The organism is Halorhabdus sp. SVX81 (assembly GCF_029207715.1).
Taxonomy (GTDB): domain Archaea; phylum Halobacteriota; class Halobacteria; order Halobacteriales; family Haloarculaceae; genus Halorhabdus.
Map to the genome: position 1 here is coordinate 114,318 of NZ_CP104322.1, position 453,284 is coordinate 567,601.

The 453,284-nt window shown below is 63.2% G+C and carries 436 protein-coding genes, 5 tRNA genes, 9 pseudogenes and 1 CRISPR repeat array (2 of these 451 cut by a window edge); of the genes and pseudogenes, 223 read left to right on the plus strand and 227 right to left on the minus strand.

Annotated elements, in window-relative coordinates:
- Window positions 1–118, minus strand: the 5' portion of a protein-coding gene (locus SVXhr_RS00500) for a hypothetical protein (RefSeq protein ID WP_275738491.1). The gene continues 248 nt to the left of window position 1, outside the view; only the first 118 of its 366 coding nucleotides appear in the window; its start codon is at window positions 116–118; its stop codon lies off the left edge, out of view.
- A gap of 174 nt (window positions 119–292) precedes the next feature.
- Window positions 293–1,954: a hypothetical protein gene (locus tag SVXhr_RS00505; RefSeq protein ID WP_275738493.1), complete on the minus strand. Its 1,662-nt coding sequence runs from the start codon at window positions 1,952–1,954 to the stop codon at window positions 293–295.
- Window positions 1,955–2,318: 364 nt separating this feature from the next.
- Between SVXhr_RS00505 and SVXhr_RS00510 the strand changes: the two genes are divergently transcribed.
- A complete protein-coding gene (locus SVXhr_RS00510; protein ID WP_275738495.1) occupies window positions 2,319–2,666 on the plus strand; it encodes a hypothetical protein in 348 nt (115 codons plus the stop codon).
- 94 nt (window positions 2,667–2,760) lie between these two features.
- On the plus strand, window positions 2,761–3,411 hold the full coding sequence (locus SVXhr_RS00515; RefSeq protein ID WP_275738497.1) for a hypothetical protein: 651 nt from the start codon (window positions 2,761–2,763) through the stop codon (window positions 3,409–3,411).
- A 28-nt stretch (window positions 3,412–3,439) separates the two neighbouring features.
- Here SVXhr_RS00515 and ilvA read toward each other — a convergent pair whose 3' ends face one another.
- Window positions 3,440–4,651 (minus strand): threonine ammonia-lyase, encoded by a 1,212-nt coding sequence (gene ilvA, locus SVXhr_RS00520; RefSeq protein WP_275738499.1) that lies wholly within the window; start codon window positions 4,649–4,651, stop codon window positions 3,440–3,442.
- 575 nt (window positions 4,652–5,226) lie between these two features.
- Between ilvA and SVXhr_RS00525 the strand changes: the two genes are divergently transcribed.
- Window positions 5,227–6,084, plus strand: coding sequence for an aldo/keto reductase (locus tag SVXhr_RS00525; RefSeq protein ID WP_275738501.1), 858 nt, complete (start codon window positions 5,227–5,229; stop codon window positions 6,082–6,084).
- A 9-nt stretch (window positions 6,085–6,093) separates the two neighbouring features.
- On the opposite strand, the pseudogene SVXhr_RS00530 reads toward SVXhr_RS00525, so the two are convergent.
- Both SVXhr_RS00530 and citZ read right to left on the minus strand, forming a co-directional pair.
- Window positions 6,094–6,249: pseudogene (locus tag SVXhr_RS00530) on the minus strand (citrate/2-methylcitrate synthase); the annotation flags it as partial.
- A 203-nt stretch (window positions 6,250–6,452) separates the two neighbouring features.
- Window positions 6,453–7,598: a citrate synthase gene (gene citZ / locus SVXhr_RS00535; protein WP_275738503.1), complete on the minus strand. Its 1,146-nt coding sequence runs from the start codon at window positions 7,596–7,598 to the stop codon at window positions 6,453–6,455.
- Between the two features lie 243 nt (window positions 7,599–7,841).
- Between citZ and SVXhr_RS00540 the strand changes: the two genes are divergently transcribed.
- Entirely contained in the window at window positions 7,842–8,330 is a 489-nt protein-coding gene (locus tag SVXhr_RS00540) for a hypothetical protein (RefSeq protein ID WP_275738505.1), read from the plus strand.
- A gap of 117 nt (window positions 8,331–8,447) precedes the next feature.
- Window positions 8,448–9,665 (plus strand): potassium channel family protein, encoded by a 1,218-nt coding sequence (locus SVXhr_RS00545; protein ID WP_275738506.1) that lies wholly within the window; start codon window positions 8,448–8,450, stop codon window positions 9,663–9,665.
- A gap of 2 nt (window positions 9,666–9,667) precedes the next feature.
- Here the strand turns inward: SVXhr_RS00545 and SVXhr_RS00550 are convergent, their stop codons facing one another.
- Window positions 9,668–9,949, minus strand: coding sequence for a hypothetical protein (locus SVXhr_RS00550; protein WP_275738509.1), 282 nt, complete (start codon window positions 9,947–9,949; stop codon window positions 9,668–9,670).
- A 201-nt stretch (window positions 9,950–10,150) separates the two neighbouring features.
- On the opposite strand from SVXhr_RS00550, the gene SVXhr_RS00555 reads away from it, so the two are divergent.
- A complete protein-coding gene (locus SVXhr_RS00555; RefSeq protein ID WP_275738510.1) occupies window positions 10,151–10,519 on the plus strand; it encodes a hypothetical protein in 369 nt (122 codons plus the stop codon).
- A 26-nt stretch (window positions 10,520–10,545) separates the two neighbouring features.
- Here the strand turns inward: SVXhr_RS00555 and hisG are convergent, their stop codons facing one another.
- On the minus strand, window positions 10,546–11,394 hold the full coding sequence (gene hisG / locus SVXhr_RS00560) for an ATP phosphoribosyltransferase (RefSeq protein ID WP_275738512.1): 849 nt from the start codon (window positions 11,392–11,394) through the stop codon (window positions 10,546–10,548).
- Between the two features lie 133 nt (window positions 11,395–11,527).
- On the opposite strand from hisG, the gene SVXhr_RS00565 reads away from it, so the two are divergent.
- From SVXhr_RS00565 to SVXhr_RS00590, 6 genes are all read left to right on the plus strand, one after another.
- A complete protein-coding gene (locus SVXhr_RS00565) occupies window positions 11,528–13,153 on the plus strand; it encodes an ATP-binding protein (RefSeq protein WP_275738514.1) in 1,626 nt (541 codons plus the stop codon).
- 84 nt (window positions 13,154–13,237) lie between these two features.
- Window positions 13,238–13,396 carry a ribbon-helix-helix protein, CopG family gene (locus tag SVXhr_RS00570; RefSeq protein ID WP_275738515.1) on the plus strand — a complete coding sequence of 53 codons (159 nt, stop codon included), beginning with the start codon at window positions 13,238–13,240 and terminating at the stop codon, window positions 13,394–13,396.
- A 69-nt stretch (window positions 13,397–13,465) separates the two neighbouring features.
- Window positions 13,466–14,755 (plus strand): amidohydrolase, encoded by a 1,290-nt coding sequence (locus SVXhr_RS00575; RefSeq protein WP_275738517.1) that lies wholly within the window; start codon window positions 13,466–13,468, stop codon window positions 14,753–14,755.
- Window positions 14,756–14,939: 184 nt separating this feature from the next.
- Window positions 14,940–15,914 carry a surface glycoprotein gene (locus SVXhr_RS00580; protein ID WP_275738520.1) on the plus strand — a complete coding sequence of 325 codons (975 nt, stop codon included), beginning with the start codon at window positions 14,940–14,942 and terminating at the stop codon, window positions 15,912–15,914.
- Window positions 15,915–16,071: 157 nt separating this feature from the next.
- Entirely contained in the window at window positions 16,072–17,349 is a 1,278-nt protein-coding gene (locus tag SVXhr_RS00585) for an adenosylhomocysteinase (RefSeq protein WP_275738522.1), read from the plus strand.
- Window positions 17,350–17,536: 187 nt separating this feature from the next.
- On the plus strand, window positions 17,537–17,944 hold the full coding sequence (locus SVXhr_RS00590; RefSeq protein WP_275738524.1) for a hypothetical protein: 408 nt from the start codon (window positions 17,537–17,539) through the stop codon (window positions 17,942–17,944).
- Window positions 17,945–17,965: 21 nt separating this feature from the next.
- On the opposite strand, the gene rdgB is transcribed toward SVXhr_RS00590, so the two are convergent.
- Both rdgB and SVXhr_RS00600 read right to left on the minus strand, forming a co-directional pair.
- Complete coding sequence (rdgB, locus tag SVXhr_RS00595) at window positions 17,966–18,535, minus strand: RdgB/HAM1 family non-canonical purine NTP pyrophosphatase (protein WP_275738526.1); 570 nt, start codon at window positions 18,533–18,535, stop codon at window positions 17,966–17,968.
- A gap of 78 nt (window positions 18,536–18,613) precedes the next feature.
- Entirely contained in the window at window positions 18,614–18,898 is a 285-nt protein-coding gene (locus SVXhr_RS00600) for a DUF5808 domain-containing protein (protein ID WP_275738528.1), read from the minus strand.
- Between the two features lie 103 nt (window positions 18,899–19,001).
- On the opposite strand from SVXhr_RS00600, the gene SVXhr_RS00605 reads away from it, so the two are divergent.
- On the plus strand, window positions 19,002–20,240 hold the full coding sequence (locus tag SVXhr_RS00605; protein ID WP_275738530.1) for a CBS domain-containing protein: 1,239 nt from the start codon (window positions 19,002–19,004) through the stop codon (window positions 20,238–20,240).
- 28 nt (window positions 20,241–20,268) lie between these two features.
- Here the strand turns inward: SVXhr_RS00605 and SVXhr_RS00610 are convergent, their stop codons facing one another.
- Both SVXhr_RS00610 and SVXhr_RS00615 read right to left on the minus strand, forming a co-directional pair.
- Window positions 20,269–20,772 (minus strand): 2'-5' RNA ligase family protein, encoded by a 504-nt coding sequence (locus SVXhr_RS00610; RefSeq protein ID WP_275738532.1) that lies wholly within the window; start codon window positions 20,770–20,772, stop codon window positions 20,269–20,271.
- A gap of 42 nt (window positions 20,773–20,814) precedes the next feature.
- Window positions 20,815–20,994, minus strand: coding sequence for a hypothetical protein (locus SVXhr_RS00615; RefSeq protein ID WP_015789255.1), 180 nt, complete (start codon window positions 20,992–20,994; stop codon window positions 20,815–20,817).
- 335 nt (window positions 20,995–21,329) lie between these two features.
- Between SVXhr_RS00615 and SVXhr_RS00620 the strand changes: the two genes are divergently transcribed.
- The 8 genes from SVXhr_RS00620 to argF all read left to right on the plus strand — a co-directional run bounded on the left by SVXhr_RS00620 (window position 21,330) and on the right by argF (window position 30,048).
- Complete coding sequence (locus SVXhr_RS00620) at window positions 21,330–22,544, plus strand: argininosuccinate synthase (protein WP_275738533.1); 1,215 nt, start codon at window positions 21,330–21,332, stop codon at window positions 22,542–22,544.
- A gap of 3 nt (window positions 22,545–22,547) precedes the next feature.
- On the plus strand, window positions 22,548–24,044 hold the full coding sequence (argH, locus tag SVXhr_RS00625) for an argininosuccinate lyase (RefSeq protein ID WP_275738535.1): 1,497 nt from the start codon (window positions 22,548–22,550) through the stop codon (window positions 24,042–24,044).
- 147 nt (window positions 24,045–24,191) lie between these two features.
- Window positions 24,192–25,067 carry a lysine biosynthesis protein LysX gene (lysX, locus tag SVXhr_RS00630; protein ID WP_275738538.1) on the plus strand — a complete coding sequence of 292 codons (876 nt, stop codon included), beginning with the start codon at window positions 24,192–24,194 and terminating at the stop codon, window positions 25,065–25,067.
- Window positions 25,067–26,119, plus strand: coding sequence for an N-acetyl-gamma-glutamyl-phosphate reductase (argC, locus tag SVXhr_RS00635; protein ID WP_275738540.1), 1,053 nt, complete (start codon window positions 25,067–25,069; stop codon window positions 26,117–26,119). Before lysX ends, argC begins: the two co-directional genes overlap by 1 nt.
- The gene (locus tag SVXhr_RS00640) at window positions 26,116–26,958 is read left to right on the plus strand and encodes an acetylglutamate/acetylaminoadipate kinase (RefSeq protein ID WP_275738543.1); all 843 of its coding nucleotides are present in this window, start codon (window positions 26,116–26,118) and stop codon (window positions 26,956–26,958) included. Before argC ends, SVXhr_RS00640 begins: the two co-directional genes overlap by 4 nt.
- Entirely contained in the window at window positions 26,955–28,082 is a 1,128-nt protein-coding gene (locus tag SVXhr_RS00645; RefSeq protein ID WP_275738545.1) for an aspartate aminotransferase family protein, read from the plus strand. Before SVXhr_RS00640 ends, SVXhr_RS00645 begins: the two co-directional genes overlap by 4 nt.
- Entirely contained in the window at window positions 28,082–29,161 is a 1,080-nt protein-coding gene (locus SVXhr_RS00650; protein ID WP_275738546.1) for a [LysW]-lysine hydrolase, read from the plus strand. The genes SVXhr_RS00645 and SVXhr_RS00650 overlap by 1 nt, the downstream gene beginning before the upstream one ends.
- The gene (gene argF / locus SVXhr_RS00655) at window positions 29,158–30,048 is read left to right on the plus strand and encodes an ornithine carbamoyltransferase (protein ID WP_275738548.1); all 891 of its coding nucleotides are present in this window, start codon (window positions 29,158–29,160) and stop codon (window positions 30,046–30,048) included. The genes SVXhr_RS00650 and argF overlap by 4 nt, the downstream gene beginning before the upstream one ends.
- Window positions 30,049–30,515: 467 nt before the next feature.
- Here the strand turns inward: argF and SVXhr_RS00660 are convergent, their stop codons facing one another.
- Both SVXhr_RS00660 and SVXhr_RS00665 read right to left on the minus strand, forming a co-directional pair.
- A complete protein-coding gene (locus SVXhr_RS00660) occupies window positions 30,516–30,956 on the minus strand; it encodes a PIN domain-containing protein (RefSeq protein WP_275738550.1) in 441 nt (146 codons plus the stop codon).
- On the minus strand, window positions 30,956–31,198 hold the full coding sequence (locus tag SVXhr_RS00665) for an AbrB/MazE/SpoVT family DNA-binding domain-containing protein (protein ID WP_275738552.1): 243 nt from the start codon (window positions 31,196–31,198) through the stop codon (window positions 30,956–30,958). Before SVXhr_RS00665 ends, SVXhr_RS00660 begins: the two co-directional genes overlap by 1 nt.
- A 61-nt stretch (window positions 31,199–31,259) precedes the next feature.
- Here SVXhr_RS00665 and SVXhr_RS00670 point away from each other — a divergent pair.
- Window positions 31,260–31,388 (plus strand): annotated as a pseudogene (locus SVXhr_RS00670) (ornithine carbamoyltransferase); the annotation flags it as partial.
- Window positions 31,389–31,550: 162 nt separating this feature from the next.
- Complete coding sequence (gene thrC / locus SVXhr_RS00675) at window positions 31,551–32,822, plus strand: threonine synthase (RefSeq protein ID WP_275738554.1); 1,272 nt, start codon at window positions 31,551–31,553, stop codon at window positions 32,820–32,822.
- A gap of 435 nt (window positions 32,823–33,257) precedes the next feature.
- Here the strand turns inward: thrC and SVXhr_RS00680 are convergent, their stop codons facing one another.
- Together SVXhr_RS00680 and SVXhr_RS00685 are read right to left on the minus strand one after the other, a co-directional pair.
- Window positions 33,258–34,844, minus strand: coding sequence for an NAD(P)-dependent oxidoreductase (locus SVXhr_RS00680; protein ID WP_275738556.1), 1,587 nt, complete (start codon window positions 34,842–34,844; stop codon window positions 33,258–33,260).
- A gap of 162 nt (window positions 34,845–35,006) precedes the next feature.
- Window positions 35,007–35,177 (minus strand): hypothetical protein, encoded by a 171-nt coding sequence (locus SVXhr_RS00685; protein ID WP_275738558.1) that lies wholly within the window; start codon window positions 35,175–35,177, stop codon window positions 35,007–35,009.
- Between the two features lie 162 nt (window positions 35,178–35,339).
- Between SVXhr_RS00685 and SVXhr_RS00690 the strand changes: the two genes are divergently transcribed.
- From SVXhr_RS00690 to SVXhr_RS00705, 4 genes are all read left to right on the plus strand, one after another.
- Window positions 35,340–36,191 (plus strand): CBS domain-containing protein, encoded by an 852-nt coding sequence (locus tag SVXhr_RS00690; protein WP_275738560.1) that lies wholly within the window; start codon window positions 35,340–35,342, stop codon window positions 36,189–36,191.
- A complete protein-coding gene (gene glyS / locus SVXhr_RS00695) occupies window positions 36,188–37,948 on the plus strand; it encodes a glycine--tRNA ligase (protein ID WP_275738561.1) in 1,761 nt (586 codons plus the stop codon). The genes SVXhr_RS00690 and glyS overlap by 4 nt, the downstream gene beginning before the upstream one ends.
- Window positions 37,949–37,952: 4 nt before the next feature.
- Window positions 37,953–38,600: a dolichol kinase gene (locus SVXhr_RS00700; protein WP_275738563.1), complete on the plus strand. Its 648-nt coding sequence runs from the start codon at window positions 37,953–37,955 to the stop codon at window positions 38,598–38,600.
- Between the two features lie 87 nt (window positions 38,601–38,687).
- Entirely contained in the window at window positions 38,688–41,192 is a 2,505-nt protein-coding gene (locus SVXhr_RS00705; protein WP_275738565.1) for a DEAD/DEAH box helicase, read from the plus strand.
- A 711-nt stretch (window positions 41,193–41,903) separates the two neighbouring features.
- Here SVXhr_RS00705 and SVXhr_RS00710 read toward each other — a convergent pair.
- Window positions 41,904–42,896, minus strand: a complete 993-nt coding sequence (locus tag SVXhr_RS00710) for a hypothetical protein (RefSeq protein WP_275738566.1) — start codon at window positions 42,894–42,896, stop codon at window positions 41,904–41,906.
- Between the two features lie 306 nt (window positions 42,897–43,202).
- Between SVXhr_RS00710 and SVXhr_RS00715 the strand changes: the two are divergent.
- Window positions 43,203–43,382: pseudogene (locus SVXhr_RS00715) on the plus strand (helix-hairpin-helix domain-containing protein); the annotation flags it as partial.
- A gap of 18 nt (window positions 43,383–43,400) precedes the next feature.
- Here the strand turns inward: SVXhr_RS00715 and SVXhr_RS00720 are convergent.
- Window positions 43,401–43,598 carry a DUF5800 family protein gene (locus SVXhr_RS00720; RefSeq protein WP_275738570.1) on the minus strand — a complete coding sequence of 66 codons (198 nt, stop codon included), beginning with the start codon at window positions 43,596–43,598 and terminating at the stop codon, window positions 43,401–43,403.
- Window positions 43,599–43,795: 197 nt separating this feature from the next.
- Between SVXhr_RS00720 and SVXhr_RS00725 the strand changes: the two genes are divergently transcribed.
- The 3 genes from SVXhr_RS00725 (at window position 43,796) to SVXhr_RS00735 (ending at window position 45,781) form a co-directional block, all read left to right on the plus strand.
- On the plus strand, window positions 43,796–44,143 hold the full coding sequence (locus SVXhr_RS00725) for an HTH domain-containing protein (protein ID WP_275738572.1): 348 nt from the start codon (window positions 43,796–43,798) through the stop codon (window positions 44,141–44,143).
- Window positions 44,140–44,604 carry a PIN domain-containing protein gene (locus SVXhr_RS00730; protein WP_275738574.1) on the plus strand — a complete coding sequence of 155 codons (465 nt, stop codon included), beginning with the start codon at window positions 44,140–44,142 and terminating at the stop codon, window positions 44,602–44,604. The genes SVXhr_RS00725 and SVXhr_RS00730 overlap by 4 nt, the downstream gene beginning before the upstream one ends.
- Before the next feature lie 151 nt (window positions 44,605–44,755).
- A complete protein-coding gene (locus tag SVXhr_RS00735; RefSeq protein ID WP_275738576.1) occupies window positions 44,756–45,781 on the plus strand; it encodes a polymer-forming cytoskeletal protein in 1,026 nt (341 codons plus the stop codon).
- A gap of 99 nt (window positions 45,782–45,880) precedes the next feature.
- Here the strand turns inward: SVXhr_RS00735 and SVXhr_RS00740 are convergent, their stop codons facing one another.
- The 8 genes and pseudogenes from SVXhr_RS00740 to SVXhr_RS00775 all read right to left on the minus strand — a co-directional run.
- Window positions 45,881–47,365 carry a methyl-accepting chemotaxis protein gene (locus SVXhr_RS00740; RefSeq protein ID WP_275738578.1) on the minus strand — a complete coding sequence of 495 codons (1,485 nt, stop codon included), beginning with the start codon at window positions 47,363–47,365 and terminating at the stop codon, window positions 45,881–45,883.
- 146 nt (window positions 47,366–47,511) lie between these two features.
- Window positions 47,512–48,468, minus strand: a complete 957-nt coding sequence (locus SVXhr_RS00745; protein WP_275738580.1) for a thiamine pyrophosphate-dependent enzyme — start codon at window positions 48,466–48,468, stop codon at window positions 47,512–47,514.
- Complete coding sequence (locus SVXhr_RS00750; RefSeq protein ID WP_275738582.1) at window positions 48,468–49,697, minus strand: pyruvate ferredoxin oxidoreductase; 1,230 nt, start codon at window positions 49,695–49,697, stop codon at window positions 48,468–48,470. The genes SVXhr_RS00745 and SVXhr_RS00750 overlap by 1 nt, the downstream gene beginning before the upstream one ends.
- Before the next feature lie 2 nt (window positions 49,698–49,699).
- On the minus strand, window positions 49,700–49,993 hold the full coding sequence (locus SVXhr_RS00755; protein WP_275738584.1) for a 4Fe-4S binding protein: 294 nt from the start codon (window positions 49,991–49,993) through the stop codon (window positions 49,700–49,702).
- Entirely contained in the window at window positions 49,990–50,529 is a 540-nt protein-coding gene (locus SVXhr_RS00760) for a pyruvate ferredoxin oxidoreductase subunit gamma (RefSeq protein ID WP_275738585.1), read from the minus strand. The genes SVXhr_RS00755 and SVXhr_RS00760 overlap by 4 nt, the downstream gene beginning before the upstream one ends.
- Before the next feature lie 286 nt (window positions 50,530–50,815).
- Window positions 50,816–51,490: an HAD family hydrolase gene (locus SVXhr_RS00765; RefSeq protein WP_275738587.1), complete on the minus strand. Its 675-nt coding sequence runs from the start codon at window positions 51,488–51,490 to the stop codon at window positions 50,816–50,818.
- Window positions 51,491–52,143: 653 nt separating this feature from the next.
- Entirely contained in the window at window positions 52,144–53,097 is a 954-nt protein-coding gene (locus SVXhr_RS00770; RefSeq protein WP_275738589.1) for an endo-1,4-beta-xylanase, read from the minus strand.
- Between the two features lie 97 nt (window positions 53,098–53,194).
- Window positions 53,195–53,341: pseudogene (locus tag SVXhr_RS00775) on the minus strand (YbhB/YbcL family Raf kinase inhibitor-like protein); the annotation flags it as partial.
- 453 nt (window positions 53,342–53,794) lie between these two features.
- Here SVXhr_RS00775 and pyk point away from each other — a divergent pair.
- Together pyk and SVXhr_RS00785 are read left to right on the plus strand one after the other, a co-directional pair.
- Window positions 53,795–55,543 carry a pyruvate kinase gene (pyk, locus tag SVXhr_RS00780; RefSeq protein WP_275738592.1) on the plus strand — a complete coding sequence of 583 codons (1,749 nt, stop codon included), beginning with the start codon at window positions 53,795–53,797 and terminating at the stop codon, window positions 55,541–55,543.
- A 181-nt stretch (window positions 55,544–55,724) separates the two neighbouring features.
- Window positions 55,725–56,699: an ROK family protein gene (locus SVXhr_RS00785; protein ID WP_275738594.1), complete on the plus strand. Its 975-nt coding sequence runs from the start codon at window positions 55,725–55,727 to the stop codon at window positions 56,697–56,699.
- A gap of 16 nt (window positions 56,700–56,715) precedes the next feature.
- Here SVXhr_RS00785 and SVXhr_RS00790 read toward each other — a convergent pair whose 3' ends face one another.
- Window positions 56,716–57,780, minus strand: coding sequence for a hypothetical protein (locus SVXhr_RS00790; protein ID WP_275738596.1), 1,065 nt, complete (start codon window positions 57,778–57,780; stop codon window positions 56,716–56,718).
- 3 nt (window positions 57,781–57,783) lie between these two features.
- On the minus strand, window positions 57,784–59,316 hold the full coding sequence (gene glpK / locus SVXhr_RS00795; RefSeq protein ID WP_275738598.1) for a glycerol kinase GlpK: 1,533 nt from the start codon (window positions 59,314–59,316) through the stop codon (window positions 57,784–57,786).
- Window positions 59,317–59,522: 206 nt separating this feature from the next.
- Between glpK and glpA the strand changes: the two genes are divergently transcribed.
- From glpA to SVXhr_RS00810, 3 genes are read left to right on the plus strand one after another with little or no spacing between them, the layout of a single operon-like run.
- On the plus strand, window positions 59,523–61,280 hold the full coding sequence (glpA, locus tag SVXhr_RS00800) for an anaerobic glycerol-3-phosphate dehydrogenase subunit GlpA (protein ID WP_275738600.1): 1,758 nt from the start codon (window positions 59,523–59,525) through the stop codon (window positions 61,278–61,280).
- Entirely contained in the window at window positions 61,270–62,556 is a 1,287-nt protein-coding gene (glpB, locus tag SVXhr_RS00805) for a glycerol-3-phosphate dehydrogenase subunit GlpB (protein ID WP_275738602.1), read from the plus strand. Before glpA ends, glpB begins: the two co-directional genes overlap by 11 nt.
- A 4-nt stretch (window positions 62,557–62,560) precedes the next feature.
- Window positions 62,561–63,940: an anaerobic glycerol-3-phosphate dehydrogenase subunit C gene (locus tag SVXhr_RS00810; protein ID WP_275738604.1), complete on the plus strand. Its 1,380-nt coding sequence runs from the start codon at window positions 62,561–62,563 to the stop codon at window positions 63,938–63,940.
- Window positions 63,941–64,025: 85 nt separating this feature from the next.
- Here the strand turns inward: SVXhr_RS00810 and ppc are convergent, their stop codons facing one another.
- Window positions 64,026–66,722 (minus strand): phosphoenolpyruvate carboxylase, encoded by a 2,697-nt coding sequence (ppc, locus tag SVXhr_RS00815; protein WP_275738606.1) that lies wholly within the window; start codon window positions 66,720–66,722, stop codon window positions 64,026–64,028.
- Window positions 66,723–67,008: 286 nt separating this feature from the next.
- Here ppc and SVXhr_RS00820 point away from each other — a divergent pair, with 286 nt between their 5' ends.
- From SVXhr_RS00820 to SVXhr_RS00830, 3 genes are all read left to right on the plus strand, one after another.
- Window positions 67,009–67,755, plus strand: coding sequence for a helix-turn-helix domain-containing protein (locus tag SVXhr_RS00820; protein ID WP_275738608.1), 747 nt, complete (start codon window positions 67,009–67,011; stop codon window positions 67,753–67,755).
- Window positions 67,756–68,055: 300 nt separating this feature from the next.
- Window positions 68,056–68,724 carry a hypothetical protein gene (locus SVXhr_RS00825; protein ID WP_275738610.1) on the plus strand — a complete coding sequence of 223 codons (669 nt, stop codon included), beginning with the start codon at window positions 68,056–68,058 and terminating at the stop codon, window positions 68,722–68,724.
- 159 nt (window positions 68,725–68,883) lie between these two features.
- Entirely contained in the window at window positions 68,884–71,367 is a 2,484-nt protein-coding gene (locus SVXhr_RS00830) for a cation-translocating P-type ATPase (RefSeq protein ID WP_275738611.1), read from the plus strand.
- On the opposite strand, the gene SVXhr_RS00835 is transcribed toward SVXhr_RS00830, so the two are convergent.
- The 3 genes from SVXhr_RS00835 to SVXhr_RS00845 all read right to left on the minus strand — a co-directional run bounded on the left by SVXhr_RS00835 (window position 71,327) and on the right by SVXhr_RS00845 (window position 74,552).
- Window positions 71,327–73,318 carry a PAS domain S-box protein gene (locus tag SVXhr_RS00835; RefSeq protein WP_275738613.1) on the minus strand — a complete coding sequence of 664 codons (1,992 nt, stop codon included), beginning with the start codon at window positions 73,316–73,318 and terminating at the stop codon, window positions 71,327–71,329. The genes SVXhr_RS00830 and SVXhr_RS00835 overlap by 41 nt on opposite strands.
- Window positions 73,319–73,448: 130 nt before the next feature.
- Window positions 73,449–74,087, minus strand: a complete 639-nt coding sequence (gene thiE, locus SVXhr_RS00840) for a thiamine phosphate synthase (RefSeq protein WP_275738615.1) — start codon at window positions 74,085–74,087, stop codon at window positions 73,449–73,451.
- A 39-nt stretch (window positions 74,088–74,126) separates the two neighbouring features.
- On the minus strand, window positions 74,127–74,552 hold the full coding sequence (locus SVXhr_RS00845) for a GIY-YIG nuclease family protein (RefSeq protein WP_275738617.1): 426 nt from the start codon (window positions 74,550–74,552) through the stop codon (window positions 74,127–74,129).
- Window positions 74,553–74,721: 169 nt separating this feature from the next.
- Here SVXhr_RS00845 and SVXhr_RS00850 point away from each other — a divergent pair, with 169 nt between their 5' ends.
- From SVXhr_RS00850 to SVXhr_RS00865, 4 genes are all read left to right on the plus strand, one after another.
- Complete coding sequence (locus SVXhr_RS00850) at window positions 74,722–74,961, plus strand: FeoA family protein (protein WP_275738619.1); 240 nt, start codon at window positions 74,722–74,724, stop codon at window positions 74,959–74,961.
- Between the two features lie 2 nt (window positions 74,962–74,963).
- Window positions 74,964–76,868 (plus strand): ferrous iron transport protein B, encoded by a 1,905-nt coding sequence (gene feoB / locus SVXhr_RS00855; protein ID WP_275738621.1) that lies wholly within the window; start codon window positions 74,964–74,966, stop codon window positions 76,866–76,868.
- Entirely contained in the window at window positions 76,865–77,047 is a 183-nt protein-coding gene (locus tag SVXhr_RS00860; RefSeq protein WP_015789209.1) for a hypothetical protein, read from the plus strand. The genes feoB and SVXhr_RS00860 overlap by 4 nt, the downstream gene beginning before the upstream one ends.
- Before the next feature lie 68 nt (window positions 77,048–77,115).
- Complete coding sequence (locus SVXhr_RS00865; protein ID WP_275738625.1) at window positions 77,116–77,748, plus strand: rhomboid family intramembrane serine protease; 633 nt, start codon at window positions 77,116–77,118, stop codon at window positions 77,746–77,748.
- Window positions 77,749–77,784: 36 nt separating this feature from the next.
- On the opposite strand, the gene SVXhr_RS00870 is transcribed toward SVXhr_RS00865, so the two are convergent.
- The 3 genes from SVXhr_RS00870 to SVXhr_RS00880 form a co-directional block, all read right to left on the minus strand.
- Window positions 77,785–78,540, minus strand: coding sequence for a ribonuclease H-like domain-containing protein (locus SVXhr_RS00870; RefSeq protein ID WP_275738628.1), 756 nt, complete (start codon window positions 78,538–78,540; stop codon window positions 77,785–77,787).
- 64 nt (window positions 78,541–78,604) lie between these two features.
- Entirely contained in the window at window positions 78,605–79,150 is a 546-nt protein-coding gene (locus SVXhr_RS00875; protein WP_275738630.1) for a hypothetical protein, read from the minus strand.
- A 6-nt stretch (window positions 79,151–79,156) separates the two neighbouring features.
- Entirely contained in the window at window positions 79,157–79,516 is a 360-nt protein-coding gene (locus SVXhr_RS00880) for a hypothetical protein (protein ID WP_275738632.1), read from the minus strand.
- A 200-nt stretch (window positions 79,517–79,716) separates the two neighbouring features.
- Between SVXhr_RS00880 and cas6 the strand changes: the two genes are divergently transcribed.
- The 8 genes and pseudogenes from cas6 to cas2 all read left to right on the plus strand — a co-directional run bounded on the left by cas6 (window position 79,717) and on the right by cas2 (window position 89,001).
- Window positions 79,717–80,529 (plus strand): CRISPR-associated endoribonuclease Cas6, encoded by an 813-nt coding sequence (gene cas6, locus SVXhr_RS00885; protein ID WP_275738634.1) that lies wholly within the window; start codon window positions 79,717–79,719, stop codon window positions 80,527–80,529.
- Window positions 80,516–82,686, plus strand: a pseudogene (cas8b, locus tag SVXhr_RS00890) (type I-B CRISPR-associated protein Cas8b/Csh1). The gene cas6 and the pseudogene cas8b overlap by 14 nt, the downstream one beginning before the upstream one ends.
- 1 nt (window position 82,687) lies before the next feature.
- On the plus strand, window positions 82,688–83,767 hold the full coding sequence (cas7b, locus tag SVXhr_RS00895; protein ID WP_275738636.1) for a type I-B CRISPR-associated protein Cas7/Csh2: 1,080 nt from the start codon (window positions 82,688–82,690) through the stop codon (window positions 83,765–83,767).
- A gap of 2 nt (window positions 83,768–83,769) precedes the next feature.
- Window positions 83,770–84,570: a type I-B CRISPR-associated protein Cas5b gene (gene cas5b / locus SVXhr_RS00900; protein ID WP_275738638.1), complete on the plus strand. Its 801-nt coding sequence runs from the start codon at window positions 83,770–83,772 to the stop codon at window positions 84,568–84,570.
- Window positions 84,571–87,165 carry a CRISPR-associated endonuclease Cas3'' gene (locus SVXhr_RS00905; RefSeq protein ID WP_275738640.1) on the plus strand — a complete coding sequence of 865 codons (2,595 nt, stop codon included), beginning with the start codon at window positions 84,571–84,573 and terminating at the stop codon, window positions 87,163–87,165.
- Window positions 87,162–87,740 carry a CRISPR-associated protein Cas4 gene (gene cas4 / locus SVXhr_RS00910; protein WP_275738642.1) on the plus strand — a complete coding sequence of 193 codons (579 nt, stop codon included), beginning with the start codon at window positions 87,162–87,164 and terminating at the stop codon, window positions 87,738–87,740. Before SVXhr_RS00905 ends, cas4 begins: the two co-directional genes overlap by 4 nt.
- A gap of 3 nt (window positions 87,741–87,743) precedes the next feature.
- Complete coding sequence (cas1b, locus tag SVXhr_RS00915; protein ID WP_275738644.1) at window positions 87,744–88,736, plus strand: type I-B CRISPR-associated endonuclease Cas1b; 993 nt, start codon at window positions 87,744–87,746, stop codon at window positions 88,734–88,736.
- Window position 88,737: 1 nt separating this feature from the next.
- The gene (gene cas2 / locus SVXhr_RS00920) at window positions 88,738–89,001 is read left to right on the plus strand and encodes a CRISPR-associated endonuclease Cas2 (RefSeq protein WP_015789198.1); all 264 of its coding nucleotides are present in this window, start codon (window positions 88,738–88,740) and stop codon (window positions 88,999–89,001) included.
- A 102-nt stretch (window positions 89,002–89,103) separates the two neighbouring features.
- A CRISPR array of direct repeats spans window positions 89,104–91,637; the repeat unit is 30 nt; unit sequence GTTTCAGACGGACCCTCGTGGGGTTGAAGC.
- A 125-nt stretch (window positions 91,638–91,762) separates the two neighbouring features.
- Here the strand turns inward: cas2 and SVXhr_RS00925 are convergent.
- Both SVXhr_RS00925 and SVXhr_RS00930 read right to left on the minus strand, forming a co-directional pair.
- Entirely contained in the window at window positions 91,763–92,419 is a 657-nt protein-coding gene (locus SVXhr_RS00925) for a zinc ribbon domain-containing protein (protein WP_275738646.1), read from the minus strand.
- A 405-nt stretch (window positions 92,420–92,824) separates the two neighbouring features.
- Window positions 92,825–93,172, minus strand: a complete 348-nt coding sequence (locus SVXhr_RS00930) for a hypothetical protein (protein ID WP_275738649.1) — start codon at window positions 93,170–93,172, stop codon at window positions 92,825–92,827.
- 117 nt (window positions 93,173–93,289) lie between these two features.
- Here SVXhr_RS00930 and SVXhr_RS00935 point away from each other — a divergent pair, with 117 nt between their 5' ends.
- From SVXhr_RS00935 to SVXhr_RS00950, 4 genes are all read left to right on the plus strand, one after another.
- Complete coding sequence (locus SVXhr_RS00935) at window positions 93,290–93,475, plus strand: HVO_0416 family zinc finger protein (RefSeq protein ID WP_275738651.1); 186 nt, start codon at window positions 93,290–93,292, stop codon at window positions 93,473–93,475.
- Window positions 93,476–93,559: 84 nt separating this feature from the next.
- Complete coding sequence (locus SVXhr_RS00940; protein WP_275738653.1) at window positions 93,560–93,910, plus strand: helix-turn-helix domain-containing protein; 351 nt, start codon at window positions 93,560–93,562, stop codon at window positions 93,908–93,910.
- A gap of 72 nt (window positions 93,911–93,982) precedes the next feature.
- The gene (locus SVXhr_RS00945) at window positions 93,983–94,285 is read left to right on the plus strand and encodes a hypothetical protein (protein ID WP_275738655.1); all 303 of its coding nucleotides are present in this window, start codon (window positions 93,983–93,985) and stop codon (window positions 94,283–94,285) included.
- A gap of 71 nt (window positions 94,286–94,356) precedes the next feature.
- On the plus strand, window positions 94,357–96,198 hold the full coding sequence (locus SVXhr_RS00950; protein WP_275738657.1) for an ATP-dependent helicase: 1,842 nt from the start codon (window positions 94,357–94,359) through the stop codon (window positions 96,196–96,198).
- A gap of 26 nt (window positions 96,199–96,224) precedes the next feature.
- On the opposite strand, the gene SVXhr_RS00955 is transcribed toward SVXhr_RS00950, so the two are convergent.
- The 12 genes from SVXhr_RS00955 to ahaH form a co-directional block, all read right to left on the minus strand.
- Window positions 96,225–97,346, minus strand: a complete 1,122-nt coding sequence (locus SVXhr_RS00955) for an RNA ligase (protein ID WP_275738659.1) — start codon at window positions 97,344–97,346, stop codon at window positions 96,225–96,227.
- An 88-nt stretch (window positions 97,347–97,434) separates the two neighbouring features.
- A complete protein-coding gene (locus tag SVXhr_RS00960) occupies window positions 97,435–98,112 on the minus strand; it encodes a V-type ATP synthase subunit D (RefSeq protein ID WP_275738660.1) in 678 nt (225 codons plus the stop codon).
- 402 nt (window positions 98,113–98,514) lie between these two features.
- A complete protein-coding gene (locus SVXhr_RS00965; RefSeq protein ID WP_275740843.1) occupies window positions 98,515–99,558 on the minus strand; it encodes a Brp/Blh family beta-carotene 15,15'-dioxygenase in 1,044 nt (347 codons plus the stop codon).
- Between the two features lie 60 nt (window positions 99,559–99,618).
- Window positions 99,619–99,816 (minus strand): hypothetical protein, encoded by a 198-nt coding sequence (locus SVXhr_RS00970; RefSeq protein WP_275738662.1) that lies wholly within the window; start codon window positions 99,814–99,816, stop codon window positions 99,619–99,621.
- A 27-nt stretch (window positions 99,817–99,843) separates the two neighbouring features.
- Window positions 99,844–101,259: a V-type ATP synthase subunit B gene (locus tag SVXhr_RS00975; RefSeq protein WP_275738664.1), complete on the minus strand. Its 1,416-nt coding sequence runs from the start codon at window positions 101,257–101,259 to the stop codon at window positions 99,844–99,846.
- Complete coding sequence (locus SVXhr_RS00980) at window positions 101,256–103,019, minus strand: ATP synthase subunit A (protein WP_275738666.1); 1,764 nt, start codon at window positions 103,017–103,019, stop codon at window positions 101,256–101,258. The genes SVXhr_RS00975 and SVXhr_RS00980 overlap by 4 nt, the downstream gene beginning before the upstream one ends.
- Before the next feature lie 3 nt (window positions 103,020–103,022).
- A complete protein-coding gene (locus SVXhr_RS00985) occupies window positions 103,023–103,346 on the minus strand; it encodes a V-type ATP synthase subunit F (RefSeq protein WP_275738668.1) in 324 nt (107 codons plus the stop codon).
- Window positions 103,343–104,416: a V-type ATP synthase subunit C gene (locus SVXhr_RS00990; RefSeq protein ID WP_275738670.1), complete on the minus strand. Its 1,074-nt coding sequence runs from the start codon at window positions 104,414–104,416 to the stop codon at window positions 103,343–103,345. The genes SVXhr_RS00985 and SVXhr_RS00990 overlap by 4 nt, the downstream gene beginning before the upstream one ends.
- The gene (locus tag SVXhr_RS00995) at window positions 104,413–105,036 is read right to left on the minus strand and encodes a V-type ATP synthase subunit E (RefSeq protein WP_275738672.1); all 624 of its coding nucleotides are present in this window, start codon (window positions 105,034–105,036) and stop codon (window positions 104,413–104,415) included. The genes SVXhr_RS00990 and SVXhr_RS00995 overlap by 4 nt, the downstream gene beginning before the upstream one ends.
- Before the next feature lie 21 nt (window positions 105,037–105,057).
- Window positions 105,058–105,267 carry a hypothetical protein gene (locus tag SVXhr_RS01000; protein ID WP_275738674.1) on the minus strand — a complete coding sequence of 70 codons (210 nt, stop codon included), beginning with the start codon at window positions 105,265–105,267 and terminating at the stop codon, window positions 105,058–105,060.
- A 275-nt stretch (window positions 105,268–105,542) separates the two neighbouring features.
- A complete protein-coding gene (locus tag SVXhr_RS01005; RefSeq protein WP_275738676.1) occupies window positions 105,543–107,723 on the minus strand; it encodes a V-type ATP synthase subunit I in 2,181 nt (726 codons plus the stop codon).
- Window positions 107,710–108,042, minus strand: a complete 333-nt coding sequence (gene ahaH / locus SVXhr_RS01010) for an ATP synthase archaeal subunit H (protein ID WP_275738678.1) — start codon at window positions 108,040–108,042, stop codon at window positions 107,710–107,712. The genes SVXhr_RS01005 and ahaH overlap by 14 nt, the downstream gene beginning before the upstream one ends.
- Before the next feature lie 115 nt (window positions 108,043–108,157).
- Between ahaH and SVXhr_RS01015 the strand changes: the two genes are divergently transcribed.
- Window positions 108,158–108,775, plus strand: coding sequence for a methyltransferase domain-containing protein (locus tag SVXhr_RS01015; protein WP_275738680.1), 618 nt, complete (start codon window positions 108,158–108,160; stop codon window positions 108,773–108,775).
- A 54-nt stretch (window positions 108,776–108,829) separates the two neighbouring features.
- Here the strand turns inward: SVXhr_RS01015 and SVXhr_RS01020 are convergent, their stop codons facing one another.
- Window positions 108,830–109,294, minus strand: coding sequence for a type IV pilin (locus SVXhr_RS01020; protein ID WP_275738682.1), 465 nt, complete (start codon window positions 109,292–109,294; stop codon window positions 108,830–108,832).
- 63 nt (window positions 109,295–109,357) lie between these two features.
- Window positions 109,358–110,587: a hypothetical protein gene (locus SVXhr_RS01025; protein ID WP_275738684.1), complete on the minus strand. Its 1,230-nt coding sequence runs from the start codon at window positions 110,585–110,587 to the stop codon at window positions 109,358–109,360.
- A gap of 156 nt (window positions 110,588–110,743) precedes the next feature.
- Between SVXhr_RS01025 and SVXhr_RS01030 the strand changes: the two genes are divergently transcribed.
- Both SVXhr_RS01030 and SVXhr_RS01035 read left to right on the plus strand, forming a co-directional pair.
- Complete coding sequence (locus tag SVXhr_RS01030) at window positions 110,744–111,916, plus strand: hypothetical protein (RefSeq protein WP_275738686.1); 1,173 nt, start codon at window positions 110,744–110,746, stop codon at window positions 111,914–111,916.
- A 107-nt stretch (window positions 111,917–112,023) separates the two neighbouring features.
- Window positions 112,024–112,866: a polyprenyl synthetase family protein gene (locus SVXhr_RS01035; protein ID WP_275738688.1), complete on the plus strand. Its 843-nt coding sequence runs from the start codon at window positions 112,024–112,026 to the stop codon at window positions 112,864–112,866.
- 24 nt (window positions 112,867–112,890) lie between these two features.
- Here SVXhr_RS01035 and SVXhr_RS01040 read toward each other — a convergent pair whose 3' ends face one another.
- The 7 genes from SVXhr_RS01040 to SVXhr_RS01070 all read right to left on the minus strand — a co-directional run bounded on the left by SVXhr_RS01040 (window position 112,891) and on the right by SVXhr_RS01070 (window position 118,923).
- Complete coding sequence (locus SVXhr_RS01040) at window positions 112,891–114,243, minus strand: FAD-dependent oxidoreductase (RefSeq protein WP_275738690.1); 1,353 nt, start codon at window positions 114,241–114,243, stop codon at window positions 112,891–112,893.
- A 250-nt stretch (window positions 114,244–114,493) separates the two neighbouring features.
- On the minus strand, window positions 114,494–114,793 hold the full coding sequence (locus tag SVXhr_RS01045) for a hypothetical protein (protein WP_275738692.1): 300 nt from the start codon (window positions 114,791–114,793) through the stop codon (window positions 114,494–114,496).
- A gap of 82 nt (window positions 114,794–114,875) precedes the next feature.
- Window positions 114,876–115,442 carry a DUF1684 domain-containing protein gene (locus tag SVXhr_RS01050; protein WP_275738694.1) on the minus strand — a complete coding sequence of 189 codons (567 nt, stop codon included), beginning with the start codon at window positions 115,440–115,442 and terminating at the stop codon, window positions 114,876–114,878.
- 106 nt (window positions 115,443–115,548) lie between these two features.
- Window positions 115,549–116,796, minus strand: a complete 1,248-nt coding sequence (locus SVXhr_RS01055; protein WP_275738696.1) for an ABC transporter permease — start codon at window positions 116,794–116,796, stop codon at window positions 115,549–115,551.
- Window positions 116,793–117,509 carry an ABC transporter ATP-binding protein gene (locus tag SVXhr_RS01060; protein ID WP_275738698.1) on the minus strand — a complete coding sequence of 239 codons (717 nt, stop codon included), beginning with the start codon at window positions 117,507–117,509 and terminating at the stop codon, window positions 116,793–116,795. Before SVXhr_RS01060 ends, SVXhr_RS01055 begins: the two co-directional genes overlap by 4 nt.
- A 79-nt stretch (window positions 117,510–117,588) precedes the next feature.
- Window positions 117,589–117,864, minus strand: coding sequence for a hypothetical protein (locus tag SVXhr_RS01065; protein WP_275738700.1), 276 nt, complete (start codon window positions 117,862–117,864; stop codon window positions 117,589–117,591).
- Window positions 117,865–117,948: 84 nt separating this feature from the next.
- Window positions 117,949–118,923 carry an aldo/keto reductase gene (locus SVXhr_RS01070; protein ID WP_275738702.1) on the minus strand — a complete coding sequence of 325 codons (975 nt, stop codon included), beginning with the start codon at window positions 118,921–118,923 and terminating at the stop codon, window positions 117,949–117,951.
- 158 nt (window positions 118,924–119,081) lie between these two features.
- Between SVXhr_RS01070 and SVXhr_RS01075 the strand changes: the two genes are divergently transcribed.
- Entirely contained in the window at window positions 119,082–119,540 is a 459-nt protein-coding gene (locus tag SVXhr_RS01075; RefSeq protein WP_275738704.1) for an Hsp20/alpha crystallin family protein, read from the plus strand.
- A gap of 40 nt (window positions 119,541–119,580) precedes the next feature.
- Here SVXhr_RS01075 and SVXhr_RS01080 read toward each other — a convergent pair whose 3' ends face one another.
- Entirely contained in the window at window positions 119,581–121,749 is a 2,169-nt protein-coding gene (locus SVXhr_RS01080; RefSeq protein WP_275738706.1) for an ATP-dependent DNA helicase, read from the minus strand.
- Between the two features lie 133 nt (window positions 121,750–121,882).
- On the opposite strand from SVXhr_RS01080, the gene SVXhr_RS01085 reads away from it, so the two are divergent.
- Together SVXhr_RS01085 and SVXhr_RS01090 are read left to right on the plus strand one after the other, a co-directional pair.
- The gene (locus SVXhr_RS01085; protein ID WP_275738708.1) at window positions 121,883–122,284 is read left to right on the plus strand and encodes a hypothetical protein; all 402 of its coding nucleotides are present in this window, start codon (window positions 121,883–121,885) and stop codon (window positions 122,282–122,284) included.
- Window positions 122,285–122,505: 221 nt separating this feature from the next.
- Window positions 122,506–122,907 (plus strand): hypothetical protein, encoded by a 402-nt coding sequence (locus SVXhr_RS01090; protein ID WP_015789164.1) that lies wholly within the window; start codon window positions 122,506–122,508, stop codon window positions 122,905–122,907.
- A gap of 225 nt (window positions 122,908–123,132) precedes the next feature.
- Here SVXhr_RS01090 and hisE read toward each other — a convergent pair whose 3' ends face one another.
- The 5 genes from hisE to pdxT all read right to left on the minus strand — a co-directional run bounded on the left by hisE (window position 123,133) and on the right by pdxT (window position 128,319).
- Window positions 123,133–123,429: a phosphoribosyl-ATP diphosphatase gene (gene hisE / locus SVXhr_RS01095; protein WP_275738712.1), complete on the minus strand. Its 297-nt coding sequence runs from the start codon at window positions 123,427–123,429 to the stop codon at window positions 123,133–123,135.
- 73 nt (window positions 123,430–123,502) lie between these two features.
- Window positions 123,503–125,053 carry a TrkH family potassium uptake protein gene (locus SVXhr_RS01100; protein ID WP_275738714.1) on the minus strand — a complete coding sequence of 517 codons (1,551 nt, stop codon included), beginning with the start codon at window positions 125,051–125,053 and terminating at the stop codon, window positions 123,503–123,505.
- Between the two features lie 76 nt (window positions 125,054–125,129).
- A complete protein-coding gene (locus SVXhr_RS01105; protein WP_275738716.1) occupies window positions 125,130–126,146 on the minus strand; it encodes a cytochrome d ubiquinol oxidase subunit II in 1,017 nt (338 codons plus the stop codon).
- Entirely contained in the window at window positions 126,139–127,608 is a 1,470-nt protein-coding gene (locus tag SVXhr_RS01110; RefSeq protein WP_275738718.1) for a cytochrome ubiquinol oxidase subunit I, read from the minus strand. The genes SVXhr_RS01105 and SVXhr_RS01110 overlap by 8 nt, the downstream gene beginning before the upstream one ends.
- Window positions 127,609–127,734: 126 nt before the next feature.
- The gene (gene pdxT / locus SVXhr_RS01115; protein WP_275738720.1) at window positions 127,735–128,319 is read right to left on the minus strand and encodes a pyridoxal 5'-phosphate synthase glutaminase subunit PdxT; all 585 of its coding nucleotides are present in this window, start codon (window positions 128,317–128,319) and stop codon (window positions 127,735–127,737) included.
- Between the two features lie 115 nt (window positions 128,320–128,434).
- Here pdxT and SVXhr_RS01120 point away from each other — a divergent pair, with 115 nt between their 5' ends.
- The 8 genes from SVXhr_RS01120 (at window position 128,435) to SVXhr_RS01155 (ending at window position 133,080) form a co-directional block, all read left to right on the plus strand.
- A complete protein-coding gene (locus SVXhr_RS01120) occupies window positions 128,435–129,448 on the plus strand; it encodes a PrsW family intramembrane metalloprotease (protein ID WP_275738722.1) in 1,014 nt (337 codons plus the stop codon).
- A gap of 71 nt (window positions 129,449–129,519) precedes the next feature.
- The gene (locus SVXhr_RS01125; RefSeq protein WP_275738724.1) at window positions 129,520–129,765 is read left to right on the plus strand and encodes a hypothetical protein; all 246 of its coding nucleotides are present in this window, start codon (window positions 129,520–129,522) and stop codon (window positions 129,763–129,765) included.
- Window positions 129,766–129,961: 196 nt separating this feature from the next.
- Entirely contained in the window at window positions 129,962–130,474 is a 513-nt protein-coding gene (gene rimI / locus SVXhr_RS01130; RefSeq protein WP_275738726.1) for a ribosomal protein S18-alanine N-acetyltransferase, read from the plus strand.
- Between the two features lie 74 nt (window positions 130,475–130,548).
- On the plus strand, window positions 130,549–131,127 hold the full coding sequence (locus SVXhr_RS01135) for a DUF5810 domain-containing protein (RefSeq protein ID WP_275738728.1): 579 nt from the start codon (window positions 130,549–130,551) through the stop codon (window positions 131,125–131,127).
- Window positions 131,128–131,151: 24 nt separating this feature from the next.
- On the plus strand, window positions 131,152–131,622 hold the full coding sequence (locus SVXhr_RS01140; protein ID WP_275738729.1) for a DUF5809 family protein: 471 nt from the start codon (window positions 131,152–131,154) through the stop codon (window positions 131,620–131,622).
- Window positions 131,623–132,015, plus strand: a complete 393-nt coding sequence (locus SVXhr_RS01145) for a hypothetical protein (RefSeq protein WP_275738731.1) — start codon at window positions 131,623–131,625, stop codon at window positions 132,013–132,015. It begins immediately after the preceding gene.
- Window positions 132,016–132,098: 83 nt separating this feature from the next.
- On the plus strand, window positions 132,099–132,644 hold the full coding sequence (locus SVXhr_RS01150) for an NUDIX hydrolase (RefSeq protein ID WP_275738733.1): 546 nt from the start codon (window positions 132,099–132,101) through the stop codon (window positions 132,642–132,644).
- Window positions 132,645–132,756: 112 nt separating this feature from the next.
- The gene (locus tag SVXhr_RS01155; protein ID WP_275738735.1) at window positions 132,757–133,080 is read left to right on the plus strand and encodes a rhodanese-like domain-containing protein; all 324 of its coding nucleotides are present in this window, start codon (window positions 132,757–132,759) and stop codon (window positions 133,078–133,080) included.
- A gap of 32 nt (window positions 133,081–133,112) precedes the next feature.
- Here SVXhr_RS01155 and SVXhr_RS01160 read toward each other — a convergent pair whose 3' ends face one another.
- Window positions 133,113–134,639, minus strand: coding sequence for a glycoside hydrolase family 43 protein (locus SVXhr_RS01160; protein ID WP_275738737.1), 1,527 nt, complete (start codon window positions 134,637–134,639; stop codon window positions 133,113–133,115).
- 332 nt (window positions 134,640–134,971) lie between these two features.
- On the opposite strand from SVXhr_RS01160, the gene SVXhr_RS01165 reads away from it, so the two are divergent.
- Both SVXhr_RS01165 and SVXhr_RS01170 read left to right on the plus strand, forming a co-directional pair.
- Complete coding sequence (locus SVXhr_RS01165; protein ID WP_275738739.1) at window positions 134,972–135,523, plus strand: hypothetical protein; 552 nt, start codon at window positions 134,972–134,974, stop codon at window positions 135,521–135,523.
- A gap of 6 nt (window positions 135,524–135,529) precedes the next feature.
- Window positions 135,530–136,018 (plus strand): hypothetical protein, encoded by a 489-nt coding sequence (locus SVXhr_RS01170; protein ID WP_275738741.1) that lies wholly within the window; start codon window positions 135,530–135,532, stop codon window positions 136,016–136,018.
- 39 nt (window positions 136,019–136,057) lie between these two features.
- Here SVXhr_RS01170 and SVXhr_RS01175 read toward each other — a convergent pair whose 3' ends face one another.
- On the minus strand, window positions 136,058–137,302 hold the full coding sequence (locus SVXhr_RS01175) for an NUDIX domain-containing protein (RefSeq protein WP_275738743.1): 1,245 nt from the start codon (window positions 137,300–137,302) through the stop codon (window positions 136,058–136,060).
- An 84-nt stretch (window positions 137,303–137,386) separates the two neighbouring features.
- Here SVXhr_RS01175 and SVXhr_RS01180 point away from each other — a divergent pair, with 84 nt between their 5' ends.
- From SVXhr_RS01180 to SVXhr_RS01190, 3 genes are all read left to right on the plus strand, one after another.
- Window positions 137,387–137,887, plus strand: coding sequence for a metallophosphoesterase family protein (locus SVXhr_RS01180; protein ID WP_015789147.1), 501 nt, complete (start codon window positions 137,387–137,389; stop codon window positions 137,885–137,887).
- Window positions 137,888–138,457: 570 nt separating this feature from the next.
- Entirely contained in the window at window positions 138,458–139,213 is a 756-nt protein-coding gene (locus SVXhr_RS01185; RefSeq protein WP_275738746.1) for a coenzyme F420-0:L-glutamate ligase, read from the plus strand.
- Between the two features lie 71 nt (window positions 139,214–139,284).
- Window positions 139,285–140,265: a 5,10-methylenetetrahydromethanopterin reductase gene (locus SVXhr_RS01190; RefSeq protein WP_275738748.1), complete on the plus strand. Its 981-nt coding sequence runs from the start codon at window positions 139,285–139,287 to the stop codon at window positions 140,263–140,265.
- 25 nt (window positions 140,266–140,290) lie between these two features.
- On the opposite strand, the gene SVXhr_RS01195 is transcribed toward SVXhr_RS01190, so the two are convergent.
- The gene (locus SVXhr_RS01195; protein WP_275738751.1) at window positions 140,291–140,494 is read right to left on the minus strand and encodes a hypothetical protein; all 204 of its coding nucleotides are present in this window, start codon (window positions 140,492–140,494) and stop codon (window positions 140,291–140,293) included.
- 127 nt (window positions 140,495–140,621) lie between these two features.
- Here SVXhr_RS01195 and SVXhr_RS01200 point away from each other — a divergent pair, with 127 nt between their 5' ends.
- From SVXhr_RS01200 to SVXhr_RS01210, 3 genes are all read left to right on the plus strand, one after another.
- On the plus strand, window positions 140,622–140,843 hold the full coding sequence (locus SVXhr_RS01200; RefSeq protein WP_275738753.1) for a hypothetical protein: 222 nt from the start codon (window positions 140,622–140,624) through the stop codon (window positions 140,841–140,843).
- Between the two features lie 69 nt (window positions 140,844–140,912).
- On the plus strand, window positions 140,913–141,101 hold the full coding sequence (locus SVXhr_RS01205; RefSeq protein WP_275738755.1) for a hypothetical protein: 189 nt from the start codon (window positions 140,913–140,915) through the stop codon (window positions 141,099–141,101).
- Window positions 141,102–141,180: 79 nt separating this feature from the next.
- Complete coding sequence (locus SVXhr_RS01210) at window positions 141,181–141,489, plus strand: hypothetical protein (protein ID WP_275738756.1); 309 nt, start codon at window positions 141,181–141,183, stop codon at window positions 141,487–141,489.
- Between the two features lie 78 nt (window positions 141,490–141,567).
- Here the strand turns inward: SVXhr_RS01210 and SVXhr_RS01215 are convergent, their stop codons facing one another.
- Window positions 141,568–142,443 carry an NAD(+)/NADH kinase gene (locus tag SVXhr_RS01215; RefSeq protein WP_275738758.1) on the minus strand — a complete coding sequence of 292 codons (876 nt, stop codon included), beginning with the start codon at window positions 142,441–142,443 and terminating at the stop codon, window positions 141,568–141,570.
- A 120-nt stretch (window positions 142,444–142,563) separates the two neighbouring features.
- On the opposite strand from SVXhr_RS01215, the gene SVXhr_RS01220 reads away from it, so the two are divergent.
- Complete coding sequence (locus tag SVXhr_RS01220) at window positions 142,564–143,676, plus strand: KaiC domain-containing protein (RefSeq protein WP_275738760.1); 1,113 nt, start codon at window positions 142,564–142,566, stop codon at window positions 143,674–143,676.
- Between the two features lie 20 nt (window positions 143,677–143,696).
- Here SVXhr_RS01220 and SVXhr_RS01225 read toward each other — a convergent pair whose 3' ends face one another.
- The 4 genes from SVXhr_RS01225 to SVXhr_RS01240 all read right to left on the minus strand — a co-directional run bounded on the left by SVXhr_RS01225 (window position 143,697) and on the right by SVXhr_RS01240 (window position 151,306).
- Entirely contained in the window at window positions 143,697–144,125 is a 429-nt protein-coding gene (locus tag SVXhr_RS01225; protein ID WP_275738762.1) for a universal stress protein, read from the minus strand.
- 112 nt (window positions 144,126–144,237) lie between these two features.
- Window positions 144,238–145,575, minus strand: coding sequence for an FG-GAP repeat protein (locus SVXhr_RS01230; RefSeq protein ID WP_275738764.1), 1,338 nt, complete (start codon window positions 145,573–145,575; stop codon window positions 144,238–144,240).
- 2 nt (window positions 145,576–145,577) lie between these two features.
- Window positions 145,578–149,345 carry a VWA domain-containing protein gene (locus SVXhr_RS01235; protein ID WP_275738766.1) on the minus strand — a complete coding sequence of 1,256 codons (3,768 nt, stop codon included), beginning with the start codon at window positions 149,343–149,345 and terminating at the stop codon, window positions 145,578–145,580.
- A 146-nt stretch (window positions 149,346–149,491) separates the two neighbouring features.
- Window positions 149,492–151,306, minus strand: coding sequence for an ATP-binding protein (locus SVXhr_RS01240; RefSeq protein ID WP_275738768.1), 1,815 nt, complete (start codon window positions 151,304–151,306; stop codon window positions 149,492–149,494).
- Window positions 151,307–151,413: 107 nt separating this feature from the next.
- Between SVXhr_RS01240 and SVXhr_RS01245 the strand changes: the two genes are divergently transcribed.
- From SVXhr_RS01245 to SVXhr_RS01260, 4 genes are all read left to right on the plus strand, one after another.
- A complete protein-coding gene (locus tag SVXhr_RS01245; protein WP_275738770.1) occupies window positions 151,414–153,156 on the plus strand; it encodes an MBL fold metallo-hydrolase in 1,743 nt (580 codons plus the stop codon).
- Window positions 153,157–153,269: 113 nt separating this feature from the next.
- Entirely contained in the window at window positions 153,270–154,073 is an 804-nt protein-coding gene (locus tag SVXhr_RS01250; protein ID WP_275738772.1) for an endonuclease/exonuclease/phosphatase family protein, read from the plus strand.
- Between the two features lie 148 nt (window positions 154,074–154,221).
- Window positions 154,222–154,350: a hypothetical protein gene (locus tag SVXhr_RS01255; protein ID WP_275738774.1), complete on the plus strand. Its 129-nt coding sequence runs from the start codon at window positions 154,222–154,224 to the stop codon at window positions 154,348–154,350.
- A 112-nt stretch (window positions 154,351–154,462) separates the two neighbouring features.
- Window positions 154,463–154,804: a hypothetical protein gene (locus SVXhr_RS01260; protein ID WP_275738776.1), complete on the plus strand. Its 342-nt coding sequence runs from the start codon at window positions 154,463–154,465 to the stop codon at window positions 154,802–154,804.
- A gap of 15 nt (window positions 154,805–154,819) precedes the next feature.
- Here SVXhr_RS01260 and SVXhr_RS01265 read toward each other — a convergent pair whose 3' ends face one another.
- Entirely contained in the window at window positions 154,820–156,775 is a 1,956-nt protein-coding gene (locus SVXhr_RS01265; RefSeq protein WP_275738778.1) for an ABC transporter ATP-binding protein, read from the minus strand.
- Between the two features lie 127 nt (window positions 156,776–156,902).
- Here SVXhr_RS01265 and SVXhr_RS01270 point away from each other — a divergent pair, with 127 nt between their 5' ends.
- Complete coding sequence (locus tag SVXhr_RS01270; RefSeq protein WP_275738780.1) at window positions 156,903–157,673, plus strand: pyrroline-5-carboxylate reductase dimerization domain-containing protein; 771 nt, start codon at window positions 156,903–156,905, stop codon at window positions 157,671–157,673.
- A gap of 119 nt (window positions 157,674–157,792) precedes the next feature.
- Entirely contained in the window at window positions 157,793–158,461 is a 669-nt protein-coding gene (locus SVXhr_RS01275) for a hypothetical protein (protein WP_275738782.1), read from the plus strand.
- Between the two features lie 7 nt (window positions 158,462–158,468).
- Here SVXhr_RS01275 and SVXhr_RS01280 read toward each other — a convergent pair whose 3' ends face one another.
- Entirely contained in the window at window positions 158,469–158,744 is a 276-nt protein-coding gene (locus SVXhr_RS01280) for a hypothetical protein (protein WP_275738783.1), read from the minus strand.
- Between the two features lie 270 nt (window positions 158,745–159,014).
- On the opposite strand from SVXhr_RS01280, the gene proB reads away from it, so the two are divergent.
- The 3 genes from proB (at window position 159,015) to SVXhr_RS01295 (ending at window position 161,877) form a co-directional block, all read left to right on the plus strand.
- Window positions 159,015–159,848, plus strand: a complete 834-nt coding sequence (gene proB / locus SVXhr_RS01285) for a glutamate 5-kinase (RefSeq protein ID WP_275738784.1) — start codon at window positions 159,015–159,017, stop codon at window positions 159,846–159,848.
- Entirely contained in the window at window positions 159,841–161,166 is a 1,326-nt protein-coding gene (locus SVXhr_RS01290; RefSeq protein WP_275738786.1) for a glutamate-5-semialdehyde dehydrogenase, read from the plus strand. The genes proB and SVXhr_RS01290 overlap by 8 nt, the downstream gene beginning before the upstream one ends.
- 255 nt (window positions 161,167–161,421) lie before the next feature.
- Window positions 161,422–161,877, plus strand: coding sequence for a hypothetical protein (locus tag SVXhr_RS01295; RefSeq protein ID WP_275738788.1), 456 nt, complete (start codon window positions 161,422–161,424; stop codon window positions 161,875–161,877).
- A gap of 154 nt (window positions 161,878–162,031) precedes the next feature.
- Here SVXhr_RS01295 and SVXhr_RS01300 read toward each other — a convergent pair whose 3' ends face one another.
- A complete protein-coding gene (locus SVXhr_RS01300; RefSeq protein WP_275738790.1) occupies window positions 162,032–164,263 on the minus strand; it encodes a glycoside hydrolase family 3 N-terminal domain-containing protein in 2,232 nt (743 codons plus the stop codon).
- A gap of 184 nt (window positions 164,264–164,447) precedes the next feature.
- On the opposite strand from SVXhr_RS01300, the gene SVXhr_RS01305 reads away from it, so the two are divergent.
- Entirely contained in the window at window positions 164,448–165,170 is a 723-nt protein-coding gene (locus SVXhr_RS01305) for a hypothetical protein (protein WP_345799505.1), read from the plus strand.
- A 21-nt stretch (window positions 165,171–165,191) separates the two neighbouring features.
- Here the strand turns inward: SVXhr_RS01305 and SVXhr_RS01310 are convergent, their stop codons facing one another.
- The 4 genes from SVXhr_RS01310 to SVXhr_RS01325 all read right to left on the minus strand — a co-directional run bounded on the left by SVXhr_RS01310 (window position 165,192) and on the right by SVXhr_RS01325 (window position 170,897).
- Window positions 165,192–165,416 (minus strand): hypothetical protein, encoded by a 225-nt coding sequence (locus SVXhr_RS01310; protein ID WP_275738794.1) that lies wholly within the window; start codon window positions 165,414–165,416, stop codon window positions 165,192–165,194.
- Window positions 165,394–165,987, minus strand: a complete 594-nt coding sequence (locus tag SVXhr_RS01315) for a hypothetical protein (protein WP_275738796.1) — start codon at window positions 165,985–165,987, stop codon at window positions 165,394–165,396. The genes SVXhr_RS01310 and SVXhr_RS01315 overlap by 23 nt, the downstream gene beginning before the upstream one ends.
- Before the next feature lie 40 nt (window positions 165,988–166,027).
- The gene (locus SVXhr_RS01320; RefSeq protein ID WP_275738798.1) at window positions 166,028–168,385 is read right to left on the minus strand and encodes a glycosyl transferase family 36; all 2,358 of its coding nucleotides are present in this window, start codon (window positions 168,383–168,385) and stop codon (window positions 166,028–166,030) included.
- A gap of 64 nt (window positions 168,386–168,449) precedes the next feature.
- On the minus strand, window positions 168,450–170,897 hold the full coding sequence (locus SVXhr_RS01325) for a glycosyl hydrolase family 65 protein (protein WP_275738800.1): 2,448 nt from the start codon (window positions 170,895–170,897) through the stop codon (window positions 168,450–168,452).
- 112 nt (window positions 170,898–171,009) lie between these two features.
- Here SVXhr_RS01325 and hemB point away from each other — a divergent pair, with 112 nt between their 5' ends.
- The 10 genes from hemB to SVXhr_RS01375 all read left to right on the plus strand — a co-directional run bounded on the left by hemB (window position 171,010) and on the right by SVXhr_RS01375 (window position 179,596).
- Window positions 171,010–171,990, plus strand: a complete 981-nt coding sequence (hemB, locus tag SVXhr_RS01330) for a porphobilinogen synthase (protein ID WP_275738802.1) — start codon at window positions 171,010–171,012, stop codon at window positions 171,988–171,990.
- Between the two features lie 59 nt (window positions 171,991–172,049).
- Window positions 172,050–172,415, plus strand: a complete 366-nt coding sequence (locus tag SVXhr_RS01335; RefSeq protein ID WP_275738804.1) for a P-II family nitrogen regulator — start codon at window positions 172,050–172,052, stop codon at window positions 172,413–172,415.
- A 906-nt stretch (window positions 172,416–173,321) separates the two neighbouring features.
- Window positions 173,322–174,737, plus strand: a complete 1,416-nt coding sequence (locus tag SVXhr_RS01340; protein WP_275738806.1) for an ammonium transporter — start codon at window positions 173,322–173,324, stop codon at window positions 174,735–174,737.
- On the plus strand, window positions 174,734–175,099 hold the full coding sequence (locus SVXhr_RS01345) for a P-II family nitrogen regulator (RefSeq protein ID WP_275738809.1): 366 nt from the start codon (window positions 174,734–174,736) through the stop codon (window positions 175,097–175,099). The genes SVXhr_RS01340 and SVXhr_RS01345 overlap by 4 nt, the downstream gene beginning before the upstream one ends.
- 16 nt (window positions 175,100–175,115) lie before the next feature.
- Window positions 175,116–175,574 (plus strand): Lrp/AsnC family transcriptional regulator, encoded by a 459-nt coding sequence (locus SVXhr_RS01350; protein WP_275738811.1) that lies wholly within the window; start codon window positions 175,116–175,118, stop codon window positions 175,572–175,574.
- 310 nt (window positions 175,575–175,884) lie between these two features.
- A complete protein-coding gene (locus SVXhr_RS01355; RefSeq protein WP_345799498.1) occupies window positions 175,885–177,225 on the plus strand; it encodes an ammonium transporter in 1,341 nt (446 codons plus the stop codon).
- An 82-nt stretch (window positions 177,226–177,307) separates the two neighbouring features.
- A complete protein-coding gene (locus tag SVXhr_RS01360; protein ID WP_275740847.1) occupies window positions 177,308–177,634 on the plus strand; it encodes a P-II family nitrogen regulator in 327 nt (108 codons plus the stop codon).
- Window positions 177,635–177,652: 18 nt separating this feature from the next.
- Window positions 177,653–178,111 carry an Lrp/AsnC family transcriptional regulator gene (locus SVXhr_RS01365; protein WP_275738813.1) on the plus strand — a complete coding sequence of 153 codons (459 nt, stop codon included), beginning with the start codon at window positions 177,653–177,655 and terminating at the stop codon, window positions 178,109–178,111.
- A 133-nt stretch (window positions 178,112–178,244) separates the two neighbouring features.
- Complete coding sequence (locus tag SVXhr_RS01370; RefSeq protein WP_275738815.1) at window positions 178,245–178,838, plus strand: LemA family protein; 594 nt, start codon at window positions 178,245–178,247, stop codon at window positions 178,836–178,838.
- Window positions 178,835–179,596, plus strand: a complete 762-nt coding sequence (locus tag SVXhr_RS01375; protein WP_275738817.1) for a hypothetical protein — start codon at window positions 178,835–178,837, stop codon at window positions 179,594–179,596. The genes SVXhr_RS01370 and SVXhr_RS01375 overlap by 4 nt, the downstream gene beginning before the upstream one ends.
- A gap of 16 nt (window positions 179,597–179,612) precedes the next feature.
- Here SVXhr_RS01375 and SVXhr_RS01380 read toward each other — a convergent pair whose 3' ends face one another.
- The 5 genes from SVXhr_RS01380 to SVXhr_RS01400 form a co-directional block, all read right to left on the minus strand.
- A complete protein-coding gene (locus tag SVXhr_RS01380; RefSeq protein WP_275738819.1) occupies window positions 179,613–180,518 on the minus strand; it encodes a hypothetical protein in 906 nt (301 codons plus the stop codon).
- 72 nt (window positions 180,519–180,590) lie between these two features.
- On the minus strand, window positions 180,591–181,232 hold the full coding sequence (locus SVXhr_RS01385; RefSeq protein WP_275738821.1) for a cyclase family protein: 642 nt from the start codon (window positions 181,230–181,232) through the stop codon (window positions 180,591–180,593).
- 247 nt (window positions 181,233–181,479) lie between these two features.
- Window positions 181,480–181,551 (minus strand) — tRNA-Thr (locus tag SVXhr_RS01390).
- Window positions 181,552–181,596: 45 nt separating this feature from the next.
- A complete protein-coding gene (locus SVXhr_RS01395; protein WP_275738824.1) occupies window positions 181,597–182,286 on the minus strand; it encodes a hypothetical protein in 690 nt (229 codons plus the stop codon).
- 102 nt (window positions 182,287–182,388) lie between these two features.
- Window positions 182,389–183,216, minus strand: a complete 828-nt coding sequence (locus SVXhr_RS01400) for an NAD+ synthase (protein ID WP_275738826.1) — start codon at window positions 183,214–183,216, stop codon at window positions 182,389–182,391.
- Window positions 183,217–183,494: 278 nt separating this feature from the next.
- Here SVXhr_RS01400 and SVXhr_RS01405 point away from each other — a divergent pair.
- Window positions 183,495–183,565: transfer RNA gene (locus tag SVXhr_RS01405), tRNA-Gly, on the plus strand.
- Between the two features lie 362 nt (window positions 183,566–183,927).
- Here SVXhr_RS01405 and SVXhr_RS01410 read toward each other — a convergent pair.
- Complete coding sequence (locus tag SVXhr_RS01410) at window positions 183,928–184,458, minus strand: DnaJ domain-containing protein (RefSeq protein ID WP_275738828.1); 531 nt, start codon at window positions 184,456–184,458, stop codon at window positions 183,928–183,930.
- Window positions 184,459–184,606: 148 nt separating this feature from the next.
- Between SVXhr_RS01410 and SVXhr_RS01415 the strand changes: the two genes are divergently transcribed.
- Window positions 184,607–185,872 (plus strand): M48 family metallopeptidase, encoded by a 1,266-nt coding sequence (locus tag SVXhr_RS01415; RefSeq protein ID WP_275738830.1) that lies wholly within the window; start codon window positions 184,607–184,609, stop codon window positions 185,870–185,872.
- Here the strand turns inward: SVXhr_RS01415 and serA are convergent.
- Window positions 185,869–187,431 carry a phosphoglycerate dehydrogenase gene (gene serA, locus SVXhr_RS01420; protein WP_275738832.1) on the minus strand — a complete coding sequence of 521 codons (1,563 nt, stop codon included), beginning with the start codon at window positions 187,429–187,431 and terminating at the stop codon, window positions 185,869–185,871. The genes SVXhr_RS01415 and serA overlap by 4 nt on opposite strands.
- A gap of 119 nt (window positions 187,432–187,550) precedes the next feature.
- Between serA and SVXhr_RS01425 the strand changes: the two genes are divergently transcribed.
- Both SVXhr_RS01425 and SVXhr_RS01430 read left to right on the plus strand, forming a co-directional pair.
- Entirely contained in the window at window positions 187,551–188,450 is a 900-nt protein-coding gene (locus tag SVXhr_RS01425) for a hypothetical protein (RefSeq protein WP_275738834.1), read from the plus strand.
- Window positions 188,451–188,778: 328 nt separating this feature from the next.
- Entirely contained in the window at window positions 188,779–189,900 is a 1,122-nt protein-coding gene (locus SVXhr_RS01430; RefSeq protein ID WP_275738836.1) for a TrmB family transcriptional regulator, read from the plus strand.
- A gap of 9 nt (window positions 189,901–189,909) precedes the next feature.
- Here SVXhr_RS01430 and SVXhr_RS01435 read toward each other — a convergent pair whose 3' ends face one another.
- Window positions 189,910–191,067: an MFS transporter gene (locus tag SVXhr_RS01435; RefSeq protein WP_275738837.1), complete on the minus strand. Its 1,158-nt coding sequence runs from the start codon at window positions 191,065–191,067 to the stop codon at window positions 189,910–189,912.
- 203 nt (window positions 191,068–191,270) lie between these two features.
- Between SVXhr_RS01435 and SVXhr_RS01440 the strand changes: the two genes are divergently transcribed.
- Window positions 191,271–192,086, plus strand: a complete 816-nt coding sequence (locus SVXhr_RS01440) for an inositol monophosphatase (protein ID WP_275738839.1) — start codon at window positions 191,271–191,273, stop codon at window positions 192,084–192,086.
- A 59-nt stretch (window positions 192,087–192,145) separates the two neighbouring features.
- Here the strand turns inward: SVXhr_RS01440 and SVXhr_RS01445 are convergent, their stop codons facing one another.
- From SVXhr_RS01445 to SVXhr_RS01455, 3 genes are all read right to left on the minus strand, one after another.
- Window positions 192,146–192,535 carry a type II toxin-antitoxin system VapC family toxin gene (locus SVXhr_RS01445; RefSeq protein ID WP_275738841.1) on the minus strand — a complete coding sequence of 130 codons (390 nt, stop codon included), beginning with the start codon at window positions 192,533–192,535 and terminating at the stop codon, window positions 192,146–192,148.
- Between the two features lies 1 nt (window position 192,536).
- Window positions 192,537–192,773: an antitoxin VapB family protein gene (locus SVXhr_RS01450; RefSeq protein ID WP_275738843.1), complete on the minus strand. Its 237-nt coding sequence runs from the start codon at window positions 192,771–192,773 to the stop codon at window positions 192,537–192,539.
- A 71-nt stretch (window positions 192,774–192,844) separates the two neighbouring features.
- Window positions 192,845–193,501 carry a helix-turn-helix domain-containing protein gene (locus SVXhr_RS01455; RefSeq protein ID WP_275740849.1) on the minus strand — a complete coding sequence of 219 codons (657 nt, stop codon included), beginning with the start codon at window positions 193,499–193,501 and terminating at the stop codon, window positions 192,845–192,847.
- 139 nt (window positions 193,502–193,640) lie between these two features.
- On the opposite strand from SVXhr_RS01455, the gene SVXhr_RS01460 reads away from it, so the two are divergent.
- Window positions 193,641–194,054: an SRPBCC family protein gene (locus tag SVXhr_RS01460; protein WP_275738845.1), complete on the plus strand. Its 414-nt coding sequence runs from the start codon at window positions 193,641–193,643 to the stop codon at window positions 194,052–194,054.
- Window positions 194,055–194,065: 11 nt separating this feature from the next.
- Here the strand turns inward: SVXhr_RS01460 and SVXhr_RS01465 are convergent, their stop codons facing one another.
- The 4 genes from SVXhr_RS01465 to SVXhr_RS01480 form a co-directional block, all read right to left on the minus strand.
- Window positions 194,066–194,782 (minus strand): class I SAM-dependent methyltransferase, encoded by a 717-nt coding sequence (locus tag SVXhr_RS01465; RefSeq protein WP_275738847.1) that lies wholly within the window; start codon window positions 194,780–194,782, stop codon window positions 194,066–194,068.
- Between the two features lies 1 nt (window position 194,783).
- Window positions 194,784–195,668 (minus strand): aldo/keto reductase, encoded by an 885-nt coding sequence (locus SVXhr_RS01470; protein WP_275738849.1) that lies wholly within the window; start codon window positions 195,666–195,668, stop codon window positions 194,784–194,786.
- Between the two features lie 50 nt (window positions 195,669–195,718).
- A complete protein-coding gene (locus SVXhr_RS01475) occupies window positions 195,719–196,387 on the minus strand; it encodes a twin-arginine translocation signal domain-containing protein (protein WP_275738851.1) in 669 nt (222 codons plus the stop codon).
- 123 nt (window positions 196,388–196,510) lie between these two features.
- Window positions 196,511–197,017, minus strand: a complete 507-nt coding sequence (locus SVXhr_RS01480; protein ID WP_015789082.1) for a hypothetical protein — start codon at window positions 197,015–197,017, stop codon at window positions 196,511–196,513.
- A gap of 431 nt (window positions 197,018–197,448) precedes the next feature.
- On the opposite strand from SVXhr_RS01480, the gene eda reads away from it, so the two are divergent.
- From eda to SVXhr_RS01510, 6 genes are all read left to right on the plus strand, one after another.
- Entirely contained in the window at window positions 197,449–198,090 is a 642-nt protein-coding gene (eda, locus tag SVXhr_RS01485; protein WP_275738854.1) for a bifunctional 4-hydroxy-2-oxoglutarate aldolase/2-dehydro-3-deoxy-phosphogluconate aldolase, read from the plus strand.
- A 94-nt stretch (window positions 198,091–198,184) separates the two neighbouring features.
- A complete protein-coding gene (gene rpl18a / locus SVXhr_RS01490; protein WP_008525576.1) occupies window positions 198,185–198,358 on the plus strand; it encodes a 50S ribosomal protein L18Ae in 174 nt (57 codons plus the stop codon).
- Complete coding sequence (pfdA, locus tag SVXhr_RS01495; RefSeq protein WP_275738860.1) at window positions 198,355–198,825, plus strand: prefoldin subunit alpha; 471 nt, start codon at window positions 198,355–198,357, stop codon at window positions 198,823–198,825. Before rpl18a ends, pfdA begins: the two co-directional genes overlap by 4 nt.
- Before the next feature lie 3 nt (window positions 198,826–198,828).
- Window positions 198,829–200,019 carry a signal recognition particle-docking protein FtsY gene (ftsY, locus tag SVXhr_RS01500; protein WP_275738862.1) on the plus strand — a complete coding sequence of 397 codons (1,191 nt, stop codon included), beginning with the start codon at window positions 198,829–198,831 and terminating at the stop codon, window positions 200,017–200,019.
- A 131-nt stretch (window positions 200,020–200,150) separates the two neighbouring features.
- Window positions 200,151–201,974 (plus strand): ferredoxin--nitrite reductase, encoded by a 1,824-nt coding sequence (locus tag SVXhr_RS01505; protein WP_275738864.1) that lies wholly within the window; start codon window positions 200,151–200,153, stop codon window positions 201,972–201,974.
- Entirely contained in the window at window positions 201,967–203,445 is a 1,479-nt protein-coding gene (locus SVXhr_RS01510) for a Coenzyme F420 hydrogenase/dehydrogenase, beta subunit C-terminal domain (protein WP_275738866.1), read from the plus strand. The genes SVXhr_RS01505 and SVXhr_RS01510 overlap by 8 nt, the downstream gene beginning before the upstream one ends.
- Window positions 203,446–203,478: 33 nt before the next feature.
- Here the strand turns inward: SVXhr_RS01510 and SVXhr_RS01515 are convergent, their stop codons facing one another.
- On the minus strand, window positions 203,479–203,871 hold the full coding sequence (locus SVXhr_RS01515) for a type II toxin-antitoxin system VapC family toxin (protein ID WP_275738868.1): 393 nt from the start codon (window positions 203,869–203,871) through the stop codon (window positions 203,479–203,481).
- Entirely contained in the window at window positions 203,868–204,107 is a 240-nt protein-coding gene (locus SVXhr_RS01520; protein ID WP_275738870.1) for an antitoxin VapB family protein, read from the minus strand. The genes SVXhr_RS01515 and SVXhr_RS01520 overlap by 4 nt, the downstream gene beginning before the upstream one ends.
- 116 nt (window positions 204,108–204,223) lie before the next feature.
- Here SVXhr_RS01520 and SVXhr_RS01525 point away from each other — a divergent pair, with 116 nt between their 5' ends.
- A complete protein-coding gene (locus SVXhr_RS01525; protein WP_275738872.1) occupies window positions 204,224–204,643 on the plus strand; it encodes a hypothetical protein in 420 nt (139 codons plus the stop codon).
- Here SVXhr_RS01525 and SVXhr_RS01530 read toward each other — a convergent pair whose 3' ends face one another.
- Together SVXhr_RS01530 and SVXhr_RS01535 are read right to left on the minus strand one after the other, a co-directional pair.
- On the minus strand, window positions 204,644–204,982 hold the full coding sequence (locus SVXhr_RS01530) for a nuclear transport factor 2 family protein (RefSeq protein WP_275738874.1): 339 nt from the start codon (window positions 204,980–204,982) through the stop codon (window positions 204,644–204,646).
- Window positions 204,983–205,065: 83 nt separating this feature from the next.
- Window positions 205,066–206,523, minus strand: a complete 1,458-nt coding sequence (locus SVXhr_RS01535; RefSeq protein ID WP_275738876.1) for a redoxin domain-containing protein — start codon at window positions 206,521–206,523, stop codon at window positions 205,066–205,068.
- A gap of 127 nt (window positions 206,524–206,650) precedes the next feature.
- Here SVXhr_RS01535 and SVXhr_RS01540 point away from each other — a divergent pair, with 127 nt between their 5' ends.
- A complete protein-coding gene (locus SVXhr_RS01540; RefSeq protein WP_275738878.1) occupies window positions 206,651–207,151 on the plus strand; it encodes a DUF367 family protein in 501 nt (166 codons plus the stop codon).
- A 19-nt stretch (window positions 207,152–207,170) separates the two neighbouring features.
- On the opposite strand, the gene SVXhr_RS01545 is transcribed toward SVXhr_RS01540, so the two are convergent.
- Complete coding sequence (locus SVXhr_RS01545) at window positions 207,171–208,214, minus strand: hypothetical protein (protein ID WP_275738880.1); 1,044 nt, start codon at window positions 208,212–208,214, stop codon at window positions 207,171–207,173.
- A 95-nt stretch (window positions 208,215–208,309) separates the two neighbouring features.
- Here SVXhr_RS01545 and SVXhr_RS01550 point away from each other — a divergent pair, with 95 nt between their 5' ends.
- The 8 genes from SVXhr_RS01550 (at window position 208,310) to SVXhr_RS01585 (ending at window position 215,583) form a co-directional block, all read left to right on the plus strand.
- The gene (locus tag SVXhr_RS01550) at window positions 208,310–208,459 is read left to right on the plus strand and encodes a 50S ribosomal protein L40e (protein ID WP_275738883.1); all 150 of its coding nucleotides are present in this window, start codon (window positions 208,310–208,312) and stop codon (window positions 208,457–208,459) included.
- A 116-nt stretch (window positions 208,460–208,575) separates the two neighbouring features.
- On the plus strand, window positions 208,576–209,484 hold the full coding sequence (locus tag SVXhr_RS01555) for an MBL fold metallo-hydrolase (protein WP_275738885.1): 909 nt from the start codon (window positions 208,576–208,578) through the stop codon (window positions 209,482–209,484).
- A 105-nt stretch (window positions 209,485–209,589) separates the two neighbouring features.
- Window positions 209,590–211,506, plus strand: coding sequence for an NAD-binding protein (locus SVXhr_RS01560; RefSeq protein WP_275740851.1), 1,917 nt, complete (start codon window positions 209,590–209,592; stop codon window positions 211,504–211,506).
- A 44-nt stretch (window positions 211,507–211,550) separates the two neighbouring features.
- Window positions 211,551–212,582: a sodium:calcium antiporter gene (locus SVXhr_RS01565; RefSeq protein WP_275738887.1), complete on the plus strand. Its 1,032-nt coding sequence runs from the start codon at window positions 211,551–211,553 to the stop codon at window positions 212,580–212,582.
- 500 nt (window positions 212,583–213,082) lie between these two features.
- Complete coding sequence (locus tag SVXhr_RS01570) at window positions 213,083–213,622, plus strand: TasA family protein (protein ID WP_275738889.1); 540 nt, start codon at window positions 213,083–213,085, stop codon at window positions 213,620–213,622.
- Between the two features lie 59 nt (window positions 213,623–213,681).
- Entirely contained in the window at window positions 213,682–214,224 is a 543-nt protein-coding gene (locus SVXhr_RS01575) for a signal peptidase I (RefSeq protein ID WP_275738891.1), read from the plus strand.
- Window positions 214,221–215,141: a hypothetical protein gene (locus SVXhr_RS01580; protein WP_275738893.1), complete on the plus strand. Its 921-nt coding sequence runs from the start codon at window positions 214,221–214,223 to the stop codon at window positions 215,139–215,141. Before SVXhr_RS01575 ends, SVXhr_RS01580 begins: the two co-directional genes overlap by 4 nt.
- A 76-nt stretch (window positions 215,142–215,217) precedes the next feature.
- Complete coding sequence (locus SVXhr_RS01585; RefSeq protein WP_275738895.1) at window positions 215,218–215,583, plus strand: hypothetical protein; 366 nt, start codon at window positions 215,218–215,220, stop codon at window positions 215,581–215,583.
- Between the two features lie 24 nt (window positions 215,584–215,607).
- Here the strand turns inward: SVXhr_RS01585 and SVXhr_RS01590 are convergent, their stop codons facing one another.
- Complete coding sequence (locus tag SVXhr_RS01590) at window positions 215,608–217,194, minus strand: MATE family efflux transporter (protein ID WP_275738897.1); 1,587 nt, start codon at window positions 217,192–217,194, stop codon at window positions 215,608–215,610.
- A 134-nt stretch (window positions 217,195–217,328) separates the two neighbouring features.
- Between SVXhr_RS01590 and cofH the strand changes: the two genes are divergently transcribed.
- The gene (gene cofH, locus SVXhr_RS01595; RefSeq protein ID WP_275738899.1) at window positions 217,329–218,684 is read left to right on the plus strand and encodes a 7,8-didemethyl-8-hydroxy-5-deazariboflavin synthase subunit CofH; all 1,356 of its coding nucleotides are present in this window, start codon (window positions 217,329–217,331) and stop codon (window positions 218,682–218,684) included.
- A 41-nt stretch (window positions 218,685–218,725) separates the two neighbouring features.
- Here cofH and SVXhr_RS01600 read toward each other — a convergent pair whose 3' ends face one another.
- The 4 genes from SVXhr_RS01600 to SVXhr_RS01615 form a co-directional block, all read right to left on the minus strand.
- Window positions 218,726–219,151 (minus strand): hypothetical protein, encoded by a 426-nt coding sequence (locus SVXhr_RS01600; protein ID WP_275738901.1) that lies wholly within the window; start codon window positions 219,149–219,151, stop codon window positions 218,726–218,728.
- Between the two features lie 228 nt (window positions 219,152–219,379).
- Window positions 219,380–221,431, minus strand: coding sequence for an ABC transporter substrate-binding protein (locus SVXhr_RS01605; protein ID WP_275738903.1), 2,052 nt, complete (start codon window positions 221,429–221,431; stop codon window positions 219,380–219,382).
- A gap of 77 nt (window positions 221,432–221,508) precedes the next feature.
- Window positions 221,509–222,579, minus strand: coding sequence for a 7,8-didemethyl-8-hydroxy-5-deazariboflavin synthase subunit CofG (gene cofG, locus SVXhr_RS01610; RefSeq protein ID WP_275738905.1), 1,071 nt, complete (start codon window positions 222,577–222,579; stop codon window positions 221,509–221,511).
- Window positions 222,580–222,669: 90 nt separating this feature from the next.
- On the minus strand, window positions 222,670–223,302 hold the full coding sequence (locus SVXhr_RS01615; RefSeq protein ID WP_275738907.1) for a hypothetical protein: 633 nt from the start codon (window positions 223,300–223,302) through the stop codon (window positions 222,670–222,672).
- A 223-nt stretch (window positions 223,303–223,525) separates the two neighbouring features.
- On the opposite strand from SVXhr_RS01615, the gene SVXhr_RS01620 reads away from it, so the two are divergent.
- Window positions 223,526–223,699 (plus strand): hypothetical protein, encoded by a 174-nt coding sequence (locus SVXhr_RS01620; RefSeq protein WP_275738909.1) that lies wholly within the window; start codon window positions 223,526–223,528, stop codon window positions 223,697–223,699.
- Between the two features lie 29 nt (window positions 223,700–223,728).
- Here the strand turns inward: SVXhr_RS01620 and cofC are convergent, their stop codons facing one another.
- The 4 genes from cofC to SVXhr_RS01640 form a co-directional block, all read right to left on the minus strand.
- Complete coding sequence (gene cofC, locus SVXhr_RS01625; RefSeq protein WP_275738912.1) at window positions 223,729–224,337, minus strand: 2-phospho-L-lactate guanylyltransferase; 609 nt, start codon at window positions 224,335–224,337, stop codon at window positions 223,729–223,731.
- Window positions 224,338–225,114 carry a hypothetical protein gene (locus tag SVXhr_RS01630; RefSeq protein ID WP_275738914.1) on the minus strand — a complete coding sequence of 259 codons (777 nt, stop codon included), beginning with the start codon at window positions 225,112–225,114 and terminating at the stop codon, window positions 224,338–224,340.
- Complete coding sequence (locus SVXhr_RS01635; RefSeq protein ID WP_275738916.1) at window positions 225,092–226,270, minus strand: tubulin/FtsZ family protein; 1,179 nt, start codon at window positions 226,268–226,270, stop codon at window positions 225,092–225,094. The genes SVXhr_RS01630 and SVXhr_RS01635 overlap by 23 nt, the downstream gene beginning before the upstream one ends.
- A gap of 113 nt (window positions 226,271–226,383) precedes the next feature.
- Entirely contained in the window at window positions 226,384–227,259 is an 876-nt protein-coding gene (locus SVXhr_RS01640) for a complex I NDUFA9 subunit family protein (RefSeq protein WP_275738918.1), read from the minus strand.
- A 164-nt stretch (window positions 227,260–227,423) separates the two neighbouring features.
- Here SVXhr_RS01640 and tmk point away from each other — a divergent pair, with 164 nt between their 5' ends.
- Window positions 227,424–228,029, plus strand: a complete 606-nt coding sequence (gene tmk / locus SVXhr_RS01645) for a dTMP kinase (protein WP_275738920.1) — start codon at window positions 227,424–227,426, stop codon at window positions 228,027–228,029.
- Between the two features lie 50 nt (window positions 228,030–228,079).
- Here tmk and SVXhr_RS01650 read toward each other — a convergent pair whose 3' ends face one another.
- The 4 genes from SVXhr_RS01650 to SVXhr_RS01665 all read right to left on the minus strand — a co-directional run bounded on the left by SVXhr_RS01650 (window position 228,080) and on the right by SVXhr_RS01665 (window position 230,574).
- A complete protein-coding gene (locus SVXhr_RS01650; protein ID WP_275738922.1) occupies window positions 228,080–228,304 on the minus strand; it encodes a hypothetical protein in 225 nt (74 codons plus the stop codon).
- Between the two features lie 211 nt (window positions 228,305–228,515).
- A complete protein-coding gene (locus SVXhr_RS01655; protein WP_275738924.1) occupies window positions 228,516–228,653 on the minus strand; it encodes a hypothetical protein in 138 nt (45 codons plus the stop codon).
- 220 nt (window positions 228,654–228,873) lie between these two features.
- Complete coding sequence (locus SVXhr_RS01660) at window positions 228,874–229,506, minus strand: hypothetical protein (protein WP_275738926.1); 633 nt, start codon at window positions 229,504–229,506, stop codon at window positions 228,874–228,876.
- A 108-nt stretch (window positions 229,507–229,614) separates the two neighbouring features.
- The gene (locus SVXhr_RS01665; RefSeq protein ID WP_275738927.1) at window positions 229,615–230,574 is read right to left on the minus strand and encodes a DMT family transporter; all 960 of its coding nucleotides are present in this window, start codon (window positions 230,572–230,574) and stop codon (window positions 229,615–229,617) included.
- A gap of 167 nt (window positions 230,575–230,741) precedes the next feature.
- Between SVXhr_RS01665 and SVXhr_RS01670 the strand changes: the two genes are divergently transcribed.
- Entirely contained in the window at window positions 230,742–231,227 is a 486-nt protein-coding gene (locus tag SVXhr_RS01670) for an Lrp/AsnC family transcriptional regulator (RefSeq protein ID WP_275738929.1), read from the plus strand.
- Between the two features lie 575 nt (window positions 231,228–231,802).
- On the opposite strand, the gene SVXhr_RS01675 is transcribed toward SVXhr_RS01670, so the two are convergent.
- Window positions 231,803–231,938 (minus strand) — tRNA-Met (locus tag SVXhr_RS01675).
- Between the two features lie 153 nt (window positions 231,939–232,091).
- Here SVXhr_RS01675 and SVXhr_RS01680 point away from each other — a divergent pair.
- Window positions 232,092–233,237, plus strand: coding sequence for a hypothetical protein (locus SVXhr_RS01680; RefSeq protein WP_275738931.1), 1,146 nt, complete (start codon window positions 232,092–232,094; stop codon window positions 233,235–233,237).
- Window positions 233,238–233,252: 15 nt separating this feature from the next.
- Here SVXhr_RS01680 and SVXhr_RS01685 read toward each other — a convergent pair whose 3' ends face one another.
- Window positions 233,253–233,618, minus strand: coding sequence for a DUF5830 family protein (locus SVXhr_RS01685; protein ID WP_275738933.1), 366 nt, complete (start codon window positions 233,616–233,618; stop codon window positions 233,253–233,255).
- 435 nt (window positions 233,619–234,053) lie between these two features.
- Between SVXhr_RS01685 and SVXhr_RS01690 the strand changes: the two genes are divergently transcribed.
- A complete protein-coding gene (locus SVXhr_RS01690; protein ID WP_275738935.1) occupies window positions 234,054–234,734 on the plus strand; it encodes a VTT domain-containing protein in 681 nt (226 codons plus the stop codon).
- Between the two features lie 32 nt (window positions 234,735–234,766).
- Here SVXhr_RS01690 and SVXhr_RS14620 read toward each other — a convergent pair whose 3' ends face one another.
- From SVXhr_RS14620 to SVXhr_RS01710, 5 genes are all read right to left on the minus strand, one after another.
- Entirely contained in the window at window positions 234,767–234,886 is a 120-nt protein-coding gene (locus tag SVXhr_RS14620) for an HVO_2523 family zinc finger protein (protein WP_015789041.1), read from the minus strand.
- A gap of 94 nt (window positions 234,887–234,980) precedes the next feature.
- Complete coding sequence (locus SVXhr_RS01695) at window positions 234,981–238,100, minus strand: adenosylcobalamin-dependent ribonucleoside-diphosphate reductase (protein ID WP_275738937.1); 3,120 nt, start codon at window positions 238,098–238,100, stop codon at window positions 234,981–234,983.
- A 403-nt stretch (window positions 238,101–238,503) separates the two neighbouring features.
- Entirely contained in the window at window positions 238,504–239,058 is a 555-nt protein-coding gene (locus tag SVXhr_RS01700) for a C25 family cysteine peptidase (RefSeq protein ID WP_275738939.1), read from the minus strand.
- Window positions 239,045–242,641, minus strand: coding sequence for a hypothetical protein (locus SVXhr_RS01705; protein ID WP_275738941.1), 3,597 nt, complete (start codon window positions 242,639–242,641; stop codon window positions 239,045–239,047). The genes SVXhr_RS01700 and SVXhr_RS01705 overlap by 14 nt, the downstream gene beginning before the upstream one ends.
- A gap of 136 nt (window positions 242,642–242,777) precedes the next feature.
- Window positions 242,778–243,947: a hypothetical protein gene (locus SVXhr_RS01710; protein ID WP_275738942.1), complete on the minus strand. Its 1,170-nt coding sequence runs from the start codon at window positions 243,945–243,947 to the stop codon at window positions 242,778–242,780.
- A 551-nt stretch (window positions 243,948–244,498) separates the two neighbouring features.
- Here SVXhr_RS01710 and SVXhr_RS01715 point away from each other — a divergent pair.
- Window positions 244,499–245,866, plus strand: coding sequence for a S8 family serine peptidase (locus tag SVXhr_RS01715; protein WP_275738943.1), 1,368 nt, complete (start codon window positions 244,499–244,501; stop codon window positions 245,864–245,866).
- A gap of 3 nt (window positions 245,867–245,869) precedes the next feature.
- On the opposite strand, the gene trpG is transcribed toward SVXhr_RS01715, so the two are convergent.
- The 4 genes from trpG to trpD are packed head-to-tail and all read right to left on the minus strand — an operon-like array spanning window position 245,870 to window position 249,814.
- Window positions 245,870–246,535, minus strand: a complete 666-nt coding sequence (gene trpG / locus SVXhr_RS01720) for an anthranilate synthase component II (RefSeq protein ID WP_275738944.1) — start codon at window positions 246,533–246,535, stop codon at window positions 245,870–245,872.
- Window positions 246,532–248,172 (minus strand): anthranilate synthase component I, encoded by a 1,641-nt coding sequence (gene trpE / locus SVXhr_RS01725; protein WP_275738945.1) that lies wholly within the window; start codon window positions 248,170–248,172, stop codon window positions 246,532–246,534. Before trpE ends, trpG begins: the two co-directional genes overlap by 4 nt.
- Entirely contained in the window at window positions 248,169–248,807 is a 639-nt protein-coding gene (locus SVXhr_RS01730; RefSeq protein WP_275738946.1) for a phosphoribosylanthranilate isomerase, read from the minus strand. The genes trpE and SVXhr_RS01730 overlap by 4 nt, the downstream gene beginning before the upstream one ends.
- On the minus strand, window positions 248,804–249,814 hold the full coding sequence (trpD, locus tag SVXhr_RS01735; protein WP_275738947.1) for an anthranilate phosphoribosyltransferase: 1,011 nt from the start codon (window positions 249,812–249,814) through the stop codon (window positions 248,804–248,806). Before trpD ends, SVXhr_RS01730 begins: the two co-directional genes overlap by 4 nt.
- A 128-nt stretch (window positions 249,815–249,942) precedes the next feature.
- On the opposite strand from trpD, the gene SVXhr_RS01740 reads away from it, so the two are divergent.
- Window positions 249,943–250,027 (plus strand) — tRNA-Leu (locus tag SVXhr_RS01740).
- A gap of 293 nt (window positions 250,028–250,320) precedes the next feature.
- On the opposite strand, the gene SVXhr_RS01745 is transcribed toward SVXhr_RS01740, so the two are convergent.
- Window positions 250,321–251,211, minus strand: a complete 891-nt coding sequence (locus tag SVXhr_RS01745) for a hypothetical protein (protein ID WP_275738948.1) — start codon at window positions 251,209–251,211, stop codon at window positions 250,321–250,323.
- 134 nt (window positions 251,212–251,345) lie between these two features.
- Between SVXhr_RS01745 and SVXhr_RS01750 the strand changes: the two genes are divergently transcribed.
- The gene (locus tag SVXhr_RS01750) at window positions 251,346–251,861 is read left to right on the plus strand and encodes a DUF5813 family protein (RefSeq protein ID WP_275738949.1); all 516 of its coding nucleotides are present in this window, start codon (window positions 251,346–251,348) and stop codon (window positions 251,859–251,861) included.
- A gap of 38 nt (window positions 251,862–251,899) precedes the next feature.
- Here SVXhr_RS01750 and SVXhr_RS01755 read toward each other — a convergent pair whose 3' ends face one another.
- Window positions 251,900–252,130 (minus strand): Lrp/AsnC ligand binding domain-containing protein, encoded by a 231-nt coding sequence (locus SVXhr_RS01755; RefSeq protein ID WP_275738950.1) that lies wholly within the window; start codon window positions 252,128–252,130, stop codon window positions 251,900–251,902.
- A 1-nt stretch (window position 252,131) separates the two neighbouring features.
- Entirely contained in the window at window positions 252,132–252,818 is a 687-nt protein-coding gene (locus tag SVXhr_RS01760; protein WP_275738951.1) for a TrkA family potassium uptake protein, read from the minus strand.
- Between the two features lie 118 nt (window positions 252,819–252,936).
- Between SVXhr_RS01760 and SVXhr_RS01765 the strand changes: the two genes are divergently transcribed.
- The 6 genes from SVXhr_RS01765 to thsA all read left to right on the plus strand — a co-directional run bounded on the left by SVXhr_RS01765 (window position 252,937) and on the right by thsA (window position 258,518).
- Window positions 252,937–253,167: an Lrp/AsnC ligand binding domain-containing protein gene (locus tag SVXhr_RS01765; protein WP_275738952.1), complete on the plus strand. Its 231-nt coding sequence runs from the start codon at window positions 252,937–252,939 to the stop codon at window positions 253,165–253,167.
- A gap of 184 nt (window positions 253,168–253,351) precedes the next feature.
- On the plus strand, window positions 253,352–253,678 hold the full coding sequence (locus SVXhr_RS01770; protein ID WP_275738953.1) for a hypothetical protein: 327 nt from the start codon (window positions 253,352–253,354) through the stop codon (window positions 253,676–253,678).
- Window positions 253,679–253,820: 142 nt separating this feature from the next.
- Window positions 253,821–254,867, plus strand: a complete 1,047-nt coding sequence (gene radA, locus SVXhr_RS01775) for a DNA repair and recombination protein RadA (RefSeq protein WP_275738954.1) — start codon at window positions 253,821–253,823, stop codon at window positions 254,865–254,867.
- A gap of 81 nt (window positions 254,868–254,948) precedes the next feature.
- A complete protein-coding gene (locus SVXhr_RS01780) occupies window positions 254,949–255,497 on the plus strand; it encodes a KH domain-containing protein (RefSeq protein ID WP_275738955.1) in 549 nt (182 codons plus the stop codon).
- 159 nt (window positions 255,498–255,656) lie between these two features.
- Entirely contained in the window at window positions 255,657–256,715 is a 1,059-nt protein-coding gene (locus SVXhr_RS01785; RefSeq protein WP_275738956.1) for an ATP-binding protein, read from the plus strand.
- Window positions 256,716–256,841: 126 nt separating this feature from the next.
- Complete coding sequence (gene thsA, locus SVXhr_RS01790; protein ID WP_275738957.1) at window positions 256,842–258,518, plus strand: thermosome subunit alpha; 1,677 nt, start codon at window positions 256,842–256,844, stop codon at window positions 258,516–258,518.
- Between the two features lie 381 nt (window positions 258,519–258,899).
- On the opposite strand, the gene SVXhr_RS01795 is transcribed toward thsA, so the two are convergent.
- Window positions 258,900–259,214 (minus strand): hypothetical protein, encoded by a 315-nt coding sequence (locus tag SVXhr_RS01795; RefSeq protein ID WP_275738958.1) that lies wholly within the window; start codon window positions 259,212–259,214, stop codon window positions 258,900–258,902.
- Window positions 259,215–259,481: 267 nt separating this feature from the next.
- Between SVXhr_RS01795 and SVXhr_RS01800 the strand changes: the two genes are divergently transcribed.
- Together SVXhr_RS01800 and SVXhr_RS01805 are read left to right on the plus strand one after the other, a co-directional pair.
- Window positions 259,482–259,760: a ribbon-helix-helix domain-containing protein gene (locus SVXhr_RS01800; protein WP_015789017.1), complete on the plus strand. Its 279-nt coding sequence runs from the start codon at window positions 259,482–259,484 to the stop codon at window positions 259,758–259,760.
- Complete coding sequence (locus SVXhr_RS01805; RefSeq protein ID WP_275738959.1) at window positions 259,753–260,034, plus strand: type II toxin-antitoxin system RelE/ParE family toxin; 282 nt, start codon at window positions 259,753–259,755, stop codon at window positions 260,032–260,034. The genes SVXhr_RS01800 and SVXhr_RS01805 overlap by 8 nt, the downstream gene beginning before the upstream one ends.
- Before the next feature lie 57 nt (window positions 260,035–260,091).
- On the opposite strand, the gene SVXhr_RS01810 is transcribed toward SVXhr_RS01805, so the two are convergent.
- A complete protein-coding gene (locus SVXhr_RS01810; RefSeq protein WP_275738960.1) occupies window positions 260,092–261,546 on the minus strand; it encodes a protein kinase in 1,455 nt (484 codons plus the stop codon).
- Window positions 261,547–261,661: 115 nt separating this feature from the next.
- Between SVXhr_RS01810 and pheA the strand changes: the two genes are divergently transcribed.
- On the plus strand, window positions 261,662–262,468 hold the full coding sequence (gene pheA, locus SVXhr_RS01815) for a prephenate dehydratase (protein ID WP_275738961.1): 807 nt from the start codon (window positions 261,662–261,664) through the stop codon (window positions 262,466–262,468).
- A gap of 34 nt (window positions 262,469–262,502) precedes the next feature.
- Here pheA and SVXhr_RS01820 read toward each other — a convergent pair whose 3' ends face one another.
- The 3 genes and pseudogenes from SVXhr_RS01820 to SVXhr_RS01830 form a co-directional block, all read right to left on the minus strand.
- Window positions 262,503–262,682, minus strand: coding sequence for a hypothetical protein (locus SVXhr_RS01820; RefSeq protein ID WP_275738962.1), 180 nt, complete (start codon window positions 262,680–262,682; stop codon window positions 262,503–262,505).
- A 30-nt stretch (window positions 262,683–262,712) separates the two neighbouring features.
- A complete protein-coding gene (locus tag SVXhr_RS01825) occupies window positions 262,713–264,647 on the minus strand; it encodes an ABC transporter ATP-binding protein (protein ID WP_275738963.1) in 1,935 nt (644 codons plus the stop codon).
- 162 nt (window positions 264,648–264,809) lie between these two features.
- Window positions 264,810–264,986 (minus strand): annotated as a pseudogene (locus SVXhr_RS01830) (signal recognition particle protein Srp19); the annotation flags it as partial.
- 1,055 nt (window positions 264,987–266,041) lie between these two features.
- Here SVXhr_RS01830 and SVXhr_RS01835 point away from each other — a divergent pair.
- Window positions 266,042–266,362: a hypothetical protein gene (locus tag SVXhr_RS01835; RefSeq protein ID WP_275738964.1), complete on the plus strand. Its 321-nt coding sequence runs from the start codon at window positions 266,042–266,044 to the stop codon at window positions 266,360–266,362.
- A gap of 31 nt (window positions 266,363–266,393) precedes the next feature.
- On the opposite strand, the pseudogene SVXhr_RS01840 reads toward SVXhr_RS01835, so the two are convergent.
- Window positions 266,394–266,612, minus strand: a pseudogene (locus SVXhr_RS01840) (hypothetical protein); the annotation flags it as partial.
- Between the two features lie 94 nt (window positions 266,613–266,706).
- On the opposite strand from SVXhr_RS01840, the gene SVXhr_RS01845 reads away from it, so the two are divergent.
- The gene (locus SVXhr_RS01845) at window positions 266,707–267,021 is read left to right on the plus strand and encodes a hypothetical protein (RefSeq protein ID WP_275738965.1); all 315 of its coding nucleotides are present in this window, start codon (window positions 266,707–266,709) and stop codon (window positions 267,019–267,021) included.
- A gap of 76 nt (window positions 267,022–267,097) precedes the next feature.
- On the opposite strand, the gene SVXhr_RS01850 is transcribed toward SVXhr_RS01845, so the two are convergent.
- The 11 genes from SVXhr_RS01850 to SVXhr_RS01900 all read right to left on the minus strand — a co-directional run bounded on the left by SVXhr_RS01850 (window position 267,098) and on the right by SVXhr_RS01900 (window position 277,230).
- Window positions 267,098–268,507, minus strand: coding sequence for a signal recognition particle protein Srp54 (locus tag SVXhr_RS01850; RefSeq protein WP_275738966.1), 1,410 nt, complete (start codon window positions 268,505–268,507; stop codon window positions 267,098–267,100).
- Window positions 268,508–268,594: 87 nt separating this feature from the next.
- A complete protein-coding gene (locus tag SVXhr_RS01855; RefSeq protein WP_275738967.1) occupies window positions 268,595–269,656 on the minus strand; it encodes a threonine synthase in 1,062 nt (353 codons plus the stop codon).
- Between the two features lie 93 nt (window positions 269,657–269,749).
- Complete coding sequence (locus tag SVXhr_RS01860) at window positions 269,750–270,850, minus strand: DoxX family protein (protein WP_275738968.1); 1,101 nt, start codon at window positions 270,848–270,850, stop codon at window positions 269,750–269,752.
- A gap of 103 nt (window positions 270,851–270,953) precedes the next feature.
- Window positions 270,954–271,535 (minus strand): hypothetical protein, encoded by a 582-nt coding sequence (locus SVXhr_RS01865; RefSeq protein ID WP_275738969.1) that lies wholly within the window; start codon window positions 271,533–271,535, stop codon window positions 270,954–270,956.
- 47 nt (window positions 271,536–271,582) lie between these two features.
- A complete protein-coding gene (locus tag SVXhr_RS01870; protein WP_015789006.1) occupies window positions 271,583–271,888 on the minus strand; it encodes a putative quinol monooxygenase in 306 nt (101 codons plus the stop codon).
- A 102-nt stretch (window positions 271,889–271,990) separates the two neighbouring features.
- The gene (locus tag SVXhr_RS01875) at window positions 271,991–273,493 is read right to left on the minus strand and encodes a PQQ-binding-like beta-propeller repeat protein (protein ID WP_275738970.1); all 1,503 of its coding nucleotides are present in this window, start codon (window positions 273,491–273,493) and stop codon (window positions 271,991–271,993) included.
- 83 nt (window positions 273,494–273,576) lie between these two features.
- Window positions 273,577–274,533: a succinylglutamate desuccinylase/aspartoacylase family protein gene (locus tag SVXhr_RS01880; RefSeq protein ID WP_275738971.1), complete on the minus strand. Its 957-nt coding sequence runs from the start codon at window positions 274,531–274,533 to the stop codon at window positions 273,577–273,579.
- A gap of 99 nt (window positions 274,534–274,632) precedes the next feature.
- Window positions 274,633–274,764: a hypothetical protein gene (locus SVXhr_RS01885; RefSeq protein ID WP_275738972.1), complete on the minus strand. Its 132-nt coding sequence runs from the start codon at window positions 274,762–274,764 to the stop codon at window positions 274,633–274,635.
- Window positions 274,765–275,105: 341 nt separating this feature from the next.
- Window positions 275,106–276,017: an FAD-dependent oxidoreductase gene (locus SVXhr_RS01890; RefSeq protein ID WP_275738973.1), complete on the minus strand. Its 912-nt coding sequence runs from the start codon at window positions 276,015–276,017 to the stop codon at window positions 275,106–275,108.
- Window positions 276,018–276,182: 165 nt separating this feature from the next.
- Window positions 276,183–276,635 (minus strand): hypothetical protein, encoded by a 453-nt coding sequence (locus SVXhr_RS01895; RefSeq protein ID WP_275738974.1) that lies wholly within the window; start codon window positions 276,633–276,635, stop codon window positions 276,183–276,185.
- Window positions 276,636–276,669: 34 nt separating this feature from the next.
- A complete protein-coding gene (locus SVXhr_RS01900; RefSeq protein ID WP_015789000.1) occupies window positions 276,670–277,230 on the minus strand; it encodes a TATA-box-binding protein in 561 nt (186 codons plus the stop codon).
- Between the two features lie 214 nt (window positions 277,231–277,444).
- Here SVXhr_RS01900 and SVXhr_RS01905 point away from each other — a divergent pair, with 214 nt between their 5' ends.
- Window positions 277,445–278,476: a methyltransferase domain-containing protein gene (locus SVXhr_RS01905; protein ID WP_275740853.1), complete on the plus strand. Its 1,032-nt coding sequence runs from the start codon at window positions 277,445–277,447 to the stop codon at window positions 278,474–278,476.
- Between the two features lie 48 nt (window positions 278,477–278,524).
- On the opposite strand, the gene SVXhr_RS01910 is transcribed toward SVXhr_RS01905, so the two are convergent.
- Entirely contained in the window at window positions 278,525–280,216 is a 1,692-nt protein-coding gene (locus SVXhr_RS01910; RefSeq protein ID WP_275738975.1) for a VWA domain-containing protein, read from the minus strand.
- 141 nt (window positions 280,217–280,357) lie between these two features.
- A complete protein-coding gene (locus tag SVXhr_RS01915; protein ID WP_275738976.1) occupies window positions 280,358–280,513 on the minus strand; it encodes a rubrerythrin-like domain-containing protein in 156 nt (51 codons plus the stop codon).
- A gap of 223 nt (window positions 280,514–280,736) precedes the next feature.
- Between SVXhr_RS01915 and SVXhr_RS01920 the strand changes: the two genes are divergently transcribed.
- A complete protein-coding gene (locus SVXhr_RS01920) occupies window positions 280,737–281,777 on the plus strand; it encodes a radical SAM protein (RefSeq protein ID WP_275738977.1) in 1,041 nt (346 codons plus the stop codon).
- 253 nt (window positions 281,778–282,030) lie between these two features.
- Here SVXhr_RS01920 and SVXhr_RS01925 read toward each other — a convergent pair whose 3' ends face one another.
- Window positions 282,031–282,822, minus strand: coding sequence for a phosphatase PAP2 family protein (locus tag SVXhr_RS01925; protein ID WP_275738978.1), 792 nt, complete (start codon window positions 282,820–282,822; stop codon window positions 282,031–282,033).
- Entirely contained in the window at window positions 282,819–284,594 is a 1,776-nt protein-coding gene (locus SVXhr_RS01930) for an ABC transporter substrate-binding protein (RefSeq protein ID WP_275738979.1), read from the minus strand. Before SVXhr_RS01930 ends, SVXhr_RS01925 begins: the two co-directional genes overlap by 4 nt.
- A 257-nt stretch (window positions 284,595–284,851) precedes the next feature.
- On the opposite strand from SVXhr_RS01930, the gene SVXhr_RS01935 reads away from it, so the two are divergent.
- Window positions 284,852–286,030 carry an aspartate kinase gene (locus SVXhr_RS01935; RefSeq protein ID WP_275738980.1) on the plus strand — a complete coding sequence of 393 codons (1,179 nt, stop codon included), beginning with the start codon at window positions 284,852–284,854 and terminating at the stop codon, window positions 286,028–286,030.
- Between the two features lie 22 nt (window positions 286,031–286,052).
- Here the strand turns inward: SVXhr_RS01935 and SVXhr_RS01940 are convergent, their stop codons facing one another.
- The gene (locus SVXhr_RS01940; RefSeq protein ID WP_275738981.1) at window positions 286,053–286,601 is read right to left on the minus strand and encodes an NUDIX hydrolase; all 549 of its coding nucleotides are present in this window, start codon (window positions 286,599–286,601) and stop codon (window positions 286,053–286,055) included.
- Between the two features lie 441 nt (window positions 286,602–287,042).
- Between SVXhr_RS01940 and SVXhr_RS01945 the strand changes: the two genes are divergently transcribed.
- From SVXhr_RS01945 to SVXhr_RS01955, 3 genes are all read left to right on the plus strand, one after another.
- Window positions 287,043–287,570, plus strand: coding sequence for a DoxX family protein (locus SVXhr_RS01945; RefSeq protein WP_275738982.1), 528 nt, complete (start codon window positions 287,043–287,045; stop codon window positions 287,568–287,570).
- Between the two features lie 14 nt (window positions 287,571–287,584).
- Complete coding sequence (locus tag SVXhr_RS01950) at window positions 287,585–287,872, plus strand: hypothetical protein (RefSeq protein WP_275738983.1); 288 nt, start codon at window positions 287,585–287,587, stop codon at window positions 287,870–287,872.
- Window positions 287,873–287,953: 81 nt separating this feature from the next.
- Window positions 287,954–289,198 (plus strand): cysteine desulfurase, encoded by a 1,245-nt coding sequence (locus tag SVXhr_RS01955; protein ID WP_275738984.1) that lies wholly within the window; start codon window positions 287,954–287,956, stop codon window positions 289,196–289,198.
- Between the two features lie 176 nt (window positions 289,199–289,374).
- Here SVXhr_RS01955 and SVXhr_RS01960 read toward each other — a convergent pair whose 3' ends face one another.
- Window positions 289,375–290,649, minus strand: coding sequence for a hypothetical protein (locus SVXhr_RS01960; RefSeq protein WP_275738985.1), 1,275 nt, complete (start codon window positions 290,647–290,649; stop codon window positions 289,375–289,377).
- A gap of 161 nt (window positions 290,650–290,810) precedes the next feature.
- Here SVXhr_RS01960 and sufU point away from each other — a divergent pair, with 161 nt between their 5' ends.
- The gene (gene sufU / locus SVXhr_RS01965; protein WP_275738986.1) at window positions 290,811–291,251 is read left to right on the plus strand and encodes a Fe-S cluster assembly sulfur transfer protein SufU; all 441 of its coding nucleotides are present in this window, start codon (window positions 290,811–290,813) and stop codon (window positions 291,249–291,251) included.
- Between the two features lie 44 nt (window positions 291,252–291,295).
- On the opposite strand, the gene SVXhr_RS01970 is transcribed toward sufU, so the two are convergent.
- The 4 genes from SVXhr_RS01970 to SVXhr_RS01985 all read right to left on the minus strand — a co-directional run bounded on the left by SVXhr_RS01970 (window position 291,296) and on the right by SVXhr_RS01985 (window position 294,847).
- Window positions 291,296–291,658, minus strand: a complete 363-nt coding sequence (locus SVXhr_RS01970) for a hypothetical protein (RefSeq protein ID WP_275738987.1) — start codon at window positions 291,656–291,658, stop codon at window positions 291,296–291,298.
- Between the two features lie 181 nt (window positions 291,659–291,839).
- Window positions 291,840–292,268 (minus strand): DUF86 domain-containing protein, encoded by a 429-nt coding sequence (locus tag SVXhr_RS01975; protein WP_275738988.1) that lies wholly within the window; start codon window positions 292,266–292,268, stop codon window positions 291,840–291,842.
- Entirely contained in the window at window positions 292,261–292,692 is a 432-nt protein-coding gene (locus SVXhr_RS01980; protein ID WP_275738989.1) for a nucleotidyltransferase domain-containing protein, read from the minus strand. Before SVXhr_RS01980 ends, SVXhr_RS01975 begins: the two co-directional genes overlap by 8 nt.
- 70 nt (window positions 292,693–292,762) lie before the next feature.
- Window positions 292,763–294,847, minus strand: a complete 2,085-nt coding sequence (locus tag SVXhr_RS01985) for a heme-binding protein (RefSeq protein ID WP_275738990.1) — start codon at window positions 294,845–294,847, stop codon at window positions 292,763–292,765.
- A 140-nt stretch (window positions 294,848–294,987) separates the two neighbouring features.
- On the opposite strand from SVXhr_RS01985, the gene SVXhr_RS01990 reads away from it, so the two are divergent.
- Together SVXhr_RS01990 and SVXhr_RS01995 are read left to right on the plus strand one after the other, a co-directional pair.
- Window positions 294,988–295,341, plus strand: coding sequence for a winged helix-turn-helix domain-containing protein (locus tag SVXhr_RS01990; protein ID WP_275738991.1), 354 nt, complete (start codon window positions 294,988–294,990; stop codon window positions 295,339–295,341).
- Complete coding sequence (locus SVXhr_RS01995; RefSeq protein WP_275738992.1) at window positions 295,338–295,649, plus strand: hypothetical protein; 312 nt, start codon at window positions 295,338–295,340, stop codon at window positions 295,647–295,649. The genes SVXhr_RS01990 and SVXhr_RS01995 overlap by 4 nt, the downstream gene beginning before the upstream one ends.
- Before the next feature lie 197 nt (window positions 295,650–295,846).
- Here SVXhr_RS01995 and SVXhr_RS02000 read toward each other — a convergent pair whose 3' ends face one another.
- From SVXhr_RS02000 to SVXhr_RS02040, 9 genes are all read right to left on the minus strand, one after another.
- The gene (locus SVXhr_RS02000) at window positions 295,847–296,812 is read right to left on the minus strand and encodes a transcription initiation factor IIB (RefSeq protein WP_008528372.1); all 966 of its coding nucleotides are present in this window, start codon (window positions 296,810–296,812) and stop codon (window positions 295,847–295,849) included.
- A gap of 205 nt (window positions 296,813–297,017) precedes the next feature.
- Window positions 297,018–297,242 (minus strand): hypothetical protein, encoded by a 225-nt coding sequence (locus SVXhr_RS02005; RefSeq protein WP_275738993.1) that lies wholly within the window; start codon window positions 297,240–297,242, stop codon window positions 297,018–297,020.
- Window positions 297,239–298,780 carry a TrkH family potassium uptake protein gene (locus SVXhr_RS02010; protein WP_275738994.1) on the minus strand — a complete coding sequence of 514 codons (1,542 nt, stop codon included), beginning with the start codon at window positions 298,778–298,780 and terminating at the stop codon, window positions 297,239–297,241. The genes SVXhr_RS02005 and SVXhr_RS02010 overlap by 4 nt, the downstream gene beginning before the upstream one ends.
- Before the next feature lie 115 nt (window positions 298,781–298,895).
- Complete coding sequence (locus tag SVXhr_RS02015; protein WP_275738995.1) at window positions 298,896–299,585, minus strand: TrkA family potassium uptake protein; 690 nt, start codon at window positions 299,583–299,585, stop codon at window positions 298,896–298,898.
- Window positions 299,586–299,590: 5 nt separating this feature from the next.
- Window positions 299,591–301,969, minus strand: coding sequence for an amino acid permease (locus tag SVXhr_RS02020; protein WP_275738996.1), 2,379 nt, complete (start codon window positions 301,967–301,969; stop codon window positions 299,591–299,593).
- A gap of 45 nt (window positions 301,970–302,014) precedes the next feature.
- A complete protein-coding gene (locus SVXhr_RS02025; RefSeq protein WP_015788965.1) occupies window positions 302,015–302,437 on the minus strand; it encodes a universal stress protein in 423 nt (140 codons plus the stop codon).
- Between the two features lie 183 nt (window positions 302,438–302,620).
- Window positions 302,621–303,307, minus strand: a complete 687-nt coding sequence (locus SVXhr_RS02030) for a TrkA family potassium uptake protein (protein ID WP_275738997.1) — start codon at window positions 303,305–303,307, stop codon at window positions 302,621–302,623.
- Between the two features lie 68 nt (window positions 303,308–303,375).
- A complete protein-coding gene (locus SVXhr_RS02035) occupies window positions 303,376–303,819 on the minus strand; it encodes a universal stress protein (protein ID WP_275738998.1) in 444 nt (147 codons plus the stop codon).
- Between the two features lies 1 nt (window position 303,820).
- Window positions 303,821–304,318 (minus strand): hypothetical protein, encoded by a 498-nt coding sequence (locus SVXhr_RS02040; RefSeq protein ID WP_275738999.1) that lies wholly within the window; start codon window positions 304,316–304,318, stop codon window positions 303,821–303,823.
- 210 nt (window positions 304,319–304,528) lie between these two features.
- Here SVXhr_RS02040 and SVXhr_RS02045 point away from each other — a divergent pair, with 210 nt between their 5' ends.
- From SVXhr_RS02045 to SVXhr_RS02065, 5 genes are all read left to right on the plus strand, one after another.
- Entirely contained in the window at window positions 304,529–305,272 is a 744-nt protein-coding gene (locus SVXhr_RS02045; protein WP_049941215.1) for an Lrp/AsnC family transcriptional regulator, read from the plus strand.
- Between the two features lie 191 nt (window positions 305,273–305,463).
- Complete coding sequence (gene trkA / locus SVXhr_RS02050; RefSeq protein ID WP_275739000.1) at window positions 305,464–306,810, plus strand: Trk system potassium transporter TrkA; 1,347 nt, start codon at window positions 305,464–305,466, stop codon at window positions 306,808–306,810.
- On the plus strand, window positions 306,807–308,345 hold the full coding sequence (locus SVXhr_RS02055) for a TrkH family potassium uptake protein (RefSeq protein ID WP_275739001.1): 1,539 nt from the start codon (window positions 306,807–306,809) through the stop codon (window positions 308,343–308,345). Before trkA ends, SVXhr_RS02055 begins: the two co-directional genes overlap by 4 nt.
- A gap of 101 nt (window positions 308,346–308,446) precedes the next feature.
- Window positions 308,447–309,043 carry a ribonuclease HI gene (gene rnhA, locus SVXhr_RS02060; protein ID WP_275739002.1) on the plus strand — a complete coding sequence of 199 codons (597 nt, stop codon included), beginning with the start codon at window positions 308,447–308,449 and terminating at the stop codon, window positions 309,041–309,043.
- The gene (locus SVXhr_RS02065; RefSeq protein WP_275739003.1) at window positions 309,036–309,647 is read left to right on the plus strand and encodes a rnhA operon protein; all 612 of its coding nucleotides are present in this window, start codon (window positions 309,036–309,038) and stop codon (window positions 309,645–309,647) included. Before rnhA ends, SVXhr_RS02065 begins: the two co-directional genes overlap by 8 nt.
- Before the next feature lie 50 nt (window positions 309,648–309,697).
- On the opposite strand, the gene SVXhr_RS02070 is transcribed toward SVXhr_RS02065, so the two are convergent.
- A complete protein-coding gene (locus tag SVXhr_RS02070) occupies window positions 309,698–310,057 on the minus strand; it encodes a helix-turn-helix transcriptional regulator (RefSeq protein WP_275739004.1) in 360 nt (119 codons plus the stop codon).
- A 282-nt stretch (window positions 310,058–310,339) separates the two neighbouring features.
- Here SVXhr_RS02070 and SVXhr_RS02075 point away from each other — a divergent pair, with 282 nt between their 5' ends.
- The 3 genes from SVXhr_RS02075 (at window position 310,340) to SVXhr_RS02085 (ending at window position 313,223) form a co-directional block, all read left to right on the plus strand.
- Window positions 310,340–310,876, plus strand: a complete 537-nt coding sequence (locus SVXhr_RS02075) for an inorganic diphosphatase (protein WP_275739005.1) — start codon at window positions 310,340–310,342, stop codon at window positions 310,874–310,876.
- 307 nt (window positions 310,877–311,183) lie between these two features.
- Window positions 311,184–312,527: an alkaline phosphatase family protein gene (locus tag SVXhr_RS02080; RefSeq protein WP_275739006.1), complete on the plus strand. Its 1,344-nt coding sequence runs from the start codon at window positions 311,184–311,186 to the stop codon at window positions 312,525–312,527.
- Window positions 312,528–312,575: 48 nt separating this feature from the next.
- The gene (locus SVXhr_RS02085) at window positions 312,576–313,223 is read left to right on the plus strand and encodes a hypothetical protein (protein ID WP_275739007.1); all 648 of its coding nucleotides are present in this window, start codon (window positions 312,576–312,578) and stop codon (window positions 313,221–313,223) included.
- 18 nt (window positions 313,224–313,241) lie between these two features.
- On the opposite strand, the gene SVXhr_RS02090 is transcribed toward SVXhr_RS02085, so the two are convergent.
- The gene (locus tag SVXhr_RS02090; RefSeq protein WP_275739008.1) at window positions 313,242–314,321 is read right to left on the minus strand and encodes a tubulin/FtsZ family protein; all 1,080 of its coding nucleotides are present in this window, start codon (window positions 314,319–314,321) and stop codon (window positions 313,242–313,244) included.
- A 126-nt stretch (window positions 314,322–314,447) separates the two neighbouring features.
- Here SVXhr_RS02090 and SVXhr_RS02095 point away from each other — a divergent pair, with 126 nt between their 5' ends.
- The 3 genes from SVXhr_RS02095 (at window position 314,448) to SVXhr_RS02105 (ending at window position 317,130) form a co-directional block, all read left to right on the plus strand.
- On the plus strand, window positions 314,448–314,870 hold the full coding sequence (locus tag SVXhr_RS02095; protein ID WP_275739009.1) for a DUF5791 family protein: 423 nt from the start codon (window positions 314,448–314,450) through the stop codon (window positions 314,868–314,870).
- Window positions 314,867–315,766, plus strand: a complete 900-nt coding sequence (locus tag SVXhr_RS02100; RefSeq protein ID WP_275739010.1) for an SDR family oxidoreductase — start codon at window positions 314,867–314,869, stop codon at window positions 315,764–315,766. The genes SVXhr_RS02095 and SVXhr_RS02100 overlap by 4 nt, the downstream gene beginning before the upstream one ends.
- Window positions 315,767–315,942: 176 nt before the next feature.
- Window positions 315,943–317,130 carry a bifunctional oligoribonuclease/PAP phosphatase NrnA gene (locus tag SVXhr_RS02105; protein WP_275739011.1) on the plus strand — a complete coding sequence of 396 codons (1,188 nt, stop codon included), beginning with the start codon at window positions 315,943–315,945 and terminating at the stop codon, window positions 317,128–317,130.
- A gap of 63 nt (window positions 317,131–317,193) precedes the next feature.
- On the opposite strand, the gene SVXhr_RS02110 is transcribed toward SVXhr_RS02105, so the two are convergent.
- A complete protein-coding gene (locus SVXhr_RS02110) occupies window positions 317,194–317,364 on the minus strand; it encodes an HVO_0758 family zinc finger protein (protein WP_275739012.1) in 171 nt (56 codons plus the stop codon).
- A 118-nt stretch (window positions 317,365–317,482) separates the two neighbouring features.
- On the opposite strand from SVXhr_RS02110, the gene SVXhr_RS02115 reads away from it, so the two are divergent.
- The 3 genes from SVXhr_RS02115 (at window position 317,483) to SVXhr_RS02125 (ending at window position 319,756) form a co-directional block, all read left to right on the plus strand.
- Window positions 317,483–318,580, plus strand: a complete 1,098-nt coding sequence (locus SVXhr_RS02115; protein ID WP_275739013.1) for a glycosyl transferase family 2 — start codon at window positions 317,483–317,485, stop codon at window positions 318,578–318,580.
- A 67-nt stretch (window positions 318,581–318,647) separates the two neighbouring features.
- The gene (locus SVXhr_RS02120; RefSeq protein ID WP_275739014.1) at window positions 318,648–319,124 is read left to right on the plus strand and encodes a hypothetical protein; all 477 of its coding nucleotides are present in this window, start codon (window positions 318,648–318,650) and stop codon (window positions 319,122–319,124) included.
- 41 nt (window positions 319,125–319,165) lie between these two features.
- On the plus strand, window positions 319,166–319,756 hold the full coding sequence (locus SVXhr_RS02125) for a CoA pyrophosphatase (protein WP_275739015.1): 591 nt from the start codon (window positions 319,166–319,168) through the stop codon (window positions 319,754–319,756).
- 42 nt (window positions 319,757–319,798) lie between these two features.
- On the opposite strand, the gene SVXhr_RS02130 is transcribed toward SVXhr_RS02125, so the two are convergent.
- Together SVXhr_RS02130 and SVXhr_RS02135 are read right to left on the minus strand one after the other, a co-directional pair.
- A complete protein-coding gene (locus SVXhr_RS02130; protein WP_275739016.1) occupies window positions 319,799–320,242 on the minus strand; it encodes an Hsp20 family protein in 444 nt (147 codons plus the stop codon).
- A gap of 132 nt (window positions 320,243–320,374) precedes the next feature.
- Window positions 320,375–320,860: a hypothetical protein gene (locus tag SVXhr_RS02135; RefSeq protein ID WP_275739017.1), complete on the minus strand. Its 486-nt coding sequence runs from the start codon at window positions 320,858–320,860 to the stop codon at window positions 320,375–320,377.
- 183 nt (window positions 320,861–321,043) lie between these two features.
- Here SVXhr_RS02135 and SVXhr_RS02140 point away from each other — a divergent pair, with 183 nt between their 5' ends.
- Entirely contained in the window at window positions 321,044–322,759 is a 1,716-nt protein-coding gene (locus tag SVXhr_RS02140; protein ID WP_275739018.1) for a radical SAM protein, read from the plus strand.
- 5 nt (window positions 322,760–322,764) lie between these two features.
- Here the strand turns inward: SVXhr_RS02140 and SVXhr_RS02145 are convergent, their stop codons facing one another.
- Window positions 322,765–323,967 carry an MFS transporter gene (locus SVXhr_RS02145; RefSeq protein WP_275739019.1) on the minus strand — a complete coding sequence of 401 codons (1,203 nt, stop codon included), beginning with the start codon at window positions 323,965–323,967 and terminating at the stop codon, window positions 322,765–322,767.
- A 195-nt stretch (window positions 323,968–324,162) separates the two neighbouring features.
- Between SVXhr_RS02145 and SVXhr_RS02150 the strand changes: the two genes are divergently transcribed.
- The 4 genes from SVXhr_RS02150 (at window position 324,163) to SVXhr_RS02165 (ending at window position 329,412) form a co-directional block, all read left to right on the plus strand.
- Window positions 324,163–325,986, plus strand: coding sequence for a flippase-like domain-containing protein (locus SVXhr_RS02150; protein ID WP_275739020.1), 1,824 nt, complete (start codon window positions 324,163–324,165; stop codon window positions 325,984–325,986).
- A 313-nt stretch (window positions 325,987–326,299) separates the two neighbouring features.
- On the plus strand, window positions 326,300–327,271 hold the full coding sequence (locus SVXhr_RS02155; protein WP_275739021.1) for a transcription initiation factor IIB: 972 nt from the start codon (window positions 326,300–326,302) through the stop codon (window positions 327,269–327,271).
- Between the two features lie 111 nt (window positions 327,272–327,382).
- Window positions 327,383–328,276, plus strand: a complete 894-nt coding sequence (locus SVXhr_RS02160) for a methyl-accepting chemotaxis protein (protein ID WP_275739022.1) — start codon at window positions 327,383–327,385, stop codon at window positions 328,274–328,276.
- A 101-nt stretch (window positions 328,277–328,377) separates the two neighbouring features.
- Window positions 328,378–329,412 (plus strand): site-specific DNA-methyltransferase, encoded by a 1,035-nt coding sequence (locus tag SVXhr_RS02165; RefSeq protein ID WP_275739023.1) that lies wholly within the window; start codon window positions 328,378–328,380, stop codon window positions 329,410–329,412.
- A 21-nt stretch (window positions 329,413–329,433) separates the two neighbouring features.
- On the opposite strand, the gene SVXhr_RS02170 is transcribed toward SVXhr_RS02165, so the two are convergent.
- Together SVXhr_RS02170 and SVXhr_RS02175 are read right to left on the minus strand one after the other, a co-directional pair.
- Window positions 329,434–329,772 (minus strand): hypothetical protein, encoded by a 339-nt coding sequence (locus tag SVXhr_RS02170; RefSeq protein WP_275739024.1) that lies wholly within the window; start codon window positions 329,770–329,772, stop codon window positions 329,434–329,436.
- A 7-nt stretch (window positions 329,773–329,779) separates the two neighbouring features.
- The gene (locus tag SVXhr_RS02175) at window positions 329,780–330,133 is read right to left on the minus strand and encodes a helix-turn-helix domain-containing protein (RefSeq protein ID WP_275739025.1); all 354 of its coding nucleotides are present in this window, start codon (window positions 330,131–330,133) and stop codon (window positions 329,780–329,782) included.
- A gap of 177 nt (window positions 330,134–330,310) precedes the next feature.
- Here SVXhr_RS02175 and SVXhr_RS02180 point away from each other — a divergent pair, with 177 nt between their 5' ends.
- Window positions 330,311–330,985 (plus strand): type I 3-dehydroquinate dehydratase, encoded by a 675-nt coding sequence (locus SVXhr_RS02180; RefSeq protein ID WP_275739026.1) that lies wholly within the window; start codon window positions 330,311–330,313, stop codon window positions 330,983–330,985.
- Window positions 330,986–331,040: 55 nt separating this feature from the next.
- Window positions 331,041–331,505, plus strand: coding sequence for a zinc ribbon domain-containing protein (locus SVXhr_RS02185; RefSeq protein ID WP_275739027.1), 465 nt, complete (start codon window positions 331,041–331,043; stop codon window positions 331,503–331,505).
- A gap of 47 nt (window positions 331,506–331,552) precedes the next feature.
- On the opposite strand, the gene SVXhr_RS02190 is transcribed toward SVXhr_RS02185, so the two are convergent.
- Both SVXhr_RS02190 and SVXhr_RS02195 read right to left on the minus strand, forming a co-directional pair.
- The gene (locus SVXhr_RS02190) at window positions 331,553–332,716 is read right to left on the minus strand and encodes a 3-dehydroquinate synthase II (RefSeq protein WP_275739028.1); all 1,164 of its coding nucleotides are present in this window, start codon (window positions 332,714–332,716) and stop codon (window positions 331,553–331,555) included.
- 99 nt (window positions 332,717–332,815) lie between these two features.
- On the minus strand, window positions 332,816–333,610 hold the full coding sequence (locus SVXhr_RS02195; protein ID WP_275739029.1) for a 2-amino-3,7-dideoxy-D-threo-hept-6-ulosonate synthase: 795 nt from the start codon (window positions 333,608–333,610) through the stop codon (window positions 332,816–332,818).
- Window positions 333,611–333,731: 121 nt separating this feature from the next.
- Here SVXhr_RS02195 and SVXhr_RS02200 point away from each other — a divergent pair, with 121 nt between their 5' ends.
- The 6 genes from SVXhr_RS02200 to SVXhr_RS02225 all read left to right on the plus strand — a co-directional run bounded on the left by SVXhr_RS02200 (window position 333,732) and on the right by SVXhr_RS02225 (window position 338,805).
- Complete coding sequence (locus SVXhr_RS02200; protein ID WP_275739030.1) at window positions 333,732–334,493, plus strand: hypothetical protein; 762 nt, start codon at window positions 333,732–333,734, stop codon at window positions 334,491–334,493.
- A gap of 93 nt (window positions 334,494–334,586) precedes the next feature.
- Window positions 334,587–335,570 (plus strand): MoxR family ATPase, encoded by a 984-nt coding sequence (locus tag SVXhr_RS02205; RefSeq protein WP_275739031.1) that lies wholly within the window; start codon window positions 334,587–334,589, stop codon window positions 335,568–335,570.
- Between the two features lie 22 nt (window positions 335,571–335,592).
- On the plus strand, window positions 335,593–336,282 hold the full coding sequence (locus SVXhr_RS02210) for a DUF4129 domain-containing protein (protein ID WP_275739032.1): 690 nt from the start codon (window positions 335,593–335,595) through the stop codon (window positions 336,280–336,282).
- Window positions 336,279–336,809: a hypothetical protein gene (locus SVXhr_RS02215; protein ID WP_275739033.1), complete on the plus strand. Its 531-nt coding sequence runs from the start codon at window positions 336,279–336,281 to the stop codon at window positions 336,807–336,809. Before SVXhr_RS02210 ends, SVXhr_RS02215 begins: the two co-directional genes overlap by 4 nt.
- Window positions 336,806–338,221 (plus strand): DUF58 domain-containing protein, encoded by a 1,416-nt coding sequence (locus SVXhr_RS02220; RefSeq protein WP_275739034.1) that lies wholly within the window; start codon window positions 336,806–336,808, stop codon window positions 338,219–338,221. Before SVXhr_RS02215 ends, SVXhr_RS02220 begins: the two co-directional genes overlap by 4 nt.
- On the plus strand, window positions 338,218–338,805 hold the full coding sequence (locus tag SVXhr_RS02225) for a hypothetical protein (protein WP_275739035.1): 588 nt from the start codon (window positions 338,218–338,220) through the stop codon (window positions 338,803–338,805). The genes SVXhr_RS02220 and SVXhr_RS02225 overlap by 4 nt, the downstream gene beginning before the upstream one ends.
- Here the strand turns inward: SVXhr_RS02225 and trpA are convergent, their stop codons facing one another.
- The 5 genes from trpA to SVXhr_RS02250 form a co-directional block, all read right to left on the minus strand.
- Window positions 338,806–339,645 carry a tryptophan synthase subunit alpha gene (gene trpA / locus SVXhr_RS02230; RefSeq protein WP_275739036.1) on the minus strand — a complete coding sequence of 280 codons (840 nt, stop codon included), beginning with the start codon at window positions 339,643–339,645 and terminating at the stop codon, window positions 338,806–338,808. It lies immediately after the preceding gene.
- Complete coding sequence (gene trpB / locus SVXhr_RS02235) at window positions 339,642–340,892, minus strand: tryptophan synthase subunit beta (RefSeq protein ID WP_275739037.1); 1,251 nt, start codon at window positions 340,890–340,892, stop codon at window positions 339,642–339,644. The genes trpA and trpB overlap by 4 nt, the downstream gene beginning before the upstream one ends.
- 15 nt (window positions 340,893–340,907) lie before the next feature.
- Window positions 340,908–341,699: an indole-3-glycerol phosphate synthase gene (trpC, locus tag SVXhr_RS02240; RefSeq protein ID WP_275739038.1), complete on the minus strand. Its 792-nt coding sequence runs from the start codon at window positions 341,697–341,699 to the stop codon at window positions 340,908–340,910.
- A 93-nt stretch (window positions 341,700–341,792) separates the two neighbouring features.
- Complete coding sequence (locus SVXhr_RS02245; RefSeq protein ID WP_275739039.1) at window positions 341,793–342,041, minus strand: ribbon-helix-helix domain-containing protein; 249 nt, start codon at window positions 342,039–342,041, stop codon at window positions 341,793–341,795.
- 31 nt (window positions 342,042–342,072) lie between these two features.
- Window positions 342,073–344,388: a glycoside hydrolase family 3 N-terminal domain-containing protein gene (locus SVXhr_RS02250; RefSeq protein ID WP_275739040.1), complete on the minus strand. Its 2,316-nt coding sequence runs from the start codon at window positions 344,386–344,388 to the stop codon at window positions 342,073–342,075.
- 137 nt (window positions 344,389–344,525) lie between these two features.
- Between SVXhr_RS02250 and SVXhr_RS02255 the strand changes: the two genes are divergently transcribed.
- The 3 genes from SVXhr_RS02255 to SVXhr_RS02265 all read left to right on the plus strand — a co-directional run bounded on the left by SVXhr_RS02255 (window position 344,526) and on the right by SVXhr_RS02265 (window position 347,810).
- Complete coding sequence (locus SVXhr_RS02255) at window positions 344,526–344,672, plus strand: hypothetical protein (protein ID WP_275739041.1); 147 nt, start codon at window positions 344,526–344,528, stop codon at window positions 344,670–344,672.
- Between the two features lie 43 nt (window positions 344,673–344,715).
- Window positions 344,716–346,506: an oligoendopeptidase F gene (pepF, locus tag SVXhr_RS02260; RefSeq protein ID WP_275739043.1), complete on the plus strand. Its 1,791-nt coding sequence runs from the start codon at window positions 344,716–344,718 to the stop codon at window positions 346,504–346,506.
- Window positions 346,507–346,586: 80 nt separating this feature from the next.
- On the plus strand, window positions 346,587–347,810 hold the full coding sequence (locus SVXhr_RS02265; protein ID WP_275739045.1) for a proteasome-activating nucleotidase: 1,224 nt from the start codon (window positions 346,587–346,589) through the stop codon (window positions 347,808–347,810).
- Between the two features lie 87 nt (window positions 347,811–347,897).
- On the opposite strand, the gene SVXhr_RS02270 is transcribed toward SVXhr_RS02265, so the two are convergent.
- Window positions 347,898–348,299 (minus strand): hypothetical protein, encoded by a 402-nt coding sequence (locus tag SVXhr_RS02270; protein WP_275739047.1) that lies wholly within the window; start codon window positions 348,297–348,299, stop codon window positions 347,898–347,900.
- Between the two features lie 192 nt (window positions 348,300–348,491).
- Between SVXhr_RS02270 and SVXhr_RS02275 the strand changes: the two genes are divergently transcribed.
- Window positions 348,492–349,460, plus strand: a complete 969-nt coding sequence (locus tag SVXhr_RS02275) for a GTPase (RefSeq protein ID WP_275739049.1) — start codon at window positions 348,492–348,494, stop codon at window positions 349,458–349,460.
- A gap of 31 nt (window positions 349,461–349,491) precedes the next feature.
- On the opposite strand, the gene SVXhr_RS02280 is transcribed toward SVXhr_RS02275, so the two are convergent.
- Window positions 349,492–350,235, minus strand: a complete 744-nt coding sequence (locus SVXhr_RS02280) for an SIMPL domain-containing protein (protein WP_275739051.1) — start codon at window positions 350,233–350,235, stop codon at window positions 349,492–349,494.
- 86 nt (window positions 350,236–350,321) lie between these two features.
- The gene (locus SVXhr_RS02285; RefSeq protein ID WP_275739053.1) at window positions 350,322–351,611 is read right to left on the minus strand and encodes a TIGR00341 family protein; all 1,290 of its coding nucleotides are present in this window, start codon (window positions 351,609–351,611) and stop codon (window positions 350,322–350,324) included.
- A 110-nt stretch (window positions 351,612–351,721) separates the two neighbouring features.
- On the opposite strand from SVXhr_RS02285, the gene SVXhr_RS02290 reads away from it, so the two are divergent.
- The 3 genes from SVXhr_RS02290 to SVXhr_RS02300 all read left to right on the plus strand — a co-directional run bounded on the left by SVXhr_RS02290 (window position 351,722) and on the right by SVXhr_RS02300 (window position 355,220).
- Window positions 351,722–352,417 (plus strand): phosphoglycolate phosphatase, encoded by a 696-nt coding sequence (locus SVXhr_RS02290; RefSeq protein WP_275739055.1) that lies wholly within the window; start codon window positions 351,722–351,724, stop codon window positions 352,415–352,417.
- 111 nt (window positions 352,418–352,528) lie between these two features.
- On the plus strand, window positions 352,529–354,166 hold the full coding sequence (locus SVXhr_RS02295) for a GTP-binding protein (RefSeq protein WP_275739057.1): 1,638 nt from the start codon (window positions 352,529–352,531) through the stop codon (window positions 354,164–354,166).
- A gap of 178 nt (window positions 354,167–354,344) precedes the next feature.
- Window positions 354,345–355,220 (plus strand): site-specific DNA-methyltransferase, encoded by an 876-nt coding sequence (locus SVXhr_RS02300; protein WP_275739059.1) that lies wholly within the window; start codon window positions 354,345–354,347, stop codon window positions 355,218–355,220.
- Window positions 355,221–355,224: 4 nt separating this feature from the next.
- On the opposite strand, the gene SVXhr_RS02305 is transcribed toward SVXhr_RS02300, so the two are convergent.
- The gene (locus SVXhr_RS02305; RefSeq protein WP_275739061.1) at window positions 355,225–355,989 is read right to left on the minus strand and encodes a PaeR7I family type II restriction endonuclease; all 765 of its coding nucleotides are present in this window, start codon (window positions 355,987–355,989) and stop codon (window positions 355,225–355,227) included.
- Between the two features lie 73 nt (window positions 355,990–356,062).
- Complete coding sequence (gene araA / locus SVXhr_RS02310) at window positions 356,063–357,550, minus strand: L-arabinose isomerase (protein ID WP_275739064.1); 1,488 nt, start codon at window positions 357,548–357,550, stop codon at window positions 356,063–356,065.
- A 138-nt stretch (window positions 357,551–357,688) separates the two neighbouring features.
- Here araA and SVXhr_RS02315 point away from each other — a divergent pair, with 138 nt between their 5' ends.
- The 4 genes from SVXhr_RS02315 (at window position 357,689) to SVXhr_RS02330 (ending at window position 365,527) form a co-directional block, all read left to right on the plus strand.
- Window positions 357,689–359,413, plus strand: a complete 1,725-nt coding sequence (locus SVXhr_RS02315; protein WP_275739067.1) for a glycoside hydrolase family 97 protein — start codon at window positions 357,689–357,691, stop codon at window positions 359,411–359,413.
- Window positions 359,414–359,525: 112 nt separating this feature from the next.
- On the plus strand, window positions 359,526–361,037 hold the full coding sequence (locus tag SVXhr_RS02320) for an alpha-L-arabinofuranosidase C-terminal domain-containing protein (RefSeq protein WP_275739069.1): 1,512 nt from the start codon (window positions 359,526–359,528) through the stop codon (window positions 361,035–361,037).
- 131 nt (window positions 361,038–361,168) lie between these two features.
- Window positions 361,169–363,403 carry an endo-1,4-beta-xylanase gene (locus SVXhr_RS02325; RefSeq protein WP_275739071.1) on the plus strand — a complete coding sequence of 745 codons (2,235 nt, stop codon included), beginning with the start codon at window positions 361,169–361,171 and terminating at the stop codon, window positions 363,401–363,403.
- Window positions 363,404–363,493: 90 nt separating this feature from the next.
- Window positions 363,494–365,527: a beta-L-arabinofuranosidase domain-containing protein gene (locus tag SVXhr_RS02330; RefSeq protein WP_275739072.1), complete on the plus strand. Its 2,034-nt coding sequence runs from the start codon at window positions 363,494–363,496 to the stop codon at window positions 365,525–365,527.
- A gap of 813 nt (window positions 365,528–366,340) precedes the next feature.
- Here the strand turns inward: SVXhr_RS02330 and SVXhr_RS02335 are convergent.
- Together SVXhr_RS02335 and SVXhr_RS02340 are read right to left on the minus strand one after the other, a co-directional pair.
- On the minus strand, window positions 366,341–367,879 hold the full coding sequence (locus SVXhr_RS02335) for an FGGY-family carbohydrate kinase (protein WP_275739073.1): 1,539 nt from the start codon (window positions 367,877–367,879) through the stop codon (window positions 366,341–366,343).
- 5 nt (window positions 367,880–367,884) lie between these two features.
- Window positions 367,885–368,532, minus strand: a complete 648-nt coding sequence (locus SVXhr_RS02340; RefSeq protein WP_275739074.1) for a class II aldolase/adducin family protein — start codon at window positions 368,530–368,532, stop codon at window positions 367,885–367,887.
- Between the two features lie 123 nt (window positions 368,533–368,655).
- Here SVXhr_RS02340 and SVXhr_RS02345 point away from each other — a divergent pair, with 123 nt between their 5' ends.
- Entirely contained in the window at window positions 368,656–368,889 is a 234-nt protein-coding gene (locus SVXhr_RS02345) for a hypothetical protein (protein WP_015788899.1), read from the plus strand.
- Between the two features lie 27 nt (window positions 368,890–368,916).
- Here the strand turns inward: SVXhr_RS02345 and SVXhr_RS02350 are convergent, their stop codons facing one another.
- The 7 genes and pseudogenes from SVXhr_RS02350 to aglM form a co-directional block, all read right to left on the minus strand.
- The gene (locus tag SVXhr_RS02350) at window positions 368,917–369,588 is read right to left on the minus strand and encodes an HAD family hydrolase (RefSeq protein WP_275739075.1); all 672 of its coding nucleotides are present in this window, start codon (window positions 369,586–369,588) and stop codon (window positions 368,917–368,919) included.
- A gap of 215 nt (window positions 369,589–369,803) precedes the next feature.
- Window positions 369,804–370,558 (minus strand): annotated as a pseudogene (locus SVXhr_RS02355) (methyltransferase domain-containing protein).
- Between the two features lies 1 nt (window position 370,559).
- Window positions 370,560–371,492 carry a methenyltetrahydromethanopterin cyclohydrolase gene (gene mch, locus SVXhr_RS02360; protein ID WP_275739076.1) on the minus strand — a complete coding sequence of 311 codons (933 nt, stop codon included), beginning with the start codon at window positions 371,490–371,492 and terminating at the stop codon, window positions 370,560–370,562.
- Window positions 371,493–371,578: 86 nt separating this feature from the next.
- On the minus strand, window positions 371,579–371,896 hold the full coding sequence (locus tag SVXhr_RS02365; RefSeq protein ID WP_275739077.1) for a thiamine-binding protein: 318 nt from the start codon (window positions 371,894–371,896) through the stop codon (window positions 371,579–371,581).
- 69 nt (window positions 371,897–371,965) lie between these two features.
- Window positions 371,966–372,328 (minus strand): DUF5615 family PIN-like protein, encoded by a 363-nt coding sequence (locus SVXhr_RS02370; RefSeq protein ID WP_008527195.1) that lies wholly within the window; start codon window positions 372,326–372,328, stop codon window positions 371,966–371,968.
- On the minus strand, window positions 372,325–372,603 hold the full coding sequence (locus SVXhr_RS02375) for a DUF433 domain-containing protein (RefSeq protein WP_275739078.1): 279 nt from the start codon (window positions 372,601–372,603) through the stop codon (window positions 372,325–372,327). Before SVXhr_RS02375 ends, SVXhr_RS02370 begins: the two co-directional genes overlap by 4 nt.
- A 101-nt stretch (window positions 372,604–372,704) precedes the next feature.
- On the minus strand, window positions 372,705–374,003 hold the full coding sequence (gene aglM, locus SVXhr_RS02380) for a UDP-glucose 6-dehydrogenase AglM (RefSeq protein WP_275739079.1): 1,299 nt from the start codon (window positions 374,001–374,003) through the stop codon (window positions 372,705–372,707).
- A 415-nt stretch (window positions 374,004–374,418) separates the two neighbouring features.
- Here aglM and aglF point away from each other — a divergent pair, with 415 nt between their 5' ends.
- The 5 genes from aglF to SVXhr_RS02405 all read left to right on the plus strand — a co-directional run bounded on the left by aglF (window position 374,419) and on the right by SVXhr_RS02405 (window position 379,116).
- Window positions 374,419–375,165: a UTP--glucose-1-phosphate uridylyltransferase AglF gene (gene aglF, locus SVXhr_RS02385; RefSeq protein WP_275739080.1), complete on the plus strand. Its 747-nt coding sequence runs from the start codon at window positions 374,419–374,421 to the stop codon at window positions 375,163–375,165.
- Window positions 375,166–375,230: 65 nt separating this feature from the next.
- On the plus strand, window positions 375,231–376,220 hold the full coding sequence (locus tag SVXhr_RS02390; protein ID WP_275739081.1) for an NAD-dependent epimerase/dehydratase family protein: 990 nt from the start codon (window positions 375,231–375,233) through the stop codon (window positions 376,218–376,220).
- A 197-nt stretch (window positions 376,221–376,417) separates the two neighbouring features.
- Window positions 376,418–378,082 carry a hydroxylamine reductase gene (gene hcp / locus SVXhr_RS02395; protein WP_275739082.1) on the plus strand — a complete coding sequence of 555 codons (1,665 nt, stop codon included), beginning with the start codon at window positions 376,418–376,420 and terminating at the stop codon, window positions 378,080–378,082.
- An 84-nt stretch (window positions 378,083–378,166) separates the two neighbouring features.
- Window positions 378,167–378,685: an ArsR family transcriptional regulator gene (locus tag SVXhr_RS02400; RefSeq protein ID WP_275739083.1), complete on the plus strand. Its 519-nt coding sequence runs from the start codon at window positions 378,167–378,169 to the stop codon at window positions 378,683–378,685.
- An 80-nt stretch (window positions 378,686–378,765) separates the two neighbouring features.
- Window positions 378,766–379,116, plus strand: a complete 351-nt coding sequence (locus tag SVXhr_RS02405; RefSeq protein WP_275739084.1) for a hypothetical protein — start codon at window positions 378,766–378,768, stop codon at window positions 379,114–379,116.
- A 49-nt stretch (window positions 379,117–379,165) separates the two neighbouring features.
- On the opposite strand, the gene SVXhr_RS02410 is transcribed toward SVXhr_RS02405, so the two are convergent.
- The 5 genes from SVXhr_RS02410 to SVXhr_RS02430 form a co-directional block, all read right to left on the minus strand.
- Window positions 379,166–379,603 carry an SHOCT domain-containing protein gene (locus SVXhr_RS02410; RefSeq protein WP_275739085.1) on the minus strand — a complete coding sequence of 146 codons (438 nt, stop codon included), beginning with the start codon at window positions 379,601–379,603 and terminating at the stop codon, window positions 379,166–379,168.
- Complete coding sequence (locus SVXhr_RS02415; protein ID WP_275739086.1) at window positions 379,597–379,953, minus strand: hypothetical protein; 357 nt, start codon at window positions 379,951–379,953, stop codon at window positions 379,597–379,599. Before SVXhr_RS02415 ends, SVXhr_RS02410 begins: the two co-directional genes overlap by 7 nt.
- A gap of 160 nt (window positions 379,954–380,113) precedes the next feature.
- Complete coding sequence (locus SVXhr_RS02420; protein ID WP_275739087.1) at window positions 380,114–380,845, minus strand: MarR family transcriptional regulator; 732 nt, start codon at window positions 380,843–380,845, stop codon at window positions 380,114–380,116.
- Window positions 380,846–380,950: 105 nt separating this feature from the next.
- Window positions 380,951–381,538: a hypothetical protein gene (locus SVXhr_RS02425; protein WP_275739088.1), complete on the minus strand. Its 588-nt coding sequence runs from the start codon at window positions 381,536–381,538 to the stop codon at window positions 380,951–380,953.
- A 54-nt stretch (window positions 381,539–381,592) separates the two neighbouring features.
- On the minus strand, window positions 381,593–382,195 hold the full coding sequence (locus SVXhr_RS02430) for a GNAT family N-acetyltransferase (RefSeq protein WP_275739089.1): 603 nt from the start codon (window positions 382,193–382,195) through the stop codon (window positions 381,593–381,595).
- A gap of 207 nt (window positions 382,196–382,402) precedes the next feature.
- Here SVXhr_RS02430 and SVXhr_RS02435 point away from each other — a divergent pair, with 207 nt between their 5' ends.
- From SVXhr_RS02435 to SVXhr_RS02465, 7 genes are all read left to right on the plus strand, one after another.
- Window positions 382,403–384,193, plus strand: coding sequence for an ABC transporter ATP-binding protein (locus tag SVXhr_RS02435; protein ID WP_275739091.1), 1,791 nt, complete (start codon window positions 382,403–382,405; stop codon window positions 384,191–384,193).
- A gap of 99 nt (window positions 384,194–384,292) precedes the next feature.
- Window positions 384,293–385,354, plus strand: a complete 1,062-nt coding sequence (locus SVXhr_RS02440; protein ID WP_275739093.1) for a GDP-mannose 4,6-dehydratase — start codon at window positions 384,293–384,295, stop codon at window positions 385,352–385,354.
- Window positions 385,351–386,301 carry a GDP-L-fucose synthase gene (locus SVXhr_RS02445; protein WP_275739095.1) on the plus strand — a complete coding sequence of 317 codons (951 nt, stop codon included), beginning with the start codon at window positions 385,351–385,353 and terminating at the stop codon, window positions 386,299–386,301. Before SVXhr_RS02440 ends, SVXhr_RS02445 begins: the two co-directional genes overlap by 4 nt.
- A 201-nt stretch (window positions 386,302–386,502) precedes the next feature.
- Complete coding sequence (locus tag SVXhr_RS02450; protein WP_275739097.1) at window positions 386,503–388,188, plus strand: hypothetical protein; 1,686 nt, start codon at window positions 386,503–386,505, stop codon at window positions 388,186–388,188.
- A 252-nt stretch (window positions 388,189–388,440) separates the two neighbouring features.
- Window positions 388,441–389,226, plus strand: a complete 786-nt coding sequence (locus SVXhr_RS02455; RefSeq protein WP_275739099.1) for an FkbM family methyltransferase — start codon at window positions 388,441–388,443, stop codon at window positions 389,224–389,226.
- 237 nt (window positions 389,227–389,463) lie between these two features.
- Entirely contained in the window at window positions 389,464–390,684 is a 1,221-nt protein-coding gene (locus SVXhr_RS02460) for a sulfatase-like hydrolase/transferase (RefSeq protein ID WP_275739101.1), read from the plus strand.
- 454 nt (window positions 390,685–391,138) lie between these two features.
- A complete protein-coding gene (locus SVXhr_RS02465) occupies window positions 391,139–392,656 on the plus strand; it encodes a hypothetical protein (RefSeq protein WP_275739103.1) in 1,518 nt (505 codons plus the stop codon).
- Window position 392,657: 1 nt separating this feature from the next.
- Here the strand turns inward: SVXhr_RS02465 and SVXhr_RS02470 are convergent, their stop codons facing one another.
- The 7 genes from SVXhr_RS02470 to SVXhr_RS02500 all read right to left on the minus strand — a co-directional run bounded on the left by SVXhr_RS02470 (window position 392,658) and on the right by SVXhr_RS02500 (window position 401,725).
- A complete protein-coding gene (locus tag SVXhr_RS02470) occupies window positions 392,658–393,362 on the minus strand; it encodes an amino acid racemase (protein ID WP_275739105.1) in 705 nt (234 codons plus the stop codon).
- Window positions 393,356–394,324: a cysteine synthase family protein gene (locus tag SVXhr_RS02475; protein WP_275739107.1), complete on the minus strand. Its 969-nt coding sequence runs from the start codon at window positions 394,322–394,324 to the stop codon at window positions 393,356–393,358. The genes SVXhr_RS02470 and SVXhr_RS02475 overlap by 7 nt, the downstream gene beginning before the upstream one ends.
- Before the next feature lie 118 nt (window positions 394,325–394,442).
- Entirely contained in the window at window positions 394,443–395,417 is a 975-nt protein-coding gene (locus tag SVXhr_RS02480; RefSeq protein ID WP_275739109.1) for a glycosyltransferase family 2 protein, read from the minus strand.
- Window positions 395,414–396,184 (minus strand): methyltransferase, encoded by a 771-nt coding sequence (locus SVXhr_RS02485; protein WP_275739112.1) that lies wholly within the window; start codon window positions 396,182–396,184, stop codon window positions 395,414–395,416. Before SVXhr_RS02485 ends, SVXhr_RS02480 begins: the two co-directional genes overlap by 4 nt.
- The gene (locus SVXhr_RS02490; protein ID WP_275739114.1) at window positions 396,184–397,119 is read right to left on the minus strand and encodes a glycosyltransferase family 2 protein; all 936 of its coding nucleotides are present in this window, start codon (window positions 397,117–397,119) and stop codon (window positions 396,184–396,186) included. Before SVXhr_RS02490 ends, SVXhr_RS02485 begins: the two co-directional genes overlap by 1 nt.
- Window positions 397,120–397,518: 399 nt before the next feature.
- On the minus strand, window positions 397,519–399,378 hold the full coding sequence (locus SVXhr_RS02495) for a methyltransferase domain-containing protein (protein ID WP_275739116.1): 1,860 nt from the start codon (window positions 399,376–399,378) through the stop codon (window positions 397,519–397,521).
- Between the two features lie 1,204 nt (window positions 399,379–400,582).
- Window positions 400,583–401,725: a glycosyltransferase family 4 protein gene (locus SVXhr_RS02500; RefSeq protein ID WP_275739118.1), complete on the minus strand. Its 1,143-nt coding sequence runs from the start codon at window positions 401,723–401,725 to the stop codon at window positions 400,583–400,585.
- Window positions 401,726–401,876: 151 nt separating this feature from the next.
- Here SVXhr_RS02500 and SVXhr_RS02505 point away from each other — a divergent pair, with 151 nt between their 5' ends.
- The 3 genes from SVXhr_RS02505 (at window position 401,877) to SVXhr_RS02515 (ending at window position 404,796) form a co-directional block, all read left to right on the plus strand.
- A complete protein-coding gene (locus SVXhr_RS02505) occupies window positions 401,877–402,719 on the plus strand; it encodes a glycosyltransferase (protein WP_275739120.1) in 843 nt (280 codons plus the stop codon).
- 53 nt (window positions 402,720–402,772) lie between these two features.
- Window positions 402,773–403,579 carry a glycosyltransferase family 2 protein gene (locus tag SVXhr_RS02510; RefSeq protein ID WP_275739122.1) on the plus strand — a complete coding sequence of 269 codons (807 nt, stop codon included), beginning with the start codon at window positions 402,773–402,775 and terminating at the stop codon, window positions 403,577–403,579.
- A 131-nt stretch (window positions 403,580–403,710) separates the two neighbouring features.
- Window positions 403,711–404,796 carry an O-antigen ligase family protein gene (locus tag SVXhr_RS02515; RefSeq protein ID WP_275740855.1) on the plus strand — a complete coding sequence of 362 codons (1,086 nt, stop codon included), beginning with the start codon at window positions 403,711–403,713 and terminating at the stop codon, window positions 404,794–404,796.
- Between the two features lie 353 nt (window positions 404,797–405,149).
- On the opposite strand, the gene SVXhr_RS02520 is transcribed toward SVXhr_RS02515, so the two are convergent.
- From SVXhr_RS02520 to SVXhr_RS02540, 4 genes and pseudogenes are all read right to left on the minus strand, one after another.
- Window positions 405,150–407,567, minus strand: a complete 2,418-nt coding sequence (locus tag SVXhr_RS02520) for an STT3 domain-containing protein (protein WP_275739124.1) — start codon at window positions 407,565–407,567, stop codon at window positions 405,150–405,152.
- A 53-nt stretch (window positions 407,568–407,620) separates the two neighbouring features.
- Window positions 407,621–407,938, minus strand: a pseudogene (locus tag SVXhr_RS14625) (DUF234 domain-containing protein); the annotation flags it as partial.
- A gap of 514 nt (window positions 407,939–408,452) precedes the next feature.
- Entirely contained in the window at window positions 408,453–408,878 is a 426-nt protein-coding gene (locus SVXhr_RS02535; protein WP_275739128.1) for a hypothetical protein, read from the minus strand.
- Window positions 408,871–409,437: a hypothetical protein gene (locus tag SVXhr_RS02540; protein WP_275739130.1), complete on the minus strand. Its 567-nt coding sequence runs from the start codon at window positions 409,435–409,437 to the stop codon at window positions 408,871–408,873. The genes SVXhr_RS02535 and SVXhr_RS02540 overlap by 8 nt, the downstream gene beginning before the upstream one ends.
- Window positions 409,438–409,610: 173 nt before the next feature.
- On the opposite strand from SVXhr_RS02540, the gene SVXhr_RS02545 reads away from it, so the two are divergent.
- The 6 genes from SVXhr_RS02545 (at window position 409,611) to SVXhr_RS02570 (ending at window position 414,598) form a co-directional block, all read left to right on the plus strand.
- A complete protein-coding gene (locus SVXhr_RS02545) occupies window positions 409,611–410,789 on the plus strand; it encodes an NAD-dependent epimerase/dehydratase family protein (protein ID WP_275739132.1) in 1,179 nt (392 codons plus the stop codon).
- A 9-nt stretch (window positions 410,790–410,798) separates the two neighbouring features.
- Window positions 410,799–411,746: an NAD(P)-dependent oxidoreductase gene (locus tag SVXhr_RS02550; protein WP_275739134.1), complete on the plus strand. Its 948-nt coding sequence runs from the start codon at window positions 410,799–410,801 to the stop codon at window positions 411,744–411,746.
- A complete protein-coding gene (locus SVXhr_RS02555; RefSeq protein ID WP_275739136.1) occupies window positions 411,743–412,741 on the plus strand; it encodes an NAD(P)-dependent oxidoreductase in 999 nt (332 codons plus the stop codon). Before SVXhr_RS02550 ends, SVXhr_RS02555 begins: the two co-directional genes overlap by 4 nt.
- Before the next feature lie 68 nt (window positions 412,742–412,809).
- Window positions 412,810–413,796 (plus strand): endo-1,4-beta-xylanase, encoded by a 987-nt coding sequence (locus SVXhr_RS02560; RefSeq protein ID WP_275739138.1) that lies wholly within the window; start codon window positions 412,810–412,812, stop codon window positions 413,794–413,796.
- Between the two features lie 140 nt (window positions 413,797–413,936).
- The gene (locus SVXhr_RS02565; protein ID WP_275739140.1) at window positions 413,937–414,185 is read left to right on the plus strand and encodes an antitoxin VapB family protein; all 249 of its coding nucleotides are present in this window, start codon (window positions 413,937–413,939) and stop codon (window positions 414,183–414,185) included.
- Complete coding sequence (locus tag SVXhr_RS02570) at window positions 414,182–414,598, plus strand: PIN domain-containing protein (protein WP_275739142.1); 417 nt, start codon at window positions 414,182–414,184, stop codon at window positions 414,596–414,598. Before SVXhr_RS02565 ends, SVXhr_RS02570 begins: the two co-directional genes overlap by 4 nt.
- A 266-nt stretch (window positions 414,599–414,864) precedes the next feature.
- Here SVXhr_RS02570 and SVXhr_RS02575 read toward each other — a convergent pair.
- Window positions 414,865–414,937 (minus strand) — tRNA-Pro (locus tag SVXhr_RS02575).
- A gap of 121 nt (window positions 414,938–415,058) precedes the next feature.
- Here SVXhr_RS02575 and SVXhr_RS02580 point away from each other — a divergent pair.
- The gene (locus SVXhr_RS02580) at window positions 415,059–415,346 is read left to right on the plus strand and encodes an amphi-Trp domain-containing protein (protein ID WP_015788863.1); all 288 of its coding nucleotides are present in this window, start codon (window positions 415,059–415,061) and stop codon (window positions 415,344–415,346) included.
- 27 nt (window positions 415,347–415,373) lie between these two features.
- Here SVXhr_RS02580 and trmY read toward each other — a convergent pair whose 3' ends face one another.
- The gene (trmY, locus tag SVXhr_RS02585) at window positions 415,374–415,970 is read right to left on the minus strand and encodes a tRNA (pseudouridine(54)-N(1))-methyltransferase TrmY (RefSeq protein ID WP_275739144.1); all 597 of its coding nucleotides are present in this window, start codon (window positions 415,968–415,970) and stop codon (window positions 415,374–415,376) included.
- 122 nt (window positions 415,971–416,092) lie between these two features.
- Between trmY and SVXhr_RS02590 the strand changes: the two genes are divergently transcribed.
- Together SVXhr_RS02590 and SVXhr_RS02595 are read left to right on the plus strand one after the other, a co-directional pair.
- On the plus strand, window positions 416,093–416,575 hold the full coding sequence (locus tag SVXhr_RS02590) for a hypothetical protein (RefSeq protein WP_275739146.1): 483 nt from the start codon (window positions 416,093–416,095) through the stop codon (window positions 416,573–416,575).
- Window positions 416,568–417,062, plus strand: coding sequence for a hypothetical protein (locus SVXhr_RS02595; RefSeq protein ID WP_275739148.1), 495 nt, complete (start codon window positions 416,568–416,570; stop codon window positions 417,060–417,062). Before SVXhr_RS02590 ends, SVXhr_RS02595 begins: the two co-directional genes overlap by 8 nt.
- A 99-nt stretch (window positions 417,063–417,161) precedes the next feature.
- Here SVXhr_RS02595 and SVXhr_RS02600 read toward each other — a convergent pair whose 3' ends face one another.
- From SVXhr_RS02600 to SVXhr_RS02635, 8 genes are all read right to left on the minus strand, one after another.
- On the minus strand, window positions 417,162–417,290 hold the full coding sequence (locus SVXhr_RS02600) for a hypothetical protein (RefSeq protein WP_275739150.1): 129 nt from the start codon (window positions 417,288–417,290) through the stop codon (window positions 417,162–417,164).
- 146 nt (window positions 417,291–417,436) lie between these two features.
- Window positions 417,437–418,054, minus strand: a complete 618-nt coding sequence (engB, locus tag SVXhr_RS02605) for a GTP-binding protein EngB (RefSeq protein WP_275739152.1) — start codon at window positions 418,052–418,054, stop codon at window positions 417,437–417,439.
- Between the two features lie 141 nt (window positions 418,055–418,195).
- Window positions 418,196–419,254 carry an ABC transporter permease gene (locus SVXhr_RS02610; protein WP_275739154.1) on the minus strand — a complete coding sequence of 353 codons (1,059 nt, stop codon included), beginning with the start codon at window positions 419,252–419,254 and terminating at the stop codon, window positions 418,196–418,198.
- Window positions 419,251–420,060 carry an ATP-binding cassette domain-containing protein gene (locus SVXhr_RS02615; RefSeq protein ID WP_275739156.1) on the minus strand — a complete coding sequence of 270 codons (810 nt, stop codon included), beginning with the start codon at window positions 420,058–420,060 and terminating at the stop codon, window positions 419,251–419,253. Before SVXhr_RS02615 ends, SVXhr_RS02610 begins: the two co-directional genes overlap by 4 nt.
- 31 nt (window positions 420,061–420,091) lie before the next feature.
- Window positions 420,092–421,255, minus strand: a complete 1,164-nt coding sequence (locus tag SVXhr_RS02620; RefSeq protein WP_275739158.1) for a substrate-binding domain-containing protein — start codon at window positions 421,253–421,255, stop codon at window positions 420,092–420,094.
- A 259-nt stretch (window positions 421,256–421,514) separates the two neighbouring features.
- The gene (locus tag SVXhr_RS02625) at window positions 421,515–422,177 is read right to left on the minus strand and encodes an Sjogren's syndrome/scleroderma autoantigen 1 family protein (protein WP_275739160.1); all 663 of its coding nucleotides are present in this window, start codon (window positions 422,175–422,177) and stop codon (window positions 421,515–421,517) included.
- Window positions 422,178–422,251: 74 nt separating this feature from the next.
- Entirely contained in the window at window positions 422,252–423,556 is a 1,305-nt protein-coding gene (locus tag SVXhr_RS02630) for a polysaccharide deacetylase family protein (protein ID WP_275739162.1), read from the minus strand.
- An 86-nt stretch (window positions 423,557–423,642) separates the two neighbouring features.
- Window positions 423,643–424,899, minus strand: a complete 1,257-nt coding sequence (locus SVXhr_RS02635) for a polysaccharide deacetylase family protein (protein WP_275739164.1) — start codon at window positions 424,897–424,899, stop codon at window positions 423,643–423,645.
- 236 nt (window positions 424,900–425,135) lie between these two features.
- Here SVXhr_RS02635 and SVXhr_RS02640 point away from each other — a divergent pair, with 236 nt between their 5' ends.
- Complete coding sequence (locus SVXhr_RS02640; RefSeq protein ID WP_275739167.1) at window positions 425,136–426,731, plus strand: solute carrier family 23 protein; 1,596 nt, start codon at window positions 425,136–425,138, stop codon at window positions 426,729–426,731.
- A gap of 18 nt (window positions 426,732–426,749) precedes the next feature.
- Here the strand turns inward: SVXhr_RS02640 and SVXhr_RS02645 are convergent, their stop codons facing one another.
- The 4 genes from SVXhr_RS02645 to SVXhr_RS02660 form a co-directional block, all read right to left on the minus strand.
- Complete coding sequence (locus tag SVXhr_RS02645; RefSeq protein WP_275739169.1) at window positions 426,750–428,129, minus strand: sugar porter family MFS transporter; 1,380 nt, start codon at window positions 428,127–428,129, stop codon at window positions 426,750–426,752.
- Window positions 428,130–428,359: 230 nt separating this feature from the next.
- Complete coding sequence (locus SVXhr_RS02650; RefSeq protein ID WP_275739171.1) at window positions 428,360–429,952, minus strand: DUF5305 family protein; 1,593 nt, start codon at window positions 429,950–429,952, stop codon at window positions 428,360–428,362.
- A 53-nt stretch (window positions 429,953–430,005) separates the two neighbouring features.
- On the minus strand, window positions 430,006–431,148 hold the full coding sequence (locus SVXhr_RS02655; protein WP_275739173.1) for a signal peptidase I: 1,143 nt from the start codon (window positions 431,146–431,148) through the stop codon (window positions 430,006–430,008).
- A gap of 232 nt (window positions 431,149–431,380) precedes the next feature.
- Complete coding sequence (locus SVXhr_RS02660) at window positions 431,381–431,716, minus strand: hypothetical protein (protein ID WP_275739177.1); 336 nt, start codon at window positions 431,714–431,716, stop codon at window positions 431,381–431,383.
- A 310-nt stretch (window positions 431,717–432,026) separates the two neighbouring features.
- Between SVXhr_RS02660 and SVXhr_RS02665 the strand changes: the two genes are divergently transcribed.
- From SVXhr_RS02665 to SVXhr_RS02675, 3 genes are read left to right on the plus strand one after another with little or no spacing between them, the layout of a single operon-like run.
- Complete coding sequence (locus tag SVXhr_RS02665) at window positions 432,027–432,716, plus strand: ABC transporter ATP-binding protein (RefSeq protein ID WP_275739178.1); 690 nt, start codon at window positions 432,027–432,029, stop codon at window positions 432,714–432,716.
- Entirely contained in the window at window positions 432,716–435,667 is a 2,952-nt protein-coding gene (locus SVXhr_RS02670) for an FtsX-like permease family protein (RefSeq protein ID WP_275739180.1), read from the plus strand. The genes SVXhr_RS02665 and SVXhr_RS02670 overlap by 1 nt, the downstream gene beginning before the upstream one ends.
- Entirely contained in the window at window positions 435,664–437,388 is a 1,725-nt protein-coding gene (locus SVXhr_RS02675; RefSeq protein ID WP_275739182.1) for a hypothetical protein, read from the plus strand. The genes SVXhr_RS02670 and SVXhr_RS02675 overlap by 4 nt, the downstream gene beginning before the upstream one ends.
- On the opposite strand, the gene SVXhr_RS02680 is transcribed toward SVXhr_RS02675, so the two are convergent.
- Window positions 437,389–438,396, minus strand: a complete 1,008-nt coding sequence (locus SVXhr_RS02680; protein WP_275739183.1) for a MoxR family ATPase — start codon at window positions 438,394–438,396, stop codon at window positions 437,389–437,391.
- A 171-nt stretch (window positions 438,397–438,567) separates the two neighbouring features.
- Between SVXhr_RS02680 and SVXhr_RS02685 the strand changes: the two genes are divergently transcribed.
- Window positions 438,568–440,664 carry a hypothetical protein gene (locus SVXhr_RS02685; RefSeq protein WP_275739185.1) on the plus strand — a complete coding sequence of 699 codons (2,097 nt, stop codon included), beginning with the start codon at window positions 438,568–438,570 and terminating at the stop codon, window positions 440,662–440,664.
- Window positions 440,665–440,679: 15 nt separating this feature from the next.
- Here the strand turns inward: SVXhr_RS02685 and SVXhr_RS02690 are convergent, their stop codons facing one another.
- Window positions 440,680–441,792 carry a DUF4350 domain-containing protein gene (locus tag SVXhr_RS02690; protein WP_275739187.1) on the minus strand — a complete coding sequence of 371 codons (1,113 nt, stop codon included), beginning with the start codon at window positions 441,790–441,792 and terminating at the stop codon, window positions 440,680–440,682.
- Window positions 441,789–442,067, minus strand: a complete 279-nt coding sequence (locus SVXhr_RS02695; protein ID WP_275739189.1) for a hypothetical protein — start codon at window positions 442,065–442,067, stop codon at window positions 441,789–441,791. Before SVXhr_RS02695 ends, SVXhr_RS02690 begins: the two co-directional genes overlap by 4 nt.
- A 104-nt stretch (window positions 442,068–442,171) precedes the next feature.
- Here SVXhr_RS02695 and SVXhr_RS02700 point away from each other — a divergent pair, with 104 nt between their 5' ends.
- The gene (locus SVXhr_RS02700) at window positions 442,172–442,729 is read left to right on the plus strand and encodes a metal-dependent hydrolase (protein ID WP_275739191.1); all 558 of its coding nucleotides are present in this window, start codon (window positions 442,172–442,174) and stop codon (window positions 442,727–442,729) included.
- On the opposite strand, the gene SVXhr_RS02705 is transcribed toward SVXhr_RS02700, so the two are convergent.
- The 3 genes from SVXhr_RS02705 to SVXhr_RS02715 are packed head-to-tail and all read right to left on the minus strand — an operon-like array spanning window position 442,726 to window position 445,506.
- Window positions 442,726–443,604 carry a hypothetical protein gene (locus SVXhr_RS02705; protein ID WP_275739193.1) on the minus strand — a complete coding sequence of 293 codons (879 nt, stop codon included), beginning with the start codon at window positions 443,602–443,604 and terminating at the stop codon, window positions 442,726–442,728. The genes SVXhr_RS02700 and SVXhr_RS02705 overlap by 4 nt on opposite strands.
- Entirely contained in the window at window positions 443,601–444,083 is a 483-nt protein-coding gene (locus SVXhr_RS02710; RefSeq protein WP_275739195.1) for a hypothetical protein, read from the minus strand. The genes SVXhr_RS02705 and SVXhr_RS02710 overlap by 4 nt, the downstream gene beginning before the upstream one ends.
- Window positions 444,073–445,506: a DUF58 domain-containing protein gene (locus SVXhr_RS02715; protein WP_275739197.1), complete on the minus strand. Its 1,434-nt coding sequence runs from the start codon at window positions 445,504–445,506 to the stop codon at window positions 444,073–444,075. Before SVXhr_RS02715 ends, SVXhr_RS02710 begins: the two co-directional genes overlap by 11 nt.
- A 75-nt stretch (window positions 445,507–445,581) precedes the next feature.
- Between SVXhr_RS02715 and SVXhr_RS02720 the strand changes: the two genes are divergently transcribed.
- The 4 genes from SVXhr_RS02720 (at window position 445,582) to SVXhr_RS02735 (ending at window position 450,364) form a co-directional block, all read left to right on the plus strand.
- The gene (locus tag SVXhr_RS02720) at window positions 445,582–446,556 is read left to right on the plus strand and encodes a glycosyltransferase (protein ID WP_275739199.1); all 975 of its coding nucleotides are present in this window, start codon (window positions 445,582–445,584) and stop codon (window positions 446,554–446,556) included.
- 345 nt (window positions 446,557–446,901) lie between these two features.
- The gene (locus tag SVXhr_RS02725) at window positions 446,902–447,723 is read left to right on the plus strand and encodes a hypothetical protein (RefSeq protein ID WP_275739201.1); all 822 of its coding nucleotides are present in this window, start codon (window positions 446,902–446,904) and stop codon (window positions 447,721–447,723) included.
- Window positions 447,720–449,129, plus strand: a complete 1,410-nt coding sequence (locus tag SVXhr_RS02730) for a flippase (RefSeq protein WP_275739203.1) — start codon at window positions 447,720–447,722, stop codon at window positions 449,127–449,129. Before SVXhr_RS02725 ends, SVXhr_RS02730 begins: the two co-directional genes overlap by 4 nt.
- Before the next feature lie 287 nt (window positions 449,130–449,416).
- Window positions 449,417–450,364 carry a hypothetical protein gene (locus SVXhr_RS02735; RefSeq protein WP_275739205.1) on the plus strand — a complete coding sequence of 316 codons (948 nt, stop codon included), beginning with the start codon at window positions 449,417–449,419 and terminating at the stop codon, window positions 450,362–450,364.
- Between the two features lie 48 nt (window positions 450,365–450,412).
- Here SVXhr_RS02735 and SVXhr_RS02740 read toward each other — a convergent pair whose 3' ends face one another.
- Window positions 450,413–451,960, minus strand: coding sequence for a hypothetical protein (locus tag SVXhr_RS02740; RefSeq protein ID WP_275739207.1), 1,548 nt, complete (start codon window positions 451,958–451,960; stop codon window positions 450,413–450,415).
- Window positions 451,961–452,167: 207 nt separating this feature from the next.
- Between SVXhr_RS02740 and SVXhr_RS02745 the strand changes: the two genes are divergently transcribed.
- A protein-coding gene (locus SVXhr_RS02745; protein ID WP_275739209.1) for a glycosyltransferase family 4 protein crosses the window boundary here: on the plus strand, window positions 452,168–453,284 show its 5' portion. 59 nt of this gene lie beyond the right edge of the window; the window shows 1,117 of its 1,176 coding nt (coding positions 1–1,117); its start codon is at window positions 452,168–452,170; the stop codon falls past the right edge of the window.

Below are 453,284 nucleotides of genomic sequence, written 5' to 3' on the forward strand. Positions count from 1 at the left end.
CGAGCGCCACGGCCATGCCGAGGAAGAGCTGATGGGAAAACAACACTGAATGCAGGAGCATAGCGATACCGAGCAGGACGAACCCTGCGACAACGTGGACACGTTTCACGGAGAGCATGCAACTGATTTTCTCCACGATATACAAATAATATGTGTTCTCAATCTGGAGAGACTGAACAACGCAACTGCAGTACGAACACCGAACACTTGCTGAACTCCTTCTCTATATTCAGCACGGTGTTTGTATCAGATGTTGAATATTTCAAAAGAGACGAAAATACACAACGGCCGATCAGTACCGGAGATAATCCAGCAGGTAAAGCGCCTGCATTCTCGGCCGCGGGTGCCCGAGCGGTCCCGGAACGCCGGCCGGTCGATCGACGGTGGCCGTTTCGTAGTCAGTATACGTGTTGGTTTCTCGATAGTGGGTCCGGGAAACGATGACGTTCGTTTGGTTGCCTTCTGAGGCTCCCGAATCGAGCGACCGATCGTGTGTCCGAGTGGCTCTGGTGCTGTTGTGCCGGTAGGCAACCCTTTGGAGGCGACCAGTTGCCGTATCGAAGACAACGCGGACGCTCGCATCGTGAACGACGACACTCTCGTGGAGTGATCCGTTCGATCGCAATGCCTCGACCGCTCGCATGCCATCCTGGCCCACGAACCCACGGTCGGCATTCTGAAACGGACCGTCTTCGCCCAGATAACAATCCCGGGCCAGTCTCGGATCCTCGATACCGAGGACGAGAGAACTCTCGTTACGAGAAAGAACGGACAGGTTCTGGCGTTCCTCGACCGGTTGCTCCAAGACGAGCGGGAGTTCCGTTCCGTTGTATGGATTCGGCTTCCAGGTGTCCTCGATGCTCCCGTTCCAACTCGCAGCGTGTCCCCAGAGTTCCCCGAAATGCTCACGGCTGGGTGGTGGTGACGGCTCGTAAATTGGGCCCGAGGATCGGTCCGGATGCTTGGATGTGTACCTCCCAACGTCTGTCCAGTACCATCCTCTGGCCCTGTATCTATCCGGCCAGTTGCTCTCTGTATACTCCGCGTATTCCCGTCGTTGCTGTTCGGCGATAGAGACTCCAAGCGCGCTCGCACTCTCGTTCGATCGATCGAGAACTGTCGATCCGTTTAACGGTTGGAGTCGGCTCACTGTCTCGGTGTGTATCCGCTGTCGCCACTCGTAACTCGTCCATTCGAGGTTCGTGCTGGCGATCGATAGCAGTTCGTCCGTCTCGGAAACCCCCTCGATCGACTGCGTCACGTCCGGCGTCGGATGCACGTCAGTGACTCGAACGACCGCTCCGGCCCCGCTTACGACGAGCACCAGCAGGGCGACGACGACCACCCGTCGACCCGTCACCACTTGAGCGAAGCGGCCGGTCGGTTCCCCCTCGGCTTGCAGTGCTGGTTCGGCCACCGCCGTATGAAACCGCCGCGTCGCGTCAACTCGAAGCGTCTGAGCGACGGCCCCCAGACTGACCGCCAGAACCGCGAAGACGACTGTGCCCGGTTGGCCGAGTGCTGACAGCGTGGGTTGCCCGGCAGGCAGCACCGAGACGGCACCACCCCAGACCGCGATCGGGAGGAGTGCCACGACCGTCGCGAGCAACAACCACTGTCTCGCCCAGTGGCGGATGGTTGCCCGTGGTCGGCGTCGAAACACTCGCATCGACGCCGATAGCGCCCCGATCGGTCCTCGGTCAGAATATATCGACAGCGATGGTGCGGCCTGCAGCGGCGCGCTGGCGACGACCAGCGAAAGGAGCGCGACGCCACCGATCTGCTGGAGGAACTCCGCTGTAATCGGTGGTTGACTCACCGGCCCGCTCGCGTACGTCATCCAGCGGACGAGTGCGTGTCCCGTTCCGACAGTCCCGCCCAGGGTGACGACCAGCCCAATCGCGATGGCGATCGTGGCGAGGGTAGCCAGTCCCGCAGTGAGGTATGATCTCACCAACTCCTGTCCACGCCACAGACGCCAGTCACCCGCAGGACCCTTTCTTTTCCTCTGATCTCGAGAGACACTCACTGCGATGTAATCCGTCAGCGGCAGCAGGATCATCCCGATTCCACTGATAATGTACAATAGAACGACATCACTGGTGAGAACGACCGACAGCATCAGCGTCGCAAGAACCACACCGGTCGGAAGGCCGGCGACGAGTTCCCGGGTGGACACTTCGGCAGCCGACGCATTGGTTTGGCCGTCCTTGGTCATCGATAGTGTGTGCCAACTGGAAACGGGTATGTCATAAATTCATGCCCGATGAGCTATCGCACCGAACCTGTTTTGCCTCACCGCGTCCAATCCCTGCCCCGTGACGGCAGTCGACGAGTGGCGAGCCGCGCTGAGTGAGGCGGGAGAGCTCTCGCCCGACATCGTCGACCGCATCACCACCGTCCACGGTTCCCGTGGCGTTCGCGCCATCGAGGCCGTCGCCGAGGATCGCGTCAAGGAGTACGAGGACTTCACGGTGGTGGTCGGCCACAGCGACGAGTACGTCATCGAGGGTGAGGCCTGTACCTGCGAGGACGCCTCGTACAACCTCGATCCCGACGATCCAACTGCCCTGTGCTGGCACGTCCTCGCCGTCCTGATCGCCCGCGAGATCGACGCGGTCGACCACCACGACATGTTTTACAGCGAAGTCCGGGATTTCCTGTGATCGCCGGTCCGGGACGCGGTCCGGATCGTTGGTCGATCAAATCCGCCTTTGACGCTCGGGAAGACACTTTTCCGTCGAATTCGTTATGTCTGACATGGATCGACGCACGTTCCTCGCCACGAGTGGATCGCTCGCGACACTGGCTGTTGGGGGCTGTCTCGACGGCGATGAGACTGATGACGGATCGCCGACTGACCCGGGCACTGGATCCCCGACGGATACACCGACGGAATCGCCAACGGACTCACCGACTGACACCCCCCAAACCCTGCAAAACGCCAGCTTCGAGTCGGAGCTTGCGGGCTGGACGGTCGGGAAAGACCTGCCGGAGGACCCGAACAACGTCGGGGAGCCAGTCGACTCGGACGTCCGCACGACGACGGAGGTGGCGGCCGACGGCGAACGGGCCCTCGCCATCGAGATCGACGGCAGTGCCGACGACGGGACGGTCTGGGTTCAACAGGAAGTCGACCTCTCGGCCGTCGAGACCCTCTCGGTCGCCGGCTACAGCGATCAGGAGTCGTTCAACGAGATTCTCCAGGTCGCCACCTATGCGGGGCCGATCCCCGAAGACGGACTCGGCGAGGCGGACTTTGACCGGTCCAACCAGCTGGCCGATCACGAGGGCTGGAAGACCTACGAGTATCCCGTCGAGCACGACGGCGAGGGATTGATCGCGGTCGGCCTCAATATCGTCTGGGAGACGACGGCTGTCGGGGTCCTCGACGACGTCCGCCTCGAGTGATTCGGGCACGTCGCGGTGGTCGCCACGATCAGACGAGCACCTCGACCTCGTAGCCACTGTCTTCGAGCGCATCGAGCAACGATTCGACGTGGTCGGGCCCCCGGGTCTCGATATCCAGGTCCACGACGGTGTCGTCCATCGCGATGTCCCGCGAGGCGCGATCGTGCTCGATTGCGTAGATATTACCCCGTTGTTGAGAGATCACCTCGACGAGTTCCTCCAGCGCCCCGGGGCGATCTTCCAGGACGGTCCTGATCCGGAGATACCGGCCGGTCTCGATCAGCCCGCGCATGATGACGGTCGTCAGGACGTTGAGGTCGATGTTCCCGCCGCTGAGTACCGGGACGATCGTCTCGTCCTCGCCGTATTCGAAGGCCCCTTCGAGCAACGCAGCGACCGGCACCGCGCCGCCCCCCTCGACGAGTGTCTTGGTCCGCTCGAGCAGCGTCGTCACCGCGACGGCGATCGCCGAATCCGGAACGGTGACAACCTCGTCGACCCGCTCGCGAATGACCTCGAACGGTAACTCGCCGACCTTCCGCGTGGCGATGCCGTCGGCGATCGTCTCGACGCCATCGCGCTCGACGATCTCGCCCGCTTGGAGTGATTGGGGCAGGCTCGCCGCGCCCTCGGCCTGGACGCCGATCACGCGGACGTCGTCGTTCCAGCCTTTCAGTGCCGTGGCGACGCCGGCGACGAGACCACCGCCACCGACCGCGACGACGACCGTGTCCACGTCCGGACAGTCTGCGGCGATCTCCAGGCCGAGGGTGCCCTGGCCGGCCATCACCATCTCGTCGTCGAAGGCAGGGACGTAGGTCCGTCCCTCCGCCTCGGCGATCTCGTGGGCGCGTTCGGCCGCCGCGTCGTAGTCTCTCCCGTGGAGGACGACGCGACCGCCGTAGCTCCGGGTGGCCTTCACCTTCGCGACGGGCGCGCGTTCGGGCATGACGATCGTCGAATCGACGCCCATCCGGGTTGCGGCGAGTGCGACACCCTGGGCGTGGTTGCCCGCACTCGCCGCGACGACGCCGGCGGCCTGCTGTTCGTCGGTGAGCGTCGCGATCCGGTTGGTCGCGCCACGGATCTTGAACGACCCCGTCCGCTGGACGGTCTCGTACTTGAGGTGGATGTCCACGCCGGTCATCGCCGAGAGGGAGTACGACCGCTCCAGGGGCGTGTGCCTGGCCGTCTCGGCGACCCGATCGCGAGCGGCCAGGACGTCCTCGCGCGTGAGCATGGCGGGCACTTCCGGCCGGATGGTGGTAACTTTGGGGATGGCGCTCCGGTGGACGGCGGTGCTTAGTGTAGCAGGAATCGCTTGCAACAGCCAGAAAGCCCCGAGTGGCTCCGGTCGAGGGTAGCGAGGGACCGTAGTGAAACAGAGAACGATTGAATTGAATTGGGAAATTGAAAGCCCCGGCTGGCTCCAGTCGAGGGGCTCGCTGCGGTCCTCACTCACTCCGTTCGTTGCGGTCCTTGTGTCGCCCGTCTTCCCGGAGCCAGCCGCCCCTTTCAGTCCCGCCCATACCGGCTGACCAACCGGCTTCGGGTGGGACTGAAAGGGGCGAGGCGTGCGCGGCGGCGCAACCGCCGCGACCATTCGAGGCCGGCTCGCCGGCCTCGCGCTCGGCGACGGCGCGCACGGGCAAGCACTACAGCGAGGGAGCTCGCGACCGAGCGAAGCGCGCAGCCGGCGCACCGAGCCGACCGCCTCGGGGCTTTCTGGCTGTTGCAAGCGATCCCGGTTACACAAAACACCACTCGGCGGCCGGCGATCACCCTTTTGGGCGTGGCGCTCCACGTACGGGTGTGATGACTGACGAACTCCAAAACGAGAGCGACACGTTCGATATCGGCGACGAGACAGTCCATCGACTCGGGTTCGGCGCGATGCGACTCACCGGCGAGGACATCATCGGTTCGCCCGAGGACGAGGAGACGGCGAAGGACGTGATCCGCCGTGCAATCGATCTCGGCGTCGACTTCATCGACACCGCCGATTCGTACGGCCCGGGCGTCAGCGAGCGCCTGCTCGGCGAGGCCCTGACCGCCGAGGACGATGTCGTCGTGGCCTCGAAGGCCGGCCTGCTCCGGCATCGCGACGGCGAGTGGACGCCCCACGGCGACCCGGAGTACCTCCACAACCAGGTGCTTGCGAGTCTCGATCGGCTGCGAACCGATCAGATCGATCTCTATCAGTTCCACCGTCCGGACCCCGACGGCGACTTCGAGGCATCGGTCCGGGCCTTCGCCGAGATGAAAGATGCCGGCCAGATCGAAAATGTCGGCCTCTCGAACGTCTCCGTTGAGCAACTCGAAACGGCGATGGACATCGTCGACATCGCGACGGTGCAGAACCGCTACAACGTCGGTAACCGCGAAGACGAGGCCGTCCTCGAGGCGTGTGAATCCTACGACGTCGGCTTCATCCCCTGGGGGCCGATGTACACGGTCGACGACGAGGGGGTCGCCGAGGTACTCGACGAGGTCGGAGCGCGACACGACGCGACGCGGCGACAGATCGCGCTGGCGTGGTTGCTCGATCATTCGGACGTGATGCTGCCGATTCCCGGGACCTCGAGTGTCGAGCACCTCGAAGCGAACGTCGCCGCGACCCACATCGACCTGACCGACGAGGACCGGGCCGCCCTGGACGGGATCGATCCGTAATAAGCGATCTTACCGCTGGTCGATCCGAACGAACTCCCGATCTTCCGGACCGACGTAGCGGGCTCGCGGGCGGATGAGGCGGTTCTCTTCCTGGTACTCCAGCACGTGTGCGACCCACCCGCCGACGCGACTCATCGCGAAGATTGGCGTATAGAGGTCGATCGGGCATGCGAACAACATAGATCTCCGCCAATCGGGCCCCGGAAGGCAATACAACTCGAAAAGAACTACTCGTCAAGTTCGTCGAAGATCGCTCGGTCCTCGTCGATGATACGCCGGACCCGATCACGGAGGGTCTCCGACTCGTCGTCCGGAGATTCTTTCGGGCACATGACTTGTCTTCCGGATTCTCGGATTGATCGTTCCCGCTATCCTTCACGCTGCTCGATCCGAACGAACTCCCTGTCGTCGGGGCCGACGTAGCGTGCCCGCGGCCGAATCAGGCGGTTGTCGTCCTGGTATTCCAGCACGTGGGCGACCCACCCGCCGACGCGGGACATCGCGAAGATGGGCGTATAGAGGTCGATCGGGATGCCCATCTGGTAGTACATCGACGCCGAGTAGAAATCGACGTTGGGCGCGATGCCCGTCTCCTTGGCCATGAACTCCTCGATTGCGCGGGAGTACGAATACCACTTGAACTCGTCGGCGGCCTTGCCCAGGGCCTTGGACTTCGCGCCGAGGATCTTCGCCCGGGGGTCCTTGACGTCGTAGACGCGGTGGCCGAACCCGGGGATGCGCTCGCCGTTCTCGATCGCCTCCCGGGCCCACTCGACGGCCGTGAGGTCGTGCTCGTCGATCTCCAGCAGCGTCCGCATCACGTTCTGGTTTGCGCCGCCGTGGAGATCCCCCTTCAGCGCGCCGATCGCGCTGGTGACCGAACTGTGCAGATCCGACAGCGTCGAGGCCGTCACCATCGCGGCGAACGTCGAGGCGTTGATGCCGTGGTCGGCGTGGACGACGAGTGCCATGTCGAAAACATCCGCGAGGGTGTCCTCGGGTTCCTCGCCGTTGAGCATGTACAGGAAGTTCGCGGCGTGGCTCAGGTCCGTCCGCGGTTCGATCGGTTCATCGCCGTCCCGGATTCGTTTGTAGGCGGCGACGATCGTCGGCATCTTCGCGGTGATCCGCCGCCCCTTCCGCTGTGCGATCTCGCTATCTCCGGCCTCGCCCGTCGAATCGTCCGGATCGTAGGCCGACAGCATCGAGACGGCCGTCCGGAGGGCGGCCATCGGGTCCTCTTCCGCGGCGGCGAGTTCACGGACCGTCGAGAGCACTTCGTCGCGGACGGCACGCTCCTCGGCCATCTGCGCTTCGAAGGGTGCCAGCTCGGCCTCGGTCGGGAGGTGGCCCTCCCAGAGCAGGTAGAGTACCTCTTCGAAGGAGGTGTTCCGCGCGAGGTCCTCGATCGCGTACCCCCGGTAGACGAGTCGGCCCGCCGACCCGTCGATGTCGCTCAGCGACGATTCGGCGACCAGCACTCCCTCCAGTCCCTTTCTGAGCTCATCTGCCATATCATACACTGCCCACCTTCAAGGAAAAGCATTACCGTTTTCAGGTTACGTTTTCCCGTACCTTCCGGACTGACACGAGCGCCGTCGATATGTTTGGATTTCGCGGTGGCTTTTCGACGATTGCTCAGATTTGGCGGCCGACTGGCTGCTCGGAGCAGGATTGGCTCGCCGGGTAGCAGATATTCCTTCCGTTATGACATATCGAATATCATTTAACCTTCGGCGTCAATACAGGCCTATTCCATGGAGGAATCACCGCTCTCACGGCGGCAGTGTCTCGCTGCTCTCGGTGCCGGCGGGGTATCGCTTCTTGGGTGGTTTGTATTTTCCGGAGATTCATCATCGACTAAAGGGGCGCCTAGCCTTCGGTCGGTCTGGTTCAATAACGAGGATCGGGAACCGCATCAGGTTGGTGTCATGGTGCGGGTGGGTGACGAAATCATCCACTGGCAGACCCATACCATCAAAGATACGGCAACGACGTCAATTCCGAACCCACACGTCGGGACGCCGGAACCGTTCGCGGTCGGTGTCCGTCTCGAAAACGGCGCGACAGACTGGGTAGACAGCAGCGATGTGGAATGGGTCGCCGTGGACGGGGTTACTCCTGACCACGAGTGCATCCAGGTCTTCGCCCGAATCAGTCGGGATGGCGAAGACATCGAATTGGTACGAATGGAAGAACCCCCTGAGCGGTGCTTCGATCGAACGGACGAGGACACCGACGGATAACGTCCAACCGAGTACACAAACTCGATTTACGGAGGGACTCACTGCCGGTCTTCCACAGTCATCGTTGCGGTCCCCGGGCGGCAATACTTTTGGCCTGCGGTGTCGAACCGACAACACATGGCATCGGGTGAGGACGTCACGTACGAACCGGTCAGCGTCAAGGACGTGCTGGCCGAGATGAAAGACACCGCCGAGTTGCTGATCGACCTCTCCTATTCGGCGGTGTTGCTCGGCAGCGACGAGATCGCCGAGGAGGTCCTCGCTCTCGAGGAACGCATGGACGTCCTCCACCTCCGGGCACGGATGAGCCTCCTCATGGCGGCCCGCAACCCCGAGGACGCCGAGGCGCTGGCCCCGGTGCTGGGTGTCGTCGGAGCGGCGGAGAAGATCAGCGACGCGGCGGGCGACATCGCGAAGGTCGTCCTGGAAGATATCGGCCTGCCGGCGGCGATGCGGGCGACCCTCCCCGAGGCCGTCGAGACGCTGGTTCGAGCCACGGTGGGTGCCGACTCGACGTACGCCGACCGGACGCTCGGCGGTCTCAACCTCGAGACTGCGACGGGCGTGCGGATCATCGCGATCCGGCGCGAAGGCGAGTGGCTGCTCAACCCGACCGCCGAGACGACGCTCCGGTCGGGTGACGTGCTTCTGGCAAGGGGGCCCGAGGAGGGCATCGCCGAAGTCTACGCGGCGACGACCGGCGAGGCCTACGAGCCCCCCGCGCCGCCCGAGAACGACATCGAGGATCTGGAGCGGGCGGTCGACTCGATCGTGCTGATGAAGAACATGAGCGAACTCGCCGTCGACCTGGCCTACGGCGCGGTGCTGTTCGACAGCGAGGCCGTCGCCGAGGAGGTCCTCGAACTCGAGGCCGAGGTCGACGCCCTCCAGTCCCGTTTCGAGGCCTGGACGCTCCAGGCTGCCGGCCGGGTCGACGATCCGATCGCCCTCCGCGGGCTGGTCCACCTCGCGCGCTCGACGGAGGTCATCTCCGACGCCGCCCTCGAGATCAGCGAAGGCGTGCTCAGGGGCCTCGGCACCCATCCCGTCGTCGAGGCGGCCATCGAGGCGAGCGACGAGGTGATCGTCCGGGAGACCGTCGCCGCCGGGAGCGACCTCGACGGCGCGACGCTGGGTGATCTGGAGGTCAAGACCCGGACGGGGATGCGCGTGATCGCCGTCCGCCGGCCGGCGACCCATCCGACCGGCAAGCACTCCACGGACTGGGAACTCTCGCCGGGACCGGCAACGACGATCGAAGCCGGCGACGTGCTGATCGCCAAGGGAACACGGAGCGGCGCGGAGCGGTTGGGCGAACTGGCTGGCGGCGAGTGAGGCTACTGTTCTGTCTCGCCCGGGGCCGGGTTATCGCTCTCGCGGGCAAGTCTGTAGGCTTCGATGCCGACCAGAACCGTCGTCACGACGGCCCCGGTCGTGAGCGCGAGCACGGCCAGCAGTGAGAGGTACAGCACCTGCCCGAGCGCCGATGCGCGACCGAAGACGAACACGGCGTAGGCGGCGATGGCGAAGACAACGCCCGTCGCTATCCCGCGTTTTGCGTGCGTACGGACGCGAAGAACCGCCACGAGGCGTGCTTTCCCGTTCGATGCGTCTGACACGGCCGTCGGTAGTCGGCCCGGGGCCAAAGACTTCGGGTTTCCGGCGGCGTTCGATCCGGCCCCGAATCCCCTCCGGTCGGCTTGGACTGACCCCGGTATGGAACAGATCGTGGACGTTCGGACGCAACTCGATTCCGCAGAAGACATGTCTGCATTTCATCCACTTTTATCTATGGCTGGGTTCCATGTGCGGACGATACAATGCCCGCATACCGATATCGGATCGACGACTGGCAATTCTTTGGGCTCTATCTCGGACTCATCGCTGTGACCGCTGGCGTTGCATACGTCGTTCTCGGCGCGGTCGATCGATCGGTGATGGCGCTGCCGCCCGCTTCCCTCGTGCTGGGAGTGGCGACTGGTGGTGCGCTCTTGGGGATGGCGTACGTCGAGACACTCGAAAACTGGTACGAGCCGTACGGGGTCGGTGTGATGGTCTTTCTGGCGTTGGGGCTCGTCTGGCTTACGTCCCGGGCGTTCTTCGTCGGGTTTGCGATCGGTCAGGTCGTCGGACTGGTCGTCACGCTCATGATCGGTGAAGTGTCGAGGGCTGTTCGATCGTCCCGCTAAATTAATCTCCGGTCGCCCCGGAGCACTCACTCCACAAGGCGTTCGATTTCGGTCACGAGGACGTCGCTCGCGCCGATCTCCTTCAATCGATTGATGGTCTCGAAGACCTCGCGTTCGTCGACGACGGCGTGGACGGCGACGTCCTCCGTCCCGGCGATGTCCATCACTGTCGGCCCGCCCATCCCGGGCAGGACGTCCTTGACCTCCTCCAGTTCGGACTCGGGGGCGTTCATCATGAGGTAGCGTTTGTCCTCGGCCGACAGCACCGAGGACAGCGCCATCTCGATCTGCTGGACCTTCGGATCGTCGGCGACGTCCTCGCGGGCGAACAGCCGAACCGAACTCTGGAGGACATCGTCGATGACTGCGAGGCGGTTCATTCGCAGGGTGGTGCCCGTCGAGGTGATGTCGACGATACCGTCGGCGATGTCGACGTGGGGCGTGAGTTCGGTCGCCCCGGAAACCTCCGTAATCTCGGCGTCGATGCCCGCCTCGGCCAGGTAGTTCCGGGTCACGTTCGGGAACTCCGTGGCGATGGTGCCGCCCTCGAGGTCGGTGGGTTCGTCGATGTCGCCGTCTTCGGGCGCGGCGAGGACGAGTTTGCACTGGCCATAGTCCAGATCGAGCAGGTCGACGAGGTTCTCGCGGTCGGCCTCCTGGGCCTGGTCGTAGCCGGTGATGCCGAGGTCGGCCGCGCCGTCGGAGACGTATTCGGGGATGTCCGCGGCGCGTGCGTACAGCACGGTCACGTCCTCGTCGACCGTCCGGGCGTAGAGCTGTCGGTCCGCGCCGTCGACGAGGTGGAGCCCGGCGCGTTCGAGCAGTTCGACGCTCGGGTCGTGGAGCCGGCCCTTGTTAGGCAAGGCAATGCGCATACTGGACGTGAGGGCGAGGGGCGCAACTGTCTTTCGGCACGGACCGTCGGCGGCACCTCCCGCCGGAAGATACATTCATTACGTTGGATGTGGACTATTTTCCCATGCGCAAGACAGGTGAGCCGGGCCACCGATGATTGACGGGCTGTCGATCGGCGGCCGGTTCTGGTATCTGGCTGTCTTTGGCCTCTCGGGCGTCGCGACGTTCGTCAGCGCCGTTCGGGTCAACCGGATCGCCGAGGGCGACACCCGGCGTGGGCTGGTTGCGCTCCTGCTCACCAGCGGCGGCTGGGCGCTCGCCCACGTCGCATACCTGGCGACAGCCGACCAGCAACTGGGCGTGTTTCTCTACCAGATCGGACTCGTCGTCGGGTTGAGCACGATCGGCGGGTGGCTGTACTTCTGTTCGGCCTATACCGGTCGATCGCTCCACCGTGATCCGCGGATCAGGTGGACGGCAGTCGTGGCCTTCCTCGCTATCGTCGCCGTGAAACTCACGAACAACCTTCACGGGCTGTACTTTTCGAGCGAGGTCGTTTCGACCCCGTTCCCCCACGTTGCAATCACGAGTACCACCCTCCACTGGACGGTCATGGCCGGCAGTTACGCGTTGGCGACGGTCGGGTATTTCATGCTCTACGAGCGATTCCGCCACGTCAGCCACGATTCACGCCCGCTGTTGCTCTTGCTCGGCCTGACGGCCCTGCCGGTCGGCTTTGACGTCCTGGGCATGCTTGTCCCCGGGCTGATGGAGATCACCTACGAACCGGTCGGCGTCGCGGCCTTCGCGGTCGGGCTTTCGTTCGTCTACTTCGAGCGCTTCCGGACGATCCGGTTAGCCGGGGACCGCGACAACCCGGTGATCGTCCTCGATGATGACGATCGGATTCAGGACTACAACCGTGCGGCGACGCGACTCGTTCCGGCGCTCGACGACCGCTCGGTCATCGGCGAACCCTTCGCCGACATCGCCCCGGAGTGTGCGGAGAAAATCGCGACGGATGACCCGCTCGTCACGGTCTACCGGGACGGCGAGACACGGTACTACCGCGTGACCGAACAGCAGTTCTCGGCCTCCCAGTCCTCGCTGGGGCGCGCACTCGTATTCACTGACGAGACTCACCGCGAGCGCTACCGCAACGAACTCGAACGCCAGAACGACCGCCTGGATTCCTTCGCCAGCATGCTCTCTCATGACCTCCGCAACCCGCTGAACGTCGCCCAAGGTCGCCTCGAACTCGCCCGCGACCAACACGATAGCGAGCACCTCGAAGCGGCCGCGGGAGCCTTAGACCGCATCGAGGGCCTCATCGAGGACGTCCTCCAGCTTGCCCGCCAGGGCCAGCCGATCGAGGAAGCCGACCGCGTCACCCTCAGCGCGATCGCCCGGGACGCCTGGGGAATGGTCGAGACGGCCGAGGCGAAGCTGGTCGTCGAGACTGATCGCGACATCGAGGCTGATCCGGATCGTCTCCAGCGACTCTTCGAGAACCTCTTTCGGAATGCCGTGGAGCACGGCGGCGAGAGCGTGACCGTCACGGTCGGTCCGCTCGACGACGGCGACGGCTTCTTCGTGGCTGATGACGGGGCCGGCATCCCAGCCGAGAAACGCGAGCAGGTCTTCGAGTCGGGGTACAGTACCGCCGAAGACGGTACCGGGTTCGGGCTCGCGATCGTCGAGCAGATCGTCGCGGCTCACGAATGGGGGGTCGAACTGGCCGACGTCGAAGACGGGACGCGCTTCGAGATCCGGACGTGACCGGACGGGTTTCGCGACCACCTGCCGGGCGTCGGACGGGTGGCTGACGAACCTATTAGTCGGTGCCGTCCCCCGGTTCGCACAATGAACGACATCCTTTCGGATCTGGAAGAAGTCACCGTCGAGTTCGACGAGGAGATCATCGACGCACTGGACGAGAAGGCCTTCCAGGATCACCGGGACAACCGTGAGGCCGCGATTCGAGAACTCCTGGATCAGTGGTTGAAAGAGCGCGAGGAGTGAACCGGCCGTTCCATTCGGCTGCAACCGGAACCCGCCAGGATCTTAGGACTCGCCCGAGAACATCGCGCCATGAGCGAACTTCTCGTCACGGGCGGGCAGGTCCTCCGTCCCGACATGACGGTCGAACGCGCGGACGTGCTGGTCGATCAGGACGCGGGCACCATTGAGGCCGTCGGCGACCTCGGCAGTGGCGACGACGAACTCGATGCCGAAGGCGGGCTCGTCATTCCCGGACTGGTCAACGCCCACACTCACGTCGCGATGACCCTGCTGCGGGGCTTGGCCGACGACAAGCCGCTGGATGCCTGGCTTCGGGAGGACATCTGGCCGGTCGAAGCAGCGCTACGGGCCGAGGATGTCCGTGCCGGGACGGAACTCGGGCTGGTCGAGATGATCAAATCCGGGACGACGACCTTCGCGGACATGTACTTCTTCATGCCGGAGGTCGTCGGTGCTGTCGAGGCGGCCGGGCTGGGGGCCGTCCTCGGCTACGGGTCGATCACCGTCGGCAACGACGACGCCGACGCCCGACAGGAGATGGCGGACGGGCTTGCCTTCGCCCGCGAGTACGACGGCGCGGCCGACGGCCGCATTCGGACGGCGTTCATGCCCCATTCGCTGACGACAGTCGGCGAGGAGTACTATCGGGAGTTCGTCCCGCAGGCACGCGATGCCGAACTGCCGATCCACCTCCACGCCAACGAGACGGACGACGAAGTCGAACCGATCCTCGACAAACATGGCGAGCGCCCCCTCGTATACGCCGACGATCTCGGCTTGCTGGCCCCCGAAGATTTCCTGGCCCACGGGGTGCATCTCGATGAACGCGAAATCGAACTGCTGGCCGAGCGTGGGACCGGCGTCGTCCACTGTCCGGCCTCGAACATGAAACTCGCCAGTGGGATGGCCCCCGTCCAGGACATGCTTGAGGCGGACGTTACCGTCGGCCTCGGGACCGACGGCGCGGCCTCGAACAACGATCTGGACATGTTCGACGAGATGCGCGACGCGGCGATGCTCGGCAAACTCGCCGCGAGCGATGCGAGTGCCGTCGACGCACAATCCGTGGTTCGGATGGCGACGACGCACGGCGCGGAACTGCTCGGGTTCGATTCCGGACGCATCGAACCCGGCGCGAACGCCGATCTCGCGGTCCTCGACCTCGAAGCCCCGCACCTCACGCCGGCTCACGACCTCGTTTCACACCTGGCCTACGCCGCGCGTGGCTCGGACGTTCGCCACACGGTTGCCGACGGCCAGGTCCTCATGCGTGACCGAGAGGTAACCGTTTTCGACGAGGAGCGAGTCCGCACCGTGGCGGCCGATCGCGCCGAGGCGCTGATCGACCGTGCGACCTGATCGTCGTCGCCCGGGTGACCACTCCATCATTGAATACTCGGAAGGCGAGCAAGAATAGAACGCTGTAAAACTATTTTAAACAGTATAAACGATTCAGAGGCCGCTATTTCGATCGGCAAACACTCCCGAACGGAGTGAACGGCTCTCGGGGTATATCTTCCCGAAGCCCGGAGTATCGAGTGTAATGAATCAGAAGCTAATCGCCGTCGCCCTGGCCGCGCTCATGGTCGTCTCGGTGGCTGCTCCCGCGGTGGCTGCCGATGGCGGCCTCGCGGTCTCGGCGACACAGGCCGGTAACGACGCGGACGTGACTATCTCGGTGACTGACAACGGGACAGCCGTTCCGAACGCGACCGTGGACGTGACCGTCGCCGCGGACGATGACGCCGACGACGATCTGAACGAGACGGCGAAAGCTGAGGACGAGGAGACGGAGGACGAGGAAATGGAGGAAGAGGAGACGGAGGACGAGGAGACTGAGGAAGAGGAGACGGAGGAAGAGGAGACGGAGGAAGAGGAGACTGAGGAGGAAGAGACTGAGGAAGAAGAGGACCAAGCGGACGGCACGTACGCGGGCAGTGGGACGTACACGACTGACGCAAACGGTACCGTGGTTCTCGCGGCCCCCGAAACGTCGGTGACTGTCGAGGTTACCGCGACAGTCGAGAACCGGACCGCGACGACGACCGCCGCACTCGAACCGGCAGACGCCGAGGATGGGGACGCCTTCGGCCTCCAAGTGAGTGCGTTCGTCCAGGAGATGCTCGCTGACGGCGGCGCTGGCCCCGGCTTCGGGCAGGCCGTTGCCGACTTCGTGACGGAGAACAACCCCGGTAACGACAACCGCCCCGACCACGCCGGGCCGCCCGGCGACGCTGGACCACCCGCTGACGCCGGTCCTGGAATGAGCGACGACGGCAACGAGACCGAGGACGACCGACGGGGTCCGCCCGAACACGCCGGTCCGGACGGCAACCAGACTGACGACCGCGGCCCGTCCCAGGCTGGCGATCAGGTCCAGGATCGTGACGCGACCGACGCAGACGACAGCGACGCTGCGGAAGAACGCCAAACAGAGGCAGCCGGCGAAGACGCTGATGCGGACGGCGATAACGGGGACCGTCGCGGCCCGCCCGCCCACGCCGGCCCCGGACGATAACGCCACCTGAAACCGAACCCGCGTCGCTGGCTCGTGGGACGTTGATTCCGTTCCTTTTGATTTCGATCGAACGTGTAACCCCCGGTCTTTGACTTGCGGGGGCGCGTTCGGTCGATGCTTCGGTAGCGTTTTCCCGCCGTGCGCCGATAGCTCGACCATGAGTCAACCGATCAGCGAGCGGGTCGACGATCCCGCCGCAATGGAGGAGTCGGGTCGCCGGAAGATCGACTGGGCACGCGAGCACATGCCGATCATGGCCGCGCTGCGCGAGGAGTTCGAGGCCGAGCAACCGCTTGCGGGCGAGACGATCGGGATGGCAATGCACGTCGAAGCCACGACGGCCGTCCTGACGGAAGCGCTGGCCGCCGGCGGGGCCGAGGTCGCCATCACCGGCTGCAATCCCCTCTCGACGCACGACGACGTAAGCGTCGCTCTGGACGCCCACGACGCGATCACCTCCTACGCCGAGCGCGGCGTCGAGGACGAGGCCTACTACGGCGCGATCGACGCCGTCCTCTCCCACGAGCCGACGATCACGATCGACGACGGCGCGGACCTCGTCTTTCGCGTCCACGAGGAGTATCCCGAACTCATCGACTCGATCGTCGGCGGCTGTGAGGAGACGACAACCGGCGTCCACCGCCTGCGGTCGATGGACGACGACGACGCCCTGGAGTACCCGATGTTCGCCGTCAACGACACCCCGATGAAGCGGCTGTTCGACAACGTCCACGGGACGGGCGAGGCCAGCCTGGTTTCGATCGAACTCACGACCAACCTCTCGATCGCGGGCAAGACGGTCGTCGTCGGCGGGTTCGGCCAGTGTGGTAAGGGCGTCGCGATGAAGGCCCGCGGGATGAACGCCGACGTCGTCGTCACCGAGGTCGAACCCCGGGCGGCGCTGGAAGCCCACATGGAAGGATTTCGCGTCATGCCGATGGTCGAGGCCGCGAGCGAGGGCGACCTGTTCGTGACGACGACGGGCAACCGCGACGTGATCACGCGCGAGGACTTCGAGGAGATGAAAGACGGGGCAGTGCTGGCCAACGCCGGGCACTTCGACGTCGAGATCGACCTGGAGACCCTCGAAGACATGGCCGAAGAAGTCTTCGAGGCAAGAGACGGCGTCCGGGCGTACGAGCTTTCGGATGGTCGCCAGGTGAACGTCCTCGCCGAGGGACGGCTCGTCAACCTCGCCTCGCCGGTCGCGGAGGGTCACCCCGTCGAGGTCATGGACCAGAGCTTCGCGATCCAGGCCGTTTCGGCCCGCGAGATGGTCGAGAACGGCGAGGAGTACGGGGCCGGCGTCCACAACGTCCCCGACGAACTTGACAAGGAAGTCGCCGAGATCAAACTCGACGCCGAGGGCGTCGAGATCGACGAACTGACGCCCGAACAGCGCGAGTACATGGACTCCTGGCAACACGGGACGTGAGTGGACAGGTGTGTCGCCTGTACTGAGACGGTTTGACGGCCTCGTTTTCTGCTCCAAGTGCGGCGATGGCGTTCCGGTACGGTCGTCCACAGCGTCGTGAGCGCTTCCCGGGACTGTTCGCCAATATGACTCTCTCATGTCGGTTCTCGCCTCGCCTTTATATACTGGAACGGGCCCAGCCGAAGGCATGTCACGAAGGGCAGATGTTGCGGAGGGAACAGGGCAGAAACGATCGGGCAGACTCACGTTCGTCAGCGCCGTCACCGGATTCTACGCGATCCTGGCGTTGTTGAGTGGACTGGCAGTGATCACGCTCAACGACTTCGCCGGTGACTTCCTCCCGCCGGGGCTCGGCGGTATTATGGTCGTGCTCGCACTCGTCGCGGTTCTCTTTGGGGTCCTTTTTGTGGCTGTCGCCTACGGCGTGTGGCACGGCACAAGTTGGGGCCGTAGCTTAGGGTTTGCTGTGCACGTCCCGCCGGTAGTCGGATCGGTCCCGCTCCTCGTTGGCGGTCTTCTTTGGGTGGTGCCGTCTCTCGTCCTGTCGGGGTCGGCGCTGTACTTTCTCTACGACGAGCGCGCTGCGTTTCAGTGACCGGGCCGGCAGCGAACGCCGCTATCGCGTTTCGCCCCAGTCTGCGAACGCTTCGAGTGCGCGCCCCCGGTGGGAGTACGCGTTCTTCTCGTCGGGCTCCATTTCGGCGAACGTCCGGCCGTCGTACTCGAAGATCGGGTCGTAGCCGAACCCGCCCTCGCCCCGCGGGGCGACGATCGTCCCCTCGACGCGCCCCTCGAAGATCGCGACGGGTGGATCGCCGTCCCGGACGGTCGGCGCAGTTTCGAGGGCTGATCCGTCACAGTAGGCGATCAGCGACCGGAACGCGGCGGCGTGGTCCTCTTCGGGTTCGGTGAGGTGCCAGACGCGGTCGATCCCGAGCGTGTCCTCGACGTACGCGGAGTAGGGGCCGGGAAAGCCATCGAGTGCGTCGACGAACAGCCCCGAGTCCTCGACCATGACGGGCTCGCCGACTTCCTGGTAGGCTTCCCGTGCCCCGTGAGCGGCGATCGTCCCGAGGTCGTGGCTCTGGATTTCGGTGTAGTCATAGGAAAACTGGGTCACGTCGGCCGAAAGGGCCGCCCGAGCCTCCCGAACTTTCCCGTCGTTACCGGTCACGAACCGGAGCATAGCCGGGGTGACGCGTCCCGTTCAAAAAGGGTCGTCGGTCCTCCGGTGGCTCGGGCCGTCACGAATGTCGTCGGGACCTCACTCCACCATGACTTCGACCGGTTCGCTGTCCTCGTCCTCGCCGTCCGCGTCTGCGCTGCTCTCCTCGCCGGACTGTTGTTGGTACAGCAGCAGGCCGGCGATGCCCAGGACGACCCACGATCGCCAGTTCGCGAGGTTGAGCGTGTACCCGATCCCGAACGGTTTCTTCGTCAGCATACCCTCACCGGGTTGCCAGTACGACGAGAGGAGTCGCTTCATGCTCGGCCGCTCGAAGTTGTACGGGATGCCGAAGATCTCGCCCGTCTGTGGCTTCTCGGACATATATCTCCGTACGACTGGACCCGTTAAGACGTTTGTCCTGGCTCGTCGCGTAGAACGGCGGCTCGGCAGGGTTCTTAAGTCAGTGGGACAACAACCCGCATCTATGCGACGATTCCGGATCGGTAGTGCGTTCGGCATTCCGATACAGCTGGACCTCACCTTCCTACTGGTCCTTCCACTTTTCGCCTGGCTCATCGGTGCCCAGGTCGGCCAGTCGGCCGAACTCATGAACGACGTCTGGGGGGCGGGCATCGACGGCGCGGCGCTTTCTACCGGGCAGCTTCCCTGGATACTCGGCGTCACAGCGGCGCTCGGGCTGTTCGCCGGCGTCGTCCTCCACGAACTCGGCCATTCGGTGGTGGCGATGCGGTATGGCTTTCCGATCTCCTCGATCACCCTCTGGCTGTTCGGCGGGATCGCCCAACTCGAGGAGATGCCCGAAGACTGGAAACCGGAGCTGTTCATCGCGATCGCCGGGCCGGCCGTCAGCGTCGCGCTGGCGGGACTCTCCTACGCGGGATTTCTGCTCGTCCCGACAGGTGATGCCGTCGGCGTTGCGTCCGTGAAGTTCCTGCTCGGGTACCTCGCGTTGATGAACCTCGCGCTGGCGATCTTCAACATGCTCCCGGGGTTCCCGATGGATGGCGGTCGGGTCCTCCGGGCACTGTTGGCCCGCAACCGCCCCTTCGCGCAGGCGACCCAGATCGCCGCCGAGGTCGGGAAACTGTTCGCGCTCCTGCTCGGCCTGTTCGGCCTGTTCGGTGGCGGCGGGCTGTTCCTGGTCGCGATCGCCTTTTTCATCTACATCGGCGCGTCCAGCGAGGCCCAGATGACGACCATGAAGGCCGCCTTCGAGGGCGTGACCGTCCGGGACGTGATGACGCCGGCCGATCGCGTCCAGACAGTCGACCCCGAGCTATCCGTCGCGGAGTTGATGGAGCTGATGTTCCGGGAACGCCACACCGGCTTCCCTGTCGTCGATGACACCCGGATCATCGGGCTGGTCACGCTGGAGGATGCTCGCGCGGTCCGGGAAGTCGAACGCGAGGCGTTCCGGACTGAGGAAGTGATGACGACGGATCTACAGACGATCCACCCCGATGAGAACGCAATGACGGCCATGACCCGGATGCAGGAGCACAACATCGGCCGGCTGATCGTCATGGAGGACGACGAGTTCGTCGGGTTGCTGACTCGATCCGATCTGATGACGGCGCTTTCGATCATCAAAGAGAGCGGGCGCGACACCGCACCGAGCGGGCGGGCGCTCAACGGTGGCGTCCCGACGACAATGTCGCATGACGAACAGGCGGGTCAGGACGACCGCCGTTTCGAGGACTGAGGCGGCGTAAGCCCGGACCTGAGCTGGCTCACACGGGGAGTGAGATGCTACTGGCCGGCTCACCGCGTCGCGCATCGCGAACGGTAAGTCGCGTCACCGTCCAGGTGATCGGGTCGATCGACCGCTCGACGAGCCGGGTGATCCGCTCGTCATCGCCACCCCGGGCGATCGTCACGTGTGGGCTGTATTCGTCACCTTCCAGCCCCTCGACCGGCGAGAACAGGTCGACGAGTCGCTCGTGCAGCCGGCGGAGTTCGGCGCTTTCGACAGTCAGGTAAATAACGGGTGCGGGCCCGTTCGTCGGGTCGGCGAAGTAATCGATCCCGGTCACCTGTGCTTCGAAAGGGGGCTGGCCGGTCAGATATTCGCGAACCTGGGCCTGGATGCGCGGGACCGACCGGTCCTGCCCGAGTCGCTTCAAAACCAGCGTGTGCTCGCCGCGTGTTCGCTCCTGGGCCCGTGGCACCTCGTGGGCCAACTCACTCGCCAGCCGCGCGACCGACGAGGGGACCGGGACGTTCAGGCTGTACACGTCTCTACTGCAGGTTCGATGGGAAATAAGCGACTCGATCGATCAGATCCGGTCGAGCAACCACAGCACGATCAGGACGACGATAATCAGCCCCAGCAGCGGTCGGAACGGGCCGAGGAGCCATGCGATCCCATCGATGACCATTCCGACGATTTCGAGGACGATCAGGACGACTACCAGCAGGAGGACGATCTTCAGCAGGTCTTCGACATCGAGGCTCATGTCGATCACTTCACAGGCGAGCCAAATAGGCGTTGTGGCGGATCGCCGGATTGACGGACAGCGTCCCGGTGAATGCCCTCGTCAGCCACTCACATGCCGGCCTCAACCCGGAAGATATTAGTAGCGCTTGCCGGATATTCCGGGGTACATGACGCCGATCCGCCGCTCCGACGCGCGCTCGTCCCGGACCGGCGGGTCCGTCTCCCTTCTCCGACGCCGACGACCGGGCCGTTAGGCCCGAATACATTCACTCCCAGACCGGTTTCGCATCGTTTTATCGCCGCCCACCGTCGGGTTCCGGGGCGGTTATCTCTCACCCGACAGTCACCACACCCATGACACAACAGGACGGAAACGGCACGGTCGCGCTCGCCTTCTCCGGCGGGCTCGACACCACAGTCTGCGTACCGCTGCTCAAGGAAGAATACGGCTATGACGACGTCATCGGCGTCACGGTCGACGTGGGCCAGCCCGACTACGAGTTCGACGAGGCCGAGGAGACGGCCGAGGCCCTCGGACTGGACCACTACGTCGTCGACGCCCGCGAGGCGTTCGCCGACCTCTGCCTGCAGGCCGTCGAGGCCAACGCCGACTACCAGGGCTACCCGCTCGGGACCGCTCTCGCACGGCCGGTCATCGCCGAGGGGATCGCCGATGTCGCCAAAGAGCAAGGCTGTAGCGCCTTAGCTCACGGCTGTACCGGGAAGGGCAACGACCAGTTGCGCTTCGAGGCCGTCTGGCGTGACACCGACATGGACGTCATCGCGCCGATCCGCGAACTCGGCCTGACTCGGGAGTGGGAGAACGAGTACGCCGAGGAGAAGGGCCTGCCCGTCGAGGGCGGGGCCGGCGGTCGGTACTCCATCGACACGAACCTCTGGAGTCGCTCGATCGAGGGCTCGGAACTCGAAGACCCCGCGACAATTCCCGAGGACGACATCTACCTCTGGACCGAGAATCCCTCCGGCAAGGAGGCCGAACTCGTCGAGATCACCTTCGAGGACGGGACCGCTGTCGCTGTCGATGGCGAGGAACTCGGCTCGGTCGAACTCATCGAGGAACTCAACGAACGCGCCGGTGCCCACGGGATCGGCCGCACGGACATGATGGAAGACCGGATGCTCGGCCTGAAGGTCCGGGAGAACTACGAGCATCCCGCCGCGACGGTCCTGCTCACGGCCCACGAAGCCCTGGAAGGGCTCGTCCTCACCGCCGAGGAGCGCCAGTTCAAGACCACGATCGATCAGCGCTGGTCCGAGAAGGCCTACGAGGGACTGATCGACGCGCCGCTGATGAAGGACCTCGAAGGGTTCATCGACGAAACGCAGACCCGCGTCACCGGGACGGTGACCGTCAAACTCGAAGGTGGCCACACCAGAGCCGTCTCGCGGGAATCCGACTACGCCGTCTACAGCGAGTCGGCGGCCTCCTTCAACGAGGAGGACGTGACCGGCGGGATCACGCAGGACGACGCCACGGGCGTCGCAAAGTACCACGGGTTCCAGTCGCGCCTGGCCAAGCGCGTGACCGAATCGCTTGACGAGGAGTGAGCCATGAGCGAGGAACCCACGGCGAACGGCGACGAAGACGGCGGTGAGGACGGCAGCGAGGGCGTCGTCCGCCGGGACCGTTTCAGCGGCGGCCCCGCTCGGGGGTTCCTCTCGTCGCTTTCGGCCGACGAGCGCATCTTCGCCGCCGATCTCGCGGTCGATCGCGCCCACGTCGTGATGCTCGCCGAGCAGGGGATCGTCGAGGCCGATACCGCCGGCGAAATCCTGGCCGGCCTTGAGGAGATCGAGAATGCCGGCCACGACGCCTTGCCGGATGGCGAAGACGTCCACGAGGCCATCGAGACGGCCGTCATCAAGCGCGTCGGTCCCGACGGCGGTCGGATGCACACCGCCCGCTCGCGCAACGACGAGGTGGCGACGTGCATTCGCTATCGCCTCCGGGAGGACCTCCTGGCGGCCACCGAGGCGACCCTGGAGGCCCGCGGCGCGCTGATCGAGACTGCCGAGGCCGAGCGAGAGACGGTGATGCCGGGGTTCACCCACCTCCAGCCCGCCCAGCCGACGACCGTCGCCCACTGGGCGCTGTCCTACGAGCGCGCGCTGGCCCGCGAGACGGCCCGCCTGCTCGACGCATACGACCGGACGAATCAATCACCGCTCGGCGCGGCCGCATTCGCGGGCACGCCGTTCGACATCGATCGCGAGCGGACGGCCGACCTGCTGGGCTTCGAGGCCACGATGGACAACGCGATGGACGCCGTCTCCGCGCGGGATTTCCTCGTCGAATCGACGGCAGCGCTGGCGACGCTCGCCACCACGCTGTCGGGACTCGCGGAGGATGTCGTGATCTACGCGAAGTCGGGCTACGTCGAGGTGGACGACGCCTACGCCTCGACGTCCTCGATCATGCCCCAGAAGAAGAACCCCGACACGCTCGAACTCGTCCGCGCTCGCGCAGGCGATGCTTCGGCGGGCCTCAACGGCCTGCTGACGACGCTGAAAGGACTGCCACGGGCCTACAATCGCGACCTGCAGCGCGCCGGCGGCCACGCCTGGCGCGCGATCGACGGGGTCAGCGAGGCGACCGAGGTCGCCGCCGGCGCGGTCGCCACGGCAGAGTGGAACGACGACGCGCTGGCCGACGCAGCTGGCGAGGGCTTTTCGACGGCGACGGGCGTCGCCGACGCGCTGGCGATGGCCGGCGTCCCGTTCCGGACGGCCCACGAGGTCGTCGCGAGCGCGGCCGAAGCCGCCGGCGACGACGTGGACTTCGATGCGCTGGACGCCGCCGCGCGCGAGACGCTCGGTGAATCGCTGACAGCGTACGTTGACCGGGAGACGATCGAAGCCGCACTCGATCCCGTGGAGAGCGTCGCAAGCCGGGACTCAGCGGGGGGACCGGCACCGGGTTCGGTCGCGGAGGGGATCGCGAGCGCACGGGATGACCATACGGCCGACAGCGATACACTGGCCGAGCGCCGAACGGCGCTTTCCAACGCGGCCGAGAAGCTACAGGCGGAGGTGGAGACGTATGTCTGAGACGATTGCGACAGCGAATGGGATAACACGGAGCATACACGAGATGACCACGACACACTGCACTGAATCGCGCCACCTGCCCACTGTCGGCGGCGGGTTCCCAACAGCATCGAACGCGCTGGCCCCCGAATCAGGAGGTGTGGGCGCGTGAACGTCGGGATCCTCTACTCGCGCATCCGTCAGGACGAAAAACTCCTCCTCTCGGAGCTTCGCGAGCGCGACCACGAGGTGACGAAGATCGACGTGCGCAAGCAGCGCTTCGGCCTCGATTCACCGCCCGAGGCCTTCGAGGACGTCGACATCGTCCTCGATCGCTGTCTGGCGACCAGCCGGAGCCTCTACGCGACGGAGTTCTTAGACGCGTACGATATCCCGGTCGTCAACAGCCACGAGACGGCCGAGACCTGCGCCGACAAGGTGACCAACAGTCTCGCGCTGAAACAGGCCGGCGTCCCGACGCCGAAGACGGAGGTCGCGTTCACGAAGGACACCGCCCTGGAGATCATCGAGGACTTCGGCTACCCTTGTGTCCTCAAACCCGTCATCGGCTCCTGGGGTCGTCTGATGGCCAAGATCGACACGCGCGACGCCGCCGAGGCCATCCTCGAACACAAGGCCACGCTCGGCCACTACGAGCACAAGGTCTTCTACGTCCAGGAGTTCGTCGAGAAACCGGGGCGAGACATCCGTGTGCTGGCGACCGACGGCGAGCCGGTCGGGGCGATGGTTCGCTCGTCGGATCACTGGCTGACCAACGCCGCGAAAGGGGCCGAAACCGACGTCTTCGAACTCGACGACCGTGCCAAGGAGTTGGTTGCCGAGGCCAGCGAAGCCGTCGGCGGCGGCCTCCTCGGGATCGACTTGATGGAGACGGGAGAAGACGAGGATGGGAATCCGACGGGCTACACCGTCCACGAGGTCAACCACACCGTCGAGTTCAAGGCACTGAACGACGCCGTCGAGACGGATGTCCCCGGCCAGGTCATCGATTGGCTGGAGACGAAAGCGGAGGTGAGTGAGTGATGGCCACGAGTGACGGCGACCTGACCGCTTCCGTCGTCGGCGCGAGCGGGTTCACCGGCGGCGAGCTCCTGCGGTTGCTCGCCGGGCACCCCGACTTCGAGATCGCCCAGGCCACGAGTCGCTCGAAGGAAAACAAGACGATCGGCCACGTCCACCCAAACCTCCGCGAACTGGACCTCCGGTTCAGTTCGCCAGAGGACCTGGAGTCGGTGGATGTGCTGTTCGCGGCGACGCCCCACGGCGTCTCGATGGACCACATCGACGCGTTTCAGGACGCTGCCGACACGGTTGTCGACCTCTCGGCGGACTTCCGGCTGGATTCGGAAGCGCAGTACGACGAGTGGTACGACGGGCATTCGCGGCCGGAGCTACTGGCCGACGCCGAGTACGCGCTGCCGGAACTCAATCGGGAGAACCTGGCCGGCGCGGATCTGATCGCCTCCGGCGGCTGCAACGCCACGGCGACGATTCTGGGGCTGCTCCCGCTGTTCGAGAACGACGTGCTCACCGGCGACGAGCAGATCGTGGTCGACGTGAAAGTCGGCTCGTCGGAAGGTGGCGCGGGCGGCGGCGAAGCGTCGAGCCATCCCGAGCGCTCGGGCGTCGTCCGGCCGTACGCCCCGACGGGTCATCGCCACGAGGCCGAGATCGAGCAGTTCCTCGGCGTCGACGTCTCGTTTACCGTCCACGCCGTCGAGATGATCCGCGGCGCGAGCGCCACGATCCACGCCTTCCCCGAGGAACCGGTTTCGAAGGGCGACCTCTGGGGGGCCTATCGTGGGTCCTACGAGGACGAGCCGTTCGTCCGCATGGTCGCCGGCGGCGGTGGCGTCTATCGCTACCCCGAACCGAAGGCCGTCGCGGGCTCGAACTACGCCGAGGTCGGCTTCGAGTTGGACCCCGGAAACAAGCGCCTGGTCGTCTTCTCGGCCATCGACAACATGATGAAGGGCTCGGCCGGCCAGGCCGTCCACGCCGCCAACATCGCGCTCGGCTTAGAGGAGACGGCCGGGCTGGAGTTCGCGGGCATGCACCCGGTGGGATCGCCATGACGGTCGTCGTCAAGGTCGGCGGCGCTCGCGCGGTCGATCCCGAAGGGGCGCTGGCGGACGTGGCCCAGCTGGTTGCGGACGGCGAAAACGTCGTGGTCGTCCACGGCGGCTCGACGAAAGTGGACGACACGCTCGAACGCATGGGGATCGAACCGGAGTACGTCGAGACGCCATCGGGCGTCGTCGGGCGGTTCACCGACGAGGAAACCATGGAGGTCTTCGAGATGGCCTTCGGGCACCTCAACACGCAACTCGTCGCGGGCTTACAGAGCCAGGGCGTCGACGCCGTCGGACTCAGCGGCGTCGACGGGAAACTCCTCGCGGGACCCCGCAAGTCGGCGGTGCGCGTCATGGCGGACGGCAAACGCAAGATCAAGCGTGGCGACCACTCGGGCTCGATCAAGGAGGTCAACGACGAGCTGCTGTATACGTTGTTAGACGATGGATACACGCCGGTGGCCGGACCGCCGATGGCTGGAAAAGACGATGACGAGTGGCTCCCGGTCAACACCGACGCCGACCGCTCAGCAGCGGCGATCGCCGGAGCGCTCGACGCGACGCTCGTCCTGCTGACGGACGTTGCGGGTGTCTATGCGGATCCCGATGACCCGGAGACGCTGATCGAGACTGTGGAGACGGGCGATGACTGGAACGACCTGCAGGACGCTGCCGAGGGCTTCATGGAGCGCAAGATCATGGCCGCTGAGGAAGCACTTGCGGACGGTGCACCCGAAGTCGTCGTCGCCGATGCCAACGTCGACGAACCGATCAGTGGTGCCCTCGAAGGTAGTGGGACGCACGTCCACCAGACAGCGATAGAAACGGAGGAACACACATGAGCGGATTCGTATTTTCCGAAAAACCGATACAGATAGAGAACGGCGATGGCGCGGTTGTTTACGACGACGCGGGCAACGAGTATCTGGACATGGGCGCGAGTTACGCCTGTGTCCCGCTGGGGCACAGCCACGCGGCCGTCGATACGGCCGTCAAAGACCAGGTTGACGACCTGACATACGTCCAGGCGTCCTATCCGGTCGAGACGCGAACGAACCTCTATGATACACTCGCGGTCGCGGCCCCGGGCGATATCGACAACGTCTGGCTGTGTAACTCCGGGACGGAGGCCAACGAGGCGGCGCTGAAGTTCGCCCGGTCGGCGACGGGCGACTCGAAGATCGTCGCCACGATGCAGGGCTTTCACGGTCGGACGATGGGCGCGCTGGCGACCACCTGGAAGGACAAGTACAAGAAGCCCTACGAACCGCTGATCGGCGACGTGGAGTTCGTTCCCTACGACGACAGCGAGGCACTCGCCGAGGCCGTCGACGACGAGACGGCGGCGGTCATCATGGAGCCCATCCAGGGCGAAGGCGGCATTCATCCCGCGAGCGCCGAGTACCTCGAAGCCGCCCGCGAGATCACCGACGAGGCCGGCGCGGCGCTCATCTTCGACGAGGTCCAGACCGGCATGGGCCGGACGGGAACGCTGTGGGCTTGCGAGAAGGCCGGCGTGGTTCCGGACATGCTCACGACGGCGAAGGGCCTGGCCAACGGCTTCCCGATGGGCGCGACGCTCGTCAAGGACTGGATCGCCGAGGACTACGGCAGCCACGCCTCGACGTTCTCGGGCGGCCCGGTCGTTTCGGCTGCAGCCGAAGCGACAGTCTCGACGCTCGTCGACGAAGAGATTCCCCAGCACGCCGCCGACGTCGGTGAGTACCTTCGTGGGAAACTTGAGGACGAGTTGGGCGAGGCGGCTCGGGAAGTGCGTGGCGAGGGGTTGATGATCGGCGTCGAGATCAAGCGCGGGGCCAACCGGGTGCTCAAGGACCTCGCGTTGAACCACCAGGTGCTGGCGCTACCGGCCGGTCGGACCGTGGTGCGCCTGCTCCCGCCGTTAATCGTTGACGAGGCTCAGGCCGACGCGGTCGTCGACGCGCTCGCGGAGGCGATCGACTGATGAGCACCGCCACTGACGCGCCGACGGCCGACGTCTCGACCGAGGATGCCCGCGAGTTGCTGATCGACCTCGTCGAGATCCCCTCGGTCTCGGGCGATGTCGAGGACGCCGCCGCGGAGCTGGCGGCGTTCTTCGAATCTCACGACCGCGAGGTCTGGATCGACGACGTGGGCAACGTCCGTGCCCCCGCAGATGACGGTGTGCTCCTCACGTCCCACATCGATACCGTCCCGGGCGACATTCCGGTCCGCCTGGAGGAGAACGACGACGGCGAGGAAGTGCTGTGGGGTCGGGGGAGCGTCGACGCGAAGGGGTCGCTCGCGGCGATGGCGGCCGTGGCGGTTCGCACCGGCGCCAGCTTCGCCGGCGTCGTCGGTGAGGAGGTTGACTCGACCGGGGGTCGCTATCTGGTCGAGGATCGGGAGAGCGAGCCGGACGCGGTCATCAACGGCGAGCCGTCGGGCTGGGACGGGATCACGCTGGGGTATCGTGGCTTGCTCGGTGGCACTTACGTCGCTACGAGCGAATCCGGCCACTCCTCGCGGCCCGACAACAACGCCATCGAGGACGCCATCGACTGGTGGAACCGCGTCGAGGCGGAGTTCGCCAAGGACGACTGGCACCCGGTCTTCGAACGGGTGACCTGCAAGCCGGTCGACATCGACGGCGGGGTCAGTTCGGATGGGCTCTCGGTCGAGACGACAATGCGCGTCCAGCTTCGGGTGCCCCCGGAGTACACCACTGACGAGATCCGCGAGTTGGCCGACGGTCATCTCGACCGCGGGACCGTCAACTGGGACGACTGGGTCGAGCCGGTGATGACCAGTCCCCGGACAGGGGTCGCGCGCGCCTTTCGCGCGGCGATCCGCGAGGAGGGTGGCGATCCGCGCCTCCTGCGCAAGACCGGCACCGCGGACATGAACATCTACGCCGACGCCTGGGACGTCGAGATCGTCTCGTATGGTCCCGGCGACTCGGACCTCGATCACGCCCCGGACGAGCACCTCCCGCTGCCCGAATTCGACCGCTCGGTCGCGGTCCTGGACGACGTGACCACGAGACTTCTGGAGGAGCCATGACACGTAACGTACTCGACGTCGACGACCTGACGAGCGAGGAACTGACGACCGTCCTCGATCGCGCCGCCACCATCAAGGCCGGCGAGGAGGCGGGCAACCCCCTCGAAGACGAGACGCTGGCGATGATCTTCGAGAAGCCTTCGACCCGGACGCGGGTCTCCTTCGAGACCGGCATGACCCAGCTTGGCGGCCACGCCATCTTCCTCGGCCCGGACGACATCCACCTCGGGGACAGCGAGCCGGTCAAGGACACCGCGCGGGCGGTCTCGCGGTACGCCGACGCGATCATGGCGCGGCTGTTCGAACACGCTGACGCCGAGGAGCTGGCCGAGTACGCCACCGTGCCGGTGATCAACGGCCTGACCGACGATGCCCACCCCTGCCAGACGCTGGCGGACCTGCTGACGATCCGCGAGGCCTTCGGCGGGTTCGACGAGGTCAGGGTCGCCTGGGTCGGCGACGGCAACAACGTCGCCCAGTCGTTCGTCCTCGGCGCGGCGATGGTCGGCCTCGATCTGACCGTCGCCACTCCGGAGGGGTACGGCATCGACGACGAAGTCCTGGAGCGGGCAGCCGAACTCGGGACAGCACCCGAGACGACACACGACCCCGAAGCGGCCGTCGCGGACGCCGACGTCGTCTACACGGACGTCTTCGTCAGCATGGGCGAGGAGGACGAACGCGAGGAGAAACTCGCTGCCTTCGAGGGCTTTCAGGTCACGACCGAGTTGCTCGGCGATCGCACGTTGATGCACTGTCTGCCGGCCCACCGCGGCGAGGAGGTCACCGACGCGGTCATCGAGAGTGAGAACGCGATCGTGTGGGAGCAGGCGGAGAACCGATTGCACGCCCAGAACGGGTTGCTGGTGTGGTTGAGCGAGCGGTAGTAACGCGAGCGACCTATGGGAGCGAGCGTCTTTTTGGTCCAGATTTTTGGACGAGTGGTACCCGCAGCGAGCGAAGCGAGCGAGGACACCCGAGGAGAAAAAGGTGGTTGCCGGATCAGGCGGAGAACCGACTGCACGCACAGAACGGGTTGTTGGTGTGGCTGGCCGAGCGGTAGTACCGCGGGCGAAGCGAGACGCGACCGACGGGAGCGTCTCGGAACCGTGAGCGGTGTAACCGTGAACGGAGCGAGCGGCTTTTTTGGTCCAGCTTTTTCGAGAAGTGGGCGGCCGAGTGGGACGAGGCCGCCGAGCGCTCGAACGGCGACGCCGTGAGAGTGGTTCGCGAGCGAAGCGAGCGAGAACACCCGAGGAGAAAAAGGTGGCTGCCGGAGCAAGCCGAAAATCGGTTGCACGCCCAGAACGGGTTGTTGGTGTGGTTGAGCGAACGAGCCTAACGACCCGAGTGACTATTCGGTACCCGATTCGAACGGATTCACGGCAGTATCGAGTCGCGTCAGCTCCTCGACCGCGTCGAAATCGTCGTCGAAGGAATACAGGTATTCGCTTCCTTCGCGCTCGAGATACGCAACGATCGTCGCATCAACGAAGGAGAGTGCGTCGTACCGGCGGAACAGCGCCTGGGCAGCGTTGAAATCGGCTCTCGGAGCGTGGACGACCTCGAAGTGGCTCCCTTCGAGGAGGCGATCGAGCAGCGCGTTCGCGGCCTCGGGGCCGAGTTTCTCGCGCGTGAGGTTTAGCGTCTCCGGGAGGACGTAGTTCGAGACGACGGCCTCCGGGAGGTCGCCGTGGTCGATCCCGCGAACGATTTCCCGTGCGCGGTCGTGATAGCGGTCACGGGCGCTCGCAGCAGCGAACAGAACGTTCGTATCGAGGACGATGCGTGCCATCACTCGGCTCCGAACTCCGATTCGAGTGCCACAGCGTCGGTCTCGCCGGCGTCGACCGGCTCGAAATCGTCGAAGACACCCTCTCGCTGGTGGAGCACTTCGACGGAGAGATCCCCGTCGTCGACCGTCCACCGGAGCTTGTCCCCCGCCTCGATGTCGAGGCGTTGCCGGAGCGCCGCCGGGATGGTGACCATCCCGCGGTCGCTGACTTTGGTTTCTTCGGGCCCTGATTCGGTTGCCATACGTGAGTATACTGTCTCCTGTCCTATACATGTTTCTTCACATGTGGTCCGTCGACGGTCGGCCCATCGGGGCGAGGGGGTCACCGACGCGGCCATCGAGAGCGACAACGCTATCGTGTGGGAGCAAGCGAAGAACCGCCTGCATGCCCAGAAGAGGGGGCTGGTGTGGCTGGCCGATCGGTCGTCGTAAGCATACGCTGTCGAAGACAGCGTTTCGCTGCTGGCGAAGCCGAAGGCTGAGCCAGCAGGTGTTTTTGGCCCAGCTTTTTGCGAGGAGGGTTCGCGAGCGAACCCTCCGAAGTAAAAAGGTGGATCCGCGGCTTTTTTCTGGTGGCCCACGTCGGGTGACACAATGAGCTATCTAGAGATCACCCAGGAGGAGCCAGCCGAGGCGACCGACGGCGTCTGGCTGACCTGCATCGAGTGTGGCGAGCACTTCCCGCCCTTTGCGGGGATTCGCTACACGTGCGACGAGTGTGAGGGGCTGCTCGAGGTCCGGTACGCTGACCTGCCGACGTTCGCGGACTTCGGGGACGACGAGTCGGCGTTTCACGGCGGCGTCTGGCGCTACAGCGACGCACTTCCCTTCGACGAAGGGGTCTCCCTCCCGGAGGGCGACACGCCACTCCACAATGTCCCGCGACTCGAAGACGAGATCGGCGTCGAGCGCCTGCGGGTCAAACACGAGGGGATGAACCCGACGGGCAGCTTCAAGGACCGCGGGATGACCGTGGGCGTCCGGGTGGCCCAGGCGGTCGGCGTCGACCGGCTCGCGTGTGCGTCGACGGGCAACACTTCCGCGGCGCTGTCGGCCTACGGCTCACGGGCGGGCCTGGAAGTGCTCGTACTCTTGCCGGCGGGGAAGGTCGCCGCCGGGAAGATTGCCCAGGCGAGTCTCCATGGCGCGCGGATTCTGGAGGTCGACGGGAACTTCGATCGGTGTCTGGATATCGTCAAGGACCTGGCCGACCGCGGCGAGGCCTACCTGCTCAACTCGCTGAACCCCTTCCGGCTGGAGGGTCAGAAGACCATCGGCTTGGAGATCATGGAGCAGTTCATGGCCGAGGAGGGCGACTTCCCTGACCGGATCGTGCTGCCGGTCGGCAACGCCGGCAACACCGCCGCGCTGTACAAGGCCTTCCGGGAACTCGAAGCGACCGGGGCAATCGACGAGGACCAGATCCCGAAGATCACTGGTGTTCAGGCCGAGGGCTCAGCCCCGATGGTCGAGGCCATCGAGGAGGGCTGGGATCACATCGAGCGCTGGGACGACGTCGAGACGAAGGCGACGGCGATCCGGATCGGTAATCCGGTCAATGCACCCAAAGCGCTGCCGGGGGTCCGCGAGACCGGCGGGACGGCTGTCGCGGTCACCGACGCGGAGATCACCGACGCCCAGCGATCCCTCGCCGAGGAAGGCGTCGGCGTCGAACCCGCCTCCGCCGCTTCGATCGCGGGACTACGGAAACTCCGTGAGGAGGGCGTCGTCGACACTGACGAGCAGGTGGTCTGTCTGACGACCGGGCATCTCCTGAAGGATCCCGACGCGGCCGCCGAAGCCGGGACCGACCCCGAACCGGTCCCCGCCGACACCGACGACGTGCTCGATCATCTGCGGTCCTGAGTTGGGGGACGATTCCGCCGTCGATCGCGCGCACGTCATGCACGGAGCGGACGCGCGTCTGCCGGCGTTTTTTGACGGGTGACGTCCATTGTGTGTTGCTATGTCAGCTGATCACGATTCGTCGCCGACAGATTGCAATCAGCCGCAGTCGCCGGAACCACGTCTCGACGGGCAACTGCGGGTGGCGTGTGGGGTGAGTCGGGGAGACGGTGTACCCCAGCGCTCAGTTTCCGAAGCAGTCAGGATAGCGAGGACCGACCGCGGCGGGCCGCCGATCGAGGATCCATCCCCGGCCCACCGGGCTGTCGCCGCCAGAGATCGGCTCTGGGACTCTTACCGTGGTGAGGCCAAAGATGGGTGTTTCGTGTGGACGGCGCCAACCGGTGATCCGGAGTGTGGGAGGGACTGACGCCGGAGCAGTGGCCGTGAGAGTCCTTACTCGCGGGCGTTCTGTCCGTTGAGTTCGACGACGGTGGTCTCGAGGATGCGGTCGTCGTCGTTGAGCGCAGCCAGGACGTCCTCGCCCGGTTCGTCGTCGAGATTGTACACCGACAGCGCCTCGCCGCCGATGGCTTCCCGGGCGTTGAACATCCCGGCGATGTTGACGTCGTACTCGCCGAGCACGCTCCCGATGAACCCGATAACGCCCGGTTCGTCGGCGTTGCGGACGATCAGCATGTGCCCGTGCGGGATCGCTTCGACCCAGTAGCGGTCGATGCTGACGATACGGGGTTCGCCGTCGGCGAACTGCGTTCCTTCGACACTGAGTTCGTCCCCGCCACCGCTGACGGTGACGGTTACCAGGTTCTGGAAGTCGGACGCCTCCCGAATCGTCGAGACATCGACGTCGATGTCGTGCTCCGCAGCGACGTGCCGCGCGTTGACCTGGTTTGCGTCCCAGCCCAGCGGGTCGAAGACGCCGGTGAGTCCGGCGGCCGTGATCGGCTCGATCGTCTCGGTGACGATGTCGCCCGCGTACTCGATCGAGACGGCGTCGAGGTCGCCGTCGAACAACTGGATCGCGATCCGGGCGACTGTCTCCGTCAGGTCGGCGTAGGGCTTGACGACCGGGTAGGCGTCCGGTGGGATCGACGGCACGTTGACGGCGTTCGTGACCGGCTGCCCGTCGAACGCGGCGAGTACCTGGTTCACGACGCTCGTCGACGCCGAGTCACCGTTTGGTCCCGTGTGACGGGCGAGTTCGGGGGTGATGATGATGTCCTCGACGTCCCGAAGCGGGCTGTCCGCCGGCAGGGGGGCAACTGAGACGGCGTCGACGGCTGCTCCCTGGAGGGCACCGTCCCCGACGGCGTTCGCGAGTGCCGTCTCGTCGACGACATCGCCGTCCGTTCCGTTGACGAGGTAGCCATCGCCGAGCGTGTCGAGTTCGCTTTCGCCGAGCTGGAGTTGTGCACCCGCGGTGTGTATCGAGAGGAAATCCGCGCGGTCGAGACAGGCCTCCAGTTCGACGCGTTCCGCACCGATCTGTGCGGCCCGCTCACCGTCCCCATCGGGGGCGTAGACGACGACGTCGAGTCCGAGGTTGTCCAGCCGCTTGGCCACCTCCTGGCCGACGCTGTCGAAGCCGACGAGCCCGGCGGTCTTGCCGTCGAGTTCCGAGCCGATGATATCGCCTTTGGCCCACTCGCCGTCTTTCAATCGAACGTGGCCCTGGGGAATCCCCCGGGCGGTGGCGAACAGCAGTCCGATGATGTACTCGGCGACGGCCTGGACGTCGGTCTCCGGCCCGTTGGCGACGATCACGCCGTGCTCGGTCGCCGTGGTCACGTCGATCCCGTCGACGTCGATGCCGGTTCGCCCGACGATCTGTAAGTCCGTTGCCCGCTCGAACACTGTGGCGGGGACCGGCGTGTCCTCGTCGACGATCAACGCCGCCGCGCCCTCGGCAGCGGCAGCCAACTCCTCGGCTCCGTCGACCGCGACGGTCCGGATGTCGTGGCCTGCGTCGCGAAGTGCCGCCAGTCCCGCGTCCTCGACGGAACTCGTTGCTACGATCTCCATATTGGGGGTGACACCGCCGGTCGGCATAACGCTTGTTTTCTCTTGGTGAACCGGGAAGTCACCACACGAGCAACTGGCGGTCCGGATCGGCTGTGGTTCCGGTGACTCGACCGCTGCCCGGACCCATGGCTACGATATCTCCGAGAATCCTCCCAGTGAGCCCTACCGCCACGCGGACAGCGACGCGCTCTCCTCGAGTGTCATCGAGAGATACGCGTCGTCGCGACTGATGTCGGCGATGACGAAGACGGCCTGCTCGTCACCCTCGACGGCTGCCATGACTTCACCGTCCACTGCGACGTCTGCCGCGAGCGCGTCGGGCTCTTGCGACATACTATGTTAGTTGGTAACACCCATACATAAACGTGCCGAAAACCCACAGCGGATCGGGGGATTCGTCCGACGTGCGTCTGACGAGGCGACCGACAGCTCGACCGTCGCGGACAGTTCGGATGTGTAAGGACTTAGTAGGAGGGACGAAGAGTATTCTCCAGTATGAACGTCGCTGACGTCATGACGCCGCGAGCGGACGTCGTCACGGCCGAGTTGCCCGGCACCCGGGACGACGTCCTGGAGTACCTCCAGGAACGGCAGTTCTCGTCCGTTCCGGTGATCAAACGAACCGACGCGGGCGAGGAGTGTCGCGGGCTCGTCACGCGAGAGGCGCTTATCGAGCATCCTGACGAAGACCAACTTGCGATGCTCGTCGATGACGTTCCGACGACGGCCGCCGACACGGACCTGGCGAGCGTCGCGCGGACGATGGTCGAGACCGGCGAGCGCCGGATCCCGGTCGTTGACGGCCAACTCGAAGGCATCGTCACGATCACCGATATCGTTCGCGCGATCGCCGAGGGCGGCGTCGACGACGGCGATCAGCCGGTCGGCGACCTCGCCCGGCGGGACGTCAACTGCGTCTACGCCGGCGCGCCGCTCGGCGTCGCCGAGCGCGAACTCTCCCACGCCGATGTCCCCTACGGGGTCGTGCTCGACGACGACGCCGAGGTGGCCGGCATCCTGACCGAGGTCGACGTCATCGCGGTCGCCGAGGTCGTCGAGGGCGAGGCCGAGACCGGCGAGTCCATCGCCAACCAGGACGACGAGTGGATGTGGGAGGGGATCAAGGCTGTCGGGAACAGCTACATGCCGACCCGGAACGTCGAGTTCCCCGACGAGCCGGTCAGCGAGTACATGACGGCGGATCTGGTGACCGTTGGAAGCCGCCGGACCGCAAAGGAGGCGGCCCAGCTGTTGATCCGTCACGACATCGAGCAGATCCCGCTGGTATCGGGTGACGACCTCGCGGGCATCGTCCGCGACATCGACGTAATCAAGGCGCTACGATGAGCGGAGTCACGGCGGACAGCCTGGTAGAACTCGCAAAGCGCCGTGGCTTTTTCCTCCAGTCCGCGGGGGCCTACGGCGGCGTCTCCGGCTTCTACACCTTCGGCCCGCAGGGGGCCGCGATGAAGCGCAACGTCGAGGAGACCTGGCGCGAGCGCTTCGCCATCCGGGAGGGCCACATGGAGGTCGACGCCCCGACGGTCCTACCCGAGCCGGTTTTCGAGGCGTCGGGCCACCTCGATGGCTTCGATGACATGCTGGTCGAATGCCCCGAATGTGGGCAGTCCCACCGCGCCGACCACATCGTCGAGGACGACCCGGACACCGGCATCGAGGAGGCCGAATCGCTGGCCCCCGATCGTGTCGAGGAGGTCATCGCCGAGTACGAACTCGTCTGTCCGACCTGCGGGGCGGGTCTGGCTGGCCAGACAATCGAGCAGTTCAATCTCATGTTCGAGACGAATATCGGGCCGGGTAGCTCCTCGCCCGGGTATCTCCGGCCGGAAACCGCCCAGGGCATCTTCATCGAGTTCCCCCAACTCGCCGAGTACGCCCGCAACCAGCTTCCCTTCGGCGTGACCCAGATCGGCCGGGCCTACCGCAACGAGATCAGTCCCCGGAAGTCCCTGCTGCGGGTCCGGGAGTTCACCCAGGCCGAACTGGAGCTGTTCATCGATCCCGCGGCAGATGAGCCGGATCTCTCTGCGGTGGCCGACGTGACTGCGCGGTTCTACTCCGCCGAGGCCCAGGACGGGGACGGCGAACCCGTCGAGATGACGGTGGGCGAGGCGTTCGACGAGGGCGTCGTCGCCGACCCCTGGATCGCCTACTATCTGGGTGTGGCCGCCGAGTGGTATTCGGCCATCGGCGTCGACATGGACCGCTTTCGCTTCCGCCAGCATCGGCCGGGCGAGCTCGCTCACTATTCCGAGGACTGCTGGGACGCCGAAGGCGAAGTCAGCGATCCGGGCGCGGATCCCGACTGGATCGAACTCGGCGGGTTCGCCTATCGATCGGACTACGACCTCTCGAAACACGACACTCACTCCGAGGCGGACTTCACGGTCTTCAAGCAGTACGACGAGCCGGTGACCGTCGAGAAACCCACGGTCGATCCGGAGATGGGCTATCTCGGCCCCGAGTTCGGCGGGGCGGCGGGCGACGTTGCCGATGCGCTCGAAACACTCGCCGAGGACGATCCCGATGCCTTCGACGGCGAGGACGTTACGGTCACCGTCGACGGCGAGACGTACACCGTTCCGGTCGAGCAGACCGGCTTTGCGATCGAGGAACTCACCGAGTCGGGCGAGCACATCATGCCCCACGTCGTCGAGCCCTCGCTGGGGATCGACCGGGCGCTGTATACGGCACTGGATCATTCCTACCGCGAGGACGAGGTCGACGGCGAGGAGCGGACGTATCTCGAATTGCCGCCCGCGGTCGCCCCGACCACCGTCGGCGTCTTTCCGCTGATGGACAAGGATGGCCTCGGCGAGCGTGCCCGCGAGATCGCCGACGAGTTGCGGGCGGCCGGCCTGTCGGTGGCCTACGACGACTCGGGGGCCATCGGCCGTCGCTATCGCCGCCAGGACGAGGTCGGGACACCCTATTGCGTGACCGTCGACTACGACACGCTCGAAGACGCCAGTGTGACGATCCGTGATCGGGACAGCACCGAACAGACCCGCGTCGCCGCCGACGATCTCGCTTCGACTGTTGCGGGACTCGTCTCCGGGGACGCTTCCTTCCGGAACCTCTAAACCCGTGTTTCCGTCCGTTCTCGATCGCATCGACGACGAAGTAACGCGCCGACTTGTCCATGCGAGTACGAGCGTTGCCCCCCTGTCGTACGTCTTCATCGCGGAGATGACCTGGTGGCACGTCCAGGTGTTTCTATCGCTGGCGCTGGTCGGCGCGTTCGGCCTCGAAATCGTCCGGCTGTACGTCGGCCTGGAGTGGTGGATCTTCGACCGACTCACCCGTGAATACGAACAGGAGAACCTCGCGGCGTACTTCCTGGGCGGGGTCGGATTGACGCTGGTGGCGTTCTTGTTCCCACCGGCGGGGGCCGACCCGGTGATTGCCAGCCCGTTCGACCCATCGCCGGTGGCAGTCCCGGCGATGCTGATGTTGACGATCGGCGATCCCTTCAGCGGGTTGCTGGGTGCGGGCGAACTCCGGGCCGTCAAGCAGACGTGGGTTCTGCTCGCCACGTTCGGCCTCACGACGCTCATCGCGAGCGCGTTCGTTCCGCCTGTTGCGGCGATACTGGGCGGACTGGCGGCGACCGCAGCGGACGGAGCCAAGCCGGTGATCCGTGGGTACGTGGTCGACGACAACCTCACGATCGCGCCGTCGGCCGCCGTCGCGATGTTTCTCGCCATCGAGTACCTGCCGGCGCTGGGGCTGTGACCACCACTGCGGTGTCAGGGGGCGGCCGCTTTACTTTCACCGCGCTACGAGAACCCTTAACCGCGAACGACACGAATCAGCGGACAGATGGCGGCTACTGACGCGTCCGAGGAATCTATCGATCGCCCGCTCGTCGAGCCCGGCGTCTTGGAGAACCGGGGTTACCAGACCCAGCTGGCCGACGCTGCCGCGGCCGATCACACGCTGGTCTGTCTCCCGACCGGCCTCGGCAAGACCACCGTCAGCCTGCTGGTGACCGCCGAGCGACTCCACGCGGTCGGCGGGAAATCACTGCTTCTCGCGCCGACCAAACCGCTGGTCCAGCAACACGCCGATTTCTACCGCGAAGCCCTCACGATCGACGACGAGGAAATCGTCGTCTTCACGGGTGAAGTCCGGCCCGACGACCGCGCCGCGCTGTGGGACGACGCGACTGTCGTAATCGCCACCCCGCAGGTCGTCGAGAACGACCTCCTCGGTTCGCGGATCGATCTCTCGCCGGTGACCCACTGTACGTTCGACGAGTGTCACCGCGCGAGCGGGGAGTACCCCTACACCTACATCGCGGAACGCTACCACGAGGACAGCGACGACCCCCTTGTGACGGGAATGAGCGCCTCGCCCGGCGACGACGAGGAGGCGATCCTCGGGGTGTGTGACAACCTCGGCATCCGCGAGGTCGAGGTGATGACGAGCGAGGACGCCGACGTCGAGGCCTACACCCACAACACGAGCGTGAACTGGGAACGCGTCGAGTTGCCCGAGCCGGTCATCGAGATCCGCGACGCGCTCCAGGAAGTCATCCACGACCGGATGACCCAACTCAAGGAACTCGGCGTCACCTCCTCGACCCAGCCCGACGTCTCCGAGCGGGAGATCCGGAAGATCCAGGCCAAGCTCCGGGAACTGATGGACAACGACCAGTCGGAGGGCTACCAGGGGATGAGTCTGCTCGCCGAGGTCCGGAAACTCCGGACGGCCGTGACCTACGCCGAGACCCAGAGCGTCGAGAGCCTGCGCCGGTATCTCGAGCGCCTGCGCGAGGCCGCCCGCTCGTCGGGGGCCTCGAAGGCAGATCAACGGCTCGTCAGCGCGCCCAAAGTCCGGGAGGCCCGCCGAAAGGCCGAGGACTTCGAGGACCTCCATCCGAAGTTCCGCCGGACGCGGATGCAGATCGCCGAGACGCTGGGCATCCACGACGGCGAGCGCGTGATCGTCTTCACCGAGTCCCGGGACACCGCCGAGACGCTGACGGACTTCCTGGGTGAGCACTTCAGCGTCGAGAAGTTCGTCGGCCAGAGTGACACCGACGGCAGCGACGGCATGACCCAGACCGAACAGCAGGAGACCTTAGAAGCCTTCCGGGCCGGCGAGTTCGAGGTGCTGGTCTCGACGAGCGTCGCTGAAGAGGGCCTGGACGTCCCGGAAGTCGATCTGGTTCTTTTCTACGAACCCGTCCCGACAGCGATCCGGTCGATCCAGCGCAAGGGCCGGACTGGCCGCCAGACAGAGGGTGCGGTCGTGGTCCTGATCGCCGAGGACACCCGCGACGAGGCCTACTTCTGGAAGGCCCGTCAGGACGAGAAGCGCATGGAGGACGAACTCCGGACGCTGAAGGGCATGGCCGGCGACATCGAGAGCCACCTCCGCGAACAGATGGGACTGGACGGCTACGACGAGGCGTCCGCGGATTCGGATGACCCGGCCGCCGGGAGTAATGCGGTCGAGAATGACGCCGACAGCGACGGTACAACGGCTGTCGGCGGAGACGACGGTGACGACCAGCCGAACCAGGACACGGCAGACGACAGCGAGGACGACGGTCAGACCGGCCTGGACGCGTTCGCGGCGGGCGACGATGCCACCGAGTCAACGACGGAGCAAACCGACCCCGAACCGGACGAGGAGGGGACGGTCGCGACGGCCGGCGGCGAGGAGGCAGTCGAGATCGTCATCGACCAGCGGGAACTCGACAGTGCGATCGGCCGGGATCTGGCCCGCCGGGAGGGAATCGAAACCCGCTTAGAGACCCTCCAGGTCGGCGACTACGTCCTCTCGGATCGCGTGGTGGTCGAGCGCAAGACAGTCTCGGACTTCCTCGATACGCTGACCGGCGGCGACCGGTCGATGTTCGAGCAGGTCAAAGACGACGCCCGGTACTACGATCGGCCGGTGGTGATCCTCGAGGGCGAGGGGCTCTACGAGGAGCGCAACGTCCACCCCAACGCGATCCGGGGGGCGCTGGCGTCGCTGGCGGTCGACTTCGGCGCGAGCGTCCTCCGAACGCAGGACGAGGAAGGGACGGCGGAACTCCTTTCGACGATCGCGACCCGCGAACAGGAGACGGCCGACCGGGAGATCAGCGTTCACGGCGAGAAGCAATCGAAGACGCTGGCCGAACAACAGGAGTACGTCGTCGCCTCGATCGCCGACGTCGGGCCGGTGACCGCCCAGGCGTTGCTCGCGGAGTTCCGGACCGTCGAAGCGGTGATGACCGCAAACGAGGACGATCTGCTGGAAGTCGACGGCGTCGGCGAGGTCACCGCCGAGCGAATCCGCGAGGTCGTCGGCAGCGAATACGAGGCCGAGTGATGACGACGACCAGGGCAGTTCGGCCGGACGAACTCGACGCGTTGCGGGATCTCTACGGGATGCTCTTCGAGGAGTCCCAAGAGCAGACATCTGCGGTCGAGTTATCATCGGCGTGAACTCCGAGAAACCCCGCTATACCAACATGAGAATTCACAGTGGCAAATTTCAACGATTCCTGAACTGCTTCAGGACGTAATCAATGAAATATTGCTCATATCATAGGTTGGCCCACGGTGATGGTGAAACCACTACGAGAGACGATAGTCGATAAAGCAATCGCTTGTTTCAATATCCCAACGAATCGCTTGGCACCATCTCGTTCGATGCGAATAACTGCTTTCCCAACGTGGGATAACAGTATAATGCCTGAAAAGTTCGAACTGTGCAACGGGCTATCAGGACAGAACGATTGAGTGTGTTAGGGCGGGTATAATATACAGTATCCATATCCCACCCTCATGACATTGAGTCCGTTCCATTAATATGCTAGTAATTCTTATTGTAAAGTATGTCTTGGAACACGGCTAATTTAGATCAAATCCAAAATATTATTTTATTTATAATTTTGGCGTTGGGGATAGCTGCGTTATTTTTATTTCCAGGCCCAATTACTGGTATTATTGTAATCACTATCATTAGCAGTTTTGTTTTGATTACTCAGTTTCGAGAGATGATGGATTAATATATTAAAGATATATAATAATCGATATTCTATAGCGTTTTCTCAGCACCATCCGGAGATGGTGGGTTCTTTTCGGGATCCTCCCCCGAGCGATAAGAAGGAATATCTACTGTCCACTCCATGGATTCGTGGTTGTTCACCCATGGCTTTTCGTCATCTTGGTACGGAACTGGAGTTGCACCAGACTCTTCAATACTATCATAAATATCAATACTGGCACTTTCACCATGTTCAACCGGTACGTCAATAATCAAATTATGGGAGAATACGGAGATATTTTTGTCGTAGTTGAATATGAGAAAACTATCGGTTTCCTTCAGATGATACTTCCATTTATCTTCCTTTTGAATTTCTGTCTCCCCACTATCATCCATTGAATTAATCATTCCGCTAAGCCCGAATACTGCACTTGTTCCAGTTAATAAGGCCGCTGTCCCGACACCAAGCGTGGGGACACCAGCAGCCACACCTGTCGCAATTGATGCCCCGCCGAGCATAAGTGACTCATCAGAACCTGAAAGATCGGTTTCTGCTTGCTCTAGGTCCGATTTTTCCGTAGTCCACTCATCTTTTCTATCTGGGACCTCCTTTATGACATCTCTATCGACTTCGCCCTCTTGTTTTTCACCGGTTGCTACTCCAATCCGTGGATAATTTGTGGTGATGTCGCGCACGTCCAAATCATCACTTTCGATTTTCATCGTATGATCAGACTGCATTACCTTTACCGGCCCGATATTGTCATCAATATTTGACCAAGGGAGACCCTTTCTCGCTGCAATCCCAAATGAGAATAAATTGAATGAAAACATGTTATCGTGATCCCCTTCTCGGATTTCATTGAGTGTCAGGGTTCCCCTCAATAGTATAGCTCCTTCATGTTCCGTCCCGTCCGGTTCAGTTCTCATGGTATCTTTCCAATAGTGTTCTTCTGGCGAATACCAAATTGGATCAAAAGCCCGATCCATAAGGGAAATTTCGTCGTCCTCAGCAACGCTATCATGAGTATTTGATCCCTTCACGGACCCCAATGTGGTTCCCGATAACGTAGCTGCTGTAATTCCCGCACTAGCTGATTTTACGAATGTTCGCCTTGAAAATTCCTGAATCGCTTCGGATTGCGATCTGTGGTTGATTGAGTGCTACTCGATCCGTCGGCGGATTCTGGTTGATTGCCAACTATAGCTATAGGTATTATTGAAAACACATAAAACATTTCTTTTGAGAATACACTTATTATCTTCATTACTGTTTTATATATTTCGTAGTGTTTTCAAAGGATGTATTTGTGATCTACGCCCTATTTTCGGGCGATGAAAGATACAACGATGCTGAAATCAATCGCCGACGTGGGGCCGGTCATCACGCGGGCGCTACTCGAGCACTTCGGCAGCGTCGAGGCGGTGATGACCGCCGGCGAGGCGGATCTCCTCGACGTCGAGGGCGTCGGCGAGGTCACCGCCGAGCGGATTCGAGAAGTCGTCAGCAGTGAGTACGAGGCGACGTAGACGCTACGCTGGCGTCCGCTACGGGATGATCTCGGCGATGCGTTGTGGCTCACCCGATAGCGTCGGCTCGGGGTCGACCAGCTGGAGCACCTCGTGGTCGGTCACGTCGGGGTAGGATTTGCCGACCGCGTCCTCGATCATCTCCTTGTCGAGACGGAAGTCCGTCCCCTCGTAGACGACGTCGACGCCGGTTTCGTCGAAGGATAGGGCAGTCATACCCGGGAATTGCGCGCTGGCGGATATAAGTCTCTTGGAGGGCGGATCGAACGATGTACCTGAGTGGCGACGGAGCACGGATACCCGCCGCGCCGGCGGAGTATCTCGGGCGTTTCACACTGCCAGCGGTCGCCGATGGCGTTCACCTCGTGGCGTACACCACAAGATACATGGCGAGAGACGTCCAAGACAGTTGTATGTCACGAGAACGTGGGGACTCCGGACGGTACACCCGGACCGTCACGCTCGATGACGTCATCGGTGTCTTCGAAACTGTTGACGGTCCTGTCGTGACGTCCGGCGACGTGGCTGAGGCACTTGAGTGTTCCCGAGAGACGGCCCGTCGAAAACTCGGCTCGCTCAAAGAGCAAGGACGGATCGCCAGCCGAAAAACCGCGGGACGGGTCGTCTGGTGGCGTATCGATTCGCCTGAAGAAGGGGCCGAGATCGATGATGACGACCCGTTTTGGGAGCTCGAACCCGGCACGTCAGGGGAGCGTGACGTCTCCGAGAACGCAGACGAGATCCTATACGGTGGCGTATGAGTCAGGCGGGCGCGACGCCACTGTTCATCGACACCGGTGCGTTCTACGCACGGGCTGATGCAGACGACAGACATCACGAGACCGCGAAGCGAGTCTTCGACGCGATTCGGACGGGAGATCTCGCGTATCGACCGCTTTACACCACACAGGCCGTCCTCTCGGAGCTCGCGACGCTCTGTCTCTACAAGCTCGGACACGACGATGCCGTTCGAGCCCTCACGGCGGTCCGACGATCGGCGAGCTTCAACGTCCTGACTGTCAGTCGGTCAGCCTTCGAGGCAGCGGCTGGTCAGTTCGAAGACTACGACGATCAGGAGATCTCGTTCGTCGATCACACGACGGCGATGCTTGCGGAGGAACGGTCCGTCGATCACGTCTTCGCGTTCGACAGTGACTTTCGGACGCTTGGCTTTTCACTCGTCCCCGACGACGCCACGGTAGGTGAGGAGAAGTTTGGATAGGTTACGGACGGGTAGTGGTCGTGCCAACCCGCAGTTCGGTGGGCATGGACGAGGCAACGGTTGAAACCCCACCGGTGCTTCCTGCGACGCCGTCAGACGCCCGTCAGACGCGTGCTGGGGGTTTAAGACGGTAGATTCCACACGTACGAACGTGCTGCGATCGACGCCGCTCGAGGAGTTGGTGATCCCCGACGGGACGACCGTCGAGGAGCACGATCTGGTCACCGACGGCGACGTGATCGTCGGCGGCCAGAGTACGGTCGAGTTTGGCGTCCGGGGGAACAACGTCATCGCGGGCGAGCGGACGCGATTCGGCGGCCACATCGAGGCCGAGGGCGACTGCCGGCTCGACATGTGGTGTGACGTGAGCGAGGATGTCCTCGTCGGCGAGGACGCCTATCTCGGCGAGCGCGTCCACATCGGCGGGGAACTGAAAGTTGCGGGCGATCTCGACATCGGCGACGACGTCGACATCGACGACGGCTTCGAGGCCAACGGCTGGATCGTCATCCGGAACCCGATGCCGACGATCGTCTTTCTGTTTGTGTACCTCTCGCACCTGCTGCGGATCGGCGAGGAAGACGCTGCCGAGGACGTCCTGGCGGCCGCTCTGGACGCTGATCAGGATGCCCAACCGCTACTCGTCCCCCGCGGGACCCACGTCAGCGACGACGCCTGGCGGGTCTCCGCGCCGGGGCGAATCGGCGATGACTGTCGACTCCACGGGAACCTTCGGGCCGAGTCACTCACCGTCGGCCGGGACACGATCGTCTTCGGGTCACTCCGGGCGAAAGACGACCTCACGGTCGGCCGGGCGACCGAGATCAAGGGCGACGTGACCACGCGGGGAGGCACTGTCTCGATCGGCCCCGGCGTCCACGTCTGGGGCGATATCGCCGCCGAGAACGTCAAACTCCACGAGAACGCGACCGTCGAGGGAACGATCCGGGTCGCCGACGAGATGGAGATGCACACCGACAACGTCCTCGACGCCGCCGACGAGGCGGCCGAGGCGATGGCTGCGGTCGCTGCCGATCTCGACGAGACGGATTTCGTCGAGGACGGCGCTCCCGAACGGTCAGCTGACGACCCTGCCACAGATGACGCGGGAGCGACTTCGCCACCGGCGGACACGGATTCGGCGGCTGTCTCTCCCGAGTCACAGTCCGGCGAATAGCGGGCTGGCGGTGGCGTACTCAACGTTTGGCCCGTCGGTCTCGCTCCGTGGCACGTCCCACGAAAAGAACCGCCCCCTGGTCACCCCAGTCGCCCCGCTTTATTCCGTTTCGTACCGATCGAACAGGTTCGAGAGTTGCTTTGCGCGCATGCTGAGTGTCTTGGCGTTGACGTACATCTCGCCGAGTGCGAGGGTCTGCTCCTCGGCGACGGCGGCGACGCTTTCGGCCTCGTCCATGTTCTCGCGGCTGATCTCCGCAGCACTGTCAGCGATACTTGCGACCTCCTCGCTGGAGGCGGCCTGGTCGTCGGTCGCGTCGCTGATCTCTTTGATGCCGCTGGTCGTGTCCTGGACGTGATCCAGGACGGATTCTAAGGCTTCGAGTCCGTCGTCCATCGTCTCCTGGCCGTCGCTGACGGTTTCACGCATCGTCTCCATCTCCTCGACAGTCTGGGTCGTCTGCTCCTGGATGTCGGTGATCAGACTCTCGATCTCGCCGGTGGCGTCTTTGGTCTCCTCGGCGAGACTCTTGACCTCGTCGGCGACGACGGTAAAGCCGTTGTTGTTGCCGTTGCTCGCGTGGGCGGCCTCGATGGAGGCGTTCAGCGCGAGGATGTTGGTCTGCTCGGCGATGTCGTCGATGAGGTCGACGATCTGGCCGACTTCGTCCATCCGGCTGTCGAGGGTTTCGACGGTCTCGACGACGTGTTCGGTCTGGTCGTCGACCTCGTTCATGGCGTCGCTGACGTCGCGGGCAGCCTCGATCCCCTCGACTGTCCGGCGCTCGGTCCGGTCGGCCTTCTCGGCGACCTCGTCCGAGGAGGCGGCGACTTCCTCGATCGTCGCCGACATCTGGCCCATCTCCTCGGAGATCTGGGTCACCTGCTCGTGTTGCTCGTGGAAAGCGTCGGCGATGTCCTGGATGCTCTCGGCCATGTTCTCGCTGGCCTCGCGGACGGCTTCGGTTGCGGTCGAGACCTGTCCGCTCGACTCGGCGACGTCGTCGCTGAACTCGTCGGCCGCCCGGATCGTCCGTTCGAACGCGATCACCGTCTCGTTGAAGCGGTCTGCGAGTTCCAGGAGTGATTTGGACTCCGTATCGGCGGACAGCCGGACGGTCAGGTCGCCGTCACCGGCCGCCCCTGCTGTCTGTGCGTACTGGGTTACCGTGCTGTCGAACTCGCTGGCATCGTCGGCGATCCGCGTCCCGCCATCCGGTGTCAGCACTGTCCTGGACGGCGACAGCTGGTGATCGTTCCCGGCTCTGCGGGACTCGATCGTCTCGCGTGCGTCCGCGAGGTCCCGCTGGAGCGCCGACCGGTCGTCTTCCAGTGCCGACTGCGTAGCTTCCAGCTCCGCGATCCGATCTTCGAGGGCCGTCCGTGTCGCGTGAAGCGATTCCAGACGGTCCCGGATGGTGGTCATGGTGACTGCGAGCGTTGCAACCGCGAGAACGAAACCGCCACCTGCCAGGAACGGATACGCTGCCGGCGGTGCCACGAACGGCAACGCGGCCTGTATCACGGCATGTATCAGTTGGAATGCAAGAGCGGCGCGCGTCTCTCGCGTGAGGGGGCGTGCCATGACCTAACGTAGATAGATGATCCTTATATATCCTTCTACCACGCACGGATCAGTGTGGAAAACTGAGGGACGAAACGGGGAAAGCTGCAAACAACAGTGGATATGCTGCAGGAACTATCGGTGATCTATATCGTGGCGTGGGCGTCTCAGGCGTCGAGTCCGAGATCCTCGGCGCGGTCGTCGATCCACGCCTGGAGCTCCTCGATGGCCTCTTCGCCGTCCTCGTCGTCGAAGAGGTGCTTGAACCGCCCCTGAGTCTCGAGCCACTCGCGGACCGGCTTGCGGTCGCGGATCTTGTTCACGTCCGTGATCTCGCCGTCTTCCATCTCGAAGACCGGGAACAGTCCGGTCTCGACGGCGAGTTCGGCGAGTTCGACCGTCTTCGAGGATTCGTAACTCCAGCCGACCGGACACGGCGAGTAGACGTGCAGGAACTTCGGCCCGTCACGCGAGATCGCCTCCTCGACCTTCTGCTTGAAGTCCCGCGGGTTCGAGATCGAGGCCGTCGCGACGTAGCCGACGCCGTGGTCGGCCGCGATCGAGGCCATGTCCTTCTTGTTGGTGTCGTTGCCGATGCTGACGTCGCCGGCCGGCGACGTCGTCGTCGAGGCCCCGAGCGGGGTCTGACTCGAGCGCTGGACGCCCGTGTTCATGTACGCCTCGTTGTCGTACATGATGTAGGTCACGTCGTGACCGCGTTCCATCATGCCCGAGAGGGCGCGGATGCCGATGTCGGCGGTCGCGCCGTCGCCACCGACCGCGATGATGTTGAGGTCATCGGAGTCCTCGACGTCGAGGTGATCGGGGTCCCGGCGGTCGAAGGACTTGTAGGCGGCCTCGATACCCGAGGCGACGCTCGCTGCGTTCTCGAAGATGTTGTGGATGTAGCTGGTGCCCCAGGAACTCTCGGGGTAGGGCGTCGAGACGACCTCCATACAGCCAGTGGGCTGGCTGATGATGGTGTTCTCGCCGGCGGCCTCGGTGATGTACTTCATGGCCAGCGCGGGGCCACACCCGGCACACGCGCGGTGGCCGGGGTTCCAGAGTTCCTCGCCGTGTTCGACCTCGTCAGTGAAGTCCTGATCCTGTAAGTCTGAACTCATCAGTTGTCACCTCCGGTCTGGAGGAGTTCCTCACGCAGCTGTGGCCACGATTCCTGCTCGTCGAAGGTCATCGGATGGGAGGCCTCCATGGTCTCCTCGATCATCGCGCCGATCTCGGCGGCGGTGATGTCCCGGCCGGCCATCCCGATGACGAAGCTCTTGATCGGTGGCTGGTTCTCGGCGTGATACAGCGTGCCCTTGATCTCGCCGGCCAGCGCGGACTCGTAGCCGGGCGACATCTCCTTGGTCAGGACGCCGACGGCCTCGGCGTCGCCGAGCGCTTTCCGGATCTCTTCGGTCGGGAACGGCCGGTGGACGCGCGGACGGACGAGCCCGACGTCGACGCCTTGCTCGCGGTACTGATCGATGACGCCGCGGATCGTCCCGCACATCGACCCCAGGGCGACCAGACGGTAGTCGGCGTCGCCGTGGTAGGTGTCGATCATGCCGTTGTACTCGGTGTAGTCCCGGCCGAAGACCTCCTTGAACTCCTCGACAGTCTTCGCCCAGACGTCCTTGGACTCCATCATCGCGGCCTGGATCTCGTAGCGGGCCTCCGTCCAGTGTTCCGGTCGGGCGTAGGCACCCATCGTCTTCGGGTCCGAGGGGTCGAGTGTGAATTCCGGATCCCGCGGGGGGAGGAACTCGTTGACCTCCTCCTCGCTTGGGATGTCGGCGGGTTCCTGGACGTGGGTCAGAATAAAGCCGTCAAAGTTCGAAAGGACAGGGAGATTGACCTGTTCGGCGACACGGAAGCCCATCAGGACGTGGTCGATGGCTTCCTGGACGTCCTCGGCGTGGAACTGGAGCATGCCGCCGTCGCGCTCGGCGAAGGCGTCGGTGTGGTCGGCCCAGATCGAGAGGGGGGCCGACAACGACCGGTTGGCGACCGCCATCACGATCGGCAGGCGCATGCCAGCCGCCGTGAACAGCGGTTCGCTCATCAGCTTCAGGCCCTGACTCGACGTCGCGGAGAACGCACGAGCGCCGGCGGCCGACGCGCCGATACACGTCGAGGCGGCGTTGAACTCGCTGTCGACCTTGATGAACTCGCTGTCGAGTTCCCCGTCGGCGACGAGTTCCGAGAGCTTCTCGACGACGCCCGTCTGGGGCGTGATCGGGTACGCCGAGATGACGTCGGGGTCGGCCGCCATGACGCCCTTCGCCACGGCCGACGTCCCCTTCATTACCTGCTGTTCGTCCGAGGGGTTCAGTTCAGCTTTTGCCATTGTTATTTCTCCTCCCGAATCATTTCGATCGCGTCGGTCGGACAGACCTCGTCACAGATCCCACAGCCCTTGCAGTAGTCCAGATCAAACCCGTAGAGATCCTTTCCCTCGACCGGCTTGGCTGCCTGGTCGGGACAGTACGTATCACACTGTCCACAGGCGATACAGGCGTCGGGATCGACAACGGGCTTGAACTGCCGCCAGGATCCCGTCTTGTTCACGCGGGACGTGTTCGGTTCCACGACGGCACCGGTCGTAATCGTCAGGTCTTCGTATGGGTCTTCCGATTGGCTCATGCTGATACCTCCGAGAAGGCTTCGTTGGTCGCGGCGACGTTCTGCTCGCCGACCTCGCCGCCGAACTTGCGGGTGATGACGGCTTCCATGCTCTCCTGGTCCAGCAGGCCGGTCGCGCCGGCAAAGGCACCCAGGAGGGCCGTGTTCATGATCGGGCGACCGAGGTGCTGGAGGGCGATCTCGGTCGCGTCGACCGTGACGACCTCGGCATCGGTCTCGATATCGAGGTCTTCGGGGTCTGCGTCAGTGTTGACCAGCACGAGGCCATCCTCGTTGAGCCCGTCGGTGACGTCGACGTACTCGAGCAGGCTCGTGTCCTGGACGATGACGAAGTCGGGCTCGTCGACCTGGCTGCGATCCGTGATCTTTGCCTCGTCGAAGCGCGCGAACGCCTCGACGGGCGCGCCCCGTCGCTCGACGCCGAACGCCGGGAACGCCTGTGCCCAGGTCCCTTCTTCGTGTGCTGCCTGTGCCAATAACTGTGCCAGTGTAACCGAACCCTGGCCGCCACGACCGTGAATGCGTATTTCTTCCATTGTGATCACCGTGATAGAGTGACATCGAACGTGCGATGGTGGGCTCTTGGTTGACCCCCTACGCCGTGTCGTCGCACGTCGTCGGTCATCGGAGAGTCCACCTACTTCAACGTATGTAATACATTATAACTAAAGTATACCCCCAAAATTCGGGGTGTTTAAGGGCAGTACGTCCGGTTTTTCACGATTTACCCCGAACGTATGTAAGGTAACCGATCATTCTAAATTATCTTTTGTTATAGTTTGGCGACAGCTACAGGGCACAGCTACCGCTCCGCCCCGTCAGTCAGGACTCCTCGCCCGCAAGCGGTTTCAGGCCGTGGAGGGATTCGATAACCCGGGTTGGCTCCGCTTGACCGACCGGTCGATCGCCGTCCCGGACCAGCAGTGCCGAGTCAGTACCGGCCCGATGGGCCGTCTCGACGTCCGAGCGTCGATCGCCGACGAAGAGCGTATTGACCGGGTCCACGCCGAGGTCATCGAGGGTCTGCCCCAAGTAGTGGGGGTCTGGCTTCATTCGATCGTAGCCGGCCAGCGTGGGTGCCCGGCCGCGGACGGCCCCAAAGACATCCCCCCAGTCGAAGTAGTCACGGACGAACCGGACGGTGCCGTGGCGGTTGTTGCTCACGATCCCCAGCGTCGCCGCCTCGGCCAACTCCATGAGCACGTCGACGTCGTCGAACGGTTCGCGCTCGCCGGCCGTGATTCGCTCGTTTTCCAGAACTGTCGAGGCGTGTTCGCGATAGCCCCAGAAGGCGTCCGGAGCACAGTCGTGCCGGTCACAGAACCGCCGGACTTCGTCAGTATCGTCCAGGTTAACCAACTCCTCGGGGACCGCTTCAACGGTCACGTCGAAGTCAGCGAGCGTCTCCCGGGTCGCTTCTCGGTAGACGGCGGGGGCCGTGTGATAGCCCGTTAGCAGGACGCCGTCCAGGTCGAAGACGATGGCGTCGTAGGACACGGATATCGTTCCTTCGGGCAACTCGCAGGTAGATGTTGTGATTGGGGTTGTCTGGCTCGCGGTCACATCGGGTGTCCGGATAGGACGGGCCGGAATCGAAAACGGCTTAGTCCCCTCTCGTCGATGACTGGCCCTCCTGAGAGAGCAGCCAGATCCGTTCCCGTCGGCCACGAAGTCATCGTTGCTCCTACGCTACGAGCGTGGTCACCGGACAGTCATCGTCGGCCCCGTGGGACGCCGGCAAACATACAGTCCCCCGAACGGCCGGGCCGCTCCCCCAGGCTGGGGGGCACTGCGACGACCGGGAACGCCTCCCCCGAGACCCCCGGCGATTCGACACGGCGGGAACCAGGCGTGCGAACGATGCCCCGACGAATCTTCGCTGATGGCGACTCAGCCGCCTCGGTCAGTTCGACGACGGTCCGGACTCGTCATCGTCGAGCCCGAGCACCGATTTGACCGTGTCGATGATCCCCTCGTCGTCCGACATAGACATTCGTTACATATCTGCCACTGCTTACTTAATATTTTCCTCCAGGATGGATTTCCGATATGCTATTCGAGAAATACTGCGACGTGTCTCGGGGTGGACCGTACACCGTGGTCGTCTGACACTGGCCCGGGTCGTTGTTCGCCCAGCCGCGTTCCGCTGCTTACGACAGCAGGTCGACGACCGCGTCGTAGGCGGGTTTCCGGTCGTAGCTGTCGTCGAGCAGGAGGGGGTCCTCGGTCAGCGTGTCGTCGAAGTGGGGGATCCATGAGTGGTGGTCGGCGACGCCCCAGGCGACGATAGTGTCACAGCCCGCCTCGGTGGCTTTCTCGACGATCTCACGATAGTACTCGGCCTGGACCGTCAGGTGGTCCTCGGGCGGATCTTCGGCCGTGTAGGCGACATCCATCTCGGTGATCTCGACCTCCAGGCCGAGGTCTTTGAAGCGCTCGATGTTCTCGGCGACCGAGTCGGGATCGACGGGGTCGTGCAGCGCGTGCATCTGGAGGCCAACGCCGTCGATGGGGACGCCACGGTCGAGCATGCCCGAGACCAGCTCGTAGATCTCGTCGGACTTGTCGTTGATCCCGTCCGCGCCGTAGTCGTTGTAGAAGAGGTCAGCGTCGGGGGCGGACTGGTGGGCCCACTCGAAGGCCTTATCGAGGTACTCCTCGCCGAAGGCCCGCAGCCAGGGCGTCTCGCGCAACCCGCCGTCGTCGGCGACGGCCTCGTTGACGACGTCCCAGGTGTCGACGTCGCCGGCGTACCGCGCGGCGACCGTACGGACGTGGTCTTCGAGCAAGCGGCGGAGTTCCCGGTCGGTGTACTGGAAGGGGACCAGCCATTCGGGCAGCTGGTTGTGCCAGACCAACACGTGCCCGCGGAAGTACATGTCGTGTTCGCGGGCGAACTCGGCGATCAGGTCGCCGTCCGTGAAGTCGTACGTGTGCTCGTCGGGTCGCAGCGGCCCCATCTTCATGGCATTCTCGGCCGTGACGGCGTTGTACTCCCGCAACGCGTCCCGATACTGGAAGTCTCCCCGGATCGGGTCGGCTGCGGCCGCTGCCCCGATTTTGACATCGTTGTCGTCTGCCACGTCTCGCAGGGTCGGTGCCATATCCGAACTGTCGGCCGTTCGCAGTATAAATATGTGGATGTATTTCTTCCAATATGCCGGTTCGCGGACACGGGCTTGCGGGTCCGCTGACACGGTCCGGTGCGTCCGTTCCTTCGAGCGTTGCCTCGGCGAGGACGTGACCCTCGATGGCGGCTTCGAGGTCGTCCGTCGTCGCCCCTGGCCCCAGCGACAGCGTCGTGTCCAGCGCGTACGCGACAAATCGATACGCGTGCCGGCCGTCCGGCACGCCCGCGATCGAAAGCGGGAGTTGACGGTGGCTTCGGTGTCGTCACTCCCCCTCGGGATCGCCGTCCCCGAAGGCCGGGCTGGTGAGTGATGTTGCTGCCATCGTTGTTCTCACGGGTCGGCTTCCGGCCACGTTCGCTCGCACCGTTGTTTCCCCGTTACAAAAGTATCTGCCCGCTAAACATACACTACATAAATGTATATAAACTAACCTTATTCGTTGCTGTATCCATTTTCGAATTACTTCCCACGTGGGAACTATATATCTATGTTTTCTTATATTTTTGACCACGTACCCGCGGTGCGTAGTCACATACCACGCTTCTTTGTGGTAATTCTTGCCGTATCGGATCGCTCTGATAAGTTTCATATCCCTGGGGGACAGAGTCCTCTAGACATGGCGATCACCGCCACCCGACGGTGGCCGTCACCCCCGGAGGGACACTAACAAATGCGCAACGCCAAAATCGTCTGTACGCTCGGACCTGCATCGGAGACTAAAGAGGACATCAGGGATCTCGCCGAGGCCGGCATGTCGGTCGCCCGACTCAACGCCAGCCACGGTTCGCCGGAACACCGGCGCACGATGATCGACCGCATTCGCGAGGTCGACGCGGAGATGGACAAATCCCTCGCGGTCATGCACGACATCCCCGGCCCGGAAGTTCGGACTGCCCCGATCCGCGACCCGATCGAACTCGAGGGTGGGACCACGATCCGGTTTTATAAGGGAGATGACGCGACACCCGAAGAGGTCGGCCTCTCCGTGGACATTTCGGTCGTCGAACCGGGCGACAGTGTCCTGCTCGACGACGGCCGCATCGAGACGACGGTCGAAAAAGTCGAGGATGGCGATGTCTATGCCCATGTCGAGAACGGCGGCGAACTCGGCGCGCGCAAGGGCGTCAACGTTCCCGGCGTCGAACTCGGCCTCCCGTTCCCGACTGAACAGGACCGGACGGAACTCGAAGTCGCCGCCGAGAAGGAAGTCGACCTCGTGGCGGCGAGTTTCGTCCGTGACGGCGACGACGTCCGCAAGATCGGCGACTTCCTGGAGAACGAAGGGACCGAAGTGCCGGTCGTCTCGAAGGTCGAACGCAAGGGTGCCGTCGAGAATCTCGACAGTATCATCGAGGCGTCCTACGGCGTGATGGTCGCTCGTGGTGACCTCGGCGTCGAGTTACCCCTCGAAGAGGTGCCGCTGTATCAAAAACGGATCATCCGGCAGTGTAACGAGGCCGGCGTGCCCGTTATCACCGCCACGGAGATGCTCGACTCCATGGAGGAGTCCCGACGCCCGACCCGCGCGGAAGCCTCAGACGTGGCCAATGCCATCTTCGACGGGACCGACGCCGTCATGCTGTCTGGCGAGACGGCCATCGGCGAGCATCCGCCTCGCGTCGTCTCGACGATGGCCGACATCGTCAACGAGGTCGAACAAAGCGCGGAGTACGCCGAACTCCGCGACCAGCGGATTCCCCATTCCGATAAGACTCGGACCGATGCCCTCGCGCACGCGGCCCGAACGCTGGCGGACGATATCGACGCGACCGCGATCGTCGCCGCCAGCGAGTCGGGCTACACCGCCCTGCGGACGGCCAAGTTCCGCCCCGAGGTCCCGATCATCGCCTCGACCCCAAGCGAGCGGGTTCGCAGACAACTCGCGCTCGCGCGTGGCATCTTCCCGACGACGGCCCCCTTCACGACGGAGGGCGCCGACGCAATCGTCCAGAACGCCGTCCAGTCGGCGCTGAAGACCGGCATCGCCGAGAGCGGCGACACCGTCGTGGTCATCTCCGGCATGATGACCGAACTCGAGGGCACCAGTACCTCGAATATGCTCAAGGTTCACCTGGCGGCCGAGACCGTGGCAACTGGACAGTCCGTCGTCGACGGACTCGTCACGGGTCCGTTGGTGCGAACCGCCGACGGTGATCTCGAAGACGTCCCTGACGATGCGATCGTCGCCGTCCCCGAGGACTTCGACGACGAGTTCCTGGGCGATCCCGAAACGCTCGGCGGGATCATCGATGGCCACACGAACCGACGCGGGCACGCTGTCACCGTCGGTCGTCGCCTCGACATTCCCACGGCGAGTCACATGACGGTTCCCGACGACCTCGAAGACGGGGCGACCGTGACGCTCGACGCCGAGCGCGGCGTCCTGTATAAGGGCCAGCTCGGAACGCTCGACGACTGAGGACACGGCTTTCGGTTCCGTTGTTGCTTCGTCACTGTTTGGGTCCGAGATAGCTCGACTTGCGTTCGTCTTTTCACGCAGCCTTCGTGGCAGTGCCCACCCACTTTCAGTGGCAGCGAGGCGATACCATTCACATCGAAACGCGTGCAGTTAAGTGGACCAACGCCATTCCTGAACGTATATGGCCGCATACGCAGGTGTCGACCTCGGTGCGACGTACGTCCGTGCCGTCGTCGGTGACGAGACTGGCGAGGAGATCGGACGGGACAAAGGAGAGACGCCGCCTGGACCGACTGGCACCGCCGTAACTGAGGCAATCCTCGAGACGCTGCGTGCCGCGTGTGCGGACGCGGACGTCGACCCATCCGACCTCGAGGCCGTCGGGATCGGGTCGGTCGGGCCGCTGGACCTCGACGAGGGCGTCGTCGAGAACCCGGCGAACCTCCCGGATACGATCGAGACGATCCCCCTGGTGGGGCCGATCGAGAACCTCACCGGGGCGGACGAGGTGCATCTCCACAACGACGCCAACGCCGGGGTGATCGGTGAGCGGTTCTACAGCGACCAGAACCCCGACGACATGGTCTATCTCACTATCTCGACGGGGATCGGGGCCGGTGTCTGCGTCGACGGCCACGTTCTCAGCGGGTGGGACGGCAACGCCGGCGAGATCGGCCACATGACCCTCGATCCGGAGGGAACGATGACGTGTGGCTGTGGTCAGGAGGGTCACTGGGAAGCTTACGCCTCGGGGAACAACATTCCCCGGTACGCCCGGGAGTTCTACCAGGCCGGCGACTGGGAGACGGACATGCCCGTGATGGACGCTGATTTCGAGGCCCCGGACCTCTTTGAGTACGCCGGTGAGGACGCGTTTGCCGACGCAATTATCGAGCGCCTCGCGACGTTCAACGCGATGGGCGTCGCCAACATCGTCCAGGCCTACGCGCCGCTGGTGATCTACGTCGGCGGCGCAGTCGCCGAGAACAACCCCGAACTCGTCGTCGGGAAGATCCGCGAGCGCCTCCCTGACATGGTCTTTGGCAACATTCCGGACCTCGAGATCACGACGCTCGGCGACGACGTGGTGGTCAAGGGTGCACTCGCGAGCGCCCTCACCGGGGGCACCGGCGACCGCGAAAAGCTGCGCGAGTAATCGAACCTTCAGACGCTCAGAGGCCCAGATATCCGGCGTTCGGGAGCAGCCCCGCCAGATAGAGGATGCCGACGAGTGTCATCACGATCGCGATCGCCATCGCCGGCGGGTCGAGATGGGTTCCCGAGTGGGCGTAGAAGACCCGCTGGGTGACCTCGCCGAGCAGGGCAGCCAGGATGCCGAAGCCACCGGCCACGAGCAGCACCAGCGGTTCGCTGTCGACTGTCGCCATCGCGAGGATCGCTCCCACCGATCCGATGAGCGTGATGTGGTGGGTGACGGGGATCTTCTCGACGCCGAGGTTGAGAAAGAGCAGGCTCATCGCCGAGACGGCATAGCCCATGAACACGCTGCCCGTTTCGAGCCAGATGTACCCGCTCACGATCCCGGCGACGAGCCCGATCGCGGTGACACCGGCCCACTCGTACTGGTGGGGGAGCCAGGGCTCGGTTGCGGGGCGTGTGGGCTCGCCGGTCTCGGCCGGTCGCTCCTCGCCACGCTCGAACGGCGACATGTCGAGGACGTTCGCCCCCGCGACGCGGCCGACGATCGGGTAGTCGAATGCGATGCGGGCGATCACGGCCGTCGCCACGACCGACAGCGCGATGTTGTCCGTCGGGAGGCCGAGACCGTTGCCCACCTGTGTGATGACCATCCCCAAGGCCCCGAAGACTGCTCCCACGGCCAGGATATCGGGCTTCGTCCCGAACGCATAGAGGATGTTCTTCCCGGGATGATAGGCCCAATCGCCACTCGCCATCTCGGGGTGGTACCGCCCGGCGTAGGCCGTCGCGGCGACGCCGCCGGCGAAGGCGACGTGTGGGCCGGTCACCATGCCGAAGCCGATCGTCCCCGTCACGCCGGTCGCGATGTCGCCCTCGATTGCGGTGAGATCCCCCAGGTTCCCTTCGAGGATCGCCAGCCCCTCGCCGAGGAAGACGACGAAGCCGGTGAAGACGAACGCGGGCACGGCCCCGAGAGCCGCCCCGAAGGCACCGCCGGCCAGCGCCGCGATGAGCAACACGAGGAACGCCTCAACGCCGAGACCCACGACCGGCAGCGTCAGGACTGCCTCCACCACGATTTACTCCTCCTGGGCCCAGTCCTTCGCGCGGTCGACAGCGTCGTCCCACCGACTGTACATGCGGTCGGCGTCTTCCACCGGGATCTCCGGCGTGAACTCCCGGTCGACGCGCCAGTTCTCCCGGAGTTCGTCGAGGTCGGCCCAGTAGCCGACGGCGAGACCGGCCGCGTAGGCCGCCCCGAGGGCGGTCGTCTCGTCGACCACCGGCCGGACGATCTCCGTCCGGATGACGTCGGCCTGGAGTTGACAGAGGAAGTTGTTCTTGACGGCCCCGCCGTCGACCCGGAGTGCGGTCGTCTCGATCCCCGAGTCGGCCTCCATCGCCTCGGCGACGTCCCGCGTCTGGTAGGCGATGGCCTCCAGCGTGGCTCTGACAATGTGCTCTTTGCGAGTCCCGCGGGTCATCCCGACGATGGTCCCGCGGGCCCGGCCGTCCCAGTGGGGTGCCCCGAGGCCGGTGAAGGCCGGGACGAGATAGACGCCATCGGTCGAATCGACCGCACTGGCGAGGTCGGCGGTCTGGGCGGCGTTGTTGATGAGGTCGACGTCCTCGAGCCACTCGATGGCCGCGCCGGTCGCGAAGATCGACCCCTCGAGGGCGTACCGGACGGGCTCGCCCGACCGCTGGAAGGCGATCGTCGTCAGCAGGCCGTGGTCGGATTCAACGGCCTCGGTCCCCGTGTTCATCAGATAGAACGAGCCGGTACCGTAGGTGTTCTTGGCGTCACCTTCCTCGAAGCACGTCTGGCCGAACAGCGCCGCCTGCTGGTCGCCCAGTGCGCCGGCGACGGGGATCTCCGCGCCGAGGAACCCGTCGGGATCGGTGTGGCCGTAGAGAGCCTCGTCCGAGGAGGGACGCACTTCCGGCAGCATCGCCTCGGGGACCCCGAACTCGGCGAGGAGTTCCTCGTCCCACGCCATCTCGTGGACGTTGTACAGCATCGTCCGGGAGGCGTTGGTCACGTCCGTGATGTGATTGCCCGTGAGATTGTAGATCAGCCACGCGTCGATGGTGCCCATCAGCAGTTCGCCGTTTTCGGCACGGTCGCGGAGGTCCGCAGCCCGGTGACTCTGGAGTTTCAGTGGCTCGGCGTTGTCCAGAATCCATTCCGTCTTCGTCGCCGAGAAGTACGCGTCGGGTTCGAGACCGGTCTTTCCACGGATCCACTCGACCTTGTCTTCGTCCTGTAATTGCTCGACCCGGTCGGTCGTCCGGCGGTCCTGCCAGACCAGTGCGTTGTGGACGGGCTTGCCAGTGTCTGCATCCCAGACGAGCGTCGTCTCGCGCTGGTTGGTGATCCCAAGCGCCTCGAGTTGTTCAGCTTCGATTCCGGCGTCGGCCAGTCCCGCAGTGACGACCGCTTTCGTTGTCTCCCAGATCTCGAGCGGGTCGTGCTCGACCCATCCTGGCTCCGGATAGAACTGTTCGTGTTTCTCGTAGGCGTTGCCCGCGACCTGGCCGTCGCGGTCGAACACCATGAAGCGCGTGCCGGTCGTTCCCTGATCGATCGCGCCGACGTAGGTGTCTGTCATGCATTGGATTCCCGGTCGAGCACCCGTTGTGCTACCGGCTATTATATTGGTTATAAATAGTTATAAAATTTACCTAACCCGCTTTCTCTTCCTATATCGTCCGCTATCCGGGTTCAACCGCCGGATACCACGCAGCTGGTTCGGGATTCGATATGTCCGACAGAGCGAACAATAAAGTAGCCGTGGGCCGTGGACAACGATACCAAATGACAACTTCCCCATCGGTGCTCGTGATCGGCGGCGGCTCGACGGGGGTCGGGATCGCCCGGGACGCCGCGATGCGTGGGTTCGACGTGACCTTAGTCGAGAAGGGCAACCTTACCCACGGCACGACCGGCCGGATGCACGGGCTGCTCCACAGCGGCGGTCGCTACGCCGTCTCCGATCAGGCGAGCGCGCGTGAGTGCATCGACGAGAACATGATCCTCCGGGACATCGCCACCCACTGCGTCGAGGACACGGGCGGACTCTTCGTCAAGCGACCGGAGGACACCGAGGAGTACTACCAGGAAAAATTGGACGGGCTCAGGGAGTGTTCGATCCCCGCAACCGAACTCACCGCCGAAGAAGCACGCCGGAAAGAGCCGTTTCTCGCCCGGGACATCGACAAGGCGATCGAAGTGCCCGACGCGGCGATCGACCCCTTCCGGCTGTGCGTGGCCAACGCCATCAGTGCTGCAAACCACGGCGCTCGCATCGAGACGTTCTCGGCGGTGACCGACCTGCTGGTCGAGGACGGCGAGATCGTCGGCGCGGAGGTCACCCACGAGAGCGGCGAGGGCAACCGCGTCCATGGGGTCGAGGGGTCTGTCGAGGAGATCCGCGTCGACCATATCGTCAACGCCGCGGGGGCCTGGACCGGCCAGATTGCGGCGATGGCCGACATCGACGTCGAGGTACGTCCGTCGAAGGGGGTGATGACCATCATGAACGTCCGGCAGGTCGACACCGTGATCAACCGCTGCCAGCCAAAGGGCGACGCCGACATCGTCGTGCCCCACGAGACGACGGCGATCCTCGGGACGACCGACGAGGAGGTCGGCGACCCCGAGGACTACCCGGAGGAAGAGTGGGAAGTCGATCTCATGATCGAGGAACTGTCGAAACTCGTGCCGATCCTCGAAGACGCACGCACGATCCGGTCCTTTTGGGGTGTCCGTCCACTCTATGAACCACCCGACACCGGGACCGACGATCCGACGGATATCACGCGGGAGTTCTTCCTGCTCGATCACGACGAACGCGACGGCATCCCTGGCATGACGACCATCGTCGGCGGGAAGCTGACGACCTACCGACTCATGGCCGAGCAGCTCGTCGATCACCTCGCCGAGAAATTCGGGATGGAGACGACCTGCCGGACGGCCGAGGAACCGCTTCCCGGCAGTGAAGACGAAGGCGTCATCGACGATGCGATGGACGATTTCGGCCTGCGCTCGCCGATCGCCAAACGGAGCGCCGAGCGCCTGGGGTCACGAACGCAGGAGGTTCTCGACACCGACGAGCCGAACCCGGTCGTCTGTGGGTGTGAGGCCGTGACGCGTGCGGAAGTCAACGACGCCATCGAGCAGTCCGGCACTGACCTCAACGCCGTCCGGATCCGCACCCGGGCCGGGATGGGCAACTGCCAAGGTGGGTTCTGTAGCCATCGGCTGGCGAACGAACTCCACCCCGATTTCGACGAGGGGCGCGCACGGGCGGCGCTCGACGAACTGTACCAGGAGCGCTGGAAGGGCCAACGTCACGCGCTCTGGGGGAGACAGCTCTCCCAGGCGATGATCACCTACACGATGCACGCGCTGACGATGAACCGCGATCGCGACCCCGCCGGCGGCGGATCGCTTGACTTCGGCGCGTTCGATTCCGGGCCGTCGAACACTCCCGCGGCCGGCGACGGACAACCGGCGGACGGAACCGCAGACGTCGCCACCGACGGTGGCAGGGGGGATGGCCGTGGCGATTGACTCGGATGTCCTCGTGATCGGCGGCGGGATCGCCGGGCTCTCGGCGGCACTCTCGGCGGCGCGAGCGGGGGCCGACGTGCGACTCGTCAGCGAGGCCGAGACGACGCTGCATCACGCAAGCGGCCTGCTCGACGTCCTGGGCTACCCGCCGAACGCCGACGGTGACGGGCCGGTGGTCGACCCGTTCGACGCCATCGGGGATCTGCCCGACACCCACCCGTACGCGATCGTCGGCGCGGGAACGGTCCGGGATGGCCTGGCGATGATCGACGACGTGCTGGGGGAGACGTATCACGGCAGCCACACCGACGCGAACGCCCTCGTTCCGACCCACGGCGGGACGGTCAAGCCGACGGCGCGGTATCCAGCGAGCGTCGCGGCGGGCCTGGCGAGCGACGACCGCGACATCCTGCTCGTCGACTTCGAACGGCTCACCGGCTTCGACGCCGGCGTGGCTGCCGAACATCTCGACGCGGCGGGGATCCCCGCTGAGACGAGCGCCGCGACCGTCGAGTTCCCGATCGTCGTGCGCGACGACGCGAAGGTGACCCGGTACGCCCACCTGCTCGACGAGAACCCGACGGTCGACGGTGCTGGCAGCGATCGGCGCGTCCGGGCCGCCCTGGCCGACGCAGTCGAACCGTCCGTCGAGGACGCCGAACGGATCGGGTTCCCTGCGGTGTTGGGCGTCGACCACCCGGCGGAGATCCGGGACGAACTCGAAGGCCGTCTCGGTGCGGCGGTCTTCGAGATCCCGATGGGACCGCCCAGCATCCTCGGTGGTCGGCTCGAAGACCGGCTCTATGCCGCGCTCGATGATGCGGGCGGACAGATCGAGTCCGGCGGCGGGCCGATCGTGGGATTCGACGCCGAGGGCGGGATGATTTCGGCGGTATACATGGATCGATCGGGCAGTCAGATACCCTACGCGGCCGAGGAGTACGTCCTCGCGACGGGTGACGTCGCGGGCGGCGGGATCGACTCGGACCGTGAGGGCGTCGCCGAACCGATCTTCGGCTGTCACGTGCCTCACCCGGACGATCGCTACGAGTGGTTCGAGGGCGAGGCCTTCGGTGACCATGCCTTCGCAGAGTTCGGGGTCGTCGTCGACGATGCGCTCCGGCCGATGGATGAGGGAGGCACCCCGGAATTCGCGAACCTCCGGGCGGCGGGGGCCGTGATCGGCGGGTACGACTACCCGGCAGAGAAATCAGCGAGTGGCGTTTCCATCGCGACCGGCTACGCCGCCGGTCGGCGTGCGGCGAGGGAGGGCTAATCCAATGAGTGACACACAGAGCGGTGATACCACGACGGACCGTGCGGAGACAGACGCCGACGTCGAGAGCGACGAGGAGGGCTACGAACCACGCGACGTTTTCGACTCGACCACGGAGATGGATCTCCGGGCCGGGGCCGACAACTGCACGAAAGTCGGAACCTGCGACGCCGAGTGTCCCGTCGCCGAGGTCAACGACGACTTCCCCGGCCCGCAGTTCCAGGGCCCGGAACAGTGGCGACTCTCCCAGAAGGGCGAGGTCGAGATCGACGACTCGATCACCGAGTGCTCGAACTGCCTGCAGTGCGACAGTGGGTGTCCCTCCGGCGTCCCCTTCAGCGAGATGCACAACACGGCGCGGGCGAAGTACGTCTTGGAGGACCAGCCCCTCTCGATCAAGAAGATCCGCAACCGGATCCTCGCCAACTACCGGACGTCGGCCTGGCTGGCGTCGAAACTCCCGCGGACGGCGAACTTCTTCATGAACAACGGGGCGGTCCGGTGGCTCATGGAGAAGACGATGAAGATCCCCAGCGAACGCGAGTTCCCCGAGTTCGCCACGCAGACGTTTCGGGAATGGTGGGCAGAGCGAGGTGGCGAAGCCACCTCGAAAGAGCGAGCGCGGGAGGCGCGAGCAGAGCGTGGAGGTGCCCACGTGCAAAGCGACGAGAAGCGCATCGCGTACTTCCACGGCTGCTATTCGAACTACAACACGACCGAGGTCGCCAAGGCGATGGTCCGGGTCTACGAGTCGCTGGGATACGAGATCACCGTCCCGAAACAGAAGTGCTCGGGGACGCCGATGTTCGCCAACGGCCGCGTCGACGACGCCCGGCGACACGCCAGAGTCAACGTCGAGCACCTGGGCAACGCCATCGAGGATGGCTACGACGTGATCTGTACCTGCTCCTCCTGCTCGCTTGCGCTTCGCCAGGAGTACCCCGACCTCTTCGATCTGGAGGGCATCGACGAACTCGCCGCTCACACCTACGACGCCATGGAGTATCTCCGGATCCACGAGGATCTCGAATCCGAACTCGCGGGGGCCGAGGCCGAGGACTTCCCCGACGTCGCCTACCACGCGCCGTGTCACTCCCGGAATCAGGGCCTCGGGCGACAGGCCGTCGAACTGTTCGAAGACGTCGATGGCGTCACCGTGACCGACGTCGGCGACTCCTGTTCGGGGATTTCGGGCACCTACGGCTGGAAAGCAGAGAAGTACGAGACCTCGATGGAGATCGGCGAGGAGATGTTCGAGCACATGGCCGAGGCCGACGCCGAACACGGGATGACGGAGTGTCCCACCTGCTCGATGCAGATGGAACACGGGACGGGCTATGAGATCCACCACCCGATGCAGTTGCTCGATACGGTGTTGACCTGAGGGCCGAAGGCAAACAGCTGCCAGCACGGCAACGGACGACAGAGACAGTTGCGAAAACAGGCGTAGATTCAGCGGGTGAGGTCGGTTATCCGGTGTTCTTCATGCCGGCCGCGATGCCGTGAACCGTCAGCCGGAGCGCCCGGCGTTCGGTCTCGGTGAGGTGCGATTGAGCGAGCAACCGGATCTGGAGCAGGTTCAGCGGGTCGACGTAGGGGTTCCGGCGTTCGAGGTTGTCCTCCATCCACGACCGCTTGAGGAGGGTCTCCCGTCCGGAGATCTCCTGGATGAGTTCGACGGAGTTCTCGTACTCGCTCCGGATCCGGGGGAAGAACCGCTCGCGAAGCTCCTCGTCGGCCAGGTCGGCGTACTCGGTGGCGATCTCCATGTCCGATTTGGCCAGTGCCATCCCGGCGTGATCGAGGATCGTCCCGAAGTACGGCCACTCCTCGTACATCTCCTGGAGGGTCTCCATGTCGCCGCCGTCGTCGAGGTAGCCCTGGATCCCCGTGGCGACGGAGTACCAGCCGGGGATGATACACCGGGCCTGCGTCCAGGAGAACACCCACGGGATCGACCGGAGGTCTTCGAGACTCCGATCCTCCGTCCGGGAGGCCGGCCGCGAGCCCATGTTGAGGTTTTCGATGACCGTGATCGGCGTCGCCTGCTCGAAGTACTGGACGAACCCGTCAGTTTCCAGGAGGTCCCGATACTCCGTGCTGGCGTGGTCGGCCGCCGTCTGGAAGGCGTCGATCCACTCCTCGGGGATGTCCTCGACGGGGTTCTCCATGGCGTTGTACCGCGCCAGGACCTGGGCGTTGAGCATCTGCTCTAAGTTGCGCTCGGCGATGTCGGGGTTGCCGTACTTCTCGGCGATGGCCTCGCCCTGCTCGGTGAACTTGATCTGGCCGTTGACGGTCTGGTTTGGTAAGGCGAGCATCGCCTCGTGCATCGGCACGCCACCGCGGGAGATCGAGCCGCCGCGGCCGTGGAACAGCCGAAGCGTGACGTCGAAGTCGTCACAGATGTTGGCCATCCGCTTTTGATTGCGGTACAGCTCCCAGTTGGCGGCCAGATAGCCGTTCTCCTTCGAGGAGTCCGAGTACCCGAGCAGGATCTCCTGGGTGTTGTTGCGTGCTTCCAGGGCCTGGCTGTAGGCCTCGTTCTCGAAGAGGGTGCTCAACATCTCCCGGACACGCGTCAGCGCGTACTCGCTTTCGAACAGCGGGACGATGTCGAACCCGCAGTAGCCCGGCAGGTCGACGATGCCGGCCTGGTCCCCGAGGAACAGAACCTCCAGTGCGTGGGAGGACTCTTCAAACCAGCTGATCGCGTAGGTATCGATGGCATCGACGCCGTACTCGCGTTGCCAGTGGGCGGCCTCGGAGAACAGCGTCAACACCTTTTGGGAGTCCTCCGAGAGGTCGTCGGTCACGTCGATGTCGATGACCGGCTCGTCCTGGAGGATCGCCTCGGTCAGGAACTCGACGCGTTCGTCCTCGTCCATCGACTCGTAGTCGATGCCCTCACGATCGAGGGTCTCGATCAGCGCGTTGGTGTGTTTCTCGCGGTGGTCCCGCAGGTCGAGGTTCGCCAGCGAGAAGCCGAACGTCTCGACCTTGCGGATCAGCGGCTCGACGTGCGCCTCGACGATTTCGTCGGCGTCGTTCTCCCGGAGGCTCTCGGCGATGCTCTCGAGATCGGCAAGGAGCTCTCCGTCGTCGTCGTACGCGCCGGAGCGGACGTCATCGACCCGGAGCACGCTCTCGCGCATCAGTTTCAGCTTCTGGCGATAGGGTTCGTCCGGATAGCGGTCCACTATCTCGTCGGCGACGCCCGGGAGGTCTGCTTTGTGCGTTTCGAGGGTCTCCTCGAACGCCTCGCTCATCTCCAGATTGTCGATGTCCTGGCTCAACACACCGGAGAGGCTCTTGAGTTCGTCCCGATACAGATCGAGGACGACGCTGCGCTGGCGGTCCAGCGTTTCGTGCGTGACCTCGGGCGTGACGTACGGATTCCCGTCACGGTCGCTGCCCGCCCACGACCGGAACTCGTAGAGTTTCGGGACGTCGACTTCGCCGTCGTATGCCTCTTCGAGCGCGACCTCGAGTTCGTCGTAGACTTCGTCGATGACGTCGAAGAGACTGTTCTCGAGGTACCACTGGATGTTCAGCGTCTCGTCGGTCACGTCGGGCCGGCGATCGCGGACCTGCGGGGTCTGCCAGAGACTCGTCACTTCCGCCCGGAGTTCGCGTTTCTTCCGGCGGACCTCCCGGTCCGTGAGGCGGATCTGATCGAGGTCCTGGATGAGCTTCCCCACCGACCAGAGCTTGGCCTTGATCGTCTTGCGTCGCGCTTCGGTCGGGTGAGCCGTGAAGGTCGGCTCGATCATGACGTCCTCGAGGATCTCCTCGACGGTGTCCGGATCGACGTCCTCGGCAGCCAGCGTCTCGACGGCTTCCTCGACGGTGTCCGAGAGGTCCCCGCTTTGGACCCCTTCTCTGATCTCGCGGACACGCTCGCGCTCCTCGGCGAGGTTGATGAGTTCGAAATAGGTAGTAAAGGCCCGCGCGACGACGTCTTGCATCTCCGGGGAGAGCCGGTCGAGTTCGTCGTGGATCGGCTCACGGGACTCGCCGTCCCCGCGACGGTAGGCGATCGCGTTGTTCCGGATCCTCTCGACAGATTTGAACGCTTCTGTCGAGTCTTGTGCCTCGATGATCGACCCCAGCAGTTGCCCCAACTCACGGACATCCTGGTTGAGCTCTCTGCCGTGTAAAGTCATACCACCCAATGAACATTGGAAGGCTATAACACTAGCGGAATTGGAAGAATGTCATATCCGCAGTAGATAATCATTCAATAAGTCGCAGTCTTGGGATTTCGCCATGGAATTCGCCACGATCTATGAGTATAATATCACGGGCCGGACCATTCTTTCGGGGGGCAACCGGTTCCAACGGTCACCATGGCCCCCTCTCGAGACGGGATTCGAATCACATCGACCTGCAGAGGGGGGTCGGTGTCTCTCGGCGTCCGTGTTTATCCCTCGCGAGCGCGTATGGGTGGGCATGCGCGAGTTGGCTTTCGCCCTGGAGTACGACGCCGGGTGCAACCGGGTTGCGGATACGCTCGCCGAACATTCGGGGGCACGGATTCGGTCGCTGTCGCTGCACGCTACCGACGAGCGCCTCTGGCGGGTCGACCACGCGAGCGGTTCGCCCGACGCACTCGACGCGATCGAGGACGCGTTCCGCACCACTGACTACTACGCCGACTGTCTCGCGACAGACGACTGTGGCGCGACCCAGACGACGGACGTCCTCGATCGATCAGCCGAGACGCTCGTTCTCTATTCGTACTGGGAGCGGACGCCCGTCTGCGTTTCCGTGCCCCATCTCGCACTGGATCACCTCGGCGACGGCCTCTTGTTCGATACGCGCCACGAGGGCCGCCATTACACCTGGCGGATCATCCACTCGGGGACCGGCGACGTCGCGGCCTTTTTCGATGCACTCGAGACCGCCGTCGGTGACTGCGCCGAGATGGAGATGCTCCGGACGGGCGTGACGGCCGATCCCGGATCGGGTGAGGACGGCGAGGCGACGCTTCTCGCCCCTGAACAAGAGGCTGCTCTGCGGGCGGCCGTCGAGCACGGCTACTACGAGAATCCGCGAGACGTCGACGTCGCCGACCTCGCCGAGCACTTAGACGTGCCCCGGTCGACGCTGACCTATCGCTTGCGGCGTGCGGAGGAACACCTCGCCAAGCAGTACGTGGCGGGAGAGCCCCGTCCGGAAGCGCCGCCGACAGGGTGAGCACGTGTGGACTGTGCTTTCGTTTCCTACAGCGAGACGGTAGCAGTCAGTAACCCAGAAAATAGTTATGCCTGAAACGATGATTTGACACCAATGAGGTCAAGCGGCCCCACTCGTCGACAGGTACTCGCGGGAGCAGGTGCAGTCGGGGCTTCCGGGCTCGGTTTTCTGGGCTACTCGACTGACAACCCAGTACATCGGTCGTCGATCGACCGGACCGAAACACGGCAGGTATCGCACGATCCCGATGTGGGGGAGGTCTGGGTCGGGAATTTTCAGTTCGGGGAGCGGTCGCCGGAGATGGATCTCACACAACTCATCGGCGTGCAATACGGTGGGCGGGATTCCCACGACTACCGGTTCTTTGACGTCATCGGGGTCACGATCACACACGGCAACTCGGGTGCGGACAGGCCATCGTTCGACCGACACTGGCTGGATATCGGATCGCGCGAAACGCGTCTGTTAACGCCGGTCGATCCACTTGATTACGATTCGATTCAGGGGGGCGCTCTCGTCTCGCCGGCCGTTCTCACCGAGAACCTTCCGGTTGAACGTGGCCAGCTGGACGACCCCTCCGTGATCATGGATCTCATCACGAGCGGGACGTTCACCGGGACGACTGGCTTGAGAGGGAACGAACATGTGGAACGCGATCTCGAACTGATCGACGCCTTCTTGAACCACTATTCACCCGAGCGATCCGATCGATTGACACGGACTGGACTCCTCTATGCGCTCCATAAGGACCAAACGACCGACTACGACGGCCACCCAGATGCGGAGTCCGAAAGAGGCTATCTGTGGCATTGCGACAGTGTGGCTGCCCACGTCGTTCAGTATGAGGGGTTCTTCCTCGAACCGTCCAGCAGTACGTATCAATTCAACGTCTCCCAACGTATCCCACGGCCGAGTATTCTGGGGGACCCGACCGTCGAATCCACCCTCTCCATCGAGATTTCCCCATGATCACTCCCGTTTCACGCTGGCCCGGGCAATCGACGAGCGGGACGGCTCGCATCCGGACACACAGCTTTCCCCCTGTCCGTGTGTCTGTCCCCTGAACCACTGACGATCTTGGAATATTCCAACCAAGGCTTATCGAACTGTCGCCCGTAGCTCGAAGTAATGAGCGACGACGAGACGGCAGCGACTTCGAGCGATGGAACGCCGTCGACAGACGGCGAGACAGGCAAAGCGGTTACGGCCCGGCTCGCCGTCCCCGAGATGGATTGTCCGTCGTGTGCGAGCAAGGTCGACGGGAGCCTCGAACGCGTCGACGGGATCACCGAGGTGTCGCTGTCGCCCACCAAAGGAACCGCGACGGTGACGTTCGATCCCGAACGGACGAGCGAGGAGGGGGTGATCGCGGCCATCGAGGGCGCGGGCTACGAAGTTCTCGACGGCGGGAGCGGGGACGAGAGCGAGAGGGGCACCGACGGCCCCGACGTTGCCCCGCCGACGGAGATTTGGACGAGTCCGCGGGCGATCAAGACTTGGATCGGTGCAGCCTTCCTCGTGGCCGGCCTGGCCGTCGAGTTCCTCCTCACCGGTGGGAACGTCGAGGTGGCGACTGTCCTCGACTATCCCATTGCGGTCGCTGACGCCCTGTTCCTCGTCGCGATCGTCGTCAGCGGCGCGCCGGTCGTCCGGAGCGGAATCTACTCGGCACGCAACCGGAGCCTCGACATCGACCTGCTGATGGGCGTGGCCATCATCGCGGCGACGGGGATCGGCTACGTCGTCGAGGCCGCGACCCTGGCCGTCCTGTTTTCCATCGCCGAACTGCTGGAGGACTACGCGATGGACCGGGCGCGCGATTCCCTGCGGGAGTTGATGGAGCTGTCGCCCGACGAGGCAACAGTTCGGCGGGAGGCCGCAGCGACCGACGGGAGTGAGGCCTCCGAACGAGCGAGCGGTGAAACCGCGAGCAGAGATGGTGAGGAGGTGACCGTCCCCGCCGAGGATGTCGAGATCGGCGAGACCGTGCTCGTCCGGCCCGGGGAGAAGATCCCGCTGGACGGCGTTGTCATCGAGGGCGAGAGTGCGGTCGACGAGTCACCGATCACCGGCGAGAGCATGCCCGTCGAGAAGGGCGCTGGTGACGAGGTGTTCGCGGGTTCGATCACTGCCGAAGGATATCTGGAAGTCGAAGTCACCTCGACTTCGGGGGACTCGACGCTCGCACGCATCATCGAGATGGTCCAGAGCGCCGAGGAAAACCGCACCGAAAGCGAGCAGTTCGTCGACCGCTTCGCCGGCTACTACACGCCCGTGGTCGTCGTCCTGGCGATCCTGACCGCTGCTGTCCCACCGCTGTTGATCGCCGGGAGTGCGACGCTCGCGCTCGCAGGTTATGAACTCGTCCTGCCGGGTGGCTGGCGGCCCTGGTTCGTCCGCGGGCTGACGCTTTTGGTGATCGCCTGCCCCTGTGCGTTCGTCATCTCGACGCCGGTCTCGGTCGTCTCGGGGATCACCAGCGCCGCCAAGAACGGCGTCCTGATCAAGGGCGGCAACCATCTGGAGGCGATGGGCGACGTCGACGCCATCGCGCTTGACAAGACCGGCACGCTCACGAAGGGCGAACTCGCGGTGACGGACGTCGTTCCCGTGGGCGAGCGCGAGGAAGGCGACGTACTCCGGCGGGCGGCGGCCTTAGAGCGCCGGAGCGAACACCCGATCGCGGCCGCGATCCGCGAGCGTGCCGATCGCGCGGAGATCGACCCGCCCGACCCCGACGACTTCGAGAGCCTCACCGGCAAGGGCGTCCGGGCCGAGGTGGGGGGCGAGACAGCCTACGCCGGCACGCCGGCGCTGTTCGACGAGCTTGGACTCGATCTGGGGGCGCTGGGGTTCGAGACGGGCGGGGACGCCCGGACCGACGGCGGCAGTCTCGAGGGCCGGGCGGCGTCCGGAGAGACCGTCGCCGAGCGGATCGCCGCCCTCGAGCGCGAGGGCAAGACCATCGTGGTCGTCGGCACCGCGAGCGAGGTCTGGGGCGTCGTCGCGGTCGCCGACGAAGTCCGGCCGACGGCCAGGCGTGCGGTCGAGCGGCTTCACGACCTCGGCGTCGAGCACGTCGTCATGCTGACTGGCGACAACGAGGGCACCGCCCGGGCGATCGCTGCGGAAGCCGGCGTCGATGACTACCGTGCCGAACTGCTGCCCGAGGACAAGGTCAGCGCCGTCGAGACGTTACAGGCCGAGTACGGCGACGTGGCGATGGTCGGGGACGGCATCAACGACGCGCCCGCGCTGGCAACGGCCGACGTGGCTGTCGCGATGGGTGCCGCCGGAACCGACACGGCGCTGGAAACCGCCGATATCGCGCTTTTGGGTGACGATATCGGCAAGTTGCCCTATCTATACTCGCTGTCGAACCGGGCCAACGGCGTGATCAGACAGAACATCTGGGCCAGCCTCGGCGTGAAAGCCTTGCTCGCGGTCGGCGTCCCGATCGGCTACGTTACCGTCGCGGTCGCGGTCGTGGTCGGCGACATGGGCATGAGCCTCGGGGTCACGGGCAACGCGATGCGGCTGGCCCGGATCGAGCCCGATTCGGACGCAACTGTCACTCCGTCCGCTCGTCAGGGGTCGGCAGCCGAACGGTGACGACGCTGCCGCGGGGGTCGTTGGTGGCGAACGAAAGCTGACCGTCGGAATGCTGGACGATGAGGTGGACGAGCCACAACCCGATACCGCGCCCGTGAAACAGCGGCTCGATGTCCTGGGTACCGGTCAACACCTGGCGCTCCATCTCGGGGATCCCCGGCCCGTCATCGGCGACGTTGATTTCGACGATGCCATCGTCTGTCGCGACCGTGATCGTGATCGTCGGCGTGGATTGGTCCGAGTGAGTCACGGCGTTCTCGACGAGTTCTTCGATCGCCCGGTCGAGGTATTCTACCGTGAGAACGGGCTGTTCGGTCGGGAGATCGACCGTCAACTCGGCCGTCGGATACTGTTCGCGCAGGTCGGCGACCACGCTCTCGACGACCGCAACCGCATCGCGTTGGACCGTCGGGCGGGATTCGGCCAGGAAACTCGTGATCTCCCGTTCTTTCTCCACTGTGGCCCGGAGTTGCTCTCCCGTTCGGATGATCCGTTCCGCACTCTCTCGGGGGTCCGCCGTCGTCGCGTCGGCGATCGAATCGGCGTTGCCCAGGATGACGGTGAGCGCGTTGTTGAGATTGTGCCGCAGGACCCGGTCGATCGTCTGGATCTGGGTAATGCGTGCCCGCCGGTCGGAAACGTCCCTGATGAGCCCGATGAACCCGGTGATCTCGCCGTCCCGGTCCCGGAGATAGAAGACGTTCGTCTCGCCCGGGAACACCTGTCCGGACTGCTTCTCGTAGCGGACTGTCTGAACGAACGTTGGGTCCTCCAGGTGCTGGCTCAGGGATTCCCCCATCGCCTGAAATTCGTCGTCGCTCTCACAGATGGCAGCCGTCGGCTTTCCCTCGATCTCGTCTAAACTGTATCCGAACAGCTCTGTAAACGCCGGGTTGCAATCGACGATCCGTCGATCGGTGTCGGCGACCAGGATGGCGTCTCTGATGCTGTCGAACAGCGATTCGTAGCGTTCCCGTGCTCGCCGGAGATCCTCGACCATCTCCCGGTGATCTGTGACGTCCCGAAGCGACGCTCCCACCCCCTGGATCGCCCCGTCGGCGTCACGTAACGGCCAGTATCGGACGTCGAGCACGCGATCGTCTTCGCCAGCGTGTGTCCGCGTCATCTCGAACTGGACCTGTTCGCCCGCCAGTGCGTCCCCGAGGTGGGGTTCGACTGTCCTGAACTCCCTGTCGTCGAGTACACTATCGAGTGTCCGGCCGTGGACCATTTCCGCCTCGATACCGTGAAACGACCGATAAGCCTCGTTGGCGAACAGAAACCGCAACTCCGAATCGATGGCCGCAAGCTGGTCGCGCGAACTCTCGACGGCCTGTTTGTAGTGGGTGATCCGCCGCTCGCGCTCCTTGCGCTCGGAGATGTTTCGGGCGATCGCGACCCGGTATCGGCGACCGTCGATATCGACGTCCGATGCCGAAATCTCGACCGGGACCGTGGTTCCGTCGGCCCGGACATGGGCCGTCTCGTAGTACTCTAATTCCCTGCCCTCCGGTGAATCCAAAAATTCCTTGAACTCATTCGGGTCCGCGAACTCGGGGTTGATCTCGGCGACGGACATCCCGACGAGCGTCGAGCGATCGTACCCGAGGACGTTGCTTGCGGTCCGGTTTACGTCTTCGATCGTCCCCGTCGTCGGGTCCATCAGGAACACGCTGTCGGTCGCTTCGTCGACCAGCCGTCGAAACAGCGTCGTCTCGCGCTCGCGCTCGCGCATCTGGTCCGCCTGTCTCGCCGTGACGGCCCCGGCGGCCACGAAGACGACCATGATCACGATTCGGATGTACAGTTCGTGGGCCGGTATGTCTGTCAGGAGTAGCGCGACGAACGGCGTCCCCTCGTAGAAGAACATGGCGTCTAAAACCGCATCGAGAACCCAGACGGACATTCCGAGGGCCACAGCGACCGCCAGAATCCCCCTCGTGGTTCGCATGTGGTGTACTGACACTCGGCACGGACTTAACTCACCCGGCGAGGGCAACCTGTGACCGCGCCGTTCAGATAGTCATCTGCCTCCGATCGCTCCAGACGGTAGGTGGTTGGCTCACCGAAAGATCACGCTGCTATCGCTGTGCCTCAGTGACGACGGTTGCCAGCTCCCGGGTCGCGACTGCCGGCTCGTCCGCGTCCGTGATTTCGGTAATCACCGCAACGCCGTCCGCCCCGGCCTCGACTACCTCGCTTGCGTTCTCGGTGGTGACGCCCCCGATTCCCACGACCGGGATGTCGACGGCGTCGACGATATCCGCCAGACGGTCGGTGCCGATGGCGTACTCATCGTCATCGATGTCGTCCTTCGAGCCGGTGGCGTAGATCGCCCCGACGCCGAGGTAGTCCGCCCCGGCTGCTTCGGCCTCGCGGGCGTCGTCGACGAACGACACTGACCGCCCGATGATCGCGTCTTCGCCGAGCAAGTCACGAGCGACAGCCACGGGTAGATCCTCGTCGCCGAGGTGGACGCCGTCGGCATCGAGTGCGAGTGCGAGGTCGACCCGGTCGTTGACGATGAAGGTGACGCCCGCCTCCCGGGTGTGCTCCCGGATTAGCCGCCCGGTCTCGTAGCGCTCCCGCGCGCTGCGGTCCTTTTCACGCAGTTGCACCACGTCCACGCCGCCGTCGACCGCCGACGCGACGACTTCGGGGGTCGTTCGCTCGCCGGAGAGCGATTCCTGGGTGACCAGATAGACGTTCCAGTCGGGCATAGCCATGTCTGGGTCCGGCGTCGGTGAGTGCGTTGTGGTTCAGCGACCGACCGCCGCGTCGTGGGCTCCCTCGACCGTCCGCCGGAGTTCAGCGACATCGGGCGCGTACGCGAGATGCGTATTGCAATCACAGTCCGAAGCCCCGATCCCCGCAACCGGTTGGGCTTCGGCCGCGATCTCCCTGGCGACTGGACATTCGATGCCTTCGTCGACCGTCTTCACCACGTCCGTCAATTCCGTCCCGGGGTGCCCCAGCAGGTAATCGACGTGCCAGTGGCGAACGTCCCGCTCGCCCGCCGCGAGTTCGCGGTGGCGGTCGATCCGGCCGAACCCGCCCGTCCCGAAGGCGCTGCCGGTGTAGGCGTACCCGCCAGCCGCCAGCTCGCGCTCGCCCGCCGCGCCGAAGGTGATCGTCGCCGCTTGATCGAGGGTGACGAGGAGCGTATAGGTTCCCTGGGCTGTCATCGATCGCCCGTTCGTCAGTGGTTCCGAAAGGTCTACCGGAGTCAGCCGCTCGAACCATGTTCTTGGCCGCCCTAAATCATCACGTTTGTCCACATCTGTTTTCAACGGGTGGGAACACCCCTGTGCCCTTTTTGGTGAACCTAGCTAATCCGTAGTTAGGTGAGACTAAATGAGTGAGGTACTGGCCGACGTGGGTTCAGGGGAGTCCGTCCGGTTGACCGAGGTACCGGACGGGGACACGCGCGCACGGCTGTTACGGCTGGGATTTCTGGACGGGGCCGTCGAGTGTCGCCACCATATCCGGAAGGGGCCGGTGATCGTGCGGCGCAACGGAACGGATCTCGCACTCGGCTCGGACCTCGCTGGCGAGATCGAGATCGAACGGCCGACCACGGAGGCCAGTGATTGAGTATGGAGGGGTGTCACGACGCCGGGTGTGAGGCGAGCGAGATCGCCGCCGATTCCACCCTGGCGCTGGTTGGCTGTCCGAACGTCGGCAAAAGCGTTGTCTTCGGCGAACTCGCCGAGCAGTACGTCGACGTCTCGAACTATCCCGGCACCACCGTCGACACCACGCTCGCCGAGTTCGGCGACTACCAGCTGACGGACACGCCCGGCGTCTACGGCATCTCCGCGTTCAACGAGGAGGAGCGGGTCACCCGTGAGATCGTCCTCGAAGCCGACGCCGTGGTCAACGTCGTCGACGCGACCCACCTCGACCGGGATCTGTTCCTGACGCTGCAACTGCTCGATATGGGTATCCCGACCGTCGTCGCCCTCAATATGATGGACGAGGCCGAGGCCGGCGGGATCGATATCGACGTCGACGCGCTGGAGGATGCCCTGGGCGTCCCGGTCGTCCCGACCGTCGCCGTCGACGGCGAGGGGACCGACGACCTTCGCGAGCGGATCCCCGAGGCGACCGCGCCCGAAACGACCGCCGTCGAGGACTACTACGACGAACTCCCCGACGAACTTACGGCGACACGTGCCGAGAAGACGCTGCTTGTCGAGGGTGACGAGCCGCTGGCCCGCGAGGTCGACGTCGGCGGCGTGATGGCCGACGGCGGATCGGCCGCGCTGGTCGAACCCGGACTGCGCGAGGAGATCTACGGGGGGCGTCGCTCGCGCGTCCAGTCCATCGCCGACGAGGTCCAGACCGTCACCGAGGTCGAGGGCGGGATCAGGGAGTGGCTCTCGGACCTCATGATCCACCCCCTGACGGGCACGCCGATCGCGCTGGCGATGCTCGGACTCATCTTCTACCTCATCGGCGGGGTGGTCGCCCAGCGGATCGTCGGCATCACGGAGGGCGACATTTTCGCCCAGCACTACAACCCCGCCGTCGAGGCGTTCGTGAGTGACCTCCTACCAGAGGCGGCCTGGGTCGACCCGATCGAGTTCCTGCTGATCAACCCCGAACTCGGCCTGCTGACGATCACCGTCCAGTACGTCGTCGGCGTCCTGCTGCCGCTGGTGCTGGCCTTCTACCTCGCTATCGGGCTGCTGGAGGACTCGGGCATCCTGCCCCGGCTCGCGGTGTTGACCGATCGCGGTCTCAACCGGATCGGCCTCAACGGCCGGGCGGTCGTCCCGATGATCGTCGGCGTCGGCTGCGTGACGATGGCGGTCATCACCACCCGGATGGTCGGCTCGCGACGCGAACGGCTCATCTCGACCGCACTGCTCGGCCTGGCCGTGCCGTGTTCGGCCCAGATCGGCGTCATCATGGGGCTGCTCGCGGGACTCGGGCTGGTCTGGTGGTTCGGCTACCTCGGCGTCCTGCTGGCCGTGCTCGGCATCGCCGGACTCGTCCTCGACCGGACGCTGCCCGGGGAGGGCCAGGCGCTGGTGACGGAACTCCCGCGGTTGCGCGTCCCCCGGCCGGGCAACCTCCTCCGGAAGACCTACAACCGCACGAAGATGTTCCTGCGGGAGGCCGCGCCGCTGTTCGCCGCGACGGCCCTGGTCGTCTCCGCTCTGGACTACGTCGGCGGGCTGGACGCGATCATGGACGGCCTGCGCCCGCTGACCTCGCTGATCGGGATGCCCGCGGACTTCGGACAGATCCTCGTCCTGGGGCTGATCCGGCGTGACTTCGCCGCTGCCGGTATGACCGACATGGCGCTGAGTCACGCCCAGATCTTCGTCGGCCTGATCGTCATCACGCTGTTCGTCCCCTGCATCCTGACGATGACGATGATCCTCAAGGAGCGCGGCAAGAAGAGCGCGCTCCTGATGTGGCTCGGCTCGTGGGTCGCGGCCTTCACTGTCGGCGGGATCGCGGCCGCCACGCTGGGGGTGCTCGGGGTATGAACTGCCCGACCTGCGGCCTCGACTTCGAGCCGACCGAGGACCTGCAGTGCCCCCGCTGTGGCGCGTCGCTGTCCTGCTCGACGGTCACCTGTGGCGACTGTGACGCCTGTGAGGGCGTCTTCGAACAACTCCGCCGGACCGCCACCGATCGGCTGCGTGCCGACGGCGGCACGGAGTAGGCTCCCCGCTCACCGGCCACACCTCGCTCGACCGACCGTTTCTTTTCCCTGTGGCCCCACGTCGTGGTATGGACCGGGCCGGAAGTACGGTGCAGGCGAGCAGTCCAACCACGGTACTGATCGGCGTGCTGGTCGTCTTTTTCCTCCTGCAGCGGCTGCTTGAAGTGTTCGGCGGCGCACCCGGGACGTTCGCCCTCGCCTGGCCGCTCTCGGAGAACCCCTGGACGCTGGTGACGAGCGTGTTCGTCCACCGCCGGCTTCCACATCTTGTCCCCAACGCCCTCTTCCTGTTCGTGATCGGGATCATCCTCGAACGGCGGACGGACCCCTGGCGCTTTTATGCGTTTTTCGTCGTCGTCGGGATCATCGCCGGGGTGATGGAAGTGACGGTCGCCCAAGTGCTGGGCCAGCCGGTCGCCGTTCTCGGGGCCAGCGGCGCGGTTTTCGGCCTGCTCGGGTACATCCTGTCGGGTAATCCGATCACCGACGCCGTCGCCGATCGGCTCAGTGTCGATCCGCGGGTGGCGATCCTCGTCATGATCGGCGTCGCGCTCGCGATCACGTGGCTCACCAGGGGCCGTCAGGTCGCGCTGGTCGCCCATTTCACCGGACTCGTCCTCGGGCTGGTGGCCGGCCGAGCGCACGTGCTCCGGAGTAGTCGATCGCGTACGAGAACCAGTACGGAGCGGCGACGCTTCTGAGTAAACAGCCTCGGGCGCGGTGGCCCGAGGCTTCTATTAGAACTCGCAACCGTCGGGCACCGTTCGCTCGTGGAGACGCGTGACGACCCGGTCGGCGACGGTCTCCAGGTGATCGACGTCCTCGCGGTTGTAGGAGATCAGCGTCTCCAGGGCGTCGTCGTCGCCGCGCTCGGCCTCGTACCACAGCCGAACGGCGTCCTTTCCCGAGAGGTCCGGCCGGTCGCGTTCGATACCCACGTCTTTCTCGATCTGTTTGAGCCCGCCCGTCAGATCGAGTTGCCGGCAGGGATACATGAGATCGAGGTGCGGTCGGTCGAGGAGTCCGTCGAGGTCGAAGGAATGCTCGAGGAAGGGCACGTCGAAGCGTTTGCCGTTGAAGGAAACGAGCAGGTCGGCGTCGGCGAAGGTTTCCCGGAGTCGGTCCGCGGTGAGATCCCGATCGCGGACGAAGGTCTTCGTCTCGCCGCCCTGCCGGACGCTGACGGTCGTCACCGTGTCGTGGCGCTGATCCAGGCCGGTCGTCTCGATGTCGAAGAAGGCCGCTGAGTCCTGAAAAGACTCGTAGAGGCGCCACTGCGCGCCGCTGGGGAACTGTTGGCCGAAGTAATGGCTGTCACCGCGAGCCAACCGCTCGCGAGCGTCGTCGATGAACGCCTCGATGCGCTCGGCGGTGGTTGAGCCGACCGCGTCCGGCTCGAAGTCGTCCCAGTGGGTCATTCCCTGCCGCCACAGCTTGCGCTCGGTCTGCTCGCCGACGCCCCTGACCGGAATGAAACTCTGCTCGACGCGCACGATACGGCTAGTCCATCACGGATGGTCCTAAAGGTCGCGGTACCGATGGCATGCGCCATCGAACTCAAAGCGTCGCTTTGACAGTCTGGACGTACGCGTTCGAACCCCAGCTTCGGTGCGGGGCGATCGTCTCGATCAGTGTTCGGGCCTGGTCGGTCCGAAGGTGGCCGTTCCGTGCGTAATCTCGGAGCAATCTCGGAGTCGTGATGAGCGTTGCGTCCTCGAGCAACGCGTGCACTCGTGCCAGGCTCCGGAATTCGTCAGTTAACAACCCGTCCGCGTCGATCGCGTTCGCCAGGACGATCCCGGCAGTCTCGCCCTCGTCCAGCCCGTGATCGGGGAGGTTCTCCGGCGTCTCGGCCCGATCCAGTGGATCGACGCGCGTATAGTGGTCGCTCGCGGCCAGAACGTTCGTCGCTGCCGCAGCGTGGATGTCGTCGTACCCGGCCATCTCGTGGAGTTCGCGCTCGACCTGCAAGGGAACCAGCACCTCGGGTCCGGTGAGGAGATATTGGAGGGGGTCAGGGTCGACGGCTGTCTCGTAGTTCGCGTCGGCCTTCGGGATCGCGAGGCTGACTAGCGCGCAGGTGTCGGCGACGACGGTCTCCATCGGTGGCTACTCCGTCGGGTCGACTTCGGCCGTCTCGCCGTCGTAGATATCGACGCTTTCGTCGGGTTCGGGCACGTCGAGGGGGCCGGATTCGAGGTCGGCCTTGAGTAACTCGAACGTGCGGGCGCGTTCGGCCCCGACGAGTGCCTCGACGAGATCGTGGTCAATCCGACCGTCGTAGTAGGCCTCGGCGACGCGCTGCTGGAAGTCCTCGTTGTCGGTCCGCTCGTCGAGAAACTCCTGGAGTGCCTCGTTGATCACGTCGGTGCGGTCGGTGCCCATTATCTCCGCGAGCGCGTCCGCCCGCTCGACGAGATCCTCTGGCGAGAGGAAGTGGACGCGTTTGTGGTCCGAGTCTGCGGCCATGTGTGTCTGTTATGTGCTCTCTTCGATTAAAGTTGTGTATGATACACCCATCATAGAGGCCGCGACGTCGACCACTGGAATTGTATCACCATTCGTCTCAGTTTCACTTTCACTGTGGTCTGAGAACTTTTTTGACCTTACCCTATGATTTCAATGGCGGAATGTTGACAACTAAACGACGAGAGGTGAGGTGACGCTGGATGCGTGTACTCGCCCGGTTGCGGGCACGAGCCGACGCGGCATACGACAACGCGTATCATCACAAGCTCCGCGGGCGACTCTGGGGCGCGCTCGACGGGACCGACTACGGCGAAAGCCACGACGAGAATCGCCCGAAGGCATTCACGTACTCGAATCCCTTCCCGCCGGGCGACATGGACGAGGGTGACGAACGAACGCTCCTCGTCGCCTCGCCGTACGAGGATCTGCTGGCCCACGTCGCCGCCGACCTGAAGGACGACCCCGAGCTGAACATCGGCGAGATGCCCTTCACCGTCGAAGAGATCACGCCACTCGCGCCCGACGTCGGCGAGCCCGGAACGAGCGGGACCATTTCGACTGGAACCGGCGTGTTGGTTCGGATTCCGCCGTGGCGGTTCGACGAGTACGGGATCGAGACGGAACACGACGAGGCAGAGTTCTGGCGACCGGAACACAGTATGGAGCCGTTCCGCAACCAGATCGAGGCGAACCTGGACAAGAAACACGATCTGTTCTGTCCGGAGTACCTGCCCGGACCGAGCGAGGTCGACGGCGAGTTGTTCGACGGCTACGAGTTGCTCAAGACCTTCGCGATTCCGGTCACGCCGACGACCGGCGAGACCGAGACGTGGGTGTTGAGCAAGTGGCGTTTCGAGTACACCGTTCGGAATGATGACCATCGGCGACACCTGAACCTGCTGCTCGATGTCGGAATCGGCGAACGGAATTCGCTCGGGTTCGGGTTCGTGAATATCGTCGACAAGACGGAACCGGGCGAGACGGAACTGGAGGGCGAGAATGCTTTCGCCTGAGGAGTTTCGCGAGGAGTACCCACCGGAGCGGCTGGACGAAGAGCTTCCCGAGAAGCCGATCACTTCGCTCCGGACGATACAGTACCTCTACGGGAAACTCTACACGCTCGCGACGGCCGGCGGTGGGACGTACGGCCCCTATCTCACGCCGGACGAAGCGGGTGATCTCGTCGATACCGACGACAGCCTGATCGTCGTCCGCGTAGATCTAAGCGGCGAGGAGCCGGCGCTCGCCACGGACGACAGCGGTCCCGTCGAGGTCACTCGCTACAGTGCCGACCTGGTCGAACGCGTCGGCCACTGCAAGTATCCGGCAGCGCGGGGGATCGACCACAGTATCACCCACCAGGCGGGCCGGAACAGCGACCCCGAGAAACTCGCCCGCTACGCGAAAGAGCGCCTCACAAAATGGGCGACCGATCCGGCCGTCCAGGGGGCTTCAGGCGACCACGAGGACGGCTGGATCGTCGAGGCACTGGCGGCGCTGGGCGAAGACAACGACGCACTCGATCGTATAGAGGACGAGGTCACCACCAAGCTCGGCGGCGAATCGACGACTGCGCTGCTCACTGTCAAGGTCAAAACGGAGTCCGACGGTGGATACCAGTGGCCCGGCGATCTCGATGTCTTCAAGGAGGCGATGCGCCAGCGCAAGCTCTCGAAACTCGTCACGAAGAACAAGGCCGACGATTCCTCTGGCGAGGCGACCGACCTCGTCACCGGGCAGCGAACACGGACGGTCGGTACGTCCGAGGATCCACAGAACTACTTCCTAGGCAAGCAGCTGGAGAAGTTCCCTGGCCTCGATATCGAGGAAGCCTGGCGAACCCATTCCATCTCCGAAGACGCGGCAGTGACGGTGATGAACGCCGAGACGTTCGTCGAGGCCTGCACGTACCGGACCTTCGGAGCGAAGGTGTACTACCTGCCATACTTCTTCGGGCGGGCATCGACCGAAGAGATATACGAGTTGTACAATCTACTGTACCAGGCCACAACAGAGGATGACGACCTGACGCCAGTCGAGAAGGCCTACGAGGACTTCCAGGACCAAGACGACACGTCGCTCCGGTTCTACGTCTCGGCAGTCATGCCACACCAGATGTCTCGCTACGATGTCTTCGGTGAGACACTGAACGGGCAGCTGCTCTATCCTCGGGACCTCGCGAGACACCACAATCGGATCGTCAGCGACACCTCGGCGTTCAACACCGACACGGACTGGAGTGCGCCGCTTCCGACCAACGAGAACTGGGGGCTGCTGACAGCAGACGACGAAGCACTCCACTCCGTCTCGTCGGGGTGGTACTTCTACCAGACGTTTGGCGAGCGTGACGACGACGAACCGACGCCGACGACCCGCGGATCGAGGCACTCGTCAGCGTTCTCGGCGGGGATGCCATCGCCGTCGAGACGCTCCTCTCGGAGTACGTCGACCGGATCATCGCTGACGAAGACGACGAGGATCTCGATGGATTCCCGTCGTTCCGGGTCGCCTCACAGTTCGCCCAACTGTGCGCCCTGACGACCGAGACACTCGATCTCCTGACGACCGACGACCCAGGCAAGCGACCGATTACGATCGAACCAGATTACGAGGAACACACGATGGAACGACTCGAAGACATTCAAATCATCCCAGACGGCGGCCATCCCGCCGCACCGAAACTCGAATCGTTTATCGAAGACACGCCTGCGATTGCGTGGGAGTCAAAGGCTGACGAGACGCTCACCGAGGCCGAAGCCGAGTACCGCCAATCGGTCAGAAACCAGCGCCGAGGCGCGTTCATGCTCGGCGCTCTCGTCGGCGAGGTCGGGAGTTATCAGGAGTACAGCGAAGATCGATCGACGACGCTCGTCGATCAGTTCCCCGTGAAGTCGATCACGCAATCCCGGGTCAAGAAAGTCACACGTGAGGCGATCGGCAAGACGCTCACCTATACCCGCCAGGAGAAGAAAAGTGGCGGCAGTTTCCCGGGGACGAAATTCGAACACGTCGTCGAGGAACTCCGAAAGACGATCGTTAAACCGGACCCCGACGACTGGGACATCGACACAGAAGACCTCCGGTTCTACTACGCCCTTGGCGTGACGTACGGATTGAACGACCATCCCGAATGGGACTCCCCGACTGAGGACACCGAGGAGGACATCTAACATGAGCGAACCCACACAGACCGTCGAGAACCGTTCTGAAATCGTGTTCCTGTACGATGCCGTCGACGCGAACCCGAACGGCAATCCACTGAGCGGATCGAACAGGCCGCGGATCGATCCACAGACCCAGCAGGCGATCGTCACGGACGTCCGGCTGAAGCGGTATCTCCGCGACCAGTTGGACGACGACGGCCACGGCGTCTACATCCGTAACGTCCAAGACGAGGGTGAACAGTACACTCGCGCTGAACTCCTCGAAGACCGGCTGAAGGCCGTCGATCCTGACGATTACGACCTCGAAGACGACGAGGAAGCGGCGCAGTTCAGAGACGATGTCTTCGGAGAGTACCTCGAAGAGAGTGCAGACGTGCGGTACTTCGGAGCGACGATGTCCGTCGATACGGACAACGCGTACGCGAAGCATCTCCCGGACCACTTCACTGGCCCAGTTCAGTTCTCGCCGGGCAAGTCGATCCACGCCGTCAACGAAAACGAGGAGTACGACAGTCTCACCAGCGTGATCGCTACCCAGGAGGGGAAAGAACAGGGTGGGTTCGACCTCGACGACCACCGCATCCAGTACGGGCTCATCCGGTTCCACGGACTCGTCGACGAACACGGAGCCGCCGACACGAATCTCACGCGGGCCGACGTGGAGCGTCTCGATACGCTCTGTTGGCGTGCGATCAAAAACCAAACCATCAGTCGGAGCAAAGTCGGCCAGGAGCCACGTCTCTACTGTCGGGTCGAATACGGCAAGGAGAGCTACCATCTCGGCGGCCTCGACAAGGATCTCACCCTCGACGACGAGGCCTCGAAGGACCACGACGAACTCCGAAACATCCGCGATCTCACGCTGGACATCGATGACTTCGTGGATCGGATCTCGAACGCCAGCGACCAGATCGAACGCATCCGAGTGGTCGCGAGCGATGTCCTCGAGGTCTCCCACGGGACCGACAGCGGTGGTCCGGAACTCCTGTACGACGCGCTTCGAACGGCAGTCGGACCTGACCGAGTCGATATCGTCGATGTCTACGACGAGTACCCTGAAACGCTGCCACAGGGCACCGGCGAGTGACCATGGACCAGGAATCGCCGAATCGGAGGACTGGGTCGGATGAGAGCGACAACGATCTGGATCGCTGTCTGTCCTTCGAGATCCGGGGTCCGTGGGGACACTTCCGGCGCGTCGAGGGGAACGTTGTCAAACAGACCTACCGGATCATTCCCCGAACGACCGTCGCCGGGTTGATCGCGGCGGTGCTGGGAATCGAACGGGACGGATATTATGATCTGTTCGGACCGGAGGTATCCGCGATTGCCATCCAGCCCGTCGAGGAACTGCGGACGGTCAACATGCCGATGAACACCCTCTCAACAGCAGCGGGAGATCTCACCTCGCTCAACCCACGCGGGAAGATCAGCATCAAACTCCCCAATCCCACGAAACTCCGCCAGCAACACAACTACGAGGTCCTCGTCGACCCTGCCTACAGGATCGACGTTGCGCTCGCTGACGACGAACGGTACGAACAGCTTCGTGAAACACTGGCCGCCGGGAAATCTCACTACGTCCCGAGTCTCGGTCTCTCCGAGTACCTCGCCGAGATCGACTACCTCGGGGAGTTCGATGTCGAAGCTGGCCCGGCTTCTGGGACCATCGCCGTCGACTCGGCTGTGCCCGACGCGATGAACGACGTCGTCCTCGATCCTGAAACGCGCTGCCAGATCGAGGAATCGCCGGCGTTCATGGCGTCCGACGGTGGCGGACGGACGACCACGGAGTACACCACGTACACATATAATCCCGACGCAGAGCCCTTGCAGGTCAGGGACGTACAAACCTCGCGAGTGGACGACCGGACCGTGGTGTTCGTCTGAATGGCGGAACGGTATTCCCATCCACCCGAGGGCGGGCGTGAGGGGGTCGGACTCGAGGTCCACCTCGCCGACGTTGCCGACCGCGTGGCACACGTCGTCCCTGACGATGCGACCACCCCGACCGACGAATCACTGCGATCTGTCGTCGAGACGCTGGCCTGGGTTCACGACTTCGGGAAAGCGACGACCCACTTCCAAGAGTATCTCCTCGAAAACAGCGAGGCTGACCCGCCGATGCTTCGGCATCACGCTCCGATCGGGTCGTTCGCGGCATACCATGCCCTCGACACACAGGGGTATGACACCGAAACGTGTCTGGCGGGCTTCGTCGCCGTGGCAAAACACCACGGCAAACTCCCGAACGTCGCGGAGTACGTCGTCGATCGAACACACCGACGAAACGGTGATTCGGGACAGAATACCGTTGAAAAGCGCCAGACAGTGGTACTCAAACAGATCAAGGACATCCACGACACCGTCCCAGACCTCGCAGAGAAGGTGTTCGAGAGCGCGACTGCTGGTTCCGGGGGCTGGGAATCGTTCGTGCGAAGATATCAGTCGGGGTCGCTGCTGAGTGATATCGAAGCCACAGTGGGAACGAAGACGGCCGGTCGCGGCGTTGACCCGGATGCACTCTCCACGTCCTGCTACGGGCTCGTCTTGCAGTGCTGGAGTGCACTCGTGCTCGCAGACAAAACCAGCGCCGCCGGTGCGGCGAACGAATCGGAAACCTATGCACCCAGGCAATCGGGCTTCGAGACACTCACCGAGTATATCGAGGATCTGGAGGCTGGCGTCACTGCGGATAAATACGGGACGAAAACAGAGCGCCTGAACTTCTATCGATCGGAAGCCCGGAAAGATATACTCGACAACGTGGCGTCGTTCGCCGAGAGTGGTGGGGGCATTGGGACGCTCACGCTCCCGACCGGGATGGGAAAGACGCTGGCCGGATTGTCGGCCGCTTTTGCACTCAGAGATGCCCTTGATGGCGATCACGTGGTGTACGCCCTTCCGTTCACGAGCATTATCGATCAGGTCGTCGACGAGATCGAAGAGATCTATGAGACCGACACTGCAGGACGACTCCTCACCGCACACCACCATCTCAATGATACGATAATTCGCGATACTGACGACCAGTCCGCTGACGATGCTGATCGGAACGACGATGTCGCAGGGATGCTTGGCGAAAGCTGGCGCGCAGGCCTGACAGTCACGACGTTCGTCCAGTTGTTCGAGAGTCTGGCCGGACCGCAAAACAGGCAGTCGATGAAACTCCCAGCACTCCGTAACGCCGTCGTCGTCCTCGACGAGCCACAGAGCCTCCCGCTGGACTGGTGGAAACTCGTCCCTCGACTTGTGGACGTGCTTACCGAGCAATACAACGCGACGGTTATCGCGATGACTGCCACGCAGCCACGGCTGTTCGAGGACGAATTCGAACTCGTGGACGACCCGGACCGATATTTCGAAGTCGTCCGTCGCGTTTCCTACGAGCTCGACGATTCGACCGAGCGCTACATCCAGTCTCAGAGCGAGCCAAAATCTTACGCGGCGGCCGCCAACGAACTCCGTGCGGCTGTTGAATCGGAGCTGACGACGCTCGCTGTCTGTAACACGATCGACAGCGCCCGGGAACTCACCGAACGGGTCGACGACGATGGCTTTGTCGACGTTGGTCGCCTGTACGACGAGGAACTGCAGAAGCAGGGATCGGTTGATGACGTTGATCCTGTAGAGCTCGCGAAACGTGTTGCAGCGACCGACGACAATGCACTTCTGCATCTGTCGACTCGACTTCGGCCTGCGGATCGGCTCACGCTGATCGAGACTGCAAAAGCGCTCACCGAACGGGGCCATCCGACGCTCGCGATCTCGACGCAACTCGTCGAGGCCGGCGTCGACATCAGCTTCGATCGCGTGTTTCGCGACCTCGCTCCGATCGACAGTATCGTTCAGGCAGCCGGCCGGTGTAACCGTTCTTTCGAGCGCGAACAGGGAGTCGTCACTGTCTGGTGGCTCGACGTGCCCGACGAGCAGTCGAAGACGCCGGCGGAAGCCGTGTACAATCGCGGGACAACGCTGCTTCCTACTGTCGCAGACACGCTCCGACAGATCCGGGACGAATCCGGATCGCTTTCCGAGACTGACGTAGCTCGAAGGGGTGTCGAACGGTATTTCGAACGGCTGCGAGAAGACAAGGATGTCGGGAAGCAAACGTATGCCGACTGGGTTGACGACGCGAAAGCGAACGAACTCGGAACCATTTCGCTCATCGACGAACAGCTTTCGGCAGAGATCGTCGTCACCCGAACGCCTGCTGAACGGGAGCGGGCGGAAGCGATACGGAACGCTCAACGCAACTATGAGTTTGAGGAACTTCGCCAGTTGCTCGACGAGACGAAGCCGCTGCGTATTTCGGTCCCGTATTACTCCGAGGATAGCGAGACCGCCGATGCCATCACGGATCTCCCGCCACTCGTCGAAGACGAAGGCATATATGAACTCGACGTGCAGCAGAATCCGTCACACTTCGACCGAACGACGGGCTTCGTCGTTCCCGAGGCGAGCGTCGATCACCAGTTCCTATGAGTGGACACACTGACGAGCGGACCGGCGAAACCGACCCTGTCGATCTCCTGCTCGAATCAGCACGCGACGAGGCTGTCGAGTCGTCGTTTCACGTTACCGGCGTAATGATGCAGTACTATGAGGTCTGTGAGCGCGAACTCTGGTTCGAAAGCAGGGACATCGAAATCGACCGAGAGAACCCGAACGTCGTCCGGGGCACACACGTCGACGAGACGGCCTACGACGAGAAACGACGGAATCTGAGTATTGACGGTCGGATCGCGCCCGACCTGCTTGATGACGGCCGCGTCGTCGAGGTGAAGCCGTCCTCGACGCTAGTCGAGCCGGCGCGTCTCCAGTTGGTGTACTACCTCTGGTATCTCGATCGGGTCGTCGGCGTCGAGAAAGAGGGTGTGCTGGCTCATCCGACCGAACGAAAGCGCGAATCGGTCGAACTGACAGACGAAACTGAACAGCAAGTCGAGGACGCGATTCGCGGGATTTACGACGTGATTCGAAGCGAGACGCCACCGCCCGCGACGGAAAAGCCGTTCTGTGAGTCGTGTGCGTACTACGACTTCTGCTGGAGCTGTTGATCCATGAACGACAACTACCACATCTTCTCGGACGGACGGGTCGAACGCCACAACGACACGGTACGACTCGTCACCGAGGACGACGAGAAGAAGTACCTCCCGATCGAGAACGCCGAAGCGCTGTACCTCCACGGGCAGATCGACTTCAATACGCGGGTGATCTCGTTTCTCGACGACCACGGCGTCGCGATGCACGTTTTCGGCTGGAACGACTACTATTCGGGCTCGATCATGCCCGAGCGTGGCCAGACGTCGGGTCAAACGGTCGTCGAACAGGTCCGGGCCTACGACGACGAAGCCCATCGTGGCAACATCGCCCGTGAGATCGTGGCGGGAAGCATCCACAACATGCGGGCGAACGTCACCTATTACGACAACCGGGACTACGATCTCGGCGCGACACTCGAGTCACTCGACCGTCGACGTGACGAGATCAAGTCCGTGGCGTCAGTCGAGGAAGCAATGGGCGTCGAAGCGAGTGCGCGACGTGCCTACTACGCGATCTTCGATCAGATTCTGCCCGACGGCTTCGTCTTCGGGGGTCGAAAGTACAATCCGCCAAACAACAAGGTGAACAGTCTGATATCGTTCGGCAACAGCCTGGTCTACGCGAATATCGTCTCGGCAATCCGGGCCACGGCACTCGATCCGACGATCAGTTATCTCCACGAGCCTGGCGAACGGCGGTACTCGCTGGCACTGGATCTCGCTGATCTGTTCAAGCCCGTCCTGACCGATCGCGTCGTCTTCCGACTCGTGAATCGGGGCCAGTTGTCCGACGACGATTTCGATTCGGAGATGAACGCGTGTCTGCTCACCGAGAGTGGCCGGGAGACGTTCTCGAAGGAGTTCGAGCAGACGCTCGACCGGACGGTCGAGCATCCGAACCTCAACCGGAAGGTCAGCTATCAGTATCTCCTGCGAGTCGAGGCGTACAAACTCAAGAAACACCTCCTGACTGGCGAGCCCTACGAGGCTTTCGAACGGTGGTGGTAACATGGTGTATGTTGTCGCCGTCTACGACGTCGAAGCGGACCGAACCTACCTCTTTCTGAACTTCTTGCGTCGGTATCTCACACACGTACAGAACTCGGTGTTTGAGGGTGAAATCACAGAGGGCGATCTCGAAGAGGTCAAGGGAAAACTTGATTCGATGCTAGAGCCCGGCGAGTCGGTGATCGTCTACCGGATGAGTTCCGAACAGTATGTCTCGCGTACTGTCTACGGCGAGGATCCGACCGAGGACAGCCAATTTCTATAGTGTCGTCATCGACCCCCCGGGTCTCGTGGGCTATTGCCGGTCGACGAAAACACTAACTTCCAGGCAAGGGTATCACGCGCTATATGGCCGGTTTCGGCCATGGTTTCAGACGGACCCTCGTGGGGTTGAAGCACGTTTCCCGAACCACCACGCGAGAATAACGCTCCGGTTTCAGACGGACCCTCGTGGGGTTGAAGCACTCATTTGTCGAACCCAATCCGCAACCCGTATCGGTTTCAGACGGACCCTCGTGGGGTTGAAGCCGTGTGTGAAAGGCGATATAACACTCCAAGAAGAATGGTTTCAGACGGACCCTCGTGGGGTTGAAGCCAATTTGTAGGTCTCAAGGAGGCCGATGTGCTATGAGTTTCAGACGGACCCTCGTGGGGTTGAAGCCAGACCAAGCGACCAGCGGTGGAAGAGGCTAAACGGGTTTCAGACGGACCCTCGTGGGGTTGAAGCACTGAGGACGGCAGTGCGGCCAGCCATCCACTCAGTGTTTCAGACGGACCCTCGTGGGGTTGAAGCCAAAACGCCGAGAATCCCCACGTCCTGCCCCGAGACGGTTTCAGACGGACCCTCGTGGGGTTGAAGCATGGGACGAGTGCGGATGTTGTGACCGTCGTTTCGTGTTTCAGACGGACCCTCGTGGGGTTGAAGCCTCGCTGCCCTCCTCTGCGGTCATTGTTTGAGCACGTTTCAGACGGACCCTCGTGGGGTTGAAGCTCTCCGGGTCCTGGTATCACGTTGAACGCCTGTCGGGTTTCAGACGGACCCTCGTGGGGTTGAAGCGAAATCTGTCGAATATCGGCGGCGGTGGTGGGCTTAGTTTCAGACGGACCCTCGTGGGGTTGAAGCGAGTACCTCGCGCCGCGCGGCGCGGCCGGCCGGCTGGTTTCAGACGGACCCTCGTGGGGTTGAAGCGAGCGTCACGTTCACGCCGGAAGCGCCGAAGGTTCCGTTTCAGACGGACCCTCGTGGGGTTGAAGCGAACCCGGGGATTTGGCCCCGAAGCGGAACGCTACGGTTTCAGACGGACCCTCGTGGGGTTGAAGCGACGAAGTGGGCGCGAAGTTGCATGTCGCTGCGGAGTTTCAGACGGACCCTCGTGGGGTTGAAGCGGGCAACCGCGTCCCGCAGCCCTCGCAGCGACGAATCGGGTTTCAGACGGACCCTCGTGGGGTTGAAGCGCTCCGGTACGCCTACCTCACGGCGGGGGGTGGGTTTCAGACGGACCCTCGTGGGGTTGAAGCCCCTCGGTGGTCCAGACGACGTATCCGGGATCAGCAGTTTCAGACGGACCCTCGTGGGGTTGAAGCACGACGTCCAGCACATCCACGGCCACGAAGGCAAGAGTTTCAGACGGACCCTCGTGGGGTTGAAGCAAACCCCGCCCGGCCCGTTCTCGGCCAACACTTTGGCGGTTTCAGACGGACCCTCGTGGGGTTGAAGCCCCGATGGACAGGTCATTGTCGATATACAGTTTCCGTTTCAGACGGACCCTCGTGGGGTTGAAGCCTCGGGGACGCCGTGCTCGACCAACCGCTCGGCCAGGTTTCAGACGGACCCTCGTGGGGTTGAAGCGGAATGTCGTAGGGACTCATCCCGTCGAGGACGGGTTTCAGACGGACCCTCGTGGGGTTGAAGCGAGACGATATAGCCGCCCGCCCTACTCGTCGACGGCGTTTCAGACGGACCCTCGTGGGGTTGAAGCCATCTCCTGCTCGAAAGCCTCCTGGCGCTCTTCGAGTTTCAGACGGACCCTCGTGGGGTTGAAGCAACTACCGGGCCGACATCGACGCCGAGCACAACGAGTTTCAGACGGACCCTCGTGGGGTTGAAGCAACTACCGGGCCGACATCGACGCCGAGCACAACGAGTTTCAGACGGACCCTCGTGGGGTTGAAGCCACGCTAGCCGTGGGTGGCGTGATTGCGGTAATCCTCGTTTCAGACGGACCCTCGTGGGGTTGAAGCAAAGACGACACGTTCCTTACTAACGGAATCAGCCGGGTTTCAGACGGACCCTCGTGGGGTTGAAGCGTCGGCCCCGTGCAGTACGCGCCAGCGCCCCATCAGTTTCAGACGGACCCTCGTGGGGTTGAAGCCCCGGCGGCGATCTCCTCGTCGCGCTCGGCATGGTGTTTCAGACGGACCCTCGTGGGGTTGAAGCGTGATCGGGTCCTTCCCGAAAACGGTCGCACACGCGTTTCAGACGGACCCTCGTGGGGTTGAAGCACCTTTCGCGCCGGTTCAGCGGCCATCAATATGATAGTTTCAGACGGACCCTCGTGGGGTTGAAGCCAACTGGATGCGAGGTTAGCCTGCACCGTCGCAAACTGGTTTCAGACGGACCCTCGTGGGGTTGAAGCCTCGTCGCCTACGGCAAGAACGTCCAGGACAGCCTGCGGTTTCAGACGGACCCTCGTGGGGTTGAAGCACCTGGCTGAAGATCATCCCCTCGCCGATATCCATCGTTTCAGACGGACCCTCGTGGGGTTGAAGCCGCGAGTGAGTACTCGTCACCCCCCGCATCCGGGGTGGTTTCAGACGGACCCTCGTGGGGTTGAAGCGCCTTCACCGCCAGGGAACACGAGGATGACGCCAGTTTCAGACGGATCCTCGGGGGTTGAAGCGTCCTTGATCTCGCCGTGGGCTTCGGCGAGCGATCTTTGGTATATACTTACGTTTAGCGAAGCTCCCACCCGAACTCTGTCTCTGGCATGGTGTCCTCCTATGAAAAGACGCCCTCGGCTGCCGCGTCAGGCCCGCGTCGCAGTGATCGTGAGAGATACCGTCACTTCGCCGTCAGGGCTCGCGCCGTAGACGCCAGTGTTGTCGAACACCAGATCATACTCTCCTGCCCCGACTGACGTAGTTAGCTGTCCACTCTCCGCAGCCGTCCGTTGAGCGCGGTGTTGGACATCTGAGTTTCTGTCCCGGTAACGATCGTACTCGTCGTCATCAAGGAGGATGACGTCGATCGGGCCGCCGTCAGTCACCTCGAACTCAACACTGTACTCGACAGCCACATCCGGCTCGAGGATGCGTGTCGCGTACCGACCGGAAGGGATCGTGACCGTTCCCTCGAGCGTCTCCGACGTCAGCCCGGAACTCCGCTCGACATCCCAGCCCTCGCCGTAGACTCGGTGCGTGGTCTGGCCGAGCGAGTCCAGCGCGACGATCGCGCCACCGCCCAGGAGCACCGCGCCACCGCCCAGGAGTAACCGCCGGCGCGTTACCAGCGTCGGGCCGTCGCCCGCCCCGCCGGCCCCGAGGGCCTCGTCCGCCGGTGGCTCTTCGGGCGCACGCCCCGTCTCGCCGAGGAGATCAGATCCACACTCACTGCAGTACCGGCCAGAGCCGGGCGCTTCGGCCCCACACACCGGGCAATATGTTGGCGTCTCAAACTCTACCATGTGTGGATCTGTGTATGGGTATCAAATATATTTCGGGGCATGGTCACTTCCACTGGGCTGTTTGGACAGTCAGCGCGAGCTGGACATCTCGCCACGGCCACCAGTTTCAGACGGACCCTCGTGGGGTTGAAGCCCAGCCGATGCTAACCCGTCGCTCGTTGCTTAAAACGGTTTCAGACGAACCCTCGTGGGGTTGAAGCGACTCGCAGGCGGGTGTGATCGCGACGATCGGTGCGAGTTTCAGACGGACCCTTGTGGGGTTGAAGCAACGACTTCCCGGCCTACGGCGAAGACTCCGAGATGGTTTCAGACACACTCTCGTGCGGCGACTTCTTCCAAAACCAGCACTGTGACGGAATCGCGTTTCCGACCACTCGGCAGTGTCACTCCAAGTTTAACCGAATCCTACACGTTTTCGATCCGCCCGTCTCGCGACCGCCAGTCTCCACGATCGAGGAGTCGTTCGAGCATCGGCCGAAGATCGTCGGCGGCGACGCCGAAGTATTTCTCGCGGCCGACAGGCGTCCGGAACTGGACGATACAGGTGTGATCGGTGGCTTTGAAGACCGTCAGCATACTGCCGGTCGTGCGGTTTCCGGCGGCGAACAATCGTGATGTCCCCCCGCTCGTTACACGTGACCCGAGTTCCCAGCTCAGTGATTCGATCGCCGCCCGGTCGATCGGCAGAATGTCGGCGAGGTGTTTGCCGTCCCCCGAATCGGATCCACCCTGCCGCGCCTCACGGGATGACATACCACTGCATACGCGATGGGTTACTAAAAATGACGCCATTCGAGCGCTCTCTTGTGGCGTGGTAACACGTGTGTGAACCAACAAGCCTATATACTGGTGTGGTATACCATGTCATGTATGGCGACCGCACCGAGCACCGACGACGTCATCGATCAGTTCCTTGCCCAGCGCGGGCACGAAACGGACGCGGTCGGATGGGACGAGAGTTATAATAAAAAGCAGTGTCCCGAGTGTGGTGGATTACACGAGGCGACAGCCACGGAATGCTCGGTCTGTGAGTGGACGCCGGCGCGGTCAAGCTAGGATCGCGTTCGAGCTTGGTGGTCCTCCGGCTCCGGTTCGGACATCTCCCAAGATTTTTCAGCACCGCCAGAATACCTATCGTCAGTGGACGAAAAACGCCCCATTGAAGAGGTGCTGGATACGATCGGGGATCAGCACGCGCGCCACGTGCTCGCGGCCGTCAGCCAGGCACCCAAGTCGGCCAAGGAACTTAGCGAGGAGCTCGAGCTGTCACTGCCGACGGTCTATCGTCGGCTCGAAATCCTCGAGGAGCACGATCTGGTCAGCGACCAGACGAGCGTCGCCGAGGACGGCAACCACTACAAGGTCTATGAGTCGAACTTCGAGAGCACCGTCATCAGGCTCGAAGACGACGAGTATCAGGTTCGGATTTACCGATCGGAGAACTTGCCCGACCGGTTCGGCCAGCTCTGGGACGACCTCAACCTCGAGTGAGACCGTGTCGCTTACCGCAACTCTTTGAGTAGCTTAATATAGGGAGCTTGTCAAACTGGAGACGATCGTACTATGGTCGACACCGTGGTGCAGTATGGACAGGGGGCCCTGGTGTTGTTACGACTCGTGCTCTTCGGGCTGACGCTCGGGATCACGCTCATTAGCTTTCAGGCGTACCAGAAACGACGGAGCGAGCGACTCCAGTATGCGTTTATCGGGTTCGCTTTCATCAGCATGGGAGTCGCCGTCAGCAACATCGTCTCGCAGATGTTTACGTCCCAACCGGCTCCGCGAGTGCGGCTATTTTTCGATATGACCCAGACAGTGCCGTTTATCATCGGCTTTGCCATGCTGTACGTCTCGTTGTACCGGTAGCGAATTGGGGTACTTTCGCGGTCAGGGAAAAGTCACGTCGCTTATGAGGGGGCGGCCCTAGTTACTGTGCAATGACTGAATCGACGTCCCAGGTGACCCGTCTGTTCGGTGGGCCTGGCAGCGGGAAGACGACGGCGTTGCTCGACCGGGTCGAGGACCTCCTCGAAGACGACGACGTAGACGTTCGGGATGTCCTCGTCGTCTCGTATACGCGGGCAGCTGCCGCGGAGGTTCGCGAGCGGCTCGCCGAGCGCCTCGACGTCTCGCCGCGCTCACTCAAGGGCAACGTGTGTACGATGCACGCAAAGGCCTACGAGTTGTTGAACCTCTCGCGTGGCGACGTCGTGGGCGAGTCCGACAAACAGGAGTTCGCCGAGGAGTACGGCATCGAGTACGAGGATCAGTACGAAGGTGGCCGACGGCGAACGGCCCGATCGACGACGATCGGCAACAAGATCATCGCCACGAGCCAGTGGCTCCAGCGCACTCGCCGGGACGTCGCCGACTGGTACGATGTCCCCTTCAAGTGGAACGACGAGAAGGTCCGACTGCCGCCGGAGATCGACGAGAACGCTCAGACGGGCAACAAGTACACCCCGACGTGGCCCAGCGACGACGACCGGATCGACGTCCCGGAAGTCATCCGCGCCTGGCGGTCGTACAAGGGCGAACACGGCCTGGTCGGGTTCGCCGACATGCTCGAACGCGTCAAGCAGCGCTCGCTGCTCCCCAGCGTCGATTACCTCGCCATCGACGAGTTCCAGGACATCACGACGCTGCAATACGACGTCTACGAGGAGTGGAAAGCCCACGTCGACCACGCGCTGATCGCGGGCGACGACGATCAGGTCGTCTACGCCTGGCAGGGAGCCGACCCCAACCTCTTGCTCGAAGAGGAGGGCGAGGACGTCATCCTCGACACCTCACATCGACTCCCCTCGGAAATCCTCGAAGTCGTCCAGCGCGAGGTCACCCATATCGACCAGCGCCAGGAGAAGAACCTCTCGCCGCGCAAACAGGGGGGCAACGTCGAGGCCGTCCGGAACCCGTCGATGCTCGATCTCGTCCGGAACGTTCGGGGGACCGTCGAGGAGGACGACGGCACCGTCATGGTGTTGTTCCGGGCGCGCTACCAGATGTTCCAATTTGTCGATGAGTTCATCGACGAGGGCATCCCCTTCCGGACGATGACCGACCAGCGGATGTGGACCGACCGCCTTACGGACTACGTCAACGGGATCGAGGCCCTCGCGGCGGACGAACCGTTGACAGCGTTGGAGGGGCGACGGCTCGCGGACATGCTCGAAGACACGGCCTTCGGGACGGGCGAACGCGACGATCTCTTCGACGATCTCGAAGAACGACAGGAAGCCGCCGAGACGGACGACCTCACCGAGATCGAGGTCGAGCCCGACCTCATTCGCGATCACGCCCCGTTCCTGCCGGAACCGCCGGCCGCCGCCGACATGGTTCGGAAAGTCACCAGCTTCCAGGAACAGACGATCGACGCGTACTTCGCCGGCGACTACGAGGGGATGGACCCCGGGCGGGTTCGCCTCGGCACGATCCACAGCGCGAAGGGTCGGGAGGCCGATCACGTCTTCGTCGCGACGGATCTCACTGAGAAGGTCGTCGAGCAGATGGCCGCGACCGTCGAGCGCAACGAGATCGACGTGCCCGCTGTCGATGAGTTCACCAAACACACCGATCCGGTTCCGACGCTGACCGACAACGAGCGCCGGGTCTTCTACGTCGGGCTCTCCCGTGCCCGCGAGCGACTCGTCGTCCTCGAAAACCTCGTCAGCGGCGCGCCGACGCTGCCGATCGACGTCCTGTTGAACAACGAACCCAGCGAGGACCCAGAGGCGGCTCTCGCGTCGATTCTCGGCGAGGAAGCGGCTGCCGTCCACTGATCGGCTGTTCCGTTCCCCGACCGCTTTCACTCGTCGATCAACTGTCCGTCGAGATAGTTTTCGACGTTGTCACGGGTCGACTGTGATACTTTCACGAACGAGACGACGCGCTCGCCGCTCTCGTCTCGGTCCTGCTGGATTTCGAGCTCGATGCCCATATCCCGCAAGTGCGAGAGGAGTGCCTCGATCACGGCAGGGTCGTCCCGGACGGTATGTTCCTCCCCCACAGTCTCGCCGCGCTCGACCGCTCTGACGGTTTCGACCGCGGGCAAGAGGATCGCTTCCCCGAGTTCCTGGGCTCGCTGGCGGGACTCACCCTTCGTTCGATCCAGCTCGACGGCCTGGAACACCTCCCGGAGAACCCGCGGAAAGACGAAGTCCCGCCCGTAGTCGAAGGGGAGCGAGAACGCGTGTTCCAAATCAGCTTGATGCGTCGCCGATGTCGTGTATTTCAGCTGCCGGGTACCGTCCATCGACTGCAGCACGACCCCTTCTTTGCCCTCACGGTCCAGGTCGTCGATCACCTCGCGAACGGCCTCGGCCGCCTCCGCCGGATCGTACTCGCCGAACTCGGGGACCGTCGCCAGATCGTGGCGCGCACAGAGCTCCCGCCGGTGATCGACCGTCAATGGCCGGCCCGTCTCTCGGTCACGGACGTCGAACACTTCGAAGGCAGCCGACTCGACTGTGGGATACTCGTGTGGCGTGTAGGGGTTCTCCGGGCCGATCAACTCCCCACAGAGCATGCGCTCGGGATTGGCGTCGAAAAACGAGTCGGGGTCGAGTAGCTCCCTGACTTTGCTGGTGGTGTACGGACAGATGTATCCGCTCCGGGTGAACCCCAGGACGTCGCCGTCGATCCGGGCGACGCGGACGTTGTAGCCGTTGCGCTTCTCCTCGATCGTGACTCGCCCGTCGAAGTGCTCGGCGATCCCCGGGTCGAGCACCAGCGTTCGCGGGATCGACGGAAATCCCCGGACGACGGTCCCGTCGACGATCACGGTTCCACGCTCGATCCCGTGGCGGGCAGCCGAGAGATGGCGGTAGCGCCGCCCCTTGAAGACGCTCTCCTCGAACGCCTCCAGGACCGAATCGACTTCCGCACTCCTGACGCCGAGAACCGCCGCCCAGTCGCGATCCTCGTCCATGCTGACAGCTACGGCGTCCCGACCAATAGCTATGGGGGGTGATAACACGCCACTCCGGTACGTAATACAAAAACCGCGGCCAGAACCCTCAGGCAGTGGCGGATTCGGCGTCCTCTTCGGCCTCGCGCTCGGCTTTCTCCTCGGCTTCCTTGTTGGCCTTGATCTTTTTCATCCGGAAGATCTCCTCGCGTTCCTGCTCTTCGAGCTTCTGCTCGATGTAGTTCTGACTCGATCTGAGATCGGGCAACAGCGTGAACTCCAGGGCGTTGACACGCCGCTTCGTGGTCTCGATCTCGTCGAGCAGTTCCTTCATCGCGGTCTCGACCTCGGCAGCGAGGATGATCTGTTCTAAGAGTTCCTCGTAGACTTCCGCGACCTCGTCGATCCGGGCGCTCGTCCCGAGGACCCCGTACCCGCGTTCGTCCAGGCTCTTGCGCACCTTCGTCGATTCGATCTGCGGGACGACGACGCCCATGATGTTCTTCGACTGGGTGGTGATCTCGGGGTGTTCCTTCAAGGCCGCCGCCGCGCCACGCACCGCGACGTCGCCCTCCATCGCCCGCGCCATGTCGATGCGCTCTTGGGCGCGGTCGTAGGTCTCCTCTAAGTCCGCACGGACGTTCTGGGCCTGGTCGAGGATGTCCATGAACTCCATGATGAGGCCGTCACGCTTCTGTTCGAGCGTGTCGTGGCCCCGCTCGGAGAGTTCGATTCGATCCTCGATCTGCATGAGGTTCTTTCGCGTCGGCTTGACGTCCTGGGCCATTACCACCCGATAACCGAGCCACTCAGTTAACGCTTTTCAGTCGGTATGAGATAGAGCTTGGATACGCTACTTTAGGTCTGACAGATATGAGACCAGCATGAAAGCCCCGAGCCGTTCGACTCGGGCGACTCGCTGCGCTCCTCACTTCGTTGCGGTGCTTGCGTCGTCGGCCTTCGTCGAATGCCTCGCCCCTTTCAGTCCCACCCGTGTCGGCTTCTTCACTGGCTATCGTGGGTGGGACTGAAAGGGGCCGATCGCTCTATCTGGCCCGGACGAAGTAAGGACCGCAACGAAGTGAGGACCGCAGCGAGTCCCGGACAGTCGAGCGATCGGGGGCTTTCTGGCTGTTGGTAGTACTGCCCCTCGCCTCGAACTTCATCCGACCATCAACTGCGTAACTCCCTACCAGAACCCTTGCTCACGGTCAATCCAGGTGACGATCACCACGTGGGGCAGGGTCAGGACGGCGATGCCAACGAGATAGACACCGATCGCGCTCGCTAATCCCTCGCTCGCTGGCGTCAGAACGTACAGCGCCCACAGGAAACCGCCGGCAGCGAGCGTCGTCGGCAACGCTTCGACCGCCAGCCGACCGGCCGGCTTCAGCCACTCGCCAGCCGAAAGCGAAGACGCCGTCCGCTGATCCAGCAACCCAACCCGGACGATGTGACGCAGCGAGTGCCACAGACAGAAGTACGCCCCGATGGCGAGCACTGGCTCGACGAGAAGGAAGAACACCCACAGCAGTGCCGTCTCGGCCGCGTCGATTCGCCAGCCGCCGTTGTCGCTCTGCCGACGACCGTTCGCCTTCGCCAGCCGCCACCCGCGCCACAGCGTCAGCACGGTCACGAGTCCGAACCCCACCGCTACGATCGCTTGCCCGCTCGGCTCGAACAGCCACGCCGACCCGATCGACCCGCCGAAGGGCTCGACGAAGGTTTCGAGGACGGCCAGATACCGGTCGGGAAAGCCCACCAGCGGGACCGCCATCGGCAACCCGCCGCGGACCACTGTCGTCAGCGCCTGCTGGATGCGATCGTCGAGGTGGCCGCCGCCGAAGGCGTCCCGGAGAACGAACAACTCGCCCTGGCCCCAGTGGAACCACGTCAGCGCGATGAACACCACGGCGGCCGGGACCGGCGCGAGAAGCCACACCGCGAGGTAGGCCCCACCCAGGACCGCATAGAGGACGCCAACGATCCCGAGTCCCCGTGCGTCAACCCGTCCGGACAGCGCCCGCGGCAGGGCGACGTAGTCCAGCGCGCCGTGGGGCAGGCCAAAGACTACGACGCTCGCAGCCAGGGGCAGATACCGGACGGACTCCGGTAGCGGGGCGAGGAGTGGGACGACGACGGCAAGCCCGAGTAGCGGCAGCCACCCGGTCCACCGGAGGAAGGCCCCGAGGCTAGCGGCCAGCGTCCCGTCGATCCCACGCCGGTCGGGCATCGGTTGCACGCGTGTCTCGGGGTGGGCCAGCGTCAAAAACCGTTGGGTCGGCCCTCGCCGTCAGCTACCGTCGTCACGCCGGCGATAGTAGTACTTCGAGGCGTAGAACGTGAGGACGGCGACGACCCACGTCACCACGACGGGAGTCGTGACGGTCCCGCCCGTCGCGAACTGATACCCGCCGATGGCGACCAGCAGAAGGATCGTCGCGAGAAACCCGTTCCGGGCGGCGCGAACGAGTGGATCGGCTTCGACCATGTGTGAGGAGCGGAAACGCGATCAGCTTCAGTCGTCGGCTTCGGCAGCTTCGACCGTCGCGTCCGACCCCTCGTCGTAGTAGGTCTCGATGAACTCCTCGTCGATGCGGTTGAGTTCCTCTTTGGGTAGATCCGAGAGCAGATCCCAGGCGATGTCAAGGGTCTGGTCGATCGACCGGGCGGTGTCGTAGCCCTGGTCGACGAACTCGCTCTCGAAGCGGTCGCCGAAGTCCAGATACTTGTTGTCTCGCTCGCTGAGTGCTTCGCGACCGACGATGTTCACGAGGTCACGCAGGTCCTCGGCCTCGGCGTAGGCCGCATACAGCTGTGACTGGACGTCGCCGTGGTCCTCGCGGGTCAGCCCCTCGCCGATCCCCTCGTCCATGAGCCGCGACAGCGACGTGGGGACGTAAATCGGCGGCCGGACGCCCTGGCTGTTGAGGCCACGATCGACGTAGATCTGGCCCTCGGTGATGTAGCCTGTCAGGTCCGGGATCGGGTGGGTGTCGTCGTCGCTGGGCATCGTGAGGATCGGGATCTGGGTGATCGACCCCTCGACGCCCTCGATCCGACCCGCGCGCTCGTAGAGGTTCGCCAGGTCGGTGTACATGTACCCGGGGTAGCCCCGGCGACCCGGAACCTCCTCGCGGGCGGCCCCGATCTCCCGGAGGGCCTCACAGTAGTTGGTCATGTCCGTCATGATCGTCAGGACGTGATACCCCTTCTCGAAGGCCAGGTACTCCGCCGTGGTGAGCGCCAGCCGCGGCGTGATCGTCCGCTCGACTGCGGGGTCGTCCGCGAGGTTGAGGAAGACGACCGAGCGTTCCAGCGCGCCGGTCCGCTCGAAGTCGTCCATGAACTCGTTGGCCTCCTCGGCGGTGATCCCCATCGCCGCGAAGATCACGGCGAACTCACTTTCCTCCTCGTCGTCCTCTTCAGGCACTTCGGCCTGGCGCGCGATCTGGAGGGCGAGTTCGTTGTGGGGCAACCCCGACCCGGAGAAAAGCGGCAGCTTCTGGCCCCGGACGAGGGTGTTCATGCCGTCGATGGCGGAAATCCCCGTCTGGATGAACTCCCGGGGATACTCCCGGGAGAACGGATTGATCGACGCGCCGACGATGTCCTGGCGGTCGTCGGGCACGATGTCGGGGCCGCCGTCGATCGGCCGGCCGGTCCCGTCGAGCACCCGCCCCAGGAGGTCCTCGGTGACGGGCATCTTCATCGTCTCGCCCAGGAACCGGACCGAGCACTCCCGGTCGATCCCCTGGGTGGACTCGAAGACCTGGATCGCGACGTGATCGCTGGTCGATTCGAGCACCTGCCCGCGACGGGTGTCGCCGTCGCCGACTTCGATCTCGACGATCTCGTCGTAGCCGATCGGCTCGTCGGTCTCGACGAACACGAGCGGCCCACTGACTTCGGTGATCGTCTGGTATTCTTTCATTGGTAGGTCCCCCTGAGTTGGGATTCGATGTCGTCTTCGAGCTCGGCGACGAACTCGTCGTACTCCTCGGTCGTCCCGATCCGGTTGAGCCGCGGCGCGGCGTCGATGTCCGTGATCTCGTCGACCGGGACGCCCGCGTCCAGCGCGTCGAAGGCCTCGTCGTTGAACGTCTTGATCGCCTGCATCATCCGGTAGGTCTTCTGGGGTTCACAGTAGGTGTCGACGTCGTGTAAGGCGTTCTGCTGGAGATATGACTCCCGGATGTACCGGGCGACTTCCAGGGTGAGCTGCTGGTCGGCCGGCAACGCGTCCTGGCCGACCAGCTGGACGATCTCCTGGAGGTCGCTCTCCTCGTCGAGAACGTCGATGACCCACTGGCGGATCTCCGCCCAGTCGTCGGCGACCTCAGATTCGAACCACGGATCGAGCTGATCGCGATACAGCGAATACGATTCGTCCCAGTTGATCGCCGGGAAGTGCCGGCGATCGGCCAGGTCGGCGTCCAGCGCCCAGAAGGTCTTGACGATCCGCAGGGTGTTCTGGGTCACCGGCTCCGAGAAGTCACCGCCGGGTGGGCTGACCGCCCCCACGACGGTGACCGAACCCTCGGTGCCATTGGCGTTCTGGTAGTAGCCAGCCCGCTCGTAGAACTCGCTGAGGCGCGCCCCGAGATAGGCGGGATACCCCTCCTCGCCGGGCATCTCCTCGAGTCGCGAGGAGATCTCCCGCAATGCCTCGGCCCACCGCGAGGTGGAGTCGGCCATCAGCGCGACGTCGTAGCCCATGTCCCGGTAGTACTCGGCCATCGTGATGCCGGTGTAGACCGACGATTCACGCGCCGCGACGGGCATGTTCGACGTGTTGGCGATCAGGCTCGTCCGGCTCATCAACGGCTTGCCCGTCTGTGGGTCCTCCAGGTCCGGGAAGTCCTCGATGACCTCGGTCATCTCGTTGCCACGCTCGCCACACCCGACGTAGACGACGATGTCCGCGTCGGCCCACTTGGCGAGCTGGTGCTGGGTGACCGTCTTCCCGGAGCCGAAGGGCCCCGGAATCGCGGCCGTCCCGCCCTTCGCGACGGGGAAGAGACCGTCGAGGATGCGCTGGCCCGTCACCAGCGGATCGGTTGGGGTCTCCTTGTCGCCGGCGGGCCGGGCCTGCCGGACCGGCCACTCCTGGCGCATCTGGATCTCCTCGCCGGTATCGAGTTCGACGACCGTCTCCTCGACGGTGAAGTTGCCCTTCTTGGTATCGATGACTTCGCCACCCTCGTAATCGGGCGGCACCATCACCTTGTGATCGATACTCTCTGTCTCGGGAACGGTCCCGACGATGTCGCCGGCGGTGACCTCGTCGCCTTCCTCGACCTCGGGAGTGAACTCCCAGGTTTTCTCCAGATCGACACCCGGCGCGTCGACCCCACGGTCGAGGAACGCCGAGTTCATCTGCTCTTCGAGTCCTTCGAGGGGGCGCTGGACGCCGTCGTAGATGTTGTCCAGCAGCCCGGGCCCGAGGTCGACGCTCAGGGGCGCACCCGTACTCTCGACGGGGCCGCCCGGCGCGACGCCGGAGGTCTCCTCGTAGACCTGGATCGTCGTCAGGTCTCCCTCGATCTCGATGATCTCTCCCATCAGGCCCTCCGAACCGACGCGAACCACGTCGTTCATCCGGGCCTGCAGGCCCGTCGCCGTGACGACGGGACCGCTCACGCTCTCGATGACGCCGTCTTCACGGACGTCGGACGTTGTCGCTTGACTCATACGTTAGTCTTCCTCCATCAGGTCGATACCGACCGCACGTTTGATCTGGTCGCGCAATCCACCGCTTCCCGCTCCGCCGCCGAGCGTCACCAACACCGGATCGACGCTCGTCTCGACGCGCTCGCGGACCGACCGCGAGAGGTGATCGATATCCGGATCGTGCATCACGATGATGCCGACATCGTCGTCTTCGAGCATCGTCGTGACCGCCTCGTCGACCTCTTCGGTCTCGGGGTCATCCGAGATGGTGGCGAACGTCCGGATGCCGGCAAGCCGGAAGCCGGTCGTGAAATCCGCACTCCCGATGACTGCGATCTCTTTGCTCATAGCATCACCAGCTCCCGCTGGATCTCCTCGGGCGAGAGCCCACTTTCGGTCCCGCGGGCGATCGCCCGGATGTTGTCTATCTCCCGCTCCTTGGCCAGTACGTACGAGAGAACCGCCGTGATAGACACCGGATATCGGTAAGATAGCCGGTCTGCGTACTCAAGCAACGCCGCTTCGATGGCGTGTTCGAACTGGATCAACTCCTCGGCCGAATCCAGGGCATCGAGCGCCTCGGACAGCTCGTCGCCGTACTGGCTCTCGCGGATGTGATCGAGTAACTGCCCTTCGTCCTCGACGAGCTGGCGGACCGCCGTCGCATCGAACAACTGGCCCCCCTCGATGTAGTACTCGGCGGGGTCCATGTCCGCGCCGCTGCGGACCAGCCGCAACGCGTTCCGGAGGTTCCGGAAATCGATCTCCGCCCGCAGGAACTCGAGATAGTACCCGATCGCGCTGCCCGTCTCCGCGCTGTCCGGCAATCCGGCGAGCAACGCCTCGTAGAACGCCCGGTCGACGGCGTTCTCCAAGGGCACCAACAGTCCCGTCTCCTCGAAGTCATCGAAGGCAGCCACGAGCGGGTCGTGGAAGATCGTCTCGTCCAGCCGCTCGATGACGCCCTCGATCGACTCCGCAGTTGCCAGCTGGTCGAGTTCGTCCTCGGTGAGTTCGCCCGCCCGGATGAAGTCGGACTCGATGGCCTCGGCATCCGCTCCCGAGTAGATCCCCCGAAACACCGTCTTGATGTTCCAGGCGTCGAACTTCCGGAGGTACCTGGCGACGTAGTCATAGAGTTGCCCCTCCGACCACGACAGCAGGTCCTCGAAGTGCTTTGCCATGTTCCGTGTCAGCGCGTACTCGATGAGGTCGACCCCGGAATGCCGCGAGCCCAAGGCGTTCATCTCGCGCTCGTACTCGCTTTCCTCCATGAACCGGGCGATCTCGCCGGTCCCCATCCGGACGAGCTTGCGGTAGTCGTCCTCGTCGAACAGCGAGGCACGACGGGAGCGAACGCGGGCAACGACGTACTCGTAGTTGCTCTTTGCGCCGCTGGGGTTTCTCATGGGACTCATTGCTCGGTTGTCTCGGCGTCGTCGGCGAGGTCGCCGTCGACGTCAGTATCTTCGAAGAGGCGATCGCTGATCGCCTTGATCTGGTCCTCCCAGACGTCTTCGAGTACCGAGTCGAACGTGTTGTTCACCCTGACCCTGGACTCGTCGCTCTCGACGACGACGCCGCCGAGACAGTCGCGTTCGCCAGCCAGGGTCGCGTCGTAGTCCGCAAGGATCGATTCGAGCAACTCGGCGTCCTCGGGCCGACCGGAGACGCGCACCTCGCTCCCCTCGAACTCCGCAAGCGCGTTTTCGAGGAGTTCGCGGGTCAACGTCTCGCGTCGGTCCGCCTCGAGGGTCGCGAGCCCGTCTTCGACCTGGCTGCGAACCGTTTCGAGGACTTCCCGGCGTGCGTTCAGCCGCTCCTGTTTGGCCTCCAGGTTCGCACTCGAGAGCCGGCGCTCGCGCTCCTGGGCGATCTGGCGTTCGATCTCGCGCTCGCGCTCGGCGACGATCGACTCGGCGTCGTCCTCGGCCTCGCTGACGATCGATTCGGCTTGCTCGTCAGCGGCCTCCGTGATCTCTCTCGCACGCGAACGGGCTTGCTCCCGGATGTCTTCGACGACCGTTTCGAGGCTCATGAATATCGAGAACCTCGGTTTCTACGATAGCGTCAGGAAGACGACGACCAGTGCCAGGATGACGAGCGTCTCCGGGAGGACAGTCAGGATCAGCACCTGTCCGAACAGACTGTCGTCCTCGGCGAGCGCGCCGACGGCCGCCGAGCCGATACCTCGCTCGGCATACCCCGCTGCCAGCGACGCGAGACCCACGCCAAGTGCCGCAGCCGAAAGCGGTTCGAGAACGACCATGTTCAGTTCCCTCCTTCGGTCCGGCCAGCTAGTTCGGAACGCGATACGGTGTCACCGTCGGTCGACAGTAGTGGTTCACTCATGGGTTTGCGAATAGATCCTGTTCGGTTCAGGAACATTGGTTTTCGGACATCCTGGAATCGGATCACAACCCTCATAAAGCTTCTCAAAGCGGTCGAGACGCGTGGAGTGGGAGTTATCGAATACGGTCGACTGGTGGGGGTCAGTAGCGAGCCCACGTTCGGGGAAACATACCGGCTGTCGCCCGGGTAGTTTCAATCCTCGGCCGTATATTCGCGCTCGTGTCCGAACGGCCGGTAGGCCGTCCCACCGCCCTCGTAGAACTTCCCGAAGAACTCGACGTATTCGAGACGGACGGCCTGGAGGCCGGCCGAGGAGACGCCAAGCACCAGCACGACCAGGTGGCCGGCCACCAGGACGACGATGCCGGCGAGCCAGCCAAGCGCGATCATCACGGGCTCGCTCCCGTTGACCAGACCCGCGAAGACGACGTAGTCGGGATTTGGCGCATGCTCCATGAAGAAGATGAAGTGGAACTCCCCTTCATGCAGCGTCGCGCCGAACACCAGCAGGTTGACGACCAGCGCCATGCCGGCCTTCGCCAGCAGGACGGCCGCCAGCCGGGTGTAGGACACCACGTGACCGAACGCCTGCGTGATGCTCTCGACCAGTGCGATGCCACCCTCGGCGTAGATCGCCAGGACGAACCCGACGGCCGTCAGCACCAGCCCGGCCGTCCCGACCGTCGGCGAAAACCCGGTAAACCCGAGTGGGATGGCCGCCGCCTCGCCGCTGCCGAAGGCGGTGAACATGAACTCGGGCTTGGGGCCACGGGCCTGCGTGCTGAACACCCACAGCCAGATCCCGGCGGTGAGCATGATCCAGGAGCCGCTCTCGGCGAAGGCGTCCCACAGCCCGTGGTGGAGATTGTTCGCGAAGTCGATGACCCGGCCGACGATCAGGTGGAGCACGCCGGCGACGAGACTCGCCACCAGCCACGCCTGGGCGAAGGCGACGTAGTGGGGCTGGAGTCCCTTGTGAATCGGCGGGTGGCCGTTCCAGACGATCTCGCCGAGCTGGTGGAGCCCGAAGATCTCGCCGTACAGCACGCCGAAGACGGCAGTGAAGCCGCCGGCCCACATGCCGACGCCGCCGAGACTCTTCAGTGTCGGCTTGTCCAGGCGACTCCAGATGCCATACCCCGCGATGAAGTACAGGATCCCGTAGCCGAGGTCGCCGATCATGAACCCGAAGAAAAGCGGGAAGGTGAGGAACAACGCGAGCGTCGGATCGAGTTCCGTGTACTTCGGCCGGTTGATGACCTCGACCAGCGACTCGAAGGGCGCGATCCCGCCGGGATTGTCCTGGACGACGGGCGGGTGCCCCTCGCTCATCGTGAGCGGGCCAACCGTCCGGCCGCCGTCCGCGGCGACCTCCTCGGCCGACTCGTCCGCCTCTTGACCACCAGCGCCCTCGACCGGCTCTCGCTCGGTGGGATGGCCCTCGTCGTCGTAGTCAGCGCGCTCGAGTTCGTCGATCTCGAGGTGATCGCCGACGGCCGACCGGAGTGCGGACTCGAAGCGGTCGACGTCCTCGGTCGGGATCCAGCCCTCGGCGACGAAGGCGTTGTCCGTCGTCGCGAACGTCAGCGGCGCTTCCCGCTTTTGGACCTCGACGGTGAGTTTTTCCTCGGCCGCCAGCAGGAACCCGCCGACGTCGAGTTTGAGCTCCTCGAACTCGTTTTCGACCGTCGAGAGCCGCGACTCGAGTTGCTGGCGGCGGTGTCTGAGTTCGCTCAGATACGTCTCCGGGTCCCCATCGCCGTCGGGCATGTCGACAGCCGCGAAGTCGGTCCCGACGAGGGCGTCCCCGAGCGCTTCGTCGTCGGCCGGGTAGGCGAACGCGGCGAGCGTGTTCCCGTCGCCGAACACCTCGGTGGCGTCGAACGCATCGGCCGACTCGAGTGCCGTGCTGACGCTGTTTGGATCGCCGTTGCCGACAGCGACGGACAGCGAGTCGTACCCGGAGAGCAGATCCAGGTCGATACCGAGGTCGACGAAGAACTCCATCCGCTCGATGTCCTCCTCGACGTTCCGGATGTCGGTGCGCAGCGCGTCCCGGCGGTCGTCGAGCTCGTTGACCTCCTCACGGATCTCTTCGAGATCTGATTCGAGCGCCTCGTCGGTCACCAGCCGCGTCGGACCGGCGTCCTCGGGCTCGACGCCAAGAGTCGATTCCAGTGCCCGCACCGTCACGAGCTTGTCCGAGGCGTCGTCCGCGCCTTCCGCCGGGTCGCCAGGGTCGAACCCCTCGAAGGAACCGTCGTACTCCGTGATGTGAAGGACATCGAGGTCGTGGACGGTCTCGATGACGTCGGTCATCACGCGCTTTGCGCCGGCGACCGAGACCCGGCTCATCCGCTCAGGTCTGAGCATGTACCTCCTCCGCGAACGCTTCGAGGACATCCTCGACGACCTCGTCGATGCGCTGTTGGGCTTGGGACTCGAGTCGCTCCCGTCGGTTGGCACCGTCCTCGAGGATCTCCTCGCGGTCGGATTCTATCTCTTCGCGCGCGTCGGCGAGACGCTCTTCGGCCATCGCTTCGGCGTCCGCGTGGGCCTGCTCACGGATCTCCTCGGCCCGCTCGCGCGCCTCTTCGAGGCGCTGTTCACGCTCGTTTTCGGCCTCGGCGACGATTTCGTCAGCCTCTCGCTCGGCCTCCTTGATGCGGTCGAGAACCTCGGGCCTGGGCATTTGTCAGTCGTGATTTGCGAGAGCGCCTATATGGGCGTTGCGAAGTACTCACGGGATTTCGGCAATCCATTCCTGATCCGGGGAGTTATGCCGACGAAGGCCCAATACGGCCCAAATGGGCATCCTTGAAGACAAAGCGCGGGCACGGCTATTTTACAAGTACCTCTCGAAAGTGTACGACCGCGTAAACCCCTTCATCTGGAACGAGCGGATGCGCACCGACGCGCTCGAACTCCTCGACATCGGCACCGACGATCGAGTTCTCGACGTCGGGTGTGGTACGGGGTTCGGGACCGAGGGCATCCTCGAACACACTGACGACGTCTACGGGCTCGATCAGAGCCCCCACCAACTCGCCAAGGCCAGAGAGAAACTCGGTGACGGGCCCGCCCAGTTTTGCTTTGGCGACGCCGAACGCCTCCCGTTCGAGGCGGACACCTTCGACGTGGTCTGGTCCTCGGGTTCGATCGAGTACTGGCCCAACCCCGTCACGGCACTTCGGGAGTGTCGGCGCGTCGCCCGTCCCGGCGGGCAGGTCCTGGTCGTCGGCCCGAACTACCCCGGGTCGTCGATCTTCCAGAAACTCGCCGACGCGATCATGCTGTTTTACGACGCCGAGGACGCTGACCGGATGTTTGCCGAGGCCGGCTTCGAGGATGTCGAACACGTCACGATGGGACCGGGGTACAACTCCGAAATCGCGATCACGACCGTCGCGCGCGTTCCGGCGTGAGTCTGCTCGGGCGCCCGGCAGGGACACGCGTCCTCGAAATGGTGGCGGCCACGGCTACTCGGCCGTCGTTTCCAGCCTCGCGAGCACGTTGGTCTCCTCGGTGACAGTCACTGTCACCGTCGCGCCGTCCGTGAGCAGCGGGTTGTTCGTCGAGGCGAGTTCGAGCCTGGCGGTCTCGCCGGCGGTCCAGGGCCCGGTCGTCTTGCTGTTGAACGCGCCAGTTGGGCCACTCACGAACCCCGTCGCGGCGAAGAATGGAACCGGCGGCTGGTGGGTAAGATCGGTCCCGTCGATGGCGATATTCACGTCGATGGCCGCCGGGTCGAGGGCGTCGCCACCCTCGTGGGTGAGGGCGACGGCATCACTGGCCGCGTCGGCGTTCGCCGAGAGCTGTACTGTCGCCCCCGGGTCGGGTGTGGTTGTCCCGAGTGCCATCGTCCCGACCGTTGCCGCGAGCAGCACGGTCAGGGCAACGACCAGGACGATGCCGACGACGGGCGAGACGGCACGATCAACCATCGCGGAGACCTGGCTGCGCGATCGTATATAAACTCACGAACGACACAGCGTGGGGTCAGCCCGTCACGATCCGATCGTGATCGAGACGGTCGTCCCGTCCGGTCGCCGGGCCGTGATCGTCCGTGTTTCGTTCGCATCGAGCAGCCACAGGCGACTGCCGATCGTCGACCGCTTCACCCGTTGCGCTTCGACTGTGATGTCGGCGATCACCTGCTCCCCGGTCGTCGCGTTTCTCACGGTGACGGTTTTCGGTCCGATAGCTGTCGTGTTCACCTGGATCAGGAGCTCCCCCGTCGTGTTCGTCGCGACGGCTTCCGTGGGGAGGCTGGACAAGCGGAGCTGTTGGACCTCATAGAAGACGTTCGTCGTCCGGCCGTCGAGATACGTTCTGAGGTCGCCGTGGCTGTGGGTCAAATCGACGCCGTAGACCGTCGAGTCCCCGAAGCCGGTCACGCTCAGCCCAGAGATCATGTTGTCGGCGGCCCACGGGTACGTCTCCTGGGCGCGCTGGTAGGCCCGTGACAATGCTGAGCTGTCCCCCTCGACGAACTTGTTGGGGCCGGACTCCGCCCGCTCGTTCCAGAGCGTCGCCTCGCGGACGAATGTCCCTCCATCGTCGATTGTCGTGAGAACGACGCCGCTATCGCCACCCTGAACGCCGATCGACCGCGAAGGCGCTGTTCCAGCGAGGCTCGCCGCCATCCGTTCCGTAACGGGCCCTCTCAGCGTGATCAACTCACCGTCGATGCCAGCCAGCTGCCCGGTGGCATCGGCCGAAAGTGAGAGGGTCGAGGACTGCTGGACGACTGTTTCGACGACGGCTGCGCGCTCGTCGACACCCTCAGCAGCGGCGCGAATACGGGCGAGTTCACGGAAGAGCCCGGCACTACCGATCTCGCCCTGCGCGAAGGCACGGAGTGCGTCCTGGCGTTCTGTCTGGAGTCTCGATGTCCGTGTTTCGAGTCGATCGAGGGTCTCCTCGACGACTGTCCGCTTGGCCGACTCGTTGTCGGCGGACTCGAACGAATTGCCGAACTGTCCCGTCTCAACGGTTGTTTGTAGCTGTTCCTGGTCGCCGGCAAGCGCGCCCGCAAGGTCGGCTGTCGCTTGCTGACGCGTCGGGCTTCCATCGGGCACGACAAGCCGGCCGACAGTGTCGTTCCCGGGCGTCACCGAATACGGCATTTCGGGACTGTCACCGACTGTCGTGGCCACTGCCGAACCCACGCCGAAGACTGTCACGACCGTGAGGAGGGCCACGAGGAGCGTGACGATATGCGGGGGCCTGCGCATCGGATATGTGTTTGAGACCACAACACAAAAACCCATCTACCTCCAGTTATGACGTGTGTCTGACGCCCTGAGACGGGGCGATACCTTTCATCAAGGCAGCTAACGTTTTATTTGTGGATGGAAAGGGTTTTGGACTCGGCCCGACACTGCAACGACATGTCCCCGTCGATGCGACTCGTCGCTGCGTTTCTTGCTCTCCTCGCGATAGTGGCTGGTAGTGTCGTCGTCGGGGCCCAATCGGGAGATGTCTCCGACCAATCGACGGCCAACGTTTCGGTCAACGTTTCGACAACGATGTGGATCGAACTGGGAAGCGGTGGCGACGCCCACTGGAACGTCTCGTTGCTCGCCACACTGCCGGACCAGGAGGCGGTCGATTCGTTCCGGGAACTCGGAACTTCCTTCGAGGCGAACGAAAGCGAGATCCTCTCGTCGGCGACGTTTCGCCGGTACGTCGAGATCGCGGACAATTCCACTGGCCGGGACATGCGACTCACCGGCATCGAACGGACAGCTACCGTGGCAAACACGACCGGCCGCCTCGAACTGTTGTTCACCTGGGAGAACTTCGGCCGGCGTGATGGATCGACGGTCCACGTTGCGGATGCCTTCACCGGATCGGACGGGCTGTGGTTACAGACGTTGAGTGCCGATCAGCAACTGGTCTTTTCGGTGCCCGAGTCCTTCGATATCACGAGCGCGCCCAAGGGGTACACGAACCGGACGATCCGGTGGGAGGGACCGACGGAGTTCGAACCGGGGGACTTCGAGATCACGTACGACGTCACTCCCTCGTCGACGACGGCCACTCCCCCAACCCAGGACCCGACGACATCGACGACGGGAACGACGGATGCGGGTCCCACCCAGAGCGGTGGCGTTCCGGCGCTCGCGATCCTCATTGGCGTGATCGTCGCCATCGCCGTCGGTGTGTATCTCTTCCGGAACGTCGGGGACCTCTCGACCCCGGATCGGCCCACCGGGGGTGACGGGATAGCCGCCGAGACGGCTGACGATCGACCGGCCGATTCGACGGCGACGCCACCGCCCGGATCGAGTGACGAGCAGGCACAGACGGACGCGACTGCCGACGACCAGCCCCCTCTGGACCGGGAACTGCTCAGCGACGAGGAGTACGTCGAAGCACTCTTAGATCGCAACGGCGGGCGGATGAAGCAGGCGAACATCGTCACGGAAACCGGGTGGTCGAACGCGAAAGTCTCGCAGTTGCTCTCGACGATGGCCGAGGAGGGCCGCGTCGAGAAACTCCGCATCGGGCGGGAGAACCTGATCTCGTTCCCGGACGAGGACGGGGAGACCGAGGAGTGATCGTCGCGGCTTGATCGCCGACCCGAACGACATCGTGGATTCGACCGGCGCGAGACAGACACGCTGCGGTCGTCACGTACTTGTCCCACCAACGCCTAGGACGGCCGATGGAGTACCTGGAGCGACGGCGGGGGCTCATCGAAACGCGACTCGAAGATGTCCTCGCGTCGGTCGACCCGGCCGAACTGTCGAGCGAACTCGAAGACGTCGTCCTCGCAGGTGGCAAGCGGGTTCGCCCAACGGTCGCGCTGCTGGTCTGTGAGGCCGTCGGCGGCGAACCCGAGGACGCTGTCGATTTTGCGGTCGGCGTCGAGCTCGTCCACAACGCGTCGCTGGTCGTCGACGACATCATCGACGAGTCCGACCGCCGGCGTGACTCGCCCAGTGCCTGGTCCGCATTCGGACATGGGCCGGCACTGATCGCCAGCGACGGGCTGATCGGCGAGGCGTTCGCGCTGTTCTCGACTGACGAACGCGCGATGCGCGCCGTCTCGGAGGCGATGGTCGAACTCGGCGAAGGTGAAGCGACCGAACTCGCCGCGATGCCCGACTCCGAGGACGCCTACCGGCAACTCGCCCGCCGAAAGACCGGCGCACTGTTCCGTGCGGCGGCCGAACTCGGGGCAATCGCGGCCGACGCCGACGCGCGTACTGTCGAAGCGTTCGGGCAATACGCCGAACAGGTGGGTATCGCCTTCCAGATCCGCGACGACGTCCTCGACGCGACGGCCGACGCCGAGCAACTCGGCAAGCCGGCCGGTCACGACGCGGCAATGGACCGTCCATCGATCGTCCAGGTGACCGACCTCTCGCCGGCGGAGGCCACCGAGCGCGCCCGCAGCGAGGCCGACGCCGCCCTCGAACTCCTCGATACCGTTCCCGTCGAAGACGAGCAGGCCGTCGAGTATCTCCGCGATCTGGCGAATTTCGTCGTCGAACGTGAGCGGTGAGGGCTGCGCCGGACCGCCCACTCCTCACTCGAGTTTGCCGTTGAGAACCTTTGCCGCCGTGAGGATGGGGTCCCACGTCGGCCCGAACGGCGGCGCATACGAAAGATCGAGATATTCGACATCCTCGACGGTCAACCCCGACTGGATGGCCGTCGCGATCGGATCGATCCGCTTGGCGACACCCTCACGGCCGACGATGCTCGCGCCGAGGACGTGCCCCGTCTCCCTATCGCCGACCAGCGTGATCTCGATCTCCGACCCGCCGGGATAGTAGTGTGCCCGGGAAGCCGACGTGATCGACACTGATACTGGGTCGAAGCCGGCGTCCCGCAGTTCCCGCTCGTCGAGAATCCCCGTCCGGGCGACGGCCAGGTCAAACGCCTTGAGGACGGCCGTGCCGGCGATGTCGCCGACAGGCGTGGGATCGCCGCCGACCGTCGCGCCGACGGCCCGCCCGGCGCGGTTGGCCGTCAGCGCCAGCGGGACGTGGGCCGGTTCGTCCGTGACTGCGTGGCTCATCTCCGCGCAGTCGCCAGCCGCATAGACGGCGTCGTCGCTGGTTCGGCCGTATTCGTCGGTTTCGATCGCGCCCGTCGGCCCCAGGTCGATCCCCGTCTCCTCGGCCAGTTCGACGTTCGGTTCGACGCCCGCGGCGACCAACACCGCGTCCACCGGAACGGCCCCGGCGTCGGTGCGGACCGTCTCGACCCCTCCATCTCCTTCGAGGGCCTGGACGCGCGTCCCGGTTCGCACATCGACACCGTTGTCTTCGAGTTCGTCCTCGACCGTTTCCGCGGCTGCCGTGCCGAAGGGCGGGAGGACGTGTTCGCGCATCTCGAACAGCGTCACGTCGAGGTCGCGACCCCGGAAGGCCTCGGCCATCTCGATGCCGATGTAGCCGCCGCCGATCACGCCGATCCGGTCGTACTCGGCCGCCGCAAGTGCTTCCTTGAGCTCCCGCCCCGCGTTCATCTCCTGGAGCGTGAAGACGTTCCCGGCGTCCAGACCGTCGATCGGCGGTTCGAGCGCACCCGCTCCCGTGGCGATCAGGAGGTCGTCGTAGCCGATCCGGTAGGACTCGCCGTCGTCGGTCTCGACCATGACTTGCTGTCGATCGCGGTCGATCCCCGTGGCTTCATGCCCTGTCCGGAGGTCGATGTCCCGCTCCTCCCGGAAGCGTTCGGCCGGGATCGCGATGAGATCGTCGAGGGAATCGATCTCACCCTTGACGTAGTAGGGGAGGCCACAGGCCCCGTAGGATACCCACTCGCTCCGTTCGAGGACCACTACCTCGCGGGCAGGAGCCTCGCGTTTGGCCTTGCTGGCCGCGCTCATTCCTGCCGCATCGCCGCCGATAACCACAAACGCCTCGGTCATATTTCAGCTTCGGCTCCGAACCCATAAAGAATTGTGGTGACCGCACAAACCCAAATACCCGAATTCCGATCTGAACGCTGGCTGGAGGTCTTCGAGCGGATCACGCCCGAGATAGGGAGATACTCGAAGGGGGCCACGCCCGAGCAGGTGGACCTGGTAGTGGGGACCGAAGGAACCGCCCGCGTCACCCGCTGCTCACCGGGCGGGGCAAGCGAACGCGATCCTCACCGGGCGACGACCAGTTTCCTGTTCATTCCCAGGGGGCGTCCGGACCGCCCTGCTCCGGCGGTTCGTCGTCGTCCGGCTTCCTGTTCTCCGTCGAGAGGTCTGGTTCGTCGATCCGCTCCCCATCCTCATCTCTGTCATCGAACGGCGGGAGCTTCTCCTCCATCACGCTCCGATAGTAGATGGTCCAGAGGAATCCGATCACCAGCGAGAAGACGAGGAGTTCCGTGACCGTTATGTCGTAGGTGAGGGCGACGTATCCGCCCGAGAGAACGACGCCCCAGTTGTACACGAAGATGGTGAGATCGCCACGGTCGATGTCCATGCACGGTACTGGCGCGACCGTCCACAAATGCGTGTCGGTACTTTTCGACGGGATCTCGGCCAATTCCGACTATTTCCCGCCGTCAGTGATCGCCGTCGTGGCCGATCGGCTCACCCGGATACGCCTTCTCGCCGGCCTCGACCCGGACGTCGAGCCAGTTTGCCATCGGGATCAGCGGACACTCGTAGGCGGCGTTGTAGGCACACGTCGGGTTATACGCCTGATTCAGGTCGAGGATCCAGGTCCCGTCGGCCGTCTGATGGCGGTCGGGTTCGAGGTCGAGATATCGACCGGCCCCGTAGGTCTCCTCGTCGTTGGTCTCGTCTCGGAACGGGACCCAGAAGCGATCCTCGCCGGCTGCCGGTTTGTACGCCTGGAGGGTGACCACTTCGCCGTCGACATCGAAATTGAACTCGCCCCACCGGACGTATTCTTGACTCCCGTCGGCGGTCGTCTCGACGGTCACCGACTCCTTGTCGTCGTGTTCGTCCAGGGGCAGTTCGTACCGATAGGCCGGGTCGACCGCGAAAAAGTCCAGCCCGGCAAAGTCGGCGTGTTGCGGGACGGGCGATCGCGGGTGTTCGGCGAAATACGTCTCCTTTTCGGCTCGCTGCTCGCGGATCCGCTCGGCGTAGTCCTCGTCTGTCATCGTCGGAACTTGGACGCGGGGACACATAATGGTATTGCGTGACTTCGACAACACCGGTGGCGCCGCGCAGGTACCCAGATCCGGGCGCCAGAGCGCGGTCGCCGCGCTACTGCTGGAGGCGACTCAGCCACTGTCCGACCCGGCCCGAACTACCCGTGATCAGGCGGTCGGAGTTGAACACCCGGATCGCCAGGTAGATCATGGCGGCGGCGAAGATCGCCTCGTAGACGATCCCGCCGAACACCATCGTCGTGTCGTTCAACAGCAGTCGTTTGGGTGCGATCGTCGGGTGCGTGAACGGGATCGCCAGCAGGATCGCCCGGATCGGCAGCGACAGCTGGGCGACGTCGGTGAACATCGTCGCCAACATCGGGACAATTGCCAAGATAGAGATCGGGAACAACAACATCTGGGCGCCCTGGCGGTCACCGGCGAACACTCCCAGGAGGAGCGCCAGCGCCAGAACACCGACCAGCGAGAGGAACAGCGAGACACCGATGATCGCGTAATCGGTGATTCCCAGGCTCAGCGCCGTACTCGCCGCGCCGTCGCTGAACGACGACTGGTAGTAATAAAAGGAGACGGTGTACAACGCTGCGCCGAGCAGTCCGATCGAGGCACTACCGATCAGCTTCGCGGCCACGATCGTCGAGCGCTTGACCGGCATGGTTAGCAGGGTTTCCAGCGTCTTGTTCTCCTTTTCGCCCCCCATCGAATTGATCACCATCTGGCCCGAAAAGAGGATGACAAACATGATCACGACGGGAATGAGAATGAACTGGGTGGCGAAGCTTCCCGACAGACTGGCGGGTGAGGTCCCGTTGAGGGTCTTGTCTTCGAGATAGGTCGTATGCTCCGGCTGAATCGGATTGAGCATCGCGGGGGTCGTGCCGGTGACGTTTAGCGTCAGGGCGGTGCCTGCCCGCCCGATCTGTTGATCGATCTCTGCCGAGGAGGTGATCCCCGAGAGGCTGAGTGAGCGAACGACCGAGTGGACGCCGACGTCGCCGACCGTCCCCTGTCGGATCCGTTCGGTGAAGCCATCGGGGATGACGATCAGGGCATCCCCACCCGCGTCGGAGACGGTCTCCATCGCAGTCGATGGATCGCCCGACTCGGCGTAGTAGACGACTGAGGCATTCTGTGAGAGCGAGGCGTTGACCAGGTCGCCGTACTGCCCGTCGTCCTCGTGGATGATCCCGATTGCGGGCTCGCCGTCCGCGCCGTCCTCGATGCCGCCGATCCCTTGCCCCATCGCGACGAAGATGATGGGGATCATCAGGATCGGCAGGAGATACCGCGGCCGGAGGAGTTCCCGGGTTTCCTTCCAGAGGAGCCGCCAGAAGTGGTTCATGCGACCGCCTCCAGGAAGGCCTCCTCTAGGTTCTCGACGCCGTAGCGCTCGACCAGTTCGGCCGGCGGTCCCTCGGCGACGATCTCGCCCTCGTTGAGCAAGCCGATCCGGTCACAGAGGTATTCGACCTCGAGCATGTTGTGGCTCGATAAGAGGACGCTTCGATCCGTGCCGGGGAAGTCCTTGATGATGTCCCGGATCGCCCGGGCGTTCTCGACGTCCAGTCCCGACGTCGGCTCGTCTAAGATCGCCAGATCGGGCTCGGTCATGATCGTACTCGCAAGCAGAAGCTTGCGGGTCATCCCCTTCGAGTACTCGCTGGTCTTGCTCCCGATTCGATCGCCGAGATCGGCGATCTCGACGCCCCGGTCGACGAGTGCTGTCGGACTGTCGCTGTAGAAGTCCGCCACGAACTCCAGATACTGTCGGCCGGTGAGATTGTCGTACGAGCCGGCGTCCTCGGGAAGATATCGGATCCGCTTTCGTACCTCGTTGGGCTCGGCCTCGACGTCGGTGCCGAAGACAGTCACGTCGCCGCCACCGACCGTCAACAGCGTCGCGAGCGTCCGGAGGGTCGTGCTCTTGCCCGCGCCGTTTGGCCCGACGAGCCCGTATATCTCGCCCGGCTCGACGGTAAAGGAGACGTCGCGGAGGGCCTGTACGTCGCCATATCGTTTCTCCAGCTCGGAGACCGTCACGGCTGATTCTGCCATCGTCGGCTACGTCACACCACTGTTAAATGATAATACCGGTTTCGTCAGGTGACGCCGGTTCCCTCACCGCACAGCCCCGTCACACCACGTCCGGCCGCACTCGAAACCGCTGGTAGCCGCCGTGGGAGAGTTCGAGCGCGCCGAGCCACCAGTTCCAGCGCTCGATCAGATCGGACTCATCGGGTGCATCGTTCAGGTTGTCGACGACGATCTCGACGGTCAGCGGCCCCTCGAAGTCGGCTGCGTACTGCGCGGAGTCGGCCAGATCCGTCGCCTGCCGGGCGACGATCCGGGCGGTTTCCGGCTCGGTGTCGAAGGTTTCGACCAGTTGGGCTTCGAGTTTCCTCCGGTCCACAGCGGATGTTGATCGAGCGCCGACTTCAAGAACTCGAAATTCGTTCGCCAGCCCGACGGGAGCGCCATTCCGGACTCGGGGCCGTCAGTCGTGGCCGACGATCGGCTGTGGCTCGTAGGGTTCTTCGAGATACTCGACGTCAGAATCCGAGAGGTCGATCTCCATGGCTTCGACGGCGTCCTCTAAGTGTTCGACGCTGGTCGTGCCGACGATCGGCGCGGTGACGTACTCGTTTTGATACTGCCAGGCCAGCGCGATCTGGGCCATCGTCACGCCGTAATCGTCGGCGAGTTCCTCGACGCGTTCGTTGATCTCGCGACCGCCGCCGCGGGTGTACTCGTCGGTCGGGTTGTGGAAGTTCTCGGGGTCGCCACGCTCGGTGGCTTCGAGTTCGTCGATCGGGCGCGTCAGGAAGCCCTGGCCCAGCGGCCCCCACGGGATGACGCCCATGTCCTCCTTCTCGGTGAGGGGGAGCATTTCGCGTTCCTCCTCGCGATAGGCCAGGTGGTAGTGGTTCTGCATCGTCTCGTAACTCACGAGGTCCTCGCGCTCGCTGGTCCGGAGTCGCTCGGAGAGCTGGTGGGCGAACATCGAGGAGGTGCCGACGTGGCGAACCTTGCCGGCGCGAACGGCATCGTCGAGGGCGCGGAGCGTCGTCTCCGGTGGGGTGTTGGGGTCGACACGGTGGGTCTGGTAGAGGTCGATCGTGTCCATGCCGAGCCGATCCAGGCTCGCGTCGAGTTCCTGCTGGATCGTCTTCCGGGAGAGCCCGGCGGCGTTGGGCGTGTCCTCGCCGACGGGGAAGCGGACCTTCGACGCGACGACCTGCTCGTCGCGGTCGTAGTCGGCGAGGACGTCCCCGAGGATCTCCTCGCTCTCGCCCGCTGAGTAGGCGTTTGCGGTGTCGAAGAAGTTCACGCCCAGATCGATCGCCCGCTCGATGATCTCGCGACTCTCTTCTTCGTCGAGCATCCAGGGCTCCTCGCTGCCGAAGCTCATGGCCCCGAGACAGAGCTGACTGACCTCCATCCCCGTCGAGCCGAGTGTGGTGTATTCCATGCCCTCTGGGATATGAGCGGGCAGTTCAAATGATTTATGCCTGCTGAACTGTCTCTTCGCACGTTTCGGCGAGATCTGTTGTCATCTCCTGGCGCTGTCGAACATACGACACTCGAAGTGAACGTTAAGTCCGCCGGCGACGTACTGTCGGTGAGACGATGCCTTCGAAACCCAACCCCTTCGACGAGATCGAGCGGATGTTCGACCGGATGAGCGACCAGTTCGAAGCCCTGGATCCGACAGAGGTCGCCGGCGCGGTCACCGGTTCGGCCGGCGGGATCGCCGTCGATGTCGTCGACGAGGGCGACCGGTTCGTCCTCACGGCCGACGTGCCGGGCTACGACAGCGACGACATCGACGTGACACTGCCTGACCCGACGACGGTGCGAATCAGTGCCGAGCGCACCGACGAGAGTGGATCCGAGCACGGCGAGCCCGAGGAGGGCGTATTCATCCGGCGCGAACGCCGCCGGACGGCGACGAGTCGAACGGTCTCGCTGCCCGGCCCCGTCGAGGAGGACGGCACGGCGGCGAGCTATCAGCACGGGGTTCTCACGGTCGAACTCCCGAAGGAGCGACCCGACGCCGACGATAGCCGGACGATCCCGATCGAGTGATCCCGGACCGTCGAAACAGTGTGGATCCGGCCCGGCCGATTCAGGGTTCCGGCGGTTCGCCGTCGTAGGCGTCCATGTCGGCGTAGAAGTTGAGCAATCCGAACTTGAGTTTGTCCGGATCGACGTCGATCATCTCGCCGCGCTCGACCGGCGGGAAGGTGCCCCGGACGGCGTACTCCGGGGACTCGATCTCGGCTTTTTCGGTGTAGCGCCGATCGACCAGTACCCGCGCACCGAAGTCATCGGGCGAGCGGACGACCCGTCCCATTGCCTGGCGCGTCTTGCGGATCGTCGGGATCTCGACGGCGTAGCGCCACCCGGCCTCCTCGGCGTCGAAGGCCCCATCGTAGACGTCCTGGACGGCATCCATCCGGTCGTCGAGGTAGGGATAGGGGACGCCGACGACAAGGACCGTCCGGGCGTCGTCACCGTCGTAACTCACGCCCTCGCCGAGGGTGCCCCACAGCGAGGTGAAGAGGACGCCGTTCTCTCCCTCGGTGAAGGTCTCGCGCAGTTCTTGGGCGCGGGTGCCCGGTTCGTCGAGGTATTTCGTCGCCTCGACGTCGACCCGATCGTGGTAGCGCTCGGCCTCCGCATAGCTGGGGAAAAACGCGAGCGTGTTGCCGGGCGTCAATCGGACGGCGTCCTCGACGACACTCGCGACGGTGTCCTGGAGTTCGGGGTCGTCCCGCCGGCTGGCGAACAGCGACGGGACATCGACGGCGTAGGTCCGGCGGCGCTCCTCGGGAAACTGCGGGCCGTAGGCCATCGTCTCCGGGTCGTCCAGCCCCAGGACGTCCTCGGTCACGTCGAAGGGGCGTAGGGTTGCGCTCATCAGCACCGAGGCGTAGAGATCGTCGAACAGTGTCCGCGTCACCCGCTCGGGGATGGCCGTGTAGAGTTCCGCCCGGCCGTAAAGATCGCCGTCCCCGTCCTCCCGCCGGACACTGACGACTGGATACAGGCCGGTCTGCTCGCCGTCTTCGAACCACCCGTCGAAAAAGGTGGCCGCCTGGAGCGTGGGACACTCCTTGCGGACACTCGTTTCGCCGTCCTTGTAGGCCTCGTCGTACTGCTGGTCGAGGGCCTGCCCGAGCGCGACGGCTTCCTCTAAGTCCTCGTGGACGCCTTGTCCGGTGTAATTTTGCAGGATCGACAGCGTGAGGTCGTCCCGGCGGTCGTCGTTGTCGATCGCGAGGTCGGTCCAGTCTTCGTCGATCGTCTCGCGCTCGCCGAACCCGAGCGCGTCGTCGTAGGTCTCCCGGAGGGCGGTCAGGATCGTCTCGAGGACGTTTCCCGCCGGGCCGGCACGGGGATCATCGACATCTTCGAGTTCTTCGAGTGCCCGTTCGAGCGTCGGTTCGGCCAGCGTCCGGCGGGCGTGCTCGCGAGCCGCGTCCTCGACGTTGTGGGCCTCGTCGAAGACGGCGATCACGTCCTCTGGATCGCGGCCGAGCCACCGGAAGAACTGCTCGCGGATGAACGGATCCAGCAGGTGATGGTAGTTACAGATGACCAGATCGACGCCGTCGATCCCCTCTTTCAGGAGCTCGTACCCACAGAGCCCCTGGCGTTCGGCGTACTCATAGACCTGATCGGGCGTGCGAACGTCGTCGTACAGCCACGCGTAGAACTCGTCGGTATCGGTCGTGAGATTCCGATAGTAGTGGTCGCAGGTCGCCTGCTCCTCTTTGAGCGTCTCGATCTCCTCGGCGACCGCGTCGAGTTCGTCCATGACTGCTGAGCGTGCTTCGGCAGCCTCGCTGTCCCCTTCTTGACTCGCGTCCAGAAGTTCGCGCTGGCGACGCTCCAGCTCGGCCTGTTCGGCTTCGCTGTCGACGAGATCGCGAGTCGTCTCCCGCAACGCCTGACACTCCTCGTAGCCCACGTCGATGTGACACATCGAGCCTTTCCCGCGGAAGACGGCCGCCCGGATCGGCTCTTGTTCCGTGATCTGGCGCGCGTCCGCCACGAACTGGCGCATCTGCTGGTGGACGTTGGTCGTGATCACGACTGTCTTGTCCGTCCGGCGGGCGAACTCCAGGGCCGGCGTCAGGGCCGCGAGGGTCTTGCCCGTCCCTGTCGCCCCCTCCAGCAAGACGTCCGATCCATCTTCGAGTGCGTCCCCGATGCCCTCGATGGCCTCACGCTGGTGGTCGTATGGCTCCTCGTAGGGAAAGAACCGTGCGTAGTCGGGATCGGACGCCACGGGCAGTGCTTGGTCGCTGGGGGCCAAAAGCGTTCGCTCGATGGTTTCCGGTTGGTCCTATTCGGCCAGTCCGATTATCAGCCAAGATACTCCCGCCCGAACGCTTATTGAAGCACTCTGGGAACTGTCGACTATGGCTACAGAAGTGGTCGAAGAAGCGGACTGGTACCGGATCGAATACGACGACGACATTGACGCGCTCATCCACACCTGGACGATGTTTTCGAGCGGCGAGCAGTTCCGGGAAGGTGCGAACGCGCTGTACGAGGCCCTCAAAGCGTACGACGTCTCGAAGGAGATCATCGACACCCGGGAGGTCAAGGCACACGACGAGGAGGACAAGCAGTGGCTCCAGGAGGAGTGGATCCCGAAGATGGTTGATGCCGGCATGGAGTACTCCGCGAACGTGCACCGAGAAAGTGTCATCGCGGAGATGGACATGCAGGAGACCGTTGATCCGCTCTCCGATCTCCCGTTCGAGAACATGATGACCGACGACATGGACGAAGCCCGCGAGTGGCTCGCCAAGCAGTAGTCAGATCCACCCGCGTGACCTCGCCCATGGATCGCCCCTTCTCGATGAGTCCACTCCGTGTGAAGATCGGGGCGCGTTCGACCGGGTAGTCTTCTCCTTGGGATACGCAACCGGCAGGTGAATCGATATTCTTCGGACGTGTCAGGGGGAGATATCACCCGAATATCAGATACGATATTTTGGGGGATGGATTTAATACTTGAATCTAGGATGGTTAGATTATGTCGGTAGAGACACTCAGAGATGAGGATACGCACACGATCGAATACGACGATGAACTGAATGCACTCATCCACACCTGGAACACGTTTTCGAGCGGTGAGACGTTCCGTGAGGGTGCCAACGAGTTGCTTTCCGTCTTTACGGAGCGCGACGTTTCGAAACTGATCATCGACACGACCGAAGTCAAAGCCCACGACGAGGAGGACAAGCAGTGGCTGCAGGAAGTCTGGCTCCCCAACATGATCGATGTCGGTCTCGCCGCCTCCGTCAACGTTCACCGAGAAAGTGTCATCGCGGAGATGGACATGCAGGAGACTGTCGATCCGCTCGAAGACGAACCGTTCGAGAACTTCATGACCGACGACATGGACGAAGCCCGCGAGTGGCTCGCCGAGCAGTAGACTGGCCACCGTTTACTCCTCGGGGTCGCTTGTGACCCACTCGTCGCAAAAGCTGTCTTGGCGAGCGAAGCGAGTTGGTCCGAGAGAGCGAAGCTCTCTCGTCATCCCGAAAATCTCCGATTTTCGGTGACAAGGCTCGGTAGAGCTTGCTCTACCGGTGGACCAAAAACTTCCGGCTCGCAAGCAAGGCGAGCGAGCAGCGAAACGGCGCTTCGCGCCGTACGATCACCGTCTTTCCCGCAACGCGGCCCGCAAGTCCTCCAGATCCATATCCTTCATCGCGAGCAGCACCAACAAGTGATAGACGATGTCGGCACTCTCGTGGGCGATCTCCTCGCGGTCGTCATCCTTGGCCGCAAGCAATAACTCGGTCGACTCCTCGCCCAACTTCTCCAGAACGGCGTTCTCACCTTTCTCGTGGGTGAACAGCGATGCGGTGTAGGAGTCCTCGGGCAAATTCTCCTTGCGGTCCTCGATCACCGCGAACAGTTCGTCGAGTATCGCCTCGTCGTCGTCGGTCATGCCCGAGTTCACGCGGGGCCGGCCCCTAAGCGCGTCGAAGCGGCCGTCGGGTCAGCACAACCACTCCACTCGTTCAACTCCGCCAGAACGACGGTGTGAAGATCACCAGCACCGAGAGCACCTCCAGGCGGCCGATCCACATCAGGAACGTCATGTAAAGCTTCCCGAGGTCGGAGAATCCCAGGAAACTGTCCATCGGCCCGACGTCGCCAAACCCGGGACCGACGTTGCCAAGCGTGGCGATGGCGACACTCATCGCGTCCAGCCCCGACAGCGTTACTGCGGGCGTCCGGAGGCTGTCCAGATACAGCAGGACCGTCGAGACGACGAAGATCCCCAGGAAGAGCGCGATGAACGCGAAGACGTCCCGGACGGTCTCGTCGTCGACGATCTCCTTGCCAAGCCGGATCGGCCGGACTGCCTCGGGATGGATCGACGTGAACAGCGACCGGTCGATCCCCTTCGTGACCAGCACCCAGCGCACGATCTTGATCGAGCCGGCGGCCGAGCCCGCCGACCCGCCGAGGAAGTACGCGAACAGCAAGGTCGTCTGAGCGACGGGGTGCCAGGTGTTGACGTCCATGCTGGCGTAGCCGGTCGTCGTCACGACGGCGATCGCCTGGAAGAGGCCCTGACGGAGGGCATTCTCGACATTGCCGACGATCGTCCCGACGTTTTCGGGCGTCCCGGCGAGCCCGACGCCGGCGAACAACAGCGCCGAGATGAGGGCTCCCACCCCGGCGACGGCGAGCAGATACGACCGGAACTCGGTGTTGTCGATCAGTTCCCGCGGGTCGCCACGGAGGACGTACCAGAACAGCGCGAAGTTGGTCCCGGCGACGAGCATGAACACCATCACCGCCCACTGGACGGCGGGGACGAACGCCTCCATGCTCTGTCCTTCCGGCGAGAACCCGCCGGTCGGCAGCGTCGTCAGCGCGTGGGCGACCGCGTTGTAGAGGCCCATGTTCGGCGCGATCCCCGCGACGTTGAGCCCGTAGTAGACGAGCGCCGCGAGCACGGTGAACCCGGCGTAGATCCCCCACAGCGCCCGGGCCGTCACCTGGATGCGCGGCGTCAGCTTCTCCAGGGAGAGGCCGGGCGCTTCCTGGTCGATGACCTGCGCGCCGCCGACCGAGAGTTCGGGGAGGATTGCGACCATCAGGACGAGGATACCCATGCCGCCGAGCCACTGGGTGAGTTGCCGCCACAGCATCATCGCGTGCCCGTGGCGGGCGACCGAAATATCCCCAAGGACGGTCGCGCCGGTCGTGGTGAAGCCACTCATGCTCTCGAAGAGGGCGTTGACGGGGGTCGCGACGGTGCCGGTTCCCGCGACGAGATACGGGATCGTCCCCGCGAGCGGGACGACGAGCCACGCGAGGCTCACCAGCAGAAACGCCTCACGGTTGCCGAGGTCGCCCCCGGAATCGACCGCCTCGAGCAGTCCGCCGCCCAGTACCATGACGACGCACGCGACGACGAACGGGAGGGGATCCTCGCCGTAGAACAGCGACAGGACGAACGGCAGCGCGGGTGCGACGCCGATGAACTTCAGAACGGTCCCGACGTAGGCGACGCTCACCCGGTAATCGACGTACGTTCGCACTGACGTGTGTCCCATCGGCCGTTCGACATCCTCGGGCGGGGGATAAATGGCCGTTTCGAACCCGGCGGTTCCGCGACTGCTGTGTCCCGCCCTATGCGCCGTACCCCTCAGCCTCGATCGGCCCGCTGAAGACGCCATAGAGGAACTTGAAGTACCACAGCACGACGACGAGCACCGGGAACCCGAGGACGGTCGTGAGATTGAGCGCCAGCGGCGAGACCACGGCCGTCTCGACGGTCAGCTCCGCCCCCGACGCCGTCGCCGGATAGATCGCGGGGTACAGCAGGAGTGCGACCAGCGCGCTCAACAGTGTGGGGAGGGCAAGCGCGCTCACGAGCCACGCCCGGTAACTGTCACGGAGCGCGAGCACGATCCCCCCGAGGCCCGCGACCACGGAGAGGCCGACGATGGCGACGCCGGGGATCGAGAGGATCGTCCCGGCAGTCCCGCCGGCGTCGGTCACGATCACGACTGCGAGCAGGACGACCACGCCGGCGAGGTATGCGACTGTCGCAAGGATGCCGAGGTCGCGCATCTCGCCGGCGAGCGCGGGGCCGGTCTTGGCCGCTACGAACGCCGCGCCGGTGACCGCCGAGACGGCGACCAGGCCGACGCCCGTCAGGATGGCGGGCAGCGAGATCGCGCCCACGTCGAACACCCACGAGCCAGCCAGCACGCCGAACAGGAACGGCGCGAGCGCGCTACCGCCGACGAACGACCAGTCACAGGCCCGCTGCCAGGACTCGTCTTCACGCTGTTCGCGCAGTTCCGGGCCGACGCCGCGGAACAGGAGGGCGAGCACGAACCCGAGTGCGATCAGGTAGTTGTCGGCGAGCAGTCGCGAGTAGACATCCGGGAACGCCGCGAGCAACATCGTCCCGAACGCGATCAGCCACACTTCGTTGGCGTCCCAGATCGGCCCGAACGCCGCGAGTAACGTCTCCCGGTCGTGATCGTCATCGCGGGTCGCATACAGCATCCCGATCCCGAAGTCGAAACCGTCCAGGACGATGTACATCGTCAGCGCGAACATGACGACGCCGAACCAGACGTCCGGGAGCGAGTCGACGAGGTAGGTATCGACCGGCAACAGCAGCGGCTTAATCATCGCTGGTCACCCCCGGGATCGGCCCGTACCAGTGATCGTCCGGGGCCGGTTCGGCACCCAATTCGTCGAGTTCCCCCTCGATCAGCCACCGGAGGGTGTACAGCGCGGCCACGACGAGGCCGATATAAATGACCACGAATGCCGCCAGACTCAGGGTCGCCTCCGTCGAGGACAGCGTCGAGGAGACGGCCTCGCCGGTCTTGAGTTCACCCTGGACGACCCACGGTTGACGGCCGATCTCGGTGACATACCACCCCGTGAGCAGGGCGGCGTACCCCAGCGGCGACGCGGCGATCATCGCTCGCAGGTACAGGCTGCTGTCGGACAATCGATCGCGATAGATGAGATAGCCACCCCAGAAGGCCAGCCCGATGAACAGGAACCCGAGTCCGACCATGATGCGGAACGACCAGAACACGAGCGGAACTGGCGGGTTCTGTTCGTACTCGTCGAGGCCTTTCACGACCGCGTCGAAGTCACCCCCGCTTGCGAGAAACGACCCGACCCTGGGAAGACTGATCGCAAAGAGATTCTCCTCGCTGGGGTTCATGATCGCGTCAGGGCTCGTCGGGATCGCAAAGAGGTGCAGATCGGCGGTTCCCGTCTCGTAGTGGGCCTCCATCGCGGCGAACTTCTGTGGCTGGGTGTCCTCGACGTGGCGGCCATACGCATCACCGTGGACGGCCTGCAGCGGCGCGGCCACGATCAGGAGGAGGACGGCAATCTTCAGCGCCGTGTGCCAGGCTTTGGCGTCGCGTTTTTTCCAGACGATGTAGGCGGCGACGCCGGCGACCAAAAGCGCCACGGCGATCACTGACGCGTTGATCATGTGGACGTACATCCAGGTCATCCGCGGCGTGAAAAAGGCAGCAATCGGGTCGGTCAGCTTGGCGACTTCCATGCCGTTTCGCGTGATCATCTCGTACCCCTGGGGGGTCTGCATCCAGGCGTTGACGACCAGGATCCAGAAGCCCGAAAGCCAGGCCCCGAAGCCGGTCAGCACCGACGAGAGGAAATAGGTCCGATCGCTGACCTTCTCGCGGCCGAACAGCAACACGCCGAGGAAGACCGCCTCGAGGAAAAAGGCCATCTTCGCCTCGAAGGCCAGCGGCCCGCCGATCAACTCGCCGGCGAGTGCCGAAAAGCCCGGGAAGTTCGTCCCGAACTGGAAGCTCATGGGGATCCCCGTTACCGTCCCCATCACGAACCCGGCGGCGAAGACCTTCAGCCAGAACGACCGTAGCCTGGCGTAGCGCTCACTGCCGGTCCGTACATCTTTCCACGTAAAGTAGATGATGAAGGGCGCGAGTCCGATCGAGAGGGCCGCAAAGAGGATGTGGACGCTGATCGTCCAGCCGAACTGCAATCGGCTTGCGAGTTCGGCTGGTAACAGGAAGAGCCATCCGTCGACGGGTATCCCGGCCCCGAACACGTTCTGGAGTAGCTGGGTAGCTGGCTGCATTCGTTGGCGCGCGGTTCGCTGCCCTCCAGTATAAGTACGGTCCTTCCTCCTGCCCGGTGGAAATAGCCGAACGTATTTTATGGGTCCACAAACAATTCTTGGAAAACCAGCAATTATTGGTGCCTTTCAGTCAGTTTCGAAAAACGCCAGATCGTGGATCCGGTGATCGCCCGTCAACTCCGGGTGGAAGGCGGTCCCGACGACGGGACCGTCCCGGACCGCGACGGGTCGATCCTCCCAGGTGGCCAGCACCTCGGCGTCGCCGACGTCACTGATGGCCGGCGCTCGGATGAACACGGCGTGAAACGGCTCCTCAAGGCCGTCCACGTCGAGCGGGGCTTCGAAGCTGTCCTTCTGTCGGCCGAAGGCATTCCGCTCTACGGTGACGTCGAGCAGACCGAGTGCCTCGACGCGGTCGTCGCCGGTGTCCCGCGCCGCGACGATCAACCCGGCACAGGTCGCGAGTACCGGTTTGCCGGCCCGGACGTGGGTTTTGATCTCCGGAACAATCCCTTCCTCAGTCAGCAGGCGAGAGATCGTCGTCGACTCCCCACCGGGAACCAGTAGGACGTCACAGTCGGGGACGATTCCGGACTCGCGTATCTCGACGACGTCCGCGGGTTCGTCGTGTGCCGCTGCGGCCGCCCTGACGGCGGTCGCGTGTTCGCTGACGTCGCCCTGGACGGCGATCACGCCGGCGGTAAGCGTCATGGTCCAGCCTTGTGGATCGACGGCGAAAAGCGCTCTCTTCCGCGGCCACGTCACGGTGATGTCGTCGGCCGCGGTCGGCGACAAACCCTTGAGTCGAGCCGACACAGGTGAGAGCATGCCACAGCGCGATCCGGTCGAGAACGCCGCCGACGGCTCGATCGATCTGTATGGTATCGCCGACTGGGAGGTCCGTGGGTGGCTGGATCGACTCGCCGTCGCGCTTCACGCGGGCGCTCACACGTTCGCCCGGGTGACGATCGTCATGTTCGCAGTCTCGATTCTCGTCTCACAATTCCTCCTGGGCGGACTCGGCGCGATCACGGATCCGGTCGTAGGGACGGTCACTGTGCTCTCGGTCGTCCCGGCCATCGGCCTGACCGGGTACGTCTGGAACGCCGACGTCACCGATCGCGAACCGCTGGGATTGCTCGTCACGACGTTTCTCCTCGGCGTTCTCTTCGCCGGGTTCGCCGCCGTGATCAACGCGATGTTCGCCCCGACGGCGTTCGTGCTCACTGACGCCTTCGGCGTCGAGGCGCTCGGACTGTTCGTCGTCTTTTACGTGATCGTCGGCCCGGTCGAGGAAGGGGTCAAACTCCTTGCAGTTCGACTGTACGCGTTCAATGATGCCCGATTCAGCGCTGTCGTCGACGGGGCCGTCTACGGCGCGGTTGCGGGGCTGGGCTTTGCGACCATCGAGAACGCGCTGTATATCACCCAGACTGCCGGCGACGTCGGGATGGGGGTGTTCGCCGCCGGCGGTAGTGTCGTGACGGTGCGCGCGCTGGCCGGTCCCGGTCACGTCATCTACTCGGCCTTTGCCGGCTACTACCTCGGCCTGGCGAAGTTTTCCCCGGATCGCGCCGGCCCGATCGTCGTGAAAGGGCTGGTGATCGCCGCCTTCGTCCACGCCACGTACAACGCGCTCGTCTCCGTGCTTCCGGCGTTCGCCGCGGAGGTTCTTGGCATCTCGCCGTTCTTTGCCTTCATCGGCTTCGTGATCCTCTACGATGGACTGTTCGGCTACGTGCTGGTTCGCAAACTCCGGGCCTATCGCCGGGCGTATCAGCAAGCCCTCGCCGGGACTGACCGTCTCCCCGATCCCGAAGTGACTGAATTTGATCCCTGACGGCCCGAAATGGCCGCGTTCGGGCTGACACGGTGGGCAGTATTTATGCGTGCCGACGCGTATTTTCGCCCATGGCCGCTGGCATTCTCGAAACGATCAGCCGAGTCGGGACGGCACTGGTGGTCGCACCGATCGCCGTGCTCGGGCTGGATTTCTTGGTCCAGGGACAAACCGCTGGCGGGCTCGCGTTCCTCGGGATCGTCGGGCTTATTCTCGCTCTCGAACGGTACGTTATCACGCCCCGTGAGATCCCCCAGCGCATCGTGAGCTACCTCGTCGGATCGCTGTTCACCGTCGAGGACGCTGCGGATAGCTGATCCTGGCTCCCGTGGAAAACGGTCCGGCGGCCCATCGGGGCCGCCGGCGAGCGCGAACGGCCAGCAGACCGGCCGAGCGCGCCGAAACAAAGTGGGGGAATGGGGGGTGGGGTGGCACCCTTACGGGTGCGGTCGATCGTAGCCGATGGGTTCCTATGAATCTTGTGTCCTCGGGTGATCTCGCGTCGTCACGTGTATGTATCAGGGGCTCGTAGAATCGGCAGTGACGACCGTCGCATCCGAACGGGCGGCCGGACCGCTAGTTCGCCCTGCGACTGACGCGGATCTCTACGCTGTCGCGGAGATCGAACGCCGCTCGTTCTCCCAGCCCTGGCCGATCGGGGCGTTCGAACGATTTCTCGACGCGCCGGCCTTTCTCGTCGCCGTCGATCGAGCCCCCGGGACGGCGGGCTCCGTGATCGGCTACGTCGTTGCCGATATGGTCCCGAACCACAGCCAGCCACTCGGTCACGTCAAGGACCTCGCCGTCCATCCCGACCGGCGAAACGGCGGCGTGGGTCGCCAGTTGCTCCAGCGCGCGATCATCGCCCTCGGGGCAGGCGGCATCACCACCGTCAAACTCGAAGTCCGCGAGAGTAACGACACCGCCAGACACCTTTACCGGAGTGAAGGGTTCGTCCACCGGCGGACGATCCCCGGGTACTACGACGACGGCGAGCACGCCTTGGTCATGTTCCGGTCGCCGTGAGCGCTCGGGGTGATCGCCCGGGTTCGCCACGCCCCCGGCGAACACCTTTCACTCACGAGTCCGTGGATCACCGTATGGGATACGCGTGTCCAGTGTGCGAACAGCCCCAGGTCGACGCCAGACACCTGGCGAATCACCTGGCCTTTACCGCGCTGCTTGGTGACGACGATCACGAGCGCTGGCTCGCCGAGCACGCACCGGGGTGGGACCAGGAAGACGACGAAGGGCTTGCCGACCGGGTCCGCAAGCACGCCGAGGAAGTCGACGTCCCCGGAGCTGATACCGTCGAACACGACCACGGAACCGGCGACCCTGAAATCCACGAACATGCGGCTGACGTCGAGCGAACCGACAGCGTCGACCGCCCTGGCGATCTAGCTGGGGGAACCGAATCTATCATTGACGAGCACGATCCGGGAGTGACCTTCGATGACATCGGCGGCGGTCCGACGGCGGGGGCTGATCCGACCCTGGACGCCGACGCCATGGCGGTCCTCCGGGAGGCCTACGAGATGACCCGCACGCGCCGGGAGCAGGCTACCGGTGTGGAAGACGACGGTGAATCCCACAGCGACGATTCGGACGACCATCGAGCGACCGGCGAACGAACCGGGGCGGAGCCGGCGGACACTGACGCTGGCGAAACGGAATAGTGGACGGAACCCGAAAGCCCGGGCATGCACACCGAGGGGCTGCTCGCACCTGAGACGCCCGCGGACGCCCGCGACCACTACGACGCCCTCGCGTCGACTGCGGGGGTCGTCGTCCGTGAAGTCGCGCGGGCGATGGATCTCGACGGCGACGAATACGACCGTCGCGTCACCGACGACGTGATCGAGACCGCCCACGATGCGGTCTTTGCGTCGCTTCTTGCCGTCCGCGTCGGCACCCACGAGGAGTTCGATTCGTTCTGTGACGGCCACGGTGGCGAGGTTCTCCAGACCGGCAGCGAACACGTCGAGGGCGTGGTCTGGCACGCGCCGCCGTTCGCCGAAACGATCGTCGCCACGACGTTCCAGGACGCCGAGGCGGCGGCGATCGGGACCCTTCGCCGTCAGGCGTACGGCCGGCTCTATCGGGACATTCTCGAAACGGACGAAACAGAGCCACAGACGGACGAACATGGCGATCACTCGGGGGCGACCTGAATGCGCAGACGGACGAAACTGGTCTCCGTCGCCATCCTCGCCATCGTGGTGCTCCTGCTCGCACTGGGCGCACTGCCGGGATTCATCAAGGCGGGCGACCCCTACTACATGACCGCGACGCCGGTCGAGGAACACGCGGCGGTCAACGCGACCGATCTGGACGAGCGGCGGTTTCCGTACACCACGGCGGCGATCGATTCGGCCACAACGGCCCAACCGGGCGAGTCCGGCCCGTACTGGAAGGGCTACGTCGGATTCAAGGAGGCGTTCACCCACTCGCCGTTCGACGAACTCACCGCGCTCCAACAGCGCTCGACTGAGGCGGTCGACGGACCGGAGGCGGTCTACGTCCGTGACGGGGACGCGTACTATCGGCTGACCATCGAGCAGTAGTCCGGACCGACCGGTGGGGCTCGGCCGACTACAGGGCAGGGCGAGCCAATGCACGTTTCACGCTCGGGCCGAAAGTGCCCGCCATGACTGGAGAAGACGTGGCGCACGACTGGCCGATTCTCGAATCACGCATCGAGTACGAGACGGGGTGGTACGAGGGGGGCTACGATCTGGTCGAACAGCCTGACGGGTCCGAGAAGCGCTACTACTGGGCCGCACTGCCGGACGCGGTCGTCGTCGTTCCGGTCGTCGACGATGCACTCGTGATGGTCGAGCAGTATCGGCCGGCGATCCGCGAGCACTGCCTCGAATTCCCGGCCGGGATCGTCGAGGACGGCGAGTCCTACACCGAGGCGGGCGCGCGGGAACTCCGGGAGGAGACGGGTTTTGATCCTGCCGGCGTCTCGCTGCTGGAGGATTTCTGGGTCGCGACGGGGGCGATGCGCCACCAGCGCGGGATCGTCTTCGCCGAGGGCCTCGAACCCGTCGGGACGAACCTCGATGACAACGAGTTCCTCGAAGTCACGACGGTCCCGGTCGAGGAGGCACTCGACCGTGCCCGAGCCAACCCGGCCAACGACGCGACGATCGAGGGGATCCTGCTCGCCCGGGAAGACGGTCTGCTCTGATCGTCTGTGAGCGACTGCCTCAGCCGCTCGGCTGCCCTCGGACCACCAGGATAGATCGTGTGATACAGGCTCGACCGGTGCGGTTATGAGGGTGGATATGTGACGGACTCCCATGGACGGCGAGTGCTCGGCGGCGGATCTCAAGTCGTTGCTCGATACAGACCAGGACGTGCGCATCGTCGACGTTCGACCACCGGCCGCCTTCGAACGCGGTCACATTCCCGACAGCGAAAACGTTCCGCTGGCCACGCTCACGAACGAGGTCGACCGCCTCGATGGGGCCGATCGGGTCGTCACTGTCTGTGCTCATGGGCAGGCGAGTATACGGGCGGCCCGACTCGTTGCTGCCTACGAAGGTATTGATTGCCCAGTCGAAAGTCTCTCGTGTGGCGTCGACGGGTGGGACGGCGACTTAGAGATGGGCGACGGTCACTGAAGCGGGGGCTGTCGGCACGGGGGACGCGTCGATCACTCCGCTGGTTCGTATGCGAAGCGCTGGATGCGTGCCGGCGTCGCCGTCTCTGTGTCGGTGCCGAGTGCGTACGGACCGATATAGACGCCGGTGAACCCGCCCGCGACTTCCGTCGACAGGTACCGTGTGGCCGCCGTGGCGAGTTCGGTCGGCTCGCCGTCGCCGTCGTCGTAGCGGAACGTGTATTCCTCAGTCGTCGCGTCGACGACCAGCCGGTGGTTCTCGCCCGCGGCGGGGATGGACGCGACCGTCTCGGCAACCTCGCCGATCCGGAGTCGGACGCGAGCGACTGTCTCGCCACCCTCACGACCCACGCCGATCTCGTAGTGGTGGGACTCGTTCATCACGAGCGCGAGACCGGCCTCCTCACCGTCGTCGGGATCGAACCCGAGATCGATCTCGGCTCGGCAATCGAAGTGGGACTGCGGGCGGCCGACGAACGTCGCATCCAACTCGTCGAGGCTGTCGGTTTTGCCCGCAAGCGTCAGCCCCTCGCCCGAGACCGAGTAGGTCGCCGGGTCCGGGTTCCGTCGGAACTGCCAGCTGTCGTCGAGTTCGCCGTCGAAGGTCGTTTCGAACGGTCGGGCCGGACTCGCCAGCCCGCCGGGTGAATCGCCGGGCAGCGACTCGACGGTCATCTCGGGGTCGATCGGCTCGCCGTCGTTGACGATCGGCCAGCCGTCCTCCCAGGTGACGGGTGCGAGGAACGTCTCCCGACCGAGGTGGTGGACACCGGGGTTGGGGCCATACTGGCGGATCCCGAGGAACACCATCCACCACGAGCCGTCCGGGGCCTGGACCATGTCGGCGTGGCCCATCGCGCTGAGCGGGTGCATCGGCCGACCGCGATGGGAGAGCACGGGGTTGTCGGGATGGGGTTCGAACGGGCCGGTCGGGTCGTCGCTCCGGCCGACGGTGACCATGTGGTCGGTGTGGGTTCCGCCCTCGGCGGTGATGAGGTAGTAGGTCCCGTCGCGTTCGTAGATGTGCGGCGCTTCGGCGAACCCGCCTTCGATCCCACGCCAGAGCTGGCGGACGTCGCCGAGTTCGCCAGTGTCGAGGTCGATCTCGGCCTGTCGGACCCGGTACTCCGGCAAGGACTCGCCGTCGGTGTACTGGAAGTAGGCCGTTCCATCGTCGTCGAAGAAGAGGTCGGGATCGATCCCGCCCGCGTCGACGTACAGCGGATCGGACCACTCGCCGGCGGGATCGTCGGCGGTCACGATGAAGTGGCCACCGTTGTCGCCGCCGACATCGGTCGTGACCATGTAGAAGGTGCCGTCGTGGTGGCGCAAGGTCGGGGCGTAGATCCCGTCGGAAGCCTCGCGACCGCGGAGGTCAAGCTGGCTGTCGCGGGTGAGACAGTGGCCGACCCGCTCCCAGGAGACCAGGTCCGTGCTGTGAAACAGCGGGACGCCGGGGAAGTACTCGAACGACGAGATGGCGAGGTAGAAGTCCTCGCCGGCGCGCGCGATCGTCGGATCGGGATGCATGCCCGGAAGTACTGGATTCGAATACTGCATACCGGAGGGCTCGCGGCCGTCGCTCATAAGTCCTTGCGGTCCAAGCCCGGCAGGTTCGACAGATGAGCATGGGTGCATGCCTGCTCGGGACACTTGTCAGTAGCCGAGTTGCGATGTGGTGGCTCGGGTAAACCTCTCATCAGAAGGGACTCAGTGGGGGTAACTGCTCGTCATCGCCACCGTCGGAACCTTACGCGCCTGTCCTCAAAAGTACACGTGTTTCGTGTGCTACTGTGAGGAGAGCAATCTGATTTCGCGAAACACTCTTAGCTATTCTAGAGGACGTAAGTTTAAATGAGAGGGTGACCAACGTGGAGGTAGAGGATTCCAAAATGGCGGACGATTCACGCGGGCACAACCAGTCTTGGTCGGATGCGACCAGCGCTCGCGAGCGGGTTCAGTCGGTCGCGGAAACGTTGCGTGAACCTCGCTCGATCAACTGGATCAGCGAGCAGGCGGACGTCGCCTGGAGTACCGCAAACGAGACACTCGAAGGCCTCCGTGAGCAGGGTCGCCTCCAGCGGATCGACAGTGACGATGCAACCCGATATCAGCCGGATCGGACGCAGTTGTTCTTCGACGAGATCCGGACGCTGATCGAGGAGAACACGCGTGAGGAACTCCGGAGCGAACTGGCGGCCATCACCGCGGAAATCGAAGGGTGGCAGGAGACGTACGGCGTGGACTCCTGGGAAGCCCTCGAACAGACGCTCGCCGACGAGGGGCTGTCGAGTGCCGAGAGCAGCGAACGCCGCGACGTCGTCACCTTCTGGCGGGAGAACGAGGCGGACCGGCAACTCCTCAAACACGCCCTGGCGCTGTATACCGACGTCGAAGCCGCACGCGAAGGGATGCGAACCATGGCCGAGCGGGCGAGGAGTTAGCGCTCGATGCTGTTTCTCGCTGGCCGAGATCGCCACACTCAACGGACGCTCCTCAGGAAGGTCCACGACCGACTTTCGAAACACGCCGGGTGCGAGAACGTTCGGTATCGCCCATCACGTCGACGCCCACGCCACGTCCTCGCCGACGTCGAAACCACGGTCTTTCTGCACGACATCGACGAGACTGAGACCGCACGCCTGGAAGTCCGGTTCTGGTATCCAAGCGATGTCGACTACGAATACTACCGCCTCAATTGGATCGAACCCGATCGGGACTTCATGCTCGGATTCCACCGCGACGCTGACCATTCCGACCTCGGACCGTGTCACGTCCAGGTTGACCACGAAGGGACGACGGTTGATCGTCACGCGGCTGATTTTCTCGACGCGCATCCGCTTTCGGTCCTCGAACGACGACTCAGGAAACTCCCGGCGGTACTTGAGGCTGTTCGCTGGCAGGATGAGCGGCCTTCGCTCCCGGAGTGGTCTCCCTGAACCCCTTCCAGCAAATTCGAACAGGTTGCGTTTCGGCGGTCAGCCCGTCCAGCCGGCGTTCGCCCGGTGCTCGGCAGCGATCGCACCGATGTCCTCTGGTTCAAGCACTCCTCGATCCGTACAGATCGCGTCGATCAGCCCCGGCGGGGTCACGTCGAACAGCGGTGATCGAACGGTCAGATCGGCCGGTCCGTCGTAGATCGTCTCCGGATCGACGGATTCGATCTCGATTTTCGCATCGATACGCACCTTGTCGGCTGCCGCGGCGACGAGGACGGCGATCTCCTCGTGGGCAGCAGCCAGTGCCGCCGCGCGGGTGCCGACCTTGTTCACGAGTGCGCCGTCGGGTCGGATCGCGTCGGCCCCGACGATGACCGCTTTCGGCTCCCATTCGTGGATCGCCCACGCCAGATCGGCGTCGCCGGCGAGGGTCACGTCTCGCTCTTCGGCCAACTCTTCGGCCACACCGACCCCTTCACCGCCCGGTCGCGATTTGGCGACCAGTACCGCCTCGGGATCGGCGCGCTCGATCGCCGTCCGGACGGTCCCCGACCGTGAGAGCGTGGCGATTCGATCCGGGAGCCGCTCGGCAGCGGTTTCGGCCGCCTCGTCGTCGGCCGAGATGGCGGCTTCGACCTCCTCGCGAGCCATCTCCTCGACTCCCTCCGGCGATCGGTCCGCGCGGGCCAGCACCCGGTTCACCCGGTTTGCGACGACGGGCATCGAGGGGCGGGCGTCCCGGAGATCCCGGGCGACGACGGCGAGGTCATCCCACCCGCCACTTTCTCCACCCCACGCCCGGATGCCCGCCTCGTCGCGAAGCACTTCCAGTGCCCGGAGCGACAGCCACGCCGAGCCGTGGTCGCGATCTTCGCGGATGGTCTTGACGGTTGGCCGAACGCGGTCGTAGGACGCCCAGAGATCGGGGACGGTCTCACGGCGGCGGATCGCCGTCGGGTGGACCCACTCGTGCTCGGCCGTCTCGTCGTTGGGTTCGACCCCCCTGCTCTGGGCTTCGAAGAGGACGGGGTGGACGACCCACCGCGTTCCGCGCTCGGCGTCGACGACATCGAAGGGATCGCCACGCCGCAGGCGCGTTACCTCGGCTTCGAGTCCGGTCTCCTCGGCGATTTCTTCTCGCGCCATGGCGTCGGGGTCGCCCTCGGCGTGCCCTGACACGGCCGCCCATCGCCCCGCGTACGAGCCGACGGCGTCGCTCCGGCGCAGGAGGAGGACCTGGCCGCGGTTCCGGAGCAAGCAGGTGACGACGTCGACCTCGTTCATGTCCGGACGTATGCACCCTCACCCAATGAAGCGTGGGGGCGGCGAGCCGACAATGCAAAACCGATCGAGTCCCTGTCACCTGGCATGGACGTCGCGATCATCAGCGACTCACACGTTCCATCCCGCGAACCGGCGATCCCCGACTGGGCGCTCGACCGCATCCGCGCGGCCGATCACGTCATCCACGCCGGTGACTTCGACGCATCGGCGGCGCTGGCGGACGTTCGCGGCGCGGCGAGTCGACTCACCGCCGTCGCCGGGAACATGGATCCACGGGCGCTGGGTCTGCCCGAGATCGAACGCGTCACGCTCGGCGGTGTCGAGTTCGTCGTGACTCACGGCACGGGATCGCGCCACGATTACGAACAGCGTGTCGCGAGCATCGTCGCCGAGGAGGGGAGCGAGGGGCCGACCGTCGGCGTCGCGGGCCACACTCACGAGTGCCTGGATACGACCGTCGACGGCGTTCGGCTGCTCAATCCCGGCAGCGTCACCGGGGCATCACCGGCCAGCGAGGCCACGATGCTGACGGCGACGGTCAACGACGGCGACCTCTCGGTGACTGTCCACCGCGAGTCCGAGTAGGGGCGGCCGTTCTCGATGGTCGTGTTTAGTTTAGCGGGAATCGCTTGCAACAGCCAGAAAGCCCCCGCGCTCTCAGCTGCCGCGACTCGCTGCGCTCCGGCAGGTGCTTGCGTCGTCGGGGCTTGCTGAGAACGCGGCCCCTTTCAGTCCCACCCGAGGCCGGTTGGTCAGCCGGCATGGGCGGGACTGAAAGGGGCGAGTGGCTCCGGGAAGACGGCCGAAGTAAGGCGCGAGGCGCTACGCGCCTCGGCACGCGCGAACGGGCGCTTCGCGCCCGTGAGCGGACACCGTGGTTCGAGAGAGCGAAGCTCTCTCGTCATCACGAAAGGCGCTTTGCGCCTTTCGAACGACAACGGAGTGAGGAGCGCAGCGAGGTCGTCGGACGGCGACGCCGTCCGACTGTCCGAGGGACCGGCGGTCCCTCGCTACCCTCAACCGGAGCCACTCGGGGCTTTCTGGCTATCTCACCCAGGAATCGCTTAACTAAACACCGCCTCCTCGATTGCTTTCGACGCCGGACGAACGCGACGCTACCGGGCGACTTTTGGCGGTTCCGGGCCGACTCGGGGTATGGAGGTCTTCGCGGTCCCGGATATCCCGGAAATCGAGCCGGGTGACGATCTGGCGGCGCTGATCGACGAGCGCGTCGACCTGCGGGAGGGCGATGTCCTCACGGTCGCCAGTACGGTCGTCTCGAAGGCCGAAGGCAGGGGGGCGGATCTGTCGGACTTCGACCCCGGGGCGCGCGCCCACGACATCGCCGAGCGGATCGGCGAGATCGCCGGCGAACGGAAGGATCCGCGGTTCGCCCAGGCCGTCCTCGAGGAGAGCGAGGAACTCGTCATGGCGGCCCCGTTCATCCTGGCGGTGACTCACTTTGGCCACATCACCGTCAACGCGGGCATCGACCGCTCGAACGTCCCCGGCGCGGACCTGCTCCTGTTGCCCGAGGATCCATCGGCGAGCGCGCAGCGACTGTCCGACGCGCTCGGGGTCCCCGTCGTCGTGACAGACACGTCGGGACGCCCCTTTCGGCAGGGTCAGCGCGGCGTCGCACTTGGCTGGGCCGGAATTTCGGCAATGCGGGACTGGCGGGGCGAACACGACCGCGAGGGACGCGAACTCACGGCGACCGTCGAGGCCGTCGTCGACGAACTCGCCGCGGCGACCAACCTCGTCACGGGCGAGGGCGACGACGGCCGGCCAGTGGCGGTCGTCCGCGACTGGGACTTCGGCGACCACGACAGCCACGACGATCTGTTCCGGGACCGTGATGGCGATCTCGTCCGGCAGGCACTCGCCGACTTCGAGTACGACCCCGCGTGACCGGAGACGAGAAACGGGACGACACCGACTGACGACGAACTCACAGCACGGCACTCACAACACACAGACCAATGAAAGCGATCGAACTCACCCCCGAACATCCGGTCGAAGCGGTACGACGACTGGCCGAGCGCGCCGAGCGCGCCGGCTTCGACACTATCTTCGCGAGCAATCACTACAACAACCGCGACCCGTTCCAGACCCTCTCGTCGATCGCGGCGGCGACGGACTCGGTTCAACTTGGCCCCGGCGTGGTCAATCCCTACGAGACCCATCCCGTCCGGTTGGCCTCGCGGATGGCCACCCTCGACGAGTCCAGCGACGGCCGCGGTGTCTTCGGTATCGGGGCCGGTGATGCCTCGACGCTCGCCAACCTCGGCGTCGAGCGCGACTCGCCCCTCCGGCGCGTCCTTGAGACGTTCAAGGTCGCCCAGCAGCTCTGGACGGGCGACACCGTCGATCACGACGGCACTTTCCGGGCGACGGACGCGAGCCTGAACTACGAGGTGGGGGAGATTCCGGTCTACGTTGGCGCACAGGGCCCACACATGCTTCGGATGAGCGGGAAACACGCCGACGGCGTGCTCGTCAACGCCGCCCACCCGGCGGACCTGTCGTGGTCGGCCGACCGGATCGAAGAGGGCCGATCCGAGCGACCGGACGACCGTGGCGATCTCGACGTTGCCGCCTACGCGAGCGTCAGCGTCGCCGAGAGCGAGGATCGGGCCAGAGAGGCCGCTCGACCGCCGGTGGCGTTCATCGTCGGGAGCACCGCGCCGCCGGTACTGGATCGACATGGGTTGGATCACGACCGCGCGGAACGGATCGGCGACGCCATCGAGCGGGGGGACTTCGAGACGGCTTTCGGCGCGGTCACGCCGGCGATGATCGACGCCTTCGCGATCGCTGGCACGAAAGATACCGTCGCTGATCGGATCGAGGCGGCGATGGAATCCGTCGATAGCTTCGTCGTCGCGTCGCCGCTCGGGCCCGACCTGGAGGCGGCGATCGATCTGGCGGCCGAGGCGCTCGAAACGGCTGCGGCGGAGTAAGTCTCGGCGGTGGTGGGACTCGGCGTTATGCCGGTGAGACGAGATCCACGACTGCGCCGAGCGTCAGGTACGCACTGGCCCCGACGGTGAGTCCGATCACCAGCGCGCCCATCCCGACCAGCACGGCGCTGATCGGGTCGTGCGTCACGACCTCGGCGAATCGAAACGGCATCTCACCGATACTGCCGACGAGTCGGTTCAGAAACGAGACGAGTGACAGGACGATCATGGTGGCAGTTCACACGCCCGGTACTTGGGTGCTTGGACGGCGGCGATCTATCGGGGCCTCCCAGTCCCGGCCGCGCTCAGTCTCGACTCGCCGTCAGGGCTAAGAGCGTCGGCGAACTCGCTTCGGTATGGGCGACGATGCCTCCCTGGACGAGTTTCTGGGCGACGAGGGGGAGTCGGCGACCGCGACCGAATCCGCCGGCGAATCGGCCGAGGAGTCCGTCGAGCCGGCGACGACGACCTACGAGTTCGCCCCCGGCGGGGTCGAGTGTGCCTCCTGTGGGGCCACTGTCGACCGCCGGTGGCACCAGCACGGCGAGCTTGTCTGTGTGGCGTGCAAGGACTGGTAACGGCCGGACCGCGACGGCTGCCGGGACCGTGGGATTCACGCGGCTGGCGGTCGAAATGGGGTCACTCGAATGGAACGTCGACTCACCTTCATGGCTATTCTGGTCAGCGGCGTCATCGGCTTCGGGCTGGCGGATTACGCGCTCGCCAGTGCGGGCTATGACAGGCTGGGGATGTTCGTCTGGGGCGGTGGGTATCTCGCGACGATGTTCGTCCTCTGGTATGGGTGGGTTCGGCCACTCGACATGACCGGTATCTAAGCCGGCGCACTCCACGTGGAGGCGGCCAAAACGAATGGTAGCGGAACGTTCAAGCCCGCGTCGGGGCGAACATATGACAATGAACGGGTCACTGGTGCCGTTGCAACTCGTCGACAACTTCCTGCTGAACTACAACGTGGGGGACATCCTGCTGTTGGTGCTTGGCCTGTCGATCCTGGCCGCAGTAGCGTTGCGCTCCCGGAAGGCGCTCGCGACCCAGGCTATCGGGTTTGGCCTCATTCTGGTGGTGACGCCGGGAAGTGCCCTCCAGCCGGGAGATGGGAGTCTCCTCGGCTCGGTCATGCAGTACAAGTTCTTTGGCCTGGTTCTCCTGCTTGCCGGCCCCGTGCTCTATACGACGGCACGGCGGTCGGCGACACCGAGTTGAGTGTCGCACGGCGATCGTCCGCCCGGGTTTCTCGGCGTCTCATCGCCTTCTCGGTGCCACTTCAGCCTTCTTGGCGTCCTATTCGAGCTTCCCGAGTGCAGTGAAAAATTCCAGGGGTGGTCCGGCCACGTGGACCGGCTGGTCGGCCTGTTCGACCGTGATCTGGGCGGGCGGTTCGATCTCGTGGGTGGTCCGGCCGTCGCTGACAACTGAGGCCGTCTCGGCATCCTCGACGCGGACGGTGATCGTGGTGTCCTCGTCGACCACCAGCGGCGGCATCGGGCGCTCGGCGGCCATCTCCGTGACGACGAACACCGGGACGTCGGGGTGGACCAGCGGGCCGTCCTCGCTTAAGTTGTAGGCCGTGGAGCCGGTCGGCGTCGCGATCAGGACGCCGTCGGCGTGGCCGCTGGTGTACAGTGCGTCGTCGATCCGGACGGTCGTGCCGACGCCGTTGCCGTGGCCGCGCTGGGGCCCCTGAATCACGACTTCGTTCAACGCCGGCGGGAGTTCCCACCCGTCGCCGCTCACCTGGAGTCGGGGGAGCGCTCGCGTCGGTGTCTCGCCGTCCTCGCGGATGTCAGTTACCACGTCCCGGATGACGTCGATGGCGTCGTTCGGCGAGACGGCGTTCAGGAAGCCGACCTCACCGAGGTTGACGCCCATGATCGGCGTCCCGTTGGCCCCGCGTGCGGCGTACAGAAACGTGCCGTCGCCGCCGATCGAGACGATCAGGTCGGTGTCGTCGATCTCCTCGATCGAGACGCTCGCCGGGGCGTCGAGTTCCGGCGTGGCGACGCCACCGTAGGTGTCGTGGCGGTCGTCGGCGAGCGCCGCGGCCGTCACCTCGTCGACGACGATCGAGACGGCTTCGTCCGCCAGATCCATCCGGATCGCCTCGATGAGCGAGCGGGCACGTGGATTGTCCTTCTGTCCGACGAGTCCGAGTTCCATAATTCGACCTTGCTCACCGCCCCTGATAAAATCGTCTCATCTCGTGCGGACGGACAGAGTTATTGAGGTGTGAATCCAATCTCTGGACATGACTGGTTGCCCCAGTCGAGGAGTCAGCACATGAGCGACGACGACTCGGATGATGACTGGTTCGAGCAGGCGATCAGCGAGGATCCGGACGGTGGTGACGGCCCATCCACGCAGACTGACGAGACGTCCTCGACTGGCGCGGAAGACGACCAGCAAACGCCCGACAGTGACGTCGCTGCAGAGACAAGCGAATTCGAGGCAGCCCTCGACTCAGTCTCCGAGTCGACTTCGACAACCGAGGACGGTGGGGCGGATTCGATCACCGAGACAGGAGCGGTGGACGATTCGACTGACGAAGACGGCGGGGATGTGACCGCCCAGGAGGGCGAAGGCGCGCTGTTCGACGAGGATTTCGCCAGTGCGCTTGATTCGGCTGGCGGTCCCGGCGGCGATAGCGGCGAAGCCGCGGCCGAGAATCCGTTCGAAGACGACGAGTCCTTCGAGTCGGAGATCCCACGTATCGACCTCGGGATCGAGGGGCTCGACGGGATGATACAGGGTGGGATCCCACAGCGTCACCTGATGGTCGTCATCGGGTCGCCCGGGACCGGCAAGACCACCTTCGGCCTCCAGTTTCTTCACCATGGTCTCCAACAGGGCGAGGACGTCGTCTTCATCACGCTCGAACAGAGTCGCGAGAGCATCCTCGACACCGCCGACGAGCGCGGCTGGGAGTTCGACCGCTACGAACGTGAGGACCGACTCGCAATCGTCGATCTCGACCCCGTCGAGATGGCCAACAGCTTAGAGAACATCCGGGGGGAGTTCCCCGAGCTCGTTCGGGAGTTCGGTGCCGACCGACTGGTGCTTGACTCGGTCTCGTTGCTGGAGATGATGTACGACGACCAGGCCCGCCGCCGGACGGAGGTGTTCGACTTTACCCGCTCGTTGAAAGAGGCCGGCGTCACGACGATGTTCACCAGCGAGGCCAACGAGGACAACCCCTACGCCTCCAGACACGGCATCATCGAGTACCTGACCGACGCCGTGTTCGTCCTCCAGTACGTCCGTGGGGACACCCAGGAGACCCGCCTCGCCGTCGAGATCCAGAAGATACGCAACGCCAACCACTCCCGTGCCACGAAACCCTACGCGATCACGCTGGACGGCATCGACGTCTACCAGCAGGCAAGCATCTTCTAGACGCGTGATCGGCGGCCGGACTACCGGACGACCGTGATCGGGACGGGCGAGCGCCGGACGACCGTCTCGGCGACGCTCCCCAGCAGGATGCGTGAGACGCCCGAGCGACCGTGACTGCCCATCACGATCTGGTCGACGTCGTGCTCTTCGGCGTGCTGGACGATCGTGTGGGTGGGCTTGCCGACCTCGATGAACTCCTCAAAAGTGCCCGCGAAGCCGGTCGCCCCGGATTCAACCTCGCTGAAGAGGTTCTCGGCCTGTTCTTTCTGGCGGTCGTACCACTCCTCGGAGAACGTCGGCATCGACGCCTGGACGCTGTAGCCCGCGTCGGCCGGGTTGATGACGTGTAGCAGGTGCATCTCGGCGTCCGGGAACTCCGCGACGGCGAACTCGACTGCCTCCCGGGCCTGCTCGCTGCCGTCGACCGGCACCAGAATGCGCTTGCCCATGTCAATATCTTCGCGGGCATCCGTCTTAACCTTAGGGTATGCTAGCTAGTGACTCTATCTATATTGTGTCAGGATCCAAGTGATGGAACCGGTGTCTTGACAACTGTCTCGCCTAATTCGATTCCTCACAATCAAACACGTACACTGCACCAGTCGATTCTTTATTTCCGTCCGCTTCGGGAGCACTCACGGCAGCAATACCTGTCTCCTCCGACACCGTGACTCGGGTCCCAAAGTGATCGGTCGGGTCATTTTCGGGGGCAGAGATGACACGATCTTGTTGCCAGTGGCCCTCATCACGCTTGAAGACGCAAATCCGGCTCTGCTCACCCGTGTCGGACGATTCGCCCGGGGCCCCGATGAGAATCGCTTCGGGATCACTCGTCATGGCAAGTGACAGGCCGAATCGTTCGCGCTGCCCGGTATCAGCGGGCGTGAGTTTCTGCGCTTGGTGCCACTCACCATCTTGGTTCTCGAAGAGATAGACCGAACCACCGTGTTCGCCGTTTGGATTTTCGTCGTTCGACGCACCGACGAGAACGGTTTGTCCGTCCTCCGAGACGGTGACAGTCTCCCCGAAGAAATCGTTTCTATCTCTATCGCTGGCAGTGAGTGTGGCCTGTCGGACCCACTCACCGCCCGACTTCTCGAAGACGTTTACTGCAGCTGTGTCTGTTTTTCCCCCTGTGTCGGGGACGATCTTTCCTGATGCGAAGAGACGTTCCCCACCGTTCGACACGTCCATCGCATACCCGAATGATCCAATCGAATGTTTGTTTTCAGGAACGAGCCTACTCACGAGCTTCCATCCCTCAGATTCGCGTGAATATTCGTATATCGCTCCCGCCGTGTTGCCGTTCGAATCTTCTCTGAACGGTGACCCAACGTATGCGGTGTCTCCATTAGGATTCAATAATAGCGATCGAGAGAATTGATCAAATGCCTCACCATCAGGAGCACTGAGCTTATTCCGCTGATGCCATTCTCGACTTTCTTTTTCATATATATAGGCAGCGCCTGCTTCCGTTCCGTTCGGGTCTTCATCTGCTATTGTTCCAACAATGGCCGTCTCACCATCACTCGATAGCGAAACTGAATATCCGAATCGGTCATGTTCATCTCCATCGTTTGCTGTGAGCTTCGTTTCTCGGTACCAGCTTTCTTTATTTCGCCTGAACACATACGCTCCACCAGCCATCTCCCCGTTCGGATTCGAATCCCGATAGCTTCCGACGAGTAAGGTCTGCCCGTCGTTCGCGATGTCAAGAGAAAACCCGAAAAAATCTTGACTATCCCCATCTGGAGCCACGATCTTATTCACGTCCGTATTATCGTTCGCTATCGGGTCCGAAAACACACAGCCGGTGAGTGAAGCGAGAGCTGTCGAACTGCCCAGACAGAGTAGCTTTCGTCTGGTAACCTTGTTTGCTCTGAGAGTGCTCTCCACCATGATTAATTTTCTCGGTATGTGATTATACCTCCGAATGTCCCCTTGACATCATCCATTTCAGTCCGATATTCGATGTATTCGCTAAACCCACTGATTCCCTGTGTTATCGGAATCGTAGCTGGTGTTCCACTTGTTGTCGGGAAATTGGGCTGTAACTCCCCGTCACTCACCTTGTATATTCCCATTTCTAAACTCCCTTGTGCGGTTCGGACGATCATCATGCCTGTACTAGTAGACCCAGCCACAGAAAACCCAGTTGATAATATTTTATTTACATTATTTAGCATCACTTGAGTGGATTCTAGTACCGGTGCTCCTGGATATGCATATCCGTCAGTACTGCTGAACGATCCACTTGGTCCGTCTTCTTCTCGGGAAAAGGGAGTTTTATCCAATCCAGTCACCTCAAACTTGAACCTCTTCAAGTTAATGAGGTTTTTAAACCCATATCCCGCTGTAGGAACCGCTCCAATTCGATAATGTAGCTTTCTTGTTTCACCAGGCTGGAGGGTTATATTTTGAGGCCCATCTAAGATCTCTTGGTTGGTATTAACTGGGTAGTTTTCGGCAGGTAGGCGATCAAGGATTTCAAATTGTGACTCAACATCATTTTCATGGAGAGAGTCGATGGCTGCATCGTTCGGATTGAAGCTCACAACAACGGTGAACTCGATTTCTTGAACGTCACCGTTTAATTCTTCCTTCTGAGTGGGAATAAGGACGCGATCATCAAGCATCGAATCTCCAAAATTTGGATTCTTAACCCAGCCTGTGTCACTGTCCAAGAGTTGTTCCACGGTTGCAGGTTGATTTTCAGGGGTGGATTTTTGAGTTATGACGGGAAGCGTATACCCTGCAGCAAGCGTTTCTTCCTCCATCGGATCACTACCCACCTCCACCTCTTCGCTATCGTTCAGCCCAGTGTCGTCGGAGTTCGAATCGGTCGGATCACTGTTGACCAAATAGTACTCTCGCTGGAATTCCTGACCGCGCAATTCGATCGTACCGTTGATCTTCTCACCGATCTCTTCGTCGTCGCGAAGGCCGTCACCATCCGTATCGTTCGATTCGGGATCGGTGTAAACGGCTATCGTCAACTCTGACCCTGGCGTGTTGGGACTGGCAATCACTCCGTTATCCAATTGCCTCGCCATGTATGCTGAGATGGGGATACCGAAGTCCTCTAGCGAGTCAGAGAAGCCATCGTCATCCGAGTGCGTTGGGCCGATATCATCCGCAACACGTGAGAAGACATCCGGCAAATCACTTGCATCGTCAACAGACGAGTATCCACCCGACGTGATATCTGCGATCTGCTGTAGTTTGTCTTCATTTGCATCGCCGAAGCCGATGGTATAGATGGTCGTCCCACGGTCAGCCGCAGTGTTCGCTTCGGAGATTCCGCCCCCACCTTGTCCGTCTGTGAGGAGCACCGTATACTGGGCACGGGAATCGTCGCTGTTTGACGCGAAGTGACTGTTTGCACGTTGTAGTCCCGCTCCGATATTCGTCCCGCCGGACGAATCGAGGCTCTCGATCGTGACGTTCACCGACCCGAAGTCAGTCGTGAGTTCCTGGGCAACCTCTGCATTGTGATCGAAATCGACAACGCCTGCTCGGTCCCCCTCGATCAAGGCACCGACAAATTCTTTCGCAGCGGCCTTCCTGAACTCGTTCGGATCGTTCCAGCTCATCGATCCCGACGAGTCGATCACCAACATTACGTCGATTTCTGCCATCTCAGAATCGTCCTCTCCGCCATCTGGTGGCTCTTGGGCTGTGAGCGTCTTCTTCCAATTTGGAACCTTGAATACGGTAAAGGTCGAGAAGTGATCCGTCCGTGCACGGACCGTATCGTTTGCTTCGTCGATCGTTGTCGGCAACGGCTCGAACCCCTGGATGGATTCGTTATATCGCACACCGACCAGTTCTGATTCGTTAACAGAGAGGGTGGATTCATCGTATGAAATCGACACAGTCGCGTTCTCGATCGATCCGTCCGTCTCAAGGTTGACTACCGGTGCAGCCGTGAGGTTGTCCGCAAATTCAGTGTGGAATCGTTGCTCGGTGTTCTCTTCGATGGTTACTGTCTTCCCCACGCTCCCGGTGGCTGTCACGTCGGCCGACACGCCTAGGCTCTCGTTGTTTGCGGTCGTGGTATACGTCTCATTCCCATCCAGGATGCCGTCATCGTCGGTATCCGGATCAAGCGGATCAGTTCCAAATTCGATCTCTACGTTGTCTTCCAGTCCATCGGCATCAGTATCAGCCTCTGTTGCATTCGTTCCGATCTCCTGTTCACGACTGTCTGTGAGCTGATCCGAATCGGTGTCGGGACTCTGCGGGTCGGTACCCAGTTCCTGCTCTCGTATATTAGTCAGGTTGTCATTATCAGGATCCTCTTCAGCATCGACCACTCCATTGTCGTCTGTATCCGATTGTACTGGCGAAGTTTCAGCGTACCTGATCTCGAATCCGTCTTCTAATCCATCCCTGTCAGTATCTGAGGAGAGTGGATCACTTCCGAACCAATACTCCAGACGATTATCGACCGAATCAGCGTCAAAGTCATGCTGACTGTCGATAATACCGTCCCCTCCCTGGTTTCCACTTACAATTGTTGAGTTACTATCGGGATCCAGCGGATTCGTGCCCGTCACGTTCTCTTCGTAGGTATCGGGCAGGCCGTCACCGTCCAGGCGAAGCACGACCGTAGTCGCTTGGCTCTGCCCGGATGACCCGCCACCATTGCCGTTGTTCCCCTTGTTTTTGCCCTTCTTCTTGTCCTTTTGCTTGGCTTTCTTCTTGCTGTTGCCGTTCTTTGAATCAGTGCTGTCCTCACTTTCGACAGCCGCAATTTCGATCGTATTCACACGCTTGGTGAGATTAATCGTTTTCGCGAAGGTAGCGTTGGCATAGCCAGGGCGAAGCGGGAGTTCGACCGTACGATCGTCGTTGATGGTCGCGGTGACGTTCACGGCGTCGAGCCCGGTCGGATTTGTGACGTTGCCGACGAGCGTGTACTGAGTCCGATCGCTTTCGTTGTGGATCGGATCCGTTCGCCGGGTGAGCGTTACCTCCGGTCCGATCTCGCGATCGATGCGATCGAGTGCCTTCTGGGCTTTGTTGAACGCCAAGCCGTAGGTCCGAACTGCCTGGGCGGTCGTGCGAATCGAGTGGGCACCCACCCAGGCTTGGGCACTCTCGCGCATCTGCTCGGCCATGGCGAGTTGTCGCCTGGCGTTGTCGATATGCGCCTCAGCACTATTCTTCGCTCCTGGGCCGAGATTGTCTTTAGTCGCCGCGAAGGCATACTCGGCGTCACGAATCACCTGCCTGGCGGACTGGTTGTCCGCTCGCGCCACCAACTCGACGATCTGGCTGAGTCGGTCGTCCTGATCGGTTCCACTGAAGTCAGCCAGCGCCCGGAGCGCTTTTGTATCGTGATTGAACGCGCGCTGGCCGCCGACGCGTATTGAATCCTGGTAATACGCAAAGGAATCGTTCAACCGCGAGCGGGCGCGCTCCTTGGCCGATTCTAGTTGGTTCGAGGGAGCTGAGAGATTCTCAATCCGCTCCATGGCCTGGGCTTTCAACACCACCGGTGGCCCGTCCATGGATACGTCGGGAACGGTATCGGCTGGTGCTGTATTCCCCGCGGCCTCCGTGACTGTTCCGGCAGATACCGTCCCTGCCGGCACCATCGAGACGATCATGAGAAACGATGCAACTACCGCGAACAATTTCCGCCACCCACCACTTGCGGACATATTTGCCGGAATTACATACTGGGTTTAAATAATTTTTGGCCAGAAAGACATTCGGAGATGGATTAACAGATAATGTGTATTACTGTGTAGTCTAGCCGACATACGCCGGCCGTTGCCGGGCGAACGCTGCACCCGCGGACCGGTCGTCACCCCCGCCCGTGTCTCGTCACGCACTCCGGCAACCCGATCAGCTCGACGGGCTCGGAGTTGTCCGGCGAGTAAACGACCATCTGACCCTGCTCCATATAGGGAACTTTCGCCTCCAGATGACTCGGAATATTCACCGCCGAGATGGCGTCCTCGTCGCCGAGATTCAGGACGACCGTGGTGTTGATCTGCTTGAAGACGGGGTCGGCGATGTCCTGGGGGTCCTGGGTGATGAGAAAGAGGCCGAGGCGTTCCTTGCGGCCCTGCTTGGCGGCGTCGGTGAACTTCCCGATGACTTTCCGGGCCTGGACGCTGTCGGCGTCGGTCAGGAAGTTGTGGGCCTCGTCCATGCCGACGACCAGCGGTGTCTCCCCGATGCGCTCGAAGGTCGGATCGTTCGAGAGTTTTTCGTCGACGAGCAGCGACGACAACGCGAGCACGACCGTCTCGGTCGCCCGTGAGTCGTTGATGTGGTAGGTCGGGACGACGGTCAGCCCACCTGGGCGGACGAACTCGTGGATCAGATCGGTGATCGGCCGGGCGTCCTGGTCGAAGATGTTCCCGAACCCGCGCGCCCGCCGGCGGACGGCGTCGTAGGTCGCCTCGTGGACCCGGCCGGTCTCGTCGAGTTCCTCCTTCAGCGCGGGGTCGTCGAGGAACGAGGTGAACTGGTCGTAGGTGCCCTCGCGGCCGTACTGGTCGCGGAACAGCGGAAGGAGGACGTTCACCAGTGCCCCGTACTGGTTGTCGTTGAGGCCGCTGCCGGCGATCAGCCAGGGGTTGTCGTGGACCATCGAGAACGGGATCGTGAAGGCGACCTGCTCGGCGCGGTGGTGCTCGGCGGAGTACGTCGCGCCGCCGACCTCGGGGACGAACGCGACGGTGTCCTCGTGACCACCGCAGGCGATGCCCTCACGCTCGCAGCGCCGCCGGAAGTCCGCCGCGAGGTCGCCGTCGTCGTGCATCTGGGCGTACTCGTCCTGGGGGTCGAACTGCACGACTGCGGGCCGAACTGTCCGGTCGCTGCCGGTCTCGACGGGGTAGGCTCGCTCCTCGGCGAGGAACTGCCGGAGGACGTTCTTCGCGAGATGAGTCTTGCCCGACCCCGTCCCGCCGGCGACGAGCGTGTGCCGGAAGACCAGCGGGTCGCCGGCGTCGTAAGCGTCCTTCAGCCGGTAGTCGATGGTGGGGGGCTGGGCCGCCGTCCGGACCTTTTCGCCCCCGACCGAGAGGTGACCGAGGAAGACACCGTCCTCGGGGATCTTCAGCCCGGTCTTGATCGCCGACCGCTCGTCGGCGTGGCTGACGGGCGTCTCGGGCTTGGGGACGCGGTCGGTCATCCGGCGCTGGAGCTCGCCATCATCATTATACAAGATGGCGACCGGCTCCAGCGTCGCCATGAACTTGAAGTCCTGTTCGTCGATACCTTCGGCGCGCATCGCCCGGCGGGCGTGGATCTCGGTCGCGTCGTCGGCCCGGAACTCCCGGACGTACTCCAGGGCGGTGATCCGACAGAAGAGACGCTCCTCGGTCGTGCTGTCGGGATACGGCGCGAGGAGATAGGTGCCGATCCGGACATCGGCGCGGTTGCCGACGGTGACGTACGCCCGCAGGCGGGTGTCCTCGCCGTCCTCGCTGATGGTCAGGCCCTCCGCGGCCGAGAGGACGCCGATGCCGCGCTCCTCGCCCGTCGGCGTGGTTTCGACCGGCTCGAAGTCGTCGCTCGTCGCTCGTTCGGGGGCGTCACTCCCCTCGGACGCCTGCTCGCCGGCGTCGTCGTTATCGAACTCCGTGAAATCCCCGAGGTCGGACATATCACGCCAGTGTGGGCCGACGGACAAACCTGTTTCCCAACCCTCGCTGCTGTGGTCTCTCCGAAGGTATATCTTGTTGGCGCTGTATCATTACGTGTGACTGAGGGATGCAGGTCAGTTACCAGCACGCGAACCCCCACGACGGTCGAGAGTCCCACCTCGTCAGGTTCCACGACGAGATTCACGACCAGACGACCTGCATCCTCGTCGACTCCGGATCCGGGGTCGACGTCGAGGACCTCCTCGGAGAAGACGAGTACCTCTCCGCGATCCTGCTGACGCACGCCCACCTCGATCACTACCGGACCCTCGGGTCGAATCTCCGAGACGGAGCACCGATCTACGCCACACCGGGGACGGCCGCGGCGATCACCACGCGACTCGACACCGACGCCGAACACGCAGATCTGGACAACCCCGACGACGTGAGGGCGGCGATAGAACCGATCACTGACTGGACGACGATCACGAGTGACGTTCACGTCAATCCGGTACCCGCCGGGCACGCACCTGGCGCCTGCGGGTTCGTCGTGCGGTTCGCCGATGGCGACGATCACCATCATCTGTTCGCAACGGGCGACTTTACCACGCGACGGGCCGCCGGCTATCCGGGTCTTGCAACGGATTTGTCGGTCGACGCGGTGTTCCTCACGGCAGCGACGAACGCGGACTTCCGGGACCAGCTGACCGGCGCGGTCGCGACCGCCGTCGAACGAGCGACCGCCGGCTCGACAGTACTGACGACGACCAGTGGTTCGACCGGTGTCCACCTCGCATACCTGCTGGCGCACCTCGCTCGCGCTACCGACCTGACGCCTCCCGTGACAGTCGCCGGTCGGGTGGCCACCCTCTGGGAGGCGTTCGAATACGATCATCCAGCCGTCGAATGCGTCCCGACGTTCAAGAATCCAGACGAGGTTCTCGGGCCGGGGCGAATCACGATTGCCGGGCCGGAGGTTCCCATCGCTGGAAGCAGCGAGCGACTGTTCGACGCGATCGAGGACGACGCGGGGGCGACGCTCGTGCAGGTGACCAGCGGTGCGTTCGACCCGGAGCACTCCGCGGGCTGTACGGTCCACGACTATCAGCTAAGTAACCACCCGACCGAGGAAACGGTCGATTCGGTCGTCGAAGCACTGGGGCCGATCCACGTCGTCATTAGCCATCAGCGGGGCTACGTCGCCGATCAGTACAAGGACAAGTACGACAGCTTCGTCTGGGCGACCGACGACGCCACACAGTACACCCTCTACGACGACGGCTGGTCCGGGCCACCGTGGGTTACCGAGGCCACGCATCGACGTGTTCGCTCCAGACGATACACGGATGCCGGATCGGACATCGGCGGATCGTTCGACACCGCCGACATCCCGCTCCCGACGGTGGGACGCCACGACGACGTCGATCTGGTCGCCGAAGGCATCGATACAGCTCGGCTGGCCGAGGATCTCGGTCTCGACCCGAGTGTCCTCGAGGCGTCCGCAGTAGCCGCCGCCGATGAAAACGCGGACGAGACCGTCGCGGTCGCAGACGGTAGGTCGGTTTCCGACACCGTCGAGGGGGCGTCTCAGTCCGACGGTCGGGGCGAGCGGCGGACCGAGGATTCTACGGCAGGCGATGACCTCGAGGTCGGTTCCGACTCGATCGCGGACGTCCTCTCTCGACTGGATCGGATCGAAAACGCTGTCACCGGGACTCGAACCGGGGCGACTGTCGTTGACGCGGGGGACGGGGTGACGTTGCTTCGGTTGACCGACGAGTCGCTCGCGGAGGACCTCACGCACGGCCAGCTTGTCGAACTCGTGATCCAGACAGCGCCGGATTCACGTGACGAAACCGGGACGGATTGAGGAAATCCACTGTCTCTCTGGACTATTGGCACTCACGGATATCACGTCGAGGACCCAGCCACGACGCTGGCTGACCCCAAACGTCCTTACCCTGGCATTCGAACCCACACCTGATGACCGCGTGGCTTCGCGCCATGACGTACAACGTGCGCTACGACAACCCCGAGGACGGCGAGCACGCTTGGCCGAACCGTCGGGCGGCTGTCGCAAGCACGATTCGGTTTCACGCGCCCGATGTCGTCGGCCTCCAGGAACCCCTCGCCCACCAACTCGCAGACGTCGCCGATCGCCTCCCCAGTTTCGAGTGGATCGGTAGTGGCCGCGTCGACGGCGAATCGGAAGGTGAACACACCCCGATCGGCTACCGGACCGACCGGATCGAATACGTCGATGGCGACACCTTCTGGCTCTCGGAGACACCCGACGAGGCGGGCAGCGTCGGCTGGGACGCCCGTCATCCCCGGATCGTGACCTGGGCACGCCTGCGTGACCGCCGGACCGGTGATTCCCTCCTTTTCGCGAACACACACTTCTCCCACGACGGCCCGCGCGCCCGCCGGAAGAGCGCCCAGCTCTTGCTCGACCGACTCGCGGACTTGCGGAAGGACGAACCCGTGGTTCTCACGGGCGATTTCAACTGCGTGGCGGGCGAAGAGCCTTACGAGATCTTGACTGACGACGACCACACCCTCAACCTCGCAGGCGAACAAGACCGATCAGCCGAGCCCGCTCACGGCCCGCCGACATCCGTGACGGACTTCGAGAACCTGGTGCCGAATCGCAAGATCGACCACGTCTTCTCGACGCCCGACATGGCCGTCGGCACTCACGGCGTCTGCAGCGATGTCTACGACGACGGTCGGTTTCCCTCGGATCATCTGCCGGTGCTGGTCGAACTCGGTCCGGGTGAGGGGTAGCGGATCGCATCCCATCACGCTGTGACGCTCTGGAGATCGCGGCGTTCGTATCGGGGTCGCCACCAGCAGACCGAGGAGCGGGGTTCAGCCGTGGGCGGCTGTCAATGGCGGGACCCAGCCTTATACCCGCTGAACCAGTAACACCAGTATGTCCGAGTACGTGGCTGTCTGCCAGGACTGTGAGTGGGAACGACCGATGCCCAGGCGCGAGATGGCCGAACATGCAAAGCGCGTCCACGAGGACGAGCATGGCCACCTCGTGTTCCTCGAGGAGTGACGAGCGCGGTACCCGATCGCGCTGAACGACAGAGACTGCCTTTCTGCGACAGTGTCGTTTCTCCATTCTCGCCGGCCGACTCGTTTTTACTCGCTGGTCACCTACGTTCGGTATGCGACTCATCCGTGGACGGGCCGGCGGGACGGCGCTGACGGGGACGCTGTACGAACCCGGCGAGGACGCCCCGAGCTACGAGGGTGCGCCCGACGCCGACGCGCCGTTCGTCTGGGTGTGTGATGCCTTCTACGCGGTCGAGAGTGGCGGAACCGCCCAGCAGGTCGACGGCGAGGCGATCAACGTGGCCTTCGAGTCGCCCGCACCCCGTGGGTTCGCCGATCGCGACCGCGCCATCGCGGCCGCCGAGGACCACGTCCGCACCCAGTTCGGCCGACTCGGTCTCGATGAATCGGCGGTCGAGATCGAACACGAGCACGTCGCGCCCGAATCGGCCTGAGTCCTCCCCAGGGGGTCAGTCGTCGTCGCCGGTCCCCGCCCGCTCGCGCTCGGCCGTGCGCTCGATGAACTCCTCGGGGAGGGCCTCCATCTCGCCGACCTGGACGCTCCAGAGGTTCGCGTAGAGCCCATCGGCGGCCAGCAACTCCTCGTGAGTCCCGCGCTCGACGACCCGCCCCTCGTCCATCACGAGGATGGTGTCTGCGTCCCGGACAGTCGAGAGGCGGTGGGCGATGGCGAAGGTCGTCCGGTCGGCCGTCAGCGTCTCCAGGGAGCGCTGGATCAGGACTTCGGTCTCGTTGTCGACGTGGGAGGTCGCCTCGTCGAGGATGAGGATCTCCGGATCTTCGAGGATCGCCCTCGCGATGGCGACACGCTGGCGCTGACCGCCCGAGAGTTTCACGCCGCGTTCGCCGACCATCGTGTCGATGCCCTCTGGCAACTCGGAAACGAACTCCATCGCGCCGGCCATCGAGAGCGCCTCGCGGATGTCGTCGTCGGTGGCCTCGATGCCGTAGGCGACGTTCTCGGCGACGGTCCCATGGAAGAGATACGGCTCCTGGCTGACGTAGCCCACGTGCTCGCGGAGACTTGCGAGTGAGACGTCCCGGATGTCGTGGCCGTCGACACGGATCTGTCCGTCCGCGGGATCGTACAGTCGCACCAGCAGTTTGAGCAGCGTCGTCTTGCCAGCACCGGTCGGCCCGACGAGGCCGACGAAGTCCCCTGCCTCGGCATTGAAACTCACGTCCTCAACCGAGGCCTCGTCAGCGCCCGTATATCGGAAGGTCACGTCGTCGTACTCGACACCCCCGTCGACGCCGCCCAGATCGATCGCGTCGTCGGGATCGTCGACGGTACCCGGGTGGTCCATGAGGCCGACGATCCGTTCCGCTGCCGCGAACGCGTAGCGGTAGTTGTTGACGACGTTGCCGAACTGGCGCATCGGCCAGAGGAACCGCCTGGCGTACAGCAACATCGGCGTGAGCACGCCCAGTGTCATCCCGCCCGTGAACCCGACGGTCGTTCCAGCGAGTGACATCTGTGGCGGGCCAAAGAGCAGCCAGTACCCACCGACGAGGAACGTGAACATGTAGCCCATCCCGGTGATGATCCGCAGCGTCGGGAAGAACTTGATCCGGGTCGTAATCGCGTCCCAGTTCGCGTCGAGGTACTCCTCGGACGCCTCTTCGACGCGGTCGCGCTCGAAGGACTCCCGACCGTAGGATTTGACGACTTCGATGCCGCCGATGTTGTTCTCCAGCCGGGAGTTGAGCGCCCCGACCGAGCCACGTACGCGGCCGTACTTCGGTCCGATCCGCTGGACGAAGAGGTAACTTGCGAGTGCGAGCACTGGCACCGACAGCAGCGCGACGATGGCGAGTTGCCAGTTGAGCCAGACCATCACGCTCGCGACGCCGACCACGAGCACGGAGATCCGGATGCCCGCGTTGAGGTCGTTCGTCAGGAAACTCTCGAGTTGGTTGACGTCGTTGTTGAGGATCGACATGACTTCGCCCGTCTGTTTGTCGTCGAAAAAGCCCATCCGCATCCGCTGGACGACGTCGTAGGTGTCGACCCGGACCTCGTGTTGGAGGTGCTGGGCGAAGCGGTTCCACGCCCAGCCGTTGACCCAGTTCAGCCCGGCGCTGAGCAGATAAACCGCCCCGACCAGCCCCACGGCGAACCAGAACTGCCCCGGCTCGTCCCCCGGAATAACCGATTGCGGGACGAGCGGGAGCGTGAAATCCTGGCCCCCGACGAACAGCGCGTCGATGGCGACCCCGAGCACCAGCGCCGGAATGAGTTCGAGAAACCGGGCGAGGACGCTCGCGACCCCGCCGAGGACGAACTCCGGGACGTACCCCCGGCCGTAGTTCCCGAGTAGCCGCCACATCGGGCGGTCGACACCTTCCCGGAGGTGCTCGAAGGTGTCCGCGTCGTCGTTGCCACCCGAAAAGCCCCAGGACATGGCCCCCGCTAACGTGGCCCCCTACTAAAGGCTGACTGCCGCGCCAGTCCGGGCTGGCGACGGTCGTCTTCACGCCGGCCCGAATCACAGTTGGTAAATCCGCCACCGTCCGAGACCCACCCAGCAAATGGTTCACGTCAGCGTTATCGGCTGTGGACACATGGGCGGGGCGCTCGTCCGTGGGCTGTCCGCCGCCGGCCACCGGGTGACGGCCTGCGACGTCGACGAATCGGTACTCGAAGACCTATCGGGAGTCGCCGACGAGACGACGACTGACCTCGAAGCGGCAGCCTCAGCGCCGATCGTCGTGCTGGCGGTCGGCCCCGATATCGCCGGCGAGGTGCTCGCGGATCTCGGTCTCGACCCCGACCAGACGGTCGTCTCGGTCGCCGCGGGCGTCTCGACGTCGATGCTCGAATCGACGACCGACGCCGCCGTCGTCCGGATGATGCCGAACCTCGCCGCCGAGTACGGCGAGATGGCCGCCGCAGTCACGCCAGAACCGACGGGCGACGTCGCGACAGTGCTTGACGATCTCGGGACCGTCGTCACGATCGACGAGGACCGGATGGATCTGGCGACGGCGATCAACGGCAGCGGGCCGGCGTTCGTCTTCTACCTGATCGGGGCGATGCAGCAGGCTGGCATTGAGGGCGGCCTTGACTCGGATGACGCTGCGGCGCTCGCCGCCCAGACGTTCAAGGGCGCGGCCGAGATCGCCCTGCAGAGTGACGAGAGCGTCGAAGAACTGATCGAAGCCGTTGCGACGGAGGGCGGGACGACGATCGAGGGCATGGAGGTGCTGTGGGACAGCGACGTCGCGGACGTCCTCGGCGAGACAGTGGCTGTCACCGAAGAACGGTCGGCGGAGATCACCGCAGAAATCGGTGATGAGTGAGTCGGATCATTCACAGACTGATTCGATTGCGAAGGCGTCGCTTTCCACCGCTTCGTTTCTGATCACCGTTGTTTCCCTCCCACAGAAAAATATATTTGACTGTCATAATAGATCAACATATGACCGAAACGGAGTCCGCGGAGCGGATCGGCCTGTCGATCGGTCCTGGCACGGTCGGAGTCGTTGCGGTCCTCGTCGGGATGGGGTCCTCATTCCTCTATCCACTGGTTGTCGCCGGCCTTCTGCCGGGGATCGAACAGATCGCATCGACCGCCCCACGTTCCAGCCATCCGTTCGTCGTGTACCTCAGCGTCATCCCCGGCCCGATCTTGCTGACCTGGGGGGCCTTCGCATACGTGGACGACGAGTATACACCGCTAACGCCGCGACGTGCCCTTGCGGCGCTCGTCCCCGTGCTCGTGAGCGTTTGCCTGGGTGTCTCGCTGTTTGCCGCCAGGTGGACGGGGGCGACACCGACGGACATCGAGGGCCAGGCGAGGGCTCCTCTCACACTTGTTGAGGCGCTGCAGGTTGAGCTGACTGCCGTCCAGTTCGTCGCGCTTGCGGCCGTCTCCGCGATGGTCGTCGGATCCGTCGCGGCTACCCGGGACCGGTGGACCGCACTTGCGACGGGAGCCGTCCCCCTTGGGCTCGTCGTAGCCGGACTTGCCTGGGGGCCGCAACACCTCACTCCCTCTACGGTCCCGCTCGTCGCAGCCACCATGGCAATCCCCTTTGGGATCGGCTACGTGGCTACGCGCTCGGGAAGCAGGTATCAGACCGTTTAGATACTCTTCATACTGCCCACGCGATGTAGACATTTGTCGCTATGACGATCGATCCAATCATGAATAGTAGATTGGCTGTCCAAGCGGCGGCCCCAATCAAACTCCAGAGGGCTATAAGAAGCATTGTCTCCTTGGGTTTTTCGTGTCGCCATGTGGAATATGACGTCGTCAAACCGGCGACGGCTGCCATTCCGAATATTGGCTGCTGAATTATCAAGAGGGTCCACCCCAGAATTCCCGCAGAGAGCCCAATGACAACTCCATTTGATACTCTATCGTCCATATCATATATCCGCTCTTCCGTTCTCTTAATTTCTGTGCTATATCTACACGAGAGCGGTAAACGATACCCAACGCTGGAGGGTGTTGTAGCGTACTGACTGGCAACTCGTTGCGAACCGTAGTAGGTTTGTCCGTCGCCCATTTCTCCCATTACAATGAGATCCGGTACTCCCATCGGTCGCCACCGTACGCGGACATCCAACACACGGGATGGCACTGACCACTGCAACCATCGAGCGTCCTTCCGTGGAGATCACCAGCGAGGTCGACGATGAGTGACGCCATCGACCCCGAAGAGATCGAGCGGACGCGCGAACTCGCCGCCGACGCCGAGCGGGTCGTCGTCAAGGCGGGGACGAACTCCCTGACGGACGCCGAGTCGAACCTCGACGACGACAAACTCGACAAACTCGTCGACGACGTGGCCGACCTGCTCGATCACGGCAAGGAGGTTCTACTCGTCTCTTCGGCGGCGATCGGGGCCGGTCGGGGGCGCGTCGACGCCGAGACTGACACGGTCGAAGCGTCCCAGGCGCTGTCGACCGTCGGCCAGAGCCACCTGATGCGTCGCTACACCGAGAGCTTCGAGCGCTACGACCGGAAGGTCGCCCAGATCCTGGTCACGCAGGCCGACCTGGACGATCCCGAGCGGTTCACCAACTTCCACAACACCGTCGAGACGCTGCTGGATTGGGGGATCGTCCCGATCGTCAACGAGAACGACGCCGTCGCGATCGCGGAGATCCAGATCGGCGACAACGACATGCTCTCGTCGTCGATCGCGGTCGGGATCGACGCCGACCTGCTGGTGACGCTGACCGACGTCGACGGCGTCTACACCGGCAACCCGAAGGACGATCCCGACGCCACGAAGATCGAGGCCGTCGGGAGCAACTACGGGGCTGTCCAGGAGATCGTCGCCCAGAGCACGACCGAGGAATTCGGCGGGATCACGACGAAGGTCGAGGGCGCGCGAACGGCCAACGAGCACGGGATCCCGGCGGTGATCGCCGGCTCGGCCGAACCGGACGTGCTTGCCCGCATCGCCGCCGGCGAATCGGTGGGCACAATATTCTTGCCTGTCAACGGAGCATACGATGACTGATACGGACACTGAATCCAAGGTCGAGGCCGCCGAAGCTGCGGCGCTCGAACTGGCCAACGTCAGCGACGCCGATCGTCGCGCCGCCCTGGAAGCGATCGCAACGGCCATCGACGATCACCGCGAGGAAGTCATCGCGGTCAATGATGAGGACGTCGAGGCCGGCGAGGAGTTGCTCGAAGCCGGCGAGTACACCCAGGCGCTGGTCGACCGGCTGAAGCTGGACGACGCCAAGATGGACTCGATCGTCGAGATGGTCGAAAGCGTCGCCGATCAGGCGGATCCCCTCGGGAAAACCCTCCAGGCCCGCCACCTTGACGACGATCTCGACCTCTATCGAGTGGCGGTCCCCATCGGCGTGATCGGGACCGTCTTCGAGTCCCGGCCCGATGCCTTAGTCCAGATCGCTGCCCTCGCGCTGAAGTCCGGGAACGCGGTCATCCTCAAGGGCGGCAGCGAGGCCAGCCACTCCAACCGCGAACTCTTCGAGATCATCCGCGAGGCAGCCCAGGACGTCGAGGCCATCCCCGAGGGCTGGGTCCAGTTGATCGAGGCCCGGGAGGCCGTCGACACCGTCCTCGGGATGGACGAACACATCGACCTGCTGATGCCCCGCGGGTCCTCGGAATTCGTCAGCTACGTCCAGGACAACACCCAGATCCCCGTGCTGGGCCACACCGAGGGTGTCTGTCACGTCTTCGTCGACAGCGAGGCCGACCTCGACGAAGCGGTCGAGGTGGCATACGACGCGAAAGTCCAGTACACCGCTGTCTGTAACGCCATCGAGACGCTGCTCGTCCACGAGGACGTCGCCGAGGCGTTCCTGCCCACCATGGCCGACCGGTACGCCGAGGCCGATGTCGAACTGCGCGGCGACGAACGAACCCGGGAGATCCTCGAAGAGTTCGACGTCCGTGAAGCCACTGAAGAGGACTGGCGCACGGAATACGGCGACCTCATCCTCTCGATCAAGGTCGTCGACTCGCTCGTGGACGCCATCGACCACGTCAACACGAACGGCTCGAAACACACCGAGTCGATCCTGACCGAGGACGACGAGACGGCCCGGAAATTCATGACGGGCGTCGACGCCGCCAGCGTCTTCCACAACGCCTCGACGCGCTTCGCCGACGGCTATCGCTACGGGCTGGGCGCGGAAGTCGGCATCTCGACGGGCAAGATCCACGCCCGCGGGCCCGTCGGCCTGGAGGGGCTAACGACCTACAAGTACTATCTCGAAGGCGACGGCCATCTCGTGGCCTCCTACGCCGGCGAGGACGCGCTACCGTTCTCTCACGAGGACTTCGACGGCGAGTGGTGAGGCGTCGGTAGCGCAGTGTCTTTTCGAGGGTGACGGCCGCTTCGCCTCCTGGTAGGGCGGGTTGGAATCGCAGAAACGCAGAGTCGGCGGTGAGTTCGTCACAGTCTAGGACGAGAACAGGGCTTTTGTGGTGCGATCGATACCGGATCCTCACTGCGCGGTCGAGTCATCGGATTTGCGGTCGGTCGTCCCGAAAACGGCGTTCTTCCAATAGATACTTGAGCATTCTACGAGAATGTATTGCTCATAATGAATTTGATCCCCGAACTGCTTCGCATTCTGATTGGAACTGAAGAGATGGGTCTTCGCGAGTATCTCAGTCTCCTTTTGCTGGCTTGCGGTGCATTCGTTTTCACGTTCGCCGCCTATGCGTTCGGCATCTATCCTACAGGATCTGGGGTCATACTCGTTCATCCATATGGGGCACTCGCTGGGGTGATAGGCGCGCTACTGATCGGATACTATCGCGCTGGACTCGTCTTCGGGTGGCTTATCACCCACATGTCGCTGCTCGGATATCAAGCGGACTGGGCATTCTTCCGAGATTCCGATGGCTCACTTCTCGACGCAGTCGCGTATCTCTTTCGGGTCGACATGTTGACGTACATCGCCGTGGAGGCGATCGTTTTTGCCGTCCCAGCCTTCGTTCTCGGGTACGCTTTCCGGTGGGTCATCACTGCCGGACGAATCCACTGGCAGACAGCCGAGTGACTGCTACTCTTCCAGTGGACGATCACGAAATCGAACTGTAATCGTTCTGGGTACCCGGTACCAGCACGGCGATGTCGGCTGAAACCTATCTTCTGGGCGCGAACCTCGTATTCGACGGCCAGATCCACGTCTACGGGTCCGTCGCTGGTTCGTTTCAATCTCGATTACCCACCCTTTCGACCGTGAACGCTGCTTCCATGTCTCCGACTGTGACGGCGTATGTATCAGACTCGACCACGTGTCCTTCCCCTGGTTTGTAGAACCCGAAGTGCTCGACGGGGATCTCGACCTCGATGGTCCTCGCTTCGCCGGGATCGAGTGCAACGCGATCGTAGCCGACCAGTTCTCGTTCGGAACGAACACGAGAGGGCGTCTCCTGGCGACCGTAAACCTGGATCACGTCCTCGCCCGGCCGCGAGCCGACGTTCTCGACGGTCATCGCGACGGAGACCGTCCCGTCAGGTCCGACGGTTGTCTCGGTGAGTTCTAGATCGCGACGGTCGAACGTCGTGTAACTCTGCCCGTGACCGAACGGATACAGCGGATCGTAGGACGCTGGATGTTCGTCCGCGCCGAGGGTGAGCGGGTGACGGGCGTGATCGTGGAGCTGTGGCAGATCGCCGTGCGAGCGGGCGATCGAGATCGGGAGTCGACCGCCGGGATCGCAATCGCCGAACAGCGTCTCCGCGGCGGCCTGGCCGCCTTCCGTGCCGGGGAAGTACGCCATCAGCAGGGCGTCGGCGTGCTCGGCCAGCCAGTCGACGATCAGCGGCCGGCCGGTCAGCAGGACGCCGACGACCGGCGTCCCGGTTTCGTGGATTTCCTCGGCCAGCCGTCGCTGGGCTGGTGGCAACCGCAACTGCGAGCGCGTCGGCCACTCGCCGGTATCGGTCCCGAGCATGTCCTGCGGGCCGAACTCGTGGATGTACCAGCCTTCACCGAGTCCCAGGACGGCGACGTCCGCCTGACTGGCTTTTTCGACGGCGGCGTCGATGTCGCGTTCCTCGGTGAGCGTCGCCCCCTGCTCGTAGAGCACGTCGCCCGCCGCCCGTGCCTCGATGGCTTCCCGGACGGTTTCGCCGGCCAGCCCTGTCTCCTCGTGGTGGCTCCACCCGCCGACCTGGTGGACGAGATTGTCGGCGTTCGGCCCGCCGACGAAGACCGTCTCGCTGCCGGAGAGCGGCAGGATCCCGTCGTTTTCGAGTAGCGTAATCGACTGCCGGGCGGCCTCTCGGGCGAGTTCGCGGTGCTCGTCGCAGCCAAGCATCGAGACCGCCTCCTCGACATCGACGTATGGATCCTCGAACAGCCCGAGTTCGAACTTCACCCGGAGGACTCGTCGGACGCTGTCGTCGAGAATCGCTTCGTCGAGTTGTCCGTCCTCGACGAGGTCGACGAGCTTCTCGACGTGGACCGTGTGGTCGACTGAGCCAACGTCAAGGCCAGCCTCGCGAGTGCGACGGACTGACTCGCGCCAGCCGGCGGTCACGCCGTGGGATTCGTGGAGTTGCTTGACCCCGCTCCAGTCGGCGACGACGTGGCCGTCGAACCCGAGTTCCTCTCGGAGCAGGTCACGCAACCAGCGAGGTGAGCTATGGGCTGGCTCGCCGTTCGTCGCGCTGTAGGCCGGCATGACCGACTCGACGCCCGCGTCGATCGCTGCCTCGAACGGCGGCAGGAAGGTATTCCCCAGGACGTACTCGGAGACCTCGACCGGCGCGCCGTCCTGGCCGCGCTCGGGATCGCTGTAGGCGGGGAAGTGCTTGGCCGTCGCGACGACCGACTCGGGATCGTCGATTCCTTCTCCCTGGAGGCCCCACACCTTCGCCGCGGCGAGGTCGGCGGCGAGTCGTGGACTCTCGCCGTGAGTCTCCTGAACGCGGCCCCAGCGTGGATCACGCGCCACGTCGCAGGTCGGCGAGTAATTCTGGTGTGCGCCCGTCGCGCGGACCTCTCGCGCCGTCGCGGCCGCGACGCGTTCGATCAGCGCCGGGTCCCAGGTCGCTGCCGCGCCGAGCCCGTTCGGGAACACGGTCGCGTCCTCGACGTAGGCGTGACCGTGGACGGCATCGACGGTGAACAGCAGCGGGATGCCCAGTCGTGTCTCCTCCAGGGCCGTCTCCTGGAGGGTGTTGACGGCCTCGACGATCCCGCGCGGCTCCGAAACGGCCGCTCCTGCCCACCCGAAGGCGGCGACGCTCCCGAAGCCGTGCTCGGCGACTGTGTCTCTTACTACCGGGATCTCGAGCGTCTCGCCACGATCGCCGGCCCAGGTCCCGACCACCTGGCCCGCCTTTTCGGCGAGCGTCATCCGCGAGAGCAGATCATCGACCCGGCGGTGGGTCGGCTCGCTAGATCGGCGGTAGATCGGCGTGTCTTCGGTCATCGTCTCCCAGAAGACGCGTCGCCATGGGGCAAAAAGATTGGCTCGCGGCATCGTCTGGCGATCCGGAGACCGGCCTCTCCCGCTCGGAGAAACCGGCCGCCGTTGCAGGGAGACGTACCATTAAGATCGCGTCGCCGGATCGCCGTCCCGTATGGCAACGACGGTACGTGGGACTATCGCGGGCATGGCACAACGGGCGAACCCGGCGTTTGCGGTCGCGGTCGTCGCGATCCCGCTTGCGGCGCTGGGCTACGCGCTGACGGTCGCATCGCTTCAGGGGCACACCTACGTCCACGTGATGGCGGGCGTCCTCTGGACGGGCATCGACGTGTTCATCGGCGCGGTGCTCGGCCCGGTCATCGGCGGCCTCGAGGAGGAGGAGAGCGCGGCGGTGTTCCGGCGACTCACCCCCAAGACCGCCTTTCTCCTGCCCTCACTGGCGACGGTCACCATCGCCTCGGGGATCGCGCTGGCGCTACGCCTGGGCTACCTGGCCGACGGCGAGGGCTGGCTGGCGCTGTTCACCGCGGCGAACCTGATTCCGATTCTGCTCTTGCTCGGCTGGCGGCTCGACGCCTGGCGGGACTGGCGGTGGCAGGTCCCCTTCGTGGTCGCGACAGTGGGCTCGCTGGCCTGGGTCGAGCTGACGCTGGATGCCCTGCCGGCGATCGAACCCGCGATCGCCGTCGCGCTGGCGATCGTGACGATCCTCTCGGTCCAGGGTTTCGGGTTCCTGATGCCCGGCGAACTACGGATCTACCGTGAGATGACCAGTGACGCGCCGGATGCGGGCGTCATCGCCGCCATCGGCAAGCAGAACGCCATGCTCGGGGGCGTCCAGGGTGCCTTCCAGCTTCTGTTGATCCTCGACATGGTCTACCTGCGATACGGCGGGTTTCCGTTCTGAATCGGCGAGAACAACCCCGATTCACTCCTCCGTCGACTGGTCCGGATCGCGGAACCCCTCGCGCTCCGCCCGCTCCGCGGCGAAGTGACGAGCGGACTGCAGTTGTGCGTCGACGATCGTGTTCACCTGTTCGCCCCAGTCCTCGTCCGGGTGGGTTCGGACGTACTCGGCCCAGCGCTTGATCTGTTCCAGTCGCTGGGCGCGGTTGCGCTCGTGTTTCGCGTCAAGCTCGTTTGAGTCGGTCATAGGCGTCCGTGACGTCCAAGTCTTCGACGTACCCTTCGAGTTGCGCCGTGTTAAGGTTGCCCTCGGTCGTCTCGTAGAGGTACAGCGCATCTTCGAAGTCTTTCTCGGTCCCGAGCCGGAGTTTGTACGCGATCTGGAGTTCCAGAGAGCCGACGATCAACGATCGATCGTCGAACTGGACCGTGATCGTTTCCTTGAGTGATGTCCGATCGTACTCGTCAGTCGGGAACTTGATCTCGACGTTCGGAACGATTTCGCCGTCTCTCGCGATCCGAACAGGCAACTCGTCTGAGAGTGTCGCGTGCATCGAATCAAGCGGCGTGTTCGGGCCCCAGAAGCCCGTGTCCTTCAGGCGAGACGCGAGTTCGTCGGCTGTATCGGTGTCGAATCGCGAGACGATGACGTCGATGTCTTCCGTCGCTCTCGACCGCCCCAGTAACACGGCGACGTATCCACTGATTGTTGCATACTGGATTCCGCAGGCAGAGAGGACCTCAGTCACGTCGAGAACGAGCCGATCGAGGTCGTTTAGCGCCTTATCGATGACGAGCGTATCGCCGCGAAACTTCATTAGCTGCCGTTTGTTCTGCCTGCCTGAAATACCCTCGTCCTCAGCCCATCACGACCCGAACCTCGTGGCTCCCGCCGTCCTCGAACGCGGGCACGACATCGCCGTCGACCTTCTCGCCGTCGACTTCGACACTCGCGACCCCACTTTCCACGCCGTCGGGATTCTCGACGGCGATCTCGTAGGTCGCGCCGCGGAACTCCCGTTCCATCTCGAAGCCGTCCCACTCGGCGGGGATCGTCGGGTCGATCACGAGGCCGTCGAAGGTCGGTCGAACGCCAAGGAGGTACTGGGTCGCGCCGACGTACGCCCAGGAGGCCGTACCCGTCAGCCATGAGTTTTTCGCGACGCCGAACTCCTCGTGTGCGGGCCCGAGGACGTTCTGGCAGTAGACGTACGGTTCGACGCGCCGGAGATCAGCGACGTCGTCGTGAGCCAGCGGGAGGAGCTGCCGGTAGTACTGGTGGGCGCGCTCGCCGTCGCCCAGCAGGCCGGCGGCGACGACCGACCACGTGTGGGCGTGACAGAAGATGCCGCCGTTCTCCTTGGCCCCGGGCGGGTAGGTGGTCGTCCCGCCGATGCGGTCGATCGTGCCTTCGCCCTCCCACGGTGGGTCCAGCAGCGCGAAGCCGTACTCGGTGTTCAGACGCTCGTGAGCCGATTCCATCGCTCGCTCGGCGCGTTCGTCGTCGAGGCCGCCGAGTGCGGCCCAGGTCTGGGTGTTCAGCGAGATCTGCTGGTAGTCCTCGCTGGCCGATCCGATGACGCGCCCGTCATCATCGTAGGCGCGGGTGTACCACTCGCCGTCCCAGGCGTGGTCGTCGATCCGCTCGCTTTCCTCGGCGCGCTGGGTGCGCAACTCGGCTGCCCGGTCGTCCTCACCGAGGAACTCGTAGAGGTCGGCGACCTCCTTGAGGACGCGACAGTACATCATCGCGACCATGACGCTGGCGGCCTCGCCGCTGCCGTCGTCGGGGTTCAGCGAGTCGTTCCAGTCGGCGTAACCCATCCGCGGCAGGCCGTGTGTGCCGCGGTGCTCGTCGGTGAACTCGATGGCACGCTCGATGTGCTCCCGGACGGTGCCCGTCGAGCCGTCCTCGAAGGGAATATCGGCTTCCAGGAAGTCGTAATCGCCGGTCTCCTTGAGATACTGGACGGTCCCGAGGACGAGAAAGAGATGGTCGTCGGAGAACCACTGTGGCTTGGAGGGATCTTCCGTGGCGAGGCCGGCGTCACCCTCGCCGCTGAGTGGGTAAACCTGATGCCAGGCGTGGCCGTCGGGAAACTGGAGTTTCCAGAGCATCTCCAGGGTCTCCCGGACTTGATCGGGCACGGCGTGGACGATCGAGAGCGTGTCCTGGCTGGAATCCCGGGTTCCCATCCCGCGGCCCAACCCGGCCTGGTAGCGCGAGGCCGTCCGGGACCAGTACAGCGTCGAGCGACACTGAATGGGGTTCCAGACGTTAAGCATCGTATTCATCTCCGCGTCCGGGGTCTCGACCTGCAGCGTCGAGAGATAGTCGTCCCACTCCGCTTGCAGAGCCTCGAACTCACTCTCGATCACGCTCGGATCGTCGTACTTCGCGATGCGGTCGTCGTCTCGTTCGGGCGCGGTCATGAAGACAATTCGCTCGCTTTCGCCCGGTTCGAGTTCGAGGTCGTGCTCGAAGGAGCCGATGACGTTGTCGTGTGTGGCTTGTGAGTTTCTGGCTGCTCCCGCTTCCAGGACGGCTGGTTCCTCCAGGCTGCCGTACTGGCCGACGAATTCCCGCCGCTGCGTGTCAAAGCCGACGACCTCGGCACTGGTCGCGTGCGTGTAGCTGATCTCCTCGGCCGAGGAGTACGCTTCGATGACGCCACTCTCCTCGTCGACGCGGGCGCGCATGATCTGGCCCGTCCAGTCGAGGTTGGTCTGGTCGGCCAGCGCGTCCGGAAACGAGAATTCGACGTAGGAGAACGCGCCGAGCTGGCGGGTCCCCTCGCCGACGTTCTCGACGTCGAGCACCCACAGCTCGCAGTCCTCGCCGAGCGGGACGAAATACGTCATCTCGGCCGCAATGCCGTCGTATTTGCTCTCGATCGTGGTATAGCCTGGCCCGTGGCGACACTCGTAGTCGTCTACGTCTTCCTTGACGGGTTGCCAGGTCGGCGACCAGTACTCGCCACTCGAGCGATCCTGCAGGTAGACGTACCGGCCGGGCTGGTCGTCCGGGACGGCGTTGTACCGGTAGCGCGTCACGCGGCGGTTCTTCGGGTCCTTGTAGAAGCTGTACCCGCCGCCGGTGTTCGAGACGATCCCGCCGTAGACGCCCTCGCCGAGGTAGTTGATCCACGGCGTCGGCGTGTCGGGTCGCTCGATGACGTATTCGCCCGTTTCCTTATCGACGTGTCCGTATGTCATTGTCTGGCTTGGCTTGCTGGTGTTGATGTGGTTGGCGAACGATGCAAATCGAGGAGAAACCGGCTCAGCCCATCACGACGCGAACGTCGTGGGTCTCGCCGTCGCCGAGGTCGGGGATCGTCTGGCCGTCGATTTCCTCGCCGTCGACTTCGACCCGATCGACGCCCGATTCGACGTTTTCGGGGTTCTCGACGGTGATTTCGTAGGTCGCGCCGCGGAACTCGCGGTGGACCTCGTATTCGTCCCAGTCGGCCGGAATGGCGGGATCGACCACGAGACCGTCGTGGTTGGGCCGGACACCCAGGATGTGCTGGGTGATCGCGACGTAGTTCCAGGCTGCCGTGCCGGTCAGCCAGGAGTTCTTGGCCTCGCCGGTGGTCGGCGCGTCCGGGCCGGCGATGGTCTGGGCGTAGACGTAGGGCTCGGTGGTGTGGACGTCGCTGATGTCCTCGCGGGCGGCCGGGCAAATACGCTTGTAGTAATCGAAGGCGCGCTCGCCGTTGCCGAGTTTGGCCTCGGTGATCATGATCCAGGGGTTGGTGTGACAGAAGACGCTCCCGTTCTCCTTGTAGCCCGGCGGGTAGGAGGTAATCTCGCCGTAGCGCTCGTCGTATTCGGTGAAAGCGGGCTGGTGGAGCACGATCCCGTGCTCGGTCGCGAGACGCTCGCGGACCGAATCCATCGCGTCCTGAACTTTGCCGTCCTCGCGGCCGATTTCGGCCATCCCGCACATGCCGTTGGACTCGACGAAGATCTGGCCCTCGTCGTTCTCGCTCGAGCCGATGGGATCCTCGAAGTGGTCGTAGGCCCGCCGGAACCACTTGCCGTCCCAACCCGCATCGGCGACGGCTTCGGCCATCTCGTCGGCATATCGCTGGTAGTCCTCGGCTGCTTCGGGGAGGACGTCGGTCTGCTCGGCGAGTTCGGCCAACTCTTCGACGGCGTAGACGAACTGCCCGCCGATGAACACCGACTCCGCCCGTTCCTCGTCGACGTCGTGTTCGGCCGTCTGGAAGGACTCGTCGGGGTTCTCGGAGAAGCAGTTGAGGTTGAGACAGTCGTTCCAGTCGGCGTGGCCGATCAGCGGCAGGTCGTGGGGACCGCGGCGTTCCCACACGTACTCGACGGCGCGCTGGAGGTGCTCCGCGAGAGGGGCCTCCGTGCCGGGTTCGTTCTCGTAGACGACTTCTTCCTCCAGAATTGAGGTATCGCCGGTCTCCTTGACGTACGCGGCGGTGGACATGACCAGCCACATCGGGTCGTCGTTGAACCCGCCACCGATGTCGGCGTTGCCCTCGCCCGTGAGTGGCGTGTACTGGTGGTAGGCCCCGCCGTCCTTCAGCTGGATCTTCGCGAGATTCAGGATCCGCTGTCGGGCGCGGTCGGGGAACTGATGGAGGACCGCGAGTTGATCCTGCAGGGAGTCACGGAAGCCGATCCCGCGCGTCAGGCCGGTCTCGTACAGCGAGGCCGACCGCGCGAGGTTCATCGTGACCGTGTTCTGGTAGGCGTTCCAGGTGTTGACCATCCGGTCGGTCTCCTCGTCCGGGGTTTCGACCTGCAGCGCCGAGAGCTGATCGTCCCAGAACTCATTCAGTTCTTCGAAGGCCGCATCGAGCGCGTCGGGATCGCAGTACTCCTCGATGGTCCCCTCGACGTACTCCTTGTTGAGGACCCCTGGCGCTTCGAACTTTTCGTCCTCCGGGTTCTCGTGGTACCCCAGCAGGAAGACGATGTCCTCACTCTCGCCGGGTTCGAGTTCGAGATCGACCTGGTGGGAGCCGATCGGCGACCAGCCGTGGGCGATGGAGTCGGTGGCTTGGCCGTCTTCGAGCACCTGCGGCTCGTCGAAACCGTCGTACTGCCCGACGAAGGCGTCCCGCTGGGTGTCGAACCCGTCGATGTCGGCCGAGCAGGCGAAGTAGGCGAAGTGGTTGCGGCGTTCGCGATACTCGGTCTTCTGGTAGATGACCGAGTCCTCGACTTCGACCTCGCCGGTGTTGTAGTTGCGCTGGTAGTTCGAGATGTCGTCCATGGCGTCCCACAGGCAGAACTCCACGAGCGAGAAAAGCTGGAGACTGCGGGGTTCGTCGCTGTCGTTCTCGACGGTGACGCGCCAGGCTTCCAGATCCTCGCCCGGCGGAACGAAGTAGGTGACCTCGCCGGCGACCCCGTCCTTCTCGCCGCGGATCGTCGTGTATCCCAGTCCGTGGCGACACTCGTAGTCGTCGAGGTCGACGCGGGCGGGTTGCCAGGTCGGTGAGAAGTATTCCCCACTCTCGGCGTCACGCACATACAGGCCCCGGCCACCGACGTTTCGGGGCGCGTTGTTGTAGCGATAGCGGACCAGTCGACGATAGCGTGGATCCTGATAGAAACTGTATCCCCCACCAGTATTGGAAATCATCCCGACGTAATCCTGCCGACCGATGTAGTTGATCCAGGGTCGGGGCGTTTCCGGTTCAGTGATCACATATTCGCGTGCGTTGTCGTCGAAATTCCCATACTTCATATCTCAGTATAGCATCAAGTAGTGCCCTAAAGAATGTTGCGACATCCGGCACGTGCCGCGCCAGGGAGTGACGGAACGTCACGATTTTGGCCGTGCCACGCGATGGTTGTCCATGGACCATACTGTCGGCCCACGCCGTCTCCGAACCGACGGGATCAGGCCCCTGGTCAGCGAAACCAGCCTGGAGGCGACCGACCTGATCGCGCCCGTTTTCGTCGACGCGACGACTGACGAACGGGTCCCCATCGAGACGATGCCCGGCCACGAACGGGTCCCCGTTGGGGACGCCGTCGACCGTGTCGAGGAAATTAGGGACACCGGCGTCGAAGCCATCATCGTCTTCGGCGTGCCCGAATCCAAGGACTCGAAGGGATCGCGGGCCTGGGCCGACGATGGCGTCGTCCAGAAAGCAGTCCGACGGATCACCGCTGAGACCGACGCGTACGTCATCACCGACGTCTGTCTGTGTGAGTACACCGACCACGGCCACTGTGGTCTCCTCGAGGACGACGCCCGAGACGATTCGACGCTGACCGTCCGCAACGACGAGACGCTCTCGGCGCTGTCGCGGATCGCCGTCTCCCACGCCGAGGCGGGGGCGGACATGGTCGCCCCCTCAGCGATGATGGACGGCATGGTCGGGGCTATCCGCGAGGGTCTCGACGCCGCCGGCCACACCGAGGTGCCGATCATGAGCTACGCAGCGAAGTACGAGTCGGCGTTTTACGGTCCGTTTCGGGACGCCGCCGACGGCGCGCCGGCCTTCGGCGATCGGCGGCACTACCAGATGGATCCCGCCAACGCCCGCGAGGCGATGCGCGAAGTCGGATTGGACATCGAGGAAGGGGCCGACGTACTCATGGTCAAACCCGCACTCCCGTATCTGGATATCGTCCGTGATGTGCGCGAGCGCTTCGACCATCCCGTCGCCGCCTACAACGTCAGCGGCGAGTATGCCATGCTGCACGCCGCCGCGGAGACGGGGTGGCTCGACCTCGAGGCGACGGCCTACGAGTCGCTCCTTTCGATCAAGCGCGCGGGCGCGGACCTGATTGTGACGTACTTCGCCGAGGAACTGGCCGAGCGGTTGTAGCAGCGCACACCTGCCGCTTTGGCGGGGATTTATCCTCGCCCCGGCCGGAGGTCGGTCGTATGTCGCCAGCCACTGACGACACCGACCTCGAACTCGTAATGGCAATCGTTCGCCCGGAGAAACTCAGCGACGTCAAGGCTTCTCTCGCCGAGGCCGGCGCGCCGTCGCTGACGGTGACGCAGGTCTCGGGGCGTGGCTCACAGCCGGCCAAGACCGGCCAGTGGCGCGGCGAGGAGTACGTCATCGACCTCCACCAGAAGATCAAAGTCGAGTGCGTGGTCGAGCGCGAGGAGACCGATGACGTGGTCGAAGCGATCCGTGAAGGGGCAAACACCGGCGAGAAGGGCGACGGCAAGATATTCGTCCTGCCCGTCGCCGACGCCGTCCAGGTCCGCACCGGCGACCGCGGGACCGACGCGATCTAAGTCGACGGGCGGTTGGTGAGACACTCAGCATGAGACGAAAATGGGTCCCGTACCAGTTACCGGAGACAGCTGATCTTATACTTTATCAGAGAATTGATCGTATACTTCACCGGCAACGACACCCCCAGCGCACCCAGCGGCGGCTCCGTATGGACCCGCACTAGCGCCTTTGAGACCTCCCCCAACACAGGCTACTATAGACCGCTCAATATCATTTTCGAGCTCACTGTCTGGTCCTGGGTCACCATCGCCTTCTGGCATTGATTCGCATCCGGTAGATGTCGAATCCCGATGGACATTACACGGTTCTTCACTGCTACTGTTGTCCGAGTCGTCATCGTCGTCGATATTCCGGTCGATCGGATTTGCTGCTGCGCCACCGGATATTGCGGCTATGACGACGAATATGGCTAGCAACCCGATGCTCATTCGACGTACATGTTTTCCAACCATGTTACACACGAAATGGAGATCTAATTGAAAAATGGTTGTTGGATACCGAAATAATATCGTCAAACAAAAAATATAATACGGATATTATGATACACTGATTATTGCACAGAGTATTGGTTGTATCATCACCTTCGGTACTGTCGTTGCGCGTGAACTATTTCGGCGGTCGTCTGGGAGAAACTGGTCTTTTCCACCTTGATGTTCGTTCAGTTCACCGATGGGGGAGCACGTATATTGTGGACGAACGATGGCCTTATACTAATTATATTCTACCCAAGTTTAGACGTTTGTCCTATTATAGACTGGAAATAAGCACACGATCAACCAAGGAATTATATACCGTCCTTTCTTGGCCTCGAACCGAGATGGCAACCACGAACGTTGCTGAATGCGGTGGAAAAGCACACAGATTATCAGAAATGAGCGGAACAGCTGGAACGGAGGTGTCGTAGTATGGCACTGGATCCAACCGCGGTCGCCAACAGCGTCAACAACATCTGGATCCTGCTGGTGTCGTTCCTGATCTTCTTCATGCAGCCTGGATTCGCGCTGCTGGAGGCGGGTCAGGTACGAGCGAAGAACGCGGCAAACGTCGTCATGAAGAACCTGATGGACTGGTCGCTGGGGCTGCTCTCGTACTTCCTGCTTGGCAGCGCCGTTGCAGTCATCGCCGGGCTCGTGACGACCAGCGGTGCGGGCCTGGATCTCAGCACTGCCTTCGCCTTCCAGGGAGAGGCCAGTAGCTGGATCGGCTGGCTGTTCGGGGCCGTCTTCGCGATGACGGCGGCGACGATCGTCTCCGGCGCTGTCGCCGGCCGGATGAAGTTCTCCGCGTACGTCATCTTCGCCGTGGTCCTGACGGCGTTCATCTACCCCGTCATCCAGGGCTTCGCCTGGGGTGGCAACGGATTGCTGTCCAGCGCGGGGTTCCTGGGTGAAGCGATCGGCGCGGGATACAAGGACTTCGCCGGTGCGACGGTCGTCCACGCGCTCGGCGGGACGGCCGGGCTCACCGCGGCGTACATGGTCGGTGCGCGGTCCGGGCGGTTTGATTCCGACGGTAACTCCCAACCGATCCCCGGTCACTCGCTGATCTTCGCCGTGCTCGGAACGCTGATCCTGGCCTTCGGCTGGTACGGGTTCAACGTCGGTACGCAGGCGACGGTCCTGAGCGTCGCCGAGGACGGGACCGTCAGCTACATGGGCGGGGCATTGGGTCGCGTCGCGCTGACGACGACGCTGGCGATGGGTGCCGGTGCTGTCGCCTCGACGATCGTGACGGCGATCCAGGACAAACCCGATCCGCTGTTCGCCGCCAACGGCCTGCTGGCGGGTCTGGTCGCCATCACCGGCGCCTGTGCGCACGTCACCTGGTGGGGCGGTCTCATCATCGGCGCCATCGGTGGCCTGCAGGCTCCGTTCGTCTACAGATGGGTCGTCGACTCACTGGGGATCGACGACGTCTGTGGCGTCTTCGCCGTCCACGGGAGCGCGGGCTTCATCGGGACGGCACTGATCCCGTTCTTCTGGACCGAGTACTGGCTCGGCGATGCAGTCATCAACGACGTTATTACCCAGTTCGCCATGCAGATGACGGGCATCGTCGTGATCGGTGTCTGGGCCGTGCTGGCGACGATGGTCACGCTGACCATCGTCCGCGCTATCGTAGGCTCCCTCAAGGTCACTCCGGAAGAAGAGGCTGAAGGACTCGACCTCGGCGAACACGGCATTTCGGCCTACCCCGAATTCGGCGAGGGATCCGGCTCACCGGGTGCTGAAGCTGTCGCCGACGGCGGCGAAGTACGGACTGACGGCGGTGAAGTCCGAACCGACGGCGGTCGCTCGCTCAACGGAGGTGACAACGAATGAGTGAATCCGAAGCTGACGACGAGATCAAGCTCGTCATGGCCATGATCCGCCCCGATCGGCTGGGCGCGGTCAAGCAAGCCCTCGCTGAGGTCGGCGCTCCGTCGCTGACGGTCACGCAGGTCTCGGGCCGCGGCTCACAGGCCGCAAAGAAGGGCCAGTGGCGCGGCGAGGAGTACGTCGTCGACCTGCTCCAGAAGGTCAAAATCGAGTGTGTGGTGGCCGAGATCCCCGCGGAGGACGTCGTCGAGGCGATCCGCGAGGCGGCTCACACCGGCGAGAAGGGCGACGGCAAGATCTTCGTCCTGCCCGTCGATGACGCCGTCCAGGTCCGCACCGGCGAGAGTGGCCCGGGAGCAGTCTGAACACACAGGGAACGACATGGACCCCGACGACATCGACCACGCGCTCGTTGACGCCCTCCTCGAAGACGGCCGTGCGTCGATTCAGGACCTCGCCACCGAGGCTGGCGTCGCTGTCGAGACTGCCGAACGACGGATCGAGGCCCTGGAGGACGCCGGCGTCATCCAGGGGTACACCGCGACGATCGACTACGACGAACTCGGCTACGACGTGACGGCCGTCGTGCGCCTCCGCGTCGGCGGTTCGATCGAGGCCCTCAGCGAGACCCTGGAGGCGTATTCCTGGGCCCGGTCGGCGTACGAGGTGACCGGGGAGGACGACTTCCTGCTGGTCGGGCGGTTCCTCGACACCGACGACATGCACGAGAAAGTCGCCGAACTCCTGACCGAGCCATCCGTTCGATCGGTCACTGTCGACGTGGCTGTCGACGAACTCCGGCGGTTCGAACCCATGTGGCTCGGGGACGCCGACGCCTGAGCAACTCGCGCGCGCTCTCCCCGCGGCTTCCGATTTTCCGCCCACATCTCCCACACGAACGTCCAGTTCTGGCCGGCGAAACCGGACTGACATCGGACAATGAATGGCCTTATATCCATAATACTCTTCCCCATTTTGAACAAACATCCACCTATACGTACCAATACTTCACGTATTCAACCAAAGGTATATATCTTCGAATGCCCCATCCGTCAAACCGTGATGAATACGATAGACGTTGCAGTTTCGTCGGAAAAGGTGGACGATCACACATCTCTCAACTTCGACTGCGAACGGGGGTGTCCCTGACGTGGCGGTGGATCCGTCAGTGGTCATGGAGGGGGTCAACAACCTCTGGATCCTCGTCGTGACCTTCCTGATTTTCTTCATGCACGCCGGCTTTGCCATGCTTGAGGCCGGCCAGGTCAGGGCGAAGAACGTCGCCAACCAGCTCACCAAGAACCTCCTGACCTGGAGCGTCGGGGTGTCGCTGTTTTTCCTCGTCGGGTACGGCATCTCCCAGTTCGTCGCCGGCCTCGGGTTCACGCCCGCGTTCGAACTCGCTGCCGCCGACTGGATCGACTGGCTGTTCGGGGCCGTCTTCGCGATGACGGCCGCCACGATCGTCTCCGGGGCCGTCGCCGGTCGGGCGAAGCTCCGGGCGTACGTCATCTACACGATCGCGCTCGCGGCGATCATCTATCCCGTCGTGATCGGGTTCACCTGGACGCCCGAGACTGGCTTGATCCCCTGGCTCACCGGGACGCTCCTGGGTACCGAGGTCGCCTTCCAGGACTTCGCCGGCGGGATGATCGTCCACGGCATGGGTGGCCTCGCCGGGTTGACCGCCGCCTGGATCCTGGGCGCTCGCATCGGTCGGTTCGACGACGACTCGGTCAACGTCATCCCGGGCCACTCGGTCACCTTTGCCGTCCTGGGGACGCTCATGCTCGCGTTCGGGTGGTACGGGTTCAACGTCGGCACCCAGTTCCAGATCCTCGTCGTCGAGGACGGGGGCCTGACGTTCATGGGCGGCGCGCTCGGGCGCGTCGCGATGACGACCACGCTCTCGATGGCCGCCGGCGCGATGGGGGCCGCGTTCGTCGCCTGGCTCAAGACCGGCAAAGTCGACACCCTGTACGTCGCAAACGGGCTGTTGGCCGGCCTCGTCGGGATCACGGCGATCCCGAACACGACGGCCTGGTGGGGTGCCTTCCTCGTCGGTGGCCTCGCCGGCGCGCAGTTGCCGGTCGTGTTCACCTTCGTCGAGAAGCGACTCAACATCGACGACGTCTGTGCGGTCTTCCCCGTCCACGGCAGCGCCGGGATGCTCGGTGCCCTGGCGTTCCCCTTCGTCGCCGCACCGGGCGTACTCGCCGACCGGGGCGTCACTGTGTTTGAAGCCTTCGCCGCCCAGGTGCTCGGCGTGGGAATCATCGCCGCCTGGACGATCCTTGCGACCGGTGTCGTCTGGGGCGGTCTCCGCGCTATCGGGCAGGCACGCGTGTCCCCCGAACACGAACGCGACGGGCTGGACGCCTCCGAGCACGGCGTCGAAACCTACCCCGAGTTCGGCATGGGCGAGGAACCGACGGTGATGACCGACGGTGCACCCCAGCTCCGGACGGACGGCGGTGATTACGATGAGTGACGACGGATCACCGTCGGATTCCACACCCGGAGACGGGGTGTCGGCGGATTCGACGGCTGACGCCCGCAACATCGAACTTGTGATGGCGGTCGTCCGCCCGGAGAAACTCGGGGCGATCAAGACCGCGCTGGCGGAGGTCGGCGCGCCCTCGTTGACGGTCACGCAGGTGTCCGGCCGGGGTTCACAGGCCGCCAAGACCGGCCAGTGGCGCGGCGAGGAGTACGTCGTCGACCTCCACCAGAAAGTCAAAATCGAGTGCATTGTCGCCGACGTGCCGAGTGAGGACGTCGTCGAGGCGATCCGCGAGGCGGCTCACACCGGCGAGAAGGGCGACGGCAAGATCTTTGTCCTGCCGGTCGAGGACGCCGTCCAGGTTCGAACCGGCGATAGCGGGCCCGATGCCGTCTGAACACTCACAGGTCTCCACATGGACTTCGATGATATCGACCGCGCGCTGGTCGACGCCCTCCTCGAAGACGGCCGTGCGTCCACCCAGGATCTCGCGGCCGACGTGGGGATTTCGCCGGACGCCGTCGAACGCCGGGTCGACGCTCTGGAAGACGCCGGCGTCATCGACGGCTATGCCGCGACCGTCGATTACGACGAACTCGGTTACGACGTCACGGCCGTCGTTCGGGTTCGTACGGGCACTGGCCCCGAACTCGTCACCGAGCGCCTCGGCGAATATCCCTGGGCCCGCTCGTTGTACGAGGTGACCGGCGAGGATGACGTCGTCCTCGTCGGTCGGTTCCGCGACACCGACGACATGCACGAGAACGTCGCCAAACTGCTCACTGAATCCGCCGTGCGATCGGTGACCGTCGATGTAGTGTTGGATACCGTTCGAGCGTGTGAACCGGTTCTGGTCGACGAATTTGACACCTGAGTGTTGAGGGCTCGCGTTTCTTGTCGCATCGTGCGGGCACGACAGGCCGACTTGACGGCAGTTGACTGACAGCGATCAACGAGAAACGGTTCAGTCAGTACGATTTATTACGGGAGCGAGTGACGTCGCTCCCATGGCGATCTATCTACTCGTTGTGGTCCTCTTCGGGGCCGGCCTCTCGGTCGTTGCCGTCGGCTGGTATCTTCGACGCATGGAACTGACGCTTGTTGCGGCCCGGGAAGACTGCGAACGGGCCTGGAGCAACGTCGAGGTGTTACTCCAGCGGAGACACGACGAGGTCGGGAATCTCGTCGATATCGCCCGCGAATACATGTCCATGGAGCGTGACGTCCTCGAGGACGTTATCGAGGCCCGAAACAGCGCGATCGAGGCCAACACGCCGGCGGAGCAAGCCGAGGCCGAAGTCAACGTACGGGAGTCCGTTGCCGAGTTCTACACGATCAGCGAGGAGTACCCCGAGTTGCACACGGACCAGAAGTTCGAGGACGTCCGGGATTCCCTTCAGAAGATCGAACAGCGCCTCGAAAACCGTCGGGAATATTACAACGAAGCGGTCATGCGCTACAACGCGCACCTCGAACGGTCACCCGAGCGGTACGTCGCCGCCCGTCGTGGGTACGAACCGAGAGAACCCTTCGAGGCGAGCGAACAGGCGACCGGCGACTTCTCGATCCGTGAGCGTCTCGACGTCGTCGAAGACGCATGATCTTCGCGCTGGTATTTTACGCAGGTCTGATTATCGTCTCCGCACTTGGCGTGTTGTGGGGCATCGGCGCGTTGCTCGAAGGGATGGACCACTATCGCGTGAGCGCCGCCGTGAGAACGACGCCGGTGGCACAGCTGGATTCCGTCGCCGTCGGGCCGACAGCGGTTTCCGGTCGAGTCGAACCCGTTTCGTCCCCGTTCTCCCCGCTGCATGTCACAGAACAGTGTGTCGCGTTCGATCTCAGCGTCGAAGATATCAGCAGCGGGACGTCTAACACGCACGTCGATCGCCGGGAACTCGCGCCGTTCGACATCGTCTCCGAAGCGGGCTCGATCCGCGTTCGTGACGAGGAGATTGACCTGCTCGTCTCGGACAGTCGCCGGTGGGAACACGAACGAGACAGCCACGAACGCGCGAGTGAACCGCTTGAATCGTTCGAACGGGCCTGGGAGATACCGGACATTAGAAGCGGCGACACCCGCCAGTACGAGGCGACGTACCTGGAGCCGGGCGATAGCGTCTACGCGTACGGGACTGCGGACGTGGCGGACGGACTCGAGGAGGATGACGAGAAACCGCTTGTGTTGACCGATCGGGGCGACGTGTTTTTCATCTCCGATCGGGATCTCGACGAACTGCTCCGTGAACGACGGTTCGCGCTCGCCCGGGAAGCCCTCATGGGCGTGACCGTTTCGACGGTGTCGCTGGCCGCGTTCCTCTGGCTGACGGGGATCGCACAGGTCTTTCTCGGCGTCTGACTGCGGCGCTCGTACGCTACCGCCCGACGTGTTCGAGAATCCGCCCGGGGACGGTTCTGAGCCGCCGGAATATCACCCAGGCGAGCGCCAGGTTCACGACCGCCGAGCCGAACAGCAGGGGTTCTGTGAGCTCTACAGTGCCCAACAACAGCCCACCGACCGTCGACAGCAGGAAATACCCGATCACCACCGAGATGCCGAACCCGAGTACGGACCCCCAGAAGCGACCGATACTCGCGAGTTCGTGCCCCAGAACTCCGGAATCGTGTGACGATCGACCGTGGTTGCGTTCGGTCGCCGTACCGTCGTCTAGCCCTCCGGCCGTAGAGGGGACGTCCGGAACCGCGTCCGGAGCGCTCACCTCAGAGTCTCTGTCTCGGTCGGGAGCCGTCTGCTCGCGATCCTGGATGCTCTCGAGTTGCGTCCGACACTCCTGGCAGGGTTCCGTCCCGCTGCGGTCGAGTTGCCCTACTGTCGGCGTTGCCCGGAAGACACACTGCTCGGTGTCACACTCTCTGGCACCGAAAAGCCGGCCGACCTGCTTGATCGCCTCCTTGCGAACGCGATCAGTGAGCGCTGGGTCGTCTTCGTCTCCGAGCCGATGCGTCGACAACACTGCCTTGCCGTCGTCGATTAGCGCGAGCCCGAAGACGTAGTTTTTCCGTCTGTGCGTCAGGTCGACTGACGTCACGACCAGCCATCGGTCGGCCCGGATCCGATTCCAGAGGACCTCTATGGCTTCGACGGCTTCGTAGCGCTCCCTGCTGGAATCATAGGCTGACTCGAGTTCGTCCTTCGGGATCCTCCTCGACGAGATCTCGGGTGTCACGTCGAGTGTGGTCCGGACGGCGTCCGCCGTCGATTCGAGAGCCCGGTCGGAAACGTCCCCCACGGCGACGATCGACAGAGTTGTGTCGGTCACCTCGATCCCTCTATTACTCAACGCAGACACGAACGAGTGACAAAAAGGTCGCGGTATCGTCGGCACGTTTCGTTACGATCGATCGACGCCGATCGCCCGAACTGGTGCGCCATCCCCGTCGATCCGGATCGGGGACGCCCGGAGTTCGAAGCGGTCGCTGACGGCACCGAGGTTCGTGAGGTTCTCGAAGAGCAACAGCTCCGAGCCCAGCAGCACGTGGTGGGCCGGGAACCCGTCCGGTTCGTCCGCGCGGGAACGCTCGCTCGGCGTCGGATCGGGGTTGAGCGTATCGACGCCGACGGCCAGCCCCTGTTCGGCACAGCGTTCGGCGGCCGCCGGCGAGAGATAGGGGTGATCGAGATACCGGTCTGTGTTCCAGTGTTCGTCCCACCCGGTCCAGAAGACCAGACAGTCCACGTCGGAGTCGACCGTCGGGATGCGGCCGGCAGGGATCGGCTCGCGGGCGTCGAGATCCTGGCAGTCCACACGACGACAAGTGCGCTCGAAGGCCGCCACGTCGAACTCCTCGAGAGTCTTCCCATCCGGTTCGGTGTGTGCCGGGGCGTCGACGTGCGTCCCGGTATGGGTCCCGCAGGTGAGCCTGGATTCCCGATAGCCCACGGAGTCATGTTCGGCCACGGACTCGATGTTGACGGCTGGATCGCCGGGATAGGTTTGCATCCCGGTCTCGATCGGCTGCGTGAGATCGTGCATGAAGGTGGGAGGAAGTCACCAGTGGTAAATCCGCGGGGATAACAGGGCCCATTCCGTGTGTAGTCCTTCTTGAAGACGGATCCTGCGTTAGAACGACTGGCCGGAATTTGAACCGGAGCCAGAGGTTCCTGCTCGCTCCCTTCGGTCGCTGTGCGGGCGTGCCACTGGCAGGGATTCAAATTCCGCTTTGGCATTTCACTCGCTTAGGACCCCATCGCTGACGCTCCGGGGTCAATCGCTCGGAAAAAGCCTAGGCCGGAATTTGAATCCGGGGTCTCGTCCTTACCAAGGACGCGCTTTACCGCTAAGCTACCCAGGCACGCATCACGTGCTTACTTCGAGTTGACTTTAGGCGTTTCGATTTTCAGTGGTCAGCCGAGGTCCGAACCCCATCGCTGGCAGTCGAATCGACGGCGACGAGTCTCGCCAGTTGCTCGGATTCCGGCTCTGCCGTGTCGCCGTTGGTTCGGGCCTTCCGAGCGAGCGAACCCGCGTATTCACGCAACGAGGGCGACGGCTGACCGCCGACCGCGGTCGTCCCGGCGACGGTCGCCAGTTCGTAGACGTCGGCTTCGAGGTTGTGATCCAGCGAGGGATCGTCGGTTTCACGCCTGACGGTCTGATCTCGACCAAAGGACTGCACGGTACCGACAGCCTCGTCGGCGGCTTCCGTCCGTGCCAGGAGATGAAAGCCCCTGGCGACCAGAATGTCGGCGATTAGCACGTCCAGATCACCGTCCTCTTTTCGACCCGAGAGCCACGGCGGGTCCTGGGACAGCGTTCGGGTCAGTGCCAGCCCCTCGTAGATCAACTGGACGCCGACGGCGCGCCGGGCGATCGCATCCGCCAGCGGATCGTCGGGTCGCTCGAACACTGGACGAGCCGCACTGGTCCCACGCCGTTCGAGAACGGCCCGAGCACACCGTACTGTAAGACTGCCGGCCGTCATCGAACTTCGGTCGAGGCGTGACACGATTCGATCGTGCAGCCGCTCGGGCTCGACGCCCTCGAGGACTTCCTTCGCGGCCCGGCGAACCACCGCGACTTCCTGCATTAAGCAAACCTAGTGGAGGGAAAGTCAAAGACCTTTGGAAAGCCCCCCTTAATAAACCCAATCGGAACGCTTGGATGTCCGCTTGCACCCAGACAGTAGTCTCTACAACGACTCGGGGGCCGGTGGCACCGACCGTTTGTGACCGCTCTGTTCGTAGAGCGTGCGGACGCGCTCGACGATTTCTTCGTCGACGCCAATGATCCGGGCCGTTGCACTCACGCCGACTTCGCCCTCGATTGCCAGTGCGAGAATCGAATCGAGCGTGTCGTACTCGACGCCGAGTTCCGCCTCGTCGGTCTGGTCGACCCACATGCCGGCGGTCGGCGTGCGCTCGGCTATCTCCTCGGGGACGCCGACGTGGCGGGCCAGCTGGCGGACCTGCTGTTTGTAGAGGTTCGCGATCGGATGGCAGTCGACGGCCCCGTCGCCGTACTTCGTGAAGTAGCCCGTCAACGACTCGGTGCGGTTGCCCGTCCCCAGCACCAGTGCGTTCTCGGTGTTGGCGACGAGGTAATTTAGTACTGCACGCGCACGGACGCGAACGTTCCCGACTGCCATCTTCTCGCCTTCGGCTTCCGGATAGGCGTCGAGGAATGTGTCGACGATCGGGTTGATCTCGATGACGTCGTATTCGATACCCAGGTCCATCGCCACGCGCTCGGCGTCGCTCATCGTCGCCTCGTCGTTGACCGAACTCGGCATGACCAGCCCGTGGAGGTTCTCGGCTCCGATAGCCTCGACAGCGAGATGGGCGACAAGCGAACTATCGACGCCACCGGAGAGGCCTAGCACTGCCCGATCGACCCCAGCGGCATCGAGTTGGTCCGCGATGAAGTCCGTGATGTGCTCGCGGTGTGTCTCCAGTTCTGCGGTCGACAGCGAGAGGTCGAGTGGCGAATCTCCCTTCGCGATCGACTCAGTTTCTGACATATACGAAGCTGTTGGGATTCCAGGAACTAATAGTCACTCTTCGACGCGATATTGCTGGACGAGCGTGGCGTCTTCGACGCCGAGTCGGCACACGACGACGAAGCGCTATGTTCAAGTGTGATCACGGGGATATGGAAATCGAAGGCAGTTCGCGCCTGGGTGTCGACGGGAGAGGTCCGTCGATGCCCGACGCGAACGAGCGAATCGAGTGGAGCGCCGGTGGTGAGCAAATCCTTCGGATTTGCGAGCCTCGGCGCGCGAGGAACGCAGTGACGAGCGCGCCGGTGGTCTAGTGGTAGGACATGAGCTTCCCAAGCTCATAGCCCGGGTTCAATTCCCGGCCGGCGCACTTTTGCGGCGAACAACCCGTGAGCCGCAAGTGCGTTTTGAGGGAATTGAATCACGCAAATCCGAGCGGTAGCGAGGATTTGCCATCGGGTTCAATTCCCGGCCGGCGCATCTCATTCCTCCTTTCAGTCGTCATTCGATGCGCCGGGAGCACAGCTCCCGAGTCCCGCCTCGTGTGCTCGGCGGGACGCCGCCCGTGGTTCGCAAACGCTTCGCGTTTGCTCACTTCCGATAGACTCACTTTGTTCGTCTATCGACGTTCGCCTCGCCATGCTCGGCGAACTCCCGGCCGGCGCATTTCATCTGCGAACGACAGTGAGCAGTGAAATCGCAAAAGAGGGAATTGAATCTGTATGGCTCCACTCACTCTTCGAGGCGCTCGTAGGCGGTCCGGACGCGCTTGAACGCTTGCGTATCGCCGTCGGCAGCGTCAGGGTGGACGTCCTTGACGCGCTCGCGGTACGCTTGCTTGATCGTCTCCTGATCGGCCCCTGCTTCGACACCGAGGACGCGGGAAGCTTCCCGTCGAGACATGCCCTCAAAATCCGAGCGATCCGGACGCGTCGCGCTCGTGCCTCGCCGGCGGTCAGTCGTCCGCCAGCTCTCGGTGCGTCGATCTCGCCGTTCTCGACCGGCCGACTCCCGTTTCCGAGCCCCTGCTGCGCTCGATGGGCCGGACGGGCCGCCATTGGCCGCCGCTTGTCGTTCAACTCGGCGGTAGACGCGGGCGGCCAGTCGGCCGGTTCCGTGCATCCAGAGGAGGTACGTCACCGCGCCGAACACGGCAGCGGGAGCGAGGATGGCGAGGTTATACAGTGCTCCCGCGATTGCGAGAGCAACCGTCATCGCACCGAACGCCGCGGCGAGGGCGATGATGAACCGCGAGCGTTGCACGACTCCACGTTAGGCCGTCCCCAGGTAAGGCTCTCGTTCCCCGGCAAATTGCGTGGGATGGGGTTACACCCCCGGGCCAACTGGACCGGCGTGACTAGTGGCGCTGGTGTGTCCAGTGGCTTTTTGCCCCCCGTCTCCAACCACGGGTATGCTCGTCTATCACGCCCTCTTTGTCACGCTGCTGGTCGGGACGACCGGTTTTTTCACCGCGCTTGCCGCGTTGAACGTCCGACACGCCGAACGGACCGTCGCCGAGGAAACGGATCTCGTGACCGAGCGTCTCGGGATCGAGGATCCCGAAGAATTACTCGCGTACAACCGGCTCGGCACGGCGTTGGGCCAACTCCAGACGTGGATGACGCTCGTCTTCGTCCTGGTGGTCCTGTACGCTGGCGTCTACGCCGACGCCGTCGCGGCCCTGGAGGCGACTGGCTGGCCCGCCTTCGCTCGTGGGACCGCCCTCGTCGTGGGCAGCGTTCTCGCACTTCAGGCGTTCACCCTCCCCTTCGATGTCGTCGAGACGTTCGTCATCGAGGAGCAGTTCGGGTTCAACCAGCAGACACTACAGCTGTACGCACGGGATCAACTCGTCTCACTGGCTGTGACGGTCGTACTGGTCGGCGTCCTCGCCGCGGCGGTCTTCATCGCCATCGACGCCCTGGGCGGACTGTGGTGGGTCGCTGCCTGGGCGCTGTTCGTCGGCTTCGCTCTGCTCATGCAGGTGCTGTACCCGCGCGTGATCGCGCCGCTGTTCAACGACTTCGACCCGATCGAATCCGGCGATCTCCACGACGCGGTGACCGATGTTTTCGATCGCGCGGGCTTCGACACCGACGCCATCTACGAGATGGACGCCAGCCGCCGCTCCTCGCATGCAAACGCCTATTTCATCGGCTTCGGCCGGACCAAGCGGGTTGTGCTGTTCGATACCCTGATCGAGCAGTTGTCGATCCCCTCGGTGCAGGCTGTCCTCGCCCACGAACTCGCCCACTACGACCGCGGGCACATCTGGAAGCAACTCGGCGCGAGCGTCATCTGGATGGGTGCGCTGCTATTCGGTGCGTCGCTGCTGGTCGAGACAACGTGGCTCTATGAGATGTTCGGCATTGCCGGCCAGCCAGTCTACGCCGGCCTCGTGTTGGCCGTGCTGTGGCTCGTGCCCGTTTCCCAACTCTCCGCGCCGCTCACCAACCGACTCTCACTGGCACACGAACGCGAGGCCGACGCCTTCGCCGTCGAGGTGATGGGGGCCGAGCCGATGGCCGACGCACTCGCCGATCTGACGAGTGAGAACCTCTCGAACCCGTTCCCGCACCCGCTCTATGAAACCTTCCACTACGATCACCCACCCGTTCCGAAACGGCTCCGTCACATCCGGTCGCTGGCCGACGAATCGGCGACAACCGAGGCTTAGTCCAGATCGATTGCCGTTACGCCCGTGACACGGGGTTCGGATTCGAGTTCTTCGAGCAGGTCCGGCGAGACGGGTTCGTCGAGATTGTACACCGACATCGCCTCGCCGTCGATCGACTCGCGGGCGTTTGCCATCCCCGCGATGTTGATGCCGTGCTCGCCGAAGACGCTGCCGAGCGCGCCGATGACGCCAGGCTCGTCGCGGTTACGCGAGATGAGCATGTGGCCATAGGGCGTCGCATCGACCCGGAACCCGTCGATCTCGACCAGTCGGGGCTCGTTGTCGCCGAACAGCGTGCCGCTGACGGTGAGTTCGTCGTCCCCGTCGCTGACCGTGATCGACACCAGACTCTGGTAGTCTTCGGTCTCGCGGCGTTTGCTCTCGACGACCTGGATGCCGCGCTGTTCGGCGATCCGGGTCGGGGCGTCCACGACGACGTCCTGCCAGCCGAAGGGGTTGAACACGGCTGCGGTGACGAGATCGGTGTCCTCGTCGGCGAGGTCGCCCGCGTACTCGATCTCGATCGACTCGACGCGGCCCTCGAACAGCCGGAGGGCGATCTTGCTTGCCGTCTCGGCGACGTCGACGTAGCCCCGGGTGCGGGGATCCGAACTCGCGTCCGTCGAGGAGAGATTCAGCGCGTTCTGGACCAGATCGCCTTCCAGCGCCGAGATGATGCTGTCGGCAGCCGTGACGGCGACGTTGACCTGCGCGTTGTGGGTCTTCGCGCCGAGGTGGGGCGTCACCACGACGTTGTCGACGTCGAGCAGCGGGTTGTCCTCGGGCGGCTCCGTCGAGAAGACGTCGACGCCGGCGGCCGCGATCTCGCCGGATTCGACGGCGTCGGCGAGCGCCGGCTCGTCGACGATACCGCCACGCGAGGTCAACACGACCAGATCGCCGCCGAAGCGGTCGATCTCCTCGGGGCCGATCAGCCCGCGGGTCTCGTCGGTGAGCCGCGCCTGGACCGACAGCATGTCGACGCGTTCGAGGAGTTCGTCGAGCTCGACCAGTTCGATCCCCATCTGGCGCGCGCGAGCTTCCCCGAGGTAGGGGTCGTAGGCGACCAGATCCATGCCGAGGTTGTCGAGCCGCCAGGCTACCTCCTGGCCCAACCGGCCCAGTCCGACGATCCCGGCGGTCATGTCGCCGAGTTCGAGGCCGTCGAAGGACGCACCGTCCCACCCGCCGCCGGCGACCTGCATGTGCGCCTGCGGGATCTGTTTGGCGGCGGTAAACGCCAGGCCGATCGTGTGCTCGGCGGCGGCGTAGACGTTCCCGCGTGGCGCGTTGGCAACGATCACGCCGTGGTCGGTCGCCGCGGGGATGTCGATGTTGTCGACGCCGATGCCCGCCCGCGAGACGATCTTGAGGTTGGGCGCGTTCTCGAAGACTTCGCGGGTGATCTCCGTCCCGCGGATGAGCATGGCGTCGACGTCCGCGATCTTCTTGAGGACGCCCGCCGTGTCGATGTCGAAGTCGGTCTCGACGTCGAGGCCGGCGCTCCGGAGGCGCGCCAGCCCGGCGTCGTCGATCGGGTCCGTGACCAGTACCTTCATGCCAGGAGGGAATCTCCCCATCACATTAACCTTTTAGAGTTCGTTCTCCGTTCCAGTGCCGACCGAGGCACTGGCCCCAAACCGCGCCCGTTTTAGGCACGCTCGCCCATCGTCGGACAATGACGAGCGTGCGGATGGCTGTGCCCCGGAAGGGCCGGCCCCTGGAGGCGGTCCTCGAACGGATCGCGAGCCGGACCGGCCGGACGGGCCTGGCCGACGAGATCATCTCGACGCTGCGCTACGAGAAGGCCATCGCCAAAGGGGAGCAACAGCCCGACGCGCCGGTCTACGAGCGCCTTTCGAGCTACAGCGACGCTACGGACCCGACTGCCCCCGAATACACGCTGATGCGGGACGACCGTCAGGGGATGCCCCGCCGGATCGTCTTCGACAGCGTGCGGATTCCCACGGAGACGGTCGATCTGGAACTGGTCGGCCGCGAGGAACCCTTCCGGGCGCTCCGGAAACACGAGTTCGCACTCGGCTTCGACAGTGCCGACCTCGTTCTGGAGGAGGTTGTCCGCCTCGACCCCGAACCGCTCACCGATCTGGCGGCGTTGAACGAGCGGATCGACCCGCTGGATACCGACGTCCGCGTCCACACTGGTCTCGGCGATACGGTGTATCACACGCTGCTCGCAACTCCCTCCGTTGCAGACACCCAGGACGCCGATCTCACGCGGGAGTTTGTCGCCGACTACGCCGGCGAACTCGCTATCTCGCCGCGGTACGAACGTCTCGTGACGGCGGTCCTCGGGACCGACGCCATCGAGGGCATCGACTTTTGCCACCCCGGTCGCGATCGGACTGAGGAGGACGTCGTTTCCGAGGTCGGACTGGGGGTCTATATCACCGTCTCGGGCTCGACAGCGAGAGATCACGGCCTGCTCGTCGGGGAGCGTCTGTTCCCCAGCGAGACGGTGTTGCTTGAGAACGGGGCCGAGATGACCGACCACGCCGAACGGGCGGTCGACCTCGTCGACGGTGCGGACATCGACACGGCGCTGGCAATTCAGTAGGCCGAGGGCCATCTTCCCCGTCGAATCGGCCGCCTGTCGACGGGCCGGTGTTTTCTCTCCATCCGACGGTCACCGGCATGGTCGAATTGCTGACGAATTCGATCGTACGAGTCGACAGCAGCCACTCCTCAACCGGAATCAAGATATGCTTGCCCCTGGAGTGACCGCCATCGTACACGCTCTACTGATACGGGTTACCACTCAGGCTGTGATCACCTGCATGACTGTTTGATTGTGGGCCAAAAATGATATTCAATATTAAATTACGTCAACGTGCGACAGCCTGAGAGATAAAGGATTATAGTGGCTGATTTTGAATCGTATTGACATGGATGCGGAGGAACTTCGAGACGCGCTGGAGAACACGGGGCTGACGTCGTATCAGTCGGATGCGTACCTCGCGGTGCTGGATCTCGGGGTGGCACCGGCTGTCACGGTCGCTCGAAACTGCTCCGTTCCCGTCTCACAGATTTACAAAGTCTTGCGTGATCTAGAGCAGAAGGGATTCGTCGAGACGATCGAGCGCGATCAACTGCACGTCCGGCCGCGGGACCCGGACGTGGTGCTCGATGAACTCCGTTCGACCGGCCAGTTGCTCCAGCAGGCGGCCGACGATATCGAGGACCGGTGGGAACAACCCCGGCTGTACGATGACAACGGTGGCGTCGTCAAACATCAGGAGACGCTCTTAGAGCGGGCAAAGGAAGCCATCGCGGAGAGCGAGACCCTCATCGAGATGGTGCTGTCGCCCGAGCAGTTCGAGACCCTCCATTCAGCACTGGTGACGGCCAAGGACAACGGCGTCATCGTTCGGGTCACGCTCTATGACAACCCGGAGACCGACGAACTCGCGACACACCACGACGTCGAAACAGCCGTCTCCGAACTCCGACTGTCGTACATCCCTGGTCCGTTCCTGGCCGTCGTCGATCGCGGTCGCTGTTTCTTCACACCGGACGCCAGCGCCACTGATCAGCACGGACTCCTGGTCGAAGACGAGACGCTATCCTTCATCTTCCACTGGTACTTCTACACCTGCAACTGGGCGCTCAACGATCGAGCGTACGTCGACACCACCAGCGGGTGGACCTACGTCACGCTCGAAGGCTTCGTCCGTGACTTCGCGGTCCTGCTCGACGGTGGGCTCGACGTTTCGATCACGGCTATCGGCTACGATAATGCCGAGCGCAAACTTCGGACTATCTCCGGGTGCGTCGTCGATATCTCCTATACGGATGACTTTCGGACCAGTGAGCCACCGACGCTCGAACAGCTGTCGGGCTCGCTTTCCGTCCTGTTGGACATCGGTGCCGAGACCTATGCGATCGGGAGCTGGGGGGCTGTCTACGAGGATATGGAGGTCCACCGCATCGAGATCGACGATATCTCGCTGTCGGTGACGGATGACCACTGCTTGCCGACATCGGCCCCGCCGACTCCCCAGGCGTGACCCGGTCTCTCAGGGAGTCGGGGAACGCCGCGTCGTCCAGGCAGTGATCGCGATGATCGCTCCGAGGACGACGAATGCCCCGGCCAGGAGACTAAGTGCCGTTCCGAGACCGATGTAGCCACTCACCACCCCGATTATCGCCGGGAACAGCGATATTCCGAGGTAGTTTCCACCGGTCGCGATGGCGCTGATCGGTCCGCTGTAGGCCGGGTGTTCGTCGACGCCGAAGGCCGAAAGCGTCGGGAAGAAGCTACTTACGAGTATCCCCGTCGCGAGGATCGCCGCAACGAACATTGCGACGCTAGTCGTCGTAAACGCCAGGTAGACGAGCGGTGCCGCGCCCACCGCGAGGACGAACGTCACCACGAGATAGTCAAAGCGTTCGATTACCAGTCCGTACACTCCTCGGGCTGGAATATACACGAACAGGAAGCCGGAGAGGAGAAGATTCGCCTGCGCGTCCGTCATTCGGTCGCCCGCGAAGTACGGCAACCAGGTGAAGATGCTCCCCTCGATGCCGCCGCTGAAAACCAGGGCCACAGCCATGCCGAGGATAGCGGGGTTGTCAAGCACCGCCCGAAGTCGGGCGACCGTCAGCTCTTGCTCGTTGGCCGCGGATTCGAGGTCGTCGGCGCGGACCAACAACAGGATCGGAACGACGAACAGCAGGGCCACGATGGGAAAGACGTATCGCCAGTTCCCAACGGCGACGACGGCGTTTGCCAGCACCGGCGCACTCGCCCCGCCGACCGCCCACGCCATCGCGTAGAGGTTGAACGTCCGGCCACGCTGGTCGGGATAGAGGTGACTCAGCGCTGGGCGATCGAGCGCGCGACCGACGCCGTCGGCCGTCCCCTGGATCAACAGCAATCCGAGAAAGAGGCCGTAGATCGGCGCGACCGCCATCGACAGGAGCGCGACGACCGCCACGCCCAGCCCGCCGAGCATCGTCCGCCGGACGGGCAGATGCCCGGCAGCCAGTCCGACCGCCAGCACGGCCAGCAAAAACCCAAGCGTGCCAGCCGGCGCGACCAGTCCCAGAACCCCTTCAGAGACGTCGAACTCCGCCGCGACCCGGGGCAAGATTGCCCCCCGCATCTGGAGGGCGATCGCATCACCGACCACGAACGTGAAGATCGCGAGCGTCCAGCGTCGGCGATTGTTCACACCGGCTTATTAGAACAAGCGGTGAAAAATTTCACCATTCGAAGGGATCTTTTCGGTCACAGTGGCCCAGCACTCGTCGGTGCTGTCGACAGCGGGGCAACCCGTCGGCCGGCCCGGCGAGCCACGGGTCGCGAACGGGTCCCCGGCGGTCCCGACCACTCAAGTTTCGGCGGCCCCTCGGTTCGAATCCACCGAGTGATACTGTGAACGAGATCGATGAGGAGACGGCCGCCGAGTGGCGTTCGATCGCCCGGGAGGCAGCCGAGTCCGGGGCCGAGATCGCCTGTGAGTACTTCCGGGAGGGGATCGGCAACGACTTCAAGCGCGACCGGATGGACCCGGTCTCGAAGGCCGACCAGGAGGCCCAGGAACGGATCATCGGGGTCTTGGCCGATCGCGATCCGGACGCGGCGATCGTCGGCGAGGAGAACGACGCCGAAAAGACCGTTCCCGAATCCGGGCCGGCCTGGATCATCGATCCGATCGACGGCACCAACAATTTCGTCCGGGACAATCGCCTCTGGAGCGTTAGCCTGGCACGCACACACGACGGCGAATCGGTCGCCGCCGCGACGGTGTTGCCGGCGGTCGGCGATACGTACGCGGCGGGTCTTGGTGCCGTCGAACGGAACGGCGTCGAGTGTGCCGTCAGCGACCGGACGGACCCCTCGTCGCTGATCGTCGCCCCGATCTTTGGGCTAAAGGACCGCGACCGGGACGACTACGACGACGTGACGAGTTACATCCACCACGAACTCGGCGATCTCCGGCGACTGGGCAGTGGCCAGACTTCCATGGCGATGGTGGCCTGTGGCGAGATCGACGCCGCGATCTCGACCGTCCACATGACCGCCTGGGACACCGTCGCCGGCGCGCACATGGTCCGGGCCGGCGGCGGCCGCGTGACCGATCTCGCTGGAAATCGGTGGCGACACGACAGCGACTCGCTGGTCGCGACGAACGGCGAGATTCACGACGACGTCCTGGCGGCGCTTCGGGGGCGTCTCGATCGGGAGTAGCAGACGCGCTCGGACGCCAACGATCAGTACTACGTCGCTCTCTGTCGGCTCGGGCTTGCTCAGTACGTCTCTATTTCGACGCCGAGTCGTTCGAAGTCCTCGGCGTTTCGAGTGAGCACGGGTTCCTCGACGACCTCGGCAGTGGCGGCGATGATCACGTCACCGTCTCCGACCGGTGTGCCGTCGTTCTGTAGCTCGCCCGAGAGTTGCCCGGCCTTTCGCATGACTGCGGCGTCGGCGGGATAGATCGGCTTGGAGTCGAGGACGGTTTCGACCGTCTCGCGCTCGGTCTCGGAATCGGCCGCGCGAGCGATCCCGTAGTATAGTTCGAACAGCGTCATCGACGAGAGCCGCTGTTGGACGAGATCCCGTTCTAACTCGCGGGCTTTTTCGACGGCCGCGTCGTCGCCGTTCATCAGATCGATGAGAAACGACGTATCGAGGAGCACGTCAGACCCCGTCCATTCGGTCGGCGATCCCCTCGAGTTCGTCGCTCCGCCGTTCGCGGCGCTCCGCGACGGCATCTCGGAGGGTGTCGGCTTCGTCGTCGCTCAGGATCCCCGCAAGATCCAGGAGCGACCGCTCGCCGGCCAGCCGGAGGACCACCTCGGAGAAGGTCTCTTCCTCGCGTTTGTGCGCGGCGAGGCGCTCGTAGGCCTCCTCCGAGAGGCGGATGCTTTTGGACATGTGCATACAGTTGTATGCAGACTCACAAAGGCTTTTCTCCGACCGTCGTTCGCTTCGTTTGCTTCAGCCGTTTAGATCCTTCGCCGGGCGCTCGCGGTCGGTTCGTCCTCGAAGAAGCCCTTGACGATCTTCTCCTCGGCGCGGTGGAGCGTCTCGCTACAGGTCGATTTGGCCATGTCCTGCGCGTCGGCGAGTTCGGTCAGCGTACACTCCCGCGGGGTGTCGTAGTACCCACGCTCGATCGCCGCCTGGACCAGCGTCGTCTGTCGATCGGTCAGCACCTGCTCGGGTTCGACGTGCTGGCGCAACTGCTCGACGGTGAAGGAGATGCCAAGCGTCTCCAGTTGCTCGCCGAGTTCCGAGAGGCGGTCCTGGGAGGCCGTCAGTTCCCAGCGCGCCTCCCCATCGCGGATGTCGAAGGGGAGTTCCAGCGGGATCCCGGAGCCGATGATCGGGAACAGCAGGAGTGGATCGGTGGTCTCGAATTGCACCAGAGCAGTGTCTTCGTGTCGGCCCAGCACCGCCAGATCGGTGACGGTCTCCTCCTCGTCGATCGCACGGACGACCGCCGGCACGTCCGGGCCGTCGACTTCGACCAGTCCAACGCCCGATTCCTCGCCCTTCGGGAACGCCGAGAGGACGCGAATGCACGACTCGGGATGATCCTGCGAGAGCGCGCCGATCCAGATCCGCCGGGGGATCGACAGCGTCAGCGTCGCATGTACCATGTCTTGAACGTGTTCGGGCCGAACCAGGGTAATTGTTCCGAACATGTTCGACAGCGGCGGCTGCCAGTTGGGTTCACCCGCCGCAGGGCCGAACGTGTTCGACGACAGATTGACGCCGCCGGGGGTCCCTGTGGTGACCATGCAAGAGGTCACTGTCTCGCGGGACGTGGCGGCCGATCCCGAGTCGATCCGGGCAGGATTCGAGGATATGGGGGCGTTCATGGACGCTGCGGGATTCGACGACGTCACCGTCGAGGGCGACCGTGTGACGGTCGAGCGTGCGATCGGACTCGCGGAACTCCAGTTGACCCTCGAAATCGTCGACAGCGACGACGCGCTGACCTACGAGCAGCTCGAGGGCATGTTCGACGAGATGACGACCACCTATCGTCTCGACGGTGCGGACGGCGAGACGACGATCACCGCACAGACACAGTTCGAACTCGGCGGCGTCATCGGGGCGGCCCTCGACGCGACCCTGATCAAGCGCCAGCGGACCAAGGAACTCGAGGATCAACTGGCGTATCTCGGCCGGGTCGCGACTGGAACCTAACCGACAGCCGACTACCCCGGCAATCGCATCGCGAGGCTGTACATCTCGCCCGTCGACTCCGATCCGACCGTTGTCGCGATGTCCTCGGCCCGTTCAGCTAGCAGATTTCCCGCTGTGCCAGCATCGTCGGCGAACTCCTGAGCAGCGTCAGCGTGGGCAGAAACGTGTGATTCGGTCCACGGGACCGGATCGAGCACGGATTTCGTCCGATCGTGCGTCCAGCCGTGTGTTTCGAACACGCCCTGAAGGACGCGGGCCGGATAGAACGTCAACGCCGACCGGCCAACGGCGAGTTCGGCGGCCGCGTTCTCGACGGCGAAGAGATCGGCCATCGCCGCTTCGCCCGGCAGCGGTGCGTAGTCGTCGACGAGCAGGTGCGCACCCGGGGCCGCGACGCGTGTCACCTCGGCGGCGATATTTTCGAGTGCCGCCGGCGGAACGACGTTGCACAGCGCGTGGGCAGTGACGACCTCGACCGAATCGTCGGGGAGTGGAATCTCGCGAAGGTCGGCTTCGAGCACGCGAACCCGATCCGGATACTCCTGGCATACTCGCTCACGGACCGTCTCGGCGTGCTCGCGCTCGTTGGTCACCGCGACGACCTGGGCTGCGCCCGCGTCGATGAGTCCGGCGGTCGCGTTGCCCGCGCCAGCGCCGGCTTCCAGGCAGTGCGCGCCATCGACAGGGCGATCGGCGAGCGCCGCGGTGACGGTCTCGGGAACCTCCATGCTAGTGATGGAGTTGTTCCGGCACCGGACTCCCGTCGTGACGGGCGTCCTCGCGAACGGCGCGCTGGGCCGCGGCGTCGAGCTCCGCGAAGCGGTCGCCCGCATCCAGAACCATCTGCACGAGCTTGGGATCGCCGGGGCTGACGACGCTGGTGACGCCCTGGGAAAGCGTGTAGTTCAGCCGATCGCGAATCGCCTCCGGCGTGTCCACCGGCTCGTACCAGTTGGCGTAGGGTCGGCGATGCTCGGGCAACTCCGCGGTCGGGGGCCACGAGCCGCCGGCGAAGGCCTTGATCGCCAGCGTGCCGACGTCCTCGCGGTCGGCGCGATCGAGGACGGCCTGGTAGTCGTACTCCTCGTCGTCCTTCGCGTCGACGACGGGGTTCAGCGGGAACATCACCGTCGCGAGGTCGTCGATCCGATCGAGCGCGTCGAGGATGAGGCCCGGATCGCCGTGGCTCGTCAGGCCGATGTGCTCGATGAGCCCCTCGTCTTTGGCCTCGCGGAACGCCGCGAGTGCCCCGTCGTCGGCCGTGATTTCGTCGAGTTCGTCCTCGTATTCGAGGCCGTGGACCTGATAGAGGTCGATCGTGTCGACGCCGAGGCGATCCAGCGATCGTTCGAGTTTCTCCCAGGCCCCCTCGTAGGAGCGTTCCTGGGTCTTACAGCCGAGGAAGATCTCCTCACGATACTCTCTGAGCTTCGGGCCGAGCTTGAGCTCGGCGTCGCCGTAGGTCGGCGCGACGTCGAAGTGATTCACGCCGTGATCGAGGACGAGTTCGACCAGCTGGTCGGCCCCCTCCTGTTCGAGCCAGTTCAGCGCGATCGCGCCGAAGGTGACGACGCTTGAGTCCTGACCGGTCGTGCCGAGCGGACGGGTTTGCATACGTGACCGTACTCGCGTGCGGACCATAAGTCACCTGACGGCCCTTCGAGTTAGGAGTCTGCGAGTTCGAGCGTGAATCCGAATCCCGATTTCTCCTTGCCGATGTTTTCCCATTCTTCGTCAGGCCCAGCGACCTGAACGACCCTGTATGGTTCGGTACTCGCAAACTCGTAGGTTCCGGCCGGAAGACAGGCTTCCTGTCCGAATCCCAGCAGCGTGTAAAGCTCGGCGACCGACTCGCCCGGTGAAAGCTGGATGACGGCCAAGTCCGTTTCGTCACTTCCCGGGACCGCCGGCGCGCGCCAGCACCCGTCGGTCGGCTTCTTGGGCACCCACTCTTCGACAGGGGTCGTCCGTCCGGTCTTCTCGATACGGTCGGTGCCTCTGGGGATCGCCACCAGCATGTCGTCCGTGTCGACTCGACCGCCGACGTAGTTGCTGAACGGCAAAGTTCCTCCGAACGCGATCTGCCGCGGTGCGTCTGTCGACGCTGAATGTTGTACTTCGACCCGTATCCGCGCGGGCTGATCGGCCGAGAACGATTCGACAATGTCGACGGTCAAATCGAAGGAGTCCTGTATTTCAGCGGGGACGGTTGTATCCACCACTGAAACGGCTGGCGTGCGGACGGAACTACCGAACGGTTGCTCACACCCGGCGACGCCGAGAAGCCCACCGACGGCGGCAGTCTGGAGGAGGTCACGACGGGAAACCTGCATTGTCTCCGGGTTGTGCTGTCTTCTTGTTAAGAATTTATATCACGACCGTATCAGGCCTTGCAACGGCCTGTCATCGTCCGGCCGGAGCCGTCCTCAGCTTCTATCGGCCCGGATTCGCCTGTTTTACTCAAGAATCGTCGAGGGGCGCTTCAGATAGTAGTCCTGCTCAGTGACGCGCTGGTAGAGGCGATAGAGCGTCTCGACCGCGGCCGGATCGGGGTCGAACTGGATGTGGGGGGCCATGTGATACCCCTTCGCGCTCACCAGGAAGAAGTAAAGCGTCTGGTGGTGTTTCGGGCTGGCATCGACGACACCCAACTCCCCGCCGCCGAGGTCCTCGGCGAAGTCGTTGAGCATCCCGGCGATGTCGTCGTTGAGCTGTTCGTCCGGCCGGTAGGCGGGTGCGCCGAAGGTCTGCTGGAGGAACTCGGTCGTGTTCGCAAGGAAGGGGTTCGAGTCGAGGCCCGTCGGATCGACCGCTGCGAAGGTCTCGTAGAGATCGAGCAACGCGTGCAGTTCGTCGTCGGTGAGCGCGACCGGCATCACGGGATCACCCTGTGGGATCGCGTAGTCCGGGAACGAGTACGATCCGGGGTCCGGGAGATTTTCGAAGACGTCCTCGAGTGCCATGCGTGGACATACGACCCAGTCATGCAAATGGTTGGTGTCGGGCCGGAGGGCGGTGTTTAGTTAATCGAGTCCCGGTTGAGAACAGCCAGAAAGCCCCGAGTGGCTCCGGTCGAGGGCCTCGCTGCGCTCCTCACTGCGTTGCGGTGCTTACTTCGCCCGTCTTCCCGGTGCCACTCGCCCCTTTCAGTCCCACCCAAGGCCGGTTGGTCAGCCAGCATGGGCGGGACTGAAAGGGGCCGCGCTCTCAGCGAGCCCCGACGACGCAAGCACCTACCGGAGCGCAGCGAGTCGCGGCAGCTGAGAGCGCGGGGGCTTTCTGGCTGTTGGAAGCGATTCCTGCTAAAGTAAACACTACCGGCCGGAGTCGGCTGCACCATCCCCCTCACCGACCAGTCGGGACGCTTTTCACGGCGCGATTCGGATTCGCGAGCATGAGCGATATCGAACAGCAATTCGTCGACAGCGGCGTCGTCGCGGTGCTTCGGAACATCGACGCCGACGCGATGGTAGACACCGTCGAGGCCCTGCATCGGGGCGGCGTGACTGCCTTCGAAGTCACCGTCGACGCGCGCAACGCGAGCGAATTGGTCGGGGACGTCGTCGAGACGTTCGACGGCGAGGACGCGGTCGTGGGTGCCGGGTCGGTGCTCGACGCTGCCGCGGCTCGGTCGGCAATCGAGGCCGGCGCGGAATTCGTCGTCGGCCCCACACTCGAAGAAGACGTCATCGAGACGGCCAACCGCTACGATACGCTGGTCGCGCCGGGCGTGATGACCCCGACCGAGGCGCTGCGGGCCGCCGAAGCCGGGGCGGACCTGATCAAGGTGTTCCCGGCCGCGACCGTCGGCCCGGGTCATCTCAGTGCGATCCAGGCCCCGCTCGGTGACCTGCCGTTGATGCCGACCGGCGGCGTCGGACCGGACAACGTCGCGGACTTTTTCGATGCGGGCGCGACCGTCGTCGGCGCGGGGAGCGCAATCATCGATTACGACGCGATCGAGCGTGGCGACTTCGAGGCCGTCGAAGCGCATGCCGCCGAATTCGTCGCGGCGGTCGAGGACGCCCGCGACTAGCGGCGTTTTCGGGCACCGTAGCCGGGGGAGTATCGATCGTCGCTCGAACATTCGATGAGAAGATACTTCCCCGTCGCCCTCCCTTTTAGCGAACATGAGCGAATACACAGTCACCGGGACGTTTCAGGCCCGTGACGGCTGGCAATCGTTCGAGACGGAGATCGAAGCACCGAACGAGAACGTCGCCGAGGAGCACACCCTTGCGGAGTTTGGCTCCCAGCACGGGCTCAAACGCTCTCAGATCGAGATCGAGGGGGTAGACGCATGAGTCTCGGTGGTGGCGGCGGCGGTCAGCAGCAACTCCAGGAGATCGCCCAGGCGATCGAAGCGATCGACGAGGAACGCGAGGAACTCGAAGCGGAAGTCCAGGACCTCCGCACCAAGCAGACCGAGATCGACGAGGCGATCGACGCCATCGAGACCCTCGAAACGGGCTCGACCGTCCAGGTTCCCCTCGGCGGCGACGCCTACGTCCGCGCGGAAGTCCTCGATATGGACGAGATCACCGTGAGCCTCGGTGCCGATTACGCGGCCGAGCAGGGACAGGACGACGCGACCGACACCCTCGAACGAAAGAAAGCGGCCATCGACGACCAGATCGAGCAGCTCTCCGAGGAAATTTCGGAGCTCGAAGAGGAGAGCCAACAGCTCGAACAGCAGGCCCAGCAGATGCAACAGCAGCAGATGCAACAGCAGATGCAGCAGATGCAACAGCAGGAAGGCGGCGAAGAGTAGGCGATGTTCGACGGACTGCGCGAGAAGCTCGGCCGCTTCAGCGACGACGTCGAAGAAGACGTCGACGCCGACGCCGTCGAAGAAGGTGAGGCCGACGATATCGATGACAGCGGGGCCGACGCTGAGGCCCCGGGTGAGGGTGGGTCTGCGGGAGATGTCACCCAATCCGCGGCAGAGAGCGACGCATCCAGCGAATCCGATGCAGACGCTGAATCGACGGACGACACGCAGCCAGCAGACGGCACAGCCGCTACTGAGACGTCTGCCGAACCGGACGCGTCCACCGAGGACGCGGCGGAACCCGACCGTGGCGTCGCCGAGCGGGCGAAACTCTTTGCGACCGGTAAGACCGTCATCGACGAGGACGACCTGCAGGACCATCTCGATGATCTCGAACTCACGTTGTTGAGCAGTGACGTCGAGATGAGCGTCGCGGGCGAGATCCTCGACGGCGTCGAGGCGAACCTCGTCGGCGAGACGCGCCGGCGTCTCCAGAGCACGGGCAACCTCGTCCAGGATTCCCTCCGTGAGGCCCTGTACGACGTCATCAGCGTCGGGCAGTTCGATTTCGAGGAGCGCATCGCTTCGGCCGAGAAGCCGGTCGTGATCGTCTTCACGGGCGTCAACGGCGTTGGGAAGACCACGACGATCGCCAAGCTTGCCCAGTATCTCGAGGAGCGTGGCTACTCGTCGGTGCTGGCCAACGGCGATACCTACCGGGCCGGCGCGAACCAGCAACTCGGCGAGCACGCCGACACGCTGGACGTCCCCTACATTTCTCACGAACAGGGCGGCGACCCGACGGCAGTCATCTACGATGCCGTCGAGTACGCTGAAGCCAACGACGTCGACGTCGTGCTGGGCGACACGGCGGGGCGACTCCACACCAGCGAAGGGTTGATGGATCAACTCTCGAAGATCGAGCGCATCATCGAGCCGGACATGACGCTGTTCGTCGACGAGGCCGTCGCCGGCCAGGACGCCGTCACTCGCGCGACTGAATTCAACGACGCCGCCGAGATCGACGGCACGATTCTCACCAAGGCTGACGCCGATCCGCAGGGCGGCGCGGCGATCTCGATCGCCCACGTCACGGGCAAGCCGATTCTCTTTCTCGGCACCGGCCAGGGCTACGATCACCTCGAACGGTTCGACCCCGAGGAGGTCGTCGATCAACTGACGCTCGGCGAGTGAGCGTCTCCCCGACAACCACCCCTGTCCGTGTCGTAGCTGTCGGCACGCCTCGCCTCTTCCCATGAGCATTGACACGTGCTGCCGTGTCAATCACGATTATCCGTGCGGGTACAGTATGACCTGTCAGATAAATGAATACAGTCGAACAGTGGAAACAGGAGAAACACCCGCTCGACGTCATCGAGGACGTCACCGAGTACGCGGCGGGTGGGCTCTCCTTCGACGAGATCGAGGACCGCGCCGGCGACGGCGAGTGGGAGCGCCTGAAGTGGGCCGGGCTGTACGCCCACGGTGAGCACGACGATTTCTTCATGAAGCGGACGAAGGTCCCCGGCGGGTACCTCACGCCCGAGCAGGCCGAGGTGATCGGCGAGGTGGCCGAGGAATACGCCACCGCTCCAGCCGAACACGGTGGCGAGGACCAGAACGAAATCTGGGGTGACGCCTATTTGGACATCACGACGCGCCAGGACATCCAGATGCACTGGATCGAGGTCGAGGACGTCCCCGACATCTGGGCGACCTACGACGAGGTCGGCCTGACGACGGTCCAGGGGTGTGGCGACTCCGCGCGGAACGTCCTGGGGTGTCCGGCCGCCGGACTCGACGACCACGAGTGTTTCGACGCCCAGCCCGTGATCGACGCCGTCAACGAGTTCTTCACGGAGAACCGGGAGTACGCCAACCTGCCCCGGAAGTTCAAGATGACGATCACCGGCTGTGCCCACGATTGTGGCCAGTCCCAGATCAACGACGTCGGCCTGACGCCGGCCCGGAAGGAAGTGGATGTCTCCGGCGAAGCCGGAGGCTCGTCGGACTCGTCCGACGGTGGCACCGACATCTACGGCTTCCACTGCAAGGTCGGCGGCGGGCTCTCCGATGGCCCGCGGATGGCCACCCAGATGGATGTCTTTGTTCCACCCGAAGACGCTGTCGAGTTCTGTCGCGCCATCGCCCAGACGTTCAAGGAGCTGGGCGATCGGTCGAATCGCGGCGTCTGCCGGATGCGCTACCTTGTCGAGCAGCTCGGCACCGAGGAGTTCGAGGCGGCGGTCCGACGGCGCTGTAGCGTCGATCTCCCGGAGAGCGGCGTCGACCTCACCGAGGGCTACGCCGGCGACCACGTCGGCGTCCACGACCAGAAACAGGACGGCCTGAAGTACGTCGGCTTCAACGTCATCGCGGGCCGGATGAGCGGCGAGGAGTTCGTCGAGGTCGCCCGCGCGGCGAAGAAATACGGCACCGACGACGCCTCGATCCGGCTGGCGACCGACCAGAACTTCCTGATCACCCACATTCCGGCCGAGAACGTCGGCGACCTCATGGCCGAGCCGTTCGCCCGGAAGTACAGCCCCGACCCCGGACCCTTCTCGCGGGGCGCGGTCGGCTGTACCGGCTCGGAGTTCTGCAATTACGGCATCATCGAGACGAAGAATCGCGTCTACAAGTGGGCGAAAGCCCTCGACCGCCGGATCGAGACGCCAGACGACCTCGATGTCGTCCGGATGCACATGTCCGGCTGTTCGGCCTCCTGCGCTCAGCCACAGATCGCCGACATCGGGTTCCGCGGCGAGACGGTGAAGGTCGACGAGCACGAGGCGCGAAGCGCCTCGGAACGGTCGAGCGGTGACCAACCGCGAGACCCCGAGGATTCGACAAATTTCGAGGGCGACGCGATCGTCGAGGGGATGGACTTCGGCCTGGGCGGCGCGCTCGGGACCGACAACGAGTTCCTCGACTGGGTCGAGACGGCCGTGCCGGCGCGGGCGGTGATTCCCGCCCTGGAGGAACTGTTCGCGGCCTACACCGAGGAGCGCGATGAGGGCGAACGGTTCTACGCCTGGTGTCGCCGGGTCGAGAACGATCGCCTTCGGACGATCATGCAGCGGGCCGACGCGCCCGTCGCGGCCGGGGTCGCCCAGGAGACGGGCGGCCGGGGGTCGAGTGATGACTGATGACCCGCTGCCGGGCGTCCCTGGCGGTCGCGACGAGTCGGAACGTGACCAGGGCGACGCCTGTAGCTGTGGCGGACAGAGCACATCGGGCGGAACGGCCGATGTCCGGTCAGACGGTGGCTCGAAGCCAGCGAACGTCGACGAGCACGGCCAGCTTCGGGACACCGAGTTTACCGAACCCACCGCCGAGGCGAGCCAGGACGTCTACGAGACGCCGCCCGACCAGCGCGTCCAGCGACCCGGCGAGGAACACCTCGAACTCGACACCCCCTCGTACGAGATCCGCTCGCGGATGAGCGATATCGAGACGCCCGACGAGAAGACGTGGTTTATGGAACTCGATGACGCCGTGATCGACGACGGGCGGTGCATCCAGTGTGGCACCTGCGTCGCCTCGTGTCCCAGCGACTCCATCGGCGTCGACGAAAATGGCCTCCCCGAACTCGTCAAGATGTGCACCGGCTGCTCGCTGTGCTGGGACTTCTGTCCCCGCGGTGGCCTCCGGTACGAACGCCAGTGGAAGATCACCGGCGGCGACGACAACGTCTCCGGGGCCGGCGATCCGATCACCGAGTTCTCGGCGAAGGTCGAGGACGACTGGCGGGAGAACGCCCAGGACGGCGGGCTCGTCACGAGCGTGCTGTGCCACCTGCTGGAGGCTGGCGAGATCGACGGCGCGCTCATCGCCACGGAGAGCGACGAGGATCCCTGGAAGGCCGAGGCCTTCCTCGCCACGACACCGGAGGAGTGTATCGCAAACGCGGGCTCGATCTACACCCAGACGATGGCACTCGGCAACCTCGACTTGCAGCAGTGGGATCACAAGATCGACGGGCCGATCGAGGACGCCTCACTTGCCCTCGTGGGTACTCCCTGCGAGATCGAGGGGATCCGGGCGCTGCAGGACTTCGAGTGGGAGTACGGCAGCCACGAGGAGGGCGTCCGGGCGATCGACTACGCCATCGCGCTCATGTGTACGAAGAACTTCAACTACGAGCGCCTGATGGGCGAGCAACTCGTCGAGCAGCGCGACATCGACCTCGACAACGTGGGCAAGATGGACGTCCTCGACGGGAAGCTGATGGTCTACGACCACGACGGCGAGTTGATCGTCGACGAGGACGTCGAGAACTTCCACGACGCCGCGCTGAAAGGCTGTGACGAGTGTGCGGACTTCATGGGCTACTGTGCTGATCTGACGGTCGGCTCCGTGGGGTCGAGCGACGAGTACTCCTCAGTGATCGTCCGCACCGAGACAGGGTTGGACGCCTGGAACCTGACGAAGGACGATCTGGACTACCACGACCTGGAGGACCGCTCGGCCGTCGGCGGCCTGCAGTCCTGGGACAAGAAGAAGGCCTTCGATGCGCTGGATCGACCGTTCGACCCCGACGCGCCGCGATTCATCGAGTACACCGACCACGTCGAGGACTACGGGACGACCATGAATCCTCATGACGAGGGGCACTGACCGACAGTCGAAAGAGGTGGTATCCCTTGGGGCTCAGTACGTTTGCACGTCCACCTTTTCGATCCGTTCGAAGTGTTCCCGGTTCCGCGTCAGGACGGGTTCGTCTTCGAGCAGGGCCGTCGCAGCGATCACGCAATCCTCACGATCGATCCGCTCACCGTTGGCGGCGAGTTGGCCGGATATCTGACCAGCCCGTCGCATCACGTCCTGATCCGCCGGGACGACGACTTTCGAATCAAGCACTTCCAGGACGGCCGTCCGTTCGTCTTCAGGCCGTCCCGACTGGGCGACACCCTCGTAGAGCTCCAGGACGGTGACTGCCGAAAGCTTCTCGGGGATGCGCTCGCGTTCCATCCGCCTCACCGCCTCGAATGCACCCTCGTCTCCCCGGATGATGTCGACGACGAACGACGTGTCCTGAATCATTTCTTCCCGTGGCTCTCTTCGACGGATTCCCGACGTCGTTCACGCGATCGAGCGCGACCCCGCTCGATAGCTGCTTCCAGATCGTCGGTTTTGCCCTCCCAGATTCCAGCGACTTCCGACCAAGACCGTTCACCGGCCAGTCGCTTGACGACGTCGCTAAAGCTTTCCCCCTCGTGTTTTTCTGCCCGGAGACGCTCGTAGGCCTCCTCGTCCAGCGAAATGGTTTTCGTCGCCATTAATACACAGTTGTGTATGTACATACTTAAAAATACGTGTCGATTGATGGTTTGGTACGGAAGGCGTCCTTCGTTATCCCGAACATCTAATTGTATCAATCGAAAATAACGTGGTAGTGTCGCTGCTTTCGAGCGAGTCGACCACGGCGGGCCAGATTGCTCGTCTCTTTGCCGCCGAGACGGCGGAGTACGTCAAACTGCTCGTGGTCTGGGCGTTGATAAGTCTGGCCGTCGGTCCCAGCGTGCCGCGAGCCACTTTGGTTGCAGTCGTCCTCGCTGTGATGGATGTCGTTGATCGGCGACCGTGCGTCGGGAATGCGTTCGCGTTCCTGGGCGTGAGAGTATTTCTCCAGCCGGTTGCCTTCTGGTGGTTGTTCGTCCCAGGCTGGTCGTGGCTGTATTTTCCCACACAGGTTGCCATTCTCGCGATCAGCTTCGTGGTCGCGTTCCACTGGGGGCCGCTGGAGACAAGCCGACGGCTTCGGGAGGGACTCGACAGGGTCGTCAAAACCGACCCGGGTGCGGGTGCTCATTGACTACCTGGTGTACGTCCGCACCGATTCGATCCCGTCATTGCCGAATCCGAAGACATCCACGAAGGCAGCGATTTCCTCGCCGTCGTCGTCGAGGAGCCGGCCACGGACGGCGAGTTCGCCGTCACCGTCGCGATAGATCGCGTCGATCGGGTGGCTCGTCTCCCGGTTCGGTCGCTCCTCCCGCATGAACTGGACGAAGCGGTCGCGTCCGTCGAGGGTGAGTCCCGGACGGTCGTGGACGAAGTCGGACGCGAGCAGCGACGTCAACTGATCGTAGTCGTGGTCGTCCAAGGCGTCATAGAACGATCGCACGCGGTCTGCGGGATCGTCAGTGGGCATACTCGACCCACGACGACTGGACACAAGGGCCTCTCGACTCGGGTGGACGGCCTTTCGAGACCCACTCGGGAAGCGGCGGCCGCTCAGGACTGTCCGTCCTCGCCGTTCTGGGACTGCAACTCCTCGGCGATCTCCTCGATCTCTTCCTCGGTCACGTCCGTTTCGGCGTCGGCAGCGTCGCCCTCGCTCGCTTCGGAGTCCTCGCCTGCCCCAGCGTCCTCGGCCGCTGCACTGTCCCGACCGGCTCCCTCGCCCTCCTCGGCCGGCCGGTCGCCCGCGGCCGTCCCGTCCGGGTGGGACTGTTCGGGCACGTCGTCGATGGACGTCTCCGGTCTCCCCGCCTCGCTCGGCGCGGCGTCGGTCCCGTCGGCCGGGTCCTCGGCCTCGTCAGCCTCGGCCAGTGCGTCGGCGATCTGGTCGTCCTCGGCGCCGTCGGGGTCGTCGATTTCCATTCCGGCCCCGGCGTATTCGCGCATCCGCCTTGCGGTCTCGGTATTCGGGCCGTCCTGGTCCGGCAGGTCGTCGTCATCCCCGGTCTCGATCGTCACTTCGTCGAGTTCAAGCTCGACACCGCCGGCCGCCGTCCCCTCGTCCATCCCCGACCGAATCGCCTCCATCGCGGAGACCGTGTCGTCATCCTCGAGTGCATCGGGATCGATGGTCACCACGTCATCCTCGACGGTGATGTCGTCCGGATCGAGCGGTTCCGCCAGGTTTCGGGCTGTCTCTAAGGGTGATTCGGCGTCCTCGCGGTAGGCGTTGCCCTCCTCGCCGTCCCCACTGGAGAAGGCGTCGGCCGCCTCGGCGAGCCAGTCGGCGGCCTGCCAGAGCGCGTTTGCTTTCCGCCGGGCACGTTCGAAGTGATCGGAGAGATCGCCGTCGTCGACGAACCGGCCGGCCGAGGCGAACTGGTCCGTGGCGGTCGTGAACTCCTCGCGGGCGCGATCGAAGTCCCCCCGTGAGACCATCCAGTCGTGGGCCTCGAACTCACCCATCGCACTCGTAAACGCCCGCCGGCCTTCGATGTAGTGGGCGTGGGCGACACGATACCGCGAGACAGCCGCCGCGTCACCGCCGATGTCGCCGACCGCTCGCTGGATCGGTTCGGTCGGCGGGACTTCCCGGAGCTCGCGGGTCGACCAGGTATACTGAACGACGCCGTCCAGATCGATGACGAACACCGCCCGCTCGGTCAGGTGCTGACCGTGGTCGTCCTCGAAGCTGACGCCGTAGGCGTCCGCTACCTCGCCGCGGGTGTCCGCAGCCAGCGGGATCGCGAGATCGTACTCCTCGGCGAACGCCCGGTGGCTGAACACCGTGTCCGGCGCGATCCCGATCACGGCGACATCCGGTTGCATCGTGAACAGATCCAACTCGTCGAGGTCGCTCTCCTTGCCACAGGCCGGATTGAAGTCGCCTGGATAGAACGCCAGAATGACGATCCGATCGCCGAGGTACTCGTCCAGCGACACCGACTCGATGTCGCCCTCCACAGCGGCAGGGAGCGTAAACGCAGGCGGCTTTTCCCCGGACGACAGCATGACCAAACGTTGTAAAGCCGGCGGCATAAGGGTACCCCGTGCTTTCGTCGCCTGAAGACGCCCCGATCAGGGGATCTTTCGTCGCCGTCTTCGAGGTGCTTTTGGGTTGGTGGCCGCTACGTCGTCCGTGGAGCTACACGTCCGCTACGAGGGCGACGACGACCCCGAGAAGTGCACGGCCCGGAAACTCGACCGGATGGACATGGTCACCCTCCATCGGTCAGCCCGGGTGACCCCGGCGGGAGTGGTTCTCAACCCCTTCGCCGACCGTGCACTCTCGCCGGCCGACGCCGACCACGACCGGTTGATCGCCCTCGATTGCTCGTGGGAGACCGCCGAGCGCGAGGCTTTCGACTTCGCGGGCGTCCAGCGGTCCTTACCCTTCCTGGTCGCTGCCAATCCCGTCAACTACGGGACGCCCTTCCAGTTGAACACCGTCGAGGCGCTGGCCGGCGGGCTGGTCATCCTCGGCGAGCGCGACCACGCCGAACGCATCCTCTCGAAGTTCCGATGGGGCCACACGTTTCTGGAACTCAACGCCGAGCCACTCGAACGGTACGCGGCTTGCGAGGACTCAAGCGAGGTCGTCGCGGTTCAGGAGGAGTATCTCGTCGAGGAGTCGGACTAGAACGATAGCGGCATGTCGCTCAGTGCGTGCCAAAGCCGGGCGTCGGCTCCGGCGGATCGAGCGGGCTTTCGGGGAGACCGCCTTCGACATCGGGGTCGTTGAACGCGCTCGGCGCGACGTCGTTCGGGCCGTCAGGGTAGAACAGCGACGCCAGCGCCTGGATCTGTGTCCGGCCGACGCCGAGTTCGAACTGCCCGCCACCGTACATCGTGATATCGTTGTCCAGACAGTACGAAACGACGTCACAGAGGCCTTCGACGCTGCCGATCCGGGAGGGTTTGATGTTGACCCACCGCGGCTCGAAGGAGACTGATTTGAGGGATTCGACGCTCGTGACTGGGACGTCCCACGAGAGGCGGTTGGCATGTTCGGCAAGCAACGGCTGTGTCTCTTCGCTCGCGGCCGGATCTTCGACGACTGCCGTCGGGAAGGCACCGAAGACCCGCTCGTAGAGCGATACGTTCGGCGGCTGATGGACATCGGCGTGGGCATATTGCCCCTTCAGATCCAGAATCCGGACGGCGTCGGTCGCGGCGAGCCGATCGATCAACTCGGCGGTCCACTCCGGCGTCGGGTCGAGTTTGAGTTCGACGTCCGGATACGCGTCACGCAACCGGGCGATCCGGTCGAAGGAGGGAGACTCACCGAGGGCGGTGCTGACGACGAACCGGACCGGGTCGTACGACCGCTCGAACACGTCACCGAGATCGAGCCCCGCTTGGGCGAGCCCAAGATCGAGCGCCGCACTCTCGAGGGCCCACCGCCGATATCGCCGGGATGGCGGTCGTTGCGGGCCGCTCGGAAAGAGATCCATCGACGCGACGGTGTCGGCAAAGGAACCGAACGTGTATGCGCCTTCGAGGGGAAACGGCCCGGACTCGGCGAGTGCGTGGTGGTCCTCGCCGTCGTAGGTCACGTCTTCGCCGCGGCCGACGTGGCCGTCTCCCCGGAGCAGTACCGTCGTCGTCGTTCGCGTAAATCCGCTCGACGTGTCCTGTTCGCGCTGTTGTAATTCGACGTCGTCGATCGTCACCGAGAGGTCGGCAACCCGCCCGTAGTCCATACCGCTTTCTGTGAGCGAAGCGGTATAAGCGATGGGTCGCGAGTCGGGGCCGCATCTCGCAAACGTTAAACGCCCACACCGGCAAGCCAGCCCATATGGCTCAATTCGACAAAGCGGAGGGGCGAACCCTCGACAAGCAGATCTGCATGCGCTGTAACGCCCGCAACCCCGAGCGCGCCGACCAATGCCGGAAGTGTGGCTACGGCAACCTTCGCCCGAAAGCCAAGGAACCCCGCAACGCCTAACCGCGCTACTCCTGCACCGGGGAGAGCCAGGCCACGCACTCCGAGACCGGAGTCGGCTGTCGACCGAGCGCTCCCGAGTCAGAAGTGCTTTCTCTTTTGACGACTCACGATTCTGTATGGGAATCGGCGATGTCAGGCAGGTAGCGACCGGTTCGTGTACCGATCTGTGGGTCGTCGACACTGGCATGTACGAGGTGAGTCAGTACGGATCGGTGTATATCCTCGACGCCGCGCGACCGGCGATCGTCGAAACCGGTATCGGAACCCACGCCGATCGTATCCTCGATGCACTGACGGAAGTGGGACTGGCTCCCGAGGAGATCGAAGTGATCGCGGTGACGCACGTCCATCTCGATCACGCCGGCGGGGCTGGCTTTTTGGCCGAGGCGTGTCCGAACGCGACGTTCGTGGTCCACGAGATCGGTGCGCCGCATCTGGCCGACCCCGGGCGGCTCTGGGCGGGGACCAAGCAAGCCGTCGGCGACCAGATCACCCACTACGTCGAACCGGAACCCGTGCCCGAAGATTGCATCCAGCCGATCGCGGACGGCGACCGGATCGGCCTCGGCGAGCACGCCCTGATCGCCCATCACGCCCCGGGACACGCCCCTCACCAGGTCGTCTATGAAGACCCCGAAAACGACGCCGTCTTCACGGGTGACGCCGCCGGGTTGTACGCCCCCGAGCGCGATCAGGTCGAACCGTCTTCGCCGCCGCCGGACTTCGACCTGGAGCAGGCGCTGCGGGATGTCGAGACGATCCAGGACGTGAACCCGGGAACCCTACTGTACTCGCATTTCGGGCCGGCACTGCTGACCGATCAGCTGGACGCCTATGCCCGAACGTTGAGTGATTGGGTCCAGGCCGTGGCAGCGACTCGAGACGAACTTGGTTCGGATGCAGCCGTCGTCGAGCACTTCGCCGGCGAGACGGCCGCGAGCGACATCTGGGGGCCGGAGAAAGGGCGAGGCGAAACGGCGATGAACGTTCGGGGTGTGTTAACGTACCTGGATAGCACGGCGTGATACCGCCGGAATCGCCCGTTTTATTGCGATCGGGCGTGTGCTGACTGGTATGGAGGTATCTCTGTGAGCGCGGGCGGAGCGGATCTGATCGTCGTGCTGGTAGCGATGATCTTCGCGCTTGGCGTCGGTGCGCAGCTGTTGGCCGCGCGCTTGCGCCTTCCGAGTATCATTTTCTACATCGCGGCCGGGCTGGCGATCGGGCCGCTGTCCGGGCTGGTCCTTCCGTCGCGGCTGTTCTCGCTCGAAACCTTCGGTGCGGCACCGCTCTCGGCGATCGTCGGCCTTTCGGTGGCAATTATCGTCTTCGAGGGGGCCTTTCACCTCCACATCGACCGGTTACGCGAGGCACCGGCGGCGACGTTCCGGCTGGTCACGCTGGGAGCGGGGATCGCCCTGGTCGGGACCGCTGTCGCCGTCAAGTTCGCCTTCGGGACGACCACCTGGGGGCTATCATTTCTGATCGGTGCCCTGCTCGTGGCGACGGGGCCGACGGTGATCGCGCCGATCCTGCAGGTCGTCCCAGTCCGCGACCGCGTCGCCGCCGCGCTCGAAACAGAGGGGATCGTCAACGACGTGACGGCGGCGATCACGGCGGTCGTGGTCTTCGAGGTGATCGTCCTCAGCGGCGCACCGCCCGTCGAGTTACTCAGCGCGTTCGCCGAACGACTCGGCCAAGGCATACTCGTCGGGGGAATCGTCGCCGCCATCGTCTACTACCTGCTGCGCTACATCGACCTCTCGCCGGGGGACGCCCCCCGGAACGCCCGACTGTTGGTCCTTGCGGGCGCAATCGTCGCCTACGCCGGGGCGAACTACCTCTCGGGCGAGGCCGGCGTTGCCGCCGCCGCGACGGCGGGTATCATTCTGGGGAACATGGACATCCCCTACGAGGAGGAGATCACTGCATTCAAGGGCGACGTAACGCTGTTGGTGCTTTCATTTGTGTTCATCACGCTTGCGGGCATTCTCGAACTCGACGTCCTCATCGAGGTCGGCGTGCCCGGACTCCTCGTCGCGGTGGCGGTTGCAGCGGTGATCCGGCCCCTCCTGATGTTCGTCTCGACGGTTGGCGGCCGGTTCACGTTTGGCGAACGGGCGTTCATGAGTTTCGTCGGCCCACGGGGGATCATTCCGGCCTCGGTCGCGACGCTGTTCGCGATCAACCTCCAGTCCAGATCGTCCGATCTAGAGACTCAGGCCGCTGAGGCAACCGGCGAGACGGCGACCGATCTCCTGGCCCAGGCCGCGACCCTCGATCAGCAAGCGCAGTTGCTCATCGGGACCGTCTTTCTGGTCATCCTCACCACGGCCGTCATCGAGGGGGGCCTGGCACGCTACATTGCACAATACTTAGACGTGATACCAATGCGAGTCATCATCGTGGGCGGCGGCCGAGTCGGCCGCGCGCTCGCCGACCGATTAGAAGCCCGTGGAGAGAACGTCGTCATCATCGAAGACGACGAAACACAGGTCGAAGAAATCCGTAATGACGGCTTCACCGCGATCATCGGCGACGGAACGGATACCGACGTCTTACGGGAGTCCGGGGCGAACAACGCCAAGACAGTCGTCGCCGCGACTGGCGATGACGACACCAACCTGCTGGTCGCCCAGCTTGCAAGCACCAACTTCGAAATCGAAGACGTCATCGCCCGGGCGAACAACCCCGACAACGTCGAGGCCTTCAAGGACCTGGGCGTCCGGACGATCTCCTCGTCGCTGGCGATCGCATGGGCGATCGACAACCAGATCGAGCGCCCGGCGATCGCCCACTGGATGACGGACGTCGACCGCGTCGGCGACGTCCAGGAAGTCGAGGTGACCAGCGAGGATCTGATCGGCCGGACGCTCCGTGAGGTCGGGCCGGAACTTCCAGACTCGTGTCTGATCGCGCTCGTCAACCGTGACGGCGAGACGATCGTACCGAACGCGGAGTTTACGATCCAGGCCGGCGACAAGGTGACGCTGCTGGGCGAGAGCGACGCGGTCCGGGAAGGCATGGCGTTCTGTCATCCGGAATGAGGAAGGTACCGCTCCGAACCCGGCGACTGCCGTGACCAACTACAATGGCTTCCGGTGTCCTCATCGACGTGGCGGTTATTCTCCTGACGTCGAGTGCGATCTGGCTCGGGAGCGGCTGGCTCGAAGGGGCCAGCGAACGACTGGCGACGCATTACGGACTCCCGCAGGTGGTCCAGGGGGCCGTGATCGCCGCCGTCGGATCGAGTATGCCCGAACTCGCGACCGTCGTGGTCGCCGGACTGGCTGGCTCGCTCGCACTCGGCGTCGGCGGGATCGTCGGGTCGGCGATCTTCAACGTCCTCGTCATCCCCGCGCTCGCCGGGCTCTTGACCGACGAGCCGATCGAGTCCAACCGGACGCTCGTCTACAAGGAGGCCCAGTTTTACATGCTCGCGGTCTCGGTCCTGCTGATCACGTTCGCGCTGGGAGTCATCTACTATCCCGTCGACGGTGTCGCGCTGTCGGGGACGATCACCCGGCCGCTTGCACTCCTTCCACTCGGACTGTATGGGCTGTACGTCTTCATCCAGTACCAGGACACCGCCGATCACCGGGCAAGCACGGTCCCGCCAGCGGATGGCAATGCTATCGAACCGGGTCGACAGTGGGGCTTGCTTGCAGCCGGGCTGGTCGTGATCGTCGTTGCCGTCCACTTCCTCGTGGAGTCGGTGTCCGCCCTCGGCGAAACCTTCGGCGTTCCCGCGTTTATGTTGGGTGTGACGATCATCGCCGCCGCGACCAGTTTGCCGGATGCGCTGGTGAGTGTCCGCGCCGCACGGGAGGACCGTGGGGTGACGTCGCTGGCGAACGTCCTCGGCTCGAACACGTTCGATCTGCTGGTGGCGATCCCGGTCGGTGTTCTCATCGTCGGTGACGCGGCGATCGACTTCGCGATGGCCGTCCCGATGTTTGGCGTGCTCACGGCAGCGACGATCGCGCTCTTCACTGCGCTTCGGACGGACCTCTGGCTGTCCGATCAGGAGGCGTTTGGCCTCCTTGTTCTCTATGGAGTGTTCGTCGGCTGGGTCGTGCTCGAAACCGTCGGCGTCGCGGTCGATCTGCTGCCGAACGCGTAGCTCTCAGCAGCATTGCCATCCCAGTGCTTGCCCTTGGGACCAACGCTGTAACGTGCCCGGCTTCGACCGCGCTGTGGGCAAGCCATTGTGTCTCTGGACGTCCGTGATGGACGTGATATATGAAATAGGAATGATATACACGTGGTAGCTGTTGGCGTCTTGAATTCGCGAACTGCCTCGAAGACCGCTGAAACGGCTGTTATCACGTCCGATACCGTTCATCTGCCAATCACGATGCCGGACAGCGTCGAAATCCGCCAGTAGCAACCTTCTGATATATAACTGTCAGAATCGCTAGTGTGGGTGTTCACGTGCCTTCCTATATTATATCCAATGTTCAATTTATATCTGGTATATCTCCATCTTCAACCGGGTCCCACTCTAATTATCATTCGTTTATTTGTTTTTTCTTCTGTTGAATATACGTATGGGAATTTAAGTGTGCGTAGCGTTTGTAAGTATCCGAGAAGCGGTTGCCGGACACAACATAGACACGAACCATGATGGATTTCGATATCACACTCACGAGACGGCGCGTACTGGCAAGCATACTCGTCATCGGACTCGCTGCGGCGGCGGCCGGTGTCGGGACGTTTGCGTTGTTCAACGACGAAGCGGCTTCGAACAATAACATCGCTGCCGGAAACCTGGAACTTGACTCAGTTAGCGGGAGTTTCAATGTTAGTGGTCTCTACCCCACACAAAGTACGGATCAATCGATTACGACGACGTATACGGCCGGGGTCCCGGCCGACTTGAGTCTCGAAGTGGATGTCACTGATGACTCCTCCTTCTCGGACCAACTCGACGTCGAATCGGCGGACTTGCTCGTCAATGGCACGTCAGTCGGGAGTTTCAGCGGGGGATCCACCCTGTCGCAATTGGCGGGAAGCTACGATGACGTCGCGACCCTGTCAAGCGGTGAGGACGTTCCTGTCACTTTGAATGCAAACCTGACACTCGGTCGGGATACTGACAACAGCTTTCAGGGTGACGACGTCGACATCACAGTGACGTTCAACGCCACCCAACAGACGTAACGTCCCCACATTCGCCTCGCTGGCGGCTGAGTGGTACGTGATTCAGCAAAGACGCATTGATGCATCCAGCAGACATCGACCGCCGACAACTCGGGACCATCGCGGTAGTAGTTGCTTTCCTGCTCGTCTTCGGCGCCGTTTTCGTGACGACGGTCCCACAGCTTGCGGGCGCGGATCACAGCTACGTCGTCCTCTCCGACAGCATGTCGCCGAGTATCGACGCCGGATCGGTCGTTTTTGTCAGTGAAGTTCCCACGGATTCCATCGAGGAAGGGAACGTCATAACCTACGTCGCCTCGGAGAACGCCGAGGGGACGACGCGGATCACCCATCGGGTCGTCGATGTCGAAACAGCGGACGGGAACCGACAGTTCCGCACGAAGGGCGACGCCAACGACGAACCAGATGGGCAACTCGTCGCCGCCTCGGCTGTCATCGGGACCGTCCAGTTTCACATCCCCTTGCTCGGGTATGTACTCAACTTCGCCAGTTCGACCACGGGAGTGATCGCACTCGTCATCGTCCCGGCGGTTCTGCTGGGAGTCTCGGAAGCGTGGTCGCTGTACGTAGACGCCAGCAACGGGGGGGACGAGCGGTCGTGAATCCACGAAAAGCTCTCGTCGTCGCGGTGATCGTCGGTCTGTTCGTCGCCGGCAGCGGATTCACTGCCGGCGCGACGACCTATGGGGTATTTTCCGACGCAGACACGGGCACTGGATCGATACAGGCGGCCGCATCCTTCGACGTGCCGGGTGATGGTCCCTGTGTAGACACGAACGGAAACGGTGAGTGTAACCCGGGGGACGCTCCGGTCGACCCGGATGAGCTGAGGACCTTCGACAACGCAAGTGCCGACCTGGTGATTCCGGCGAGCGTCGGAGATATCTCTACGAAGAAAGCCGACATATCGATCACGGCGAATACTATCACTTCCGAGGTAGATCTGACGACGAAGAACGCTGAGATCGACCTGAATGCCGGTACTGGGGGCATCGATCTGGCCGGCACGAACCTGACACGGAACGGTGGCAACGGTGCCATCACTCTTCACTCGGCGGGCCCAGTGACGCTGTCGAATGCGGGGGTCAGCACGAAGGGGACTGTGGCTGTCTCGGCGGATGCCGGACTCGACCTCGACGGGATCACCATCGATACGAACAAGGAAATCACGCTCCGTGCGAGGACGATCTCGGCACACAATGCGGTATTGACCAGTAAAACTCGAGATATCGTCCTGGGAGCGACGAGGATGGGTGGTGGTGCGTTGACTGCGTCCGGGGCGGCCATCACCGTCGAAGGTGGGAACGGACAGGTCACACTCGAATCTGTCGGGAATATGTCCCTTGACGAGGCGACGATCACAACAGCGAACCGCCAGCCGACGGCCAACTTGACCAGCAGCGAGGCGATACTCGACGTAACAGCGACAGAGATTCTTGGGAAATACACCACCATCGCGTACACGCCCGCGAACGTCACTATCGAGCCACCGGACAGCGAATCTGTGGTCGGGCAGTGACTCCCGACGGGATCTAGGTCTCGCTATTGATATTTGAGCCGCCACCGATTAGTGACTGCCGTCCGATCGAACTGGTATGGCAACGGCCCGCCCGGAGTGGCTCCACCTCGAGGGCTCGCCCTTCGACGAGGAGCGCTTCCGGAACGTGTGGTTGCTAGCGCTTGGGACCTACGGCGTCGGCGATATCGTCACGACGATCACGATTGCCTACTTCAGCCGAGTTCACGTCGAGTCGAACCCGCTCGTCAACCTCGCGATCGATCTCTTTGGCGGCGGTGGGTTTCTCGCGCTGAAGTTGCTCGTCCTGTATGCCTGTCTCGGCATCAGCATCTGGGCCGGTCGCCTCGAAGACGATTATCTTCTGTTTTACGGCCCGCCGATTTTCCTGGCGATCGTCGGTACCGTAATCACCGGCATCAACCTCGGGTTGCTGTTTTCCTGAAGGCGGACGTATCGAGTCAGTAACTCACGAGATCGTCTTGTCGGCGTCGATAGCGGGGTCTTCGATGTACCGATCCTTCCAGGTCCCCCGGAGGAACCAGGCGACGCCGACGGCTGCGCCGACGATGTTACCAAGCGCCATGCCGACCCAGACGCCGGTTGCGCCCCACTCGAAGAGAAACACCAGGATGTAAACGCTCCCGACACGGCCGAACCAAAGCGTCAGGATCGAGATGACCATCGCCGTCCGGGTGTTTCCGGCTCCCCGGAACGCCCCGAGAATCACCTGCGTGACGCCGATGAACGCGAACTCCACCGAGCGAATCCGGACGTACTCGACGCCGTTTGCGATCGTCGCGGGCGCGTCAGGCACGTCACCCATGAACGCGGCCACGATGGGTTCGGTGAAGGCGACGGCGACGATGGCGACGACCGCCATCACGCCCGCGCCGGTTCCGGCAGCCAGCCAGGTCGCCCGCGAGGCACGGTCGGCCCGACCGGCTCCGAGATTCTGGCCCACCATGGTGTCGATCGCCCGGCCCAGCCCCATCGCCGGCAGGAAGACCAGCGAGATGAGCCGGTTGCCCAAGCCGTAGGCGGCCACGACCGGCGGCGTGAACGTGACGATCATCGCCGTCAGGGTAATCATCGCCAGCGCGCTGGTCGACTGCTCCACCATGCTTGGCGTCCCAAGCCGAATGATGTCCCCGATGACCTCGAAGTCAGGACGCAAGTGCTCGAACGTGACGGCGGGGCCGATTCCCGTGCCGAACAACAGCCAGAGGCCGATTCCCGTGCCGACGCCACGCGAGAGGATGGTCGCCAGTGCTGCCCCCTCGATGCCGAGGCCGGTGAAGCCGGTCGCGGCGTGTAACGACGTTTCCAGTCCGCCGAGGCTGAGCCATTCGAACAGGGGGTTGCCGGCGAACCCGAAGATGAAGAAGGGATCGAGGAAGACGTTCAGCCCGACGGAGACGACCATCACGAACATCGGGGTTCGCGTGTCGCCGTAGCCCCGCATCAGCGCCGAGAAGATGAAAAACCCGAACATCAGCGGAATCCCCATGAAGATGACTTCCATGTAATCGGCTGCCAACGGGATGATAGACGCCGAAGTCTCGGGATCGCTCGGGAGGAGTTCGAGCGCAGGCCGGGTGTAGAAGTACCCGACGATGCCGATCACGACCGACAACAATCCGACGAACGAGACGGTCTGGCCCGTTACCAGGCCGGCCGAGCGATCGCCTTTCGCGCCGGTGTACTGGGCGACCAGAATCGCTCCTGCGGTGGTAAAGCCACCGGCGACGGCGATCAGCAGGAAGATCAACGGGAACGCGAGGCTGATCGCGCCGACGGCATCCGTCGAGAGTCGGCCGAGCCACAGTGTGTCGGCGATGTTGTAGGTGACCTGCAACAGCTGGATGACGACGATCGGCCAGGCCAGCCCGATCAGCGGCCGGATCAGATCCCCTTCAGTGATGGAGTCCGTTGCCCCGCTTTCATCGCCCGCGTTTGTGTCCGATTTGGCATCGGCTGACGCCGGCGGCTGTGGGTCGTCGGCCCCGGCTTCGGGGGACGGATCCGACTCGTCGCGTGGCGGACGATCGCTCACTTCCGTTTGAGAGGGTCGAACGGTGAATCAAGGTTGTGATCCCGGATCCATGCAGAGCGCAGTGTCGTCTTCGACGTCGGCTACGTTCGACGCGACCCGTGCCGTTATGGGACTCGATCACGGGTATGCTAGCGATGGCCGCTTTCGAACCGGGAACGAACATCCCCCGGGACGAGTTCGACTTCACACACCAGCCGACCAGCGAGCAGTCCTTCGGGAATGCCCTGGCGAAGGCCCGTGACGGGATGCGACTGCACGTTGCGGACGCAATCGAGTTACTGACGACCGGCAGTGACTCGCCGGGGATCGACCGCGAACGCAAGGAGGCAGTGCTCGAAGCGGCCGATCGCCGCCGGGCCGAGGTCGTCGGCGAGGACGTCACCGTCGTCGCCAACCTCAACAACAACGTCACGACTGCCTGCGACACCGGCTGTCTGTTCTGTAACTTCAAGGACAGCGCCGAGCAGTTCCGGGCCGACCGCCCCGACGATCATCCCGGATTCACCAAGACGCCCGCCGAGTCCCGCGAGATCGTCGCCGAGGCCGTCGAGCGCGGCATTTACGAGGTAACCTCCGTCTCGGGGTTGCACCCCGCCTTCGCCTTGGACGAGGAGCACCGCGAGCTGCTGGAGGCCGTCGATCCCGAGGATCGGGGGACGGTGAACTACCGCCCGCCAGACGCCTACACAACCGACCCCGGCACGTACGTCGAGCAGATCGAGGCGATGTCCGTCGGCGGCGTTCACGTCCACTCGATGACGCCCGAGGAGGCCGCCCACGCCCGTCGGGGCACCGACTGGGACTACCATGAGGTCTATCGTCGTCTCCAGGACGCCGGGCTTGACAGCGTCCCGGGTACCGCCGCGGAGATTCTCGTCGACGAAGTCCGGGACGTGATCTGTCCGGCGAAGATCGACACCGGCGAGTGGCTCGCGGCGATGGAGGCCGCAGCCGACGTGGGCCTGGATATCACCTCGACGATCATGTACGGCCACGTCGAGAACGAGGCCCATCGGGCGCTGCACCTGAAACGGGTCCGTGATCTTCAGGATCGGACTGGCGCGATCACCGAGTTCGTTCCGCTGTCCTTTGTCCACCCGAACACGCCCCTGGCCGAGAACGGGATGGTCGACAGCGGGGCCACCCGAGCGGAGGACGAACTCATGATTGCCGTTTCGCGACTCTTTCTCGACAACGTCGAGCACATCCAGTCGTCGTGGGTCAAGTACGGCGACGAGTTCGGGCTGAAACTGCTGTCCTGTGGCGCGGACGACTTCATGGGGACGATCCTCTCCGAGGAGATCACCGCCCGCGCTGGCGGGGACTTCGGCCAGTATCGCTCGTTCGCGGATTACGACGAACTCATCCGGTCGGTCGGTCGCCGGCCCGTCGAACGCTCGACTGACTATCGCCAGCGCGAACCGATACGTGGCGAGCCGCCCGGCCCGCGACTCGGGCCCAAAGCTGACGGGACGCCGCTGATCGAGTGATCCCCGTCGTGGCCGCACTCGGCAAGCGGTGTGGGTACCCCTCAGAGCTGTGGCAATTCACTCGAACACTCCCCACAATACGCATAGGACGTGTCGTTTTTCGCCCCACACTCCGGGCAGCGGGCGTACAATTCGCCGTCTTCGTAGACCGTGGGCGGTTCGCGGTCGGCTTCGCGGTCGCCTCCGGGGAAGCCCCCGCGGGATCCGCCGGGTTGCGTCCCCCACGGCGAGGCGGCGGGCAACGTGTTTCGCCAACCGCTCTGCCAACTGGCCGCGCCGCCGGCAGCGAACAGCACGACGCTGCCGGCGACGAGCGCGATGTCCCCGGTCGTGAGGTTCGCAAGCGACCCCTCCGGCGGGGCGAGAAACGGCCCGACGCCCCCGAGGACGAAGAGGGTGATACCCGCCATGTAACAGCTGAGGGCGAGCGCCTGCCAGGCCAGTGCCGATCGGAGTGACTCGCGCATGGTCGTCCTACGGGCTGAGCCAGTATCAAAGTGGCCGTCAGATCGCTCCTCGCGAGGCGAGCACCGCACGATACCGCTCGCCGGCCACATCCTCGGCGCGGATGGCATCCGGATCAGTCACTCTCGCCACTCTGTATCCACGTAACCCTGTCCAATCTCGGAACTCGACCAAGCCCAACGGAGCCGTGTTTGTTCGTGACGGATCGTTTGCTCGCTTTGCCTTCCGTTTCACTCCTCGCCGCCCTGCCACTGCATCTCGCCAGTTCGGGGAGCGTGAAAGCACGGCCACTTGACGTTCCCGGCCCGAGAGTCCGGGTCCGGCGCGGAGAGGTTTTTCGTGTTGATGAACGATTGCTCCCGCCTGTCCGTTATCGGGATCATCGGCAGATCCTGATGGGAGACCCACGCGAGCTCCTCGACAATCGGGGGCACATCATCGCCACGAGCTGTCGAGAGATCTTCGAGTCGCTGCTGGATGTCGACTGACATGGTGCCGTTGCCGTCCATGGCCAGCACCTCGATTTCCATGCCCTCCGCTGCACCGGGGTAGTCGTGGGCGTTCCCATTCACGCGCCCGAACACCCAGTTCAGCGGGAAGTACGGGAACGACGACCGCGCGCCACCCGGCGACCACGGCCTTGCAGCCATCTTGAACTCGCCGCTTCCGACAACGTTGTTGATGTTGTTGACGCGGTTCAGTCGTGCGTCGAATCCTGCCTGGGTTAGCTGGGAAACCACTGCCTGAATCACTTTTATCCAGTCGCTCCAGCCGCTCGGTACCGAAATGTCGAAGGAAACGGTGTCGCCGTCCATGGTCCAGCTACCATCGTCGTTTTTCTCGTAACCGGCGTTTTGCATGATTTCGGCGGCTCTCTCCGGGCCACCTTGCATCGCACCGAACGCCTCGGTGTCGATCCATTCGTCCTGGACTTCCGGGGATATCGCGGCCGGAGTCGGGAACGCGGTCTTGACCCGCGGTGCGACGGCATTCACTATCGCCTCACGATCGATGGCATGCGTGATGGCTTGTCGGACCGGCCGCTTTGAGATATGTGGCGCAATCTCCGGATTATGTTGCGGCAACAGGCCCACGCCCCAGTTGCCGGGGAAGGTGTACTCCTGCCAGTGGTCCGAGAGCGCCGTTTTGATATTCGCCGGCGTAAACACACTCATCACTGTGTCCACCCTATCGGACTGCATCACGTCCCACTTGGCCTGGTTCCCCGGGTAGGTCAGGAACCGGTACCGCTCGAAGTTGACGTTGCCGGCGTCGGGGTGCTCGGGATTGCGCTCCATGATGTACTGTTCTGTGTCTATCTCCTGTAGGCCGAAGATACCTGAGACGTAGTGGGGCTCGTCCGGAGCCATCGCTTGGATGTCCTCCCCGACGCCCGCTTCGCCGTCTTCCCAGAACCGCTGGTACAGTTCGTCGTACGGAGGGGCCATTTTGGCCTGCTGCAGATTCGAGAAGATCGCGAACTCGAAGATTGTCTTGTTGACCCGCTTGTTTGTCTCGATCACGAGCGTCTTCTCGTCAGGTTCGTCGAAGGAATCAAAGACATACGCGAACGGTGCCCCGGTCGCGAGGTTCATCACGATGTTTGCCTTGACGTCCTCGGCTGTGACCTCGTCACCGTCGGCGTATTTGTGCGGGTCTCGGATGTCCAGGGTGATCGTCGTGCCGTCGATCGACCAGTTTTCGATGAGTTGTGGGATCCAGACGTTGTTCTCCAGATCGTACTGGACGTAGCGCTCGTAGGCGAGCCACCGTCCCCAGATGTTCGGCCAACCGGCGTACTGGGTGTTCCAGTCCAGGATGTCCATCGAACGGGCGGCAACAGATTTAATCGTGACGTCGTATATCGTCTCTTTCTCGGTTGGTTCTTCTTCCTCGGTCGTCTCCGCTTCTGTTTCAGTCTCCGTGTCGGAATCGGTTTCAGTTGGTGTGTCCGTTTCAGTCTCCGTCGGTGTGTCGGTCTCTGTAGGTGTGTCCGTGTCTGTTGACGTCGGTGTGTCCGTTTCAGTTCCTGTCGGGGTACTCGTTGGTGTCCCCGTGTTCTCTTCGTTATCCGGGCCCAGCGTGGTGCACCCTGCCCCGGCACTCACTCCGACCCCCGCGAGACTGAGGAACAATCGTCGCGTCGTCTGCATATCCGCCGCCAGGTCTCCGTCCCGTGATGAGTCGGTCTCCCGTTGGTTTGCCGGGTCGGGTTGGTCCACATTGGATGCCTTTTCCTCTTCCCGTGACAATTCCGGGTGGACGTCGCCATCTGTCACCATGATGGGTCATCCTCTCACAATATTGGCTTGAAACTATCGGTAATCAGCTTCTCCCCGCTCGCCGAGTACGCCTGCTGTCAGGGCCGTGTTTCCTTCGCCGAAGTCACTGTCGAAACAGTTTCCAGTACCTGCTCGCTTAGCCAGTGTTCGTCCACGTAGCGCTCGTAGACCGGCAAGCGCTCGCGAAGCGGGACGCCCGCATCGTCGGCGATCGCCCGAAGTTCGTCCAGTGCCGGCCAGGCGTAGTCGGGATTGACGTGGTCGTCGGTGACCGGCGAGACACCGCCAAGGTCGTCGACGCCACAATCGAGCAATTCGCGCGTCCGGGCCAGATTCGGCGGGACCTGGACGCTGATCGTCTCGGGCAATCCCGCCCGTGCCATCGCGACCGTCCGGCGCATCGTCTCCAGACTCGGCGGGTCGCGATCCCAGCGTTCGTTCGGCGAAACGGGCTGGACGATCACCTCCTGGACGTGGCCGTACCGTTCATGGAGCTCACGGATCGCCAGGATGCTCTCGGCGCGATCTTCCCAGTCCTCGCCGATGCCGACCAGAATGCCGGTCGTGAAGGGGACGCCGAGTTCGCCCGCGGTCCGGATCGTCGCGAGTCGTTGGCCGGGCTCTTTCCGGCGCGAACCCGAGTGCGCGTCGATGTCGGCGGTCGTCTCCAGCATCACGCCCATGCTCGCGTTCAGATCGGCGACTTCCGCCATCTGCTGGCGGGTCTGATCGCCCGGATTGGCGTGGGGGAGCAGCCCCTCCGCAAGCGCGATCTCGCAGGCCTCCCGGAGATAGGTGTGGATCGAGTCGTGGCCCCACTCGGCGAGTTGGTCGTGGATTGCGTCGTAGCGGTCGTCGGGATCGTCGCCGAAGGTAAAGAGGGCTTCCGTACAGCCGGCGTCGGCCCCCTTCCGGCAGATCTCGCGGACTTCTTCGGGGGAGAGTAACGATGCTTCTCCCGGCGGATCGTAGTACGTACAGTAGGTGCAGGTGTACCGGCAGGCAGTCGTCAACGGGATGAAGACATTTCTGGCAAAGGAGAGGCTCTCAGCCGGGCCGACTTCCGCAGGAGTTACCTCAGTTAACCGCTCGATCGCTCTCCCGTCGATTGATAGGTCGATATCGTCATCTTCGCAGCTGTGAATCACAATAATCGGTTAGGAATCAACTGGAATGGGTTTTATTGTTCTGTTGGTTTGGGACCGAGTCGCTTATTATCTCAAGCCCTGCTTAGATACTTAATCCGGATAGAATTGCATCGTAAATCCGCTACTTGAATTCGGCTCTGAAAATTTCACAGTGCTAAGTCTCGGCGCTTCAGATGGTTCGGTAATATAGCCGTGGGGAGACGATTCATCTTCATTCACAGTCCCGCTAACCGTGTTGCCATAGACTGGATCACCATCGTCATCAAAAGAGATCTCAACGTTAGTCGTCACTTCATAATCGAAAGTGCCATCCCAGCACTGAACAGAAAAGCCATAGGGGTCAGATTCGGTAGTCACCCTCAGGAACCCGTCACCATCGGGTTTATCGACTAAAATTCGATATGGTTGGTCATCAAATATATACGTGTCTTCATCATATTCGGTAACGGTACCGACACCTGCTGAACCGATCGGGCCGACCCCGTCACCTGGCTCAAGGTTATCGCCCTCCTTGATATCTTTCTGCCCACTCTTATTGATCATTATGACATCATATCCCCACTTGCCGTTATCAGATGTTACCGTCACTGTTCCTGGGGTTGTGTCTTTTGCTGCTGTTACAGTTCCAGTTGCGGCCGCTCCCAAAATTGTTGCTCCACCAAGACCGAGTGTTTTGATGACTCTCCGCCGAGTCGCGGTGTATTCGCTTGTGTCACCGAACATCGCATATCAACCCAATGTGTCTATATGTAATAAATACTTCGGATATAACTATTCCATATACATCTCTATATTCCAACATATTTCCACTCTCTCTTCGAATCGAATGTAGATGGTCCCGAACCGGTCCATATTGAACGGTGACATGCTTCCGTGGATACCGGGGGTACGGTTGCAGTAGAGTCGACGAGCTTATATTTATAATACTCAATATCGGCGTGAGACGATGGAACGAAACGCAACGATCCTCTTTGTCGTCAGCATCTATCTGGTGTTAGTATCGATATTGTTCAAAATCCCGAACGAAAACCTGGGGCTGTCAGTGCTTTTTCTGACGATGAGTGCAGCCACACTGCTTGCGGGGATAAACGTCGAGAAGGAGTTCGTTGAGATCAACTGACGAGCTCGTTGCCGGGACGACAGCGGCGGTCACCGCTGGACGCTGACACGCCCTTCATCGATCGTCAGTTCGAACCCACGCCCGCGAAGCCACGCGGCCGCCTGGCACTCGCCATGTAACAGCACCTCGGCGAGGTCATCGGGTTCGTCGACGTCATTCGCCAGTCGGAAGGAGTCGACCTCGGTAACGCCAGCCCCGATATCACGAGCGACTGCCCGGTGATCCGTGATCGAGGCCTCGTGATAGTCGACGCGGAAGTCCGGATGACGGGCCACGATCGCGTTGGTTCCGCCACCACGACCCGGTGCGAGAACGACGTTTCCGTCAGCTTCGAACAGTCGATCCAGTGCGTCAGGTGTCACGAGCGCAAGGTCAGCCATGACGACTGCTATCGGTCCGTCAGCCGCCGCCAGTTGGTCGTTCACGGCCGCGTCGAGCGACCGTTCGTCGACGACGATGGGCCACTCGCAGTCGATATCGGTCGTCGCGAGGATCGTCGGCTCGAAGCCGACGGATTCGATCGTGCTGGCGACGTCTGCAAGCATGGCACGTGCAAAATTCCGTCGCTCGTCGGTATCGAGAACGGGGGCCAAACGGGTTTTCGGATCGCGACCGTCGAACGGAACGACGACGCGCATCTACCGGAGTTTGTCGTAGTCGTCCTGCTGGGAGCGCCAGTAGTAGATCCCGCCGCCCAGCAGCGCGAGCACGACGAGCGCGCCGACGCCGTACAGGACCAGTTGGGTGGTCTGGGCGGACTGCTGTGCGGATTCGGCGGTGCTTTTGGCGTCTTCAGCGAGGTCCCGTGCCTCGCCGAAGTTCTCGCCGCTACCGTCGAAGACACCGATCGCGCTTTCGAGCGTGCTCCGAGCGTCCTGGCTGTCCGCGTCCTCGACCGCCTCATTCGCCTCGTCGATCAAGGTCCGCGTTTGGCTGCTCTCTTCCGTGAAATGGTGGATCGAAACGGTTTCGATGCTGTTTACGTTGTCGCCCTGGATCCGGGTAAAATCAGCCCCGACAAACGACTGTGGCGGATCGTAGGAGAACTGTTCGACCGGTGGGACGGTTCCCGTAATCGAGACCTCGACGTGATCGAGGTTCTCCTCGCCGGCGATCGAGACCTCGAAACTCGTCGAGCCGTCGAAGCGGGTCGTGTTTTCGTCGCCACTGGGCGTGACCTTCGTGACTTCCCAGCCGGTCACGTTCCGGAGCTCGGTCGTCCCGTTGAGCCGCCACTGCTCGGAGGTCTCATAGACGTCCGAGACCGTCGCCGAGACGGTGATTTCCTCGCCGACCTGTGCCTCCGCTGGTGCGTCCGCAGAGACCGATGCGGCTGTAACTGCGCCGACCGCAGCGAACGCGAACACCAGCACCGCCAACAGGGTAACCCCCTTAGAAGAGCGGATCCAACTCATCTTCGTCATCTTCTACCAGCGTCTCTAAGTTCTCTTCGCTTTCGTCCCGGATCTCGTCGATATTGTCCTGGGCCTCGATGGCGACCTGCTGGAGTTCCTTGATCCGCGGCACGTTGTGAACTCCTGATAGCAGGATGACGCTTGCGACGTATCCCGAATCGGAGACGGGGTAGTCCCCGCCCCGGACTTCCATACTGCCGGTCTGCTCTTCGAGCCACTTGCGCCCGCGCTCGATCCCCTTCCGATTGAGGTGGCCCGGCGGGCCTGAGAGCACCAGTAGCGCGCGCTCGGACCCGTCGATCTCACAGGGGAGCGTCAACCGACCCAGTGCGGCCTTCCGGACCAGCGACGTGATGCGGTTGGTCGTGTTTGCCGATTCCATCGAGTCCGATGAATCGTCGCCCCGGAATCGCGAAAGCAACCCGCTGGAGTCCTCGAGGTCGACCTCTTCGGCCGCGTATCCGACCGTCGAGACACCGCCGCCCGCGAGCGTGTTGATGATTTCGCTGGAGTCGACGACGCTTTCGGCGACTTCGCCGGATTGTTCGACCTCACCTGCGCCAAAGAGAATACCAAAGCGCTTGACGATCTCGTCGTTGATCTCCGCGTAGCCCGCTTCCATGGACTCGCCTGTTTTCCGCCAGGCGTCGTTGTCGAAGACGAGCAGGTTGTCCACTTCCCGAACGAACGTCTGGAACGACCGGGCAGCGTTGAGGGTGTAGATGCCACCCTCGTCGCTGCCGGGCAGGATCCCGAGGCCGTAGACCGGCTCGGTGTAGATCCGCTTCAGGTGCTTGGCGAGGACCGGCGAACCACCCGACCCGGTCCCACCACCTAGCCCGGCGATAATGAGGAACGCGTCGACCTCGTGGACGGGAATGTTGTCGATGGCCCCTTGAACCTCGTCAATGTCCTCCTCGGCGATCTCCGCGCCGAGTTCGTTGTCCGCACCGACGCCGTGTCCCTTGACCCGCGCCTGTCCGATCAGGACACGGTTCTCCTCGGGAACGCGTTCGAGGCCGAGCAGGTCGGCCTTGGCGGTGTTGACCGCGACCGCCGACCGGACGATCCCACTGCCCGTCCGTTCGTCGTACTCCAGGAACTTGTCGACGATCTTCCCGCCGGCCTGCCCGAAGCCGATCATAGCGAGTTTCATAAGTGTGCCTCTTGGCCTGAAAACAGTCGGAATATGCGTATAAGCTTTTTGCCCCGTTCCCACAGAAAATACTGCGACGCTGAACCGCAACGCCCTGTTGTGATCTTCCGCCTTCAGATCCCGTTAAGGTACTCCCCAAGCGTGAGTAACACGTCGGGTTCGGTCCCGAAGTCGGTCACGTCGTTGTCCGCCGTGGTGTTGTCAAACTTGAGTGAGCGGTACTGATCGCCCCCCATCGGGAAGCCCGGGATCGCGCCGCCGATCGAGAGACCGACGCCCGCCAGCGCCATCGGGACGGGGACGACCGCGACTCGCCCGCGAACGAGCTTGGCGATCTGCTTGAGCGTGAGTTGTTCCGGGCCCCCCAACTCGTAGACCTCGCCCGCCCGCTCGTCGTCTACGACACAATCGGCCAGCATCGGCGCGAGGTCCTCGACCCAGATGGGCTGGAAGCGGGTCTTTCCGCCGCCCGGCAGCGGCGCGACCAGCGGCGGCGTCAGCTTCTTCGTGAATCCGACGAACTCTCCCCCGTCGCCGAAGATCACCGAGGGCCGGACGATCACCCACTCCAGGGCGGACTCTTGGACCACTTCTTCCGCGCGCCCTTTTGCGCGGATGTAGTGCGTGGAGCCGTCGGGGTCAGCCCCCAGCGCGCTCATCTGGACGAAGCGCTCGACGCCTTCGTCCTCGGCAGCTTCGACCAGGGTCTCGGTGCCGCCGAGGTGGATGCGTTCGTGCATCTCGTTGCCGCCCGTCGGGATGAACAGCGGCGAGAGCGCGACCAGGTTCACGAGGACATCGACGCCCTCGAGGGCGGGTTCGATCGACGAACGGTCCGTGACGTCGCCCGCGGCTGTTTCGACACCCGGGGGAAGGACCACGGAATCGGGATCGCGCGAGAGTGCCGTCACGTCGTGGCCGCGCTCGTCCAGTTCTGCACAGAGGTGTCGGCCGACGAAGCCGTCGCCGCCAGTGACAAGGACATCCATACCACGACATTTGGTCTCACGCACCCTAAACCTACGGTGGCCGGCAAGCCGGACGGGATGGGGCGGCAACCCGGAGGACACAGCGGACCGTCGCTGCCCGCCACAATGGTCGTTCCGCGACGACGAGCCGGCGGCCTTACGTATCCCGGGTTCGATCGATCGCTATGCTCATCACGCTCGAAGGGATCGACGGCAGCGGGAAGTCCTCCGCCTGGGAATCCTTGCGGGAGCACACCGCCGACCTCGACCCCGAATTCACCTTCACCCGGGAGCCGACCGAGTCGTGGTACGGCGAGGCCGTCCAGCGCTCGATTCAGGAAGACGACGCCGACTCCCTCGCCGAGCTGTTCCTCTACACCGCCGACCACGCTGCCCACCTCGCCGAGACCGTCCGGCCGACGCTGGACCGCGGCGATGTCGTCATTTCCGATCGCTATTCGGACTCGCGCTACGCCTATCAGGGTGCGACCCTGGCGGATCGGCTGGACGATCCCCTCGCCTTCGTCCGGGAGATCCACGAGCCCTGGACCCGCCCGCCGGACGCGACGATCTACCTCGATGTCGACGCCGAGACCGGGGCCGAGCGCAGCGGCGGGACGAACAAGTTCGAGCGCGTCGAGTACCTGCGGGCCGTTCGGGCGAACTACGAGCGACTGATCGACGATGACCCGGACCGGTTCGTCCGGATTGACGCGACGCAAGAGCCTGACGCGGTGCGGGCGGACGTTTTGGAGGCGGTCGAGGTGTTACTCGAAAACAAACGTACATAGTCGTTCAGCGACGCACGGAACGATTCACCGCCAAAATTCTGCACTTTCGATTATTTGTCTGCCAGTCGTTCGGCGACATTGGAATCGATCCGGTCTGCGAGTTCCTCGACGTCATCGTCGGTCAGATTACTTCCCGGCGCGAGTCGGCTCATCAATTCGAGATCGTCGATCTTCTCCTCGAAGGCACCTCTGGCGACTTCGGACCAGTTGATCTCCGGATGGTCCTCCATCCGATCCTTGAGGTCGTCATCGACGTTGACAGTCACTGTCGGCATACTCGTTCACCTGTTCGAACAATGGATACGCATGAACTTATAGATTCTGTGGATTCTGTGGAAACCACGGAAAACACGATGTGCTCGCCAGCGGCGCTTCGGGCGGATTTCTTCGATACAGTCTCAGAGTTGTGAGTCGAGAACTCTTGATTTAGTCTCTCTCCTTGTCCTCTCATCACAGATCGAATTACTCCGACTCGCCAAATGGGAACTACTTACTCGCTTTTCCCTCAGCATTTTCGTATCCTTCCTGCATCCATCCCAGCAGGTATTTCCCGGCAAGCCCAAGCAGGGCAAGGGCGGGCAGTCCAGCGAGTGCGATGAGGTAGAGCATCTCTCTGGTAGCCATGATCGCAAGTAACGACGTTGCTGCCATATACCTATTGGTAGATTGAACTACTCCCTGTCCGGTCCAATCGAACGCGGTCTCTGTGATTGTTTCCACAGTCGTACCGGTATCGGTCTTAGCTCCACACTGCCGAGTCACTCTCGCCGTGTCCACTTCCGTCGGTTCGGTTCACTCCGCTCAGTCATTCCCTCGGCGAACATCCCAACCCCGTCGGGTTTGCTCACTCCCAGGGATGGCCCGCGTCCTCGGGCCAGAGGGGATACCAGTAGGCCTCGTCGTCCTCGAGATCGAGTTCGCCGTCGAGCACGCTCTGGAGTTTGAACTCCGCCGTGGCGTCGCGCTCACGCTCGCCGGGCTTGGGTGCGAAGGGGTAGTACGACCCGCGGCGGAAGGAGTAGACCCAGTAGACGTACCGGTCGCTGTCGTCCCAGGCGGTCGAATCCTCGGGATCGCGGAAGGCGAAGACAGCCGCGAGCAGTCGCGAGCCGTAGCCGTTTTCGACGAGCGTGTCCGCGGCGAAGTGGACGCTCGTGATCAGGTCCTCGACATCGTCGTCCTCCAGGACGACCCAGGTGTAGCCGTGGGCGTCCTCGACGAACTCCGCCGTGGTGCCCGTCTCGACCTCGCCGGCGGCCAGGATCTGTCGGACCTCCGCGATCGCGTCCTGGAAGTCCGTGCTGTCGACATCGGAGAAACACAGCGCCGCCGCGCCCGCCGGCTCGTAGCCCAGGTCGGCCTCCATCGTGACGTAGGCGGTGCTCATCCCGAAGAGGTCCTCGGGGTCGGCGTCCCGGGTCGCGTCGGCCTCGGCTTTGAGCCCCAACGCTGATTTGATGCCCTCAAGCAGTCCCATACCGGTTGTTCCTGCGGTACGTACTTAGGCGTCGCGCTGATCATCCTCCGGAGACAACAGCGGGACCATCGTCCGTCCCACTCGGAGGCGACGCGATTCTCACGCGAGTCAGTCCGACTTGCTGAAGGTCCTCCCGTCAGGTTCGGGGTGGGCATTCGACCCTCGGCCGAGGAGCCGATCACGCGACGGCAGCAGCGACCGGTGTTTCACCAGCAGGAATCCTGTGAAGATAGCGAGGAACCCGGCGACGGTCGTCGAGTCGATCACCTCGCCGAGCACCAGCCAGCTCAACAGCGTCGCGACGACCGGCTCCAAATAGACGATGAGGTTGCTTTCAGTCGGGCCGATCCGGTCGAGGAGACTGAAGTAAAGCGAGAACGCGATGATTCCCGGCCCGACAACGAGGAAGCCGAGCGACGCAACCGACAGCGGTGTCCAGACGACAGTGCCGAGTGACTCGCCGGTTGCGTAGCCCGTCACGCCCAGCAGCCCGGAGCCGAGGACCATTGCCCAGCCCTGGAGGGCGACCGCCGAGAGGTCCGTCCGGAGCGGTCTCGTGGCGACGGACCCGAAGGCGAAACTCAGCGTGGCGAGCACGACCAGCCCTACTCCGAGCAGATCTGCGCTCGCAACCGTGCCCACGCCGATGTCGGAGATGACGACGACGCCTCCAAGCCCGACGACCAGCCCCAGGATCTGTAGCGTGGTGAGGTCGCTGTCGGGCAGCAACGCACTCGCGAAGACCGCCGTCAGCGCCGGGGAGAGACTTACCACGATGGCCGCGATCGCGGGCGGGACGTGTTCCATCCCCAGATAGAGAAAGGCGTGGTGACCCGCGATCATGAACGCGCCGGCAACCAGGACACTCCCCGCGTCTGCCAGCGACCGGGGGTACCAGCGACGCACCAACACTGCGGCGAAGCCGATCACTATCACGCCAACCAGCGCGTACCGGAGACCGGCGAACAAAAGCGGCGGAAAGTACGCGAGTCCCACGTCGATGGCCAGAAACGAACTTCCCCAGAGGATGCCGACTACCAGCGAGAGGACGAGCGTTTTCGATCGCATTAGGTAGATATCTAAGAGATAGATATAATAATCTGTCGGAAGATGGAATCCAATTCAACTATCGGCCAAATATTGGCGACAAATTCACACTGGGCTGCTTGACTGTCGCGATGTTGCTGCGCGAGCGAGCGGAGCATACTTACCGATCACCGCCGAGCGTGTCACGCATGGACGAACGCGACGTTCGGATACTCAAGGCGATCGCCGATCTCGGGACGGACAGTCCGGAGCAACTCCACGAGGAGACGGAGATCCCGATCTCGACGATTCACTACCGCCTCAACAACCTCCGGGAGGACGGCGTGATCGAGAACGATCTCAACGACATCGACCTGGACGCGGTCGGGTTGGGCGTGACGGTCATCGTCGAAGTCCTGGCCGAATACAGCGGGACCTACGACGCCGTCGCCGAGAAGTTCGGTGAGATCGAGGGGGTCACGCAGGTCTATCTGACGATGGGTGAGACGGATTTCATCGTGATCGCCCAGTTAACCGACTCCGATATGGTCGAACGGCTCATTAGCGACTTCGAGGCACTGGATGAAGTCGAGCGGACGAACTCGACGTTCGTGATCTCGACGCTCAAAGATAGCCATCGAGCGCTTGAAGCCTACGAACTTGACACCTTGCTTGCTGAACTTGTCGACGAGTAGCCCTCCGAGTGTCGACAGACACGCCGTTTCGCAGTCACTCCTCCGCGTCCGGATTGAGCTCCAACCACCCCAGTCTCACCACGGAGTCGCTTCGTGCTGGCACTTACCGTACTGAGACACTCGTGTGGGGCCGCTCGAGGCGACGACGATCGGGTGTCTCAGAACGCAGTCGTCCATTCCGGCCAGGTGCACCCGGATTTTCGACTCGCTCTTCTAGCTCTGAGAATGTCCATTAAATTTACATACTTACACTTCGCATTCCCACTTGGGTCGGCGACGTGACCCCGTCACCGACCCGGACGATCAGCCCATGATCGTCTCTACACCGGCCGGACTCCACCGCACCTCCGCCGCGGTGGTCCGGGTGTGTCCCCGTCGTTGTCATCATTGCCGCTTGCCGGGTTCCCGAAACCCGGCATCTCCCACCCCGCTTTTCTGGCGTCCCCGCCAGGTTTGGATGCTGCACGGTCTCCTCTCGCATTCCCCGGCGCTCGCGCGAGACCTTCCAGGGTTCGTCGCCCACCGCCGATCAACGTCGGAGCTGTGGCTCGCCGACGCGAGCCACGGATAAAGTATGCCCGGGGAGGGCTCCGAACCCTCGATCTCCGCATGACCCAGGTCCGGGGTGACGAACCCCGTGGCCATGCCGATGGCGCACACAGTGGAACGACCCTATGAGTGCGGCGCTATGTCCAGCTAAGCCACCCGGGCTCACCCCGAGATTGCGTGAGGGTCTTCTTTAAGCTTCTCATCTGTTCGTCGGCTGGTGATGCCACGCGAAGATAGCGGGCCGTTCGCTCGGCAGATTGCCAGCCGATCCGGTGTACCCGCGGATTTATGATACCGGACCGGTACACCTTGGATATGGAGATTCCAGACCTCGTCCACGAGGAACTGGGGGGCGAAGAGATCCGATCGGGGGTCGCCATCGGCGATGAGGAAGTCGTCTGTGCCACTGATTCGCGGACGCTCATCTATCGGCCCGAAGGGATTTTGAGCGACGAACGTATCGAACAGTATCCACACGACGTCGACCGATTGGCCCTCTCGGAAGGCCGACGCAAGACCACGTTCAAACTCACGTACGTCGACGGCACGCGCTCGTTCGCTGTCCCTGCCAGCCACGGTCGGGACGTCCTGACGCTCCTGCTGGAAGGCATCCTCGGCGTCGACGGCGTCCTCGACGAGGACGAATCCGTCGTCGGTGCGTTTCGATTCAGCGAACTCACGCTGGTCATCGCCGAGAACCGTCTCGTCAGACACATCGGCGAGACTGTCTGGGACGACGACTTCACCCAGTACGAATACGCCGACCTCACCGGGCTCGACTTTCAGGAGGGCAGCGTCGCAACGGAGATTGTCCTCACGATCGACGGCCGTCCACAGCGTATCAAGACACCCCGCGAGGATGCTCGCCTCGTCGAGGAGACCCTGAAAAAAGCCGTCTTCGAGTTCTACGAGGTGGCCACGATGGCGGAACTCCAGCGCGCGGTCGAAACCGCTGAGACCGGCGACGAGTCCTCGGCGGCCGACGAACCGGACGATCTCACGTTCGGTTCGGGCATCGATCCGCTCGTTTCGGAAACTGGCGACGAACCGTCGGACCCCTTAGAGACTGACTCCGAGATGGCGGAACCCTCGACACCGACGGAGGGGGAATCGACGACAGCCACGCAACCCTCTCAATCCTCTGTGGAGACGCCACAGCAAACGACGGAGCAGGGTGTGGACAACCGCTCGGATCCTGCGTCGACCGCTATCGGTACCGCAGGGACCGAAGACACGCCGTCTCCACAACAGACCAACAACCCGGACCGCTCACGCTCCACAGACGCGACACCCCGGACTGGGTCGTCCCCGGAATCGACTCAAGCAGCGACCGAAGACGATGTCGAGGCCCTCCGCGAAGAAGTCTCGGAACTGTCCTCGGCCGTCCAGCGGCAAAACCAGCTCCTCAAAAAGCAACACAACGCGATCAAACAGCTGTTCGGCGAGCTTCGCGATCAGTAACTTCCCGACTATTCCTCACTCTCTGCCGGTCACTTTCCGGATGCACGACGACCCGAACGGGCCGAGTTCGCGGTCGTCCTCGAACCGGATGAAATGGCCCGTCGAGAGCCCCGCGCCACAGCGTTGACACGAAAAGTCCCCATCGCGAGTGACGACCTGGCTCTCGAAGGAGACGTACTGTCCAGTCGTGGGGCGGACGAGTCCCGCCTCGCGCTCGATGATCCCGCGGCGCTCGGCGGTATCGAGGATCTCACGCGTCAGGTGTGGATCGGTCGTGACCGTCTCGATCCGGTCGACCGCCTCGGCCATCGACAGTTCGGCGTCCTCGAAGTTCGCGAGCAGCGTCACGCCGAGTTCCACCGGGTCGTTCGTCTCGTCCACACACGTCGTTCGTGCTCCGCCGGCATCAATCGTTGGCCTTCCTTGGCGATGTCTCTAGTTGGGCCTGTGTCGAACGGAATAGATTCCCAGTGCAAATCGGGTTGAACGTACGCCGAGGGAAGCGAGGCGTTTCACCGCCGGAGCCGTCGAAGACGGCGGAGGCGGCCGTTTTCACCACCGGGAGCGCAAGCGCTCCCGAGCCCACACTCACTGCGTTCACGTGGACCATGTTTTTGCCGGGAGCGGGTTGTGGGCCGACGGCCCGCAACCGAATGCCGTGGCGACGGAGACGGCATTGCCGTCTCCGATCGAGGCGGTGAAGCCGCCTCGCAGTCGCCACGCGGTGCCCGTAGCGAACGAAGTGAGCGAGGACACCCGACGACGAAAAAGATGGGACCACAAAAGGTTTGCCAGCTCCGGCACCTGTCTCCGGTAATGGAGCCGGCAGTCAGACGCCAGCTCGGCGCGATCGCTGCTGTCGCCCTCGCCGCTGGTGGCGTCGCGGTATTCGGTTCGCTCGACGCCTTGCAGTCGGTCGTCGAGATTGCAGTGGATTCGCCGCTCGCGTTCGCCGCCGTCCTGATTGCCGTCTACGCCGTCCGGCCGCTCGTGCTGTGGCCGATTTCCGCGGTGTCGATCCTCGTCGGCTACGGCCTCGGCATCCCGCTTGGCGTCCCCGTCGGTCTCCTCGGAGCCGTCTGTACCTCGCTGCCGGCGTATCTGCTCGCCCGTCACGCCCCCCGTGAGCGCGGTCTCTTCGGCCGACTCCACGACCGCGGTAGCCACGTCGTCGACACTACCGGCGCGTTCCGCGGTGTCGCCGCTGCGCGACTTCTCCCCCTGCCGGCGGACGTGATCTCGTATGGGGCCGGCCTCTCCTCGGTCCCGACGCGAGCGTTCGTCGCCGGGACGCTCGTGGGCCAACTCCCCTGGGTCCTGGCGGGCGTCGTCGCCGGGAGTTCGATGCGGACGCTCGCCGTCGAGGGGAGCGCCGGCGGCCTTCCCCTGGTCGTCGGGGCTGCTGCGGTCGGTGTGCTCGTCCTCGCCAGCCCCGTGATCCGTCACATTGCCGACTACGACCGACTGCCCTCCATGGGATCGTCCGGCTCGCAGTGATCGATTCCGTCCTCTTCGCCGGCTGTCTCTCCTCAGTAGAAGGTGTCCGCACAGTCATAGACGACGCCGTGGCTTGGACAGACGTACTTGCAGTGGCGTTCGAACAGCGGGCGACCACAGCGTGGACAGGGTCGGCCACCGGACTCTTCCATGTGTATTCCTGGCAAGCGGACTGCTTGATAGTTCGGAAGGCGGAAAAACGAACGTGAACGATCGTTGTAGCGAACGAGTCAGCTCAGTCGGCGCTCAACATTCCGACCAGCCACAGGACTCACAGGTCTTGCAGCCCTCGGAGTAATACAGCGACATCGACCCACACTCGGGACACTCGGGACTCTCGCCGTTCTCGATGAGTTCCTGTTGGTCACCACTCGGCTCGGTCGGCTCAACCGATTCACTCGACGCAGTCGTCGCGCCGCCGTCAGTCGAGTGGCCCATGGCTTCCGGATCCTCTTCGTCGGCGGTCTCTTCGAGCGTCTGCTGTTGTGGATAGGCCCGCTCGATGTCGCCGTCGAGGTAGCGGCGCATCGCCGTGCCGATAGCGTCCGGGATCGACTGGATCTGTTCGCCCTTGTCCCAGGCGACCTTCGGTGAGCGGATACCCTGGAGTTCGCCGGCGATCTCGTTGGGATCGACGCCGGCCCGGAGGGCGGCCGAGACGGTCTTGGCGAGGGCCTCGGTGAACGACGCCGTGAAGCCGCCGGAGTTGCCGATGTTGGCGAACAGCTCGAATGGCCGTTCGGCCTCGGGATCCTCGTTGATGTTGACGTAGACCTTGCCATAGCCCGTGTCGATCCGCTGAGTCACGCCGTGGAGGACGTCCGGGCGCGGGCGCTTTTTGGCGTAGTCGGCGTATTCGCCGTCGGCTTCGCCGAGTAGCGTTTCGATTTCACCGTCGAGGGCTGCCCTGACGTCCTCGTCATCGAGGAAGGCTTCGATGCCGCCGAAGACGGCCTCGATCTGGGCGATGACCTCTTCGGTGTCCATGTCGGCGAAGTCGGTGTTCTCCGCCCTGGTGGTCAGCACCTGCTTGCTCCGGGTGCCGTCCCGGTAATAGGTGACGCCTTTGCCGCCGTGTTCGTAGATGTACTCGAAGACATCTTTGGCGTCGGCGATGCTGGAGTCGTTGGGCGCGTTGACCGTCTTCGAGATGGCGCTGTCCACGCCGTCCTGGAGCGTACACTGGATCGAGGCGTGCTGCTTGGGCGAGAGGTCGCCCGTCGTGACGAACAGCTCGCCGATTGCGTCCGGGACCGTCGAGAGTCCCTCGACGCCGTCGAACTCGTTTGTCGCCATCTGTTCCTGAGCCTCTTCCTTGACGGTATCGACGTCGATGCCGTTCTCCTCCAGCACGCGGAGGAAGTAGTCGTCGAACTCCACCAGCATCTCGTCGCCCTGGACGTCGTCGGAGACGTTCTTGTAGTAGGCGACGTTGTAGACCGGCTCACACCCGCCCGTGGTGTTGCCGACCATCGACGTCGTGCCGGTCGGCGCGATGGTCGTCGTGTTGTGGTTGCGGATGGGGAAGCCCTCGGCCCAGTCGTCGGCGTCCTCGCCGACGTAGTGTTCGAACCACTCGCGGTACTCGGTCGGGTCGGCGTACTTCGAATCCTCCCAGTCGTTGAAGACGCCGCGCTCCTCGGCGAGTTCGTGGCTCGCCCATTTGGAGTCGTGGTTGATCTTCTGCATGAGGTGGCCGGCGATCGCGTCGCCCTCGTCGCTGCCGTACTTGACACCGAGCTGGATGAACAGCTGGGCCAGTCCCATGATCCCCAGCCCGATCTTGCGCATATCCCGGACCGTCTCCTCGATCTTCTCGACCGGGAAATCGGACATCGTGACGACGTTCTCGAGGAACCGCGTCGCCATTTCGATGCGGTATTCGAGTTCCTCGACGTCGATGGCTTCCTCGAGGTACGCCTCGACCGCCGCCTCGAAGTCCTCGTAGTCGTCGGCGTGGCGTTCCGACCAGACTCGCCAGTCGGGTGCGTCCTCGGCGGCCAGCGTCGAGAGGTTGATGTGGCCGAGGTTGCAGGCCTCGTACTCCTCGAGGGGCTGCTCGCCGCAGGGATTTGTTGCAAGAATTCGATGATCAGGATGCTCCTCGACGTCGAAGGAATGTTCCTTGTTGGCACGTTCGAGATAGATCACGCCGGGTTCGCCGTTCTCGTGGGCACCCTCGACGATATCGTCCCAGAGCTCGCTGGCTGGAATCGACAGTTCCTCGCCGACCTCGACGTACTCGCCGAGGCCGAACATGTCGTACAGTTCCTTGGTCTCGGCGGTGACGATGTGGGGCTCGCCGGTCCGAGGGTTGGTGAAGGTGAACTCCTCGTCGTTCTGGAGGGCGTCCATGAAGTCGTCCGTGATCCCGACGGAGATGTTGAAGTTCGAGAGGTGGCCCTCGACGGCGTTGCGGAGGTGTTCGGGAACCCGCCCGTCGTCGTCGATCAATTCGCGGGCTTCCTCCAAGGCGTCCGAGAAGGACGTGTGGGTGAAATCATCGGGATCGTTCAGCCGGAGCGTCCGGGCCAGGGAGACGTCCTTGTTCTTGGCGTGGATGAACTGGATGACGTCCGGGTGGGAGACCCGCATGACGCCCATCTGGGCACCCCGCCGGGCACCGCCCTGGGCGATCGTCTCGCACATCTGGTCGAACGTCCGCATGAACGTTATCGGACCAGACGCGATTCCTCCGGTCGATCCGACAGCATCCCCGTAGGGCCGCAATCGCCAGAAGGCGTACCCCATGCCGCCGCCGCTCTGGAACACCTGTGCGGCTTCTTTGGCTGTCTGATGGATGTCATCGATGTCGTCCTCGGGACTGTCGACGAAACACGCCGAAAGCTGCTGGAGTTCGTCCCCGGCGTTCATCAGTGTCGGCGAGTTCGGCATAAAGGAGAGATTCTCCATCAGATCCTGGAACGCCGCGGCGGTCTCCTCGACATGGTCACGGACGTCCGCGGGGAGTTCGGGGACGACCGTCTCGTAAGCGAACTTGTTGACGTTGTACTGGCTGAGCGTCGTCTCGGCGTCGTCCGTTGCCGAAGTTCCCTTCCCGAAGACCTCCTCGGCGAGCTCGTCCCGCCGGGGATGGTCGGGTTTGAGCTGGTCGGGCGTGACCGTGATCTCGACGTCTTCGTTTCGCGCCTCGTAGACGGCTTCGGCCAGCGCGATGTTCTTCGCGACACGTTCGAAGAGATCCTCCTGCTGTTCGATGAGTTCACCGTCGGCGTTCTTCCGGAGATATCGCGCCGGCAGAATGTTGTGGTAGGCGTTGTCAGTCAGCCGGTCGGCGAGGGTGTCGCCCTCGGTGCGCTTGATCGGGAGCGTCACCTCGTCGACGGCGAGTTCGGCGTCGGTCACTGCTCGGCCCCCCACGACGCGGCCGTCGATCCGTCCGTCCGTCCCGTAGTTTTCGCTCTCGTTTGTATCATATATGGTGGAAGTTCTGTTAGCCTGGATGCCTCATAACGCTTTGGCTTGCGCGATTGTTTGCGATTCGAGCCTCTGTCATATTTCGTATGGGTCCGTGTTCGAGCCCCAGGCTCAGAGGGCTAGCTCGCACGCTCACACTCAACGAGATGGGGATACATAAGGGTTCGTAGACCGGAGTGAAAGTGAACGCAGACAGGACAATGGCTGTCCCCTCGGGCGGGTCGGACTCGAAGAGAGGGGGTGGGTGGGTCCGCAATGCTACGCTCGATCGGTGACTCGACGGCGGGGTCCCGTGGAGACATGCAACGCCATCACGAACTGGTCCGGAATATTACCGTTCGGTCTGCTCGGCGACGTTGAGTGCCGGTTCCTGGTGGGCACACTCGCGGATAGCTTTAGCCCCGTCGTCGCCGTCGTTCACTGCTGTCCGGAAGGCCTCCAACAGGTGATCGAGGACGGCCCGGTTGTCCTCGTACCGGACTCGGCCGTCGTAGCCGACGACGGCCTCGGCGAGCCCACCATCGAGGAACGCCGTGGCGATCGACCGCTTGCCCTCGTCACTTCCGTTCCCGTCTCCGTCACCCTCGAACGCGCTACAGCAGCAACTCACCACAACCCGGTGTGGCTTTCCCTCGACACTGGTGACATCGTCAGCGTTGATCCGTCCGAGTCCCGTCCAGGCTCCCGGCTCGCCGTGACCGAAGTAGACCACGAGGTCGCGTCGACGTCCGAGCGCGTCGAGGGTGTCCTCGGCGTACCAGGTGTCGGGATACCCCTCGGTCACGGTACAGCCGACGGCCCGCAACCGATCGGCCCACGATCGAAGCGGCGTGAGGTACCGGGGATGGTAGAACCCGAGCAGGAGCACCTGCTCAGAACGTTTCATTCGTGACCAGTCGATCGGGGTCGCCCGCGCCGAAGGACCCGTCGTCGGTCGGGTCTTCCAGCGCGATCACGTACTCGCGCTGATGGCCACCGTTTCCGTCCGGCGTAAAGCCGTTCAGCGTCACGTTCTCGGCGGTGATCTCGACGGTCCACAGGCAGTCTTCCCACCAGCCGGCGGTGCCGCTGTTGACGTAGAACCGGCTGCTGTCGGCGCTGTCTTCCATGAGCTTCGGGACGTGGGTGTGGCCGATGATGAGACTCGCATCGAGCTGGCGGATCGTCTCGACGACCGCGCTCTCCTCGAACATCGCGCCGTCCTCGATCGACGGGCTCTTGACGTCGCTGTCGACGATCGGTCGCCATTCGCCGGGGTCGTAGTAGGGGGCGATCGCGTGGACGGGGATCTCTTCGCCGAATGCGGTGATCGTCTCGCCTTCGAGGCTGGCGTCCTCACCGAAGACATCCTCGAGGGTATCGCTCAACACGTCGATCGGTTCGCCGACGAAGTTGCTCGAGAACTTCCCGAAGTCGTTGTTCGCGTCGCAGTTCCAGGGGTCGAACTGGTGGCCGTGAGTGATCAACACGTCCTCGCCGTCGTAGGTCGTCGTCACGAAGTCATAGACTTCCAGGTCAGGGAAGCCGTGGTCCTCGTATGCCCCGACGACGTGGGGGTCCTCGTAACTGGCGTCGTGGTTGCCACGGACTTTGACGAACCGCCGGGGTGACTCGAACTTGTAGAAGTCCTCCGAGACGGTTTCGTGGACGGTCGGATGGGTAGCGACGATGTCGTCGACTTTGTCAGCCGGCTCGTTGGCGGTGAGGTCGTTGTCGATCCAGAACTCCTCGCTGTCGCCGTTGAAGACGACCGTCCACTCGTAGCCGTTCGCCTCGTCGGCAGCGTAGTCCGAGAGCACGGACTCGACGAGATCGGCGTTCGCGCTGAAGTGATCGAGGCCGGCGTCGATGTCGTCCTGGTCCTCCATGTGGAGGTCGCTGAAGACGACGATCCCACGGTCCTCGGCCGGCGGCGAGAGCTCGCGGATCTCGACGCGCTGGTCGCACTCGAAGCTCCGGAAGTCGGTGGGCCAGTGTTTGTAATCCACCTGGTCCGGATTGACCAGCGAGCCGAGCACGACGTAGGCGACGGCGAGGAAGGGGAGACTGGCCGTCGCGAGCGTGACGACGAGCGCGAGCTTGCCGGCCGCCAGCAGCGGCGCGATCACCTTGTCGCGAACGAAGTCAAAGGCGTTCGAGACGCCTTTTGCGAACCACTCGGCCAGTTGTTCGAGCACCGGGCCGCCGAGGCCGGCCGCCCACTCGATGAGATCCAGCAGCGAGTCCAGGGCGGCCTCGACGACCTCCATCACCCAGCCGAAGATATCGAAGGCTCGATCGGCGGCCCACAGCACGACCTCGAAGGCCGTCACGCCGACTTTGAGCAGCCCCTCCAGCAGTTGCGTGAACGTCTCCTTGCCCGCCTCGACGATGGCTTCGAGGACATCCCCGAGTGCGACGCCGATGTTCCGGAGGGCTCGGTAGAGTCGCCCGAGCACCTGCTGGCCGGCGTCGGTGATGGCCTCGAACAACTCCCGGATGCTCGTGCCGACGTCCCGGAGTGCATCGACGGCCGTGCTGAAGACGTTGCCCGGGTCCGTCAGGAGCGTGACCAGGATCTCCCCGAGGCCGATGCCGATCGCGAGCAGCGCGCCGAAGCCGGCCCGCATGATGTCGATCGTCCGGCGGGCACACCACGCGACGAGTTCCCCGATAGCCACGCCGATGTCGATCAACGCCTGGAACGCCGTCTCCAAGACCTCGCCCACGCGCTCGACCGTGTCGACGACCCAGTCGAGGATGTACCAGATCGACCGCCCCAGGTCATAGAGGTGCTCGATGAACTCTTCGAGGACATCCAATCCGAGGTTCAGCCCGGCCGCCAGGACGTCCCGGATGCGCGCACCGACGTCCAGCAGCGTGTCGATCCCCTCCCGGAGGAAGTCCCGCGCTCGATCCCACAGCGTTTCGAGGATGTCACCGACGGCCCCGCCGGCCGCGAGGATGCCGTCGAAAACGGCGCGAGCGGCCATCCTCCCCCAGTCGGCCGCGCGCTCGACGAGGTCGACCAGTCCCTCGCCGATCTCGACGACGGCCTTGCCGAACTGATAGAGCGCGTCGGTCGTGAGTTCGCCGACGGTCGCGAGCGCGTCGAGTAGCCCCCGAACCGCGGCCGCGCCGGCATCTCGTGCCCACGCCACGAGGTCGGCGACCGATTCGCCGGCCGCCACCAGTGCCTCCATCACCGCACCGACGGCCCACTCGCCCAGATCCAGTGCCGCGGCGAAAAGGTCCTCGGCGGCGTAGACGAGTTCCCGGAGCAGGGAGACGGCGTCGCTGAAGAAGTCACTGGCTTCCCGGTGGAGGTATTCGAGCAAGTCACCGAGGGCGATCCCGCCGTCGAGCAAGCCCTGGAGGACCGACCGGGCTTTATCGAGGGCGTTGTTCGCGGCCTTCTGGATCTGGTCGATGATCGCACTGAGTCCCTGCTCGACGGCGGCCTTGGCGAGCTCGTATGCCTCGTCGACGAAGTCCTTCAGGGTCTCGATGATCTCCTCGCCGAGATGGGTGAGCTTGTCCTTGACGATTTCGATGATGTTGTTTGCGCGTTCCTCCGCGTAACTCACCATGTCGACGAGCGTTCGCGCCGCGACTTTCAGGACGTCGACGCCGATCGACCCTGCGGCGACGACGATATCCGTGAGCGTTTCACCCGTCTTTCTGAGCGCGCGAACGATACTCCGGAAGAAGGATTTGCCGATGTTGAATGCCTCTCTCAGTATCCCCTTGATCGCCTTCCCGGCCGACAGCAGCCCCTTGACGATCTTCTTGATGGTCGAATACGCTTCCTGGGCGATGCCCGCGATGATGTCGGCGACAGTCTTTACGCCGTCGAGTAACGTCTCGACAACCGAGTTGATCCGGCGCTGGGCGTAGTCGACGACGTCCGTGACCACCTCGCCGAAGGATTTGCCGGCCTCGACCACTGAGTCGACGACTGTATTGACCGCCTCCGCGACGCTCTTGCCCGCCTCCTTGATGTCGTTCCAGGTGTTCTGGAACCAGCCGTCGTATTCGACGTCGATGTTGCCCTTGCGCTTCTCGCGACGGTAGCCCAGCCCGACCAGCGAGAGCCACTCCGCGATCGGCTTGGTGTCGCCGCCTTCCTCGAAGTAATCCCGGAAGACGGTCGAGGCATCTTCGACCGTCAGTAGCCCGGCTCCCGTCACGAGTGCGTCCTCCCGGCCGATGTCCCGGAAGGATCTGATCACCTCGCGGCGCAGCCGTTCGTCGCCGCGGCGACACGCGTCCCGAAGTACTCGGCCACTCACCCCGCCGGCCGGCTGGGCCCGCATCAACCCATCGAGGACCGTGCGTCCCTCCCGGCCATCACGGCCGAGACCGGCCTCGACGACGTCGAGGTAGTTTTCCTCGGGAAGTTCCCGCGCTCGAAGGTTCGCGGCGACCGATTCCGGGCTCCCAGCCCCGAGTTCCTCGGCCATCCGCTGGGGGTCGATCTGGTCCGTCATGGGTGGTCATCTCCTCTGATTGCGTTCGACGGTGGCTGGTGATCACCGCTGGACGCGGTCGATGTCGACTGGCTGGTCAGCCACTGCTTGCGGTGCTGTACCTCCTTTGCCGTTGGCATTTGGATGGGGTAAATCATCAGTCTATCAGGGTGGTGTGGGTGGCGTCGGAACTCGACGCGTCGGCGTTCTCCCCTTCCCAGTCGATGTCGCCGGGGACGGCGTTGTGATGGAAGGTGTCGGGGCTGTCGAACTGGAGCAATCGTGCCGTCGCGTCGAAGGTGGCCTCGCCGGCGCTTTTGTGGGCGAACAGCGAGGCGTCGATGACGTCGGTCCAGGACAGCGACGGATCGTCGCGGATCGCCTGCTCGGTGTCGCCCGGGATGAACTCCCCGATCCGCTGGAGGAAATCGGGCGGGACGGCTCGTTTCATCCCGGCCTCCCAGTTCTTGTAGAACAGCAGGAACTCGACGTCGATCCGATCGTCCCGAGTCGTGATCGATTCGATGGCGACGTCGTGTTCGAGCAAGTGCATCCCCTCGGCGTGATCCGCGAGCGCGCCGGCAGCGGCGATCAGCGGCGGATCGCCGGTCTTCGTCAGCGTGACGTCGACGTCCGTCAGCCCGACGGCATTTTCGACGCTCGGGCCAGTCCAGCGGTTCGAGTCGGTGACCGTGGCGTTGGCGACGCCGTCGCGCTTTTGATCGGGTTCCTGGGACATGGACCACGCGTAGTCCGTCCCGGCCGAGATCGCGGGGCCCGACCGGACGGTATCGGCATCGCCGCCGACGACGAGATATCGCATCTCGACTGTGTAATCGACGCCGTCCTCCCGACACTCGGGCGTACCACAGTCGCCACGGAATTCGACGCTGGCGTCGAAATCGAGACTGGTCCTCCCGTCAGTCGGCGTCGGCCGGTCGACGTGCAGGGACAGCTCCTGGAGTTTGTCGGCGTCACTCGCCGCGTAGATGTCGAACCCGTTGAGCAGTACCTCGTAGGTGTCCCGGTTTTCCAGCGGGCTCTCAAGGTCGCTCGTGAGCGACTTGGATACCGTGATCGGGACGTTCTCGTCACCCTCGACCTCGAAGGACTCCGTGTGGGACTGGAAGGCAACGCCGTCGCCCGCTACTTTGGTGTAGAGATCACAGAACCGGGCCGTATCCGGTCCCGTCCCCGAGGCGGCGGTGTGGACACACTCCCAGTCGTCGCCATCGAATTCGAGGTAACTCCCCAGCCGGTTGAGCCGGTGGTTGTATCGCCAGGCGTGGTGATATCCACGCCAGATCACTCCTTCGCCTGTTGACATATGGTTTCAGTCATCTGATTGTCCATTAAGTATTAGCATTCCGGCAGATTTCATGCCATTCTATCTCACGTCACTCACTAACGTCCACCAAGACCGCCCGAAACGGCGCCCCGCAGTCAGGACGCGCCGACACGACGCCTTGACAGGGAGCGTGGGCCGACATCCAGTTCGATCGACAGCCGACTGCCGGATCGAGTCGTCAGCCGTCGCCGGTGGCTGCGAGTACTGGGGCCATCGAGTCCCCGGCCGGGGGACCCGGGGTGGCCGGGCCCCGGCCACGAATGATTCGGACGGAGTATCGTTCATAGCCACGGATCCATTTTCGAATATGACAGTATACAAAACACTTTTCAAAACACTGTTCGATCGAGGAGTAGGTCCTGGACGGTAGCTGTCACGGATCGCGATCACGATATTCGGTATTCCCAGCCAACGACGGAGCGCTCGATCCGGGGCCAGTCACGAGGTCGACGACCATGCACGAGACTGATTCAGTACGTAGACGGACCGTACTCAAACAAACAGGGGCTGCCGTCGTTTTCGGCGCCACGATGGGGACTGCTACCGCGTCCGGCGAGGCGTGGTATATAGCTGTCACGGACGGCGACGCCGCTGGCCGCCTTTCCCGGCACGGGTTCGAAGTCCGGAATCAACTCGCCGACGGCGATGTCCTGGTGGTAACAGGCCGCGAAGGCAAGACTGACCGCATCGCGTCGACGAGTGGTGTCTCCGCCGCGACGGTCGACGTACCGCTTGCTAGCCCCGCTGGGGAGGGCCCTACAGCGACCCCACCGGATGAGGTGGCCGCTGAGGGGTCACCCTCTCGGAGGGGAACTGCCACAACCCACCGATCGGAGACGACTGACGAGCCTCATTACGATCGCCAGTGGGACAAGCCGCTCATCGATCTGCCCGCGGCCCACGAACGGACGACAGGCGAGGGAACCCGGATCGCCCTCCTCGATACAGGTGTCTACGCTGACCATCCGGATCTGGACGTCAACGAGGATCTCAGTCGTGTCGTCACACGGGAGACTATCGAGAAGCGCACTGTCCGCGATATGATCGGCCACGGCACCCACGTCGCCGGCATCGCCACCGCCTCGATCAACAACGACGTGGGTATGGCCGGCGTCGCGCCCGACGCCGAAGTGGTTTCGATACGTGACACCTATGACCCGGAGGGCGGCGACGGGCGGTATACGCCGACGCTGGCACGTCGTCTCGCCGGGCTGGAATATGCGGCGAGCATCGACGTCGACGTTGTCTCCTCGACGGGGTCACCGGCCGGACGTATCAGGTCGTTCCCGCCGGCGGCCCGCGCGAACGCACTCGCCAAGGCCAGTCGTCGACTCGTCCAGCAGGCCGTCGACTCGGGGACGGTCGTCGTCCAGGCGGCCGGCAACTATTTCCTTCCCCCGGAGGGTGGCACGAACTTCCAGACCGGGGGCGGGACAATGTTTCCAGGGGCCGTTCCGGGTGCGCTCACCGTCGGCGCGACCGGCCCGACGGACGAGCGAGCCTACTACTCCCACTATGGGTTGGGTTACCTGGATATCGTGGCACCAGGCGGCGGGTACGGGTCCTTCGAGAAGACCTTCGAGTCGGCGGACGTCGCCCGGCCGTATCCGACAAACGGAGTGTTCAGTACCACGAAGCCGGGAACCCGCCTCGCGGAGAACGGTGGCTTTCCCGACAGCGACCGGTACGGATACAGCCTCGGGACGTCGATGGCGACGCCACAGGCGGCCGGCGTCGCCGCCCTCGTCCGCTCGATCGCACCCGGCGTCAATCCCTATCGCGTGATGGAAGCTCTCAAGCAGAGTGCTGACGGCAAGAAAGGTCCGGAGCTTGGGTTCGGCCGACTCAACGCCGCCGCTGCGCTCGAATCGTCCGTCCTCGACGGGGCACGCGAGTAAGCGTCATACCCCCGCGAGGAAATTCCTGATCACGTCGTGGCCGACGGCCGTCAGCACCGATTCAGGGTGGAACTGCACGGCCTCGATCGGGTGCTCGCGATGGCGGATTCCCATGACGAGTTCCGTTCCATCGTCGGCCGCCGTGGTCGCCGTCACGTCGAAGCAATCGGGGACGTCACTGGCAACCAGTGAGTGGTATCGCCCACCCTGGAACCCCTGGTCGAGGCCGGCGAAGACGCCCTCGCCGTCGTGATCGATCGAGGCTGCCTTCCCGTGGATCGGTTCCGGCGCGTGGCCGACCGTGCCGCCGTACTCGTAGACCGCAGCCTCCAGGCCGAGACAGACCCCCAGCGTGGGCACCTCGGGACTGACTTCTCGCAACACAGCCGTCGTCACGCCCACGTCGCGGTCGTTCTTGGGATGGCCCGGCCCCGGCGAGATAATAATGGCGTCGGGATCCGCTGCCCGGACGTCTTCGAGCGAAGCCGTGTTCTTCACGACCGTCGTGTCGGCGTGCTCGGACACGTACTCCACGAGGTTGTACGTGAAGGAGTCGAAGTTGTCGACGAACAGCACCTCGAGTTCGTCGGCGTCAGTCGGCGTCGCGGTTCCCGCAGGCGTCGCGGACTCGCTGTGGCGGTCGTCGGAATCGCTGACCGACTCGCTCATCGGGACACCTCCTCGACCGGGGCCTCGCTGTCCACGGACTCGATCCGTTCGAGGGCGTCGATCACGCCGCCCATCTTCTGTTCGGTTTCCTCGTACTCGCTGGCCGGGTCGGAGTCGGCAACGATCCCCGCCCCGGCCTGGACGGTGATGCGATCTTGCATTCGCTTCTCGCCACTTCCGTCGACGGTGTCGACGCCGTGTTCGACCGCCGCCGACCGGATGACGATCGCGAAGTCGGCGTCGCCGTTCCAGGAGAAATAGCCGACGCCGCCGCCGTAGATCCCGCGCGGGTCGGGCTCGAGGTCGTCGATGATCTCCATCGCGCGGATCTTCGGCGCACCCGAGAGCGTCCCCGCCGGAAAGGCCGCCCGCGTCGCGTCGAAGGCGTCGCTGTCGTCGGCGAGCGTCCCCGTCACGGTCGATTCGATGTGCTGGACGTGGCTGTACTTCAGGACGTTCATGAACTCCTCGACGCGGACGCTACCGGGCTCGGCCACGCGGCGGACGTCGTTGCGCGCCAGATCGACCAGCATCGTGTGCTCGGCCCGCTCTTTCTCGTCTGCGAGCATCTCGCCCGCCAGCCGACGGTCCTCGACGGGGCTGGTCCCGCGCGTGGACGTCCCTGCGATGGGGTTCGAGGTGATCAGGTCGCCGCCGACCGAGACGAGTGTCTCCGGGCTCGCGCCGACGATCGTGCGGTCGTCGTACCCCAGCAGGTACATGTACGGCGAGGGGTTGATCGAGCGCAGCGAGTCGTACAGCGCGAGTGGATCGACATCGCCGTAGAGCTCTCGCTTTCGGGAGATCACGCCCTGGTAGATGTCGCCGTCGAGGACGTGCTCCTTGGCGCGTTCGACCGCCTGCTCGTACTCGTCCTGTGGGCCGGCGTCCTCGTGCACCCGGTGGAATCCGCCGGTCTCGGGATCCCCCGCGTCGGCAAGCAGCGACTCGACGCGCTCGGCTTCTGCGAGCAACTCGTCGTATCGCGCGCCCGCGTCCTCCTCGGGCCGAACGACCGGCGTGAACACCAGCGAGACCGTGTCCTCGGCGTGGTCGAACACCAGCGTCTTCGTCGCGAGCACGAACTGGGCGTCCGGGAATCGTGAGTCCGACCGATCGATTCCCACCTCGTCGAGCCAGAGGTCGTAGACGGCCTCGTAGGCCAGAAACCCGACGAGCCCGCCCGAGAGCGTCTGGCGGTCGTGGGCCGGAAAGCCGCGGCGCTCGACGTCGGGCAGGACGGCCCGCAGATCGTCGAGCACGTCGCCGCCGTTGGGTTCGAGCAGGTCGGCGTAGCGGTCGTCGAGGATGTCCAGATTCGTCCCGTCCGGTTCGACGGTCGCGACCGCGACGGGATCGTACCCGACGAAGGAGTACCGGGCGTGGCGGTCGTCAGTCGAGGGCGCGAACGCGCCATTGGGATCGCTGGAGGCGACCTTCTCGGCACTTTCGAGAAGGAACGCGTACTCGTCGGCGTTGGCGTTCTCGGAGCTACTCTCGCGACCGGTCACCGCCGCGTAGGCCGCGAGCGGATCCACGTCGGCGTCGAGTTCAACGGCGACCCGGATCACGCCCGGTTCGTCGGCGTCGGCCAGGTCCACGAACGCATCGCGGGAGAGCGACGGCTCGCCCGTCATGCGACCACCCGCGGTTCCCCAGCCCGATCGACGAACTGTTCGACGGCGTCGTGATCCTTGACCCCACCGTCGCGCTCGACGCCGCTGGCGGTATCGACACCGAACGGCCGGACGGTCTCGACGGCCTCAGCGACGTTCTCGGGCGTGAGTCCGCCGGCCAGCAGGATCGGGACGTCGAGGCGTTCGACCAGCTCGGCCGTCCGGTCCCAGTCGTGGGTCCGGCCGGTCCCGCCGCCGCCGGCTTCGTCCAGCGAGTCCACGACGAGTCCGTCGGCCGCGTCGGCGTAGGCGTCCAGGTCGGCCCCATGATCGAGCGCGACCAGGACCGACTGGGGAATCGCCGCCGCGAGTTCCTCGACCTCGTCAGGGTCGAGCGTTCCGTGGACCTGGACGGCGTCCGGCTGGGTTTCCCCGACGAGTTTTCGTGCGTCCTCGACTGTCTCGGGCATCGTGACGAGTACGCCCGAGACGAGCGGCGGCACGGCGTCGAGCAGGTCGGCGGCGCGCTCAGGGGCGACTTCCCGGGGCGTGTCAACTGGCACCTCGCTGATCACGCCGACGGCGTCCACGCCCCCTCGAACACTTGCCCGGACGTCCTCGATCCGGGTGTGCCCACAGACCTTCACGCGCGTCATGCGACCACACCGCGGAGGCCGGCGAGTTTCTCGCCCGCCGCGCCCGAGTCGATCGCCTGGCGGGCGACCTCGACGCCGTCCTCGAGAGAGTCGGCCTCGCCGGCGACGTAGATCGCCGCGCCGGCGTTCGCGAGGATGATGTCCCGCTTCGCGCCGTTTTCCTCGCCGCGGACGATCCCGCGGAGGGCCTCGGCGTTCTCCTCAGGTGTCCCGCCCGCCACATCGGCGATGTCGTGGCGGTCGAGTCCCAGGTCGCTCGGAGAGAGGGTATACTCCTCGACGGAGTCGCCCTGCACTTCGGCGACGGTCGTCTCGTCGTGGATGGCGATCTCGTCGAGGCCGCTGCCGTGGACGACCAGGGCGTGTTCGACGGGCATGTGCGCGAGCGAGCGCGCGATGAGGGGAACCAGATCGGGGTCGTAGACGCCCAGCACCTGCGCGTCAGCGCCGGCGGGGTTCGTGAGCGGGCCGAGGACGTTGAAGATGGTCCGCATGCCGAGTTCCTTGCGCGGGCCGATGACGGCCTTCATCGCCGGGTGGAAGACGGGCGCGAGCATGAACCCGATCCCCTCGCGCTCGATGGCGTCCGCGACGGCCGGCGGTTCGGCGTCGACCGTGACGCCGACCTCCTCCAGCACGTCGGCGCTGCCCGAGGAGGAGGAGACCGAATAGTTGCCGTGTTTGGCGATCGGGACGCCCGCGCCCGCGGCGACGATGGCGCTCGTCGTCGAGACGTTGATCGTGTCGTAGTCGTCCCCGCCCGTCCCGCAGGTGTCGACCAGCGGGTCGCGATCGGGTTCGATCGTCCGGGCGGCCTCGCGCATCCCCTGGGCGAAGCCCGCGATCTCGGCCTCGGTCTCGCCTTTCGCCCGGAGTGCGCTCAGGAGCGCGCCGATCTGGGCCTCCGTCGCGTCCTCGAAGACCGCACTCGACGCTTCTTTGGCCTGTTCGACGGTCAGATCCTCTCCCTCGGTGACGCGTTCGATGTGTGTCTGTAGTGTGGACATTGTTGTACGTATTCGGATTGTAGTGTACAAATCCGTACAACGACTTAAGCGTATCGGGACCGGTGTGGTCGGTCGTCGTCGGTCGGTACCGAAACCGATTTTCCCGTGAGTGCCGGACGGATAGATGCGCGAGGGTGGCTGAGCTAGGCCAAAGGCGGCGGGCTTAAGACCCGCTCCCGAAGGGGTCCAGGGGTTCGAATCCCCTCCCTCGCATCTGCGACGAACGGACGTGAGGAGCGATGCGTTCAGTTGGGATTCGAAGCCTATCAGTCGCAGCGGCCGAACGAAGTGAGGCCGACCGTCTGATTTCGGTTCGAATTCCGATCGACGCGGCGCGTCGATCGACGTTCGCAAACGCTTCGCGTTTGCTCACTCCCCTCCCTCGCATAGCGAGACGTGAGCGAAGCGAACGTCTCGATTATTACGAACGGCGAGCGGAGCGAGCCGTGAGTCAGTGCGCGGCGCAAAGTCGCGCCGCGTGGAGGTAAACCGAAATCGCGTATCGGTTACGCGTCGCCGCCCGTATACCCGGAAATCTCGGCCCAGTAGATCGTCCCGTCGTAGCGGACGAGATACTCGCCGTCGACGTAGTCGGGGTCGTCCGGGTCGACGGCGTAGACTGGCTCGGCGGCGTCGAACCGCTCGAGGAGCCGGGTCCACGCGTCGGATTCGTCCTCCACGTAGTGCGTGTCGCCGATCGCCTGCTCGACGATTTTGCGTTCCGGTTCGGTGAGGTTCGTCAGGGCAAACAGCGAGTCGGCTTCGAGCCTGGTCGCGAGTTCCGCGCTGCTGTCGGCCACCGGTGAGGCGTCGTACCGATAGGTGTACAGCGTCTTCGGCGACGGGCCGTCCACGGTGACGCGGATCGTCCGGTCCTCGAACTCGACCAGTTCGTAGCGGGGCCCGGAAACCAGGACGGACGCCGCCTGCTCGGACTCGTTGTAGACAGCCTGCGTCGCGATGGTCTCGTCGGCGGCGATCAACTCTGAACCGGGGTCCGGAAGTGCGCGCCTGTCGACGGCCGGGAGGTCACCGTAGGCGATGGAGTCACCGGTCGTGTTGGTCGGGTCCTTCTCGAGGGTGAGCACGAACTGGGGGACCGCCCTCGAATCGACCGCCGACCACGTGACGTTGTAGTACGTCCCGTCGACCGCGATCGGACGGTCGGGCGTGATGGGTGGATGGTCAGCCTCCGCGGTGGGTCCGGAGCCAGCGACGGCCCCGCGGACGAGACGCGAGGGCTCGTCGTCGAGGTCGCTCACGTCGATCGAAGCGTGATCGGCGATCGCCGTCGCGTTCGGTGCCGGGTGCATCGAGAGCGATCCGGCCGCCGAACACCCCGACAGGCCGATCAACAGCAGCACCAGCACGGTGAGGAGGGCTGAGCGGCGGTGCATACGTTGTAGTCACATGATATGGGCATGTGTTTTGTGGTGGGGATGTCGAAATCCGGCGCGAACTTCGGCGGGGAAACAGGACGGCAACGACTCACGCGACGTTCTTTTTTGTACTCCGGCCCAACGAGCGATCGATGACTGATACGCTACCGCCGGCCGTCGCCGATGCGTTCGACGACCACGGCGCGTTCGAAGCAAGCGAGCAGGGATATCGCGTGACGACGACCGTCTTCGATGCGAGGGTGACGGCGACCGACGTCGAGGGGGTGGGTCACGAATATACGGTGACCGTCCGGACGCCGATGCTCGACGCGGCTGTCGAGGACGAGGTCGTGGGGCCGGCGGTCGAAGAGGGCTGGTTCGAGACCTTTGAACGCCGACTCGAGGACGCGGCCGGGGCCACACGGGCGCGGGTCGACCTCGACGAGCATCGGCTTCGTGTAGACGACAGCCAGGCAGTCGCTTCGTTCGTCTTCTCGTACGGCGACCCGAATCAGGCCGCGGCGATCGCCAAGACGCTCGTCGAGTACGTTGAGGGGACCTACGTCGAAGGGATCGTTCCCGGGTACGACTACCAGCCGCCGGTCGCCGATCTCCTCCAGGCCTCGAAGACGGCCGGCGATAACGAGCGAAGCGGTACCCCGCTGTAGCGGCGGCGACCCACCGGGGCCCTGTGTGGCCGACCGGTTCAATCCATCGCGAGGTACGTCTGGGTGTCCTCGATACCGTCGATCTCCTGGATCTGTGTGGCGGCAATGTCCTTGACATCGGCCGGTGCGGCGACATCGACCTTCGCGATGAGGTCGACGTCGCCGGCGACGACGTGCGCGCTCGCCACCCCGTCGATGGCGTCGATGGTGTTCTTGAGTCGATCCGCCTCGCCGGTGTGTGCTTTGACCATAATGTACGCTGTAACCATGTCAGGCACCTCCGAGTGCTTGCTGTGGGGGCTGCTCGCCCACGATCAACTGTCGGACGTCGCCGAGAACCGTGAAATCCGCGAGGACGACCAGTCGATCGCCAGCCTCCAGGGACGCGTCGACGTTCGGCACGTCGACCGGATCGTCCTGCTTGCCGAAGGCCAGTAGCCGCGCGTTGGCCGGCAGTTCGAGTTCACTCAGGCTGTAGCCGTTGACCGGCGCGTCGGCGGTGACGGTAAACTGGATCAACTGGAGATGCTGGGCGATATCGGCGATCGCGACGCTGTTGCCTCCGAGCAGGGCATTCTTGGTCGCGATCGCGCCGAGGCGTTCGGGGTAGACAACCTCGTCGACGGCATCGGCGTACTGTCGGTAGATGTCCTCGCGGTAGTCTTCGTCGATGCGTAACACTGTCCGACACCCGTGTTCGCTGGCGATCAGACAGGTTGCGAAGTTGGCATTGAGATCACCAGTGAGCGCGCCGACAACGTCCGTCGAGTCGAGATCCGCTTGTTCGAGGACCGGTTCGAGCGACCCGTCCCCGTTGATCACCTCGAAGCCCGCGTCCCGTCCCCGGTCGGCCGTCCTGGGATCCGCCTCGACGAGGACGACGTCGTGGCCGCTCTCCCGGAGCGCTCGGGCTGTCCGGAGCCCGACCCGACCGGCACCCACGATAACGAATCGCATATGGTGACTATTCACGTGCGAACGAATAAAGCTATCCTCGCCGGCGAAACCGACGCCGGTTCTGGCTGGCACTGGGAGGGAAAGGTTCATGTCATGGTAATCCGTATCATGGTTACCGATGGTTAGAGCGTTCATCCTGGTGAAGACGGCCGCAGGAACGGCCGAGCAACTCCTCGGGGATGCTCGGGCGGCAATCGGTGTCGAGGAGGCCCACGTCGTGGCTGGACAGTACGATCTCGTCGTCGAGGCCGAACGGGACTCCGTCTACGAGATCATGGAGTCGGTGGCCAGCGGTATCCGTGACCTCGACGGCGTCACCGACACCCGGTCGTACATCTGCCTGGAGTAGTGCTACCACCCCGGTCGGGACGGCAAAACGGCGTCGTGACGATGGCTTGCCGGCTGAGAAGTTTCGCCGTCCGGATATCATCTCCAACTGGTTTTTGCGTCCGTATTGTCGAACCGACGCCCGCCGATCGAGCAGGGCTGCCGGAAACGATACCTCGAAGGGGCTGGCCCGTGTGGATGCTGGTATGACTGGCGTGGCCGACGCCATCGGGCTCGCGGTGATCGTCCTTCTCAACACCGCGACCGTGGCGCTTACCACTCGGTTTTTCCGCGTCCGATTGCACACTCGCTGGGGCGCAGCGATCTACGCGGTCCTGTTCGGTATGCTCGCGCTGTTCGTCACGACGCTCGTCCTGGCCGGCTTTCTCGGACTTGGTCCCGATCTTGACAGTCGCATGGCTGTCCTCGGTGTGACCATCGTCGGCCCGCTCACGCTCGGCGTGACGATCGACTACTTCTGGATGCCCGATCCGGCGAACGTCGAGTTGCCCGAACCCACGGATCGGTCCTGATCGAACCGTTTGTCGGGGAATGCTCCTCCGGGACGCTCGCTCCGTACTGTCTCTGGGTAGGCTTCCGATTACCCTCCACCAGCTTCACTTTCACTCCGGTGTTAACGAGGCTTTATATGCCAGGGCGGGTAAACCGACTGGTATGGCAGCAACAGAAGATCTCGAAGATCTGCCGGGCGTGGGTCCGGCGACTGCGGAGAAGCTCACCGAGAACGGATTCGACTCCTATCAGGGCATCGCCGTCGCGAGCCCCGGCGAGTTGAGCAACACCGCCGACATCGGCGAGTCCAGCGCGGCGGACATCATCCAGGCCGCCCGGGAAGCTGCCGACATCGGTGGGTTCGAGAGCGGGGCCGAAGTGCTCGAACGCCGCGAACAGATCGGCAAGCTCACCTGGGGCGTCGAGGAGGTCGACGAGTTGCTCGGCGGCGGCGTCGAGACCCAGTCGATCACCGAGGTCTACGGTGAGTTCGGGGCGGGCAAGTCCCAGGTCACCCACCAGCTGGCGGTCAACGTCCAGCTCCCGGCCGAGCACGGCGGGCTCGAGGGTAGTTCGATCTTCATCGACAGCGAGGACACGTTCCGTCCCGAGCGTATCGAGCAGATGGTCGAAGGGCTTGACGACGACGTGATCGAGGATACGATGGTGCTCCACGGCGTCGCCGAGGAGGGCGAGGCCGACGCGACCGACGACGATCTCTTCGATGACCTCGTCGAGTCGATGCTGGACAAGATACACGTCGCGAAAGCGTTCAACTCCAACCACCAGATCCTGCTGGCCGAGAAGGCCCAGGAGCTCGCCAGTGAGGGCCAAGACGAGGAGTTCCCCGTTCGGTTGCTCTGTGTGGACTCGCTGACCGCGCACTTCCGGGCGGAGTACGTCGGTCGTGGCGAACTCGCCGACCGCCAGCAGAAGCTCAACAAGCACCTCCACGACCTGATGCGGGTCGGCGACCTCAACAACACCGCCGTCGTCGTCACCAACCAGGTCGCGGCCAACCCCGATTCCTTTTTCGGTGACCCGACCCAGCCCATCGGCGGGAACATTCTGGGCCACACCTCGACGTTCCGGCTGTATCTCCGGAAATCGAAGGGCGACAAGCGGATCGTCCGCCTGGTCGACGCGCCGAACCTGCCCGACGGCGAGGGTGTCATGCGCGTCGAAGGTGGCGGCCTGATGGCGGAGTAAGCCCTCGGGCGATCGAGGGCGTGTCCCCGCCGAATCGGCAGTGCGAGATACTTAACTGAACGCGGCCGCTATATGGCGCATATGCAACACGTGAAGATTCCGCAGGACCGGATCGGTGTGGTGATCGGCGAGGGTGGTGAGACGATGCGGGAGATCGAACAGGAAGCTGAAGTTCGACTCGACATCGATAGCGAGACCGGCGCGGTCGCCGTCGAGTCCGTCGGCGACCCCGTGACGGGACTGAAAGGCCCGGACATCGTCAAGGCGATCGGTCGCGGTTTCTCGCCCGATGACGCCCTCCGGTTGCTCGATGACGATATGATGATGTTCGACATGATCGACATCGATGCAGTTGCGCGTAACCCGAACGATCTCAAGCGTCTCAAAGGCCGGCTCATCGGTGAGGACGGCCGGACCCGCGAGCTGATGGAGGACCTTACCGGGGCCGCGGTCGCAATCTACGGGTCGACGCTGTCGATCATCGGCGGCCCAGAGCAGGTCGACGCCGTCCGGGAGGCAGCCGAGATGATCCTCGACGGTGCGCCCCACGGGTCGGTCTACTCGTTCCTCGAACGCCGCCACAACGAGATGAAACACCAGGGCCTGGAGTACCACCAGTTCACCGGCTGATCTTGACGGAACCAAGAAGCTGCTCCCGGATCAAGCAGTTTCTACCTGCTAGACGGCCGCTTGGACCGCCTAGTCGACTTGTCTCAATTTTGGGAAGGGGGGTCGTGACCGCCGTAACATATTTCGTCTCACTGAACAGTGTGGCTAGTGACGGATTCCATGGGGGAGACAGTTGACGATCACGACCGGGACGATGAGGTGGGGGATCGCGCCGAGCGCGTCGTCGATCGGTTCCGACAATTGCGGGAGGACGACCGAAAGCGCCGGACGCACGCCGAGGCGGGCGTCGTGCTGGACCAGTTCGACGCGGTCGAACAACGACTGCTCGCGTTCGGCCGGGCACTCGGGGGCGATCCCGACGACGTCGCGGACCTCCCGTTCACCGAGGAGGCGGGCCGGGACGGAATGCCCGAACCGCTGTACGTCCGCCACGACCGCACGCTGCTCAATCAGGTGACCAGTTGGTTGCTCCAGCGCCAGCACATCGGCCTCGTCAGCGAGTACGGCACCGGTAAGACAGCCTTCCGGGAGATCCTCAAGCGGGACCTGGGGGACCGTGATGACTTTCTGGTCGCCCACGTCGACAATCCACAACAGACGACCGCCCGAGGACTCTACGAGAGGGTGCTCCGGGTGGCTGCCGAGGCGGGCATCGAGATCGATCCCGACAACTACTGGCAGATCCGCGACGGGATTCCGTGGGCGACGGCCGAAACGAAACAGGCCGTCAAAGAGGTCGCCGAGCAGGCCCGGGCCGAGGACGTGACGATACTGCTGATCATCGACGAGATCGAGGATCTGCCCGAGGATCTGCTTTCGGCGATCCAGATCGCGGGCGACGCTGGTGTCCGATTGTTCCTCAGCGGGACGCCCACCGGCCGGGATCGGCTCGGGGACGTCAAAGCCACGCTCGATTCACGACTCCGATATTACGAAGGGATCGACCCCTTCGAAGTCGAGGACATCGCCGAGTACATCGCTCGATCGCTCTCGTACTTCCGGGGAGAGGACTACGACGGGGAGTCGCCCGATCTCTTCGAACCCGCGGCGATCGTGGACATTCATGATCGGACCGGAGGAAACCCACGCGAGGTTCGCTTGGAGTGTCGGGAACTGTTCACGCGTGCGGCGTTCGTCTGGTACCGCTCCGGACAGGACGTCGAACGGATTCACATCACTCCCGAACTCCGCCACCGACGTTTCGGAATGAACCAGTAATACTTAAAAGGCTGGTACCAGGTCACATGGATTGGCACCTTCCGGGAGTACACTGTCCCATTCTGATTTGTAACGAAGTACTTATATAGAAGGGCAATCAATCCTCGTCTGACTATGGCTCAACAAATGGGTAACCAGCCCCTCATCGTACTTTCCGAGGACAGTCAGCGAACCTCCGGAAAGGACGCCCAGTCGATGAACATCACCGCCGGGACCGCCGTCGCCGAGGCCGTTCGGACGACGCTCGGCCCGAAGGGGATGGACAAGATGCTCGTCGACTCGACGGGCAACGTCGTCGTCACGAACGACGGCGTCACCATCCTCGACGAGATGGACATCGAGCACCCCGCGGCGAACATGATCGTCGAGGTCGCCGAGACACAGGAGGACGAGGTCGGCGACGGCACGACCACGGCCGTCATCATCGCCGGTGAACTCCTGAGCAAGGCCGAGGACCTCCTCGAACAGGACATCCACGCCACGATCCTCGCACAGGGGTATCGCCAGGCGGCCGAGCAGGCAAAACAGATTCTCGAGGAGAACGCCATCGAGGTCACCCCCGAGGACGACGAGATCCTCGAACAGATCGCGGCGACCGCGATGACCGGCAAGGGGGCGGAAAGCTCCAAGGACACGCTGGCGGAACTGGTCGTCAACGCGCTCCAGTCAGTCGCTAACGGCGACGAAATCGACACGGACAACGTCAAAGTCGAGACCGTCGTCGGCGGCTCGACCGACGAGTCCGAACTCGTCGAGGGCGTCATCATCGACAAGGAGCGCGTCCACGACAACATGCCCTACGCCGTCGAGGACGCCGACGTCGCGCTACTTGACACCGCGATCGAGGTTCAGGAGACAGAGATCGACGCCGAGGTCAACGTTTCGGACCCCGACCAGCTTCAGGAGTTCCTCGACCAGGAAGAGGCCCAGCTTCAGGAGATGGTCGATCAGCTCGCCGACGTCGGTGCCGACGTCGTCTTCTGCCAGAAGGGCATCGACGACATGGCCCAGCATTACCTCGCCCAGGAGGGCATTCTCGCCGTTCGTCGGGCCAAGAAGTCCGACGTCAAGGCGCTCTCGCGAGCCACGGGCGGCCGCGTCGTCTCGAATATCGACGACATCACCGAGGACGATCTCGGCTTCGCCGGCAGCGTCGCACAGCGCGCCGTCGGCGGCGACCAGCGTATCTTCGTCGAGGACGTCGAGGACGCCAAGGCCGTCACGCTCATCCTGCGCGGCGGCACCGAGCACGTCGTCGACGAGGTCGAACGCGCCATCGAGGACTCGCTGGGCGTCGTTCGCGTTACCCTCGAGGACGGCAAGGTCCTGCCCGGTGGCGGGGCTCCCGAGGCCGAACTCGCGCTTGGACTGCGTGACCACGCCGACTCCGTCGGCGGCCGCGAGCAGCTCGCTGTCGAGGCGTTCGCCGACGCGATCGACGTCGTCCCGCGAACCCTCGCCGAGAACGCGGGTCACGACCCGATCGACTCCCTCGTGGACCTCCGCAGTCAGCACGACGCCGGCGACATCGGCGTCGGGCTCGACGCCTACTCCGGTGACATCGTCGACATGAGCGAGGACGGCGTCTACGAGCCGCTGCGCGTCAAGACTCAGGCCGTCGAGAGTGCGACGGAGGCCGCCGTGATGATCCTCCGGATCGACGACGTGATCGCCGCCGGCGACCTCAAGGGCGGCGGCAGCGACGACGGCGACGACGGCGGCCCGCCCGCTGGCGGCCCTGGCGGTATGGGCGGCGGCATGGGCGGCATGGGCGGTATGGGTGGCATGGGCGGCGCGATGTAGGAGCGGTCGCGACCTCCGGGAGCGACCGCTTGGTCGACGAGCGGGAGCGAACGGAGTGAGTGACACGCGAGAAGCGAGGGGCGTACGAAGTACGGCCCTCGGAATGCCGAGCGGGGAGCGCGAGGCCGAACGGAGTGAGGCCTCGATTGCTCGAACGTGGAGCGAAGCGACACGTGAGAGGAGGAACGACCCGCGAGGCGAAACCGACGGTAGGAAGATTTCACAGAGGCCATTACCCGGCCACCGCCTGACGCCATCGCTCGCCGTCCGCTTGCCTCGCGGACGTGAACTATCCGTTTTGACGAGACACTTCGGTTTTTAACGGGTACCAGTGAGAGGCTCCTGTATTTCTACGGATTGAACGATTCACGCGATACACAGCTAACAGACTGCGACAGCAATAGAATAATTTTCACCGTGATACTTCACGAGAGATGTACTCACCCACGCATCATAGGTGGTGTCGATATTGGTGAAATCATTCCGCAACGCATCTCTAAACTCTGTTTGGCGGCGCTCGGAGAGATCCTCGTATTCCACTTCAACACCGTTTGCTCCTGATCTGTCTTCTGAAACATGGAGCTGCGGAGGGCAACTGTTGTCATTCAAAAACGGGACGCCGATAAGTCCGGCAAATAGGACGAATACGACAACTAGCAGTCCCCCACCAAGGGCTGCTTTGCTAGATATATCCATCAAATTGTCTTTCACCTATTCCGATAAAGAGTTTTCTCAATGTTATGAACGGATAATTCGAAAACTAATTGAGTGGAGCATTCGCTCACACCGTAGGCGAAATCATTCCTATAGGACATTTTTCTGAAACACGGTCTGTCCGATCTCTCACCGGCGTCCTACTCGTTCAGGCGAGTTTCGATCGGAAAATCGAGGGACTCGTCCATTTCCCGAGAGGGCAGCAGTTGATCCCGAACACTTATTCGATCCTGAACGTAACACATTCGTATGTCTGATGCAGATACGGATAGTGGCGGTGGTGGACCCGAAAAGACGAATATCAACGTCCGTCTCACGGAGACGTTACTCGAAGACATCGACGCGACGTGGGGCGAGGAGGGGTACAATAGCCGAAGCGAGTTCATTCGGGAAACCCTTCGTGATGCCGTCCGGCACCCCGGTCTCACCCGCAAGAGCTGGAAGGAGATCGCGGCGGTCGAGCACGCACGCCGCACGGGCGACAGCGAGACGTTCTCCCGCGACGAGTTGCTGAACGACGATGAGTGAAGAGTGGACGTGGCAGCTTCGAGCACCAGCCAAGCGGACGTACGACGATCTCGACGAACACGCACGATCGCGAATTACGGACAAGCTGGACGACATCGTCACCGATCGGTGGCGCGACCCAGACGACTACCTCGAACCGCTGACCGGGGCACCACATTCGAAGCTCCGGATCGGCCAGTTTCGGCTCGGTGCCGAGTGTGACCACGACGAGCAGGTTCTCGACATCTACACGATCGAACGACGTGGCGGGGCGTATAAGCCAGGCGACGATTAGAGCGTTTCAGGCCGCTGACAACGTGACGTTCATTCACAACGATCAGTCCAACCCCACTCAAACAAGCTGATCGAGCTGGCGGTGCAGCTGGGCTGCCGTCTCGAAGCGAGTGAGCTTCCGGGGAGCCATCGCCTTGGCGACGATCTCGTCGACGGGCTCTGGAACGTCCGGGCGGACGTCGCTGGGGACCGGCGTCTCGTCGTCGAGGATGGCGGCCCGGACGTCGTCGTAGTCGCCGCGGTACGGATCCTCGCCGGTGAGGAGCCGGAACAGCACAGCCCCGAAGTGATAGACGTCGGTCGCGTGATCCACCGACCCGTAGCGATCGTCGAAGTACTCCGGGGCGGCGTAGCGGGGGTCGACGTACTCGGCGGGCTGGAAATGCCGCCGGAAGACCGTCATCACGCCGAGGTTGGCGAGGCTGGGTGAGGGATTCTCCTCGAAGCCGATCGAGGGGTAGACCACGTCGTGGGGGTCGATCCCGCCGTGGACCAGCCCGCGTTCGTTGACGGCCGCGAGGCCGGCGGCGAGGTCCCGGGCGTCCCGCAGGGCAACGTCGAGATCCGCGGGTCTGCGATCGGCAAGCGTGTGCTCGGCCCGTGGCGTCGCGACCCACGGCCGGGGGTGGTCGCCGTAGTCCGCGACGGCGACGATCCCCGTCGCCTCGTCGGCGCAGTACCACTGGTGGAGGCGTTCGTGGACGGCCGACCCGAACTCCCGAGCGCCTTCGCCGGGTTCGTCGAAAAACAGGAGATCGACGCCGTACTCGGCCTGGTCCATGCGAGCCCGCGAGGGCAGGATGTGGCCGTACCGCCCGCGTTCGGGCGGGTCGATCACGCTGATCTCGTCGAAGGCACTCACTAGCTGGACGGCGGCGAAGGCCTCGGAGTTCTCGGCGGCCTGGATGCGGCGGCGGCGCTCCTCGACGTGCTCCGGCGTCCCCGGTTCATCGGGGACGCTCCCGTCGGTGTCCGGCGTCGGTTCGGGCTCAGGTTCCGATTCGACCTCGTCATCGACGATCCGGTCCGGCGGCTCGGGCTCGACCGGTTCGTCGGGCAGCGATCGCTCGTAGACTGAGACGCCCGGTTGAGACGTTTCGACGACGTGTTGGCTCCCGGAGGCCGTCGTCGCGCCGCCGTCGGCCCGGAGTTCCGCGTCGAAATCCCAGCTGCCGGCCTTCCGGACGGCCCGGACGACGGTCCCGTCGAACGCCCGGAGGGCGTTGCCGACCTGCTCGGGGTGGCGTTCGTGGAGCGTCGCGAGCGTTCGAACCAGGGCCTCCCGGTGAGCTTCTCCGGCGGATCGAACGAGACGGGCGGCGAGTTCGGCACCGAGCTGTGGGCGCTCGTCGGCCAGCCGGCAGGCCGTCCAGGCGGCACTGACGCGCGCCCGGCGAGCCTCGGCGGCCAGCCCGTCGAGCACCGACGGGAGGACTAACGAGAGTACGTCCTCGGCGTCGGGCTCGGCCGCGCGACGAGTGGCGTCGTCCCCGTCGCCCGTTTCGGTTCCCATTGGGGGACGGTATCCACCTCAACCACAAGAACCTCAGTCAGACAGTCGTCACACACCCTTCGGCTTCCGCCGTGTGACCGGGGTGTTTTTGGGCCGCTATGCCGAAGCGACCTGTATGCGAACGATCACGCTCGGCCCGTCGGGCACCTATTCCCACCGGGCCGCGTCGGCGCTTTCCGACGCCGTCGAGTTCACCGAGTCCGTCACGGCGATCGTCGAGGCGGTCGCCGACGGCGAGTACGACCGCGGGGTCATCCCGATCGAGAACAGCATCGAGGGCAGCGTCACCGAATCGCTGGACGCGCTGGCGGATTCCGACGTGGCGGTCGTCGCGGAGATCATCACGCCGATCCGCCACGGCCTGCTCGCCCAGAGCGACGAGTTCGACCTCGTCGCGAGCCACGCTCAGGCGCTGGCTCAGTGTCGGAGCTACCTCGAAGATCACTATCCCGACGCCGAGTTAGAGGCCGTCGCGAGCACGGCCCGCGGCGTCGAACGTGCCCGGGAAGACTCCACGATCGCCGCCATCGCTCACCCCGACAACGCGGGGGCAGACCTCTCGGTCCTCGCCGAGGACATCCAGGACCGGTCCTCGAACGCGACGCGTTTCTTCGCGATCGCCGGGCCCGAGGAGCGATCGGTCGAGGGCGGGAACACGTCGCTGATCGTCTACCCGAACGTCGACTATCCCGGCCTCCTGCTCGAACTCCTCGAACCCTTCGCCGAGCGGGACGTCAACCTCTCGCGACTGGAATCCCGGCCCAGCGGCGAGCGACTCGGTGATTACGTCTTCCACATCGACGTCGAGGCCGGCCTCTACGAACAGCGGCTTCAGGACGCTCTGGACGTCGTCGAGGATCTGGCGAGGGAGGGCTGGGTCAAGCGACTCGGCTCCTACGATACGCGTCACGTGGTCGAATAGCGATCTCGTCACGTGGTCGAGTAGTCGTCCCGACTCAGCTATCGTCGGTGACGAACTCATAGGCGTCGTAGACCAGCGCGACCGTGAGGAGTCCGGTCACGACCTGGGGAACCCGGCGTCGCGTCCGCATGGCGTCGATCGCAGCGAGGACAAGTGCGAGCAGGAACGTCCAGTGATCGAGCTGTCGGAGATGGTCGATGGCGCGGTCGGTCATCCTGGCCTCCGTCTCGGGTCTCCAGCCAGTTCAGTCGTCGGCTTCCGATTCCGTCTGGGCACGGCGTTCGGCAGCCCGCTCGATGAACTCCTGGGGCAGTTCGTCGATCTCGCCGGCCTGGACGGCCCAGAGCTTGGCGTAGAGGCCGTCTTCGGCGAGTAAGTCCTCGTGGGTCCCGCGCTCGACGATCCGCCCGTCCTCGATCACGACGATCTTCTCGGCGTCCTTGATCGTCGAGAGTCGGTGAGCGATGGCGAAGGTCGTCCGGTCTTCGGTCAGTTTATCCAGCGAGCGCTGGATCAACATCTCCGTCTCCGTGTCGACGTCGGAGGTCGCCTCGTCCAGGACGAGGATCTCGGGATCCTTGAGGATCGCTCGCGCGAGGGCGATCCGCTGGCGCTGGCCACCCGACAGTTTCACGCCGCGCTCGCCGACTTTCGTGTCGTAGCCGTCGGGAAGGTTCTGGATGAAGCGGTGGGCTTCGGCCATCTTGGCCGCCTCGACGACTTCGTCCTTCTCGGCGTCGAACGTGCCGTACTCGATGTTCTCCCGGACGGTCCCGTAGAACAGGAACGTCTCCTGGCTGACGTATCCCAGGGCCTGTCGGAGACTCGGGATCGTCGCCTCGCGGAGGTCCGTCCCGTCGATTTCGATTGCCCCCTCGTCGACGTCGTACATCCGGAGGAGGAGCTTCATCACGGTGGACTTGCCTGCGCCGGTCGGCCCGACTAAGGCGACGGTGTCGCCGCCCTCGACCTCGAAGGCGATGTCCTCGACGATGGTCTCCGTCTCGTCGTACCCGAAAGTGACGTCGTCGAATGTGACGTCGCCGTCGGTGACTTCCAGGGGTTCGGCGTCGGGGTCCTCGACGATCCGGCTGGGCGTGTCCATCAGCCCGAAGATGCGCTCGCTGGAGGCGTGAGCGCGCTGGTACATGTTGATGATCTGTCCAAATTGCGCCATCGGCCAGATGAACCGCTGGGACAGCAGGATGAAGCCGACGAACTCCCCCACCGAGAGCTTGCCCGTGAAGAACCACGGCCCGGTTCCGGTGGTCTGGGAGGTGAACACCCACAGGCCGCCGACGAGGAAGGTGACGACGAACCCGACGCCCGACAGCAGCCGGAGGCCGGGGAAGAACTTGATCCGGGTGCCGATGGCGTCCCAGTTGGCGTCGAAGTAGTCCTCGGAGACATCATCCACCCGATCGGATTCGAAGGTCTCGGTGTTGGCGGCCTTGATGACCTGGATGCCCCCGAGGTTGTTCTCCAGGCGTGAGTTGAGCTGGCCCACGGACGACCGGACGTCGGCGTACTTGGGTTGGATAGTCTCGACGAACTTGTAGGTGAAAAAGCCGATCAGGGGGACGACGCCGAGCGTCACCAGCGCGAGCTGCCAGTTCCAGTAGAAGAGGATCACGGAGATCCCGAGCACCATGATCGATAGCCGGAAGAACGCGTTCATCCCTTCGTTGAGGAAGCGTTCCAATCGGTTGACGTCGTTCGAGAGGATCGACATGAGTTCGCCTGTCTGCTTGTCGGCGAAGAAGTCCATGTTCAGCCGCTGCATCTTGTCGTAGGTGTCCGTCCGGACGTTGTGCTGGATGTTCTGGGCGAAGGTGTTCCACCCCCAGTTGCGCGTCCAGTGGAAGCCGGCCCCGATCAGGAACGCGGCGGCGATGATACCGACGGTGAGCCAGAGCTGTGCGCTCTGGGTTTCGGGAATCAGCGACTGGGGGACCAACCAGAGGCTGTACTGCTGGTCGTCGAAGATGGCGTCGATGGCGAGCGTAAGCAGGAGGGGCGGAAGCAGGTCGAGGATTCGGGCGGCGACGCTGCTGACGAACCCGATCGTGAACGGGAACGAATACTCCCGCCCGTATTCGGCAAACAGTCGGCGCATCGGGCGATCCGCGCGGTCGCGGACGTCCTCGAATACTTCGTCGTCGTCGAGGTCGATGCTCATTCGACTGTCCCAGGAGTCGCCGGGAGAAAAGACCATCGGAAAGATGGTGATAAATCACATCTTAGATTTGGCCCGTGTTGTCGAGACTCACGTCTCTGGCACCGGGTTCAGCACTGCACACACGCAAAACCACTCGACGGTATCGGCTTCTCGAACGGAAACTCAGAACGGGTTGCCGCCCCCATGCCACCCATGCTGCCCATGTCCCCATGTCGCCGCCCTCCATCTACTCATCATGCGTTCCATATCTGCATCGCCCATGCCCTGGAACTGATTGAGGGTGCGGTCCATCATCTTGTGCTGTTTGAGCAGTTCGCGGATGTAGTCCTTGGTTTCTCCAATCTCACGCGTAAACGGGAATCTCCTGCTTCAAGGATCCAGTATTCCTAAGTGACAAGGACAGAAAATTTCACCGTAGGTAAATATATGAATATGGATTCGCTGCGTGCCGATGGATGGGCAGATGTTGTCGTGCTCCTCTTGACGACAATAGTACTAGTATGTGTCTGGTACTTAGAAGGCCTGTATTTGAACTGGATCGTATTCGGTGGAGGCATTGGTGCAGGTGTAGTATGGTATTTCATCATTGAATTCGCAGAAGAAAACCGTGTGTCTGGATTTCTGCTCACGATGTCGTTTATTTTCGTGGTGGTTCTAGCGATGCAACAAGATTCATTATTCGCTGGGGTCGTTGCTCTGTCGACAACGACTACTGCGATCAAAGCGTACGACGTGTATCTATAACAGGCCCGTTGAACGTTCGATCTTCGGCACCTCACAGGAGTTACTGTTCACAATGGCTGCTTTCCGCCTGTTCTCGATCAGTCTCCGAGCGGCCCGTCAGGCCCACCCCCCATTTCGCCGCCCTCCATCTGCTTCATCATGCGTTCCTGTCGGCGTCGCCCATTCCCTGGGACTGGCTGCGCGTCCGCTCCATCATCTTCTCTTGCTCCAGTATCGGAATCGCGAGTCTTGCAGGATGTGTTTGCTACGCAGCTGGTGCCGCCGGGTCGGTTCCGACAGGAGGCCTCAGTGGGCTCGCAGCATCAGGGCTCTGCTCGGGGCTCACTGCAGCGATTGATCAACTCATCAATGTGGACATGATCCCGAACAAGGCAGAACTATCGGTAGCTTACTGGGATCAAGACGAAACGAACTATTTTGGCTTGAATACCAGTCCCACTATCGCAATGGGTCTCGCCGGGGATTGGAGCGCTGATTACGACGATATGGGGAAGATAGGAGAGCTAGACTACAATGGTCATCTAGGGTACTAGCACCAAATTATGTTCAGATTGTCACTATATGTCGGAGGTCAGAGACTACAACTATAATTGTATAGGTATCTGAGAAGAGAAATGTATAAGCAAACCACACTCATTTAAATAATAAATATGGATCTGAAATCACTTCGTGCCGATGGATGGGGAGACATTGTATTCTTGCTCGTAGGGACACTTTCAGGAGTAGCTATCTGGTATACACGTGGATTCTACGTGAACTGGATCGTAGTCGTTTCTGGCATCGGTGCAGGTGTCGTACTGTATCTTATCACCACATTCGAAGAGGATCACCCTGTTGTTGCATTTCCGATCACGATGGTGTTCGTTCTCTTACTGCTCATAGCACTCTATGAAGAAACGTTAATTGCGGGGGTCGTTGCTGCCTGCACAACGACAACAACGATCAAAGTATACGAGGTATATCTCTCGTAGGCACTCTGTTTCAGGCCAGACATTTGGCACCTCACAGGGACGAACCGCTCAAAATGGCTGCTTTCCGCCTGTTCTTGATCAGTCCGAAGGGTCCGAGTCCGCCCATGCCGCCCCCGCCCATGTCGCCTTGATCAATCTGTTTCATCGTGCGTTCCATATCTGCATCGCCCATGCCTTGGAACTGATTGAGGGTGCGGTCCATCATCTTGTGCTGTTCGAGGAGTTCCCGGATGTAGTCCTTGGTTTTCCCCAATCTCACGCGTAAACAGGAATCTCCTGCTTCAAGGATCCAGCATTCCTAAGTGACAAGGACAGAAAATTTCACCGTCGGTAAATATATGAATATGGATTCGCTGCATGCTGACGGCTGGGAAGACGTTGTAGCGTTCTTCGTGATAGTAATAGCAGCAGTAGTCTCTTGGTATACACATGGTTTCTACCTGGACTGGGGCGTATTCGTCGTCGGTATTGGCACTGGCATCGTGGTATACTTCATTTTCGACTTCGTGGAGGATCGTCCTGTAGTGGTTGAATTTCCAATCACGATGGTACTTATTCTCGGTATGCTCATCGCGCTCTACGAAGAGACAGTAGTCGCTGGAGCCGTCGCTGCCGTAGCAACGACTACTGCGATCAAAGCGTACGACGTGTATCTATAACAGGCCCGTTGAACGTTCGATCTCCGGCACATCACGGGGTTACTGTTCACAATAGCTGCTTTCCGCCTGTTCTCGATCAGTCCCCGAAGGGCCCGCCGCCCATGCCACCCATGCCGCCCATATCGCCCATGTCCCCCATGTCGCCGCCCTCCATCTGCTTCATCATGCGCTCCATGTCGGCGTCGCCCATGCCCTGGAACTGGTTGAGGGTGCGGTCCATCATTTTGTGCTGCTCTAAGAGTTCCCGGATCCGCTCCTCGGGTTTGCCGGAGCCACGCGCGATGCGTTCGGTCCGGCTGCGGCCGATCTGGCGCGGGTTCTCGAGTTCGGCCTCGGTCATCGAGTCCATGATGACCTCGAAGTCACGCATGCGCTCCTGGGTGACGTCCATGGCGTCGTCGGGCAACTGATCCATCATCCCGCCGCCCAGACCGGGGATCATGTCCATGACCTGATCCAGCGGCCCCATCTTGTTCATCGCCTCCATCTGCTTGCGCATGTCCTTGAGGGTGAACTCGCCATCGAGCATGTCCTCCGGACCCCAGTCCCCTTCTTCGGCCTGGGTTTCCTCCATCGCGCGTTCGACGCGTTCCGTGAGTTGCTGGAGGTCACCCATCCCGAGCAGCCGGGAGATGAACCCGGAGGGCTCGAAGCGCTCGACGTCCTTGACCGTCTCGCCGGTGCCCAGGAAGGCAATCGTCGAGTCGGTCTCGTTGACGGCGACGAGGGCACCGCCACCCTTGGCCGTCCCGTCGAGTTTGGTGATCACGACGCCGTCGATGCCGACCGCGTCCTCGAAGCGGCTGGCCTGTTCTTTGGCTTCCTGGCCGATCGCGGCGTCGAGCACCAGCAGGTTGTGGTCCGGGTCGGCGACCGATTCGATGTCTTCGAGTTCGTCGATAAGCCCGTCTTCCAGCGCGTGTCGGCCTGCCGTGTCGACGATCTGGACGTCGGCGTCATCAGTCGCTTCGAGTCCATCGCGGGCGATCTTGACCGCGTCGTCCTCGTCGGGATCGCCGTAGAAGTCGACCTCCGCTCGCTCGGCCATCTCCTCGGCCTGTTCGTAGGCCCCGGGCCGCCAGGTGTCGGTCTGGATGACTGCGGGACGGAGCCCCTTTTTCGAGAACCACCAGGCGATCTTCGCCGCGGAGGTGGTCTTCCCCGACCCCTGGAGGCCCGCCAAGACGATCGTCTGGGGTTCCAGGGGGAGCTCGGTCGATTCGCCGACCAGGTCGACGAGTTCCTCGTAGACGATGCGCAGTACCCAGTCCCGCGCGGAGGTACCGGCCGGCGGCTCCTCCTCCAGGGCGCGGGTCTCGATGCTGTCGGAGAGGTCCATCACCAGGTCGACGTCGACGTCGGCCTGGAGCAGCGATCGCTGGATCTCCTTGACGACCGCCTGGACGTCCTCCTCGCTGATGCGGGACTTCCCCCGGAGGCCGTCGAGTGCCCCCCGCAGGGACGATCCCAGATCGTCGAGTACCATTTGTCCCTCGGTAGGCGATGACGGCGGTAAAGCCTTTTTGTCGGCCGTGCTCGGGCTGCCCTTTGATTTCGCGGACGCCGCCCGGGCTCAATTGTCGCCGGTGAGTGGGACGACGACGTCGTCATCTTCGCCAATTGCCCCCTGCTCGCGGAGCCGCTCCAGCCCGGCGACCGCCGTCGCGCTGGTCGGCTCGACCCCGAGTCCACACCGGGCAAGTCGATCGTGGGCCTGCTCGGTCTCGGCGGCCGTGACGGCGATTGCGTCGCCGCCACTCGCTTCGATCGCGTCGAGGATCCCGCCCCGTCGGACCGGCTCGGCGATCTGGATGCCGTCGGCGAAGTCGTTCCGGCCGGCGTCGCGATCGTTCCCGCGGGCCGCGGCGATCGGTGCGACGCCGCTGGCCTGGACGCCGAAGAGTCGCGGCACGTCGTCGATCCAGCCGGCACGCTGCAGGCGATCGAACCCGCGAGATGCGCCCAGAAACAGCGTCCCGTGACCCAGTGGCGTCACCACGGCGTCGGGGGCTTCCCAGCCGCGCTGGGCCGCGACTTCGAGCGCGAACGTCGCCGTCCCGACCAGAAATAGTGGCTCCCAGGCGTGGCTGGCGTAGTAGCCGTCCCCTGCCTCGACCGCGTCGATGCAGGCCTGGGTCACGTCCGCTCGGTCGCCCTCGACCTGCCGCAGGGCGGCTCCCGTCCGTTCGATCGCCCGAAGTTTCCCCGGTTTGGCGTCGCTTGGCACGAAGATCTCGGCGTCAATGCCGGCACGGGCCGCGTATGTCGCGATCGCCAGCCCCGCATTGCCCGAGGAGTCTTCGACCACCCGCCCGGCCCCGCGTTCGAGGGCGTGGGAGAGCACGACCGCCGCGCCGCGATCCTTGAAGCTCCCCGTCGGAAACAGGTGTTCGAGTTTGTACTGGAGGCCAGTCGCCTCGGCGTCGATCAGCGGGGTCCACCCTTCGCCGAGCGTCACCAGTGGCTCGACGGGCAGGAAGCCTTCACAGGCCCACAGACCGCTGTCGCGGTCGATCTCGGGCGGCTGTGCGGGCAGGTCGGGGAGCCCCCGCAGGTCGAGCGGACTCCCGCATGCACATCGCCAGGGACCCTCGAGTGGGTACGTCCGTCCGCAGTCAGTACAGACGCGCTCCATGAGCGTTCTTTCGGCCCCGGGATGACGGATCTGTCGCTCGTGATTCTCTCGCCCAGTGTCGCTCGGGATGCAGTCGCCTCAGGCCCTCGGTGCTCAGTCGGCCGCAGCGTGGTCGGTTCGGCGTTCCCAGTCCGGGTCGAGCCGACGCCGGATCGCGGGGACGAGCGACGCGTCCAGCGAGTACCGGCCGCTTCCGACGACCAGCAGTGCCGAGAGCAGCCCGAACAGCGTGATGTGAGCCAGCACGGGGTCGTCGGGCAGCCCGAACAGCGTCGTCGTCAACATCAGGAACCCGACGGCGGCGGTCCCTCTGGTGAACAGCCCCAGGATGAACGCAACGCCGACCGCGGCCTCGACCAATCCGGCACCGAACACCCACAGCTCCGGGGACACCGGTACGACCGCCGTGAGGTTGTACTTCTCGACCACTGCGATGCCACCCGCCGGGTTGAGCCACTTCTGTGTGATACCGAGAAACATGAAGTTCACCCCGACGAACAGCCGCAACAGGGGGGCAACCGGTAACTTGTCGATCCCCACTTTGGCGATCATCTCCGCGGGCGTGGGCAGTCCGCGGGCGCGACTCGCGAGCGTCCCCTCGGTGACGACCAACCGCCGAAGCAGCATGTCCGCGCTGGGCTGGCCGGCACCGACGATCATGATGGCCAGAAAGCCCGCGATGTACTCGCTGGCCAGCAGGAGTGTACTGTCAGTGGCGAGCAAGCCGAGATAGATGACCAGCCCCGCGGCGGCGACCAATCGCGTCGCCAGTCCAAACAGGAGCAAAAACCCGATCGCGACCTGGAGGAGGCGTGCCTCGACCGGCAGACTCGGCGTGAAGAGGTAGCCGGCGAAACCGGCCCCCACGAGGGGCAGACCGACCGTCAGCCGGAGCATCCAGGGCAGGTACGGCCGGTAGGACTGCAACGTCCGGCTGGCGACGGCGATATCCGGCACCAGTCGCGAAAACCGGAAGTAACCGGCGAGGAGCAACCCCGCACCCAGTGCGCCACCGGCCAGCAAGGCGACGCTTGCTGGGTCACTGAACACGGCGGCGAAGAGCTCAGCCGCGCTCCCGGTACTATCCTCGTCGGTGACGTACTTGACATGCGCACTTGCTTGGCCAGCAAAACCGACTGATGAGACTCCTGCGAGCAGGAGTGTAAGGAGTGTCCGATCCGAAGCTGTTGGCATAGGAAACCTAGGGCCGAGAGGAGTAATATCCTTGGCCTCCCGGAATTTCGTGTCGGCACGGGGTCACGTTTCGATCGTCGATCCGTCTCGACAGCTGTCGCCGTCACAGTCGCCGCCGTGGTGGGATCGGTCGGTTTGATTCCGTGGTGACGCCGCTCCCGAACGTTCGTCTGAGGCTCGCACCGAAGCCGACGATAGCGACGACGCCGACCACGGTCGGCCCCAGTATTGGCACGGCCGACAGACCGACGAGAGTGGTCGCACCCACGAGGACACCGAGCCAGGTCGTGAGACGCCCCGATCGGTGACTGATCGTCTTGCCGAGTGCCAGGATCGCGACCGCGTCGCTCACGAGGACGAAACACGCCTGGATGGTGAACGTGACCAGCCAACTCAGCGCCCGGAACTGACTGTACACACCAAATGCTACCAGGGTCAGCAAGGGAATCGCGTAGCCGACTGCGCCGACGATTCCGACACCGAACGAGAGCAGTGTACTTGTTCTGGCAGTCCGGGTTGCGTCCGCCGTCCACTTCGGGGCGAACGCGAGCAGAAACGGCACCAGACACACCGCGATGATGGTTCCGCCCCCGAGGAGCTGGAACGGTTCAATCCCGGAGACGGTGCTGAGCGGTTCAAGCGGATCGCCGAAGGCCATTGGTGTTCCCCCACCCACGTCACTCACAGTGTCGTGACACTGACCCGGGAAAAATAAATCTCGTGATTGTCGCCCTATACGTCGAGTGCTTCCATCGACTCGACATCGAAGCGCAGCACCTCGGGTTCGCCGTCCAGCAGATCCGGCAGGTGTTCGCCGAAGGCCTGGTAATGGTCGGTCTGGGTGTGGGCCTCCAGCGCTTCGGCGTCCTCGTAGCGCTCGATGAACCGGATCACGTTCTCATCTTGAAGGTCGACCGTGGCCCGGTACTCGATGGTGCCGTCCTCCTGGTTCGACCCCTCGACGAGGTCGTCGGTGAGTTCGATGGCTTGCTCTCGTTTCTCGGGCTTGATCGGGAACGACGCGTGAAGTACGATCATGTGGCTTCCTCGCGTGGTTCGACCCCTGGCGATGTAAGTCCTGTCGAAGCGGGGGAAGCCGGTCGCCACTGCGGACGGATGCGGGCGTCCGGGCCGCCGACGCTATTCGATCGCAATGATCCCATCGCCGACTGGGACGTACAGCAGTCCGTTGCCGATTGCTGGTGGGTTGGGGGTTGCCGACCAGGATATCGATACGTTGTGTTCCGCGTAGTTGACCGAATCGAGGACATCCCCCTCGGTCGAAATCGCTTTCACGCCCGGTGTCGAGGTATCATAAATAACGTCCCCGGCAGCGACGGGAATTCCGATCGTCTCGCCGATCTCGACCGACCAGGCAAGCGAACCGTCTTCGATAGCAAAACAATGGAAGGTCTCGGGGTCGTCGTTTCCCCCGAACGCGCCATAGCCCGTCGCGACGACGAGATCGTCCATCGGGAGGGGCATGCCATAAACACCCGAGGCCGGGGGCAGTTCGTCGACGTTTTGCTCGGTTACGTCGGATAATTCAAGATACGGGTGGTTTTCACCCTCGATCCCCGGTGGTCTGTATCGGGATCGTTCCGCCCCATCCTCAGTGTCGAGGGCGACGAGCGGAGACATCCACCCACCGCTCCCCTGCCGGGAGCCGGCAGTATAGATGTCCTCAGCGATCGTCGGTAGCGTGAACCCGAGGGGATCGCTCACGGGTTCGAGATGGGGTCCTGAAATATCGAGCGGCGTGTCCCACGCGAGGTCCCCGTCGTCGATATTTCGGGCGAGAAGGTCGGTTGGCTCATCTTCTTCCGTCTCCCTGGCATAGATGATGGTGTCTCCGGCGAGCGAACCAAACGGTGCCGTTGTTTCAACCATCGTGTCGACGGCCCACTTCTCGACACCGGATTCGGCGTCGAACGCGTATAGTCCACGCTCATCGGTGTCGTCCACGGATATCTCGACGAAGATCCTGCCGTCGTCAACGATCATATTCCCTGCAGACGACAGTCCGAGATCGAGTTCGCGCTCGGTCTCACCGGTTTCCGGATCGAGGACGGTGACGCCCAATGAATCGCGTGGCGCGGTTTCACCTTCGGCGTCGGTGGCGTCACGTCGATAGTCCGCTGGGACAGTTGGCTGGTAGATCTGCCCGTCGTCGATCCGGTGGCCAAAATACGGCACTGCGTTACCGTTCGCTAACACAGGCAATTCTCGGGACCACTTGATCGCTCCGGACGTGTCTGTTGCGACCAAACGACGGTGTGTCATATACGTCTCGCCTGGTCTCTCATTGTTCCTGCTCTGGAACTGCACTCCCCAGATAAGCAGGTCATCGGCGAGCAGTGGCCACGTCGAATGCGTTCCCATGACGAGCCCATTCGAGAGGTCGATGTCTTCGACTTCTTCGGCGATGTCCTCGTACCGCAACTGCCAGGCGAACGACAGCGACTCGCCGGGCCCCTCCTCAGCAGCGATCCGGCCTGTCCGAGCCACGTCTCCCCTATAGGCACCCCAGTTCTCGCCCCCGTCGCTAGTATTGCCCCCCAGCACGGCGTCGAGCTGTCCACAGCCGGCTAGGGACGTTGTTAGTGCCCCGATACTCGCCAGGCCGAACTGCCGTCTGTTCATGTTGGTGGATTTGACAGTGCGCCATATAATAGTTCTCACTCTGGCCACACTATCCGGTCACAATTCGGGACCGAACCAGCGCGTCAGTACGAGTCGATGTCGGTGCCGACAGAACAGACGTACTCGCCGCTCGCGACCTGTGGGAGTCGGCGCGTCCGCCAGAAGATGCCCGTCGAGTCGGCGGTCACCCGCTCTTTGACCGTCCCGAAGACGTCGGTGACGGTGAACAGCGTCTCGCCGCGATCGACCCGCTCGCCCAGATCGGGCTCGAAGTCGAGGAGTCCGCCCGCCGGCGCGCCGTACTGGTCGAAGGAACTCGCTCTGGTCTGGGGTTCCATCGGGGCCTCACCGTCGAGAAAGTCGTAGTGTCTGAGCACGTTCCGGACGCCTGTAACGCCGATCCTGATCGACTCGTCGTCGAACCCGACCGCCCCGCCGAGTTCCGGATCGATCGTCGGGACGCCGTCGTCTGGGGCGGCCCGCGCGAGTTGGCCGTCCGGGCCCTTCTTGTCGAGGACGGTCCCGCAGTCGAAGGCCTTCGCGAGTTCGAGACACTCGTCGTGCAACCGGTGGCGGGTGCCACATCGGACGCGCGTCTCATCGATCATCCGGCTGGTCGAACCCTGGTGGAGGTCAACAACGAGGTCGGCCCGCATCGCCGCCTCGAACGTCGCTGCGGCGATGCGCTCGCTGGTCGTCCCCGTTTCCTCGCCGGGGTAGGCCCGGTTCATCTTCGTGTCGTCGATCGGGTTGCGGTGCTCGGCCACCTGGAAGGCGTGGTAGTTGACGATCCCGACGATCAGGATCGTCCCGCTGATCTCCGTCGGATCGAGTCGCGGGACCAGCCGCTGGATCACACCGACGCCGTTGAGTTCGTCGCCGTCACTGGCGGCCTGCAGATACAGTGTCTTCCCGTCTTCTGTTCCGTTGACGACCGCCACCGGCAACCCGACGTCACTCCCGTCCCGTGTCTCGCCGACGTACAGTCGCCCGGTGGCGACCTCGCCGGGATCGGCGCTCGCCGTGCCCAGACTCGTCATTGGGGGAACTGCGAAGGGGAACGGCCTTTAGTGTGCTGTCTCCGGCGTGGGATGCACGCTTTGGAGACCGCTCGCAGAATCAGGCCACGATCGGCCGTCTCAGGCTTCGATTTTCTTGTAATCGACGTACTCGCCGCCGCGGAAGTCCTCCAGCAGGTTGATCCCCGCCGTCGTCCCCTCGCCGACCGAGACGTTGACTTGACGTTGGACGCCGGTGATTTCGAATTCCATGCCATGACAGCTGAGACTTTTCGAATTGGACGTAGTTGTGTTAGGGATCAGTAAATTAATACACATGCAACAATCAATCTGGGTATGAGAAATACAAGCGAGGCAGTGATAATCGCCCTGTTAGGATTGATTCTGGCTGAGCTCGCTTCAACAGGTGAGACAGCTGTTCTTCGTACTCTCACACTAATCATGTTCTATATATCAATGATCTATTCTATCACAATAGTATTTGAAGATGTATTGGATAGAAGAAAAAATAAGCGCTAACTATATTCTTGCTGTAACCACACTCCCTCGTTTTCGTTCTCAGCTTATATTGAGTGTCCCGTAAATCGGCCGTCTCAGGCTTCGATTTTCTTGTAGTCGATGTACTCGCCGCCGCGGAAGTCCTCCAGTAGGTTGATCGCCGCCGTCGTCCCCTCGCCGACGGAGACGTTGACCTGGCGCTGGCCGCCAGTCAGGTCGCCGGCAGCGTAGACGCGGTCGACGCCCGTGTATTGGTCCTCGTCGACGTCGAGGTACGAGCCGTCCCGCGCGATGCCCAGCATGTCGGCGATGTCGGTCCCGCCCGCCGCGCCGAGCGCGATGAAGACGCCTTCGACGTCGAGTTGCTCGCCCGAGTCGAGTTCGACACCCTCGACGACCTCGTCGCCGACGATGTGATCGACCGGTTCCTCGATGACCGGAATGCCCTCGCCCTCGAGCTGGTCGAGCAGCGCGTCGTCCATGTCGATAGCGTTGCCGTTGGTGAGCACGCGCACGTCGTCGGTGTAATCCAGCAGCATCATCGCCTCCTTTGCGGCGTAGTTGCCCGCGCCGACGACCGCGACCGGCTTGTCGCGATAGAAGAAGGCGTCACACTCGACACAGTAGGAGACGCCGCCGCCCTCGTAGTCGTCGACGTGGGGGATCGCCGGCGTCTCGTAGGACGCGCCGGTCGCGAGGATGATGCCTTTGACCGCATACTCGTCGACTTCGGTCTCGATGCGGTAGCCGTCGCCGTCCTCGCCGACCTGGACGACCTCCTCCTCGACGATCGCCGCGCCGAACTTCGTCGCCTGTTCCTGGCCCACGTCGACGAGCTCGGGGCCGCTCGCGCCCTCCGGGAACCCGTAGACGTTCTCCATCCAGTCGACATCCCTGGTCGTGCCGCCGCCCTTGTCGAAGACGAGCGTTTCCTGATCTGCGCGTGCTGTATAGACGGCTGCGGCCAATCCAGCCGGACCGCCACCGATGATCGCTACGTCTGCCATTGTGTATTGATAGTACAATACCGCTGCCCATAAACGGCTCGGTTCGGGCGAACCCATCGCCGAATTCTGCATAGATCCTCATGTATTTCGGGGTTTTGTGGTTTCAGAGAACAACCGGCGAGTGTTCAATATTGTATGCAAACAGCAATCAAAGCCGATCCGCTCTCACACCATCCCGAAGAGATTCGCCAGCGCGATCCCGAGCACCGTGGCGAAGGCGACGTGCAGCAGCGTCAGCGCGGCCGTCGCGGGTCGAGGCAGGTCATAGACCGTCGAGATCGCGACGGCGTCGGCGAGAACGGTCGCGACGACGACGATCCCGACACCCAACTCGGGGGAGACGAAGCCGACGCTCGCCACGCCGTAGCGCTGGAGCAGCAGCGAGACAACCGCCGGGACCGCGCCGGCGTAGGCGGCCCGCTGGGAGCGGACCTCGCCGATAAAGAACGTCGCTGCGAGGTGGAGTGTCACGGCGTAGAACACCCACGCCCCGACGAAGGTTGCGACCAATAGGACGAGGGTGCTACTGAATGGCCCGCCCTGCAACGGGATCGATGCGAGTGACACCGCTGGCGCGTCGATCGCAGCGAGAGAGAAAGACGGGGAGAGCGTCCACATACTCGCGATTCCGGTCGCAGTCGTTTGTGCGTTGTTATTCGAGGAGGCCGAGTTCCTCGAGCCGGGAGACGATCTTGTCGACGGCCTTCTTGGCGTCGTCGGGTTCCTTGCCGCCGGTGATGACGAGCTTTCCGGAGCCAAAGAGGAGTGCGACGACGTCGGGGTCGTCCAGCCGGTAGACGAGACCGGGGAACTGCTCGGGTTCGTACTCGATGTTCTCCAGGCCCAGCCCGATCGCGATCGCGTTCAGGTTGAGATTCCGGCCCAGATCGGCCGAGGTGACGATGTTCTGGACGACGATCTCGGGGTCCTCGTCGACCTGAATCTCCAGGTCACGGAGCTTCCCGAACACGATCCGGAGACTCTCGTGGACGTCGTCGGTACTCTTTGCGCCGGTACAGACGATCTTGCCCGATCGGAAGATCAGCGCCGCCGACTTGGGTTCCTGGGTCCGATAGACGAGGCCGGGGAACTGCTCGGGGTCGTAATCGGCCCCTTCGAGGTCCATCGCCACGCTCTGGAGATCGAGCTCCTGACCGATACCGGTTGAGGCGACGACGTTTTCGATGTTGATTGTTTCCTTGGGGTCAACCATGACTCGAACTATAAATCGTATTTAAGGCTTATAAAGGTTGGTATTTAACGTTTATAAGTATCCCTATATTCGGGGTATGGGGGGTTTTAGGGGCGGACGGGCGGGATTCCGGGTAAGCACGCTAAGACGTTCATTTCGGTCGCCTCCCTCAGGACCGAACCGGTCGGAGCGATCGATCGCCAGAACCAAGCATCGAGCCCTGTTGCTGAGACGCGTGTACCTGCTGGAACTCGCCGGCACCGACGACGCCTTCGCCGCCTACGAGGCCGCGAGCGCTGCCAGTCGGGTCACCGTCCGCGGCGGGGGTGTCGCGACTGCCCGCGGGATCACCGACCGGGTGTCACAGCTGGCGCTGACCCACCGGGTGAACGAGTTGCTCGGGACGGCTGCACCGGACCTTGCGAGCGCTCGCGCACTGGTGGAGGCAGCCAGCATCGACCGCTCGGGGTCGGTCGCGGTGCGAGCGCGGGACGTCCGCGGCGCGACGGGCGTGAGCACGCAGGCCGTCGAGCGCGCGCTCGGTTCGATACTTGTCGAGCGCGGGTTCGCGGTCGACCTCGACGATCCCGACCACGAACTCCGGGCGGTGTTCGCCGGCCCGCCCTCGACAACTGAGTGGGACGGCGACGGTATCGAAATCGCGCCTGATGCTGGCGAGGACGGACTCTGCGCACTCGGCTGGCTCGCGGTCGAACCGGAGCGGGACTTCACCGATCGCGCGCCGACCGATCGCCCGTTCTTCCAGCCGGGGAGCATGGATCCCGCCCTCGCCCGAGCACTGGTCAACGTTGCCGGCGCACGGCCCGGCGCGCGCGTGCTCGATCCGATGTGCGGGACTGGCGGCCTCCTGCTGGAAGCGACGCGGGTCGGCTCGGCGGTCGTCGGCGTCGATGCCCTGGAGAAGATGGTTCAGGGGACGCGCGAGAATCTCGTGGCTGCAGGGGCTGACGAGTTCCTTGTCTGCCGGGGCGACGCCAGGCGGCTTCCATTCGGGACCGATGCGTTCGATGCCGTCGTCGTCGATGCGCCGTACGGGCGACAGACCAAGGTGTCGGCGGACTCGCTGGCTGTGCTACTCGAAGATGCACTCGGGCAAGCCCGTCGGGTCGCGCCCCGGGCCGTCGTCGTCGGGGATCGCCCCTGGGCTGACGTCGCCCGCGAGGCTGGCTGGAGCGTCTCGGCACAGTTCCAGCGTCGCGTCCACCGCTCGCTCGACCGGTTCGTTCACGTGCTCGATCGCGGGTAAGTCCGTCAAGCCCTGGCTGCCGCCGAGAGTGCTTCCCCGTTTCCCCAATCATGCCGCCTGGAGTATCTTCCTCATCATGTCGAGTTCCTGGATGAGATCGTCGTCACCGATCGAATCAGCTTCCCCCTCAAAGTACCCCCGGAACCGTTCGATCCGGGACTCGTAGGGCGAAGAGACCGCCAGCGGCTGGGACTGCTGTTCCCACTCGCCGAGCGGCAGGTCTTCCGGTGGCACCTCGATCTCATCCTCGGCCGTGACCGTGACTCGGTCGGGATCACGTTCGTTGACCATCCAGTTCTTCAGGAGGTCGGCGTACCGGGCCAGCAGGATCGCCTTGCGGATTCCCGTGTTTGCGAAATATTCCGGCGACTCTTCCGGGAACTCGATGGTCCGCGTCGTCTCGTCCGCCGACCCCGATCGATCCTCCCAGGACGCCCGCAACGTCATGTCCCCGCTGGCTTCCCCGTCGAGTTTGACCAGCACCACGCCGCCGCGCGTCTTCCCGTCCGATTTCGGGGACGGGAACAGCGTGTTCACTGAAAGCAGTTCGTCGGTCGCGTCCTCGGCGGCTGTCGAGCCGTAGACCTTCGCGATTTCGGCGTCCGCAGCGTCGAGTTCTACCGAGAGATCGTACACGAGCGGCGTCACCATGTACTCGAACTCCTCGCCGAGATACGTCTCGAAGTTCTCGGCGGAGTGGACCGATCGGTAGTTCGCGCCGCGGACGGCGGTGATCTCGTCGACGAGTTCCGGGTTGAAGTCGACGCCGACGCCGACGAAACTCGTGTGGATCCCGTCTTCGGCGTAGCCCGCGAGGCGATCCTGCAGGGCTTGATCGTCAGTCTGGCCGGTGTTCGGCATCGCGTCGGTGACGACGATCTGTCTGGTCTCGGCTTCCGTGGGGTCAGCGTCGGCGTACTCGCCGAACATGTCGGCGGCCTCGGCCATGCCCTCGGCGATGTTCGTCCCGCCGCCGGCCTGGACGTCCTCGCGGATGTGCCCACGGATCGCGTCCATGTCGGTCGTCTCGACGTCCCGGAGTGGCTTGGCGACGGTCGCCTCGTTGTTGAACAGGACGACTCCCACCCGATCGTCGGGTTCGAGTTGTTCAGTCAACGCAACGAGGGCGTCCTTGGCGACGGCCATCTTCGTCCGGCTGTCTCCCTCCTCGACGGTGTGTCTGTTCCCGAAGCGATCGTAGTAGTACTGGTCGAACTGTGACCCCATCGACCCCGAGATGTCCAGGACGATCACGACGTCGAGCCGCTTGCGTTCGAAGGTCGACGTATCCAGCGTCGAGTTGAGTCCGACCGTGACATAGCGGTCCGTCGAGTCGCCCAGCGGGTCCGCCGTGATCGCCGTCGCGTATGAGGGACAGAACAGCGACGAGCACTCACCTGTCCCGCCAGTGTCGAAGTAGTAGTTGTAGAACAGTCCCTCGACCGGAAGGCTGTCGGGGAGTGGCAGGTACCCTTCCTCGACGTTGCGCCGGAAGTCCGCGACGTTGCTCGCGCCGCCGGCGGAAAGCCCGAGATCGGCACTTTCCGCGTTGGCACTCAATTGGACACCGGCCCCGCTACTCGCGTTCAGGCCGTCGGTCCGCTCGGCCGGGTCGTACTGCCAGTCGTCGACCGCGTCGGATTCCCGATCCTCGTCACCCAGCAGTCCGGCACAGCCGGCAAGCAATCCACCGGTACTGGCCGCACACAGCCGGAGGTACTGTCGCCTGCTGTGAGCCATGTCCGTCGTTACTGTCGCCGTTTATATTAATACGCTGAACGGTCAAGCGGCTGTTTGATTATCGGCCGTAGCGACGAGCATGCCGGTGACTCGATGGGCGGGCCATTCCCCCACCCGACCGGGTCGCTCACTCGACCGTCCCTATTCGAGGGACTTCGCCCGGTTCTGGAATTCGCCGCCACAGTCTGCACACTCGCCGGGGTGGGTCTCGGCCTCGACGATCGTCCCACACCCCATGCACTCGAACTGCGAGGTCACGTCCGCGGTGTCGTCCTCGACGTCCTGATTGTGTGGCATCGTAACATGTCCGGCCGCTATTCTTAAGTATTAATCGTACGAGGAATATAATGGCATATATACACATGGTGTTTCGTGTGGGTCACCCCACGATACTCACTCCCAGTTAGTCCCGGCGATCGGGCGACGCAGGCGGTTTGCGTTGGACACAACAGGAGTAACCGGACGGGCTTGCACAAGCCGCACGGCTTTTAGTCGTGAGTCGGGTATACGGTTTCACGCAATGATTTCAGAGGGCTGCGAGCAGTGTGCCAAGGGCGGGAAGATGGTGATCTTTGTCTACGGCTACTGCGACCAGCGCGACTGCTTTTACTGTCCGCTCGGCGAGAACCGCAAGAACGTCACCGACGTCTACGCAAACGAGCGCAAGGTCGAGGACGATCAGGACCTCATCGAGGAGGCCAAGCGCATGGACGCGCTGGGCTCGTCGCTGACCGGCGGCGAACCCCAGGAGGTCATGGACCGCACCTGCCGGTATATCTCCCTGCTCAAAGACGAGTTCGGCGAGGACCACCACATCCATCTCTACACCGGTATCACCGGGGGGCGCGAGAACATGCGCCGACTGGCGGCGGCCGGTCTGGACGAGATTCGGTTCCACCCGCCCCTGGACATGTGGGGTGACCTCCACGGCACCGAGTGGGAGGATATTCTCTATATCGCCCGCGAGGAAGGGCTCACGCCGGCCTTCGAGATTCCCGGTATCCGTCCGGAGGACGAGTTCGTCACCTTCGTCGAAGAGGGGGCCGCCGAATTCGTCAACGTCAACGAGTTCGAGATGAGCCAGGGCAACTACCGCCGGATGCAACAGCAGGGCTTCGACCTGAAGGAGGACCACATGAGCGCCGTCGAGGGGAGCCACGACGTGCTCGATTCGATGGCCAAACACCCGAAAGTCTACTTCTGTACGTCGGTGTTCAAAGACGCTGCCCAACATCGTAATCGGCTCAAGCGGATGGCCAAGAACGTCCGTCGTCCCTTCGACGAAACCACCGACGACGGTACCCTGGTTTACGGCAAGGCCTGGGTCGAGGCCGATCGCCTCGACGAACTCGGCGTCCCCGCGGAGTACTACGTCGAGAAATCCGAGCACGTCGAGATGGCGTGGTGGCTCTTAGAGGAGATGATCGAGGAGGGCGATATCGCGGAGGGCGAGATCGTCGAGCAGTATCCGACCGTCGACGGGACAGTGGTCGAGCGGACGCCGCTTCCGGAAGTCTCCGCCGAGCGAAGTGAGGCGGTTCGCCCGGATCGAACGGCGTGAGATCCGTGGTAGTTTTGACCCAGCTTTTGCGACGAGCGGGTTGCGGGCCGTCGGCCCGCAACCGGGAGCCGTGGCGGTTCCACCGCCACGCGGTAGCCAAGCGAAGCGCGGCTACCCGAGGACGAAAAGGTGGGACTGGGACGGTGGTCGAGCGGACGCCGCTTCCTGACGGATCGATCGATGGGACTGAGTCGGCCCAGTCTGTTCGAGCCGAGTAGGTACGACGGCTCGAGGTCGGGGCCGGGCCCCGCCGTCAGCGTCGAACGATCCGTCGAGCGAGCCAGACACAGCCCACGCCGAGGATAGCGCCGGCGACGACGTCGGTTCCCCAGTGGATGGCCAGGTACATCGTCGAGATCACGACGCTGCCGCCGACGAGCGTCGCGATCGGGAGCCATCGAGGATAGACACGGCGGGTCCGGTACGCCAGGGCGATCACAGTCACCGACAGGGACGTGTGCAACGACGGGAAGACGTTGGTGTTGGCGTTCACTTCACTTACGAGAAACTGCGAACTCGGCCAGTTCGTATACAGGAGTGGCTCCGTGAGGTCCGGGAGCAGGTTTCGTGGGCCATAGGCGATGAAGACGAGGTACAAGCAAAGCCCGATCGCGTAGTTGAGCGCGTAGGCTATCGCCGCCGTCCGGAACCATTCCATGTCGTCGAGAACGAGATACGCCACGAGCGGGAACACCAGCACGAAGACGTATCCATAGACGTAGATCAGCGAGAAGTACGTCGTCAGCCACGGGTGGGCGAGCGATTGGATCGCCGGGACGAGGTTCCCCTCGATCGCGTAGATATCGCCAGTGATGTTCCAGCCGATGAGCCAGGAGACTTCCACGCCGACTTCCCGGACGACACTGTTGATGGCGAGCACGCCGCCGAGTAATGCAAGCGAGGGGATGGCGTTCCGTGCTATCGAGCGATAGTCGGTCCGAAGTCGGGTGAATCGTCGCCACCCGATGACGACTGCCGTCGTGACGCTTACCAACACGACGGTGACGGCTATCACCATGCCCAGCAGTGTGATCGGGACCGTCATCCGCGCAACCGCCCGTCGTCGTCGTAGGTGTACCCTGCTTCGCGGAACGCGTCCCTGGCTTCGGACACGTCGATCTCACCATCCGATCCGGCGAACGGAACGAACGGATCGTCGCCGTCCCATTCGAACTCCGTCGGTTCCCAGGCCGTTCCGGCAAGCGGCGTCGCCGCTGGTGTGGCGTAGCCCTCGAACACTGTCGAGGCGATGTACTCGGAATCGAGGAGTCGAGCGACCGCCTGCCGGAAGCGAACGTTGCCGAATGGCTCACGCCGTGCGTTGAATCCCACGTGATAGAACGACCGTGAGTCCGTCATGTAGGTCTCGATCGAGTCGCTGTCGGCCACGCTGTCGAGAACCTTCGGATGGACGGGACTGCCGGTTGCATCGACCGTCCCGTCGGTGACGAGTGAGACTGCCGCCGCGTCCGACGGCGCGATCCGGACGTCGAATCGCTCGTACGGGATCGTGAATCGGTCCGGACCGCCACCGACCAGAAAGTGCTCGTCGAACCGCGAGAAAACGACTTGCTCTCCCGGCGTTCGTGACTCGAACTGTAACGGACCGCTTCCGACCGGGTCGGTGTTTGCCCAGACCAGTGCCTGCGTGATGCCTTCCGAGATGTCGATCCCGGCGATGTTCGTCTCTCCGGTCTTTTCCTGCCAGACGTGGGACGGAAGCATCGGGACCGTCAGCGCACGGGCTGCGACTGTCTCGACAGTGTCGCCGAACCCGAACCGCACGGTCCGGTCGTCGAGACGCTCGACCGACTCGACCAGCGACGTTCGGCCCCGGAATCGGGGCGAGTGCACGGGCATGTCCCCTGTCCCCAGGCTCGTGTTATCGAGAAACCGATACGTGAAGACGACATCGGCTGCCGTCAGGTTCTGCCCGTCGTGCCAGGACAGTCCTTCCCGGAGGGTGACGGTCGCCGTCACGCCCAGGTCCGCAGTCCGTCGCCACGTCACGTCGGTGGCCAACCACGGCCTGATCTCGCTGCCCTGCCGTCGGGCGAGTGGATCATAGAGGAGCTCGGTCAGCGTGTTGGGTCCACGGTACTCGACCGCGATGGGGTTGCAGTTCTTCGTGATGCGGTCGTCCGTCAATACGACCCTGAGCGTCGTTGGATCCTCGCTCGGAGCGTCTGCAGGGCGATCGACGGCCAGATAGTTGATCGGCCTGTCGAGCCCGTCCACAGACCAGTTGTCGAACCGGTCGGTCCGGACCACAGTGATGTCCTTGGGGAAACACGCCATGGCGAACGGCTGGATCTCCCCGACGGCCTCTGTGGCCGACGTCACGGCACGTTGTCGGTCATCCGTTGTCGTTGATCGCTGATCGACCAACCGCTCGTCGAGTCCGAGGTCGGAGATCCCGAAGGGGTTTTGCCACCCCTGCTCGGTGACGAACCGTGAGTGCAACGCGGGCCGAAGGAAGTCGGGGTCGTGCTGTGGTGGATATTGGCCCACGTAGACGTCAAAGGACTGGTTCAAGAGGATATCGCGGAGCAACTCCGTATTTGCTACCAACTCGATCGAAGCGTCGATCCCGGCCGTCGTCATGTGTTTCTGGAGGCGACGCGCGATCTGGACGGCCGCTTCGTCGTCGTCTGCCGGGACTGTCTTGATCGTCACCGAGACCTGCTCGGGGCTGTCCCGGTTGGTCAGACTCCGGGCGTACTGGAGACAGCCGGCACTGCCAACGGCCGCGCCGAATCCGACGCCGCCCAGCAGTTTCCGACGCGAGAGGGTGGGGGACACATCCGAAGAGTCCATGGAAGCGGAGGATTACTATATGGTTCTACGTTACGTTACATAACTGTGGCGTCTTTGCGTTCGTTCCCGCCGAATCGACATAGCGATTGTCAGTAGGGCAGACACCGCCAGCGTCCGGACCGTCCACGTTTTGCCGCCCTATATCGATCTGTATACCGTCGGGGACCCGTGTAGACATCGACGAATGAAAGCAGTTATTCGCTCGGGGGCTAATGACGACCCACGATGAGCCATGGAACCCGGGGCACGGTGATAGTATGCGCGTCGTAGTCAAGTTCGGCGGGACGAGTCTGGGTAGCGGTGATCGGATCGAACGAGCGGCCGACTCGATCGCCGCTGTCGTCGAGCAGGGGCACGAAGTCGCCGTCGTGGCCAGCGCGATGGGGTCGACGACGGACCATCTGCTGGAGGAAATCGAGTACGAGGCCGACGAGGCCGATCAGGCCGAAATCGTCAGCATGGGCGAACGGACCTCCGTTCGGATGCTCAAGGGGGCACTGTCGGCCCGCGGGATCAGTGCGGCCTTTCTCGAACCGGGCAGCGAGGACTGGCCGATCATCACCGACGAGTACGGTGAGGTCGACGTCGACGAAACGACACAGCGTGCCCACGCCCTCGCTGGCCAGTTGAAAGACGTCGTACCGGTTCTCACCGGGTTCCTGGCCGAAGACCACAGCGGGAACGTCACCACGCTGGGCCGTGGGGGTAGTGACACGACCGCGGTGATGCTCGGGAAGTACATGGATGCAGACGAGGTCGTCATCGTCACCGACGTCGAGGGCGTCATGACCGGCGATCCGCGGGTCGTCGAGGGCGCTCGCAACGTGGGCGAGATCTCCGTCGACGAACTCCGGAACCTCTCCTTTCGGGGCGCGGAGGTCGTCGCACCGAGCGCCCTCTCGTACAAGGACGGCAACATGGACGTCCGCGTCGTTCACTATCAGCACGACAATCTGCTGAAGGGCGGGACCTCGATCGAGGGCGAGTTCCAGAAACTCATCGATCTCCAGGAAAACCGACTGTGCTGTCTGACCGTCGCGGGCCGGGCGATCCGCAACCAGTCGGGGATTCTCGCCCAGCTTACGAACGCTCTCGCCGACGAAGGCATCAACGTCGAGGCCGTCTCCAGCGGGATGGACTCGATCACCTTCTATCTCGACACCGAGGTGGCAGAGACGGCCGAAGCTATCCTGCACGACGAAGTCGTCGACGCCGACGTCCTCTCGAGTATCACGGTCATCCAGGACGTCGCCGTCATCCGCGTGACCGGCGGGGAGCTACCGGATCAGCCGGGTGCGGTCAAACAGGTCATCGATCCCGTCTCGGAAGCCCACATCAACCTGCTGGACGTGATCACGAGCGCGACATCGATCGCCGTCTTCGTCCCCTGGGACGATCGCGAACAGGCACTCGAACTGGTTCAAGACGCCCTTTGAGTCCGCGCCGGGTTGCCACGTTTCACTGCCCGAACAACTCGTAGTACAACACGCCGAGCAGCGTCCGGCCGTCGCGTAACTCGTCGTCCCGGGCCGCCCCGCGGAGGGATTCGACGGTCGTCGTCGTGACCTGAATCGACTCGTTGTAATCGAGGTCCTGCTCGCCAGTCGGCGTACAGTCCTCGGCGAGGACATAGTGAAAGACGGCGTCCGAGAACCCGTTGGCGGGTTCGACGGTCGTCAGGTGGTCAATCGTCCCGGCTTCGTACCCAGTCTCTTCTTTGAGTTCGCGGGCGACTGCCGTCCGGAGGTCCTCGTCGTCGGGCTCGACGCTGCCAGCCGGCAGCCCGTAGTTGACCCGCCGGACAGGCTGTCGCCATTCTTCGATAACGACCACCTCATCGTCCGGTGTCAGTGGCAGGATCACGACGCTTTCGCCCTCCGACAGATAGTCGAACTCGGTCTCGGTGCCGTCCGGCAGTCGGACCGTCTCTGTGATGACGTCGAACCCCTCGCAGGTGTAGGTGGTCTCGCTCGATAGCGTCTCCCAGGCGAGTGACTCCTCGGACATATACTCGGGTTACGTACCACGGATATAAACTGTCACGGCCCCGGGGATGCCCCCTTCTGAGAGCGACACGGCAGGAAGGCGCTTCATGCAGGACATCGCCGACGCTCTCGATCCAGGATTCCGTGGTGCGCCGAAAAATCATGGTTGGCCATTATATAAAAAAGACTATATTTACTGGGGGCCAGTTCACTCAACCCGGTTGTAGTGGTACCAAACCGCAACCAGGCGAATATATTCTCCATGTGGTCGTTGTAACAGAATGTACTATCTTCGTAGACATATGGATTATCACTTTTGGATATAGCCATCATACATTCTAAAATACACCTTAACACAAGAATTTGGGTGGGCTAATATACTCTTCAGAAGCTATCAAGAACTGAAAATCACCCCTCCTTTAATATACCTTATCAGCGAATATGTGGCTGGAGGAAGGCAGCAATGGTAAATACCGAGGTGGACACAACGCTGTTCGGGACGGATGTATCGTACGAGATAGACGGTAGGTGGTTGGCCTACTGGACGTTCCTGTTGCGAGTGGTCGTCGGGTGGTGGTTCTTCCACGCAGGCATCACGAAGGTGCTTGAGAGTGGCGTCTCATACAACGCCAGTTGGTTCGTCGCCCAGGAGGGGCTGGTTCTCTCGCCGATCATGAACCTCTTCCAGTCCGGGATTCCCTATGGGCTTGTCCAGTTCTGGATCCCGGTCGGCGAGACCCTGATCGGACTTGGCCTGCTGGTCGGGTGTCTCGTCAGGCTCGCGTCCTTTTTCGGCGCGTTCCTGATGATGTTCTTTGTGACCACCAACCGTGGGTTCGCCCACAGTATGGTTAACAGCGACCTGATGGGGCTGCTGTTGTTCATCACGCTGATCGTGCTGGCTGCCGGTCGCGTGTGGGGTATCGATGCATACCTCGAACGGCTGGACATCGTCCAAAAGTATCCCCGACTGCGGTACCTGCTCGGCTAAGGAGGTGACAAAATATGGCAACTAACACAGCAACCGACGAAACGCTGGCTGACCAGATCGCGATGGCCGTTGGCGGAGGGCTCCTCCTTGTGAGTGTCTTCGTGATGGGCCTCATCGAAGTGATCACCGGCAGCCCGTACAATCCAGTTCGGGAGGTCGTCGAAGGTGGGCGATCGATGATCGTGGTCAACGAGGCTGCGACGTTCGGTCCCTACATTCGCGGGCTCCTGTTGACACTCGGCCTGGTCGTCCTCGGCGTGTTCGCGATCTACGCGTTCGCGACCAAGCAACACCTCGAGTAACGCCGCTGTATTTCGATCTCTTTTCCGGCAAATCTAGGCGGACCGAAGGAAAGTTCCGTCTGGGTCCCCGAGACAGCACTAATGACGGTACGTGAAACAGGGGACGTAGACGTCGGGTCGATCCGGGACGACTTCCCCGTGCTGGAGCGGGAGTTCAAGGGGACACCGCTGGTCTATCTCGACAACGCGGCGACGACACAGACGCCCCAGCGGGTCATCGACACCATCAGCGAGTACTACGAGACCTACAACGCAAACGTCCATCGGGGCCTCCATCAGCTCAGCCAGGAGGCCAGTGTGGCCTACGAGGAGGCCCACGATCGGATAGCCGAGTTCATCGGCGCGAGCGGCCGCGAGGAGCTGATCTTCACCGGCAACACGACCGAATCGGAGAATCTGGTGGCCTACGCGTGGGGACTGAACGAACTCGGCCCCGGCGACGAGGTCGTCCTGACGGAGATGGAACACCACGCGTCGCTGGTGACCTGGCAACAGATCGCCAAGCGGACCGGCGCGACGGTCCGGTACATCCGCGTGACAGAAGACGGGCATCTCGACATGGACCACGCCAGGGAACTCATCGGCCCGGATACGGCCATGGTCTCAGTGGTCCACGTTTCGAACACCCTCGGGACGATCAACCCAGTCGCCGACCTCGCCGAGATGGCCCACGAGAACGACGCGCTGATCTTCGTCGACGGTGCCCAGGCCGTGCCAAACCGACCGGTCGACGTCGAAGCGATCGACGCTGACTTCTATGCCTTCTCCGGTCACAAGATGGCCGGACCGACCGGGATCGGGTGTCTCTACGGCAAGCAAGCGATCCTCGAGGACATGGAGCCGTTCAACTACGGCGGCGATATGATCACGAAAGTCACGTTCGATGACGCTACCTGGAACGAACTGCCCTGGAAGTTCGAGGCCGGGACACCCAAGATTGCCCAGGGGATCGCCCTGGCGGAGGCCGCCGACTACCTCACTGACATTGGGATGGACCGAATCGCCCGCCACGAGAACGAACTCGCCCAGTACGCCATCGACCGCCTCGGGGAGTTCGACGACATCGAGATTTACGGTCCACCGGCTGGCGAGGAACGCGGTGGCCTGGTCTCGTTCAATCTGGAATCAGTCCACGCCCACGACCTCTCCTCGATTCTCAACGACTACGCGGTCGCCATCCGGGCCGGCGATCACTGCACCCAGCCGCTGCACGACAAACTCGGCGTTGCTGCCAGCGCGCGTGCCTCGTTTTACCTCTACAACACGACTGACGAGATCGACGTGCTGATCGAGGCGATCGACGACGCCCGAGAGCTGTTTGGGTGAGCATACGCGGCCTGTGGCCGCGTTTCGCCGGTCCCGAGGCGTAGCCGAGGGATCGGTTTTTTTGGTCCAGATTTTTGCCGCGAGTGGTCGCCGAAGGCGACCCGAGCGGGAAAAAGGTGGTCGACGACGCCCGCGAGCTGTTCGGTTAGAGTGACGGCAAGCGCGGTTTGTCGGCGTCACTCGGCGGCGTCGGGCGAACCCCACTCCCACTTGGTGCGGTCGATCTTCTCATCGAGGGTTGCCAGTCGCGTCTCGAAGGGATCGTCGTCGACGGACGCCCACTTCTCGGCGACGGCCTGTGCGTCCCGAAGGGTGTCGGCCGCCTGTTCGTACAGCGAGCGGGCGGCCTCGGCGTCGTCGTCCTCGCAATTTTCACCTTCGTCTTCGAGGCGCTCGGCGTGCTCGACTAGTGCCTCGACGGTGTTTTCGGCGATTCCCTCGAGTTCGTTCTCGGTCGACAGCTCCGGGAGGTCGGCTGTCCGATCCCAGTCCGTCTCGTGGGCGGCGTCGAACCGCCGGTATGCTTCCAGCCAGCGTGTCGCCGCAGTCTCCGGGTCGTCCGCGTTTCTGGCCGCGTCGAGTGCGTCCTGGCTTGCCTCGACGTAACCGGTATCGAGCCCCGCGACACCCTCAACGAACGCCTCGACGCGGTCGATCACGCTCTCGGAAACGTGATCGAACCGTTCGCCGACGTTCGCGAGCGTATCAGCTGCTGTGGCCGCTGTCGTATAGGACCGACAGAAGGCTTCGTAATCGTCCTCGCCCGTCGACTCCGCTGTTTCGAGTGCTGCCTCGCCGCGTTCGATCCAGGTGGTGACGTATCGCCGCTCGAACTCTCGCTCGGCCTCGGTCACCCGGTCACCCAGCTTCTCGCGTGGGGCCATCTCGGCGTTGGCTGCCTCGTGGCGCGCCTCGGAGAGCTTCGAGCGGGTTCGGACCAACCGGTTTTCCGTGGGTTCGTCCGCCCGGATGCGCTCCTCCAGCGTGTCGAGGCGCTCCATGGCGGTCTCGATGGCATCGTCGACCGTTCGGTAGGTCTCGGCGACGGTCTCGACATACGTCGCCGTCGATTCGAGATCGCCCGCGGTCGGCGAGAAGGTGATCGACTCCGTATCGTGGCCGACGACCACCGTCTCGTTCAACAGCCCGGAGTCGACCTCGCAGGTCGTGATCGCGTCCATCTCGAAGGTGATCTCGGCCTCTTCTGGCTGGTCGCCGAGGATGATCACTACCCGTTCGTCGGTCGCGAGGAGATACGCGGCGTGGTCCCCATCGGGCTCGACGGTCGTGGTCCGGCCGTCCGTCTCGTGCTCGACGCCGTCGCTCGCCAGCACGTGCTCGGGCTGTTCGCCGTTGTCCAGCAACTCGGCGAACGCGGCCGGGTCGAGATCCGCGTCTGTCTCTCCACCCCCAATCAACGAGTCGGATAGGTCGTTCACTCTGTCGAACATTGGTGTCTCGCCCCTCGCCGGGACCGCTCCATACTGTGACCTGTGATATTGTAGGGTATTAATAATACGCTTTTCGGCCACACTCTCACACCGGCTCACGTCAGCATGCCAACTCATCCCGCGGAACGTTTTTCGGCCGGTATCACCTATCCGGCACTACTATGGGAATCGGCGGCAGCGACATGTACCGACAGCAGATCCTCGATCACTACAAGAACCCGCGGAACCACGGCGAACTCGACGATGCCACGTTCTCTCACACCGGCGAGAACCCGATGTGTGGAGACACCATCGAGATGGACATCGTCCTCGATGACGACGAGGAGACCATCGAAGCCGTCGCCTTCCGCGGCGACGGGTGTGCGATCTCTCAGGCCTCGGCGTCGATGCTCTCCGAACGGCTTCAGGGAATGACGATCGAGGAACTGGAAGCACTGGATCGGGACGACGTCATCGACATGCTCGGGGTGGACATCTCGCCGATGCGCGTCAAATGTGCCGTCCTCGCCGAGAAGGTCGCCCAGGACGGCGCGGAGATCTACTTCGGCGAGAAAGACCTCGACATGACTTCGACCGAGGACGACGACGCTCACGAGGAGTAGCCGGTCGATCGGTTTTTCCGGGCCGCACTCTCCGTCTCGGCTGTTCACTCGGCTCGCTCGATCAGCGTCGGTTCTTCGTCAGCGTGGGTGAGTTCGACCGCGTGATCGGTGTGTCTGGCGTGGGTCTGTGCCCACCGTCGCGCCCCCCGCTCGTCGAGGCGCTGGACTGATTCGGGACACTGTCGGCAGTCTGCCTGCCAGGTCGAGACGCCGTCGGGGAAGTGCCCGGTGTGCCGTTGGTGATCCAGGGCGAACTGTTCGAGCGCCTGGTTGCCGACCGCGAGTTCCTCCAGTTCGTAGGCCAGGTCCCACTCGCTATCGCAGCGCTCGCAAGTGATCGTCGGTACGTCCTCAACGTCGTCAGGGCCGGGTGGACCAGTTGGCCCCTCGTCGCGCTCGTTGGGCATAGCGATCACTGGGTAGCGACACACTTGAGGATTCGCGTCGGCGGACCGACACGCCAGGAAGACGTGCCGTGGCTGGTCCGCCAGGACTTCACGCCCCCATTCGACGATATCCTGAACGTTCCCGGACTGATGGCTGGCTGACCGCTCTTGGCGTCGTCGGCTCCCCACTCGAACGGCAGGCTCAGTTTGCTTGTTCGTGCCACCAGGTCGCGACTTGCCGGCTGAAATCGTCGTATACGCCGAGATCAGTTTGGAGGTATTCGTACACTTGCTTCGGTCGCACGGTGCCGTATTCGTGAGCGAGAATATTCCGAAAGCCTACCGCGTCGATCAGTGTCGACGCGGTTTCTTCACGAATGACGCCGTTGTCTCGAAGCACGTTCACTGCTCCTTTCGAGGTATTTCCCTCGTATCCGAAGTCCGTCGACGCAATGTGCTTTGGGAGGTCGACCGATGCCTGGATCGCGTTTTCGAACATGCGTTCGACTGCCCGTTGCTGGGTAATGTCCTCCAGGAACGGTTCCCTCCCGAGGTCCTGCTTTGCCCGTAGTTCGCTATGGTACTGTTCGATCTGTTCGAGTTTCGTCCCGATGACGGCGGCGTCAGCCACGCAGTCCCTCCTCCGCGATTCGACGAATGCGATCACGGTGGTTCTCGGCTAACTGTTCGCGCTTGCGCTCGAACTCGGCCGCAATGTTCTCACGGTATGTCCGGAAGGCCGCGTCGTTTCCACAGAGCAGTTCCCCGCTGACAGCCGCCTGAGCGAACTCGAGCGACAACTCCTCGATATCGGAAACATCGACGAACGGGAGTTCACTGTCCTGAAGCTGGCCGGAAAGTCGATACTGCTTTCGAAACCGTTCCTCGGGGGAGAGGCGATCGGTGAACTTGACGGCGATGTCGATATCCGAGGACGCACTCGCTGTCCCGGTAACTCGCGAACCGAAGGCGACGACGAACTCGACGTCCGGATCGTTACACAGTCGCTGTTTGACTGCGGACGGGAGTGGGTCACTGCCGCTGTTCGTCGCCATAGATGCTATTCGAACGTTTTGTTACAAAAGTATTCCCTCCGGTTCTACAGCCGGATCGGGGCCAAGTGGTCTACGCCAGGAAGACGTGCCGTGGCTGGTCCGCCAGGACTTCACGCCCCCACTCGACAGTCTCACGGAAGTCCTCGGACCGGAAGAAGGCCATGGCGTCCTCACGTGCGTCCCAGTTCGAGGCGATGAACATGTCGGTCTCGTCGTCGTCGTTGACCAGCAACGCCGTTCCCCGGTGGCCGTCCATCTCGGCGAGTTTCTCGCCGACGGCCCCGAAGGTCTCGACGAACTCCTCGCGGTAGTCCGGTTTGACCTGGTAGAACATCCCCATCGTGCCGAAGCCCTCGCCCTCGCCGGCGCGGGCAAGCACGCCGGGCAATTCCGCCAGGGCGTCGGCCGCGTCCTCGGCGTCCGCGGCGTCCTCCCAGAGGCTGACGATCGCGGTCGCCTCGCGATCCTCAACTGCGGTCACTTCGCCCACTTCGGGCTCGTAGATCGCGGTCCTGACGTGGCCCTCGGCGTCGGCGAAGTGGTCCCGGAGTCCCCCGACGGGGCCGGCGAGTTCGTCGGGTGCGGCCTCGGAGTAGACCACCATGGCGTAGACATCCTCGCCGTGGGGCTGGCCGGCGTAGACGCCTGCCTCGGACAGTTCGGCCCGGACTGACGCGGCTGCTTGTTCGTCCGTCCCTGCCTCGGTGGTCGCGCCGTGGTCTTCCTTGCCGCCGTCCGCCGCGTCTCCGGCGTCGAGGACGCCGCCGTATTGCTCGGTGATGCCGGGGAGATCACCCAGGAAGCCCGCCGCCGTTTCGGCGGCGTCCTCGGCTGTCCAGACCGAGACGACGGCCGACCGGCCGCCGGAGGCCCGCACGAGCGTGGCGACGTGGCGGTCGTAGTGGTCGAAGTTCCCCCTGAGTCCGTCGACCTCCTCGGCGAGTTCGGCGGCGTCGGCGTCCGAATAGAACAGCAGGCCGTACTCGCCGCCCTCGTAATCCTCGCCGGCCCGGAGGCCGAGCTGGAAGAGTCGCTCGGGCAGATCATCGACCTCCGAGTAGGAGACGTCGCCGACTGACGGGCGGCCGCCACCGCCGGGATGGCCGTCCTCGTCCGATTGCTCGCCCGCGTCGCCGGGGTGATCCCCGTCTTCGCCCGTCTCGTGGCCTGTGGGGTGACCCCCATCTTCACCCGTCTCGTGGCCGGACGGGTGGCCGTCGGCAGAGTCGTCCGTCTCGGGATGTCCACCGGAGTGTGCGCTTTCGCCGTGCTCCTCGGCGTGGTGCTCGCCGCCCTCGTGACTCTCGGCGGCGTCTGCTGGCGTCGCGGGGACGTTCGAGTGGTCGCCAGCGGACTGCTCGTTACCGTCCGCGATGGCGTCGCCGGCCATGTACGCCGCCAGGTCGGCGGGTTCCATTCGGCGACCGACCCAGAACGGGCCAAAGTCGGCGTACTTCGAACTGGAGGGGTCGAATCGCATCTCGTAGAGGAGTTCCTTGACGTCGGTGAGGTCGTCGGCCCACAGCGTCACGCCCCATTCCCAGTCGTCCATCCCGATCGCGCCGGTGATCATCTGGGTCACCTTGCCGGCGTACTCCCGCCCGATCACGCCGTGGGTGTCCATGTGTTCGGCGCGCTCCTCGAAGGGCAGGTCGTACCAGTTGTATTCGGGATCGCGGCGCTTGTCCATCGGATAGAAACTGACGTGTTCGGCGTCGGGAATTTCCGGTTCGAGGCGCGAGCGCATGTATCGGGCCAGCCCGGAGTCGTCCTCAACTTCGCCCTCGATGAACTCCCGGCCCTTCTTGGAGTACCCCGAGGCCTCGGTGACGGAGACAAAGGAGTCGGTCTGTTCGGTGAAGCCGGCGAACTCCGTCTGTTCGAATCGGCGCTGGAGGCGGTCGATGGCGGCCGTCGTCGGCCGGAGGTGGACGATCAGGAGGTCGGCCTCGTGGCCCAGCATCGCGTAGACGGCCGAGCCACCGTCATCGGCGTCGCCGACCGCCGTGGCTTCCTGGAGGTGAGATTGCCCCTCGTCGATCGCGCGGTCGCGTACTCGCTTGGGGGCGTCCCGCCAGGCGTCCCAGTCGATCGTCCTGAAGTCATGCAGTGCATACCAGCCTTCGAGCGTCGGTGGTGCGCGGCGTCTGACCATGTCCGACTGTTGGTCCCGACTGATAAGGAACCTTGGCCTCCCGTCGAATGCCGCCTCGAAGCGAGACCCCGGCGTGGGGCACAGTCACAGACTCAGCAGTCGGGGGTGGGTTTTTAACCCCCACCGCACTGACTTGGCCTGTGAGCGGCGACAGCGAGACCGCCGAATTGCTCGCCCTCCTCGAGGATGAGTACGCCCGCGAGATCCTCACAGCCACGAGTGCCCAACCTATGTCAGCAGAACGGCTCAGTCAGCACTGTGACGCGTCGGATTCGACGATCTACCGGCGCGTCGACCGGCTGAAAAACCACGACCTGATCGACGAACAGACACAGTTCGATCCGGACGGCCACCATTACAGCGTCTACATCTCCTGCCTCGAATCGGTCACTGTCTCCTTCGAAGACGGGGAGTGCCGGATCGAACTCGAACGACGCCGCCCGGCCGAGGAAGACCCGGCCGATCGCTTCACCAGGATGTGGCAGGACCTATGATCGACAGTGTCGACCCCGTCGAGGTTGCATCGATCTCGATCCCGCTGGCGTCGGCCGTCCTGGGGCTGGTCATCGGCTACCAGGCCTACCGGGGATTTCGCCGCAACGATAGCACCTCGATGCGATACCTCTCGATCGGCCTGATCCTGCTGACAGCCGTGTCGTTCTCACTGGCTGCCTTCGGGGGGCTGTTTCTTCGCCTGGAGATCCTCCCGGAATCCGTCGCGACACCGATACGTCTCGTTGCCAGGGTCTCGCAGTTCACCGGGCTTGCCTTCATTACCTACTCGCTGTATCGCCGTCCCTGACTCGGCTGGGGCTCGTGGTGATCTCTTGGTCGGTATCACGGCATTCCAGTTTACAACGGTCGCTTGGATAGCCGTCGAGTGACGCCATGCAAACTAGCCAGCGCGCTGCACGGGGGCCGCAATAGCCCAACAGACGGCGGGCACTTTCAGGGCGTTGCTCATGACGGCGGCACCGTCAGTCGATCTTCCAGCAGCGATCAGCTGTGGATGCCCATCGCTTCGATCTGCTCCTGATAGCGGTTCCGGATCGTGACTTCCGTCACCTGGGCGACGTCGGCGACCTCCCGTTGAGTCTTCTTCTCGTTGCAAAGCAGCGAGGCAGCGTAGATCGCGGCGGCCGCATAGCCGGTCGGGGACTTGCCCGACAGCAGCCCCTTCTCGGCGGTGGTTTCGATGATCTCGTTGGCCTTGCTCTGGACCTCCTCGCTCAGTTCGAGTTCCGAACAGAACCGGGGGACGTACTTCTTGGGGTCGACGGGCTCCATCTCGAGGCCGAGTTCCTGGGAGATGTACCGATAGGTGCGGCCGATCTCCTTGCGTTCGACGCGGGAGACCTCGCTGATCTCCTCTAAGCTCCGGGGGATGCCTTCCTTCCGACAGGCAGCGTACAGCGCCGAGGTCGCGACCCCTTCGATCGATCGGCCACGGATGAGGTCGTCGTCCAGCGCCCGTCGATAGATGACCGAGGCGACCTCCCGTACGGAGCGGGGGACGCCAAGCGCCGACGCCATCCGGTCGATCTCGCTCAGGGCGAACTGGAGGTTGCGCTCGCCCGCGTCCTTCGTCCGGATGCGTTCCTGCCACTTTCGCAGGCGGTGCATCTGGCTGCGCTTCTTCGAGGAGATCGAACGCCCGTAGGCGTCCTTGTCCTTCCAGTCGATGGTCGTGGTCAGCCCCTTGTCGTGCATCGTCTGGGTCGTGGGCGCGCCCACGCGGGACTTCTCCTGCCGTTCCTGGTGGTTGAACGCCCGCCACTCGGGGCCGGGGTCGATGTTCCCCTCCTCGACGACCAGTCCACAGTCCTCACAGATCAACTCGCCCCGGTCCGCGTCCTTCACCAGGCTATCGGATCCGCACTCCGGACACTCCTCCACCCCCTCTTGTTCGTCGGTTTCGGTCTCGGACTCGCGCTCGCGCTCCCGCTGGCGGGTAGACCGTGTCATCGCACTTATATAGTAGCAGTGTAATCCCACTTAAGGCTTTGGCATACTTTCAGTCACCTACCAGGTAGGGCAATCCGCCGTCGGTTGTTCGGCGTCGATCGCCCCGCTATCCCCTATCATTGATCATGTCGCTGTCCGATTGACTGGTCCTCACCTGGGGCGATCGGATCCTTCCAGCCCGGAGCGTGGCCCCGGGTCGACGCGGTCACTCCCCACGTACACCGCGATAGAGCACGTAGGCGACGAACGCCGTCACGTACGCGATCGCGAGCGCTTTGGCGACCCCGGAGAGGAAGCGTGTGCGTGTGGTTTCGAGGACTGCGATCAGGAGAATCACGACGGGGCCAGTCAGCAACAGTCCGTCGTAGATCCGGTCGTCGGCCCCGGACTCGAGGACAGCCGAGACGAACGGCAGCGTTTCGAGCTTCATTGATACATCCCCCCACGACTCAACAGCGTCCGAGCCGCGACCAGGACCGGGATGATCTCCAGGCGACCGATCCACATGTGGCCGAGGAAGGATATTTTGCCGAGGGCCGGGAGTGATTCGGGCCCGGTGATGCCCGAGGAGAGGCCGACGTTACCCTGGGCGCTGGCGACCTCGAAGAACGCGTTCGCCAGTGAGAACTCCTCTGCGGGTAAGATGACCAGCAGGAGAACCGTCCCGACGACGAGAAACGTCGTCCAGAGGACGGCGATGATCGCCGCCTCGACGAACTCCCGGTTTGCCTCCGCCTCGGTGAGTCGGCGGTCGTCGATGTCGAGCCGACGGACGGCGCTGTCGGGGTAGAAGACGTCGCCGATCTGATAGCGGATCCCCTTGATCAGGGTCAGTCCACGGATGAGCTTGATCCCGCCGACGGTTGAGCCGGCTGCGCCGCCGACGAACATGCCGAAGGCGACGAGCAACTGGGCCTGGGCCGGCCACGCGCCGAGGGCGACGTTGGTCGCGTCGACGGCCGTCTGAAACCCGGTACAGGTCGCCGCCGAGACGAACTGAAAGCCCCCGTAGCGCAGTGCGGACAGGGGGGAGTCGTAGGGGCCGACGTAGAGGAACGCCCACAGCAGCGCCGACCCCAGACTCATGTAGATGAACACCCACCGGGTCTGGAGATCCTCGTAGATGTTCCGGAGGTCCCCCTGCAGGATGAGGTAGTGGACGGGAAAGGCGATCGATCCGAGCAGCATGATCGGGATCAACACGGCGTCGATGAGGGCACTGTCGTAGGTCGCGATCGAGTTGTCGGTGATCGAGAACCCGCCCGTGGCGAGGCCGGTCATCGCGTGGTTGATCGCCCCCCAGATCGGCATCCCGGCCGCGAACAGCGCGAGGATCGAGACGAACGTAAAGAGGATGAAGATCCACCAGATCGTCCGGACCGTCGAGACGATGCTCGGGTGGATCTTCTCCGAACGCGCCTCGCTCTCGTAGAGCGTGAGCGACCCCGATCCGGGCCGGGCGAGGATCGCCGTGGTGAGGACGATCACGCCCACGCCGCCGATCCACTCGCTGAAGGTCCGCCACCACTGGAGGGTGCGCGGGAGTACCTTCTCGTTGTCGGTCATCGTGAGCCCGGTCCCGGTGAAGCCGCTCATGCTCTCGAAGACGGCGTTCAGGGGATCTCGGAAGGCCGACAGCGTCGGCGTCCCCTCCAGTCCCGTCGGGAGGCCGAGGTGGACGCCCCAGGCGACCAGCAGGAAGGGAACCGACCCGAAGACGCCCACGAACAGCCACCCCGTCGCGGCGACGACCATGCCGTGGAGTCGCGAGGGCGAGTCGGCCTCGGCAAAGCGGCGGTGCAGCCCGTAGCCGACGGCCAGCGGGACGAGCGCCGAGACGCCGAAGGCGAGCGCGCCGAACCATTCGCCCCAGACGAGCGGGACGACGATCGAGACGATCATCAGGCCGCCGAGTGCTTCGAGGATCCGCCCCACGTCGCGTCCGATGGTTGCTGTCGTCCCGTTCATGGCTGTGTGGTCTCTGTCGCAACGGTTTCGTTCGCTGCCTGGAGTTGCCTGGTCCGGTCAGTCGTCGATCCGGTCCTCATCGTGTGTCGCTTGTCGATCCGGTCCCCATCGTGTCTCACTCGTCGATCCGATCCTCGTAATGGCCAAAGATGTCGGTGATCTCCGGCTCCGCGCCGACGGCCGAGTAGACGGTCAGGAGGTCGCCGGCGTGGATTGTCACCTCCCCGCGCGGGGTGATGGGTTCGCTGGCGTCCTCCCGCTCGATAGCGACGACGAGGACGTCCTGGGAGAGTAGATCCTCGTCGGCGGTCTCCTGGAGGGTTTTGCCGGCGATGGGCGCGTTCTCGGTGACGGTGATCTCGAAGACTTCGGCCTCCTCGCCGATGCGCATGTAATCGACGATCGCCGGCCGTGCGACCGCCCGGTAGAGGTACTCGGCGATGAGTTCCTGGGGGTTCTCCATCGTGTTCACCCCGATCTGCTTGAAGAGGCTCATGTGCTCTGGGTTGTGGACCACCGAGAGGATCGCCGGGATGTCGAACTCCTTGGCGAGCAGACTGACCATGATGTTCGTTGCGTCCCGGTCGGTCGTCGAGACGATCGCGTCGGCCTGTGCGGCCCCGGCGTCCTCTAAGGTTGCGTTGGTGGTGGCGTCGGCTTCGAGGACGAGACAGTCGAAGCGGTCGGCCGCTCGGTTGGCCCGTTCGGTGTTGTGCTCGATGACGACGACCTCGTTGCCCGATCGCGTCGCGATGTCGATCAGTGGCGTGCCGATATCGCCCGCGCCGACGATGATGATGTACATACGTGTCACCCCTCCAATCGTTTGATAAGTGCGTCTTGTATGGACATTGGTGAGCGTTCCGATCCGCGCGCGACGACGACCGTCCGATCGAGGTCCGTCCCGAGATGCTCGGGCAGCGATCCGAACAGCGCCTGGGAGACGGCGCTCTCTCTGGTCGCGCCGACGCAGATCGTATCGTATGCCGCAGCCGCGTCCATGATCGCTTCCTCGGTGTCTGCATCGACGACGACGCGCGTCTCGTAGGCCGTCTCGGTCACCGACGCGCGTTCGATGACGTCCTCGATCAGTGCTTCGCCCGCTTCGACGGGTTCGACGGCGTCCTCGCCCTCCTCGGCGGGGGGCTGGATGTTCAACAGCGTCAGCGACGCGCCCTCGGTCGAAGCCACGTACTCGGCGGCTCGACGTGCGGCCACAGGAGTGTGTGGCCCCTCTCCCACAAGGACCATGACGTCCTCGCACTCGTCAGGTTTGGGGCCACGCTTGACGAGCGTGACATCACAGGAGGCGTGACCGACGATCGGATCGATCGTCGAACCGAGGACGTGTTCGCGGCGGCTGCGCTTGCCGGTCCAGCCGAGCAACACCTGGTCGGCGTTCTCGTCCTCGACGACGTCGAGCACTGCTGAGGCGGCGTCGCGGCCGACGATCGCCCGCGTCCGCAGGCCGACGTCGAGATCGACCGCCACGTCGCGGGCCGCCGCCAGCAGTTCCTGCTGGCGATCGACGCGTTCCTCCTCGAAGGTGAGATCCTGGGCGAGGGAGGTCTGATCGGGCACCTCGATGACGTTGACGGCGACGATTTCGGCCTCGCCGTCGTGGGCGTGGGCACTCGCCGCGGCCTTCCGGAGCAGATCGCGTTCGGTGTCGGGATTCGCCACTGAGACCACGACCCGGTAGACGTCATCGCCGTCCGCGGCGGCCGTCGTCTCTGGCGCGATCGCGTCGCCGACGAGGCTCATCGCCGGCGCGCGGTCGCGGGCGTAGAGGTAGTACCACCCGATGCCGAAGCCGATCAGCACGATCCCGATCATGCCGACGATCGTCAACTGGACCGGGGCGGTCAGGCTCATTCCCCCGAAAGCGATGGTGTACGGGACCATATTCGTCGACATCTGGACGAGGACGCCGAGACAGCCCGCCGCCCCGAGGATGGGGACAACGGGGTACAGCACCGACGGGATCTGAAACGTCGGTTCGTAGGCGTCGGGGTTCGCCCGCCGGAGGACGACGACGGCGACGTGGACCAGCGTGTAGGTCACCAGGTACATGAAACTCGCCACCTCGGCGAGGGTGCCGATCCCGACGCCGATGGCAATCAGCACGAGCGTGATGATCCCCGTCACCGTGATCGCGCGATACGGCGTCCGGAAGCGGTCGTGAACCTCGTTGAGCCACTCGACTAAGATCTGATCCCGGCCCATCGCGAAGTTGACCCGGGCCGCCGAGAGAATCGACGCGTTCGCGCTGGAGACGGTCGCCAGGACCGCACCGAGGATCATCACCGTCCCGCCGATCGACGCGAGCAACGACGGCGAGAGCCCGGGGACGATGGAGGCGAATCCGGGCAGGATATCCTCGGCGACGATCTTGACCGGGACCTCGGAATCCGCCAGGATGTCGAGCGGGATCGTCCCCGTCGAGATGAACATGACGCCGACGTAGAGGATCGTCGGCGTGACGACCGCGGCGATCATCGCCAGCGGCAGGTTCCGGCTCGGGTTCTTGATCTCCTCGGCGCTCGTCGCGATCACCTCGAAGCCGATGAACGAGACGTAGACCGTCCCGACCGTCGCGGCCACGGCCGGCCAGCCTTCGGGGTTGAACTCGCCGATGGTCGGACCGCTGAGCAAGCCGAGCGTGAGAAAGGCCAAAATCAGTCCGACCAGCGTGATGACGATGACGTTCTGGAGGTCGCCGGTCTCCTTGACGCCGTAGTAGTTGACCCCCGTCAGCAGCGCGGCCATCCCCAGTGCGGCGACGGTCTTGCCGAGTGCGGTCATCTCGGCGAGGATGTCAACGTGTGGCGTCAACAGGGGGAGGAGGTACTGGCCGAACCCGAGCATGTAAAAGGCGCTCGCGAAGGTCAGCCCGGCCCACATCCCCCAGCCGACGATACTCCCGAAGAAGGGGCCGAGCGCCCGATTGACGTAGTAGTAGCTCCCGCCGGCCTTGGGCATGCCCGTCGCGAGTTCCGACAGCGACAGCGCGGCGAGCAGCGAGACGACACCGCCCAGGGCAAAGGAGACCATCGCCGCCGGTCCCGCCGCCTCGGCCGCGATGCTCGGCAGGACGAAGATGCCCGCGCCGATCATCGTCCCGAGGCCGATGGTGTAGGCCTCGAGGAAGCCGAGGTCGCGAGCCAACTCCTGTTCGGTCTCACTCATCGAGCACGTTCACCTCGGTCTCGAAGTAGTCTGTGAGCATTTGTGTTACATTCCTCCCTCGGCAGGGTCCGGCAGTGCGATCACCGGCCGGTCGGCGTCCGTGATCAGTCTGAGTGCGGTGTCCCCCGACAGGAACTGCGTGAGTCGCCCCCCGCCACGCGGGTGGAACGCGATGGCGGTCGCCTCGCGGTCGGTGGCGACCTCGAATACCCCCTCGACTACGTCGGTGTGATACGTGAGCTCCGTGTTTGCGTCCGGGATCACCTCCCGAAACGCCTCGAAAGCTTCCTCGGCTCGCTGCTCGGCCTGTTCGAGCGGGATCGTGTCCAGTGACCCGCCCCCCTTCTCGACGACGTGGACTGCAGTCACCTTCTCGACGGCGTAAGCCTGGAGTGCCGTCGCCGTGGCGTGGGCGTCCTCGGCGTCGTCGACCGGCACGACGAGGTGGCCCGTCAGTGACTCGGGCATGGATCAGTGCCCCCGGTTCGACGATCGGTCGACCCGTGCTGTCCGCGCTGTCACGGTAGATGGGGCGATCATACCCGGACCCACAGACTGGACCGGCTAATAAATGACGGAGTCCCAAATCACCGCCTCGATCGCTGGACGTTTCGCCAGTGCGTGCGGTGGGGACCGCGTCGGTCGAGTGTTTCATGCTGTCTGGTCTTCGTAATGGCCAAAGACGTCCGTGAGTTCCGGGTCGGCCCCGCGTGCCGAGTACACCGTCAACAGATCGTTCGGCCGGATCCGGACGTTCCCGCGGGGCGTCAGTGGCCTGTCCTCCCCTTCACGGTCGATGGCGACGATCAGCGTATCCTCGGGGAGGATGTCACCCTCTCCTGCTTCAGTGAGCGTCTTCCCGGCAATGGGTGCGTTCTCGGTGACGGCGATCTCGAACACCTCGGCCTCCTCGCCGATGCGCATGTAATCGACGATCGCCGGCCGTGCGACCGACCGGTAGAGGTACTCGGCGATGAGTTGCTGGGGGTTTTCGATGGTGTTCACCCCGATCTGCTCGAAGAGGCTCATGTGCTCGGGGTCGTGGACGACCGAGAGGATCGACGGCACCTCGTACTCCGTGGCGAGCAGACACACCATGACGTTGGTCGCGTCCCGGTCGGTCGTCGAGACTACGGCGTCGGCCTGCTCGACGCCGGCCTCTTCTAAGGTGTTGTTGGTCGTCGCGTCCGCCTCGAGGACGAGACAGTCGAAGCGATCGGCCGCCCGGTTGGCCCGATCGGCGTTGCGCTCGATGACGACGACCTCGTTGCCTGATCGCGTTGCGATGTCGATCAGTGGCGTCCCGATGTCTCCCGCACCGACGATGATGACGTACATAGCTCCTATTCAGTATGTTCACTCAGCTAGATCGGCCGATACCGACGCTCTCAGACCGGCACGTTCGCTCACGCCTCGCTCACCTCCCGATCGGGAAGGACGACGACCGGCACGTCGCTCTCGTGGACGAGGTTGTGGGTCACGTCGCCCGAGAGGAGTTGCTTCCATCGACTACCGCCCCGCGGCGTGAACACGATCGCGCTCGCCGCGACGTCGTCCGCCGTCTCGACGAGCGTCCCCGCGACGTCGGTCCCGTAGCGGATCTCCGTTTCGAGGGTGGCGTCGACCCCGTCGAGTCCCTCGGTGACGATCCCGAACATCGCTTCGGCGTCCGCCTCGCGCTGTTCGATCGAGGCTTTGTCGAGCGCGCCGTCGGCCTTCTCGATGACGTGGACCGCGATTACTGTTCGATCCGGTGCGTCGATGTATGGCGCGAGTGCGGCCGCCGTCGCCGCCGCGTCGTCCCGGCTGGCGACCGGCACGACGGCACGCTCGAAGAGTGACTCGTCCACGTCAGGTCTCCTCCTCGTCGAAGACGCGGCCGAGATAGTGCCACTTGTATTTGCCCTCGTCGTCGATGTGTGGTTCCCACTGGACCATGTAGGCGAAGGGGCCACGTGCCGCGCCCGTTTCGTCCGGCCGCTCGACGACGACGGTCGTGTACGGTCCTTCGTCTTCCATTCGGACGAGTTCCTCGTTGTCCCGGGCTTCGATGACCCCCGTTAGCGGTGGGCGGTCCTCGAGGCACTGACGAGCGTACGTGACGACCCCCCGCAGCAACTCGTCGTCACTCGTGTCGAGTGCCTCCACGACCGCCTCGTCGAGTTCGACCTCCTCGCCGACGAACGTCTCGCCCGTCTCCAGGGGCACTTCCTCGTTCAGTGGTGGATGTGCTTCGAGACGTGCCTGGGCGTCGTGGATGATCTCTCGAAGCTGTCGGTCGCCACTGTCGTCGAGCGCCGCCTGGATGTCCTCGGGGACGTCCGGCGACTCGTCGTCTGGCTGGGTCATGGGTGGTGGCCGTGTCCGCCGATCGCTGTCTACCTGCCGCTAGATTATCGAAAAGGTATATATCCACGGATTCTGTTTCCGATACGAAAATGCATGACGTATATGGACAAACTCCGAAAATAGTAACGGCTGGCTTATATTTCGGGTGGGCGGGTTCGCCAGCCACTGATATATCGGGAGGTAATTATGCGAGACGGTCGTAGCGCGCGCATGGACCATCGCCTCGACGAGATCGACAAGCGCATTCTCTACTATCTGGCGGCGGACGCCCGGAACACGGCAGCGCCGGAGATCGCCGAGGAGATGGAGGTGACGGCGGCGACGATCCGCAACCGGATCCGCCAGCTCGAGACGGAGGGGATCCTGCGGGGGTATCTCGCGGACATCGACTACAAGGCCATCGAGGGACACGTCACCTACGAGTTCCGGTGTACGGCTCCGATCCCGGATCGCGATCACCTCGCACAGGCAGCCCTGGACATCTCGGGCGTCGTTGCCGCCAGGGAGTTGATGGCCGGGACGACGAATCTCACGGTCACTGCCGTCGGGACCGATACGGACGACATCGGGCGGATCGCGGCCGAACTGTCGGATCTCGGACTGACGATCGAGGACGAGAGCGTCATCGAGGAGCAGTACTTCCGGCCCTACGATCCGTTCGGTCCCGAGGACGCCCCGAAGGGGCCGTCGCTGACGGACTTCATGGGGCTTGCCGGCGGCGCGGAGGTCGTCGAGTTCACGGTCTCGGAGGGGGCCGAGATCGCCGACCGAACCATCGAGGACGCCGTCGAGTCGGACTTGCTGGCCGACGAGATGCTCGTCGTCGGCATCGAACGCGACGGGGACGTCCTCACGCCGAAGGGTGAGACGGTCATTCAGGCGGGTGACGTCGTGTCGCTGTTTTCGAAGACTGGCCTGGAGACGGACGCGCTGACGGTGTTCGGGGCCCAGTAAGCTCGATCGGCCTGACAGTGTTCGGGACGCAGTGAGCGACTGCGCCACGGCGACGGGCAGCCCCTGTCCGCTTCCGTGTCGCGTTCATCGATCACGACCAAGAGTACGCTTCATAACCGGCGTCGGAGTTCCGGAGGAAAACACACTTCCCGGACGGGGGGGTAGTTGGCGACAATGATGGAGGGGCCCGGATGCGCGTGATCGTTGTCGGTGCCGGCGAAGTCGGGTCGAGCATCGCCGCTAGCCTGGCCGACGAACACGAAGTCGTCGTGGTCGACGTCGACGGTGATCGCGTCGAGGCACTGACGTACGATCTGGACGTGCTTGCGATCGAGGGCGACGGGGCGGCCATTGAGACGTTACAGGAGGGCGGTCTGGCGGCCGCCGAACTGTTGATCGCCGTCACGGACGACGACGAGACCAACATCGTCTCCTGTGGGACCGCAAAGACCCTCGACGACGTCACGACCATCGCCCGCGTTCGCAATACCAAGTACTTAGACACCTGGGAGAACGCCGAGGGGGCGCTCGGCGTCGACGTGATGGTCGGGACGAACCTGCTGACGGCCCGGAAGATCGCCAGTATCATCGGCCTCCCGGCCGCCAGGGACGTCGACAGTTTCGCTGACGGCACCATCCAGATGGCCGAGTTTGAACTCGCCGCGGGGAGTCCCGTCGCCGGACAGACCGTCGCCGAGGCCGACCGATTCGACGATCTCACCTTCGCGGCGATCATCTGTCCCGACGACGAGGCGGATTGTGAGGAGATCGTCATCCCGCGCGGTGACACTCGACTGTCGGCTGGCGACGAAGTCATCGTGATCGGGACCGACGAGGCGGTGACGGCGTTCAGCCACGCCGTCGCGCCGGACGACGACTACCACGACGTGTTGCTCGTCGGCGGGAGTTCGGTGGGTTACCAGACCGCACGGCTCCTCGAACAACGCGGTATCCGGGCCAAGCTGATCGAACGCGACCCCGAACGGGCGCAGTTCCTCGCCGAGTCGCTGCCGAAGACGACGGTCCTCGAAGCGGATGCTACCGATCGGGACTTCCTGGAGAGCGAGAACATCGATGCGGTCGACGTCGTCGTCACGACCCTAGAGTCCGACGAGGCGAACCTGCTTGCCGGGCTGTTCGCCAAGCGGCTGGGTGCCGACCGGGCGATCGCTGTCGTCGAGGAGGGCTCGTACGTCGACCTGTTCGAAACTGTCGGCATGGACGTCGCCGTCCAGCCGCGTGAAGTGGCTGCCGAGGAGATCACACGGTTCACGCGCGAGGAACACGCCGAGAACGTGGCGATCATCGAGAGCGACCGCGCGGAAGTCATCGAGATCGAGATCGACGACGAGAGTGTCTTTTGCGACCGGACCATCCAGTCGGCCGCCGCAGACTTGCCCGGCGGCGTCGTCGTGGGTGCGATCGTCCGCGACGGCGAGTTCGTCCGGCCACGGGGAGACACGGTCGTCCACGCAGGCGATCACGTCGTCTTCTTCGTCGAAGCCACTGCCCTCGAAGAGACACTCGCCAAAATATGAACGGCCACCTTCGGGTCGACTGGCGGGCCAGCCTCTCGCTGACGGGCCGGGTCCTGCTGTACCTGGCGGTCCCACTCCTGTTGCCGCTGGTGACGGCCCTGCTCTATGGCGAAGGCTGGATGCCGTTTCTGGCGACCATCGTCGTGACGACGCTGCTCGGATACGGACTCTCCCAACTCGACGACGACCGGGACATCGGTGCACGCGAGGGCTTTCTGATGGTCGCGTCGACGTGGCTCGCGGTCGCACTCGTCGGGACGCTCCCGTATCTGCTCGCGGAGCACGGCACGGCGTCGACGCTTAGCTGGCCCCAGGTCCCGAACGCGCTGTTCGAGTCGATGAGCGGCTTCACGACGACCGGGGCGACGGTCATGAAGAACATCGGCGTCGAGTACCACTCCCACGCGCTCCTGATCTGGCGACAGCTCACCCAGTGGCTCGGCGGGATGGGGATCGTCGTGCTCGCGGTCGCGATCCTGCCCGAACTCTCTGTCGGTGGCGCACAGCTAATGGACGCCGAAGCGCCCGGCCCCGGCATCGAGAAGCTCACGCCGCGGATCGCCGAGACGGCCCGGGTGCTGTGGATTGCTTACTTCGCCTTTACCGTCCTCGAAATGGCGCTTTTGTACGGCCTCCATCTCGCCGGCTTCGCCAAGGAGATGACGCTGTTCAACGCGATCTCGCATGGACTGACGACGCTGCCGACCGGCGGGTTCTCACCGGAGGCCTACTCGATCGAGGTGTTCTCGGCGGCCGTCCAGTGGGTGATCATCCCCTTCATGATCGTTGCGGGGACGAACTTCGCGCTGTTCTGGGGGCTGGTCCAGGGGAACCCTCGTTCGCTGCTGGCGGACGAGGAGTTCCGGTTTTACACCGGCGTGATGGCGTCTCTGACCGCCGTCGTCACGGTGGTGCTCTTCGTGGGGTCGAGCCTCCCCGGTACTGTCGGTCTTGCGGGCGTCGAGCAGTCACTCCGGCACGGCCTCTTCCAGGTGGTCTCGATCGTCACCACCACGGGGTACGCGAGTTTCGACTTCAACGGCTGGACGACGACCGCCCAGTACCTGCTGCTCTTTGGGATGTTCCTCGGCGGCTCGGCAGGATCGACCGGCGGCGCGATCAAGATGGTCCGGTGGCTGGTGATCGCCAAGTCGATCAAGCGGGAACTGTTCACGACGGTCCATCCCGAGGCCGTCAAGCCCGTCCGACTCGGTGGCCGGGCGCTCGACGAGTCGGCGATCCGGGGGATCCACGCCTTCACGCTGCTGTACATTGCGCTGTTTTTCCTCAGCGTCGTCGTCCTCATGCTCGACGCCGGGCGGATCGGCATGGAACTGCAAGTCCTCGACGGCATGAGCGCGATCGCGGCGACCATCGGCAACGTCGGGCCGGGATTCGGCGCTGTCGGGCCGATGGAGAACTACCTCTCGTTCCCCTGGACCTCGAAATTCCTGATGGTCTTTCTGATGTGGATCGGCCGACTGGAGATCTTCCCCGTGCTCGTGCTGCTGACGCGGGCCTACTGGCGGTCCTAACGCCGGCCTCGTCTGTTTTTGGGATCGCGCTCCGTCGCGACCCGGTCGACCGACTGTCACCGACCGGAAAGCCCTAACCGCTCGCCCGGATAGCCCTCCCAATGCCGGTCATCGAGTGCGACCCGGCGGCCGCCCGCGAACGGCTGGAAGCCGCGGGCATCGCCGTCGAGTCGGGCAACACCGATCACGAGCGCTGGCGGGCCGAATCGGGCGGTGCGACCGCCGTCGCCTACGACGGGAAAGTCGTCGTCCAGGGGGGCGATCCAGGGACACTGACAGCGGTCCTGGCCGACGAGGGCGGGCGCGCGCACGTCTACGTCGACGGGGCCTCGCGTGGCAACCCCGGCCCGGCGGCCATCGGCTGGGTAATTCTCACCGGCGACGGCGGCATCGTCACCGAGGGGGGCAAACGCATCGGCTCGACGACCAACAACCGCGCGGAGTACGAGGCGCTGATCCACGCCCTTGAGATCGCCGCCGACTACGGCTTCGATTCCGTCGAGGTCCGCAGCGACTCCGAACTGGCCGTCCGCCAGGTTCGCGGTGAGTGGGACACCAACGATCCCGACCTCCGCGAGCGCCGCGTCCGGGTGCGGGAACTGTTTCGCGAATTCGACGACTGGTCGATCGAACACGTCCCCCGGGAGATCAACGAGCGCGCGGATGCTCTCGCCAACGAGGCGTTCGAGGATGGCTGAGGGAGATTCGACAGACACCGATACGACAGCCGGTGACCTCCCGGCCGACGTGATCGAGACAGTCGAGCGACTCACCCGCCACGCGCGTCGCGCCGACGAGGAACGCGCCACGGGGCTTCGGGACCGCCGTGACGAACTACTTGCCGAGCACGGCTTCGAGGCGCGCATCCGCTCGGAACGCGACGGCGACGTGCTGGTGTGTTATCCGACGGAATGGCTCGACGACGGGGAGGTCGTGCTCGATCGGATCGACGACCGTTCGCGCGCGGTCGAGCGCCCGCTCGACCCCGAAACCGACGCGGACTGGGAGACCGTCGACGCCGACAACCGCGCTGTCGTCGACGCGGTTGCGGAACGCCACGGCTCGGTCCACGCCGCGAACGTGGCGGCGTTCGCCGACTTCATGAGCAACCATCACGCACTGCGGATCGCCGACGCGACCGCCGATCACGTCGCCGAGTTTCGTGCGGAATACTTCCCGCGCAACGCCTTCCCCGACGACGAGCAGCGTGCGGTCCTCACGGAGTCACTCGAACACGCGTTCGAAGTCGTCGACGGCGAGTGTCCGTCGATCGACCGCGAGGCCAACGGCTATGACGTGTGAAAAAAGTCAACGCGAACTGCGCTGACGGACCGCGAATACTGTTCGGGACCTCAGGCCGCGTCTTCGAGCAGCTCTCGGATGTCGTCGGCGCGCGATTCCTCGGTGACGATCTTGCCGAACTCCCAGGCCAGTTGTTCGAGGAGGACTTCGTAGCCCTTCTCGGTGACGCTGTATTCGTTAGTTCGCTTGTCGAGCTCGCTCTTCTCGACGAGTTCCATCTCGACGAGGTCGTCGAGGTTCGGGTACAGCCGGCCGTGGTTGACGTCGGAGTCGTAGTACGTTTCGAGCTCGCGCTTGACGGCGAGGCCGTAGCGCGCTTCCTCGGCCAGGATGACCAGGATGTTCTGCTGGAACGCACTGAGTTCTCGGGCAATGCTTGGAGGCGCGACTTCGGTTTGTGCCTCTGACATAACTAAAGGAATGTCATCCGGACATTTAACCTTTGTTACCTGTGGTCGGAGCGGCACGAATCTTTTCATCACTCTCTAAGAACGGTTTTGCTTCGGTTAGCGCTCTTCTAACGACTGCTTTCTGTGAGTCCTCTTCTGAAAATACTGTTCCGAAGGGGTGGCACATGGCACCGAGGGACGATTTGCCGATCCGATAAATATCAAGATTGATATTCGGGTTGTCTTCGGGCTGGAACTCCCGACTCGAAAGGTCTTTTTGGTGGCCCCCGCCAGAGTCAGGTGATGGTAAACCTCTTCGAAGCCCTCGAAGCGGGGCCGAACCCGCCCGAGGAGATCTACGCGGTCGTAGAGTGCCTCAAAGGCGAGCGCAACAAGTACGAGTACGACAAGGACCTGCCGGGCGTCGTGTTGGATCGCGTCCTCCACAGCAACGTCCACTACCCCAGCGACTACGGGTTCATCCCGCAGTCCCATTACGACGACGACGATCCGCTGGACGTCCTCGTGCTCGTCGAGGACCAGACGTTCCCGGGCTGTGTCATCGAGGCCCGCCCGGTCGCGCTCATGAAGATGGACGACGACGGCGAACAGGACGACAAGGTCATCGCCGTCCCCACCGAGGACCCCCGCTACGACCACATCGAGGATCTCGATGACATCCCCCAGCAGACCCTCGACGAGATCGACGAGTTCTTCGCGACCTACAAGAACTTGGAGGAAGGCAAGGAAGTCGAGACGCTGGGCTGGGAGGACGCGGCCGCCGCCAAAGACGCCATCGAGCACTCCCGCGAGCTCTACGAGGAGAAGATCGCCGAGTAACGCAGTCACAGCTACGATTCCCGCCGGTTATACCCCGCCACCGCGCCCATGCGGTATAATTATGGGTAATTATTTGCGTGTCCCGGCCCTGTTTTCGAGTGTGATGGCAACCGAACGCCAAGCGGTCGGGATCGCTCACTACACCGTCGTCCCGGAGAACTTCAAACCGGCCGATTCAACCCCCAAGCCGGCCGAGCGTTCCGCCGATCGGGGCGACTGACGGCGCAAGCCTTGCCGCCGTCGCGGTTAGCCGTCGGCCTCGGCCCCTAGAAGAACCTTCTTGTGTCAGACCACAGTATCGCGAGATATGGGTCTATTCGATCGGATACGCGGCGACGACGATCCGCGAGTCGCCTTTTTCGGCATCGATGGCGTCCCGTATAGCCTGATCGCCGAACACGACGAGGAGTTCGAGCACCTGCACGCACTCGCAACGGAGGGCGCGGGCGGGGCGATCGACAGTATCGTGCCGCCGGAATCGTCGGCCTGCTGGCCGTCGCTGACGACTGGCGTCAACCCCGGTGAAACCGGCGTCTACGGCTTCCAGGACCGGGAAGTCGGCTCTGCGGAGACGTACGTCCCGATGGGGCGTGACGTCCAGGCCACGCGGCTCTGGGATCGCGTCCAGTCAGCTGGCCGGGACGCAACGGTGCTGAACGTCCCCGTCACGTTCCCGCCACAGCGTGACGTCCAGCGGATGGTTTCGGGTTTTCTCTCCCCGGGCGTCGAGGAGGCCGCCTACCCGGATGAACTACGGGATACCCTGGAGGAGTTGGAGTACCGGATCGATGTCAACGCCAAACTCGGCCACGACGACGACAAGAGCGACTTCCTCGCGGACGCCCACGAGACCCTCGAAAAACGCTTCGAGGCGTTCAAACATTACATCGAGGCCGACGACTGGGACCTGTTTTTCGGCGTCTTCATGACGACCGACCGGGTCAACCACTTCCTGTTCAAACACTACGAGGAGGACGGCGAGTACAAGGAAGAATTCCTCGAGTTCTATCGGACGGTCGATCAGTACCTGGGTGAGCTCCGCGAGTTGCTGGATGACGACGTGACGATGATGGTCGCCAGCGATCACGGGTTTACCACACTCGATTACGAGGTTCACCTCAACGAGTGGCTGGAGCAGGAGGGATGGCTCACGTTCGACACTGACGACCCCGAGGAGCTTGCTGACCTCGACGAATCGACGAAGGCGTACTCGCTGATTCCCGGTCGGTTCTACATCAACCTGGAGGAGCGAGAAGCCAACGGCGGCGTCCCCGAGGAGGATTACGAGGACATCCGGGCCGACCTCAAAGCGAAGCTACAAGCCCTCGAGGGGCCGGACGGGAATCCGGTCGCCGACCGGGTCGTCACCAAGGAGGACGCGTTCCGGGGCGACCACGACGACATCGCGCCGGATCTGGTCGTGATCCCGAACCACGGCTTCGACCTGAAGGCCGGGTTCAAGGGGAGCGAGTCGGTCTTCGGCACCGGCCCGCGCAACGGGATGCACAGCTTCGACAACGCCAGTTTGCTGATCGAAGACGACGACGCGACCGTCTCGGGCGCTGACCTGTACGACGTCGCCCCGACGATCCTCTCGCTCATGGACGTCGAGTACGATCGTACCGACTTCGACGGGTCGAGCCTGGTCTGAAGCGCCGTCCCGCACCTTTTTGCGCCGACACCCCCTACCCCCGCATGGATGGATCTGGATCTGGACCCGGACCTGGGCGAGTCGCTGTCGGCCGAGGCCGAGCAGCGCGGTTTCGCGACGACCGAGGCGTACGTCCACTGGCTGCTCGAACACCGCCAGTCGGTTCTGCAGCCGCCTGGTGAACGCATCGAGGCGCGTCTCGAACAGCTAGAGGGTCGCATCGAGTCGTTGACGCTGGCGCTGGAAGACGCCGGCGTCGAGCAGTCATCGGTGGCTACCAGTTCCGAGCCCGCGGCCTGGTTCGATGCGTCCCGGGAGACTGACACGTGGGACGACACAAGCAGTGGCGCGGCCGCCGACACGGCGACGGGGACGCCCGGGGCTGAGCCGACGCCCCAGGAACCCGATGCCGATGCCCCCGACGACGCCGCGGACCAAACCGGCTTCGCGTTCGGCGACGAAGCGGACGCCGAGGCGGCGACCGACGAGTCCGTCTCGGAGTTCGCGTATTCGGACGACCTCGAACCGCCCGGTGAGTCGACTGCGGAAGCTCCGGAACCGACCTCGGAGCCCGAGGACGGGGCCGACGACGACGAGATCGCCGACGCCATCGCGGACATCGACATCGACGAGGAGGAGGCGACGGACACCGAAAGTGCGGAGGCAGAGCGCGCGAACGAACCCGATAACGAGTAGCGGTCGGGACGACTGTTTTTAAAAGAGGTTTTCGAGATCGTCGTTCTGGAAGTCCGCTGTCGGCTCGGCCTGTTGGTCGGCGGCCTGTTCGTAGGCTTCGGCGGCCCGGTCGAGAAACGCCTGGAGCCGTTTCGAGCGCTCGACGCCGCCGAGCAACACCAGCGCGGCGAGCCGGTCGCTATCGAGCGGGAAGTCACCGCCGCGAACTTCGAGGCTGCCGGTCTCGTCTTCGAGCCAGCTTCGGGCGCGCTCGACGCCCTTCCGGGAAATGCGATCCGGTTCGCCCGCGATCACGAGCAGTGCTGTCTCGGCCTTGACGGCGTTCGGGAGGCTGGTTCCGGTCAGGAGGGCGTTGCGGGCCAGGCTCGTGATCGTGTTGATGTTTTCGGCGCTGTCCTCGCTGGCCGCGGCGCTCGCGTAGCCGAGTGCCGCGATGCCGCCCGGCCGGAGCGTATTGATGACTTCGCTGGAGTCGACGACGCTCTCGCCGACCCCGTCGATGACTTCACCGGAAGCGAGCAGCAAGCCGATGCGCTGGGCGATCTGGCGGTTGATCGTCTCGAAGCCTTCCTCGACGCTCTCGTCGGCGCTCTGCCAGGCGTCGTTGTCGACCAAAAGCGTCGCGTCGGCCTCGCGAGCAACGGTCTTCAGCGACCGACCGGCGTTGGCCTGGTAGATCGACCCCTCGCTGCGGCCGGGCAGCACGCCGAGGACGTAGACGGGGATGTCGTAGATCCGCTTGAGTTCCTTCGCCAGGACGGGTGCGCCGCCGCTGCCGGTACCCCCGCCCAGTCCGGCGACGACGAAGATACCCTCCGCCTGGGAGGTGATCCGGCCGTCGAGACCGTCGAGGACTTCCGTGGCCTCGCTCTGCATGATCTCCGCGCCGAGTTCGTTGTCGCCGCCGACCCCGTGGCCCTTGACCCGGTCCTGGCCGATCAACATCGTGTCGATCTCCAGGGGTTGGAGGTCCGCCCGGGCGGTGTTCACCGCGAGCGCGGCCCGGATCGCGTCAAATCCCATCTCGTAATCGTAAGTAGCCAGTGCCTGCGTGAGTTTTCCCCCGGCCTGGCCGAGACCAATCAGGACGACCTTCATACTCCAGGGTTGGCCTACCGACTATTCAAACCTTGTGACAGTTCGGCGATGGTCGTGTCATCAGTGCCCGCGCGCAAAACTACCGGTGGCGACGCCTCCTTGTAGGGCCCAACCCTACCGGGCCCTATGCTCGCAGCTGTGGACGTTGACGGCCACGATGCGCCGTCACTCCGTCGTGCGTACGAGGCGGTCGTCACGGACGCCGTCGAAACGGTCGGGGAACACGCCGTCGTCGAAGGGACTGCGCTCGACGGCGACACTGTCAGCGCACTCGCCGACGAGGACGCCGAATCGCCGACGCTCACTCTCGCGGAAGCGGCCGCTATCGTGGCTCTCTCCACGGACCGTGACGCTGACGCGATCGCCGCCGACGCGCGCGATCGCCTCCTGCTCGAACTGTCGAGCGCCGTTCTCGATGTGGACGCGCTCGCCCAGGGGCTCGATGGCGACGCGACTCCCAAGGAACTCCAGGCAAAGATGGAGGGACGCCATCCGATGAACCTCGCGGAGTACGCCGAGATTCGGGTCTTCGTCGCGGGGGAACGGTGACCCGCGTCGCCATTCTGGGGTGTGGCTACGTCGGGTGTGAACTCGCCCGCCAACTCGGCGAGGCCGGCCATCACGTCGTCGGCGTTCGCCGGTCGGATGCGGGACTCGCGGCGGTCGAAGAAGCCGGGGCTGAACCTGTCCGGGCCGACGTCACGGACGCCGGTTCCCTGGAATCGGTCCCGGACGCCGAGTGGGTGGTCTTCGCCGCGAGCGCCGGCGGCCGTGACGCCGATGCCGCCCGCGAAACGTACGTCGAGGGCCTTCGGACGGCGATCGATCACTTCGCCGGTCGGGACAACGCGCCCGATCGGTTCGTCTACACGTCGAGTACGGGCGTCTACGGCGACCACGACGGCGAGTGGGTCGACGAGGAGACCCCCCTCGACCCCGGCGACGAGCGGACCGAAATCCTGGCCGAGGCCGAACGGCTGGCCCGTGAGCGCCCGCCGGCGGGCATCGACGGGACGGTCGCCCGCTTTGGCGGGTTGTACGGCCCGGATCGCTACCGCTTACAGCGATACCTCGACGGCCCGGTCACGGCCGGCGTGCTCAACATGGTCCATCGCGACGACGCCGCCGGCGCGGTCCGGTTCCTGCTCTCTACCGACCGCGGCCGTGGCGAACTCGTCAACGTCGTCGACGACGAACCGGTAGAGAAGTGGGGATTCGCCGACTGGCTGGCCGAACAGTGTGACGTCGAGTTCCCGCCGAAACAGACGGTCGAACAACGACTCGCCGACGTCGACCGGGCGTCGATCCGCCGGCGAATCCGCTCGAGCAAACGCGTCAGCAACGACCGACTCCGGGCGGACGGCTACGAGTTTGCGTTCCCGACCTATCGCGAGGGCTATCGCGCGGCGATCGATCGCTATCGGGCCGAGGACGGGGGATCCTGAGCGCTCCTTCCCCTCGAACGACGCACTCGCCACAGACTGCCACCCAGCGGATCGCTGCCGGCTGTGCCGTCGGTTATGTCGGGTTTCTACCGTCCGCATTTGTTTTGACCCTTCTCTAAACGATCTCTCGTGTGTTTGCCGAACCTTCTTAACAGATCGGAGAGACAGTCTCCGGTATGTCGGTCCCGGGCCCCGCTGCTGGCGCGGTCGGACAGGTGGGTGTGGAAGAGTTCCTCGACCGCGTGACGGCCGATCCATTGCTCGCCGCGGCAGTGATCGTTGCCGTCCTCCTCGTGCTCATCGGTCTTGCCCTGATTGTCCGCAGAGTTCGGCGATCCCCCGGGCAACGCCTCCGTCGAATCCTGGCGGACCACGATCGGGTGAGCGTCCTGATGCATCCAAACCCCGATCCTGACGCGATGGCGGCCGCCCAGGGCGTCGCGGAACTCGCGTCGGCCGTCGATACCGAAGCCGTCCTCCAGCACGCGGGCCAGATTCGCCACCAGGAGAACCGCGCGTTCGAGACTGTCCTCGATCTCGACCTCGAACAGATCGAGACAGCCGGCGATATCGACGCCGATCCGGTCGTCCTCGTCGACCACAACGAAGCGCGTGGGTTCCCCGGTGCGGACGGGATCGAACCCGTCGCCGTCATCGACCATCATCCCGGTGACGGCACCGGGACGGTGTTCACCGACATCCGGCCGGAGTACGGGGCCTGTGCGACGATCGTCGCCGAGTATTTCGAGGAACAGGGTATCGAGCCGGGTGATCCCGACGCGGAGGAGTCAAGCGACGGTTGTACGCTCCCGACGGCGGCGGCCACGGGATTGCTCTATGGCATCCAGGCGGACACGAACCATCTGACGAAAGGCTGTTCGCCCGCCGAGTTCGGTGCCGCATCGTACCTCTATGCGGGGATCGACGAGGAGGCACTCGACCGGATTGCCAACCCGGAAGTCGACACCGAGGTGCTCGAAGTCAAAGCCCGGGCGATCACCGCACGGGACGTTCGTGGTGCCTTTGCGTGTAGCGACGTCGGGACGATCTCGAACGTCGACGCGATTCCCCAGGCGGCCGACGAACTCCTGCGACTGGAAGGGGTGACGGCGATCGTCGTCTTTGGCGAAGTCGAGGACACGCTTCACCTCTCGGGGCGTTCGCGTGACGATCGCGTTCACATGGGCAAGGCCCTGCAGGCGGCTGTCGAGGACATTCCCATGGCCGAGGCCGGCGGGCACGCCCGAATGGGCGGGGGCCAGATCAGCGTCGAGCACATGAACGGCCTCGGGCCGGGCGAGGGCGTGACGCGGGCGGACGTCCAGGAGCGACTGTTCGAGGCGATGACAGGCGACCGGCAGTGACACGATCCGCTGGAACAGATCCGCTCAGTGGCTGTAAATCATCTCTCTGGGGGTATGACTGGCTTAGCCGACTTGCTTCCACTCGCGGCCACACCCCGGACAGACGCGAACCGAAACGACTTCGTCGGGGTCGTTTTCGGTCGCCAACTCCTCCTCGCATTCGACACATTGTAACCGCTCGTAGGTGTCTTTCTCCAGATCCCCGGATCGCAGCCCCTTCCTGACAGATTCCATACGAAGACGTATGCGACCATGTGACAAAAAGCCCGCGCTCGTCGCCGGGTGGCCGGTGAGCCGGCGAAACCGGCGGTTGTCAGTCCCTTTTTTGACCTGCCGGCCGGAGACCTACTGAATGGAGTACGTTCAAGAACGGATCGCCACCCTCCACGATTTCGATGGGGCGACCCCGCCAGCCCCGACTGACCGCGCCGTCGTGATCGTCCCGATGACCGCGCGCGATCACGCCAGTCTGGCCGCCGAACGCGTGCTCTCGACGCTCGAAACCGTCGATCCGGGGCAGGTGATCGTCGCCCTTCGGGCCGACACGGACCGGGTCGGCGAGATCGCGGGGTGGCTGTCGTCGTTCGATCTGTCGCTGGAAGTACTGTGGTGTAGTGCCCCCGCTGTCGAGACGGCGCTCGCGGATGCGGGCCTCGACGGGCGTCACGGGAAGGGCCGTGACGTCTGGCTCGCGCTCGGACTCGCCGCCGAGCGCGGTGAGTACGTCGTCGTCCACGATGCCGATACGGAGAACTATGCACCTACCCACGTCCCCCGGCTGCTCTTCCCGCTGTCGCGGGGCTTTGCGTTCTCGAAGGCGTACTACGCCCGCGTCGAGAACGACCGACTGTACGGTCGCCTCTTTCGGCTGTTTTACGTGCCGTTGCTCCGCGCGCTCGCCGATGCCCACGACGTGCCGGTCGTCGAATATCTCGGGGCCTTCCGGTACGCGCTCGCGGGGGAGTTCGCGGCGACGAGCGGGCTGGTCCGGCAACTCCGGCCACCACGCGGCTGGGGGCTCGAAGTCGGCACGCTCGGCGATGCCTTCGAGGTAGCCGGGTTCGCAAATACCGCACAGGTCGATCTCGGCATGCACGAACACGACCACCGGGCTGTCGGCGGGTCGGACGGGCTGGGCGATATGGCCCGTGAAGTCGCCGCGACGCTCTTTCGGACGCTGGAAGGAAACGGTGTTCATCCCGACTACGCGTCGCTGGGAGACCGCTACCGGACGGCGGCGCGGACGGCCGTCGACCAGTACGCCGCCGATGCCGCGTTCAACGGCCTCACCTACGAGCGAGCGAACGAACGCACGCAGATCGAGGCGTACGCGTCGGCGATCGAGCCGCCCGTCGATGACGACCGACTGCCGGCCTGGGCGGACGCGGCACTCGAGCCGGACCGAATCGCGACACTCGCAAGCGAATCGCTTGCGGACCATCGCCGTTGATCCCGTCGACAGGCCTCCCGGGCCCGTACCCGTCGGGCTAAAGGGGGACGGGATCCCACAACCGGGTATGGACTTCTCAGCGGACGACCTGGCCGGGGTCGTCGACCTGTTCGGGGCGCTCCCGCCGGCGACGCTCCGGGACGCCCTCGCGGAACTCGCGTTCAAGCAGGGCGACCACCGGGACCCCTCCGAGTTCGACGCTGTCGTCGACGCTGCCATCGAGTCGTATCACCTGCTCGAACTCCCCGGCGACCAGCCGCTGGTCGTGGTCGGCCCCGTCGCGTTTCCAACGTTGCCCGAGGGAGCCCGTGATCTGCCACACATTCTGGATGTCCCTGACCGATCGATCGATCCCGAACGGCGCGGGACCGCCGCCGAACGCCGGTTTCGGAGCGATGCCGGCCAGGCCGTCGCGGCGGACGATCACGACCGCATCGAGACACTTCTGGACGTGAGTTACGAACTCGAAGCCTGGGGGCCGGTCGACCTCGAAGCGACCCGCGAACGGCTCGACGATGCCCTCGAAGGTACCGATTCGGGGTGAGCGACGAGCGAATTAAGAGTCGTGACCGCGTTCGTTCCCGTATGGATCTCGGCCCGGTTGCTGACCACGATCCCACCGGCGTGGCTGCTCCACGCGAAGCGGCGGTGCTGGTCGGGGTCGTCGAGACGCGCGCTGGACCGCAGTTGCTTTTCACCCAGCGAGCCGACCATCTCGACGACCATCCCGGCCAGATGAGCTTTCCGGGCGGGGGCTACGAGCCGGCGGACGCTGATCTCGCGGAGACGGCACGCAGAGAGGCAGACGAGGAAGTCGGGCTCGAACCGACCGAAGTGTCGCTCGTTGGCCGACTCGACGACATCCGAACTATCAGTGAGTATTCGATCCGGCCGTTCGTGGGCCGTATTCCGGATCGACCGTACGAGCCTACTGACGACGAAGTCGCCGAGATCGCGATCCTCCCGGTGGATGCGTTGACCGATCTCGACAACTACGAGACGGAATGTCGTGAGCATCCGGAACACGGCTCAATTCAGCTCCACTATTTCCACGTCAACGGCTACACCGTCTGGGGGGCGACCGCCCGCATCCTCCGACAGTTTCTCGAACTCACGACCGAGTGGCGAGTGCCACAGACGTTGGACTGTCGGCCCGAGGCGAACTCCTCGACGTGATCAGCGCGGGGGCCGCCGGCCGATTGCTGTTCGGGGCGTCGATCACTCGCTGTCGTCGCTCTCGGTGGTTCCGTCGCTTTCGTCAGTCACGTCGACCGTCGTGCCGTCGTCGCTCTTGGGAACCCGAACCTGAAGCGTGCCGTTTTCGGCGAGTGTCGCCGACGTGTCTTCGCCGTCTATCGCCGCGTCCGGCGGGAGTTGAACGTGTCCGTCGAGGGTCAATCCACGGCCCGGGAACAGCATTTCGAAGCCCTCACGTGGCTCGCGGAATCGGTCGAGTCGCACTTCGACAGTCCGGCCCGACAACTGGACCTGCACGTCGCTGCTTGTCGCGTCCGGGGCGTCGAAGACCGCAAGATAGGCGTCCTCGCTCTCAAGGAGGTCGACGGGGAGGGGTGTTCGTTCCTGGGCCTTGCCGACCGCACGGCCGACGTTTTCGAGGACTGTCTCGCCGATCTCTTCAGTGAACTCACGGAGCTGATTCATGTCCCCTATTTTGGTCGGCGTCTCCTTAGCCGTTGTGCCCGGGGTGAGACGACAGAAATCCGCCGGCAGCGATATCGGTCGTGGTGCCAGCGGTTCCCGTGCGTTCAACCGAGGGCTGATCGACTTTTGCAGCTACTGTGGTGTCGATCCGTCTTCCGGTCGCTCGGTGCGAAAGAGCGCAGAGATCGAAGCGATACCGACACCGTATGGCACACAGATCCAAAAGAGGACCGTGTACGTGTTGAACTCGCCGGTGACGGAGGCGATCGCCCCGGCGAGCAACGCGATACCCCCGAGGGCGAGAATACCGAACCGCTCCAACAGTGTCCCGTCCCCCTCATCGGTTGGCTGAGGGGGCGATCCTTCGTCACGTTCGTCGGTTGACTGCAACGCCGGTTCTTCCTCGGCTCCGCCCATCGGCATGCGAATGAATATGGCCCCCGCCAGGGCACCGAGCACGGCGATGGCTGCCGCCGGTGGCAGTTCGAGCACCGACAGGTCGAGTATCGCCGGTCTGATGTCCTCGCCCCAGAGACCGACTCCGAGTACTGCCGACGGCAACAACACGTAGCCGACCAGTTTTGGAACTAACCGTCGATCCAGGCGTGTTGTATCCATGTGTGACCTCTTCTCTCGCCGGACAAAAACAGTTTGTCCCACCATTCGCTGGCTACCGGGCCGCGATCTGATCATTCGGCGGGCTATCGCTCCCGGCTGGGGAAGCCGGTGACCGTGATGGGGCCAGGGGCCACGATGGCGGTAGAGACACGGTTTTACGCTTCCGGCGGGTATCCAATTCCGATGACTGACCCCGCGGCTCTCACCGTCACGATCGTCGATGGCTACGTCGACGAACCGGCACACTTCGGCGTGCCGCCGTACATCTCCACGTATCCTCGCTACGTCGCCGGCGCGCTGGTCGATGCAGGCGTTCCCCATGAGTCGATCACCTATCACACGATCGACGGGCTCCGGGAGGAGAACCGCCGTTGGCAGGCAGTCGAGGAAGCCGATCTGACAGTCTACGTCGGCGGGATGACCGTCCCCGGCAACTACGTCGGCGGGACGCCGGCCGAACCGGACGAAGTTCGGCGGATCGCCTGGACGGCCGACGGGACGACCATTTTGGGCGGCCCGGTCCGGTTCGGTGTCGGTGACGAAAACGAGGGGGCGAGCGAACCCGAACGCGACGATCTGGACTTCGACTTTCTGGCCGGTGCGGACATCGAGGCGGCCGTTTTCGATCTCGTCGAGAATGGCCTGGAAGGATTCGAGCCCCGCTATCGCACGATGGCCGAATCCTCACGCTGGGCGCGTGAGGGGGCGTTTATCGTCGAACAGCATCCCAACCACCCCGAGTATCTCATCTGCGAGATCGAGACCGGGCGCGGGTGTGCCTACCGGTGTTCGTTCTGTACCGAACCGCTCTATGGCGACGCTTCCTTCCGGGAACCGAACGCGATCATCAGCGAGGTCGACGCACTTTCGGACCACGGAGTCGCTCACTTCCGGCTGGGCCGGCAGGCCGACATCCTCGCCTACGGCGGGGACGGCGAGGCACCTAATCCCGACGCCCTCCGGAAGTTGTACGGTGGCATCCGCGAGGTCGCGCCCGATCTGGAGACACTCCATCTCGACAATATGAACCCGATCACGGTGGTGAAGTGGCCCGAGAAGGCCCGCGAGGGTATCCGGATCATCGCCGAGCACAACACGCCCGGCGACACCGCCGCGTTCGGCGTCGAGTCGGCCGATCCAGCCGTACAAAGTGACAACAACCTCAACGTCACCGCCGACGAGGCCTTCGAAGCGGTCCGGATCGTCAACGAGGAGGGTGGCTTCCGTCCCGGTGAGGGGCCGAACGACGCGCCGACGGTCGGCACTGACGCCGCCCGCGGCCTGCCGAAGCTCCTGCCCGGGATCAACTTCGTCCACGGGTTGAAAGGCGAGACAGCGGAGACGTTCGAACACAACAAGCGGTTCCTCCAGCGGATTCTCGACGAGGGGCTCATGATCCGGCGGGTCAACATTCGCCAGGTCATGGCGTTCCCGGGGACCGAGATGGACGAGACGGGTGCCGAGATCGCGCAGGACCACAGTGAGTTATTCCAGCAGTACAAACGCGAGGTCCGCGAGGAGATCGACAACCCCATGCTCCAGCGGGTCGCGCCCCCGGGGACGGTTCTCGAAGACGTGCATCTCGAATACCACCAGGACGGCAAGACCTTCGGCCGACAGTTGGGAACCTACCCCCTGCTCGTTGGCATTCCGGGCGAACGCCCGCTCGGGAAGACGATCGACGTGGCGATCACCGACCACGGGTATCGCTCCGTCACGGGGGTGCCCCACCCACTCGACCTCAACGCGGCGTCGATGGACGAACTCCAGGCGCTGCCCGGGATCGGGTCACAGACTGCGGGGAACATCATCGTCGGACGGCCCTACGACGCACCGCCGGCCATCGAGGGTGTCGACTTCGAGGCGTTCACCACGATCGGACGTGAGTCGCCGCGTTAGCCTGCCTACTCCTCGAAGAACACGAGCGTGAGCACCACGATGACCGCCATCAGCCCGGCAAGCAGGAAGTAGCCTTCGTCGAAGTAACCCCGTTCGGCGATCACGCCGAACAGGACGGGCCCCGCGGCACCGAGCGTCGCCGCTGAGGTCCGAACGATGCCCAGCCCGGTGCCACGGGCTTCGTCAGAAAATGCTTCCGAGAGGAACGACTGCGTGATGGCACCCGACCCGAGCATCGTGCTCACGAGGGCCGTGATCACGACGAGTGCCGGGAGACTGTCGACGAACGGGAGCAGGCCGAGTCCGACCACTGGACCGGACAGCACGGCAACCAGCGAGCGTCGCGGCCCGATCCGGTCGTAGGCGGCACCCGCGGCCGGCTTGATCACGACGCCGAAGGCAAAAAACAGGCTGAAAAGCAGGCTGGCAGTCGGCTTGGAGACGGGCTTTTCCTCGGTGAGGTACGTCGGGTAGAACCCCGTGAACGACTGCCAGACGAGGACGTACAGAAACAGGATAAACGCCAGAAAGAGGACATCTCCCTCCCGCAGATCGCTGATCAGTTCCCCCAGCCTGTTGTCGTCGGATGTCCCGTCGGTGTCTCTCAAGCCAGTCTGGCTGGGGAGGACCACCATCAGTGCGAGCGATCCGACGAGGAGCCCGGGAACCATCATGCCGAAGCCGGCCTGCCAGGCGATCGCGGCGGCCAGCGTGCCGGCGATCGGGGGGACGACTGTCTGCCCGAAGTCGCCTGTCGCCATCGTCACGCCGAGCGCGCTGCCGATCCGATCTGGGTACATGTCGGTGAGGATCGTGATCCGCGCGATCGGGTACAGCGACTGCCCGACGCCGACGAGCGCCGTGGCGGCGAACAGGACAGCGGCCGTCGGGGCGGCCACGACCAACGTGACGCCCAGCGCGGCCACCAGCGTTCCGGTCGCCATTACGCTTCGCTCGCTGAACCGGTCAGCGAGTATTCCGCTGGGGAGTTGCCCGAGTGCGGAGCCCAGCCAGAGGATCGTCACCAGCAACCCGGCGACCGAAAGCGAGAGGCCGAAGTCGTCCCGGAGGGCCGGCAGGAGGACGGGATAGATCATCCGCGTCCCCAGCAACAACCCCCACGTGCCTGCGATGGCTCCGAGCGAGGGTCCTCTCCCCTCACTCCAGAGTGCCTTTGCCTCCCGGCCGATCGACGCGAGCGGATTCATCGAGACGCCATCACCTGTCGCTCGTACACTGCTTGCCCGTCTGGGGCTGTCCCACCTGTGTGTTCTGTTTCCCATCCGGCGCGTTTGTCTGTCACAAACTCACACGCGCTTCGGCGGACGTCGCCACGTTCGTCCTGGCGTGGGCCCAAGGAGGCAACAGAAGGTTCTTGGTGAACCGCGACCGTGTATGTATCAATGAATCGGGCAGTCGGGGTCAGTGTCGTGCTCCCGGCCTACAACGAGGCCGCGTCCATCGAGGGGACCGTCAGCGCGACGCTCGACCGACTGGCCGCGTTTCTCCCCGCAGGTTCCTTCGAGGTGATCGTGGCCGAGGACGGTTGTGCCGATCGGACACCGGAGATCGCTGCGCGGCTGGCGAGTGAAGACGACCGTGTTCGGCACGTCCACAGCGACGAGCGCCTCGGCCGCGGCGCCGCATTGGAGTACGCCTTCCGCCAGGCTGCAGGTGACACGCTCGTCTACTTCGATACCGATCTGGCGACGGACATGGCCCACCTCGAAGAACTCGTCGAGAGCGTCCGGACGGGAGGTTACGACGTGGCGACGGGCTCGCGGATGCTCCCGGACAGCGACGCCGACCGGCCGGCGAAACGCGGCGTCCCGAGCCGAGGATACAACGCCCTCGTCCGGTTGGTCCTCCGATCGGACCTGGCTGATCACCAGTGTGGCTTCAAAGCCTTCAGTCGGGAGGCGTTCGAGGAACTGGCCAACGCAGTCGAGGACGACCACTGGTTCTGGGACACGGAGATGCTCGTCCGCGCCCAGCGCCGCGGCCTCGGCGTGCATGAGTTTCCCGTCGACTGGACGCCGAAAGGCGACTCGAAGGTCGACCTCGTCCGGGACGTCCTGGGGATGGGGGGCCAGATCCTCCGGACGTTCTGGCAGATTTCCGTAAGCCCACGGATCACCCGCACTCGGAGTATGATCGCCGCGAGCGGCCTGATCATGCTCGCGCTCGCGCTTATGACGGTGTATCTCGATCCCTCCGCCGATGTTCTCGAAGAGATGCAACGTGGTGACCCCATGTTGATCGGGACCGCCGCGCTCGTGTATCTCAGTTCCTGGCCGCTTCGGGGCTATCGGTATCGGGACATTCTTGCCGAGTTGGGCTATGATTCCGATGTCGGGTTTCTGACGGGTGCGGTCTTCATCAGCCAGACCGGCAACCTCGTGTTTCCGGCGCGACTCGGTGACGGCGTCCGGGCGTACGTCATGAAGGCCCGCCGGTCGGTCCCCTATTCATCGGGGTTTGCCTCCCTCGCCGTCGAACGTGTCTTTGATCTTCTGACGATTGCGGCCCTTGCCGGCGTCGTGCTCGTCGGATTTGCAGCGTTTGATCCCTCGGCACTTGCGGATCTCATTGCGGCGCTGACTAGCGGACGCGAGAGTGGACGGCGGGGCGTGGTGGTGGCGGCCGCTGTTGGCCTTCTCGCGATCGGCGTGACTGCGTTGACCGTCCTGACGGCCCGTTCGGATCGGAATCTCGTTCGGGGGACGCTCGATAGACTCAGCGACGACGCCTACGCCGGGTACGTCGCCGGTGTCATCGAGGACTTTACCGGTGACGTCCAGACTGTCGCCGCGAACCCGACCGCGTTCGGCCGTGTTGCCGCCTCAAGTGTCCTCATCTGGACGATCGATGTCGTGACCGCGATTGTCGTTTTCGCTGCCTTCGACGTCCCATCCTCTTTGGGGATGCTCGTTGTCGTGAGTTTCTTCGCAGTCAGTGTCGGCAATCTTGCGAAGGTTCTCCCGCTGTCGCCCGGCGGTATCGGGCTCTATGAGGGTGTTTTCTCGGTCTTCGTCCTCGCCTTTATCCCGACAGTCACCTGGGAACTCGCACTCGCGGTCGCAGTCGTGGATCACGCCGTCAAGAATCTCGTTACGGTTGCCGGTGGATCTGTCTCAATGGCCTGGCTCAACGTCTCGCTGACGACGGCCGTCGAGGAGAGTGCCGACGCCGAGGACAGCATCGACGCGGTCGCGGCGCAAGACTGAATCCGGTGGCCCTGGCCGAGGCCGACGGGCCAGGGCCGGGAGTGATGACCCGGGGGGACATGATCGCCACTGTCGACCGATTCGCCACCCCCGCCCACTCATTTATTCGTTCCGGTGAATCTTCCCTGAGAGCTACTATCATGTACTTTAATGGCTGTGTGAACCGTCACCAAATGCCGGCTTCGACCGCTCGGGCGCCAGGAATCCGTCGACCACCGAAACACTTTAATAAGTTTCGGACTAACCCCTGTTCACCGAACGACTACCCGGGTTTTTCCGGCGACGTGCCCGGCTAGCTTCCGCCTTCAGACCCATGAGCGAGACAAACACCAGAACCCGACTCGATCAGTCGACGAACGTAGCTGAAGACGAAGAGGAGACCGAAGATGTCAACTGCCCCGAGTGTGGCGGGAACCTCATCTCCGACACCGAACGCGGCGAGACCGTCTGCCAGGGCTGTGGACTCGTCGTCGAAGAGGACGAGATCGATCCCGGTCCCGAATGGCGTGCTTTCGACGCCAAGGAGAAGGACCAGAAGTCCCGCGTCGGTGCGCCGACGACGAACATGATGCACGACAAGGGGCTGTCGACCAACATCGACTGGCGCGACAAGGACGCCTACGGAAACTCGCTGGGCTCCCGACAGCGCGAGAAGATGCAGCGCCTCCGGAAGTGGAACGAGCGCTTCCGGACGCGTGACTCCAAGGAGCGCAACCTCAAGCAGGCACTCGGCGAGATCGACCGCATGGCCTCGGCGCTTGGACTCCCGGAGAACGTCCGGGAGACCGCGTCGGTCATCTATCGGCGGGCGCTCGACGAGGATCTGCTTCCCGGTCGATCGATCGAGGGCGTCTCGACGGCCTCGGTGTACGCCGCCGCCCGCCAGGCCGGTGTCCCGCGGAGCCTCGACGAACTCACCGACGTCTCCCGGGTCGAGAAAGACGAGATCGCCCGCACGTATCGCTACGTCGTCCGGGAACTCGGCCTCGAAGTCCGCCCCGCCGATCCCGAGAGCTACGTGCCCCGATTCACCTCGGATCTCGAACTCTCAGAGGAGGCCGAACGGCGTGCGCGGGAACTGCTCGCCAACGCCAAAGAGGAGGGCGTTCACTCCGGAAAGAGCCCCGTCGGGCTCGCCGCGGCCGCGATCTACGCCGCCTCGCTGTTGACCAACGAGAAGACCACCCAGGCTGCCGTCAGCGAGGTTGCGGACATCTCCGAAGTCACGATCCGGAACCGCTATCACGAACTGCTGGAAGCCGAGCAGTCGATCCCGGCCGCCTGATTTTTCGCCGTCGCCGATCAGCCGCCTCGCCCGACTGCCGACCGCGAGGGCTATCAGACCTGATAACCGAAGAGTCACGTTTAATCCGCCGGCCACACCGAACTACAGTATATGGCTTCAGAATCAGAGGGTCAACTGGACTCGGCTGCCGAGGCCGGTGGCTCGGCCTCGACAGCGGAGATCGGCGACGCGATCGACGAACTGCTGCGGACATCCGAGAACGTCTCCCGGAGTTCCCAGCAGATCAGCGAACTCGCACACGAACAGTCCGAGAATATGCAGGAGGTCGCCGGCGAGGTCTCGAACCTCTCGGCGACGGTCGAGGAAGTCGCCTCCAGCGCCAACGAAGTCAAGGCCGTCAGCCAGCAGGCCAGCCAACTCGCCGATCAGGGGCGGGACGTGGCCGACGACGCCATCGACGCCATGGAGGGCGTCGACGAGGCCAACGAGGAAGTCTCGACCGATGTCGAACAGTTGCGCGATCGCATCGACGAGATCGACGAGATCGTCGAGGTGATCAACGACATCGCCGACCAGACCAACATGCTCGCACTGAACGCGTCGATCGAGGCCGCGCGTGCCGGTGAAGCAGGCGAAGGGTTCGCCGTCGTCGCCGACGAGGTAAAGAGTCTCGCCGAGGAGTCCCAGCAGAACGCCACCGAAATCGAGGAGATGGTCGCCGACATCAAGGCCGAGACCGACTCGACCGTCGAGAGCATCGGTGAGGCCAACGCCCAGGTCGAGGAAGGGATCGAACAGGTCGACGAGACGGTCGATATCCTCAAGAAGATCGACCAGGCCGTCACCGAGGCCGCCGAAGGGGCCCAGGAGGTCGCCGAGGCGACCGACGACCAGGCTGCAAGCACCGAGGAGGTCGCCTCGATGGTCGATCGGACCGCCGAGACCGCCGAGGAAGTCGCCGACGAGATCGAGGATATCGCCGCCGCCAACGAACAGCAGGCGGCGAAGGTCAACGAACTCGAATCGCTGCTCGACCACAGCTGAAGCCGTTTCGCACCGTTGGTGGACTCTTTCCGTGCACCTCCCGGTTGTTTCCCCGCCCCCCGGATCACAACCCACGTTAGGCTCCGGGTCGAGGCACGAGTATGAAAACCGACCACGCCGTGGTGACGGACGACGCCCGTACACTGGCGTTGCCCGCGGATTCGGTCGACCTCGTGGTCACCTCGCCGCCCTACCCCATGATCGAGATGTGGGACGACATCTTCGCCGCGCTCGACCCCGCAATCGGCGACGCGCTCGACGCAGACGACGGGGAGCGCGCCTTCGAGGCGATGCACGACGTGCTCGATACTGTCTGGGCACAACTCGATCGCGTCCTCGTCGACGGTGGGATCGCCGCGATCAACGTCGGCGACGCCACGCGAACGCTCGACCGATTCCGGCAGTACCCAAACGCCGGCGAGATCACTCGCCGGATGGTCGATTACGGGTTCGATCCGCTCCCCGATATCGTCTGGCGCAAGCCAGCCAATAGCGGCGCGAAGTTCATGGGTTCGGGGATGGTGCCGCCTAACGCCTACCCCACGCTCGAACACGAGTCGATCCTGCTCTTTCGGAACGGCCCGCGCCGGTCGTTTCCGCCGGGTGACCAAACCCGTTACGAGAGCGCTTATTTCTGGGAGGAGCGCAACCGATGGTTCTCGGATCTCTGGGAGATAACCGGCACGGCCCAGGGTCTCGATGCCGGACTCCGCGAACGTTCGGGGGCGTTCCCTGTCGAGATTCCCCTTCGTTTGATCCGGATGTTCTCAGTCTACGGCGACACCGTCCTCGATCCCTTCTGGGGGACCGGCACGACGACGCTCGCGGCGATGCTCGCCGGCCGGGAGTCCGTGGGCTACGAACGCGACGCCGACCTTCGGGCCGCCTTCGACGACCGCATCGAGGGCCTGCCCGAACGGTCTCGCGAGCGTGGGGCCAGACGGCTCGAACGTCACCGCGAGTGGGTCAACGAGCGCCAGGACTCGGGCGAGGACCTGGGCTACGAGAACGACCACTACGACACGCCGGTCCGGACGAAACAGGAGCGCCAGCTCCGGCTGTACGCCGTCGAGTCGGTCGCGGAGACGGCGGAGGGGTATTCGGTGAGGCACACGCCGATCGAGAACCTGGAGTAAGCGCAACGACCAGACCGCTTCTCAACCGTCGGGTGCGGGCATGTACTGATGGAGCGATTCGATGGCTTCCCGGACGAGCGACTGTGACAGCAACCCCTGCTGGTCGTCCAGGTCACGCTCTTTGATCGTGGTCACGTACCAGGGTGAGATGTACGCTCGCGTTTTCGATCCACCCTGGATCCACGCGTCGTCAGGGACGGGGATCCCTTCCGGATGTTGCTGGGTCGGCATGCCGACGACGATCGATTCGACGCTTCCGAACGGATGAGACGAGTCACTGACGATCAGCCACGGACGGTACGCCGGATCGGATTTGTGTGGTGCTGGCCCCCACCAGACTTCCCCCTGCACGTAGCTCATTGTCCACTCACTCGTCGTCCGAATCGACGCCGGGGCCCCACTCGTCGGGATCCTCTGCACCGAGCCGATCCGAGGCTGCTCGCGCGGTCGACATCGCACTCAGCGTCTTCTCGACATCGGCCTCCTCGGTGATCGCCCAGTAATCGCCCCGGTGTCGGACGAGCCCACGCTCCTCGAGACGGGAGAGGACGACCCCGACGCTCCCCCGCTTGACGTCGGTCGCCTCGTGGATCTCCTTCGGCGTGTACGCCTGCTCCGGGGACGACGCCAGAAACGAAAGGATCGCCTCCGCGTTTGTCGGCCCGCCGGCCCGGAGTTCTCCGGGTGGACTCTCCTCGAATCGTTTGATGTTGATCGGCATACCGTAACGTACGTAATCGATTGTAATAGCTGTAATGGTGGCGACGGTGGCGTGTCTCCCGTGGTCCGGTCGGTCCTGCTAACTTGTTGCCGGCGACGTTCGCTGATTTGGATCAGCGGACCATCTCAGCGCTGTCCGAGGCGGGGTGCTTTTGCCCCGCGGCCACCGACGCCCGGTATGCACTTCGACTCGTTCCGCCTGGCGGCCGCGACGGCTGACCTCGGCGAGGAACCGGCCGCCCGCGAGCACGCCGATCTGGTCGAGTTCCGGATGGACATGGCCGGGGAGCCGCTCACACAACTCTCGAACTACGACGGCGAATTGCCGCTGCTCGTGACCAACCGCCCCGAGTGGGAGGGCGGCGAGGCCGCGGACGCCGGTCGCCTCGCCGCGCTCGAAGCGGCCGTCACCGACGACGCCGTCGCGGCCGTCGACGTCGAACTCGCGACCGCGCGTGAGGGTGACGCCGACGCATTGATCGAGACCGCCCGCGAGCACGAGGTTCGCGTGATTGTCTCCACGCACGACTTCGAGGCGACGCCGCCGATGGGCGACCTTCAGGAAACGCTTCGGGACGCTTGTGAGTACGGCGACGTGGGCAAACTCGCCGTCACCGCCGAGACGCCCGACGACGTGCTGGACCTGCTGGTGGCGACGCGGGCGGCCACCGTCGAAGGCCACACCGTGGCGACGATGGCGATGGGCGAGGCCGGCCGCCACTCCCGGGCGGTCGCCCCGCTGTATGGCTCCCGGATCGGCTACGCGCCGGTCGACCCCGACGCGGCGACCGCCCCTGGGCAGTACGATCTCGCGACGCTCGCCGATCTCGTCGCCGAACTCGATAGCCAGTGAGTGCCACGAGAGGGCTTAGTCAGGTTTACGTCCGGTCGACCATACAGTCAAGGCAGTGACTGAGACTGCGTCGGCAAAGCGCCCGTGGCTGGCGATCGCGCTGTCGGTGGTATTCCCGGGATTGGGCCACGTCTACCTGCGGGAGTGGATCCGGACGGGGCTGTGGCTCGTCCTCCTATTCGCCACCGCCTGGTTGGTGATCCCGCCGGAGATCATCCCTCAGGAGACCTCCTACGACGCGATCATGCAGGCCAGCCGGAACATCCCCCGAAACGCGTCCCTGCTGATCGTCGGCCTTCGTGTTCTCAACGTGATCGACGCGTACGTCCTCGCGCGCCAGAGTACCCGTGAGGAGGCCATCGAGTCCGGCCGGCAGTGTCCCGAATGTGGCCACGATCTGGCCGACGAAGACGACGACCTCACGTTCTGCCCGTGGTGTGCGACGGAACTCCAAGACACGGACGAGGCGGAATCGGATTCGAACGCGGCGGAGCGCTCGGATGCGGATATCGAGAGATAGGTCCGGTCCCGCCGGAGAGACGACCAACGCCAAGAGACGGAGAATCGCTATTTCTCGATGATGCTCTCCTCGACGGCCTCGCCGAAGTGCCGGGCCGTGTCCTCGTGGTAGACCAGGACCTCGTCGCCGACTTCCAGGTCCGTCACGGCGATCCGGCCGTCCGGTGTGGCGACCTTGATCGTCTCGGCGTTCTGCAGTAGCGTCTCGATCCGGTCGCCCCCCGCTGTTTCGGCCTGAATCCGGAACATGGGGCGCTTCTCGATCTTCGCCCGGCCGACGATCGCCTCGCGGGTATTGCCATCCCGATCGACGACCTGGACCTCGTCACCGCTCGCGAGTTCCGAGAGGTACGTCGTCTCGCCACCCGGCGTCCGGGCGTAAGCATGGACCGCGCCGGCGTTGACCCGGAAGGGCCGGGAGGCGACGTACGGCGACTCGGCGGTCTCGGCGTGGACGAAAAAGAGGCCACGGGCCATCGAGCCCACCAGCATCCCCTCGTCGTGATCCATGATCGATCCCGTATCCACACAGACCCGGTCGGCCGAGCCGGTCTGTTCGATCGCCGTGATCTCGGCGTACTCCAGGTCGAGGGTCTCCCGACCGACGGCGTCCCGCACTTCCACGGTTTCGCGGATCTCGTCGGGGTTGTCGGTGTCCAGCAGGACGGCGTCGGCACCGATCTCCAGCGTTTCGTAGGCCGTGCGGGCGTCCTCGGCGGTCTGGACACCCGCGATCAGTTCCGTCTCCTCGCCGACGCGGGCGATGAGATTTTCCAGGGGGATGATCTGCCAGTCGTCGGCAACGACCATCGTGTAGTCGGCGGCCTCGGCGACTGCCTCGGCGAAGGCCTCGTAGTCCTCGTCGAAGATGCGGACGTATCCCCCGTTTGCCCCGCCGCTCCGGAGCGCGGAGAGATCGGCCGATCCCGAGAAATCAGAGGGGAGTCCGACCGTGCCGTCGCCCTCGCCGTCCTTGCCGACGATCACTGCGTCGGCGGTCGACTCGGCCGTCCCCTCGGCGTCCATGACGTGGACGTCGTCGCCGGCGAAGGCGGCGACGTTGATGTCTCCGAGCTCGCGGACGCGTTCGACGTCGTGTTCGTCGACGAGTACCCAGTCGACGCCGGCTTCGAGGCCGGCGGTGATGCGTCGCTTGCGCGCTTCCCAGTCGCCGACCGAATCGTCGGCCTTGAGCCAGACGGAGCGTGTCATGTGTCCACGCTCGCTCCGGGCCGGCTTGAACGTGGCGGATTCGGCGGTCCGGCTCGCTCGAACCTGTTTCAGGACAGTCTCCCGGCTGCAGACACGCTTTCAAGCGTCGACGCTGAGGCCGGCGGTTTCGACCGCTTCGTCGACCCTGGCATCGTCGTGAACGACCGCCGAGATGGCGCGAGTGATCGCCTCGGGATCTTCGTGCTGGAAGATCGACCGCCCCATCGAGATACCGGCCGCGCCCCCGTCAATCGCGCCGCGAACCATTTCCAGGGTCTCTTTGTCGGTTCCTTTCGAGCCACCCGCGATGACGACTGGCTTGGCCGATGCGGCGGCGACCCGTTCAAAGGAGTCCGCGTCGCCGCTGTAGGCCGTTTTGATCACGTCGGCACCGACTTCTTCGGCGAGCCGGACGGCGTGAGCCAGGGAATCGGGATCCGACTCGTCGATGCCGTCGCCGCGGGCATAGGCCATCGCGAGCACGGGCATCCCGAGGCGATCGGCCTCGCTCGTCACTTCGGCGAGCTGGGTGAGCTGGTCGGGCTCGTATTCGCTGCCGACGTTGATATGAAAGGAGACGGCGTCGGCCCCGGCCCGAACGGCGTCCTCGACGGTTCCAGTCTTGCGTTTGTCTTCCTCGTCGGGACCGATCGTCGTCGAGCCGTTGAGATGGACGATGTAGCCCGCGCCGTTCAGGTTGCCGTGGACGCGGTCGGCGACGCCTTTCTGGGTCAGGACGGCGTCGGCCCCACCGCGCGTGATCCCTTCGACGGTCGATTCGAGATCTTCGAGCCCTGTTACAGGCCCCATCGTCAGGCCATGGTCCATCGGAACGACGAGATATCGGCCCCCTGTACCAATGCGTGTCAGGCGTGCGTCTTTCCCGGCAGTCATTGTGTGATGCTGTGGCAAGTGACGGTAATGGGCGTTCCGGTCCCGGCGTCCTCGAAGGGCTATCGCCCGTTCTTTCAATACAGCAAGATTTATTAGCTATCGTCTGACCACACCCCAACGTATGCATCGTGCAGTCCCCGCTGCCCTCCTGGTTGCCCTGATCGCCCTCGCAGGGTGTGGCATACTCGGTGATAGTCAGCCGCCGAGCGACGACCGCGCCCTCGAAGTCAGAAACGAGACGGTCGACGCCCTCGCCGACGTTGATACGTATCGCATGTCGATGGACGTTGGCGTCTCGGCGTCAGCCGAGGGGCGATCGGAATCGATTGCCGCCGACGCCGACGGCGTCGCTAACCGGACGGCCCGGCTGATGGAAATGCACACGACCGTCCGAGGCCGGAGCGCCACCACCTACCTTCGAAATCGCACTGCCTACACGAAGTGTCCGAGCCCGTGGACCGGGTGGGGCGTCCAGAACCAGTCGACCGACGTCGAGTGGCTAACGTTGACGCCGCTGGGCCGACAGGTCGAGATATTCAACCGGACGAACGTTTACTGGGACGGCACGGCCACGATCGACGGGCACGAGACCTCGGTCATCGTCGCCTATCCCACCCAGGAGACGGTCTCGTCGCTGCCCGGTGAGAGCCAGACCGACCTCGCGAACGCCGACGCGACCGTCGAGAACATCACGACGAAGCTGTGGGTCGATCGGGAGACGTCCCGGCCGGTTCGGTCGCTCCTGCAACTCAAGATATCGGGGAATGGCGGCGAGGCGACCGCGAACGTGATGATCGACTATGAGGAGTACGGCGAGCCTGTCCAGGTCGCAGTCCCCGAGATCACCGGCGAGACCTGGCCGGGCGGCTGTCCCGGCGCGTGATCGGCACGATCGAGCACCCGTCCACCTACCAAAAGAGGTTTCACTGCCCCGGAATTTCACCCGACCGAACACCCGCACGGAGACCGAAATCCAATGCCCTCACCTGACATCTCCGACGCAAGCGCACGCTGTAGTGATGTCCTGGACGCGATGGAAGAGACGGTGATCGCGGACCGGGAGTTCCTCGAAACCGTCCTGACCGGCGTCCTCGCCCGCGGCCACGTCCTCCTCGAAGACGTCCCCGGCACGGGCAAGACCCTGACCGCACGGAGCATGGCCGAGGCCCTCGGCCTCTCCTTTACCAGGATCCAGTTCACGCCCGACCTCCTCCCGGCGGACGTGACCGGGTCGCACATCTACGACGAACAGGCCAAGGACTTCGAGTTCCGCGCCGGCCCGATCTTCGCCAACGTCGTCCTGGCCGACGAGATCAACCGCGCCCCGCCGAAGACCCAGGCCGCGCTGCTTGAGGCCATGTCCGAGGGCCAGGTGACGACCGACGGGACGACCCGGGATCTGCCCGAACCGTTCTTCGTGATCGCGACCCAGAACCCCGTCGAGAGTGAGGGGACGTTCCCACTCCCGGAGGCCCAGATCGACCGCTTCATCGTGAAGACGACCATCGGCTATCCCGACCCGGCGGCCGAGCGGACGCTCCTGCGGCGACGCACCGACCGGGCCGAAAAGACCCCCTCGGTCGAGCAGGTCCTCGGACCGGATCGGGTGACGGCCATCCAGTCCCTCCCCGAGGCGGTCACCGTCACCGACGACCTCATCGCCTACATGACCGACATCGCACAGGCGACCCGCGATCAGCCACAGGTCCGGGTCGGCGTCTCGCCGCGCGGCACCCAGCGACTCCTCGAAGCCGCCCGCGCCCGTGCCGTCATCGAGGGGCGCGAATACGTCACGCCGAGCGACGTGAAGACGATCGCGCCCGCCGTCCTCGCCCACCGACTCGTCCTCACGCCCGACGCGACGGTCGAGAACGTCGACAAGCGCGACATCCTCGTTGACGTCGTCGACTCGATTCCCGTCCCGACGGTCTCGGACGTCGATGCGCTGACCACGGGGTAACCCACCCGTCACTCCCCCGCCAATGTCACGTGATCGCCTCCCCACGATCGTCGTGCTCGCCCTCGTCGTGCTCGCGCTGGGTGCCGCCGCCGCGACGCTGGACTCCGGGCAGTTGCCGACGGACACTCCCTCCAATGCGTCCGGGCCGGCGCTGACACCGGACCCGAGCGGGGGCCCGCCCGAGGCGCCCGAGCGGACCCCAGTTTCACCTGCGGATTCGCTCTCCATCCCGTGGTGGACCCCGCCGCTTCCAGCCGTGCTGGGCGGCCTGGCGCTCGCACTCGGCGGCACGCTCGTCTTCCTGTTCGTCCGGACCGGGACCGGCGATTCGATCGACGTCGAGGAACCGGCCACGCCGGCGGCCGAACCCGACCTCCAGGCGGTCGGCGAGGCGGCGGGCGACGCCGCGGATCGTATCGAGTCCCGGACCGACGTCGACAACGAAGTGTATCGCGCGTGGCACGAGATGGTCCGCCACCTCCCGGTTTCGGAGCCCGAGACCACGACGCCAGAGGAGTTCGAGGCGGCGGCGGTCGCGGCGGGGATGCGTCCGGACGATGTCGCGGAACTCACGCGGCTGTTCGCGGAGGTTCGATACGGCGAACGCGATCCGGACGGCCGGGAGGAGCGTGCCGTCGCGGCGCTCCGGCGGATCGAGACTGCTCATGCCGATGGGACGAGCGGCGACCCTTCGGGGGGTGCGAACGGATGAACTGGCGCCCGGCACAGCTGGGTGGCCTGGCCGCCGTCCTGGTCGGGTTCGCGCTGGTAGCCGTCGACGCTTCCCCGCTGGCCATCCTGGGCCAGTACAGCTACGTCGTCGTCCTGGTGTTCGGACTCGTGGTGACGGTCCTCGGCGGTCTGGAACTCGCCGACCGTCACGCCACGACCGGCGACCGGTGGCGGCCCGCCTCCACCGAGTCCGGCTACCGGGTCCCCGTCCCGGGCGACGAACTCGCCGACCTCGCCGAATCCGAGCTGAAAGATCGCCTCCGGCGGCGCGTCGTCGTCTCGCTGATGGACGCTCGGGATTGCTCGAAGGCCGACGTGAGAGCGCAGGTCGAGGATGGAACCTGGACGGACGATCAGTTCGCGGCTGCGTACCTCGGGAACGAGCGCGTCCAGTTGCCGATCACGACCCAGCTCCGCGGGCTGATGCGTCGAACGTCAACCGAGGAGCGGGCACGCCGACACGTGATCGCCGCCCTGCGGGAGCTCCGCGCGGAGGGATCGCGATGACGCCCGCCCGCGAGGATGACGCCGGCGACCGCCGGTCGCGATCGGCCCGCCCTGGTCCGGCGGCGGGGAGCGAGGCTCGCGTCGTCGATCACCTGACCGGGCACTGGACCGGCGTGGGCGCGGTCGCGTTCGTCTTCGGCGGTCTCGGGATCGTCCTCCGGGAGCCCGCCTTGTTGCTCGCCGGCGTCGTCGGTGCGGTCTTTACGGGGTACGCCCGTAGCGCCGACCCCCTCGAGGTCCGTGATCCCGACACCGGCGAGTCGACGCTGTCGATCCGCCGGCGACTCGAACCCGACAGTCCGGAACCGGGCGAGGACGTCACCGTTACCGTCGAGATCCGAAACGAGGGGGCAGGCGTTCTCACCGACGTGCGGGTCGTCGACGGCGTGCCGCCGGCGCTCGACGTCACCGACGGCACGCCACGCCACGGCGCGGTGCTTCGGCCCGACGAGGGCGTGACCTACGCCTATACGGTGACCGCGACCCGCGGCGAGCACAACTGGCGACCCGCGCAGGTCACGGTCGCGGATCCGAGCGGGGCTGTCGAACGCGAGACGACCGTCGACGCCCCCACGACGCTGTCCTGTTCGCTCCCGGCGCTCACCAGTGAGCAACTCCCACTTCGGGGGTTGACGACGCCGTACGTCGGGCGCGTCGACACGGACGAGGGTGGATCGGGCGTGGAGTTCTTCTCGACGCGGGAGTACCGGTCGAGCGATCCGCTCTCGCGGATCGACTGGCGTCGCCACGCCAAGACCGGGGGGCTCGGCACGCTCGAATATCGCGAGGAACGCGCCGCGACGGTCATGCTGGTGATCGACACCCGGCAGGCCGCCTATCGTGCGCCGGAACCGGGGGCGTATCACGCCGTCGAGCGGAGCGTCGACGCGGCCAACCGCGTCTTCGCCGCCTTGCTCGACACGGGCGACCGCGTCGGTGTGACGACGCTCGGCCCGGCCAGTGAGGAGTGCTGGCTGTCGCCCGGGGCCGGCGACGAACACCGCGCTCACGGCCGTGCATTGCTGAATTCCCATCCAGCGCTCTCACCGATCCCGCCCGATGAGGGACTGTACGAGACGATCCGCGACGACCGCCGCGAGCAACTCAAGGACCGGCAGGTCACCCGGCTCCGCCGTCGGCTCTCCCCGGACACACAGGTGTTCATCCTCTCGCCGTGCTGTGACGGGTACGTCCCGACCGTCGCCCGCCGGCTCGACGCTCACGGGCAGCTCGTGACGATGGTGAGCCCCGATCCGACGACTGACGACACGCCGATCCGCGAGCTCGCACGCATGGAACGCGCGGATCGCCTGGACGGCCTTCGTGGCGAGGGGATCCGAGTGCTCGACTGGCGCGACGGGGAGTCCTTCGCGGCGGCGCTCGCCCGCGCGCAGGTACGGTGGTCGGCATGAGTCTCCCTACGTCGCCCGGCCTCGGTGGTGTACGCGGTGACGGATCGACCGCCGACAGTCAAGGTGACGCGGCGAACGACGGCGTGGAGCATGCCGGCGGCGGGATCGATCGCACCCCCGCGCGCGCCAGCGTCGCTATCGCGACCGGATTCGCGTTCCTGGGGGCGCTCACGATGGTGACGCCGGCGCTGGTCGCCGTCGGCCTGTTCGGAACGCTACTCGTCGGCCTCGGCGCGATACACGGATCCCGGACGTATGTCGGCTACGGCGCGCTGGTGATTCTCCTCGGTGTCCTGATCGGCGGGTTCCAGGGCGCGCCGCCGGAACCACTCCTCGTCAGTACACTCCTCGCCGTCCTCGCGTGGGACGCTGGCCGGTACGGGATCACGATCGGTGAGCAACTCGGTCCGGACGCGAAGACGCTCCGGATCGAACTCACTCACGTGACGCTGAACACGCTCGTCGGAACTGCAGGGACCGGACTCGGCTACGCCGCGTATCGCGTGATGGCCGGCGGTCAGCCCGTCGCCGCGCTCGGCCTCCTGTTGGTCGGCGCGGTCGTCCTCGTCGTCACACTCCGGTGATCAGTCCTCGACTGCTGCCGACGGCGCGCCCCGCAACGCGCCATCTTTGAGTTCCCGGGCCTTCGCTTCGAGCCGATCAGCAACCGCATCGGCCGATTCGCCGCTTTCGGCCCCCTCGGCGACGATGTCGACCAGGGCGCTCCCGACGATGATCCCGTCAGCACCGGCCGAGACGATCCGTTCCGCGTGCTCGCCGGTTTTGATGCCGAAGCCGACGGCCTTCGGGACGTCCCACTCGGCGAGGCGCGCGAGGCTTTCGTCGGTCTGGTCGCTGACGTCCTCGCGCGCGCCCGTCGTCCCGAGACGGGCCTGGACGTAGACGTACCCCGAGACCTGCTCCATGATGGTTTCGAGGCGGTCGCCACGGGTCGTCGGCGCGACGATGAAGACCAGATCCAGCCCGTATTCGTCACAGGCGTCCCGCAACGGGTCGGCCTCCTCGGCCGGCAGGTCCGGGACGACCAGTCCCGCGATGCCCGCCTCGGCGGCCCGTTCGACGAACGGTCGGGGCCCTGACTCACTACCGTATTGATAAATCAGGTTATAATAGGTCATACAGACCAGCGGGATCTCGACGTCCAACTCCTCGACGAACGAAAAGAAACGATCGGACGTCATCCCGCCTTCCAGCGACCGGACGATCGCGTTCTGGATCGTCGGCCCCTCGGCGATCGGTTCCGAGAACGGCAGGCCGAGTTCGATGACGTCCGCGCCGCCGCGTTCTAAGGCCTCGATATATTCCAGGGAGGCCTCGTACTCCGGATCGCCGGCCACCAGATACGGGATGAACGCCGGTTCGCCCGCCTCGAAGACGGCCCCGATCTCGCTGTTTGCGGTCATTCTCCGGCCTCCTGGAGGACGGTCGACGCGGTCTCGACATCGAGATCATGCGCTTTGGTCTCCTCGACGACGGTCTCTAAGTCCTTGTCACCGCGCCCGGAGACGTTGACGATGGTCACGTCGCCGACAGCGTCGGGATTCTCCTCAAGATACCCGAAAGCGTGAGCGGTTTCCAGGGCGGGAATGACGCCTTCGAGCCGGGAGACGCGGTGGAACGATTCGAGCGCGACCTCGTCGTCGACGTTGACCGCATCGACGCGCCCCTCGTCGACGAGATAGGCGAGCTCCGGGCCGACGCCCGAGTAGTCAAGCCCCGCCGAGACGCTGTGGGACTCCATGATCTGGCCGTCTTCGTCCTGGAGGAGTTTCGTGCGAGCACCGTGGAGGACGCCCTCCTCGCCTGTCGACAGGGTGGCGGAGTTGGGTGCGACGCCCGCCTCCTCGTCGACTTCAAGCGAGGACCCGCCGGCCTCGACGGCGATCAGGTCGACGTCCTCCTTGTCTCTGAATTCGTGGAAGGCACCCATCGTGTTCGACCCGCCGCCGGCACACGCGACGATCGAATCGGGTGGATCGCCGGTCTTCGCGAGGATCTGCTCGTGGGCCTCGTCGCCGATGACCGACTGGAAGTCCCGGACCATCTCGGGGAACGGGTCCGGCCCGACGATCGACCCGATGACGTAGTGGGTGTCCTCGACGTTCGTCGCCCAGTCGCGCATCGTCTCGCTGATGGCCTCCTTCAGGGTCCCCCGGCCGGTCGTGACGGGGGTGACCGTTGCGCCGTTGAGTTCCATCCGGAAGACGTTGGGGCGCTGGCGTTCGATGTCGGTTTCGCCCATGAAGATCTCAGCAGGCATGTCGAGGTGGGCGGCGGCCATCGCGGTCGCCGTGCCGTGCTGGCCCGCGCCGGTCTCGGCGATGATCCGTTCCTTGCCCATGTATTTCGCGAGCAGGACCTGCCCGAGGGCGTTGTTGAGTTTGTGTGCCCCGCCGTGGAGCAAGTCCTCGCGCTTGAGGTAGACCTCGGTGTCGTAGCGCTCGCTCAGCTGGTCGGCCCGCTGCAGCGGCGTGGGCCGGCCGCCGAAGTCCGCGAGATGGGCACGGAGTTCGTTCATGAACCCGTCCTCGTTTTCGAGCACGTAGCGTTCGTAGGCGTCCCGAAGCTCCTCGATGGCGGGCATTAGTGCCTCAGGGACGTACTGGCCCCCGTAGCCGCCGAATTGTCCGTTCGTGTCGTCTATGGTCATTGATCGTCAGCTCCGTCAGTTGTCATTGTTGTGTGTCTCCGTCGGTGTGGTAAGTGCTTGCGTGTTCGTCGCCACGTCGCCGTCCATGATCGCCGAGCCGATCAACAGCCCGTCGGCACCGGCCGCCCGCATCCGCCGGACGTCTGCCGGCGTCTCGATCCCGCTCTCGGCGATCAGCGTCACGTCGTCGGGAACTGCGGGCGCGACTGACTCGAACGTTTCGAGGTCGACGTCGAGTTTTGCCAGATCGCGGTTGTTCACGCCGATGATCGCCGCGCCGGCGTCGACCGCGGCCGCAACCTCCGATCGGGAGTGTGCCTCGACGAGTACCTGAAACCCGCGGTCGCGCGCGGCGTCGATCAGTTCCTCGAGGTCGTCCGTGCCGTCCTCCTCGAGAAACCGGACGATGAGAAGGACGAGATCGGCTTCGACCACGTCGAGTTGAGCCTCGTGGAGGATGAAGTCCTTCCGGAGGACGGGCACGTCGACGGCGTCCCGGACGCGCCGCAACGTTTCGGGCGACCCCCCGAAGTGCTCGGGTTCGGTCAGCACCGACAGTGCCGCCGCCCCGTTCTCGACCATGGCCGTTGCGAGCTCGACCGGATCGCCGTCGTGTCGGCCCTCCGTGGTCGGACTCGTTGGCTTGACCTCCGTGATCGTCGGCACCCGACCGTCGCGCTCGGCGCGATCGAACGCGTCAGCGAGGGACCGCGGCGTCACGTCTACCGTACCCGACGCGCCGCCACGATCTCTCGCTGCCGAGAGGATCGATCGCACGTCAGGCGCTATTTCATCACTGGCGTCCATTACCGTACACTAACGTACAGACATGGACATAAGGCTTGCGACATACCGGTCACTATCGCTTGTTGATTGGCGAGCGGGAGCGAGCGCTCCCAGTCAGAAGGTGTAGCCGTCGTCGGGATCGTCGTCGTGGAGGGCGGGATCTTGCTGGTCCTCGACCGTCTGTGAGAAGAAGTCGTCTTCGGCGGCGACTTCCGGTTCGTCCTCGCCCGTGTCGTACGCGGAGACGCCCATCGTCAGCAGCTCCTCGACGGCCTGATCGCGGTTGACGAACTCGCCTTGCTCGACGAGGCGGTTGATGTCGTTCTCGATTCGATCGGGCAGTGAGATCGAAACCTTCGGCATATCAGGGGCTCAGAATCGCGGCCGGATTAATCTATCCCTCGTCGGGACGCCTCCAGCCCTCCCGGCCGAACCGACCTTCGATGACCACCTCGACGGATTCACCAGCACACGACAGCCTCAGCGTGCCGGGTTCGGCGCGCCGCTCGCCACGTTCCAGTATGACGCCCGACGCTGCCGGATCGACCTCGAACGTCACTTCGGTGCGCTCGCCGGCCGCTAGCTCGACCCGCTGGAACCCGACCAGTTCCCGGACGGGCGTCACCCGGGAACTGAACTCGTCGGTTCCATAGAGGTGCAGCGTCGTCGATCCCCCTCGGTCGCTGACGTTTTCGACCGCGATGGTCGCCGTGAGACTTCCCTCCGGGCCGACCCGCTCCGTCGACACCGACAGCTCGCCGGCCTCGAAGGCCGCGTAACTCAGGCCGTGGCCGAATGGAAACAGCGGATCGTATGTCTCGGGATGCTCCGGCGGGCGCGGGTTCTCCTCGCGGGGGCTGCCTTCGATGGGATGGGGGTGTGGGCGGTAGTCGAAATGGGTCGGCAGGTGACCACCCGACCGCGGGATCGAGACCGGCAGCGACCCGCCGGGGTCCGCGTCGCCGAAGAGCACGTCGGCGACTGCGTTCCCGCCCTCTGAGCCGGGCAGGTAGGCGAACAGGATCGCCGGCACGTGTTCGGCCGTCCACTCCATGGCGAGCGGGCGGCCGGCGACGAAGACGGCGACGGTCGGCGTCCCGGTCTCCCGAACTGCCCCGAGCAACTCCCGCTGTGCCTCGGGGAGTTCGAGTTGCGAGCGCGTCGGGAACTCGCCGCGGTCGGTCTCGCTACGGTGGAACTCGTGACGGTAGCCCGTTTCGCCGACGACGACCACGGCGGCCTCGCTTGCGTCCGCCGCCTCGCGCGCGGCGTCGAGATCGACGGTCTCGGTCATCGACGCGCCCTGTTCGTACCGGACCGTCGTTTCGGCTGGAACGGCCCGTTCGATCCCCGCACGAATGGTCGTCCCCGGTGGTTCGGGCTCGGAGATGGTGCTCCAGCCACCGAACTGGTTGCGGAGGTTGTCGGCGTTCGGGCCGAGGACAGCGATCGAGTCGAGACTTGTATCGAGCGGGAGCACGTCGTCTTCGTTCCGGAGCAACGTCATCGACTCGCGGGCGGCCTCGCGAGCGACGGCGCGATGGTCGTCGGTTCCGACCTGCTCGACCCGGTCCTCGTCGACGTAGGGATCCTCGAACAGCCCCAGCCGGAACTTCGCTTCGAGGACGCGCCGGACGCTCTCGTCGATTCGCGCCGCTGAGAGATCCCCGGATTCGAGGAGATCGAGCACGCGCTCGGCGTGTTCGACCCCGCCGACGCTCGCGACGTCGACGCCGGCGGTCGTCGCCTGCCAGACGGCTTCGTCCATCGAGCGGGCGGTCCGGTGGTCGTGATGGAGCATGTTGATGCCGTTCCAGTCCGAGACGACGTACCCATCGAAATCCAGTTCTCCCCGGAGCCAGCCTTCCAGATACTCCGTCGAGCCGTGGACGGGATACCCGTTGAGTTCGTTGTACGCGGGCATGATCGAGCCCGCGCCGGCGTCGATCGCAGCCTCGAACGGCGGTCGGAACACCCGCCGGAGGGTGTACTCGGAGACGTCGACCGGCGAGCCGTCCTCGCCCCGGACCGGATCGCTGTAGGCGGGGAAGTGCTTCGGTGTCGCGATGACGTTCCCCTCGTCGCCGATGTCATCGCCCTGGTAGCCTCGGACGGCCGCCGCGCTCATCGCCGCGCAAAGGTGCGGACTCTCGCCGAAGGTCTCGTAGATGCGGCCCCAGCGGGCCTCACGCCCCACGTCGGCGACCGGATTGAGGTTCTGGTGTGCGCCGGTCGCGGCGACTTCGGTCGCGGTGACGCCCGCCGCGGCTTCGACGAGGGCGGGATCGCGGGTTGCGGCCATGCCGAGGTTATGTGGGAAGACGGTGGTCCCCTTCACGAACCCGTGGCCGTGGTCGGCGTCGACGTAGAACAGTACCGGGATACCGAGTCTGGTGTTCTCGATGGCTTCCCGCTGGAGCGCATTCGCGACCTCGACGCACTCCGCTGGGGTCTCCCAGGGGGAGCCGCCGTGACCGAACGGCGAGACCGCGCCGAGGTGGTGCTCGGTGACAGCCTCGGCGATGCCCGAGACGGTTTCACGACCTGGTCGGAGTGTCGGGGCCGTGCCGACGAGCTGGCCGACTTTCTCCGCGGGCGTCATGCGCGAAAGGAGATCCCCGACGCGGGCTTCGGTAGATCGATTCGGATCTTTGTAAGGCGGGCGTTCGCGCTTCGACGAATCTTCGTCCGGTGGTCGGTTCTCGTCCATGGCCCGGCCTTCACTCGCCGGGCCGTTAACCCTTCGACCCGGGGGTGGTCTGGCGTCGGCCGGTCATCCACCGATCGTTCTCACTGTTTTAGGCTAGCCAAAACACATAAGACTGACCGGTCTCCTACGGGGAGACAATGCCACGATCAGACGCTGACGCCGATCGCGAGGCGTCGACGGCGGTTCAGTCCTTCCAATCGTCGCCCGACCGGACAGTCTTCACCGAAGAGGGCAATCCCGACGGCTGGATCGCGACCGATCTGACAGTCGATCCCACGCCGTAGCGGCCCCGAACGTTTTAGCGCCCGCCCGTCTTATGCGGCGGTCGTGAGTACTGTACCCGAGCGAAGCGAGATCGACGAGGAGTACAAGTGGGATCTGGCGTCGCTGTATGCCGATACCGACGCGTGGGAGACTGCTTTCAAGGAGGCCGAAGAACTGACCGAGACCGTCGCGAGTTACGAGGGGGGCGCGACCGAGGACGCCCAGACGCTACTGTCGGTGCTTTCCGACTACGAAGCGCTGATGCGCACCGTCTCGAACGTTGTCTCTTACGCCCGGATGCGACAGGACGAGGATACCCGCGACGACGACGCGAAGGCTCTCTTTGCCCGCGCGCGATCGCTGTCGGCCGACGCGTCGAGTGCCGCGAGCTTTCTCGACCCCGAGATCCAGGATCTCGACCGCGCGGATGTCGAGGCGATGATCGAGGCCGAGCCTGCACTCGAGGAATACGACCACTACTTCGACGACGTGCTGCGGATGAAACCGCACACCCGCTCGACGGAGGTCGAGTCTCTTCTGGCGGATCTGAGCGAGGTCACCGGCGCGGCCGGGGACGTTTACGACATGTTGACGAACGCTGATATGTCGTTCCCGACGGTGGAGGATTCCCAGGGAGAAGCTGTCGAGATCACGCTCAACAACTTCACCACGCTCCAGAAGCGCCAGGATCGGGCGTTCCGTCAGGACGTCTACGAGGCGTTCTACGACGAGTGGGAGGAGGTACGAAACGCCGTCGGGTCGGCCTACAAGAACGCTGTCAAGACCGACTCCAAGCTCGCCAGCGCACGAAATTACGAGACGGCACGCGAGGCCGCCCTCGACGGGCCGAACGTCCCGACCGACGTCTACGACACGCTCGTGGAGACAGTCCGTGAGAACCTCGATCCGCTCCACCGTCACGCCGAGTTCAAGCGCGAGCACACCGACGGCGACGAGCTGGCGATGTGGGATCTGTACGTCACGCTGACCGAGACCGAGAGTCCCGAGATCGAGTACGAACAGGCCAGCGAGTACGTCGTCGACGCGGTCGCGCCCCTGGGGGAGGACTACCAGAACCGGGTCGCCGACGGGCTCGACTCCCGGTGGGTCGACGTCTATGAGACCCGCGGCAAGCAATCGGGAGCCTACTCCGGGGGAACCTACGACTCACAGCCGTTCATTCTCATGAACTACCAGGACGACGTCGAGTCGATGTACACCCTGGCCCACGAACTCGGCCACTCGTTGCATTCGGAGTACACCAGCGAGGCACAGCCCTACGTCTATTCGGGCTACGAGATCTTCGTCGCCGAGGTCGCCTCCACCGTCAACGAGGCTTTGCTGACCCGGCACCTGCTTGACACTGTCGAGGATGACCGGCTGCGTCGTCACGTCCTGGATACGTATCTCGAACGCTTCCGGTCGACGCTGTATCGCCAGACCATGTTCGCGGAGTTCGAACACCGCGCCCACGAGATGAGTGAGGCCGGCGAGCCACTAACGCCCGATCGCCTCGATGACCTCTATGGCGAACTCAAGGGTGACTACTACGCGCCGGGCGAGATCGACGACCGGATCGTCCGCGAGTGGATGCGCATCCCCCATTTCTATCGTGCCTTTTACGTCTATCAGTATGCGACGGGGATTTCCGCGGCTGTCGCGATCGCCCAGTCCATCGCCGAGGAGGGACAACCGGCCGCCGAGCGCTATCGGACGTTCCTCGAAAGCGGATCGAGCGAATACCCACTCGAACTCCTCCAGACGGCCGGCGTCGACATGACGACGGCCGACCCGATCGAGGATGCCATCGCCGAGTACGACGACGCGCTCGATCGGATGGCCGACCTGCTGTAAGCGGGACGTGATAGCATCCGGCACGCAAACCCCGCGACCCAAAGGCACTTTTTCTCGGACGGAGTAGGTATGGGTGTCAGATGTCCCGCAGTCCCTCGCTGCCGGATCGCCCGACGCTCGATCTCGATCCCGAGATGTCGCCGTCCGAACGACTCGCAGCGCTCGAGGAACACTACGCGAAGGTCGTTGCCGTCAACGACCAGCTCCAGGCAAAGCTTGAGAGGGCCTACGAGAAACAACGCTCGCTCGCCGACGACGTAGACTCTCTCGAACGAGAGAACCAGGCGTTGAAGACTGCCTCGCTCTACATCGCGACGGCCGAAGAGATCACCGACGACGGCGTGATCGTCAGACAGCACGGCAACAATCAGGAAGTCCTGACGGAGCTACCGTCGGGACTCGCCGGGGACGTCGAACCCGGCGACCGCGTCGCGATCAACGACTCGTTCAACGTCAAAGCGACCCTGGAGGCCGAGACCGACGCCCGAGCGCAGGCGATGCAGATCGATGGGAGTCCGGACGTCTCCTACGACGACATCGGCGGGCTCGACGAACAGCTACGGGAAGTCCGGGAAGCCGTCGAAGAACCGCTCCTCAACGCCGAACAGTTCCGCGAGGTCGGGATCGACCCGCCGAGCGGCGTCCTGCTGCACGGTCCGCCGGGGACGGGCAAGACGATGCTCGCCAAAGCCGTCGCCAACCAGACCGACGCCACCTTCATCAAGATGGCCGGCTCCGAACTCGTCCGGAAGTTCATCGGCGAGGGCGCGAAACTCGTGCGTGACCTGTTCGAACTCGCCGAGGAACGCGAACCGGCGATCATCTTCATCGACGAGATCGACGCACTCGCGGCCAAACGGACCGACAGCAAGACCTCCGGTGACGCCGAGGTCCAGCGGACGATGATGCAACTCTTGAGCGAGATGGATGGCTTCGACGATCGCGGCGAGATCCGGATCATCGCCGCGACCAACCGCTTCGACATGCTCGATCGGGCTATCCTTCGACCTGGTCGCTTCGACCGCCTCATCGAAGTGCCCGAACCCGACATCGAGGGCCGTGAACGCATTCTGGAGATCCACACTCGCGACATGAACCTCGCCGATTCGGTCGATCTCGGCGACATCGCCGGCGAGACCGAAGGCATGACCGGCGCGGAACTCGAAAGTCTCACCACCGAGGCCGGGATGTTCGCGATCCGGGACAGCCGGACCGAAGTTACTGAAGCTGACTTCACCGACGCCATCGAGAAGATCGAGGAAGCCGAGGAGGACAGCGTCGGGACGCCTGTGATGTTCTACTGAGCAGAGGGCTGGTACTGTCTTGCTCGTCGGTACAAGCGGATCGGTCCGACCGAACGCACGTGTCGTTGTCGTCGATGAGTCCCGACGTTATTTTTCGGCGATCCACTCGCGAGCTTCGTCCATGTCGTCGGTCATCGCACTCTCGTCGTCCACGTCCTCCATCCCCTCGTAGAACTCTTCCATGTCCATCTCGGAGATGACGCTATCCCGGTGGACCGTCACGGAGTGCTCGATACCTGCCTCGAAGATCTTCGGCATCCATTCCTCCTGGAGCCACTTCGTTTCCTCCTCGTTGTGGGCTTTGATTCCGCGCGTGTTCACGATCAGTTTCCGGGCGTCGTGCTCTTTGATGTATTCGAGTAGATCCATGGCACCGCTCTTGAACCGCTCTCCTGTCGAATACTCGTCCCAGTAGAACACGACTGCGTCGATATCGTCGTCGTAGACTACCGTGTACAGGTCCGTCTCTCTGCGATCGCGCTCTGACATATGAACCGGTTACGTTCTATCCCTTATGAATTCGGCCACCCAAATATCGATCGTGAGAAATAGACGGTGTTCGGGCGGTGGCAATGTGCCGTGACGACGGCCGGCGTGGGCTCACGGGCTCGCTGGGTCCTGGCGAGTGGCTGTCCGACGGGAAGAACGCCCTTTTACCCGCCGACCATCTATCCTGGGCTAATGAGCCATCCCTTCGAGACCCTCCCGACGACTCCCACGTCGGAGGAACTCATCGACCAGGCGTTCTCGCGGGCCGCCCGGGCCGGCCGGGCCAAGTCCGGCCACGACGCCCAGCAGTCGATGCTCCAGACCGCGGCGAACGTCCTCTCGGACAATCTAGAGAACGTCGTCACCCAATGGCCCGACTTCGACACCCTCGACCCGTTCTATCGTGGGCTTGCCGACGCCGAACACGGGGTCGACGAGTTGCGCCAGCATCTCTCGGAAGTGACGTGGGCGAGTCGCAAGACGGGCGACATCCGCGACGAGTATCAGTCCCGGCTTCGGGGCGTCGACGTCGACGGCGCGCGCAAACTCCGCAAGCAAGCGTTCGCCCGCCTGGCCGACATCACCCGTCAGGTGGACGAGAACCTTGCGGCGCTGGCCGACGCCAGGCAGGCCCTCCGAAAACTACCGGACATCAAACCCGACGAACCCGTCATCGTCATCGCGGGCTACCCCAACGTCGGGAAGTCCTCGTTCGTCAACAGCGTGACGCGGGCCGACAACGAGATTGCCGCCTATCCGTTCACGACGACCCAGATTCACGTCGGCCATATCGAGCGCGATCATATCCGCTATCAACTGGTGGACACGCCGGGCCTGCTCGATCGCCCGCCGGCGGAGCGCAACGCGATCGAAGCCCAGGCCGTGAGCGCGCTCGAACACCTCGCGGATGCCGTCATCGTGATGGTCGACGCCAGCGGCGAGTGTGGCTTCCCGATCGACGTCCAACTCGAACTCAGAGACGACATCGCTTCGCGGTTCGGCGAGGCTCCCGTGTTGACGGTCGCCAACAAGGCCGATCGCTCGCGGGACGTCGCGGCCGACCACTACATGAGCGTCACCGAGGACGACAACGTCGAGGGGGTTCTCGACGCGGTGATCGACGCTGTCGGGTACGAACCCGAGCTTCCCTTCGAAGAATAAGCGGTTTGTGGCGGGCCGGTCGTCAGCGTTCTCAGGCGCTGGTCGCGTTATAGACGACCTGGACGGACGCGCTCACGTCGACGGGACCGCTCTCGATCGTGGTCGAGGCTGACCCGCCCGCGGCATCGGCGGCCATCATGGTTTCCTCGACGCGGTAGGGACTGACGCTGACGTCACTGGCGCTGATCGAGGACGCACCGATGACGTGCAGCCCGGAACTGTTCGCCAGCGTGTCCGCGTCCGTTCGCGCTCGATCCATCGCCTTTTCGAGGGCGTCCTGGCGAAGCTCGTGGCGTCGCTCCTCTGAGAGCGTAAAGGAGACGCCGTCGACGCGGTTGGCACCGCTGTCGATGGCTGTGTCGATCACGTCGCCGACACGCTCGGTATCATCGAGCGTGACTTCGAGCGTGTGGATCGCGCGGTACTCGGTTGTCTTCTCGGTTTCGGGGCGCTGGTGAACCTCGCCGACGTCGTAGTATCCCGTCTCGATCTGATCCTCGGAGACGTTCAGTTCAGTCAGTGCGGTACGGACGGCGGTGAGGTTCTCGGCGACCCGATCACGGGCGGTCTGGACGTCCTCGGCAGTCGCCACGACTCCGAGTCGGAGGACGGCCTGATCGGGCTGGGCCGAAACCTCCGCTGATCCGGCGACGTCGATCTGTTTGGTTGGCTGGTCGGTCTGTGCTGCGGGCGTGACGGCCGTTGCAGCGCCCACCGCAGCGAGCAACAACACTGCCACGGCGGCCACCAGGAGAGTCGATCTGTTGAGTTCCATTACAGGTGTTCCCACACCCGGAGAACATATAGTCCAATCGAACGTTCAAACGTTCGTTTGAGCGGCCCGACCCCCTCCGATCGGCCTCAGCCGGCGGCGACTTCGGTCGCCACGTATCGTAATTCGGTGGTCACGTCCCGGTCGAGACGCGTATCGAGGCGGTCGTCGAGGCTGTCCTGGAGCGTCGGCGGTGACTCGCCGGGCGGCACGCCGACCGTGACGACGATCCGCTCGGGCTGCTGGAAGAACAGCCCACCGGTCCGTTCGGTCGAGATCGAATGGACCGTCGCTATCGGTGTCTCTTCGACCACTTCCCGGACTGCCTCGTCGATCTGGCCGTCGACAGTGGCTCGCGTGTACGTGTCGTAGGTCACCCCGCCCAGAAAGACCGACAGCACAGCGATCGCAGCCACGAGTGCGAGGACGCGCTTGAGCGTGCTCGACCGGGCGTCGTCCTCACGAAACCAGTGGGTCGGCCGGTAGCCCAGGTACCAAAGCACCGCCAGCGCGGCCAGGTTGATCGAAAGGACGTTCACCAGCGTCAGAATGCCCGATCCGAGGCTGACGGCGGGCAGCCCCCACGCGATGCCGATGCCGACCGTCGCGGCGGGCGGGATCAACGCGACGGCGATCATGACGCCGACCAGTGCCGTCGAGACGCCCGTCGAAAGGCTGACGACGCCTGCCACACCGGCACCCAGCGCGACGACCAGCGAGAGGAAATCCGGCAGCAGTCGCTCGCGGACGGCCGGAATCTCGGTCACGTCGAGTCCGGGCGGGACGAGAAACAGGTTCTTGACTACGAACGCGAACGCGGCCGCGCTCAGCACGGCCAGCCCCAGCCCCGCGATCTGCAGGCCGATGCCCCGCCGGAACAGCCCCTGGTCGTCGACGACGGTCCCGACGCTTGCGGCCATCGCCGGGCCGATCAGCGGGGCGATCACCATCGAGCCGACGATGACCGCCGGCGAGTCCAGCAGGAGGCCGGCGGTCGCAATCACGGCGGAGACGACGGTCAGGATGGCGTAACTCCAGGTCGCCGGCGCGAGGTCCGCGGCCTTGGAGGTGAGTTCCTCCCGGGCGATGCGCTCCTCGCTTTTCTCCTCGGCGTAGCGATCCGTGAGTTCCTCGAACCGCCGTGAAATGACGGTGTTGGCTTCGACGACGACCGTGTAGGCCTGTTCGTCGATGCCCGCATCCCGGAGTTTCTCCAGGACCGGTTCGACGGCGTTGGTCGGCAACGGGATGTACGCGACGGCGGTGTACTCCCGGCCGCTGGTCTCGTCGGTGAGGATGTACTCGACGTCGACATCTTCGAGCGCCGCCTCGATGGCCTCGAGCTTGCCAGCCGGAACTGTGACCTGGACGAGTCGCACGCCCGTAGGATCGTCGTCGGAGGCAATGAATGGTGGGGTCGCGCCGTGATCGGACTCGCTGTCTCGGCGGAAACGCAACCGGCAAGCCTCCCGGGCCGCGATGATCGTCTATGAGTGGAGCTACCGCGCCGCCGCTCGTGACGGACGTCGACGGGACACTGACCGACGACGAATTACGTCTCGATCCCCGGATGGGGACCGCCCTCCGGGAATGGGACGGCCCGGTCGTACTCGCGACGGGCAAGGTCCTCCCGTTTCCGATCGCACTCGCAAATTACCTCGGGCTTGAACGGACCGTCATCGCGGAGAACGGCGGCGTCACGTTCGTCGACGCGACCGACGAACTCGGCGTCCACGGCGACCGCGAGGCGGCCCAGGCTGTCGCCGACGCCTACGTCGACGCGGGGTACGACCTCGGATGGGGGCCGGCGGACCTGCCCAACCGGTGGCGCGAGACCGAAGTGATCGCCGCCCGTGACCAGCCGCTCGAACCACTCCGGGACCTTGCGGCCGAGCACGGTCTGGAGGTCGTCGACACCCAGTACGCCTACCACGTCAAGTCCCCGACGATGACCAAGGGAAAGGGTCTGGAAACGGTCGCCGACGCGCTTGGGTACGAGCCGACGGAATTCGTCGCCGTGGGCGACTCGACCAACGACGTCTCGACCTTCGAGGCCGCCGGGACGGCCATCGCGGTCGCCAACGCCGACGACGCGGCCCTCGCGGCGGCCGACCACGTCACGGACGCGGAATTCGCCGATGGCTTTCTGGAGGCGCTGGATCGAGTCGACGCCGGCGAGTGGTGACTCCGCGCGATTATACGCTCCATTGTCATATATTCACAAACGCTCCTATCGGGGACGCTGCGCGGTGATTTCCGGGGAAGGTTTTTGGGGACACCACCGTTACCTGTTGGCATGACTCCCGACCGGGCCGTCCTCGAACGCGCGATCGAGCGCGGCGAGCACGAGGGCGGCAGCGTCGAGTTCAAGGAACGCCTGACTCGCGATACGCACCTCGTCGACGGTCGCCTCGAAAGTCTGGCCGCCCAGCTTCGCCACCGCGTCCTCAGCGGCGATGGCGAAGCGACCTACGTTGTGGGGATCACCGACGACGGGAACCTGGCTGGTATCGACCCCGAGGCGTTCTCCGAATCGATGGACGTCCTCTCGCTGCTCGCCGACGAAGCCGGGGCGCACATCGAGGACGTCGAGACCTGGGGGGTCGACGGGGAGGGCAATGCCGTCCGTGGCCAGTCCGGCGAGCGCGGGATCGCCGGTGTGGCGACGATCCGGGAGGGCGCGGTCATGGACGACGACGAGCACATCGTTGTCGGGACCGCCGGCCACGTCGACCACGGCAAGAGCACCCTCGTCGGCTCGCTCGTAACGGGCCAGGCCGACGACGGCCAGGGCGGGACGCGCTCGTACATGGATGTTCGCCCCCACGAGGTCGAGCGCGGCCTCTCCGCCGATCTTTCGTATGGCGTCTACGGCTTCGACGACGACGGCCCCGTCCGGATGGACAACCCCGACCGGAAGACCGACCGCGCACGGATCGTCGAGGAGGCCGACCGCCTCGTGAGCTTCGTCGATACGGTCGGCCACGAGCCCTGGCTCCGGACCACGATCCGCGGGCTCGTCGGCCAGAAGCTCGATTACGGCCTGTTGACGGTTGCTGCCGACGATGGGCCCACCAAGACGACCCGCGAACACCTGGGCATCCTGCTGGCGACCGAACTGCCGACGATCGTCGCCATCACGAAGGCCGATCTCGTCGACGCCGACCGGATCGCCACAGTCGAGCGTGAGGTCGAGCGCCTGCTGCGGGACGTCGAGAAGACACCGCTGCCGGTCGAGCGCCACGGCGTCGACGCCGCGATCGAGGAGATCTCAGAGACCGTCGTCCCCGTGGTGACGACCAGCGCCGTCACGGGCGATGGACTCGACACCTTAGACGAACTCTTCGAGCGACTCCCCAAGACCGGTGGCGACGAGACGGCCGAGTTCCGGATGTACGTCGACCGGAGCTACAACGTCACCGGCGTCGGCGCGGTCGCCTCGGGGACGATCAACGCCGGCCGCGTCGAGGCCGGCGACGAACTCCTGCTGGGCCCGATGGCCGACGGCACCTTCCGCGAGGTCGAGGCCCGATCCATCGAGATGCACTACCACCGCGTCGACGAGGGCCGTGCCGGTCGGATCGTCGGTATCGCGCTGAAAGGCGTCGAAGAACAGGACGTCGAACGCGGGATGGTCCTCCTGCCCCGCGAGGCCGATCCCCAACCGGTCCGGGAGTTCGAGGCCGAGGTGATGGTGCTCAACCACCCGACGCGGATCGGCGAGGGCTACGAACCCGTGGTGCACTTAGAGACCATCAGCGAGGCCGCCGCGTTCTATCCCGAGGGCGGCCAGCTACTTCCGGGCGACAGCGGGCGGGCGCGCGTTCGATTCAAGTTCCGCCCGTATCTGGTCGAGGAAGGCCAGCGCTTCGTCTTCCGGGAGGGGCGTTCGAAGGGCGTCGGGACAGTGACCGACGTGACTGGCGTGGAGTAATTGCTGGATTTCACTCCCACAAACACAAGTTTAACAACTAGCCGTCGGCCATCTCTACGAGATGGCAAATCAGGTCGACTATCCTGCGCATGTTCCTGGTAGCTGTGACGATCTCCTCTCCAAATCCGATCAGGAACTCAAATCTGCTCTCCCCGAACTCGCCCGTGATCAAGCCCGTATGGCTGAAATCGATGCGGCTGTGGAGGCGCTCCCAACGCATCACGAGTTGCATCTCGGTGATGCCCGTGATCTCTCGATGGTTGCTGACGAAAGCGTCGAGTTGGTGGTCACGTCCCCGCCATACTTCGACATCAAGGATTACGAGAACGGGACCGGCGGCGAAGATCAACTCGGCGATCTCGAAAGTTACGAGCAGTTCAATGCGGAAATCGACAAGGTTTGGAAACAGGCCTATGACAAGTTAGTTCCTGGCGGGCGGATGTGTGTCGTCGTCGGTGACGTCCTTCGGTCCCGGAGCGACTATGGCCGCCATCGGGTACTCCCACTGCACGCCACGATTCAGGAACACTGTACTGATATCGGCTTCGACAATCTCGCGCCGATCATCTGGTATAAGATCGGCAATGCAAGCCTCGAATCCGGTGGGAACGCTCGATTTTTGGGCAAACCGTATGAGCCTGGTGCGGTCATCAAAAACGACATTGAGTACATTCTTTTGTTCCGCAAGCCGGGAGGGTATCGATCACCTTCGACCGCTGAGCGGATTCTGAGCCTGATCGAAGCTGATCGCCATCAGACCATGTTTCGGCAGCTGTGGGACGACATCAAAGGCGAACGACAGACGGATCACCCTGCCCCCTTCCCCGCCGAACTGGCTGAGCGACTCGTTCGCATGTTCTCGTTCGTGGGCGACACAGTACTCGATCCCTTCGCTGGTTCCGGATCAACCGCCGTCGGTGCGTCCCGGTGTGGGCGTGACTCGATTTCCGTCGAACTCGAAGAGGAATACTTCGATGTCGCAAAGGACCGACTCGAAGACGAGAAAGGGACTCTGACCAATTACGAGAGTTTGTCGATGCGGATCTCGCGGTAGTGGCCTATGGGTCTGGGTTTTCATCAGACTCCGCCAAATCGGGCTGTTCGAACTCGAGGTGGCTTTTCACATGTGCGACCAGCGAGGACAGATAGCGCTGGAAAGTGAGTTCCCGGTTGACGTGGCTGAATTCCCCGTCCAATCCGTCTTCCTTTTTGGACGTGATGAATGCAGCCTGATCGACCAATCGCTGCCGGACCATCCGCAGACAGAGTTGTTCGGTCCGATCGACATAGGAAGCGTCCGTGAATTCGTCATCCACGTCGAAATTGGGTTCACGGACCCTCACTGGACTCCGTGACTTCTCTGTATCTGCCATGAGGATGAAATAGCCCACCCAAGGGGTCGGCGACGGCTCGAACAGTCCTTCCTCATACGCCTGATACAGATCAGTATTGTTCCCGACGGCTTCTTCGATCCGGTTGTTCAGGTTGTTTCCGAAAGAACTCGCGATCGATTTCAGCTCCATGACGGCCAAGAGCTCGTCGTCGATCACGACAGCCAGGTCCCAGCGCTTCGTCGCCCGGTAATATCCGGGTAACACGGCATCGTGGTCGTGCAGTACTGCATCGCGAGGGACGCCGGCTCTCACAAGTGCGTCTTCGATGAGGCCCGCAAAGCCATCCATTTGCGCCCCACCTACAACCTGCGCTCGCCGGCCACGTGCGGTATTTTCGGACTCCTCCTGTATCTCTTCCTGATCGGACAGCGTCGCCCAGTAGTGTCGCACCGCATCAGAAATTTCCCGGTCGAGATCATCGAAGACCATACGCCGGTAGAAATATCCGATTATTGTAGTAGTTCCGATTACAGATTGCTTCAGTCGCTATACTCCGGTCGTTCTACGAGAGTTTCCGCTCGACGTCCGCGATGTCGGTGTCCGCGCCGACGTGAAGATGCTCGATCCCGGTCATCGACGCGAAGTCTTCGAGGTGCTCGCTCGTCACGGCCTGGCTGTAGCCCGTGTGGTGGGCGCCACCGGCCTTGATCCACGCCTCGATGGCGGTCTCGAAGTTCGGTTCGGGTTTCCAGACCGCCCGCGCGACGGGGAGTTCGGGCAGCGGTTCGTCCGGTCCGACGGACTCGACGTCGTTGGTGATGAGCCGGAAGCGATCGCCCATGTCGACGAGCGAGGCGTTGATCGCCGGACCGGTGTCGGCGTCGAAGACCGCCCGGACGGGGTCGGCCTTCCCGCCGATGTCGAGCGGGTGGATCTCGAGGCGGGGCTGTTCGCCCGCGATCGACTCACAGATCTCCAGCATGTGCGCCCCGAGGACCTTCTCGTCGCCCTCGGTGAGATCGTAGGTGTAGTGTTCCATCAGGGATGTGCCACCATTCAGCCCCTGGCCCATGACTTTCATCGCCCGGGTCAACAGCGCCGACTTCCAGTCGCCCTCCGGGCCGAACCCGTAGCCGTCGGCCATCAACCGCTGGACCGCGAGGCCGGGGAGCTGGGACAGGCCGGTCAGGTTCTCGAAGGTGGTGGTGAAGCCGACGAACTCACCGTCTTCGAGAAACGCCCGAATGCCGAGTTCGATCCGTGCGGCCTCTCTGAGTGAGTCGCGTCGGTCGCCGTCGGCCTGAAGTTCGGCTGCGAGTTCGTATTGCCGGTCGTACTCCTCAAGGAGGTCGTCGATCTCGCTCTCGGTGACGTCCTCGACGAACGCGACGAGGTCGCCCAGGCCGTAGCCGTCGACGCTCGCGCCGAAGGCCATCTGGGCGGATACCTTGTCGCCCTCGGTGACGGCGACGTCGCGCATGTTGTCGCCGAAGCGGGCGATCTTTGCGCCCTGGAGTTCGTGGCGGGCGGCCGCGGCGCGCGCCCAGGTGCCGAGTTGCTCGCGGACGTCGTCGTCCTCCCAGTGGCCGACCACGACCTTCCGGTCGATGTCGAGTCGCGAGACGATGTGGCCGAACTCGCGGCCGCCGTGGGCGGACTGATTCGCGTTCATGAAGTCCATGTCGATCTCGTCCCAGGGCAACTCGCGGTTGAACTGGGTGTGGAGGTGGACGAAGGGGACATCCAGCGCCTGCAGGCCACGGATCCACATCTTCGCCGGCGAGAAGGTGTGCATCCAGGTGATGAGGCCGATGCAGTCCTCGCTGGCGTTGGCCTCCCTGACGACCGACTCGATGGCGTCGCCGGTCGTCAGGACAGACTTGAATTCGATGCTGACCGGGATACGGTCGTCATCGTCGAGTCCGGCGGCGACCTCGCGGGCGTGTTCCTCGACGAGGTCGAGCGTCTCCTCGCCGTAGAGGTGCTGGCTCCCGGTGAGGAACCACACTTCCAGGTCGTCGAAGTCCGTGCCGTGCGGGACGGGTGACATTGATGGTCATAGATCGGGCGACCCCGAGTAAAAATCGATCGATAGAGTCGGACGAAAGCGACCGGCGACGAATCCCTCTTCTTTCGCCCGGTCGTGTCTCCCCCTGATTCATTATCCCATCGATTGAACCATGTGGGCATGGTCACGATCACCGATCCGACCGGCGGACTCACCGCCGAGGTCGATCCTGACGGGACGATCTGGCTCGAACGCGACGACACTCGCGTACTCGATCCATCGCCCTATGGCATTCGAACGCCCTACGGCCAGTTCCCGGGCGACTTCGACCTGCGCGAGCAGTCGCGAGCCGAGATCGACGAGACCTACGAGCTATCCCACGGAAAGGAATCAAGCCCGCACCATCTGGCGACCGAGACGACGCTGACCTTCGCGGGCGACGGCGGGACCGTCGACCTCCAGGTCCGGGTCGCGACCGACGGCGTCGCCTACCGGTATCACATCGAGGGCGACCACGACCAGTATCTCCTGCCCGGCGACGAGTCCGGCTTCCGGTTCCCCGACGGGGCAGTCGCCTGGGTCTCGGAGTACCAGGCCAACCACGAGGGCCACAGCTGCCAGTCGCCCGTGACCGCCCTCGAGGGCGAGTACAACCTTCCCGGCCTGTTTCGCGTCGGCGAGTCCTGGGCACTCATCGCTGAGGCCGGCGTCGACGGCACCTGGATGGCCGGGCGACTCGCCGACGCCGACGACCACCCGGTCGGCGTCGACATCGCGTTCCCCGAGGCGAGTCCGACCTCCCACGTCTGGGGCCACGACCCCGTCACTTCGCCGTGGCGAGTCGCCATCGTCGGCGACCTCGCGACCGTCGTCGAGTCGACGCTGCCGACCGACCTTCTTGAGGGACCGGCGTTCGATCCCGAGTGGGTCGAACCGGGTCGCGTCGGGTGGTCGTGGTGGTCCAGCGGCTCGCAAGTCCGGGATCTCGAGACCCTGACGGACTACGTCGACTACGCCGAAGAGCGCGGCTGGGAGTACGTCCTCGTCGACTTCGAGTGGGATGAGGCGTGGATCCCAGACCTGGTTGAGTATGCCAACGAGCGCGGTATCGGCGTCGAACTCTGGGCCAATTTCATCGACCTGAACACCGAGTCCAAGCGTGAGCAGCGACTGTCCCGGTGGAGCGAGTGGGGCGTCGACGGGATCAAGGTCGACTTCATGGACAGCGACGACCAGGGGCGGATGCAGTTCTACACTGATCTGGCCGCCGACGCCGCCGAATACGAACTCACGGTCAACTTCCACGGCTCGGCCGTCCCGACTGGCCTTCGTCGGCGCTACCCTAACATTCTGACCTACGAGGGCGTCCGCGGCGCGGAGTACTACAAGTGGGACACGAACACGCCCGAGCACAACACGATCCTGCCCTTCACCCGCAACGTCGTGGGGCCGATGGACTACACACCGGTGACGTTCTCGGCCGACCGGCGACTCACCTCGGCGGGCCACGAACTCGCGCTGTCGGTCGTCTACGAGTCGGGACTCCAGCACTTCGCCGACAGCATCGAGAGCTACGCTGACTATCCACTCGCCGAGGACGTACTCGAAGCCGTCCCCGCAGCGTGGGACGAGACAGTCTTCCTGGGTGGCCACCCCGGGAGCGAGGCGACGCTCGCCCGCCGGCGGGGTGAGCAGTGGTTCGTCGGGTCGATCACGGCCGGGCCTGCCCGGACGGTCGAGGTGTCCCTGCCCGAACTCGATTTCCTCGACGATTCGGCGACCGCGACCGTCACGACCGACGCCGGGGACGGCGCGGGCCTCGAAGCGTTCGAGCGTGAGGTCTCCCCGGGCGGGACGCTGTCGGTCCCCGTCGCCGAGCACGGCGGGTTCGTCGCGAGGCTCTGAGGCGCGCCGTGTCGCGCCGTCGAAACTCCCACGGATCGCCCGTCGAATCCGCCGGACGGCTGCGTTCCTTCGAACACAATTTATAAATACGAATTGGCCGCTCGACTAGGCTATGGGCTCTGCAATTCACGTCCAGCAGCGCGAACCGATCGCCGAGATCGACCCGAACCTCTATGGCCACTTCGCCGAGCACCTCGGGCGGTGCATCTACGGCGGACTGTGGGTCGGTGAGGACGACCGGGTCCCGACCGAGGACGGGGTTCGGATGGACACGATCGACCTTCTCGCGGATTTGGATATGCCTGTCCTGCGGTGGCCGGGCGGGTGTTTCGCGGACGACTACCACTGGGAGGACGGGATCGGCCCGCGCGAGGAGCGGCCGACCCGACGCAACGCGTTCTGGACGCAGGGACGCGCGGACATCCCCGAAGAGCCCAACGAGTTCGGCACGGAGGAGTTCATGCGGGTCTGTGATCTGCTCGATGCCGAACCCTACCTCGCGGCCAACCTCGGCAGCGGGTCGCCCGGCGAGGCGGCCGACTGGCTGGAGTACTGCAACTACGACGGCGACACGGAACTCGCGAACCGCCGCGCCGAGAACGGCAGCGATGACCCGCACGACGTGAAATTCTGGGGCGTCGGCAACGAGAACTGGGGGTGTGGCGGCCGGATGAGTCCGGAGCAATACGCCGAGGAGTTCCGGCGCTTCGCGACCTACCTCCGCAGCGTCGACGGCCTCCTGAGCGAGGAAGACGTCGAACTCGTCTCCGTCGGGCACATCCACGACGACTGGAACCGCAAGTTCCTCGACGCGCTCTCTGAGTGTGCGAGTTTCACCGAGGGACCCTACGACCTGATGGAGCACATGTCCGTCCATCGCTACTACGAGGCGGGCAGCGACACGGACTTCGACGACGAGGAGTACTTCCGACTGCTCGCGCGCTCTCGCAAAGTCGGTGGCGACGTCGACAACGCCGTCGACGCGCTGTCGGTCTACGCCCCCGAATCCGACATCAGTATCGTCGTCGACGAGTGGGGCGTCTGGCACCCCGAGGCGACTAACACCAACGGCCTCGAACAGGAGAACACGGTCCGTGACGCGATTTCGGCGGCCGGCGTCTTCGACGACCTCCACGAACGGGCCGACGTGGTCGCGATGGCGAACATCGCCCAGACGGTCAACGTCCTGCAGTGTCTGGTCCAGACCGACGAGGAGGCCGCCTGGCCGACCCCGACCTATCACGTGTTCGACCTCTACGAGGGCCACGCCGGCGGGACGGCCCTCGATACGGTCGTCGACACCGACGAGCGCGAGGTCGAGGACGAACCCTACGACGTGCCGCTGGTGAGTGCCTCGGCGTCCGAGCACGACGACGAGGTGTACGTGACGCTGTCGAACCGGGCCCTGGAGAGCGAGGACGTCACCGTCTCGCTCGACGACGATGGCGCAACTGTCCGCGACAGCGCGGTGCTGTTCGCCGACACCGACGTCGAGGCGTACTCGCGCAAGGACAACGCGGCGGCGTTCGCGCCCGAGGAGATCGACGTCGAGGCGACCGGCGACGGGACGTTCGAGGTCACGGTCCCGGCGAGTTCGGTCGTGGCGCTGACCGTCGACGTCTGATTCCAGTCCCGTCTACTGATTTTGCTGGCCTCGTTGTTCGGCGGCATGTCGTCGCCTCGCCGTGTCTGTGCCTGTGCGCTCGATCAAAAACAATAAACCATGTTGTTACGACACCCTGACAAATGGCACCAATGAACGATGACGGCGACAGTCACAGCGACCGGCGCACGTTTCTCAAATCGATCGGGGCACTCGGCGCGAGTACGGCAGTGGGGACCGGAGCGATCGGTTCGGTCACGGCCGACGAGCACCTCGACCAATATCACCGGACGCTCAGGGAGGAACTCACCGACGAGCGGGGGCTTCCAGCAGGGGAGTTCGTCTACGGCGGGACCGAGAAGGCGCCATTGGACGCGTTCAGCCACAACGGCGGGGAGGGCGGTACCGAAACCGAGATGGACGTCTCGGCCGACGACGTGCCGATCACGATCGCCGACAGACTCCAGGTCACCGAGACGCCGGAGAACGCCTACGCCTACACGTACAAGGGCTCCATCGATGACCGGTCGTTCAGCCAGGGTGACGTCCTCCTCGGGGTGGCGTACCTCAGGGGTGTGGACACGGCAAGCGCGGACGCCGAGGTCCAGACCCAGGCCGGGTTCAAGTGGGAGTACACCAACCCCGACGGCTCGACGGGCTACTCCAGCAACATGGTCGTCAGCCCGGCGAACATCTCGCCGGGGTCGAGTTGGGAGCGTCACTACTTCGTCGTCGAGATCGGCGAGAAACCCGACGGCTCCGAGTTCCAGCCGTTCTTCGAGTTCTGGACCGGATTCACCGCACAGACGATCGACTTCGGCGGGATGGCGCTGATCGATTACAGCGACACGGACGTCACGGCCGGGCGACTCAACGAGTTGCTCGTCTCGTATGACTACGACGGCCGCGGGGCGGACGCCCAGTGGCGCCAGGCGGCCCACGATCGGATCGAGAAGATCCGCAAGACCGACGTCGAGGTCGAAGTGCTCGATGGCGACGGGAACGCCGTCGCCGACGCCGACGTCGAGGTCGCGATGGCCGAACACGCTTTCGACTTCGGCGGCGAGTTCACGCTCTCCCAGATCGGCGACCGATGGGATTCTGACGTCGCCGAGACCTACCGCCGGACGTGGCTGGAGAACTTCAACAAGGGCGTTCTCACGAACGCACTGAAGGTCTCACCCTGGAGCGGCGAGTGGGGCGAAGCCGTCAATGCGGACACGGCGCGCCGCGCCATCCAGTGGTTGCTCGACAACGACGTCCCGACACGGGGCCACGCGTTAGTCTGGGAGGAATGGGACTGGATGAACATCGACGCCGACCAGTCCGACGCGGCGATCAACGACCTCGTCACCGAGCGGATCCGCACGCGCGCCAGCGAGTTCCGGGGCGACTTCGTCGAGTGGGACATGCACAACCACCCGATCTGGCAGCCCAACATCCGCGAGCAGATCGGCCGGGAGGCCGCCCTCGAGTGGTGGCAGACCGCCCACGATGCCGCGCCGGACGCCCAGATGTACGTCAACGAGATGAACATCATCGCCGGGAGCAGCTATCGCGACCCCTACGACGAGTTCATCACCTGGCTCATGGACAACGATGCCGGCGTCGAGGGGATCGGGTTCATGGGCCACTTCGACATCACCAACCTGACGCCGCCCGCGGAACTCCTCTCGGTGTTCGACCGCTTCGGCGAACACGGCGTCCCGCTGCAGATCACGGAGTTCGACGTGCAGATGGACAGCCGGGACGACGAGGCCAAGGTCGAGGCCCAGGCTGACTACGTCCGTGACGTGCTCACGGCGGCGTTCAGCCACAAGGCCGTCGAGGGGGTGATGTCCTGGTGCTTCTGGGACGAGAGTGGTGAACCCAAGCGCTACTACAGCGAGGACTGGACGCTCCGTCCACATGGTGAGGAGTATCAGCGCCTGGTCTTCGAGGAGTGGTGGACCGAGGAATCCGGCACGACCGACGGCGACGGTGTCTACGCCACGGACGGGTTCAAGGGCACCTACACGATCACGGCGACCGACGGCGACCAAACTGCCGAACGCGCGGTCGAGATCGGCGACGACACCGGCACCGTGACGGTCACACTCGGCGAGAGCGACGCCGGTGGGGGCCAAAAGGACGATAGCGACGACGAAACCGAGACCCCGCCCGGCGCGTTGCCCGGCGGCGAGGGACCGCCCCAGGACCTCGACGGCGACGGTCGTCACGAGGATGTCGACGGCGACGGCGACGCCGATATCGCCGACTTGCGGTCGCTGTTGAACAACCGCGACAGCGGGATGGTCCAGGAAAACGCCGGGGCGTACGACTTCGACGGCGACGGAGACGTCGACGCCGGCGACGTGCTTGCGCTGTTCCGACAGCTCTACCGGTAGGATCACTGATCGGGCAGCTATTTTCGTGTCTCCGGGCGAGTCGGCGTCGGATACAAACGCTTATCGTGGAGACTGTCCAGCCATCGAGACATGGACGTGAACCGGCAGTCCCCCCCGATCGAGACCGTGACGATCGACGACGGGTTCTGGACGCCGCGACGCGAGATCAACCGCGACGTCACGGTCGAGTACCAGTACGAGCAACTCGAAGAGGCGGGCACGCTCGACAATTTCCGGCGGGTGCGCGACGGCAAACGCGGCGGACACAGCGGCATGTGGTTCCAGGATTCGGACGCCTACAAGTGGATCGAGGCGGCGAGTTACGTGCTCACCTCGCGGGACGACGACGATCTGGAAGCCCGCGTCGACGAGGTGATCGCCCTCATCGCCGACGCGCAGGGGGCCGAGGGTTACCTCAACACCTACTTCGACCTGGAGGTACCCGAGAAACGCTGGAGCAACCTCAACACGATGCACGAACTCTACTGCGGGGGCCACCTGATCGAGGCCGCGGTCGCGCACTACCGCGCGACCGGCAAGGAAACCCTGATCGACGTGGCGCGGAGCTTCGCCGATCACGTCGACGAGATGTTTCCCCAGCAGATCGACGGCGCGCCGGGCCACCAGGAGATCGAACTCGCGCTGATCAAACTCGCTGCCGTGACCGACGAGGACCGGTATCGCGACCTCGCGGCGTACTTCGTCGACGTGCGCGGGAATACCGATCGCTTCGCGTGGGAGAACGACCACCGCGAGGAGATCGCGACGCTCGAGGAGTGGGAGGGCGACGAGGGCGGTGCGGAGGGTGACGGTGAGATCGGGGCGGACGACGGAGACGCCGATAGCGATGGCGACGCCGAGGAGGGTACTGACGACGCCGAGGCGGAGAACGACGACGTCGAGGACGACGAGTGGGAGGACGCCGAGGTCGAACCGTACGACGCGAGCTACAACCAGGCCCACGCCCCATTGCGGGAGCAGGACGCCGTCGAGGGCCACGCCGTCCGGGCGATGTACTACTTCGCCGGCGCGACCGATGTCGCCGCCGAGACGGGCGACGATGGTCTGCTCGCCCACCTCGATGACCTCTGGGAGAACATGACCCGGCGGCGGATGTACGTCACCGGCGGGATCGGCTCCCAGCACCCCGGCGAGCGCTTCACGATCGATTACTACCTGCCGAACGAGACGGCCTACGCCGAGACGTGCGCGGCGATCGGGAGCATCTTCTGGAACCAGCGCATGTTCGAAGCGACGGGCGACGCGAAATATTCGGACCTGATCGAGTGGACGCTGTACAACGCGGTGTTGCCGGGCGTCTCGCTCGATGGGCGGGAGTTCTTCTACGACAACCCGCTTGCGAGCGACGGTGACAGCCACCGTGAGGGGTGGTTCGACTGTGCGTGCTGTCCGCCGAACGTCGCGCGATTGCTCGCCTCACTCGAACGGTATCTCTATGCGACCGACGACGAGGCGCTCTACGTCAACCAGTACGTCGGCGGGACGGCCGAACTATCGGTCGCTGGGACGGCCGTCTCGATCAGCCAGGAGTCTGCCCTGCCATGGGAGGGCAGCGTCACACTCGACGTCGACGCCGCAGAACCAGCCACGTTCGCCCTCCGGCTCCGGGTGCCCGGCTGGGCCGAGGACGTCTCGATCACTGTCGACGGCGAAGCGGTCGACACGGCTGTCGACGCCGCGGACGCGCCGACGTACGCCACCCTCGACCGGGAATGGGCGGACGCCGAGATCAGCGTCGAGTTCGAGATGGGCGTCGAAATCCGGCAAGCCCACCCCGCCGTCGCGGCCGACGCCGGCCGCGTGGCACTGACGCGCGGCCCGCTGGTGTACTGTCTGGAGGGCGTCGATCACGACCGCCCGCTCCACCAGTACGCGATCGATCCCACGACCGATTTCGCGGCGACTCATCGCGAAGACGTACTTGACGGAGTTACCGTCCTCGACGGCGAGGCCACGGTGCCGTCACTCGACGGCTGGGACGATGAACTCTACCGGCCCGCTGTCGAAACTGAGACGGAGAACGCGTCGATCACCGCCGTCCCCTACTACGCCTGGGACAACCGCGACCCCGGCGAGATGGCTGTCTGGATGCGAGAAGCGTAGGGCTGGTAGCTAAGAGAAGGACTCAAACTGAGTGAGACTGCTCTGAAAGCCCTCGCCAGTTTCGGTCCCGTGACTCGCTGTCACCGGAAATCGAAGATTTCCGAGATGAGCGTGGGACTCATAGTGAAATGGAGAACGATTGAAAGAATAAATTGAAAGCCCCGGCTGGCTCCAGTCGAGGGGCTCGCTGCGGTCCTCGGCTTACCGCCTGCGGTCCTTGCGTCGCCCGTCTTCCCGGAGCCAGCCGCCCCTTTCAGTCCCACCCGAGACCGGTTGGCCAGCCGAAACGGGCGGGAATGGAAGGGGACGCCCGCTCGGGGACGGCGGACGAAGTAAGGCGCGAGGCGGCGAGCCGCTTCGGCACGCGCGAACGGGCGCTTCGCGCCCGTGAGCGGACACCGCAGCGAACGAAGTGAGTGAGGAGCGCAACGAGTGCGTGGCCGAGCAGTGCGCGGTCGAGCGTAGCGAGACCACGAGAATTGCGAGCGGTGAAACCGCGAGCAGAGCGAGGCCACGAAAACGCGAACGGGGAGAGCGAGGCGCGAGCGCCTCGAGTGCGAACGGGGAACGGAGTGACCCGTGAGCGAGTTCCCCGAGCCGAGCGGGCGTGGGCTTCCCACTCTCCAATACTCATCTCGTGTATGCAGTACTACGCCGCCACGCGTGGCTCGCCCTTTCATTTTACCAGAAGACTGCGTCTTCTGGTCGCCCGAAAATCTTCGGTTTTCGCAGGCCGCCAGGATTCGGACACATAGCCGACAGAAACGCTCTCGTTGCTCGGTACTTAGCTGAACACCGCCGTAGGCCCGACCCTTACAGCTGCGCGAGGTCGTGCATTTCGTCTTTGGTGTTCTGATAGAGTCGCTTGTAGATGTCGTAGTACTCGTCGTAGGTGTCGACGTTCTCTGGCTCCGGCGTGTACACTTCACCAGTCTCGGTCCATTCGGTAGCGATGTCGTAGTCCTCAAAGAGGCCCGTCCCCACGCCGACGACCAGCGCGTCGCCAAGCGGCGCGCCGACGCCGCCGGCCGGCACCTCCATCCGCCGGCCCGTGACGTCCGCGAGGATCTGCATCCACAGCTCGGAGTTCGAGACGCCGCCGACGACGCTGGTCTCGGGCTTCAGCGGAATCCCGATCTCCTCGGCGACCTCGACGTTGTGCCGGAGGCTGTACCCGCCGGCCTCCATCAGTGCCCGGTACATGTGGGACTTGCCGTGATAGAGCGACAGTCCGGTGAACATCCCCCTGGCGTCCGGGTCCCAGATCGGCGAGCGCTCACCCTTGAAGTACGGCAGCGCGACCAGTCCCTCCGAGCCGGCCGGGATCTCTTCGGCTTTCATGTTCAGCAACTCGAAGGGATCGACGTCGACGAGTTCGCCGGCCTGCTCTTCGGGGCCGCCGAACTCGTCCTTGAACCACTCGATCAGCCCGCCCGTGGTTGCCGAGCCACCCCAGGTGTATATCTTCTGCTCACCCTCGGCGACGTGGGGCATCGAGACGAGCTGCTGGTCCAGGCCCGCACCCTCGTGGATCGTTCCCCAGCACGTCGAGGTGCCCATCATGCTGACGTTGTCGCCCTCCTCGAACGCACCGGCGGCGAGCGTCGCCATCGGCGCGTCGACGCCGCCAGCGAGCACCGGCGTCCCCTCCGGAAGGCCACTCTGCTCGGCCGCATCGGCGGTCACCTCACCGACGATCTCCTCAGTGGGAACCAGCCGTTCGGGGAACTTCTCGATCGGGATCTCCAGCATCTCGCAAGCCTCCTCGGACCACGCCAGGTCGTGGATGTCGAAGACGCCGCCGACGTTGCCGGCCGAGGAGTAATCGACGGCCAGCTCGTCGGTCATGACGTACTCGACGTAGTTGTTCGGCGGGACGAAGTTCTCGATGTCGTCCCAGACCTCGGGCTCGTGTTCCTTGATCCAGCGGATCTTCGTGTACCCGTAATACGAATCGACGTAGTTGCCGGTGATCTCGAAGAGCCGATCGAGGTCGACGTGCTCTTTGACCCACTCGACCTGGTCGGTCGCGCGGCGATCCATCCAGATGAGACAGGGGTAGACCGGTTCGCCCTCGCCATCGAGGGGGACGCCCGCGCCGCCGTAGAGGCTGGAGATGCTGATCCCGCGGATCTCGCTGGGATCGACCTCGGCCTCGTCGATGGCTTGCTGGATCGAGTCGTAGGTGGCCTCGACCCAGACGTCGGGCCACTGCTGGGCCCACGACGGTTCGGGTTGTTCGACCTCGTAGCCAGCATTCCCGGAGCCCAGCACCTCGCCCTCCGGCGAGACCAGGATCGTCTTCGTGCTGTTCGTCCCGATGTCCGTCCCCACGAGGTATTGTCCGTCCATCGGAATCACTCCTGGCCGTAGCCCTCGAGATACTCCTGGTTGAGGCGTTCGGCCTCCTCGTTGGGGATCTCTTCGGGCGTGCCCAGGTCCTCGGCGATCGAGGAAATCTTCGCGCTGTGTTCGATGTGGAGCGCTGCCTTCAGCGCGTCGCCGGGGGTGTCACCGGCGGCGAAGAGGCCGTGGTTTTTCATCAGGAGGCCCTGGAACTTGCCATCGCCCGTGTGCTTGGCGAACTCCTCGCCGATGGCCTCGGTCCCCGGCGGGACGTACGAAGAGACGGGGATCGACTCGCCGAAGGTGTCGGCGAGTTCGGTGACGTAGACGGGGAGTTCCCGCCCGGCGGCGGCGAAGGCGGTCGCGTACGTCGAGTGAGTGTGGATGATCCCGCCGAGTTCCTCGTTTGCCCGATAGATGTGGAGGTGGGCCCCTGTGTCCACGGAGGGCTTGAGATCGCCTTCGACAACGTCGCCGTCCATGTCCACGACGACGAGGTTCTCCGGCGAGAGTTCGTCGTAGTCGACGCCGCTTGGCTTGATCACGACGCGATCGCCCTCGCGACCGCTGACGTTGCCGCTGGTGCCCCTGACGAGGTCGTTCTCCGGCAGTGCCATCAGCGTCTCGTAGACCGTCTCGCGTAGACTCTCGAGTGCCATGTTCACCCGACCGTTCGCTTGGGTGGGTAAAATCTCTTGGTACTGCTCGACCCGGGTTCTATCGGTCGAATCTGTCGACGATATCAACAAAATACTTTTGAACTGATCGTCGTAGTGTCACGTATGGTCGACATCGCAGAGGTCGCTCTGGGTCTGGGACTCACACTCGCCGGGGTCGCGTCGATCGTCGGCGCTCGCTCGATCGCGGACCTCTCCGAGCAACTGGACGCGATCGGGAGCACGCATTCGGCCGCCGAGACGGAGGCGGCGCCGTGGAAAGTCTCGATGTACCGATATTCCGGTGCGTTCATCGTCTTTCTCGGCCTGCTGTTCGTCCTGGCCGGTCTCGGGCTTTGAACCGGTATTGGCCTCCTTTGGTTTCCGCTAGTGCCAGGGTTCCTCGACCACGTCGTGCATCGACTCGACCCGATGATCGGGGACGGGGTCCGGGTCGATGCTGGCGTCCCCGTCGAGCCAGACTGACCGCAGTCCGGCGTTGTGTGCGCCGGCGACATCGGCCGAGAGGGAGTTGCCGACGTGGACGGCACGCCCGGCGTCGACTCCAAGTTCGTCGAGCGCCGTGTAGAACGGTTCGGGATCAGGTTTGTACGGTGCGTCGTGGCCACCGTGGACGATCGTCTCGAAGCGGTCCCCGATCCCGAGGCCGGCGAGTTTCTGGGACTGCATCCACGGGTCACCGTTGGTGACGAGGCCGACGCGATACTGCTCGGCAGCCGTTTGGACGGCCTCCCGCGCGCCGGGCAGAAACCGAACGTTCGACTGGTCGCGCTCGGCCTCGAAGGCCTCGGCGACGGCCCGACCCACGTCTTCGTCGAGTCCCGCCTCCCCGGCGAACGCGGCGAAACACCGCCGGCGGAGGTCCCGGATGTCGTCACCCGGGCGTGCGAACTCCTCGAAGCGATCGTAGAACGTCTCGATCGGGAACCAGGGCTCGACGCCGACCCGGTCGAAGGCCGCCGACAGCACGTCCGCGGCGGGGCGGTGATACTCACAGAGGGTGTCGTCCAGGTCGAACAGCACGGCGTCGACGGTCATTGTGCGTCCAGAGGGGCCCGTGATTCAAAACGACAACGGACAACGCTGACGGACGGACTTTCACCCTGGCCGGCACCCTCTCGGCCAGGATCGTCGCCGAAAGCGGGATCGATTACGAGGGCGTGACCACGTCCCTCGATATCGACTTCACAGAGCGCTCTTCGCTGGCGGAGTGATTCACGAACCGCTCCTCGCTGGCGGAGTGACGACTTCGCTCACTCTTTGACAGCAACGATTCGCAGCCGGCGGTAGTCCGCCGTCCAGGTCTCGCCGTCGAAGTATTCCTCCCGCAGGGCGTCTTCGGCGTCGCTGATGACGGCCGCCCGGGTCTCGTCGTCGAGATGGTCGAGCAGGTCGTCACAGAACATGTCGTAGAGCTGTCGAAGACCGTTCTCGCCACTCTCGAGCTCGGTCGGCCGGTCGAACAGCCGCGCCAAGCGAACCTCGAACCCGTGGTCCGCAAGCCGTGGCGCGTATTCGTCGATGCTCGCGAAGTACCACGGCAGTTCGGCGTCGTATCCCCGCTTCCGGAGTGCCGACTGGAGTGCCCCGTTGATCGCGGCCACGTTCCCGCGGCCACCGAACTCCACCACCAGCCGGCCATCCGGGACGAGTGCGTCGGCAATGGTCGAGAGTAGTGCATCCTGATCGTCGATCCAGTGGAAGGCCGCGTTCGAGAAGACGGCATCGAACGACTCGTCGGGGTCGAACGCCGTCGCGTCGGCCACCCGAAACGTCGGCTCGGAATGTCGATCGCGGGCGCGTCGATCATCTCGGCGGAACTGTCGATCCCGACGACCGCAGCTCCGGACGCTGCGATCTCGGCTGTCAGTTCTCCCGTCCCACAACCGACGTCGAGAATCCGCTCGCCCGGCTCTGGATCGAGCAGCGACAGCAGCGACTCACCGTACTCGTAGACGAACGCGTGACCCTCATAGGCCACCGGATCCCAGTCGTTTCCGTCGCTCATCTCACAGCCCGAAACTCTCGACGAGGAGCTCCTCGTCGGTCTCGCCGTAGACGGCCGTTTCCCCGCCGATGACGTCGACAGTGACCTGCGCTGGGCCGAAGACATCCGCCGGCAGTTCCTCGAAGTCCCAGTCGGCGTCCTCGAAGATCTCGGCGAAGGGTTGGCTGTACTCCTCGCCTGCCGTCGAGGGTATCTCTTCGAACCTGTCGAACTCGCTCTCGACGGTGAGATGGACGCGACCGCCGTAGGCGAGTGCGTCGTTCGTCCGCGCGATAGCCGCCTCCTCGCTTTCGGCGACGGGGGCGACGGGTGCGACGCCCGATACCGAGTGGACATCTTCGGGATCGTAGCCCAATTCAAACAGCTGGAAGACGGCAGATTCACTCGCTCGCGCGCCCGCTGCGACGCTGCCGGTAATCGACGCCGTCGAAAACGCCGGCAGGAAGACGCTACTTTCGGGGACGCCCGCGAGGTCGGCGACCTGGGCTGCGGCCGCCTCGGTCGGCAGCGCGTCGCTCTCGACGGCGAGCACGGCGAAGTCGAAGGCCTCGACGTACTCCAGCCGCTCGAAGATTTCCTCTCTGGCGACCAAGGCCCGTGCGGGGCCGCTACCCAGCCCCTCGAAATCCTCGGTCGCGAGTTCCCAGCCGGCCTTCTGCCCGGCGAGCAGCGCCAGTGCCGGGTGGTCGGTCGTCACCTCGACGTGGGGGAGGGCGGCGTCGCCGACCGACTCCAGTCGCGTGGTGACGGAGGCGAGTCCCGCGGTCTGGATCTCGGTGAGCATCAGCCCCGCTTCGACGCCACCAGCGTGCTCGACGCCGAAGTCGAGGACCGTCGTCTCGTTGTCGAGTCGATACTCCGCGATGCCGAGCTCGTCGGCGAAGTCGATGGCCTCGTCGACGAGTTCGGTTCCGAGGCGATTGAGTTGGTCCATACGCCCCGATCGATCCCCGACCCTGAAAACCCATCCCTCCCGGCTAGTTGGTACCGGTCCGGTGTCAGATCCCAACGCGAGGGGTCTTACTCCTCGGCGTCGCGTTTGGGATCGTGCCCGAGTTCCTCGGCGACGGACTCGACTTTCTCGCCGGCAGCGTGTTCGACGGCGCGCTTGTCGTCGATCTTGAGGAACGTCTCGACGCGATCGGCGTCGACCGCCGCGTGGGCGTCGGCGGCTGCTTCGAAGAGCACCGCTGCGTCCTCGGCCTCGATGATCGTCCCCATCGGCGTCGTCTCGTAGCCGACGTCGTGTTCCTCGATCGCCGCGACCGCCTTGGCGACCTCGCCCGACATGCTGCCTTCGATGACCGGTGCGACGCTCAGGAAGCCAAACGCTGTCATAGGTGGATCTGCGGTCGCGGCGTACAAAACGGTTCGTGGTCTGTCTCGAAACGACGGAAGAAGAGGGGGTCAATCCTGTAACCACTCGTACCACGTGTCTATCTCGACGTATTCGTCACGGAGTTCCTCGGCTCCGTACTGTTCGAACACTTCTTCGACAGTCCGAGCGAATCCCTCCGGATCGTCGTCGGGTAGTGACTGGTCATAGTAGATCAGCAGTCCAGCGTGGTCCGTTTTGCGATGCAGCAATTCGAAATCCCTCGCGTTGTTCGACACCAACACGACGTCGTTTCGGTCACACCATTGGAGCAACTCCTCGTCTGTCGTGTATTCGCCGAACCGATCTTTTGCCTGGCTGACGTCGAATCCGCGGTCCCGAAGCACGTGTTCGCAAATCCGGCTGACGTGTTCGTCTAGAAGCAGCTGACTCATGAAACCGGTTCTTTCGGCTGCAGCGACGACTCACGCAACCGGTCGCGCGTCTCCGCGTTCTCGCGTTCGATCGCCCGGATTTCCTCGATGTTGTCATAATAATACGAGAGGGCCTCGTAGACGGCCCCCAACGAGATATCGAGCTGATCAGCTACGTAGGCGGGTGCATACCCTGCATCGACTACTTTCCCGGCGACGTGTCGGACGCCGATTCGGGTCCCCTCGATCCGCGGTTCTCCCCCGAGGATGTCCTCGGTTCGGACGATGCTTGACATTGTATAAAGACATTGATCGTGTCGATATATAAACGTTCGTCAGGGTCTCACCCGTCTGGTATCTATTTCCCAGCCAATTACCTGAATTGACTCTTTCACCCTCACCAGGTCAGGCCGTCGTACTCGATTCCGTCCCGGGGCTCGACGATCCGGCGACCGTCGATCACGACGGGGTCGGCCATCGCCTCAAACTCCGCATCGAGGGCGGCGAACTCGTCCCAATCGGTGACGAACAACGCCGCGCTGGCTCCCTCTAAAGCTTCGGCCGCACTGTCGGCGTAGGTGAGGTCGGGGTACTGCTCGCGCATGTTCTCGGTCGCGACGGGGTCGTAGGCGACGATCTCGGCGTCACGCTCCAGTAGCCCCTCGATGACCGGGACGGCTCGCGTATAGCGGATGTCGTCCGTCCCAGGCTTGAACGCGAGGCCCATCACGGCGACGCGCTTGCCCGCAACGTCGGTGTGGTCGTCCAGCAGATCGAGGAGACGTTCGGGCTGGCGGTCGTTGACCTCGACGGTGGCGTCGAGCAGGACGGGGTCGTACTCGCGTTCGCGTGCGGCGGCGCGGATCGCCGCGACGTCCTTCGGAAAGCATGATCCGCCCCAACCGAGTCCCGATCGCAGGAAATGTTCGTCGATTCGGTGATCCAGCGCGATGGCGTCGGCGACCTCGTAGGCGTCGACGCCGTACTCCTTGCAGATGTTCCCGAGTTCGTTGATCAGGCTGACCTTCGTCGCGAGGAAGGCGTTGTTGGCGTACTTGATCATCTCGGCCTCGCGGATCCCCGTCTCGACGATCGCGGGGTCGCCCGCGGCGGCTGCGACTAAGGGCTCGTAGACCTGATTCAGGGTCTCGACGGCCCGGTCGTCCTCGGCCCCGATGACGATCTTGTCGGGATCCTTGAAATCATTGAGGGCGAATCCCTCACGGAGGAACTCGGGGTTCATCGCGATCCGGAACCCCTCGCCGACGGTCTTGCCCGACGCGTCTTCGATGGCGGGTGCGATCGTCTCGGCAGTTGTCCCGGGGATGACCGTGCTCTTGACGACCACGAGGTGATCGCCGTCCTTCTGGGCGATGACCTCGCCGAGTGACGCTGCGGCGGCTTCCATCGCTGAGAGGTCGATACTGCCGTCATCGTTGGAGGGTGTGGGCAGCGCGAGGAACGTGACGTCGCTGTCCGCGAGTTCGTTGTAGTCCGTGGTCGCGACCAGCGAGTCACCGCCGTATTCGGCCATGAGCTCGTCCAGGCCGGGTTCATGGATGGGTGCTTCGCCGTTATTGACGGCTGCTACGACGTCCTCGTCGATATCGACGTTCGTGACTGTGTGGCCCAACTCCGCGAACCAGGCGGCGATCGTCGTGCCGATGTATCCGCTGCCGACGACGCTTACGTGCATCGTTGGGATTTCAGGCCCTTCGGATTTGGTCGTTTCCCTTTCGACATCCGATTCACGTTCGAACGTGGGTTTCACGGGTAATTCCTCCCACAGTCGTGCGACCGGGATCGCTTTCGGGAATCGGGCCGCATACCCGCTTGAGATGCAAGAGGAGGTCGACCCCGCTGATTCCGCTCTCCACGTCAGTCGATCGAGACACCCGCGGACGCGATAGAGCGTCGACGAACGCAACCACGGTCGGTGACCTCATCGAGGACTGGTCCGGCGACGCCGCGATGTCTCAACTGCGTGGCTCGGAATGAGGACCGCGACCGAACGACGGTAAGCCGCTATCCCTGCCACGACTTTGCCGAGTCGCGCCGACCCTGTTGACCGACGGCAAGGCATATACTCCCCGGACGAAAATACAGATCCAATGAAGGCTGTCGTACTCGCCGCCGGCAAGGGCACCCGCCTCAGACCGCTGACCGAGGACAAGCCGAAGGTGATGGTCGAGGTCGACGGCAAGCCCCTCCTGACGCACAGTTTCGAGCAACTGCTCGAACTCGGCGTGGACGAACTTATCGTCGTCGTCGGCTATCAGAAACAGGACATCATCAGCCATTACGGCGACGAATTCGAGGGCGTGCCGATCACGTATACCCACCAGCGCGAACAGCAAGGGTTGGCCCACGCGCTGTTGACCGCCGAGGAGCACGTCGAGGAGGACTTCATGCTGATGCTTGGGGACAACATCTTCCGGGCGAACCTCGAGGACGTCGTCAAGCGCCAGCGCGAGAGTCGCACGGATGCGGCGTTCCTCGTCGAGGAAGTCCCGATGGACGAGGCCTCACGCTACGGCGTCTGTGATACTAACGATTACGGCGAGATCGTCGAGGTGATCGAAAAACCCGACGACCCGCCGTCGAATTTGGTGATGACGGGCTTCTATACGTTCTCGCCGGCCATCTTTCACGCCGCCAAGCTCGTCCAGCCGTCCGACCGCGGCGAGTACGAGATCAGCGACGCGATCGACCTCCTGTTGCAGAGCGGGCGGACCATCGACGCGATCCGGCTCGACGGCTGGCGTATCGACGTCGGTTACCCCGAGGACCGCGACCGCGCCGAGGAGCGCCTCCAGGTATCCGGCCCCGAGGCTGACGCCCCTGAATCGTCGTCCTGACGACGCTATCGGTGCCATCCCGACGCTTCCGACGGATTTTTGCTCGCCCCGTTATATCAATGCGCATGAAGATTCTCGTCACCGGCGGCGCGGGTTTCATCGGCGGGCACCTCGCAGAGCACTTCGCCGCAGACGGTCACGACGTAGTGGTCCTGGACAACCTTGACCCGTACTACAGCGTCGATTTGAAGCGTCATAACATCGAGAAGGGCCGGGAGGCCGGCACGCACGGTGACGGCTCCTACGAGTTCGTCGAGGGTGACGTTCGCGACGCGGACCTCGTGGAAGAACTCGTCGCCGACGTTGATTTCGTCTTCCACGAGGCCGCCCAGGCCGGCGTCCGGACCAGCGTCGAGAATCCGCGCAAGTACGACGCCATCAACGTCGACGGCACGCTGAACGTGCTGGACGCGGCTCGCGATCACGGGATCGAGCGCGTCGTCGTCGCGAGTTCCTCTTCAGTCTACGGCGGTCGCGAGGAATACCTGCCCTTCTCGGAGACTGACCCGGCGATGCCAGTCAGCCCCTATGGGGCCTCGAAGCTCGCTGCCGAACGCTACACCTGCGCCTACGCGGACGTCTACGACTTGCCCGCCGTGGCGCTGCGGTACTTCACGGTCTATGGCCCCCGGATGCGGCCGAACATGGCGATCTCTAACTTCGTCTCGCGGGCGATCAACGGCGACCCGCCCGTGGTCTACGGCGACGGCTCCCAGATCCGGGATTTCACCTATATCGAAGATATCGTCGCGGCGAACGAGACGCTGCTATCGACGGACGCCGGCGACGGCGAGGTGTTGAACATCGGGAGTTCGGGAACTATCGACATCGAGACGCTGGCGACCGAGATCCGTGACCAACTCGCGCCCGGTCTCGATCTGGACTACGCCGACCGTCACGACGCCGACGCCGAAGCGACCCACGCGGACATCTCGAAGGCCACGGCGGTACTCGGGTACGAACCGACACGGTCGATCCGTGAAGGTGTTTCCGAGTTCATCGAGTGGTACCGGGCGAACCGCGAGTGGTACGAACCGCTCGTCCTTGAGAGCTAGAGCGCGACTTCGGAGCCATCGCCTACCGCTTTCCGTATCGTGGCTCCGATCCCGGATTGAACATGTTCGGGGAAATTGGGTAGTCTATCGCGCGGCGAGAAACGAGTGCGAATGAACTTACGCCCATTTCGAACGGTAGTAGCCGACCCGAATGGTCCGTTTGACGATCACGTCCGCCACCTGAGGAGTGATTCAGCATGAGCAGTATGTTCTGCTATCAGTGCCAGGAGACGATGGGCAACGAGGGCTGTACCGACGTCAGCGTCTGCGGGAAGGACGTTCAGACGGCCAGCCTGCAGGACCTGCTCGTCTGGGAACTCAAGGGGTTGTCGTACATCGCTCAGCGCGCCCGAGAGGCCGGGATCGTCGACGAAGAGACGAACGTCTTCATCGCCGAGAGCCTGTTCTCGACGGTCACGAACGTCAACTTCGACCCCGAGTGGTTCGAAGATCAGCTCCAGGAAACCCAACAGCGCCGCGAGTCACTCAGGGCTGAACTCGAGGCTGCCGACGGCGAACTCGACGACGAAAGCCTCCCGGAAGCTGCAACCTGGTCCGGCGAGGATTCCGACGACTTTCACGCGAAGGCGACGGCCGCCGGAATCGGCGTCCAGGCGACCGACAACGAGGACGTCCGCTCGCTGCGTGAGCTGCTCACATACGGCCTCAAGGGAACCGCTTCCTACGCCGATCATGCCTACGTGCTGGGCGAAAAGAAGGCGGAGGTCTTCGCGTTCATCCAGCGTGGCCTGGCGGCGACGCTCGATGACGATCTCGGCGTCGAGGAACTCACCGCACTCGTCCTCGAATCCGGCGAGATAGCCACCGAAGTGATGGAACTCCTTGACTCAGCTCACACTGAGACCTACGGCCATCCCGAACCGACCGAGGTCGACATCGGCACGCGCGACCGGCCGGGGATCCTTATCAGCGGCCACGACATGAAGGACATGGAGGAACTCCTCGAACAGACCGAGGGCGAGGGCGTCGACGTTTACACCCACGGCGAGATGCTGCCGGCCCACGCCTACCCCGCTTTCAAGGAGTACGACCACTTCGTCGGCAACTACGGCAACGCCTGGTGGGAGCAACACCGGGAGTTCGAGGCGTTCAACGGCCCCGTCCTGATGACGACGAACTGCCTGGTGCCCCCCAACGATTCCTACGCCGATCGGGTTTACACGACCGGCGTCGTTCGGTTCCCGGACACACCCCACATCGCCGACCGGGATGAGGGCGGACAGAAGGACTTTTCGGCCCTCATCGAGGCCGCGAAGGACGCCGAACCGCCGGAAGAACTCGAATCCGGGACGATCGCGAACGGCTTTGCCCACAAGTCCGTCCTCGATCGAGCCGACGAGGTCATCGAGGGGATTCAGGCCGGCGACATCCGCGGCTTCGTGGTCATGGGCGGGTGTGACGGTCGTCAGAAGGAGCGAGAGTACTACACCGAACTGGCCAAGGAACTCCCCGATGACGTGATCATCCTCACGGCCGGGTGTGCGAAGTACCGCTACAACAAGCTGGACCTGGGCGACATCAACGGCATCCCGCGCGTGCTCGACGCCGGGCAGTGTAACGACTCCTACTCGCTCATCCGGATCGCGAACGCGCTTGGGGACGCTCTGGACGTCGAGGACGTCAACGACCTGCCGATCGCCTTCGACATCGCCTGGTACGAACAGAAGGCCGTGACTGTCCTGCTGGCCCTCCTGAGCCAGGGCGTCGAGGACATCCGACTCGGCCCAACGCTGCCCGCGTTCCTCTCGGAGAACGTGACCGACCTGCTGGTCGAGGAGTTCGGCATCCAGCCGATCGACACCGTCGAATCCGACAAGGAAGCCATCCTCGCGGCGATGTAGCGCTGGAGGGTGGCGAAAACCGGTGGCTACCGAATAATATCGTCTACACAAAAATATATTAGCCAGTGCCGACAAGCGTTCTGTATGGCACCGACGTTCGACGTGGCCGCGGAGTTCGAGGCGGAACTCGCGGACGCGCCGACGGACGAGCGAGTGTACCGGGTCACACTCCAGCTTTACGAGCCGGCCCGGATCGCCGATATCGCCGACAGGGCCGAGTGTACGCCCGATACAGCCCGTCGGCACTGTCGACGACTCGCCGACATCGGCGTTCTCGAGGCAGTCTCCGAGCAACCCGAGACCTACCGACGCAACGAGTCGTACTTCGAGTGGCGCAAACGCGAGCGCCTCGCCGAGCTCTCGACTGCGGAGTTACGCGAGCGTCTCGCCGAGCTCACCGATCGGGATGCGGCGTTCCGGGAGACTTACGGCGTCAGCGATCCCGAGGCCGTCGACGCACTCGAGCATGCCGAGTACAACGCCGTCGAGGAGGTCTGGCTGGACGTCAGCGAGTGGCAGACCGTCAGACGGCGGATCGAGCGTCTCGAGGCGGTACGACAGCGACGGGCGAACGATTCCGCCTCGCGGTCGGAACCAGCCTGACCGTGTCGGGGGACGGGTCACGACAGGTCAACGAAGCTCTCCTTGTGCATCTCCAGTCGATATTCGGTCGTCTCTCGCGTGTGAGCCGGGCGTCACTGTTCCCGCCGAACAGACAGGAGAGCCTGGTGATCGAGTTCGATACCGCCGCGTATCCGGAGTCGATCGACGCGGTCCGTCTCGAGGTCCGCGCCTACACGAACGGCGACTTTCACGTCTCGTATCTGGAGACGCATATCGGCGAGTTGCGCCAGTGTCGGTTCGATTGCCACGAACAGGACCACAACAGTCGCGATCACTACCATCCCCTGCCGGACGCCAGCACGGGGGACGCACAGGATCGGGAGTTTCCCACTGACCTGACGACGGTGATTCGCGACGTCATATTACCGTGGGTGGAAACCCGATTCGGCGATCTCTGGGACGATGCGTGACCCCCTCGCGAATCACGACCCCGACGGGTAATCCGTCGGAGTCGCGTTCTCACCGCGATCGCTCGAGCTCCGCACGGCGATTCTCGAACTCCTCGTCCGTGAGTTCGCCTCGAGCGTATCGCTCCCGGAGCGTCTCGAGCGCGCGATCAGAGTGTTCCCGCCCGGGACCGGCCCCAGCCGCCGTGTCCGGGCGGGACCGGCGGCCGTCGCGTGCGTAGGCGAAGAGGCCGACGACCCCGAGGCCGAGCAGTACCCAGAACACGAGGCCGAACCCCGGGATGCCGAACCCGCCGTATCCGCCGCCCATCATGCCACCGCCGTGCTGGGCGCTCGCGGTGCCGACTGTCGCGAGGAGAGCGACGCCAAGGACGCCGATCCGGGCGATCCCGCGCCGGACTCGTCCCCCTTCCGCCCGCGAGCGGGTGGACTCGACATTCTGGGCTGTCCGATCGACTCCATCCTCAGACCGCGTTTGCTCGCTCAGCATCCGTGACCACCCCTGTATGTCCCGCCGTGGCCACCGCGTTCGTCGTGGCGGTCGGCAGCGTCGCCGTCGTTCGGCGCGTCCGGGTGGATCCCGACGTCGTCGGACCACTCGCTTGCGTTGATCCCTATGTGGGCGGCCATCCACGTGGTCACGTTGCCGTCTGAATGAGTCAAGTCATGGGCGGGCATCCGGACCGGCTGGTCGTCGTGTCTCTCCTGCTCCGTCCAGTTCTCGCTGGGCTCCTCGGGTGCGATTCCGTCCCCGTGGGCGCTGATCAGGGGCACTGCCAGCAGCACACCCAGGATCGCGATCCCGACGAGCAGCCAGGTTCCTGCGTTCGTTTTGGACATCGTCTTTCGCCTCGGGTAGTCGTAGGGGCGTCGAGTGGGTATCTCTCTGGGTGTGAACACAGCGACGAGACCGTTCGAGAACGTCTCTAACCGCTTCTAATCGTTTCGATTCGAGGAGACCGTTCGTCGCGACTAAATTCGCCAGTCTGTCCTGATCGAGTCAGGTCTCCTCGGAACTCCCGAGTTCCTCACTCGGGTAGATCCGGTAGGTCCGGCCCTGGCGTTCCCGATAGAGCAACCCCCGTTCCTCGAGGTCGGTCACCGTCTGGCTGACTTTGCTCTTCGAGAACGCGGAGCGGTCCCGAAGTTCGATCTGCGTGATCCCGGGCGAGTCGAGGACCGGTTCGAGGATCCGGCGTTCGTCCTCGGGCAGGAGATCCAGCACGCGCTCGGTCGGATTCGCCTCCGGGGCGGTCGCGTGCCCGTCGGTCGCGTCTGTTTCGGCGCTCTCGGCGGCTGAGTCGTCTGTGTTCGATTTCTTGTCCGTCTGTTCGGCGGAGTATCCAGTCGCTCCCGCCGCTGGCGTCGTATCGACCTGGTCCGGCCGAGTCTCGGCTTGTCCCGCCCGAATCTCGGCTTGGTCCGGTCGAGTCTCGGCTTGGTCCGGTCGAGTCTCGGCTTGTCCTGAACGAGCCCTGGTTTCTTCCCCCTCAAATTCCGGCCGCACGACGAGATAGACTCCGACGAGGACGGCGGCCACCACCAGCGTCCCGACGGCAAACCAAAGCGGGTCCGGGCCGTGCATCGTGCCCATCGAAGAATCCATCATCGACCCCATCGTCTCGTCGACGGTTCGACGCTGCTCGATCACGTTCCAGGTGATTCCACCCCCGAGCAGCAGGACCGCCCCGACCAGGATCGCTGCCGCGACGTCGGTGCGCTTCCGCTTCATGTGATCACCGAAATTCGAGCGACTCGTTCGTGCATACCAGGATTTCAAGCGCCAGGAATGAACGGGTTGTGATTTGACCCGGTGAACGACAACTTCGCCGGTTCCTCACTCACCGAGATCGAGTTCGTCTCCGAACTCCGCTTGGAATCCTTCGATGAGTCGCCCGAGTCCCGAGCGCTTTGCGAACTCGGCGTCCTCCCGTGCGTTCAGAAGATGCTCCCGGCGCTTGCCAGTGTACTCCTCGGCCATCGATTCGAGCTCGGCCGCCAGTGCCGTAATCGTCTCCTCGTCGTCGAGTGCGTCGTAGGTCCTGAAGACATCCTTGAGGGCGCGCTTGGCCGCATTTCTGACTCGGCCGTCGGTGTCCGTCATCGCCTCCAGCAGGAACCCACTGCTCGCGTCGGCCTGTCGACGCACTGTCTCGCGGTCGAGGTCGGTCTGTCGCTCGCCGTCATCGACGGCGAACGCGGCCACGAGGCCGGGCGAGAGTGCTTCCAGGAACCGCACGGTCGACTGGCGGACGTACCCGTCGTCGCTGTCGGCGTAGATCGCGGTCAGGTCGTCGAAACGCGACTCGAACAGCTGTGCGCGCTCGTCGAGACCCATGTCCTCGACGTTGTCGATCGCCGCGTTGACCCGATCCGACTCGCCCGATTCGACCGCGTCCGCGAAGTCGTCCCATCGTTCGTTCATAGTCGGTCATTCGGACGGCAAGGACTCAAAACCCGACGGTTCTGTTGTCGTTGTTCACTCTTCTCGAAGTGATGCCTCACCCGTCCGGAGCGCCGCTTCGAGTACGGGCGAATCCCTTATGGCACGCATCGGCGTTGGCGGTTCTGGATCCCCCGGGCGGTCGCCCAGCTGTCGATGCCACCACTGCACGTCGCGCCACGATTCCTGTTTGTAGCCGGCCGCGGGAAAGGTTCCCACCGGCTCGAACGCGAAGTTCTCGTGGAGGCGGACGCTCGCCGGATTTGGCAGGGTTACCGCGGCGTACGCGTCGACGTAGCCCTGCTCGCGGAGGATTTCCAGCAGCGATGTGTACAGTGCGGTGCCGACGCCCGATTGCTGGGCGTCGTCATCGACGTAGACAGTGAGCTCGACCGCCCAGGCGTAGGCCGCCTTTGACCGGAGGGAACTCGCCGTCGCGTAGCCGACGACGCCTTCGTTCTCGGTCTCACAGACGATCCAGGGGTATTGCTCGTGGGACTGTTCGATTCGTTCGGTCATTTCCTCCGTCGTCGGGGCCTCGGTCTCGAAAGTGATCGCCGTCGATTCGACGTACGGTGTGTAGATCGACCGGATTCTGGATGCGTCTGCGGGCGTGGCGATCCGAAGCGACGCGTGCATGTTGAAACTATTTCGACGGAAGTACTGGTATGTTGTGGGTCGTCCCTTGTGGCTCTCCGTTCTTACGGGATCAATCCAGTGTTCACCGAGTTCATATTGATATCCGACGCACGCCTCGGCCCACGTATCGATCAGGTCCACCATGCCCTTGACGGATCGGGTATGTTTTGTATCGTCCGTCTCGACCTGTTGATACGAACTCCCGCTATGTATAAGGACCTCTTCGATCGTGAGAAACTATCAGCGCTCTGGCGGGTCGCGAAGTTTCGGCCATTTCTGACGGTGGGGATCGTTGTACTCAGCGTATTTGCAGCCATTCTTGAGGGGATCGGATTGAGTTTCCTGTTACCAATAATTAACCAGGCTCGTGACGGCGGGGGAGACCCCGGTGCCATCGGTGAGGCATTTCTCACCACCTACGATGTTTTGTCCGTTCCGTACACACTCGAAACCATCATTGCTGGTGTGGCACTCGTCATGATATTTCGATACGTGTCGAGTTTCTTCGTCGCCTGGTTACGCGAACTCCTTCGGACCATTTACGTTCGGGATCTCCAGGGCCGTGCCTTCGAGGGGACGCTCAACGCGGAGGTGGCCTACTTCGACCGGGAAGGATCCGACGACGTGTTGAACGCGATCGTCACCCAGGCCCGTGAGGCAAGTCTGGTAATCTACCACGGTGCCCAGTTTCTCGAACAGATTCTCCTGAGTGCGATGTATATCACCATTGCGTTGATTTTAGCGCCGTGGCTCACATTGGGAACCGGTGTCGTCCTCGGTGCCCTTCTCCTCTTGCTGCGATTCGGGCTGGCATCGGGGTACACGGTCGGCGATCGCGTGGCTGCCGCTAACGAGCAACTCCAACGCGTTGTACAGGCCGGGACTCAGGGGATCCGGGATGTAAAACTGTTCGGACTCAGCGAGGAGTTGTACGACAACTTCGAGGCCGTCGCAGATCGGTTCGTGGACGCTCGCGTCCACCTCCGGCGCAATCAGGCCGCAATGGACAACCTCTATCAGCTAATCACGGCAATCACTGTCTTCGTGCTTATCTACGTCGCCTTGCGGTTCAGTGATCTTCCGCTGGAGAAACTGGGCGTGTTCCTCTTTGCGATGTTCAGACTAACGCCGCGGCTGAGTAGTCTCAACACGATGGTCTACCAACTCGAAGGGAACCTGCCCCACCTCGTCCGAACACAGCGGTTCATCGACGACCTCGACGCTCACCGGGAGGGGTCGACCGGTGGCGAATCGGTGCCGGAACCCGTGGACGAACTTGATGTCGATGACGTCTCGTTCGCCTACCGCGGCGACGAGGGGACAATCCAGGATGTTTCATTTTCCGTCGATCGTGGCGAATTCGTCGCTTTCGTCGGTGCGTCCGGTGCTGGAAAGTCGACGATTGTTGCCCTGCTGTCACGCCTTTACCGGCCCGATGACGGTGAGATCAGGGCTGACGGCGTTCCGATTGAACGCTTTGACATCCAGGCGTGGCGCGATCGCCTTGCCGTCGTTCGTCAATCCCCGTATATCTTCAACGACACTTTGCGGTACAACGTGACTGTCGGGAACCGCAGCGCGACGATGGACGAGATTGAGCAAGTGTGTGAAGTCGCTCAAGTGACGGAGTTTCTGGACGAACTTGCGGACGGCTACGATACCGAACTCGGCGACGAAGGCGTTCGTCTCTCCGGCGGTCAAAAGCAGCGCGTCGCCCTGGCGCGAGCGTTGCTTTGTGATGCTGATTTCCTTCTATTGGACGAAGCCACAAGTGATCTCGACACCAATATCGAACGGGAGGTTCAACAAGCCATCGAGAATTTACAACGGGATCAGGGCATGGTCGTCGTGGCCCATCGGTTATCGACGGTGCGCAACGCCGACCGGATCTACACGATGGAGTCCGGCGAAATCACCGAGGTCGGCACCCATGCTGAACTCATCGCCGAAGACGGGACGTATGCCGAACTTTACGCAACCCAAGACACAGGTAGCTAAAAAGCCGATAGCTGTGGCGCTTTCCACTCGCCGCTGTATCCAGCATATCCGTCGGACGACCACAAAATACTAACCGATCTGTAAACTTGCTCTGGATAGATGGATCTGGAAGCACGGTTCGCTGATCGTCCGGTGTTCGTCACCGGTGCCGACGGTTTCGTCGGCTCACACCTTACGGAGTGCCTTGTCGAATTCGGGGCGACTGTCCACGTCTTCGTCAGAGCGACTTCAAGTAACGCCCTTCAAAATATCCGCCATTTGCGGGACGACATTACGATTCACCGGGGCGACTTACGCGACCGTCACTCGGTCCTTACGGCGCTGTCGGCGATGGAGCCATACGATGAGACGATCATCTTCCATCTCGCGGCGCAGGCTCACGTCGGCGAATCGTGGGATCGACCGTACGAGACGATCGATACAAACGTAACGGGAACACTCAACCTTCTCCAGGGTGTTGTCGACCTTGACCTGGACATCGCCAAGTTCGATACGGCCGGTACTTCCGAGGAATACGGTAATGTTGACGACCAGGTCTCCGATAAACACGATTATCGCGACGACGGGCGCGTACTGCTCAACGAGCGTTCGCCCGTGAATCCGACATCTATCTACGCGACTTCGAAGCTTGCCTCCGACTTCCTCACGATGAACTATCATGACGCGTATGGCTTACCTGGAGTCACGACCAGGATGTTCAACAACTACGGCCCTCGGCAGAACCCACGGTACATCACCGGGACGATCATCACGCAAGCTCTAGAGCGAGACGTGGTGGAACTGGGGAATCTCACGCCAAAACGGGACATGTGTTACGTCGGGGATGGGGTCCGGGGTCACATGCACGTGGCGCTGGAGGGCAACCCTGGCGAAGAGTACGTCTACGGCTACGGTGAGAACATTTCCATGCGGGACTGGACCGACCTGATCCTCGAAGTCGGCAGTGAGGAAGGCTATTGGGACGATCCTGAAATCGTCCAATCCGAAGATCGGTATCGTCCCGGCGATAGCGACGTAGAGGAACTGCTCGTTGGATACGAGAAACTCCACGAACAAACCGGCTGGGAACCCTCTGTCGACTGGCGGGAAGGCATTCGACGGACGATCGACTGGTACGCCGAGAACAAGCCTTCGTGGTACGGACGCGTCGATTGGCGATGAGTGAATCTGTCGATTTTTGGGACGGTCGGACTGTCATGGTCACTGGCGGCGCCGGATTTCTCGGCAGCCATCTCGTCGACGAACTCGACTCACGCTCGGACGATGTCGATATTTTCGTCCCTCGTAGCGACCAGTACGATCTTCGGAAGAAAGCGGCCATCCAGCGGGCGTTCGAGGACTCCGGTGCGGACACCGTTATCCACCTTGCGGCGACTGTGGGTGGTATCGGCGCAAACGCCGCGAACCCCGGCCGGTACTTCTATGATAATGCTGTCATGGGCATCGAGTTGCTCGAGCAGGCCCGTCAGTATGGTGTCGATAAGACCACGATCCTTGGGACGATCTGTGCATACCCGAAGCACACACCTGTCCCGTTCAGCGAGACGGATCTGTTCGACGGGTATCCCGAGGAGACGAATGCACCCTACGGCATTGCGAAGAAAGCCCTCCTCACGCAATCGAAAGCGTACCGTCGTCAGTGGGATTTCAACAGCATCTATCTCTTGCCGGTCAACCTCTATGGTCCACGCGACGACTTCGACCTGGAGACCGCCCACGTCATCCCCGCGATCATTCGCAAATGTATCGAAGCCCGCGAGAGCGGTGCTGACTCGATCACTGCCTGGGGAACTGGGAAACCGACCCGGGAGTTCCTCTACGTGAAAGACGCCGCGAAGGGTATCCTCGACGCCACCGAGCGCTACGACGAAAGTGAGCCCGTGAACTTGGGGAGCGGGATGGAGATATCCATTCGAAAGCTGGTTGAGACGATCGTAGGCCTGACCGGCTTCGAGGGTGCAGTGGAGTGGGACACTTCAAAGCCCGACGGTCAGCCCCGGCGTCGCCTGGATACGTCGCGTGCGAAAGAACGGTTCGACTGGGAGGCCGAGACGGCGTTCGTGGACGGACTGGAGCAGACGATCGACTGGTATGAGGAATCTCGGTAGGATGATTTCCATCGTCTGTGTTGGGCGATCCATGTTGGCCGCAGGGTGCTTCTTTCGAGAAGCACCCAAATCTACTAAGGGAGCAACCGGCTTACAGTTGGCTGGGACAGTGCTGCTGCGTGATTCCGGGATGAAATCACCTATAGTTGCTCCGAGCGGATTGGTGGATTCGAGCACTACTACTCGCATACCAAATCAAACATGATTGATATAAAAGTCAACAATTACCATGGCTGGTCATCAGAAGGGGGCATTCACGTTTGTGGTCGTCCCTGTCTAGATGATACATATTACGGCGCCGACGAAGCGCGGGACGAATTGTCTGCAATCGACGGCTTGGAACAATTCCGTGATTTGCTTGCTTCTGTCGGAGGATATTTTTCCCTCATCGTTGAGAAGGAACAGACCGTTTATGCTGTCACAGATCACCTCAACTCGAAGCCGCTCTATTTCGGTGAGAGTGAGCAGGGCCCATTTATAAGTGACGACGTTCCCTGGATGAGTGATCTATTTGATATCTCTGACTCCTCCGAGATTGCCGAAGTAGAGCACCTTACCAATCGTGCGATTATGAATGGGCAGACCCGTTATCCGGGCATCAAGCGCCTGCCGGCGGGGAGTCTCTTAGTAGCTAGGTCGGACGACAACTCCAGTCAATTCCAGGTAGAACAGTACTACCAGCCACGAACTCCGACCGACATTGCGATCGAACGCAAAGATGTAGGCACGGTCATCGACGATTTCACAACGAAAGTACAAGCGGCATTTCAGGAACTTATCAAGTACGCTGACGGTCGACAGCTTGTCGTACCGCTGAGTTCGGGAAATGATGCCACTCTCGTGGCACTCATGTTGCGCCGACTGGGTTATGATAATGTCGTTTGTTTCACAGCCAATAATTGCGGTAACGAGGTCGAACCGGCCGAGCGCATAGCTAATGAGATCGGATACCCTTGGTACTCAACTGACGAAACCCACTCTGACTGGCGTACACTCTATGAATCAGGGGCACTTGACGAGTATTATCAAACTGTTGGATTGATCAGCGGGGATAATCCGGCGTTCAAATACGTCCAGATCAAGAAACTGGTGGAGCGTGGTGTGATCGCGGACGATGCCATATTTGTCCCAGGCCACACCGCCAACGATGTTGGCAGAGCGATTCCACCGACATTCACGGAAGAGGGCAACGTCGGCGAAGATGAGTTTCGATCAGCGATTAAACGGGACAATCTATGGCTCTACGCAGCCGAAGTACACAGTCAGGCCCTTCGACGGCGATTGCTTGATCGAGTCTTGGCGGGTCTCGGCTACTCGGGCGGGGAACTGACATCGGCCCAGGCTATCAATCTCTACGAGGATTTCCGCTGGGATCTCTACCAGAATTGGGTCTGGAACGAATCATTGATCGATTACCTCGGGTTTGAGTGGCGCTGTCCTCTGTTGAACAAGAATTTAGTCGAATTCTGGACCGAGACACACCCCCGATGGAAACGGGATCAATACGCCTATAAGAAATATGTGAAAAATCTGTATGAAGAAGAGACGGGTTCGACGAAACCCCAAAGAAGTGATACTAATCCAAGCGGTTATTTCAACAAGATGAAAAAACTCTTGAAATCCACCCCTCTCGAACGGATACTCCGGGAACTCCGGTACCGACGGCAGTGGAGAGAGTACTATGATTCTGACCCGAGACACGGCGTCCTCGGCGAAGATCGGTTTTATGATTGGGGGATGCGCCCAGGGTTCTTTGCACAGTATATTCGCCTTCATAGACTGGGTCGGGTGCCTATCGATTCGACGTCGAAAGACCCATCACGACTAAACGATGAGTTTACGTATGCGTTCAACCAGCGCGGGAGACTCAGGATCAAAAACGAATGATACGATATCAAAACATAATAATCGGTTCCCCGTGTAATGAACACGGCTCCTCGCGATGGCATATCGGTCGTTGGTCGGTGGATCCAGAAAGATCACAAAACCAAGTTCTTTCTGCCAATTCCTCCGCGAGATCTGGACTCATTTCTTACGCTTGGCAGTTTACATCCAGGTGTGGAGGTTGGTGGTCTTCATTCAATTACTAGATAGATGACTTCTAAGATCAAAGCCATCGCGCGGTATTTATTATCTACAATGTACCGCCGTCCGGTCCAAAATGTTGTCCGAAGTAGCGGTCTCGAAAAATATGTTATACACTGGTACAACCGTCTGCTCCGTGATGGGACAGTTACTCACACCGTTGATGGGGTCAAAGCGGAGTTTCACAACACTTCCCACATTCCCCACTCACTTCCCGAGCGGTCAGTAGTTGAAGATGTTTTTACGCAAATCAGACAGGGAGACGTATTCTATGACTTCGGTGCAAACCGCGGTCTATTCACGTGCATGATCGCTCGCATGCCCCAATCACCTACTGTAATTTCGTTTGAACCGTCTCCGGATGCGTTTTCAGATCTACAGCGAAACGTTGAACTTAATGAAATCGGTAACTCCGTTAGTACTCATCAATTGGCTGTCTCTGACACGAGTGGCGAAATTTCTTTTGTCGTGAAAGATGAATCAACGGGAAACACGCTAGTATCCGACGTTCAAACAGAGGCCGACGAAATCATATCGGTTCCGTCGGTAGAAATTGATTCGTTCGTGACTACGGAGAACATCCCGCTTCCGACCGTCATCAAAATAGACGTTGAGGGAGCAGAACTCCAAGCACTACAAGGAATGGTGGAGACACTACAAGAAGAGCGATGTCGACTCATCTATTGTGAGGTTCACGAAGAAAAACTGACCCGGCTGGACCAGAACCCTGAGGATCTGTTTTCCATACTACGAGAATGCGGATTTGAAACGATTAAGCGCGTATACGACCGATCCGACAGCCACTATATCGTTCGCGGTGAGAAATCGCACACTGAGTAATTGACGTGGTTTCGATGTCGTGTCTCCTAGTAGTCTGATAGTATATATGTCCGCTTCTTTTCATTCTGGGACAATTGAGTGAGTACTTTCCGTGGTGATCCCGATGAGGAGAGAACAGATAACCCGAATCTGACAAAGAGATCTATGGAGATTGTCCGGTTTATCAGGTCGAACTATCATGAAATTACCGTACGGTAACACAGCAACACACAAGTGTTGACACGTCCTGTCACAGGTATGGACAACGTCGTTATTTTCGTTGCGGACGCTCTCCGATTAGACTATTTACCTGATAGAATTAAGCGAAAGGGTGATTTCGTCGAAACGATTGCTTCGTCTACTGTATCGCCGGCCTCATTTTCGAGTATCCTTTCGGGGTTACATCCCACGGAGCACAATGTCTTTACCTTTTATCATCAACTCGACCAATCAACTTCGCTGCTCGGTATAGATGATTTCAACACGTCGTTCTGGCAGGTATTGCTTGACGGGGGCATGTATGATGTTCTTGGGCAAGATGTGAAGGGCAAACAACGTTTGTCCGAGTTGGAACCACCGTTCATATACGTGGAAAGAGAGAACTCAACTCATTCACCGTATGGCGAGTGGACCGAGGAGTGGTTCGAACCATCGGATGACGCTCACACCATCTGGGGTGGGCGACCGCGGGACGATATGTGGGGTAGATTTCGAGGAGACTGGGAAAAGATTCAGGAAAAGTACCACACTGGTGCAAACACCGCGGCGGAACGGTTCCAAGAGCGACTCGGCTCGTTACGTGATAGGGGGCTATTAGACGACACGCTCGTCATATTCACGTCGGACCACGGAGAACTGCTTGGTGAGTACAGCGAAAAATCCCACTCTCGGCCAGTGGTTTCGGAGTTAGTGAGGGTGCCGACAGTGATTTTTAACCCGGACGGGCGCACAGTCCCTGAGTCCTGTTCTCTCATGTCTCACGTCGATATAGTGCCGACAATAGGAGAGGCTTTGGATACCGAGTTTGACTGGGAGTTGAGTGGCCAGAGCGTTTATTCGAGCGGGCAAAGTTGGGGATATAACCACTACCATCGTCCTAAAGGTGGGGTCCTTCGGAAGCAAAGTGGGGACGATCTCAAGGCGATCACGATCGAGAGCATCTGGGACCGTCAAGGCGGATACGTCTACAAGCACTCTTCGGGCGAGTCTTTCGGTACTCGACGACAGGCGACTGAGGTATTTCGCACGATTGGAAAGCACGTACCCTTGGTGGGGAGCCCGTGGGCTAGGGTCAGACACTTACCAGCTGCTCTTCGATATCATCTCACGAACCCGTTCGTCGATGGCTCACCGATCAGATCCAATGAGGAGGCGCGACGGCTCTTGCAGACGATCCCGCGTCGAGACTCGGTGGCTGAGGATACGATCGACATATCGCCTGCGAAGCAAAGACACCTCGAAGATCTCGGCTATTCGTAACCTCTACCCGACGGACTCACATTTGCTCTTGAGGAGGTCACGCTCTACTCACCACCTCGCAGGACTACGTCTCCACGAGGGTGACGTACCTGGGGCAGTCGGTAATAGCACTCTTGGAACCGGTTAGATTTCATTTACAGCTAGTACTGTACATCGATGTCGAAGACTGTTTCTTCCTTTCCCATTCCGGCTTGGCTTGCATAATCTGGACAAGTATGTGGTCTCCCTCCAAAGAAAGGCCTAAGGTTGATAGGGAGTATCGTTAACAGCAATGTGCGGTGTACACTGGGATTTTTCCCATCCAACTCGTGCTACTGAGGAGACGTACCTTTTGGGCCAGTGCTACTGGCGGTCGGGCCTAGACCGGCAAGAATCACCCGCTGAGGCACTGGCACGAGCAAGTACCGTAACCGAGTGTGAACGGATCTTGCAGTCGGTTACTGGCTTTTTCTCCGTGCTTACTCGTATCGACGACGGTTGGCTTGCTGCGGTGGACTATATCAACGGGATCCCTCTATACATAGTTGATAGTGACAGTGGCATTTACGTCACAGATTCCCAATCTCAAGCCGTCGCGGAACTTTCCGACCCACAAATCGACGAGGTTTCCGCTCTTGAACTCGAAACCGCAACTTTCATTTCCGGTTCGAATACGCTTGTCGAGTCTATCAACCAGTCAACCGCTGGAATGCTTGCCCACATTGTCGACGGGACTGTCGATTTTCGCCAGTACTTCAACTTTGAGTATGGCGACCAGCGCGAGCGAAACGAGTACGAGTTGTACCACGTTTGGACGAAAGCTCTCCTCCGACTGATGGACTACGCGGACGGTCGCGAAATCTGGATCCCGCTGACCGGTGGATACGATACCCGGTTGATCATTGTCGGGCTCGTGAATGCCGGATACGAAAACCTCCACGCCTATGCGTGGGGTGTGCAGGGCCACGGGGAGGTGGACATCAGTAGACAACTCGCTAACGCTCTTGGGGTCGACTGGCATCGAGTCGTCTTCGACAAGGATCGCTTCTACGAGTGGTACCGGACCGACGATCGCGTCGAACTCGATCGACGATTCACACTGACGTCGATTCCATGGTTGCGCGAGTGGGCGTCAGCGAGAAGACTCGTACAAGACGACGTGATGTCGGAGGATGCTGTCGTCGTAAACGGCTGCTCAGGGGGGATGGTCTCCGGCGCAAAGATACCGACGGAGCTACTCGATCGTGAACACGTCTCGAGAGGTGAGATCGAGGAGATGATCATCGAGAAGCACTATGATCATCGGCACCTTACTGACGCTGATCGATCGTCCATCCGGGGTCGGCTACAGGACACGCTGGATTTTGATGGGGGGACACCGGTCGAGGCCATCGAGGCCTTCGAGCGTTTCGATTGGCGGGAGCGCCAGGCAAAACTTCCCACTAGCAGTTCGCGGGCACACGATGTCACGGGGCTGGACTGGTGGTTGCCGTGGTGGGACGGTGAGGTCGTGGACTTCTTCCTGAACACGGCCTTTGAGCAACGCCACAAGCGCCGGTTCCAACGAACGGCAGTCCAGGCGATCTCGGATGCAACTACGGCGGTCACAATCCCGTGCAATCCAAGGGACACCCGTCTCAAACGTGTTGTCGATGGGATCCGTGATACAGCGCTCTGGCCCGTGGTCGAACACCCATTCGAACGTCTAATCAAACCGTCGTATTACTTGTCTGACCATTTAAAACGACGTATCAGCGAGGGGCCCCGAACGGAGCCAGATCCAGCCGACCTATATCAAGAGGCGTTTTCGGACGGCGAACTGGGCATCATGACGGTAGATACCTTTGAGGACGTTTACGAGGAGGGTGACACGTTGTTTCATCCGTTCACTTATCGTGCGCAGGCGATCCTCGGAGAGATAGAACTTGACGATGCGGATCATCCCTACACCTCGTTGGTCGATACTGACTCCGACCGAAAGCAAGGCTCCTGATTCACTCAGTTCTTTCAGCGCCTTTGATGGCGTCGATACAGTACCGTGCGAGGATGACGACCGGGTCCACGGCATCGACGGCATAAGGCCAAGGGAGTGCCGAAAACTCCGTACACCCGAGTATTACTGCATCGACGTCGGCGTCGACGACTGTTTTTGCAGCGGAATCGTACAACTCCCGGCCCCGTTTTTCGTCTCCTCGCTTGATCGTATATATTGCGTCCATTAGCCGGTCGATTTCATCCGGATATACGATATCGATACCGGTACCGTCGAACGCCCGGTCGAATAGGTCGATCTCGATAGCGGAATTCGTGGTGAGAACACCCACAGATTCAGCATCCGTCGTGGCGATGTTTGCTGCCGTGAGCTCGATCATATTGGGGACTGGGACCGACACTGCATCCGCGACATCACCGTGGTAATGGTGGGTTGTGTTACTGGCGATGACGATCAAGTCGGCACCGTCATCCTCTAACGTTTTCGCATTTCGGACCAGACGGGGAGCAGGACTCTTACCCGATCGTAGGATCGCATCCTGCCGATCAGGGATCTTGGGATCGTTATAGACGATCGTCTCGAGGTGTTCTTGATCGGATGTGGCAGGCGTTTGCTCGATGATCTCCGCCATGAAGTTGACAGTCGCTGCTGGCCCGAGTCCGCCGATTATCCCGAGAATTCCATCCCCGGAACTGTCTGTTACCATCCTTCGACCTGATGAAAGTACTGTTCTGCACCGTCGTGGACGATAGTGACGATTCTGGCGTCAGGATCGGACTTCAAAATGTCTTGTGCGGCAGCCAGTACCGCTCCACTCGAAACTCCGACGAGCATCCCATCTTTTTCCGCAACGCGGCGCGTGGTCTCGAGAGCGACGTTGTCGGGGATATCCATCACCTCGTCGATTACCTCGAAGTCAATTGCGTCTGTCGTCCGATACTGACCAAGCCCTTCGACTTCGGTATCGTACTCCCCCCGCTCTTGCCCTGTGAAGTCTCGGCTGATGTTCGATTGTTCGGCGTCGACGCCGACTATCGTTACCGATGGATCGTTCTCTTTCACGTATCGGCCGATCCCCGAGAGGGTCCCACCCGAACCCGTCGCCGCGACGATGTGGGTGATCCCTAGACCTTCGATCTGCTCCCACAGTTCGGGTCCGGTCCAGGCATAGTGGACTTCGGGGTTGAGTGATCGCTCGTACTGGTTGATGAGAACTCCGCCAGTCTCTTTGGCGTGTTCAGTTGCCTTCTTCTGGTAGTAATCCTCGTGGTCATGCGGGACGGCTGGAGTCTGGATCAGTTCTCCACCAAGCGCTCGCACGTATCCCATCTTGATCGGACTCGCGGATTCCGGCGCGACGATCGTATAGGGATGCCCGAGCCGGTTTGCAGCCAGCGCGACGCCACCTGCCATGTTTCCCGAGGAGGCTTCGATCACACGTTGCCCGGGCTCAAGCTCGCCACGTTTGCGCATCGTGAGGATCATCCCGAGACCAAGCCGATCCTTGTGTGAGCGCGTCGGATTCTTGGCCTCTAACTTGCAGAAAATGGCTTCGTTCCCCGGAAACTCCACGAGAGGTGTATCACCGATTTGTTTTAGAATCGGGTCGTCAGCTTTGAAAGTAACATCTGTAACATCAGAGGTATTTGGATTGTCATTTCTGCCCATGTGTTATACTGGCAATGACGGTGGCTTCGTATATGTTTTATTCGCTTGGAGTGACTACAGGCGCCGAGATTTTCCTTCTCTGACCGCCTCACCGTGACAGTGAATCAACCGACTCCACCTATAATAGCTCTCGAAAGCCTTGCTTGGCCTGTTGTGGCAATATAATGGAGGCCATGCGTCGGCCGACAGACTTCATCAGTACCGAAATGTTGTAGGCTGTTTCCTCACTCGTCTCGAAAATTGATTTCGAGGCTATCCAGAAATCCCAAACGTCACCGGAGACGAGATTCGTCGCTGCAAGCCGTGCAATCACGCGAGCGTAGTACCGGTCTGCGTACGCCTTCCCTTTCGCTTCCCCGAACCATTCTTTGTACGTCGGCCCCCACTTCTCGATGTACTGTTGGACGCCAGCGATACGGCGCTCCGTGTTCGTCGTCATCTGAGCACGATCGGAGACGTAGGTGACGACGAGTGCGTCCATCACACGCCGGGCTTCGTAGCCTGCCACCGCGAGTTGCATCCAGATATCGTGATCGATCGAGGAGGGCAACGACTCGTCGAACCCACCGACATCCTCGAGTGCTTCGGCCGTAAACAGAAACGTCGACGGATAGGTTGACGCACCGACCTCCCGAATGGACGCGGCGAGATTACCCTCATTCTCCGGGAGTGAGGTGGACAGCGTCTCACCTTCGGGTGACTGTCGTTCGACACCACAGTAGATGACGCCGAGTTTCGTCTGCTCGTCAGGAGACGGACCCTCCAGCACTTTCAGTTGGCGTTCAAGCCGCTCCGGCTTCCACTCGTCGTCGTCATCGAGATAGGCAACGTACTCGCCCGTCGCGTGATTGAAACCGGTATTTCTGGCGGCTGCAAGCCCACGATTCTCCTCATGCCGTACGTACGTCGCGTTTGGTACTTCACGATCAAGCCATGTTTCGAGATCGGTCTCGGAGGCATCTTCGACGATAATTATCTCTCTGGGCTCGAACGTCTGGGCTTGCACACTTCGGACTGCCCGTTTGCAGAGCTCCGGTCGCTCGTAAGTGGTTATGACGACGGATACCCGTGAATCAGCATTCGATCTCGTCATTTGGGATCCTGGCAGACGGCAGCGATTCGGCCGCACTTCGCCTCGGGAACGTACAGATATCTATCGAGGTAGAGGTCGAAGAAACGCTGGTTTATCCAGTCGTTCGTGACGACGACATTCGATCCTCGACCGCCGATGAGTTTGCGTGCCAGTTTCAATCCACGTGACTCAATATCGTCGAACGGAACGAGATCAATTCTCTCGAAGTGGGGAGTGAGGAGATCGCGCAATCCTGCTCCACTGAAGTGCTGGAAATGTTTGTCTTGGACAGGTTTGTTCTCGTGGGGCACAGTAATGATGGTCCGTCCAGTAGGATCTTGGATGTCGGTTATCGCATCGAGGAACGAATCAATGTCGTCCGGTGGAATGTGCTCGAGGACCTCTATGAGTGTGACGACATTGTAGCTCATATTGACTTCGTCAGATCTGAGGTCCACACATCGGAAATCCAGTCCAGGATTCAGCGCCTTCGCCATGTCGATTGCCCGCTTCGAATAGTCGATCCCTGTTGCCGTGACGTCAGGATATTCTGATCCCAGTTCCCTGAGGAAACGCCCGTCACCGCAGCCAACGTCCACGAGTGAAGAGAACTGGGAACCACCAAGCTGGTCGAAGACGACTTCAAATCCGCCCAAGTAGCGAAATCCCCACCACCAGTGGCGAGTCTGAGAGAACCGCCCCTCCTCTCGTTGGGGAATGTAGTGATATGGGAAGTCGTATTGATCTTGTTGAATCTCTTGTTCCTTCTTCTGACTACTATCACTCATCAGTACTTGTCCCTGTATCGTACCGAACGTAGAAGCTCTTTGTATACCTCGAGAGTGGTCGGTGCAGACCGTATCGCCTTTGAAAATGACTTCGCGCTGGCGGAGTATGACCCCAACTGTGCCTGGCGCAATCCGATCCGTGCATGGATTATTGCTTGCTTCTCCGGGTACGCTTCGAGTTCTTCCTTAAATTTGTCAATTTTTGCCCTTTGTCCAGAAATAGCATCTTTTGCCCCGCGGTCATCCTGCTGTGAGATTCGCCGATGCCCATGTTCTACGTAGGATACCACCAGCGTTTCGGGAACGTATTCGACATCGTACTCACGCGCAACTCGTCGAATAAAGTCGCCATCGTTGCCTCGAGGGATTGACTCGTCGAACCCTCCCACGTTCTCGACCACTTTCGCAGGTGCCACGAGCGTCGAACTGTTGCCGATACGCTGTTTGTCGAGAACGTCGAGAAAGATATCGCCGCTGTAGGTAGGTCGGTACTCGGTCACCAGATTGGCGTCGGCGTCGCGGTAGTCCATCCAGCAGTAGACGAGGCCCACCGAGTCGTCGCTCGATTCGAGCAAAGCGAGTTGTTTTTCGAGCTTCTCCGGAAGCCATTCGTCATCGTCGTCAAGGAACGCGATGTACTCCCCCGTGGCCGCCTCGATGCCGGTATTTCGGGCCGCCGACGCGCCTCTGTTCTCCTCGTGGTCAAGTACAGCCAGCCGTTCGTCGTCGATCGACCGAGCGATTTCCGCCGTCTCGTCGGGTGAACAGTCGTCTACGACGATACACTCGAGGTCGTCGAACGTCTGATCGAGAACGCTGTGGATGGCCCGTTCGATCAGATCGGACCGATGATATGTCGGGATGACGACGGAGACTGTTGGGGGCATGGTGAACTCAAGGTATCGGTACGGGCAGCCGTATTGTACACCTTTCACGTCACCGAAGTAAACGTTACGGTGAACTAGACAGGCGTGCAACCGGCTTAACCCCGGTCCATTAGCTCATACTGAAGACGGCGGACCGATATCGACGTACGACTACGAAGCTAGAATCCTGCAAGACTGAAAGAGCGAGCCTTGTGCGTGGCTTCAAGAAGACGACTTTTCCGCCTCTATTTGATGCGGTACAACTCTTGGCAATCACCACGGGTTGTGAAGGTCAGCAAAGCCAACCGTCCTATCCGTGGACTCTGGCGAAGCAAACATTGCAGGCCGCAGCGCGGCTAAACTGCACAGTGTGTAGTGGGAATCCGAACTGACGAGGACTTTGAGAGCCTCTTTCATCTCGGCTCCTTATCTAACTGCGGCCCTCTTGGGAATCCAAGATAGATAAATTCACATCTCTTCGTTAGGACGTTTATACTTATATACGGTAAACAATGGAAAGATAATTCGTATTTTACGTTCTTTCACTATTTGCCACCCCTCTGCTTTCAGGTGCTTATTGATGTCGTCAACAGTTGTCTTATGATCGGCCCCATTGAAGTCACCGATCCATCGGCCGGCCTTATAAAACAAGTTCTCAGTCGGACCACATACGATTAGAGATCCGTCTTCGGTTAAGATACGTTCGATCTCGTCACTCGCTGTGGAGAGATCAGTTAAGTGCTCCAAAACATCCATCGCGACTACCGCTTCAGTAGACCCATCTCCAATCGGTAACGATGATATATCACCCCCAATGACTGGGGAATGATCATTGAGCGCGCTGAGGTAGTCCCCTCCAACTGTCGGTCGAATGTCAACCCCGACGCCGTTATCTTGACTATGGAGTAATAACCCAGGACCACAGCCAACGTCAACATAGCGGGTTGGGTTATCGAGCATCTTCATGACTAGATGTCCCCGAGCATAGAACAATTCACGGACGGGTAGCATCGGATGAAGATACCCATACACGGCAATCTCCGATAATTCTTCATGTGGGAGTCGGCTGACGGTATTATATAATATCTGAGTATCAGGACGGTATGGGCTACTAAGCGGAGCGGGAGGTGTACCAACAGCCCTGAGCATCTGCCGTATCGTCCAGTCCCAAAGCTGCATCAACGCATTAGAACGAATGAAAGCATATCCCGCGGCCAGACACATTGCAGGGAGCAACGGTGCGCGATATCTCCACCCAGCGTCAATGAAAGTCACTGCGACAATACCGGTAACCACTACGATCGGTGTCAGGACGACGCTTTGTGCACGGTGGCGGTCCCACAACAACTTGACGACGCCAAGCCATCCTAGCAAGATAGTTGGGAGCAACGAGACGAGATGAATCGCAAACCACCCGGGACTGTTTTGGACATACAGGGGCCCAGGATAGAACAACATGACTACTTTTATCGCTCCCATCACGAATAAATGATGGATGTTTGAAATTACAAAGGAGAAGAATCCTGTTGCTTCGGTTACGTCGTATGTATAACTCCCGATAAGTTCAGCGTTTCGGCCCTTCCAGAAAATCCAGCCGTTACGGTATACATCAAAGACGTGGTCGGTGATCCATGCTGTCCGAGTGGTGAATAAGATGAGAACGACACTAATTGCGACTGTTCCACCGATGAGCGCGAATCGGTTCGGAAGAAGACCAGTCCGTCGGCGGTCATTGTCACCAAGGAGATCCCAAGCAAGCCATCCAATGAGTATCGGCGGTCCGAACGGCCGCGTAATCGACATATATCCTAGTCCAAGTAGTACTGCTACCCTCGAAAAGGTAGACCCTTCATCTTGATAATACGCAAAGGCGTACATAGTTAGCGCAACAATGAACACAAATACAGAATCTGAGAGTAACGCCACGTCCCAACGAAAGGCATCCCACATGAGGACCCACAGTCCACCAGCAACGACGCCGGCGCGTGCTGAAAAGAGTCTTCGTCCAGTCAAATACAGAATCCCGGCTGTTAGGGAACCGAGAAGTAACTGAATGGCAACCCAGGCAAGTGGAGTCCCCGTGACATTTGCCAACCCACAGAACGGAACCAAAAACCCTGCGTACTCCAGACCTTTATCGCCAGAGAGCAAAACAAATGGTGAATTGATTGATGCCGCACACTGTTGGAGATAGCCACTCGAGTCGGGCGGTGTGACGACTCCTCTGCGGAAAAAGTAGAATAATCGAACACCAAGTGCAGCTGCAGAAATGGTCAGTGCGGTAAAAAACGCTCGCACCGGTGTCTTGCTCTCGTTTAGTATCGACATTCAATCATATATATACAACACGCGTTTTAGGCTTTACTCTATCTCGTTTAGTAGTGTTCAGATAAGCGCCGACCGAAGAACCACTTGCTGCCGGCTGAACAGCCGAATCCTGGTGGCCTGCGAAAATCGGATATCTTCGGTCGACCAGCGGACGAAATCTTCTGGTAAACTGAAAGGGCGAGGCACGCGTGACGGCGTAGCCGTCACGGTTTGAGGTTGTCGGCGTCGTCCACCTCCCTTTTCGGGAACCCCGACGAAGCAAGCCGCGTATGGCCCGTGAGCAGACACTGCAAGCCGCAACGCGACTGGAGCGCGTGGTCCGAAAGAGCGGAGCTCTTTCGTCATCTCGGAGATTTTCGATTTCCTACGACAGCGAGTCGCGGGACTGGAACTGGTGAGGGCTTTCTGCTGGTCCTAATCACCTCGGATCTTATCTGAACACTACCTCTCGCTTAGTCCCTGCGAGTATATGAGTAAATCATAGGTGCAAGTAGCAAGAGTGACAACAAGGAACACGCTATGACCAACCAAGCGATCTCCGAGTCTCCAGACACACGGTAATTCTCAAGTGACCAACCAATGATTGTCTGGCCTACTGACCATGGGATGGCTCCGAGAAAGAGGCCAGTCAAGAAATCGCGACGATCAAGTCGCGCCAGTCCGGCACTGTACCCGACCATATCCAACGGGATCGGTGCAAGCGTGATTACAACCATTGACCGGAACCCTCCAATTTGTGTCCAAAGGGTACCAAATCGCTCACCTACCTCACCATCTGGACTGGAGAGTCGGCCAGCTAGAAATGATGGAATTGTCGAAATCACAGTCCCGGTCTGGATGATAATAAATCCAATTGGGCCGTACACGTACGCGACAAAGAGGTTAAGAGGGGTTGGCGGTAATCCGAGAAATGGTCGAAAAACGTAGGTACCCATCAATATTACGAGGAAATAGGGACTATCATGGACAGTTGATATGAAGTCCAAAAGAAGGCGGGAAGAAGTGGTAAAGCCGATAAAGAGATACGCACAGCCAAGTAATACAATGCCAGCAATCCGCTTTCGACCTTTTAATTTGTAGTCCATCTATTTTATGTTCTGTCTGAACGTGCCGTTACGTACTACTATCTACTATCGAGAAACTTATATTCACTTTCTAGAAAATCGACAGGATGCTGTTCCGTAACATGATGAACCAATGTTGGCTACCCCCTCACTCGATTGAAAACATCGAGCACCTTCGTTTGCTCTCGTTCCCAGTTGTATTGTTCTTCCAGCGCACGACGACCGTGCTGACCTAGCTCACGCGCTCGATCCGGGTCCGCGAGGAGCGATTCGATTCCGTCGGCCACTGCCTCCACATCGCCGGTGTCCACTGTGATCCCGCAACCAGTTTCCTCGATGATCTCCGGAAACCCGCCGAAATTCGGTGCTACAACGGGCAGGCCGGCATTCATGTAGTCCGGGATCTTCCGTGTATTCCACCGCGATATTTCGTACACCTCGAGGCGCTGGTACGGTGCCACGGCGATATCGCCCCGGAGCAAGTGGTCGTGTACCTCGTCGTAGGGTACCTGACCAACGAATTCGACATCGTCGGAGACGCCGAGTTCACTAGCGCGCTCTTGCAGTCGTTCCAGCGTATCGTCGACCGCGCCGCCGACGACCAGCAATTCGATATTGTGATCGGGATGGATGTCGGAGAAGGCCTCCAACAGCGTTGGAATGCCCTTTCGCTCATCGACCAAACCGGCATAGACTATCGTCGTCGGTCCATCAGTCCCTTCCTGCTCAGGTGCTGGCTTTACACGTGGTAAATTATAGACGACATCCATGTTATCGGTAAAGCCGCGATAGCGTTCGGCGAGCAGCCCCTCCGCAGTGTCGATGACGGTAATGCCTGCGACGCCGCGTAGACAGAGCCGTTCGATACCGGTGACCAGCGTCGTAAAGGGGCCTGCCAGTACCGAGTCCCGACTTCGATAGCCCGTCTCGTAGGTCTCGACGACGTCGTAGACGACCGGCGTTCGAGTCAGCAGCCCGAGGAGTACGGCAAGTGGCAATAGTGATATGTGTCCACAGAGTAGAACGTCTGGTTGTCGGCGATAGATCGCTACCACGAATTTACAGTAGAGTATCGGGATGAAAAACACGTTCCACAGCGACATGGGGAAATTCGGCGTGTTGATACGGGTGGTCGGCACAACGTCGCCTTCGGCGTTTGATGCCCCACCGCGCCTCCAGCACAGGGCCTCGACATTGTGCCCATCGTCCACCAACGCCTGTGCGAACAGTTCTAGACGAGGATTGAGCGTCGACCGGTGGAACAGTGCGAGCACAGATGCCATTCGAAGTATGCTCTACAACGGGGAGAATTAGGATTTGGGTTTTGAGTCAACCGTTGCTTGGCCGAGATAAGTCGCCATAGTTTAATCCCATCGCTGTGATATTCGAAACGCACAGACCAACCGTCGATTTCCCACGGTCGAGATCCCAAAGATGGCAGATGACCACCCTCCGTTTTCAGTTCTCCTACCGACCTACGCCGGCGACGACGCCGGAGAGCTCTCGGTTGCGCTTGAGAGTTGCTTCGACCAGCCCCTCGTTCCCGAGGAGGTACTCGTCGTTGCGGACGGCCCCCTCACCGACGCACTCGAATCCACGCTTTCGACCTGGCAAGACCGCTATCCCAACGTTTGCCGACGTTATTCCCTTCCCGAGAACAGTGGCCTTGGAAATGCCCTTCGGGAGGGCGTCAAAGCCTGTCGTAACGATCTAATCGCCCGTGCCGACGCCGACGATATCAACGTTGCCGGCCGGTTCGAACGCCAGGTGACCTACCTAACGGAACACCCAGATATCGACATCGTAGGGGGCTATATCGCGGAGTTCGAGTGCGATCCCGACGATCCGGTGACTGTCAGAGAGGTACCGACCGATCACGACTCGATTCGCCGGAAGGCTCGCTTTCGCAGTCCAATGAACCACGGGACCGTTTGCTTTCGCCGCCAGGCCGTTCTCGAGGCGGGTAATTACCGGCCTGTCGTGCGGATGGAAGATTACGACCTCTGGGTCCGAATGCTCCTCTCGGGTGCGTCGTTCGCGAACCTCCCGGCGGTACTGGTGAAGGTTCGGGCCGGGCCGGCGATGGCTGCACGACGAGGGGGTCTCGAGTACGCTCGCGCCGAAGTTAGACGTCAAATCGAATTCTATCGACGCGGGTTCACGAGTCTGCCGGTCTTCCTGTTCAACCTTGCTACCAGGACTGTCTTTCGATTCTTGCCGAACGCCGTCCGGTCCGCGATCTATCGCCATGTCGCTAGACGAGACGCTGATGGCTGATTTAGCAGACACCGAACCGAATCGTTATGCGCTTTCGGTGTTCAACCCAGTACATGAGCGATCCGGCGGTGAGCGTAATCACGCCGTCCTACCAGCACGCCGAATTCCTGGCGGACAACCTTCGATCCGTGCGCTCCCAAACGGGCCCATCCGTTGAACACATCGTCGTCGACGGCGGCTCGACCGATGCCACCGTCAACCTCCTCCGCAAGTTCGAAGACGACTACGATCTCCGCTGGATTTCCGAACCGGACGGCGGTCAGTCCGAAGCTATCAACAAGGGGATCGAGATGGCCAACGGCGAGTGGCTCATCTGGGTAAACTCCGACGACTACCTTCTGGAGGGGGCCCTTGAGACATTTGCAGATGTCCGTGACCGCAACCCCACCTGTGACATTGTGTACGGTGATCACCTCTTCGTCGATGCCGACGGGAACGAGATCGGCCGGAAGTACAACGCCCGGCCGTCGACGTTCGTCCACAAGTATTACTACCAGTTCGCCGGCAACCACAGCACGTTTTTCAAGCGCGACGTTCTGGAATCAGTCGGCGGTATCGACGAGAGCTACGAGTACGCCATGGACACGGAACTGTTCTGGCGGATCCTTGACGCCGACATCAGGATGGCGCGAGTCACGGCGTTTCTCGCCGCGCGTCGACTTCACGAGGACGCCAAGACGACAGGTTCTCCACCGGAGGAACGAACTGCCGAGATCAAGCGGCTCGAACGCCAGTATCCACAGACCAGAATCGAACGACTGCTCCCACGCCCGTTCCTCATTGTCACCGCCGCTTGTCTCCAGGCGTGCTATCACCTCCTCGACGGGCGGCCGCAGGCCATCCCGTCCATGCTTTCATGACCTGGAACCGTCCCCAGATTCTCTTTAGTGCCCTGCTACTCGCTGTCGTCTTTTCGGTCCAATTTCCCGTCCCTGGCGTCGATTCCCAGTTTGTTTCGCTCAACCTCTCTGATCTCGTCGCTTTGGCCATCGTGATTGCTTTCGTCGTTGAGCGCTCGGTTGCTGACGATTGGCATATCTCGATTCCGCTGCCACGAATTACTGCATTGTACATCCTCGCGACTGTCTGGATCGTCATAACAGTCGCTGTTGCAGTCATTAGGGAACCTGTGTCTGTCGTCGCGAGTACCTTCTGGACCCTGAAATGGCTCGAAATTCTGGTCGTGTTCGTTTTGGCTCAGCAATACCGTGACGAGATCGATTGGCGTTCGATCATGTCTCTGCTGATTGGCGCGGCACTGCTCATATCACTCGCTGCGATCGTCGAAACGGCGACGACATCGGGTTGGAACCAGCCGACGGTATTCTGGCACAATCCAAATACTCTTGCCGTATTCCTTGGCCTGCCGAGCTTACTTTGTCTGGCTTTCGGTGCGGTCGAAATACAGCGTCGGCCCCGCGTCGGTGTCCTCTCGCTTGGTCTCGGACTCGTCCTCGTTCTCGGTGTGGGGGCAACGGGGTCTCGATCGGGCGTGATCACGCTCGTCGTCGGTGCGACTGTTGCCGTCATACTTGCCCGACGCAGGATTTCGACGCCACTTCTGCTCGGGACCGCTAGTGGAGGGGTACTGCTGGGGCTCGGTGGGCTCTGGCTCACTGATAGATTTTATCTCTTTCGCCGGTTCTTTCCGACAATTACACTTCAAGAGGGTGGAATCGTCTTCAGTGGCCCGGGAACAAACGGGCTATACACCCGCTATGAGTTGGTTATCGATGCTATCGGACTGTGGTCACGACAGCCGGTCTTTGGCTATGGCTGGATGGCTTCCCCGGAGAACCCACACGTGGGGTATCTCGACGTTCTCTACTCGCAGTTGCTCGTCGACGTTGGCTTGTTCGGCCTCGTGCTCGTGCTCGCTCTCTACCTTGGAATCGCCCGGGCTTTCATCATCAGGAGAGCGGACTCCTCGCCCGCGCTCTGTGTGACCGGCGCCGGCTGGCTGTTCGGTATGCTTACAGCGGGTATCGGGGGCGCACACGTGCGTGTCCCTCGGCTGATGTTTCTACTGGTAATCATTCTTGCCGCCGCCGCTCATCTCTCCTGCCGGGACCGATAAAGTGACAATAATCCGTTGTATCGGTGGATAGGGATGGAACCTCTCTGTACCCTTCTTTCGGTCGGTGAGGGCAACATCCACTCATAGGTTCAGACACTGGCACGTCTGTTTTTGTATCCCTGTCCCGACAGTGTCTTGAACCGATACCCTGGCCGGAATCTGACTCTTCCAGTTTATTCTCTCGTGGGGACCCCATCTCGGAATCATAATTTTCCATCAGGTATGTTCCCCGCACAGGGCCGCCAAAGGTAACTGAGATGTGTTGGCACGTCTCTACGGATCGTCTCGCCGATGCACGACAATCGCTGCTGCCGATTTCCGGGCGCCCACTCGCTGGCCCCTTTGTGGGGCGGCTACTGGGTATACCCCTCATCGTGGAACGCTGAACGACGCGTCCCGTTTTGAACGTCGTCCTCGGAAACGGTTACGCTGGTGCCTTCAGCTTCGTAGGTTCCTGGCAGTGGGACTGTTTCCCGATAAACACCGTCCGCATCGACGTCCGTCTCCATCGTGATCGAACGCGACTTTCCACCGATCTCCGCTGACACCGCTATCGTCACTGTCGAATTCGCCGGCGCAGGCCCCGTCAACCGGGCCCCAGGGACGAGCGTGAACACTTGCAATGAATCTTCCGAATCAGTCCACACCGCTTGATAATGGCTCGTCTCGATCCCGAACCCGTCACTCCAGAGCTGGTCGTAGATCGTCCCGGCTTGCCCGCCATTGGACATGTCCCCCTCTTGAACAACAACGAATCCGGCGCGGTCCCGCAGTCGCTCGTACCACTCTTCGCCATCTTCCGACGCCAAGAACTCCCCGTAATTGGTCTGTGCGTACCCGTAACTCCGGGCCTCCCCATTTACGAACCAGTTGTACACCCGATTGCGCCCCCACTGGCTGAACACGTAGTTCTCGGGATACTCCCACTCTCGCTCCGCAGCATACTCCCGCATGAACTGCGCTGCCTCGTACATCGACTCGTCGATCAACAATTGCGAGTGCTTGATCGGCGTGTTCAAAATACCGAGTGACCCGACACCCAGTCCGAGCCCCAGCAACGACAACGCCCGACGTCGTTCCGGCATCTCGAGATCGTCCGTCTCCTCGACGTCTTCACCCGAAGCCAACCCCCGACTCCCGGACTCTTCCGACCCGCTGAACGGCCGTGGATACGCCCCCAGATCCACCCACGCAGCTAGATGCACGAACCCCAATCCACCAAAGACCGCCGTGAACAGCGCCAACTGTCCGGCGAACCGAATCTGGATCACTGACAGCAACAGGAACCACCAGCCGTAGACGCCCACGAGCAACCACGCCGGTGCGAATTCCCGGGAACTCCGCCAGAGCGCCCAGCCCATGTATGGCAGCGCGAGGAAGAGCGCGAACCCGAACAGGAAGATCGGCCCGACAATCGACCCCAGCTCACCCGAGACGATCGATGTCGTCTCGGCGATCCCCTCTGTCGAGACCAGGAAGTCCACACCACGCCCGAGTTCGTCGACGAAGTCCGGGAAGAGCGTCCAGACCGCCACGAACCCGACTCCGCCGATCAGCACTTCACCGCCGAGCAACGACCGGGCCGACACTTCGAACCGCCGGGCGGCTTCCCCCAGTCCAACGAGCACGACGCTCCCGCCCACCAACAACACGGGCGCGAGCGCGACGACGCGCGTATGCCAGCCCCACTGTGTGTGGACCGCCAATACCACCACCGCGGCCAGCGCCAGCCCGCCCAGGAAGCCCGCCGCCTCACGAGCGGGCGATCGCCCTGCACGCACCCACGACGGCACTGCACCCACGACGAACAGCCCGAGCGGCACGACCAGCAGCGGCCCGGCGTCCCAGGCCAGGGTCTGGCCCGCCACGCCAACACCTAACGCAACACCCCACGCCCAGGTCCGCCAGTCGCGAGTGTCCACCCGATCGCGGCCCACCAGCGACACCACGGCCAGCGCCGTCAGCGCGAGCCAGGGATAGTCGAAAGCGTGGTGATCGGCGAACCCGAGCCCGGTCCGGAAGGCGTGGCCGGGCATGATCGCCAGCAGCGCCACGGCGGCGATACCGACGCGACGGTCCTCCGTCAATCGCACCGCAAGCACGTACACCAGCAACGCCGTTAGGACCGCCGAGACCACGGGGAACCACGCCAAGACCCCGCCGACGGCCGATGTCCCGCCGAACAGCGTCGAGGCCCACGACACCATCGCGATCATCAGCGGCTCGCCATGGGCGACCTCTTCGGGCAACGACGCGAACACTGAGAAGTCCACCGGCCCGCCACTCGCCTCTATCAGCTGATGCACTAAATACCGGTAGTAGTATGGATCGTTTCCCGAGAGGACGACGTCTTCGCCGCGGAACACCGCCGGCCAGGGTAACACCCGGAACAGAACCACCAGCCCGAGCGCGCCGACCAGCCCGAGCGCCGCCACCGGCCGCTCGATGCGTAGGGCCGGCATCGAAACGTCCTCGAAGAAGCTTCCTGCTGAACCACTACCCGAAGGAGTCCCCGCCGTCTCTTCGTCGGTCTCTTGCTCCACACCGAGCGCCCGTCGTACCGCTGCACGATCCGCCAGCGCGTACTCACCCTCGCGCTTCTCGACGACGCCACGCGAGACCAACTCCCCGAATGTCCCCGAATCGAAGGGCACGTCCTCATAGGTCCAGGTCTCTGCAGCGGCGTCCACGTCGAGAAGTTCTTCCAAATCGTCCGCAATATCCGGCTTCTCCGCGAGGAGTTCCGTAGTCGTCGCCTCCACGTCAGTCATTACACCCACACGTTCCGCCGGAGTCAATAAAGCCACGGGTCGGGGCGAGTTCGCTACAGTAGTGTCTCGATCTCGTTTAACCAATACAGCGACCAGTTCTCGCCAAGCTCGTCCGGGAGCCCGTCGACGAACCCGCTTTTGGAGAACAGCGCGAACGCCTCCTCACGCGTCTCCGGCCCCCATCGCACACGCTCGGCTTTCTCCCGGAGCTGTGATGCGAGTCCGTGACCGACTGGCTGCGCTGTCCACTTACATTCCGCAAAGAGGATCCGATCGTCCCCGGGAGCGAGTCCGACGATGTCGATCTCGTCTTCGCCGTACCACCACCGCCCGACGTCGGCGTAGGGTCCGAGTTCACCACGGCGAATCGAACGCTGTCTCGAGAGCGTCGAGTTCCGCCGTCCGGTCGTAGAAGGTCATTCTCTCGATAATGATTACTTCGATAATTACTTACATCTTTTTGTTAGTCTCGACGCCAGATGCGCGTGGCGGGATGCGGACAGCCACCGAGTAGAACCCAGGCCGGCCGACAGCCTACTGGTTTCGCCACCGTCAATATCGACGGCGGAGCCGCCCACTTGCGATCCAGTCTCACAGCGCTGAGCTCGAGAGTGTTGCCACGAAGTCGCAATTAGTAGAAATCCACTTCTACGAAATCAATTTCTGCGAAGTCAGACTATACGAATCACCGCAATTCTCGTCGATGCCGAACGCGTCAAATGGACGCCGCCGGACGGCGGTATGCCGGTTGAGTACGTCCTGTTCGACAAGAACGGGTCCGGCCAGTCGGCATGTGATGCAACGTTGGAACGGAGCGAACTCCACCATGGGATCATCTAACAGCGTGGACAATACCGTACTGAGGATTCCGCCGAGAATTGGGGTTCACTCCCAGAACGACTCGATCCGTTCGTCCAGCTCCAGCAGAATCTGTGAGAGGATATCCCGCCAGTCCTCGGCGTACTCGACGTCCTCGCCCGGCGTTTCCGCGTCCGGAGGTAGGTGGTAATGTGCCCGCTCGTTGTGGTCGTTCGGATGCCGATCCCACCGACACTCCCACTGCGTTCCGTTCTCGTATTGCTCGGAATAGTGGACGTTGAAATCGTCCGTTTCGAACCAGGAAACCCGCAGATACGCCCGCTCGACGCCAGCCGGAAAATACCCCATGTCGTAGTCCGCGATGACCGAGCTCGGCGCGTACGCCGGCCGATATTGGACTCGTTCGAATCGCTGACTGCCCGACAAGCGAGTCCCGATTCGTTCCAAGACCTCGGAATCGACCGCCCCGGTCGTTCGATCCCGCTCAGGCATTGATACGATCGACGCTGCTGCCTGCCGCGTCGTCTCGACGTGCCGTGTCTAGCAACCGGGCACGTCGCTTTAGTGTCTTCCACTCAGAGACGGCTTCCCAGGCAGTCTCGACTGAATCCGCCCCATCAGTCCCGACGAGCGACACTGCATCCGGGTTGTCGGTATCGAATTGCTCCTGATAGGCCGCAATCGCTTCTTCGGTCTCGGCGAGTTCGTCGACGATCTCCGCCTCGGAATACTCCCGGCGAATCTCCTCGACACGTCGCCAGAAGAGGTACGATTCGTTTCGCTCGTATCTGACCGGTCGCCCTGCATGTTCACGGACGATACCCATCGACGCGAACCACTCCAGATAGTCCCGGGCAGTCTCGGTATCACAGTCGGCCCGCTCGGCGATCAGGGCGACTTTCGTGGGTTCGCGGGTCCCGACGATCACGTCGAGCAGCCGTTCCCTGATCGGACCGTCTTTCATCACCGCTTCCGGGCTGTCCCAGTCCCCGAAATTCGGTTTTTCTTCGTCCGACTCCGGGACGTCCTGGGGTATCTCCGCATCATCCATCTGTTTTCACCTGCGTAGGCCAACTAACGGGTTCCACTGTAATATATTTGTCTATAACTGAATTATTTCGCTTATCTTCGAACCCTCTAGATCTGTCCGACCGGGCACTGCCCCTTCTCGGCCCCACCGACGGAAAGACTTATGCAGATAGTTACTCAATTCATGAGTAACACATGACGATCATCGTCACCGGCGGCGACGGACACATGGGCTGGCCGACTGCACTCCGCATCGCGACGCGAACCGACGACCGCGTCATCCTGGTCGACAACTTCGCGCGACGGGAGTGGGTCGAGGAGGTCGGCTCCGTCAGCGGCGTCCCGATCACCTCGATCGACGAGCGCATCGAGGCCGCCGAGGACGTCCACGGGATCACGAACCTCTCCTTCGTCGAGGGGGACCTCGTCGAGAAGTCCTTCGTCGACGAACTCCTGGCCGTCCACGAACCCGACACCATCGTGCACACGGCCGCCCAGCCGTCCGCACCCTACAGCCAGATCAACGGCGAGCGCGCCAACTACACCCAGCACAACAACATGCAGGCGACGCGGAACCTGCTGTGGGGCCTGGAGGAACACGACCTCACCGACACCCACTTCATCGAGACGACGACGACTGGCGTCTACGGCGCGCCCGAGTTCCCGATCCCCGAGGGCGGCGCGACGATGGAGAACCAGGGCGAAGAAGACGAGGTCCCGTTCCCGGCGATGGCGGGCAGCTGGTATCACCTCACCAAGAGCCACGACGCGGCGAACATGCGGCTGGCGCACTCGCAGTTCGACATCCCTATCTCGGACGTGCGGACGGCGATCACCTACGGCACGGGGACCGAGGAGACCGAGGCCGACCCGCGACTCGCGACGCGTTTCGACTTCGATTACTACTTCGGCGTCGTCGCCCACCGCTTCGCCGCCCAGGCCGTCGCCGGCTACCCGATGACCGTCTACGGCAAGGGCGAGCAGCGCAAACCCTTCATCGCGATGGAGGATGCCGTCGAGGGGCTCGCAGAACTCGCGCTCATCGATCCCGACGACCGGCCGGACGACCACGTCGTCTACAACCAGGTCACTCGCGCGATCTCGATCGTCGAGGTCGCCGAGACCATCGCCGACGTCGCCGGCGAGTTCGATCTCGACGTCGACGTCAAACACTACGACAACCCCCGCGACGAGGACGAAACCCACAAGATGGAGATCGAGAACGATCGCTACGCCGACCTCATCGACGGCCAGGACACGACCTTCGAGGAGGGCGTCCGGTCGATCCTTGGCACCCTAGTCGAGTACGACGATCGGATCACGGCCCACGAGGACCGCTTCCTCCCGGGTGTGCTGACAGACGACGAGGACTGACCGACTGTCATGGACGTCCTCGTGACGGGCGGAATGGGGTACATCGGCAGCGCATTGCTGCCCCTGCTCGCCGACGCCCCCGACGTGGGCCGGATCGTCGTGCTCGACTCGCTCGCCAGCGGGTCGCCACGCCATCTACTCGAAGCGCGCGTCGACGGCGATCTGGAGTTCCGGCGCGGCGACGTCCGGGAGTACGGCAACGTCGAGAACGCGATGGGCGGCGTCGACACCGTGATCCACCTTGCGGCGATCACCGGCGCGGCGAGTACCCACGACCGCCGCGAGGAGACGATGGCGGTCAACCTGGAAGGCACCGAGAACGTCGTCAACGCGGCCCGGAAACTCGACGTCGAGAACCTCGTCTTTGCCTCCTCGTGTAACAACTACGGCCGCGCGGCGACGACCGACATCGACGAGACGACCGAGCCCGATCCGCTGAATCCCTACGCTGAGGCGAAAGTCGCCGCCGAGAATATCGTCGCCGAATTCGCTGGGGCGAACGGCGCGAACGCGACTTCTCTCCGGATGAGTACCAACTACGGGTTCGCCCCCGGCGTCCGGTTCAACCTGGTGGTCAATCACTTCGTCTTCCGGGCGTTGACCGGTCGGCCGCTGACGGTCTACGGCGACGGGAGCAACTGGCGGCCGTTCATCCACGTCCGGGATTCCGCCCGGGCGTTCGCCCACGCCGCGCGCAACCCAAAGTCGTGGTCCCAGGCAGTCTACAACGTCGGCAGCGAGGCTGGCAATTACCGGATCAGCGAGATCGCTGACATCGTCAGCGAGGAGGTTGCACCTGTCGACGTGACGTATCTCGAAGACGAACATCCCGGCCCCTCCTATCACGTCAACTTCGACCGCCTCGAAGAAACCGGGTTCGAGCCCGAATGGACGCTCCGGGATGGCGTTGGCGATCTTGCCACCGTCCTTCGCGACCGTCAGGAGATCGATGCATGACCGAGAATGATTCTTTCGACCCCGACGAACCGCTCTCGATCGCCGTCACCGGCGCGGCGGGCTTCATCGGCTCGCGCGTCCTCGACCGCCTCCAGGCGGCCCACCCGGAGTGGGAACTCACGGCGATCGACAACTTCTATCTCGGTGACGTTCGGGAAGTCGGCGACGTCACCGTCGAACACGTCGACGTCCGGAACCGCGATCGACTCGCGGACGCACTCGCGGGGAGCGACGTCGTGATGCACCTGGCAGCGGTCAGCGGCGTCGACGACTGCACCGAGAACGCCGACCTCGCCTACGAGACCAACGTCGTCGGGACGCACAACGTCGCGTGGTTCTGTCGCCAGACCGGGGCCGCACTCGTTTTCCCGTTCAGCATGGCCGTGCTGGGCGACCCCGACTCGTTCCCGATCACCGTCGAGGGGCCACGCGACCCGATGAACTGGTACGGCCGGACGAAAGTCCTGGGCGAGCAGGCCATCGAGACCTACGCCGACGGCGCGTTCCCGGCCCACCTCTTCCTGAAGTCGAATCTCTACGGCAGCCACGAGGTTGGCGACCAGACGGTCTCGAAGGGGACGGTCATCAACTTCTTCCTGGGCCGACTCTTCGACGGCGAGACGCTCACCGTCTACGAGCCGGGAACCCAGGCGCGCAACTACATCCACGTCAAGGATATCGCCCGGGCGTACGTCCGGAGCGCCGAACGCCTCGAAGCCCAACTCGCCGCTGGCGAGACCGGCGTCGAGCGCTACGAGATCGCCAGCGACGAGGATCCAAGCGTCATGACCGTCGCCGAGCAGATTCAGGAGATTGCCGGCGAGTACGGCCTCGACGCCGATGTCGATCTCGTCGAGAACCCGCGTGCCGGCGACGAGACGCTCGTCTCGGAGTTCGGCGTCGACACGAGCGCTGCTCGCGAGCGACTGGGCTGGGAGGTCCGTCACACCATCGAGGAGACCGTCCGGGAACGACTCGACTCCCGGCTGTCGTGACCCTCGATAGGTCGGCTGTCCGGCACTTTCCCCAATGACTTTCTCCCCTCGCTTCGACTGATAGGGAGATGGAAAGCGACAAGACGCTTCGCGAACTGGCCGACGAGAACGACCTCACGCTCGGTGCAAGCATCACGGCAGACGCATTCAGGACGTACCCCGACGATCCGGCAGTCGCACAGACGCTCACGCGGGAGTTCAACGCCGTCACCACTGGCAACGCACTCAAGATGGGGCCGTTGCGCCCTGAGCGCTACACCTACGATTTCGAGGATGCCGACGCCATCGTGAACCTCGGGGTCGCAAACGACCTGCTGGTTCGGGGCCACGCGCTCGTCTGGCACAACCAGACCCCGGGGTGGTTCTACCCCTGGGAGTACACCGACGACCAGCTCCGGGAGTTCCTCCGGGACCACATCCACACCGTCGCGGGCCGCTATCGCGGGAAAGTCGACGTCTGGGACGTCGTCAACGAGGCCGTCGCCGACGACGGCACCATGCGCGAGACGGCGTGGTACGACGCGATGGGCGAGGAGTACATCGACCTGGCCTTCCAGTGGGCCAACGAGGTCGCGCCCGATGCCGACCTCTTCTACAACGACTACGGCATCGACGAGATCAACGAGAAGGCCGACGGGGTCTACGCACTCCTCGAGCGCCTCCTCGACCGCGGTGTCCCCATCGACGGCGTCGGCCTCCAGATGCACGCCTTCCGTGCCCAGGAGTACGTGACGCCCGAGGCCCTCGGCGAGAACATCCGGCGGTTCAAAGACCTCGGGCTGGACGTCCACGTCACCGAGATGGACGTCGCCTACGACCGGGAGAACGTCCCCGAGGACCACCTCGAACACCAGGCCCAGTACTACCGTGACATCCTCGAGGCGTGTCTCGACAACGGCTGTGACACCCTCGTCACCTGGGGGGTCCACGACACGGCCTCCTGGCTGCGAAACTACGATCAGACGATCACCGACGACCCGCTGCTGTTCGACGAGGACTTCGATCCCAAGCCCGCCTACTTCGCGATCAAGGACCTGCTGGAGAGTCGGGTCTGAGCGAATCAGGTCAGCAACATCCCTGTGTTGTCGGGGCCTGCGATCGCTTGCGGAAGACGCACGCTGGGGCCTGAACATGTCGGTTGTGTCTGTTTTGAGCCCAACAACTAAACCCTGTCAACGCCAACGTTGACGTAACAATGGCCACCGCTGACGAGCAGATACGAGTGAGCGACCGGGTGAAGCGAGAACTCGACCGCCTCCGGCGGGAGAACGAGAGCTACAACGATGTGCTCGAGCGAGTCCTCGACGAGGAGAAGCTCGGTGACTTCTACGACGGGTTCGGTCGATGGTCCGACGAGGAAGCCGACCGCGTCCGTGAGGCCCGCCGCAAGTCAAAAGAGAAGCGAAAGCAGCGGCTGCGAGAGCGAGCTGCGGACACGGCATGAAGGTCCTCGACGCGACTTTTCTGATCGATTATCTGGACGGCGTCGAAGCGACCAAAGCGTTCTACGAGGCACATGGGGGCGAGAACGAACGCTGGGTGATGCCCGTTCCGGCCTACGCTGAGGCACTCGTCGGCGAGGGGAACCTGCCGAGTGGCGACGTCGACGGCGCTCGTGGAGCCCTCTCGTGGGGTGAGACGTACGCCGTCGACGAGCGGACGGCCGTGACAGCGGGGGAGATCGCGGACGAGGTCGGATCGAGTGGGCCGTATTTTGACGGCCTTGATGCGCTGATTGCCGCCGTCGGCAGGGAACTGGATGCGCCAGTGGTCTCCGGCGACAGTGACCTCACGCACCCAGAGACGAAGCACGTGATCGACGTCGAAGAGTATCGCGAGCCCGAACACGACCACTAACTCGTCTCGGCTGCTTAGTTACTCACTTGGGCAATCAGCAAGCGGATTTTTGGCTTCGGACAGCTCGACAGCCACGTTACTCTCCCCCGAAACCGGCCGCTACGTGTCTATGAATCCGGAAAAAGCCGATATACGTAGTGGGCCGGCGCGAATGTCGAACTCGGGAAGACGGTCGCGCTCACTTCGCTCGCGCGTTGCGACTTCCCTGCTCGAATTCGCGCGGCTACACGGACTTCGCGCTCACGAGTTTGTTCGCGGGCAGAAAGTGGGCCGGCGCGAATTCGAATCGCGGTTACGGCCACCCGAAGGCCGAAGGATACCAAGCTACCCCACCGGCCCGCGCTCTATAGTTGCCGAGGTTTGCCTTTAACTCTTGCGAGACTGGCCGAGTCGGGCGAATCAGCTATCGTGGCGTGTTGCCGCTGCAACACTTATCCCCGCCGAGCACCTTTCACCCTGTATGCCCGAAGAAGTCCTCTTCGAAACCGAGCAGTCCATGTCCCGCGCAGACATCGCCACGTACCTCCGCACCGTGGCCGACAACCTCGAGGGCGGCGACGCGATCACGCTGGAAGCCGGCGACCAGTCGGTGACGCTTGAACCACCCGCCCAGCCGACCTTCGAGGTCAAAGCCGAACGCGAGGGGCCGGTCGACGGCTCGGGGGAACTCTCCATCGAACTCGAACTCGAGTGGGACGAGAACGCCGACGGTGGGACCGAGGGCGACGGCGAACTCCGGATCGAGTAAGCTCCCTCACTAACGACGTGCGATCGATCAATAGCGCTCGTAGCCGTCGGTATCGAGATAGTTGTGGCCGACGCTGATCGCGTGATCGGCGTGGATCGCGTTCGGCCCGAGACTGACTCGTTCGGCGTCTAACTCATCCAGCAATGCTTGCTCCTCCCCGGTGAAATCCTGGTGATCCGAGAGGACGAAAACGGGATCCTCTGGGGGTGCCGACTCGACAATCGGCCTTCCGTCCTCATGAAGCTGGAGTAGCGTCCCCTCCCCGGCGGCGTCCCGGAGGGCGGCCTCGACGCCCCGCCTGGAGAGATAGATTCCGGGCGACGTCTCGACCGCCTGGTGGCCGATCGCGCCCTCGCACTGTTCGAGCGCGCTCCGAACTCGGGCGGCTGTGCTCCGCTCGTCGGGGTTGAGTCCCTGCAATTTCGCCCCCTCGAAGCGAAGGGTGAACTCGTCACCGAGAATCAGCCGAAATCGAACGTCCTCACGAAGGCCGTGCGAGCGGAGAAACGCCGCAGTGATCGATCGGCTGAGCAGATCGAGGCGGCCGGCCCCACCCGGCAGATCATCGAGCGGGAAATCGGGCGTCGTCGGTGCTTCGTGTCCGATCACGACGAACTGGCGCATGGACTGGGATGGGACGTAGCGATGCTTACGTGCGTCGGTTGTCTGTCCTCCGCAGCTTCCTCTTGGGTCGAGTCGAAACCGGAAGGAAAACCTACATTGCCCGCCCCATCTCACCCATCCTCGTGAAACAGTGGCAGCGTGGCCTGCTCGTCCTCGGGCTCGTCGGACTCCTCGTAGGCATGGGGGTCCACTACGGCGCGGCCGAGGACGACCACTGGCCCTACCCCGACGAAGACGACCTCGCCGGTCAGCCGGCCGAACACGTCGGCGACGAGGTGTTCCTCTTCGGGACGGTGACTACCGTCGACGCCGACGCGGGGACGGCGACCATCCGCGTTGAGGCCGATGCGGGTTCGTTCTCGCTTACCGTGCACTCGTTTGACCGGACCGTCCAGCCCGGTGGCGTCGTCCAGGTGCTTGGCGAACTTACGACTGAGCGCACCGTCGACGCCGAGCGCGTCGTTGTGGTCAACGCCACGGGTGGTGCGGAGTGGTACAAGTACGGCGTCTCCGTGATCGGCGCAATTGTCGTCCTGATCGCTTTCTTCAGGTACTGGCGCGTCGATACGGACACCTGGACCTTCGAGGTGGGCCACGATGGCTGACCTGCTGTCGACCGTTCTCGTGACCTACGCGGCGTTTACGGTCGCCAGCTGGCGAATCGATGGACTGGACCGCCGCTGGATCGTCGTTGCGATGGGCGGGGCCGCAATCCCCGATCTCGTGAAGGTTCAAATACTCGTCGACGCAGATGTGATCGGGAACGCACTCGGCGTTCCGTTCTCATATTCACCAGTGGCGAGTATCGCAGGCGTGGTGGTCGTCGCAGGTATCATCGCACTCTTTTTCGGCGAGCAGTGGCGACGGCAGGCTTACGCCGTTCTGCTTGCCAGTGGGGGTTTCTCGCTCGTGATCGACGGCCTGCGTGTCTACGCCGATGGGTTCGCGAACTTCTACCTGTATCCGCTGTGGATCCGCCCGCCGACGCCGGGACTGTTTGTCTCCGCAGACCCTGCTGTGCTGGTCGTTGCGTTGCTGGTGAGTGGGGTCACGTTCGGCATCGACCGATGGCTCACGACAAACCCGTCCTGATTCGCCGACGAACAGTTTCGGCGGTGGTCGTCCGGGAATCCTCGCTGGGCGAGGACAAAACGCAGAGACACAATGTACCACCGCAATCGTTCCGGCACTTCAGTCGTCGGCGGCGGTGTCTACTGGGGGCTCACGCTGCTCGCTCATCGTCTCCCAGATCTCCGCACAGCCACACCCGTCCTCGACATCGTCGAGATGGTCGTCGTCGGCGTCGTGTGTCTCGCTCATGTGTTACTCAGATCCTTAGTAACACAATTTGACGACAGCAATATATATCTTTCGGGAGCTCGATCGGTCGAGTCCGTCGGCTGCCGGGGCGCTGCTCGTGGACCGAAGCTTCGGTGGGGGAGAGAAAACCAGCCGTCGGGGCCGACTCAGAAGAACTGAAAGAGGTCGTCGCGCTCGGCCTCGTGTAGGTGCTCCCGGACAGCTTCTTTGAGGGGGCCGATCGAGCCGCGTTTGGCGCTGATCGGGGCGATCGTCCCCTGCCATTGTTTCCAGGGGGGATGAAGCCCCAGCCGGTCGCACAGTTCGTTCAGGCGTTCGTCCCGGTCGTCGACCTTGTCCATCTTGTTTACGGCCACCACGGGCGGGATCCCAACGTCTCGCAGGAAGTGAAACAGTTCCACGTCGTGGGGAATCTCGTCGGGGCCGGAGTGACGGTCGATGATGTCGATGACGCTCTTGCCATCGACGACCAAGACCCCGACGAGGATCGCGTCGGCGTTGGCTTCGACGTATCGGACGACGTCGGTTTTGATCTGCTCGCGGACCTCGTCGGGGACGCCTTTCATGTAGCCGAATCCTGGCAGATCCGTTAGCACGAAGTCCTCGCTCGTCCAGTCGTAGTGGTTGGGTTCCTGCGTGACCCCCGGGCGCTGCCCGGTGTCGAAGGTGTGGCCGGTAAGCTCGCGCATGAGGGTCGACTTGCCCACGTTCGACCGTCCGGCGAGGACGACCTCCGCGCTCCGGTCCGGTCGTGTCTCGAACATACCGCTCCTATCCTGTCGAGCGCGAAAAGGCTGTCCTGTTACTCTCAGAGGTCGCCCGGATGATAGGGGTCTGCCGAATGTTTCGAGTCGGACAGCTTTTCCCCAACTGCCGATCCTCTTTGCCAAACGCGGCGCTGCATCTCACTCCCGGAGGAAAATATCGATCATGACGGCACTGATAATGACCACGCCGGTCAGTGTCTCTTGGATATCCACCGACATATTGTTCACGACGAGTAGGACCGGGATGACACCGATCACCAGCGACCCGATGAACATTCCGGAGATGCTGCCTTCGCCGCCAAAGAGGTTCGTCCCGCCGATGACGACGGCGGCGATGATCAACAGCTCGAATCCCCGACCAGCGGACCCGAACATTGCGCCGTAGTAGGATATCGCCAGCACGCCGGCAAAGGCTGTGACGGTGCCGGTAATGACGAAGGTCGCGATCTTGACACGGTCGGTGTCGATCCCGCTTCTGTCCGCGGCGGACTCGTCGTCACCGGTCGCATAGACGTGATGGCCAAACCGTGTCTTCTGGAGTATCAATCCGAAGACGATGAGCAACCCGAGCATCCAGAACACCTGATAGGTAATCTCGACACCGGCGACCTCGATCGAGCCGCCAAAGAGGTCGAGCCACCCGAGTTCAATCACGCCAAAGGGATCGATATCCGGGAGGCCATCGGGGAGTTGTTGGGAGCCACCGGCGGTAAGCATGTAGGCTACCCCCCGGAGAATACTCATCATCCCGATGGTCGTGATGAGCGAGGGGATACCGATCTTGGTCACGATGACGCCGTTTGCCAGCCCGACGGTCGCGCCAACGAGGAGGACGGCAACCAGTGCCGCCGGCACCGTCAATCGGTACTCGGTGAGCAACATCGCGAAGGTCAATCCACCCACGCCGTACAGTGCCCCGACCGAGAGATCGAACTCGCCACCGATCATGAGGTAGGTCATCCCGATCCCGATGATCACGTACGGGGTCGCCTGTCGCAGCAAGCGGGAGACGAGCCCGCTAAAGCTCCCCCAGTTGAAAAACAGGTCCGGTTGCGTCACGCCGATGAGTCCAAACAGGAGAAGAAAGCCCATCAGGACGCCGATCTGGCGGCGCTGGAGGAGTCCCTTGAGCCGTGAGCCGGTTTCGCGACTCACGGCTCTATCCGTCGAGCCGGTCTCCTCTGGGTTCTCGCTCATACTGGGGCCTCCTCGTCGGACGCCGCGATATCGAACTCCGCGACGGTATCCTCGTCTTTGGCGCCCATCATCAGGGCGATGATCTCGTCGCGTGTCGCCGACTCCGCGTCACGGACGCCCATCAACCGACCCTGGGCGAGCACGGAGATCCGGTCGGCGACGGTGAGGACTTGCCGGATGTTGTGACTGATGAGGATGATCGCCAAACCCTGCTCTCGGAGTTCGTCGATGACCTGAAGGACGTTGCGTGCCCCCTCGATCGAGAGGGCACTGGTCGGTTCGTCGAGGATGAGGATGTCCGGATCGGACTGCAGCGCACGGGCGACCGCGACTGCCTGCTGTTGACCCCCGGAGAGGTCTTGGACTTTCGCGCCGGGATCGACAGGGATCTGCACGCGATCGAGGCTTTCCCGGGCTCGGTCATACATCTCTTTCCTGTCGACGACGCCGAAGTATTTCCCGAGGAAGTCCGACCGAACCGGCTCGTGGCCCAGGAACACGTTGGCGGCGACTGTCTGTTGTTCGGCCAGCGCCAGATCCTGATAGACTGTTTCGATCCCCCGCTCACGGGCGTCGCTGTAGTCCTCGAATTCGACAGTCCGGTCGTCGATCAGGATCTCACCGCTCGTCGGCTGGTGGACGCCACAGAGCATCTTGATGAGTGTCGACTTCCCGGCCCCGTTGTCGCCGACGATCGCCATGACTTCCCCGTCACGAAGAGCGAAGTCCACGTCTTCGACCGCGACGATGTTTCCGAAGTGTTTCGTGAGCCCGACAGTGCGCAGTAGTGAATCGTCTTCGGACATAGTTGCTGTGTGGGTGGCTGTTTCGGCAGCGCTACACACCGTGGTAGTTCAGTAATTCGCCCCAGTTGCGCCGTTCGAGGGCGAAGTCGATCACGTCCTGGTCGATGATCTCCGCGCCGGTCAGGTACTCCTTGGGCGGCATGCCCCGTTCCAGATACGCGAACGCCTGGAGGACGGGGAAATACCCCTGGCTGTAGGGGTCCTGGCCGGTCGTATAGTTCATTACCCCCTCCTGGATATACTCGAGCGTGTTCTGGTCCAGATCGAACCCACCGATGATCATGTCCTCCGCCATGCCCTGCTGGTCGGCGGCCTGGCCGATGAACCACGAATAGACGCCGCTGCCGACCATGCCATCCAGGTCTGGATTCGCCGTGAGGTGGTTTTCGACCGCCGAGACGCCGTCGCTGGCGGCATCGCCGTACTCGACTCGTTCGGTGAGTTCGATGTCTGTCTGCTGTTTGATGGCGTCCTCCGCGCCGTTGGCACGCGAGACCATCCCGCTATGGCCTTGGTCGGCCAGCCCGACTGTGACTTTACTCGCGTCGTCCGGCAGTTTCTCTACGAGCGCCATCCCGTTGGCGTACCCCGAGGAGTACTGGTCCTGGCCGACAAAGGGCAATGCGCGACCGAACTCATCGCGCATGAACTGTCGGCCCTCCCCGCGAAGACTGTTGGTGTTGAACGTCAACACCACGATGTCGTTGTCCAGGGCGTCGTTGATGACGGTATTGTATGCTTGCGTGTTGGTGACCGTCGTGATGATCACGTCCGGTTGAGAGGCGACGACGTTCTCGAGGATGTTGACCTGCCCTTGCGCATCGAATCCACCGGAGGGGCCGGTGAAAGTGGCGTTCCATCCCAGCTGGGTCGCCGCGTCGTGAAGCCCGCCGATCGCGGGGTTCCAGAACGAGATCGCGCCGTTGTGACAGACCATCGTTACGTCTCGCTCCGGCGGATCCCGTGTGAAATCCAGGTCCGTCGGCGGCGGGTTCAGATCGATCCGCTGATACGAGGGCGCGGCCCCATCACCACTTCCATCCCCTTCTCCGTCAGTTTCCCCTTCAGTATCTCCCTGCTGGAGGCACCCTGCCAGCCCGCCGACAGCTGAGAGTGCCCCGAGTTGTTGCATCACCCGGCGACGTGAGATACCTCTTCCAGCACTGATACGCACCTGATTGTCATCTGTTGGCATGACAATTGTTGTCCTAACGCCAGGATATAATATCTATTGATTGTTCATTATGTATTGTATGTCTCTCGGGTTGTCTTTGCATCGTCCCGGTGTCTCCCCGCAGATTCGATGGATGCCACGGGGCGATCTCATGGTTCGGCCAGTGACGGACCGGTCGGTCGTCACTGACGGAGGCAGTGTATTACCCGTTGCCAGCAAATACGACAGTCCAGGTATTCTTTCGTCTCCCGGTTTCCGGTGGTCACGCGCTCAGCCTCGCTCACCGCGTGCCATCCAGGGCGGCCAGCGCCTCGGCGGCCTCGCGGGCGGCTTCGAGCGCGTCTGTGGCACGGCGGGGATCGTCGGTCGCTTCGGCCTGCCGGGCGAAGGTAGACAGCGTGGCGACGAGTGAATCCCGGGCATCCTGGAGGTCGCCAGCATCACGGGTGGGCTGTGGACTCGCCCCGGGTTCGAGTCCCGGTACGTCGACACGCTGGTCGTGTTGGGGACCAGTCTCGCCCCTAGCGTGCCCTGGCGTCTCGGGTTGGGGTGGCTCTTCGTGCGCTGGACTCGTTGGCGACTCGACAGGCGGCTGGGCCGATGCTTTGACCGTCTCTGGCTCCGACTGGGGTTTCGTGTCTCCCGTCTGGGCCCCTGACTGGGCCCCTGCGTTCGTCGCTGTGTCCTGGGTTTCGGCCGTCCCGTCCGTGGCTTCGGACTCACTGGCCGCGTTCTCGCCGGCCGATTGCTGACAGGTTGGACAGAACTCCTGGCCGTCGTACCGGAAGATGGGATCACCACACCGCTCGCAATGGGTGTCCGTCATCGTCGCCCCCTGCAACAGCAACTCGCTCATCTGTTCAGTTGCCTCGCGTTTCTTTCGATCCTGCTCGAACTGTTCGCGGAGCCGTTCGCGTTCGGCTTCCTCGTCGAAGTCGCTCATGTGTCTAGAGGGCCGGTCAATGGACAAAGACGTTGCGACCGACTCCCAGTCGGCTCAGAACCGGTTCGAACCACCTACGGTGATAGCGTCAGGGACTCCTCGTCCAGGTCGACCTCGTAGTACCCGTGGGTGTTCCAGTCGAGTTCGGTCCCGTTCTGGGACAGTGTCCCGCCGTCGACGGTCACGCGCAGGTGTCGGCCTTCCGGGAAGCCCTCGGGCACTGTCCACTCCCAGACAGTTTCCTCGCCTGATTCGGTGACATCGGCGGAGGCGAACAACTGTTGACCGCGCCAGTACGCGCCGACGGTAGCGAGGGTGTCGATCCAGACGTCGCCGGCGGATTTGGCGTGTTCGATACTGTCGATGATCGCATCGATCTCGACCGGCGCGTACCACTCCTGAGTGGTCGGCGTGATCGAGTGAAAGACGAGTATCTGCCACTCACTGTTTGCCCGAGCGCCATCGATCAGGTCGATGAAGGTCTCGGCGGTGTCGCCCTCTTCGGCCACGTAACACGGCAGGTCGTACGGATCGCTGTTGTCGTTCGGGCTAATCTCACCGCCACCAAGCTTTCGGTTGAGGAAGAGATCGGACTGCTCGGCCGGCTCGATCCACTCGCTGTCGCCGTAGGGCGCTGCCATCGTCCAGACGTCTTCCTGTCCCAGCGTGTCGATGATGTATTGGTTACACTGCTCGATCTCGGCTGCTGGATCCGAAAGTGGCTCGCCGAAGGAGCTCTCGGTCATATCGGCGTACGGATGGCTGACGGTTTGATTTCCGAGCTCGTGGCCATCCTGGCGGGCTTGCGTCCACCCCTCCTCGAACCCCGCGACGTCCTCGTTGACGTTGATGGCGAGATAGAACGACATGTTCATCTCTGTCCCCGCGAGTGCATCGTAGTGTTCGAGCTGCGAGGGTTGGCCGTTGTTGTATGAGTAGGTGACGGCCCCGTTGAATCCGGCCCAGTCGAGCACTTCCAGGCCCCCTGGGTCGCCGGTCGGCTTCGGGACCCCGTTCCGGTCGGGCGTCGGCAGCGGCGCCAGCGGCCCGTTGGCCGACTGCGGGACATCCGGGTCCAGTTCCGTCTCGGTCTCCGTCTCCGTTTCTGTCTCCGTGTCAGTTTCCGTCTCGGTCTCCGTTTCAGTCTCTGTTTCGGTCTCCGTGTCGGCTTCCGTTTCAGTCTCGGTTGGCGTGTCTGTCCCTATATTCACCATCCCCGATTGGTCCGGCGTAATCGTCCCATCCGGTGGTGTCTCTCCCTGGTTAGACGTATTGTCCTCTTGACACCCGGCCAGCGTCGTCAGTCCAGTCGCCCCCGCGATCGTCAGAAATCGACGACGGTCGATCACGGATCGTTCCCCCGTATCCTGGTCAGTCATGCACGGTCCCAAATTCAGACTCACTCTATTTGGGCTTTAGTATTTTGTCTATATTTGTCAGCCGCCTCGCGCGTCTTTTGATCCCCCTACGTCGACAACGTCAGGGACTCCTCGTCCAGGTCGACCTCGTAGTACCCGTGGGTGTTCCAGTCGAGTTCGGTCCCGTTCTGGGACAGTGTCCCGCCGTCGACGGTCACGCGCACGTGTCGACCCGCCGGGAAATCCTCGGGCACTGTCCACTCCCAGACGGTTTCCTCGCCCGACTCCGCAACCTCCGCGGATTCGAGGAGTTGGTGACCGCGCCAGTACGCGCCGACGGTAGCGAGGGTGTCGATCCAGACGTCGCCGGCGGATTTGGCGTGTTCGATACTGTCGATGATCGCATCGATCTCGACCGGCGCGTACCACACCTCGTCGGTCGGCGCGATCGTATGAAACAGGAAGATCTGCCACTCGCCGGCCTCGCGAGCGTCGTCGATCAGATCGGTGAAGGTCTCGGCGGTGTCACCTTCCTGGGCCATGTAACACGGGAGATTGTACGGATCGGCGTCGTCGTCCGGAGTGACGGCTCCGCCACCGACCCCTCTGCTGAGGAAGAGATCGGACTGCTCGGCCGGCTCGCTCCAGCCGGTGTCGCCGTAGGGGGCTGCCATCGTCCAGACGTCCTCCTGGCCCAGCGTCTCGATGATGTACTGAGAACACTGCTGAATCTCCGTCGCTGTGTCCTCGACGGGCTCGCCGAAGGAACTCTCGGTCATATCGGCGTACGGATGGCTGACGGTGTGATTCCCGAGTTCGTGGCCGTCCTGAGCGGCCAGGGTCCAGCCACCTTCGTATCCATCGAAGTCTACGTTGCTGGTGAGATAGAACGTCATGTTCATCTCGGTCGCCGCGAGCGCGTCGTAGTGCTGGAGGTTCGAGGGTTGGCCGTCGTCGTAGGTGTAGGTGACGGCCCCGTTGAATCCGGCCCAGTCGAGCACTTCCAGGCCCCCTGGCTCGCCGGTCGGCTTCGGAACCCCGTTCCGGTCGGGCGTCGGCAGCGGCGCCAGGGGCCCGTTGGCCGACTGCGGGACGTCCGGGTCCAGTTCCGTGTCGGTCTCCGTCTCCGTTTCAGTCTCTGTGTCGGTCTCTGTTTCCGTTTCAGTCTGTGTTTCCGTTGTTGTTTCCGTGTCGGTCGTTGTTTCCGTCGGCGTCGACGTATCAGTCGATTCCGTCGGTGTGTTCTGACCTTCTGTCGTCGCTTCCTCACAGCCAGCGAGCGTTGTGAGTCCAGTCGCCCCCGCGATCGCCAGAAACCGCCGACGATCGACCGCCGTCGGTTCCCCCGTATCTTGGTCTGACATACAACAGTCCGAATTTTCGGACTCGTTCGATAAACATTGTGGTATTTTATCTTCATAGTTCTACAATAGTAATTTTTCTCCGACACGTTTGGGATTATATGGTCGATACAGAGGTCTACTGATGTTCGGCCGACGGTTCTGACGGGGGCTGGCCCCTGCTATGGCACGTGGCACTATCGAACGAAGCGATCGTTCCGACAGTTTTTCAATCCCCTCTGTGCAGGTAGGCGACAGGCATGGGTGACACGGAGTCAGTGGACGACCAAGACTCGCTCGTCGAGTATGGCATCGAAGACCGACCGCCCCTTTCCCGTTCTCTTCTGCTCGGTATCCAGCATTATCTGACGATGATCGGCGCGAACATCGCCGTGCCGCTGATCCTCATCGAGGAGCTGAATGCGGGGCTGCCGGAAGCGGCGACGATGCCCGCCGCGGCCCAGGCGACGTTCGTTGGGACATTTTTCGTCGTCAGCGGGCTGGCGACGTTGGCCCAGACCACGCTGGGCAATCGCTATCCGATCGTTCAAGGTGCCCCGTTCTCGATGCTCGCGCCGGCCCTGGCGGTCCTGGCCGCGGCCCCGATGCTCGATGGGATGAGCGCCTGGGAAGCGCGACTCCTGTTCCTGCAAGGGGCGATCATTACGGCTGGAATCGCCGAGGTCGTGATCGGGTATCTCGGTCTCGTCGGGAAGATCCGGGAGTACCTTTCGCCGGTCGTGGTCGCACCTGTCGTCGCGTTGATCGGTCTGTCGCTGTTTTCGACCGGTGACATCACCTTGGCGACGAACAACTGGTATCTGCTTGGACTGACGCTTCTGTTGATCGTCGTCTTCTCGCAGTATCTCGATCGGGTTTCCCGCGTGTTCGATCTCTATCCCGTCCTCCTCGGCATCGTCGCCGCGTGGGTGGTCGCTGCTGTCGGTTCCTGGGTTGGGATCATCCCCGCAGGCGACCCGGCCGCGATCGACTTCTCGAAACTCACGGCCGAGCCACTCGTGTACGTCCCATACCCCCTCCAGTGGGGGATCCCCCGGTTCGAGCTTTCCTTTGCGATCGGGATGTTCGCGGGCGTGCTCGCTTCCATCATCGAATCGTTCGCTGATTATCACGCTGTCGCCCGGATTTCGGGGGTCGGCGCGCCCTCGAAACGCCGGATCAACCACGGTATCGGCATGGAAGGGCTGGCGAACGTTTTCTCCGGGCTGATGGGCACTGGCGGGTCGACCTCTTACTCCGAGAACATCGGGGCGATCGGGCTCACCGGCGTTGCCTCGCGACTCGTCGTCCAGGTCGGAGCGGTCGCGATGTTGGTCGTCGGCGTGATCCCACTGTTCGGTCGCGTGATCGCGACGATTCCGGGGCCGATCGTCGGTGGCCTCTACATCGCTATGTTCGGCCAGATCGTCGCCGTCGGGCTCTCGAATCTGAAGTACGTCGATCTGGACTCCTCACGGAACCTCTTCATAATCGGCATCGCGCTGTTCGCGGGCATGGCAATCCCGTCGTATATGGGCAACGTCGACGCCGCGGCGGCCTCGATGGAGATCTCCGGATTCGAACTCTTCCGCCAGGGGCTGGCCGATGTCCCGCTTTTGGGAGCCGGCCTCGGCACCGAAATCGTCTCCCGGACTGTCTACATCATTGCCGGCGTCCACATGGCAGTCGGCGGGATCATCGCGTTCATTCTGGATAACACGGTTCCGGGGACCCGTGAGGAGCGTGGGTTGGCGGACTGGGCATCCATCACCGAGAAGGACGACCAGTTCAGTTCGGCGATCGAGCGTGCCTCGGACCGTGTCGGGAGCGACCGCTGGCCGTTTTCCGGGGATTGAGCTGTTGGCCCGTCGCCGTTAATCGCCGACGCTGATGTTTTCGCGCAGGTCGTTCTCGATGGCTTCCAGCGTCCGCCCTTTCGTTTCGGGGACGAGCCCGTAGGTGAACGCGAACGCGACCGCGCTGAAGACGCCGAACAGCCAAAACGTCACCGACGGGCCGACGTTGGCCGTCAGGACCGGAAACGACAGCGCGACGGCGAGGTTCGCAACCCAGTTGGTGACCGTCGCGACCCCTTCGGCAGATCCGCGAACGGCCAGCGGATAGATCTCCGAGATGAGCAACCAGAAGACCGGCCCCAGCCCGATCGCGAAGAAGGAGATGTACAGCATGAGACAGACTGTCGCGGTGATGCTGAGCACCCCCGAGAGGCCCGGCAGGTAGAAGACGACCCCGAGGATCGCGAGCGTGACGGTCATCCCAGCGGTCCCGACCAGGAGGAGTGCTCGCCGGCCGACCCGGTCGATATAGGCGATCGCGACGACCGTCATCACCACGTTGACGACGCCGATCCCGACGGTCGCGAGGATCGAGGCCGCGCTGTCGAAGCCGGTCGCCTCCAGGATCGTCGGCGCGTAGTACATCACCGCGTTGATGCCGGTGATCTGCTGGAGGATTGCCAGACCGATCCCGACGATCAGGGCGGGGCGAAGCCACGGTTCGAGCAGTTTTCGGAGTCCAGCTTCGGTCTCACGTTCGACGGTCTCTTTGATCTCTTCGAGTTCCTCCTCGACGCTTCCCTTCCGGGTGCGCTGGAGGACGGCTTTGGCGCGTTCGCGCTGCCCGTGGCTGTAGAGCCATCGTGGACTTTCGGGCATCTTGAGGACACCGATCCCGAGGATGACTGCGGGGATCATCCCCGCGCCGAGCATCCACCGCCACGCGCCGTTGCCGGCGAAGAGGTAGTTCACGAAGTAGGACCCGAGAATACCGATCGTGACCATTAGCTGGTGCATCGAGGTCAGCCCACCGCGGATCCGCGGCGGTGCGATCTCGGAGATGTACAGCGGCCCAACGACTGACGCGAAGCCGATCGCGAGGCCGTCGATGAGTCGCCCCGCAACGAGCACGGGCACGGTCGGCGCGACCGCCATCAGGAACGAGCCCGTGAAGAAGACGCCCGCCGAGAGCATGATGAGCCGACGTCGGCCGATTTGGTCGGCGAGCCGTCCGCCGAGCGCCGCGCCCGCCGCCGCGCCCGCCATCGCCCCGCTCACGACGATGCCCTCGACCAACGCCGACATCTGGAAGCTCTCGTTGATGAACAGGATCGCCCCGGAGATGATGCCGGTGTCAAAGCCGAACAGGAGGCCGTTCAGCGCGGCCATCGCCGAGACGAGATAGACGAATCGGTCCCCGTCGCCACTCAACACGTTGGTTACTACGGATGTCGACATACACCCAGGGGCTCGCCAGTTGCCACGCAAAAGCGCTACGGCAATTCCCACAGGCTACTGCGGGGAACAATGCTGTCAGTTTTCCATTCGCGGAACCGTCCGAAAAATCAAATCGCTCGGTGGACATTTGACCGGTTCTCAATACCCTTGCGAACCCCTCTCAGTGCCGTTTTGGGCCGTCTTTCGGATTCGGCGGGCCCGCGCGACGAGCCGATTTCGGTGGTTCGCCGCTAGTCCTCTGAATCGCTTCCGACCAGTCGCTGCAGTGTTGTCAGGCGCTCCCTCAGTGTCGGGCGCTCCTGGTCGTCTGCTTCCCCTGGCTCGTCAGACTCCTCGCTGTCGGCCCCTACAGGATCGGCAGATTCCGCCTCGCTGTCGGACTCTCCACCGTGCTCAGATTCGCCGGGCTCATCAGCCTTGTTTTGCCTGTCAGGCTCCTCGCCGGCATCCGGCGGTCCTTCGCCGTCGGCGTCCGCCGGCTTGTCGGGTTCGTCATCCCGGTCGGGTGCTGTCTCACTGCCGGCGTCTGCTGGCCCATCCGCGGTTTCATCGCCGTTGGCGTCCACTGGCTCGTCGGACTCTGTACCCATGTCCGGATCTCTCTGTTCGTCGGCCGGTTGTTCACGGCCGGATTCGCTTTCACCGTCGAGTTCGCCGAGGGGCCCGGTCGTGTCCTCTTCGCCGGCACTGAACGGACTGTGGGACGCGACTCTTTCGACGAGTGGGTCCCGATGTTCCCGTTCCCGATCGGGTTTCGCCGGCGGTTCGAACCGGAACCGCTGGCCGTCGGCAAACACGTAGAACGCGCCCGTTCGCGTGTCCTCGATGACGCGGCTGTCGGTATCGATCGCGACGTTGACGAGTCCCGCAAGCGAGTCCGTCTCGGCCGTCGCCCCGCCGCGGGCGCCGGTACTGACCGCGCCGGTCGAGATCCACTCGTCGAACGACGCCCGGTCGGATCGGAACGCGAGCCATTCCCGTTCGCGATCCGAGATCGAAAGACGGCCCGTTCGAGTGGCGTACCCGAGTCCGAACACGCCCACCAGCCCAGCGATGAGCAACACAGGACCACCCATTTTTCGAAGCGGCCCGTACGTCGCCTGGACAGTGACTTCCTTCCGTTCTTTATCCGACTTCCGGACCGTCCCGGGATCCTCGATACCATAGACACTGCCGCTCGGATCGATCGGCAGGCGATACGTTCTGGTGGTGTTGACCTCCTTTCCGTTTCTGGTCCCCGAAAGCGCCACCTCGGCGACGACTTCGAGTTCGAGTTCGCCCGGTGTTCCGCCGAGGTTCTCGTCGATGCGCTCGACCTCGGCGGCGGCCCCACTCACGTTCAGCGAAAACGGGCTCTCGATCGTCTCGCCCGGGGATAGCGAATATCGGTGGTCCCGGTTCAGCTGTCGGTTTATCTCCCAGTAGACCGTTTCGGACGCCTCCCGTTGACTCTCGGCCGATCGGAGCTCCAGAGCTGTCCTGACAGTCACACTCAGGTCACCGCCGTCGGTTGCGGTGTACGTGTACGTCAGCGCCCCCGCCAATCTGGGTGTCGTCTGCGTAAAGTACGCCGATCGGTTTTCGAGCCTTTCACCCGTCTCAAACGCCGCTGTTCCGTTCACGACGGTCGCGTGATGGTGAAACTCGCCGGCCGACTCCCATTCGGATACCGTCTCCGTCACGGTCTCCGTCCCGGGCTTGGCATGGGTCGTATACGTGAGATACCCCCCCACAGCACCGACCATCACCACCACAGCGACGACCAGCGTGAAATTGTCGGCGATACCCCTCCGGATCCGAAGCCCCCGCCCCCGATCGCGCATATAAGTTCAATTTCCGATGACTATGATATAATGGTTGGGGATGGATCGGGGTTTCACCGGCGGGAAAGAACGCGTTTGAGCCGGGACGGCGTCTCGCGGGATCGGGAGCGAACCCGGCCCGAGGCGACCACGACCGTCCCGAGCAGGTACAGCGATCCACCGAGCAGGAGATCGATTGCGACGATCGGCGCCCACGGATGGAACGCATACAGGGTGGCGATCATCCCTTCCGGGAGGACGAGCAGGTACCGATGTTCGACGAGGTAGTGACGATAGTAGCCAGTTTCGGGCGGGGCCGAGAGGCGAAGCGTCGCGTTGACGGTCGAGTGCCCCCCGATGACTGTCCGCTGTGGCTCGATATCGATCCTCTCGCTTGTCGGTTCGATATACGTTACCATCGGTACGAACCCCCCATTCCCGAGTTGATATCTGGTTGATTCGGTCGTGTTCTGCTCGATGACTCGTATCCCTGGGGCGTCGCTTTCGGCGCTCACGACGCCGAACTCCTGTGGGCCGGCGGGCAGAACCATCGTCGCTGTGGCCGACAGGACCACGGCGGCTGCGAAGATCCCCACGATCAATCTGACGTCCACACCCGTCTTTCGGGACGTGTCACGTCCCGACGATCGGTCGCTGCCCACGAGTACGTCGGCCACGTAGCCGAGTACCGATGCGCCGGCCAGCAGATAGGCCAGTCCCTGCGTCCCAAGCAGCGACCGGATGCCCAGGAGCGTGGCGAGGTGTCGTTGGAGTGTCCCGAGGACGTGCTGGATCGTGCTCACGGCCGTGCCGATAGCAGGGATCGAGAGAACATTCCCGCCCGGTTGCCACGCGGTGGCGACGATCTGTGTCTCGCTGACTACCGGCTCGTTGCCGTCCTGATCGGTGAACGGGTTGGCGTCGCCACGGGTGATATATCCCCGGTCAGTTTTCTCGACGACGCGATGGGTCGCGAGTCCGCCACCCTGGATTGTTTCGGCCTGGAATGTAACGACATCTCCTTTTTCGACCGGTCCGGCAAGCGCCGACGGGATGGCCACGAACCCGTCCCCCGGATCGAGTGTCGGTTCCATGCTCCCCGTCGTGACGTATCCCAGTAGCACCGGCTGGCCGAGCACCTGCCCGGCGACCATCGCGACCAGGAAGATCGCGATGACTGCCTTTCCCACCCCCGCTAGCACCCCCCGCAGTCCCATTGTCGAAGGCTTGCCCCTCATCCTATAAAATAGTTGGTGCACGGACACGATATCGATGGGTGTGTCCGGCCGATGTACCACCTCGATCTATTCTCTGGATGCTGATATGCTCACGTATCGGGGAACTCACGGCCCGGCCCTGCTTTCACTGAGCAGATGGGTGGCCTATGATGCGTGCCTGGGGGGACCGCAATGGCTCGGGGACACGACTTTCGAGCCGACTGACAACCGGTCAGAACCGATTCCGACGTACGCCGTTCCTCTTTGCCGAACGATTCGATCGTCTGAACCGATTCAGGAGGGAGCCAGCCACCGACTGGACTCCCAACCCAAGGACAGTCGTCATGTAGACCCCAGTCAGAAAGTACCACGGCTTTCGGCTGATCCCGCCCCAGCCGATGTGTGCGGCGTTTCCGAACGCGAAATACACGCCGAAAAATAACAGCCCGTACGCGATTCGCTTGTCGTCCCTGTAGGCGAAAACCACGAGCAGTCCGAGAAGGACGCCGAGCTGAAACGTGTGAATATCCATATACGAACTGAATATCTCGCCCAGGATTTCGACCATTCGTCAGTCACAGGTCGCCGAACTACGGATAAAAGCCCTCTGCCGTTATTATTGATTCCGATAATGCAATAGATTTTTGGATGATATACTCATTACATCCTCATATTCGGTTCTGACTCCAAAATAATATGTTTGAAGAACAATATCCAATTATATAATGATTTATATTGGGTCCGGTGGGCTGGGATCGCCGTCAGCTTCAGCACCCGCCCACTCGTCATACCCCACAGCCACACCGCTTTCGCCTTCCGGGCTGGTCGTGACCGATCTTTCCATACAATTGATATTGGAGCGGGACGGAGTATGGACTGTGTCTGGAACCGTCTTGGCCGCGACGGATCTGCGGGTGAGACGCGGGAGCAGTGACGTGATCGCTGGCCTTTCGTTGACTGTTCGAGATGGCGAGACGGTTCTCATACAGGGAAAAAGCGGGAGCGGGAAGTCGACGCTGTTCGAGGTATTCGGCCTGTTGTCCGATTGTTCGTCGGGTGAACTCCACATCGACGGCGTCGACGTACGGAACCTTTCGAGACGGGAGCGAGCGCTCTTCCGGCGGGACCGACTCGGGATGGTGTATCAGGATTTCCAACTGGTCCCCGACCTGACCGCCCGTGAGAACGCCCGTCTCCCACAAAGTCACGGGGGCGGACACGATCCTGCATGGCTGGAGACGATCTTCGAGCGCCTGGAGATCGGCGGGATCGGCGATCAGTATCCCGCTACGCTGTCGGGTGGCGAAAAACAGCGGGTCGCGATCGCCCGTGCGGTCGCCAACAAGCCCGGGATCGTCATCGCCGACGAACCCACCGGGCAACTCGACCCGGAAACGACCGATCGCGTCATCGCGCTGCTGTTCGAGGCCCAGGAACTCGCGGGGACGACGTTGTTGACTGTGAGTCATGACCGACGAATCACTTCCCGTTTCGAGCGTGTCTATCGACTTGCCGAAGGCACGCTCCATCGACTCGAGACGGGCGAGGAGAAACCGGGTCTGGAGTGATGAGTCACAGACGCCAGTTGCTGGCGCGGTATTCGCGCCGCGATCGGCTGTCGATGGTTGTCATCGGCGTCTCGATCGCATTTTTGACCGGGAGCGCGTTGCTCCTCGTGAGTGCGACCGACCAGTTGGGGACGATCGCTGCCGACTTCGACACGACGGGCTACGTGACCGGGTATCAGTCGATCGAGTCGGCGGCCCGAACTGCCGGGAGTGACGCGGTGTTTCCGATCGCGACGGTACCGATCGACGGCACGAACGTGACCGTCCTGGGTGTTCCACCGGGGGCCAACGAGACGATCACCGCGGCGACGCCGGATGCCGGTCTCGCGAGCGCCCTCACGAACGGTCCACGGACCGTCGAAGTCCGGGGAACGACCGTGAAACAGATCCAAATCTCGGGGAGGCCGAGCATCGGGGTGATCCCCGACAGCTGGTACCTCGCCGAGAGCACCCTCGTCGAACAGTTCACTACCGACGGCGCTGTCGTGGTCGAGACCGGTGCCAACGCCGTCGAGCGGACGGGCGTCCGTGGCGGATCGATCCCGCTACGCGGGGCCGCACACTTTTTCGTCAGTGGGACGCGGGACGCCCTGTCGCTGTTCGGCGTCATCGTCGCCGGCGTCGCCGGCCTGGTGGGCGTGATCGTCTTCAGCGTCACTCGCATGAGCGTCCGGGACCGGGCGAAGACGATCCGGGTCGTCCGGGCAACGGGCGGAACCCCGCGGGCGGTCCGCGCGCTGTTTACGGCCCGGGCCACGATCGTGACGCTTGTCGGGATCACGATCGGCTATGCGGTCGGGCTCATCGCCGCTCGCGTTGCGGTCAACGTCTCCGTCTTTCTTGGGGTCCCCGTCTCGTTGAACCTCTCGCTTTCCTGGCCGGTACTGCACGTGTTGGTTCCCCTGTACGGGGGCGTCTTGCTAACGGGTGCACTGGCCGGGTATCTCGCGTCTCGACCGGTCAGCCGACTGGCGCCCGTTCAAATCCGCTCGTCAGGTGGCGATGCCCCCACTACTGGTCGCGGGGTTCGTGACCGACTGCCGGGCTGGCTCCGTCCGACGTTGCTGGGCTTTCGGGCGGTGATCCCGACGATCGCGACGATCACCGTCTTTCTGACACTGCTGATCGTCCTCGTTTCGGCGGGCACGGCCATGGCCCCGATGGTCGATTCCGAAGCCGCGACGATCGCCGAGCCGGGTTCCAGTCATCCCGTCGCAAGCGAGGTTCCGGAATCGTTTGCGACCGTCCTTGAGGGCCGGGGCATCGCTGCGAGTCCGGAGATCTTGCTGTTCTCGATCGCCGATGGGAAACCGACGCTGATGCGTGGCGTCAATTTCTCGTCGTTCGCGACTGTCTCGGACGCGTCGCTGGTGACCGGTCGCGCCCCGCGGTCGTCGGACGAAGCAGTCGTCGGTGCGGCCATCGCCGCGCGGCGAAATCTCTCAGTCGGCGACACCGTCCTGCTGGGTGGCAGCACGCGGTCGGCGTTTACCCGAACGACGATCGTCGGGGTCTTCGATGCGCCGGGGTTCTACGGGAGCCAACTGCTGGTTTCGCTGTCGACCGGACGTACCCTCAGCACACGCGGGCCACGCCAGGTCCACGTCGTCCGGGCCTCCCGGCTGCCGGACGTAACCGGCAGCGGGATCGAAGTCGTCGACGTCTCCACGCCGGGGACCGTCGTTCAGGGCCGGAACTTCCGGACGAGCATCACCGCGATCAACCTCGGCCGGACGAACGCAACGCGGTCGATCACGATCCGGGTGGCGAACGCGTCCCGGAACGTCACTCTGTCCGTCCCGCCGGGTGGTCGAACGGAACGATCGGTGACGTTGTCGATCGGACGACCCGGCTCGTGGTCGCTTGTCGTCGGATCCACGAACCAGTCGATCACGGTCGAAAAACCGGACGCACTTCGGGTCTGGTTCCCCGAGCAGGTCCGCGTCGGGAGCACACCACGGGTCGAAGTCGCCACTGCAACCGGTGAGCCGGTTGCCAATGCGACCGTGACACTGGGGAACCGAACCGTTCGAACGGATTCGGCTGGCGTCGCCCGGATCACGGTTCCGCCCGGCGGGACTCACCTTTCGGTGACCGCCGGGAGCCGAGAGGTGACCGAACCCGTCACGGGACGCAGCGACCGATCGGGGGGCGAGGACCCACTTCTGGCTGCTCTCTCGATCGAACCCGAATCGCCCGGCTTCCGGACTCAACCGACTGCCAGCGTCCGGCTCGAAAACCCCTGGAATCGGACACTCTCGACGACGCTGACGATCCGGGGGCCGACAACAAGCCACCAGCGCGCGGTTACGCTCGATCCCGGGGCCACGACGACGGTCTCGGCACAGCTATCACGACAGCCGCCGGGCGAATACGCCGTCACAGTCACCGACGAGGCGGGGGCTGTACTCGCCCGCCGGTCGATGGTCGTAACGGGTGACGAGCGACTCGTGGCCGCGCTTGCAACTCACGGCCAACAGGGGAGTACGCCGTTTTCACGCGCCGTGTCGCTGCTATTCGGGAATCTCACGCTTCTCGTCGGCGCGATCGTCAGCCTGGGTGCACTCATGACTGTCGGTGGGCTAACGGCGATCTTCTCCCGGGGCATTCATGCCCGACGGCGGACGATCGGCATCTACCGGGCGACCGGGGCGACGCCGCGACAGGTTTTCACGCTCGTGGTCCGTGACGCCGTCGTGATCGGCACGGCCGCGCTGGGAGTGGCGTTTCCGCTGGCCTATCTCGTCCTCACGGGGCTCACCTGGACCGACGTGCTGACGGTGTTCGGCGTTTCGATCCGGCCGCTGTTTGTCCCCTGGGTCGTTGTCATGGGCATGGCAACCGTTCTCAGTCTCGTGGTTTTCGGTGCGGTCCTCGCCACGGCGACACTCCTCAGGCCACCCCCGGCGAGGGCACTCACTGGCGAGCGGACGGGAGGGGACGATCGATGACTGGTCCCCATGGTGGTTCGCCGGCCGACGCAACCGTCACCGGGGCGCTCGCCCGTCCCTCGAAAGTCCAGTATGTCCTCGGGCTTTTCGCCGTGTTCAGCGTCGCGGTTGCCCTTCGGATGGGGCCGTTGTACCGGTCGCCGCTCCCGTTCAACCCCGACGGCATTGTCTACGCTGGCCTCGTCAGGGAGACGATCAGTACTGGTTCCCTGCCGATAGATGGACTCCCTGCTGATAGCGTTCATTTCACGGCGATGCTCGCTCTCTGGGAGACGGTCGTCGGCCACCCGGCCAGATATCTCTCACAGCCGATGATCGCCATCGTCGGGGCAGTGCCCTCTCTCGTCGGGGCTGTCTTCGCGCATCGACTGACCGGCCGATTCGCCTGGTCGCTTTCGGAACGCCGGCTAGCCGGCTTGCTCGCCGGCGTCCTGCTCGCGGTCGATGGCGTCTATCTCCACCGGTCGATGCCCGTCGACGAACAGACGATCGGGCTCCTGGTCGTCCCGCTCGCTGCACTCGTCCTGGCTCGGTCGGTCCAGACTGCAAACCGCCGCTGGTATCTCGTTCTCGGGATGCTCCTCCTGAGTTTGCCGCCGTTGCACAATCTCGATAGCGTGGTCGCGCTGTTCGTCCTCGTCCTGTTCGTCGTTGTTCGTCGACTCAGCGCTCGCAATCTCGGCGTCGGGAGCCTGATTGCCGTCGTCTTTCTGGGCTACTTCGTCGGCTATTCGTGGGGCATCCCCGCGTTCACGCCGGCAACCGTTATCCAGTCACAGCGGGTCAGCTATGCCCCCGGACTGTTACTCGCCTGGCTGCTTCTCGTCGGCCTGGTGCTGGCACGCTTTGCCCGTCTCGGAAGCCGGACACAGCGATTGTTGCTCTCCGGGACCTTCGCGAGCTTCGTGGTGATCGCGGCTGTCAACGCTGTCCAGCCCGTGTTTCCGGGTATGGGGACGACGCCCGAGACAGTCGTCTTGCTGGTGGCCCCCCTGCTGGTTCCACTGACGATCGCGGCCTGGGCGGTCCCCCTGGGCGACCGCTCGGCCCCGGAATGGGTCGCGCTGTTGGCACTGCTCGGTGCCGGGTTCGCCATCGCGGGGATGTCCTTTACGGCGGCGCTCACCCCCGAATACTACAACACCGCGTATCGTGTCCAGACGTTCCTTCATCTGCCGATCGCCGTCTTCACTGCGGTCGGGGTCGGAACGCTCCTCCATCGCGTGGCCGTGACGGTGTCGTCCCCGTCGTGGCGACAGGTGTTGACGACGGTAACGGTCGTCGGGCTCGTCGGCTGTATGGCGCTTTCCATCCCGGTCGCGTTCGGTGGTTTAGAGTATCTTCCGTACAAGGGCGTCACGACCGCCGGGGAGTTCGATGCCGCGACATTCAGCGTCTCGTCGCTGCCGGAGTGGGCCAGCGACGATCACATCTCGCGTGTCTCCCGGTACTTCACGCCCCACTCATCGGGCGCGAACGCGGCGGTCCGCCGCGTCACACCGGTCTTCGACTGGATCACGGGCGGGCCACCGCCAGACTGCCCGACAGTCGTCCAGTCCTCCTGGACAACGACCGGCGCACAGGTGTTTCCCCAACAACCTGTCGTGATCGATCCATCCCGACTCTCGACGTTCCTGCAGGTGAACGATCGGATCTACAGTAATTCGGCACCGGATCCGATCACGATCGTCCGTCCGCCCGGCCCGTCGAAAACCTGTTGACTAGCTTTTCGACGAGGGCTCGACTTCGTTGTCCTGCCGGTGTTGGGCCGTGTCATCCGGCTCCGCTACGTCCGTCACCGGCACTGACTCCAGAAGCGAATCGATCACTGCATCGATGCTTCGATCGGTCAACTCGGCGTCCGTGCTGCGGATCAAACGATGGCGCAAGACCGGCTTGGCGAGCTGCTTGATGTCGTCGGGGAGGACGTACCCCCGGCCGTGAATCGCTGCGCGAGCCTTCCCGGCGTCCATTAGTGTAAGCGTGGCTCGTGGTGACGCCCCGATGTCGATGTCGGGTGAGGACCGGGTGGCTTCGACGATGCCGAGAATGTACGCCTTGACGGTGTCGTCGACGTACTGCTCGGTCACTTGCTCACGGAGCGAACGGATACGTTCCTCGCTGATGACCTGCTGGATACGGTCTGCATCGAGCAGCGGGTTCGCATCGAAGCGATCGAGCAACTTTCGCTCGTTGTGCTGATCGGGTATATCCACGAGCAATTTAAACTGGAAGCGATCGCGCTGGGCTTCCGGGAGTTCGAACGTCCCTTCCATCTCGATGGGGTTCTGGGTCGCAATCACCATGAACGGATCCGGCAGGGAGAGGGTGTCGCCGTCGATCGTCACGTGGCTCTCCTGCATGGCCTCGAGCAGTGCGGACTGTGCCTTCGGCGTCGCCCGGTTGATCTCGTCGGCGACGACGATGTTCCCGAAGATCGGCCCCCGCTGGAGTTCGAACTCGCCGGTCGGTTCGCGATAGATCCGTGTCCCCGTGATGTCCGCCGGGAGGATGTCCGGCGTCATCTGGATGCGTTTGTACGTCAATCCGCTGGCTTCCGCAAACAGATTCGCGATGGTCGTTTTGGCCACGCCCGGGACCCCTTCGAGTAGCACGTGACCACGCGTCAGCAACGAGATGGTGAGCCGCTCGACGATCCCTTCGTTCCCGACCAGGACAGTCCCGATTTCCTCACGCAGCGCATCATATACTGCCTCCGCGTCACTCATTGTCTACAGTTCTGTTGAGATGACAGTAATATGTTTGCCATCCGGCGTGGCGCGTACATCGCTGACCGAACGGGCGAAACAAACAGGGTGTCAGAACCAGTGTATTCGAGTGTGACTGCACACGCCCGGTGGATTGCTGTTGTCTGCTGTCTCATCATTGGTGTCAGTGGGATGGCTATCACTGTCGGGGCGGCAGCTACCGGGGATGTCACGGCGGCCCAGCCGGTCGCGGAGCAATCCCCGTCGTTCGGGACGATCGTACAGCAATCACCCGCCGGGGAGGCGGAAAACGGCACCAGCGAGAATCGGACCGACCATCACAGAAACCCGACGAACGTGTCCGGGGACGGGTCCCCGTCTGCAGTCAAACGCTGGCTCGCCGGATCGATGGCGAGACGGCTCGAAGGCAGCGCGATCAATTTGAGTCAGAGCAACTACCAGCTGGCGAGTTCGGTGCTAGGCGAGGGGTTCGGTGACGACCTGGACCGGTACGTCAACGTTGCGGGTGACACCGATTCCCCGCAGGACGATCAGGTCGCGAGGACGTTCAACGAGACTCACCAGACCCAAAAACAGTATACTGCGCAAGTCAGCGAGTTCGAACGGTTGTCCGCGGCGTATCAGGCTGCCAGAGAGGCGGGTGAGATTGAGCGGGCCCGTCGACTCGCAAAGCGACTCGCACGACTGGCCACAGCAATCAACGAGACCGGCCGGACTCTCGTTGGGCGATACGACGCATTATCGAATGCCACTGGGGCTTCACTCGACGACGGACGGCAGGCTGTTTTGGACACAACAAACCGGACGGTAGCAGACGCCCAACGGGTGGTAGATCTCTCCCTGGTCCGGACGGAGCTTCGAATCACGTCGGTTTCGCCGACAGCGTCCTACGACGAGCCACTCGTAATTACGGGGCGCTACGTGGCGGCCAACGGCACAGCCGTCGGTGACACCGCGGTCGCGCTGGCTGCCCCCGGTCCCGGCTCCCAGACGACCACGGCGGCAAATGGGAGTTTCCGACTCACCCATCGTCCGACCGACCTCGAAACTGGCGTCCGGAACCTCACGGTCACTGCCACCCCCGACGACGCCTCGGTGTATCTCCCCGCTACCACGTCGATCACCGCCGATATCTCCTCGATCGAGCCACGGATTACATTCGCTGCCGTCTTCGACCGGATCGCGTACGACGAGTCGCGAGCAGTCGCCGTCGATGTCACCGTGAGTGATCGCCCCGCCGGTGGCGTGCCAGTCGAGATCACGCTGGACGGAACGACACTTGCAACCGGCCGAACGACCGAATCCGGGACGTTTCAGTCCACTGTGGGACTCCCGGCAACCGTTCAAAACGGGACGATAGAACTCACCGCCCACGCTGGGGCGGCCGGACAGGCACTCTCCGAGGTGAGCGCGACTCGGAGGGTCATCGTCGAACCGACGCCGACGACGCTGTCTCTCGATACGGCCAACGGCAGCGTGATTCGCGTTCAGGGCAGACTGACGACTGTCGACGGTGGTTCGGTCCCGGACCAACCCCTGGATCTCAGCGTCGACGGAGTAGTGGTCGAGACCGTCCGAACCAACGCGTCAGGTTGGTTCGCCGCCTCGACCGACGGGAACGGTGTAGCGATCGGGGACGCAGTGACCGTCACCGCCGTCTACGACCAACCGACCACGAACCTGGGACCATCGCAGGCGAGCGCCATCGGTGAGCTGACACCGCGGGGACTGAACGGACAGGAAGGGGCTGCGGGGCCGAATGATTCGGGCGGCGGGCTAGCCGGACTACCGTGGGGTCGCCTCTTGAATCCGATCGTCGTGGGTGCTGGCGTCGTTTCCGTCGCGAGCTTGCTCGTCGCCGGGTATTTCTGGCGTCGGCGTTCGCCAACACGGGCGGAACCAGCGCCACAGTCCGATCAATTCGAGACGGAGACCACACAGTCACCGGCACCGACCACGGTGACCTTAGCGGACGTCGAGACGGTGCTGGAACGCGATGGGGCCGACGCAGCCGTCGTCTCTCTGTACACGGTTGTCGGCCAATACGCTTCCGCGGACACGCGTCCGGACCGAACGCCGCGCGAGCGCTATCGTGCTGTTAGGGACACGCTGTCAGCCGAGCAGTCGAGTACTTTCCAGCGGGTGACTGCCCTATACGAACAGGCGGTGTTCGCCCCGGAAACCGTCTCCCCGGACCGGATCAAGGATACGATCGCCGCGGTCAGGCAAGGATTCGTCGACGACGGCAACGCGCCGGCCGACGACTAAGGTTGATTCCGGCGATCAGGGGTCGTCGTCGACGGGTTCTTGGTGTCCGGATCGCCGCGCAGCGAGCTGTGTGGCGATCCGGGTGACGCGATCGCGATCCCAGTCCGGGTGTCGCTTCGAAACGAGGTCGACGATTTCCGATTCGGTGAGCTCGATGTCCTCGACCGTCGGTGAGCGCCGACCGAACCGATCGCGGATGTCCCGTCCACACTTGCGTAGCAGGACGACGCCACCGACGAGCGCCGTTCCGAACAAGAACTGTGCGAGTGGGCTCGACCGGATCACGTCGAGTGCCTGGACGAGCGGGGGCACCTCGCCTGAGTGAGTGTAATCGAACCGCACCCGCTCGCTCGCACTGAACAGCGCCTGTGCGAACGCCCGGTTGTCCCCGCGATCGAGCATCGAGTTGATGAACACGCTTGGATCGCTGAGGGTCAGGACAGTCCCGTTCTCGAGGGACTCTCGCGTGAGGATCGGATACGCTCGCATCGACTCCTCGTCGTCGAGGTCACCGTCCCGGTTCTCGTCGGCGTAGGCGTACGCTGAGGTCTCCGCCATGATAGCTCCATCCGTGCCGTTCGGCATCACCACCCACGAGGGGTAGTTCAACGCGAGTTCGTCGACACCATCGATCCCGCCCTCGACGCCGTCGACTCTGCCCTCGGCCGACTCACTGACGGTCGTCGCCAGCGGGAAGGCCGGCGAGCGCCCGTGATTGCGCTCGTCACGGAGTACGGTCCCATCGATCCGGGCCGTAGCCTTGATTCCGGCGAGCACCTCGTTCGCGCCGGGTCCGAAGTCTCCACTGACGAGAAGGGTTCCGCCACGTCTGACGAAGGCGTCAATCCGTTCGAGTTCCGCAGACGTGTAGGGCTCGCTCGGGCCGAGGACGACTGCGAGCGTCCCATTCCCCGGCAATCGGTCGTACGTGCTCGTGTTCCCGAGGACGGCACTGTCGGTGGTTGCATCGGCGACCGCTCGAAGATCCGCCGTCCCATCCCAGCCGTAGTTGAACGCGCCGAAGGCTGTCGCTGACGTCGCGGCGCCAAACAGAATCACAACGACAACGGCGATCGTCAGGGCCAAAGCGACGGCTTCCGGAACGGTGACGTTACGCAAGCGTTTCATCGGAACACCCCCTGTGGGAGGACCGCGAGAACCCGTCTGAACACGAGATACGTGAAAACGACGAGGCCGAGCAGGATCACCCACCTGAGTCGGGTTCGCCACCGCGGCGTGAGATTGAACGGGGCGGTGAGTGCAGTCACGACGAGGACGCCGATCAGCGTGAGGACGAAGTACAGCTCATAGGAGAGTGACTGCAACGTCACGAGGACGAGCAGCGCGCTCACTGCCCAGGCGAGCACGCCCACGAGATACTGTTGCCGTCGCCTCGTTGTCACGATGGGACCAGCGTGGCGCGACCGGTTAGATGCTGCGATTCAAATCATCTCGAAATCTGTGCAAAAACCAAGAGCTTTCAATCGGGATGCCGGCTTCAATAGTAATGTGGCCGTGGGGACACGCAGCCGTCGGATATCTGTGTTACGTCGGGATCGCCACGATCACCGGCGACCGTCGGTACGGACTGCCGGTTGTGGCCGTGCTGATCGGGACCCAGTTTCCCGACCTCATCGACAAACCGCTTGCCTGGACGGTTCCGTTGTTGCCGGCCGGTCGTTCGCTGGCCCACTCGCTGCTCACGACCGGGCCGGTTCTCGTTGGCGTGCTGGTGATCGCACTTCGCCTTGCCGTCAGTCGGTCTCAACTGGTGGCCGTCATCGGATTCGCGCTGGGTCACGTCACCCACGTCCTCGGGGATGGGCTCTATCCGTTTGTCGACGGCGTCTACGGCGACCTTTCGTACCTGGCCTGGCCGGCTCTTCCACTGCCGGAATACGAGACTGGCCGGAGCTTTCTCGCGCACTTCCAGCAGTTCGAGCTGACTGGCCCCGTCCGCTTCGAGTTCGCCCTCGTCGCCCTCGCGGCCATCGTCTGGGCGATCTTGCGGGTCCGGTCGGATTCCCGCTCCGCCTGGCTCCAACGGCCCTCGGAGCGCAATTAGTCGACCGCGTCGGGACGGTCGCTTGTGTCTCCCCAGACACACCGCACGATCCCGTCGGCAGCGTCGGGAAACTCGATCCGCACCGGCTCCTCGAGATGTCTCGTGAGCCCTGTTGCAAGCAGCGAGACGACTGGTTGGTCGAACGCCCCGACGTGACCACACGTACTCCCCGCGATCTCGAACCGCGCCTCGTTTTCCGCCGGGCGGATCGTCGCTTCGACGCGTCGTGCCAGCCCGAACTGCTCGACGACGGCATCGCCTAGCTGGGTCGTGAACTGTTCGAGATCCGCTGTTTCGGCTGCTATCGTTTCGAACTCCTCGTACAGTGGTCCCCCAGTCGGGTGCAGCGAAACGCCGCGCTCGCGTTCGTCGCCGGTCACGACGAACACCGACCGGAGGGCCTGTCCGTCGGGGATCGTATAGTGGCGGTGAGCCGGGACGTACAACCGCGTGTCCCGTTCGCCGAGGGGTACGTAGAGGCGTGTCTCCTGGAGCCCGAGTTCCGTGACGATACTGGCCCCGTTCTCGGCAGTCGCGTCGAAGATCCGCTCGGTGACGCTGGCCGCGTGGAACGTTTCCGGCGTGATGAATCGGGTCAGGACTGCCGCGAAGATTCCAGTGGCACCGAACGCAGCGAGAACCGTCTGCACATTCGGGAGCAGCAAAGCGCCACCGAACGAGACGAGCCCAATCCCAACGAACGCGATGGCGGTTCGACGATAGGTGGTCCGTTTGGCCTGCTGGAACTGTTCACGGAGCCGGTCGTTCTCGGCTCGCAAGACCGCCAGCTCGGCCTCACTAACTCTGTCAGACTCGCCACCGTCGTCAGATTGCCTGCTCGGTTCGACCGTGTCCTCCGGTGTGTGCATACTCATCCTGTCTCACCGTCGACGAGCCCCAGCGCAACGAGCTCGTACCGATGGATGGCGTAACTACTCGTGGCGACGACCACAAAGAGCACGCCCGCCGCGACGAGTACCGACTCGCTCCAGACGAACGCCACCAGTGTTGTGCCCGAGAGGATAACGCCGAACCCCGTCCCGGTGAGTATCGTGTGGATCGAGAGTCCCTGTTCTGCGAGCACTGCCAGGACCAGGAGTATTGGTCCACTTTCGATGATTGCAATCATTCCAAGCGGGGCGTTCGGAGCGACGACTCCGACACCGACTTGTGTCAGTGCAACCGCCGCGATCCGTGCGTCGAGCATCCATAGGAGGATTCCAACACCGAGCGTTGCCACCGCGATCACGGGGCTGCCTGATCCCAGCCCCAGCCCAGTAGCGAGCCAGCCGAGTGTAGCCAGGATTGCGGCAAGCCTGGGAATGGGCGCCCCGGGAGTTTCGCTATGACTCATGGGGGACCTCCTGGCTCCGTCGTGAGCGGCCGGCACGCAATGTCGCGTCGAGCCGATCACCCGGCACAACCTCGAACGCTTGGGTCCGTGGGTACCGGTCGAGTTTCCCTCGGAACTCCTCGAAAGCGACGTATCTCCCGTAGGTCGTTTCCATCTCCGCGAGTGCGTACGCTTCGAACAGTGCGTTCGGGGTCAGAAAGGCCATGACCTGATTGCCGCGCTGGACCGCGAGTTTCACGGCCTCTTGCAGTTCTTCTCGATGCGTGTCGTCAGTCGCGATCACGAACAACCGCGTCTCTTCGGTGTTGCTCACTTGATTGACTGCCCCGAACAGCGGCTCGTCAGTGACCCGTTCGACGTGTGCTTTGCGTGAGGCGTAATAGGGCCGGAGCGTCGTTCCATACGTCGTTGTGTCGCCTTCAAGCACCGCTCCGACCGTGTTCGCCTGTCTTGTGGCTCGGTGTTTCCGGTCGCTTGGGGACTGTCGTTCCGACGGCGTGAGTTCGTACAGTCGGGTTCGGATCGACTCGTACTGATCTCGTGTGAGTGATGGAGTGGCCCGTGCGGTGATTCCGCCCTCGTCGAGCGTCGTGAGTCCGATCGGATCGTCGAGTCGCTCGGCGACGTCGGTCATCGCTACCAGTATCGTCCGCAAGTATTCGAACTTCGTCCGGCCCTCCTCGCCATCGGCAAGCGTGGCGCGGTGATCGACGACCAGCATCGTCTCGCGGTCGGCCTGGGCCTCGAACTCCCGAACGTACGTCTCGTTGAGTCTGGCGGTTGCCTTCCAGTCGATCCGGTTCGAGGGGTCGCCGGGGACGTACTTCCGAAGTCCCGCCGGATCGAGACCACTCCCGCCGCGTCGGGTACGACGGCTGCCGTACGTTGCGGCGATTTCGCTCCCGCCGGCACCGACCCGGAGATTCCGGGGAACGTGTGGATCAACGACGAGTTCGGGTGTGGCTCCGATCGAAACCGTCTCTTCGAAGCGGCCATGCCGGTCCCGGAGCGTGACGGTGGGTGCAGGGAGTGTGAACGTCCCGGCGACCGGCCAGGCAAGCTCGAACGTGGCTGTGATTTCGCTGTCGGTTGGGGCTACGGTGTGTCTCCCCGGCTCACCTCGCACCCCGGTCGGGGCTTCGGGCGCGATCTCCATCTCCAGCGCCGTGAACTCTCGCTGGACACGGAGCGTGACTGTCGTCGATGCGTTGACCGACTCGCGATGCTGGGGGAGTATCTGGTCGACTGTCGTCGTCTCGACCGTGCGTGCGAGCCGGCGGGTAAAGCGGTATTGCTCGGTCAGGAGCCACGCCGAAAGCAGGACAGCACCCGAAAGTAACGTCGGCGCAGCGAACACGACCGCCAGTGCTGGGAGGATGGCGATCGTGGCACAACTGGCACCGAAGCGACGCGTGGCTCGCATTATACTGCAGTTGTCGGAGACGACATTGAAAGTGTTGGTGGAGAATCAATCGCGCCCGTCACGTTTTCCCGTGCGATGCGCAACCGCTCTGGGCTATCCAGGGCTCTGATTCAGATTGCGATAGATTCACTCAGCCGCTGGCGAGCGCTTGCCACGATCAACTGCTCTCAAAACCAATCATCCAGTCTGGAAGATACGAATGGCAAATCAATAGAACTAATTGTCCAACTGATGACTAACCCGGTAATGGTGCAGGTTGCCGTTATCATTCCGTATAGTCCGACACACACCGCACCTGAACAGTTAGCCCGCGCGACGCGATCTGCATCACAGCAATCGGTTTCGACGGAACTGTACGTTGTTCACGATCTCGAACAGCAGGGGCCTGCGTGGGCTCGAAACAAAGGGTTGGATGAAGCTACTGAGCGCTATATCGCCTTTCTGGATGCTGACGACGTCTGGAAACCGAACAAACTCCAGCGCCAGCTTGATCGACTCGGCGAGACCGATGCAGGCCTCTGTGTTGAGGGACCGCCGATCTCACAGCGGGCGTTCGTCCGGGGGGTTCTTTCCAACGAGATACTTTCACTTACGTCGTCTATCATTATCGACAGCGACCAAGTTGCTGTTCGCTTTGATGAAGGCCTCGACCGTCGTGAAGACCATCTGTTCATGCTAGGGGCAACCAGCCAGGGCGGAGTCTGCTTTGTCCCGGATCTCGTCGAGATCAACAAGCACGGCCGTGGCCTGACCAACGAGACGACCTTCGAGATGCACATCCGGTCAGGTCACGAACTTGCCGAGAAAATCGAAGCCCAACTCCCCGAATTTACGGAGTATTTACCGTCTCTCCGGCAAGCCCTTCGGTTCGCTGTCGCCCGCCATGAGTTTATCGACGGCTATTATCTCCGTGCATGCCGTGGGTTTCTTTCGGCGGCGGCGATCGATCCCCGTTCTCCGAAGGCAACGAAAGCACTCGCAGCAAGCCTCCTCTCGCTCGTTGAGCCCATTTTGCGGCAAGTTGGCCTGAGTGTGTGGTCACCAGAGTGATCTATCGATGAACGTTCCCCGAACAATCAGCAAGCTCTTTGGATGGTCGGTCGTGTGTATGGGGGATCAATAGGTGCCATCCACATCTCATCCTTATCTGCTACCACTAATTATTTATAGATAACATTTCTAAACAGGACAAATGGCAGATGTATATCTGGTGTATGGTTGATGACAACCATCCAGGATTGAAAACCATATAACGATATTTTTGTTCGTATGCTTCACCAGCTCAATCGCCTACGGAAAAACCCGAAATTGTATCGTCGTATCCCTGGATATGTGAAATCTAGATTCATGCATCGTTCCTTATCCATTAATAAATGTTACTATAAGTGTCGCGGTGTGGAGGGTACTGACTTGATGGCTGAAGATTGGGATTTTCTGATTATTTTAGATGCATGTCGGTATGATATGATGGTGGATAAAGCACCGGATACGTGGGATGTGAAAAGTATAACTAGCCCAGCCAGCGAAAGTGGCACCTTCATTGAAAAAACGTTTGCCGGCCGGACACTCCATGACACTGTCTACGTAACTTCAAACCCACATATAAAATATCATACTCTAGATTTCCATCATATTGAAAATCTGTTAAAGACTGATTGGGACAATGATCTGAATACAGTCCTGCCGGCGGACGCCATCAAGAGTATGAAAGAGATGACTGAGAAGTTTCCAAACAAGCGAGTCATTCTCCATATGATGCAGCCACATTTCCCGTTTATCGGACCACAAGGGCAAACGTTTGATCATGGAGGGATAGAGATGCATCTCCCTGCTGATGAACAGGGCACTGCGCCGAACCCGTGGTTTGGTATTTGGTCCGGACATTTTGATCTAGACGACGTGATCGGCGCGTATGTGGAGAATCTGGAGATAGTACTCCCGCTTGTTGCGTCACTTGTCGACTATCTCTCAAAGGAGGGAAAAACCGTCGTTACCGCAGATCACGGAAATCTTGTCGGTGAGAGAACAAGGCCCGTTCCAATCCGAACATACGGTCACCCTCCTTTCATATATCATCCAAATCTCATCACGGTACCGTGGGTTGAGATACACGGGGAACAGCGGAGGACTATTACTGAACAGCCACCAACATCGGCGGACCACCAGATGACTGATGAAGTTATCGATGACCGGTTGACTGCTCTCGGCTATAAATGAATGTTCCAAGGACGATCGGGAAACTGGTAGCTTCCTCTGTCAGCGCCACAATTCTTTCACTTCTTGCAGTCACGTTCTTTGCTCAAGCAGTGGGAGCTGCGTCACTGGGGATCTTTTTTCTGTTTCAATCAGTTCTTTCGGTTCTAACATCGATCGGTGATTTTGGCGTCAGTGTTGGTGTCGAAAAGCGCATTAGTAGCGGGAATTCAATTAGAGAATCTCTTGGCGCAGGTCTGATCATAAAAGTAAGCACCGCTCTATTCATTGCGGTCGGATTGATAATTTTCAGGCCCCAAATCAACGACTATCTTGGCATTTCTGCTGTTGGTGCGATTATTGTCGCCTTCGTTTCACAACAAGTCTTTCTGGTATTACAAGGGGTGATTAGAGGCGACCAACGAGTCGGCCAGACCGCCGTATTTCAGGTATTGAAACAGGGGACATGGTTAGTTCTTGGATCTGCTGCACTCCAGTTTGGGTATGGGGTTGTTGGTTTGATATATGCGTATGTTGTTGCTCACCTCACAGTAATGTCTGCGGCACTCCTGATCGTGCAAGTACTGCCATCTGTTCCGACCCCTAGGCGGATCCGGGAACTCATTGATTATTCACTATGGTCTTATGTTGGTTCTTTAGGTGGTGTTGTATATAATTGGATGGATGTTCTTCTGATTGGGTATTTTATGACAAATGCTGCTGTAGGAGCATACGAAGTCGCTTGGATGGTTACAACAGCGAGTTTGATTTTTAGCAGAGCAGTCCGAAAGGTCGCATTTCCAATCATGAATGCTGAGGGGGGTCGGGAAGATATCTCGCGCTTGGAAGAACTGGTAACCCAATATCTAACACCATCTCTATATTTTGTCATTCCGGCATTTGTTGGGGCAACAATCCTTGGGGATGAGATACTCACCATCGTTTTCGGGCCAGAATTCTCTGTTGGATGGGTTGTATTGAGCATCTTAATGGTTGAAAAGATACAACGAGCAATATCGTATGTCCTAATCTCTCCAATGCACGCAGTTGATCGGCCCGATCTTGCAGCAAAATCGACCGCAGCTGGCATGGTAGCAAACCTCTCCTTTAATATATTTCTCATTCCGCGATACGGACTTGTTGGTGCTGCACTCGCCACGATGCTGGCCGAAACCGTCAATTTCTCCTTGCACTTACATTGGCTTCGTCATTACATGCGGATTCATGTTCCCGTCCGGGAACTGTTGATCTGTACAATGGCTGCTGTTGGGATGGGTGGGGTCTTATTTTCCATTAAGATTCTATTTAATGTTGACAAGTCGTTGGCACTCATAGCGATTGTCGGTCTTTCAGCACTCCTCTATGTTTTCCTCACCGCAGTTAGTAGAACTATCCGGGAACAAATGTTATCGGTTGTTCAGGATATATAGTGGCCGGTTTGCGTCCGAACGCTCCGGTACAAGCAATTGACTACCGGAGCGAATCCGATAGCTTAAGTCCTTTCAAAGCTCGGACGACGGCGTAGCCTGTGGCGGGTAGTGCTCAAATATGGCGTCAGCAGTGTTGTTCAGAGCTAGAAAGTCCTCGACAGCCCCGTTCTTTCAGTCCACCAAGATTCGGTTGGCTCGGAAGCAGAAACCGACTCTTTGGCCGGTGCTTATCTGAGCGCTATCCTTTGGCTCGGGGATATTTATGAGTTCACTCCAATACCCATATTATGGGATCAAAAACATTTAGCACCATCAAAAACATCTATGCCTGCTACTTTGTTTGCTGGATGACCCTCACCTCCTACGTCGAAGTCGGGGCCAATATTTTCGACGTGGAATGGGATTTAGCGATCATCCTGGATGGCTGCCGTGTCGACGCCTTAGAGCAAGTCGCGGACGAGTATGCGTTTCTTACCGACATCCAGACCGCCACATCACTCGGCTCGTCGTCGAAAGAATGGATGGTGAATACGTTCCAGGAAACCCACCGAAGTGAGATCGCTGAAACGATCTACATCACTGGCAACGGCTGGGAGAACGATGTCCTCCGGGAGGACGTCCCGTTCTCCAATTGGACGGTCACGAAGGGAACGTGGGCCAACGACAATCGATTGGTCGACCGATTGCTTTACCGTTCAACCGTCACCGAGGCGGATTTCGAGCAGGTCATTCATCAGCAACTGACAGACATCAACGGTGTCGACGCGTTCTGCCCGAAAGAGCTGACTGACTTGACAATAAAGGCGGGCAGGGAAAACGACGCGGAACGCGTGCTCGCTCATTACATGCAGCCTCACCAACCGTATATCCATCGCGCCGCCGCCGGGAATCCGGCCACTGAAATCGACAGCGATCCGTTTGGACACCTCGGTGAGGGCAACGACGATGCCGTCTGGGAAGCGTACCTCGACAACCTCCGGCATGCCTTAGATCAGGTAGCCGTTCTACTGGCGAATTTCGACGGCGATGTCCTCATCACCGCGGATCATGGCGAAATGTTCGGCCGACCACCGTTTGCAGGCCATGGTGAAGGGATCCCTCACCCGGCATTGAAACGTGTTCCCTGGGTGAAAACGACAGCTAGCGATCAGTCGACACGGCAGCCGGACGTCGAGATGTCAACAGAGCAGATAGACAATACAGCGGAGCGACTTTCGGCTCTTGGATATCTGTAGTGGACTTCTCACGGATCGTCGACTCGAGCGCGTCTCTACGACGGTACATCAATTACAGAATTCCAACGATATAGCCCCCGCTGAATAGATTTTGTGATTCCGTCGCTCTGCAATGGGGGGTGCTTCTTCACGATCGACGCGATAGCCTTGGCAAGTGTCTGTCTCGCTGATCGCTCGAATGTCATCCGTAGCGAACTTCCAGAGTCCGGACTCCCAGACGTAGATCGCGTGGTTTTCATACGCCGAGATCCACTCGCTTGCCGACCATTGTTGTCGGGTGTAGTGGCCTTCAGTAACAGATGTCCGATCCGGGTTTGAATACATCACCCAGGGGGCGATCGACGCTACCTGTGTGACAATAAACAGTATTGCAAGGAGACTGATTAGCAACGTTTTCATCGGTCTGCGGTCTGCCGATGTGTATATAATGCCGACTGCACTCGCGGATAGTGGAATGAGGAGAAACGAGAGAAACCGGATCGGATCGACCGCGGTCAAACGCCCCATCGACAGCGAGACGGCGTAGAGAATCGCCACCACGCCGGCCGCTGCTCCTAATCCCTGTACCCACTCGGGGAGCCTGCGTTTTGATACGATTCCACACGCGATGATACTCGCGAAAAGACCGAGAACGACTATTGCCATCGACGCAATCGTTTCGCGGACGCCGCCGGCACTCCCACTAATCCCTGCCACCTCGCCGCCAGTCGACGTTACCACCGACTTGATTACGCTCACGATTATCCATTCGGAGAAATCCAGTGTCAAGAAAACAAAAATCAGGGTGAATGAAAGTATCCCAAATATAACGAACGGGCCAACACTTGACCGGGGTTGAGCAATTGTCTTCAGCCGGTCCGGAGTCAAGCCAAATGCACCGATACTAACCGCAAGAGACCAGCAAAGCAACGAAATCAACAACATCGAAATCGATAGATGATGAGTGAGTGTGACCGCACAAATGAATATAAACCCCAGGAGATCGGTTCGCTTCGACCGACTCCACACTGTGAGCATGATGACTAGGGCAACGAAGACAATTCCGAGCGATTCGGGGACGAATTTCGATTGAAACCCGATCAGCGTTCGTGTCGAGCCGAAAATGAGTGCTCCCAAGCCCGCTCCGGACGAGGAAATCACATCCCGCAACGCCAAAAACAGGGCAACGGGAGCTATGAGACTAACTAACGGCACATACTTTGCAGCCACTTCCAGGGGGATGAAATTGGACAGGCCGGCAGTTAGCATATACATTAGCGGATACGAGTAGTTGTGTTCAAATGTACTATATCCGGGAGTATGCTCCAGTAACTCCGTTGTAAGCAGCAGATTATTATACGGATCATGTCCGTAGAGGCCGATCTCAACCGGGTCCACGACGATCAACTTCGCGAGAAGTACAGTCAAGAGAATCAGCGACAGGATCTGAACATCGGTGAGTCGGCCGATTGAAACTGCAAGCGTTGTCCAAGCGAATATCCCCACGAGAAGAATATACCCTAGCCATAGGTTCATTTGAGGTCTGAAGACTATGAAGGTGGCAATCGCCAATAAGGCAAAATATATCGAGAAGACGCTACGTGCTGGAATCCGCATGGTACTGAGTTAATGTAGATCGATTTTAAAATAGTATTGGTTGTCCATATGTAACGTGCTTATTGGGATGTTGGATCAGCAGTCCTCATCGCGCGACGGCCATCTCCATGGTGGTCGGCGCCAGCTCCCACCCCGTTGTTCAATATCGTCCGGGAGCAAGAGGAAGAGTTACAGTCATTGAATCTGCCTTTTTGATTGAGTGGTTCCATGAACGTCGCATTCGTCACCGCTGAATACCCGCCGAAGAATATTGGGGGTGCGGGCATCAGCAGCAAACTCATCGTCGATGAACTACGGCGGCAGGATGTCTCTACTGACGTCTTTGTTCTCAACGGGGACGACCGGCAAGTGAACCGGATCTCATCAAACCGGTACGAACATCCAAGCGGTGGGGCCTATCCCGTTCCCGAGGAGATCGGGGAGAACCTGAGCGTCCTTCATACACTTTCAGACTTGGCGGAGTATGATGTCGTTCATTCCTATAACACCGGTCATCTTCCCGCCGTCGTCGCACGCGCTTCCCCGCCAGTCGTAGCCACCATCAACAACCACATGTGGGTCTGTGTCGACCCGACACAGTTTTTGAAAGACGGGTGTCCACCGTCAAATCCGCGGCAAGTGTATCGATATGCGGGGACGGCCGGCTATTCCGGGATCCGACGGATCGGGCGGGTTGGCCTTGAGTACCTCGGTCGGTCCATGGCGAAACGGGCCGATGCGATCACTGTTCAAAACGAGGGTATGAAACACGTTCTCAGTCGGTGTGGCTACGCTGTGGATACCATCTCCGTCATTCCCAATTTAGTCGATCCCCAGTTCTTCGTCGAGAACGATGGGACGGAGGCCGACGAGAAGCGGACGCTCGTCTTTTTGGGACGACTCGTCGAAAACAAAGGTCCAGTGCACGCGGCGAACGCCTTCGTTGATCTTCCCCGGGACATTCATCGCAACTGGGAATTTCACATCTACGGGCAGGGCCCACAAGCGTCCACAATCGAACGACTGATTGACACCAGCCCGGCGGAGGTCGATATCGAGCTCAAATACTCGCCATACCCGGAATTACCCGCTGTGTATCGGAGTGCAGATGCCCTCTTTCATGCTTCGCGATACACTGAACCCTTCTCACGGACGTGGTTAGAGGCGATGGCGTCGAACACGCCGATCATCTGTTCGAGGAATCCGAGCTCGGAAGCAGTCTTGTCCGACGTGGCAGTGCTGTATGACCTCTTCGACGAGGGTGAGCCACAAGCGACGTTGGCCGACGTATTGAGGCGAGATGACCTCCAGCACCTCGCGCGGAAGGGAAGAGAACAGATCGAAC

Bases quoted from the DNA above. Each gene is read 5' to 3' on its own strand.
- SVXhr_RS00810 (WP_275738604.1), top strand. From the start codon at position 62,561: ATGAGTGACACACAGAGCGGTGATACCACGACGGACCGTGCGGAGACA.
- SVXhr_RS01875 (WP_275738970.1), bottom strand. From the start codon at position 273,493: ATGAACAGACGGCAGTTCGGCCTGGCGAGTATCGGGGCACTAACAACG.
- SVXhr_RS01550 (WP_275738883.1), top strand. From the start codon at position 208,310: ATGGCTCAATTCGACAAAGCGGAGGGGCGAACCCTCGACAAGCAGATC.
- hemB (WP_275738802.1), top strand. From the start codon at position 171,010: ATGGACCATACTGTCGGCCCACGCCGTCTCCGAACCGACGGGATCAGG.
- hisG (WP_275738512.1), bottom strand. From the start codon at position 11,394: ATGCGCATTGCCTTGCCTAACAAGGGCCGGCTCCACGACCCGAGCGTC.
- SVXhr_RS01350 (WP_275738811.1), top strand. From the start codon at position 175,116: ATGGACCCCGACGACATCGACCACGCGCTCGTTGACGCCCTCCTCGAA.
- SVXhr_RS01250 (WP_275738772.1), top strand. From the start codon at position 153,270: ATGACCGCGTGGCTTCGCGCCATGACGTACAACGTGCGCTACGACAAC.
- SVXhr_RS01140 (WP_275738729.1), top strand. From the start codon at position 131,152: ATGCACACCGAGGGGCTGCTCGCACCTGAGACGCCCGCGGACGCCCGC.
- SVXhr_RS02305 (WP_275739061.1), bottom strand. From the start codon at position 355,989: ATGGTCTTCGATGATCTCGACCGGGAAATTTCTGATGCGGTGCGACAC.
- SVXhr_RS01015 (WP_275738680.1), top strand. From the start codon at position 108,158: ATGGGCATCCTTGAAGACAAAGCGCGGGCACGGCTATTTTACAAGTAC.
- SVXhr_RS01180 (WP_015789147.1), top strand. From the start codon at position 137,387: ATGGACGTCGCGATCATCAGCGACTCACACGTTCCATCCCGCGAACCG.
- SVXhr_RS01660 (WP_275738926.1), bottom strand. From the start codon at position 229,506: ATGGGACTGCTTGAGGGCATCAAATCAGCGTTGGGGCTCAAAGCCGAG.
- SVXhr_RS02615 (WP_275739156.1), bottom strand. From the start codon at position 420,060: ATGTCCGAAGACGATTCACTACTGCGCACTGTCGGGCTCACGAAACAC.
- SVXhr_RS02375 (WP_275739078.1), bottom strand. From the start codon at position 372,603: ATGTCAAGCATCGTCCGAACCGAGGACATCCTCGGGGGAGAACCGCGG.
- SVXhr_RS02705 (WP_275739193.1), bottom strand. From the start codon at position 443,604: ATGAGTATGCACACACCGGAGGACACGGTCGAACCGAGCAGGCAATCT.
- SVXhr_RS00585 (WP_275738522.1), top strand. From the start codon at position 16,072: ATGAGTCAACCGATCAGCGAGCGGGTCGACGATCCCGCCGCAATGGAG.
- SVXhr_RS00525 (WP_275738501.1), top strand. From the start codon at position 5,227: ATGACTGACGAACTCCAAAACGAGAGCGACACGTTCGATATCGGCGAC.
- proB (WP_275738784.1), top strand. From the start codon at position 159,015: ATGAGTGACGCCATCGACCCCGAAGAGATCGAGCGGACGCGCGAACTC.
- cas2 (WP_015789198.1), top strand. From the start codon at position 88,738: ATGGTGTATGTTGTCGCCGTCTACGACGTCGAAGCGGACCGAACCTAC.
- SVXhr_RS02455 (WP_275739099.1), top strand. From the start codon at position 388,441: ATGTACCGCCGTCCGGTCCAAAATGTTGTCCGAAGTAGCGGTCTCGAA.
- SVXhr_RS01545 (WP_275738880.1), bottom strand. From the start codon at position 208,214: ATGGACTACGGGCGGGTTGCCGACCTCTCGGTGACGATCGACGACGTC.
- SVXhr_RS02545 (WP_275739132.1), top strand. From the start codon at position 409,611: ATGACGATCATCGTCACCGGCGGCGACGGACACATGGGCTGGCCGACT.
- SVXhr_RS01045 (WP_275738692.1), bottom strand. From the start codon at position 114,793: ATGGACATCGACCGTGGCGATCTCACCATCTTCGTGTACAACTGGGGC.
- SVXhr_RS02420 (WP_275739087.1), bottom strand. From the start codon at position 380,845: ATGAAGCGGAAGCGCACCGACGTCGCGGCAGCGATCCTGGTCGGGGCG.
- SVXhr_RS01970 (WP_275738987.1), bottom strand. From the start codon at position 291,658: ATGCCCAACGAGCGCGACGAGGGGCCAACTGGTCCACCCGGCCCTGAC.
- SVXhr_RS01175 (WP_275738743.1), bottom strand. From the start codon at position 137,302: ATGAACGAGGTCGACGTCGTCACCTGCTTGCTCCGGAACCGCGGCCAG.
- SVXhr_RS01850 (WP_275738966.1), bottom strand. From the start codon at position 268,507: ATGGTACTCGACGATCTGGGATCGTCCCTGCGGGGGGCACTCGACGGC.
- SVXhr_RS14620 (WP_015789041.1), bottom strand. From the start codon at position 234,886: ATGGAAGAGTCCGGTGGCCGACCCTGTCCACGCTGTGGTCGCCCGCTG.
- SVXhr_RS00615 (WP_015789255.1), bottom strand. From the start codon at position 20,994: ATGAGCCTCGATGTCGAAGACCTGCTGAAGATCGTCCTCCTGCTGGTA.
- glpA (WP_275738600.1), top strand. From the start codon at position 59,523: ATGACAACTTCCCCATCGGTGCTCGTGATCGGCGGCGGCTCGACGGGG.
- SVXhr_RS00965 (WP_275740843.1), bottom strand. From the start codon at position 99,558: ATGCCCGACCGGCGTGGGATCGACGGGACGCTGGCCGCTAGCCTCGGG.
- mch (WP_275739076.1), bottom strand. From the start codon at position 371,492: ATGGACCAACTCAATCGCCTCGGAACCGAACTCGTCGACGAGGCCATC.
- SVXhr_RS02425 (WP_275739088.1), bottom strand. From the start codon at position 381,538: ATGAACGAACGATGGGACGACTTCGCGGACGCGGTCGAATCGGGCGAG.
- SVXhr_RS00565 (WP_275738514.1), top strand. From the start codon at position 11,528: ATGATTGACGGGCTGTCGATCGGCGGCCGGTTCTGGTATCTGGCTGTC.
- SVXhr_RS00545 (WP_275738506.1), top strand. From the start codon at position 8,448: ATGGCATCGGGTGAGGACGTCACGTACGAACCGGTCAGCGTCAAGGAC.
- SVXhr_RS02710 (WP_275739195.1), bottom strand. From the start codon at position 444,083: ATGAGTCATAGCGAAACTCCCGGGGCGCCCATTCCCAGGCTTGCCGCA.
- SVXhr_RS01715 (WP_275738943.1), top strand. From the start codon at position 244,499: ATGGGGACTGCTACCGCGTCCGGCGAGGCGTGGTATATAGCTGTCACG.
- SVXhr_RS01215 (WP_275738758.1), bottom strand. From the start codon at position 142,443: ATGGAACTCGGACTCGTCGGACAGAAGGACAATCCACGTGCCCGCTCG.
- SVXhr_RS02540 (WP_275739130.1), bottom strand. From the start codon at position 409,437: ATGGATGATGCGGAGATACCCCAGGACGTCCCGGAGTCGGACGAAGAA.
- SVXhr_RS02190 (WP_275739028.1), bottom strand. From the start codon at position 332,716: ATGACACGCTCCGTCTGGCTCAAGGCCGACGATTCGGTCGGCGACTGG.
- cofC (WP_275738912.1), bottom strand. From the start codon at position 224,337: ATGCGCGTCGTCGTTCCGTTCGACGGTCGCGATCCGAAAACCCGTTTG.
- SVXhr_RS01640 (WP_275738918.1), bottom strand. From the start codon at position 227,259: ATGGATGTCCTTGTCACTGGCGGCGACGGCTTCGTCGGCCGACACCTC.
- aglM (WP_275739079.1), bottom strand. From the start codon at position 374,003: ATGCACGTAAGCGTCGTCGGCAGCGGATACATCGGCACGACGATCGCC.
- SVXhr_RS01325 (WP_275738800.1), bottom strand. From the start codon at position 170,897: ATGAAGTATGGGAATTTCGACGACAACGCACGCGAATATGTGATCACT.
- thsA (WP_275738957.1), top strand. From the start codon at position 256,842: ATGGGTAACCAGCCCCTCATCGTACTTTCCGAGGACAGTCAGCGAACC.
- SVXhr_RS01270 (WP_275738780.1), top strand. From the start codon at position 156,903: ATGGTTCACGTCAGCGTTATCGGCTGTGGACACATGGGCGGGGCGCTC.
- SVXhr_RS01210 (WP_275738756.1), top strand. From the start codon at position 141,181: ATGAACGGGTCACTGGTGCCGTTGCAACTCGTCGACAACTTCCTGCTG.
- SVXhr_RS02205 (WP_275739031.1), top strand. From the start codon at position 334,587: ATGCCCTCACCTGACATCTCCGACGCAAGCGCACGCTGTAGTGATGTC.
- SVXhr_RS01945 (WP_275738982.1), top strand. From the start codon at position 287,043: ATGGTAAATACCGAGGTGGACACAACGCTGTTCGGGACGGATGTATCG.
- cas4 (WP_275738642.1), top strand. From the start codon at position 87,162: ATGAGTGGACACACTGACGAGCGGACCGGCGAAACCGACCCTGTCGAT.
- SVXhr_RS02145 (WP_275739019.1), bottom strand. From the start codon at position 323,967: ATGAATCCGCTCGCGTCGATCGGCCGGGAGGCAAAGGCACTCTGGAGT.
- SVXhr_RS02445 (WP_275739095.1), top strand. From the start codon at position 385,351: ATGAGTGAATCTGTCGATTTTTGGGACGGTCGGACTGTCATGGTCACT.
- SVXhr_RS01120 (WP_275738722.1), top strand. From the start codon at position 128,435: ATGCCACAGCGCGATCCGGTCGAGAACGCCGCCGACGGCTCGATCGAT.
- SVXhr_RS02030 (WP_275738997.1), bottom strand. From the start codon at position 303,307: ATGTACGTCATCATCGTCGGTGCGGGAGACATCGGGACGCCACTGATC.
- SVXhr_RS00960 (WP_275738660.1), bottom strand. From the start codon at position 98,112: ATGGCCCAGGACGTCAAGCCGACGCGAAAGAACCTCATGCAGATCGAG.
- SVXhr_RS02475 (WP_275739107.1), bottom strand. From the start codon at position 394,324: ATGGGCAGAAATGACAATCCAAATACCTCTGATGTTACAGATGTTACT.
- SVXhr_RS01425 (WP_275738834.1), top strand. From the start codon at position 187,551: ATGACGAGCGTGCGGATGGCTGTGCCCCGGAAGGGCCGGCCCCTGGAG.
- SVXhr_RS00905 (WP_275738640.1), top strand. From the start codon at position 84,571: ATGGCGGAACGGTATTCCCATCCACCCGAGGGCGGGCGTGAGGGGGTC.
- SVXhr_RS01375 (WP_275738817.1), top strand. From the start codon at position 178,835: ATGATCTTCGCGCTGGTATTTTACGCAGGTCTGATTATCGTCTCCGCA.
- ppc (WP_275738606.1), bottom strand. From the start codon at position 66,722: ATGACTTTACACGGCAGAGAGCTCAACCAGGATGTCCGTGAGTTGGGG.
- SVXhr_RS01700 (WP_275738939.1), bottom strand. From the start codon at position 239,058: ATGAAACGTTCTGAGCAGGTGCTCCTGCTCGGGTTCTACCATCCCCGG.
- SVXhr_RS02070 (WP_275739004.1), bottom strand. From the start codon at position 310,057: ATGTCAGAGGCACAAACCGAAGTCGCGCCTCCAAGCATTGCCCGAGAA.
- SVXhr_RS01310 (WP_275738794.1), bottom strand. From the start codon at position 165,416: ATGACCGACTCAAACGAGCTTGACGCGAAACACGAGCGCAACCGCGCC.
- SVXhr_RS02635 (WP_275739164.1), bottom strand. From the start codon at position 424,899: ATGTCAGACCAAGATACGGGGGAACCGACGGCGGTCGATCGTCGGCGG.
- SVXhr_RS02275 (WP_275739049.1), top strand. From the start codon at position 348,492: ATGAGCCATCCCTTCGAGACCCTCCCGACGACTCCCACGTCGGAGGAA.
- radA (WP_275738954.1), top strand. From the start codon at position 253,821: ATGGCAGCAACAGAAGATCTCGAAGATCTGCCGGGCGTGGGTCCGGCG.
- SVXhr_RS02150 (WP_275739020.1), top strand. From the start codon at position 324,163: ATGAATCGGGCAGTCGGGGTCAGTGTCGTGCTCCCGGCCTACAACGAG.
- SVXhr_RS01105 (WP_275738716.1), bottom strand. From the start codon at position 126,146: ATGATTAAGCCGCTGCTGTTGCCGGTCGATACCTACCTCGTCGACTCG.
- SVXhr_RS02625 (WP_275739160.1), bottom strand. From the start codon at position 422,177: ATGAGCGACTTCGACGAGGAAGCCGAACGCGAACGGCTCCGCGAACAG.
- SVXhr_RS01785 (WP_275738956.1), top strand. From the start codon at position 255,657: ATGGGGGAGACAGTTGACGATCACGACCGGGACGATGAGGTGGGGGAT.
- SVXhr_RS01040 (WP_275738690.1), bottom strand. From the start codon at position 114,243: ATGACCGAGGCGTTTGTGGTTATCGGCGGCGATGCGGCAGGAATGAGC.
- SVXhr_RS00955 (WP_275738659.1), bottom strand. From the start codon at position 97,346: ATGGACGAGGATCGCGACTGGGCGGCGGTTCTCGGCGTCAGGAGTGCG.
- SVXhr_RS00650 (WP_275738546.1), top strand. From the start codon at position 28,082: ATGAGCACCGCCACTGACGCGCCGACGGCCGACGTCTCGACCGAGGAT.
- SVXhr_RS00540 (WP_275738505.1), top strand. From the start codon at position 7,842: ATGGAGGAATCACCGCTCTCACGGCGGCAGTGTCTCGCTGCTCTCGGT.
- SVXhr_RS00995 (WP_275738672.1), bottom strand. From the start codon at position 105,036: ATGAGCCTCGAAACGGTCGTCGAAGACATCCGGGAGCAAGCCCGTTCG.
- SVXhr_RS01460 (WP_275738845.1), top strand. From the start codon at position 193,641: ATGCAAGAGGTCACTGTCTCGCGGGACGTGGCGGCCGATCCCGAGTCG.
- SVXhr_RS01335 (WP_275738804.1), top strand. From the start codon at position 172,050: ATGTCGCCAGCCACTGACGACACCGACCTCGAACTCGTAATGGCAATC.
- SVXhr_RS00880 (WP_275738632.1), bottom strand. From the start codon at position 79,516: ATGGCCGCAGACTCGGACCACAAACGCGTCCACTTCCTCTCGCCAGAG.
- SVXhr_RS02435 (WP_275739091.1), top strand. From the start codon at position 382,403: ATGTATAAGGACCTCTTCGATCGTGAGAAACTATCAGCGCTCTGGCGG.
- pheA (WP_275738961.1), top strand. From the start codon at position 261,662: ATGCGAACGATCACGCTCGGCCCGTCGGGCACCTATTCCCACCGGGCC.
- ilvA (WP_275738499.1), bottom strand. From the start codon at position 4,651: ATGCTCACGCGCGAGGACGTCCTGGCCGCTCGCGATCGGGTCGCCGAG.
- SVXhr_RS01110 (WP_275738718.1), bottom strand. From the start codon at position 127,608: ATGCAGCCAGCTACCCAGCTACTCCAGAACGTGTTCGGGGCCGGGATA.
- SVXhr_RS01870 (WP_015789006.1), bottom strand. From the start codon at position 271,888: ATGATCGTACTTCACGCGTCGTTCCCGATCAAGCCCGAGAAACGAGAG.
- SVXhr_RS01145 (WP_275738731.1), top strand. From the start codon at position 131,623: ATGCGCAGACGGACGAAACTGGTCTCCGTCGCCATCCTCGCCATCGTG.
- SVXhr_RS02440 (WP_275739093.1), top strand. From the start codon at position 384,293: ATGGATCTGGAAGCACGGTTCGCTGATCGTCCGGTGTTCGTCACCGGT.
- SVXhr_RS00720 (WP_275738570.1), bottom strand. From the start codon at position 43,598: ATGACTGCCCTATCCTTCGACGAAACCGGCGTCGACGTCGTCTACGAG.
- glpK (WP_275738598.1), bottom strand. From the start codon at position 59,316: ATGACAGACACCTACGTCGGCGCGATCGATCAGGGAACGACCGGCACG.
- trpC (WP_275739038.1), bottom strand. From the start codon at position 341,699: ATGGACGCCAGTGATGAAATAGCGCCTGACGTGCGATCGATCCTCTCG.
- SVXhr_RS01935 (WP_275738980.1), top strand. From the start codon at position 284,852: ATGCGCGTCGTAGTCAAGTTCGGCGGGACGAGTCTGGGTAGCGGTGAT.
- SVXhr_RS00680 (WP_275738556.1), bottom strand. From the start codon at position 34,844: ATGGAGATCGTAGCAACGAGTTCCGTCGAGGACGCGGGACTGGCGGCA.
- SVXhr_RS01910 (WP_275738975.1), bottom strand. From the start codon at position 280,216: ATGGCTCACAGCAGGCGACAGTACCTCCGGCTGTGTGCGGCCAGTACC.
- SVXhr_RS01800 (WP_015789017.1), top strand. From the start codon at position 259,482: ATGTCTGATGCAGATACGGATAGTGGCGGTGGTGGACCCGAAAAGACG.
- SVXhr_RS01805 (WP_275738959.1), top strand. From the start codon at position 259,753: ATGAGTGAAGAGTGGACGTGGCAGCTTCGAGCACCAGCCAAGCGGACG.
- feoB (WP_275738621.1), top strand. From the start codon at position 74,964: ATGGAGGGGTGTCACGACGCCGGGTGTGAGGCGAGCGAGATCGCCGCC.
- SVXhr_RS02430 (WP_275739089.1), bottom strand. From the start codon at position 382,195: ATGCACGCGTCGCTTCGGATCGCCACGCCCGCAGACGCATCCAGAATC.
- argC (WP_275738540.1), top strand. From the start codon at position 25,067: ATGGCCACGAGTGACGGCGACCTGACCGCTTCCGTCGTCGGCGCGAGC.
- SVXhr_RS00925 (WP_275738646.1), bottom strand. From the start codon at position 92,419: ATGGTAGAGTTTGAGACGCCAACATATTGCCCGGTGTGTGGGGCCGAA.
- SVXhr_RS02505 (WP_275739120.1), top strand. From the start codon at position 401,877: ATGGCAGATGACCACCCTCCGTTTTCAGTTCTCCTACCGACCTACGCC.
- SVXhr_RS01630 (WP_275738914.1), bottom strand. From the start codon at position 225,114: ATGAGTTGGATCCGCTCTTCTAAGGGGGTTACCCTGTTGGCGGTGCTG.
- SVXhr_RS00820 (WP_275738608.1), top strand. From the start codon at position 67,009: ATGCGCGAGTTGGCTTTCGCCCTGGAGTACGACGCCGGGTGCAACCGG.
- SVXhr_RS02415 (WP_275739086.1), bottom strand. From the start codon at position 379,953: ATGTCCAAAACGAACGCAGGAACCTGGCTGCTCGTCGGGATCGCGATC.
- SVXhr_RS02130 (WP_275739016.1), bottom strand. From the start codon at position 320,242: ATGAATCAGCTCCGTGAGTTCACTGAAGAGATCGGCGAGACAGTCCTC.
- SVXhr_RS02255 (WP_275739041.1), top strand. From the start codon at position 344,526: ATGCCACGATCAGACGCTGACGCCGATCGCGAGGCGTCGACGGCGGTT.
- SVXhr_RS00755 (WP_275738584.1), bottom strand. From the start codon at position 49,993: ATGAGCCAATCGGAAGACCCATACGAAGACCTGACGATTACGACCGGT.
- SVXhr_RS02720 (WP_275739199.1), top strand. From the start codon at position 445,582: ATGCGCAACCGCTCTGGGCTATCCAGGGCTCTGATTCAGATTGCGATA.
- SVXhr_RS00835 (WP_275738613.1), bottom strand. From the start codon at position 73,318: ATGCGAACCACGAGGGGGATTCTGGCGGTCGCTGTGGCCCTCGGAATG.
- engB (WP_275739152.1), bottom strand. From the start codon at position 418,054: ATGTTCGAGACACGACCGGACCGGAGCGCGGAGGTCGTCCTCGCCGGA.
- SVXhr_RS02135 (WP_275739017.1), bottom strand. From the start codon at position 320,860: ATGGATACAACACGCCTGGATCGACGGTTAGTTCCAAAACTGGTCGGC.
- SVXhr_RS01635 (WP_275738916.1), bottom strand. From the start codon at position 226,270: ATGAAACTCGCTATGATCGGCTTCGGGCAGGCCGGCGGGAAGATCGTC.
- SVXhr_RS02485 (WP_275739112.1), bottom strand. From the start codon at position 396,184: ATGAGTGATAGTAGTCAGAAGAAGGAACAAGAGATTCAACAAGATCAA.
- SVXhr_RS02095 (WP_275739009.1), top strand. From the start codon at position 314,448: ATGCTCGCAGCTGTGGACGTTGACGGCCACGATGCGCCGTCACTCCGT.
- SVXhr_RS02495 (WP_275739116.1), bottom strand. From the start codon at position 399,378: ATGTCGATACTAAACGAGAGCAAGACACCGGTGCGAGCGTTTTTTACC.
- SVXhr_RS02215 (WP_275739033.1), top strand. From the start codon at position 336,279: ATGAACTGGCGCCCGGCACAGCTGGGTGGCCTGGCCGCCGTCCTGGTC.
- SVXhr_RS01085 (WP_275738708.1), top strand. From the start codon at position 121,883: ATGGCTACAGAAGTGGTCGAAGAAGCGGACTGGTACCGGATCGAATAC.
- SVXhr_RS02090 (WP_275739008.1), bottom strand. From the start codon at position 314,321: ATGAAGGTCGTCCTGATTGGTCTCGGCCAGGCCGGGGGAAAACTCACG.
- SVXhr_RS02470 (WP_275739105.1), bottom strand. From the start codon at position 393,362: ATGGTAACAGACAGTTCCGGGGATGGAATTCTCGGGATAATCGGCGGA.
- SVXhr_RS02550 (WP_275739134.1), top strand. From the start codon at position 410,799: ATGGACGTCCTCGTGACGGGCGGAATGGGGTACATCGGCAGCGCATTG.
- SVXhr_RS02270 (WP_275739047.1), bottom strand. From the start codon at position 348,299: ATGTCAGAGCGCGATCGCAGAGAGACGGACCTGTACACGGTAGTCTAC.
- SVXhr_RS00830 (WP_275738611.1), top strand. From the start codon at position 68,884: ATGAGCGACGACGAGACGGCAGCGACTTCGAGCGATGGAACGCCGTCG.
- SVXhr_RS01620 (WP_275738909.1), top strand. From the start codon at position 223,526: ATGGAACGAAACGCAACGATCCTCTTTGTCGTCAGCATCTATCTGGTG.
- SVXhr_RS01810 (WP_275738960.1), bottom strand. From the start codon at position 261,546: ATGGGAACCGAAACGGGCGACGGGGACGACGCCACTCGTCGCGCGGCC.
- SVXhr_RS02265 (WP_275739045.1), top strand. From the start codon at position 346,587: ATGTCCCGCAGTCCCTCGCTGCCGGATCGCCCGACGCTCGATCTCGAT.
- SVXhr_RS02400 (WP_275739083.1), top strand. From the start codon at position 378,167: ATGGCACCGACGTTCGACGTGGCCGCGGAGTTCGAGGCGGAACTCGCG.
- SVXhr_RS00730 (WP_275738574.1), top strand. From the start codon at position 44,140: ATGAGTCAGGCGGGCGCGACGCCACTGTTCATCGACACCGGTGCGTTC.
- SVXhr_RS01125 (WP_275738724.1), top strand. From the start codon at position 129,520: ATGGCCGCTGGCATTCTCGAAACGATCAGCCGAGTCGGGACGGCACTG.
- SVXhr_RS02110 (WP_275739012.1), bottom strand. From the start codon at position 317,364: ATGGAATCTGTCAGGAAGGGGCTGCGATCCGGGGATCTGGAGAAAGAC.
- SVXhr_RS00555 (WP_275738510.1), top strand. From the start codon at position 10,151: ATGCCCGCATACCGATATCGGATCGACGACTGGCAATTCTTTGGGCTC.
- SVXhr_RS02025 (WP_015788965.1), bottom strand. From the start codon at position 302,437: ATGCCCGAGTCACTGACGGGCCACCTCGTCGTGCCGGTCGACGACGCC.
- SVXhr_RS00930 (WP_275738649.1), bottom strand. From the start codon at position 93,172: ATGTCATCCCGTGAGGCGCGGCAGGGTGGATCCGATTCGGGGGACGGC.
- SVXhr_RS01915 (WP_275738976.1), bottom strand. From the start codon at position 280,513: ATGCCACACAATCAGGACGTCGAGGACGACACCGCGGACGTGACCTCG.
- SVXhr_RS01770 (WP_275738953.1), top strand. From the start codon at position 253,352: ATGACTGGCGTGGCCGACGCCATCGGGCTCGCGGTGATCGTCCTTCTC.
- SVXhr_RS02655 (WP_275739173.1), bottom strand. From the start codon at position 431,148: ATGGGACTGCGGGGGGTGCTAGCGGGGGTGGGAAAGGCAGTCATCGCG.
- hcp (WP_275739082.1), top strand. From the start codon at position 376,418: ATGAGCAGTATGTTCTGCTATCAGTGCCAGGAGACGATGGGCAACGAG.
- SVXhr_RS01170 (WP_275738741.1), top strand. From the start codon at position 135,530: ATGCTGTTTCTCGCTGGCCGAGATCGCCACACTCAACGGACGCTCCTC.
- SVXhr_RS01235 (WP_275738766.1), bottom strand. From the start codon at position 149,345: ATGTCCGCAAGTGGTGGGTGGCGGAAATTGTTCGCGGTAGTTGCATCG.
- tmk (WP_275738920.1), top strand. From the start codon at position 227,424: ATGCTCATCACGCTCGAAGGGATCGACGGCAGCGGGAAGTCCTCCGCC.
- SVXhr_RS02520 (WP_275739124.1), bottom strand. From the start codon at position 407,567: ATGACTGACGTGGAGGCGACGACTACGGAACTCCTCGCGGAGAAGCCG.
- SVXhr_RS01900 (WP_015789000.1), bottom strand. From the start codon at position 277,230: ATGGTTGACCCCAAGGAAACAATCAACATCGAAAACGTCGTCGCCTCA.
- SVXhr_RS00515 (WP_275738497.1), top strand. From the start codon at position 2,761: ATGGATCGACGCACGTTCCTCGCCACGAGTGGATCGCTCGCGACACTG.
- SVXhr_RS02500 (WP_275739118.1), bottom strand. From the start codon at position 401,725: ATGGCATCTGTGCTCGCACTGTTCCACCGGTCGACGCTCAATCCTCGT.
- SVXhr_RS00640 (WP_275738543.1), top strand. From the start codon at position 26,116: ATGACGGTCGTCGTCAAGGTCGGCGGCGCTCGCGCGGTCGATCCCGAA.
- SVXhr_RS00740 (WP_275738578.1), bottom strand. From the start codon at position 47,365: ATGGCACGCCCCCTCACGCGAGAGACGCGCGCCGCTCTTGCATTCCAA.
- SVXhr_RS02295 (WP_275739057.1), top strand. From the start codon at position 352,529: ATGACTCCCGACCGGGCCGTCCTCGAACGCGCGATCGAGCGCGGCGAG.
- SVXhr_RS02620 (WP_275739158.1), bottom strand. From the start codon at position 421,255: ATGCCAACAGATGACAATCAGGTGCGTATCAGTGCTGGAAGAGGTATC.
- SVXhr_RS01930 (WP_275738979.1), bottom strand. From the start codon at position 284,594: ATGGACTCTTCGGATGTGTCCCCCACCCTCTCGCGTCGGAAACTGCTG.
- SVXhr_RS01755 (WP_275738950.1), bottom strand. From the start codon at position 252,130: ATGGTTACAGCGTACATTATGGTCAAAGCACACACCGGCGAGGCGGAT.
- SVXhr_RS00760 (WP_275738585.1), bottom strand. From the start codon at position 50,529: ATGGAAGAAATACGCATTCACGGTCGTGGCGGCCAGGGTTCGGTTACA.
- SVXhr_RS00750 (WP_275738582.1), bottom strand. From the start codon at position 49,697: ATGGCAAAAGCTGAACTGAACCCCTCGGACGAACAGCAGGTAATGAAG.
- SVXhr_RS01535 (WP_275738876.1), bottom strand. From the start codon at position 206,523: ATGCTGTCGTCCGGGGAAAAGCCGCCTGCGTTTACGCTCCCTGCCGCT.
- SVXhr_RS01075 (WP_275738704.1), top strand. From the start codon at position 119,082: ATGCCTTCGAAACCCAACCCCTTCGACGAGATCGAGCGGATGTTCGAC.
- SVXhr_RS02105 (WP_275739011.1), top strand. From the start codon at position 315,943: ATGTCGGTCCCGGGCCCCGCTGCTGGCGCGGTCGGACAGGTGGGTGTG.
- SVXhr_RS00860 (WP_015789209.1), top strand. From the start codon at position 76,865: ATGAACTGCCCGACCTGCGGCCTCGACTTCGAGCCGACCGAGGACCTG.
- araA (WP_275739064.1), bottom strand. From the start codon at position 357,550: ATGTCACCCGTCCCGCACGGCACGGACTTCGACGACCTGGAAGTGTGG.
- SVXhr_RS01275 (WP_275738782.1), top strand. From the start codon at position 157,793: ATGACCGAAACGGAGTCCGCGGAGCGGATCGGCCTGTCGATCGGTCCT.
- trpE (WP_275738945.1), bottom strand. From the start codon at position 248,172: ATGACGGGCGAGCCGTCGCTCTCCCGCGATGCGTTCGTGGACCTGGCC.
- SVXhr_RS01845 (WP_275738965.1), top strand. From the start codon at position 266,707: ATGGATTCGCTGCATGCTGACGGCTGGGAAGACGTTGTAGCGTTCTTC.
- SVXhr_RS02715 (WP_275739197.1), bottom strand. From the start codon at position 445,506: ATGCGAGCCACGCGTCGCTTCGGTGCCAGTTGTGCCACGATCGCCATC.
- ahaH (WP_275738678.1), bottom strand. From the start codon at position 108,042: ATGCCCAGGCCCGAGGTTCTCGACCGCATCAAGGAGGCCGAGCGAGAG.
- SVXhr_RS00970 (WP_275738662.1), bottom strand. From the start codon at position 99,816: ATGGTCGAAGCCGATCCACTCGTTCGCGCCGCCCGGAACGGGTTTCTC.
- SVXhr_RS01980 (WP_275738989.1), bottom strand. From the start codon at position 292,692: ATGGCGACGAACAGCGGCAGTGACCCACTCCCGTCCGCAGTCAAACAG.
- SVXhr_RS01345 (WP_275738809.1), top strand. From the start codon at position 174,734: ATGAGTGAATCCGAAGCTGACGACGAGATCAAGCTCGTCATGGCCATG.
- SVXhr_RS01020 (WP_275738682.1), bottom strand. From the start codon at position 109,294: ATGGTTGATCGTGCCGTCTCGCCCGTCGTCGGCATCGTCCTGGTCGTT.
- SVXhr_RS01190 (WP_275738748.1), top strand. From the start codon at position 139,285: ATGAAAGCGATCGAACTCACCCCCGAACATCCGGTCGAAGCGGTACGA.
- SVXhr_RS00975 (WP_275738664.1), bottom strand. From the start codon at position 101,259: ATGAAAGAATACCAGACGATCACCGAAGTCAGTGGGCCGCTCGTGTTC.
- SVXhr_RS01750 (WP_275738949.1), top strand. From the start codon at position 251,346: ATGACTGATACGCTACCGCCGGCCGTCGCCGATGCGTTCGACGACCAC.
- SVXhr_RS01615 (WP_275738907.1), bottom strand. From the start codon at position 223,302: ATGTTCGGTGACACAAGCGAATACACCGCGACTCGGCGGAGAGTCATC.
- SVXhr_RS01160 (WP_275738737.1), bottom strand. From the start codon at position 134,639: ATGCAGTATTCGAATCCAGTACTTCCGGGCATGCATCCCGATCCGACG.
- SVXhr_RS01415 (WP_275738830.1), top strand. From the start codon at position 184,607: ATGCTCGTCTATCACGCCCTCTTTGTCACGCTGCTGGTCGGGACGACC.
- SVXhr_RS02250 (WP_275739040.1), bottom strand. From the start codon at position 344,388: ATGGACGAGAACCGACCACCGGACGAAGATTCGTCGAAGCGCGAACGC.
- SVXhr_RS02045 (WP_049941215.1), top strand. From the start codon at position 304,529: ATGGACCATCGCCTCGACGAGATCGACAAGCGCATTCTCTACTATCTG.
- SVXhr_RS02140 (WP_275739018.1), top strand. From the start codon at position 321,044: ATGACTGACCCCGCGGCTCTCACCGTCACGATCGTCGATGGCTACGTC.
- SVXhr_RS01600 (WP_275738901.1), bottom strand. From the start codon at position 219,151: ATGCGCGAGTCACTCCGATCGGCACTGGCCTGGCAGGCGCTCGCCCTC.
- SVXhr_RS01400 (WP_275738826.1), bottom strand. From the start codon at position 183,216: ATGTCAGAAACTGAGTCGATCGCGAAGGGAGATTCGCCACTCGACCTC.
- SVXhr_RS00605 (WP_275738530.1), top strand. From the start codon at position 19,002: ATGCGACGATTCCGGATCGGTAGTGCGTTCGGCATTCCGATACAGCTG.
- SVXhr_RS02730 (WP_275739203.1), top strand. From the start codon at position 447,720: ATGAATGTTCCAAGGACGATCGGGAAACTGGTAGCTTCCTCTGTCAGC.
- SVXhr_RS01860 (WP_275738968.1), bottom strand. From the start codon at position 270,850: ATGCCAACAGCTTCGGATCGGACACTCCTTACACTCCTGCTCGCAGGA.
- SVXhr_RS02115 (WP_275739013.1), top strand. From the start codon at position 317,483: ATGGAGTACGTTCAAGAACGGATCGCCACCCTCCACGATTTCGATGGG.
- SVXhr_RS00875 (WP_275738630.1), bottom strand. From the start codon at position 79,150: ATGGAGACCGTCGTCGCCGACACCTGCGCGCTAGTCAGCCTCGCGATC.
- trpD (WP_275738947.1), bottom strand. From the start codon at position 249,814: ATGTCCACACTACAGACACACATCGAACGCGTCACCGAGGGAGAGGAT.
- SVXhr_RS01650 (WP_275738922.1), bottom strand. From the start codon at position 228,304: ATGCCGACAGTGACTGTCAACGTCGATGACGACCTCAAGGATCGGATG.
- pdxT (WP_275738720.1), bottom strand. From the start codon at position 128,319: ATGACGCTTACCGCCGGCGTGATCGCCGTCCAGGGCGACGTCAGCGAA.
- SVXhr_RS01135 (WP_275738728.1), top strand. From the start codon at position 130,549: ATGGGATACGCGTGTCCAGTGTGCGAACAGCCCCAGGTCGACGCCAGA.
- SVXhr_RS01245 (WP_275738770.1), top strand. From the start codon at position 151,414: ATGCAGGTCAGTTACCAGCACGCGAACCCCCACGACGGTCGAGAGTCC.
- SVXhr_RS02460 (WP_275739101.1), top strand. From the start codon at position 389,464: ATGGACAACGTCGTTATTTTCGTTGCGGACGCTCTCCGATTAGACTAT.
- SVXhr_RS02630 (WP_275739162.1), bottom strand. From the start codon at position 423,556: ATGACTGACCAGGATACGGGGGAACGATCCGTGATCGACCGTCGTCGA.
- SVXhr_RS01575 (WP_275738891.1), top strand. From the start codon at position 213,682: ATGCATCCAGCAGACATCGACCGCCGACAACTCGGGACCATCGCGGTA.
- glyS (WP_275738561.1), top strand. From the start codon at position 36,188: ATGAGCGGAGTCACGGCGGACAGCCTGGTAGAACTCGCAAAGCGCCGT.
- SVXhr_RS02160 (WP_275739022.1), top strand. From the start codon at position 327,383: ATGGCTTCAGAATCAGAGGGTCAACTGGACTCGGCTGCCGAGGCCGGT.
- SVXhr_RS01055 (WP_275738696.1), bottom strand. From the start codon at position 116,796: ATGAACCACTTCTGGCGGCTCCTCTGGAAGGAAACCCGGGAACTCCTC.
- SVXhr_RS02700 (WP_275739191.1), top strand. From the start codon at position 442,172: ATGTGGCCGTGGGGACACGCAGCCGTCGGATATCTGTGTTACGTCGGG.
- SVXhr_RS01510 (WP_275738866.1), top strand. From the start codon at position 201,967: ATGACTGATGACCCGCTGCCGGGCGTCCCTGGCGGTCGCGACGAGTCG.
- SVXhr_RS02370 (WP_008527195.1), bottom strand. From the start codon at position 372,328: ATGAGTCAGCTGCTTCTAGACGAACACGTCAGCCGGATTTGCGAACAC.
- SVXhr_RS01240 (WP_275738768.1), bottom strand. From the start codon at position 151,306: ATGTCCGACCTCGGGGATTTCACGGAGTTCGATAACGACGACGCCGGC.
- SVXhr_RS01565 (WP_275738887.1), top strand. From the start codon at position 211,551: ATGGCTTCCGGTGTCCTCATCGACGTGGCGGTTATTCTCCTGACGTCG.
- SVXhr_RS02640 (WP_275739167.1), top strand. From the start codon at position 425,136: ATGGGTGACACGGAGTCAGTGGACGACCAAGACTCGCTCGTCGAGTAT.
- SVXhr_RS02195 (WP_275739029.1), bottom strand. From the start codon at position 333,610: ATGACTGCCGGGAAAGACGCACGCCTGACACGCATTGGTACAGGGGGC.
- SVXhr_RS01585 (WP_275738895.1), top strand. From the start codon at position 215,218: ATGGCAACGGCCCGCCCGGAGTGGCTCCACCTCGAGGGCTCGCCCTTC.
- SVXhr_RS01670 (WP_275738929.1), top strand. From the start codon at position 230,742: ATGGACGAACGCGACGTTCGGATACTCAAGGCGATCGCCGATCTCGGG.
- SVXhr_RS02120 (WP_275739014.1), top strand. From the start codon at position 318,648: ATGGACTTCTCAGCGGACGACCTGGCCGGGGTCGTCGACCTGTTCGGG.
- citZ (WP_275738503.1), bottom strand. From the start codon at position 7,598: ATGGCAGATGAGCTCAGAAAGGGACTGGAGGGAGTGCTGGTCGCCGAA.
- SVXhr_RS00645 (WP_275738545.1), top strand. From the start codon at position 26,955: ATGAGCGGATTCGTATTTTCCGAAAAACCGATACAGATAGAGAACGGC.
- SVXhr_RS01955 (WP_275738984.1), top strand. From the start codon at position 287,954: ATGACGGTACGTGAAACAGGGGACGTAGACGTCGGGTCGATCCGGGAC.
- SVXhr_RS01305 (WP_345799505.1), top strand. From the start codon at position 164,448: ATGGCACAACGGGCGAACCCGGCGTTTGCGGTCGCGGTCGTCGCGATC.
- SVXhr_RS01005 (WP_275738676.1), bottom strand. From the start codon at position 107,723: ATGCTCAGACCTGAGCGGATGAGCCGGGTCTCGGTCGCCGGCGCAAAG.
- SVXhr_RS02740 (WP_275739207.1), bottom strand. From the start codon at position 451,960: ATGCGGATTCCAGCACGTAGCGTCTTCTCGATATATTTTGCCTTATTG.
- SVXhr_RS02565 (WP_275739140.1), top strand. From the start codon at position 413,937: ATGGCCACCGCTGACGAGCAGATACGAGTGAGCGACCGGGTGAAGCGA.
- SVXhr_RS02340 (WP_275739074.1), bottom strand. From the start codon at position 368,532: ATGGCACTCGAGAGTCTACGCGAGACGGTCTACGAGACGCTGATGGCA.
- SVXhr_RS00725 (WP_275738572.1), top strand. From the start codon at position 43,796: ATGTCACGAGAACGTGGGGACTCCGGACGGTACACCCGGACCGTCACG.
- SVXhr_RS00660 (WP_275738550.1), bottom strand. From the start codon at position 30,956: ATGGCACGCATCGTCCTCGATACGAACGTTCTGTTCGCTGCTGCGAGC.
- SVXhr_RS01265 (WP_275738778.1), bottom strand. From the start codon at position 156,775: ATGTCCTGGGGCTTTTCGGGTGGCAACGACGACGCGGACACCTTCGAG.
- argH (WP_275738535.1), top strand. From the start codon at position 22,548: ATGAGCGAGGAACCCACGGCGAACGGCGACGAAGACGGCGGTGAGGAC.
- SVXhr_RS01430 (WP_275738836.1), top strand. From the start codon at position 188,779: ATGGATGCGGAGGAACTTCGAGACGCGCTGGAGAACACGGGGCTGACG.
- thrC (WP_275738554.1), top strand. From the start codon at position 31,551: ATGAGCTATCTAGAGATCACCCAGGAGGAGCCAGCCGAGGCGACCGAC.
- SVXhr_RS01260 (WP_275738776.1), top strand. From the start codon at position 154,463: ATGCGACTCATCCGTGGACGGGCCGGCGGGACGGCGCTGACGGGGACG.
- SVXhr_RS02335 (WP_275739073.1), bottom strand. From the start codon at position 367,879: ATGGACGGACAATACCTCGTGGGGACGGACATCGGGACGAACAGCACG.
- SVXhr_RS01150 (WP_275738733.1), top strand. From the start codon at position 132,099: ATGACTGGAGAAGACGTGGCGCACGACTGGCCGATTCTCGAATCACGC.
- SVXhr_RS01195 (WP_275738751.1), bottom strand. From the start codon at position 140,494: ATGATCGTCCTGTCACTCGTCTCGTTTCTGAACCGACTCGTCGGCAGT.
- SVXhr_RS01360 (WP_275740847.1), top strand. From the start codon at position 177,308: ATGGCGGTCGTCCGCCCGGAGAAACTCGGGGCGATCAAGACCGCGCTG.
- SVXhr_RS02180 (WP_275739026.1), top strand. From the start codon at position 330,311: ATGCACTTCGACTCGTTCCGCCTGGCGGCCGCGACGGCTGACCTCGGC.
- SVXhr_RS02165 (WP_275739023.1), top strand. From the start codon at position 328,378: ATGAAAACCGACCACGCCGTGGTGACGGACGACGCCCGTACACTGGCG.
- SVXhr_RS01530 (WP_275738874.1), bottom strand. From the start codon at position 204,982: ATGCCCACTGACGATCCCGCAGACCGCGTGCGATCGTTCTATGACGCC.
- SVXhr_RS01455 (WP_275740849.1), bottom strand. From the start codon at position 193,501: ATGGTACATGCGACGCTGACGCTGTCGATCCCCCGGCGGATCTGGATC.
- SVXhr_RS01255 (WP_275738774.1), top strand. From the start codon at position 154,222: ATGTCCGAGTACGTGGCTGTCTGCCAGGACTGTGAGTGGGAACGACCG.
- SVXhr_RS02510 (WP_275739122.1), top strand. From the start codon at position 402,773: ATGAGCGATCCGGCGGTGAGCGTAATCACGCCGTCCTACCAGCACGCC.
- cas1b (WP_275738644.1), top strand. From the start codon at position 87,744: ATGAACGACAACTACCACATCTTCTCGGACGGACGGGTCGAACGCCAC.
- trpG (WP_275738944.1), bottom strand. From the start codon at position 246,535: ATGAGCGAGTCGGTCAGCGATTCCGACGACCGCCACAGCGAGTCCGCG.
- SVXhr_RS02005 (WP_275738993.1), bottom strand. From the start codon at position 297,242: ATGAAGCTCGAAACGCTGCCGTTCGTCTCGGCTGTCCTCGAGTCCGGG.
- SVXhr_RS01465 (WP_275738847.1), bottom strand. From the start codon at position 194,782: ATGGAGGTTCCCGAGACCGTCACCGCGGCGCTCGCCGATCGCCCTGTC.
- SVXhr_RS00665 (WP_275738552.1), bottom strand. From the start codon at position 31,198: ATGGCAACCGAATCAGGGCCCGAAGAAACCAAAGTCAGCGACCGCGGG.
- SVXhr_RS02155 (WP_275739021.1), top strand. From the start codon at position 326,300: ATGAGCGAGACAAACACCAGAACCCGACTCGATCAGTCGACGAACGTA.
- SVXhr_RS01995 (WP_275738992.1), top strand. From the start codon at position 295,338: ATGATCGACAGTGTCGACCCCGTCGAGGTTGCATCGATCTCGATCCCG.
- SVXhr_RS02645 (WP_275739169.1), bottom strand. From the start codon at position 428,129: ATGTCGACATCCGTAGTAACCAACGTGTTGAGTGGCGACGGGGACCGA.
- SVXhr_RS01060 (WP_275738698.1), bottom strand. From the start codon at position 117,509: ATGGCAGAATCAGCCGTGACGGTCTCCGAGCTGGAGAAACGATATGGC.
- SVXhr_RS02390 (WP_275739081.1), top strand. From the start codon at position 375,231: ATGAAGATTCTCGTCACCGGCGGCGCGGGTTTCATCGGCGGGCACCTC.
- SVXhr_RS01340 (WP_275738806.1), top strand. From the start codon at position 173,322: ATGGCACTGGATCCAACCGCGGTCGCCAACAGCGTCAACAACATCTGG.
- SVXhr_RS01205 (WP_275738755.1), top strand. From the start codon at position 140,913: ATGGAACGTCGACTCACCTTCATGGCTATTCTGGTCAGCGGCGTCATC.
- SVXhr_RS01035 (WP_275738688.1), top strand. From the start codon at position 112,024: ATGGAGTACCTGGAGCGACGGCGGGGGCTCATCGAAACGCGACTCGAA.
- SVXhr_RS01925 (WP_275738978.1), bottom strand. From the start codon at position 282,822: ATGACGGTCCCGATCACACTGCTGGGCATGGTGATAGCCGTCACCGTC.
- SVXhr_RS00985 (WP_275738668.1), bottom strand. From the start codon at position 103,346: ATGAGCAAAGAGATCGCAGTCATCGGGAGTGCGGATTTCACGACCGGC.
- SVXhr_RS01090 (WP_015789164.1), top strand. From the start codon at position 122,506: ATGTCGGTAGAGACACTCAGAGATGAGGATACGCACACGATCGAATAC.
- trpA (WP_275739036.1), bottom strand. From the start codon at position 339,645: ATGACCGCAAACAGCGAGATCGGGGCCGTCTTCGAGGCGGGCGAACCG.
- SVXhr_RS01300 (WP_275738790.1), bottom strand. From the start codon at position 164,263: ATGACCGAAGACACGCCGATCTACCGCCGATCTAGCGAGCCGACCCAC.
- SVXhr_RS00685 (WP_275738558.1), bottom strand. From the start codon at position 35,177: ATGTCGCAAGAGCCCGACGCGCTCGCGGCAGACGTCGCAGTGGACGGT.
- SVXhr_RS02080 (WP_275739006.1), top strand. From the start codon at position 311,184: ATGGGTCTATTCGATCGGATACGCGGCGACGACGATCCGCGAGTCGCC.
- pfdA (WP_275738860.1), top strand. From the start codon at position 198,355: ATGAGTCTCGGTGGTGGCGGCGGCGGTCAGCAGCAACTCCAGGAGATC.
- SVXhr_RS02320 (WP_275739069.1), top strand. From the start codon at position 359,526: ATGGGCTCTGCAATTCACGTCCAGCAGCGCGAACCGATCGCCGAGATC.
- SVXhr_RS01515 (WP_275738868.1), bottom strand. From the start codon at position 203,871: ATGATTCAGGACACGTCGTTCGTCGTCGACATCATCCGGGGAGACGAG.
- SVXhr_RS02085 (WP_275739007.1), top strand. From the start codon at position 312,576: ATGGATCTGGATCTGGACCCGGACCTGGGCGAGTCGCTGTCGGCCGAG.
- SVXhr_RS01165 (WP_275738739.1), top strand. From the start codon at position 134,972: ATGGCGGACGATTCACGCGGGCACAACCAGTCTTGGTCGGATGCGACC.
- SVXhr_RS01365 (WP_275738813.1), top strand. From the start codon at position 177,653: ATGGACTTCGATGATATCGACCGCGCGCTGGTCGACGCCCTCCTCGAA.
- SVXhr_RS02280 (WP_275739051.1), bottom strand. From the start codon at position 350,235: ATGGAACTCAACAGATCGACTCTCCTGGTGGCCGCCGTGGCAGTGTTG.
- SVXhr_RS01200 (WP_275738753.1), top strand. From the start codon at position 140,622: ATGGGCGACGATGCCTCCCTGGACGAGTTTCTGGGCGACGAGGGGGAG.
- SVXhr_RS00705 (WP_275738565.1), top strand. From the start codon at position 38,688: ATGGCGGCTACTGACGCGTCCGAGGAATCTATCGATCGCCCGCTCGTC.
- SVXhr_RS02580 (WP_015788863.1), top strand. From the start codon at position 415,059: ATGCCCGAAGAAGTCCTCTTCGAAACCGAGCAGTCCATGTCCCGCGCA.
- SVXhr_RS01475 (WP_275738851.1), bottom strand. From the start codon at position 196,387: ATGCAGGTTTCCCGTCGTGACCTCCTCCAGACTGCCGCCGTCGGTGGG.
- eda (WP_275738854.1), top strand. From the start codon at position 197,449: ATGAGCGATATCGAACAGCAATTCGTCGACAGCGGCGTCGTCGCGGTG.
- SVXhr_RS01155 (WP_275738735.1), top strand. From the start codon at position 132,757: ATGGACGGCGAGTGCTCGGCGGCGGATCTCAAGTCGTTGCTCGATACA.
- SVXhr_RS01225 (WP_275738762.1), bottom strand. From the start codon at position 144,125: ATGGGCAAGCGCATTCTGGTGCCGGTCGACGGCAGCGAGCAGGCCCGG.
- SVXhr_RS02010 (WP_275738994.1), bottom strand. From the start codon at position 298,780: ATGAACGGGACGACAGCAACCATCGGACGCGACGTGGGGCGGATCCTC.
- SVXhr_RS01605 (WP_275738903.1), bottom strand. From the start codon at position 221,431: ATGGTGACAGATGGCGACGTCCACCCGGAATTGTCACGGGAAGAGGAA.
- SVXhr_RS02610 (WP_275739154.1), bottom strand. From the start codon at position 419,254: ATGAGCGAGAACCCAGAGGAGACCGGCTCGACGGATAGAGCCGTGAGT.
- SVXhr_RS02690 (WP_275739187.1), bottom strand. From the start codon at position 441,792: ATGAAACGCTTGCGTAACGTCACCGTTCCGGAAGCCGTCGCTTTGGCC.
- SVXhr_RS01855 (WP_275738967.1), bottom strand. From the start codon at position 269,656: ATGGAGCGCGTCTGTACTGACTGCGGACGGACGTACCCACTCGAGGGT.
- SVXhr_RS01280 (WP_275738783.1), bottom strand. From the start codon at position 158,744: ATGGACGATAGAGTATCAAATGGAGTTGTCATTGGGCTCTCTGCGGGA.
- SVXhr_RS02555 (WP_275739136.1), top strand. From the start codon at position 411,743: ATGACCGAGAATGATTCTTTCGACCCCGACGAACCGCTCTCGATCGCC.
- sufU (WP_275738986.1), top strand. From the start codon at position 290,811: ATGGGAATCGGCGGCAGCGACATGTACCGACAGCAGATCCTCGATCAC.
- rpl18a (WP_008525576.1), top strand. From the start codon at position 198,185: ATGAGCGAATACACAGTCACCGGGACGTTTCAGGCCCGTGACGGCTGG.
- SVXhr_RS02535 (WP_275739128.1), bottom strand. From the start codon at position 408,878: ATGCCTGAGCGGGATCGAACGACCGGGGCGGTCGATTCCGAGGTCTTG.
- SVXhr_RS02685 (WP_275739185.1), top strand. From the start codon at position 438,568: ATGGCTATCACTGTCGGGGCGGCAGCTACCGGGGATGTCACGGCGGCC.
- SVXhr_RS00590 (WP_275738524.1), top strand. From the start codon at position 17,537: ATGTCACGAAGGGCAGATGTTGCGGAGGGAACAGGGCAGAAACGATCG.
- SVXhr_RS02325 (WP_275739071.1), top strand. From the start codon at position 361,169: ATGAACGATGACGGCGACAGTCACAGCGACCGGCGCACGTTTCTCAAA.
- SVXhr_RS02015 (WP_275738995.1), bottom strand. From the start codon at position 299,585: ATGTACATCATCATCGTCGGCGCGGGCGATATCGGCACGCCACTGATC.
- SVXhr_RS01885 (WP_275738972.1), bottom strand. From the start codon at position 274,764: ATGGAATTCGAAATCACCGGCGTCCAACGTCAAGTCAACGTCTCGGTC.
- SVXhr_RS02055 (WP_275739001.1), top strand. From the start codon at position 306,807: ATGAACGGCCACCTTCGGGTCGACTGGCGGGCCAGCCTCTCGCTGACG.
- SVXhr_RS00580 (WP_275738520.1), top strand. From the start codon at position 14,940: ATGAATCAGAAGCTAATCGCCGTCGCCCTGGCCGCGCTCATGGTCGTC.
- SVXhr_RS02600 (WP_275739150.1), bottom strand. From the start codon at position 417,290: ATGAGCGAGACACACGACGCCGACGACGACCATCTCGACGATGTCGAG.
- SVXhr_RS00935 (WP_275738651.1), top strand. From the start codon at position 93,290: ATGGCGACCGCACCGAGCACCGACGACGTCATCGATCAGTTCCTTGCC.
- SVXhr_RS00945 (WP_275738655.1), top strand. From the start codon at position 93,983: ATGGTCGACACCGTGGTGCAGTATGGACAGGGGGCCCTGGTGTTGTTA.
- SVXhr_RS02075 (WP_275739005.1), top strand. From the start codon at position 310,340: ATGGTAAACCTCTTCGAAGCCCTCGAAGCGGGGCCGAACCCGCCCGAG.
- SVXhr_RS01895 (WP_275738974.1), bottom strand. From the start codon at position 276,635: ATGTGGACGCTCTCCCCGTCTTTCTCTCTCGCTGCGATCGACGCGCCA.
- SVXhr_RS01950 (WP_275738983.1), top strand. From the start codon at position 287,585: ATGGCAACTAACACAGCAACCGACGAAACGCTGGCTGACCAGATCGCG.
- SVXhr_RS01795 (WP_275738958.1), bottom strand. From the start codon at position 259,214: ATGGATATATCTAGCAAAGCAGCCCTTGGTGGGGGACTGCTAGTTGTC.
- SVXhr_RS02670 (WP_275739180.1), top strand. From the start codon at position 432,716: ATGAGTCACAGACGCCAGTTGCTGGCGCGGTATTCGCGCCGCGATCGG.
- SVXhr_RS02680 (WP_275739183.1), bottom strand. From the start codon at position 438,396: ATGAGTGACGCGGAGGCAGTATATGATGCGCTGCGTGAGGAAATCGGG.
- SVXhr_RS01745 (WP_275738948.1), bottom strand. From the start codon at position 251,211: ATGCACCGCCGCTCAGCCCTCCTCACCGTGCTGGTGCTGCTGTTGATC.
- SVXhr_RS01395 (WP_275738824.1), bottom strand. From the start codon at position 182,286: ATGCAGGAAGTCGCGGTGGTTCGCCGGGCCGCGAAGGAAGTCCTCGAG.
- SVXhr_RS01000 (WP_275738674.1), bottom strand. From the start codon at position 105,267: ATGGTCGTTCTCGAACCGCTTTCGGCTGCGGCACTTGGCGTGGGTCTC.
- SVXhr_RS00865 (WP_275738625.1), top strand. From the start codon at position 77,116: ATGGACCGGGCCGGAAGTACGGTGCAGGCGAGCAGTCCAACCACGGTA.
- SVXhr_RS01025 (WP_275738684.1), bottom strand. From the start codon at position 110,587: ATGCGCAGGCCCCCGCATATCGTCACGCTCCTCGTGGCCCTCCTCACG.
- SVXhr_RS01290 (WP_275738786.1), top strand. From the start codon at position 159,841: ATGACTGATACGGACACTGAATCCAAGGTCGAGGCCGCCGAAGCTGCG.
- SVXhr_RS01385 (WP_275738821.1), bottom strand. From the start codon at position 181,232: ATGCACGATCTCACGCAGCCGATCGAGACCGGGATGCAAACCTATCCC.
- SVXhr_RS01480 (WP_015789082.1), bottom strand. From the start codon at position 197,017: ATGGCACTCGAGGACGTCTTCGAAAATCTCCCGGACCCCGGATCGTAC.
- SVXhr_RS00570 (WP_275738515.1), top strand. From the start codon at position 13,238: ATGAACGACATCCTTTCGGATCTGGAAGAAGTCACCGTCGAGTTCGAC.
- ftsY (WP_275738862.1), top strand. From the start codon at position 198,829: ATGTTCGACGGACTGCGCGAGAAGCTCGGCCGCTTCAGCGACGACGTC.
- rdgB (WP_275738526.1), bottom strand. From the start codon at position 18,535: ATGCTCCGGTTCGTGACCGGTAACGACGGGAAAGTTCGGGAGGCTCGG.
- SVXhr_RS01220 (WP_275738760.1), top strand. From the start codon at position 142,564: ATGAGCGACGACGACTCGGATGATGACTGGTTCGAGCAGGCGATCAGC.
- SVXhr_RS01960 (WP_275738985.1), bottom strand. From the start codon at position 290,649: ATGTTCGACAGAGTGAACGACCTATCCGACTCGTTGATTGGGGGTGGA.
- SVXhr_RS01370 (WP_275738815.1), top strand. From the start codon at position 178,245: ATGGCGATCTATCTACTCGTTGTGGTCCTCTTCGGGGCCGGCCTCTCG.
- SVXhr_RS01710 (WP_275738942.1), bottom strand. From the start codon at position 243,947: ATGTCAACAGGCGAAGGAGTGATCTGGCGTGGATATCACCACGCCTGG.
- SVXhr_RS02660 (WP_275739177.1), bottom strand. From the start codon at position 431,716: ATGGTCGAAATCCTGGGCGAGATATTCAGTTCGTATATGGATATTCAC.
- SVXhr_RS02220 (WP_275739034.1), top strand. From the start codon at position 336,806: ATGACGCCCGCCCGCGAGGATGACGCCGGCGACCGCCGGTCGCGATCG.
- SVXhr_RS01070 (WP_275738702.1), bottom strand. From the start codon at position 118,923: ATGGAATACACCACACTCGGCTCGACGGGGATGGAGGTCAGTCAGCTC.
- SVXhr_RS00575 (WP_275738517.1), top strand. From the start codon at position 13,466: ATGAGCGAACTTCTCGTCACGGGCGGGCAGGTCCTCCGTCCCGACATG.
- SVXhr_RS01570 (WP_275738889.1), top strand. From the start codon at position 213,083: ATGATGGATTTCGATATCACACTCACGAGACGGCGCGTACTGGCAAGC.
- argF (WP_275738548.1), top strand. From the start codon at position 29,158: ATGACACGTAACGTACTCGACGTCGACGACCTGACGAGCGAGGAACTG.
- SVXhr_RS01825 (WP_275738963.1), bottom strand. From the start codon at position 264,647: ATGAGCATCGACCTCGACGACGACGAAGTATTCGAGGACGTCCGCGAC.
- SVXhr_RS02040 (WP_275738999.1), bottom strand. From the start codon at position 304,318: ATGACCCAGCCAGACGACGAGTCGCCGGACGTCCCCGAGGACATCCAG.
- thiE (WP_275738615.1), bottom strand. From the start codon at position 74,087: ATGCCCGACTGGAACGTCTATCTGGTCACCCAGGAATCGCTCTCCGGC.
- SVXhr_RS02480 (WP_275739109.1), bottom strand. From the start codon at position 395,417: ATGACGAGATCGAATGCTGATTCACGGGTATCCGTCGTCATAACCACT.
- SVXhr_RS00770 (WP_275738589.1), bottom strand. From the start codon at position 53,097: ATGGCACCGACCCTGCGAGACGTGGCAGACGACAACGATGTCAAAATC.
- SVXhr_RS02365 (WP_275739077.1), bottom strand. From the start codon at position 371,896: ATGACAGCGTTTGGCTTCCTGAGCGTCGCACCGGTCATCGAAGGCAGC.
- SVXhr_RS00785 (WP_275738594.1), top strand. From the start codon at position 55,725: ATGGCCGCATACGCAGGTGTCGACCTCGGTGCGACGTACGTCCGTGCC.
- SVXhr_RS02065 (WP_275739003.1), top strand. From the start codon at position 309,036: ATGGCTGAGGGAGATTCGACAGACACCGATACGACAGCCGGTGACCTC.
- hisE (WP_275738712.1), bottom strand. From the start codon at position 123,429: ATGACCGACGACGACGAGGCGATACTCGACGAACTGTTCGCGGTGATC.
- SVXhr_RS01690 (WP_275738935.1), top strand. From the start codon at position 234,054: ATGGAGCCGGCAGTCAGACGCCAGCTCGGCGCGATCGCTGCTGTCGCC.
- SVXhr_RS02650 (WP_275739171.1), bottom strand. From the start codon at position 429,952: ATGCGCGATCGGGGGCGGGGGCTTCGGATCCGGAGGGGTATCGCCGAC.
- SVXhr_RS00845 (WP_275738617.1), bottom strand. From the start codon at position 74,552: ATGACAGCCCAGGGAACCTATACGCTCCTCGTCACCCTCGATCAAGCG.
- rnhA (WP_275739002.1), top strand. From the start codon at position 308,447: ATGCCGGTCATCGAGTGCGACCCGGCGGCCGCCCGCGAACGGCTGGAA.
- SVXhr_RS02595 (WP_275739148.1), top strand. From the start codon at position 416,568: ATGGCTGACCTGCTGTCGACCGTTCTCGTGACCTACGCGGCGTTTACG.
- SVXhr_RS01320 (WP_275738798.1), bottom strand. From the start codon at position 168,385: ATGACATACGGACACGTCGATAAGGAAACGGGCGAATACGTCATCGAG.
- SVXhr_RS01705 (WP_275738941.1), bottom strand. From the start codon at position 242,641: ATGACGGACCAGATCGACCCCCAGCGGATGGCCGAGGAACTCGGGGCT.
- cas7b (WP_275738636.1), top strand. From the start codon at position 82,688: ATGAGCGAACCCACACAGACCGTCGAGAACCGTTCTGAAATCGTGTTC.
- SVXhr_RS00990 (WP_275738670.1), bottom strand. From the start codon at position 104,416: ATGAGTCCCATGAGAAACCCCAGCGGCGCAAAGAGCAACTACGAGTAC.
- SVXhr_RS02210 (WP_275739032.1), top strand. From the start codon at position 335,593: ATGTCACGTGATCGCCTCCCCACGATCGTCGTGCTCGCCCTCGTCGTG.
- SVXhr_RS01315 (WP_275738796.1), bottom strand. From the start codon at position 165,987: ATGAAGTTTCGCGGCGATACGCTCGTCATCGATAAGGCGCTAAACGAC.
- SVXhr_RS01940 (WP_275738981.1), bottom strand. From the start codon at position 286,601: ATGTCCGAGGAGTCACTCGCCTGGGAGACGCTATCGAGCGAGACCACC.
- cas6 (WP_275738634.1), top strand. From the start codon at position 79,717: ATGCGTGTACTCGCCCGGTTGCGGGCACGAGCCGACGCGGCATACGAC.
- SVXhr_RS01100 (WP_275738714.1), bottom strand. From the start codon at position 125,053: ATGGGACACACGTCAGTGCGAACGTACGTCGATTACCGGGTGAGCGTC.
- trmY (WP_275739144.1), bottom strand. From the start codon at position 415,970: ATGCGCCAGTTCGTCGTGATCGGACACGAAGCACCGACGACGCCCGAT.
- SVXhr_RS01760 (WP_275738951.1), bottom strand. From the start codon at position 252,818: ATGCGATTCGTTATCGTGGGTGCCGGTCGGGTCGGGCTCCGGACAGCC.
- SVXhr_RS01890 (WP_275738973.1), bottom strand. From the start codon at position 276,017: ATGGCAGACGTAGCGATCATCGGTGGCGGTCCGGCTGGATTGGCCGCA.
- cofH (WP_275738899.1), top strand. From the start codon at position 217,329: ATGGCCGCTTTCGAACCGGGAACGAACATCCCCCGGGACGAGTTCGAC.
- SVXhr_RS02300 (WP_275739059.1), top strand. From the start codon at position 354,345: ATGGCTGAAATCGATGCGGCTGTGGAGGCGCTCCCAACGCATCACGAG.
- SVXhr_RS01880 (WP_275738971.1), bottom strand. From the start codon at position 274,533: ATGACGAGTCTGGGCACGGCGAGCGCCGATCCCGGCGAGGTCGCCACC.
- SVXhr_RS00620 (WP_275738533.1), top strand. From the start codon at position 21,330: ATGACACAACAGGACGGAAACGGCACGGTCGCGCTCGCCTTCTCCGGC.
- SVXhr_RS01765 (WP_275738952.1), top strand. From the start codon at position 252,937: ATGGTTAGAGCGTTCATCCTGGTGAAGACGGCCGCAGGAACGGCCGAG.
- SVXhr_RS01780 (WP_275738955.1), top strand. From the start codon at position 254,949: ATGCAACACGTGAAGATTCCGCAGGACCGGATCGGTGTGGTGATCGGC.
- SVXhr_RS02315 (WP_275739067.1), top strand. From the start codon at position 357,689: ATGGTCACGATCACCGATCCGACCGGCGGACTCACCGCCGAGGTCGAT.
- SVXhr_RS00690 (WP_275738560.1), top strand. From the start codon at position 35,340: ATGAACGTCGCTGACGTCATGACGCCGCGAGCGGACGTCGTCACGGCC.
- SVXhr_RS01985 (WP_275738990.1), bottom strand. From the start codon at position 294,847: ATGGTCAGACGCCGCGCACCACCGACGCTCGAAGGCTGGTATGCACTG.
- SVXhr_RS02125 (WP_275739015.1), top strand. From the start codon at position 319,166: ATGGATCTCGGCCCGGTTGCTGACCACGATCCCACCGGCGTGGCTGCT.
- SVXhr_RS00825 (WP_275738610.1), top strand. From the start codon at position 68,056: ATGGATCTCACACAACTCATCGGCGTGCAATACGGTGGGCGGGATTCC.
- SVXhr_RS02560 (WP_275739138.1), top strand. From the start codon at position 412,810: ATGGAAAGCGACAAGACGCTTCGCGAACTGGCCGACGAGAACGACCTC.
- cas5b (WP_275738638.1), top strand. From the start codon at position 83,770: ATGGACCAGGAATCGCCGAATCGGAGGACTGGGTCGGATGAGAGCGAC.
- SVXhr_RS01470 (WP_275738849.1), bottom strand. From the start codon at position 195,668: ATGCAAACCCGTCCGCTCGGCACGACCGGTCAGGACTCAAGCGTCGTC.
- trkA (WP_275739000.1), top strand. From the start codon at position 305,464: ATGCGCGTGATCGTTGTCGGTGCCGGCGAAGTCGGGTCGAGCATCGCC.
- SVXhr_RS02225 (WP_275739035.1), top strand. From the start codon at position 338,218: ATGAGTCTCCCTACGTCGCCCGGCCTCGGTGGTGTACGCGGTGACGGA.
- SVXhr_RS02170 (WP_275739024.1), bottom strand. From the start codon at position 329,772: ATGAGCTACGTGCAGGGGGAAGTCTGGTGGGGGCCAGCACCACACAAA.
- SVXhr_RS00950 (WP_275738657.1), top strand. From the start codon at position 94,357: ATGACTGAATCGACGTCCCAGGTGACCCGTCTGTTCGGTGGGCCTGGC.
- SVXhr_RS02570 (WP_275739142.1), top strand. From the start codon at position 414,182: ATGAAGGTCCTCGACGCGACTTTTCTGATCGATTATCTGGACGGCGTC.
- aglF (WP_275739080.1), top strand. From the start codon at position 374,419: ATGAAGGCTGTCGTACTCGCCGCCGGCAAGGGCACCCGCCTCAGACCG.
- SVXhr_RS01030 (WP_275738686.1), top strand. From the start codon at position 110,744: ATGTCCCCGTCGATGCGACTCGTCGCTGCGTTTCTTGCTCTCCTCGCG.
- SVXhr_RS00850 (WP_275738619.1), top strand. From the start codon at position 74,722: ATGAGTGAGGTACTGGCCGACGTGGGTTCAGGGGAGTCCGTCCGGTTG.
- SVXhr_RS01680 (WP_275738931.1), top strand. From the start codon at position 232,092: ATGGAGATTCCAGACCTCGTCCACGAGGAACTGGGGGGCGAAGAGATC.
- SVXhr_RS01655 (WP_275738924.1), bottom strand. From the start codon at position 228,653: ATGGCTACCAGAGAGATGCTCTACCTCATCGCACTCGCTGGACTGCCC.
- SVXhr_RS01185 (WP_275738746.1), top strand. From the start codon at position 138,458: ATGGAGGTCTTCGCGGTCCCGGATATCCCGGAAATCGAGCCGGGTGAC.
- SVXhr_RS02330 (WP_275739072.1), top strand. From the start codon at position 363,494: ATGGACGTGAACCGGCAGTCCCCCCCGATCGAGACCGTGACGATCGAC.
- SVXhr_RS01230 (WP_275738764.1), bottom strand. From the start codon at position 145,575: ATGGTGGAGAGCACTCTCAGAGCAAACAAGGTTACCAGACGAAAGCTA.
- SVXhr_RS02675 (WP_275739182.1), top strand. From the start codon at position 435,664: ATGACTGGTCCCCATGGTGGTTCGCCGGCCGACGCAACCGTCACCGGG.
- pyk (WP_275738592.1), top strand. From the start codon at position 53,795: ATGCGCAACGCCAAAATCGTCTGTACGCTCGGACCTGCATCGGAGACT.
- SVXhr_RS01560 (WP_275740851.1), top strand. From the start codon at position 209,590: ATGATCTTCGCGCTTGGCGTCGGTGCGCAGCTGTTGGCCGCGCGCTTG.
- SVXhr_RS01665 (WP_275738927.1), bottom strand. From the start codon at position 230,574: ATGCGATCGAAAACGCTCGTCCTCTCGCTGGTAGTCGGCATCCTCTGG.
- rimI (WP_275738726.1), top strand. From the start codon at position 129,962: ATGTATCAGGGGCTCGTAGAATCGGCAGTGACGACCGTCGCATCCGAA.
- SVXhr_RS02350 (WP_275739075.1), bottom strand. From the start codon at position 369,588: ATGACCGTCGACGCCGTGCTGTTCGACCTGGACGACACCCTCTGTGAG.
- SVXhr_RS01820 (WP_275738962.1), bottom strand. From the start codon at position 262,682: ATGACCGACCGCGCCATCGACCATCTCCGACAGCTCGATCACTGGACG.
- SVXhr_RS02175 (WP_275739025.1), bottom strand. From the start codon at position 330,133: ATGCCGATCAACATCAAACGATTCGAGGAGAGTCCACCCGGAGAACTC.
- SVXhr_RS01450 (WP_275738843.1), bottom strand. From the start codon at position 192,773: ATGTCCAAAAGCATCCGCCTCTCGGAGGAGGCCTACGAGCGCCTCGCC.
- SVXhr_RS02735 (WP_275739205.1), top strand. From the start codon at position 449,417: ATGGGATCAAAAACATTTAGCACCATCAAAAACATCTATGCCTGCTAC.
- SVXhr_RS00745 (WP_275738580.1), bottom strand. From the start codon at position 48,468: ATGAGTTCAGACTTACAGGATCAGGACTTCACTGACGAGGTCGAACAC.
- SVXhr_RS01520 (WP_275738870.1), bottom strand. From the start codon at position 204,107: ATGGCGACGAAAACCATTTCGCTGGACGAGGAGGCCTACGAGCGTCTC.
- SVXhr_RS02410 (WP_275739085.1), bottom strand. From the start codon at position 379,603: ATGCTGAGCGAGCAAACGCGGTCTGAGGATGGAGTCGATCGGACAGCC.
- SVXhr_RS02245 (WP_275739039.1), bottom strand. From the start codon at position 342,041: ATGCCGAAGGTTTCGATCTCACTGCCCGATCGAATCGAGAACGACATC.
- SVXhr_RS01050 (WP_275738694.1), bottom strand. From the start codon at position 115,442: ATGACAGACGAGGACTACGCCGAGCGGATCCGCGAGCAGCGAGCCGAA.
- SVXhr_RS00980 (WP_275738666.1), bottom strand. From the start codon at position 103,019: ATGAGTCAAGCGACAACGTCCGACGTCCGTGAAGACGGCGTCATCGAG.
- trpB (WP_275739037.1), bottom strand. From the start codon at position 340,892: ATGACCATAGACGACACGAACGGACAATTCGGCGGCTACGGGGGCCAG.
- SVXhr_RS02200 (WP_275739030.1), top strand. From the start codon at position 333,732: ATGCATCGTGCAGTCCCCGCTGCCCTCCTGGTTGCCCTGATCGCCCTC.
- SVXhr_RS02290 (WP_275739055.1), top strand. From the start codon at position 351,722: ATGAGTGGAGCTACCGCGCCGCCGCTCGTGACGGACGTCGACGGGACA.
- SVXhr_RS01730 (WP_275738946.1), bottom strand. From the start codon at position 248,807: ATGACGCGCGTGAAGGTCTGTGGGCACACCCGGATCGAGGACGTCCGG.
- SVXhr_RS02020 (WP_275738996.1), bottom strand. From the start codon at position 301,969: ATGAGTGAGACCGAACAGGAGTTGGCTCGCGACCTCGGCTTCCTCGAG.
- SVXhr_RS01555 (WP_275738885.1), top strand. From the start codon at position 208,576: ATGGGAATCGGCGATGTCAGGCAGGTAGCGACCGGTTCGTGTACCGAT.
- SVXhr_RS01835 (WP_275738964.1), top strand. From the start codon at position 266,042: ATGGATCTGAAATCACTTCGTGCCGATGGATGGGGAGACATTGTATTC.
- SVXhr_RS02450 (WP_275739097.1), top strand. From the start codon at position 386,503: ATGATTGATATAAAAGTCAACAATTACCATGGCTGGTCATCAGAAGGG.
- SVXhr_RS01920 (WP_275738977.1), top strand. From the start codon at position 280,737: ATGATTTCAGAGGGCTGCGAGCAGTGTGCCAAGGGCGGGAAGATGGTG.
- SVXhr_RS02000 (WP_008528372.1), bottom strand. From the start codon at position 296,812: ATGACACGGTCTACCCGCCAGCGGGAGCGCGAGCGCGAGTCCGAGACC.
- serA (WP_275738832.1), bottom strand. From the start codon at position 187,431: ATGAAGGTACTGGTCACGGACCCGATCGACGACGCCGGGCTGGCGCGC.
- SVXhr_RS01505 (WP_275738864.1), top strand. From the start codon at position 200,151: ATGAATACAGTCGAACAGTGGAAACAGGAGAAACACCCGCTCGACGTC.
- SVXhr_RS02345 (WP_015788899.1), top strand. From the start codon at position 368,656: ATGGTCGACATCGCAGAGGTCGCTCTGGGTCTGGGACTCACACTCGCC.
- SVXhr_RS00600 (WP_275738528.1), bottom strand. From the start codon at position 18,898: ATGTCCGAGAAGCCACAGACGGGCGAGATCTTCGGCATCCCGTACAAC.